423 protein-coding genes, 1 other RNA gene, 3 pseudogenes and 1 riboswitch (1 of these 428 running past the window's edge) are annotated in these 451,580 nt (G+C 64.2%); of the genes and pseudogenes, 180 read left to right on the top strand and 247 right to left on the bottom strand.

Annotation, left to right across the window (positions count from 1 at the left end):
- Positions 1–260: 260 nt before the first annotated feature.
- The 3 genes from AB7531_RS10090 to AB7531_RS10080 form a co-directional block, all read right to left on the bottom strand.
- Complete coding sequence (locus tag AB7531_RS10090; protein ID WP_063981590.1) at positions 261–2,846, bottom strand: EAL domain-containing protein; 2,586 nt, start codon at positions 2,844–2,846, stop codon at positions 261–263.
- Positions 2,847–3,002: 156 nt separating this feature from the next.
- Positions 3,003–4,304 (bottom strand): MFS transporter, encoded by a 1,302-nt coding sequence (locus AB7531_RS10085; RefSeq protein WP_063981589.1) that lies wholly within the window; start codon positions 4,302–4,304, stop codon positions 3,003–3,005.
- Between the two features lie 230 nt (positions 4,305–4,534).
- A complete protein-coding gene (locus AB7531_RS10080; RefSeq protein ID WP_063981588.1) occupies positions 4,535–6,964 on the bottom strand; it encodes a bifunctional diguanylate cyclase/phosphodiesterase in 2,430 nt (809 codons plus the stop codon).
- 287 nt (positions 6,965–7,251) lie between these two features.
- On the opposite strand from AB7531_RS10080, the pseudogene AB7531_RS10075 reads away from it, so the two are divergent.
- Positions 7,252–8,416 (top strand): annotated as a pseudogene (locus tag AB7531_RS10075) (ABC transporter substrate-binding protein).
- Between the two features lie 213 nt (positions 8,417–8,629).
- Here AB7531_RS10075 and AB7531_RS10070 read toward each other — a convergent pair.
- The 3 genes from AB7531_RS10070 to AB7531_RS10060 are packed head-to-tail and all read right to left on the bottom strand — an operon-like array spanning position 8,630 to position 12,527.
- Positions 8,630–9,607: an NAD(P)-dependent oxidoreductase gene (locus tag AB7531_RS10070; RefSeq protein ID WP_063981586.1), complete on the bottom strand. Its 978-nt coding sequence runs from the start codon at positions 9,605–9,607 to the stop codon at positions 8,630–8,632.
- A 12-nt stretch (positions 9,608–9,619) separates the two neighbouring features.
- Positions 9,620–11,494: a TRAP transporter large permease gene (locus tag AB7531_RS10065; protein ID WP_245328563.1), complete on the bottom strand. Its 1,875-nt coding sequence runs from the start codon at positions 11,492–11,494 to the stop codon at positions 9,620–9,622.
- Position 11,495: 1 nt separating this feature from the next.
- Complete coding sequence (locus AB7531_RS10060; protein ID WP_028147675.1) at positions 11,496–12,527, bottom strand: TRAP transporter substrate-binding protein; 1,032 nt, start codon at positions 12,525–12,527, stop codon at positions 11,496–11,498.
- Between the two features lie 428 nt (positions 12,528–12,955).
- Here AB7531_RS10060 and AB7531_RS10055 point away from each other — a divergent pair, with 428 nt between their 5' ends.
- Positions 12,956–14,446, top strand: coding sequence for a caspase family protein (locus AB7531_RS10055; protein WP_063981585.1), 1,491 nt, complete (start codon positions 12,956–12,958; stop codon positions 14,444–14,446).
- A 302-nt stretch (positions 14,447–14,748) separates the two neighbouring features.
- Positions 14,749–16,416: a SulP family inorganic anion transporter gene (locus AB7531_RS10050; RefSeq protein WP_063981583.1), complete on the top strand. Its 1,668-nt coding sequence runs from the start codon at positions 14,749–14,751 to the stop codon at positions 16,414–16,416.
- Positions 16,417–16,651: 235 nt separating this feature from the next.
- Here AB7531_RS10050 and AB7531_RS10045 read toward each other — a convergent pair whose 3' ends face one another.
- Positions 16,652–16,825: a hypothetical protein gene (locus AB7531_RS10045; protein WP_155257718.1), complete on the bottom strand. Its 174-nt coding sequence runs from the start codon at positions 16,823–16,825 to the stop codon at positions 16,652–16,654.
- 120 nt (positions 16,826–16,945) lie between these two features.
- Here AB7531_RS10045 and AB7531_RS10040 point away from each other — a divergent pair, with 120 nt between their 5' ends.
- From AB7531_RS10040 to AB7531_RS10025, 4 genes are all read left to right on the top strand, one after another.
- A complete protein-coding gene (locus AB7531_RS10040) occupies positions 16,946–18,259 on the top strand; it encodes an ABC transporter substrate-binding protein (protein ID WP_063981582.1) in 1,314 nt (437 codons plus the stop codon).
- Between the two features lie 149 nt (positions 18,260–18,408).
- Positions 18,409–19,338, top strand: a complete 930-nt coding sequence (locus AB7531_RS10035) for a carbohydrate ABC transporter permease (RefSeq protein WP_063981581.1) — start codon at positions 18,409–18,411, stop codon at positions 19,336–19,338.
- 3 nt (positions 19,339–19,341) lie between these two features.
- Positions 19,342–20,193 carry a carbohydrate ABC transporter permease gene (locus AB7531_RS10030; RefSeq protein ID WP_085399493.1) on the top strand — a complete coding sequence of 284 codons (852 nt, stop codon included), beginning with the start codon at positions 19,342–19,344 and terminating at the stop codon, positions 20,191–20,193.
- Positions 20,194–20,244: 51 nt separating this feature from the next.
- Positions 20,245–21,336, top strand: coding sequence for an ABC transporter ATP-binding protein (locus tag AB7531_RS10025; RefSeq protein ID WP_063981580.1), 1,092 nt, complete (start codon positions 20,245–20,247; stop codon positions 21,334–21,336).
- Between the two features lie 128 nt (positions 21,337–21,464).
- Here the strand turns inward: AB7531_RS10025 and AB7531_RS10020 are convergent, their stop codons facing one another.
- The 3 genes from AB7531_RS10020 to AB7531_RS10010 all read right to left on the bottom strand — a co-directional run bounded on the left by AB7531_RS10020 (position 21,465) and on the right by AB7531_RS10010 (position 24,821).
- Positions 21,465–21,824 carry a hypothetical protein gene (locus AB7531_RS10020; protein WP_441280288.1) on the bottom strand — a complete coding sequence of 120 codons (360 nt, stop codon included), beginning with the start codon at positions 21,822–21,824 and terminating at the stop codon, positions 21,465–21,467.
- A gap of 118 nt (positions 21,825–21,942) precedes the next feature.
- Complete coding sequence (locus tag AB7531_RS10015) at positions 21,943–23,292, bottom strand: Spy/CpxP family protein refolding chaperone (protein WP_063981579.1); 1,350 nt, start codon at positions 23,290–23,292, stop codon at positions 21,943–21,945.
- Between the two features lie 104 nt (positions 23,293–23,396).
- Entirely contained in the window at positions 23,397–24,821 is a 1,425-nt protein-coding gene (locus AB7531_RS10010) for an FAD-binding oxidoreductase (RefSeq protein WP_038935153.1), read from the bottom strand.
- Positions 24,822–24,905: 84 nt separating this feature from the next.
- On the opposite strand from AB7531_RS10010, the gene AB7531_RS10005 reads away from it, so the two are divergent.
- On the top strand, positions 24,906–25,400 hold the full coding sequence (locus AB7531_RS10005; protein WP_063981578.1) for a thioesterase family protein: 495 nt from the start codon (positions 24,906–24,908) through the stop codon (positions 25,398–25,400).
- A 129-nt stretch (positions 25,401–25,529) separates the two neighbouring features.
- Here AB7531_RS10005 and AB7531_RS10000 read toward each other — a convergent pair whose 3' ends face one another.
- Positions 25,530–25,700 carry a DUF1328 domain-containing protein gene (locus AB7531_RS10000; RefSeq protein ID WP_014493008.1) on the bottom strand — a complete coding sequence of 57 codons (171 nt, stop codon included), beginning with the start codon at positions 25,698–25,700 and terminating at the stop codon, positions 25,530–25,532.
- A 237-nt stretch (positions 25,701–25,937) separates the two neighbouring features.
- On the opposite strand from AB7531_RS10000, the gene AB7531_RS09995 reads away from it, so the two are divergent.
- The 7 genes from AB7531_RS09995 (at position 25,938) to AB7531_RS09965 (ending at position 32,417) form a co-directional block, all read left to right on the top strand.
- On the top strand, positions 25,938–28,550 hold the full coding sequence (locus AB7531_RS09995; protein WP_063981576.1) for an ATP-dependent helicase: 2,613 nt from the start codon (positions 25,938–25,940) through the stop codon (positions 28,548–28,550).
- 8 nt (positions 28,551–28,558) lie between these two features.
- Positions 28,559–28,846, top strand: a complete 288-nt coding sequence (locus AB7531_RS09990) for a type II toxin-antitoxin system HicB family antitoxin (protein ID WP_063981575.1) — start codon at positions 28,559–28,561, stop codon at positions 28,844–28,846.
- An 88-nt stretch (positions 28,847–28,934) separates the two neighbouring features.
- Complete coding sequence (locus AB7531_RS09985) at positions 28,935–29,351, top strand: hypothetical protein (protein ID WP_063921531.1); 417 nt, start codon at positions 28,935–28,937, stop codon at positions 29,349–29,351.
- Positions 29,351–30,013 carry an OmpA family protein gene (locus AB7531_RS09980; RefSeq protein WP_063981574.1) on the top strand — a complete coding sequence of 221 codons (663 nt, stop codon included), beginning with the start codon at positions 29,351–29,353 and terminating at the stop codon, positions 30,011–30,013. The genes AB7531_RS09985 and AB7531_RS09980 overlap by 1 nt, the downstream gene beginning before the upstream one ends.
- Before the next feature lie 151 nt (positions 30,014–30,164).
- The gene (locus AB7531_RS09975; protein ID WP_063981573.1) at positions 30,165–30,701 is read left to right on the top strand and encodes an Mpo1 family 2-hydroxy fatty acid dioxygenase; all 537 of its coding nucleotides are present in this window, start codon (positions 30,165–30,167) and stop codon (positions 30,699–30,701) included.
- Between the two features lie 29 nt (positions 30,702–30,730).
- Positions 30,731–31,762, top strand: coding sequence for an NAD-dependent epimerase/dehydratase family protein (locus tag AB7531_RS09970; RefSeq protein ID WP_063981572.1), 1,032 nt, complete (start codon positions 30,731–30,733; stop codon positions 31,760–31,762).
- Between the two features lie 28 nt (positions 31,763–31,790).
- Entirely contained in the window at positions 31,791–32,417 is a 627-nt protein-coding gene (locus AB7531_RS09965; RefSeq protein ID WP_063981571.1) for a methyltransferase family protein, read from the top strand.
- A 1,127-nt stretch (positions 32,418–33,544) separates the two neighbouring features.
- Here the strand turns inward: AB7531_RS09965 and AB7531_RS09960 are convergent.
- The 3 genes from AB7531_RS09960 to AB7531_RS09950 form a co-directional block, all read right to left on the bottom strand.
- On the bottom strand, positions 33,545–33,751 hold the full coding sequence (locus tag AB7531_RS09960) for a DUF2934 domain-containing protein (protein ID WP_071910441.1): 207 nt from the start codon (positions 33,749–33,751) through the stop codon (positions 33,545–33,547).
- Between the two features lie 294 nt (positions 33,752–34,045).
- Positions 34,046–34,252 (bottom strand): hypothetical protein, encoded by a 207-nt coding sequence (locus AB7531_RS09955; protein ID WP_063981569.1) that lies wholly within the window; start codon positions 34,250–34,252, stop codon positions 34,046–34,048.
- A gap of 323 nt (positions 34,253–34,575) precedes the next feature.
- Positions 34,576–35,139 (bottom strand): hypothetical protein, encoded by a 564-nt coding sequence (locus tag AB7531_RS09950; RefSeq protein ID WP_245328559.1) that lies wholly within the window; start codon positions 35,137–35,139, stop codon positions 34,576–34,578.
- Positions 35,140–35,488: 349 nt separating this feature from the next.
- On the opposite strand from AB7531_RS09950, the gene AB7531_RS09945 reads away from it, so the two are divergent.
- On the top strand, positions 35,489–36,793 hold the full coding sequence (locus AB7531_RS09945) for a PQQ-dependent sugar dehydrogenase (RefSeq protein WP_063981567.1): 1,305 nt from the start codon (positions 35,489–35,491) through the stop codon (positions 36,791–36,793).
- Between the two features lie 3 nt (positions 36,794–36,796).
- On the opposite strand, the gene AB7531_RS09940 is transcribed toward AB7531_RS09945, so the two are convergent.
- Both AB7531_RS09940 and AB7531_RS09935 read right to left on the bottom strand, forming a co-directional pair.
- Complete coding sequence (locus tag AB7531_RS09940) at positions 36,797–37,621, bottom strand: aspartate dehydrogenase (RefSeq protein WP_063981566.1); 825 nt, start codon at positions 37,619–37,621, stop codon at positions 36,797–36,799.
- Positions 37,622–37,659: 38 nt separating this feature from the next.
- Positions 37,660–38,577 (bottom strand): LysR family transcriptional regulator, encoded by a 918-nt coding sequence (locus AB7531_RS09935; RefSeq protein WP_063981565.1) that lies wholly within the window; start codon positions 38,575–38,577, stop codon positions 37,660–37,662.
- Positions 38,578–38,796: 219 nt separating this feature from the next.
- Here AB7531_RS09935 and AB7531_RS09930 point away from each other — a divergent pair, with 219 nt between their 5' ends.
- Positions 38,797–40,032: an MFS transporter gene (locus AB7531_RS09930; RefSeq protein ID WP_441280287.1), complete on the top strand. Its 1,236-nt coding sequence runs from the start codon at positions 38,797–38,799 to the stop codon at positions 40,030–40,032.
- 21 nt (positions 40,033–40,053) lie between these two features.
- The gene (locus AB7531_RS09925) at positions 40,054–41,127 is read left to right on the top strand and encodes a tartrate dehydrogenase (RefSeq protein ID WP_063981564.1); all 1,074 of its coding nucleotides are present in this window, start codon (positions 40,054–40,056) and stop codon (positions 41,125–41,127) included.
- A gap of 55 nt (positions 41,128–41,182) precedes the next feature.
- Here the strand turns inward: AB7531_RS09925 and AB7531_RS09920 are convergent, their stop codons facing one another.
- The 4 genes from AB7531_RS09920 to AB7531_RS09905 form a co-directional block, all read right to left on the bottom strand.
- Positions 41,183–42,130 (bottom strand): LysM peptidoglycan-binding domain-containing protein, encoded by a 948-nt coding sequence (locus AB7531_RS09920; protein WP_063981563.1) that lies wholly within the window; start codon positions 42,128–42,130, stop codon positions 41,183–41,185.
- 141 nt (positions 42,131–42,271) lie between these two features.
- Positions 42,272–42,559, bottom strand: coding sequence for a hypothetical protein (locus tag AB7531_RS09915; protein ID WP_063986147.1), 288 nt, complete (start codon positions 42,557–42,559; stop codon positions 42,272–42,274).
- 156 nt (positions 42,560–42,715) lie between these two features.
- Positions 42,716–42,931 carry a hypothetical protein gene (locus AB7531_RS09910; RefSeq protein ID WP_245328558.1) on the bottom strand — a complete coding sequence of 72 codons (216 nt, stop codon included), beginning with the start codon at positions 42,929–42,931 and terminating at the stop codon, positions 42,716–42,718.
- 101 nt (positions 42,932–43,032) lie between these two features.
- Positions 43,033–43,896, bottom strand: coding sequence for a DUF3313 domain-containing protein (locus AB7531_RS09905; protein ID WP_063981561.1), 864 nt, complete (start codon positions 43,894–43,896; stop codon positions 43,033–43,035).
- A gap of 172 nt (positions 43,897–44,068) precedes the next feature.
- On the opposite strand from AB7531_RS09905, the gene AB7531_RS09900 reads away from it, so the two are divergent.
- On the top strand, positions 44,069–44,746 hold the full coding sequence (locus AB7531_RS09900; protein ID WP_063981560.1) for a TetR/AcrR family transcriptional regulator: 678 nt from the start codon (positions 44,069–44,071) through the stop codon (positions 44,744–44,746).
- 9 nt (positions 44,747–44,755) lie between these two features.
- Here AB7531_RS09900 and AB7531_RS09895 read toward each other — a convergent pair whose 3' ends face one another.
- A complete protein-coding gene (locus AB7531_RS09895) occupies positions 44,756–45,235 on the bottom strand; it encodes a MarR family winged helix-turn-helix transcriptional regulator (protein ID WP_063986146.1) in 480 nt (159 codons plus the stop codon).
- Between the two features lie 103 nt (positions 45,236–45,338).
- Between AB7531_RS09895 and AB7531_RS09890 the strand changes: the two genes are divergently transcribed.
- Both AB7531_RS09890 and AB7531_RS09885 read left to right on the top strand, forming a co-directional pair.
- The gene (locus tag AB7531_RS09890; protein WP_063981559.1) at positions 45,339–46,547 is read left to right on the top strand and encodes an ABC transporter substrate-binding protein; all 1,209 of its coding nucleotides are present in this window, start codon (positions 45,339–45,341) and stop codon (positions 46,545–46,547) included.
- A 16-nt stretch (positions 46,548–46,563) separates the two neighbouring features.
- Positions 46,564–47,742, top strand: a complete 1,179-nt coding sequence (locus AB7531_RS09885) for a cytochrome P450 (RefSeq protein ID WP_063981558.1) — start codon at positions 46,564–46,566, stop codon at positions 47,740–47,742.
- A gap of 35 nt (positions 47,743–47,777) precedes the next feature.
- On the opposite strand, the gene AB7531_RS09880 is transcribed toward AB7531_RS09885, so the two are convergent.
- On the bottom strand, positions 47,778–48,506 hold the full coding sequence (locus AB7531_RS09880) for a hypothetical protein (RefSeq protein WP_166101856.1): 729 nt from the start codon (positions 48,504–48,506) through the stop codon (positions 47,778–47,780).
- Between the two features lie 290 nt (positions 48,507–48,796).
- Between AB7531_RS09880 and AB7531_RS09875 the strand changes: the two genes are divergently transcribed.
- Positions 48,797–49,720, top strand: a complete 924-nt coding sequence (locus tag AB7531_RS09875; protein WP_028147643.1) for an ABC transporter ATP-binding protein — start codon at positions 48,797–48,799, stop codon at positions 49,718–49,720.
- Positions 49,717–50,478, top strand: coding sequence for an ABC transporter permease (locus tag AB7531_RS09870; RefSeq protein ID WP_028147642.1), 762 nt, complete (start codon positions 49,717–49,719; stop codon positions 50,476–50,478). The genes AB7531_RS09875 and AB7531_RS09870 overlap by 4 nt, the downstream gene beginning before the upstream one ends.
- A gap of 116 nt (positions 50,479–50,594) precedes the next feature.
- Here the strand turns inward: AB7531_RS09870 and AB7531_RS09865 are convergent, their stop codons facing one another.
- Positions 50,595–50,918 carry a hypothetical protein gene (locus AB7531_RS09865; protein WP_063981556.1) on the bottom strand — a complete coding sequence of 108 codons (324 nt, stop codon included), beginning with the start codon at positions 50,916–50,918 and terminating at the stop codon, positions 50,595–50,597.
- Between the two features lie 327 nt (positions 50,919–51,245).
- Here AB7531_RS09865 and AB7531_RS09860 point away from each other — a divergent pair, with 327 nt between their 5' ends.
- Positions 51,246–52,028 carry a L,D-transpeptidase gene (locus tag AB7531_RS09860; RefSeq protein WP_441279940.1) on the top strand — a complete coding sequence of 261 codons (783 nt, stop codon included), beginning with the start codon at positions 51,246–51,248 and terminating at the stop codon, positions 52,026–52,028.
- A 2-nt stretch (positions 52,029–52,030) separates the two neighbouring features.
- Here AB7531_RS09860 and AB7531_RS09855 read toward each other — a convergent pair whose 3' ends face one another.
- Positions 52,031–53,293 (bottom strand): hypothetical protein, encoded by a 1,263-nt coding sequence (locus AB7531_RS09855; protein WP_063981554.1) that lies wholly within the window; start codon positions 53,291–53,293, stop codon positions 52,031–52,033.
- A 142-nt stretch (positions 53,294–53,435) separates the two neighbouring features.
- On the opposite strand from AB7531_RS09855, the gene AB7531_RS09850 reads away from it, so the two are divergent.
- A complete protein-coding gene (locus AB7531_RS09850) occupies positions 53,436–54,419 on the top strand; it encodes a glycerophosphodiester phosphodiesterase (protein ID WP_063986145.1) in 984 nt (327 codons plus the stop codon).
- 141 nt (positions 54,420–54,560) lie between these two features.
- Here the strand turns inward: AB7531_RS09850 and AB7531_RS09845 are convergent, their stop codons facing one another.
- Entirely contained in the window at positions 54,561–56,840 is a 2,280-nt protein-coding gene (locus AB7531_RS09845) for a fused MFS/spermidine synthase (RefSeq protein WP_063981553.1), read from the bottom strand.
- Positions 56,841–57,018: 178 nt separating this feature from the next.
- Between AB7531_RS09845 and AB7531_RS09840 the strand changes: the two genes are divergently transcribed.
- On the top strand, positions 57,019–58,629 hold the full coding sequence (locus tag AB7531_RS09840) for a phytoene desaturase family protein (RefSeq protein WP_063981552.1): 1,611 nt from the start codon (positions 57,019–57,021) through the stop codon (positions 58,627–58,629).
- A gap of 284 nt (positions 58,630–58,913) precedes the next feature.
- On the opposite strand, the gene AB7531_RS09835 is transcribed toward AB7531_RS09840, so the two are convergent.
- Positions 58,914–59,069, bottom strand: coding sequence for a Flp family type IVb pilin (locus AB7531_RS09835; protein WP_094183922.1), 156 nt, complete (start codon positions 59,067–59,069; stop codon positions 58,914–58,916).
- Positions 59,070–59,232: 163 nt separating this feature from the next.
- On the opposite strand from AB7531_RS09835, the gene AB7531_RS09830 reads away from it, so the two are divergent.
- Positions 59,233–60,120 (top strand): 50S ribosomal protein L11 methyltransferase, encoded by an 888-nt coding sequence (locus AB7531_RS09830; RefSeq protein WP_063981550.1) that lies wholly within the window; start codon positions 59,233–59,235, stop codon positions 60,118–60,120.
- 84 nt (positions 60,121–60,204) lie between these two features.
- Here the strand turns inward: AB7531_RS09830 and AB7531_RS09825 are convergent, their stop codons facing one another.
- The gene (locus tag AB7531_RS09825; protein ID WP_028147633.1) at positions 60,205–60,384 is read right to left on the bottom strand and encodes a hypothetical protein; all 180 of its coding nucleotides are present in this window, start codon (positions 60,382–60,384) and stop codon (positions 60,205–60,207) included.
- 185 nt (positions 60,385–60,569) lie between these two features.
- On the opposite strand from AB7531_RS09825, the gene AB7531_RS09820 reads away from it, so the two are divergent.
- Both AB7531_RS09820 and AB7531_RS09815 read left to right on the top strand, forming a co-directional pair.
- Entirely contained in the window at positions 60,570–62,399 is a 1,830-nt protein-coding gene (locus AB7531_RS09820; protein ID WP_441279939.1) for an aminopeptidase P family protein, read from the top strand.
- A 335-nt stretch (positions 62,400–62,734) separates the two neighbouring features.
- Positions 62,735–64,015, top strand: a complete 1,281-nt coding sequence (locus AB7531_RS09815; RefSeq protein WP_063981548.1) for a multidrug effflux MFS transporter — start codon at positions 62,735–62,737, stop codon at positions 64,013–64,015.
- A gap of 162 nt (positions 64,016–64,177) precedes the next feature.
- Here AB7531_RS09815 and ligA read toward each other — a convergent pair whose 3' ends face one another.
- The 19 genes from ligA to rsmH form a co-directional block, all read right to left on the bottom strand.
- A complete protein-coding gene (gene ligA / locus AB7531_RS09810) occupies positions 64,178–66,331 on the bottom strand; it encodes an NAD-dependent DNA ligase LigA (RefSeq protein WP_063981547.1) in 2,154 nt (717 codons plus the stop codon).
- Between the two features lie 154 nt (positions 66,332–66,485).
- Complete coding sequence (recN, locus tag AB7531_RS09805; protein WP_063981546.1) at positions 66,486–68,156, bottom strand: DNA repair protein RecN; 1,671 nt, start codon at positions 68,154–68,156, stop codon at positions 66,486–66,488.
- Between the two features lie 23 nt (positions 68,157–68,179).
- Complete coding sequence (locus tag AB7531_RS09800) at positions 68,180–69,067, bottom strand: outer membrane protein assembly factor BamD (protein WP_028147628.1); 888 nt, start codon at positions 69,065–69,067, stop codon at positions 68,180–68,182.
- 262 nt (positions 69,068–69,329) lie between these two features.
- Positions 69,330–70,292 (bottom strand): UDP-3-O-acyl-N-acetylglucosamine deacetylase, encoded by a 963-nt coding sequence (lpxC, locus tag AB7531_RS09795; protein ID WP_063981545.1) that lies wholly within the window; start codon positions 70,290–70,292, stop codon positions 69,330–69,332.
- Positions 70,293–70,656: 364 nt separating this feature from the next.
- Positions 70,657–72,453: a cell division protein FtsZ gene (gene ftsZ / locus AB7531_RS09790; protein WP_063981544.1), complete on the bottom strand. Its 1,797-nt coding sequence runs from the start codon at positions 72,451–72,453 to the stop codon at positions 70,657–70,659.
- Between the two features lie 87 nt (positions 72,454–72,540).
- A complete protein-coding gene (gene ftsA, locus AB7531_RS09785) occupies positions 72,541–73,863 on the bottom strand; it encodes a cell division protein FtsA (RefSeq protein ID WP_441279938.1) in 1,323 nt (440 codons plus the stop codon).
- Entirely contained in the window at positions 73,860–74,888 is a 1,029-nt protein-coding gene (locus tag AB7531_RS09780) for a cell division protein FtsQ/DivIB (protein ID WP_063981542.1), read from the bottom strand. Before AB7531_RS09780 ends, ftsA begins: the two co-directional genes overlap by 4 nt.
- Positions 74,889–75,238: 350 nt before the next feature.
- A complete protein-coding gene (locus AB7531_RS09775; protein ID WP_063981541.1) occupies positions 75,239–76,225 on the bottom strand; it encodes a D-alanine--D-alanine ligase family protein in 987 nt (328 codons plus the stop codon).
- A gap of 22 nt (positions 76,226–76,247) precedes the next feature.
- A complete protein-coding gene (gene murB / locus AB7531_RS09770) occupies positions 76,248–77,168 on the bottom strand; it encodes a UDP-N-acetylmuramate dehydrogenase (RefSeq protein WP_063981540.1) in 921 nt (306 codons plus the stop codon).
- A 154-nt stretch (positions 77,169–77,322) separates the two neighbouring features.
- Positions 77,323–78,726: a UDP-N-acetylmuramate--L-alanine ligase gene (gene murC / locus AB7531_RS09765; RefSeq protein WP_063986144.1), complete on the bottom strand. Its 1,404-nt coding sequence runs from the start codon at positions 78,724–78,726 to the stop codon at positions 77,323–77,325.
- A gap of 120 nt (positions 78,727–78,846) precedes the next feature.
- A complete protein-coding gene (gene murG / locus AB7531_RS09760; protein WP_063981539.1) occupies positions 78,847–79,947 on the bottom strand; it encodes an undecaprenyldiphospho-muramoylpentapeptide beta-N-acetylglucosaminyltransferase in 1,101 nt (366 codons plus the stop codon).
- Between the two features lie 166 nt (positions 79,948–80,113).
- Positions 80,114–81,265: a putative lipid II flippase FtsW gene (gene ftsW, locus AB7531_RS09755; RefSeq protein ID WP_063981538.1), complete on the bottom strand. Its 1,152-nt coding sequence runs from the start codon at positions 81,263–81,265 to the stop codon at positions 80,114–80,116.
- A gap of 234 nt (positions 81,266–81,499) precedes the next feature.
- Complete coding sequence (gene murD / locus AB7531_RS09750; RefSeq protein WP_063981537.1) at positions 81,500–82,900, bottom strand: UDP-N-acetylmuramoyl-L-alanine--D-glutamate ligase; 1,401 nt, start codon at positions 82,898–82,900, stop codon at positions 81,500–81,502.
- Positions 82,901–82,907: 7 nt separating this feature from the next.
- Positions 82,908–84,011 (bottom strand): phospho-N-acetylmuramoyl-pentapeptide-transferase, encoded by a 1,104-nt coding sequence (mraY, locus tag AB7531_RS09745; protein WP_014492955.1) that lies wholly within the window; start codon positions 84,009–84,011, stop codon positions 82,908–82,910.
- A gap of 161 nt (positions 84,012–84,172) precedes the next feature.
- Entirely contained in the window at positions 84,173–85,552 is a 1,380-nt protein-coding gene (locus AB7531_RS09740) for a UDP-N-acetylmuramoyl-tripeptide--D-alanyl-D-alanine ligase (RefSeq protein ID WP_063981536.1), read from the bottom strand.
- The gene (locus tag AB7531_RS09735) at positions 85,549–87,021 is read right to left on the bottom strand and encodes a UDP-N-acetylmuramoyl-L-alanyl-D-glutamate--2,6-diaminopimelate ligase (protein ID WP_063981535.1); all 1,473 of its coding nucleotides are present in this window, start codon (positions 87,019–87,021) and stop codon (positions 85,549–85,551) included. The genes AB7531_RS09740 and AB7531_RS09735 overlap by 4 nt, the downstream gene beginning before the upstream one ends.
- A gap of 84 nt (positions 87,022–87,105) precedes the next feature.
- A complete protein-coding gene (locus AB7531_RS09730) occupies positions 87,106–88,860 on the bottom strand; it encodes a peptidoglycan D,D-transpeptidase FtsI family protein (RefSeq protein WP_441279937.1) in 1,755 nt (584 codons plus the stop codon).
- Positions 88,857–89,249, bottom strand: a complete 393-nt coding sequence (ftsL, locus tag AB7531_RS09725) for a cell division protein FtsL (RefSeq protein ID WP_014492951.1) — start codon at positions 89,247–89,249, stop codon at positions 88,857–88,859. The genes AB7531_RS09730 and ftsL overlap by 4 nt, the downstream gene beginning before the upstream one ends.
- A gap of 3 nt (positions 89,250–89,252) precedes the next feature.
- Positions 89,253–90,242, bottom strand: a complete 990-nt coding sequence (gene rsmH, locus AB7531_RS09720; protein WP_063986143.1) for a 16S rRNA (cytosine(1402)-N(4))-methyltransferase RsmH — start codon at positions 90,240–90,242, stop codon at positions 89,253–89,255.
- Positions 90,243–90,672: 430 nt separating this feature from the next.
- Between rsmH and AB7531_RS09715 the strand changes: the two genes are divergently transcribed.
- Positions 90,673–91,536 (top strand): N-acetylmuramoyl-L-alanine amidase, encoded by an 864-nt coding sequence (locus AB7531_RS09715; RefSeq protein ID WP_175618141.1) that lies wholly within the window; start codon positions 90,673–90,675, stop codon positions 91,534–91,536.
- A gap of 106 nt (positions 91,537–91,642) precedes the next feature.
- On the opposite strand, the gene AB7531_RS09710 is transcribed toward AB7531_RS09715, so the two are convergent.
- From AB7531_RS09710 to AB7531_RS09700, 3 genes are all read right to left on the bottom strand, one after another.
- Complete coding sequence (locus tag AB7531_RS09710) at positions 91,643–92,878, bottom strand: RNA polymerase sigma factor (RefSeq protein ID WP_371497445.1); 1,236 nt, start codon at positions 92,876–92,878, stop codon at positions 91,643–91,645.
- Entirely contained in the window at positions 92,875–93,225 is a 351-nt protein-coding gene (locus tag AB7531_RS09705) for a YciI family protein (protein ID WP_063981533.1), read from the bottom strand. Before AB7531_RS09705 ends, AB7531_RS09710 begins: the two co-directional genes overlap by 4 nt.
- Positions 93,226–93,325: 100 nt before the next feature.
- On the bottom strand, positions 93,326–93,676 hold the full coding sequence (locus AB7531_RS09700) for a YciI family protein (RefSeq protein ID WP_063981532.1): 351 nt from the start codon (positions 93,674–93,676) through the stop codon (positions 93,326–93,328).
- A gap of 149 nt (positions 93,677–93,825) precedes the next feature.
- Here AB7531_RS09700 and rnpB point away from each other — a divergent pair.
- An RNA gene (gene rnpB, locus AB7531_RS09695) (RNase P RNA component class A) lies at positions 93,826–94,305 on the top strand.
- A 104-nt stretch (positions 94,306–94,409) separates the two neighbouring features.
- Here the strand turns inward: rnpB and AB7531_RS09690 are convergent.
- Both AB7531_RS09690 and AB7531_RS09685 read right to left on the bottom strand, forming a co-directional pair.
- A complete protein-coding gene (locus AB7531_RS09690; protein WP_063986140.1) occupies positions 94,410–95,123 on the bottom strand; it encodes an alpha/beta fold hydrolase in 714 nt (237 codons plus the stop codon).
- A 72-nt stretch (positions 95,124–95,195) separates the two neighbouring features.
- Positions 95,196–95,654, bottom strand: a complete 459-nt coding sequence (locus AB7531_RS09685) for a DUF983 domain-containing protein (RefSeq protein ID WP_080584009.1) — start codon at positions 95,652–95,654, stop codon at positions 95,196–95,198.
- A gap of 49 nt (positions 95,655–95,703) precedes the next feature.
- On the opposite strand from AB7531_RS09685, the gene AB7531_RS09680 reads away from it, so the two are divergent.
- Complete coding sequence (locus AB7531_RS09680; RefSeq protein ID WP_063981531.1) at positions 95,704–97,074, top strand: aminotransferase-like domain-containing protein; 1,371 nt, start codon at positions 95,704–95,706, stop codon at positions 97,072–97,074.
- A 7-nt stretch (positions 97,075–97,081) separates the two neighbouring features.
- Here AB7531_RS09680 and AB7531_RS09675 read toward each other — a convergent pair whose 3' ends face one another.
- Positions 97,082–97,342: a hypothetical protein gene (locus AB7531_RS09675; RefSeq protein WP_063981530.1), complete on the bottom strand. Its 261-nt coding sequence runs from the start codon at positions 97,340–97,342 to the stop codon at positions 97,082–97,084.
- A 231-nt stretch (positions 97,343–97,573) separates the two neighbouring features.
- On the opposite strand from AB7531_RS09675, the gene AB7531_RS09670 reads away from it, so the two are divergent.
- Positions 97,574–98,317 (top strand): sulfite exporter TauE/SafE family protein, encoded by a 744-nt coding sequence (locus AB7531_RS09670; protein WP_063981529.1) that lies wholly within the window; start codon positions 97,574–97,576, stop codon positions 98,315–98,317.
- Here AB7531_RS09670 and AB7531_RS09665 read toward each other — a convergent pair.
- From AB7531_RS09665 to AB7531_RS09645, 5 genes are all read right to left on the bottom strand, one after another.
- Entirely contained in the window at positions 98,314–99,594 is a 1,281-nt protein-coding gene (locus AB7531_RS09665) for an O-antigen ligase family protein (protein WP_063981528.1), read from the bottom strand. The genes AB7531_RS09670 and AB7531_RS09665 overlap by 4 nt on opposite strands.
- A gap of 90 nt (positions 99,595–99,684) precedes the next feature.
- Positions 99,685–101,091 (bottom strand): MATE family efflux transporter, encoded by a 1,407-nt coding sequence (locus tag AB7531_RS09660; RefSeq protein ID WP_063981527.1) that lies wholly within the window; start codon positions 101,089–101,091, stop codon positions 99,685–99,687.
- A 57-nt stretch (positions 101,092–101,148) separates the two neighbouring features.
- Complete coding sequence (locus AB7531_RS09655; RefSeq protein ID WP_063981526.1) at positions 101,149–102,948, bottom strand: ABC transporter ATP-binding protein; 1,800 nt, start codon at positions 102,946–102,948, stop codon at positions 101,149–101,151.
- A gap of 499 nt (positions 102,949–103,447) precedes the next feature.
- Entirely contained in the window at positions 103,448–105,031 is a 1,584-nt protein-coding gene (locus tag AB7531_RS09650; protein ID WP_063981525.1) for a DHA2 family efflux MFS transporter permease subunit, read from the bottom strand.
- A gap of 29 nt (positions 105,032–105,060) precedes the next feature.
- Positions 105,061–106,371 (bottom strand): HlyD family efflux transporter periplasmic adaptor subunit, encoded by a 1,311-nt coding sequence (locus tag AB7531_RS09645; RefSeq protein WP_441279936.1) that lies wholly within the window; start codon positions 106,369–106,371, stop codon positions 105,061–105,063.
- Positions 106,372–106,570: 199 nt separating this feature from the next.
- On the opposite strand from AB7531_RS09645, the gene AB7531_RS09640 reads away from it, so the two are divergent.
- Positions 106,571–107,206 (top strand): TetR/AcrR family transcriptional regulator, encoded by a 636-nt coding sequence (locus tag AB7531_RS09640; protein ID WP_063981523.1) that lies wholly within the window; start codon positions 106,571–106,573, stop codon positions 107,204–107,206.
- 54 nt (positions 107,207–107,260) lie between these two features.
- Positions 107,261–107,602, top strand: a complete 342-nt coding sequence (locus AB7531_RS09635; protein ID WP_063981522.1) for a DUF6665 family protein — start codon at positions 107,261–107,263, stop codon at positions 107,600–107,602.
- A gap of 18 nt (positions 107,603–107,620) precedes the next feature.
- On the opposite strand, the gene AB7531_RS09630 is transcribed toward AB7531_RS09635, so the two are convergent.
- The 4 genes from AB7531_RS09630 to AB7531_RS09615 form a co-directional block, all read right to left on the bottom strand.
- Positions 107,621–108,208 (bottom strand): histidine phosphatase family protein, encoded by a 588-nt coding sequence (locus tag AB7531_RS09630; protein ID WP_063981521.1) that lies wholly within the window; start codon positions 108,206–108,208, stop codon positions 107,621–107,623.
- 1 nt (position 108,209) lies between these two features.
- Positions 108,210–109,415 (bottom strand): extensin-like domain-containing protein, encoded by a 1,206-nt coding sequence (locus AB7531_RS09625; protein ID WP_063981520.1) that lies wholly within the window; start codon positions 109,413–109,415, stop codon positions 108,210–108,212.
- A 340-nt stretch (positions 109,416–109,755) separates the two neighbouring features.
- Positions 109,756–110,088 (bottom strand): hypothetical protein, encoded by a 333-nt coding sequence (locus AB7531_RS09620; RefSeq protein ID WP_063981519.1) that lies wholly within the window; start codon positions 110,086–110,088, stop codon positions 109,756–109,758.
- Positions 110,089–110,218: 130 nt separating this feature from the next.
- Positions 110,219–111,079 (bottom strand): DUF2147 domain-containing protein, encoded by an 861-nt coding sequence (locus AB7531_RS09615; RefSeq protein ID WP_063981518.1) that lies wholly within the window; start codon positions 111,077–111,079, stop codon positions 110,219–110,221.
- Between the two features lie 190 nt (positions 111,080–111,269).
- On the opposite strand from AB7531_RS09615, the gene AB7531_RS09610 reads away from it, so the two are divergent.
- Both AB7531_RS09610 and AB7531_RS09605 read left to right on the top strand, forming a co-directional pair.
- A complete protein-coding gene (locus AB7531_RS09610) occupies positions 111,270–112,055 on the top strand; it encodes a DUF2147 domain-containing protein (protein ID WP_283017507.1) in 786 nt (261 codons plus the stop codon).
- Positions 112,056–112,491: 436 nt separating this feature from the next.
- Positions 112,492–113,955 (top strand): FecR domain-containing protein, encoded by a 1,464-nt coding sequence (locus tag AB7531_RS09605; protein ID WP_354097265.1) that lies wholly within the window; start codon positions 112,492–112,494, stop codon positions 113,953–113,955.
- A gap of 303 nt (positions 113,956–114,258) precedes the next feature.
- Here the strand turns inward: AB7531_RS09605 and AB7531_RS09600 are convergent, their stop codons facing one another.
- Both AB7531_RS09600 and asd read right to left on the bottom strand, forming a co-directional pair.
- Positions 114,259–114,822, bottom strand: a complete 564-nt coding sequence (locus AB7531_RS09600; protein ID WP_063981515.1) for an NUDIX hydrolase — start codon at positions 114,820–114,822, stop codon at positions 114,259–114,261.
- 67 nt (positions 114,823–114,889) lie between these two features.
- A complete protein-coding gene (asd, locus tag AB7531_RS09595; protein ID WP_063981514.1) occupies positions 114,890–115,753 on the bottom strand; it encodes an archaetidylserine decarboxylase in 864 nt (287 codons plus the stop codon).
- Between the two features lie 35 nt (positions 115,754–115,788).
- Here asd and AB7531_RS09590 point away from each other — a divergent pair, with 35 nt between their 5' ends.
- A complete protein-coding gene (locus AB7531_RS09590) occupies positions 115,789–117,453 on the top strand; it encodes an aminotransferase class III-fold pyridoxal phosphate-dependent enzyme (protein ID WP_063981513.1) in 1,665 nt (554 codons plus the stop codon).
- A 376-nt stretch (positions 117,454–117,829) separates the two neighbouring features.
- Here AB7531_RS09590 and AB7531_RS09585 read toward each other — a convergent pair whose 3' ends face one another.
- The 3 genes from AB7531_RS09585 to AB7531_RS09575 all read right to left on the bottom strand — a co-directional run bounded on the left by AB7531_RS09585 (position 117,830) and on the right by AB7531_RS09575 (position 120,505).
- Positions 117,830–118,489, bottom strand: coding sequence for a hypothetical protein (locus tag AB7531_RS09585; RefSeq protein WP_014492925.1), 660 nt, complete (start codon positions 118,487–118,489; stop codon positions 117,830–117,832).
- Positions 118,490–118,727: 238 nt separating this feature from the next.
- Positions 118,728–119,417, bottom strand: coding sequence for a class I SAM-dependent methyltransferase (locus AB7531_RS09580; RefSeq protein ID WP_063981512.1), 690 nt, complete (start codon positions 119,415–119,417; stop codon positions 118,728–118,730).
- 35 nt (positions 119,418–119,452) lie between these two features.
- Positions 119,453–120,505, bottom strand: a complete 1,053-nt coding sequence (locus tag AB7531_RS09575) for a glycosyltransferase family 4 protein (protein WP_063981511.1) — start codon at positions 120,503–120,505, stop codon at positions 119,453–119,455.
- Positions 120,506–120,780: 275 nt separating this feature from the next.
- On the opposite strand from AB7531_RS09575, the gene AB7531_RS09570 reads away from it, so the two are divergent.
- From AB7531_RS09570 to AB7531_RS09560, 3 genes are all read left to right on the top strand, one after another.
- Complete coding sequence (locus AB7531_RS09570) at positions 120,781–121,488, top strand: L,D-transpeptidase (protein WP_063981510.1); 708 nt, start codon at positions 120,781–120,783, stop codon at positions 121,486–121,488.
- A 110-nt stretch (positions 121,489–121,598) separates the two neighbouring features.
- Positions 121,599–122,021, top strand: a complete 423-nt coding sequence (locus AB7531_RS09565) for a c-type cytochrome (protein WP_063986139.1) — start codon at positions 121,599–121,601, stop codon at positions 122,019–122,021.
- Positions 122,022–122,227: 206 nt separating this feature from the next.
- Positions 122,228–122,560 (top strand): GIY-YIG nuclease family protein, encoded by a 333-nt coding sequence (locus AB7531_RS09560; RefSeq protein WP_063981509.1) that lies wholly within the window; start codon positions 122,228–122,230, stop codon positions 122,558–122,560.
- Between the two features lie 140 nt (positions 122,561–122,700).
- Here AB7531_RS09560 and AB7531_RS09555 read toward each other — a convergent pair whose 3' ends face one another.
- Both AB7531_RS09555 and AB7531_RS09550 read right to left on the bottom strand, forming a co-directional pair.
- On the bottom strand, positions 122,701–122,970 hold the full coding sequence (locus tag AB7531_RS09555; protein ID WP_063981508.1) for a hypothetical protein: 270 nt from the start codon (positions 122,968–122,970) through the stop codon (positions 122,701–122,703).
- Positions 122,963–123,757 carry a DUF899 domain-containing protein gene (locus AB7531_RS09550; RefSeq protein WP_063981507.1) on the bottom strand — a complete coding sequence of 265 codons (795 nt, stop codon included), beginning with the start codon at positions 123,755–123,757 and terminating at the stop codon, positions 122,963–122,965. Before AB7531_RS09550 ends, AB7531_RS09555 begins: the two co-directional genes overlap by 8 nt.
- Before the next feature lie 150 nt (positions 123,758–123,907).
- Here AB7531_RS09550 and AB7531_RS09545 point away from each other — a divergent pair, with 150 nt between their 5' ends.
- From AB7531_RS09545 to AB7531_RS09510, 8 genes are all read left to right on the top strand, one after another.
- Complete coding sequence (locus AB7531_RS09545) at positions 123,908–125,128, top strand: hypothetical protein (protein WP_063981506.1); 1,221 nt, start codon at positions 123,908–123,910, stop codon at positions 125,126–125,128.
- A 28-nt stretch (positions 125,129–125,156) separates the two neighbouring features.
- Positions 125,157–125,795, top strand: coding sequence for a Vgb family protein (locus tag AB7531_RS09540; protein WP_063981505.1), 639 nt, complete (start codon positions 125,157–125,159; stop codon positions 125,793–125,795).
- 138 nt (positions 125,796–125,933) lie between these two features.
- Positions 125,934–127,502 carry a DUF4403 family protein gene (locus AB7531_RS09535; RefSeq protein WP_063981504.1) on the top strand — a complete coding sequence of 523 codons (1,569 nt, stop codon included), beginning with the start codon at positions 125,934–125,936 and terminating at the stop codon, positions 127,500–127,502.
- Between the two features lie 129 nt (positions 127,503–127,631).
- On the top strand, positions 127,632–128,756 hold the full coding sequence (locus AB7531_RS09530; protein ID WP_063981503.1) for an ABC transporter ATP-binding protein: 1,125 nt from the start codon (positions 127,632–127,634) through the stop codon (positions 128,754–128,756).
- Between the two features lie 56 nt (positions 128,757–128,812).
- Positions 128,813–129,871, top strand: a complete 1,059-nt coding sequence (locus AB7531_RS09525; protein ID WP_063981502.1) for an ABC transporter substrate-binding protein — start codon at positions 128,813–128,815, stop codon at positions 129,869–129,871.
- A gap of 22 nt (positions 129,872–129,893) precedes the next feature.
- On the top strand, positions 129,894–131,156 hold the full coding sequence (locus AB7531_RS09520) for an ABC transporter permease (protein ID WP_354095473.1): 1,263 nt from the start codon (positions 129,894–129,896) through the stop codon (positions 131,154–131,156).
- Positions 131,153–131,983, top strand: coding sequence for an ABC transporter permease (locus tag AB7531_RS09515; protein WP_063981501.1), 831 nt, complete (start codon positions 131,153–131,155; stop codon positions 131,981–131,983). The genes AB7531_RS09520 and AB7531_RS09515 overlap by 4 nt, the downstream gene beginning before the upstream one ends.
- A gap of 291 nt (positions 131,984–132,274) precedes the next feature.
- Complete coding sequence (locus tag AB7531_RS09510; protein ID WP_028156330.1) at positions 132,275–133,486, top strand: ABC transporter substrate-binding protein; 1,212 nt, start codon at positions 132,275–132,277, stop codon at positions 133,484–133,486.
- A 223-nt stretch (positions 133,487–133,709) separates the two neighbouring features.
- Here the strand turns inward: AB7531_RS09510 and AB7531_RS09505 are convergent, their stop codons facing one another.
- The gene (locus AB7531_RS09505; protein WP_063981500.1) at positions 133,710–134,243 is read right to left on the bottom strand and encodes a PRC-barrel domain-containing protein; all 534 of its coding nucleotides are present in this window, start codon (positions 134,241–134,243) and stop codon (positions 133,710–133,712) included.
- A 237-nt stretch (positions 134,244–134,480) separates the two neighbouring features.
- Positions 134,481–135,068, bottom strand: coding sequence for a hypothetical protein (locus AB7531_RS09500; RefSeq protein WP_063981499.1), 588 nt, complete (start codon positions 135,066–135,068; stop codon positions 134,481–134,483).
- Between the two features lie 180 nt (positions 135,069–135,248).
- On the opposite strand from AB7531_RS09500, the gene AB7531_RS09495 reads away from it, so the two are divergent.
- Both AB7531_RS09495 and AB7531_RS09490 read left to right on the top strand, forming a co-directional pair.
- Positions 135,249–136,013: a response regulator gene (locus tag AB7531_RS09495; protein WP_063981498.1), complete on the top strand. Its 765-nt coding sequence runs from the start codon at positions 135,249–135,251 to the stop codon at positions 136,011–136,013.
- A gap of 13 nt (positions 136,014–136,026) precedes the next feature.
- Positions 136,027–137,355: an ATP-binding protein gene (locus tag AB7531_RS09490; protein ID WP_063981497.1), complete on the top strand. Its 1,329-nt coding sequence runs from the start codon at positions 136,027–136,029 to the stop codon at positions 137,353–137,355.
- 8 nt (positions 137,356–137,363) lie between these two features.
- Here the strand turns inward: AB7531_RS09490 and AB7531_RS09485 are convergent, their stop codons facing one another.
- On the bottom strand, positions 137,364–137,564 hold the full coding sequence (locus tag AB7531_RS09485; RefSeq protein ID WP_063981496.1) for a hypothetical protein: 201 nt from the start codon (positions 137,562–137,564) through the stop codon (positions 137,364–137,366).
- Positions 137,565–137,788: 224 nt separating this feature from the next.
- On the opposite strand from AB7531_RS09485, the gene AB7531_RS09480 reads away from it, so the two are divergent.
- The 6 genes from AB7531_RS09480 to thiC all read left to right on the top strand — a co-directional run bounded on the left by AB7531_RS09480 (position 137,789) and on the right by thiC (position 143,409).
- Positions 137,789–138,325 (top strand): lytic transglycosylase domain-containing protein, encoded by a 537-nt coding sequence (locus AB7531_RS09480; RefSeq protein WP_063981495.1) that lies wholly within the window; start codon positions 137,789–137,791, stop codon positions 138,323–138,325.
- Positions 138,326–138,481: 156 nt separating this feature from the next.
- A riboswitch (TPP riboswitch) is annotated at positions 138,482–138,610 on the top strand.
- Positions 138,598–139,605 carry an FAD-dependent oxidoreductase gene (locus AB7531_RS09475; protein ID WP_063981494.1) on the top strand — a complete coding sequence of 336 codons (1,008 nt, stop codon included), beginning with the start codon at positions 138,598–138,600 and terminating at the stop codon, positions 139,603–139,605. (Overlaps the previous riboswitch by 13 nt.)
- Complete coding sequence (gene thiS / locus AB7531_RS09470) at positions 139,596–139,793, top strand: sulfur carrier protein ThiS (protein ID WP_063981493.1); 198 nt, start codon at positions 139,596–139,598, stop codon at positions 139,791–139,793. Before AB7531_RS09475 ends, thiS begins: the two co-directional genes overlap by 10 nt.
- 171 nt (positions 139,794–139,964) lie before the next feature.
- Positions 139,965–140,747 (top strand): thiazole synthase, encoded by a 783-nt coding sequence (locus tag AB7531_RS09465; protein WP_063986138.1) that lies wholly within the window; start codon positions 139,965–139,967, stop codon positions 140,745–140,747.
- Positions 140,734–141,342, top strand: a complete 609-nt coding sequence (locus tag AB7531_RS09460) for a thiamine phosphate synthase (RefSeq protein ID WP_063981492.1) — start codon at positions 140,734–140,736, stop codon at positions 141,340–141,342. Before AB7531_RS09465 ends, AB7531_RS09460 begins: the two co-directional genes overlap by 14 nt.
- A gap of 168 nt (positions 141,343–141,510) precedes the next feature.
- Positions 141,511–143,409: a phosphomethylpyrimidine synthase ThiC gene (gene thiC / locus AB7531_RS09455; protein WP_063981491.1), complete on the top strand. Its 1,899-nt coding sequence runs from the start codon at positions 141,511–141,513 to the stop codon at positions 143,407–143,409.
- An 84-nt stretch (positions 143,410–143,493) separates the two neighbouring features.
- On the opposite strand, the gene AB7531_RS09450 is transcribed toward thiC, so the two are convergent.
- Complete coding sequence (locus tag AB7531_RS09450) at positions 143,494–144,729, bottom strand: Swt1 family HEPN domain-containing protein (protein ID WP_354095471.1); 1,236 nt, start codon at positions 144,727–144,729, stop codon at positions 143,494–143,496.
- Between the two features lie 71 nt (positions 144,730–144,800).
- On the opposite strand from AB7531_RS09450, the gene AB7531_RS09445 reads away from it, so the two are divergent.
- Positions 144,801–145,313, top strand: coding sequence for a mismatch-specific DNA-glycosylase (locus tag AB7531_RS09445; RefSeq protein WP_063981489.1), 513 nt, complete (start codon positions 144,801–144,803; stop codon positions 145,311–145,313).
- A 191-nt stretch (positions 145,314–145,504) separates the two neighbouring features.
- Here AB7531_RS09445 and AB7531_RS09440 read toward each other — a convergent pair whose 3' ends face one another.
- Both AB7531_RS09440 and AB7531_RS09435 read right to left on the bottom strand, forming a co-directional pair.
- Complete coding sequence (locus tag AB7531_RS09440; protein WP_283017513.1) at positions 145,505–146,233, bottom strand: SDR family oxidoreductase; 729 nt, start codon at positions 146,231–146,233, stop codon at positions 145,505–145,507.
- Between the two features lie 190 nt (positions 146,234–146,423).
- The gene (locus AB7531_RS09435; RefSeq protein ID WP_063986137.1) at positions 146,424–146,861 is read right to left on the bottom strand and encodes a VOC family protein; all 438 of its coding nucleotides are present in this window, start codon (positions 146,859–146,861) and stop codon (positions 146,424–146,426) included.
- Between the two features lie 166 nt (positions 146,862–147,027).
- On the opposite strand from AB7531_RS09435, the gene AB7531_RS09430 reads away from it, so the two are divergent.
- The 3 genes from AB7531_RS09430 to AB7531_RS09420 all read left to right on the top strand — a co-directional run bounded on the left by AB7531_RS09430 (position 147,028) and on the right by AB7531_RS09420 (position 148,976).
- Positions 147,028–147,678: a glutathione S-transferase family protein gene (locus AB7531_RS09430; RefSeq protein ID WP_063981488.1), complete on the top strand. Its 651-nt coding sequence runs from the start codon at positions 147,028–147,030 to the stop codon at positions 147,676–147,678.
- Between the two features lie 192 nt (positions 147,679–147,870).
- Positions 147,871–148,263, top strand: a complete 393-nt coding sequence (locus tag AB7531_RS09425) for a hypothetical protein (protein WP_063981487.1) — start codon at positions 147,871–147,873, stop codon at positions 148,261–148,263.
- An 11-nt stretch (positions 148,264–148,274) separates the two neighbouring features.
- A complete protein-coding gene (locus AB7531_RS09420) occupies positions 148,275–148,976 on the top strand; it encodes a glutathione S-transferase family protein (protein WP_063981486.1) in 702 nt (233 codons plus the stop codon).
- A 117-nt stretch (positions 148,977–149,093) separates the two neighbouring features.
- Here AB7531_RS09420 and AB7531_RS09415 read toward each other — a convergent pair whose 3' ends face one another.
- Positions 149,094–149,528: a hypothetical protein gene (locus AB7531_RS09415; RefSeq protein ID WP_063981485.1), complete on the bottom strand. Its 435-nt coding sequence runs from the start codon at positions 149,526–149,528 to the stop codon at positions 149,094–149,096.
- Between the two features lie 528 nt (positions 149,529–150,056).
- On the opposite strand from AB7531_RS09415, the gene AB7531_RS09410 reads away from it, so the two are divergent.
- The 3 genes from AB7531_RS09410 (at position 150,057) to AB7531_RS09400 (ending at position 151,366) form a co-directional block, all read left to right on the top strand.
- Positions 150,057–150,440, top strand: coding sequence for a RidA family protein (locus AB7531_RS09410; RefSeq protein WP_038941868.1), 384 nt, complete (start codon positions 150,057–150,059; stop codon positions 150,438–150,440).
- A 169-nt stretch (positions 150,441–150,609) separates the two neighbouring features.
- Positions 150,610–150,873: a hypothetical protein gene (locus tag AB7531_RS09405; RefSeq protein WP_063981484.1), complete on the top strand. Its 264-nt coding sequence runs from the start codon at positions 150,610–150,612 to the stop codon at positions 150,871–150,873.
- A gap of 241 nt (positions 150,874–151,114) precedes the next feature.
- The gene (locus AB7531_RS09400) at positions 151,115–151,366 is read left to right on the top strand and encodes a hypothetical protein (protein ID WP_063981483.1); all 252 of its coding nucleotides are present in this window, start codon (positions 151,115–151,117) and stop codon (positions 151,364–151,366) included.
- A gap of 107 nt (positions 151,367–151,473) precedes the next feature.
- Here AB7531_RS09400 and AB7531_RS09395 read toward each other — a convergent pair whose 3' ends face one another.
- Positions 151,474–151,959: a hypothetical protein gene (locus AB7531_RS09395; RefSeq protein WP_063981482.1), complete on the bottom strand. Its 486-nt coding sequence runs from the start codon at positions 151,957–151,959 to the stop codon at positions 151,474–151,476.
- 111 nt (positions 151,960–152,070) lie between these two features.
- Here AB7531_RS09395 and AB7531_RS09390 point away from each other — a divergent pair, with 111 nt between their 5' ends.
- From AB7531_RS09390 to AB7531_RS09375, 4 genes are all read left to right on the top strand, one after another.
- Positions 152,071–152,838, top strand: a complete 768-nt coding sequence (locus tag AB7531_RS09390) for an SDR family NAD(P)-dependent oxidoreductase (RefSeq protein ID WP_063981481.1) — start codon at positions 152,071–152,073, stop codon at positions 152,836–152,838.
- A 204-nt stretch (positions 152,839–153,042) separates the two neighbouring features.
- Positions 153,043–153,291 (top strand): helix-turn-helix domain-containing protein, encoded by a 249-nt coding sequence (locus AB7531_RS09385; protein WP_063981480.1) that lies wholly within the window; start codon positions 153,043–153,045, stop codon positions 153,289–153,291.
- Between the two features lie 50 nt (positions 153,292–153,341).
- Positions 153,342–153,464 carry a hypothetical protein gene (locus AB7531_RS09380; protein ID WP_256376470.1) on the top strand — a complete coding sequence of 41 codons (123 nt, stop codon included), beginning with the start codon at positions 153,342–153,344 and terminating at the stop codon, positions 153,462–153,464.
- A 222-nt stretch (positions 153,465–153,686) separates the two neighbouring features.
- A complete protein-coding gene (locus AB7531_RS09375) occupies positions 153,687–154,169 on the top strand; it encodes a collagen-like protein (RefSeq protein WP_283017514.1) in 483 nt (160 codons plus the stop codon).
- Here the strand turns inward: AB7531_RS09375 and AB7531_RS09370 are convergent.
- The gene (locus tag AB7531_RS09370) at positions 154,166–154,405 is read right to left on the bottom strand and encodes a hypothetical protein (RefSeq protein WP_028152311.1); all 240 of its coding nucleotides are present in this window, start codon (positions 154,403–154,405) and stop codon (positions 154,166–154,168) included. The two genes, AB7531_RS09375 and AB7531_RS09370, sit on opposite strands and share 4 nt — an antisense overlap.
- Before the next feature lie 95 nt (positions 154,406–154,500).
- Complete coding sequence (locus AB7531_RS09365; protein ID WP_063981478.1) at positions 154,501–154,767, bottom strand: DUF2277 domain-containing protein; 267 nt, start codon at positions 154,765–154,767, stop codon at positions 154,501–154,503.
- A gap of 242 nt (positions 154,768–155,009) precedes the next feature.
- On the opposite strand from AB7531_RS09365, the gene AB7531_RS09360 reads away from it, so the two are divergent.
- The 3 genes from AB7531_RS09360 to AB7531_RS09350 all read left to right on the top strand — a co-directional run bounded on the left by AB7531_RS09360 (position 155,010) and on the right by AB7531_RS09350 (position 156,950).
- Positions 155,010–156,071, top strand: a complete 1,062-nt coding sequence (locus AB7531_RS09360; protein ID WP_063981477.1) for an alpha/beta fold hydrolase — start codon at positions 155,010–155,012, stop codon at positions 156,069–156,071.
- Between the two features lie 18 nt (positions 156,072–156,089).
- Positions 156,090–156,431 (top strand): MmcQ/YjbR family DNA-binding protein, encoded by a 342-nt coding sequence (locus AB7531_RS09355; RefSeq protein WP_063981476.1) that lies wholly within the window; start codon positions 156,090–156,092, stop codon positions 156,429–156,431.
- A gap of 165 nt (positions 156,432–156,596) precedes the next feature.
- Positions 156,597–156,950 carry a hypothetical protein gene (locus AB7531_RS09350; RefSeq protein WP_028152315.1) on the top strand — a complete coding sequence of 118 codons (354 nt, stop codon included), beginning with the start codon at positions 156,597–156,599 and terminating at the stop codon, positions 156,948–156,950.
- Between the two features lie 5 nt (positions 156,951–156,955).
- Here AB7531_RS09350 and AB7531_RS09345 read toward each other — a convergent pair whose 3' ends face one another.
- Together AB7531_RS09345 and AB7531_RS09340 are read right to left on the bottom strand one after the other, a co-directional pair.
- Positions 156,956–157,198 (bottom strand): hypothetical protein, encoded by a 243-nt coding sequence (locus AB7531_RS09345; RefSeq protein ID WP_028156300.1) that lies wholly within the window; start codon positions 157,196–157,198, stop codon positions 156,956–156,958.
- Between the two features lie 45 nt (positions 157,199–157,243).
- Positions 157,244–158,680 (bottom strand): S8 family peptidase, encoded by a 1,437-nt coding sequence (locus AB7531_RS09340; protein WP_084794991.1) that lies wholly within the window; start codon positions 158,678–158,680, stop codon positions 157,244–157,246.
- 170 nt (positions 158,681–158,850) lie between these two features.
- Here AB7531_RS09340 and AB7531_RS09335 point away from each other — a divergent pair, with 170 nt between their 5' ends.
- Positions 158,851–159,453 carry a pyridoxamine 5'-phosphate oxidase family protein gene (locus AB7531_RS09335; RefSeq protein ID WP_028156299.1) on the top strand — a complete coding sequence of 201 codons (603 nt, stop codon included), beginning with the start codon at positions 158,851–158,853 and terminating at the stop codon, positions 159,451–159,453.
- Between the two features lie 172 nt (positions 159,454–159,625).
- On the opposite strand, the gene bfr is transcribed toward AB7531_RS09335, so the two are convergent.
- The 3 genes from bfr to AB7531_RS09320 form a co-directional block, all read right to left on the bottom strand.
- Positions 159,626–160,114 (bottom strand): bacterioferritin, encoded by a 489-nt coding sequence (bfr, locus tag AB7531_RS09330; protein WP_014492874.1) that lies wholly within the window; start codon positions 160,112–160,114, stop codon positions 159,626–159,628.
- Between the two features lie 130 nt (positions 160,115–160,244).
- Positions 160,245–160,517: a (2Fe-2S)-binding protein gene (locus tag AB7531_RS09325; protein WP_063981474.1), complete on the bottom strand. Its 273-nt coding sequence runs from the start codon at positions 160,515–160,517 to the stop codon at positions 160,245–160,247.
- A gap of 161 nt (positions 160,518–160,678) precedes the next feature.
- A complete protein-coding gene (locus AB7531_RS09320) occupies positions 160,679–160,969 on the bottom strand; it encodes a hypothetical protein (protein WP_063986135.1) in 291 nt (96 codons plus the stop codon).
- A 135-nt stretch (positions 160,970–161,104) separates the two neighbouring features.
- Between AB7531_RS09320 and AB7531_RS09315 the strand changes: the two genes are divergently transcribed.
- On the top strand, positions 161,105–161,431 hold the full coding sequence (locus AB7531_RS09315; RefSeq protein ID WP_063981473.1) for a hypothetical protein: 327 nt from the start codon (positions 161,105–161,107) through the stop codon (positions 161,429–161,431).
- 211 nt (positions 161,432–161,642) lie between these two features.
- Positions 161,643–161,924: a hypothetical protein gene (locus tag AB7531_RS09310; RefSeq protein WP_063981472.1), complete on the top strand. Its 282-nt coding sequence runs from the start codon at positions 161,643–161,645 to the stop codon at positions 161,922–161,924.
- 101 nt (positions 161,925–162,025) lie between these two features.
- Here AB7531_RS09310 and AB7531_RS09305 read toward each other — a convergent pair whose 3' ends face one another.
- Positions 162,026–163,252, bottom strand: a complete 1,227-nt coding sequence (locus AB7531_RS09305) for a lytic murein transglycosylase (RefSeq protein ID WP_063981471.1) — start codon at positions 163,250–163,252, stop codon at positions 162,026–162,028.
- Between the two features lie 7 nt (positions 163,253–163,259).
- On the bottom strand, positions 163,260–164,909 hold the full coding sequence (ettA, locus tag AB7531_RS09300; RefSeq protein ID WP_166102215.1) for an energy-dependent translational throttle protein EttA: 1,650 nt from the start codon (positions 164,907–164,909) through the stop codon (positions 163,260–163,262).
- A 236-nt stretch (positions 164,910–165,145) separates the two neighbouring features.
- Here ettA and AB7531_RS09295 point away from each other — a divergent pair, with 236 nt between their 5' ends.
- Both AB7531_RS09295 and AB7531_RS09290 read left to right on the top strand, forming a co-directional pair.
- The gene (locus tag AB7531_RS09295) at positions 165,146–165,361 is read left to right on the top strand and encodes a hypothetical protein (RefSeq protein ID WP_028152324.1); all 216 of its coding nucleotides are present in this window, start codon (positions 165,146–165,148) and stop codon (positions 165,359–165,361) included.
- A gap of 133 nt (positions 165,362–165,494) precedes the next feature.
- Positions 165,495–166,457, top strand: coding sequence for a D-2-hydroxyacid dehydrogenase family protein (locus AB7531_RS09290; protein WP_063981469.1), 963 nt, complete (start codon positions 165,495–165,497; stop codon positions 166,455–166,457).
- A gap of 56 nt (positions 166,458–166,513) precedes the next feature.
- Here AB7531_RS09290 and AB7531_RS09285 read toward each other — a convergent pair whose 3' ends face one another.
- Positions 166,514–167,710 carry a L,D-transpeptidase family protein gene (locus tag AB7531_RS09285; RefSeq protein ID WP_063986134.1) on the bottom strand — a complete coding sequence of 399 codons (1,197 nt, stop codon included), beginning with the start codon at positions 167,708–167,710 and terminating at the stop codon, positions 166,514–166,516.
- Positions 167,711–168,076: 366 nt separating this feature from the next.
- Between AB7531_RS09285 and AB7531_RS09280 the strand changes: the two genes are divergently transcribed.
- Positions 168,077–168,865 carry a hypothetical protein gene (locus AB7531_RS09280; RefSeq protein ID WP_063981468.1) on the top strand — a complete coding sequence of 263 codons (789 nt, stop codon included), beginning with the start codon at positions 168,077–168,079 and terminating at the stop codon, positions 168,863–168,865.
- 2 nt (positions 168,866–168,867) lie between these two features.
- Here AB7531_RS09280 and sseA read toward each other — a convergent pair whose 3' ends face one another.
- From sseA to AB7531_RS09265, 3 genes are all read right to left on the bottom strand, one after another.
- Positions 168,868–169,722 carry a 3-mercaptopyruvate sulfurtransferase gene (gene sseA, locus AB7531_RS09275; RefSeq protein WP_063981467.1) on the bottom strand — a complete coding sequence of 285 codons (855 nt, stop codon included), beginning with the start codon at positions 169,720–169,722 and terminating at the stop codon, positions 168,868–168,870.
- Between the two features lie 185 nt (positions 169,723–169,907).
- Positions 169,908–170,321 carry a rhodanese-like domain-containing protein gene (locus AB7531_RS09270; RefSeq protein WP_028152329.1) on the bottom strand — a complete coding sequence of 138 codons (414 nt, stop codon included), beginning with the start codon at positions 170,319–170,321 and terminating at the stop codon, positions 169,908–169,910.
- Between the two features lie 56 nt (positions 170,322–170,377).
- The gene (locus AB7531_RS09265) at positions 170,378–171,553 is read right to left on the bottom strand and encodes a vWA domain-containing protein (RefSeq protein WP_028156289.1); all 1,176 of its coding nucleotides are present in this window, start codon (positions 171,551–171,553) and stop codon (positions 170,378–170,380) included.
- Positions 171,554–171,676: 123 nt separating this feature from the next.
- Here AB7531_RS09265 and AB7531_RS09260 point away from each other — a divergent pair, with 123 nt between their 5' ends.
- Both AB7531_RS09260 and AB7531_RS09255 read left to right on the top strand, forming a co-directional pair.
- Positions 171,677–171,922, top strand: coding sequence for a GlsB/YeaQ/YmgE family stress response membrane protein (locus tag AB7531_RS09260; protein ID WP_063981466.1), 246 nt, complete (start codon positions 171,677–171,679; stop codon positions 171,920–171,922).
- A 92-nt stretch (positions 171,923–172,014) separates the two neighbouring features.
- Entirely contained in the window at positions 172,015–172,857 is an 843-nt protein-coding gene (locus AB7531_RS09255) for an AAA family ATPase (protein WP_063981465.1), read from the top strand.
- Positions 172,858–172,923: 66 nt separating this feature from the next.
- Here the strand turns inward: AB7531_RS09255 and AB7531_RS09250 are convergent, their stop codons facing one another.
- The 9 genes from AB7531_RS09250 to AB7531_RS09210 all read right to left on the bottom strand — a co-directional run bounded on the left by AB7531_RS09250 (position 172,924) and on the right by AB7531_RS09210 (position 182,258).
- On the bottom strand, positions 172,924–175,095 hold the full coding sequence (locus AB7531_RS09250) for a hypothetical protein (protein ID WP_187387950.1): 2,172 nt from the start codon (positions 175,093–175,095) through the stop codon (positions 172,924–172,926).
- 757 nt (positions 175,096–175,852) lie between these two features.
- Positions 175,853–176,302, bottom strand: coding sequence for a DUF5958 family protein (locus tag AB7531_RS09245; RefSeq protein WP_283017515.1), 450 nt, complete (start codon positions 176,300–176,302; stop codon positions 175,853–175,855).
- A complete protein-coding gene (locus tag AB7531_RS09240) occupies positions 176,284–176,694 on the bottom strand; it encodes a hypothetical protein (RefSeq protein WP_063981463.1) in 411 nt (136 codons plus the stop codon). The genes AB7531_RS09245 and AB7531_RS09240 overlap by 19 nt, the downstream gene beginning before the upstream one ends.
- Before the next feature lie 28 nt (positions 176,695–176,722).
- Positions 176,723–177,100, bottom strand: coding sequence for a hypothetical protein (locus tag AB7531_RS09235; protein ID WP_084794989.1), 378 nt, complete (start codon positions 177,098–177,100; stop codon positions 176,723–176,725).
- Between the two features lie 325 nt (positions 177,101–177,425).
- Positions 177,426–177,707, bottom strand: coding sequence for a YrhB domain-containing protein (locus tag AB7531_RS09230; protein ID WP_084794987.1), 282 nt, complete (start codon positions 177,705–177,707; stop codon positions 177,426–177,428).
- A 126-nt stretch (positions 177,708–177,833) separates the two neighbouring features.
- A complete protein-coding gene (locus AB7531_RS09225; RefSeq protein ID WP_063981461.1) occupies positions 177,834–179,480 on the bottom strand; it encodes a GMC family oxidoreductase in 1,647 nt (548 codons plus the stop codon).
- Positions 179,481–179,494: 14 nt separating this feature from the next.
- Positions 179,495–180,088, bottom strand: a complete 594-nt coding sequence (locus AB7531_RS09220) for a GNAT family N-acetyltransferase (protein WP_028147003.1) — start codon at positions 180,086–180,088, stop codon at positions 179,495–179,497.
- Positions 180,089–180,245: 157 nt separating this feature from the next.
- A complete protein-coding gene (locus AB7531_RS09215; protein ID WP_063981460.1) occupies positions 180,246–181,172 on the bottom strand; it encodes an SMP-30/gluconolactonase/LRE family protein in 927 nt (308 codons plus the stop codon).
- A 240-nt stretch (positions 181,173–181,412) separates the two neighbouring features.
- A complete protein-coding gene (locus tag AB7531_RS09210) occupies positions 181,413–182,258 on the bottom strand; it encodes an AraC family transcriptional regulator (RefSeq protein WP_063981459.1) in 846 nt (281 codons plus the stop codon).
- Between the two features lie 170 nt (positions 182,259–182,428).
- Here AB7531_RS09210 and AB7531_RS09205 point away from each other — a divergent pair, with 170 nt between their 5' ends.
- On the top strand, positions 182,429–183,532 hold the full coding sequence (locus AB7531_RS09205; RefSeq protein ID WP_063981458.1) for a mandelate racemase/muconate lactonizing enzyme family protein: 1,104 nt from the start codon (positions 182,429–182,431) through the stop codon (positions 183,530–183,532).
- 9 nt (positions 183,533–183,541) lie between these two features.
- On the opposite strand, the gene AB7531_RS09200 is transcribed toward AB7531_RS09205, so the two are convergent.
- Positions 183,542–183,898, bottom strand: a complete 357-nt coding sequence (locus tag AB7531_RS09200) for a hypothetical protein (RefSeq protein ID WP_063981457.1) — start codon at positions 183,896–183,898, stop codon at positions 183,542–183,544.
- 185 nt (positions 183,899–184,083) lie between these two features.
- Here AB7531_RS09200 and AB7531_RS09195 point away from each other — a divergent pair, with 185 nt between their 5' ends.
- Positions 184,084–184,308 carry a hypothetical protein gene (locus tag AB7531_RS09195; protein ID WP_041953164.1) on the top strand — a complete coding sequence of 75 codons (225 nt, stop codon included), beginning with the start codon at positions 184,084–184,086 and terminating at the stop codon, positions 184,306–184,308.
- Positions 184,309–184,588: 280 nt separating this feature from the next.
- Here AB7531_RS09195 and AB7531_RS09190 read toward each other — a convergent pair whose 3' ends face one another.
- Positions 184,589–185,245 (bottom strand): glutathione S-transferase family protein, encoded by a 657-nt coding sequence (locus tag AB7531_RS09190; RefSeq protein WP_063981456.1) that lies wholly within the window; start codon positions 185,243–185,245, stop codon positions 184,589–184,591.
- Between the two features lie 169 nt (positions 185,246–185,414).
- Here AB7531_RS09190 and AB7531_RS09185 point away from each other — a divergent pair, with 169 nt between their 5' ends.
- On the top strand, positions 185,415–186,638 hold the full coding sequence (locus AB7531_RS09185; protein ID WP_187387949.1) for a polyhydroxyalkanoate depolymerase: 1,224 nt from the start codon (positions 185,415–185,417) through the stop codon (positions 186,636–186,638).
- A gap of 42 nt (positions 186,639–186,680) precedes the next feature.
- Here AB7531_RS09185 and AB7531_RS09180 read toward each other — a convergent pair whose 3' ends face one another.
- The 9 genes from AB7531_RS09180 to AB7531_RS09140 form a co-directional block, all read right to left on the bottom strand.
- The gene (locus tag AB7531_RS09180; protein ID WP_354095466.1) at positions 186,681–190,010 is read right to left on the bottom strand and encodes an adenylate/guanylate cyclase domain-containing protein; all 3,330 of its coding nucleotides are present in this window, start codon (positions 190,008–190,010) and stop codon (positions 186,681–186,683) included.
- A 314-nt stretch (positions 190,011–190,324) separates the two neighbouring features.
- Positions 190,325–190,840: a hypothetical protein gene (locus tag AB7531_RS09175; protein ID WP_063981455.1), complete on the bottom strand. Its 516-nt coding sequence runs from the start codon at positions 190,838–190,840 to the stop codon at positions 190,325–190,327.
- Positions 190,841–191,313: 473 nt separating this feature from the next.
- Positions 191,314–192,237 (bottom strand): helix-turn-helix domain-containing protein, encoded by a 924-nt coding sequence (locus tag AB7531_RS09170; protein WP_063981454.1) that lies wholly within the window; start codon positions 192,235–192,237, stop codon positions 191,314–191,316.
- 274 nt (positions 192,238–192,511) lie between these two features.
- Positions 192,512–194,380 (bottom strand): ABC transporter ATP-binding protein, encoded by a 1,869-nt coding sequence (locus tag AB7531_RS09165; protein WP_094184520.1) that lies wholly within the window; start codon positions 194,378–194,380, stop codon positions 192,512–192,514.
- Between the two features lie 9 nt (positions 194,381–194,389).
- Positions 194,390–195,316, bottom strand: coding sequence for a 2-hydroxyacid dehydrogenase (locus AB7531_RS09160; RefSeq protein WP_063981453.1), 927 nt, complete (start codon positions 195,314–195,316; stop codon positions 194,390–194,392).
- Between the two features lie 13 nt (positions 195,317–195,329).
- Entirely contained in the window at positions 195,330–196,658 is a 1,329-nt protein-coding gene (locus AB7531_RS09155; RefSeq protein ID WP_063981452.1) for an NAD(P)/FAD-dependent oxidoreductase, read from the bottom strand.
- A gap of 55 nt (positions 196,659–196,713) precedes the next feature.
- On the bottom strand, positions 196,714–197,589 hold the full coding sequence (locus AB7531_RS09150) for an ABC transporter permease (RefSeq protein ID WP_063981451.1): 876 nt from the start codon (positions 197,587–197,589) through the stop codon (positions 196,714–196,716).
- A 2-nt stretch (positions 197,590–197,591) separates the two neighbouring features.
- Positions 197,592–198,542: an ABC transporter permease gene (locus tag AB7531_RS09145; protein ID WP_063981450.1), complete on the bottom strand. Its 951-nt coding sequence runs from the start codon at positions 198,540–198,542 to the stop codon at positions 197,592–197,594.
- Positions 198,543–198,569: 27 nt separating this feature from the next.
- Complete coding sequence (locus tag AB7531_RS09140) at positions 198,570–200,261, bottom strand: peptide ABC transporter substrate-binding protein (protein WP_441279935.1); 1,692 nt, start codon at positions 200,259–200,261, stop codon at positions 198,570–198,572.
- Between the two features lie 203 nt (positions 200,262–200,464).
- Between AB7531_RS09140 and AB7531_RS09135 the strand changes: the two genes are divergently transcribed.
- From AB7531_RS09135 to AB7531_RS09125, 3 genes are all read left to right on the top strand, one after another.
- A complete protein-coding gene (locus AB7531_RS09135; protein ID WP_063981448.1) occupies positions 200,465–201,097 on the top strand; it encodes a cupin domain-containing protein in 633 nt (210 codons plus the stop codon).
- Positions 201,098–201,231: 134 nt separating this feature from the next.
- Positions 201,232–203,082, top strand: coding sequence for an ATP-binding protein (locus AB7531_RS09130; protein ID WP_063981447.1), 1,851 nt, complete (start codon positions 201,232–201,234; stop codon positions 203,080–203,082).
- 163 nt (positions 203,083–203,245) lie between these two features.
- Complete coding sequence (locus tag AB7531_RS09125; RefSeq protein WP_187387948.1) at positions 203,246–203,893, top strand: hypothetical protein; 648 nt, start codon at positions 203,246–203,248, stop codon at positions 203,891–203,893.
- Positions 203,894–203,956: 63 nt separating this feature from the next.
- Here AB7531_RS09125 and AB7531_RS09120 read toward each other — a convergent pair whose 3' ends face one another.
- On the bottom strand, positions 203,957–204,982 hold the full coding sequence (locus AB7531_RS09120) for an AraC family transcriptional regulator (RefSeq protein ID WP_084795337.1): 1,026 nt from the start codon (positions 204,980–204,982) through the stop codon (positions 203,957–203,959).
- 186 nt (positions 204,983–205,168) lie between these two features.
- Between AB7531_RS09120 and AB7531_RS09115 the strand changes: the two genes are divergently transcribed.
- The 4 genes from AB7531_RS09115 to AB7531_RS09100 all read left to right on the top strand — a co-directional run bounded on the left by AB7531_RS09115 (position 205,169) and on the right by AB7531_RS09100 (position 209,496).
- On the top strand, positions 205,169–205,618 hold the full coding sequence (locus AB7531_RS09115) for a cupin domain-containing protein (protein ID WP_063981444.1): 450 nt from the start codon (positions 205,169–205,171) through the stop codon (positions 205,616–205,618).
- Positions 205,619–205,706: 88 nt separating this feature from the next.
- Positions 205,707–207,218 carry a flavin-containing monooxygenase gene (locus AB7531_RS09110; RefSeq protein WP_441279934.1) on the top strand — a complete coding sequence of 504 codons (1,512 nt, stop codon included), beginning with the start codon at positions 205,707–205,709 and terminating at the stop codon, positions 207,216–207,218.
- Between the two features lie 102 nt (positions 207,219–207,320).
- Positions 207,321–208,394, top strand: a complete 1,074-nt coding sequence (locus AB7531_RS09105) for a hypothetical protein (RefSeq protein ID WP_063981442.1) — start codon at positions 207,321–207,323, stop codon at positions 208,392–208,394.
- A 319-nt stretch (positions 208,395–208,713) separates the two neighbouring features.
- Positions 208,714–209,496: a hypothetical protein gene (locus AB7531_RS09100; RefSeq protein WP_063981441.1), complete on the top strand. Its 783-nt coding sequence runs from the start codon at positions 208,714–208,716 to the stop codon at positions 209,494–209,496.
- Between the two features lie 113 nt (positions 209,497–209,609).
- Here the strand turns inward: AB7531_RS09100 and AB7531_RS09095 are convergent, their stop codons facing one another.
- The 3 genes from AB7531_RS09095 to AB7531_RS09085 are packed head-to-tail and all read right to left on the bottom strand — an operon-like array spanning position 209,610 to position 212,513.
- The gene (locus AB7531_RS09095; protein WP_063981440.1) at positions 209,610–210,953 is read right to left on the bottom strand and encodes a cytochrome-c peroxidase; all 1,344 of its coding nucleotides are present in this window, start codon (positions 210,951–210,953) and stop codon (positions 209,610–209,612) included.
- A gap of 16 nt (positions 210,954–210,969) precedes the next feature.
- Positions 210,970–212,427: a phospholipase C gene (locus AB7531_RS09090; protein WP_256376469.1), complete on the bottom strand. Its 1,458-nt coding sequence runs from the start codon at positions 212,425–212,427 to the stop codon at positions 210,970–210,972.
- Positions 212,370–212,513: a hypothetical protein gene (locus AB7531_RS09085; protein ID WP_256376497.1), complete on the bottom strand. Its 144-nt coding sequence runs from the start codon at positions 212,511–212,513 to the stop codon at positions 212,370–212,372. The genes AB7531_RS09090 and AB7531_RS09085 overlap by 58 nt, the downstream gene beginning before the upstream one ends.
- Before the next feature lie 3 nt (positions 212,514–212,516).
- Here AB7531_RS09085 and AB7531_RS09080 point away from each other — a divergent pair, with 3 nt between their 5' ends.
- Entirely contained in the window at positions 212,517–212,696 is a 180-nt protein-coding gene (locus AB7531_RS09080; protein ID WP_245328664.1) for a hypothetical protein, read from the top strand.
- 282 nt (positions 212,697–212,978) lie between these two features.
- Positions 212,979–214,154, top strand: coding sequence for a beta-propeller fold lactonase family protein (locus AB7531_RS09075; RefSeq protein ID WP_063981439.1), 1,176 nt, complete (start codon positions 212,979–212,981; stop codon positions 214,152–214,154).
- Between the two features lie 39 nt (positions 214,155–214,193).
- Here AB7531_RS09075 and AB7531_RS09070 read toward each other — a convergent pair whose 3' ends face one another.
- Together AB7531_RS09070 and AB7531_RS09065 are read right to left on the bottom strand one after the other, a co-directional pair.
- Positions 214,194–214,712, bottom strand: coding sequence for a GNAT family N-acetyltransferase (locus AB7531_RS09070; RefSeq protein ID WP_063981438.1), 519 nt, complete (start codon positions 214,710–214,712; stop codon positions 214,194–214,196).
- Between the two features lie 13 nt (positions 214,713–214,725).
- On the bottom strand, positions 214,726–215,517 hold the full coding sequence (locus tag AB7531_RS09065) for an ABC transporter substrate-binding protein (protein ID WP_283017518.1): 792 nt from the start codon (positions 215,515–215,517) through the stop codon (positions 214,726–214,728).
- A gap of 240 nt (positions 215,518–215,757) precedes the next feature.
- Between AB7531_RS09065 and AB7531_RS09060 the strand changes: the two genes are divergently transcribed.
- Both AB7531_RS09060 and AB7531_RS09055 read left to right on the top strand, forming a co-directional pair.
- Positions 215,758–216,951 carry an efflux RND transporter periplasmic adaptor subunit gene (locus tag AB7531_RS09060; RefSeq protein ID WP_063981436.1) on the top strand — a complete coding sequence of 398 codons (1,194 nt, stop codon included), beginning with the start codon at positions 215,758–215,760 and terminating at the stop codon, positions 216,949–216,951.
- 13 nt (positions 216,952–216,964) lie between these two features.
- Positions 216,965–220,123 (top strand): efflux RND transporter permease subunit, encoded by a 3,159-nt coding sequence (locus AB7531_RS09055; protein ID WP_283017519.1) that lies wholly within the window; start codon positions 216,965–216,967, stop codon positions 220,121–220,123.
- A 280-nt stretch (positions 220,124–220,403) separates the two neighbouring features.
- Here the strand turns inward: AB7531_RS09055 and AB7531_RS09050 are convergent, their stop codons facing one another.
- Entirely contained in the window at positions 220,404–221,576 is a 1,173-nt protein-coding gene (locus AB7531_RS09050) for an MFS transporter (protein WP_063981434.1), read from the bottom strand.
- A gap of 51 nt (positions 221,577–221,627) precedes the next feature.
- Here AB7531_RS09050 and AB7531_RS09045 point away from each other — a divergent pair, with 51 nt between their 5' ends.
- The 4 genes from AB7531_RS09045 to AB7531_RS09030 all read left to right on the top strand — a co-directional run bounded on the left by AB7531_RS09045 (position 221,628) and on the right by AB7531_RS09030 (position 227,047).
- Positions 221,628–222,434, top strand: a complete 807-nt coding sequence (locus tag AB7531_RS09045; RefSeq protein WP_371497412.1) for an AraC family transcriptional regulator — start codon at positions 221,628–221,630, stop codon at positions 222,432–222,434.
- Between the two features lie 268 nt (positions 222,435–222,702).
- Positions 222,703–224,055, top strand: a complete 1,353-nt coding sequence (locus AB7531_RS09040; protein ID WP_063981433.1) for a malonyl-CoA decarboxylase — start codon at positions 222,703–222,705, stop codon at positions 224,053–224,055.
- A gap of 208 nt (positions 224,056–224,263) precedes the next feature.
- Positions 224,264–225,712: an MmgE/PrpD family protein gene (locus AB7531_RS09035; RefSeq protein ID WP_063986129.1), complete on the top strand. Its 1,449-nt coding sequence runs from the start codon at positions 224,264–224,266 to the stop codon at positions 225,710–225,712.
- A gap of 189 nt (positions 225,713–225,901) precedes the next feature.
- Complete coding sequence (locus AB7531_RS09030) at positions 225,902–227,047, top strand: DUF418 domain-containing protein (protein WP_063981432.1); 1,146 nt, start codon at positions 225,902–225,904, stop codon at positions 227,045–227,047.
- Between the two features lie 147 nt (positions 227,048–227,194).
- Here AB7531_RS09030 and AB7531_RS09025 read toward each other — a convergent pair whose 3' ends face one another.
- From AB7531_RS09025 to AB7531_RS09000, 6 genes are all read right to left on the bottom strand, one after another.
- Complete coding sequence (locus AB7531_RS09025; protein WP_371498107.1) at positions 227,195–227,395, bottom strand: hypothetical protein; 201 nt, start codon at positions 227,393–227,395, stop codon at positions 227,195–227,197.
- Between the two features lie 35 nt (positions 227,396–227,430).
- A complete protein-coding gene (tarD, locus tag AB7531_RS09020) occupies positions 227,431–228,600 on the bottom strand; it encodes a D(-)-tartrate dehydratase (RefSeq protein ID WP_063981430.1) in 1,170 nt (389 codons plus the stop codon).
- A gap of 196 nt (positions 228,601–228,796) precedes the next feature.
- Complete coding sequence (locus AB7531_RS09015) at positions 228,797–229,054, bottom strand: DUF3297 family protein (RefSeq protein ID WP_015684132.1); 258 nt, start codon at positions 229,052–229,054, stop codon at positions 228,797–228,799.
- Positions 229,051–229,527: a glutathione peroxidase gene (locus AB7531_RS09010; RefSeq protein ID WP_063981429.1), complete on the bottom strand. Its 477-nt coding sequence runs from the start codon at positions 229,525–229,527 to the stop codon at positions 229,051–229,053. Before AB7531_RS09010 ends, AB7531_RS09015 begins: the two co-directional genes overlap by 4 nt.
- Before the next feature lie 2 nt (positions 229,528–229,529).
- Positions 229,530–230,930 (bottom strand): amidase family protein, encoded by a 1,401-nt coding sequence (locus AB7531_RS09005; protein WP_063981428.1) that lies wholly within the window; start codon positions 230,928–230,930, stop codon positions 229,530–229,532.
- 212 nt (positions 230,931–231,142) lie between these two features.
- Complete coding sequence (locus AB7531_RS09000; RefSeq protein WP_063981427.1) at positions 231,143–231,400, bottom strand: DUF6894 family protein; 258 nt, start codon at positions 231,398–231,400, stop codon at positions 231,143–231,145.
- Between the two features lie 248 nt (positions 231,401–231,648).
- Between AB7531_RS09000 and pqqA the strand changes: the two genes are divergently transcribed.
- The 10 genes from pqqA to AB7531_RS08950 all read left to right on the top strand — a co-directional run bounded on the left by pqqA (position 231,649) and on the right by AB7531_RS08950 (position 241,774).
- On the top strand, positions 231,649–231,729 hold the full coding sequence (gene pqqA / locus AB7531_RS08995) for a pyrroloquinoline quinone precursor peptide PqqA (RefSeq protein WP_007595659.1): 81 nt from the start codon (positions 231,649–231,651) through the stop codon (positions 231,727–231,729).
- 124 nt (positions 231,730–231,853) lie between these two features.
- Positions 231,854–232,783, top strand: coding sequence for a pyrroloquinoline quinone biosynthesis protein PqqB (pqqB, locus tag AB7531_RS08990; RefSeq protein WP_063981426.1), 930 nt, complete (start codon positions 231,854–231,856; stop codon positions 232,781–232,783).
- A 20-nt stretch (positions 232,784–232,803) separates the two neighbouring features.
- Positions 232,804–233,559 carry a pyrroloquinoline-quinone synthase PqqC gene (gene pqqC, locus AB7531_RS08985; protein ID WP_175618535.1) on the top strand — a complete coding sequence of 252 codons (756 nt, stop codon included), beginning with the start codon at positions 232,804–232,806 and terminating at the stop codon, positions 233,557–233,559.
- Positions 233,560–233,571: 12 nt separating this feature from the next.
- The gene (gene pqqD, locus AB7531_RS08980) at positions 233,572–233,883 is read left to right on the top strand and encodes a pyrroloquinoline quinone biosynthesis peptide chaperone PqqD (protein ID WP_028147039.1); all 312 of its coding nucleotides are present in this window, start codon (positions 233,572–233,574) and stop codon (positions 233,881–233,883) included.
- On the top strand, positions 233,880–235,073 hold the full coding sequence (pqqE, locus tag AB7531_RS08975) for a pyrroloquinoline quinone biosynthesis protein PqqE (protein ID WP_063981424.1): 1,194 nt from the start codon (positions 233,880–233,882) through the stop codon (positions 235,071–235,073). Before pqqD ends, pqqE begins: the two co-directional genes overlap by 4 nt.
- Complete coding sequence (pip, locus tag AB7531_RS08970; RefSeq protein WP_063981423.1) at positions 235,063–236,049, top strand: prolyl aminopeptidase; 987 nt, start codon at positions 235,063–235,065, stop codon at positions 236,047–236,049. The genes pqqE and pip overlap by 11 nt, the downstream gene beginning before the upstream one ends.
- Before the next feature lie 143 nt (positions 236,050–236,192).
- Entirely contained in the window at positions 236,193–236,870 is a 678-nt protein-coding gene (locus AB7531_RS08965) for a DUF4286 family protein (protein WP_063981422.1), read from the top strand.
- Between the two features lie 235 nt (positions 236,871–237,105).
- A complete protein-coding gene (locus AB7531_RS08960) occupies positions 237,106–238,905 on the top strand; it encodes an FAD-dependent oxidoreductase (RefSeq protein WP_063981421.1) in 1,800 nt (599 codons plus the stop codon).
- Entirely contained in the window at positions 238,875–240,722 is a 1,848-nt protein-coding gene (locus tag AB7531_RS08955; protein ID WP_063981420.1) for a 2-oxoacid:acceptor oxidoreductase subunit alpha, read from the top strand. Before AB7531_RS08960 ends, AB7531_RS08955 begins: the two co-directional genes overlap by 31 nt.
- A complete protein-coding gene (locus AB7531_RS08950; protein WP_063981419.1) occupies positions 240,719–241,774 on the top strand; it encodes a 2-oxoacid:ferredoxin oxidoreductase subunit beta in 1,056 nt (351 codons plus the stop codon). The genes AB7531_RS08955 and AB7531_RS08950 overlap by 4 nt, the downstream gene beginning before the upstream one ends.
- On the opposite strand, the gene AB7531_RS08945 is transcribed toward AB7531_RS08950, so the two are convergent.
- The 3 genes from AB7531_RS08945 to AB7531_RS08935 form a co-directional block, all read right to left on the bottom strand.
- Positions 241,775–242,221: a DUF4399 domain-containing protein gene (locus tag AB7531_RS08945; protein ID WP_063981418.1), complete on the bottom strand. Its 447-nt coding sequence runs from the start codon at positions 242,219–242,221 to the stop codon at positions 241,775–241,777.
- Positions 242,222–242,238: 17 nt separating this feature from the next.
- Entirely contained in the window at positions 242,239–243,855 is a 1,617-nt protein-coding gene (locus AB7531_RS08940; protein ID WP_063981417.1) for an SUMF1/EgtB/PvdO family nonheme iron enzyme, read from the bottom strand.
- A gap of 262 nt (positions 243,856–244,117) precedes the next feature.
- Positions 244,118–244,702, bottom strand: coding sequence for an STM3941 family protein (locus tag AB7531_RS08935; RefSeq protein WP_063981416.1), 585 nt, complete (start codon positions 244,700–244,702; stop codon positions 244,118–244,120).
- Positions 244,703–244,911: 209 nt separating this feature from the next.
- On the opposite strand from AB7531_RS08935, the gene AB7531_RS08930 reads away from it, so the two are divergent.
- From AB7531_RS08930 to AB7531_RS08905, 6 genes are all read left to right on the top strand, one after another.
- A complete protein-coding gene (locus AB7531_RS08930) occupies positions 244,912–245,532 on the top strand; it encodes a hypothetical protein (RefSeq protein WP_063986128.1) in 621 nt (206 codons plus the stop codon).
- A gap of 39 nt (positions 245,533–245,571) precedes the next feature.
- Positions 245,572–246,021, top strand: a complete 450-nt coding sequence (locus AB7531_RS08925) for a DsrE family protein (RefSeq protein WP_063981415.1) — start codon at positions 245,572–245,574, stop codon at positions 246,019–246,021.
- Between the two features lie 87 nt (positions 246,022–246,108).
- Entirely contained in the window at positions 246,109–246,432 is a 324-nt protein-coding gene (locus AB7531_RS08920) for an ArsR/SmtB family transcription factor (protein WP_028147048.1), read from the top strand.
- Positions 246,429–246,860 carry an SRPBCC family protein gene (locus AB7531_RS08915; RefSeq protein ID WP_063981414.1) on the top strand — a complete coding sequence of 144 codons (432 nt, stop codon included), beginning with the start codon at positions 246,429–246,431 and terminating at the stop codon, positions 246,858–246,860. The genes AB7531_RS08920 and AB7531_RS08915 overlap by 4 nt, the downstream gene beginning before the upstream one ends.
- 44 nt (positions 246,861–246,904) lie before the next feature.
- Positions 246,905–247,123, top strand: a complete 219-nt coding sequence (locus AB7531_RS08910) for a hypothetical protein (protein WP_063981413.1) — start codon at positions 246,905–246,907, stop codon at positions 247,121–247,123.
- A gap of 2 nt (positions 247,124–247,125) precedes the next feature.
- Positions 247,126–247,566: a DUF1801 domain-containing protein gene (locus tag AB7531_RS08905; RefSeq protein WP_063986127.1), complete on the top strand. Its 441-nt coding sequence runs from the start codon at positions 247,126–247,128 to the stop codon at positions 247,564–247,566.
- Between the two features lie 231 nt (positions 247,567–247,797).
- Here the strand turns inward: AB7531_RS08905 and AB7531_RS08900 are convergent, their stop codons facing one another.
- From AB7531_RS08900 to AB7531_RS08885, 4 genes are all read right to left on the bottom strand, one after another.
- Entirely contained in the window at positions 247,798–249,333 is a 1,536-nt protein-coding gene (locus AB7531_RS08900; RefSeq protein ID WP_028147051.1) for a SpoVR family protein, read from the bottom strand.
- Positions 249,330–250,613, bottom strand: a complete 1,284-nt coding sequence (locus AB7531_RS08895; protein WP_063981412.1) for a YeaH/YhbH family protein — start codon at positions 250,611–250,613, stop codon at positions 249,330–249,332. The genes AB7531_RS08900 and AB7531_RS08895 overlap by 4 nt, the downstream gene beginning before the upstream one ends.
- 22 nt (positions 250,614–250,635) lie before the next feature.
- Positions 250,636–252,579, bottom strand: coding sequence for a PrkA family serine protein kinase (locus AB7531_RS08890; protein ID WP_063981411.1), 1,944 nt, complete (start codon positions 252,577–252,579; stop codon positions 250,636–250,638).
- A 299-nt stretch (positions 252,580–252,878) separates the two neighbouring features.
- Entirely contained in the window at positions 252,879–253,553 is a 675-nt protein-coding gene (locus AB7531_RS08885) for an STM3941 family protein (RefSeq protein ID WP_283017522.1), read from the bottom strand.
- Positions 253,554–253,855: 302 nt separating this feature from the next.
- On the opposite strand from AB7531_RS08885, the gene AB7531_RS08880 reads away from it, so the two are divergent.
- From AB7531_RS08880 to AB7531_RS08855, 6 genes are read left to right on the top strand one after another with little or no spacing between them, the layout of a single operon-like run.
- Positions 253,856–256,705: a bifunctional transaldolase/phosoglucose isomerase gene (locus AB7531_RS08880; RefSeq protein ID WP_063981409.1), complete on the top strand. Its 2,850-nt coding sequence runs from the start codon at positions 253,856–253,858 to the stop codon at positions 256,703–256,705.
- A gap of 12 nt (positions 256,706–256,717) precedes the next feature.
- Complete coding sequence (gnd, locus tag AB7531_RS08875) at positions 256,718–257,716, top strand: phosphogluconate dehydrogenase (NAD(+)-dependent, decarboxylating) (RefSeq protein ID WP_028160653.1); 999 nt, start codon at positions 256,718–256,720, stop codon at positions 257,714–257,716.
- A 40-nt stretch (positions 257,717–257,756) separates the two neighbouring features.
- Positions 257,757–259,268: a glucose-6-phosphate dehydrogenase gene (gene zwf, locus AB7531_RS08870; RefSeq protein WP_063981408.1), complete on the top strand. Its 1,512-nt coding sequence runs from the start codon at positions 257,757–257,759 to the stop codon at positions 259,266–259,268.
- Positions 259,268–260,017 carry a 6-phosphogluconolactonase gene (gene pgl, locus AB7531_RS08865; protein WP_063981407.1) on the top strand — a complete coding sequence of 250 codons (750 nt, stop codon included), beginning with the start codon at positions 259,268–259,270 and terminating at the stop codon, positions 260,015–260,017. Before zwf ends, pgl begins: the two co-directional genes overlap by 1 nt.
- Positions 260,004–260,534 (top strand): gluconokinase, encoded by a 531-nt coding sequence (locus AB7531_RS08860; protein ID WP_014492792.1) that lies wholly within the window; start codon positions 260,004–260,006, stop codon positions 260,532–260,534. The genes pgl and AB7531_RS08860 overlap by 14 nt, the downstream gene beginning before the upstream one ends.
- A gap of 25 nt (positions 260,535–260,559) precedes the next feature.
- A complete protein-coding gene (locus tag AB7531_RS08855; RefSeq protein ID WP_063981406.1) occupies positions 260,560–261,372 on the top strand; it encodes a Cof-type HAD-IIB family hydrolase in 813 nt (270 codons plus the stop codon).
- A gap of 55 nt (positions 261,373–261,427) precedes the next feature.
- Here AB7531_RS08855 and AB7531_RS08850 read toward each other — a convergent pair whose 3' ends face one another.
- Together AB7531_RS08850 and malQ are read right to left on the bottom strand one after the other, a co-directional pair.
- Positions 261,428–263,230, bottom strand: coding sequence for a glycoside hydrolase family 15 protein (locus AB7531_RS08850; RefSeq protein ID WP_063981405.1), 1,803 nt, complete (start codon positions 263,228–263,230; stop codon positions 261,428–261,430).
- Between the two features lie 30 nt (positions 263,231–263,260).
- Positions 263,261–265,222, bottom strand: coding sequence for a 4-alpha-glucanotransferase (gene malQ, locus AB7531_RS08845; RefSeq protein WP_063981404.1), 1,962 nt, complete (start codon positions 265,220–265,222; stop codon positions 263,261–263,263).
- A gap of 204 nt (positions 265,223–265,426) precedes the next feature.
- On the opposite strand from malQ, the gene AB7531_RS08840 reads away from it, so the two are divergent.
- From AB7531_RS08840 to treY, 6 genes are read left to right on the top strand one after another with little or no spacing between them, the layout of a single operon-like run.
- Complete coding sequence (locus AB7531_RS08840) at positions 265,427–267,373, top strand: maltotransferase domain-containing protein (RefSeq protein WP_063981403.1); 1,947 nt, start codon at positions 265,427–265,429, stop codon at positions 267,371–267,373.
- Positions 267,374–267,383: 10 nt separating this feature from the next.
- Positions 267,384–270,674 carry a maltose alpha-D-glucosyltransferase gene (gene treS, locus AB7531_RS08835; protein ID WP_063981402.1) on the top strand — a complete coding sequence of 1,097 codons (3,291 nt, stop codon included), beginning with the start codon at positions 267,384–267,386 and terminating at the stop codon, positions 270,672–270,674.
- Entirely contained in the window at positions 270,667–272,814 is a 2,148-nt protein-coding gene (gene glgB, locus AB7531_RS08830) for a 1,4-alpha-glucan branching protein GlgB (RefSeq protein ID WP_063981401.1), read from the top strand. Before treS ends, glgB begins: the two co-directional genes overlap by 8 nt.
- A gap of 3 nt (positions 272,815–272,817) precedes the next feature.
- Positions 272,818–274,896, top strand: a complete 2,079-nt coding sequence (gene glgX, locus AB7531_RS08825) for a glycogen debranching protein GlgX (RefSeq protein ID WP_063981400.1) — start codon at positions 272,818–272,820, stop codon at positions 274,894–274,896.
- A complete protein-coding gene (gene treZ, locus AB7531_RS08820) occupies positions 274,893–276,647 on the top strand; it encodes a malto-oligosyltrehalose trehalohydrolase (protein WP_063981399.1) in 1,755 nt (584 codons plus the stop codon). The genes glgX and treZ overlap by 4 nt, the downstream gene beginning before the upstream one ends.
- 1 nt (position 276,648) lies before the next feature.
- Positions 276,649–279,435 carry a malto-oligosyltrehalose synthase gene (gene treY / locus AB7531_RS08815; RefSeq protein WP_063981398.1) on the top strand — a complete coding sequence of 929 codons (2,787 nt, stop codon included), beginning with the start codon at positions 276,649–276,651 and terminating at the stop codon, positions 279,433–279,435.
- Between the two features lie 3 nt (positions 279,436–279,438).
- On the opposite strand, the gene AB7531_RS08810 is transcribed toward treY, so the two are convergent.
- Positions 279,439–279,756 carry a polyhydroxyalkanoic acid system family protein gene (locus AB7531_RS08810; RefSeq protein WP_063981397.1) on the bottom strand — a complete coding sequence of 106 codons (318 nt, stop codon included), beginning with the start codon at positions 279,754–279,756 and terminating at the stop codon, positions 279,439–279,441.
- 182 nt (positions 279,757–279,938) lie between these two features.
- On the opposite strand from AB7531_RS08810, the gene AB7531_RS08805 reads away from it, so the two are divergent.
- A complete protein-coding gene (locus tag AB7531_RS08805) occupies positions 279,939–280,103 on the top strand; it encodes a DUF3309 family protein (RefSeq protein ID WP_007595743.1) in 165 nt (54 codons plus the stop codon).
- A 94-nt stretch (positions 280,104–280,197) separates the two neighbouring features.
- On the opposite strand, the gene ligD is transcribed toward AB7531_RS08805, so the two are convergent.
- On the bottom strand, positions 280,198–282,864 hold the full coding sequence (ligD, locus tag AB7531_RS08800; RefSeq protein WP_283017523.1) for a DNA ligase D: 2,667 nt from the start codon (positions 282,862–282,864) through the stop codon (positions 280,198–280,200).
- Positions 282,865–282,981: 117 nt separating this feature from the next.
- Between ligD and ku the strand changes: the two genes are divergently transcribed.
- Positions 282,982–283,866 (top strand): non-homologous end joining protein Ku, encoded by an 885-nt coding sequence (ku, locus tag AB7531_RS08795; RefSeq protein ID WP_063981395.1) that lies wholly within the window; start codon positions 282,982–282,984, stop codon positions 283,864–283,866.
- Between the two features lie 140 nt (positions 283,867–284,006).
- Here the strand turns inward: ku and AB7531_RS08790 are convergent, their stop codons facing one another.
- The 7 genes from AB7531_RS08790 to AB7531_RS08760 all read right to left on the bottom strand — a co-directional run bounded on the left by AB7531_RS08790 (position 284,007) and on the right by AB7531_RS08760 (position 292,394).
- Positions 284,007–284,696 carry a response regulator gene (locus AB7531_RS08790; protein WP_063981394.1) on the bottom strand — a complete coding sequence of 230 codons (690 nt, stop codon included), beginning with the start codon at positions 284,694–284,696 and terminating at the stop codon, positions 284,007–284,009.
- Positions 284,693–287,416 (bottom strand): sensor histidine kinase, encoded by a 2,724-nt coding sequence (locus AB7531_RS08785; protein WP_063981393.1) that lies wholly within the window; start codon positions 287,414–287,416, stop codon positions 284,693–284,695. The genes AB7531_RS08790 and AB7531_RS08785 overlap by 4 nt, the downstream gene beginning before the upstream one ends.
- Before the next feature lie 40 nt (positions 287,417–287,456).
- Positions 287,457–288,062, bottom strand: coding sequence for a K(+)-transporting ATPase subunit C (locus AB7531_RS08780; protein ID WP_063981392.1), 606 nt, complete (start codon positions 288,060–288,062; stop codon positions 287,457–287,459).
- A 57-nt stretch (positions 288,063–288,119) separates the two neighbouring features.
- On the bottom strand, positions 288,120–290,234 hold the full coding sequence (gene kdpB / locus AB7531_RS08775) for a potassium-transporting ATPase subunit KdpB (protein WP_063981391.1): 2,115 nt from the start codon (positions 290,232–290,234) through the stop codon (positions 288,120–288,122).
- An 18-nt stretch (positions 290,235–290,252) separates the two neighbouring features.
- The gene (kdpA, locus tag AB7531_RS08770) at positions 290,253–291,956 is read right to left on the bottom strand and encodes a potassium-transporting ATPase subunit KdpA (RefSeq protein ID WP_063981390.1); all 1,704 of its coding nucleotides are present in this window, start codon (positions 291,954–291,956) and stop codon (positions 290,253–290,255) included.
- Positions 291,957–292,068: 112 nt separating this feature from the next.
- Complete coding sequence (locus AB7531_RS08765) at positions 292,069–292,158, bottom strand: K(+)-transporting ATPase subunit F (protein WP_041953522.1); 90 nt, start codon at positions 292,156–292,158, stop codon at positions 292,069–292,071.
- Between the two features lie 11 nt (positions 292,159–292,169).
- The gene (locus AB7531_RS08760) at positions 292,170–292,394 is read right to left on the bottom strand and encodes a hypothetical protein (protein ID WP_187387946.1); all 225 of its coding nucleotides are present in this window, start codon (positions 292,392–292,394) and stop codon (positions 292,170–292,172) included.
- 380 nt (positions 292,395–292,774) lie between these two features.
- On the opposite strand from AB7531_RS08760, the gene AB7531_RS08755 reads away from it, so the two are divergent.
- From AB7531_RS08755 to dapA, 4 genes are all read left to right on the top strand, one after another.
- Positions 292,775–293,242, top strand: a complete 468-nt coding sequence (locus AB7531_RS08755) for a hypothetical protein (protein WP_063981389.1) — start codon at positions 292,775–292,777, stop codon at positions 293,240–293,242.
- A gap of 20 nt (positions 293,243–293,262) precedes the next feature.
- Complete coding sequence (locus tag AB7531_RS08750; protein WP_081369150.1) at positions 293,263–293,541, top strand: hypothetical protein; 279 nt, start codon at positions 293,263–293,265, stop codon at positions 293,539–293,541.
- A 133-nt stretch (positions 293,542–293,674) separates the two neighbouring features.
- Positions 293,675–293,929 carry a hypothetical protein gene (locus AB7531_RS08745; RefSeq protein ID WP_063981387.1) on the top strand — a complete coding sequence of 85 codons (255 nt, stop codon included), beginning with the start codon at positions 293,675–293,677 and terminating at the stop codon, positions 293,927–293,929.
- Between the two features lie 18 nt (positions 293,930–293,947).
- Positions 293,948–294,865, top strand: a complete 918-nt coding sequence (gene dapA, locus AB7531_RS08740) for a 4-hydroxy-tetrahydrodipicolinate synthase (RefSeq protein WP_063981386.1) — start codon at positions 293,948–293,950, stop codon at positions 294,863–294,865.
- A 50-nt stretch (positions 294,866–294,915) separates the two neighbouring features.
- Here the strand turns inward: dapA and AB7531_RS08735 are convergent, their stop codons facing one another.
- A complete protein-coding gene (locus AB7531_RS08735; RefSeq protein WP_441279933.1) occupies positions 294,916–295,194 on the bottom strand; it encodes a hypothetical protein in 279 nt (92 codons plus the stop codon).
- 201 nt (positions 295,195–295,395) lie between these two features.
- Here AB7531_RS08735 and AB7531_RS08730 point away from each other — a divergent pair, with 201 nt between their 5' ends.
- From AB7531_RS08730 to AB7531_RS08710, 5 genes are all read left to right on the top strand, one after another.
- Positions 295,396–295,587 carry a hypothetical protein gene (locus AB7531_RS08730; RefSeq protein WP_063981384.1) on the top strand — a complete coding sequence of 64 codons (192 nt, stop codon included), beginning with the start codon at positions 295,396–295,398 and terminating at the stop codon, positions 295,585–295,587.
- A gap of 17 nt (positions 295,588–295,604) precedes the next feature.
- On the top strand, positions 295,605–296,003 hold the full coding sequence (locus AB7531_RS08725; protein WP_063981383.1) for a hypothetical protein: 399 nt from the start codon (positions 295,605–295,607) through the stop codon (positions 296,001–296,003).
- Positions 296,004–296,093: 90 nt separating this feature from the next.
- Positions 296,094–296,222 carry a hypothetical protein gene (locus AB7531_RS08720; protein WP_256376468.1) on the top strand — a complete coding sequence of 43 codons (129 nt, stop codon included), beginning with the start codon at positions 296,094–296,096 and terminating at the stop codon, positions 296,220–296,222.
- Between the two features lie 158 nt (positions 296,223–296,380).
- Positions 296,381–297,016 carry a uracil phosphoribosyltransferase gene (gene upp, locus AB7531_RS08715; RefSeq protein ID WP_063981382.1) on the top strand — a complete coding sequence of 212 codons (636 nt, stop codon included), beginning with the start codon at positions 296,381–296,383 and terminating at the stop codon, positions 297,014–297,016.
- Between the two features lie 33 nt (positions 297,017–297,049).
- Positions 297,050–298,621, top strand: coding sequence for an AMP-binding protein (locus AB7531_RS08710; RefSeq protein WP_063981381.1), 1,572 nt, complete (start codon positions 297,050–297,052; stop codon positions 298,619–298,621).
- A 23-nt stretch (positions 298,622–298,644) separates the two neighbouring features.
- Here AB7531_RS08710 and AB7531_RS08705 read toward each other — a convergent pair whose 3' ends face one another.
- The 5 genes from AB7531_RS08705 to AB7531_RS08685 are packed head-to-tail and all read right to left on the bottom strand — an operon-like array spanning position 298,645 to position 304,040.
- Entirely contained in the window at positions 298,645–299,877 is a 1,233-nt protein-coding gene (locus tag AB7531_RS08705; protein ID WP_063981380.1) for an acetyl-CoA hydrolase/transferase family protein, read from the bottom strand.
- Positions 299,878–299,908: 31 nt separating this feature from the next.
- The gene (locus AB7531_RS08700; protein ID WP_063981379.1) at positions 299,909–301,075 is read right to left on the bottom strand and encodes an acyl-CoA dehydrogenase family protein; all 1,167 of its coding nucleotides are present in this window, start codon (positions 301,073–301,075) and stop codon (positions 299,909–299,911) included.
- Positions 301,076–301,111: 36 nt separating this feature from the next.
- Positions 301,112–302,401: a TRAP transporter large permease gene (locus tag AB7531_RS08695; RefSeq protein ID WP_063981378.1), complete on the bottom strand. Its 1,290-nt coding sequence runs from the start codon at positions 302,399–302,401 to the stop codon at positions 301,112–301,114.
- A gap of 12 nt (positions 302,402–302,413) precedes the next feature.
- Entirely contained in the window at positions 302,414–302,968 is a 555-nt protein-coding gene (locus AB7531_RS08690; RefSeq protein ID WP_187387944.1) for a TRAP transporter small permease, read from the bottom strand.
- 40 nt (positions 302,969–303,008) lie between these two features.
- Positions 303,009–304,040: a TRAP transporter substrate-binding protein gene (locus AB7531_RS08685; RefSeq protein WP_441279932.1), complete on the bottom strand. Its 1,032-nt coding sequence runs from the start codon at positions 304,038–304,040 to the stop codon at positions 303,009–303,011.
- A gap of 225 nt (positions 304,041–304,265) precedes the next feature.
- Between AB7531_RS08685 and AB7531_RS08680 the strand changes: the two genes are divergently transcribed.
- From AB7531_RS08680 to AB7531_RS08665, 4 genes and pseudogenes are all read left to right on the top strand, one after another.
- Positions 304,266–305,468, top strand: a complete 1,203-nt coding sequence (locus tag AB7531_RS08680) for a CaiB/BaiF CoA transferase family protein (protein WP_063981376.1) — start codon at positions 304,266–304,268, stop codon at positions 305,466–305,468.
- 30 nt (positions 305,469–305,498) lie between these two features.
- Positions 305,499–305,966 (top strand): annotated as a pseudogene (locus AB7531_RS08675) (MaoC family dehydratase); the annotation flags it as partial.
- A complete protein-coding gene (locus tag AB7531_RS08670; RefSeq protein WP_063986125.1) occupies positions 305,966–306,817 on the top strand; it encodes an HpcH/HpaI aldolase/citrate lyase family protein in 852 nt (283 codons plus the stop codon). The pseudogene AB7531_RS08675 and the gene AB7531_RS08670, both read left to right, overlap by 1 nt.
- A gap of 17 nt (positions 306,818–306,834) precedes the next feature.
- A complete protein-coding gene (locus AB7531_RS08665) occupies positions 306,835–307,578 on the top strand; it encodes an IclR family transcriptional regulator (protein ID WP_063981375.1) in 744 nt (247 codons plus the stop codon).
- Positions 307,579–307,588: 10 nt separating this feature from the next.
- Here AB7531_RS08665 and AB7531_RS08660 read toward each other — a convergent pair whose 3' ends face one another.
- The 10 genes from AB7531_RS08660 to AB7531_RS08615 all read right to left on the bottom strand — a co-directional run bounded on the left by AB7531_RS08660 (position 307,589) and on the right by AB7531_RS08615 (position 317,774).
- Complete coding sequence (locus AB7531_RS08660) at positions 307,589–308,005, bottom strand: hypothetical protein (protein ID WP_084794986.1); 417 nt, start codon at positions 308,003–308,005, stop codon at positions 307,589–307,591.
- Between the two features lie 152 nt (positions 308,006–308,157).
- Positions 308,158–308,940, bottom strand: coding sequence for a transporter substrate-binding domain-containing protein (locus AB7531_RS08655; RefSeq protein ID WP_441279931.1), 783 nt, complete (start codon positions 308,938–308,940; stop codon positions 308,158–308,160).
- Positions 308,941–308,978: 38 nt separating this feature from the next.
- A complete protein-coding gene (locus tag AB7531_RS08650) occupies positions 308,979–309,770 on the bottom strand; it encodes a fumarylacetoacetate hydrolase family protein (protein ID WP_063981373.1) in 792 nt (263 codons plus the stop codon).
- Between the two features lie 88 nt (positions 309,771–309,858).
- Positions 309,859–310,677, bottom strand: coding sequence for an alpha/beta fold hydrolase (locus tag AB7531_RS08645; protein WP_063981372.1), 819 nt, complete (start codon positions 310,675–310,677; stop codon positions 309,859–309,861).
- Complete coding sequence (locus AB7531_RS08640; RefSeq protein WP_063981371.1) at positions 310,677–311,465, bottom strand: SDR family NAD(P)-dependent oxidoreductase; 789 nt, start codon at positions 311,463–311,465, stop codon at positions 310,677–310,679. The genes AB7531_RS08645 and AB7531_RS08640 overlap by 1 nt, the downstream gene beginning before the upstream one ends.
- Before the next feature lie 17 nt (positions 311,466–311,482).
- Positions 311,483–312,454, bottom strand: coding sequence for a Bug family tripartite tricarboxylate transporter substrate binding protein (locus AB7531_RS08635; protein WP_063981370.1), 972 nt, complete (start codon positions 312,452–312,454; stop codon positions 311,483–311,485).
- A 40-nt stretch (positions 312,455–312,494) separates the two neighbouring features.
- On the bottom strand, positions 312,495–313,931 hold the full coding sequence (locus AB7531_RS08630; protein ID WP_063981369.1) for an MmgE/PrpD family protein: 1,437 nt from the start codon (positions 313,929–313,931) through the stop codon (positions 312,495–312,497).
- 17 nt (positions 313,932–313,948) lie between these two features.
- The gene (locus tag AB7531_RS08625; protein ID WP_441279930.1) at positions 313,949–315,403 is read right to left on the bottom strand and encodes an MmgE/PrpD family protein; all 1,455 of its coding nucleotides are present in this window, start codon (positions 315,401–315,403) and stop codon (positions 313,949–313,951) included.
- A complete protein-coding gene (locus AB7531_RS08620) occupies positions 315,393–316,427 on the bottom strand; it encodes a PdxA family dehydrogenase (RefSeq protein WP_063981367.1) in 1,035 nt (344 codons plus the stop codon). The genes AB7531_RS08625 and AB7531_RS08620 overlap by 11 nt, the downstream gene beginning before the upstream one ends.
- 18 nt (positions 316,428–316,445) lie before the next feature.
- Complete coding sequence (locus tag AB7531_RS08615; protein ID WP_063981366.1) at positions 316,446–317,774, bottom strand: cation:dicarboxylate symporter family transporter; 1,329 nt, start codon at positions 317,772–317,774, stop codon at positions 316,446–316,448.
- 136 nt (positions 317,775–317,910) lie between these two features.
- Here AB7531_RS08615 and AB7531_RS08610 point away from each other — a divergent pair, with 136 nt between their 5' ends.
- Together AB7531_RS08610 and AB7531_RS08605 are read left to right on the top strand one after the other, a co-directional pair.
- Positions 317,911–318,879, top strand: a complete 969-nt coding sequence (locus AB7531_RS08610) for a LysR family transcriptional regulator (protein ID WP_063981365.1) — start codon at positions 317,911–317,913, stop codon at positions 318,877–318,879.
- The gene (locus AB7531_RS08605) at positions 318,876–320,414 is read left to right on the top strand and encodes a hypothetical protein (RefSeq protein WP_063981364.1); all 1,539 of its coding nucleotides are present in this window, start codon (positions 318,876–318,878) and stop codon (positions 320,412–320,414) included. The genes AB7531_RS08610 and AB7531_RS08605 overlap by 4 nt, the downstream gene beginning before the upstream one ends.
- A gap of 6 nt (positions 320,415–320,420) precedes the next feature.
- Here the strand turns inward: AB7531_RS08605 and AB7531_RS08600 are convergent, their stop codons facing one another.
- Positions 320,421–321,722: an MFS transporter gene (locus tag AB7531_RS08600; protein WP_063981363.1), complete on the bottom strand. Its 1,302-nt coding sequence runs from the start codon at positions 321,720–321,722 to the stop codon at positions 320,421–320,423.
- A gap of 371 nt (positions 321,723–322,093) precedes the next feature.
- Here AB7531_RS08600 and AB7531_RS08595 point away from each other — a divergent pair, with 371 nt between their 5' ends.
- From AB7531_RS08595 to AB7531_RS08585, 3 genes are read left to right on the top strand one after another with little or no spacing between them, the layout of a single operon-like run.
- On the top strand, positions 322,094–323,308 hold the full coding sequence (locus AB7531_RS08595; protein ID WP_063981362.1) for an ABC transporter substrate-binding protein: 1,215 nt from the start codon (positions 322,094–322,096) through the stop codon (positions 323,306–323,308).
- A 7-nt stretch (positions 323,309–323,315) separates the two neighbouring features.
- The gene (locus AB7531_RS08590) at positions 323,316–325,049 is read left to right on the top strand and encodes an FAD-dependent oxidoreductase (protein ID WP_063981361.1); all 1,734 of its coding nucleotides are present in this window, start codon (positions 323,316–323,318) and stop codon (positions 325,047–325,049) included.
- Between the two features lie 19 nt (positions 325,050–325,068).
- A complete protein-coding gene (locus AB7531_RS08585; protein ID WP_063981360.1) occupies positions 325,069–325,863 on the top strand; it encodes an IclR family transcriptional regulator in 795 nt (264 codons plus the stop codon).
- A gap of 6 nt (positions 325,864–325,869) precedes the next feature.
- On the opposite strand, the gene AB7531_RS08580 is transcribed toward AB7531_RS08585, so the two are convergent.
- Together AB7531_RS08580 and AB7531_RS08575 are read right to left on the bottom strand one after the other, a co-directional pair.
- On the bottom strand, positions 325,870–328,020 hold the full coding sequence (locus AB7531_RS08580; RefSeq protein ID WP_063981359.1) for an ADP-ribosylglycohydrolase family protein: 2,151 nt from the start codon (positions 328,018–328,020) through the stop codon (positions 325,870–325,872).
- 36 nt (positions 328,021–328,056) lie between these two features.
- Positions 328,057–329,112 (bottom strand): LacI family DNA-binding transcriptional regulator, encoded by a 1,056-nt coding sequence (locus AB7531_RS08575; protein WP_063981358.1) that lies wholly within the window; start codon positions 329,110–329,112, stop codon positions 328,057–328,059.
- Between the two features lie 77 nt (positions 329,113–329,189).
- On the opposite strand from AB7531_RS08575, the gene AB7531_RS08570 reads away from it, so the two are divergent.
- The 3 genes from AB7531_RS08570 to AB7531_RS08560 are packed head-to-tail and all read left to right on the top strand — an operon-like array spanning position 329,190 to position 332,209.
- Positions 329,190–330,530: an ABC transporter substrate-binding protein gene (locus AB7531_RS08570; RefSeq protein ID WP_063981357.1), complete on the top strand. Its 1,341-nt coding sequence runs from the start codon at positions 329,190–329,192 to the stop codon at positions 330,528–330,530.
- Positions 330,531–330,536: 6 nt separating this feature from the next.
- Positions 330,537–331,385 (top strand): carbohydrate ABC transporter permease, encoded by an 849-nt coding sequence (locus tag AB7531_RS08565; RefSeq protein WP_063981356.1) that lies wholly within the window; start codon positions 330,537–330,539, stop codon positions 331,383–331,385.
- On the top strand, positions 331,382–332,209 hold the full coding sequence (locus tag AB7531_RS08560) for a carbohydrate ABC transporter permease (protein ID WP_081369148.1): 828 nt from the start codon (positions 331,382–331,384) through the stop codon (positions 332,207–332,209). Before AB7531_RS08565 ends, AB7531_RS08560 begins: the two co-directional genes overlap by 4 nt.
- A 4-nt stretch (positions 332,210–332,213) precedes the next feature.
- Here AB7531_RS08560 and AB7531_RS08555 read toward each other — a convergent pair whose 3' ends face one another.
- From AB7531_RS08555 to AB7531_RS08510, 10 genes are all read right to left on the bottom strand, one after another.
- Positions 332,214–332,993, bottom strand: a complete 780-nt coding sequence (locus tag AB7531_RS08555; RefSeq protein WP_063981355.1) for an SDR family NAD(P)-dependent oxidoreductase — start codon at positions 332,991–332,993, stop codon at positions 332,214–332,216.
- Positions 332,994–333,050: 57 nt separating this feature from the next.
- Positions 333,051–333,641, bottom strand: a complete 591-nt coding sequence (locus AB7531_RS08550; RefSeq protein ID WP_441279929.1) for a thiamine pyrophosphate-dependent enzyme — start codon at positions 333,639–333,641, stop codon at positions 333,051–333,053.
- Positions 333,641–334,183, bottom strand: a complete 543-nt coding sequence (locus AB7531_RS08545) for a thiamine pyrophosphate-binding protein (RefSeq protein ID WP_063981353.1) — start codon at positions 334,181–334,183, stop codon at positions 333,641–333,643. Before AB7531_RS08545 ends, AB7531_RS08550 begins: the two co-directional genes overlap by 1 nt.
- Positions 334,184–334,509: 326 nt before the next feature.
- A complete protein-coding gene (locus AB7531_RS08540; RefSeq protein WP_245328552.1) occupies positions 334,510–335,214 on the bottom strand; it encodes a GntR family transcriptional regulator in 705 nt (234 codons plus the stop codon).
- A gap of 108 nt (positions 335,215–335,322) precedes the next feature.
- The gene (locus AB7531_RS08535) at positions 335,323–336,066 is read right to left on the bottom strand and encodes an aspartate/glutamate racemase family protein (protein ID WP_014492734.1); all 744 of its coding nucleotides are present in this window, start codon (positions 336,064–336,066) and stop codon (positions 335,323–335,325) included.
- Positions 336,067–336,075: 9 nt separating this feature from the next.
- Positions 336,076–337,341, bottom strand: a complete 1,266-nt coding sequence (locus AB7531_RS08530) for an NAD(P)/FAD-dependent oxidoreductase (RefSeq protein ID WP_063981351.1) — start codon at positions 337,339–337,341, stop codon at positions 336,076–336,078.
- 3 nt (positions 337,342–337,344) lie between these two features.
- A complete protein-coding gene (locus tag AB7531_RS08525; RefSeq protein WP_063981350.1) occupies positions 337,345–339,006 on the bottom strand; it encodes a thiamine pyrophosphate-binding protein in 1,662 nt (553 codons plus the stop codon).
- Positions 339,003–340,229, bottom strand: coding sequence for a pyridoxal phosphate-dependent aminotransferase (locus AB7531_RS08520; protein WP_063981349.1), 1,227 nt, complete (start codon positions 340,227–340,229; stop codon positions 339,003–339,005). Before AB7531_RS08520 ends, AB7531_RS08525 begins: the two co-directional genes overlap by 4 nt.
- Before the next feature lie 9 nt (positions 340,230–340,238).
- Complete coding sequence (locus AB7531_RS08515) at positions 340,239–340,592, bottom strand: RidA family protein (RefSeq protein ID WP_063981348.1); 354 nt, start codon at positions 340,590–340,592, stop codon at positions 340,239–340,241.
- Positions 340,593–340,607: 15 nt separating this feature from the next.
- On the bottom strand, positions 340,608–341,525 hold the full coding sequence (locus AB7531_RS08510) for an NAD(P)-dependent oxidoreductase (RefSeq protein WP_063981347.1): 918 nt from the start codon (positions 341,523–341,525) through the stop codon (positions 340,608–340,610).
- 237 nt (positions 341,526–341,762) lie between these two features.
- Here AB7531_RS08510 and AB7531_RS08505 point away from each other — a divergent pair, with 237 nt between their 5' ends.
- The 4 genes from AB7531_RS08505 to AB7531_RS08490 are packed head-to-tail and all read left to right on the top strand — an operon-like array spanning position 341,763 to position 344,795.
- Positions 341,763–342,599, top strand: coding sequence for a transporter substrate-binding domain-containing protein (locus AB7531_RS08505; protein ID WP_063981346.1), 837 nt, complete (start codon positions 341,763–341,765; stop codon positions 342,597–342,599).
- Positions 342,600–342,609: 10 nt separating this feature from the next.
- Positions 342,610–343,272 (top strand): amino acid ABC transporter permease, encoded by a 663-nt coding sequence (locus tag AB7531_RS08500; protein WP_063981345.1) that lies wholly within the window; start codon positions 342,610–342,612, stop codon positions 343,270–343,272.
- Entirely contained in the window at positions 343,269–344,027 is a 759-nt protein-coding gene (locus tag AB7531_RS08495; protein WP_063981344.1) for an amino acid ABC transporter ATP-binding protein, read from the top strand. The genes AB7531_RS08500 and AB7531_RS08495 overlap by 4 nt, the downstream gene beginning before the upstream one ends.
- A gap of 39 nt (positions 344,028–344,066) precedes the next feature.
- On the top strand, positions 344,067–344,795 hold the full coding sequence (locus tag AB7531_RS08490; protein WP_063981343.1) for an aspartate/glutamate racemase family protein: 729 nt from the start codon (positions 344,067–344,069) through the stop codon (positions 344,793–344,795).
- Between the two features lie 16 nt (positions 344,796–344,811).
- Here the strand turns inward: AB7531_RS08490 and AB7531_RS08485 are convergent, their stop codons facing one another.
- Entirely contained in the window at positions 344,812–345,030 is a 219-nt protein-coding gene (locus tag AB7531_RS08485; protein ID WP_135216107.1) for a hypothetical protein, read from the bottom strand.
- Here AB7531_RS08485 and AB7531_RS08480 point away from each other — a divergent pair.
- Genes AB7531_RS08480 through AB7531_RS08470 form a run of 3 tightly spaced genes read left to right on the top strand, consistent with a single transcriptional unit; the run spans position 345,029 to position 348,382 of the window.
- Complete coding sequence (locus AB7531_RS08480) at positions 345,029–345,490, top strand: (2Fe-2S)-binding protein (RefSeq protein ID WP_167768222.1); 462 nt, start codon at positions 345,029–345,031, stop codon at positions 345,488–345,490. The genes AB7531_RS08485 and AB7531_RS08480 overlap by 2 nt on opposite strands.
- A 1-nt stretch (position 345,491) precedes the next feature.
- Positions 345,492–347,741, top strand: coding sequence for a xanthine dehydrogenase family protein molybdopterin-binding subunit (locus AB7531_RS08475; RefSeq protein WP_063981342.1), 2,250 nt, complete (start codon positions 345,492–345,494; stop codon positions 347,739–347,741).
- Positions 347,742–347,749: 8 nt separating this feature from the next.
- Entirely contained in the window at positions 347,750–348,382 is a 633-nt protein-coding gene (locus AB7531_RS08470) for a hypothetical protein (RefSeq protein ID WP_063981341.1), read from the top strand.
- Between the two features lie 15 nt (positions 348,383–348,397).
- On the opposite strand, the gene AB7531_RS08465 is transcribed toward AB7531_RS08470, so the two are convergent.
- Positions 348,398–349,150 carry a metallophosphoesterase family protein gene (locus tag AB7531_RS08465; RefSeq protein ID WP_063981340.1) on the bottom strand — a complete coding sequence of 251 codons (753 nt, stop codon included), beginning with the start codon at positions 349,148–349,150 and terminating at the stop codon, positions 348,398–348,400.
- A 262-nt stretch (positions 349,151–349,412) separates the two neighbouring features.
- Here AB7531_RS08465 and AB7531_RS08460 point away from each other — a divergent pair, with 262 nt between their 5' ends.
- Positions 349,413–351,110: a GMC family oxidoreductase gene (locus tag AB7531_RS08460; protein WP_063981339.1), complete on the top strand. Its 1,698-nt coding sequence runs from the start codon at positions 349,413–349,415 to the stop codon at positions 351,108–351,110.
- 33 nt (positions 351,111–351,143) lie between these two features.
- Entirely contained in the window at positions 351,144–351,605 is a 462-nt protein-coding gene (locus AB7531_RS08455) for a GNAT family N-acetyltransferase (protein ID WP_063986122.1), read from the top strand.
- Here AB7531_RS08455 and AB7531_RS08450 read toward each other — a convergent pair.
- The gene (locus tag AB7531_RS08450; RefSeq protein WP_063981338.1) at positions 351,598–352,206 is read right to left on the bottom strand and encodes a TetR/AcrR family transcriptional regulator; all 609 of its coding nucleotides are present in this window, start codon (positions 352,204–352,206) and stop codon (positions 351,598–351,600) included. The two genes, AB7531_RS08455 and AB7531_RS08450, sit on opposite strands and share 8 nt — an antisense overlap.
- A gap of 79 nt (positions 352,207–352,285) precedes the next feature.
- Between AB7531_RS08450 and AB7531_RS08445 the strand changes: the two genes are divergently transcribed.
- Complete coding sequence (locus AB7531_RS08445; RefSeq protein WP_063981337.1) at positions 352,286–353,185, top strand: NmrA family NAD(P)-binding protein; 900 nt, start codon at positions 352,286–352,288, stop codon at positions 353,183–353,185.
- A gap of 18 nt (positions 353,186–353,203) precedes the next feature.
- Here the strand turns inward: AB7531_RS08445 and AB7531_RS08440 are convergent, their stop codons facing one another.
- Complete coding sequence (locus AB7531_RS08440) at positions 353,204–354,697, bottom strand: carboxylesterase family protein (RefSeq protein ID WP_063986121.1); 1,494 nt, start codon at positions 354,695–354,697, stop codon at positions 353,204–353,206.
- 21 nt (positions 354,698–354,718) lie between these two features.
- Positions 354,719–356,059 carry an MFS transporter gene (locus AB7531_RS08435; RefSeq protein ID WP_084794985.1) on the bottom strand — a complete coding sequence of 447 codons (1,341 nt, stop codon included), beginning with the start codon at positions 356,057–356,059 and terminating at the stop codon, positions 354,719–354,721.
- Between the two features lie 208 nt (positions 356,060–356,267).
- On the opposite strand from AB7531_RS08435, the gene AB7531_RS08430 reads away from it, so the two are divergent.
- Positions 356,268–356,918: a TetR/AcrR family transcriptional regulator gene (locus AB7531_RS08430; RefSeq protein WP_063981336.1), complete on the top strand. Its 651-nt coding sequence runs from the start codon at positions 356,268–356,270 to the stop codon at positions 356,916–356,918.
- A gap of 198 nt (positions 356,919–357,116) precedes the next feature.
- Here AB7531_RS08430 and AB7531_RS08425 read toward each other — a convergent pair whose 3' ends face one another.
- From AB7531_RS08425 to AB7531_RS08400, 6 genes are read right to left on the bottom strand one after another with little or no spacing between them, the layout of a single operon-like run.
- Complete coding sequence (locus AB7531_RS08425) at positions 357,117–357,902, bottom strand: ABC transporter permease (RefSeq protein WP_063981335.1); 786 nt, start codon at positions 357,900–357,902, stop codon at positions 357,117–357,119.
- A complete protein-coding gene (locus AB7531_RS08420) occupies positions 357,899–358,756 on the bottom strand; it encodes an ABC transporter permease (protein ID WP_245328551.1) in 858 nt (285 codons plus the stop codon). Before AB7531_RS08420 ends, AB7531_RS08425 begins: the two co-directional genes overlap by 4 nt.
- A gap of 24 nt (positions 358,757–358,780) precedes the next feature.
- Positions 358,781–359,830: an ABC transporter substrate-binding protein gene (locus tag AB7531_RS08415; protein WP_063986119.1), complete on the bottom strand. Its 1,050-nt coding sequence runs from the start codon at positions 359,828–359,830 to the stop codon at positions 358,781–358,783.
- A 27-nt stretch (positions 359,831–359,857) separates the two neighbouring features.
- On the bottom strand, positions 359,858–361,165 hold the full coding sequence (locus AB7531_RS08410) for an NAD(P)/FAD-dependent oxidoreductase (protein WP_063986118.1): 1,308 nt from the start codon (positions 361,163–361,165) through the stop codon (positions 359,858–359,860).
- Positions 361,166–361,180: 15 nt separating this feature from the next.
- Positions 361,181–361,897, bottom strand: a complete 717-nt coding sequence (locus AB7531_RS08405; RefSeq protein ID WP_063981334.1) for an HAD family hydrolase — start codon at positions 361,895–361,897, stop codon at positions 361,181–361,183.
- Positions 361,898–361,933: 36 nt separating this feature from the next.
- Positions 361,934–363,016 (bottom strand): ABC transporter ATP-binding protein, encoded by a 1,083-nt coding sequence (locus AB7531_RS08400; RefSeq protein ID WP_063981333.1) that lies wholly within the window; start codon positions 363,014–363,016, stop codon positions 361,934–361,936.
- 212 nt (positions 363,017–363,228) lie between these two features.
- On the opposite strand from AB7531_RS08400, the gene AB7531_RS08395 reads away from it, so the two are divergent.
- Entirely contained in the window at positions 363,229–364,167 is a 939-nt protein-coding gene (locus tag AB7531_RS08395; protein WP_028147133.1) for a LysR family transcriptional regulator, read from the top strand.
- A gap of 20 nt (positions 364,168–364,187) precedes the next feature.
- Here the strand turns inward: AB7531_RS08395 and AB7531_RS08390 are convergent, their stop codons facing one another.
- The 7 genes from AB7531_RS08390 to AB7531_RS08360 all read right to left on the bottom strand — a co-directional run bounded on the left by AB7531_RS08390 (position 364,188) and on the right by AB7531_RS08360 (position 371,833).
- Positions 364,188–365,339 carry an alpha-hydroxy acid oxidase gene (locus AB7531_RS08390; RefSeq protein WP_063981332.1) on the bottom strand — a complete coding sequence of 384 codons (1,152 nt, stop codon included), beginning with the start codon at positions 365,337–365,339 and terminating at the stop codon, positions 364,188–364,190.
- 114 nt (positions 365,340–365,453) lie between these two features.
- Entirely contained in the window at positions 365,454–366,644 is a 1,191-nt protein-coding gene (uxuA, locus tag AB7531_RS08385) for a mannonate dehydratase (protein WP_084794984.1), read from the bottom strand.
- Positions 366,645–366,717: 73 nt separating this feature from the next.
- Positions 366,718–367,767: an L-idonate 5-dehydrogenase gene (locus AB7531_RS08380; protein WP_063981331.1), complete on the bottom strand. Its 1,050-nt coding sequence runs from the start codon at positions 367,765–367,767 to the stop codon at positions 366,718–366,720.
- Entirely contained in the window at positions 367,764–369,170 is a 1,407-nt protein-coding gene (locus AB7531_RS08375) for a TRAP transporter large permease (protein ID WP_063981330.1), read from the bottom strand. The genes AB7531_RS08380 and AB7531_RS08375 overlap by 4 nt, the downstream gene beginning before the upstream one ends.
- Positions 369,171–369,174: 4 nt before the next feature.
- Positions 369,175–369,753 (bottom strand): TRAP transporter small permease, encoded by a 579-nt coding sequence (locus AB7531_RS08370; protein WP_063981329.1) that lies wholly within the window; start codon positions 369,751–369,753, stop codon positions 369,175–369,177.
- Between the two features lie 233 nt (positions 369,754–369,986).
- Positions 369,987–370,934 (bottom strand): sialic acid TRAP transporter substrate-binding protein SiaP, encoded by a 948-nt coding sequence (locus AB7531_RS08365; RefSeq protein ID WP_063986116.1) that lies wholly within the window; start codon positions 370,932–370,934, stop codon positions 369,987–369,989.
- 89 nt (positions 370,935–371,023) lie between these two features.
- The gene (locus AB7531_RS08360) at positions 371,024–371,833 is read right to left on the bottom strand and encodes a FadR/GntR family transcriptional regulator (RefSeq protein WP_063981328.1); all 810 of its coding nucleotides are present in this window, start codon (positions 371,831–371,833) and stop codon (positions 371,024–371,026) included.
- Between the two features lie 146 nt (positions 371,834–371,979).
- Here AB7531_RS08360 and AB7531_RS08355 point away from each other — a divergent pair, with 146 nt between their 5' ends.
- Together AB7531_RS08355 and AB7531_RS08350 are read left to right on the top strand one after the other, a co-directional pair.
- Positions 371,980–373,488 carry a mannitol dehydrogenase family protein gene (locus AB7531_RS08355; protein WP_441279928.1) on the top strand — a complete coding sequence of 503 codons (1,509 nt, stop codon included), beginning with the start codon at positions 371,980–371,982 and terminating at the stop codon, positions 373,486–373,488.
- Between the two features lie 98 nt (positions 373,489–373,586).
- Entirely contained in the window at positions 373,587–373,994 is a 408-nt protein-coding gene (locus AB7531_RS08350; protein ID WP_014492699.1) for a nuclear transport factor 2 family protein, read from the top strand.
- Between the two features lie 24 nt (positions 373,995–374,018).
- On the opposite strand, the gene AB7531_RS08345 is transcribed toward AB7531_RS08350, so the two are convergent.
- Entirely contained in the window at positions 374,019–374,774 is a 756-nt protein-coding gene (locus AB7531_RS08345) for an HAD family hydrolase (RefSeq protein WP_063981326.1), read from the bottom strand.
- 143 nt (positions 374,775–374,917) lie between these two features.
- Here AB7531_RS08345 and AB7531_RS08340 point away from each other — a divergent pair, with 143 nt between their 5' ends.
- Entirely contained in the window at positions 374,918–375,766 is an 849-nt protein-coding gene (locus AB7531_RS08340) for an SDR family oxidoreductase (RefSeq protein ID WP_063981325.1), read from the top strand.
- A 121-nt stretch (positions 375,767–375,887) separates the two neighbouring features.
- A complete protein-coding gene (locus AB7531_RS08335) occupies positions 375,888–377,156 on the top strand; it encodes a serine hydrolase domain-containing protein (protein WP_063981324.1) in 1,269 nt (422 codons plus the stop codon).
- A 58-nt stretch (positions 377,157–377,214) separates the two neighbouring features.
- Here the strand turns inward: AB7531_RS08335 and AB7531_RS08330 are convergent, their stop codons facing one another.
- Entirely contained in the window at positions 377,215–378,102 is an 888-nt protein-coding gene (locus tag AB7531_RS08330; protein ID WP_063981323.1) for a dienelactone hydrolase family protein, read from the bottom strand.
- A 101-nt stretch (positions 378,103–378,203) separates the two neighbouring features.
- The gene (locus tag AB7531_RS08325; RefSeq protein WP_245328637.1) at positions 378,204–379,430 is read right to left on the bottom strand and encodes an MFS transporter; all 1,227 of its coding nucleotides are present in this window, start codon (positions 379,428–379,430) and stop codon (positions 378,204–378,206) included.
- Between the two features lie 547 nt (positions 379,431–379,977).
- On the opposite strand from AB7531_RS08325, the gene AB7531_RS08320 reads away from it, so the two are divergent.
- The gene (locus tag AB7531_RS08320; RefSeq protein ID WP_028147146.1) at positions 379,978–380,559 is read left to right on the top strand and encodes a MarR family winged helix-turn-helix transcriptional regulator; all 582 of its coding nucleotides are present in this window, start codon (positions 379,978–379,980) and stop codon (positions 380,557–380,559) included.
- A 14-nt stretch (positions 380,560–380,573) separates the two neighbouring features.
- Here AB7531_RS08320 and AB7531_RS08315 read toward each other — a convergent pair whose 3' ends face one another.
- Entirely contained in the window at positions 380,574–381,506 is a 933-nt protein-coding gene (locus tag AB7531_RS08315) for a hypothetical protein (RefSeq protein WP_063981321.1), read from the bottom strand.
- A gap of 817 nt (positions 381,507–382,323) precedes the next feature.
- On the opposite strand from AB7531_RS08315, the gene AB7531_RS08310 reads away from it, so the two are divergent.
- Positions 382,324–383,094, top strand: a complete 771-nt coding sequence (locus AB7531_RS08310; RefSeq protein WP_028147148.1) for a response regulator transcription factor — start codon at positions 382,324–382,326, stop codon at positions 383,092–383,094.
- Positions 383,095–383,216: 122 nt separating this feature from the next.
- Here the strand turns inward: AB7531_RS08310 and AB7531_RS08305 are convergent, their stop codons facing one another.
- From AB7531_RS08305 to motA, 38 genes are all read right to left on the bottom strand, one after another.
- Complete coding sequence (locus tag AB7531_RS08305) at positions 383,217–383,675, bottom strand: hypothetical protein (protein ID WP_014492689.1); 459 nt, start codon at positions 383,673–383,675, stop codon at positions 383,217–383,219.
- The gene (locus AB7531_RS08300; RefSeq protein WP_063981320.1) at positions 383,672–384,184 is read right to left on the bottom strand and encodes a hypothetical protein; all 513 of its coding nucleotides are present in this window, start codon (positions 384,182–384,184) and stop codon (positions 383,672–383,674) included. Before AB7531_RS08300 ends, AB7531_RS08305 begins: the two co-directional genes overlap by 4 nt.
- 39 nt (positions 384,185–384,223) lie before the next feature.
- A complete protein-coding gene (locus tag AB7531_RS08295; RefSeq protein WP_063981319.1) occupies positions 384,224–384,709 on the bottom strand; it encodes a rod-binding protein in 486 nt (161 codons plus the stop codon).
- Complete coding sequence (locus AB7531_RS08290) at positions 384,706–385,125, bottom strand: hypothetical protein (protein WP_063986115.1); 420 nt, start codon at positions 385,123–385,125, stop codon at positions 384,706–384,708. The genes AB7531_RS08295 and AB7531_RS08290 overlap by 4 nt, the downstream gene beginning before the upstream one ends.
- A 5-nt stretch (positions 385,126–385,130) precedes the next feature.
- Positions 385,131–385,883, bottom strand: a complete 753-nt coding sequence (gene fliR / locus AB7531_RS08285) for a flagellar biosynthesis protein FliR (protein WP_063981318.1) — start codon at positions 385,881–385,883, stop codon at positions 385,131–385,133.
- Positions 385,880–387,961: a flagellar biosynthesis protein FlhA gene (flhA, locus tag AB7531_RS08280; protein ID WP_063981317.1), complete on the bottom strand. Its 2,082-nt coding sequence runs from the start codon at positions 387,959–387,961 to the stop codon at positions 385,880–385,882. Before flhA ends, fliR begins: the two co-directional genes overlap by 4 nt.
- A 76-nt stretch (positions 387,962–388,037) precedes the next feature.
- Entirely contained in the window at positions 388,038–388,304 is a 267-nt protein-coding gene (gene fliQ, locus AB7531_RS08275; protein WP_014492683.1) for a flagellar biosynthesis protein FliQ, read from the bottom strand.
- Complete coding sequence (gene flgD / locus AB7531_RS08270) at positions 388,301–388,720, bottom strand: flagellar hook assembly protein FlgD (protein WP_063981316.1); 420 nt, start codon at positions 388,718–388,720, stop codon at positions 388,301–388,303. The genes fliQ and flgD overlap by 4 nt, the downstream gene beginning before the upstream one ends.
- Positions 388,721–388,735: 15 nt before the next feature.
- Positions 388,736–389,155, bottom strand: coding sequence for a flagellar biosynthesis repressor FlbT (gene flbT / locus AB7531_RS08265; RefSeq protein ID WP_063981315.1), 420 nt, complete (start codon positions 389,153–389,155; stop codon positions 388,736–388,738).
- A complete protein-coding gene (gene flaF, locus AB7531_RS08260; protein WP_063981314.1) occupies positions 389,155–389,499 on the bottom strand; it encodes a flagellar biosynthesis regulator FlaF in 345 nt (114 codons plus the stop codon). Before flaF ends, flbT begins: the two co-directional genes overlap by 1 nt.
- A 54-nt stretch (positions 389,500–389,553) precedes the next feature.
- Entirely contained in the window at positions 389,554–390,600 is a 1,047-nt protein-coding gene (locus AB7531_RS08255) for a flagellar hook-associated family protein (protein ID WP_063981313.1), read from the bottom strand.
- Positions 390,601–390,603: 3 nt separating this feature from the next.
- A complete protein-coding gene (gene flgK, locus AB7531_RS08250; RefSeq protein WP_063981312.1) occupies positions 390,604–392,079 on the bottom strand; it encodes a flagellar hook-associated protein FlgK in 1,476 nt (491 codons plus the stop codon).
- 34 nt (positions 392,080–392,113) lie between these two features.
- A complete protein-coding gene (locus tag AB7531_RS08245; protein WP_063981311.1) occupies positions 392,114–393,346 on the bottom strand; it encodes a flagellar hook protein FlgE in 1,233 nt (410 codons plus the stop codon).
- Positions 393,347–393,443: 97 nt separating this feature from the next.
- Complete coding sequence (locus tag AB7531_RS08240; RefSeq protein ID WP_063981310.1) at positions 393,444–394,025, bottom strand: transglycosylase SLT domain-containing protein; 582 nt, start codon at positions 394,023–394,025, stop codon at positions 393,444–393,446.
- Complete coding sequence (gene fliK, locus AB7531_RS08235) at positions 393,976–395,301, bottom strand: flagellar hook-length control protein FliK (protein WP_063981309.1); 1,326 nt, start codon at positions 395,299–395,301, stop codon at positions 393,976–393,978. The genes AB7531_RS08240 and fliK overlap by 50 nt, the downstream gene beginning before the upstream one ends.
- Positions 395,298–396,485, bottom strand: coding sequence for a chemotaxis protein (locus AB7531_RS08230; RefSeq protein ID WP_063981308.1), 1,188 nt, complete (start codon positions 396,483–396,485; stop codon positions 395,298–395,300). Before AB7531_RS08230 ends, fliK begins: the two co-directional genes overlap by 4 nt.
- Positions 396,482–397,822, bottom strand: a complete 1,341-nt coding sequence (locus AB7531_RS08225) for a MotB family protein (RefSeq protein WP_063981307.1) — start codon at positions 397,820–397,822, stop codon at positions 396,482–396,484. The genes AB7531_RS08230 and AB7531_RS08225 overlap by 4 nt, the downstream gene beginning before the upstream one ends.
- A 6-nt stretch (positions 397,823–397,828) precedes the next feature.
- Positions 397,829–398,530 carry a hypothetical protein gene (locus AB7531_RS08220; protein WP_063981306.1) on the bottom strand — a complete coding sequence of 234 codons (702 nt, stop codon included), beginning with the start codon at positions 398,528–398,530 and terminating at the stop codon, positions 397,829–397,831.
- Complete coding sequence (gene fliF, locus AB7531_RS08215) at positions 398,527–400,155, bottom strand: flagellar basal-body MS-ring/collar protein FliF (protein ID WP_063981305.1); 1,629 nt, start codon at positions 400,153–400,155, stop codon at positions 398,527–398,529. Before fliF ends, AB7531_RS08220 begins: the two co-directional genes overlap by 4 nt.
- Before the next feature lie 308 nt (positions 400,156–400,463).
- The gene (locus AB7531_RS08210; protein ID WP_063981304.1) at positions 400,464–401,372 is read right to left on the bottom strand and encodes a flagellin N-terminal helical domain-containing protein; all 909 of its coding nucleotides are present in this window, start codon (positions 401,370–401,372) and stop codon (positions 400,464–400,466) included.
- Between the two features lie 273 nt (positions 401,373–401,645).
- Positions 401,646–402,557, bottom strand: a complete 912-nt coding sequence (locus tag AB7531_RS08205) for a flagellin N-terminal helical domain-containing protein (RefSeq protein WP_063981303.1) — start codon at positions 402,555–402,557, stop codon at positions 401,646–401,648.
- A 268-nt stretch (positions 402,558–402,825) separates the two neighbouring features.
- Positions 402,826–403,731 (bottom strand): flagellin N-terminal helical domain-containing protein, encoded by a 906-nt coding sequence (locus tag AB7531_RS08200; RefSeq protein WP_135216098.1) that lies wholly within the window; start codon positions 403,729–403,731, stop codon positions 402,826–402,828.
- 261 nt (positions 403,732–403,992) lie between these two features.
- Positions 403,993–404,733, bottom strand: coding sequence for a flagellar type III secretion system pore protein FliP (fliP, locus tag AB7531_RS08195; protein ID WP_071909955.1), 741 nt, complete (start codon positions 404,731–404,733; stop codon positions 403,993–403,995).
- Positions 404,730–405,173 (bottom strand): flagellar basal body-associated FliL family protein, encoded by a 444-nt coding sequence (locus AB7531_RS08190; protein ID WP_063986114.1) that lies wholly within the window; start codon positions 405,171–405,173, stop codon positions 404,730–404,732. Before AB7531_RS08190 ends, fliP begins: the two co-directional genes overlap by 4 nt.
- Positions 405,174–405,215: 42 nt before the next feature.
- Positions 405,216–405,911 carry a flagellar basal body L-ring protein FlgH gene (gene flgH, locus AB7531_RS08185; RefSeq protein ID WP_028153467.1) on the bottom strand — a complete coding sequence of 232 codons (696 nt, stop codon included), beginning with the start codon at positions 405,909–405,911 and terminating at the stop codon, positions 405,216–405,218.
- A complete protein-coding gene (locus AB7531_RS08180; RefSeq protein WP_063981300.1) occupies positions 405,912–406,682 on the bottom strand; it encodes a MotE family protein in 771 nt (256 codons plus the stop codon).
- A gap of 62 nt (positions 406,683–406,744) precedes the next feature.
- Positions 406,745–407,875: a flagellar basal body P-ring protein FlgI gene (gene flgI / locus AB7531_RS08175; RefSeq protein ID WP_063981299.1), complete on the bottom strand. Its 1,131-nt coding sequence runs from the start codon at positions 407,873–407,875 to the stop codon at positions 406,745–406,747.
- Positions 407,872–408,327: a flagellar basal body P-ring formation chaperone FlgA gene (gene flgA, locus AB7531_RS08170; RefSeq protein ID WP_063986113.1), complete on the bottom strand. Its 456-nt coding sequence runs from the start codon at positions 408,325–408,327 to the stop codon at positions 407,872–407,874. Before flgA ends, flgI begins: the two co-directional genes overlap by 4 nt.
- A 35-nt stretch (positions 408,328–408,362) precedes the next feature.
- Positions 408,363–409,151: a flagellar basal-body rod protein FlgG gene (gene flgG, locus AB7531_RS08165; RefSeq protein ID WP_063981298.1), complete on the bottom strand. Its 789-nt coding sequence runs from the start codon at positions 409,149–409,151 to the stop codon at positions 408,363–408,365.
- A 17-nt stretch (positions 409,152–409,168) separates the two neighbouring features.
- Entirely contained in the window at positions 409,169–409,498 is a 330-nt protein-coding gene (locus tag AB7531_RS08160; RefSeq protein WP_014492660.1) for a flagellar hook-basal body complex protein FliE, read from the bottom strand.
- Positions 409,499–409,500: 2 nt separating this feature from the next.
- On the bottom strand, positions 409,501–409,917 hold the full coding sequence (gene flgC / locus AB7531_RS08155; RefSeq protein WP_014492659.1) for a flagellar basal body rod protein FlgC: 417 nt from the start codon (positions 409,915–409,917) through the stop codon (positions 409,501–409,503).
- A gap of 11 nt (positions 409,918–409,928) precedes the next feature.
- On the bottom strand, positions 409,929–410,309 hold the full coding sequence (gene flgB, locus AB7531_RS08150) for a flagellar basal body rod protein FlgB (RefSeq protein ID WP_014492658.1): 381 nt from the start codon (positions 410,307–410,309) through the stop codon (positions 409,929–409,931).
- 85 nt (positions 410,310–410,394) lie between these two features.
- The gene (gene flhB, locus AB7531_RS08145; RefSeq protein WP_039153365.1) at positions 410,395–411,480 is read right to left on the bottom strand and encodes a flagellar biosynthesis protein FlhB; all 1,086 of its coding nucleotides are present in this window, start codon (positions 411,478–411,480) and stop codon (positions 410,395–410,397) included.
- Positions 411,481–411,493: 13 nt separating this feature from the next.
- Positions 411,494–412,534, bottom strand: a complete 1,041-nt coding sequence (locus tag AB7531_RS08140) for a flagellar motor switch protein FliG (protein ID WP_014492656.1) — start codon at positions 412,532–412,534, stop codon at positions 411,494–411,496.
- Between the two features lie 2 nt (positions 412,535–412,536).
- Positions 412,537–412,911, bottom strand: a complete 375-nt coding sequence (gene fliN, locus AB7531_RS08135; protein ID WP_063981297.1) for a flagellar motor switch protein FliN — start codon at positions 412,909–412,911, stop codon at positions 412,537–412,539.
- Positions 412,912–412,987: 76 nt separating this feature from the next.
- Positions 412,988–413,302, bottom strand: coding sequence for a hypothetical protein (locus tag AB7531_RS08130; protein WP_063981296.1), 315 nt, complete (start codon positions 413,300–413,302; stop codon positions 412,988–412,990).
- A complete protein-coding gene (locus tag AB7531_RS08125) occupies positions 413,283–414,224 on the bottom strand; it encodes a flagellar motor switch protein FliM (RefSeq protein WP_028153460.1) in 942 nt (313 codons plus the stop codon). The genes AB7531_RS08130 and AB7531_RS08125 overlap by 20 nt, the downstream gene beginning before the upstream one ends.
- Positions 414,221–415,117 (bottom strand): flagellar motor stator protein MotA, encoded by an 897-nt coding sequence (gene motA / locus AB7531_RS08120; RefSeq protein ID WP_063981295.1) that lies wholly within the window; start codon positions 415,115–415,117, stop codon positions 414,221–414,223. Before motA ends, AB7531_RS08125 begins: the two co-directional genes overlap by 4 nt.
- 142 nt (positions 415,118–415,259) lie before the next feature.
- Here motA and AB7531_RS08115 point away from each other — a divergent pair, with 142 nt between their 5' ends.
- From AB7531_RS08115 to fliI, 3 genes are read left to right on the top strand one after another with little or no spacing between them, the layout of a single operon-like run.
- Positions 415,260–416,060 carry a DUF1217 domain-containing protein gene (locus tag AB7531_RS08115; RefSeq protein WP_063981294.1) on the top strand — a complete coding sequence of 267 codons (801 nt, stop codon included), beginning with the start codon at positions 415,260–415,262 and terminating at the stop codon, positions 416,058–416,060.
- Positions 416,061–416,063: 3 nt separating this feature from the next.
- Positions 416,064–416,792 (top strand): flagellar basal-body rod protein FlgF, encoded by a 729-nt coding sequence (gene flgF / locus AB7531_RS08110; protein WP_063981293.1) that lies wholly within the window; start codon positions 416,064–416,066, stop codon positions 416,790–416,792.
- Positions 416,793–416,828: 36 nt separating this feature from the next.
- Positions 416,829–418,154, top strand: a complete 1,326-nt coding sequence (gene fliI / locus AB7531_RS08105) for a flagellar protein export ATPase FliI (RefSeq protein ID WP_063981292.1) — start codon at positions 416,829–416,831, stop codon at positions 418,152–418,154.
- Positions 418,155–418,210: 56 nt separating this feature from the next.
- Here fliI and AB7531_RS08100 read toward each other — a convergent pair whose 3' ends face one another.
- A complete protein-coding gene (locus AB7531_RS08100) occupies positions 418,211–418,387 on the bottom strand; it encodes a hypothetical protein (protein ID WP_187387941.1) in 177 nt (58 codons plus the stop codon).
- Between the two features lie 616 nt (positions 418,388–419,003).
- On the opposite strand from AB7531_RS08100, the gene AB7531_RS08095 reads away from it, so the two are divergent.
- Together AB7531_RS08095 and AB7531_RS08090 are read left to right on the top strand one after the other, a co-directional pair.
- Complete coding sequence (locus tag AB7531_RS08095; protein WP_063981291.1) at positions 419,004–419,639, top strand: MarR family winged helix-turn-helix transcriptional regulator; 636 nt, start codon at positions 419,004–419,006, stop codon at positions 419,637–419,639.
- 956 nt (positions 419,640–420,595) lie between these two features.
- A complete protein-coding gene (locus tag AB7531_RS08090) occupies positions 420,596–421,999 on the top strand; it encodes a tyrosine-type recombinase/integrase (protein ID WP_354102273.1) in 1,404 nt (467 codons plus the stop codon).
- A 91-nt stretch (positions 422,000–422,090) separates the two neighbouring features.
- Here the strand turns inward: AB7531_RS08090 and AB7531_RS08085 are convergent, their stop codons facing one another.
- The 4 genes from AB7531_RS08085 to AB7531_RS08070 all read right to left on the bottom strand — a co-directional run bounded on the left by AB7531_RS08085 (position 422,091) and on the right by AB7531_RS08070 (position 424,808).
- A complete protein-coding gene (locus AB7531_RS08085; RefSeq protein ID WP_049832042.1) occupies positions 422,091–422,315 on the bottom strand; it encodes a hypothetical protein in 225 nt (74 codons plus the stop codon).
- A 771-nt stretch (positions 422,316–423,086) separates the two neighbouring features.
- Complete coding sequence (locus AB7531_RS08080; RefSeq protein ID WP_187387940.1) at positions 423,087–423,236, bottom strand: hypothetical protein; 150 nt, start codon at positions 423,234–423,236, stop codon at positions 423,087–423,089.
- Between the two features lie 187 nt (positions 423,237–423,423).
- A complete protein-coding gene (locus AB7531_RS08075) occupies positions 423,424–423,588 on the bottom strand; it encodes a hypothetical protein (RefSeq protein WP_187387939.1) in 165 nt (54 codons plus the stop codon).
- 410 nt (positions 423,589–423,998) lie between these two features.
- Positions 423,999–424,808, bottom strand: a complete 810-nt coding sequence (locus AB7531_RS08070; protein WP_063981288.1) for an SDR family NAD(P)-dependent oxidoreductase — start codon at positions 424,806–424,808, stop codon at positions 423,999–424,001.
- Between the two features lie 1,443 nt (positions 424,809–426,251).
- On the opposite strand from AB7531_RS08070, the gene AB7531_RS08065 reads away from it, so the two are divergent.
- Both AB7531_RS08065 and AB7531_RS08060 read left to right on the top strand, forming a co-directional pair.
- Complete coding sequence (locus tag AB7531_RS08065) at positions 426,252–426,572, top strand: YdhR family protein (RefSeq protein ID WP_063981287.1); 321 nt, start codon at positions 426,252–426,254, stop codon at positions 426,570–426,572.
- A 497-nt stretch (positions 426,573–427,069) separates the two neighbouring features.
- Positions 427,070–427,804 carry a response regulator gene (locus tag AB7531_RS08060; protein WP_063981286.1) on the top strand — a complete coding sequence of 245 codons (735 nt, stop codon included), beginning with the start codon at positions 427,070–427,072 and terminating at the stop codon, positions 427,802–427,804.
- 374 nt (positions 427,805–428,178) lie between these two features.
- Here the strand turns inward: AB7531_RS08060 and AB7531_RS08055 are convergent, their stop codons facing one another.
- The 7 genes from AB7531_RS08055 to AB7531_RS08025 form a co-directional block, all read right to left on the bottom strand.
- Positions 428,179–430,053, bottom strand: a complete 1,875-nt coding sequence (locus AB7531_RS08055; protein ID WP_187387938.1) for a winged helix-turn-helix domain-containing protein — start codon at positions 430,051–430,053, stop codon at positions 428,179–428,181.
- A 199-nt stretch (positions 430,054–430,252) separates the two neighbouring features.
- Complete coding sequence (locus AB7531_RS08050) at positions 430,253–431,158, bottom strand: helix-turn-helix domain-containing protein (RefSeq protein WP_084794980.1); 906 nt, start codon at positions 431,156–431,158, stop codon at positions 430,253–430,255.
- 200 nt (positions 431,159–431,358) lie between these two features.
- Positions 431,359–431,775, bottom strand: a complete 417-nt coding sequence (locus AB7531_RS08045) for a GFA family protein (RefSeq protein WP_187387937.1) — start codon at positions 431,773–431,775, stop codon at positions 431,359–431,361.
- A gap of 593 nt (positions 431,776–432,368) precedes the next feature.
- The gene (locus AB7531_RS08040) at positions 432,369–433,688 is read right to left on the bottom strand and encodes an MFS transporter (protein WP_354102275.1); all 1,320 of its coding nucleotides are present in this window, start codon (positions 433,686–433,688) and stop codon (positions 432,369–432,371) included.
- 66 nt (positions 433,689–433,754) lie between these two features.
- Positions 433,755–433,904, bottom strand: a complete 150-nt coding sequence (locus tag AB7531_RS08035; protein ID WP_187387936.1) for a hypothetical protein — start codon at positions 433,902–433,904, stop codon at positions 433,755–433,757.
- Between the two features lie 47 nt (positions 433,905–433,951).
- On the bottom strand, positions 433,952–434,476 hold the full coding sequence (locus AB7531_RS08030; protein ID WP_063986112.1) for an aromatic-ring-hydroxylating dioxygenase subunit beta: 525 nt from the start codon (positions 434,474–434,476) through the stop codon (positions 433,952–433,954).
- Positions 434,477–434,486: 10 nt separating this feature from the next.
- On the bottom strand, positions 434,487–435,797 hold the full coding sequence (locus AB7531_RS08025; RefSeq protein WP_063986111.1) for an aromatic ring-hydroxylating oxygenase subunit alpha: 1,311 nt from the start codon (positions 435,795–435,797) through the stop codon (positions 434,487–434,489).
- A 719-nt stretch (positions 435,798–436,516) separates the two neighbouring features.
- Here AB7531_RS08025 and AB7531_RS08020 point away from each other — a divergent pair.
- Complete coding sequence (locus AB7531_RS08020) at positions 436,517–437,719, top strand: serine hydrolase domain-containing protein (protein WP_063981282.1); 1,203 nt, start codon at positions 436,517–436,519, stop codon at positions 437,717–437,719.
- Positions 437,720–438,140: 421 nt separating this feature from the next.
- Here the strand turns inward: AB7531_RS08020 and AB7531_RS08015 are convergent, their stop codons facing one another.
- The gene (locus tag AB7531_RS08015; protein WP_256376496.1) at positions 438,141–439,007 is read right to left on the bottom strand and encodes a 5'-methylthioadenosine/S-adenosylhomocysteine nucleosidase; all 867 of its coding nucleotides are present in this window, start codon (positions 439,005–439,007) and stop codon (positions 438,141–438,143) included.
- Between the two features lie 879 nt (positions 439,008–439,886).
- Between AB7531_RS08015 and AB7531_RS08010 the strand changes: the two genes are divergently transcribed.
- Positions 439,887–441,197 (top strand): LLM class flavin-dependent oxidoreductase, encoded by a 1,311-nt coding sequence (locus AB7531_RS08010; protein WP_354102277.1) that lies wholly within the window; start codon positions 439,887–439,889, stop codon positions 441,195–441,197.
- Positions 441,198–441,453: 256 nt separating this feature from the next.
- Here the strand turns inward: AB7531_RS08010 and AB7531_RS08005 are convergent, their stop codons facing one another.
- From AB7531_RS08005 to AB7531_RS07990, 4 genes and pseudogenes are all read right to left on the bottom strand, one after another.
- A complete protein-coding gene (locus tag AB7531_RS08005; protein ID WP_063981279.1) occupies positions 441,454–444,015 on the bottom strand; it encodes an ATP-binding protein in 2,562 nt (853 codons plus the stop codon).
- Between the two features lie 682 nt (positions 444,016–444,697).
- Positions 444,698–445,411 carry an SDR family oxidoreductase gene (bdcA, locus tag AB7531_RS08000; protein WP_063981277.1) on the bottom strand — a complete coding sequence of 238 codons (714 nt, stop codon included), beginning with the start codon at positions 445,409–445,411 and terminating at the stop codon, positions 444,698–444,700.
- 115 nt (positions 445,412–445,526) lie between these two features.
- Positions 445,527–445,982 (bottom strand): cupin domain-containing protein, encoded by a 456-nt coding sequence (locus AB7531_RS07995; RefSeq protein WP_063981276.1) that lies wholly within the window; start codon positions 445,980–445,982, stop codon positions 445,527–445,529.
- A gap of 359 nt (positions 445,983–446,341) precedes the next feature.
- A pseudogene (locus tag AB7531_RS07990) lies at positions 446,342–446,549 on the bottom strand (NAD-dependent dehydratase); the annotation flags it as partial.
- Between the two features lie 153 nt (positions 446,550–446,702).
- On the opposite strand from AB7531_RS07990, the gene AB7531_RS07985 reads away from it, so the two are divergent.
- From AB7531_RS07985 to AB7531_RS07965, 5 genes are all read left to right on the top strand, one after another.
- On the top strand, positions 446,703–446,945 hold the full coding sequence (locus AB7531_RS07985) for a hypothetical protein (RefSeq protein ID WP_063981275.1): 243 nt from the start codon (positions 446,703–446,705) through the stop codon (positions 446,943–446,945).
- 122 nt (positions 446,946–447,067) lie between these two features.
- Complete coding sequence (locus tag AB7531_RS07980) at positions 447,068–447,202, top strand: hypothetical protein (protein ID WP_256376464.1); 135 nt, start codon at positions 447,068–447,070, stop codon at positions 447,200–447,202.
- A gap of 650 nt (positions 447,203–447,852) precedes the next feature.
- Entirely contained in the window at positions 447,853–448,512 is a 660-nt protein-coding gene (locus tag AB7531_RS07975; protein ID WP_245328548.1) for a MarR family winged helix-turn-helix transcriptional regulator, read from the top strand.
- A gap of 318 nt (positions 448,513–448,830) precedes the next feature.
- Complete coding sequence (locus AB7531_RS07970; RefSeq protein ID WP_063981274.1) at positions 448,831–449,253, top strand: hypothetical protein; 423 nt, start codon at positions 448,831–448,833, stop codon at positions 449,251–449,253.
- A 411-nt stretch (positions 449,254–449,664) separates the two neighbouring features.
- Positions 449,665–450,312: a recombinase family protein gene (locus AB7531_RS07965; RefSeq protein ID WP_084795335.1), complete on the top strand. Its 648-nt coding sequence runs from the start codon at positions 449,665–449,667 to the stop codon at positions 450,310–450,312.
- An 824-nt stretch (positions 450,313–451,136) separates the two neighbouring features.
- On the opposite strand, the gene AB7531_RS07960 is transcribed toward AB7531_RS07965, so the two are convergent.
- Positions 451,137–451,580, bottom strand: partial view of a DUF3631 domain-containing protein gene (locus AB7531_RS07960; protein WP_354102278.1) — the end only. 1,944 nt of this gene lie beyond the right edge of the window; 444 of the gene's 2,388 nt are visible here — the last part of the coding sequence; its start codon lies beyond the right edge, outside the window; the stop codon is at positions 451,137–451,139.

Here is a 451,580-nt window from a genome sequence, read left to right as displayed (position 1 = left end):
GCGGACCCGAGGTGACGTTGCCCCGAGTCCCATCCAGTCCTGAGTTCGCCCTGGCAGTTGGATTTGCCTGGTTGCGCGGTGGTAGGAACGGGAGCTGGCGCGGAGCATTTGGCAGGGCGCCGCGCCGGTTGCTCGATATTGCCAATCGGCAATTAGTAATATCCAGAAACAAAAATCCGACCAGCCGATCATCAGCCGGGGCTGGAGCTACCCGTTGAAAGGGATGACTGCCGGATTGTGCGCGAACGCCCTGGAGCCGACTATGCCGACCGCTTCACCACGTCGCGACCGGCCGGCGTAACATCGATCCGCCCCAGCATCGCCCTCGTCTGCTCGGCGCAGTGCTCGATCAGCCAGCGTTCGAATACGACCGGCGGCAGCGCGGGCGCGTAGAGGAAGCCCTGGACGACGTCGCAGCCGAGCTCGGCCAGCGTCTTGCGCTGGCCTTCGGTCTCGACGCCTTCGGCGACGACGGTCATGCCGAGGCCCTGTCCGACGCGCACCACGGCGGTGGCGACCGCGAGCGCGCCCGCGTCTCTCTCGATGTCGCGCATGAAACTGCGGTCGATCTTCAGCTCGCGGATCGGCAGATGCGCAAGCCGGCTGAGGCTGGAATAGCCGGTGCCGAAATCGTCCACGGAAAGCCCGACGCCGAGCTCGCGGATCGCGTTCATCGTCTCCAGCGCGGCAACGCTGTCCCGCATGAACGTGCCCTCGGTGATCTCGAGCATCAGTGCGTCCGGCGGCAGATCGTATTCGGCGAGGATGTCCTTGAGCCGCGCCGCCAGCGTAACGTTGCGGAAATTGATCGGCGACAGGTTCACCGACACGCTGGGAATGTCGAGCCCGGCGCGGCGCCAGTCCGCCATCTGCCGGCAGGCCTCACGCACCGACCACAGGCCGATCTGCTCGATCAGGCCGCACTCCTCAGCGAGCGGGATGAATTTCGCCGGCGAGACGTCGCCGAGCACGGCATCATGCCAGCGCGCCAATGCCTCGACGCCGTGGACGGCACCGTCGCAACTGCGGATCTGCGGCTGGTAGCTGAGGGTCAGCGCGCCCTCGGCGATGGCGCGGCGCAGCGCTGCGATCAGCGCCAGGCGCTGCTCGGTGAGCCCGTTCATTTCGGCGCTGAAGATGCGATGGGTGGAGCGGCCGGCCTGCTTGGCCATGTACATGGCCGCATCCGCCTGCTGCATCAAGGTGTCGATGTCGGTCGCATGGTCGGGATAGAGGCTGATGCCGATGCTCGCCGACATCTGCAGCTGCCTGGAGCCAAGCCGCAGCGGCGCGGCGAGCGCCTCCGCGACCCCGGCCGCGACGCGCTCGGCGCTCTCGGCATTGCGCTGCGGCAGCAGGATGACGAACTCGTCGCCGCCGAGCCGTCCCAGCATGTCCTCGGGGCCGATCTGCTCGCGCAGGCGCTGCGCGAGCTGGATCAACAGCTCATCGCCCGCGGCGTGGCCGAACGTGTCGTTGACGTCCTTGAAATGATCGACGTCGAGGAAGGCCAGCGCAACGTGGCTGCCGGTCGGGCAGGCATCGATGGCCGTGGTGATCAGGTGCCGCAGTTGCGCGCGATTTGGCAGCCCGGTGAGAATGTCGTGATAGGCGAGCCGCGCGATCTCGGCCCGCGCTTCCTTGCGCTCGATCGCGAAGGCGCCGAGGTCGACGCAGGCGTTGACGATACGGCGGTGCCAGTTGCTCGGCGCGCGCGGTTCACGGAAATAGAAGGCGAAGGTGGCGATGACCCGGCCGTCCTTGGCCTTGATCGGTGTCGACCAACAGGCGCGCAGGCCCACTTCGAGCGGACGCGTCTTGTAGGGCTGCCAGCGCGGATCGGTGTCGAGATCTTCGGCCAGCACCGGTTCACCGTAGAAGGCCGCGGTGCCGCAGGATCCGACATTCGGACCGATCGCGATGCCGTCCAGCGCACGCGAATAGTCCTCGGGCAGGCTGGGGCCGCCGAGCGGATGGACGAGGCCTGCGGCATCGACGTGGAGCAGCGAGCAAACCACGTCAGGCGCGATCTCCTCGACCCTTCGGCACAGCCTGTCGGCGATATCGGTGATCGGAACCTCGTCGGCCAGCGCACTCATGATGAGCTGCTGGAGCGAGCGCAGCTGCCTGGTCTCGGTGATGTCCTCGAGTAGCGCGAAGATGTGCCTGGCACGGCCCTTCTTGTCGCGGAAGACGTCGATACGGGCGCAGACCCAGATCTCCTCGCCGCCCTTGTTGTAGACCAGCGTCTCGATTTCGCCGCGGCGGCCGCCGGTCATCAGGCGCTTGACGAGCTTCGCGACGGCCTTCCGATCGGTGTGGCGGCCGGCGATCAGCGCGCCGGCGCGGCGGCCCTCGGCCTCCTCGCTGGTGTAGCCAAACAGCGTCGCGAAGGTGGAATTGACGTAGACGATGTTCTGGTCCGTGTCGGTGATGAGCACCGCGCGGTTGGTCTGGTCGGAGACGGCGTGGAGAAGCCCGATTCTGACGCGGCGCTCGGCCTCCGCGGTGACGTCACGCGCGAACACGACGTGATGGGTGACGCCGCCACGCGTGACGGATGACAGCGAGATGGCCGCCCGGATCCGGGTGCCGTCGCGCCGCACGAGGCTGATCTCGTCGCGGAACTCCGCGACCGGATCGGCCCGAAGGCATTTGAGCGTGAGAAGTTCGGCGTCGCGGCCGAGCACCTCGGCGCGCGCGAGTTTCCAGATCCGCTCCGCGCCGGCATTGAAATGCGTGATGCGACGCGCGCCATCGACGATGACGATGCCGCCGTCGGCGCATTCGAGCGCAGCCAGCAGCACGTCCGGAATTTCTGTCATGGGACAATCGGCGGCGGACATCGTTGGACCCGGATGCATCGGGAAGATGGCAAGGGGGGCCGAGGCTAGCGCCGCGATGGTGTCCAAGACGTTTTTGCAGCCAGGTCGCGTCCGGCCAAGACGCGACATGTTTAACGGCTCGCGAAAGCTGCGAAGGCAATCCGATGCATTCGGAACCTATTCGGCCGCGCTTGTGGGCTTGAGCTTGTGCAGCCGGCCGGCCACCGCCCGCACCTTGCGTGGAGCGGCCTGCCAGACCGCGAGCGCCGACAGTCCGCTCACGACCATGGCGATGGCGAAGGCGAGCGTGTAGTCGCCGGTGCGATCATAGAGGAAACCCGTGAGCCAGGGACCCGCCGCGCCGCCGGCCAGGGCCGCCAGCATGATCGTTCCAAAAATGCTGCCCTGGTGCCTGCCCTGGAAGATCTCGAACACCACCGCGCCCATGATCGAGGTGAGGCCGTAGCCGAGCGCGCCTTGCGCGAACACCATGACATAGACCAGCCACAGCGACGGCTGGAATTTCAGCGCCATCAGCGCCGCGAAGCAGATCGCAAAGCCGGCACAGCTGATCGCCCACACCCATTCCCGCCCGATCCGGTCGGAGACGTGGCCGAGCAGGATCTGGCCGGGAATGCCGAGCAGGCTGACGATGCCGAGCGCCCACACCGCGACACCCGGGCTGAAGCCGATGTCGAGCAGGAATTTGGTCTGGTGCACCTGCACCGCGTACCAGATGTACAGGCCGCTGAAATAGCCGAGCGCGATCCACCAGAAGCGTGCGGTCGCAACCGCCCGCTTGAGCGTCCAGTCGGTGCCGACCCAGACGGGATCGACGATGTTGGACACCGGTGTCGCCGCGCCCGCCGCCGGCGTGGCATCGCCGTCCGGCTGAAGGCCGATGTCTTCGGGCCGCTTGTGCAGGAACAGATTGATCGGCGCCAGCACGACGAGGATGAGCAGTCCCATCGCGGTACAGGCGGTGCGCCAGCCGGTCTCTTCGATCATGTGCTGCACCCAGGGCAGCAGCGTCACCGAGCCGATGCCGACGCCGGCAAAGGCGATCCCGATGGCGAAGCCACGCTTGCGGATGAACCAGTTCGGCAGGAACAGCGACTGGCCGGAATAGCCGAGACACACCGAGCCGGCGCCGACCATGACGCCGATGGTCACGTAGAGATGCCAGGGCGTGCTGGTGAGTGGCGCGAGCAGCAGCCCGCCGCCCATCAGCACAACACCGAGCTCCATCACCGCGCGCGGGCCGGCGCGATCCATCAGGCGGCCGATCAGCGGGCTGACGATGCCCGACACGACGAAGCCGAAGGAGAATGCGCCGGCAGTGACGCCGCGTTCCCAGCCGAATTCCGAGATGATGGGAGGAAAGAACAGCGAAAACGCGGTGCGCGCGTTGACGCCGATCGCCATGGTCACGAAGGTCACCGCGACCACGACCCAGCCGTAGAAGAACGGAAGCCGCATGTTGTGCTTATTTCATCCCTAGATGGTGCTACCGACCATCCAGGGCCGTCTGGGTCAAGCGATTTTCACGAATGTGTTTCTTGGCGGGTCGCAGAAGTTGCCACATCGTCATGGCCGGGCTTGTCCCGGCCATCCACGTCTTCGCTACGCGGAACAAAGAACGTGGATGCCCGGGACAAGCCCGGGCATGACGACCTCTCGTATATGTTCAAATGTTGCCAGGCCCGCGCTCAGGCCGCGTCGCGCTGCGAAGCCCGGACGGGCGCGTCGAACTCGATCTGGTCGACCGGCTGCGGGCGTCCGAACAGATAGCCTTGTGCAAAATTGACGCCGAGCGCGGTCAGCCGCTCGAACTCTTCGCGTGTCTCGACGCCTTCGGCGGTAACCGACATATCGAGGCCGCGTGCGAGCGTCACGATCGAGGCGATGATCGCGGAGCTGCGCGGCTGATGCGTGAGGTTGCGGATGAAGGACTTGTCGATCTTGATCTTGTCGAACGGGAACGTGGTCAGATAGCTGAGCGACGAATAGCCGGTGCCGAAATCGTCGAGCGCCAGCTCGATGCCGATGTGCTTCAGCCGCTCCATGAAGGCAAGGTTCTCGACGCCGCGTTCCAGCAGCACGGATTCGGTGATCTCGATCTCCAGCCGCTGCGGCGCAAGGCTGGAATCTGCCAACGCTGCGCAGATCGTCTCGAACAGCTCGGCTTCCTTGAACTGGATCGGTGACAGGTTCACCGCAACCATGAGATCGCATGGCCAGGCGGCGGCGTCCGCACAGGCGCGCCGCAGCACGAATTCGCCGAGCGGCACGATCAGCCCGGTTTCCTCGGCAAGCCCGATGAACTGGTCCGGCGGGATCAGGCCGCGGCTCGGATGCCGCCAGCGCACCAGCGCCTCGAAGCCGCGACGGCCACCGCTGGCGACGTCCATAAAGGGCTGATAGTGCACTTCGAGCTGGCACTGCGCGATGGCATCGCGCAAATCGCCTTCCAGCGTGTTGCGAGCCTCGAGCTCGGCCGACATCGCCTCGTCGTAGATGGTGAAGCAGTTGCGGCCGGCCGATTTCGAGCGGTAGAGCGCGAGGTCCGCCTTCTTCAGCAACTGCTCCTGGTCGCTGCCGTGGTCCGGTGCGATCGCGATGCCGATGCTGGTGCCGATCTCGACGCGATGGCCGGGCAGCAGGAACGGTTCGGCGACCAGCTTCGCGATCCGCGCGGCGAGTTCGGTCGCGCAAGTCCGCTGATCGTCGCAAGCCTCCTGGATGATGGCGAACTCGTCGCCGCCGAGCCGCGCCAGCACGTCGGTGGCGCGCAGCGCAGATCTCAGCCGCAGCGCCACCTGGCGCAGCAGCGCATCGCCCGCACCATGGCCGAGCGAGTCGTTGACGTTCTTGAAGCGGTCGAGATCGAGCATCAGGATCGCGAACGGCAGGCCCCGCACGCTCAACTGGCTGTTCATCATGTCGAGCCGGGTCAGGAAGAAGGCGCGGTTCGGCAGCCCGGTCAGGATATCGGTCTGGGCGAGCTCCAGCACCCGCCGGTTCGCCAGCGAGAGCCGCCGCGAGCTGCGGCTTGCGAGCATGAGATAGGTCGCGAGCGACAGCGTCAGCAGCATGCCGACGACGATGACGGCAACGGCGCGGTCGTAGGCCGTCTCCAGCGAACCTCCGGCCGTCGGCATGGCGCGCACCTGCCAGTCGGTATCGCCGATCTTGAGGCTGCCCGACCAGTGCAGCGCCCGGGCGACGTCCCGCATCGACTGCGGCGACGTGGCGGCCGACGCATAGTCCGGCAGGGTTTGTTCCAGGCTGACGATCTGCCCCGTGAAGGGTGGATAGACGTTCACGCTGACCGCGGGGCTTGCTCCCGTGGTCACGCGAATGGACTGGATCAGCAGCGGCAGGTCGAAGACGCCGACGACGAAGCCCGCCAGATTGCGGCGCCGGTCCGCCACCGCCTCGCGCGAGGTTCCCTTGGCGTAGACGGGAATGGCAACGAGCACGTCGGGCTGCCGGCCGCCCTCCTTCGGCTCGTAGAGGCGCGTGCGAATGGCGGCGACGCGATCGTTGTCGCGCGCGCGCTCGAGGGCTGCGCGGCGCTCCGGAACGGTCGCGTAATCCATGCCGTAGACCGACGACGTCTTCGGCTGGGTCGAGTAGAACACCGGGAAATATTCATCGGCTTGCGGCGCGGTCGCGAAGGTCTCGCCCTGGAGCGATTTGATGCGATAGCCGGACACGCCGTCCGTGGCCGCGGCGGCCTCGTATTCGGCGCGCTCTTTGCGGTTGACGCGCGGCAGCCAGGAGATGCGCAGCATGCCGGGATGACGTTCGAACAGCCGGGAGCTGAACGTCTCGAATTCGCTGCGGGTGATTTCCTCGTTGGTCGATTCGAACAGCGTACGCAGCGCGACGAGCCTGGAGATGTACTCGCTCATGCCGTTCTGCATGACGATGGCTTCGGTTTCGGCGGCGTTCTCGAACTCGATCTTGTTGACGCGGTTTTCCCATCGCGCCACGGCGGCGGCGCCCACGAGCGAGAACAGGAGACCGACGCCGACTGCGACGAGCGCAGGGCGATAGAGTCCGAGCAGCGGCGCGGCGCGCCACCATCCGGTCCTACGTTCCCGATCCTGATCGTTCTGACCCCGACCGCCCATCTTGATCCCGCAAGTCCCCCTCGGCGCGGCAACCCACTTCTGGTTGAGCTGCCGGAACTGCTATCGGACAAGGATCGGGGTTAAGAACCGCACAATTTCAGAACCGGGTCGTCGCAGATTGCGCGGCTTAGTTAACGATTGGCCTGCAAGCAGGGGCCATTGTGCGAGCATTTTGCCGCTTTTCCCCGGACTCTTACGGAGCACCGTTACATCGGGGGTTAGCGAGCTGTTCAGGGCGACGGGACTATCGTTTCCGACAGGTATTCCCTTATCCGGCAAACATCCTCATGACACGATCGCGATCAGCGGCCTGCGTCGCTCTGGCCGTCGCGCTACTCGCCGCGGCCAATCCTGCCGAAAGGCGACGAGGTCGGCGTCAGCGACGATGCGATTCTGTTCGGCCAGGCGGCCGCGCTCGAAGGCCCCTCCTCCGCGCTCGGACAGCGGATGCGGCAAGGCATCGTCGCGGCATTCACCGAGATCAACGAAAAGGGCGGCGTCCACGGCCGCAGGCTCCAGCTCATCAGCCGCGACGACGGCTACGATCCCGACCGCTCGGTGGCGCAGACGCTGCGGCTGATCGAGGACGACAAGGTGTTCGCGCTGATCGGCGCGGTGGGCACGCCGACCGCGATGGCGACGATACCGATCACCAGTACCAGGAACATTCCCTTCATCGGTCCGTTCAGCGGTGCCGAATTCCTGCGCGACCTCGAGCTTGCGAACGTCGTCAACATTCGCGCAAGCTATGGCGCTGAAGCGGAGGCCTGGGTCAAGCACCTCACCGAGGATCGCCACTTCACCCGCATCGGCATCTTCTACCAGGACGATTCCTTCGGCCGCGACGGTCTCGCCGGCGTAAAGCGCGCACTCGCCAGGCGCGGCCTCGAGCTCGCCGCCGAAGGCACCTTCGAGCGCAACACCCGCGCGGTCGGCGCGGCCTGGCGCATGATCAAGCGCGCCGAGCCCGAAGCCGTCGTCATGGTCGGGACCTACGGCCCTTGCGCGGAGTTCATTAAGCTCGCGCATCGCAGCGGCTTCCATCCGACCTTCGTCAACATCTCCTTCGTCGGCGCCAATGCGCTCGCCAGAGAGCTCGGCCCCGACGGCGAAGGCGTCATCGTCTCGCAGGTCGTGCCGTTTCCCTGGGATCGCTCGCAAAAGCTCGTCGCCGACTACCAGGCGGCGCAGAGGGCGTTCGACCCGACGCTGACACCGGACTTCGTGTCGCTCGAAGGCTATCTCTCCGGCCGCCTCGCGGCCGCGGCGCTGGAGAAGGCCGGGCCGCAGCCGACCCGCGCGAGCCTATTGCGCGCCATCAACGACGTCGGCCGCTTCGACATCAGCGGCAGCATCGTCACCGTCGGCGCGCGCATGACCGACGCGCCGCCGAAGGTGTTCTTGACCGTGATCCAGAAGGACGGGACGTTCAGGGCGGTGGATCGGCTTTAGGCTAACCCCGACTAGCGCCACGAAAAAGGTGCGCTCCCTCCCCCCTTGCGGGGGAGGGTTGGGGAGAGGGGTCGCCCAGGAAAAGGTGCTTGTTGCCGACGATGCACCGCTCGGTGCGCGACGGAAGGAATCCCCGTGCGGCACCCCTCTCCCTGCCCCTCCCCCGCAAGGGGGGAGGGAACGGAGAGAGCTGTGCTGTCGGCTAGAAAGTCATCAAGGCCGGCGCGTCCAGCACTCCGCGTTGACGGCGCCTTGCGGGACCTCGCCTTTGACGATCGCCTCGACCTGCCGCACCGTTTCAAGCGACTGGTATTCGATCGCCTGCGGCGTCAGCCCGCCGACGTGTGGCGTGGCGATAGCGTTGGGAAGCCTCGCCAGCTCCGGGCTCGGCATCTGGTCGGGCGCGCGGCCGACATCCATCGCCGCGCCGGCGATGCGGTTTTCGCGCAGCGCGCGTGCCAGCGCAGCCTCGTCGACGAGATTGCCGCGCGAGAGATTGATGAACACAGCATCCTTTTGCATGCGCGCCAGCGCCGCCTCGCCGATCAAATTCTCGGTCTGCTCGTTGGCGATGGCGAGGCAGACGACATAGTCGGAAGCCCCAAGAAGCTCGTCGAGACTGACCTGCCGGATCGAACCGTCGCTGACATCAGCGAAGGGATCGGAGACCAGCACCTCCATGCGCATCACCTTGGCGATTTCGGCGAGATAGCGCCCGATGCTGCCATAGCCGATGATGCCGATCCGGCTGCCGGCGAGCTGGCGGCCCATCCGCGCCTCGACCCTGCGGCCGGCCTGGTAATCCGCCGTCGCCCGGGACACGCCGCGGGAGAGATCGACCATGTAGCCGATCGCAAGCTCGGCCACCGCCTGCACGAAGCCCGGACCGGCGCGGGTCACGAGCACGCCGGCGTTCGAGGCTGCATCGACGTCGACATTACGGATGTCGACGGCACAGCGGACGAAGGCACGCAGGCGCGGCAGTTGCGCAAAGATCTCGCCGCGCCCTTCCGTCATGCGATCGGCGACGATGATGTCGGCATCACCAGCCGCGCGCACGAGGGTAACCGCGTCCAGCGTGTCGTCGCTCTCGTGCAGGATCACCTCGGCGGCCGCGCGCAGGCCATTCAGGCTGCGGTCGCCGTAGTAATTGCGGCGCATCTCCGGCGTGTGAGCCAGCAAGACTTTCACGACAAGACTCCTTCAGTAGCCGAATGCCCGCGGCAGTGCGGTCGAGAGCCATGGCACGAAAGCGATGACGAGCAGGCAGAGGAACAACAGGCCGAGATAGCCCATGATCGGCTTCACCGTCTGCTCGATCGGCACGTTGCCGATCAGGCATGCGCCGTAGAGTCCGAGCCCGAGCGGCGGCGCGAACAGGCCGATGCCCATCGCGATGACCAGCACGACGCCGAAATGCAGGGGATCGACGCCGAGCTGCACGGCCACCGGCAGCAGCAGCGGCCCGAAGATGATGAGCGCGGCAGCGCCTTCCAGCACCGAGCCCATCACGATCAGCACGCCGATCGCGAGCAGGATGAACAGCCACGTCCCTGATGTCTTGGACAATCCCAACATGAAGTCGCCGACCGCGTGCGGCACCTGCTGCAGGGTCAGCGTGAACGCCAGCGACTGCGCGGCGGCGACGATGAACAGCACGAGCCCCGCACGCGTCGCGCCCTGCACGAAGCTGTGTGCGGCCGACTTAAAGGTGAGCTCGCGGAACACGACGCTGCCGACGACGAGCGCATAGGCCACGGCAAACGCGGAGATCTCCGTCGCCGTCGCAAAGCCGCTCTTGAAGCCGAAGAAGATCATGAAGATCAGGCCGAACGAGGCGATCGCGCCGCTCCAAAGGCCAGACACTGGCATCTGCGGCGCAACGTCCTCGGTATCCGCCGGCCGCTTGCCGAAGATGATGGACACCGCGATCAGGACCAGCGCCATCAGCGCCGCCGGCAGGAGGCCAGCGACGAACAGGCCGCCGATCGACAGGTTCGCGACGAAACCCAGGATGATCAAATTGATGCAGGGCGGAATGGTTTCCGCCATCACCGCGGATGCGGCAAGCAACGCCACCGCGCCGCCCGGATTCTGCTTCGAGCGGCGTGCGGCCGGGATCAGCACCGAGCCGACCGCGGCGACGTCGGCCATCTTCGAACCGGATATGCCTGAGAACAGCACCATCGACGCCACCATCACGACGTTGAGTCCGCCGCGCATACGGCCGACACCGCGTTGCAACAGCTCGATCAGGCGCACCGACATGCCGTTGGCTTCCATGAGGTAGCCGACGAGGATGAAGAAGGGGATCGCGAGCAGCACGAAATTGTCGATGCCGCGCGCCATCTGCTGGGCGAAGATCACGCCGGGCAGCGCGCCCTCGACCCAGATGAAGATCAGCGCGGCCAGCGCCAGCGCGAACCCGATCGGCAATCCGCCGAACAGGGTTGCGAAGAAGCCGATAAACATCAGCGTACCCGCTGACGGCACCGTGGACGGCGACAGATAATCCCAGGCGAGATAGAGGCCGCTGACGATGACGACCGCAACGAGGCCTCTGACGATGTCAGGCAGCGGCCGCGCGCAGAGCTGGTCGATCGCGAACACCGTCATGAACAGCGCGCCGATGCCCATCGGGTAGAAGGTCAGCTCCAGCGGCAGGCCGGACCCGGTGGTTTGGCCTGAAGTCAATGATCCCAGCTTGATCGCGTTGTAGGCGACATAGCCGGAGATCAGCACGACCAGAAGCGCGCTCGCGGCATCCACCAGCGTGCGCAGCCGCACCGGCAGCAGATCGCGGAAGAAGGACACGCCGACATTCTCGCCGCGCGCCAGCGCGCTCGCCGCGCCGAAGAAGGCCGAGCCGACCATCAGGCCGCGCGCGACGTCGTCGGACCATTCGACCGGCGCATTGAAGCAGAAGCGCAGCAGCACCGACGCGCAGACGACCACGAGATCGGCGGCCAGGAGGATGGCCGCAATCGCGTCGCTGAGGCGAAGCAGCAGCGTAATGCTCCCGTGGCGGCCGCCCGAGAGGGGCACGGCGGCTGTCAACGCCATCTCAGACTTGGTCATCTCAAGCTTGCGTCGCGCGGATGATGTCGATGACCGGCTTGGACTCCGGCCGCGCCTTGATGAAGTTCTCGTGCTGCGGCGCGACGCGCTTCTTGAAGGCTTCGCGGTCGCATTCGGCCACCGTCACGCCCTTCTCGGTCAAAGCCGTCAGCGCCTCCTTCTCGACCGCAAGCCCATGGGCGCGCGTATCGGCCGCGGCCTTCTTGGCGGCATCGAGGAAACCCTCGCGCAGCTTCGGATCCATGCGGTTGTAGGTCACGTCGCTGAAGTAGATCGCGAGCGGCGAGAAATTGTGCTGCGTCAGTGAGTAGAATTTTGCCGTTTCGAAGAACTTGCTGGCCAGAATCGTCGGCGGATCGTGCTCCAGCCCGTCGAGCACGCCGGCCTGGAGCGCCGTGTAGATCTCGCCGAAGGCCAGGGGCGTCGCGGCGGCGCCCATCAGGCGCAGGCATTCCGTGATCACCGGATTCGGCAGCGTCCTGATCTTGAGGCCGGCGAGATCCTCCGGCGTCTTCACCGGCTTCCTCGCGAGCACGCTGCGTGAGCCGAAATTATAGGCCCAGGCGATGATGCGGATGTTGCCACTCTTGAGCAGCGCGTCCTCGATCGGCTTGGCGGCGCCGGAATCGAACGCCTTGGTCTGCTGCGGGAAGCTCGAGAACAGAAAGCCGAGGTCGAAGGTGCCGACCAGCGGCACCAGGTTGGCCGAGATCGACGAGCCCGACACCATGAGGTCGATGACGCCGAGCTTCACCGAATTGATGACGTCGATCTCCTGCCCGAGCTGGTTGTCCGGGAAGAAGGCGACCTCGACCTGCTCGCCGAGCCCGTTGCCCTTCAGGTTCTTGACGAGGTTGTCATAGTAGACGCGGCCGTTGGCGTATTTCGGATCGTTCGGCAGCGAGGAGGAGCATTTCAGCTTCAGCGTCGCCGCTTCGGCGCGACCGATGATGGCAGGAGAGAGAACGAGGCCGGCGGTGACCGCCGTCGACGACTTGATGAACGTGCGACGGCTCACAGGCACGATGGTCATGGCGCGGTCTCTCCCCGAATATTCTTGCTTACGGCCGAGATCGCTGCCACGGCCTGTTGCGCGGACTGTATGGCCAAAGCGACGGGGCAGGCAAGGGTTGCAGCCGGCCGTCGCAAAGCGGCGGGTTGCGAACATCGACGGCATCGGCGCCGTCAAAACAACCATGTTTGTCCGGGATTCTCGATCGGATCGGCCTCGGGGCCGATGTGCGACAGGACGCTTCGCGCAGCAGCACGGATCAATCCAATTGGTGCATGGATCAATGCGCAATTCACATGGATGCCGCCCGAGCGATGCCCCGGCGGCTCCGGCAGACGCCCTGCCCCATTTTGCCGCAGCTTGCAGCGTGATCCAGTGCACAGACAGACGCGTGGCGGCGACCTAGGAATGATGACATCATCGCGCGCATTGCCGATGGAGGTGACACCATGCGCCGTCCGGTCCTTCGCAATTTGTTTCTTGCCTCCAGCCTTGTCGCGCTCACGCAGTTGATAACGCCGACTGACGCCGACGCCGAGGCGCGGCTCGCACTCGTGATCGGCCAATCGGCCTACCGGACCGTGCCGGAGCTGCCCAACGCAGCCAACGACGCCAGGGGCATGACGGAGCTGCTCGGCAATGCCGGCTTCACCGTCACCACGGCGGCCAATTTGGCGCAGAACGAGATGCGCGCTGCAATCTCCGATTTCGCCGGCAAGGTCAGCGCCAGCGGCGCAGACACCGTCGCACTGGTGTTCTATGCCGGCCACGGCCTCCAGATCGACGGCGAGAACTATCTGGTGCCGGTCGATCTCGATCCCAAGCGCGAGGCCGACATTCCACTCCAGGGCGTGCGGCTGAACGATCTGCTCAACACGCTCGGCGCGCTGCCGACGCGGGCACGCATCTTCATGTTAGATGCATGCCGCAACAATCCGTTCCCTGCGCTCAGCGGCGCTGGCCACGGGCTTGCGATCGTCGACACCAAAGCCGGCGCGCCCGGCTCCTTCATCTCCTATTCGACCTCGCCCGGCGCCGAAGCCGAGGACGGCTCCGGCGTCGACAGCCCCTACACCACGGCGGCGCTGACCGTTGCCAAGCAGCCCAATTTGCCGATCGAGGAAGTGTTCAAGCGCATCCGCATCGCCGTGGCGCAATCGACCGACGGGCGGCAGATCCCGTGGGAAAGCTCGTCGCTGACGACCGACTTCAAGTTCTTCGGCGGCGAAAGCAGCGGCGGACAGCCTGCTCTCCCGGGCGCATCCGCCATGGCACTCGCCAGCGGCACGCGCAGCGTCGCGGACTGGCGCAAGGATTTGCAGGGCAAGGAGCCGAAGGCTGCCTATGAGCTGGTGATCGCCGACGACACCGTCGAGGCGTATCAGGCCTATGTCGAGCTCTACGCACAGGCCTCCTACACGCCGCGTCTGCGCACGATCCTGGAGCGCCGGCGTCAGATGCTGGCCTGGGAGCGCGCCACCGCCATCAACACGCGCGCTTCGTTCGAGGCCTATCTGGCGAATTGGGACAACAGCGATCTCGCCGCAACTGCGCGCCGGCTGCTGCTCCGCGTGCAGAACCGCAACTATGCCTTGCCGGTCGCGGCCGCAGCGGCCCCTGCTCCGGTCGCGGTCGCAATGGCCCCGACCTGCCCGTGCTCGGCGCCGTCGACACCGGCAACGCCGGTCAATCCGGCGGTGGCGCCCGTCATCAAGAAACGCGTCGACGATACCCCGCCGAAGCGAAAGGTGGTCGAGACGCCGCCGAAGCCGCGCCGGCCGCCGCCCGACGAAGTGATCTACGAGCGCGCGCCACCCCCTGGCCCGCCACCTGAAGCCGTGGGCGTCGGAATTGGCGTCGGGATTGGTCTCGGCATGGGCATGGGCGGCCGTGGCGGAGGCGGCTACGGACGCGGCGACTACAACCGCGGCAGGTACTGAGCCCCAGTTCACCAAGCGAATGGATGTCCGCAGGCCCTGCCTGCGGACATTTCTGTTGATGGTGAGCGGCCAGCAACTCGCGTGCCCCGGGCGCAGCGCAGCGCTCCCGGCGATGCGACGCATCGTCCGGTGCGGTGCGCTGCAGAGCCGGGGCCCACGCGGCAGCAATCGGCGTAGCACGATGGGTCCCGGCTCTGCGGCGCAGCACTACGTGCTGCGCCGCGTCCGAGACACGCAGATCGTGGACATTCGCGAAATGCTGTAGTCTGAGCGACGCCAGCCTTTTCGGGGATTCCATATCGATGCCGCACGACGCGCCCGCCAAGAACTCATGGCCGCTGTTCCGGTCACTCGCGTCCTATTCCCTGCCCGGCGACCTCATGGCGGGACTGACGCTGGCGGCGATTGCGATCCCAGAGCAGATGGCCACGGCGCGGCTCGGTGGTTTTGCGCCGCAGATCGGCTTCTTCGCGTTCATGGCGGGCTCGCTCGGTTTCGCGCTGCTCGGCGGCAACCGCTTCCTGTCCTGCGGCGCGGATTCCACGATCACGCCGATCTTCGCCGGCGGACTTGCCGCGCTCGCTGCCACCGGCTCGCCTGAGTATCAGGGGCTTGCGATCGCGCTGGCGCTGATGGTCGGCGCGATGATGCTGGCCAGCGGCGCTTTCCGCCTCGGCGGCATCGCCAATCTTCTGTCCGTGCCGGTGATGGTCGGCTTCCTCGCCGGCATCTCCGTCCACATCATCGTCTCGCAACTGCCGGGCGTGCTCGGGCTTCCATCACCAAGCGGGCCGACACTCGAACGCATCGGCGTGCTCGCGACCGAACTCGGCCGCACCAACCCGTTCACGCTCTGCATCGGGCTCGGTGTGCTCGCCGTGGTCTTCATCGCCGAGAGGGTCAGCGCGAAAATTCCGGGTGCGCTGATCGGGCTCGTCGCCGCGACGCTGGCCACAATCGCACTCGGCCTCGAAAGCAAGGGCGTCAGCGTCGTCGGCGCGGTGCCGGGCACGCTGCCGCGACCGACCTTGCCTGACCTTGCACCGGAGCTGTGGGTGCGCCTGGTGCCGCTCGCCTTCGTCATCACGGTCGTGGTGATGGTGCAGACGGCCGCGACGACGCGGTCGTTCCCGTCCGATCCCGACAAGCCTGCCGATGTCGATCGCGATTTCCTCGGTGCGGGCGCTGGCAGCGTGCTGTCCGGCCTGTTCGGCGCGTTTCCGGTCAATGCCAGCCCGCCGCGAACCGGGATCGTCGCCGAGACCGGCGGACAATCGCAGCTCGCGGGCCTTGCGGCCGGGGCAATCGTGCTGGCGCTGCTCGCGTTCGGGACGGGGCTGCTGCAGCACGTTCCGGACGCCGCGCTCGGCGGCATCCTGCTGTTCGTGGCGCTGCGGATCATCCGGGTGAAGCAGATCGCCATGATCTACCGGCAATCGTTCAGCGAGTTCCTGCTGATCGTCGCCACTGCCGCGCTGATCATCGTGCTGCCGATCCAGCAGGGCGCCTTCCTCGGCATCGTGCTGTCGCTGCTGCACGGCATCTGGAGCACGACGCGCGCGCGGCTCGTCGAGTTCGAGCGCGTGCCGGGCACCACGATCTGGTGGCCGGCGCATCCGCACATCACCGGCGAGCGCATCGCCGGCGTCGCCGTGATCGGGCTCCAGGCGCCGCTGTCCTTCCTCAACGCGCCGGGTTTTCGCAGCGACGTGGCCAAAGTGCTCGGCACCTCGACGCCGCAACTGCTGGTGCTGGAGGCGAGCGGCATGGTCGAGATCGACTTCACCGCCGCGCAGATCCTGCTCGACGTCTTCAAGGCGTGCAGCGAACAGGGCGTCACCGTCGCACTGGCGCGGCTGGAATCGGTGCGCGCGCAGAACGCGTTCGAACGTTTCAGACTGTTCGACGCCCTGCCCCGCGAACACGTCTTCCACAGCGTCGATGAAGCCGTGCGCAAGCTGGCGAAATAACCACCGCCTTCACTCGGTCCGCCGCCCCAAAAGGGAGCGATACTTTTGGTCGCCGGCCAGTTCGCGGAGTAAGACCATGGCCGCCGCGTCAAAGCTAGCACTTGATTTCCTGCTGCGACGGGCGACAATGATGTCGCGCCAGCTTCCGGTACCGAACTTCATATAAGACGGGGAAAACCCGCTTGGCCGCGGCTATACCGTCGCTGCGCGGGAGGGATCGTTATGACGGTAGGGTTCAAGCGCTGGCTGCAGCGCCGACATGATCCAGGCCGCCGATCGTATCGCCGTTACGATTGGGTGCGATGCAATCGCGCCGCTGCTCCGCGAAGAACGCCCCCTGGTTCGCGGCGAACTCGCCACCCCGGCGCTGCAAGTGGAACGCCACCAAATGATCATCGAGCCAATACATTGCGGACGTTGTCGCGGGCGCATGCGTTGGGCCACGGAGGCGCGATAGACTGAAAGAGACTCCAAGCCGGCGTTAGACTGGCCAAAGGATATTAGCTCAGACACACCGAGGGAGGAATGCATGACGACGGTAACCCGACGTAACATCCTCAAGGGCGGCACGGCGCTTGTGGGCGGCATGGCCGGCATCCTGGCCACTGGCAGGGCTCCCGTTTTTGCACAGGGCACCACGGTACACTGGCTGCGTTGGAATGACTTCGTGCCAGCTTCCGATCAGCTATTGCGCAAGGAGCTCCTGCCTGCTGCCGAGAAGGCGCTGGGAATCAAGATCAATCTTGAGACTGTGAATGGCAACGACCTGCAGCCGCGCATCACCTCGGCGATCCAGTCGGGCTCAGGTCCCGACATCATCATGCTCTTCAACAACCACCCGCAGATCTATTCGGAGAGCGTCATCGACCTGTCCGACATCGCAGGTCGTGTGAGCGAGGCCGAAGATGGCTATTATGATCTGTGCAAGTCCAACTCCGCCGACGGCCAAAAATGGATCTCTTTGCCGTGGACCATCGTCGGCGCCATGATCGCCTACCGAAAATCCTGGTTCGATGAGATCGGCTCATCGACCTTCCCGGACACTTGGGAGAAGTATCGCGAGGTTGGCAAGAAGCTCAAGGCCCAGGGCCGGCCGATCGGTCAGACGCTCGGCCACACGTTCGGTGACGCGCCGACGTTCAGTTACCCGTACATGTGGTCGTGGGGCGGCACCGAGGTCGAGAAGGACGGCAAGACTGTCAACATCAACAAGAAAGAGGTCATCGAGTCCGTCAAGTTCATGACGGCTTTCTGGAAGGAAGCCCACGACGAGGGCGGGCTTGCCTGGGATGACACCAACAACAACCGTGCGTTCCTGTCGCAAACCATCTGCGCCACCCTCAACGGCGCTTCGATCTACATCGAATCGCTGCGCAACCCCGACAAATATATTACTGAAAAAGGCGCACAGCTGAAGACCGACATCCAGCACTCGCCGTTGCCCAAAGGCCCGGCCGGCCAATTCGCCATGCACACCTATTTCTCTCACGTCATTCCGAACTATTCGAAGAATCAGGACGGTGCGAAGGCGTTGTTGAAGTGGGTCCATACCAAGGCGAACTACGAGCCTTGGTTCGTCTCCCAGAAAGGTTTCGCGACACCGCCGACCCACGAATGGGAGAAACACAAGTTGTGGGAAGAGGACAAGGTCATGGCGCCCTTCAAGATCGCCGGCCTCCTGGGTCAGACGCCCGGGTACCCTCTGCCCTCATCAGGCAAGAAGGCTGCCGAAGTGCTCACCAAATACATCATCACAGATATGTACGCCAAAGCGATCCAGGGCGCTCCGGCGGAGGATTCCGTGAAATGGGCGGAAGTCGAACTCAAGAAGGTCTATTCTTGAAAGTACGTGCGCAGCACGTCGCACGGCTGCGAAGTGGCTGCCGCGCGCCCCGCGTCTCGGACTTGTACGGTGCGCCGTCTCTCTGTGAGGCGGCGCGATCAAAGTTTCGCATGACGCGTCTGTTGGCGTGCGCTTAGAGGTGAAGCGAGATGGCGATCGCCGAGACCCAAGTCTACATGCCGCAGGCGCCGCGGCCCAGAATCCGGCTGCTTGAGGACGAGCGTTGGCTCGCATTCGTGCTGCTGGTGCCGACCCTGGCGCTGCTCGGTACGTTCATCGCCTATCCGTTCTTGCGCGGCATCTTGTTGTCGGTGACCAACTCGCGCGTCGGCGTTCCAGGCGAGTTCGTCGGCCTCGCCAACTTCTACAAGATCTTCAATGACGGGATCTTTCGCACCTCCGTCTACAACACGTTTCTTTATACGGGCGTAACCACCGTCTTCAAGCTGGCGCTCGGGCTGTGGCTGGCCATGCTGCTCAACCGGAATTTCCGCGGCAAGGCTTTCACCCGTGCTTTCATCCTGCTGCCCTTCATCATCCCGACCGTGCTCTCGACTTTCGCCTGGAAGTGGATGTTCGACCCGACATTTAGCGTCCTCAATTGGCTCCTCTACCATCTCGGTTTGATCAGCGGTCGGATCAATTGGCTTGGCGATCCAGACCTCGCCATGATCTCGATCATCATCGTCAACATCTGGCGCGGAGTGCCATTCTTCGCCATCAGCCTGCTCGCCGGCCTGCAGACCATCAGTCCCGAACTTAGCGAGGCCGCCGCCATAGACGGTGCCAGGCCGTGGCAGCGGTTCTGGCACATCACCTGGCCCCTGCTGCTGCCCGTGACCATGGTCGTGGTGCTGTTCTCGGTGATTCAGACGTTCGCCGACTTCCAGATCGTCTATGTGATGACAGGCGGCGGACCAGCCAATGCAACGCACCTGTTCGCCACCTACGCCTATCAGATCGGCATCGGCACCGGCCTCCTAAGCGAGGGCGCTGCCATCTCGCTCGCCATGTTTCCGGTCCTGTTTCTGGTCGTCATCATCCAACTTCTCTACATCCGCCGCGTGGAGGTCCGCTGAGCCATGATCGAGGGCGCAAGGTGGCGAAAGTGGGCGTTCTTCTACGTCCCCATGGCGATGTTCCTGCTTTTCCTGCTGTTCCCGTTCTACTGGATGGTGATCACTTCGGTGCGGCCGGACGGCGAGCTTTACCGACCCTGGAATTCGATCAACTACAATCCGTTCTGGACCTGGAACCCGACCTGGGACCATGTCAGGTACCTGTTCGAGGAGACGCTGTTTGCATCGTGGCTGTGGAACACGACGTTCATCGCGCTCGCGTCAACCGCCATCTCGCTCGTGTGCGGCGTGTTCGCCGGCTATGCTCTCTCGCGGCTGAACTTTCCATTTGCAGGCAGCCTGGGCACCGGCATCTTCATCACCTATCTGGTGCCTCAAACGCTGCTCTTCATTCCGCTGGCAGAGATCATCCGCAACTATCGGCTGGGTGACACGCCCTGGTCATTGATCCTGACCTATCCGACCTTTCTCATTCCGTTCTGCACCTGGCTCATGATGGGCTACTTCAAGGCGGTGCCCAAGGAGCTCGAGGAATGCGCGCGCATTGACGGCGCCTCGCGCTGGCAGGCCATGCTCTACATCGTCATCCCGGTGGCGATCCCGGGCATCCTCTCGGCCGGCATCTTCGCTTTCACCCTGTCGTGGAACGAGTTCATCTACGCACTTGTCTTCCTGTCCTCGCCTGGACAGAAGACCGTGCCGGTCGGCGTCACATCGGAGCTGATCCGCGGCGATGTATTCTTCTGGGGACCGCTGATGGCTGGCGCCCTGCTCGGATCGATTCCGGTTGCTATCGCCTATTCGTTTTTCGTCGAGCACTACGTCGCAGGACTGACTGGATCGGTGAAGGGCTGACAGCACCCCGGATCATCAGGAAAGTGGGCATGCGGAAGGCGGGTGGAGCGAATGGGCCAGGTCGTCCTCAAGGGGATCAACAAGTTCTACGACAGCGTGCACGCTGTCAAAGACGTCAATCTGCAGATCCGCGACAAGGAGTTCGTGGTGTTCGTCGGACCGTCCGGCTGCGGCAAGACCACGACGCTGAGAATGATCGCCGGGCTTGAAGCGATCAGTTCCGGCGACATTTCCATCGACGGAAACGTGGTCAATGAATTGGCGCCGATGGACCGCGACATCGCCATGGTGTTCCAGAACTACGCCCTGTACCCGCACATGAGCGTGCACGACAACATGGCGTTTGGCCTGAAGATGCGCAAATTCGAAAAGCCCGAGATTGACAAGCGCGTGCGGGAGGCGGCCGACATCCTCGGCATCGGTGAATTGCTAACGCGCAAGCCGCGCCAGCTGTCCGGCGGCCAGCGCCAGCGCGTGGCGTTGGGTCGTGCCATTGTGCGTCACCCCCGCGTGTTCCTGTTCGACGAGCCGCTGTCGAACCTCGATGCCAAGCTGCGGGTACAGATGCGCGTTGAGCTCAAGAAACTGCATCTCCGTCTCGGCACCACCGCCATTTACGTTACCCACGATCAGGTCGAGGCCATGACGCTGGGTGACCGGGTCGTCGTCATGAAAGACGGCGTGGTCCAGCAAGTGGGGGAGCCGCTCGAACTGTACAATCAGCCCGCCAACAAGTTCGTCGCCGGCTTCATCGGCTCCCCGGCCATGAATTTCGCCGCCGTTACGGTGACCGAGGCGAACGGATCGCTGATTGCCGAGAACTCCGGCCTGCGCATCAAGCTGCCGGACGAGACCGCGCAGCGGCTGCGCGGCCATATCGGACGCGAGGTCATGCTCGGCGTGCGGCCGGAGGACCTTACCGTGGCGGGTAGCGCTGATCTCGGCCACTCATGCTTCGATGCTGTGATTGAGGTGGTCGAGCAACTCGGCTCGGAAATCCTGCTCGATATGAAGGTCGGCGAGAGTATCATGGTGGCGAGCGTCGAGCCGACCGCGAGGGTGAGGGTGGGCGACAGGCTGCGCGTTGCCATGCGGCCTTCCAGGCTTCATGTTTTCGACGCGCAGACCGAGGCGGCCATCTAACCCCGGCAGAGGATCAATTCCACCGGTGAGCGGGAATTCGCCTTCTTGTCACCAGCTTCGATGACGCCCGGAGAGCTCGATGGCACTTGGCTCGTTGCCGGGCACACCGGATTTACGAGTACACGCCTCTAGGCCAGGGTCGGATGATCCCGCTGTATCGCCTCACGGATCCAGCTGGCATGGATCGCGCGAAACAGGATCTGCGCGGTCTTGAGGTCGTTCGCTGTCATGCAGAGATCGACGATGCGATGGACGGCGGCGTCGCGCATCAATCCATCCGAGATCTTCATCGCGATTTCCATCGCCACCTTGGCCGCGCGTTCATAGCGCTCACCTTCGCGCGTGTCGTTGCGCGCCGAACCGGCCGCCCTCGCGGCTGCGGCGTCACAAATCGCGCGGATGCGCTCGGCGGCCTCGATGTCGCCGAGCGGTCCTTCGATCGTCTCGTCCCAGATGTCCGCCGGCTTCTGCTTCGCGAACCACTTCATCGCCCCGTCACCAATGGTCTTCCAGCCGCCGTAGTTCCGCGCTCCCGCCTCGCCCAGCATAGAGAGGCCGATCGAGATCGGCGAGGCGATTTTTCCGCCACGCATTATCGATATGCAGTCAGGACGTCCGACGTGGTCCGATGGCCTCGAACTGCGCCTTCTGCTCGTCATTCAGCGTGGCGTAGAAATCCTCCAGCGCTGCGCGAACCGACTTGACGCCGTCGAGCATCGTGTCGAGCCGCTTGCGAACCGCGGCCATTCGCGCCGGCGGCGTCATCACGTCGCTGGGCTCGCAGGCCGCCTTGAGCGATGCGCTGACCTTGGCGCTGGTATCCTGGAGCACCTGTAGCGCGGCGCGCTGAGTGTCGTTGGGATGAAGCCTCGCGTCGATGTCAGTGCTGGGCCAATCGAGCGCAGCAGGCGTCGCGCAATTCTGGACCAGCGATCCCCCGGTGTTGCTGGAAGCCGTCGCACGACGCTGATCCTCGGCCAGCGCATTGAAGCGCGCCTTCTGCTCGTCGGTGAGCGAGCCGTAGAATCGATCGAGCGCGGGCTGAACGAGATCGACGGCTTTCTCCATCGCCTCGATGCGCTGCTGCATCGCCGTCAGCCGACCTGGCGCTGTCGCCGCGACCTGCGACGGGCAGGACGCGCGGATCATCTCGGACGCCTGGATCGAGGCATTGCCGAGTTCGTCGAGGCTTGCGCCTTGCGCCTCGGTCGGCTGCACCGCGGCGGCGATCTGGTCGATCGGCAGACCGACGATTTCGCGGCGGTCGCTGCCGCAGAGCCGATCCAGCGGGACGCCGCGCGCCTGGCGCCGTCCCACCGGCCGCTGCGGCAGATAGGCCGAGAGACCGTCATAGCCGTAGGGCCCGAAGATGCCGGCATAGATGTCCGGATAGCCGTAGCCCCAGAAGCCGAGACCGTCGCCCCAGATCGTGTAGTCGTAGAGATCGTTGTAGGCGAACGGCCAGAACAGCGGTCCGACCCAGCCATAACCGCCGCCCGCATGTTGCCACCACCCGCTGCTGGCGCCGTGCCAGCCGGCCAGTGCGGCCGCCGCTGCGATCTGGGCTCGCGCGGCCGGATTGCTGATCAGACGGCCGTTGCGGAAGGCGCTGGAATGCACGTTGAGGGCGTTGCGAAAATTCGCAGGACGGACGGCCGCATTGCGGATCTGGCCGAAGTTCGGGCCGCGATGTCGCGCGCCAGTTGCGAAGCGGGGCCCGCCATGATGCCCGCCGCCATGCGCGTGCCCGAAGCCATGACCACCAAAATGGCCGCCTCCATGATGACCACCACCATGATGACCGCCGCCGTGATGGCCGCCACCATGATGGCCGCCGCCATGCCCGCCTCCGTGCCCACCACCATGGCCGCCACCGTGCCCGCCCTTGCCCAGAGCCGTGCCCGCCAGCATGCAGGCAAGCGCCATCACGGCAATTCCAATGACAGGTCGCAACATCGCATCCTCCCGCAGAGCCGCGCCATCGAGGCATCGGAAATTGACGGAATTGGAACCGGCCTGACTGCCGAAAGTTCCGCGACCGCGACGCAGCGGACGGCGCGCTATGCCTCCGGCACGATCTTGCCGGGATTGAAGATATTCAGCGGATCGAGCGCCTGCTTCAGCGCCCGCATCGCGTCGAGCGCTTCGGGGCCGAGTTCCGCCTTGAGATATTTCTGCTTGCCCTGGCCGATGCCGTGCTCACCGGTGCAGGTGCCGTCCATCGCCTGCGCGCGCTCGACCAGGCGATGCATGAACTCCTCGCCGCGCGCCATCTCGTCGGCATCGTTGGTGTCGCAGACCAGCGAGCAGTGGAAATTGCCGTCACCGACATGGCCGACGATCGGCGACAGCAGGTTGAGGCGCTTGAGATCTTCCTCGGTCTCGCCGACGCAATCGGCAAGCCGCGAGATCGGCACGCAAACGTCGGTTGCAACCACGCCGATGCTGTCGCCGGGACGCAGCGCCTTCACCGACCAATAGGCGTCGTGCCGCGCCTGCCACAGCTTGGTGCGATCCTCCGGCTTGGTGGTCCAGGAGAAATCGCCGCCGCCGCAATCCTTTGCAATCTCGCCGAACGCCTTGGACTGCTCGCCGACCTCGACCTCGCTGCCGTGGAATTCCATCAGCAGCAACGGCGTTTCCGGCAGCGTCAGCTTCGAATAGGCGTTGCAGGCCTTCACCTGCGCGGCGTTGAGCAGCTCGATGCGCGCCACGGGAATGCCGGTCTGGATCGCCAGGATCACGGCCTGACATGCCCCGTGCACGGTCTCGAACGACACCGCACCGGCCGCGATTGTGTCAGGGATGCCGCGCAGGCGAATGGTCAGCTCGGAGATGATGCCGAGCGTGCCTTCGGCGCCGACGAACAGATGCGTCAGGTCGTAGCCGGCAGAAGATTTCTTGGCGCGCGTGCCTGTCGTGATGATCTCGCCGTCGCCGCGCACGACCTTCAAAGCGAGCACGCTGTCGCGCATGGTGCCGTAGCGCACCGCGTTGGTGCCGGAGGCGCGGGTCGAGGCCATGCCGCCGAGCGAAGCATCCGCGCCGGGGTCGATGGGGAAGAACAGGCCCTGGTCGCGCAGATGCTCGTTCAGCGCCTTGCGGGTGACGCCGGGCTGGATCACGCAGTCGAGGTCCTCGGCGTGCACCGCGAGCACCTTGTTCATGTCGCGCAGGTCGATCGAGATGCCGCCGGCGGGCGCGTTGACCTGGCCCTCGAGCGAGGTGCCGGTGCCGAAGGCGATGACGGGCACGCGGTTCTTGGCGCAGATCCGCACCACGTCCTGGATGTCGGCGGTCTCCTGCGCCATCACCACGCCGTCCGGCGGCTGGTTGACGATCCATGTGGTGGTATGGCCGTGCTGCTCGCGAACGGCCTGCGAGGTGATGAGGCGGTTGCCGAACCGTGCGGCAAGCTGCTCCAGCGCGCTTGCGAGGGCTTTCGGCTCAACCCGCGGCGGATTATTGGTGATGGTCGTACCCACGGACATTCCTCCCGACAGAAGAACCGTGGCAAAGGACATCTGACCGGTCAAGTCAAGCGACCGCGCGCATAGCAGGAAAGACACATGCCGGAGACCGCCGCTGCCGAGCCGTTCCGCTCGTCGATCATGCAGATCGAGCCGCAATGGATCGACTATAACGGCCATCTCAACATGGCCTATTACAACGTGATGTTCGACCGCGCGATCGACCAGATGTGGTTACAGCTCGGGATCGGGCCGGGCTACATGAAGGAGCGAGGCGGCTCGACCTTCACTGCCGAATGCCATGTGCGGTATCTGCGCGAAATCCACCTTGGCGATCCCGTGCAGGTGTCGGTCTGGCTGCTCGAAGCCGACGACAAGCGGCTGCATACGTTCCAGGAGTTGCGGCACGCGACCGAAGGCTGGCTGTCGGCGACCTCCGAAAACATGTCGCTCCACATCGACATGGGCTCGCGAAAGGTGGCGGCCTTTCCGCCCGATATCCGGCAGCGCATCGCAGCCGTCGTCGGCGCCCACGGCGCCCTGCCGCGGCCCGAGGGCATCGGCCGGAACGTGGCGATGCCCTCGAAGCGGTAGCTGAACAGCTCGCTCTAACCCCTCATCCTGAGGAGCCCGCGAAGCGGGCGTCTCGAAGGATGCAAGGCCACAGTCGGGCCTTCATGGTTCGAGACGCGCGTTCCGCGCTCCTCACCATGAGGATCACACCTATATCCTTCGTCCGCGCGCTAGTCCCACCACGGCCGAGACCAGGAACAGCACGACCGCGATGAAGAAGATGATCTTGGCGATCTCGATCGAGGCGCCGGCGATGCCGCCGAAGCCCAGGATGCCGGCGATCAGTGCGATAACCAGAAACGTCACAACCCAGCCTAGCATGGTCAAATCCTCGTCTTGATGTCTGTCTGCGTCGGCGCGGCTGGCCGCGCCACCTGTCCAGACAATCTCGACGCGGGAACGATGGTTCCGGCCCACGCAAGCTGGAAATTCGCCCTCGCGGAGGGAACAAATCGGCCCGCCGCGCACGTGGAAAACCTTGCCCCGACGCCCCATATAGGCAGCAATCCCTGTTAAGAAGGCTCCCTTCCACCACCCCGCGGTGCCATCGTGGGGCCAATGATTCGCATGACCGAGCCGAGCAAGATCACAAGCGTACCCGACCACCAGCCCGCAGCCGGCGGCATCGCCGCGCGTGCGCGCGCCTCCGTGGGCCCGAAATATCTGTCCGGGCTCAATCCTGAGCAGCGCGACGCCGTGGAGACGCTGGACGGCCCGGTCCTGGTGCTGGCCGGCGCCGGCACCGGCAAGACGCGCGTGCTGACCACGCGCATCGCCCACATCCTCAGCCAGGGCCGCGCCCGCCCCGCCGAGATCCTGTCGGTGACCTTCACCAACAAGGCCGCGCGCGAGATGAAGCATCGGCTCGGCCAGATGCTCGGCCATGCGGTCGAAGGCATGCCGTGGCTCGGCACCTTCCACTCCATCGGCGGCCGCATCCTGCGCACCCATGCCGAGCTGGCGCAGCTCAAGTCGAACTTCACGGTGCTCGACACCGATGACCAGGTGCGGCTGCTCAAGCAGCTTTTGCAGGCCGACAACATCGACGACAAGCGCTGGCCGGCACGCATGCTGGCCGGCCTGATCGACGGCTGGAAGAACCGCGGCCTGACGCCGTCGCAGGTGCCGTCAGGCGAAGCCGCCGTGTTCGCCAACGGCAAGGGCGGCAAGCTCTATGCGAGCTACCAGGAGCGGCTGAAGATCTTGAACGCCGCCGATTTCGGCGACCTGCTGCTGGAAGACATCCGGATCTTCCGCGAGCATCCGGACATCCTGCGGCAGTACCAGCAGCGCTTCAAATTCATCCTGGTCGACGAATATCAGGACACCAACGTCGCGCAATATCTGTGGCTGCGGCTGCTGTCGCAGGCGCCGACGGCTTCTTCCTTCGCGTCTCCCCGCGTGCGCGGAGAGGCCGCATCGCAAAGCGATGCGGGTGAGGGGGACTCTCCGCAGACTGAACTCGTGGAGACGGCCCCTCACCCCGACGCTCTCAGCGCGAGCGAAGCTCGTCGCGACCCCGCAAGCGGGGCGAGGGAGCAGATGCCCCACGTCAAAAACATCTGCTGCGTCGGCGACGACGACCAGTCGATCTATGGCTGGCGCGGCGCCGAGGTCGACAACATCCTGCGCTTCGACCACGATTTCCCCGGCGCCAAGGTCATTCGCCTCGAGCGCAATTACCGCTCGACCGGCCACATCCTCGCCGCCGCCTCGCATCTGATCGCGCACAACGAAGGCCGGCTCGGCAAGACACTGCGCACCGAGGACCATGACGGCGAGAAGGTCACCGTCACCGGCTCGTGGGATTCGGAAGAGGAAGCCCGCGGCATCGGCGAGGAGATCGAACAGATCCAGCGCCAGGGCGACAAGCTCAACGAGATCGCGATCCTGGTGCGCGCCTCCTACCAGATGCGCGAATTCGAAGACCGTTTCGTCACGCTCGGCCTGCCCTACCGCGTGATCGGCGGCCCGCGCTTCTATGAGCGGGCCGAAATCCGCGATGCGCTGGCCTATCTGCGCGTCATCAATTCACCTGCCGACGATCTCGCCTTCGAGCGCATCGTCAATGTGCCCAAGCGCGGCCTCGGCGACGCCACCGTGCAGATGCTGCACGACCACGCCCGCAAGCGCCGCATCCCGCTGTTCGAGGCGGCGCGCGCGGTGGTCGAGACCGACGAGCTGAAGCCGAAGGCGCGCGGAAGCTTGCGCGACGTCGTCGCCCAGTTCGACCGCTGGCGTGCCCAGCGCGAGGTCACCGCGCACACCGATCTCGCCCAGATCGTGCTCGACGAGAGCGGCTATACCGAGATGTGGCAGAAGGACCGATCGGCCGACGCCGCGGGCCGGCTGGAGAACCTGAAAGAGCTGGTGCGCTCGATGGAGGAGTTCGAGAACCTGCAGGGGTTTTTGGAGCACATCTCGCTGGTGATGGATCGCGACGGCGGCGCCGAGGAAGACGCGGTGTCGCTGATGACGCTGCATTCGGCCAAGGGTCTCGAATTCGACAACGTGTTCCTGCCCGGCTGGGAGGAAGGCCTGTTCCCGAGCCAGCGCACGCTGGACGAACAGGGCCGTGCCGGCCTCGAGGAAGAGCGCCGGCTCGGCCATGTCGGCCTGACCCGCGCGAGGCGCCGCGCAAAGATCTATTTTGCGACCAACCGCCGGATCCATGGCACCTGGTCGACCACGATCCCGTCGCGCTTCCTCGACGAATTGCCGTCCGCCAATGTCGAGATCACGGAATCCAAGGGCGGCTCGGCCTGGGGCGGCACCGGCGGCTACGGCGCCTCGCGTTTCGACGACATGGAGGCGTTCGGTTCCACCTATTCGACCCCGGGCTGGCAGCGCGCCCAGGCCAACCGGAACCGGGGCGGTGGACGCAGTGGCGGCGGCCAAGGCGGCTTCGAGGAACAAGCCTCGTCGTTCTCCTCCTCATCCGGCCCGGATTTCGGCAGCTTCTCCTCACGCCGCCGCGGGCCGATGACGATCGAGGGCGAGCTGGTCGCCAAATCCACCGGCACCACCTCGGAATTTTCCCTCTCCGACCGCGTCTTCCACCAGAAATTCGGCTACGGCCGCGTCACCAAGATCGACGGCAACAAGCTCACCATCGCCTTCGACAAGGCCGGCGAGAAGAAGGTCGTGGACAGTTTTGTGCAGCGGGCGTGACGCCTGATATGCCTCAGTACGTCGCCATCATCGAGGACGCCGACCCGGACGACGCCGTCAGCTTGTGGTTTCCGGACTTGCCGGGCTGCATTTCCGGCGGCGACGACGTCGACGAGGCCCTGGAGAGTGCGCCCGAGGCGCTCGCATTTTATGCGCAGGAGCTGAGCGCGGACGGCCGCCAGCTTCCCCCGCCGCGGACGTTGGACGAGCTCAAGGCCGACCCTGCTGTGGCCGACGACCTCAGGAAACACACGGTCGCCCTGATCGAATGGCCGCCCCTCCCTGAGGCCGAGTGAGGACTGTTCGCCGCACTGGCCGGACGTTCGACAGTTCTCGCCCGAACGCCCCTTGACCACCGCGAACTTCCCCGTATCAGATGCGCCCATGGTCCGGGGCTCCATCACACTGATCTTGCTGGCATTGGGGATGCCGTCGCTAGCGGCGGCGGAGACCATGAGCTTTGGCGATTCGATCGGGCTCCTGGCCAAGAGCTGCGGCGCGGAAATCGTCGCCAATTGCCGCGGCGTCAACCCGGACTCGACCCGGCTGAAAGAGTGCCTGTCCCGCAACCGCGACGTGCTCTCCCAGCAATGCCAGAGCGACTATCTCGGCGCCTTCGATGCCATCCAGAAGCGCGTCGCCGCGCGCGTCACGGTGGCGAACGCCTGCCAGCGCGAGATCGTCAAGGTCTGCGGCGGCTCGACCAAGGAGACCAGCAAGTCGATCCCCTGCCTGGTCTCGACGCCCAAGGGCATCAGCAACAACTGCCTGAAGGCCGTCGACGACGCGGGGTATCGGTGATGCGCGCGAACGGAATCGCCATCACGCTGGTCGTGGTCTTGGCCCTGCTCGCGGGCGCAGCAAGCGCGCAGACGGCGGCGCCGACCCGTGACGACATTGTCGGCAAGCTGAACCATTTCGAACAGGCCGCCGAGGTCGACCTTCCCGCGCTGAAGCAGCAGGTGATGGAGCGCGCCAAGGCCAGGATCAAGAACGATCCGGGTCCGGTGAACCGCCCGCTGATCGCGCCTGACCTCGCCAACCTGCCCGCCTTCAACGCGCAGATCCAGTTCGACGCCGACACGCCGATCATCCAGCCGGCGTCCTATCAGACCGTCGGCCGCATCGCGGACGCGCTGGTTAACTCCTCGCTGCTGCCGTACACGTTCCTGATCGTCGGCCATGTCGAATCCAATGCGAAAACGCGCGAGGCCAATGCGATCCTGAGCCAGCGACGCGCCGATGCGATCCGTGACGTCCTGGTGAACACGTTCAAGATCTCGACCAAGCGGCTGCATCCGATCGGCCTCGGCGAGGAGCAGTTTCTCGACCGTGCCAAGCCGACCTCGGCGGTCAACGGTCAGTTGCAAATCCTGACCTATGCCAAGGTGCCGGAGGAGGCGCCTGCGCATCCGGCTGCGGCGCCCGGGCCTGCGGCGAAAAAGCCCGCCAAGAAGCGCTGAGCAAGATCGCTTCCCCTGACGGAACTCTTTGAAGTTCCAACCGTTTTGCGGCCTGTCGAAAGCGCAACAGCCATGCTTTGCGCGACACGCGAGCCGGTTTGTGCACTGCCCTATCAGGTGCTATAGCCAGTTCTCGCCCTTCCCCGACCCCATGCTGCACGAGACCGAGATGGCTGGTTATTTTCAACGCCAACTGGCCGATTACGTCGAATATCATCGCGATCCCTGGAACTGCGCGATGCACGTGGTCGGAATCCTCCTGCTCTTCACCGGCGCCGTGCTGCCGCTCACCCTCGTGCGTTTTCCCATCTTCGGGATCGAGGTGAGCCTGGCCGTGGTTGCGGCCCTGCCGGTGCTGGTTTACTGGCTGATGCTGGACGCCGGGATTGGACTCGGCATCCTTGCCGCGATGACCGTGCTGCTTTCGGTCGCAACCGCAATCGGCAATCAGGCCTCGATCGTCATGATGTGGTCGATTTTTGCGGTGCTGATCGGATCTGGCGTCGCAGCGCAGATCGTGGGCCACAGGGTTTTCGAGGAACGGCAGCCGTCGATGGTCGACCACCCCGCGCATTTCCTGCTTGGACCGATGTTTGTCATGGCGAAATTATTCATTGCACTGGGCTTCCGTCGCGACCTTGCCGCGATTTTGGCGCCTGTTCCGACCAATTCCCTTTCAACCCGATAGCTCTAGAAGCGAAACAGCAAACCTTCTGCATGGCTCTCGTACTGGTTACCGGTGGCAGCGGCTTCATCGGACATCATCTCGTAGAAGCGCTCCGCGCCCGTGGGCAGCGGGTACGCGTTCTCGATGTCCGTGCGCCGGCCGCGGCGAACGCCGACGTTGAACACGTCCACGGCTCGGTGCTGGATGGCGCCGCGGTCGACGCCGCGATCGCCGGTGTCGATCAGGTCTATCACCTCGCCGGCCTGCCCGGTATGTGGGTCGCCAACAAGCAGGACTTCCACGACGTCAATTGCCGCGGCACCGAAATCGTGCTTGCCGCGGCGATGAGGCGCGGCGTGTCGCGCTTCCTGCACTGCTCGACGGAATCGATCCTGTTCCCCTATTCCGACCTCAACGGCGTTGCCGCAGAAGAGGCGCTGCAGCCGGCCGATGCGATGCCCGGCGCCTATACGCGGTCGAAGTCGCTCGCCGAGCACCACGCCGCGAAGGCGGCGGCCGCGGGCTTTCCGCTCGTGATCGGCACGCCGACCATGCCGATCGGTGCCGCCGACCACAACCTGACGCCGCCGACCGCGATGCTGTGGTACTTCCTCCAGAAGAAGGTGCAGCCGCATCTCAACTTCCTGGTCAATCTCGTCGATGTCCGCGACGTCGCGATGGGCCTTGTGCTGACCATGGAGCGCGGCCGCATCGGCCAGCGCTACATCCTCGGCGGCGACTGCGTCCCGCTCGGCAACATCCTGCGGATGATGTCGGCGATGAGCGGCCGCCGGCAGTTCCCGGTCGTCGTGCCCGGCAAGATCGCCGAGCTCTCCGCGATCATGCTCGAATCCATCTCCGATCGCATCACGCGCCGGCCGCCCAACGGCACCGCCGAGGGCGTGCGCATCGCGCTTGCCGCGAGCGACCTCTCGATCGGCAAGGCGCGCACCGAGCTCGGCTACGCGCCGCGCCCGATCGAACCGGTCTTGCGCGAAACCATCACCCATCTGCTCGCCCGCAACGGCCAGCGGCCCTCCGGCGCCATCGAGCATCACGCGCTTTCCTCGCGCGCGAGCTAAGGCCTCCGCCCAAACGCAAAGAACCTTCATGTCCTTCGATTTCAGCAAGCTTCTCTCCGTGGCCTGGGGTGGCTGGACCACGACCTGGCCGACCGAACTCCTGGCCTTGATCTGGCTCGCCTTTCTCGCCAGCTGGGTCGGCGCCTCGTTCTGGCAGGGCCGCACCCAGAAGCAGGTCATGACGCTGGAGTCGCAGCGCTATCGCCTGCCGATCCTGGTCGGCGGAATCCTGTACACGCCGTGGGTTGCACAGGTCCTGGGCTGGAAGCCGCTCTGGGTGCTCGGCAACACCGGCATCTACATCGCCGCGGTCCTCTCGGCCGCCGGCATCGCCTTCGCCTGGTGGGGCCGGCTGCATCTCGGAAAATTCTGGTCCAACACCATCACCCACAAGGAAGACCACCGCGTTATCGACACTGGCCCCTACGGCATCGTGCGTCACCCGATCTACACGGGACTGATTGCAGGCATGCTCGTCACCGGCATCGCGATCGGCCTCGTAACGACGATCCTCGGCGCCATCCTGATCTCGCTCGGCATGTGGCAGAAGGGCCGGATGGAAGAGGTGTTTCTGTCCAAGGAGCTCGGCGAAGACGCCTACGGCGCCTATTGCCGTCGCGTGCCGATGATCATTCCGTTCCTGTCGCCGCGGTGAAGCGTCCTGAAGGCGCGGTCGCTGCGTTCCGCTTTCTCTGCACGACGTTACTGCTAGTGTCGGACTTGCGCTCGATCCAAGCTTTACCATCAGTCGCTTGCTTGTCAGCCAAGCAAGCGACGATACGAAATATCTCGCAGGACGAGAGCGGGTCTGCGAGGGCATGCGGCCTAGCCCTAGCCGGGGTTCCAGAGGAGTGATGTCCGTAAACTGACAACGCTACGGAGAAGCCTATTATGCAGTTGTCAAAGGTCGCCGCGTTGGCGCTCATCGCTAGCTGTCCAAGCCTACTGTCTGTATCTCGGGCGGCGGCCGTTTCTGAATGCTCAATCTCTGGCACACTAGCGGATTGGGGCGAGAACTCGACGGCCGACATTGACCTCACGTCCGGAGGAAGTTGCCAATTTCCAATCCAGATGCGCGGCACGGTGAGTGGCTCGGACATCTCTCAAAAGCCGTCACACGGCAAGCTGAGAAGGCTCAACCTGTCTACGTTCGAAGGCTAAATATAAGGGTAGCGATACCTTTGCCATCAAAGCGACGGGGCAGGGACCGACAGCTTCTGGCATGTCGGTAATCACTGTGCACGCGACGATCAAATAGCGTTCCTCGCTCGATTGCATGGTGAACGCGGAAGCAACAGCCGCCCGATGTCTCGCGCCAATGGCACCACAATGAAAAGGGACCATCGGAGTAACCGATGGTCCCAAAAGCCTCAAAGGCTCTTCGCTGGCAAAGGCCTTGCCGTGTCTTGCCAAGTTGGGCTGCGAGCAGACTTGGCGGGCTGCTTGCAGGGTTGATGCTCGCTCTACGCTGGCCTTCTGGACCCTGGCCTCTTTGACGCTGGCCTTATGGACGCTGGTCCCGTCGGACACTGGTTGCCATGGGCTCTGGTCACGTCGGCGCTCGTCGCTCTCGGCGCTGGATGGTGCGAGAAACCGACTCGATCAACCAATGCCAATTGAACTGCCGACCCGACGAATAGTCTAGGTGTTGTTGTCTGTTCCTCTCGAAGAAATTTGGGTTAGCGAGGCTGCCAATTCCCGCATCGTTGGATGTCATTTCTAACGACGACCGGCAGCCCGCCGACCGAATTGCGAATGGCGCACGTCCTCGCGCTGGACCCGTCAGCGCGAGTTTTGCTTTTTCGGGGATCGCACCCTTCTGGCGGGCTTTGTCACTGCGATGTCAGCCACAGCAGGGTTTGCGACTGACGCCTCGAGAATTTCGTATTGAGCATGCATCCAATGGACTTCCGCCTTTCCGTCGGGTTGCCCATCGGCGACCCAGAGGTGGTAGGCGCGCTCGCGAATTGCCTCTTCCAGATTTGGCATGGGATTTTCCTTGCGAATGATCCGCCCGGCCCCAGCCAAAAGACTTGCTCTCGTAGGGTTAATGAAATCTTAACGGGGCAGCGGAAGCCAAGCGTCGCGCGGGTGCCGCTCAGGGGCGGTCGGCGCTCATTGCGAGAGATCTCGGCAGCGCTCGCGGACGCAGGTCGCAACGAACGGTAATCCGCATGCGGCGACCGGCATCAAACTCATGCTTACCGAGGGTCGACGAGGCCGTGCACGGGCCGCCTCTTTTGGGGGCTCGGGGCTCGATTGACACCAGCACAGCGAAACTAGTCAGTCGATTGGCGCGAGCCGTGCGTTCCACCGCGCCGCAAGGTTTTTGATCTGCTCGAAATGCAGGATCGCCGGTTCACCCTCGCGGACGATTGTCGTCCGCTTGCGTTCCTTGGGTGGCAACGTCATCGCGCGCGATACTGCCGCGCGCAGTTTCATCGAGCCGTGATCTGTCAGGGTGACGAGTTCTTCCGGGTCAAGGGCCATGGGTCCACGCCTACGCTACCGGCTGGCCCGCAAGCCAGCACACGCGCCCCGAATGCCCAATTCTCCAGATAGCCCAACATGGTTAATAGTTCGTTATCGTTTGGCTCTGTCATTTGGATTGGCGCGCGGGTCACGCGGCGTCTTGTCCCGCAAGTAAAATGAGCCTCTCAGGCTGCACCAGCCCCTGTTTGGATCGAACCCAATCCCAGCCGATTTCAAATGCTAAAGGAGGTGGCTACCGCCAGGCTTGCAGCAGGGGTAGTTCGCCCGCTCCGCGCCTGCCCGCGCGGTAGCCCCCAGTGAGTCATTGCAGTCGCAATCGATCAGGCTACCGCTGCCAACCTGCCATCGGCATGCGGGTTTGCGCAAAGCAGACGCTTGCGAATGGCCTCTTCAACGAGCGCGAGCGCTTCCTTGGCTTGTCGCGCTTCGGCTTCCGCAACTTCGGCGCGAAGCTCTACGGCCGTCAACTTATCCTTTTGAGCTTCAATGCAGCACTGGGCTTGCTCCAGCGCTCGGCAAGCATCTTGCAGCTTAGTTTGGGTGGCTACGGTGAGTTCACGCTGTGCCCGCTCGGCGGCCTCCGCTCGCCCTTCGGCCAGCCGCAATCTTTCTATGGCGCTCGTGCAAAGTGATTGGGCACGGGCTTCGGTCTCGCGGGCGTGCTTCTCCATATCGCGGAAGACATCGGCCGCTTGATATACCAGATCGAGAGCTGTTGCTCCCTTGTCTGGTGCCAGCGGTGAGGGAAAGCTCAGGATGCCCTCATCCCCTCCAACTGGCGCTCTGGAACCACGCTGCGCCATGCAGTTCAAGCTCGTCGCGAACACATATACACGGGCAGTATCATGAATAGCTATGGTTAACGGATGGTTAAACAGTTGCATGCCTGGAGATGTCGTCACGGCGCGCGGCGGGCAATGGCACCGAAAATTAGTCAGTTCTTTGGGCGTGCCTAGCGTAGCAGCAGAGGCTCGCGCCGGCGGCTGGACCGGCACATCGGCCGCTGACTTTCCTCTCCATGCAAATTTGGTCGGCTGCCATTCCTCGGGAATAGGCGCTGATCGAGTTCCGTAACGGTTGACCTTTTTGCCGCTACCCAGTTGGATGCGCGCGCAAAAAGGCACGACGACATCCCATCGTGGATCTGGAGAGGTCGACGATAAGGTCTGAGCCCGCGCGGGGCTTTGGGCGATCCGTCGTTGGACTGTGCCGTACGTTCAACAGGGGATTTCCATGACCTTTTCCAGCATCTTCGCGCAGTTCGTCGCGCTGATCGGCGGTGCCGCGCTGCAATGGCGGCGGCTGTCGGGCACCGCGCCCGCGCCGGCCTGGGGCCAGGCGCCGGCGATTCCCGAAGCGAAGCCGCAGGGGGCGCTGCCGACCTTGAAGATGCCGACGGCCAGGGGCTGGAGCGAGGGCCAGAAGCCGACGGTCGCCCCCGGGCTCAAGGTCAATGCGTTCGCAACCGGGCTCGACCATCCGCGCTGGATCGAGGTGCTGCCGAATGGCGACGTGCTGATCGCGGAGGCGACGCAGATTGCGGGCGCGCCGAGGTCGGTGTTTCACTATGCGATGCAGGCGACGATGCGGCGCGCCGCAGCGCTCGGAGTCAGCGCCAACCGCATCACGCTCCTGCGCGACAAGGACGGCGACGGCGTCGCCGAAGTGCGCGGCGCCTTCATGGAGAACCTCAGCCAGCCCTTCGGCATGGCGCTGGTCGGCAACACATTCTATGTCGGCAACACCGACGGCGTGATGGCCTTCCCCTATGTCGCCAATGCCGACCGCATCACCGCGCCGGGCAAGCGGCTCACGACGTTCAAGCCGAGCGGCCATTGGACGCGCAGCCTGCTCGCAAGCCCCGACGGCAAGAAGCTCTATGCCGGTGTCGGCTCGCTCAGCAACATCGCCGAGATGGGCATGGAGGTCGAGGAAGGCCGCGCCGCGGTCTATGAGCTCGATCTCGCCGCCGGCACGCATCGCATTTTTGGTGCGGGACTGCGCAACCCGGTTGGACTCGCGTGGGAGCCCAATACGAACGTGCTCTGGACCGTCGTCAACGAGCGCGACGGTCTCGGCGACGAGACGCCGCCGGACTATCTCACCTCGGTGCGCGACGGCGGCTTCTACGGCTGGCCCTATTGCTACTGGGGCAAGACGGTCGACGATCGCGTGCCGCAGGATCCCGCGATGGTCGCCAAAGCGCTTCAACCGGACTACGCACTCGGCGGCCACACCGCTTCGCTCGGCCTGTGCTGGATGCCCGCAGGGACCCTGCCCGGCTTCCCCGACGGCATGGTGATCGGCCAGCACGGCTCGTGGAATCGCAGCACTCTCTCGGGCTACAAACTGGTGTTCATCCCGTTCGAAAACGGCAAGCCCTCCGGCCCCAGTCGCGACATCCTGTCGGGCTTCCTGTCCCCGGACGAGAAGGAATCCTACGGCCGTCCGGTTGGCGTCGTGATCGGACCCGACAAGAAGTCGCTGCTGATGGCCGACGACGTCGGCAACGTGATCTGGCGCGTCACGGGCGCGTAGAGGTTACGTCCCGACACAAAGCGTGGCGCGCTGCTTGCGTAGCAGCGCGATCACGGAGAGCGCCGTGATCAGGCCCGTCTTGGGATTCTCCGACGGGATGTTCTCGATCGACATCGAGAAGCGCGCCGAATCCGCCTCGACTTCGATGCGGTGAACGTTGCGCGTCACGGTCGGATCGGCCCAGATCTGCACGGAGGTGCGGTCCGGCCCGACGCCCGCGAGCGACAGCGCGACCGCGACGTTGAGATTGGCTGGAAAGCCCTTTGCGGCCTCGCGCGCGGTGCCCTCGAACAGTTTGAGCGGCTCGCGTAGATTGTCGATATCGATGTTGTTTTCGACGATGAAGGGCGCGCCCTTCAGACCGTCGATCGGCTTGCGCGTCACCATCTTCACCGAGTTGATGGTGCCGATTGCGGCGGCGTTGACGGCGTCCAGCCCGATCAGCGCTCCGGTCGGCACGATGATGCGGCCGCCATTGGCGCGGGCGAGATCGACCAGATCAAAATTGTCGAGCAGTCCGCCGACGCTGACGACGACGGCGGCCTTGCCGCGCTTCACCGCGGGCTCGACGATCGCGCGCAACTGGCCGCTCGGCGCGCATTCGACCACGATATCCGCGGCGTCACCGAGCTGATCGATCGGCAGCACGGATGGCGCACGACGCAGGCCGCCCAGAAACGCCTGATGCTTGGCGGGATCACGCACGGCGACAGCGGACAGCGTCAGCCCCTCGATGCCCTGATCGAGTGCGGTCGCGATCTTGGTGCCGATCGAGCCCAGGCCTGCGATGGCAACCCGCAATTCGTTCGAAGCTTTCTGTGCAGTCATCGCGTCCCACCTTCTCGCCAGGCCAATGTCATAGCCGCTCACGCCTCCCGCGCATAGCTGCGCAGGCGCGCCTCCAGCACCGCCAGCATGGCATCGCGGGCCGGGTCGCGCGAACCGCGCAGCCATGCGGCGGCAAGCGGCAGCCGGCCGATGGGGCCGCTCTGCTTCGGCCGCAGCGGCACGAAGCGCACGCCTGATACCGCCATCCGCGTGGTCCAGCGCGGCACGATCGCAACGCCGAGCTTCGTTGCCACCAGATGGATGATGGTCTGCTTCTCGTCGGCGACCTGCACGATGCGCGGCGTCAGCCCGGCCTGCTCGAACAGCTTGATCGTGAGGTCATGGCTGTGTGGCCGCGAGCGGCGGTCCGGCACCAGCATCGCCTCGTCGGCGATCTGCGCCAGCGTGATCGACTTGCGCTCGGCGAGCGGGTGGCGTTGCGGAAACGCCACGATCGCGGTCTCCTGGAGCAGATCGCGGAATTCGAGCCGCTTGTCCGCACTGTCGGGCGGGCGGACGAAGGCGAGATCCAGCGCGCCGGTCAAAATCTTCGGCAGCAGCCGGACGGTCTTGTCTTCGAGCAGCTGCACCGCGATCTCAGGATGCTTGTCGCGGAAATCGCGCAAGAGCGGCGGCAGCAATCCCGCTGCCGCGCTGTCGATGGCGCCGACCCGCAGCCGCCGCGCGGCGCCGGCACGCGAGCGGTTGCGCAGATTGCTCTCAACCGCCTCGACCTTGGCGAGGATGGCGCGGGCATCGCGCAGCAGCGTCGAACCGTCTTCCGTCAGCGACACCGCGCGCGTGGTCCGTGCGAACAGCCGCGTTCCCAGATCTTCTTCCAACAGCCTGATCTGCCGGCCGAGCGCGGAGGGCAGCATCTGGAGCTGCTGCGCCGCATGGCCGAAATGCAGCCGCTCGGCCGCCGCCACGAAGCATCGCAACTGATGCAATTCCATCCAAGGTCCTCTCGTCTCGCCAGGCGAGGATTATATCATTTTTTTGTATAAACCAGCGCCAATTGAGTATGCCTCCTTCCCCCGCCTAGGCTCGTTGCCGGCGTGGACCTCCGGGTCCGCCGATACAACAACAAACCGGAACTCGAGGAGGCCAGGGTGGCGAGCTAGATTCAGACGCGCGTGCTGCGCAAGATCACCTGGCGCATCGTTCCCTTCATCATGCTGCTGTACTTCGTGGCCTTCATCGACCGCGTCAATATCGGCTTCGCCTCGCTGACGATGAACAAGGACATCGGCCTGTCGCCCACCGTCTACGGCTTCGGCGCCGGCATCTTCTTCTGGGGCTATTTCCTGTTCGAGGTGCCCTCCAACATCATCCTGCACAAGGTCGGCGCGCGGATATGGATCGCGCGGGTGATGATCACCTGGGGCCTCGTGTCGGCCGCGATGGCCTTCGTGCAGGGCCCGACCAGCTTCTATGTGCTGCGCTTCCTGCTCGGCGTCGCCGAAGCCGGCTTCTTCCCCGGCATCATCCTCTATCTCTCCTACTGGTTCCCGGCGCGCCAGCGCGCCGCGGTGACCGCGCTATTCATGGCGGCGGCGCCGCTGTCGACCGTACTGGGATCGCCCGTCTCCGGCGCGCTGCTGGAAATGGATGGCCTGTTCGGCTTCAAGGGCTGGCAATGGCTGTTCGTGCTGGAGGCGCTGCCGGCCGTGCTGCTTGGCTTCGTTGTGCTGGCATTCCTCACCGACCGCCCGGAAAAGGCAAAATGGCTCGCGGACGACGAGCGGCGATGGCTGGTCGATGTCATGAATGCGGAAACCACCAGCAAGGCCGCGACCGCGAGCCACAGCATCTGGCGCGGGCTCGCCGATCCGCGCGTGCTGGCGCTCGCGCTCATCTATTTCGGCACCTCGGCAGGCCTCTACACGCTCGGCGTCTGGGCGCCGCAGATCATCAAGCAGTTCGGCCTGTCCACGCTCCAGGTCGGCTTCCTCAATGCGCTGCCGGCAACCGCCGCCGTCGTCGCCATGGTGCTGTGGGCGCGGCATTCGGACCGCACCGGCGAGCGCACCTGGCACGTCGTGCTCGCCTGCCTGCTCGCGGCCGTGGGGCTCGCCTTTGCCGGGCTTGCAACCGGCGTGGTCACCGTGCTGGTGGCGCTGGCGCTGGTGAACATCGGCATCTCCTCGGCCAAGCCGCCGCTGTGGAGCATGCCGACGCTGTTCCTGTCCGGCCCCGCGGCCGCAGCAGGGATCGCCACCATCAACTCGATCGGCAATCTCGGCGGCTTCGTCGGACCCGCCATGATCGGCTGGATCAAGGAGCAGACCGGCAGTTTTGTCGGCGGACTCTATTTCGTCAGCGGCCTGCTCGTTCTCTCCGCGGTCCTGACCCTGCTATTGTCGCGCGCGCAGACCGCGCCCGTCGAACCCGTCCCGCAATCCCACTGACATCTCAAACGGAGCATCTTCATGCGCACCCATTCGATCGCAGCAATTCCCGCCGACGGCATCGGCCCCGAGGTCATCTCGGCCGGAATCCGCGTGCTGGAGGCTCTGGCAAAACGCAGCGGCGACCTCGCCTTCAACGTCAAGACGTTCGACTGGGGCTCGGACTATTACAAGAAGCACGGCGTGATGATGCCGGCCGAGGGCCTTGCCGAGCTGAAGAAATTCGACGCGATCTATTTCGGCGCGGTCGGCGCGCCTGATGTGCCCGACCACATCACGCTGTGGGGCCTGCGCCTGCCGATCTGCCAGGGCTTTGACCAATACGCCAATGTGCGCCCGACCAAGATCCTGCCGGGCGTCGCCTCGCCGCTGCGCAATGTCGGCGTCGGCGATCTCGACTGGGTGATCGTGCGCGAGAACTCGGAAGGCGAATATGCCGGCATGGGCGGCCGTGCGCACAGGGGCCTGCCGGAAGAAGTCGGCACCGAGGTCGCGGTGTTCACCCGCGTCGGCGTCACCCGCATCATGCGCTACGCCTTCCAGCTCGCGCAGTCACGCCCGCGCAAATTCCTGACCGTCGTGACCAAGTCGAACGCGCAGCGCCATGGCATGGTGATGTGGGACGAGATCGCAGCCGAAGTTGCGGCCGAATTCCCCGACGTCACCTGGGACAAGATGCTGGTCGACGCCATGACCGTGCGCATGACACTGCATCCAAAGAGCCTCGACACGATCGTCGCGACCAACCTCCACGCCGACATCCTCTCCGATCTTGCCGGCGCGCTCGCCGGCAGCCTCGGGGTGGCGCCGACCGGCAACATCGATCCGCAGCGCCGCTTCCCCTCGATGTTCGAGCCGATCCACGGCTCGGCGTTCGACATCACCGGCAAGGGCATCGCCAACCCGGTCGCGACCTTCTGGACCGGCGTCCAGATGCTCGAGCATCTCGGCGAGAAGGACGCGGCAATGCGGCTGATGTCGGCGGTCGAGCGCGTCTGCGCGGCCGGCGTGCTGACGCCCGATGTCGGCGGCAAGGCGACGACGAAGGAAGTCACGGACGCCGTGATCGACGCGATCCACGGGACGAACGTGTAATCGCTACTCGACGTCATGGCCGGGCTTGTCCCGGCCATGACGAGTTGTGGATCAACTACTTCCGCCCTTGCGGCGGCGGCGCCGGCGCCGCCATCGCGGCCACAGGCTCCGGCGGCGTCAGGTGGCGCGGGACGATGATGGACTGGCCGGGAGTGAGCGGCGCGTTCTCCGCCAGCGAGTTGCTCTGCGCCAGCGTCCACAGCGGCACGCGGCGGGCGGCGGCGATGCTCTCCAGGGTGTCGCCGGTGCGCACCGGCACCCGCACGCCGCTGTCCCACAATTCCACCGGCGTGTTCGGCGGCACGAGATAGCGCAGCGGCACGGCATCGGCCTGGCTCTGCGCGGGGATGCGTGGCAGCTGCGTCACCATCTCGATGATCTGGCGATGGATGTCGTCCGACTTCTCGATGTTGATGTGCGAGACGCGGCTGTTCTCCTTGAGGTCGTAGCTCGCGTAATGGCCCCGATAGCCGGGCACGGCCACGACGTCGCCGCCGCCGAGCACGCTGTCGGAGAGGAAGATGTTGATGAAGCGCTCGACATTGAGCGGCACGTCGCCGGTCGCATGCGCGGAATCGATGGCGATGACGAGGCTGATCCGGATGTTCTCCTTGGCCGCCATCTCGGAGATCACGACCGAGCACAGCCCGCCCATGGAGTGGCCGATCAGCACGATCGGCGCCGGGCTCTCCTTGTAGCTGGAGATGACACGATCGCCGATCCATCGGCAGATGGTGAATTCATAGACGTCGGCCGAGAAGCCGGCCTTCGTCAGCTTTTCGCTGAGCCGGTCCATGCCGGTCGAGAAGATCGGCCCCATGGCGCCGCGGAACAGGTAGATCTTTGGCGGCGGCAGCGGCTCGACCGGCGGAGCGGGAGGCGGCGGCGCAGCGGTCGCGACCGCGGGGCGCTTCGGCTTCGCAGGTGAGGCAACGGCCATGCCGGTGCCTAGGGCGAGCAGCGCAACCGCTGCCAGCACGACTAGCCGCCTCAAATCGATCATCCGTCCAGCAGTCCCGCCATGGGAGGCAAAGGCCTCCTCCGCGGGCTTAGTGACCACCGATTGGGTGGATTTTGGGGCACGGAACCGGGCCCGTGACGCCCGTCGGTCGAGGTTCTCATTCTGCCCCTTACATCCCCGGCATCAGTTGAAGGGAACCCATGGCTGGGCTTCGCAGGCGTCGAGGATCACCGAGCTCTGGATTCCCTTGTAGGCGTCATCGTCGAAAAAGACCGAATAGGCCGGGTGTCTATCGGACGGACCACCGCGCTGCCTCAGGCAGACGAAATACGACGCCGGCCCGTGGTCGGTAGGACGGACGGCGGATGTCTCGAGTCCCCCGGTCAGCTTGACTTCGGCGGCTGCCTTCCTGACGCCCTCCTGCACCGCCTTGGCACCAGGCGGACGCGGAGGATGATAGACAGGAGGCAAATTCCCGCTCGATGCGCATCCCGCCAGCAAAAGCGTCAAGACGGCGGACAAGGCCGCCAGAGATCTGCGGCGGCCGAAGACGGACCTTCGCTGGCAGCACGCCAACTCATATCGTGAATGCATCGCTTGTCCCCGGTGCCGCGCTCGCTGCGCGCCTCATCCCTGGGTCAGGACGAGATAGAGGCAGCCGGCGACCGTGGGCAGGACCGCGACCAGGGCCGTCATCCAGAAGCCGGGCTCGAGCATCGAGTCCTGGTCATCCCTCTCGTCGACTGCATGCCGATCTGCGTTGGTCCGGCTCCACGCCTCATCGGCCGTGAACAGGGGAACGCTGCTCGCGCGCGCATCGTCACGCGCTGCGCTTTGGCGCAAAGCGCGTTGGGAAGGGCGAGTTATTCCGGATGTCAGCATGTCATCAACTCTGATCGGCTACCAATATGTCGAGCTCGGATGTTGCGGGGCGCGCAGCCGCATCACTGTGTCAGCGCCTGCTCTGAATTCGCTCCGGGCACAGGCGGCGGGGCCGGATTGTTGGCCGGGCTCTCGTTGGCGCCGGAATCGGTCCAGGCCGGCGGCAGGCCGAGCCCCTGCCCCGCGATGCCGGTGATGCCGGGAAACCGTCCGAACGCTTCGCAGGCGACATATTTGGGCGCACCGCCGAGCCGCACGGGAATGCTGTCCATCGGCGGCAGCGCGGGGATGCCGCCGAACGGCGACTCTCCGGTCGTAACCAGTTTTGCGAAGTCCGTGCCGAAATCGGCGGCGAGATCGTAGGCATCGCCCTCATTGGCGACCCGCGGAGAGTTCGTAATCGAGTTGGCGCCGCGCGCCCAGACCATGGCCGCCTTCTGAAATCCTGCAAAATCGCGCGCTTCCGCCTCGACCGACAGGCTGCCGAGCCCGACCGGAAGCCTCGGCACCGGTACGGGCACGCCGGGAAGCGCAACGGTCTTGGCTATCGACAGGGCTTTCGATGCGCCGGAGGCGGTCGGGCTGGTCGGCGCGGCATGCGTCACCGTCGCCTGCACCGTGAGATCGGCGTCGTCATCGGATGAGACGATACGGAAGCGCTCGCTCAAGCGGAGACACAGCTCGCGGCTGATGGCGTTCGCAACCAGGCGACGTTCCTTTTCGTTCAACACGACATCGGTGCGCGCGGGAAAGACGGTCGATGCGATCCGGATCGTCTTCGCCGCCAGCACATCCTGCTTGTTCACGCGGATCTTCGATCGCGTCACCAGCCCGTTCGCTTCCGACATCCGGTCGTAGCTCCTGAGCGAGCCGGCCTGTTCGAGCGGCGCGGTCGCACACCCTCCGAGCGCAAGCGCGGCACCCATCAGGGCCGTCCGTGGAAAGCGCATAGTCCCATTCCCGCATCGGCAGCTTATTAGAGAGATCGCTCTAATAATCACTTCTCACGCCTCGCAACATCCGTCAACATAAATAGATGGAACTCTCTAATTTTGATTTTCTCGTGGCGGATCGTCGTGCTAAACGGGGCGAGTGTGAATGGAGATGTCCGGTTTGAGGAAAGTCGACCCCGTCAAGCATGAGCAGAAGCGCGGGGAAATCCTCGGCGCGGCGATCCGCTGCTTCATCAGGGACGGCTTCCGCGGCGCTAGCACGACAGATATCTGCACCGAAGCCGGCATCAGTCCGGGCCACCTCTATCACTACTTCGCGAGCAAGGAGGCGATCATCGAGGCGATGATCGACCTCGGTCTCGCGCGGTCGGCCGAAAAGTTCGAAAAAATTCTGGCCGCCCCGGACGTGATCGAGGCGCTGCTCGTCGACATCGAGGAATCCAGCCTGCGATTTCGTCCCGCCCAGATCCTCAATCTGGATGGCCTCGCGGAGGCCGCCCGCAATCCCGAATTCGCTGAGATCATCGAACGCCACACCGGGGCGGTCCGCCGCATGTGGAGCGATTTCCTGCGCCAGGCGCAAGACCGGGGACGGGTGGATCCGGGACTCGATCCGGACGCGACGGCAAACATCCTGATCGCCCTCGTCGACGGATCACGCGCCATGCCGATCCGCAATCCGAAGCTGGATATCAAGCAGAGCGTAGAGCATCTGAGAACGATGCTCGTCCGCTTCCTGAACCCGCCCGACGCGCAGAGCGTTGCGATCAAGCCCCGCATTCAGAAGACCGGTCGTCCCCTGAAGCTGGTCAGGAAGCGATAGAGCCCGCCCCTAGAGCGGCAGGAGCCGGTTCAGCAATTCCAGCAGCATGCGCTGCTCGGCCGCGCTGAGCGGGGCCAGCATCTTTTCGTTGTAGGGCTCCGTCAGCCTTGCCCCCTCGGCAATGAGCTTTGCGCCCTTCGGCGTCAGCATCAGCTCGACGGCACGGCGGTCCGCCTTCGAGCGGTTGCGCTTGATGAAGCCGGACGATTCAAGCTCATTCAGGATCTTGATCAGGTTCGGCAGGCGCAGCCGAAGCAGGCTGGCGAGGCTGCTCGGCGGCACGCCGGGATTGTCACGAATGACGGCGAAGATCGCATAGGTCGCCGGGGTCAGGCCCAACGCGGCGAACTCCTCGTAAAAGCCTTCGAAAAACTTCAATTGCGCGAGGCGCAGCATGAAGCCGGGCGTCCGCCGGAGCGCGCGCAGGTCCAGCGATTTCTCCGGCTGCTGATCGGACTTCAACCCGGGTCTTACGGTTCTCGAACTCATGATCCTCATCCGCGGCGGCCACAGCCGAATTGACACTCTCAAAAATAGCTATAAAATATAACTATTATTTAGCGGCACCAAGACCGCATATGGGAGGGACACAATGAACAGCAAATTCCTGCACAAATTGTGCATTTTGGCTTCGATGCTGGTTGCCGCGCCGGGCTTTGCCCAGGATGCCGTGAAGATCGGCATCCTGAACGACCAATCCGGTCCGTTCGCGAGCTATCAGGGTATCGGCTCGGTCGTCGCCGCAAAAATGGCGGTCGAGGATTATGGCAGCAAGGCCGCCGGCAAACCTGTCGAGGTCGTCGCGGCCGACCATCAGAACAAGACGGACATCGGGATCGGCATCGCCAGGCGCTGGTACGAGAATGACGGCGTCGACGCGATCTTCGATATCCCCAACTCGTCGATCGCGCTCGCCGTCGCCGGCATGAGTGCCGAGAAGAACAAGGTCTTCGTCGGATCGGGGGCCGGCACGGTGCTGCTCACCGGCGAGAAATGCACGCCGAATACCGTGCACTGGACCTACGACACCTATGCCTATGGGCGCGGCCTCGGCAAGGCGATCGTGCAGCAAGGCGGCGAGAAGTGGTTCTTCATCACCGCCGACTACGCGTTCGGTCACGATCTGGAGAGGCAGGCCGCGGAGGCCGTGAAAGCGTCCGGCGGCGAGGTGCTCGGCAGCGTGCGGCATCCGCTGGGAACGGCCGACTACGCCTCCTTCCTGCTCCAGGCCCAGGCTTCGGGCGCGAACGTCGTCGGCTTCGCCAATGCCGGCGACGATACCATCACCTCGATGAAGCAGGCCGCCGAGTTCGGGCTGACCAAGGACCACAAGCTGGTCGGATTGATCCTGGGGATGAACGGCCTTCCCTCACTCGGACTGAAGTTTGCGCAGGGCGCGCAGATCATGAACCCGTTCTACTGGGATCTGAACGACGGCACGCGGGCTTTCGCCAAACGCTTCGCCGAGCGCATCCCCTCGAAGGCTTATCCCAACGACATGCAGGCCGGCGTCTATGCCTCGGTCATTCACTACCTCAAGGCGGTCGACAAGGTCGGCGGCGCCAAGGACGGCAAGGCCGTCGTCGCGGCGATGAAGGAGATGCCGACCGATGATCCGCTGTTCGGCAAGGGCTACATCCGCAAGGACGGACGCAATATCCACCCGCTCTATTTGCTCCAGGTCAAGGCGCCCGAGGAGTCGAATTCGGCCTGGGACCTGCTGAAGGTCGTCGCCACGATCAAGGGCGAGGACGCATTCCGCTCGGAGAGCGAAGGCAAGTGTCCGCTGACCACGCAATAACGGCCGGGAGCTGACCATGAGCGGCATTGCATCCAGTCCGGTCGACCCGTTCGCGCCTGACTTCCTGATGGACCCCTATCCCGCCTATGAAGCGCTGCGCGCGCTCGGGCCTGCGTTCGCACTGGAGCGGTATGGCGTGTGGGCCATGGCAGGCTATGCCGAAGTCGAGCCGGCCCTGAAGGACTGGAAGACGTTCATCAGCGGCGAGGGTGTCGGGCTTCACGGGATGAATCCTGCCCTGCCGAAACCGCTGACACTCCAGATCGATCCTCCCGATCATGACAAGGGCCGCCGCGTCCTCGGCCGCACCCTGTCCCCGGGCGTCGCAAGGAAGCTGCGCGAGACGTTTCAGCAGGAGGCGGAGAGGAAGGTCTCGGAGCTGATCGACAAAGGCACCTTCGATGCCGTGGCCGATCTTGCGGAAGCCTATCCCATGAAAGTGTTTCCGGATGCGATCGGCATCCGGCCGGATGGCCGCGAGAAGCTGCTCGCCTGGAGCACCTTCGTGTTCGACAGCTTTGGCCCGGAGAACGAAATGCTGGCCACATCGCGCAAGGCGGGCCTCGCCGCACAGAGCTGGATCATGGAATGCTGCGCCCGGGACGCGTTGCAGCCCGACGGGCTCGGCATGATGATCTACCAGGCGGCCGACGACGGCGAGATCACCGAGCACGAAGCAACGCATCTGGTGCGGCCGTTCCTCACCGCCGGGATCGACACCACCGTCAACGGCATCGGCAACACCCTGCTGGCACTCGCCACGCACCCGGATGAATATCGCAAGCTGCACCACAAGCCGGAGCTGGCGCGCAACGCTTTCGAGGAGGGATTGCGCTACGACTCACCGGTGCAGACATTCTTTCGCACCACCTCGCGCGATGTCGAGATCGGCGGCGGCGTGATCCCCGCGCACCGCAAGGTGCTGCTGTTCATGGCCTCCGCCAACCGCGATCCGGCGCGGTGGGACAAACCCGACCGCTTCGATGTCGAACGAAGTGCGACCGGACATGTCGGCTTCGGCGCCGGCATTCACGCCTGCGTCGGCCAGATGATCGCGCGTCTGGAAGGCGAATTGATCTTCGGCGAGCTCGCAAGACGCGTGAAGACCATCGAGCTCACGGCAGAGCCGAAACGCACGCTCAACAATTCCCTGCGCGGGCTGGAGAGCATGCCGGTCCGCGTGACCGCCGCTTAGGCGGCATCACGCGGTGCTGCGGGCGCGACGCGCCCTCAGTTCCTGGCCGGCGCCGTCGCCGCCGCCGAGCGCGCCTGCCGCGGGGCCCTGGGTGCGCCGGGTTCGGCGACCGGACCTGCCGGGGCGCGCGAGCGCAAGATGGCGGCGTCGATCTCGCCGATGACGCGGCGCTGGATCGCCTCGTTCTTGTCGATCGAGATGTGGCCGACGCCGGTGCCGCGGACGTCGACATTGTCGAGCTTGCCGCGGAGGCCAGCCGCGGCGCGCACCGGCTCACCGGGACCATCGCCGATATAGATGTTGATGTAGCGCTCGGCGCCGGTCGACAGCCTGGTCTTGAATACGGAATCGAGGCCGATCGCGAGCTTCACGGGCACCCCGAGCTGGTTGAGCTTGGCGATCATGTCCGGCAGCGCGGTCGCGCCGGAGGAATGGCCGACCAGGACAATGGTCTTGACGCGACCGGCCCTGTAGTTGGCCGCGGCCTCATCAGCGAGCGAGGACCAGGACACGAAGTTCGCGACGGTCACCTGGACGCCCTGCGCCTGGAGGCGGGAGCCGATCGTATCGAGCCCGAGCGAGAAGATGTTGAGCACGCCGCGGAGCAGGTAGACATGGGTGGTCGCGGCCGCGGACTGGCTCGGCGCCGCCCTGGCGGTGGTCGGGCTAATGGCAACAGCTGACAGCAGGAGCAGGCAGATCGCCCACACACGGAGGGCGGGCAACTGGCTGGCGCCGGCGGTGTGACGGCCGTTCGGTCTCATCTCGATGTTTTCCCTGGGGACGATACGCTTTGCGATTGGCCGGAATCGTAGCCACGGCCTGCTCGCAGACGCAACAAAGAGGCGCGTGAGCGGCAATCTTAGCCACAAGTCGTGACCCTCGCGCAACACTTGCCCGGAACCTGCCACCGAAGGGGCTGTTTTGAGACCATTTTTCTCCGGCCAATTGCGGCCGGGCAAGTGCATTCCTATTTCAGGGCTCCGCTGACCTCCTCCCCGGACGGTTCCAGCCTCCCCCTCCCCAGTCTTTACCTTTCAGCCCTGCGGCCATCATGTCCTCCATCATTTCCGTCGCCAATTTGTCGAAGACCTACGGGTCCGGCTTCAAGGCGCTCAAGAACGTCAATCTCGACATCAAGCGCGGCGAGATTTTTGCGCTGCTCGGCCCCAACGGCGCCGGCAAGACCACGCTGATCTCGATCATCTGCGGCATCGCCAACCCAAGCGAAGGCACGGTCCTCGTCGGCGGCGAGAACATCCAGACGTCGTACCGCAAGGCCCGCTCGCTGATCGGCCTCGTGCCCCAGGAATTGCACACCGACGCCTTCGAGAGCGTGTGGGCGACGGTGAGCTTCTCCCGCGGCCTGTTCGGCAAGCCGAAGAACCCCGCCCATATCGAGAAGGTGCTGAAGGACCTCTCGCTCTGGGACAAGAAGGACAACAAGATCATCACGCTCTCCGGCGGCATGAAGCGCCGCGTGATGATCGCGAAGGCGCTGTCGCACGAGCCGCAGATCCTGTTCCTGGACGAGCCGACCGCCGGCGTCGACGTCGAGCTGCGCAAGGGCATGTGGGAGGTGGTGCGCACCCTGCAGCAATCCGGCGTCACCATCATCCTGACCACGCACTACATCGAGGAAGCCGAGGAGATGGCCGACCGCATCGGCGTCATCAACAAGGGCGAGATCGTGCTGGTCGAGGACAAGGCGACGTTGATGGAGAAGCTCGGCAAGAAGCGGTTGACGCTGCATCTGCAGGGCAAGGTCACGACGCTGCCGGACAGCCTCAGCCATTACGAGCTCGACGTCTGCGACGGCGGCGCGACGCTCGTCTACGACTACGACACCAAGGGCGAGCGCACCGGCATCACCAGCCTGCTCAGCGACCTCCGCAACGCCGGCATCCGCTTCAACGATCTCGACACGACGCAATCGTCGCTCGAGGACATCTTCGTCGACCTCGTGAGGACGTCATGAACCATCGCGCCATCCGCGCCATCTATCTGTTCGAAATGGCGCGCACCTGGCGTACGCTGCTGCAAAGCATCGTCTCGCCTGTCGTCTCGACCTCGCTCTATTTCGTGGTGTTCGGTGCCGCGATCGGCTCGCGCATCAGCCAGGTCGAGGGCGTCAGCTACGGCACCTTCATCGTGCCGGGCCTGATCATGCTCTCGGTGCTGACGCAGAGCATCGCCAACGCTTCCTTCGGCATCTACTTTCCGAAATTCACCGGCACGATCTACGAAATCCTGTCGGCGCCAATTTCCTATGGCGAGATCGTGCTCGGCTATGTCGGCGCCGCCGCGACGAAGTCGATCATTCTCGGCCTGATCATTCTCGCCACCGCCGGCCTGTTCGTGCCGCTGCACATCCATCATCCGGTCTGGATGCTGACCTTCCTGGTGCTGACGGCGGTGACGTTCAGCCTGTTCGGCTTCATCATCGGCATCTGGGCCGACGGCTTCGAAAAACTCCAGATGATCCCGATGCTGGTGGTGACGCCGCTGACCTTCCTCGGCGGCAGCTTCTATTCCATCGACATGCTGCCGGCAGGCTGGCGCACGGTGGCGCTGCTGAACCCGGTCGTCTATCTGATCTCGGGCTTCCGCTGGAGTTTCTACGAGATTGCGGATGTCAGCGTGTCCGTCAGCATCTGCATGACGACGGCGTTCCTGGTGATCTGCCTCGCCGTGATCTGGTGGATTTTCCGCACCGGGTACCGGCTGAAGAACTGAGCTGTCATTCCGGGGCGCGACGAAGTCGCGAGCCCGGAATCCATCGGGCGGCAGAGTTGGTGGATGAATGGATTCCGGGCTCGCCCTTCGGGCGCCCCGGAATGACGATGGTGGACTTACCTGTAGCAGTGGAAGCGATGGTAGCCGTCATAGTAGCCGCGGCAGCGGTAGTGGCGGTGATGCGGAATACCGAACACGCCCTCCACCGCACCGACGGCCCCTCCAACACCGGCGCCCACCGCGCCGCCAACCACGCCACCGACAGGCCCGGCGATCCGGTTGCCTTCATAGGAGCCTTCCTGGGCGCCGCGCACGATGCCCTGGGCGTGGCCGGGTTGCGGCAGCGACAACAGCGCGAGCAGGATGGCGGTGGCTGCGAACAGCAGGCGGATGGGCAAACCGGCCGGCAATTGCGCGGCGGCGATACGGGCTTTGTTCATCTTCGGTCCCAAGGGAATTAAAGGGGAAAGGGCAGCGGAAGCCGCCCGTCGAGGGCAGCCACGATCAACGCCTGAAGCGGCCGAATGGTTGCGCCTTTGTGACGAATTGTCGGCGTTGTGACTGCTCGGCACGCTCGCGAAAATGTCAGCGCCGCCGCCAGCCACGCGGCACAAAGCGGCCTTGCTTACGCCCGGCATCGCGTTAACGATGGAGGGGCAGCCCGCTGGAACGAAAGCCGGATTGCAGGCATATTGCACGCCGGGGGACGGAGAGCCGCGGCGCCTAGCGTGAACAGGCCGGAGGCCAGAACTCAAATGCGTTTCCAGATGCGTTCTTTTTTCATCGCTTTTTCCTCATTGATGTTTTTGAGCGCGGGCGCCGCCCAGGCCAAGGTCGAGATCACCGTCGACAAGGACAATCAGCAGATGACCGTCGCCGTTGACGGCGTCGCGCGCTATCGCTGGCCGGTGTCAACCGGCATCCCCTCGCGCGAAACGCCGGGCGGCGCCTTCCGCGCCTTTCGCATGGAAGAGGATCACTACTCCAAGGAATTCGACGACGCGCCGATGCCGCACGCGATCTTCTTCACCAAGGTCGGGCACGCCATCCACGGCACCGACTCGGTCAGCCGCCTCGGCTCGCCGGCGTCGCACGGCTGCGTGCGACTGTCGCGTCAGAATGCCTCGACGCTCTATGCGCTGGTGCAGCAGCAGGGCGTGCTCAACACCACGGTGACGCTGACCGGCTCGGCCCAGGTGGCTCTGGCCCGCAACCCGCGCGGCCGCAACCCCACAGCAGTGGCCCGCGCGCCGCAGCCGGCCGAAGAGCAGTACGCCACCTCAGGCGATCCCGTGAATCTCGCACCGCCGGCGCAGCCCGCCCGCCGCTACATGCCGCAGGACGACAATTACATCTACCCGGCCAACGGCAGCGACACCGGCACGCGCTATCCCGCGCCGCGCTCGGCTAGCCGCCCGCTGTATGACGCACAGGTCTATCAGCAGCAGCAGCAGCCGCAGCAGTACTACAATCAAGGCTACGGCCAGCAGGGCTACTATCAGCCACAGCCCCGGCAATACTATCAGCCGCGCGGTTACTATCAGAACTGACGCTACCGAAACGCGGCGTTGCCGCGTTCGACGATCTTTCGCACAGCATCGACGAAGGCACGCGCGACCGGCTCGAGGATCTCGGGCCCGGTCGCGGCGAGATCGTCCGACGGCGTATGAAACGTCCGATGGCGCCCAGCCATGCCGAGGAAATTGGCGTAGCCCGCCGCGTGCACATCGCGCAGCTCACCGACCGCCTGCTTCTCCGTCACCAGGCGCTTGGCCTCGACATTCGCAAAAGCCTCGTCGGTCAGTGCGACGGCGGATTTGCTCAGCACGAGATAACGCTCTTGCTCGGGCCGATCGGTGCGGGCGCCTTCCGCGAAGGCATAGCAGGCGTTCGACGAACCGAAATGAATCCACGCCAGCGTGTCCTTCGGTGCCGGCGCTCCGTGCTTCAAAAACAGTTCCATGCCGCCATGGCCGATCTCGTGGCCGGCGGTGGCGATGAAAACAAGATGCGCCGGCCATTTCTCGGCGGCGACGGTGCGCGCCAGCGCGAGAAAGTTGGCGATGCCGGGGCCGCGCTCGCAGACGCACGAGTACCAGCCGGTCATCGGCGTCGAGACGACGATGACCGGCCCACGGCCGGCCCCGATCTCGGCGATGACGTTGCGGCCAACAACATCGCGCTCGTAATGGCCCTTGACGTCGAAGGTGACGCGCGCGCCTGAGGCGAGCGCGCGCTCGAACACCGCTCGCGACGCCGCGCCGACCACGATCACCGGCACCGGCCAGGGCGCATCCTCCTGCGTGACGTTATAGGCGAAGCGGTCGTCGGCGGGGTTGCCGATCATCAGCAGGATGGCCGCCGGCTTCCTTGCCGCGGCTTCCGCGATCGCCGTACGATGGGTCGGCCCCAGATAGGCGCCGCGATCGAACGGCAGATCGAGCAGAAGGATCTTGCCGGTGACATCGCCATCGCGCGCGAGCGGCGCGGCGAGATGGAAGCTGGCCTTGTCCTCCGGCGGCCACCAGAATGGCGTCGCCTCGACAGAGATGCCGGCAGCTTCAGCGCTGGCCCGCTCGACGACATATTGCCGCCCGAGCACGACGGGCTGGAAGCTGATTTCGAAACCCGCCTGCTTCATCTCGCCGGCGATCCAGTCGGCCGTCGCGCGATCGCCCGCCGAGCCGAAGCGGTGCAGACCGAAGGACGCATAGCGCGCCACATCTTCGTAGAGGCTCGCACCCGAGAGCACATCCTTGGCTAGCGCCTGTCCGACCATGAGAATCGCCATCGTTGCGATGAAGATAAGCCGCATATGAATGGCTCCCTGAACCGTTGTTTTTTGAGAGCCAGTTTCCGCCTTCCCCGGCCGCCGTCAAGCACCTGTCGACCACGAAGCTGGACGAACCGGGCGAAGATTTCATAAGCTCCTCTTTTCACCTGGGCTGCGAACCTTGATGCCGTCACGTGCCGCGACAATCCTGATCGTGCTCTCGGTTCTCACTGCGGGACAAGCCATGGCCTTTGATCTCGAGGCGCATCGCGGCGGGCGCGCGCTGTTGCCGGAAAACACCCTGCCGGCCTTCGCCAACGCGCTGTCGATGGGCGTGGACACGCTGGAGCTCGACGCCGGCGTGACCGCGGATGGCGAGGTCGTCGTGTCGCATGAACGCGGGCTCAATCCCGACCTCGCGCGCGATGCAGGCGGCGCTTATGTCGCCGCGCCCGGTACACCGTTCGTGAAGCTGCGGTTGGCCGACGTCAGGACCTATGACGTCGGCCAGATCCGGCCCGACAGTTCCTACGCGAAGCAATTCCCCGACCAGCGGGCCGTGCCAGGGACACGCATTCCCACCCTGGGCGAGCTGTTCGCGCTGGTGCGCAAGGCCGGCAACACGCGCGTGCGTTTCAACATCGAGACCAAGATCGATCCAAACCATCCGGACGAGTCGCTCGATCCGCGAGGCTTTGTCGCAAAGCTGCTCCAGCTGATCGAGGCCGAAGGATTTTCCGATCGCGTCATGATCCAGTCGTTCGACTGGCGGACCCTGTTGCTCGTCCAGCAGCAGGCGCCCACGATTCCGACGGTCTACCTGACGCTCCAGCGCGGCTCGGGCCAGACGGTGGCGTTGGACAAGGCGACGAACTGGACGGCGGGTTTCAGCCCGGCCGATCACGGCGGCTCGCTGCCGCGGACGATCAAGGCTGCGGGCGGCACGGTCTGGTCGCCCTATTTCGGCGATGTAACCGAGGCGGTCGTCTCGGAGGCACACACGCTCGGACTGCGTATCGTGGTCTGGACCGTCAACAAGCGCGAGGACATGGCGCGCATGATCGAGCTCGGCGTCGACGGCATCATCTCGGACAGGCCGGACCTGCTGCGGCAAGTCGCGGGCGAGAAGGGAATTGCATTGCCGGCGGGAACGCCGGTCGTGCCGTAGCGCTCGATCTCGTGTCCCGGACGCGGCGCGGCATGAAATAACGCGACGCAGAGCCGGGACCCAGAAACGTAGGCCCCGGCTCTGCAGCGCACCGCTACGCGCTGCGCAGCGTCCGCGGCGCGCGATGGTGTCGTAGCAGCCCTACTCCCCATCCCGCAGACGCCGGTACAGCGCGCCCAAAATATTGGAATAGTCGTCGGTCCAGACCCGCACCCGGTCGTCGGCTTCGGTCTGCTCCCATGACTTGGAGGAGGCGAGCCGGCCGACGTCGGCCTCCTCGCGCGCGGAGATGACGACGTCGGTCGAGAAGATGTAGTCCCCGTCGCGTCCGGAATCCTCGTTGAAGACCCAGCTCTTCAGATCGTTGGCATCGGCGATGCCGACCACGACGGTCTCGAGATCGAGGTGCCGGTTGGAGACGTGCATCACCACGGCGCCGTGCGGCGCCAGCTTGTCCTTGTAGATACCCATCGCCTCTTCGGTGGCGAGATGAATCGGGATCGCATCCGACGAATAGGCGTCGACGATGATCAGGTCATAAGCGCCGTCGGGCTCTTTCGCGAAGGTGAGGCGAGCATCGCCGATCACCGGCTTCAGGCCCGGCATGCAGCTCGATATGTAGCGAAAGTTCTTCGGATCGCTCGCCGCGTCGACCATGGACTGGTCGATCTCGAAGAAGGTCCAGCTTTCGCCGGGCTCGGCGGCACAGGCGAGCGTGCCCGATCCGACGCCGATTGCCGCAACCTTCAGCGGCGCGCCCTTGCGCTCGCGGATCGCGGTGATGGCCTGACCGATACCGCCGTCCTTGTGGTAATAGGTGATCGGCTCGGGCCGGCCGACGACCGGCGTGCCGTCATTGTTGCGGAAGCGCTCGGCGCCGTGGATCGTGGTGCCGTGCATCAGCACATGGAAGTAGCCGCCGGGCGTCACCACGATCTTGTGCACGCCGAAGAAGCTGCGCACCGTCGTGACGCGGCCTTCGTCCGCCGGATAGACGCGGATCAACGCCAGCGCGAGCGCGGCGGTGGCGAAGATCTTCCAGCGGCTGGCGTTGAGCGCGAGCGCCAGAAGTGCCGCGAGCACGCCGACGGCCCCCGCGACCCAGACGCGATGATCCTCGAACCAGGTCGAGAGATCGCCGGTCATGTAAGACGGCGCGACCAGCGCCACCGCGAGCACGGCGAGTGCCAGCCAGTACCATCTAACGATGCCCGCCAGCCGCTCGTTCGCCGGCGGCCGGCACAGCGCGGCGAGCGCGACCAGGATCGGGTATTCGGCGATCCAGGAGAAGGTGAATGGAGCAACGAGGCCGGCAAAGAGGCCGCCGACCATGCCGCCGAACGACAGCGCGACATAGAAGCCCGTGAGATATTTGGCGGCCGGCCGTGTCCGCGCCAGCTCGCCATGGCAGGCCATGGCGATGACGAAGAAGCACAGTTGGTGGCCGCCGAGGGTCAGCAGCAGATTCTGTTCGCCGCCGAACGCCAGCAGGACGATGACGCCCGCGATCGCGACCGGCTGGAGCATCAGCATCCATTTGTGCGGCAGCAGCGGCCGCGACTGGAACACCACCACCCAGGTGAGCAGATACAGCGACAGCGGCAGCACCCAGAGCAACGGCGCCGCCGCGACGTCGGTCGAGATGTGTGCCGTGACGGCGATCAGCAGGCCGGACGGCACTGCGGCGAGGAAGATCCAGCGCAGCCGCGTCACGATGCCTGGCGCCGGCGCATTGACGTCCTCGGTCTTTGCGTCGACCACGGCCAGCTTCGGCGAACGCAGCAGCAGCACGCCGCAGGCGGCGATCAGGAGGATCAGGAGGCCATAGCCAAGGGTCCAGAACCGGTTCTGCGTGTGCAGCGTGAAAATCGGCTCCAGCAGGAACGGATAGGACAACAGCGCGAGGAAGCTGCCGATGTTGGAGGATGCATAGAGGAAATAGGGATCGTGTCCGGCAGGATGGCCGGTGCGGACGAACCAGGCCTGCAGCAGCGGATTGTTGGCTGCGAGCGCGAAGAACGGCAGGCCGATCGAGACCACGAACAGGCCGAGCAGCCAGAACGCATAGCCGGAGGCCGGTGGATCGCCGTAGGCCGTGGCGACGCCGAGCGGCAGCGTGGCGAAGGCTGCGATCAGCAAAACCAGATGCACCGCGACCGGAACGATGCGATTCCTGATCTGCATCAAGAGATGCGCATAGGCATAGCCCGCCAGCAGCAGCGACTGGAAGAACACCATCGCCACCGACCACACTGCCGGCGAGCCGCCGAGCCGCGGCAGCACCATCTTGGCGAACAGCGGCTGCACCGAGAACAGCAGCAGCGCGCTGACGAAGATCGCGGCGGTGTAGACCGTCAGCAGCAGCCGGTTGCGCGACGAGGACGGCTGCTCCGTGGCGGCGGGTTGCACGATCGAATCCATGGAAGCTCCGGCTCAAACCCCGGCGGGCGCCGGACGCGCGCAATGGAGCACAGGGCGCATGAACGGGCAATAAAGGGTCTCGTGATGTTGCAGCGACGATTGCTTGATATACAGATGTCATTCCGGGTCTGGTCCTTCGGACCATCCCGGAAAGACCGCGGAACATTTTGAATCCTTCATGAGCGAAACCGACGTCATCATCATCGGCGCTGGCCATAACGGCCTCACCTGCGCGGCCTATCTCGCGATGGCGGGCCTGCGCGTGCGCGTCGTCGAGCGCCGCAAGGTGGTCGGCGGGGCCGCGGTCACGGAGGAGTTTCACCCCGGATTCCGCAACTCGGTCGCGGCCTACACGGTGAGCCTGCTCAATCCGCAGGTGATCCGCGACTTGGGCCTCACTGAACAGGGCCTGCGGATCGTCGAGCGGCGCGCCCAGAATTTTCTGCCCGCGCCCGACGGCAGCTATCTGCTCACCGGCGAGGGGCGGACGAAGGAGTCCGTCGCGCGGCTGAGCACGCGCGACGCGAGCGCGCTCGACGGGTTCTCGCGCGAACTGGAAGACATCGCCGACGTGCTGCGGCAGTTCGTGCTGCGTGCGCCGCCGAACCTGCTCGACGGTTTTGGCACGAACGCGATCCGCGAAGTGGTGAACGCGATCCAGAGTGCCAACATCCTGCGTGGGTTGACGCTGGAGCAAAGCCGCAGCCTGCTCGATCTCTTCACCCGCTCGGCCGGCGAGATGCTGGACGAGCGCTTCGAGCACGATCTGGTCAAGGCGCTGTTCGGCTTCGATGCCATCGTCGGCAATTATGCCAGTCCGTACGCGGCGGGCTCGGCCTATGTGATGCTGCACCACGCCTTCGGCGAGGTGAACGGCAAGAAGGGCGTTTGGGGCCACGCCATCGGCGGCATGGGCGCGATCACGCAGGCGATGGCGCGCGCCGCGCAGGGCCGCGGCGTCACGATCGACACGGATGCGGGTGTGCGCGAGATCATCGTCGAGCGCGACCGCGCCGTCGGCGTGGTGCTGGACAACGGCGAGACGATCCGCGCGAAATATGTCGCGGCCAACGTCAATCCAAAGCTGCTCTATACGCGGCTGATCGCGGCCGACGCCCTGCCCCCGGACTTCCTCGCGCGCATCCGGCACTGGAAGAACGGCTCCGGCACCTTCCGCATGAACGTGGCGCTGGACCGCCTGCCCTCCTTCACCACGCTCCCGGGCGACGGCGATCACCTCACCTCCGGCATCATCCTGGCGCCAAGCCTCGGCTACATGGACCGCGCCTATCTCGACGCGCGCGCGCTAGGCTGGAGCCGGGAGCCTGTCGTCGAAATGCTGATCCCCTCCACGCTCGACGACACGCTCGCACCGACGGGCAAACACGTCGCGAGCCTGTTCTGCCAACACGTCGCGCCCGAACTGCCCGACGGAAAGTCCTGGGACGACCATCGCGAGGAGGTCGCCGATCTCATGATCGCGACGGTGGACAAATACGCACCCGGCTTTGCGGCAAGCGTGCTCGGCCGCCAGATCCTCTCCCCGCTCGACCTCGAACGGCAATTCGGCCTGCTGGGAGGCGACATCTTCCACGGCGCTCTGACGCTGAACCAGCTGTTCTCGGCGCGGCCGATGCTGGGCCATGCCGACTATCGCGGTCCCCTGAAGGGCCTCTATCATTGCGGCTCCGGCGCTCACCCCGGCGGCGGCGTCACCGGCGCCCCAGGCCACAACGCCGCACAGGCGATCTTGAGGGATCACCGCTCGCTGTTCGGAAGCCGTGGATAGGTCTGTGGAAAGGGCTGTGGACAGGCTGTTGGCAAGGCTGTGAGAAAGCAGTGGGTCGCCTGCGCGCGGCAGGCCCGGCGCGCCCCGTACAAGGCGGTGCAAAAGCTGCGGATGAGTGGCGGGATAAAGCCGTGGACAACTTTGGGGAAACGGGTGGAGGGCCTGTGGGCATTCCGGTGCCCCCAAAACGACCTCGCCCGCCGGGGGCAACTCCCCGTGCGGGCGATCGTCAGGTAACAGCCTCTAAAGAAAAACAGCCCCCGCCAGGAAATGGGAGGCGGAAATTACTTCAAGGAACTGCTAATCGAACCGAACTTGTCGTTCAAGCTGGTGCCCAGGCTGTTCACCACGGTGATGATCGCCAGCGCGATGCCCGCTGCGATCAGGCCGTATTCGATCGCGGTTGCACCGGATTCGTCCGACCAGAACTTCAAAACCATGCTCTTCAAGACTCGCCTCCGTTTCAATTCCAAGATGCGTTGGCTGAATCCAACACCCGGAAATGTACGGGGTACAACCTGCAGTCAGGTTAAATCGGAACCTGCAAGTTATGCGGAAAATTGGGAACAAAAGTCCCAAAAATTGAACTGACGGAACCCTAGAATGCAGCTTTCTCCCACTCATCGCGCCTGCTTTTCGATCGGCACCGAGGCCGCGGCCAAGCGCGTCGTCGACGTGCTCACGGAGGTCTTTTTTGACGGCGACGCGGCGGTCGCCGCCTTTGAGCGGCCGGACGGACAGTGGGACGTCACGCTCCATTTCGCCGAGACGCCCGATCAGGCATGGCTGCGGGAACTCATTGTAACTTCGGCAGGAAACGAGATCGCCGAAACGCTCATCTTCGACATTGTCGAAGCCAAGGATTGGGTCAAGGCGAGCCTCGAAGATCTCATCCCGGTGCCGGCCGGGCGCTTCGTCGTGCACGGCAGCCACGACCGCGACCACGTCGCGCCGAACAAGCTTGCCATCGAGATCGAGGCAGCGCTCGCCTTCGGCACCGGCCACCACGGCACCACCCGCGGCTGTTTACTGTTGCTTGACCACGTCCTGAAGAGTTCCCGGCCGAGGAATCTGCTCGACCTCGGCACCGGCACCGGCGTGCTGGGCATCGCCGCCGCGAAGGCGCTGCATCGCGCGGTGCTCGCCTCCGACATCGACCCGCCATCGGTGCGGGTGGCGGCCGAGAACGCGACGCTGAACCACGTCGGCAACCAGGTGCGGGTGATCCGCGCGACCGGATTTGCCGCACCGGACTTTGCCAGATGCGGCCCGTTCGACCTGGTCCTGGCCAACATCCTTGCCAATCCGTTAAGGCAATTGGCCGGCCCGATGGCGCGGCACCTCGTGCCCGGCGCGCGCGTCATCCTCTCGGGCCTCTTGACCCACCAGGCCCCCGCCGTGATCGCCGCCTACCGCGCACGCGGCCTCGTGCCGCTGCGGCACGTGCGGATCGAGGGGTGGAGCAGTTTGTTGCTGCGGAAGATGGGGTAAGGCAGCGTAGGCGCCGTAGGGTGGGCAAAGCGGCTTGTCCGCCATAGCTCGAAGAGCGACGGCGGTGCCCCCTACGACACCGCCCTACTCCGCCGGCTTCTCGTCCCGACGTGTCGCGCGCTTACCCTGCAAGGCACGCCTGGCGCGGCGCTCGGCGAAACGGTCGATCATCTGGCTGATGAGGCCGCGCGGCTTCTTCGGTGTCGTTGCAGCCGGGGCGCGGTGGGCCGGCGGCGAAATCTTCTCAAACATGAACGCTGGCATCGTGTGTCCCCTCGCCGTTGAGATGAACCACCCGCTCGAATTTCCCTGTTATCCGGACGAAGCGCAACTGCTGCATCCTCTACTCCACTCAATTCGAATGAACCATTTTCAAGCACGGTCCGTGCCAGATGCGACCCCAAATGCGTCTACATTGCGGACTGATCGGCATGATCCTAAACTGAGCCATGTTCGAAGCACACTTCCAGACATTCGAGGAGCCCGAGGCCGGCGTCGCATTGACGGCGCGCCTGGCCGCGCTCCGTGAAGAACTCGCCCGCCGCAAGCTGACCGGCTTCGTCGTTCCGCGCGCCGATCAGCAGCAGAACGAATATGTGCCCCCCTCGGAAGAGCGGCTGGCCTGGCTGACCGGCTTTACCGGTTCCGCAGGATTGGCGGTGGTGCTGACGCATGAGGCCGCGATCTTCGTCGACGGCCGCTACACGATCCAGGCGGCCAAGCAGGTCGACGCAAAGGCCTGGGCGGTGGAATCGCTGATCGATCCGCCGCCGGAGAGCTGGGTATCGACGCACCTGAAAGCCGGCGACCGCCTCGGATTTGATCCGTGGCTGCACACTTCTTCGGCAGCCGAGCGCCTCGCCGCCGCCTGCGCCAAGGCCGGCGCCGAGCTGGTCGCGGTCGACAGCAACCCGGTCGACGCGATCTGGCAGGACCGGCCGCAGCCGCCGCTGGCCCCGGTCGCCGTGCACAGCCTGCAAAATGCCGGGGTCGCCGAGGCCGAGAAGATCACGCAAATCAAAAGCGAGATCGCCAAGCTCGGCGTCGACGCGCTGGTGCTCTCCGACAGCCACGCCGTGGCTTGGACCTTCAACATCCGCGGCGCCGACGTCGCCCATACTCCTTTGCCGCTGTCCTACGCGCTGGTGCCGAAGGACGGCCGGCCGACCGTATTCATCGACCACCGAAAACTCTCCAATTTGACCCGCGACCATCTGGAGCAGTCCGCCGACGTGCGCGAGCCCGATGCGATGGCACCGACGCTGATGGCGCTCGCCAAGAGCGGCGCCGCGATCGCACTCGACAATGCCACCGCGGCCGACGCGCTCAGCCGGCTGATCGCAAGCGCCGGCGGCAAGCCGGTGCGCGGCAGCGATCCGATTGCGCTGCTCAAGGCCGTCAAGAACGCGACCGAGATCAAGGGCACACGGACGGCGCACCGCCGCGATGCCGTGGCGCTGGCGCGCTTCCTCGCCTTCGTCGATCGCGAGGCATCAAGCGGCAAGCTGACCGAGATCGACGCGGTCGAGGCGCTCGAGACGTTCCGCCGCGACACCGGCGCGCTGAAGGACGTCTCGTTCCCGACCATATCAGGCACCGGTCCGAACGGCGCCATCGTGCACTACCGCGTCACCCGCAAGAGCAACCGGCGCATCGCGCCGGGCGATCTGCTGCTGATCGATTCCGGTGCGCAATATGAAGACGGCACCACCGACGTCACCCGCACGATGGCCGTGGGCGAGCCGACCGGCGAGATGCGCGACCGCTTCACCCGCGTGCTCCGCGGCCACATCGCGATCGCGCGCGCGGTGTTTCCCGACGGCACCACCGGCGCGCAGCTCGACACGCTGGCGCGGCAATATCTCTGGGCCGCCGGCGTCGATTTCGAGCACGGCACCGGCCACGGCGTCGGCAGCTATCTCAGTGTGCACGAAGGACCCGCGCGGATCTCGAAGCTCGGCACGACGCCGCTGAAGCGCGGCATGATCCTCTCCAACGAGCCCGGCTATTACAAGACCGACGGCTTCGGCATCCGCATCGAGAACCTCGAGCTGGTGGCCGCCGCCGACATCGAGGGCGCGGAAAAACCGATGAACGCGTTCGAGACGCTGACCCTGGCACCGATCGACCGCCGGCTGATCGATGTCGCGATGCTGGGCAAGGACGAGCTCGACTGGCTCAATGCCTACCACGCGCGCGTCCGCGCCGAGGTGCGGCCGGCACTGGACGAAGCGACGAAGGCCTGGCTCGATCAGGCGACGGCCGAGCTGAAGGCGTAAGCTCGCGCCGGAGATGCATGGCGCTACGCGATTTGCGCAACGCTCTCACCTCACACTCGCTGTCATGCCCCGCGAAGGCGGGGCATCCAGTACGCCGCAGCCTCTCGATTCAATCACTACGGCCTCTGGAATACTGGATTCCCCGCCTTCGCGGGGAATGACACCGAAGATGTGGCACGACCGCACAACATCTCAGCACACGCACCCGTAGGATAACGGTCTCCACACGCTGTTATCACAACCGTCCCGAAATCCGAATAGCCGCATTCCGAAACGCCGATATCCGTCTTGCGTGAGCACGCTACAGTCGATTCGACTTCGAAAGACGGACGACTATGCACGGCATGATCAGCAGGCCGCCGGACGCGGCGACGAAAAACATCGCGACCTCGCGCGTGGTGTTGCTGCTGCTGGTCGTCATGACCGGGATCGCGCCGATCTCGCTCTATATCCTGGTTCCGGCGCTGCCCGTGCTGGCGACGACGTTCGGCCGCGACATCTCGATCGCGCAGATGACGGTGTCCCTGTACATGGTCGGCATCGCACTGTCGCAGCTCATCATGGGACCGCTGTCGGACAGGTTCGGCCGGCGTCCGGTGCTGCTTGGCGGCCTCGCGCTGATGGTCGCGGCGAGCATCGCCTGCATCTTCGCCGAAACCCTGCCGCAACTGATCGCAGCGCGCTTCTTCCAGGCGCTCGGCGGCGCCTCCGGCATGGTGGTGAGCCGCGCCATCATCCGCGATATCTACGAGCGCGACCGCGTCGCCTCCATGATCAGCCTCGTAATCGCAGCGCTCATGATCGGCCAGATGGTCTCACCGCTCACCGGCGGCCTGATCGAGACCGCATTCGGCTGGCGGGCCATTTTCTACGCCGTCACCTTCGCCGCGATCGCGGTCGCAATCGGCATCGCGATCGCGTTGCCCGAGACCCGCCGCGATCGCGCGGTCGGCAGCGGCGGCTTTCGCAGCGACGTCGGCACCCTGATCAAGAGCCGCGCCTTCATCGGCTACGTGATGTGCCAGGTGCTGGCGTCCCAGATTATCTTCACCTTCGCCGGCGGCGGCCCCTACATCGTGGTGACGCAGATGGGCCGGACCAGCGCCGAATATGGCGCCTGGTTCGCGACAACAGGTTTTGCATATCTCGTCGGCAATCTGCTCTGCGTGCGCTTCGCGCCGCGACACTCGCTGGAAAAGCTGATCTGGTTCGGGCTCGGCCTGCAACTCTGCGGCAGCCTGTTGAACCTGCTCTGGAGCTTCACCGGCTGGAACGAGGCTCCGAGCTGGCTATTCGGCACGCAGATGATCGTGATGGTCGGCAATGCCTTCGTGATGGCGAACTCCGCCGCCGGCGCCATCAGCATCCGCCCTGAAGCCGCCGGCACCGCATCAGGCGCGATGGGCTTCCTCCAGCAGGGCATCGGCGCGCTGATGTCGCAATTCGGCGCCTATCTCGGCGGCCACTCCGCCACCACGCTGCCGCTGACCTCCGCGGTGCTGGCGATCTCGCTGCTCTGCGCCTGCATGATGATCTTCGTCGTTCCTCGCCGCGAGGTGGTGGTGAGCGAGGAGTTGATCGAGCAGGCGGAAGAGGAAGAGACGGGGATGATGTGAGAGGGGCGATTGGCCTCGCACCAATCTCGGTGTCATTCCCCGCGATAGCGGGGAATCCAGTACACCGCGGCCCATCGGTTCTATCACAGCCGTCTCGGAGTACTGGATCGCCCGGTCAAGCCGGGCGACGACAGCGGAGTGAGTGGCACGAGCGCGCCCCTCTCACTCCCCGATCAGCGTCAGCCACTCGTCCTCGGTCAACACCTTGACGCCGTGCTTGTTGGCTTCCGCGAGCTTGGAGCCCGCACCGGGACCGGCGACGACGAGATCGGTCTTCTTCGACACCGAGCCTGACACCTTCGCCCCCAGACGCTCCGCGGTCGCCTTGGCTTCGTCGCGCGTCATCTTCTCCAGCGATCCCGTGAACACCACCGTCTTGCCGGCGACGGCGGAGTTGCTCTTCGGCTTCTCGGCGTCGATGATCTCGACTTCCTTGGTCAGCCGTTCGACGATGCCGCGATTGTGGCTCTCGCCGAAATAGTCGGCGATGCTCTTGATCACGGTGTCGCCGATCTGGTCCAGCGCGTCCATCTCGGCCATCGCCTCCTCGTCGCCCTTGGCGACCTTGAGGCAGGCGTCGTGGAAAGCGTCCCACGAGCCATAGCCGCGTGCGAGCGCCAGCGCCGTGGTCTCGCCGACATGACGCATCCCGAGCGCAAAGACGAAGCGCTCCAGCGCGATTCTGCGCCGGCTCTCGATGGCGCCGAACAGGTTGCGCACCGACGTTTCGCCGTAGCCCTCGATCTCCTCGAGCTTCAGCTTCGCGTTGCGCTTCTCCAGCGTGAAGATGTCGGCGGGCTCCTTCACCCATTCCTCGTCGAAGAAATACTGGAGCTGCTTCTCGCCAAGACCGTCGATGTCGAAGGCGCGCCGCGACACGAACAGTTTGAGGTGCTCGATCTTCTGATAGGGACAGGCGAACTCGCCGGTGCAGCGGGCGCGCGAGCCCTCTTCACCGGCCGCCGTTTCCTCGCGCGTGACGTCGGTGTGCAGCGGGCACGGGCACTTCGTCGGGAAATGGAATTCCTTGGCCGTCTTCGGCCGCTTGTCGAGGACGACGTCGACCACCTGCGGGATGACGTCGCCGGCACGCTGGATCACGACGGTGTCGCCGATCCTGATGTCGCGCCCCTCGCGCAGCACCTCACCCTTGTTGCCGATGCCCTTGATGTAGTCCTCGTTGTGCAGGGTGACGTTCTGCACGATCACGCCGCCGACGCCGACCGGTTCGAGCTTGCCGACCGGCGTGAACGAGCCGGTGCGGCCGACCTGGATCTCGATGTCGCGCAGCACCGTCACGGCGCGCTCGGCCGGGAATTTGTGCGCGATGCCCCAGCGCGGCGTGCGTGAGACGAAGCCGAGCCGTTCCTGCCAGTCGATGCGGTCGACCTTGTAGACGACGCCGTCGATGTCGTAATCGAGTTTTGCGCGCTGCTCCTCGATCGAATGATGGAACGCGAGCAGCTCCTCAACGGAATGACAGAGCCTGGTCAACGGATTGGTCTTGAAGCCGCAGCGCTCGAACCAGCCGATCATGCCGCTCTGCGTACCCTCCGGCATCGCGCTCATCTCGCCCCAGGCATAGGCGAAGAAGCCCAGGGGGCGCGAGGCGGTGATGGTCGGGTCCTTCTGCCGGAGCGAGCCTGCGGCCGAATTGCGCGGATTGGCGAACGGCGCCTCGCCGGCCTCGACCTGCTTCTTGTTGAGTGTCAGGAAGGCCCTCTTGGTCATGTAGACCTCGCCGCGCACCTCGCAGATGTCAGGGACGTTGCGGCCTTTCAGCTTCTGCGGCACGTCTTCGAGGGTGCGGATGTTGGCGGTGACGTCCTCGCCTTCGGCGCCATCACCGCGGGTCGCCGCGGTGACGAGCTCGCCGCCCTCGTAGCGCAGCGACATCGAGAGGCCGTCGATCTTCGGCTCGGCCGAGAAATCGACCTTGTCGTCGTCGAGCTTCAGGAAGCGCACGATGCGGCCGACGAAGTCGCGGACGTCCTCTTCGGCAAACGCGTTGTCGAGCGACAGCATCGGAACGGAATGCCGGACTTTCCTGAAGCGACCCGACGGTGCCGCGCCGACTTTCTGGGACGGCGACTCCGCGCTGACGAAATCCGGAAAGCGCTTTTCGATCGCGTTGAAGCGCTGGCGCAACTCGTCGTACTCGGCGTCGGTCACGGTGGGCGCGTCGTCTTGATAGTAGCGCCTGTCGTGCTCTTCGAGTTCGAGTGCGAGCCGCATGTGCTCGACCTTGGCCTGCGCCTTGGTGAGGTCGGCGACGTCGCGAAGCGGCCTTGCTTTGGATTTTGCTGCTCTTGCCATGGTGCTTGGATACGACGGAGCGGGCGGGAGGGTAAAGGCGGTTGGTCTCGTGCCCCGGACGCTGCGCAGCGCGGAGCCGTGCGCTGCAGAGCCGGGGCCTGTGTGGCGGCATTCCGTGTCCCGGCTCGCGCTACGCGCATCCGGGACACAAAGTCTAACTCGCCGCCTTGAGCAGCCGATCGGCGGCCGCCCTCGCCTCGGCCGTGATCTCGGCGCCGGCGAGCATGCGGGCGATCTCCTCGCGGCGGTGGTCGGCGGCCAGCGCATTGACGCGGGTGGCGACGCGCTTGCCCTTGTCGAGGGCGTCCTTGGAGATCAGCAGATGCTGGCCGGCACGGGCGGCGACCTGCGGGGCGTGGGTCACGGCCATCACCTGCACCTTGCCGGCAAGCCGCGCGAGCCGCCCACCGATGGCGTCCGCGACCGCACCGCCGACCCCGGTGTCGATTTCGTCGAACACCAGCGTCGGCGCCGAGCCACGGTCGGACAGCACGACCTTGAGCGCCAGCAGGAAGCGCGAGAGCTCGCCGCCGGAAGCGACCTTCATCATCGGACCCGGCTTGGTGCCGGGATTGGTCTGCACCCAGAACTCGACGCGGTCGAAACCCTGCGGGCCCGGCGCGGCCTCATCGGTCTCGACCTGCGTCATGAACTTGGCGCGTTCGAGCTTGAGCGGTGCGAGCTCGGCGTTGACCGCCTTGTTGAGCTTGTCCGCCGACTTCTGCCGCGCCATCGACAATTTCTTGGCGGCAGCGGCATAGCGCGCGTCGGCCTCGATCGCCGCCTGCTCCAGCTTCTTCAACCGCGAAGCACCGGCATCGATCAGGACGACATCGGCAGCGTATTTGGCGGCAAGCGCAGCGAGGCCATCGACCGGCGTCGAATATTTGCGCGAGGCGGCGCGTAGCGCGAACAGCCGCTCCTCGATGCGCTCGAGCTCACCCGGATCGAAGTCGGTCGCGGCGAGCGCGGCCAGGAGATGCTGGTCGGCTTCCTCCAGCGCGTTGATCGCGACGTCGATCGCCTTCACGGCGGGCTCGACCAGCGCCGGCGAGTTGACACCGCGCCGCTCCAGCCGGCGCACGGCGGCCGACAGGGAGGCGACCGGCGAATGATTGCCGCCGACGGCTTCCTGCGCCTCCCGCAAATCGGAGGCGATCTTCTCGCCCTGCATCATGGTGGTGCGGCGACCGGCGAGCGAGGTCTCCTCGCCTTCCTTGGGCGCGAGCTGCTTCAGCTCGTCAGAGGCGTGGCGCAGATAATCGGCCTCGCGCGCGGCGCGCTCCATGGCGGCGCGGTGCTCTTCCAGCGCGGCGCTGGCCGTACGGCGCGCGTCCCAGAGCGCTTCGACCGCGGTGACGTCCTTTTCGAGACCTGCGAAGGCGTCGAGCAGGCGACGGTGGGTGGCAGCATCGACCAGCGCACGCTCGTCATGCTGGCCGTGGATCTCGACCAGGGCGCCACCGACCGCCTTCAGCGTCTGCACGCTAATCGACTGGTCGTTGATGAAAGCGCGGGTGCGGCCGTCGGCGAGTTGCACCCGGCGGAGAATCATCTCGCCGGTATCATCCAGGCCGTTCTCGGCCAGAATCTTCGTCGCGGGGTGATTTTTGGGGATATCGAAGACGGCGGTGACCTGCCCCTGCTCCGCGCCATGGCGCACGAGCCCGGCGTCGCCGCGGCCGCCGAGCGCCAGTGCAAAGGCATCGAGCAGGATGGATTTGCCCGCACCGGTCTCACCGGTCAAAACCGCAAGTCCGGTGGCGAATTCGATATCGAGCCGCTCGATCAGGACGATGTCACGGATCGACAGACGCGCCAGCATGGAATCAAATTTCCTAGCCGAGACTATAGGCCTATCTTCTTGAAGGCCCTGCTCATCCAGGAACCCTGATTCTCGCTCGGCTCGAGACCCCCGGATTTTACAAGATTATAGGCGTCCTTGTACCAGCGGCTGTCAGGAAAATTGTGGCCAAGCACCGCGGCTGCGGTCTGCGCCTCGGCGACGATGCCGATCGTCATATAGGCCTCGGTGAGCCGGAACAGAGCCTCCTCGACATGGCGGGTGGTCTGGTACTGCGTGACGACGGCCTTGTAGCGGTTGATCGCCGCCGTGTAGTCGCGCTTCTGCATGTAATAGCGGCCGACATTCATTTCCTTGCCGGCGAGCTGGTCGCGCGCACCCTCGATCTTGGCCTTGGCCGAGGTCGCATATTCCGAGTTCGGATATTTGCGGTTCACCTCTTCCAGCGCGGCGATCGCCTTCTCGGTGCGGGCCTGGTCGCGGCTGATGTCCGGGATCTGGTCATAGTGGGAGGCGGCGATCAGGTACTGTGCATAGGCCGCGTCCGGGCTGCCGGGATGCAGCGTGACGTAGCGGGTCGCGGCGCCGATGCAGCCGTCATAGTCGCCGCCCTGGTAGGAGGCATAGGCCGACATCAGCAGCGATTTGCGGGCCCAGTCGGAATAAGGATGCTGGCGGTCGACCTCTTCGAACTTCTTGTTCGCCCCCTTCATGTCCTTCTTCTCGTTCATGAGGTACAGGCCCTCATTATAGATCTTGTCGGCGGGCTCCTCGGTGAAGGTGTCGTCCTTGGCGGTGAACTTGTCCCAGAGCGCGCCGGTGCCGCAGCCGGCCAGCGGCAGCGCGAGCACCACGAAGGTGGCGGCTTGAAGCAGCCCGCGAACTCCAGGCGAGACCGAGAGATATCCGCGCGTCATACGCTGTGCCGACATGAATTTAAGCCCTGACGCCCTGTGATGCGGTGTCCGCCAGCCCATGAACCCCGTCATGGGCGCGAAATGTAGCCGTGGCGCCTGCCATGCGACCACGCCGTGTAACCGAAAAACGATCTCGAACCAACCGGATAGGCAGGCATTTCGCCCGGATTAAGGCGAACGCGCCGCAATCCTAGCCGATCATCGTTACCAGGAGTTTCCCGGGGAAAGCTGCCGCCAAACGCAGGCGGCAACAGAACGCCAGTGGCGACAGGTCTCGTCAGGACACGTCCGGCCCGTAGGCCGCGGCGATCCGGCCGCCGACGATGCCGCGACCGACTTCGCCCACGGGACGCGTGGTGCGGCGGACGGCCTCGCCCTCGACCACCCGCCAGGCGGTACGGTCGGCGAGCAGCGCGGTCAGGACAGCGTGGTTGAGCTTGTGACCGCCACGCACCGAGCGGTAGGCGCCAAGCAGCGGCAGGCCGGCCAGCGCGAGGTCGCCGATCACGTCCAGCACCTTGTGGCGGGCGCATTCGTCGGCGTAGCGCAGGCCCTCGGTGTTGAGCAGCCGCTCGTCGTCGAACACGACGGTATTGTCGAAGGAGGCGCCGAGTGCGTAACCCGCGCTCCAGAGCCGGGCGACGTCGCACATCAGGCCGAAAGTCCGGGCGCGGCCGACTTCGCGGCGGAAGCGCTCCGGGCTCAGATCGAAGCCGTAGCTCTGCTGGCCGATGACGGGATTGGTGAAGTCGATCTCGATATCAACGCGGAACCCGTTGGCGTAGGGCCGGATCTCGCCGAAGGAGTCACCGACCTTGGCCGAGATCGGCTTCAAGACCTGAATGAAGCGGCGCTGTGCCGGCTGGCTGACGATGCCGGCCTGGTCGATCGCGGCAATGAAGGCCGCGGCGCTGCCGTCCATGATCGGCACTTCAGGGCCGTCGATCTCGATGGTGGCGTTGTCGACGCCCATGCCCCGCAGCGCGGCAAGCACATGCTCGGCGGTGGAAACCAACGGGCCGTCACGATCGCCGAGGACGGTGGCGAAGTCGGTCGCGATCACCTGGTCGGCGGTCGCCTGAATCTCACGGTCACTTCCCTCGAGGCCGGTGCGGACAAAAACAAACCCCGCATCGACGGGCGCAGGCCCCAGCGTGAGAGTGACGGGAAGCCCGGAATGAACGCCAACGCCGGCCACGGTGGCTTGCGCACGAAGCGTTGTTTGCCGGCTAAATTTCATCAGGAATCCGCCCCACTACGACCCACTGCGACTTATACTAGGCCCGCTTGGCCGGCCAGTGCCGACGGTTGCGAATCTCCGTATCCCCAAGTCACGGCAAACCATAGTCACAGCCTCAAACAGCGCCAACTCACGCTTTTTTACCGATTGTTACCCCAAACCTGCCGTATTCGCGCCAAGGCTTAACCAAATTGCGCCGGAGTTTGGGACCGTTATCGGCAGTTTTACTGAACCACCAAATGCGTAATTAATGATTTAAAATCAGTTGTTTGATCCCGCAATCCGGGCATGCACGGGACCAAAGGAAAGGTCCCGGCAAGCTTCCCGCCGGGACCTTTTTTCGTCGGCCTTATTGTAACAATCCTCAGGTCGCCTGACGCCTCAGGAAGGCCGGGATATCAAGATGGTCGTCACCCTGTGGCGCCGGCGCAACAGGCGCCGGGCGGCCATGCATGTCCAGGCCCTGAGGCGCAGGACGGCGGGCATACTCCGATACCGGCTCGCTCGCCGCGATCTGCTGCGCCACGCTCTTCTGGGGCCGGCGATCGGGCAGCGGCGGCATCGCGGGACCGGCGGTGCGGGCTGCGACCGGCGCCTCACTCTCCTCGTCGCGGCGGCCGAGGCCGACATTGGCGAGGCGCTGGAGCAACGACAGGCGGGTCTTCTGCGGGGTCTCTTCTTCAACCTCGCCGCGGGCCTGGCGAAGCTCGGCCTGGGCCGGCATCGGCAGTTCGTCGATACGCGGCATCCGCGGTGCACGGACCGGCCCACGCTCGGCCTGCGGCGGGATGAAGGTTTCCGGCGTCATCGGCTCCTGCATCGCGACCGGGGCCATGTCAGGCTCCGGAAACAGCGTCGGCTTCTGCGCGATCGGGCGTACCGTGACGTCGCCATAGGTCTGCATCGGCGCGGGCGCCTGCGGGACCTCGGCAACGGCAGCCGCGATGGCGGCAAGCGCGGCGCGCTCGACATTCTGACGCGGCGCGGTCGGGGCGGCGGCCGGGATCTGGGCTTCCAGCTTCTGGGCGCGCTCGGCCATGCGCTGATTGTCGGCGCGCAGACGCGCGGTCAGATCGGCGAGACGGCTCTCGGCAGCGGCGGCCGGAGCAGCGGGAGCCTGCTGCACCTGTTGAATCTGCTGCGGCGCCGCGTTCGCGACCGGGGCGCTGGTGGCCTGGGTGTTGCGGGCGATCGTTGCCTGCTCGATGCCGGTGGCGACGACCGAGACGCGGATCAGGCCGTCGAGCGCTTCGTCGAAGGTCGCGCCGACGATGATGTTGGCGTCCTGATCGACTTCCTCGCGGATGCGGGTCGCGGCTTCGTCAACCTCGAACAAGGTGAGGTCCTTGCCGCCGGTGATCGAGATGAGGAGGCCCTTGGCGCCCTTCATCGAGCTATCGTCGATCAGCGGGTTGGCGATCGCGGCTTCAGCGGCGGTCAGCGCGCGCTTGTCACCGGAAGCTTCGCCCGTACCCATCATCGCCTTGCCCATCTCGCGCATGACGGCGCGAACGTCGGCGAAGTCGAGGTTGATCAGACCTTCCTTGACCATCAGGTCGGTGATGCAGGCAACGCCGGAGTAAAGCACCTGGTCGGCCATCGCGAAGGCGTCGGCGAAGGTGGTCTTCTCGTTGGCGACCCGGAACAGGTTCTGGTTCGGGATGATCAGGAGCGTGTCGACGACCTTGTGCAGCTCGTTGATGCCGGCCTCGGCGGTGCGCATGCGGCGGCCGCCCTCGAAGTGGAACGGCTTGGTCACGACGCCGACGGTGAGGATGCCCATGTCGCGCGCGGTCTTGGCGATGACGGGTGCAGCGCCGGTGCCGGTGCCGCCGCCCATGCCGGCGGTGACGAACACCATGTTGGCGCCCGAGAGATGGTCGCGCAGTTCGTCGATCACCTCTTCCGCCGCCGCCGCGCCGACGTTCGGCTGCGAACCCGCGCCGAGGCCTTGCGTGACCGCGGTGCCCATCTGCACGATGCGCTGCGCCTTCGACATCGTCAGCGCCTGCGCGTCGGTGTTGGCGACCACGAAGTCGACGCCCTGGAGGCCCGCCGTGATCATGTTGTTGACGGCGTTGCCACCGGCGCCGCCGACGCCGAACACGGTGATCCGGGGCTTCAATTCGTGAATATCAGGAACATTGATGCTGATGGTCATGTTTGCCTCTCGATCACGCGCGCGTGGGTTCGCCCCGGCCGGCGGCCGCGGGAGTTGGTGAAATGCGAAGGTTGCGGAACCGGTTCATCAGAAGCCCTCGCGTAGCCATCGTCCGACCTTTCCAAAATAACCGCCCGTCCCTGTCTTGACCTGCTGCCGCGTATGCCGCGGTTCGACATGCTCGTGATGAACATATTGCGGGTAGACGAGGAGCCCGGCCGGCACCGCGAACGCGGCGTTCTTCGCCTCGTTGGGCAGCCGGCCGAAACCGAGCGGACGTCCGACCCGCACGGGCCGGCCGAGAATCTGTGTGCCGAGTTCGACGAGTCCGGTGAGCTGCGAGGCGCCGCCGGAGAGCACGACGCGGCCGTTGGGCTCTGAGGCGAAGGGCGAATCCTTCAGCTTGTCCCGAACCATTTCGAAGACTTCCTCGGCACGGTGCTTGACGATGTTGGCGATGGTCGCGCGGGAGACGATCTGCGGCAGATCCTGCTCGTCACCGGCTGTCGGTACAGACATCAGCTCACGCGAGTCCGATCCGCCGGTGATGACGGTCCCATATAACGTCTTGATTCGCTCGGCATCGGCAATGGTCGCGGAGAGTCCGCGCGCGAGATCCATCGTGATGTGTTGCCCGCCGACCGCAAAGCCCGCCGCATGCACGAAGTGGCCGCCGGAATAGACCGCGATGGTGGTGGTGCCCGCGCCCATCTCGACGACGGCGGCGCCGAGATCGGCTTCGTCGTCGGTCAGCACCGACAGGCCGGCCACATAGGGGCTCGCCGCCATGGCTTCGACATTGATGTGGCAGCGCTCCACCGCCAGCATCAGATTACGGGCAACGGTGGCCTCGCAGGTGACGACGTTCATGTCGACACCGAACTGATGGGCGACCATGCCGCGGGGATCGCGGATGCCCTTGACGCCGTCGAGCGTGTAGCCGACCGGCAGCGCGTGCAGCACGGTCCGGCCCTCGCCGGTGGCGTGGCGCATGCCGGTGGAGGTGACGCGGCTGACATCGGCCGGCGTCACGGCGCCACCGCGGATGTCGGCCGCGGCTTCGACCAGCTGGCCGGAGAGGCGCCCGCCCGAGACCGACAGCAGCACGGACTCGACCCGCACCTTGGCCATTTTCTCCGCCAGCCCGACGGCCTGGCGCACCGCCTGCTCACATTCGGCGAGATCGACCACTGCGCCGGCCTTCATGCCGCGCGACTGGATCTGGCTGTAACCGATCAGCTCCACCGCGTGGGTACGGTCGCGCAGGGCTTCGCTCGGCGCCGACGGCCTCAGCCGCGCAATCATGCAGGCGATCTTGCTGGTGCCGATATCGAGGCAGGCGACGATGCCGCCGCGCTTGTGCGGCATCGGGCGCGTCTTCGGGGTCTGGGTGCGATCAAGACCGGTCATGCGGCGTCCCCGGCCTTCTTTTTCTTCTTGTCCTTGAACAGGTCCTCGCGCGCCTTGGCGGCGTCGTCGGACAGCTGCACCACCAGGCGATCGGGCAGGCGCATGTCGACGGCGACGATGTCGCGGGAGAACAGCTTGTCCTCCTTGTCGAGCCTGGACAGCATCGCGAGGGCGTTGCCGACGTCCTGCTCGGGCAGACGGATGTCGAGGCCATCCTTGAGCCTCAGATTCCAGCGCCGCTCGCCGACATAGATCGCGGCCTTGGTCACCGAATTGATCTGCGGATAGCGCGCCAGCAGCGCCAGGAAATCGCGCGCCTGGGTGTCGGCGCCCTTGCCGACCACGAGCGGCAGCGACAGGAACCGGCGCGAGACGTAAGGCTCGAGCACCGCGCCGTCATCGGCGATGACGGAGAGCCGGCCGGCCTCCTGCCACAGCGCGAATGCCTGGCGCTCGGTGATGTCGATCATGAGCCGGCCCGGATAGAGCTTCAGCACGGTCGCATCCGCAATCCAGGGATTGGCCTTGAGCTTGTCGCGCACGACGTCGGCGTCGAGGAACAGCAGCGAGGAGCGGCCGCTGACCCCGCCGACCGCGAGGATCTCGTCCTGGCTGAGCTGCTTGCGGCCGTTGATCACGACGGAGGTGATGCGGAAGCCCGCGGAATTGGCCAGCGCGTTGCGGGTGTCGCTGACTGCGGCGATGAAATCCTGGAGGTGGCCGCCCCTGACAATGCCGAAGCCGCAGCTTCCGACCAGCAGCAGAACGGTCATGGTGATCCCGATCCGGCGCGGCGCATAGCGCTCGACCAGCGCGACCACGCGCGGCGGCGGCTCGCGCTCGACGACGGGCTTGGCCTTGGTCTTGGACCTGATCTTGTTCTGGGCGACAGCGCGCTTCTGGTCGCGCTTATCCTGTACCCACTCGCGCAGAAGCACGACCGCTCCGATAGCGGCCGCCTTCAGGTCAGCTTGGGGCCTCAGCGATCTCAGAAACGACCGAGTGAGGCTTCCTGCACCATCCATTGCACGAGCTCGTCAACAGTTAGCCCGCGACATCGCGCGGGTCCTGGCGAACATGACGTCTCGGACTTGCCGGGCCGGGTGCTGGTCTTCAGAAGAAGAAAACCTCTCCCCTTCAAAGCGTTCGCTGGAGGTGACATCACCCGCAACAGCCCACGCGCCGGCAGCCAAAGCGTCATATGCGCCGCCAGCGTTAACCTTCGGACGTCCTGGTAAACAAAAGGTAAACTTCGTTAACGCGGGATGCGTTTTGCCCAGGCATGTGAGGCATTTATGCCGCGATGTCCGGCATTTTACCGGTTTTGGGTTCCAAAACCGGCCATTTCGCCGGTTCGGCCGTTAACCAGTCCTAATTATTTTCTCACGCCCCGCCCGGCGAGCTCGACCAGGCCGCGCAGGAAGTCGACGAACTCGATGCCTTCGGCTTTCAGCGCCTTGGGGTAGAGCGAGGACTTGGTCAACCCGGGCAGCGTGTTGGTCTCGAGATAGATCAGGCCCCTGTCGGAGACGATGAAGTCCGAGCGGGAATAGCCGGTGCAGGACATCGCGCGATGCGCCAGCATCGCCTGCTCCTTCAGCGCGGCGGTGATCTCGGGCGCAAAACGGCCGGGGCAGATCTCCTGGGTCGACTTCAGGAGATATTTTGCGGCGTAGTCGAAATTGCCCTCGCCCGGAATGATCTCGATCGGCGGCAGCGACATGATCGAGCCGTCGGTGCGCTCCAGCACGCCGCAGGTTGCCTCGACGCCCGCGATGTAGGGCTCGATCACATAGTCTTCGTGCTTCGCCGCATTGCGGACGGCGACGAGATCCTGCCTGGCGTTGACGAAGATCAGGCCATAGCTCGAGCCGTCGCGCGCCGGCTTTGCGATCAGCCGGCCGTATTCGGTGAAGGCCTCGTCGATCTTGTCCAGCGCGACGTTGGCCGGCGGCGTCACGCCGCCGAGCGCGGCGAAATGCTTGGCCGCGATCTTGTCGAAGGCGAGATGCGAGGAGGCCGAGCCCGATCCGGTGAAAGGCACGCCGCGCGCCTCGCACATCACCTGCAATTCGCCGTTCTCCGCGCGTCCGCCATGCAGGCCGAGCACCAGCACGCGGCCGTCCGTCTTGGCCTGGTCGAGCGCCTGCCCCAGCGGAATGCCTGATGTGCCGGGCTTGAACTCGTCCTCGAACGGACGGGCGTGTTCGAGCAGTTGCTTCGACTGCACGACATGCACCTTGTCCTCGACGTCCCACCACCAGAGATCGGCCTCGGGCAGCGCCTGATGTAGCGCCTGGGCTGAGGCGACCGAAACCAGACGCTCCCGGTTGGAGCCGCCGAAGAGGATGGTGATGCGCATGTTCTCTCGTCGCCTGTCCAGGTTAGTCGGGAATTCCAATCCGCTTGATTTCCCAATGTAGCTCAATTCCGGAGTTTGCCTTCACGCGTTCGCGCACGGTCTCGCCCAGCGTCTCGATGTCGTGCGCGGTGGCATCGCCCGTGTTGATCAGGAAATTGCAGTGCATCTCCGAGACCTGCGCGCCGCCGACGCGCAGGCCGCGGCAGCCGGCGGCGTCGACCAGCTTCCAGGCGGAATGGCCGGGCGGGTTCTTGAAGGTCGAGCCGCCGGTCTTTTCGCGGATCGGCTGCGCGGTCTCGCGGTGGGTCTGCACCTCCGCCATGCGCGCGCGGATCGTATCAGTATCCCTGATCTCGCCGCGAAAGCGCGCGGAGGTGAAGATGATGGAGGGGTCGACGCCGCTGTTGCGGTAGACGAACTTCATGTCGGCGTTCGAGAACACGTGCTTGCTGCCGTCCCTCGCAACGCCGGTCGCCTCGATCAACACGTCCTTGGTCTCGCCGCCATTGGCGCCCGCATTCATGCGCAGCGCACCGCCGATGGTGCCGGGAATGCCGAAATAGAATTCGAGCCCGCCGATATTGGCGGAGGCCGCCACTTCCGCCACGCGCTTGTCGAGCGCGGCAGTTCCAGCGGTGACGACATCGCCGCTCGCGCTCGCCTCGCCAAAGGCGCGCGGCGCCAGCCGAATCACCACGCCCGCGATGCCACCGTCGCGCACGATCAGGTTGGAGCCGACGCCGACGACATAGACGGGAATGTCGGACGCAAGATGCGCGAGGAAGTAAGCGAGATCGTCCTCGTCCGCCGGCGTGAACAGCACCTGCGCGGGACCACCGACGCGAAACCAGGTGAGCTCGGCGAGCGACTGGTTGGCGAGCAGTCGTCCGCGAAGTTGCGGCATTGCGGCTTTGAGTTCGGGCGTGATGTCCGGGAAGCTCATGGTGCGCTGACCGACATGCGAGCTGGATTGAGATTGCGCCGTGTGACGTTGTCCGCCAGCGCCCGGGGCTTACCCCTCTCCCCAACCCTCCCCCGCAAGGGGGGAGGGAGCGCAGTGTGCCGTGTGGCGGTCTGTGAGACTCTCATGAGAGCGCCTACCCCAACGCCTTCAATTCGTTGGGCAGCGCATACGCCCATTGCGTAATGTTGCCGGCGCCAAGGCACACGACGAGATCGCCCGGCTTCGCCAGGCCCTTGACGATACCTGCGAGCTCCGGCGCTGCCGGCAGGCCGATCACCTCGCGGTGGCCATGGGCGCGCAGGCCGGCGACGAAATGGTCGCGGTCGATGCCGTCGATCGGCGTCTCGCCGGCGGCGTAGACGTCGGCGACGATCACCGCATCCGCATCGTTGAAGCAGGTGCAGAATTCCTCGAACAGCGATTGCAGGCGAGTGTAGCGATGCGGCTGCACCACGGCGACGATCTTGCCGTTGCTGGATTCCCGCGCCGCCTTCAGCACTGCCGCGATCTCGACGGGGTGATGACCGTAATCGTCGATCACCGTGACACCGTTCCACTCGCCGGTCTTGGTGAAGCGGCGCTTGACGCCGCCGAAGCCTGCGATCGCCTTGCGGATCGCCTCGTCCGACACGCCGAGCTCGCGCGCGACCGCAATCGCGGCCGTCGCGTTCGAGGCGTTGTGGCGTCCCGGCATCGGCAACATGAGATCGGCGATCTCGTGCACGGCGCCGGTCTTGCGATCGCGGAACGCGACCTTGAACTTCGAGCCACCCCCCATCGGAGTGAGGTCAAGCAACCGCACATCGGCCTGCGGATTCTCGCCGTAGGTGATGATGCGGCGATCCTCGATCTTGCCGACGAGGCTCTGCACGACGGGATGGTCGATGCACATCACGGCGAAGCCGTAGAACGGCAGGTTCTCGACGAAATGCCGGAACGCGTCCTGCACCGCCTCGAAGGTCTTGAAGTGATCGAGATGCTCGGGGTCGACATTGGTGACGATCGCAACATCGGTCGGCAACTTCAGGAACGTGCCATCGCTCTCGTCCGCTTCGACCACCATCCAGTCGCCGGCGCCGAGGCGCGCATTCGAGCCATAGGCATTGATGATGCCGCCATTGATCACGGTGGGATCGAGGCCGCCGGCATCGAGCAGCGTTGCGACCATCGTGGTCGTGGTGGTCTTGCCATGGGTGCCGGCAATCGCGACGCAGCTCTTCAGCCGCATCAGCTCGGCCAGCATCTCGGCGCGGCGCACCACGGGAATGCGCCGTTCGCGCGCCGCCATCAATTCCGGATTGTCGCGCTTGATCGCGGTGGACACGACGACGACCGCAGCGCCGTCGACATTCTCGGCCTTGTGGCCGACCGAGACCTTCGCGCCCGCCTTGCGCAGACGGTCGAGATTGTAATTGTCGGAGGCGTCCGAGCCCTGCACGACATAGCCGAGATTGACCAGCACCTCGGCGATGCCGCTCATGCCGATCCCGCCGATCCCGACGAAGTGGATGGGTCCGATCTCGCGCGGCAGTCTCATGCTCTGTTCCCTGACCTCGCCGCCGGAAAGGCGGCATCTGGCGAAGGTCACGGCCAAATCAGCCGCGCCGTTGTTACTGGATGCCCCGCTTTGGAAGGCCAAGACAAGGGCTTTTTCGCGTCAGATTCCCGCGACTTTGACCACCAGATCGGCCAACCGTTCGGCCGCATCGAGCCGCCCCGCCCTCTTCGCGGCTGCGGCCATGGAGGCAAGACGCGCGGGCTCGGCGGCGAAGGCGGAGATCTCGGCGGCGAGCCGGTCGGAGGTAAACTCGGTCTGCGGGATACGGATCGCGCCGTCGACCTTGGCCAGCACGCCGGCATTGGCGAACTGGTCCTGGTCGATCGAGCCGGGTAGCGGCACCAGGATCGAGGGCCGTCCGATCGCGGCGAGTTCGGCGACCGTGCCGGCGCCTGAACGCGACACCACCAGATAGTTGGAGGCGAGCCGCGCCGGCAGATCGGTGAAGAACGGCGCGAGCTCGGCATTGATCTTGAGCTTGTCGTAGACCGCGCGCACGCGCGCCATGTCTTCGTCGCGCACCTGCTGGGTCAGGACGAGCCGGCTCCATAGCGCAGGCTCAAGGCGCTCGATCGCACCGGGGACGACGTCGGCCATAATGCGCGCACCCTGGCTGCCGCCGACGACGAGCAGGCGCAGCGGTCCGTTCGCTTCAGGCGCGACATATGGCACGGCGGCTGCGGCGAGGATCGCCGGACGCATCGGCGTGCCCACGGTCGTGGTCTTGCCTGCCAGCGCCGGATCGCGGTCGAGCACGCCGGGCAACGACGTCGCGATGGCGCGGACGCGGCTCGCCAGGAACCGGTTGGCGCGGCCGAGCACCGCATTGGCGTCGTGGATGATGCTGGGCACGCCCGCAAACTTTGCAGCGACCAGCGGCGGCAGCGTCGGGTAGCCGCCGAAGCCGACGACGGCGACGGGCTTCAATCGCCTGATCAGGCCGTAGGCGGACAGCGTGCCGGCGGCGAGCGTGAGGCCGGCATAGGCGAGCTGCAATGGATTGCGGCCACGCGCGGTCTCGCTCGAGACGACGTCGATCATGTCCTTGCTGAACAGCCCGCTATAGCGCAGGGCACGCTCGTCCGTGACGAGGCGGACGCGAAAGCCGCGCCGGATCAGCTCGACGCCGAGCGCCTCGGCCGGAAACAAATGGCCGCCGGTGCCGCCCGCGGCGAGAAGAATCAGGGGGGAAGTGTCCATGGGTGCCCCTTTTACAAGCCCTCCGCCGTCATTGCGAGCGTAGCGACACCGTGCTCGCGCCCCCGGGCGCAGCGCAGCGCGCCGCCGAACCGGGGCCCATGGGCGCGGCATTCTGGGTCCCGGCTCTGCGCTCCGCTTCGCTACGCTTGTCCGGGACACGAGAGGGTCACGCGTAACTGCGCATCGCCTCGGCGTGGCCGCTTGCCTCGACTTCGGTGCGCGGGCGCAGCCGCGTCAGCGCCAGCATCATGCCGACACCATAGGCCAGCGACACGATCGAGGAGCCACCATAGGAGATGAAGGGCAGCGTCATGCCCTTGGCGGGGATGAGCTGGAGGTTGACCGACATGTTGATCGCGGCCTGCACGCCGAACAGGATCGCAAGGCCGGACGCCGCAAAGCGCGAGAACATGTCCTCATTGGCGTAGGCGCGCGACAGCGTGCGGATCACGACGAAAGCGAACAGCGCCAGCATCGCAAGGCACAGGATGATGCCGAACTCCTCGGCGGCAACCGCGAACACGAAGTCGGTGTGACTGTCCGGCAGGCTGCGCTTGGCGATGCCCTCGCCGGGCCCGAGCCCGAACCATCCGCCGTTGTAGAAGGCTTCCATGGCGGTATCGACCTGGAAGGTGTCGCCGGAAGCAGGATTCATGAAACGCTTGATGCGGCCGGCGACGTGCGGGACGAACAGATAAGCGCTGAACAGACCGGCCGCGGCGGCGCCCGCCAGGCCGAACACCCAGATCATGCGCATGCCCGCGATGAAGAACAGCGAGCCCCACACCATCAGGATCAGCATGGTCTGGCCGAAGTCGGGCTCCATCACCAGCAGCGAGACCAGCATCAAGAGCAGCACCAGCGCCATCGAGGTCGCCGGCATCTCCGGCCGCCTGGTCGATTCCGCGAACAGCCAGGCGGCGATGACGACGAACGACGGCTTTGCAACTTCGGAGGCCTGGATGTTGACGCCGAGCAGCGTGATCCAGCGCCGCGATCCCTTCACTTCGGGGCCGATCGCGAGCGTCAGCACGATCAGGATGATGCTGGCCGCGAAGATGATCAGGGCCGAGCGGCGGATCGCGCGCGGCGTCAGGAAGGACACCCCGAGCAGCACCAGGCAGGACGGCGCCAGGAACATCACGTGCCGGCTGAAGAAGTGGAAGGGATCGAGCCCGATGCGGGTCGCAACCGGCGGGCTCGCCGCCAGCGACAGGATCACGCCGGTGAGCATCAGCGCCAGGATGGCGCCCATCAGCGGCTTGTCGACGGTCCACCACCACTCGGAAAAGGGGGTGCGTTCTTCACGGGAGAGCATGGGCGGCCGCTTTCGGACAGAGGTCGGTCCATTGGTCGCCGAGGTTGGTTACCGGGGGGTTAAGGAGATCGATAACTTTGGAGATAGCGCACAACGCGACCACAAATGGTGGTCATGCCCCGGCTTGACCGGGGCATCCAGTACGCCGCGGCCCCTCGGCTCAAGCACGGCCTCTGGATACTGGGTCGCCCGGTCAAGCCGGGCGACGACAGCGGAGCAAGGAGTAGCCGCGCCCTACACCACCGGCTTCACACCCGGCAGCGCCTGTACCAGCTCGCGGAACTTGGTGCCGCGGATCTCGAAATTGCGGTACTGGTCGAAGGACGCGCAGGCGGGTGACAGCAGCACCACTGCATCCGCGAGGCCCGAGGCTTCGGCATCGCGCGCGGCGTGCTCGACGGCGATGTCCAGCGTCTGGCTGATCTCGTGCGCCACCTGCGTGCCCAGCGTTCCCGAAAACTCCTGCGCGGCCTCGCCGATCAGATAGGCCTTGCGGATGCGCGGGAAGAAGCCGGTCAGGCCAGTGATGCCGCCGGCCTTGGGCTTGCCGCCGGCGATCCAGAAGATTTCCGAAAAGGACGACAGCGCATGCGCGGTGGCATCCGCATTGGTGCCCTTGGAGTCGTTGACGAACAGCACGTTGCCGCGGCGGCCGACCTGCTCCATGCGATGCGCGAGGCCCGGAAAGCTGCGCAGGCCGTTCTGCAGCACGTCGAGGCTGATGCCCATCGCGAGCGCGGCGGCGGCGGCGCAGGCCGCGTTCTGCGCGTTGTGCTGGCCGCGCAGCGAGCCGATGCCGCCGAGCTTTGCGACCTCGCTCCTCGCGCCGCCCGCGGTGCGCACGATGGTGCCGTGCTCGACATGGATTCCGGAGGCCAGCGGGTTCTTGACGGAGATCCGCACCACGTTCTTGCCGGCGCGGTCGAGCCGGTCGGCGATGTCGCGGCAGAAGCCATCGTCGACGCCGACGATCGCGGTGCCGCCTGCCTGCACGCCGGCGACAAGGCGCTCCTTCACCGCAGCGTAATGCGCGAGGGTGCCGTGACGGTCGATGTGGTCCTCGCTTACATTGAGCAGGATACCGACGGAGGGATCGAGCGAGGGCGTGAGGTCGATCTGGTAGGACGACATCTCGATGACGTGGACGCGGCCCGTGCGCGGCGGTTCCAGCGACAGGATCGCGGTGCCGATATTGCCGCCCATCTGGGTGTCGTAGCCGGCGACCTTTGTGAGATGCGCAATCAGCGCGGTCGTGGTCGACTTGCCGTTGGTGCCGGTGATCGCGACGAACGGCGCGTTGGGCGCGTGACGGCGACGCTCGCGGCAGAACAGCTCGATATCGCCGATCACCTCGACGCCCGCCTCGCGCGCCTTCAGCACGCTCCAGTGCGGCACGGGATGGGTGAGCGGCACGCCGGGCGCGAGCACCAGCGCCGCGAAATTCGCCCAGGAGACATTGCGCAAATCGGCGGTGATGAAACCCGCTTGCGCGGCCTTGGCGACGTTCTCGGCATTGTCGTCGGCGGCAATCACCTCGGCGCCGCCCGCTTTCAACGCGTGACAGGACGCAAGCCCCGAGCCGCCGAGGCCGAACACCGCGACCGTCTTGCCGGCGAAGGATGTGACCGGGATCATCGATCGATCACCGCAGCTTCAGCGTCGACAGACCGGCGAGCGCCAGCATCACCGAGATGATCCAGAAGCGGATCACGATCTGCGGTTCGGTCCAGCCGAGCTGCTCGAAATGGTGATGGATCGGCGCCATCCGGAAGATGCGTTTGCCGGTGAGCTTGAACGACACCACCTGCACGATGACGGAAACCGCTTCCAGCACGAACAGGCCGCCGATCACCGCGAGCACGATCTCGTGCTTCACCGCGACCGCGATTGCGCCGAGCATGCCGCCGAGCGCGAGCGAGCCGGTGTCGCCCATGAAGATCGAGGCCGGCGGCGCGTTGAACCAGAGGAACCCAAGACCGGCGCCCAGCAGCGCGCCGCAGAGCACCGCGAGTTCGCCGGTTCCCGCGACATATTTGATCTGGAGATAGTCGGCGAACACCGCGTTGCCGGCGAGATAGGCGATCATCGCAAAGCTCGCGGTCGCGATCATCACGGGCACGATGGCGAGGCCGTCGAGACCGTCGGTGAGGTTCACCGCATTGCCGGCGCCGACGATGACGAAGGCGCCGAACACGACGAAGAACCAGCCGAAATGCAGCACGGTGTCCTTGAGGAAGGGAATCGTCAGCGCGGTCGACGCGGGATCGCGGTTCAATCGCACCAGCGCATAGCAGGCGACCAGCGCGATGGCGGCCTCGATCAGCAGGCGCAGCTTGCTGCCGAAGCCCGTCGTGGTCTGCTTGGTCACCTTGAGGTAATCGTCATAGAAGCCGACGAAGCCGAAGCCGAGCGTCACCGCCAGCACGATCCAGACATAGGGGTTGAGCGGATTGGCCCACAGCACGGTGCCGACCGTGAGACCGGACAGGATCATCAGCCCGCCCATGGTGGGCGTGCCTTTCTTGGCGAGATGCGATTGCGGGCCGTCGGTCCGGATCGGCTGGCCCTTGCCCTGACGGATGCGCAGATGGTCGATGATCCAGGGCCCGAACAGGAACACGAACAGCGCGCCGGTGACGACGGCGCCGCCGGTGCGGAAGGTGATGTAGCGGAAGACGTTCAGGAAGGTGCGAACGGCACCGAAGCCGGGAAATGTGTTGGAGAGCTCGATCAGCCAGTAAAACATTCAGACGGTCCTATGGCGCCTTTGCACGCGGCCCTGGTGTTGGCCTTGACTTGCCTCACGCGCATTCGCGGGTCTTCTTCATGGGGTCGGGCGACCTCTGGGAAAACGGACGGCTTCGCGCCGCAAAAGGTGGGATTCGGGAACAGCGCCTTCCAAGCAGTTTACGCCTTTGCCTGCAAGGCGGCCACTAGGCCCGGCACAAACTTGTTGACCCAGAACATCTTCTTGCTGCCCTTGACAACCACGACATCGCCTGCCCTCAGCAGATTTGCGACCTCACCCGGCTTCAGCGTGGCGGGGTCGTCGTGCCAGCCAAGGCCCTTGCCCGCCGGCAACACGTCGTACAGATGGCGCATCAAGGGACCCACGCAGTAGACGCCGTCGATGCCGTCGAGATGCTTGGCGAGGGCCGTGTGGTAGTTTGGTGCGTCATCGCCCAGTTCCAGCATGTCGCCGAGCACCGCAATGCGACGGCCGCCGGTCACGTTGCGCGCCTGGAGGCTTTGCAGTGCAGCAGCCACGCTGGCCGGATTGCCGTTGAAACTGTCGTCGATCACGGTGACGCCGCCGATCGCCTGCTCGACGCCGCGGCCGGTCATGATGCCGACCCGGTCGAGCTTGATCGCGAGCGTCGCCGCATCGAGGTTCGCGGCGCGGATCGAGGCGAGCGCAGCGAGCGCGTTCTGCACGCGGTGCGGTGCGCCCGGCGTCAGGCTGAAGGCGATCTCCTTCTTGCCGAGCGCGGCCACGACCTGCCAGCTCTCGCCATGCGGCGCGTGCGCGACCTCGTGCACCTCGGCTTTCTCGCCGAACCGTACCACCTTGCCCTTCCAGTCCGGCGCCTTGATCCCGGCAGGCAGCACCAGCACGCCATCCTCGGGCAGGCCGAGCGCGATCGAGACCTTCTCGCGCCTGATGGCTTCGAGCGAGCCGAGCTTTTCCAGATGCACCGGCTGAACGTTGACGACGAGCGCGACGGTCGGCCGCGTCAGCTCGCTGAGCCGCGCGATCTCGCCGGTCTGGTTCATGCCCATCTCGACGACCCAGAGGCTGGCATCGGGCCTGGCGTTGCACAGCGTCAGCGGCACGCCCCAGAAATTGTTGAAGCTCGATGGGCTGGCATAGGCGCCGGGGTAGGCCGCGAGGAATTCCTTGGTGCTGGTCTTGCCCGCGCTGCCGGTGAGCCCGATCACCGGTCCGTTGAAACGCGCGCGTGCCGCGCGCGCGAGGCCCCAGAGACCGTCGATCAGCGTGTCCTTGACGACGATCTGGGGAATGCGGATGCTGGCGATCTCGTGCGGCACGATCATCGCGACCGCGCCCGAAGCTTCCGCCTTGTCGGCGAACTCCCAGCCGTCGCGCGCGCTGGCGAAGGCCGAGATGAAGCCGCCGCTCGGCGTACCGCTGAGCGCGACGAACAGGCAGCCCGGCTTCACCAGGCGGCTGTCCTGGGTGACGAACTCGATCGGCGTGTCCGGAAATGATCCCGCAGCGCCCAGCGCACGCGCCACTTCGGCAACCGTCCATATTGGCGCGCTCATGCATCCCTCGACGCTAATGCGGCGGCGACCGCCTCGTGATCACTGAAGGGCAGCACCTCGCCGCCGACGATCTGCCCGGTCTCGTGGCCCTTGCCGGCGACGAGCAGCGCGTCGCCGTCTTCCAACTCCTCGATCGCGGTGCGGATCGCCGCGGCACGGTCGCCGATTTCGCGGGCACCTTTTGCAGTCGCGAGGATTTCTGCGCGAATGGCTTCCGGCTTCTCGCTGCGCGGATTGTCGTCGGTGATGATGACGCGGTCGGCGTTTTCGGCCGCGATCTCGCCCATGATCGGGCGCTTGCCGGCATCGCGGTCGCCGCCGGCGCCGAACACGACGACCAGCCGGCGTTTTGCGTAAGGCCGCAAAGCCTGCAACGCCTTCTCCAACGCGTCGGGCTTGTGGGCGTAGTCGACGAAGATCGGCGCACCGTTGCGCTCGCCGACGCGCTCGAGCCGACCCTTGGCGCCTTCGAGATGTTCGAGGCTCGCAAACACGTTGGCCGGATCGCTGCCGGTACCGATCGCCAGACCGGCCGACACCAGTGCGTTCTCGATCTGGAATTCGCCGGCCAGCGGCAGCCGGACCGCATAACGCTTGCCGCGATGTTCGACGGCAAGGACTTGCGAAAAACCTTCGACCTCGGCCCCGGCGAGACGAATGCCCTCGCCTGCCCCGTCGCCGTTGCGGCCGACCGCCATCACGCGCAGGCCGTGCGACCTGGCAGCATTGATTGCCTCCGCCGAGCAATCATGATCGGCGGAGATCACCGCCGCCCCATCCGCCGGGACCAGTTCGCGGAACAGGCGGAGTTTTGCTGCAAGATAATGCGCGACGGTTGGATGGTAATCCATGTGGTCGCGCGAGAGATTGGTGAAGCCGCCGGCGGAGACACGCACGCCGTCGAGGCGGTACTGGTCGAGCCCGTGCGAGGACGCCTCGAAGGCGAGATGCGTCACGCCTTCGCGCGCGATCTCATCGAGCTGCCGGTGCAGCGCGATCGGATCCGGCGTCGTCAGCGAACCGTAGACGGTGCGCTTGGGCGAGACGAGACCGATGGTGCCGATGCTGGCGGAGGCATGCCCCAGCCGCTCCCAGATCTGGCGCGTGAACGCGGCGACCGAGGTCTTGCCGCTGGTGCCGGTCACCGCCGCGATGGTCGCCGGCTGTGCGGGGAAGAATTTGGCCGCGGCCAGCGCCAGCGCGCGGCGCGGATTGGCCACCGTGACGAACGGCACCTTGCTGCCATCAGGTGCATGGTCGCCGACGATCGCCACCGCGCCTGCTGCAATCGCGGCATCGACGAAGCGCGCGCCGTCGGTCTTGCTGCCCGCGAGGGCGAAGAAGAGATCGCCGGGCTTGACCACACGGCTGTCGAGCGCAACGCCGGTCACATCGAGCGCCGCGACAGCGGGCTCGATTGCGGCATCATTGCCTGGAACGTCCTGACCTAGGAGGTCGCGCAGCTTCATGGTCTTCCAGTCGACATGCCGTCCGGAAAGCCGGATCTTCGGAAAAGCCCCGACTCAGCAGCGGCGACGGCCCACCCCCGTTGATTACTGGGTTGTCCTGGATGCTGCAAGAATAAGGCGGTCGGACGGCGGCAGGTCAAACCGTGGCTCGATGCCCAGAAGTGGCGCGATCCGCTCGATCACCTTGCCGCCGGTCGGCACTGCGTTCCAGCCCGAGGTGATGAAACCATGCGTTTCGGGCAGCGCCTGCGGCTCGTCCAGCATGATCAGGATCTGATATTTTGGATTGTCGGAGGGCATGATCGCCGTGAAGGAGTTGAGCACCCGCTTCTTGGCGTAGCGGCCATTGATGACTTTCTCGGACGTGCCGGTCTTGCCGCCGACATAATAGCCCTTGACGTCTGCCTGTCTCGCCGACCCGACCTCCGCATTGAGCCGCATCAGATACCGCATCTTGTCGCTGGTCTCTTGCTTGATCACGCGCTTGGCCATCGCCGCCGCTTCAGCTTCGCTTCGCTTCATGAAGGTCGGCGGAATCAGGTAGCCACCGTTCATCAGCGCGTTGATGCCCATCACCGCCTGGAGCGGCGCCACCGACAGACCCTGGCCGAACGCGATGGTGACCGTGTTCAGCTCGCTCCAGCGGCGCGGCACCAGCGGAGCTGCGCTCTCCGGCAGCTCGGTGCGCAGCCGCGTCAACTGGCCCATCTTGGCAAGGAACGCCTTGTGCGCCTCGACACCCTGGCCGAGCGCGATCCGCGCAGCGCCGATGTTGGAGGAGTAATAAAACACTTCCTTGGTGTTGATGAAACGTCCGAGCGAATGACTGTCGTGGATGGTGAACTTGCCGTAGTGCAGGTTTCCGCGTGCATCCCACGACGAGTTCAAATTGATCTTTCCAGAATCGAGCGCCATCGCCAGCGTGAACGCCTTGAAGGTCGAGCCCATCTCGTAGACGCCCGTGGTCAGGCGGTTGATGCGGTCGGGGTCGTGCGCTTCCTTCGGATTGTTGGGGTCGAAGTCCGGCAGCGAGACCATCGCCACGATCTCGCCGGTCTTGACATTCGAGACGATGCCGGAGGCGGCCTTGGTGTGGTACTTCTCCTTGGCCTTCAAGAGCTCGTCGCGCAGCGCGTGCTCGACGCGCAGATCGACCGACAGCTCGATCGGCTTTTGCAGCCGGTCGGTGGCAAAGCCTGCGCGGTGGAGATCGGCGAGCCCTTGATTGTCGAGCCACTTCTCCATGCCGGCGATGCCCTGGTTGTCGATGTTGACGAGACCGATGAGGTGGGCGACCTCGTTGCCGGTCGGATAGACGCGCTTGTTCTCGCGCAGGAAGCCGATGCCGGGAATGCCGAGCTTGTGGATGTCCTGCTGCTGCTTCGGCGTGATCTCGCGCTTGAGCCAGACAAAACCCTTTCGCGCCGACAGGCGCTCGCGCACCTCGGCCTCGTCGAGGTCAGGCACGGTCGCAGTCAGAAGCTCGATCGCCTCGTCCTTGTCGATGATGCGGCGCGGCTCGCCGAACAGGCTCGCCGCCTTGACGTCGGTCGCGAGGATCGCGCCGTTGCGGTCGACGATGTCGGGCCGCGAGGTCGCGACCACCTCTTGCGCGGCAGCACGGCGCGCGCTGTGGGCGTCGGCACCGATCGCGAACATCACGAGCCGGCCGCCGATCAGGACGTAGACCGAGGTAAAGGCGATCATCGCGAGGCCAACGCGCGCGCGCGCCTTCGCGGCGCGGTCAACGTTGCGCCCGTAGAGCAGGCTGCGGATCAGCCGCTGCCGCCAGGGCTCGGGCGGCTTTTGAGTTGGCTTGGCCGGGGTCACAGCGCTCATTGCTTGTCCTCGGGCTGAGGCACGGAGCCCGTCACCGTATCCGGATCGCTCGCGGCTTCGATGGTGTTGAGCATGGCCCCGATCGGATCCGGCTCGCCCGGCCTGAACATCCGCGGCGGACGCTCCGGCAGGTTCTTCAGCGAGTCATACTGCGTGCCGTTGACCGGCTTGAGCGGCAGATGCCGGTCGGACAGGCCCTGCAGGCGCAAGGGCGCATCGAGCTTGGCCCATTCGGAGCGCAGCGCCGCGATCGCATCGCGCTGCTCGCGGATCTCCGCATGCAGCCGCAGCACCTTTTCGGTGCGCGCCGTGGAGTCCATCTTGATCCGGTAGACATAGGCCGCCGCGAAGATCAGCGCGCCGATGACGAGGAGGTGGATGAAGCGCATGCGCTAGCCACCCCTCATCACGTCGGCGAGCTTTGGCCAGGACGAGGTCTCGCCGTCGTCGTGCGCGGGCGCGGACGTGCGCTCGGCGGCACGCAGTTTTGCGGAACGCGCGCGTGGGTTATGGGCGACTTCCTCTTCGCCAGCGATCACCGGCCGGCGCGTCAGCAGCTGGAAGCTCGGCGCGGTTTGCGCCACTTCCGGCAGATGCCGCGAACCGCCGCCTGTCTTGCTACGCTCGGAGAGGAAATTCTTGACGATGCGGTCTTCCAGCGAATGGAACGAGACCACCACGAGGCGGCCGTCCGGCCTGAGCACGCGCTCGGCCGCAGCGAGCGCGGTCTGGAGTTCCTCGAGCTCTTCGTTGACGAAGATGCGCAGGGCCTGGAACGTTCGCGTCGCCGGATGAATATCGCCGGGTTTCGAGCGCACGACCCGGCCGACGAGATCGGCGAGCGCGCGCGTTGTCGTGAACGGCGTCTCCTGCCGGTCGGCGACGATGGCGCGGGCGATACGGCGCGACTGCCGCTCCTCACCAAAGAGATAGATGATGTCGGCGAGATCGCTTTCCGAGGCGCGCGCGACGATGTCGGCCGCCGTCGGCCCCGCCTGCCCCATCCGCATGTCGAGCGGACCGTCGAGACGGAAGGAGAAGCCGCGGCCGGCCTGGTCGAGCTGCATCGAGGAGACCCCGACATCCATCACGACGCCGTCGACGGCATCGACGCCTTGCGCCGCACAGACCTCGGCGAGATTGGAGAAGCGGTCCTCGACCAGCGTCAGCCGGCCCGCGGAGCGTTCGACCAGCTCGGCCCCGCCGGCGATCGCCGTGCGGTCGCGATCGATCGCAATCAGCCGGGTTCCCGGCACGTCGAGAATGGCGCGGCTGTAGCCGCCGGCGCCGAAGGTGGCGTCGATATAGATCCCGCCCGCGCGCGGCGCGAGATGATCGACCGCCTCACGGCCAAGAACGGGGATGTGCGGAACCGAGCTCATGCGCCACACCCGCAGAGCGTCCATGCGAGATCTGGGACGAGCGAGTCCATTACGCCTCGAATAATTCCGCGTCGCGGCGGTTCCACGACCCAACCCTCGTCCACCATGGTTACCGAGCCCGGTCATCCCGGGCCGCAAACCCAGTGTTCCCAGTGGAATTTGTCGGGCAGCCATGGGATTTCGAGCCAAAATACGCTTTGGCCGCCTCCGGACGCGGGTCGGCTCTTCAATCCTCAGTAACGGCCCTTAGCGTTAAGAAAGCGTTGATCGGCTTGTTACAAGTCGAAAAGGTGACGCATCGGTGATGCTCCATCCACACACATGCGCCAAAATGCATCCATTAACCGCGCCGCGCGATTGCGCGCGGCGGAGGGTAAAGGAATAGTAAAGAGAAGGGCTTGGCCCACTCTCTGTCCGACTTGAGCTGTCTATGTCGTCCGGTCCTTCCACGCCGTCTGGATCTGATTCGAAACGTCAACGCGTTCTCCCGGTTCCCAAGGCCGCGGCGAACACGCGGACGTTCGAGCCGGATTCCTCGATCGTCTCCGACATCATCCCTTCGCCGAACCATGGCGACCGCAACAAGGGACGGCAGCCGGATATGATCCTGCTGCACTACACCGGCATGCCCGACGTCGAGGGCGCGTTGGCGCGGCTGTGCACGGCGGGCACCGAAGTGTCGGCGCATTACGTCGTGCTGGAGGACGGCCGCATCGTGCAATGCGTGCCCGAGGCCAAGCGCGCATGGCACGCGGGCGTCTCGTCCTGGGCCGGCGAGGACGACATCAACTCCTGCTCGATCGGCATCGAGATCATCAATCGCGGCCATGACTGGGGCTATCCGGAATATCCGTCGCGCCAGATCGCCGCCGTGATCACGTTGTGCCGCGGCATCATGCTTCGCCGCAACGTCGCCGCGCACCGGGTGCTCGGCCATTCCGACGTCGCGCCGGCGCGCAAGAAGGATCCCGGCGAGAAATTTCCGTGGCATTCGCTGGCCAATTCCGGCGTCGGACACTGGGTGACGCCCGCGCCGGTCGTGCGCGGCGAGAGCCTGATGCTCGGCACCATCAGCGACGAGGTGCTGAGCCTGCAGCAGGCGCTCGCCCGATACGGCTACGGCGTGCCGCTGACCGGCAAATACGACGCCGCGACGATGGAAGTCGTCACCGCCTTCCAGCGCCATTTCCGCCCCGCGCGGCTCGATGGTGTCGCGGATCACTCGACGCTGTCGACATTGCAGGCGTTGCTCGCGAGCCTGCCGGCGGATGCGACGGCAGTCGCGGCGAAGTAATGGCGTTCGTCATTGCGAGCGCAGCGAAGCAATCCAGACTGCCTCCGTGGAAACAGTCTGGATTGCTTCGTCGCTTCGCTCCTCGCAATGACGGAATGTGTGGCGACTACTCCATCTCCCGCATCCGTCGCGCATACAGCCGCCGTAGCGGCTCCAGCTGCGTCGCCGCCGTCGCGGCGACATACGCCTCGCGCGCTTCGTCCTTGCGCCCAAGCCGTCGCAACAGATCCGCGCGCACCGCGGGCAACAGCTCGTAGCCACGAAGCCCGCCGCGCGCGGCGGTCGCATCGACGAGATCGAGCGCGCGCGCCGGGCCGTCGACCATCGAGACTGCGGCGGCGTGGTTAAGCTCGATCACCGGCGACGGATTGATGCGCAAGAGCACTTCGTAGAGGCCAGCGATCTGCGGCCAGTCGGTCTGCTCGTAGCTCGGCGCACGGGCATGCAGCGCGGCGATCGCGGCCTGCACAGCATAGGGCTGCGGGCGGCCAGGCACGCGGAGCGCGTCGTCCACGAGACGCAGACCTTCCTCGATCTGCACACAATTCCAGAGCGAACGATCCTGCTCTTCCAGCAGAACGACGTCGCCGGCTGTGGTCTCGCGCCCGGCACGGCGCGCATCGTGCAGTAACATCAAGGCGAGCAGGCCTTTGATCCCGGCGCGATCCGGCATCAGCCGGTCGAGCAACCGGCCGAGCCTGATCGCTTCGACCGCGAGATCGGGCCGCATCAAATCCGCGCCCGAGGTCGCAACATAGCCTTCGGTGAAGACGAGATAGATCACGGCGAGCACGCCGTTGAGCCGCGGCGCAAGCGCGGCGTGCTCGGGCACTTCATAAGGAATGCCGGCGAGCCTGATCTTCTGCTTGGCGCGGACGAGGCGCTGCGCCATCGCATCCTCGCCGACGAGAAAGGCGCGCGCGACCTGCGCCATGGACAGCCCGCAGACGGTGCGCAGCGTCAGCGCGACCTGGACCTCGATGGCGAAGGCTGGATGGCAGCACGTGAAGATCAGCCGCAGCATATCGTCATCGAGCGTTGCTGTCGGCTCGTCGGGCGCCTGCGCGTTGAACTCGAGCTCATGCACAAGCGCCCGCTGCTTGCCGCGGAACACGGCCTGCCGCCGGATGCGATCGATCGCCTTGTTGCGACCGACATTGACCAGCCAGGCGCGCGGATTATCGGGCACCTCGCCCGCCGACCAGCGCTCCAGCGCGACCGCGAAGGCATCCTGGAGCGCGTCCTCGGCGAGATCGAAATCGCCGACGAGGCGGATCAGCGTGGCAAGCACCCGCCCCGCCTCGTCGCGAAAAATCCGAGCGATGTCGGCAGGACAGATCACTTGTAGATCATGACCGGCCTGACTTCGATGGATCCCTCTTTGGCCTCGGGAATCCGAGCAGCCAGTCCGACGGCGGTGTCCAGATCCTTGGCCTCGACCAGATAGTAGCCGGCGAGCTGCTCGCGAGTCTCCGCGAAGGGACCGTCGGTCGTCAGGGTCTTGCCCTCGCGCACGCGCACGGTGGTCGCCGTCGTGGTCGGCTGAAGCCCGTCGCCGGCCTTGAAATGGCCGCTCTGGACGATGGACTGCGTGTAAGTGCCGTACTCCGCCGACAGCGCCTGACGGTCCGCGGGGGACATGTTGATCATTTTCGCTTCGTTCCGGTAGATCAGCAGTAGGTACTGCATGGCTTACTCCTGTTGTTCGGCCTGATTGCCGACATCCAGTCGAACGGGGCCAACATCAAACGACATCCTCGGGATAATTATTCGATATCAGGGGACGAGATCATTTGTAGATCATCACGGGCCTGACTTCGATCGAGCCGTCCCTGGCTCCGGGAATCCGCGCGGCCATCGCGATCGCTGCGTCGAGGTCTCTCGCCTCGACGAGATAATAGCCGCCGAGTTGCTCGCGGGTCTCGGCGAACGGACCATCGGTCGCGAGTACCTTGCCGTCGCGAACGCGAACGGTGGTCGCAGTCGAGGTCGGCTGGAGCCCGTCGCCGGCCTTGAAGTTGCCGCTCTGGACGATGGACTGGGTGTAGGCGGAATACTCCGCCAACAGCTTCTGGTAATCTGCGGGGTCCATCTTGCTCTGTTGAGCTTCGTTCCGGTAGATCAGCAGCAAATACTGCATCGCTTAACTCCTGTTGCTCGGCTGGATTGCCGGCATCCAGTCGAACTGGGCCCACGCCCAACGACATGTTCAGGATAAATTATTCGCAGCCGGCTTGCGCGGCGATCTCTGCTTGACGGAACCGTCACAAATGCCCCATGCGTAGCCGGTCAGTCGGCCGGACGGCCGCTCCGGCAGGTGCCGAAAGGCCGCCGGGGAGGAAAGTCCGGGCTCCCTTGACATACGGTGCCGGATAACGTCCGGCGGGGGCAACCCCAGGGAAAGTGCCACAGAGAACGAACCGCCCGCCGACGCCCCTTCGGGGCTCTGGCGCGGCAAGCCCTCGGGCCTGCCGTGCCGTAGCAGCGCAAGCTGCGTAGGCAGGTAAGGGTGAAAAGGTGCGGTAAGAGCGCACCGCGGCTCCGGCAACGGAGCCGGCATGGTAAACCCCACCGGGAGCAAAACCGAATAGGGACGGCGTAGCGGGCTGTTCGCGCAAGCGATAACGCCGCGGGGCGATGTCAGGCCCGCCGTCCGGGTAGGTTGCTCGAGGCCATGTGCAAACATGGTCCCAGAGGAATGGCCGTCACGTATCGTTCGCGCAAGCGGACGGTGCCTTACAGAACCCGGCTTACAGGCCGGCTGATATCTTGCAACGAGGGGTTCGATGCTGACCGCATCGGACCCCTCACCATTTTTCACCGTTGTCATTCCGAGGCGCGACGAAGCGAGAGCCCGGAATGACGAGGGTGAACTAGGCCACAATCTTCTCCAACACCGCCATCAAAGCCTCGGGCGCTGTCACGTTCGGCGCATGACTGGCATCGAGTTCGAAATAGCGCCAGCCCTCCTCGTTCTTCGTGCGCTTCGCGAACTGCCCGAACACATCGCCCGGCGGAATGCGCTTGCAATAGATGTAGCTGCGCGGGATCGCCGGCTCGCCGTGTTCGAGCTTGAGCCTGGTCTCGAAACATTTGATCGGCATGTTGATGCGGCGCGCATTGAGCCAGTCGAGATCGGCCTGCGGCGTATCGGGCGGCGGCGGATTCGGCGGGATGCGGTAGCCGTCGCCTGCGGCAGCCGCCTTGCGCATCGGCTCGCGCCCGCCCTCGTTGAGATCGAACAGCGACTGGCCGTCACGCGGCACGAAGGCGTCGAGATAGATCAGCTGCGCCACGCGCTCGCGCGCGCGGTCGGCAACACCGGTCGCGACCATGCCGCCATAGCTGTGGCCGAGCAGCACGATGTCGTCGAGGTCCTCGAACTTGATGACGTTGAGGATGTCCTGGATATGCGTATCCAGATCGATCGCGGGACTCGCGAGATGCGCGCGTTCGCCGAGCCCGGTGTAGGTCGGCGCCACCAGGCGGTGGCCGGCCTGCGCCATCAGCGGATGCATCTTCTTCCAGGCCCATCCGCCGGACCATGCGCCATGACAGAGCAGAAAAGTCTTCGCGCGTGCGGCCATCGGCGTTTCCATCGTTCTTGTTTCTACGATGGAGTGTAGCGGCCGCGCGCGCGATGTAAACGCTGCGGCCTCTCAGGCCGCGCGGGTGTTCGCCTTCACGAGGACGGGCGCGACGGCCTCGCGCCGCAGCTTGCCCGCCTCAAAACCATGCATGCCGATCTGCCATTGCAGGCCGACGATGGCGCCCTTGGTCGGCTGCAGCAGCGCGAGCGAAGCGAACAGCGTCACCGGCAACCACACGGCCAGTTGCAGCCAGACCGCCGGCGCGTAGGCCGTCTCAACCGCGAGGATCGCCGGCACGACGAGGTGACCAACAACGACCATCACCAGATAAGCCGGGAAGTCATCGGCGCGCTGGTGAAACAGCTCCTCGCCACAATGGTCGCAGCTGTCCGCGACTTTCAGGAAACGGCCGAACATGTGTCCTTCGCCGCAGTTCGGGCACTTGCCCAAGAAGCCGCGCCACATCGCCTTCGTGAGAGAGACTGAACCGGTTGCCATGACAGCACCTCTTCCTTTTCGCTGATCCATACAATAATATCTTGTATCCATACATTCAAAGGATATGGGCCTAAATTGCATGGATTGGACCCCTACAATCTCGGAGCTGAGCGGGCCGCGCTACCAGCGCATCGTCGAGGCCATGGAGGCCGACATCGCCGCGGGCCGGCTGGTGCGCGGCCAGCAGCTGCCGACGCAGCGCGCGCTGGCCAAGGCCCTCGGCATCGACCTCACCACGGTGACGCGTGCCTACACCGAGGCGCGGCGCCGCGGCATCATGGAAGCCCGTGTCGGACAAGGCTCATTCGTATCCGAGACCAGCGCGCGCCGCGCGGTCGACCTGCCGCATCCGGTCGCGATCGACCTCTCGATGAACGTGCCGCCGCATCCGCTCGAAGCGCAACTCGACGAGCGGATCATTGCCGGGATGGAAGCCATCCGCGCACAATCAGGCCTGACGGCGCATCTCAACTATCAGCCGCCCGGCGGCAGCGCGCATGAGCGCGAGGTCGCGGCCCGCTGGATGCGTGCACGGGTTCCGCACGCGCACGCCGACAGGCTCGTGATCTTTCCCGGTACGCAGACGATCCTGTTCAACCTGCTCGCTCAGCTCGCGCGGCCCGGCGACGTCGTGCTGACGGAAGCGCTCACCTTCCCCGGCATCAAGGCCGCCGCGGCGCGGCTCGGCGTCAAGCTCGTCGGTATCGCCATGGATGATGGCGGCATCTTGCCCGATGCGCTGGCGAAGGCCTGTCGCGCGCACAGGCCGAAGGCCGTCTATCTCATTCCGACGCTGCACAATCCAACCACCGCGACGCTGTCCACCGAACGGCGCAACGCCATCGCAAAGATCATCAGCGATTCCGATATGACGCTGATCGAGGACGATGCCTACGGGCTGCTCGACCGTTCGGCATCGCCGATCGCAAACCTCATTCCGGAGCGGACCTATCTCGCGACCACGCTGTCGAAATGCATCGCGCCGGCGCTACGCGTCGCCTATCTCGTGACACCCGACAACGCCGCGCAGCGGGACATGCGTGCCGGCTTGCAGGCCACCGTGCAGATGCCGGCGCCGCTGATGGTCGCGCTGGTGACGCATTGGATCGAGACCGGCATCGCCGATCGCATCATCACCGCCATCCGCAACGAGGCGATCGGCCGCCAGCAGCTTGCGCAGCGCGCGCTGAAAGGCATTCAGTTCCTGGCCAAGCCCGCCGCCCACCATCTCTGGCTGCGGCTGCCGGAAGGCCGCCCCGACGTCGCCGCGCATCTGTTGCGGAACGGACTTGCAGTCGTCGCCGGCGATGCCTTCACTGTGGACGGAACACCGCCGCATGCCGCGCGCGTCTCGCTCGGCGCCGCGCGCAATCGATCGGAACTGACGGAAGCGCTGCGCATCCTGGTCGGCGCGCTGCACAGGCCGGCCGACACCAGGCAGATCGTCTAGACTCTTCTTATTGGTGGTGACGGCGGTGGCGCGGGCGAACGACCGGCGTCACGCCTGACGAATAAGCCGCATAGGCCTCGCTCGGTGCCACTGTCTCGCCACGAGCCGCGCGCGCCGCAGGCGTGAGCTGGCCGCCGTTCAGCACATCGCGGTCGGGATGGGCGGCCTGATAGGCCGCGGGTTCGGAGAACTGCGCCTGCGCCATCGTCGGCATCAGGGCCGCCGCAGACAGCAGCGCGGCTGCAACGGCAATCTTCGTGCGGGTCATGGTCGTTCTCCATCATCTCGTTCGGGGAAAGGCCAATGAGAGCGCATCATGGCGTCGGGCAGGCCCCCGGATTGAAGTATGGTCATCATGTAGGCCTGCCTTTGGCGAATGCCCGCGGTTGAGGATCACGCTTGCGTGCGGTTTTGGAATTGACCTGCACGGCCGCAGCCGTGCTATGCGGGCGTTGGCGATCAACAGTTCGGGATCGCCCATTGCGACAAGGACAATCTGTTGGAAACGCTCACTTATGCGCTGCTGCTGTTCGGCGCGCTGGCCGGCGGCTTCGTCTCGGGACTGGCCGGCTTCGGGACCGCGCTGATGGCGCTCGGCATCTGGCTCTACGTCCTGCCGCCCTCGCTCGCGGTGCCGCTGGTGCTGATCTGCTCGGTGATCGCGCAGACCTCGACGCTGCCGTCGATGTGGAAGAGTTTCGACCTGTCGCTGGTCTGGCCGTTCCTGATCGGGGGGCTGATCGGCGTGCCGCTCGGCACCATGCTGATCGCCTCCGCCGATCCAAAAGTGTTCAAGCTGAGCGTCGGCGTGCTGATCCTGATCTTTTCGACCGCTCTCTATCTCAACAAGAGGCCCCTCGCCGTGACGTTCGGTGGCCGCATCGCCGACGGCGCGATCGGCTTTGCCGGCGGCATTCTCGGCGGCCTCGCCGGATTGTCCGGGCCGCTTCCGATCCTCTGGGCCAATATCCGCGGCTGGAACAAGCATGAGCGGCGCGGCATCTTCCAGCTCTTCAATTTCACCGTGCTCGCGACCGCGCTGGTGTTGCAGACGGCGTCGGGCCTCGTCGCATTCAAGGTGGTCTGGCTCGCGCTGGTCGCCTTCCCGGGCACGCTGATCGGCGCCTGGGCCGGCGCCCGCGTCTATCACGCACTGAACGACAAGCATTTTGGCGATGTCGTGCTCGGCCTGTTGTTCCTGTCGGGCCTCACCCTCGTCCGGAACAGCCTTGCAGCGCTTTAGATCTGCATCCTCTTCGCGGCGAGCGCCATGCCGCCGGCGACGCCGACACCGAGCACGTAGATCCAGCCCGAGGTGAAATCGAACAGATGCGTGTTGAGCAGTGAGGACAGCATGTTCTGCACCACAACCAACATGCCGATCCAGCAGGCCAGTCCCTCGCCGCGAAACATCAGAAGGTGCGCGATCCACAGCGCGTAGAGGACCAGCACGCCGACGACGCCCCACTGCACGGCATTACTGAGGGTCTGATTGTGCGGGTTGCTGACGATCTCGCCGCGCAGCGGGTCGTCGTGCGGATTGGCGGCCACGCCGGCGAACAGACCGCGGATCGAGCCTGTGCCGTGGCCGATCAGCGGCGCGTCGGCGATAAACCTCAGGGACTTCCGCCAGTATTCGAGACGCGAGCCCATGCCGCTGATCGAATTGTTGTCGGCCTCCAGGCTCCTTTCGTAATCGCTCTGGAACTTGCCGACGGTCGCGCGCAGATGCGGCGAGACGGCCCAGAGCGCTACGGCGATCAACGCCGTCGCAGCGCCGGCGACGAGCGCCGCCCGCCAGCGCAGATGCAGCAGTGCAAACACCACGAGCAGGACCGGCAGCGTCACCAGCGCCGTGCGCGAGACCACGACGAACATCATGTTGGCGAGGAAGCCGAGCGCCAATACGGCGAACAACGCCGCGATCCGAACGCGGCCCTGCTGGACCAGCGTCACGATCGGGTACACCAGCGCAATCGCACAGAGCGCGAATTCCTGGCTCTGGTCGATATAGTTGCGCACGGCAATCCCGCTCTCGACCTGGTAGGGCCCGCGCGACAGATAGAGCTTGAGCGAGAGCCTGGGATCGATCGCAACAGTGAAGGAGTACAGCATGAGCAGCGTGCAGGAGACCAGGAACGCCGCAAAAACCCATTTGCCGTAGGGCCAGCGCTCGAATTGGTAGATCAGCAGCGGGATCACCAGCAGTTTTGCCGGCGGCCCGAGCGCGTGCAGCCGCTCGGCCCAGGGCGCAACCGACCAGAGCGTGCCGACGAGTGCCAGCACGAACAGCGCGATCGGCAGCAGGCAAATCGGGCGCAGCAGCGAGCGCGGGAGCTCGCGAAGGTCGATGAAAGCAAAGGCGATCAGCCACGGCACGAGCGCAAAAGTCACGCCGGTGGTGCTCCAGGGCAGCAGCAACGCGACCAGCGCAACGAAGCGGGCCGGTGTGCGGTAGCGCGCCGCCCAGATCGCGGAGAGCCAGGACGCTCGTCCTTGCTCGTTCAACACCTCGGTCATTGCAGTCCCTTGCAGATTCGCGGCCCACCCACGGCGCGGCAAACTAGCCGGAGCCGTGGGTGGGCGACAAGCGCGCGTCCGTTCGATCTGCTACGCGGGCTCGCGCATGGGAGGCACAACCGGCTCGGGATTTGCCGGCTTCGCGGTCTTCTCCTGTGCCGGCAGCGCAAGACGCTTTCTGAACTCCCGGAGCAACAGCCACACGCTCAGGGCGGCCTGTAGCGTGGTCGTCGCGATCGACAAATACCAGACATGCTCCATCCGGAAGCCCGGCCACGTCGAGAGCCAGATCGACGGCACGGAATAGGTGAGAACCCGCGTCGCCGAGGTCCACAACACCGGCTTGGTGTTGCCAAGCCCCTGAAACATGCTGGAGCAGGTAAAGATCAGCCCCTGCGCCACCATGTTGAGCGAGACGAGGCGCAGGAACAGCGACGCAACCCCCATCGTCTCCTGATCCCTCGAGAAGCCGGCAAGCAACAGACCGGGTGCGAACTGCGCGAGGATCATGAAGACAATCATCACGGCGGTCGCGATAAGCGACGCCTTGACAAAGGTCTCCCGCACACGTGCTCCATTGCCGGCGCCGAAATTCTGGCCGGCGATGGGCCCTGCTGCGAGGGCGATGGCGAGCGCCGGCATCTGGATCAGCCCGAGGAGACGCGTCCCGATGCCAAACCCCGCCTGCGCCGCCGGGCCAAAAATGCTCAGCACGTAATAGCCCACGGCCATGATGATGAAGATCATCGCAAATTCCCCGCCGGCGGGCAGGCCGACATTGAGGATTCTCTTCCACTGCCGCAGCTGCGGCCGCCATTGCTCGGGGTGAAACGCGACGTAGCGCTCCAGCTTGAGGAAATAGCCGAGCAGCATCAGCACGCCGACGAAGACGGCGATCGAGCTGGCAAGGCCGGCACCGGCCACACCGAGCGCATGTCCGGTGCCCCAGCCCGTGATCAGCACCGGCGCCAGCGCGATGTTGATGACCACGGCCAGCGCCTGCACCAGCATGCTCGGCCGCACGATGCCGGTCGCCCGCAATGCGGACGCCATCACTTGCGTGGCGAATTGCAGCGCCAGCGCCGGCATGAACCAGAGCAGATAGACGGTACCGGCTTCGACCGTAGCTTCGTCGGCTGCAACCGCGCGCATGTAGGGGCGCGACAGCGCGAAGCCCGCGACCAATGTCAGGATCCCGAACAGCACCGACAGGACGACCGACTGGTTGAAGACCAGATTGGCGTCGCCGCGGTCCTTCCGCCCCACGGCATGCGCCATCAGCGCAACCGTGCCGACGCCGAGCACCTGCATCAGCGCATTGACCAGAAAGCCCGCATTGCCGGCCGCCGCGACGCCGGCGATCGCCGCCTCGCCCAGACCCGAGACGAAATACAGATCGACGAGCTGACAGATCATGATCGTGATCATGCCGACCACGATCGGAGGCGCCATGCTCAGGATGTGGCTCACGATGGAGCCGCGCGTCAGGTCCTTCATCTCATTCCATCCTTAACGGCGTGACCGCGGGACTTGCGTCCCGCTGCCGCGCGCCTCTCATTCCGCCGCTGCGATGCGCCCGAGCTCCACCACCTGGCGCTCGAACAGACCGCGATAGATGCCCCCTGGTTTGCTCGCGAGCATGGCATGGGTGCCTTGCTCGACGATCTCGCCGCGGTCGAACACCAGGATCCGATCGAGGCTGCGCACCGTCGACAGCCGGTGCGCGATCACGATCGAGGTCCGGCCCTTCATCAGCCGCTCCATCGCCTGCTGGATCAGCGCCTCCGATTCCGAATCGAGGCTCGAGGTCGCCTCGTCCAGGATCAGCACCGGCGCGTCCGCCAGGAAGGCGCGCGCCAGCGCCACGCGCTGCCGCTCGCCGCCCGACAGCTTCACGCCGCGCTCGCCAACCAGCGTGCCGTAGCCCTTCGGCAGGCGCAGGATGAAGTCGTGCGCATTCGCCAGCCGCGCCGCATGCTCGATGGCCTCCAGGCTGGCACCGGGCCGGCCATAGGCGATGTTCTCCGCAAGCGTGCGGTGGAACAGGATCGGCTCCTGCTGCACGATCGCGATCTGGCTGCGCAGCGATTGCTGCGTAGCGAGCGCGATGTCCTGCCCGTCGATCAGCACGCGGCCACCGGAGACGTCGTAGAGCCGCTGCACCAGCTTGACGAAGGTCGTCTTGCCGGAGCCGGAGCGGCCGACCAGGCCGACGCGCTCGCCGGCGCGGATCGTGACCGACAGTCCGTCATACAGTGGCGCGCGGTGGCCGCCATAGTGGAACGTGACGTCGTCGAACACGATCTCGCCGGCCTCGATCGCGATCGGCCGCGCACTGGCCGCATCGGCAATCCCGATCGGCTCGCCATGGATCGCCACCAATTCGTCCATGTCGTTGACCGAGCGCTGGAGGTTGTTGATGTGCATGCCGACGTCGCGCAGATAGGCGTGGATGACGTAATAGCTCGTCAGCACATAGGTGACGTCGCCGGGCGAGGCGTGCCCGGACATCCACAGCAGCACCGAGCCGCCGATCACGGACGCACGCAGGCATAGCAGCAGCGAGAGCTGCGCCATGGCCGTGTAGTTGTAGCGAAACCAGGTCCGCCGCACGCGCACGCGCCAGCGGTTGATGACGCGGGCGAGCCGCGTATCCTCGCGCGCTTCGGCGCCGAAGGATTTCACCACGGCGTTGCAGGTCAGCGCGTCCGCCAGCGTACCGCCGACCTTGGTGTCCCACGCGTTGGAGACGCGCGCGGCCGGCGCGATGTAGCGCGTCGAGAACAGCACGGTAATGGCGACGTAGAAAAGCGCGCCCACCGCGATCACCGCGCCGAGCGACGTCCAGTGCAGGCCGATCAGGACCATGGAGCCGATTAACACCAGCAGAGACGGCGCCAACGCCATCAGGATGGTGTCGTTGAGCAGGTCGAGCGCCCACATGCCGCGGGTGATCTTGCGCACGGTGGAGCCGGCAAAGGAGTTGGCGTGCCAGTCGGTCGAGAAGCGCTGGACGCGCGTGAAGGCCTCCTGGGCGACATCCGACATGATCTTGAGCGTGAACGGAACGATCGCCTGGAGACCGATCAACCTCAGCACCACGGAGGCCGCACCGAGCGCCACGATGGCGCCGAACGCGACCAGCGCCGCGCGGCGCGCGTCGGGATCGGACGAGCCGCGCGTCAGCGCATCGACCAGATGTCCGGAGAATACCGGCATGAACAGGTCGGCGATGGTTGCGCCCAGCAGGCCGCCGGCCACGATCAGGCCGCGTCCGGGCTGCTTCAGCCAGTGCCGGAATACGAAGGGCAGCACCACGCGTATGGCTGCGGGCCTTTTTGACAGAGAGGTCATGACATTATCCGGCCGCTTTCGGCGCGGGCCGGCTCCATCGACGGACGCAAGCCCGCCACGGAGGGCTGACCGGCGTCACTCACAACTGATTTTGACTTGGGAAGTGGAGAGATCGGGACTCGTGACCCGATCGAATCTGGCGGAAGGGGCCTCTAACAGGCCGCGTACATACCGAACCAGGCGATCATCGAGCGCGGGCGTACGATCTGCGAATGCGACGAAATCATGCAAATCCCTCCCCGGTTGGCTTCAATGAGGTGCGCTTTATAGATGTATCGTTTCCGGTTTGCAACGGGGCTCCCGCAAGATCACGGACGAGTGTTGCAATTTGGTGCGTGGCGCCTTGGTCCGGCATCACCGCCGCCTCAATCTCCGCTGTCATGCCCCGGCTTGACCGGGGCATCCAGTACTCCGCGGCGATAGTTAGCTCACACAACTTCCGCCGCGGAGTACTGGATCGCCCGCCTCCGCGGGCGATGACACCTCGTAAGCCGCTTGCCTAATGCGCGTCGCCGCCACCGGTCATCGATGCCGGTTTGCTCAGCAGCGTGACCAGCAGGCTGAGGCCGAGATAAAACAGCGTCAGCGCGAAGAAGGCGTCGCCAAAGCTCATCACCACGGCCTGGCGGTGCACGATCTGGCTGAGCTGCTTCATCGCCATCAGCGTGGAATCGCCGAGCCCCTGGAATTTCTGCATGAACATGGTCAGGGTTTCGGTCGCGGTCGCATTGCCCCAGGTCACCCGCTCCTGAAGGCGGGTGATGTGCAGGTCGGTGCGATTGTTGAGCACGGTGTTGATGACGGCAAGGCCGACCGCGCCGCCGAGATTGCGCATCAGGTTGAACAGGCCGGAGGCGTTCTTCACCCTGTCGGGTGCCAGCGTTCCGAGCGCGATGTTGTTGGTCGGCACCATCGCGAACATCATGCCGATGCCGCGCAGGATCTGCGGCACCAGCAGCTCGTAGAAATCGTAGTCGCGCGTGATCCATGTCATCTGGTAGGAGCCGATCGCGAACACGACGAGGCCGAACGCGATCATGTAGCGCATGTCGACCTTCACCATGAGACGGCCGACCAGCGGCGCGACCAGGAACATGGTGATGCCGGAGACGAACATGGTCTCGCCGATCATCAGGGCGCTGTAGCCGCGCACCTCGGCGAGATAGCGCGGATAGATGTAGGTCAGGCCGTAGAGGCCGATGCCGATGCAGAACTGCAGGACGCAGCCGATCGCGAAATTGCGGTTGGAGAAGGTGCGCAAATTGACGATCGGTTCGGCCGCGGTGAAGACGCGCCAGAAGAAGGCGATGGCCGAGATCGCGCAGATCCAGGCGCAGATCGCAACGGACGTGTCCTGCATCCACTCATGTTGCGGACCTTCCTCCAGCACGTATTCCAGCGTGCCGAGGAAGCCGGCCATGAAGAGCAGGCCCCACCAGTCGAAGCGGTCGAGCAGCTCGAAATGCGGCTCGTCGAAATCGACCAGCGCCAGCACGCCCAGGGTGATGCCGATGCCGGGCACGACGTTGATGAAGAACAGCCAGTTCCACGACATCAGATCGGTGATGTAGCCGCCGACCGTCGGGCCGATCGTGGGAGCCAGGGTCGCAACAAGCCCGATGATGGGACCGACGATGTGGAATTTGGAGCGCGGGAATACGGTATAGGCCGAGGCGAACACGGTCGGGATCATGCCGGCGCCCAAAAAGCCCTGAAGGGCACGCCAGAGGATCATCTCCTCGATCGTGGTGGCGAAGCCGCAGAGCAGGCTCGAGGCCGTGAAGCCCGCGGCCGAGATCGCGAACAGCAGCCGCGTGCCGAAAGCGCGCGACAAAAAGCCCGACAGCGGGATCGCGATCACCTCGGCGATCAGATAGGCGGTCTGGACCCAGGCGACCTCGCTGGAGCTTGCCGACAGGCCGGCCTGGATTTCACTGAGGGACGCCGAGACGATCTGGATGTCCAGGATCGACATGAACATCCCGAACACCATGATGATGAAGGCGAACAGCCGCTTCGGCGCGATGCGCTCCGAGTCGGGGTTCGCCATCATGGCGGGTGAGGCGGTGGTGGCGTTGGCCATGGTCTGACCTCGCAGCGCTCGATTTGTGGCTACTGCGGGTGGATCGCGGTGGGATCGTCGAGATCGATCTCGCTGTCGGCGTCGGCCGCGCCCTTGTTGGTATCGACGGTCGCATACACCGACATGCCGGCGCGGAGCAGGTTCTGCTTCGCCACCGACTTCGGCACGCGGATGCGGACCGGCACGCGCTGCACGATCTTGGTGAAGTTGCCGGTGGCGTTGTCGGGTGGCAGCAGCGTGAACACCGAGCCCGCGCCCGCTGCGATGCTGTCGACGATTCCGGAGAACTTGCGCATGCCGTAGGCATCGACCTTGATTGTCACCGGCTGGCCGGGACGGATGCGCTTGAGCTGCGTTTCCTTGAAATTGGCATCGATATAGACGTCGTCGAGCGGCACGATGTTGCCGAGGCGCTGGCCGACCGCGACGAAGTCGCCGGCGCTGACGAGGCGGTTCGAGAACGTGCCGTCGACCGGCGCGCGCACCGCGGTGAAGGCGAGATCGCGCTCGGCCTTGGCGAGCGAGGTCTTGAGCTCGGCGAGCTGCGCCTGCGCTTCGGCCTGCTGCGCCTTGGTGACGTGGACATTGCTGACCGCGACGTCGTAGGCGGCCTGGGCGGCCTTGACCGCGGCGGCGCCCTGGTCGCGTCCGGCTTCCGAGCTTTCGAACGTGGCGCGCGAAGCAAAGCCCTTGCTGCTCAGCGCCTGCTGGCGCTCATAATCGAGATCGGCGCGCTTGAGGCCCGCCTCGGCCGAGACGAGCTGCGCCTTGGCCTGTGCAACCTGGCTGTCGAGCGCTGCAATCTGGCGGCCGATGCGATCGATGGTGGCCTGCTGGGTCGCGATCCTGGTCGCGGCGGCATCGACCGCGATCTTGTAGTCGCCGTCATCGATGCGGAAGACGACGTCGCCGGCGCGCACGGTCGTGTTGTCGCCGGCGAGGATCGAAGAGATGTGGCCGGCAACGCGCGCGCCCAGCATGGTGTTGTTGGCGCGGACATAGGCGTCGTCGGTGGCGACGTAGAAGCGGCCGACCAGCGTGTAGTAGCCGGCATAGCTCCCGGCCGCGAGCGCCAGCACGAGGCCAACACCCATCAGGACGAATTTGCGCTTGCCGGGCTTCGGCGCGTCGGCGGCAGCGGGTGCAGCCGGCTTGTCGGTCACGGGCGTCTCCGGCACCTCATTGGTGCGGCGCTTGGTTTCCTCGGCCACATGAGAGCGCAACTGCTCGGCAAGGGCGACGGATTTCTCGGTCGCAGCTTCACTGCCGGCCTGCCCCGGCGTCGTCTCCACCGCTTCCTGGCGAAGGACACGCGCAGCCTGGTCTCTCGATACGGCCATAAAGGCCTCCCCAACAAAAAAGCAGCGACCAGGGACGGCCGTCCTGCGGCCGGTTCCCTCTCGCCCATCCCAAATATCATTGACCGAACGGTTCGGTCAACATAGATAATATTCCCGGGCAGGACCCTACTGGCCCGAATCCTTTATTTGGGTTTCATGGGTCGAGCCCGATCCAGAAACCTTCCGAGACGCTGAACCAATGGTTGTAGCCGGCCGCGAACATCTCCACGTCGTCCAGGAGGAGGACAGCTCCAAGCGCCGCCAGATCCTGGACGGAGCCCGCAAGGTGTTCATGGATCTCGGTTTCGACGGCGCCAGCATGGGCGAGATCGCGCGCGCCGCGCAGGTCTCCAAGGGCACGCTCTACGTCTACTTCGCCGACAAATGCGCGCTGTTCGAAGCCATCCTCGAGCAGGAGGCGCTCCAGCACGGCCAGGTCGTTTTCAATTTCGATCCCGCGCGCGACGCCGAGACCACGTTGAAGGATTTTGGCCGGGCCTATATCCATCTGCTGTGCCGGCCCGGCGGCGGTTCGGCGATCCGCACCGTGATGGCGATCGCCGAGCGCATGCCTGACGTGGGCCGCCGCTATTATCTGCGCGTGCTGGACAAGACCATCAACCGGCTCTCCGAATATCTCAAAATCCATGTCGCTTCCGGCGATCTCAAGATCGACGATTGCGACCTTGCCGCGTCGCAGTTCATGGAGCTGTGCAAGGCCTCGCTCTTCCTGCCGTTCGTTTTCCAGGCCGCGCCCGCGCCTTCGGAAGAGCGCATGACCGAGGTCGTCGACAGCGCGACGCGGATGTTTCTGGCGGCGTACCGCGCGACGTAGCAGCAGCGGGCCACGCGTTGCGCAGGCCGCTGCCGCGGCACTATATTAAGCGCCATGTCCCGTGATCTTCGCCCGCCTGTCGATATCCTCCATTACGAGATCGTCCAGGAACAGGCCTCAGCGCTTGGACGGATGGGCAGTGCACTCGAACAGAGCCTTGCGCGCTTGCGCGAATTCGACGCCGCGCACGCGCACGCGGAGACGCCGACCTCGATGCAACCGGCGAGGCGCAAGCTGGTGATGGAAGCCGGCCAGGCGCTCTGGATGCTCGTGGTGCAACGTGAGGCGACCGGCTTGCGCGACAGCCGCCATATCATGCGGACCTACAACGTTCCGGGCGAGGTGCAGCGGTGCATGGGGCTGGTCCCCGCACCGTCGAAGCCGGCCTCGAAGTGACTGCCCGGCACCCCGGAGCTAGGCCCCGATCTCTTCCATCTTGCGCCACCCATGCAGGACGCGGCGCCCCTCCCGGGTGAATGCGAAGCAATTGCCGCCGCCGGCCGCCTGATCGTGAACGCGATCGATGGCATGACCGGCTTGGTGACAGAACAGCAGCGTGCCGACGGCACCGTGGCCGACGAAGAGAACATCGCCGGGACGGTTGCGGGCGAGCACCGCCTCGGTCTCGCGCACGATGCGCGCCTGCGCATCGACGGCGCGCTCCCAGCCGCGGACGCTGAGATGTGGCTGCGCGAAAAACTGGTCGGCGACCTCCTCGAACTCGGCCGGTTTCAGGAAGCCGGTCGCCGAACGGTCGTTCTCATGCATGGCCTCGCGGATCTCGATCATGAGTCCGAGGCGGCCTGCGATGATCTCCGCGGTCTCGATCGCCTTGCGCTCGGCGCTCGAGACGATCTGCGTGGTGCTCGCGAGCCAGCCCGCATTCGCCAGCGCTTCGGCGCGCGCGCGACCGACCGAACTCAGGCCCCATTGCGGCACCGGCACGGCGGGATCGATTTGCACCTGCGGATGGGTGAGATAGCGGACGATATCGGCGGTCATCTTACTCGTCGGCGTACTCGTCCTCTTCCTGCTTGCGCGTCGCGCTCTTGCGCGTTCCGAGCGAGCCCGTGACATAGGGATCACGCCGACCGGCGTAAGGGTTGCGCTGCTGGGCGCGGCCGGCGACCTCGTCGCCCGAGACGGCGGCGGGCTGGCAGATCAGGCGGCGGCTGGCGCGGCGCATCAGATCCACATGGATATGATCGTAGTGATAGACGTTCGAGCCCGGCGCGAGCACCGTGGTGAAATGCGCGCACGCGCCCGATTGCACGTCGCGCAGGAACCCCTGCTCTTCCGGCATGCCGCGCCAGCCGTCCTTCACGGTGACGCGGCGACCGTCGGCGAGCACGAAGGCGGCGATGTCGAGCGCGTTGCCGAAGGCGTGCTCGGAAATGTGGGCGTGCGAGTTGCCGTTCATGCCACGGCAGGAATAGGCGGAGATCTGCTTGATCTCGACGACGCGGGCGCCGAACCAGCGCATCGCCGATGGCTGCACGGTGTCGGCGAGCCAGCGATCGAGCTCGGACACGATCGGGCAGGCGAGCGTCGCGGTCGGCTTGATCGCGACGGGGCCGACGGCGATGACGGGATTGCCCTGCGCCGGACCAAGACGCGGCAAAGGTTGCTGCGCGGGCGCCTGCGAGTACGGCGCCGGCCGCGCCGGATAGCTCGGCGCATTCATGTAGCGTGCGGCGCCCGCGGCATCGGTGCCTTCGGGCGGCAGGTCGATCTCGTCCTCTTGCTGTGCCACGCCGGGCGCGTTCAGCGACATCGGGCCGGCCGCGTTGCCATAGCCGGAGGGCTGGCGCACCGCGCTCTCGGGATAGTTCGACCGCTGCGGGTAGGAGGCTGAGGGATAGTTCTGGCTCTGCGGAGGGTTCGATCGCGGCTGCGTCACCGGCCACCGCGGCTGGTTGCCGATGCTCCCCGGCGGGCGCAGTTCCTCGTCGGCAAAGCCATAGCTGCTCGAGGCTTCGCCGATGGCAGCGACCTTCAACGGGAACTCGGCACCGCACATGCCGGGGCCCGAGATCGGGTCGATGCGGACGAGATCCGGCCCCTCTTTCACCGCGCCCGATTTCAGGCATGCGGCCTCGGCCTCGGCCCGCCACGGTTCACGTTCGGCCTGGAAAAAGCCGCGTCCGCAACCCGCCAGCGAAACAAGGACGATGGAGCCGACGAGATACAAACGAACTCCGCGCGTCATGCACGTACGTTCGGTGAATTTACTTAAAGACTCTTCAACGTGTTGATTTTAGTGTTCTTTAACCATACCGGCGCGCACACGCATACGCCGCCCGGCAGCAGCGGAAGCAAGGCTGACTTTTTCGGAAAGAGACTCTCTGTTAACTATAATGCGCTCGCACGGGGGCAACAGCGGGAGCGATTTTATGACGTTCGCCGGGAGACTGAGCGTTGTTACCGCGTGCCTCGCCATGGCCTTTGTCGGCGCCATCGTGCTCGGCATGATCTAGAGACATCACCGACCGCATCACGGGATTGCCCGGCGGCGCCGGATCATCCGGCCGTCGAGCCTATTGCCGTGCTCAGAAATTCGAGCAGGACGATCCCGTGACGCCGCCGATCTTGAAGTCGTGGCAGACGAGACCGGGATTATCGGGATCGGGATAGCCGTCGTCCTTCTCGCGATCCGTATGACTGAAGCGCCAGCCCCGCATGCGCATGCAGCGCTTGTATTGCGCGGAGGTCACCGTGCCGTTCTGCGGCGCGCCGAGCTGCGCGTCGCAGAACGCGCTGTCGACATGCAGCGCATCGTCGCCGCGCTGCTGCTTCAGCATGTTGTTCCAGATGTCGGTGTCGGCGTGGGCTGGGATCGCGCAGCCGATCAGCAGCGCGGCGATGAGGCCTAAACGTTTCATGTTGGCTCTCCTTGCATGCGTCATCAGCCATCGGTCGCGTGCAAGCGAGAAGCAGGTTCGGTGCAGGACGATTACAAATTGGACAGGGGCAAGCTGCCACACTCCCCTGGAGGGGAGGGTAAAAGAAACGCTACGACCTTGCGCCCCACTGCCGTGATGTCGTGATCACCTTCTGCTGCCGCTCCTCGACGCGCGTCCAGTCGTTGCCGGAGCACCAGAAGTGGCCGAGCGCGCAGGCTTCGACGCGGAGCCTGCCGGAAGCCGTCAGCGTCATCGTCCCATAATAGGTGCTGCCGCTGGAACGGCTGTAGATGCTGCCGGTCCAGGCCTCGTGCGTTTTCGGCTTCATGTTGACGAGCACGCTTTCGCCCCGGCTCAAGGCTTCGGTCAGCGCATAGCCGCACAGCGCGGCGCCGCAGCGTTCGATGCGAACCGTGCCCTTGGCGCCGGCGCTCTCCCATTCGCCGAGCGGCGAATAAGCCGGCTCGTTATCGCTGACCTGGGCGATCGATGAAGTCTCGTCGGGCCTCGGAGCGACGGCCGTCGCCTCCATGCGCGGCGGATCGAGCAGGACGGTCTTCGGCGGATCCATGCGCGGCAGCTCAACTCTCGGCGGATCGGGGCTCGGCGCCTCGAGTCTTGGCGGCGGCAAGACAACGGGCTGCGATGTGGCAGCGGCCATGACGGGGGCGGGCGGCGCGGGCGGTGTCACGACGACGGCCGCTGGCGCCGGCCTGACCGGAGCTGCCGGACAAGCCGGTTGCGACGGCGCGACCGCGGGCGGCGGAGCAGATGTCGTGTCGACGTCGTTCGTCGGCCGGAACCTGCGATTGGATGAAACCGACACGCAGGAAGCAGACCGGCAATTCCGCGGCGCCTCGACATGAAACCGGTGGCCGCCGATCGAGAAGGTGTAGGAACCGGCTTGGGCTGACGACGCCATCGCCGCCAAAGCGATCAATGTGCCAAGCGATGTCGCAAGCCGCTTCATCGGTGCCTCCCTCTGTGTCGCGACGAGGTTACGCGGGCTGACTTGCCGCTGAATGTGCGCTGCCTCACCCAGCCGACGCGGTCCGTTGTGACGTCCATCACAGAAGGCGGGACAGGCCCGGCGTAGGATCGAACCACGCTTCATCCACCAGCGACACCAGTTCAGACCGGCACAATTTTCAGAGGTTGCCATGAACAAGCTCACCATCGCCGCCACCGCGCTCTTCCTCGCTTCGACCGCCGCCGCGCATGCCGGCAATTCGATTGCGTTCCAGATCGAAGGCCAGCACATCCGCATCGAGACGCCGCCCAACTGCGCCTCGCTCGATTGCGTGACGATCGTCGCACCGGGCCTGTCGGACAAGCCGATCAAGCTGAACAACATCAACCTCAAGGGCCTCGGCGGCTCCAAGGACGACGACGACACCACGCCAGCTCCGTCCACGACGACCGCGCAGCCCGCGCCGGCTCCGGTGCAGCAGCAGCCCGTGCAACAGGCGCCGCTGCAGGCGACCGCGCCGGCAGCGCCTGCTGTCGCCGCCCCCGCGGCGCCCGCCACGACGGTTGCCGCCGCTCCGGCCGCCGGCTACGACAACACCGCGCCGGTCACGGCTCCCGTTGCCGCGCCCGCACCGGTCGCGATTGCTCCCGCGCCCGCTCCGGCGCCGGTTGCTGCCGCGCCCGTGCAAGCCGCCAATACGCCGATCGGCGTCTGGGCGACCGAAGAGAACAAGGGCAATGTCCGCGTCGAACAGTGCGGCGCCAATCTCTGCGGTTACGCCGTGAAGTCCAACGAGCGCATCCTGATCAACATGAAGCCCGACGGCGCGAAGTGGAGCGGCCGCATCCACGATCCCGACTCCGGCCGCAACTACGACTCCATGATCGCGATGAAGGGCCCGAATGCGATGCGCGTGCAGGGCTGCGCCTTCGGCGGCATGTTCTGCGGCGGCCAGACCTGGAAGCGCGTGAGCTGACATCAACGATGTCATCCTCGACAGGTGCACAATGATCGTCATGCCCGGGCTTGTCCCGCCTGCGCGGCCGAAGCCGCTTCGGCGAGGAGAAGGCCCGGGCATCCACGTTCTCAGTACCGCGCGTCAAGGCGTGGATGGCCGGAACAAGTCCGGCCATGACGATCCGAGAGACACTGCGCCACAAGCAAGCAAACTCTATCCCCTCACCCTGAGGAGCCTGCGCAGCAGGCGTCTCGAAGGGCGAGGCCCGAATCAACAGCTGGGCCTCTATGGTTCGAGACGCGCGCAAGGGCGCGCTCCTCACCATGAGGGGAGAGAGCGCCGTTTGAACGTTCGCCCCGTCCATGCGACACATGTTCATCCGCCATTCAGCTAACCCCGGCTGATATCGGCCGATCTCGCCTCGCGCTCTCACCGGGACTTCCTCGTGACATCAATGGTGGCTTGGCGCCGCTTCGTCTTCGCGCTTCCGTTGCTGGCGTTGCCGCTGGCCGGCGCGAGCGTGGCGCTCGCATCCGATGCAATCGAGCTTGCGCAGGCCCAGCCCCAAGCGCAGCCAAATCCCACCCCGTCCCCGACGCCGTCGGCTTCACCTGCGCCCGCCACGGACGCGCAACCCGCTGCCGTCGAGCCGATCGGCAACGTCGCGACCGTGACGGGGATCGCAACCGTGGTCCGCGACAAGAACTCGTATCCGCTGCGCGTGCGCGACGACATCTATCTCAACGACGTCGTGCAGACCTCGTCGAACTCCTCGCTCGGCATCACCTTCAACGACGCCACCACGTTCAACCTCTCCGCCAGCGCCAAGATCACCATCGACAATTACGTCTATGAGGACGGCGGCAAGCAAATTTCGGCGATCTTCGACATCGGCAAGGGCACCGTTGCCTTCGTTGCGGCAGCCGTGGCGAAGACCGGCGACATGAAGATCGCAACGCCGACCGCAACGCTCGGCATCCGCGGCACCACCGGCGTCGTCGACGTTCCCGAAGGCGCGGCGGCCAGTGCTGCGAATAACGTCAACATCAAGCTCTATCCCGACGCCGACGGCCGGGTCGGCCACATCGAGGTCAACGATCGCACCAGCGGCACGCGACTCGGCGCGTTGACGCAGGCCGCAAGCGGTTTTGCGATCCGCCCGGGCGCCGGAGGCACAGGCGGCATGCGCTTTGCCGCCGTGCCGATCACGATCGCTCCGCAGCAGATCACGCGCGACCGCGGCTTCGTCAGCCAGGTGCATCTGGCGCAGACCACGGGCCGGCAGATCGTCACCGAGCAGCGCGACTTCCGCCGTGCCAATCCGACCGCAATCAGCCGCATTCCGCGGCCGACCCAGCCACCGCAGCAGCAGCAATTGCGGCCGACGACAGCACCCGGTCAGCAGCCGCAGCGGCCGAACGGCCAGCCCGGCCAGAACAACCGTCCGGGCCAGCAGCAGCCGGGCACGCCGGGCCGCCAGGGCGCGCAGCCGCCGCAGCGGCAAGGACAAGGCGGCGCCGTGCAACCGGGTACGCCGCGCGCGGGCCAGGGTCAGCAGCAGCGAGGCCAGCAGCAGCAGGGCCAGCAGCAACCAGGTCAGCAGCAAGGTGCGGGACAGCCGGCAGGTGCGCCGCGTACTGGACAAGGCACGCAGCCCGGCGGCGCGTTGCAGACGCAGCCACAGCGAAACGGACAGACCCCGGCGCAGCCCGGCGGAGTCGTGCCGTCACAGCCGGGCACGGCGCCGCAGCCGCAAACGCCGCGCACCGGATTGCAGCCGGGCCAGCCGCCCGCGGCTCAGCAGCCAGGCGGCATCCAGCGCCAGGGCGGATTCCAGCAGCGCCTCCCCGCCGCGCAACGTCCCGCAGCACCGCGCAGACCGGCGCCCGCTCCGAAGGAGAAGAAAGAGCGGCGGTGAACGGTGCCTCCCCTCACCCTGAGGAGCTTGCGAAGCAAGCATCTCGAAGGGCGAGGCCACAGTCGGGCCGCATGGTTCGAGACGCGCGCGGTGCGCGCTCCTCACCATGAGGGCCGACGTCGAGTGCGCGGCCCTCTCCTCCGTCATTGCGAGCGAAGCGAAGCAATCCAGAATCTTTCCGCTGAGGGACTCTGGATTGCTTCGCTGCACTCGCAATGACGACTTGGAGGGAACTAAGGCTCCCACAAACTTGCTAGCTCGCGGATGTTTCCAAACTCGCGAGCAGAGCAGCGTGAAGACAATTTACGCCTCTCCCCGCAGCCAGGCCTTCACCTTCTGCAACAGCCCATGAGGCAGCTCGCCAACTGACGCGGCTTCGGCGGGCGTCAGCGTCTGCAAAGCTACATCGATGTCGTCGGTTGCTGGCGCCGGCTCGGGCACCGGCGTAGGCTCAAGCCCGGCCGCCGCGAGCGCGATCGGACCGACCTGCACCAGGAACGCGCGCTCATATTCACGCGACAGGCGCGCGAGCGCATCCTCCAGCGTGAGCCAGTCGACCGCCTTGATGTCGTTCATCAGCTTGCGAACGGGACCGCCCTCGGCCTCCATGCGCCAGAAATGCACGACCTTGGAGCGCCCTCCCGACTGGTAGACGAGCGTGCCGAGGAATTCGTGGATGGCCACATCGTGGCCGGTCTCTTCCAGCACCTCGCGGTGCGCGGCTTCCTTCGGCGTCTCGCCGTCGTCGAGCTTGCCCTTGGGCAAAACCCATTCGTTGCGCTTGCGCTGGCGCACGACCGCAACCAGCGGCGGTGCGCCACGCCGCAGCACAATACCACCCGCCGCCATCACCGGCGCCCGCGCCATCACAACATTCCGTGTCGATCCAATCGGCCCGCCGACGATATAGGCTGCCGACGCGGCGGATTGAAGGCTAGTTCTTCTTCAACAGCGCTTGACCTGCGCGAATGCGGGTGCCCTCGCCGATGCCGTCGCAGAAGTTGAAATCACCCGGCGCCAGGATGATGATGGTGGAGCCGTGCTCGAACCAGCCGAGTTCCTCGCCCTTGGTCACGTTGACGTCGCAGGGGAAATTGACCGGGCCGCGAGTCTGCGCGTTCAGCACCATGTCGAGGAAGTGCAGGCGGATGCTCGCGACCAGGATCGCGGCGACCGGCACCAGCGTCACGGCTTCGCCGGTCGACAAATGCGTGCGGATCACCGCGCGCTCGTTCTTGCAGAACAGACGCTCGACCCGCTTCAGCGCGATCGGGTTGACGTTCCAGACGTCGCCATGGATCAGCGTGACGCGCTCGATATGTGCATCATAGGGCGCATGGAAGCGGTGATACATGCTCGAGGTCAACCGCAGCGTGACGAAGCTTCCGTTGCGGTGCTGATCCACGAGCGCGGAGTCACCGAGCAGGTCGAGCAGCGAATAGGGCGCGCCCTTGACCTGGAACAGCTCGGTGTCGGCGATCCGGCCATGGGCGCCGACGATGCCGTCCGAGGGGCTGGCGACAATGGAGGGGTCGGGATCAAAGGGCCGCAGCCCCGGCTTGAGTTCCCGGGTGAAACAATCGTGCAGACTCCTAAAGTGGGTCTTGCGCGCCTCCGATAGATCGAGGTCGGAAAACAGCTTCCACAGCGCGATCGAGAAGTCCCTGACGAGCGGGTTCTCGATCTTGGAGAATCGGCCCATGAAGCGGGTCAGGGCCGCGCGGGGGATGCGGTTGGTCAACAGGAAGTTGAGGTCTTCCTGCTGGGTGAAAGAGGCAATGAGGGCTTTGACTGTCATGAATCTGTCAGCTCGCAGTATTAGCGCTTGTTGTCATGGAAACGACACTCCCGATTCTCTCATTTTCCGTGGCCGCCGCAGCGTCCGCTGCCGCCGCCTTCCCGAAGATCAAAGCGCGGATCGAACTGTCCCGCGCCAAGCACCGGTCGCTCGCCGGACACTCCAAGATGTCGCGCCGGGTGGCCAAGCTGCTCCCGTTCTACGAGTTCGAGGGCGACAAGTACTTCGGCTGCGACGGCGCGCCTGATAACGTGGTGCAGCAGCGCAAGGACGCCTTCTTCCGCCTCGCCAGCCTTTACGCCGAGCGCTACCCCAAGGGCCGCGCGATGACGAAGGAAGCGGCGGAAAAGATCTCCGACCTGCACTTCACCGAAACCTACCGCGTGCCGTTCCAGTTCTCGCGCCTCGTCCGCGAGCATCTGGGCACCTCGACCTTCATGGAATCGTCCAGCGGCGTCACCGTCACGGATGTCGACGGCAACACCTCCTACGACCTCACCGGATCCTACGGCGTCAACATCTTCGGCAACGACTTCTACAAGGAGTGCATCGAGGGCTCGGAGAAGCGCGCGCATGCACTCGGACCCGTGCTCGGCCCCTACCACCCCGTCATCCTCGAGAACGTGCAGCGGCTCTGCCAGATCTCGGGCCTCGACGAGGTCTCGTTCCACATGTCCGGCACCGAGGCCGTGATGCAGGCGGTGCGGCTGGCGCGCTACCACACCAAGCGCACCCATCTCGTCCGTTTCGCCGGCGCTTATCACGGCTGGTGGGGCGACGTGCAGCCCGGCGTCGGCAACCCCATTCCCGCGCACGAGACCTACACCCTCGCCGAGATGTCCGAGAAGACGCTGCACGTGCTGCGCACGCGCAAGGACATCGCCTGCGTCCTGGTCAATCCGTTGCAGGGCCTGCATCCGAACGGCAACGCGCCCGGCGATTCCTCGCTGGTCGATTCCTCCCGCGGCGGCAACTTTGACCGCGCGGCGTATACCGAGTGGCTCAAGAAGCTGCGCGAAGTCTGCACCGAGCGCGGCATCGCGCTGATCTTCGACGAGGTCTTCGTCGGCTTCCGTCTCGCCGCCGGCGGCGCCCAGGAGTACTTTGGCGTCAAGGCCGACATGGTGACCTACGGCAAGAGCCTTGCCGGCGGCCTGCCGGTCGGCGTCGTCTGCGGCAAGAAGGAATTGATGCGCCGCTTCCGCGACGATCGTCCCGCCGATATCTGCTTCGCCCGCGGCACCTTCAACTCGCACCCCTACGTCATGACGGCGATGGACGAGTTCTTGAGCCGCCTCGCCAGCCCGAACTTCCGTGCCATCTATGATGGGCTGGACGCTACCTGGAACGGCCGCGCGCAAAAGCTCAACCAGATGATGACCGACGCCGACCTGCCGGTGCGGTTCGCCAACTTCTCGTCGATCTGGACGGTGAAATACACCACCCCGTCCCGCTACAACTGGATGCTGCAATACTATCTGCGCGCCGAAGGCCTGTCGCTGAGCTGGGTCGGCACTGGCCGACTGATCTTCAGCCTGAACTACACCGACGCCGATTTCACCGAGGTCGCCGAGCGGTTCGTTCGCGCCGCCGAGAAGATGAAAGCCGACGGCTTCTGGTGGCACGACGGCGTGCTCACCAACAAGAATATCAAGCGGCAGATTTTGAAAGAGATGCTGGCCAAGCGTTTCGGGCGCTGAGGCTTTCTCACTCTTAACCCCGATCACCGCCCGCCCTTCTCCCTCGCCCCGCCCTTGTCCGCCGAAGCCTTGGCGAAGGCGGATGCGGGGCCGCGACGAGCTACGCTCGCGCTGAGAGGGTCGGGGTGAGGGGGAGTCTCCGCGCATGCGGTGAGAGTTGATCAACGATCCACTAGCAGCCCCCCCGCGGAGAGCCCCCCTCACCCGGCTTTGCGCTACGCGCAAATCCGACCTCTCCCCGCAAGCGGGGCGAGGTGAAGAGAGCGCTGGGCTCCGCTGAGTCACTTTAAAGGTATCCCCAAGACGTGGATGCCCGGCACGAGGCCGGGCATGACGTAACCATCAGACATCGGAGTGTTGTGTGAGAACAGCGCGCTCAGGCGTGCTGCTCTTCGAGCGTGGGCTCGGAGATCAAACCCAGCGTGTGCTCGGGGTTGAGGTGCAGGCCGGGATCCATCAGCTCGCCGCGCATCAGGGCGAGCGGCGCGCTACGATAGAGCATCAGGTCGTGGAAGGGATCGGTCAGGATCTTGGTCATCCAGACTAGGCCGGTCTCGACATCGCGGATGAAGAACAGGTGCACGGTGCGGAACAACAGACCGCCGCCGCCGATCACCAGCCAGATCTTGGCGACCTGCCGCATGAAATCGGTCGCGCTCGCCCAGGGCGTGAACAGGCCGAACAGCGTCGGATCGACAACCAGCACCAGCGGCGACAGCGCCCAGATCGCCATCAGCACCACTTTGCGCTGAAGGTTGTAGCCGACCTTGATGTCTTCCTTGTACTCGTGCGTCGCCTGGTTGATGTGGTCGTAATCGTGCGGCTCGAAGAAGAAGTGACCGGCCTGGCGCGAGGTCATCGACACCAGCCAGCCGACCAGCGCCGAGATCATGGGATCGACGAACAGCCAGACATAGGCGAAGAGAAAGCTCAGCGCGCTGACGAAGTGCAGGCTCTGATTGATGCGGCTGTGGTGATAGTAGCGATGGTCGTCCCAGCGCTGGATCCGCAGCTGCTCGAGATAATTCTTGATCATGCTCTCCCCCAAAATGCTTTCGGGTTCAGGATTTACAGGGATTCGATGTAGGCCGTGTGACATCATCATTTTGTCATGTGACGATGTGCAGCGGCGCGATGACGCACGTGTTACTCTCTCCCCTCATCCTGAGGAGCGCGGAACGCGCGTCTCGAAGGATGAAGGCCGAGCTGCATCAGCACGGGCCTTCATGGTTCGAGACGGCGCTTACGCGCCTCCTCACCATAAGGAGTGACGGTCAGGCTGCCTTGGCGACGTCGACCTTGCGGAAGCGCACCAGCGAGAAATGGCCGAGCGGCGGAATCAGGCGGCGCTCGGCGAGCTCGATGCCCTTGGCACCGGAGAGCCACTTCGCATAACGCGACCAGGCGAACTCGGCGGTGCGGAAGCCGAGCGGACGCACCACCGGCTGGAGCTTCTGCTCGATGAAGCGGCGCATGCCGGTATCCGCGCTGACGCGGGTGAGGATGATCAGCTCGCCGCCCGGGCGCAGCACGCGGGCGAATTCGTCGAGCGCCACTTCCGGGTTCGGCACGGCGGTGACGACATATTGCGCCATCACGACGTCGAAGGAATTGTCGGGGAATTCGAGCTTCTCGGCGTCCATCACCGCGAGGCCCTCGACATTCTTCAGATTGCCCTCGGTGACGCGCTGGCGCGCCTTGTCGAGCATCGCTTCCGAAATGTCGGTGCCGAAGATGCGCAGATGCGGCGCGTAGAGCGGCAGCGAGATGCCGGTGCCGACGCCGACCTCGAGCACACGGCCCCCGATCTTGTTGGTGGCCGCGATCGCGGCCTGCCGGCCCTTGGCGAACACGCCGCCGAACACGAGATCGTAGACGGGCGCCCAGCGGTCATAGGCCTGCTCAACCGTGCCACGGGTGAGGTCGAGCTGCTGGGTGCCGTCAAGGTTCATGATCTTAGCCATCGATGAGGTTCTCGCTGTGGGTCAAACGTTGCAGATCAGCCGCGCACCGGCCGCCGCGCCATGACCGGCGAGGCGCGCAGGATGCGGCTGGGCTGAAGTGAGGTGAGGTTTCCGACGAACTGCCGCGCGCTGTTTTCCCAGGAACGCTCCAGCGCGAAGTTACGGCAGGTCTCGCGCGACATGGTGAGCGCGCGGAGGCACGCGGTACGCAGATCATGGTCGATCGCGCCGATCGGATGATCGGCGATGACGTCCTTGGGGCCCGTCACCGGAAACGCCGCCACCGGCGTGCCGCAGGCGAGCGCCTCGAGTTGCACCACACCGAACGTGTCGGTCAGGCTCGGGAAGACGAAGACATCGGCGGCGGCGAGATGCGCGGTCAGATCCGCGCCCTTCTTCTCGCCGAGGAAGACGGCATCCGGATATTTCTTTTCGAGCGCCGCCTTCTGCGGGCCGTCGCCGACGACGACCTTGGTGCCGGGCATGTCGAGCGAGAGGAACGCTTCGAGGTTCTTCTCCACCGCGACGCGGCCCATGGTCATGAAGATCGGGCCCGGCAAATCGAGCTTGGCCGGGCTGTCTGGATGAAACAGCTCGGTGTTGACGCCGCGCGTCCAGAAGCCGAGCCGCTTGAAGCCGCGCTCGGAGAGCTCCTGCCGCAGCGAAGGCGTCGCCACCATGGTCATCGCGGCGGCATCGTGGAAGTGGCGCAGCACGGCATAGCCGACGGCATCAGGGATACCGGTCCGCACCGAGATGTATTCGGGAAAGCGCGTCGTGTAGGAGGTGGTGAAGGCAAGGCGGTTGCGGCGGCAATAAGCGCGCGCGGCCCAGCCGATCGGCCCCTCGGTCGCGATGTGCAGCGCTTCCGGCGCGGCCTTCTCGATCCGCCGCGCGATCTCCTTGCCGCTCGGCAGCGCGATGCGCAGGCCCGGATAGGTCGGTAGCGGCCAGGACCGAAAGCCGTCCGGGGTGAGGAAGTCGATCTCGACGTCGAGCGCCTTGGCCGCATTCGCCAGCGAGGTCAGCGTCCGGACCACACCGTTAACCTGCGGATGCCAGGCGTCAGTCGCGATTAATACCCGCATGGGGAAATCCCGAGAGTTTGATGATTCTCGGCTTAGGACCATCAACCACGGATATTTCAGGCGTGTGACGTCACAGAAGTGTCGGCCCGCTGTTTTGTTGGTTAACGGGTCCGCGCCGCCACGAAACCGTCATGAAACAAATCCTTTCCGCCATGAAACCGTTTTCGGTTTTCCGCGCAAAGCTCCCGAAACGTTTTGTCGTTAGTGATTTGGGCAACGGAGCACCGAAACGGTGCCGCGGTGGTCAAGAAACACCGATCAAACAGGGGCGATCAATGATCAATCTGGACACGTTCAAGACGTATTCGTGCGCCGTTGCGCTCAGCGCCGTCGCGATCTCCGCAATCGCATTTGCCGGTCCGGTGAAGGCTGCGCCCGTGCAGCTCTTCCCCTTCTTCCAGCCGCTGCCGCCGATGGCCGCGCCGCAGCCTTACCAGCCCTATCAGGCGACGCCTTACCAGGCCGCGCCGTCCGAGGATCAGGATGCGGTCGAGATGCCGGCGCGCTTCCGCCGCCAGACCGTCTCCTATGCGACGCGTGAGGCGCCGGGCACCATCATCATCGATACGCCCAACACCTATCTCTATTACGTGCTCGGCAACGGCCAGGCCGTTCGCTACGGCATCGGCGTCGGCCGCGACGGCTTCACCTGGTCCGGCGTACAGTCGGTGACCAAGAAGGCCGAGTGGCCGGATTGGACCCCGCCGCCGGAAATGATCGCCCGCCAGCCCTATTTGCCGCGCCACATGGCCGGCGGCCCCGGCAACCCGCTCGGCGCGCGCGCCATGTATCTCGGCGGCACCATCTACCGCATCCACGGCACTAACGCCCCCGACACGATCGGCAAGCACGTCTCGTCCGGCTGCATCCGCCTGACCAACGACGACGTCACCGACCTCTACTCCCGCGTCAACGTCGGCACCAAGGTGATCGTGCTGCCGATGACGGAACGCCGCGCGGATCTCGGCGCCGCAACGCGCTAACGCGACAGGACATTGTGACGCAAACGGCCCCGGAACCCACCGGGGCCGTTTTCGTTTGCATCATGCTCTCCGGGCGGCCTCGCCTGGAGAAGCACTGTTCGGAGGCGCGGATGCGATCACGCCTGCAAAGGTCGCCAGGTCCATGGCTGCGCTCGATCGTTGGTGCCGGCGCATTGACGCTGCTCCTGTCAGCGCCCCCTTCGCTCGCCCAGCAGCCGGCGAACGACGAGGCGGCCCAGCAGGCTTTCAACAATTCCTGTCGCACCTGCCACTCGGTGAAGGATGGCGACAATCGCCTCGGTCCCAATCTCAGCAAGATCGTGGGACGCAAGGCCGGCTCGCTGCCGGACTACAACTACTCTCCGTCGATGAAGGACGCCGGCTTCGTCTGGGACCGGGACAAGCTGACCCGCTTCATGGTCAAGCCGGATGAGGTCGTGTCCGGCAACAAGATGCAGCCCTATGGCGGCGTCTCCGCGGAGGACGCGGCTAGGGTGGTTGCGTATCTGCAGGCGACATCGGGTTCACAGTAGCGGGCCACGGTGCACCGCTGCATTTTGGTTTGCGATGCGATTGCGGCGCATCCTTCGAGACGCCCGCCTCCGGCGGGCTCCTCAGGATGAGGGCGGAGTGCGTGGCCGCAAATCTGTCCACAGTGCTTGCACCACGTCATGGATGCCAGTTAGCCTCATCCTGAGGAGACCGCGAAGCGGTCGTCTCGAAGGATGGGGCGGGCACGATGACAGAAGGCGCGTACCTCTACATTCTCAGATGCGTCGACGGCAGCTATTACATCGGCACGACGCGCACCGAGCTTGAGCTCAGAATCGCGCAGCACAACGCTGGCACGTTCGGCGGCTATACGAAGTCACGCAGGCCCGTGACCCTGGTCTTCTCGCAATGGTTCGACCGGATTACCGACGCGATCGAATGCGAGCGCAAGCTCAAGAAATGGAGCCGCGCCAAGAAGGAAGCCTTCATGCGCGGAGATTTTGCCGAGCTGCATGAATTGGCAAAGCGCGGATCTCATCATCCTTCGAGACGCCCACCCGCGGCGGGCTCCTCAGGATGAGGGCGGAGTGCGCGGCTCGAGGTTTTCCTCGAAGGACCTGCACTAACCTACGAAGCGCTAGTTAGCCTCATCCTGAGGAGCGCGCTCTTGCGCGCGTCTCGAAGGACGAGGCGTTCACACCGGCGGAAGCCGCTTACCGCTTACCGCGCCCGCCGCCGCTCCGCGATCAGCCTCAGCCATGCCGCTGAATGAAACGCGCTCATCAGCAGATACATCGGCACCATCCCACTCAGCACGGAGCCGTACCCGGCGGCACACAGCATGTCCGCCGGGCCGCCGAGCACGGCCGTCAGCACGGCCATGATCGCGAAGGTCGGCGTCGCCGCCAGAGCCAGCCATCTGGCGAGGTGGCGTGCGGCCACCACGCCATCGCGGCTCGCGCCGGTGGCCACGTTGGCGGGACTAGTCACGGCCTTCCGCGGCCTCGTCGCGAAAGGCCTTCTCGCCGGCCGTCGAGATCTCGACCCATTTCTTGTCGGGCGCAGCGCCTTCCGCGTAGCTGTCGTGCCAGTTCCACCATTTGTAGGTCGGCGTCTGCGGATAGCCCTTTGGCGAGTCCTCCCAGACCTCCTGGCGGCCGAGCGGCGTGATGTCGAGATAGTTCCAGGTGCCGCCCATCTGCTCGTCGCCGCGGCTCTTGATGAAGTAGGTGCGGAAGATGCGGTCGCCGTCGCGGTAGAACACGTTGGTGCCGTGCCATTCGTCGACGCCGAAATCGGCGTCGAAACTGTCGGTGACGGTGACCCAGGGCATGGTCCAGCCCATCCGCTGCTTCAGCCTGATGATGTCGGCCTGGGGCGCGCGCGAGGCGAACACGAGCGTGGTGTCGCGGGCGTTCAGATGCGAGACATGGGCGACCTGGTCGGCCACCATGGAGCAGCCCCGGCAGGCTTGATCGGGCCAGCCGAGCACGCCCGGCTCGAAGAAGGCCCGGTAGACGATCAGCTGCCGCCGGCCCTGGAACAGATCCACCAGACTGATCTTGCCGCCGGGCCCCTCGAACGCATAGGTTTTGGTGACTTCCATCCACGGCATGCGCCGGCGCTCGGCGGCGAGGGCGTCGCGGGTACGGGTATGCGCCTTTTCCTTCACGAGCAGTTGCTGACGGGCGGCCTCCCAGTCCTGCGGCGACACCACCGGCGGTGTTTGCATGGCGGCCTGTCCGTTAGTTCCTGCGTTGTCTGCTGATGTCATCATGGCTCTCCATTCCTCTTGCCCGGGCGGTCATTCCGCGTCGCGCTACGACGGACGCGGAACCGCTCGACCCTCACCGCACATTGTCGGTCGTCAACGATTTCTGGCACCAAGCGGTTGCGCGGAGGGAGTAACAAGTGTGGCGGGATTTGAATGGACTCGCTGATCACGGCCGCCGCGCGCGCGCTTGAGGCCGGCGATCCGCTCGGCGCGCTGAACCGCGTTGCGCTGCGCAACGATGCACCGTCGCTGGCGCTACGCGGCATCGCGATGGCGCAGCTCGGCGATCTCGCGAAGGCGAAGACGCTGCTGCGGAGCGCTGCGCGCGCGTTCGGTCCGAGAGAGGCGGTGGCGCGCGCAAGATGCGTGGTGGCCGAAGCCGAGATCGCGCTCGTCTCGCGCGACCTGAGCTGGCCGGTGAAAACGCTCGCAGCGGCCCGCGCGACGCTCGAACAGCACGGCGATCTCGCCAATGCAGCTCATGCAGGCCACATCGAGGCGCGCCGCCTCCTCCTCGTCGGGCAGCTCGACGAAGCCGAGCGCACGCTGGCCGAGCTCAGCCCCTCCCCGCTCCCGCCTGCCTCTCAGGTCGTCCGCGAGCTCGTGGTCGCCGGCATCGCCATCAGACGACTGAGAGCGAAAGATGCGCGCGCGGCGCTCAACCGCGCGGCTCACGCAGCGCGGCAGGCGAAGATCCCGGCGCTCGTGGCCGAGGTCGACAACGCGAACCTGATCCTCGACACGCCGGCGGCGCGCCTGATCGCGCGCGGCAGCGAGCATCCGTTGTTGCTCGGGGAGGTCGAGAGACTGGCGACCTCGACGGCGCTCGTCGTGGACACCTTTCATCATGCCCTGCGCAGGCAAGGCCGCGTCGTATCGCTCGGAACGCGCCCGGTGCTGTTCGCGCTCGCCCGCCTCCTGGCGCAGGCATGGCCCGCCGATGTCTCGCGAGAGGCGCTGATATCAGGCGCGTTCCGGGCGAAGCACGCCGACGAATCGCATCGCGCGCGGTTGCGCGTGGAGATCGGGCGGCTCCGCACCCAGCTCAAGCCGCTGGCCGACATCAGCGCGACGAAGCAGGGTTTTGTGCTGGCGCCGCGCAAGACGCGCGACGTCCTCGTGCTGGCACGTCCCGTCGAGGAGAAGCACGCCGCGGTGCTCGCCGTCCTCTCCGACGGCGAGCCCTGGTCAAGCTCGGCGCTCGCGCTGGCGCTGGGGACGAGCGCCCGCACCGTGCAGCGGGCCCTCGAAGAGCTGGCGCGGTCGAACAAGGTGCAATCGTTCGGACACGGCCGGGCACGGCGCTGGATGACCCCGCCCGTCCCGGGTTTCCCGACAGGCTTGTTACTCCCCGGACCGCTCCTGAAGGCGTAAGTTGGATCACATCAGAGGGATCAAGCACATGAAGCGTTCCGCCGCCGAGATCGTCAGGGAGTACGGACCTTTTGCGGGTGTCGAGGCCGTGCATGGCGTCACCTACGACGGCACCCATGTCTGGTTCGCATCCGGCGACAAGCTGAATGCGGTCGATCCGGCCAACGGCAAGATCGCACGCTGCATCGATGTCGCCGCGCATGCGGGGACGGCGTTCGACGGCCGGCACCTGTTCCAGATCGCCGAGGATCGCATCCAGAAGATCGACGCCGCCACCGGCAAGGTGATCAGCACGATTCCGGCCCCGGGCGGCGGCGGCGATTCCGGATTGGCCTGGGCGGAGGGCTCGCTGTGGGTCGGTCAGTATCGCGAGCGCAAGATCCATCAGGTCGATCCGGAGACGGGAAAGATCCTCCGCACCATCGAAAGCAAGCGCTTCGTGACCGGCGTCACCTGGGTCGACGGCGAGCTCTGGCATGGCACCTGGGAGGGCGAGGAAAGCGATTTGCGGCGGATCGATCCCGAGACCGGCAAGGTGCTGGAGCAGCTCGACCTGCCCGCCGGGACGATGGTGTCAGGATTGGAGTCCGACGGCGGCGACCGCTTCTTCTGCGGCGGTGGCGATCGCGGCAATGTGAGGGCGGTTCGCCGCCCGCGGCGCAGCTAAGGTGCGCGATGACGGATGCGCGGCACCGATGCTGCCGCAACCGTTAATCTGTTCGCCCCAATTCCACCCCACCGGTGCGCTCTAGCGCCCCCCTCGCCTGCCCTGTAGACTTCCGACCCTGGGTGGCTTGGGGGATTGATGCGACTGACGCTGAACTTGAAGACTGTCCTGATCGCCGTGGCGGTGCTCGCGGCGTCGTTTTTCGTCAGCCTGAAGGCGATGGACTGGCTGTCGCCGCGCGCGGCGACGACTGCGCCGCCGGTCGCGCAATTGCCGCCGCTGCCGCCGGTCGCGAAGAGTTCGATCGTGGTGGCGCCGGTGGCGATCGCGATATCGGCGATCCGCGAACAGGCCGAGAAAGCCGCGCCGCGCAATTTCGCCGGCAAGGCCGATAATCCAATCTCGCAGATCCTGGAGAATGCCGACATCGGCTGGTCCGCCGTGCGCGGGCCGATGGCGGCTGCCGGCGACAAGGACGTGCTGACGATCTCGACGCCGCTCAATGGCAAGCTGAACGTGACGGGCTCGCTGTCGTCGAAAGCCACCGGCGCGCTCGGCGACGCGCTCGGCAGCGTGCTCGGCGGCGACGCAGCGAAACGGATCGGCGCGGTCAACATCAAGAATTTGAACGCCAGCGCCGAGATCAAGGGCAACGTGGTCGTCACCTCGCGCCCGAAGCTCGCGGCCAATTGGCATCTCGAGCCAAATCTCGGCGCCCAGGTCAATCTCGGCGACACCAACCTCAACGTCTCCGGCGCCAAGGTCAACGTGCCGGCGCAGGTGAAGCCGCTGATCGACAAGAATGTCGGCGAGCAGATCAACATCGTCTCCGAGCGCATCCGCAACGATCCCTCGCTGCGCGAGAATGCGAAGCTGCAATGGGCCAAGGCCTGCCGCTCGATCCCGCTGCAGGGCTCGGGCTCCTCGGCCTCGCTGCCGCCGCTCTGGCTCGAGATGAAACCGACCCGTGCCATCGCGGCGCAGCCGCGCGTCGACGCGCAGAACGTGACGCTGCTGCTCGGCCTTGAGCTCGAGACGCGCGTGACCTCGACGTCGACCAAGCCGGACTGTCCCTTCCCCGACAAGATCTCGATCGTGCCGCCGACCGGCACCGGCGTGAACATCGGCGTGCCGATCGACGTGCCCTTCACCGAGATCAACAAGCTGATCGCGGCGCAGATGGTCGGCCACACCTATCCCGAGGACGGCTCCGGCCCGGTCGACGTCACCGTGAAAGGCGTCAACGTGGTGCCGTCAGGCGATCGTCTCCTGATCTCGCTGCTGGTGCGTGCCAAGGAGAAGAAGAGCTGGCTCGGTCTCGGCGCCGAAGCGACCGTGCACATCTGGGGCCGGCCGATGCTCGACCAGGCGCAGCAGACGCTGCGGCTCGCCGACATCCAGCTCGCGGTGGAATCCGAGGCCGCCTTCGGCCTGCTCGGCGCGGCCGCACGCGCGGTGGTGCCGCAGATGCAGCAGGCCTTGGTGCAGAAGGCGACGCTCGATCTGAAGCCGATCGCCGCCAATGCGCGCGAGAAGATCGCGGCCGCGATCGCCGACTACCAGAAGAGCGAGGATGGCCTCAAGGTCGACGCCAAGATCGACAGCCTGACCCTCGCCGACATCGCCTTCGATTCCAAGACGCTGCGCATCGTCGCCGAAGCCGGCGGCTCGCTGAACGTCTACGTGACGAAGCTGTCGGGGATGTAGCGCGTCTTCACTCGCCGGACCCGCGCGCGTCGCTTGCGCCGCTGGCATTCTCGTCGGAGGATGCTAAGCTGTTTCTCGCAACCTCGAACGAGGTGCTGACAGCACTGCAGGGGACAACGCGAGGACAACATGGAAGCCGGCATGGTCACGCCTGCGCCGGCGCTGGTGCGCTTTTCCGGCATTCAGAAGACCTACGATGGCGAGCACCTCGTGGTGAAGAACCTCGATCTCGAAATCAGGAAGGGCGAGTTCGTCACCCTGCTCGGTCCGTCGGGCTCGGGCAAGACGACCACGCTGATGATGCTGGCCGGCTTCGAGGTTCCAACCCATGGCGAAATCTACCTCGCCGAACGGCCGATCAAGAACGTGCCGCCGCATAAGCGCGACATCGGCATGGTGTTCCAGAACTATGCCTTGTTCCCGCACCTGACGATCGCGGAGAATATCGCCTTCCCGCTATCCGTTCGCAACACGGCCAAGGCCGAGGCGCAGGAACGCGTCAACGCGGCGTTGCGCATGATCAAGATGGAAACCCTGGCGCACCGGCGGCCCGGGCAGCTGTCCGGCGGTCAGCAGCAGCGCGTGGCGCTGGCCCGCGCGCTGGTTTTCAATCCGCAGCTCGTGCTGATGGACGAGCCCCTGGGCGCCCTCGACAAGCGCCTGCGGGAGCAGATGCAACTGGAAATCAAGCAGCTGCACGAGACGATGGGCATCACCGTCGTCTACGTCACCCACGATCAGAGCGAAGCGCTCACCATGTCGGATCGCATCGCCGTGTTCAACGACGGCATCGTGCAGCAGATCGACCGGCCCGACGCGCTGTACGAGCATCCGGTGAACAGCTTCGTCGCTCACTTCATCGGTGAGAACAACGTGCTGTCCGGCACCGTCGAGACGATCGAGAAGGACTATTGCCGCGTCACGCTGGCTGGTGGCGGCGCCGTGACCGCACGGGCGGTCAATGTATCCGGCGCGGGCGCGTCGACCTCCCTGTCGGTGCGGCCGGAGCGGATCGCCATCATCCCGGACGGCACCTCCAGCGAGGGACCGAACCGGCTGCCGGCGAAGGTGCAGAACACCATCTATCTCGGCGACCACGCACTGGCCGTGCTCGATGTCGCCGGCAACGGGGAGTTCATGGTCAAGCTTCAGCCGGGGACGCATGACGGATTGAGACATGGCAGTCTAAGATCTGGTGAAAGCGTATTCATCACCTTCCGTCCCGAGGACTGCCTGGCCCTCGATCCCGTCTGATCCGGACCGGCATCGATCAACCTCAACGCAACGCAGATGAAGAAGGAACAAGGACCATGCTGAAGCGCAAGACTGGCAAGATTGCTCTGGGGTTCGCCGTGGCGTTCAGCGCCAGCGCCGCGCTGGCCACGGTCGCGCAGGCGCGTGACCTCACCGTCGTGTCGTGGGGCGGCGCCTATCAGGATGCCCAGAAGAGGGTCTATTTCGAGCCGTTCAAGAAAGCAGCCGGCGTCGCGATGAACGACGAGTCCTGGGACGGCGGCGTCGGCGTGCTGCGCGCCAAGGTGCAGGGTGGTGCCGCCACCTGGGACCTCGTCCAGGTCGAGAGCGACGAACTCGCGGTCGGCTGCGAGGAAGGCCTGTTCGAGAAGATGGATTATTCCAAAATCGGCGGCGAGGCCGCCTATATACCGCCGTCGGTCAATCCCTGCGGCGTCGGCGCCATCCTCTACGATTTCGTTCTCGGCTACGACAAGGACAAGCTGAAGGACGCCCCCAACGGCTGGGCCGACTTCTTCGACACCAAAAAGATTCCGGGCAAGCGCGCCTTGCGTCAGGGCCCGAAGACCACGCTGGAGATCGCCCTCATGGCCGACGGCGTCGCACCGAAGGACGTCTACAAGGTGCTGGCGACCGACGAGGGCGTCGAGCGCGCGTTCAAGAAGCTGGACACCATCAAGGGCGACATCGTCTGGTGGAAGGCCGGCGCCCAGCCGCCGCAATTGCTCGCCTCCGGCGAGGTGGCGATGACCTCGGTCTACAATGGCCGCATCGACACCGCGAACAAGAACGACAAGAAGAATTTTGGCATCGTATGGGACGGAGCGCTCTTCACCCTCGACAGCTGGGTCATCCTGAAGGGCAGCCCGAACAAGGACGCGGCCTACAAGTTCCTGGACTTCGCGGGCAAGGCGGAGAACCAGTCAAAGCTGTCGCAGAACATCGCCTATGGCACCTCGAACAAGGACGCAGCCGCCCTCCTCGCGCCCGCCGTTCTCAAGGACCTGCCGACAGCGCCTGACAACATCAAGAACGCGGTCGAGATCAACGTTGGCTTCTGGCTCGAGAACATCGACCGCCTGACCGAGCGCTTCAACAAATGGGCCGCGAAATAGCGCGCCCCACCAGGCTCGACCAATGACGGCCTCGCTCCTGACCGGCGCCAATGCGTCGACCGAGGTGCCGCTCAAGCGCCGATTGCGGCGTGCGGAGCGGACACGTCAGGTCAAGGCATTGGCGCTGGTGCTGCCGCTTCTCGTCTTCCTGCTCTTCACCTTCGCAGGCCCGATCGCCGGCATGCTGTGGCGCGCGGTCGATGACCGCGAGGTGCGTCAGGTTCTGCCGCAAACCATCGCTGCTCTCGCCAGCTGGGAAGGCAAGGACCTGCCGGATGAAAAGGCCTTTGCAGCGCTGGCAAGCGACATCCTGGCGGCGCGCGCTTCCGGCATCATCGCCATCGCGGCCAAGCGGCTCAATTACGCCCTGAACGGTTTTCGTACGATCCTGACCAGCACGGCACGTAATCTGAAGGCGCAGCCGGAGCCCGGCACCGCCAGGGAGACACTGGGCAAGATCAACCCGGCCTGGCGCGAACGGGCCACCTGGACGACGATCAAGGATGCCGGTGGCCCGGTGACCGGATTCTATCTGCTGGCGGCGCTCGACCTGACGCGGAACGTCGATGGTGCGATCGTCGCGGCCGCATCAGACCAGGCGATCTACCGCAACGTCTTCGCCCGCACCTTCCTCATCAGCTTCAGCGTCACGGTACTCTGCCTGATCCTCGGCTTCCCGGTCGCTTACCTACTGGCAACGCTGCCGCCGGGCCGGTCGAACCTGCTGATGATCTTCGTCCTGCTGCCGTTCTGGACGTCGCTTCTGGTCCGCACCTGCGCCTGGATCGTCTTGTTGCAGAGCAAGGGCGTCGTGAACGACAGCCTGCACTGGCTTGGCATCATCGACGAGCCGTTGCGGCTGATCTACAACCGCTTCGGTGTCTGCGTGGCCATGACCCACGTTCTCCTGCCGTTCATGATCCTGCCGCTGTATAGCAGCATGAAAGCGATCTCGCCTGCGTACATGCGTGCCGCCGCCTCGCTCGGCGCGCCACCGACCACTGCCTTCCTGCGGATCTACCTGCCTCAGACCCTGCCCGGCATCGGCGCGGGAAGCCTGCTCGTCTTCATCCTGGCGCTCGGCTACTACATCACACCGGCCCTCGTCGGCGGCGCCGCCGATCAGATGATCAGCTACTTCATCGCGCTCTACACGACCGAGACGGCCAATTGGGGCCTTGCTTCGGCGTTGGGAGCGGTGCTGCTGCTGGCCACTCTTTTGCTCGCTCTCGTCTACGGCAAGCTGGTGCAGGGGCAGCAGGTCACGGGAGGAATGAAGAATTGAGCGATCATTCTTCCCTCCGCACGCCCAGCCAGCGTATCGCGTGGACCGCGACCATCGTCATCTCCACGCTGGTGTTCATCTTCCTGATCGCGCCGATCCTTGCGATCATGCCGCTGTCCTTCAGCTCGGGCTCGTACCTCACCTATCCGCTGCCGGGCCTCTCCTTGCGCTGGTACGACGACTTCATCAATTCGCCGCGCTGGATGAATTCGCTGAAGAACAGCATGATCATCGGCGTCGCCTCGACCCTGCTGTCGATGGTGCTTGGCACGCTGGCTGCGCTGGGGCTGGCGCAGTGGAAGAGCCGGTTCAAACCGCTCGTGCTGGCTTTCGTGCTGTCGCCGGTCGTCGTGCCCGGCGTCATCACCGCGGTCGGCCTGTATTTCTTCTTCGCGCCGATCGGACTGACCGGCAGTTATCTCGGCTTGATCCTGGCCCACACCGCGCTGGCGACGCCCTTTGTGGTGATCACGGTCGGCGCGACGCTGCAAAGCTTCGACACCAATCTGGCACGCGCCGCCGCCTCACTCGGCGCCTCGCCGCTTTATGCGTTCCGCCGCGTGATCCTGCCGCTGATCCTGCCCGGCTTGGCGTCGGGTGCGCTGTTCGCCTTCGCGACCAGCTTCGATGAGGTGGTGATCGTGCTGTTCATGGCAGGCCCGGAGCAGCGCACGCTGCCGCGCGAGATGTTCAGCGGCATTCGCGAGAACATCAGTCCGACCATTACGGCGGCGGCGGTGATCTTGACGACAGTATCGGTCATCCTCCTCGCGACTTTGGAAGGCCTGCGCCGGCGCAACGAACGGCTCAAGGGCAGCAGCGCCTGAAAGGCGTCTTTCTTCCTTCTCCCCTTGTGGGAGAAGGTGGCGCGAAGCGCCGGATGAGGGGTTACCTCCGCAAGTACGAATGCAAGATGGGTACGTGCGGAGAGAGACCCCTCGCCCGTCTCGCCGCTACGCGGCGAGCCACTCTCTCCCACAAGGGGAGAGGGTAAGAACACCGCAGCCCCCTACTTATTTCTCACGCCACCTCACACATCCCCGGCTTTGCCCCCGCGACCGATTGTCGCTAGAACAGTCCCCGCAACAAAACCCAAACAACAACACAGGGAGAAACATATGCAAAAACTCATCGCCGCCGTCGCGGCCGGTCTTGCTCTCGCCGCCACATCAGGCACGGCCCACGCGCAGATCTCAGACGACGTCGTCAAGATCGGCGTGCTCACGGACATGTCGAGCCTCTATGCGGACGCGACCGGCAAGGGCTCGCTCGCCGCCGTCGAGATGGCGGTTGCCGATTACGGCGCCAAGGTCGCGGGCAAGCCGGTACAGGTGGTCGCCGCCGATCACCAGAACAAGCCCGACGTCGGCGTCAACATCGCCCGCAACTGGTACGACAACGACAAGGTCGACGCGATCTTCGACGTGCCGACATCCTCGGTGGCACTGCCGATCTCGGCGCTGACGCGCGAGAAGAACAAGATCAACATCAACTCCGGCGGCGGGTCATCGGATATCACCGGCGTCGCCTGCTCGCCCAACACCGTGCACTGGACCTACGACACCTATGCGCTGTCGAATGTCGCCGGCAAGGCGATGGTGAAGCGCGGCGAGGACACCTGGTTCTTCGTCACCGCCGACTACGCCTTCGGCATGGCGCTGCAGCGCGACGCCGCCAACGTGGTCAAGGAGAGCGGCGGCAAGGTGCTCGGCGAGGTCCGCCATCCGCTCAATTCCTCGGACTTCTCGTCCTTCCTGCTGCAGGCCCAGGCCTCCAAGGCCAAGGTGGTCGCGCTGGCGAATGCCGGCGGCGATACCACCAACGCGCTGAAGCAGGCGGCCGAATTCGGTCTCGTTCAGGGTGGCCAGAAGATGATCGCGCTGCTCCAGGAGATCACCGACACCCATTCGCTCGGCATCAAGGCGACGCAAGGCCTGATCGTCACCGACGCGTTCTACTGGGACATGAACGAGGAGACGCGCGCCTTCTCGAAGCGGTTCAACGAGAAGGTCGGTCATATGCCGACCATGATCCAGGCCGGTCTCTACTCGGCGACCATGCACTATCTGAAGGCGATCGAGGCCATCAAGACCGACGAGGCGCCGAAGGTGATGGAGCAGATGCGCAAAACCCCGGTCAACGACTTCTTCGCCAGGAACGGCAAGATCCGCATCGACGGCCGCATGGTGCACGACATGTATCTGTTCGAGGTGAAGAAGCCGGAGGAGTCCAAGGGTGAGTGGGACCTCTACAAGCTGATCGCCACCGTCCCCGGCGACGAAGCCTTCCGTCCCCTCGACAAGGGCGGCTGCCCGCTGGTGACGCACTGAACGTCTTCTCCCTCTCCCCGCTTGCGGGGAGAGGATTGGGGTGAGGGGGAGTCTCCGCGGGGACGGCGCCAGTTGGGCTCGTCGAGACTCCCCCTCACCCGGATTGCATCTTCGATGCAATCCGACCTCTCCCCGCAAGCGGGGCGAGGTGAAAGACGAAAGACACGACAGCGCGCCCGGTGAAAACCGGGCGCGCCTCGTTTCGGCCGTCACGTGAGCAGCATTACTCCGAGTACTTGAACTCGGGCATGTTCTTCAGCTCGTCCTTGCTGGCATTGAACACGGCGTGGTCCGGATACCATTTCGACGTGGACGAGGCGGTCGTAGCCGTCGTGGTCGTCGTGGTCTTCTCGGTGCCGGTCGCAGCGCCAGTGGTCGTGGTCGCCGCAGGCTTCGCGCCGGTGCCGGTGTAGGCGACGGCCTCGTTGACGAACTTCAGCTTCTCGTAGGGGACGGCGACCAGATGCTCGCCCATGCCGAGGAAGCCGCCGACGCCGATCACGGCAATCTTGATGTTGCCGCTCTTGTCCATCAGCAGGTCGTTGATCGAGCCAATGTTCTCGTTGGCGTCGTTGTAGATCTTCAGGCCCGACATCTTCGAGGCACGCCACTCGCCCGACGCGGTCGTCGTCGTCGTTGTGGTGGTGGTGGCCGCGGGCGCCGCCTTGTCGGTGGTGGCCGTCGGGTTTTGCGCGAACGCAACGGTCGCAAGCAGTGCGGTGCCGGCAAGGCCGGCGGCGATCGATTTCATCAACATTGTTGTCCTCTCCTTCAGCAGAAAGCTTATGCGGAGAGAACAGCGGCGATCATCCGCAGTTCCTTTTCTGCGGCAATTTCGTCACGCGATGATGGCGCTGCGCTGCGACGAAAGTTCCTGCGTCACTCAGGAACGTTCGATGAGGAACGTTCCTGATGCACAGTTCCCCGCCGACGATCATGCGCCCTGGGTGAAGCACGATCGCGGCGAGGAACGCGCCGACCTGCGTCGCTCAGGTCAGCTCTTGAAGTCGATCAGAAGTGCGGAGAAATCCGAACCGCCGAATGAGCTGCCGCTGGCGCCGTAGGACGCGCTCGACGATTGCGACTGCTGGAGCGCCTGGAGGAATTGCTGGAGAATGTCCGCCGTGGTCGTGTTGGTCGACGTGCTGCTGGTCGAGTCCGTCGAGGACGAATCCGACGAGCTGTCATCCGGCGGCGGACCGGGCGGCGGTCCGCCCGCACCACCGGGACCACCCGGACCACCGGGACCGCCGGCGCCGCCTGGCCCCTTGGCGAAAGCGGACTGAAACACGTTCTTCAGTTCGTCCGCCTGGTCCGAGGTCAGCGTCCCGTTCGACACTTCGTTGGCGATGAGATCGTCGATCTTCGACTTCATCTCGTCCTTGGAAGGACGCGTGCCACTCGACTGATCGCTGGATCGGCTCGACTGCAAGGCGGTGTCGATGTCGGTCAGCGCGGTCGAGAGCGCCGACTGGTCCGACGACGAGATCGTGCCGTCGGAAACGTCCGATTGCAATTGCTGCTGAAGCCGCTGCAGGGGCGACTGGTAGTTACCGGCGGAGGCCGCCGAAATCGAGGTCATAATGGCTCCGTGGCTTTTGCGGGGTTTCGTAAGCGACACCGCCACGGTATGGTTAGCGGCCTTAACGAGACCTTGCCGCTTCCCTGCCCGGGTATTGCCTGCTGTTGCGCCCGGACAGTCAGAAACAATCCGAAACAAAAATCTTCGCCTTTTGGCCCGAATCTTGGACAAACAAAGCGCATGGCCAATCCCAACATCCTGGTCGTCGAGGACGACCGCGAAACCCGGACGTTGATTGCAAAGTACCTGCGCAACAACGCCTGCAACGTCACCACCGTGAGCGATGGCCGGGAGATGTCGCGTGCCTTGGCCGATCACAGGGTCGACCTCATCATCCTCGACGTCATGCTGCCCGGCGAGGACGGCCTGAGCCTGTGCCGCAAGGTACGCTCGGAGGCGCAGACGCCGATCATCATGCTGACCGCGCGCGGCGAGGACGTCGATCGCATCGTCGGCCTCGAGATGGGCGCGGACGACTATCTGCCAAAGCCGTTCAACCCGCGCGAGCTGCTCGCGCGCATCAACGCGGTGCTACGCCGCCAGGTCGCAGCCCAGGCGGCAAGCTCGATCGAGGGCGCCTCCACGCTCGTCTTCGAGGGCTGGCGCATCGATCTGCGCCTGCGCGAATTGCGCAATCCGGAAGGCGCGCGCGTCGCGGTGACCAGCGCCGAGTTTGATCTGCTACGGACGTTCTGCGAACGGCCCGGCCGCGTGCTGTCGCGCGACAGCCTGCTCGACCTCACGCAAGGGCGCAACACCGGCTCGTTCGAACGCTCGATCGACGTGCTGGTCAGCCGCATCCGTCGCAAGATCGAGCCCAATCCGGCCGATCCCACCATCATCAAGACGGTGCGCTCCGGCGGCTATCTGTTCACGCCCAGAACCGAAGCGGCCGGGACTGAAGCAGCTGGCAACGAAGCGGTCGCGGCGACCCTGAGCAGTTAGTGGAGCGGTCGTCATGACGCCGTTCCGCTTCTTCCACCTCAAAAGCATCGGTGGACAGATCGCCGCGCTGGTGGTGGCGTCGATCGTCGCGCTGCATCTGATCCTCACCGCCAGCTTCCTGATCAGCCGGCCGGACCGGGCCGAGCCGCCGCCCGACGCCGCCCATCAGCTTGCGGACGCGGCCCTGCTGCTCAACGGCACGGATGCGAGCGAGCGGCCGCGCATCCTCGCCAATATCGTGCGTGCGTTTCCGAATGCCGGCATCGAGCTCCTCGCGCCGGGGACCTTCTCCGTCGCCGAAGACAGCGGTGGCCCGCATCTGCGCAACGTGCGCCGGCATCTCGGCCATCAGTACGAGGTGATCGCGCTGACCCCGAACTTCGGCGTGCACCGCGTCGCGGTCGAGCTTCCCGACGGCAGTGTGATCGCAGGTCGCGTCGAGCAGGGCCCGCATCCGCCGCGGTTCTGGGGCGGCCCCTGGATGATAACGCTGCTGTTCGCGCTGATCAGCGTCACGATGCTCGGCCTGTGGGCGGCCTACGCGCTGGCCGCGCCGCTGTCCTCGTTTGCCAGGGCCGCCGAGAATTTCAGCCTGGACGGGGCGGCCGATCCGCTGCCCGAGCGCGGCCCGGAGGAGATCCGCTCGGTCGCGCGCGCGCTCAACCGCATGCATGAGCGGATCGCGCGGCTGATGTCGGATCGCACCCGGATGCTGGCGGCGATCAGCCACGACCTGCGAACGCCGATCACCCGGCTGCGCCTGCGCGCCGAGTTCATCGAGGACGAGGGCAACCGCAGGCGCATGCTGATCGATCTCGACCAGATGCGCTCGATGCTGGAATCCGTGTTGTCGCTGCTGCGCAACGACCGCAAGATCGAGGCGGTGACGCTGGTCGACATCGCGAGCACGCTCCAGGTCATCGCCGACCAGTTCGGCGACATGGGCCATGTCGTGCACTATGACGGCCCCGCTTCGGCGACGGCCGCCGCGCGGCCCGACGAGCTGCATCGGGGCGTCACCAACCTCGTCGAGAACGCGGTTCGCTTCGGCGCCGAAGTGACGATCCGCCTCGACGTATCCGGCACCACGCTCGTCATCGACGTCGAGGACGACGGCCCCGGCATCTCGGATGCGCGCAAGCAGGAGATGCTGGAGCCGTTCGCGCGCGGCGATGACGCGCGCACCATGGACGAGCACACCGGCTTCGGGCTCGGCCTGTCGATCGCGCGCGCGATCGCGATCGCTCATGGCGGCGAATTGTCGTTGCACGACCGCGCGCCGCACGGGCTGATCGTACGGATGCAATTGCCGGTGTGGCAGCAGCCGCGGCGGGCGGCGTAAGGCACGCCTCAGGCGGCGAGCGGCGGATGCTCGATCGGGTGCTCCTCGAAGATCGCCACCGCCTCGAAGCGGTAGCCGCAGGCGTGGCATTTCCAGAGATAGGAAACGCGGCCTTCGCCCGGCTCGATCCAGTCCGGAGACGGGATCGGTGCCCCACATTGCGCACAGGGGTTCTGCTTGGGGATGTCGCCGATGTCTGCTCGGGTCATGGACGTTCTCCCGAATTTTGAATAGCGATTTTTGGGCGAATGCACGAATAGACAGACCTGCTGTCGCGTAACGCACATCGCCAAGTGCAATCCTAACCTGGGTTTGAGTCGTAAAAACGACGGCCCCGCGAAAATCGCCGCTGGCGGCGTTTCGCCACATCATCGCCGTGTTCCCACGGCCTAACGCGCACGGGTGCAGGTTCGTTCTGCCGAGGAATAATTCAATGAAAATTTTGCGTATTGCCGCGCTCGTTGCGGCCGGGCTGATGTTGCCGCAGGCCGCATTCGCGGGCGAAGCCGAGTATGCCGAGATGGTCGCGGCCCATGCCCGCGCCAACGGCGTGCCGGAAGCGCTGGTGCATCGCGTCATCATGCGCGAGAGCCGCTATCAGCCCGGCCTGATCGGTCGCGGCGGCACCATCGGCCTGATGCAGATCAAGCTCGCGACCGCCCGCGGGGTCGGCTACACCGGCGACGCCGCCGGCCTGCGCGATCCCAACACCAACCTCACCTACGCCGTCAAATACCTCGCCGGCGCCTATCGCGCCGCCAATGGCGACCACGCCCGAGCCGTGCGTTATTTCGCGGGCGGCTATTACTACGTTGCAAAGCGGCAGCGCCAGGAAATGGTGCAGCAGGCCAGCAACGACACCTGGCTCGAGCCGAACGGCAATCCGCAGCCGATGCTCGGGATGGCGCCGCATAAGAAGCTGGCCCAGCGCGTCAGCAATGCGCGGGCGCAGGAGGTTCCCAACCACTAGCCAGCGTCATTCCGGGGCGATGCGAAGCATCGAGCCCGGAATCTCGAGCTTCCCCGGTGCGCAATTGCGCACCCGGGGTTCGGTCCGGCGGACCGCGCCGGAATGTCAGCCCTGTGGCTAGCGCGTTGACCACCCCGTCCCGCTGGCATACATTAGAGCCGTTCCGAGGGGTGCTCCGAGGAGGAGCTGAGATACCGCTAAATGGGTCAGAAGGCCCAGGACCGCGGTGACCCTTTGAACCTGATCCGGGTCATGCCGGCGAAGGGACAGGGATGTTGCAGACCACCAAGCGATCGGATTCCCCGGTATCCATCATCGGCGCAGGCATTGCAGGTGCCTGGCAGGCGCTTTTGTTCGCGCAGGCCGGCCATGCCGTGACGCTACACGAGCGCGGTGACGCCGCGATGACCGATTCCACCAGCCATTGGGCCGGCGGGATGCTCGCGCCCTGGTGCGAGGCGGAGGTCGCGGAACCCATCATCTCCAGGCTCGGCCAGCGCTCCCTGGACATCTGGCGGCGCGAGCTGCCGGACACCCCCTTCAACGGCTCGCTCGTCGTCGCCCACCCGCGCGAGCGCAACGATTTCGAGCGTTTTGCCCGGATGACCGACGGCCACCGCCGGCTCGATGCGGCCAGCCTTGCCGAGCTCGAGCCGTCGCTGGAGGGCCGCTTCCGCGACGCGCTGTTCTTCCCGACCGAGGGCCATGTCGAGCCGCGCCGCGTGCTGCCGAAGCTGCATGAGCGCATCCGCGCCGCCGGCGGCACCATCAAGTTTGATAGCGACGTCAGCGAAGACCTCGACGGCATCGTGATCGACTGTCGCGGCCTCGGCGCGCGCGACGAGCAGCCGGAGCTGCGCGGCGTCAAGGGCGAGATGATTTTGATCGAGACCGGCGAGGTGCGGCTGGCGCGCCCGGTGCGGCTGATCCATCCGCGTTGGCCGCTCTACGTGATCCCGCGCGAGGACAATCTGTTCATGCTGGGCGCGACCTCGATCGAGGCCGAGGACACCGGCGTCAGCGTGCGCTCGGCGCTGGAGCTGCTGGGCGCGGCCTATGCCGTGCATCCGGCCTTCGGCGAGGCTCGGATCATCGAATTCGGCTCCGGCCTTCGGCCCGCTTTCCCCGACAATCTGCCGCGCATCGGCATTCGTGGCGAGAGGATCGCCGTCAACGGCCTCTACCGCCACGGCTTCCTGATCGCCCCGGCGCTCGCCGAGCTGACGCTGCAATACGTCCAGCGCGGCCAGATCGACAATGAGGTGATGCAATGCGGGTGATCGTCAACGGCGAGCAGCGCGAGGTGAACTCGGCCAGCGTGGACGCGCTGCTCAGCGAGCTCGACTATGAGGGCACCCATTTCGCGATCGCGCTGAACTACGACGTCGTGCCGAAGAGCCGCTGGGCCGAGACCCACCTCAAGGCCGGCGACGAGATCGAGATCATCACGCCGCGGCAGGGAGGGTGAGGTGATGATGGCACGCTCTCTCCACTTGTCGTCCCCGCGAAGGCGGGGACCCATAACCACAGGGAGCGGCTATGGCGGCCGGTCTCTCCCCACGTGCCCCAAGAGAAATCACGCGGTATGGGTCCCCGCCTTCGCGGGGACGACAGTTGAACTTGAGGAGACACCTTGGACATGGTGACCTTCTACGGCAAAACCTTCCCCTCCCGCCTGCTGATCGGCAGCGCGCTCTATCCTTCGCCTGCGATCATGCAGGCGGCGATCCGTGCCTCCGGCTCGAACATCGTCACGGTGTCGCTGCGCCGCGAAGCCGCCGGCGGCAAGACCGGGGACGCGTTCTGGAATCTGATCCGTGAGCTCGACGTCAGCGTGTTGCCGAACACCGCCGGCTGCCGCAGCGTGCGCGAGGCCGTGACCACCGCAAAACTCGCGCGCGAGCTGTTCGGCACGTCCTGGATCAAGCTGGAAGTGATCGCCGACAACGACACGCTGCAGCCCGACGTCGTCGGCCTGGTTGAGGCCGCCGCCATCCTGATCAAGGACGGCTTTGAGGTGTTCCCCTATTGCACCGAGGATCTCTCGGTCGCGAACCGCCTGGTCGATGCCGGCTGCAAGGTCGTCATGCCCTGGGCCGCGCCGATCGGCAGTGCCAAAGGCATCACCAACCGCGACGCGCTGAAACTGCTGCGTGAACGGCTGCCTGATATCACGCTGGTGGTCGATGCCGGCATCGGCGCGCCGTCACATGCGGCCGAGGCGCTCGAGCTCGGCTACGACGCCGTGCTGCTCAACACGGCCATCGCAAAAGCCGCCGATCCCGTCGCGATGGCCAACGCCTTCCGTCTCGGCTGTGATGCCGGCCGCACCGCCTACGAAGCCGGGCTGATGAACGCCCGCGACTTCGCCTCCCCCTCCACCCCTGTCGTTGGGACACCATTCTGGCATGCCGTATCCTGATCGCTTCTATCCCGTCGTCGACAGCCTCAAATGGGTCGAACGCCTGACCAAGCTCGGCGTCGGCACCATCCAGTTGCGCGCGAAAGACCTCAACGACGCCGACGCGCTCCAGATCGTCACCGACGCGCTGGCGATCACTGAGGACACGCAGGCCAAGCTGGTCGTGAACGACTATTGGCGCGCGGCCGTCGTCGCCGGCGCAAAATATCTGCATCTCGGCCAGGAGGACCTGGCGGACGCGGACCTCAAGGCCATCCGCGAGGCCGGCCTGTCGCTTGGCGTCTCCACCCATGACGACGCGGAGCTCGAGACCGCGCTTGCCGCAGAGCCCGACTATGTCGCGCTCGGTCCGATCTTCTTCACCACGCTGAAATCGATGCGCTTCGAACCGCAGGGCATTCCAAAGATCACGGAATGGAAGAAGCGGATCGGCAGCATCCCGCTGGTCGCGATCGGCGGCATCAAATTCGAGCACGCCGCGGAGATTTTTGCCGCCGGCGCCGATTCCATCGCCGTCGTCAGCGACGTCACGCAAAACGCCGACCCGGACGCGCGGGTGCGGCAGTGGCTCGGCCTATCGCTGGAGGCGGCATGATGCGCATCGCTCTCTCCACCCGTCATTGCGAGCGAAGCGAAGCAATCCAGAGTCTCTCCGCAGAGACAGTCTGGATTGCTTCGTCGCAAGGGCTCCTCGCAATGACGGAGCAAGAATTCACCGCAGTCGCTCAAACGCACGCACAACAGAATTAAACCGGAGGATCCCATGAACATCCGCTCCAACCCCGAAAAGACCGTCCCCGCCGTCACCACCGGCCCGCTGCCCTCGTCGCGAAAAATCTTCGCGTCTCCGGACGCTGCGCCCGACATCCGCGTGCCGCTGCGCGAGATCATCCTCTCCGAAGGTGCCGGCGAGCCGAACCTGCCGGTCTATGACACCTCGGGCCCCTACACCGACCCGACCGTCACCATCGACGTCAACGCCGGCCTGTCGCGCAACCGTCTCGCCTGGGTCAAGGAGCGAGGCGGCGTCGAGGAGTATCAGGGCCGCGATATCAAGCCGGAGGACAATGGCAACGTCGGCGCCTCGCATGCCGCAAAGGCCTTCACCGCGCACCACAAGCCGCTGCGCGGCCTCGACGGCCACAAGATCACCCAGCTCGAATTCGCCCGCGCCGGCATCATCACCAAGGAAATGATCTACGTCGCCGAGCGCGAAAACCTCGGCCGCAAAAAACAGCTCGATCGCGCGGAGGCCGCGCTGGCCGACGGCGAAAGCTTTGGCGCCGAAGTCCCTGCCTTCATCACCCCGGAATTCGTCCGCAGCGAGATCGCGCGCGGCCGCGCCATCATCCCCTGCAACATCAACCACGCTGAGTTGGAGCCGATGATCATCGGCCGCAACTTCCTCACCAAGATCAACGCCAATATCGGCAACTCCGCCGTGACGTCGTCGGTGGAAGAGGAAGTCGACAAGATGGTGTGGGCGATCCGCTGGGGCGCCGACACCGTGATGGACCTCTCCACCGGCCGCAACATCCACACCACCCGGGAATGGATTCTGCGCAACGCACCGATCCCGATCGGCACCGTGCCGATTTACCAGGCGCTGGAGAAGTGCGAAGGCGATCCGGTCAAGCTGACCTGGGAGCTCTACAAGGACACGCTGATCGAGCAGTGCGAGCAGGGCGTCGACTACTTCACCATCCACGCCGGCGTGCGCCTGTCCTACATCCACCTCACCGCCAACCGCGTCACCGGCATCGTCAGCCGCGGCGGCTCGATCATGGCGAAGTGGTGCCTGGCGCATCACAAGGAGAGCTTCCTCTATACGCATTTCGACGAGATCTGCGACCTCATGCGCAAGTATGACGTCTCGTTCTCGCTCGGCGACGGCCTGCGTCCCGGCTCGATCGCGGACGCCAACGACCGCGCACAGTTTGCCGAACTCGAAACGCTCGGCGAGCTGACTAAAATCGCGTGGGACAAGGGCTGCCAGGTCATGATCGAAGGCCCCGGCCACGTGCCGATGCACAAGATCAAGATCAACATGGACAAGCAGCTCAAGGAGTGCGGCGAAGCCCCGTTCTACACGCTCGGGCCCCTGACCACCGACATCGCGCCGGGCTACGACCACATCACCTCGGGCATCGGCGCCGCCATGATCGGCTGGTTCGGCTGCGCCATGCTGTGCTACGTCACGCCGAAAGAGCATCTCGGGCTGCCCGATCGTAACGACGTCAAGGTGGGCGTCATCACCTACAAGATCGCCGCCCACGCCAGCGATCTCGCCAAGGGCCACCCGGCCGCCCAGCTCCGCGACGACGCCCTCTCCCGCGCCCGTTTCGACTTCCGCTGGAGCGACCAGTTCAACCTCGGCCTCGATCCTGATACCGCCAAGAACTTCCACGACGAGACCCTGCCGAAGGAAGCCCACAAGGTCGCCCATTTCTGCTCGATGTGCGGGCCGAAATTCTGCTCGATGAAGATCACCCAGGATGTGCGGGATTATGCGGCGACGCTGAACGATCCGAATTCGATCGGCATGTCGATGCAGGGCACTGCCGAAGACGGCATGGCCAAGATGAGCGCGAAGTTCAAGGAGATGGGCAGCAGCGTGTATCTCGATGCGGAGAAGGTGAAGGAGAGCAATCGGGTGCTCTAGACTGCAAGAACCCGAGAATATGCTTTGTTGTCGTCAGAAGGCCGAGCGAAAGCCCGGCCTTCTTTTCGTCCCCTTCGAGCCACCTCAAAAGACGAAATCCTCCTCACTTGAGATGTCAGATGGCATCCACGGATATTTTGTCGCCCCAGCAATAAAGTCGCCACGATACGAACTCATGTCACCCCAGTACTCTGGAGGATCACTATTCCTGAACTCATTTTTCATGTTCGTCGTGCTGGTACTCCATACATCGTTCTGAACAAACGACCAGGCGCTAACGGAGTCGACAACATGCCCTCGCGCCAAGTTGTCCTGCTGAATCAGCTCAGTTTCGGTATCGATCTTTGTCAACAATTCCTTCAGGAGATTGCCCACCTCAGCGTGGGCGGCAACGAGAATCGCTTTACTGAAAATCAGCGAGACCTGCTTCCCAAATCTAGGCACTATATCCGCCGACATTCGAACATGCGGAACGTACTCAGTCATAAACGTCACGAAAGCGAACAGCTTTGGAAAGCTCTCGACAATCTGGGGAGAAGTTAGATTCGTCACCTGAAAACTGCGGAATTGAACGCCGTTAGAAGTTTGCAGGATAGCAGAAGCATAATCGACCTCGACCCGAATCCAGCGGTCCGATCTATCCTGAAACAGCCGCACCTTGCAGGTACTTGATCCAATCGAAGATAGATTTCTGTACCACTCGGCCTCAGTGTTCGTAGGAACCACTCTATCTGCCTGCGTCATCTCGACTAGATATTGTTCAATACCAACAAATACGTGATTTACATTCTGCTTGATCAATTCGATGTCGTCATGTTTGACCGGCCTAAAGTGCGCCAGTGAATTTCGTACAGTGCCAATCTCATCAAGTTTTGTCTTTATGATCTCCCGCTTTCCTCGGAAATGAGGCTTGAACAGATCCCAATAGGTGTCCGACGTGATGATTCGTGTTAACTCTCCACTATTGAGATACATCAAGGGAGAGCTCACTTCATAGCCGAGATAGCCGTACCCCTTAGCCTGCGCCACGCGCTTGCTCGCGACGGCGGCGATTGTTGATTGCTCTTCATCAACAGTTTGCAAGGCAGTTTCTGTCCACTTCTCTCCGTATCGATTCTTCAAAACGACGTAGACAAAAACGCGCAATGCGTTTTCCATCCTGAACAAGATATTCAAGGCCTCGTAGTAGTGCAGAAGAAGCCAGCGCTTCGGTATCTCGACGGATCCTCCTTCCTTTCCCTTTGCCGACTTCCAGTCCATGGCATCCCCCTTCTTGCAGCGCAAAGCGCTTGTACGATCGGTAAGGCGCTTAAAGTCCATTCGTGCTTCTTTCAACTCTTACATCTATCAGTTTTGCTACGGTTTGCCACAATCACAGATGGACCCGCGGTTTGCCTGAAGTCGCTCCCCACCGCCTCCCCGACCTTCTCCGTCCCAACCTCCTTCTCGTCTTCGTCGGCACCGCCGCCTCTACGCGCTCGGCCGAGGTCGGGCACTACTACGCTCATCCCGGCAACCGCTTCTGGCGCGCGATCCATGAGGCCGGCATCACGCCGCGACGCTATCAGCCGGGCGAGTTCGCTGCGCTGATCGAGCTTGGGATCGGCTTCACCGATCTCTCCAAGTCGGGCACCGGGATGGATTACCAAATCGCGACTGAAACGATCGACGTGCCGGGGTTCAGGGCCAAGATCGAAAAGTATCGGCCGCGCGCGATTGCGTTCACGAGCAAGAAGGCGGCGAGCCTGTTTTACGGCAGGCCGTCGAGCGGGATCGCGCTGGGGCGTCAGCCGCGCGATGCAGGTTTGCCGGAGGTTTTCGTGCTGCCCTCGCCGTCCGGTGCCGCGTCAGGGCATTGGACGCTGGAGCCGTGGCGCGAGCTCGCTGCCTGGATCGCAGCGTAGTGTGGATTGGCGCTGGCGCTCCAAACTCAGCCGTCCGTCCCGGCGAAGGCCGGGACTCATAACCACAGGCCACGGTTTGGCGAAGACTCGTGGTTCGGTACTTCTACCGGCCGTAACCGATAGATTCCGCGGTATGGGTCCCGGCCTTCGCCGGGACGACACCGTTGCCTGCGCTCTACCCATCCTACACACTAAAGATCGAAATTGGTGGGCAGCATGACCACGTCGCGAATGGTCATGCCGCGCGGCCGCGTCAGCATGAACATCACGACTTCGGCCACGTCACTGGCCTCCAGCAGGCTGCCCGAGTCCCTGGCTTCCTGCAGCTTCTCGGGCGGCCAGTCCGCGAGCAGTGAGGTGACGACCGGGCCGGGCGAGATCGAGCCGACGCGAATGCCGTGCTTGAAGACCTGGCGCCGCACCGTCTGGACGAAGCAGTTGATCGCCCATTTGGACGACGCATAGACCGGCTCCCAGGGCGTCGGAAAATGCGCCGCCAGCGAACTCGTGACGATGATGTCGCCGCTCCCGCGCGCGATCATGTGCGGCAGCACGTCGTGCACGTTCTTCATCACGACGTTGACATTCAGGTTCAGCATCCGGTCGATGGCCATATTGTCGGCATCGACCAGATCGCCACCGACATAGGTGCCTGCATTCGCATGCAGGATGTCGAGCTGGCCTGCCTTCTCCAGGACGCGCGGCAGCAACGATGCGCAGTCCTTGGGATCCAGGAGGTCGACGACCAGCGGGATCACGGCGTCGCCATGCTTGTTGCCGAGCGCCTTCAGCGCGGCCTCGTCGCGGTCGACCATCACCACGCGCGCGCCCGCGGCCAGCATTGCTTCAGTGCTCGCCAACCCGATGCCCGACGCGGCTCCGGTCACGGCAGCAACCTTGCCTTCCAATTCGTTTCCCATGGGGGCACCATCCTGCTGATGGTCGGCAGTATAGCGATACAAGACGAATTGGCGATGCGGATCGCTGGCTTCGTAGGGTGGGCAAAGGCGCTCTTGCGCCATGCCCACCATCTCTCCACAAATCCGGACGAACGGTGGGCACGGCGCGCGAAGAGCACGCCTTTGCCCACCCTACGACACCGTCAGCCCCTCACCCCGCATTCGCCCTATCGAGGTCCGCGATGACGATCTTCCGCATCTCCATCATCGCCTGCATGACGCGGTTCGCTCTGGTACGGTCGGGATCGCCGAGGTAGCGGCCGAGCGCCGACGGGATCACCTGCCAGGACAGTCCAAATTTGTCCTTGAGCCAGCCGCAGCGGGATTCCTCGCCGCCGTCGGCGGTGAGGCGGCTCCAGAAGTAGTCGACCTCGGCTTGCGTCTCCACGCTGATGAAGAACGAGACCGCCTCGGTGAAGCGGTATTGCGGGCCGCCGTTGAGCGCGTGGAAGCGCTGGCCTTCGAGTTCGAACACCGCCATGAAGTCGCTGACGGTCTCGACTTCAGCGTTGGGGAACACCGCTTTGTAGAAGGCGACGGCTTCCGGGACATTGTTGGCGAACCAGAGGAATGGCGTGATTGACGTCATGAAGTTGTATCCTTTCGTCTTGGACCGGACGCGCGACCATCGCTCCAAGGACGAGCGGCGGGACGGTGTTCCGACACGGGCGCTGGTCTTTTTAAGGCGCCCCTGTCGGAACCCGAGCCGACCATTCGTCCTTTGAATGCAACGCCGATCACCCCGGAGCCGCCAGATGCCCACCATCACAGCCTTTGAAAACTCGCCCGACCGCGGCAAGGGACAGGCGCGCGATATGCGGGTTCGCTGGGCGCTGGAGGAAGTGGGCCTGCCCTACGACGTCCGCCTCGTGTCGTTCGCGGCGATGAAGGACCCTGCCCATCTTGCGCTGCATCCGTTCGGGCAGATTCCGACCTATGAGGACGGTGATCTCGTCCTGTTCGAGTCGGGCGCGATCGTGCTCCATATCGCCGAGCGCCACGTTGGATTGTTGCCAAAAGATGCGAATGCGAGGAGCCGCGCGATCGCATGGATGTTTGCCGCGCTCAACACGCTGGAGCCGCCGATCGTCGAGTTCGGGATGACGATGCTGTTCGAGCGCGACAAGGGCTGGTACGAGGAGCGGCTGCCGGTCCTGAAGGATCGCGTCCGTGTCCGCCTGGGCGAATTGTCCCGTCGCCTCGGCGGGGCCGAGTGGCTCGACGGCGCGTTCAGCGCAGGCGATCTCATGATGGTGACGGTGCTGCGCCGGTTGAACGCATCTCGCCTGCTGGAGGAATATCCCGACCTCTCAGCCTACGTCGCCCGCGGCGAAGCGCGGCCTGCGTTCCGGCGGGCGTTCGATGGGCAGCTGGCGGTGTTCACCGCCGCATCGATCGGCATATAGAGGCCGCGCCTCTCACCGAGAACCGGTACATCTCCGATCCCATACGTCGAACGGGCGACGCCGGGCGTCCTCCGATCGAATGACGCTGCGCACAATGCGCAAGGACTGTTGCCAGCCCGTCGCTCCGGCGATACGACTTGAGATGGAAGAGCCTGATATCAACCGGCCCGCATCATCCCAGGAAGGCACCGCATGAGCAACGATCTCTCCGGCGTCTGGGATGGCAGCTACATTCAACCGAGCACCGGAATGGTCACCTTCACCGCAACTCTGGTCGAAACCGGCGGCGCGCTCACCGGAAGCGTGACCGAGCCCTGCTCGAACCCGCGATGCCCGCTCCGCACCCACAACGCCTCGATCGCGGGTCAGCGCTCCGGCAACGCGGTCTCGTTCGTCAAACACTACGAGCCGCCCGGCCACGGCTACGACACGGTCCATTACGAAGGCACGGTGAACGCCGAGGCGACCGAAATCGACGGGCGCTGGCAGCTGCCTGGCTCTTCCGGCGCGTTCCTGATGATCCGCGCCAGCAAGGCCGCGCAAGCGGCCACGACGGAGCAACACGCCAAGGTGCCATCGCGCTGAAGGGAACAACCATGCTGACGCTCTATTCCTACCCGGAACTGTTCGGCGTCGCCGACAACAACGGCTACGGCCTCAAGGTCTACGCGTTCCTGAAGCTCGCAGGCCAGCCGTTCGTGCACGAGCATCTCTTCGATGCCTCTGCCGCGCCGCGCGGGCAGCTGCCTTACGTCGTCGACGACGGCGAGACCATCGGCGACAGCGAGACAATCATTGCGCATGCGATCGCCAAATATCGTCTGAGCATCGATGCCGCGCTGTCGCCGGACGCACGGCGGACCAATCATCTCGTCACCCGCATGCTGGACGATCTCTACTGGGTGATGTCGTATTCGCGCTGGAAGGACGATCGCTTCTATCCGGCATTCCGCGACGCCTTCATCGCGCAGCATCCGCAACTCGATGCCGAGGGACTGGAGAAGGCGAAGGCGTATAATTCGCAGCGCTATTATTTCCAGGGCATCGGCCGCTACACGCCCGAGCAGGCTTACGCGCGGGGGCTTGCCGATCTGCAAGTGCTGGCCGAGATCGTGCCTACGGCAGGCTTCGTCCACGGCGCGGCGCCGACCAGCATCGACGCCGGCATCTACGGCTTCATCGCCAACATCTTTTATTTTCCGATCCCGACGCCGCTGAAGGCCTTCGTCGATGCGCACGCCAATCTCGTCGCGCATTGCGAGCGGATTCATGCGGCGGTGAGCGGGCGTAATTCGTAGGGTGGGTTAGCGCAGCGTAACCCACCACTTCTGTCACAGCGGAGACGAAAGAGGTGGGTTACGCCCAGCGGACGCGCTTCGCGCATCCGCAAGGCTAACCCACCCTACGTACCTGTTTTACCGCATCGTGATCGCGAGCCCGCTCAGATCCGCATTCGCCATCAGGCCGGTCTGGTAGCCCGACAGCTCCAGCACCGCGCCCTTCTGGTTGGTCAGCACGATGGCGCGGGCGCCGCGGCCGACGGCGAGGCCGGCACCGGCCGCGCCATAGACGCCGGAGACGTCGGAGGGGCGGTTGATGTTGGAGACCCGGCCACGCAGCACGGTCTTGGAGCCACCGAAGACGAGGCCGTAGTCGAGGCCGCCGGTCGAGAGCGAATAGGAGCGGCCGCGGAAGTTCAGCACGCCCGAGCCGCCCGAACCGCCGATGATCCAGCCCGCCTTGTAGATCGTCAGCACCACGGTGCCGCCGTCGGCCAGCGCCGAGGTCGAAAGGCCGGCCAGAGCGGCAATGGCGACCAGCGCGGCGCGGAAGGTGGTAGCGAGCTTCATGGGGCGTCTCCGGGGGCTATTTTTCAAGGGAGGATTCGAATCAGACGCAGCGAATGTATCCGATGGATCGCGGCGGCAACATGATGGAGCGATGTGGGACGCGAGATGCAGCAGCGCGTTCAACCGTCATCGCCCGGCTCGACCGGGCGATCCAGTACGCCGAGACGGCAATGAGATGCGGAGAAGCCGCAGCGTACTGGATGCCCCGCCTGCCGCCTACGCTAAAGCTTCGGCGCCCCTGAACCTCGACCCCGGCGAAGCCTTGGCGTAGCCGGGTCGCGAGGCATGACGGCGGAGTTTGGGACCGCCTACCGACACCACCGCCATGATGCCATCCTGCCCCTGTTTTGCCCGACGGAGCAAGCGAATTGTTCGGCTATACCGAATTTGAAACACTCACGATTTCTACTGTGCATGGGGTTGTTTTCGCGTTTTTGTTTTACCCGCCTTCCCCAATGCCGATTGCAACTCCCCCGCATGTCGCTACGCTCGTGCGGACGACGCGACCGTTCCATCCGAGGTGATCCCATGTCGATCCAGCATTTCGCACCCCCGCCGCACGTCAAGGCGCCGCCGCTGTCCTTTGCCACGCGTGTCGGCGATCTCCTGTTCGTCTCCGGCATTCCCGGCTTCGACGGCAATGGCGCGCTGCCGGACGGTTTCGAGGCGCAGTTCGCCAACGTCGCCGTCAACATCAAGCGCGTGCTGGACGAGGCCGGCGCGACGGTCCGCGATCTCGTCAAGGTCAACGTGCTGCTCACGCGCGCCTCGGACGTCGCCGCGATGAACGCACTCTATGCCGGCGCGTTCGGCCCGCCGCCCTATCCGGCGCGCACCACGTGCGTGGTGCAGGCCCTGCCCGACCCGAAAATGCTGATCGAGATCGAGGCGGTGGCGTCACTGGCGAAGTGAACCACGCTTAGCGTATGTGTCTTGGCGCATGTGTCTTGCCAGGCACTCGGCCGAACCAAGTGCACGGCTCCCTCTGACATATCCGTGAAACGGCGGCCCCTCGGCTTGCCAAGGACCTGCTTTTACCGCACGGATTTTCGGGTCACACATCCCCACAAGGAGATTTTTCATGCGTCGCGTTCTCGCCCTCTGTGCCGTTGCCGGCATCGCCTCTTCCGTGTTTGCCGTGCCGGCGTCGGCAGCAGCAGCCGGCTATTACGTGATCCGCTGGGACAACACCGGCATCTGCCAGGTCTGGAACGAGGACCTGAAGTACAAGCCGTTCCAGTGGGGCGCTTCGACCTACAAGGTCGTCAGCAAGCCGGTCCCGACCTTCACCGCGGCTTCGGATCTCCAGATCAAGCTGCGCTCGGAGCGCCGCTGCACGCTCTGAGCGTCACGCGACGAATTTGATCTTGAGGGCGGGCCGCGCGAGCGACCCGCCCTTTTCCTTTGCGGGCGCGCGCTGGTTTTTTCCGGCTCAAATGGCGCATTTCATGCGCGCACGCTTTGAACCTGATCAGCCGACGGAGCTACTCACAACTTGTCCGGGGCGCATCCCCAAAAACGTCCCACACCATCCCTCCCCGTCATTGTCGGGAGGTGCATCACATCTTTCATTTGAGGAGCTGATCATGCGTCGTATTTCCGTGCTGTGCGTTGCTGCGGGTCTTGCCGTCACTGCCTTCGTCGCCGCGAGCCCTGCCGAAGCCAGCTATCACCTGATCCGCTGGCAGGACACCGGCTTCTGCCAGATCTGGGACGAGAGCATCCCGACCGCGCCGTGGCCCTCCGACTACGCCCGCGTCAGCACGACGGTGCCGACCTTCGTCGACGCACTCGTGCTGAAGGATCACGCGTTGAAGAGCGGTCACTGCACCTGGTAAGATTTCGATCGGCGGATCGACGAGCGGGCAAGGGCGCGACGCGTTCTTGCCCGCTCTTTTTATGGCCTGCACAGAGCGGACCGGCGAGGTGCAGCGACAGCGCGCTCTCACGCGTCCTTGTGCGCGCCGGGATGGATGAGGATGTCGCGCGCGGCGGCGAGGTCGATGAAGGCTTGCGCGCTTCCGCCTTGGTCGGGATGCTTGCCCTTGGCGGCGCGGCGATAGGCCTGGTTGATGTCGTCGCAGGTGAGCTGCACGGCGAGCGGCAGGCCGAGCATCCTGCGGGCACGATCCTCGCTGGAGAGCTTCTTCGGCATGGCGTTGCGGCGGCCGAAGCGTGGCGCGGTGAGATCATGGACGACCTCGAGGATCACGCCGACGCGGCGCTGGGCCGCCAGCGTGACGCTGTGATCGTCATTGTCCACGGCCTGGCGCAACACCGGAAGCGCCTGCTCGGCAGCCTGGCGCAGCGTGGCATCCGTGCTCATGCGCACGATCTCGGCGACGAGCCGGCCTGCCTCGGCCCAGTCGGCCGGCTGCGCCGACCGCAGGCGTTCGAGAGCGAGTTTCCAGGATTCAAGCCGTCCCATCATGCGCGCAACGTTTAGCAATGAAGATCAGTATGCCAAGGCGGCCGTTTCCGACCCCTTAATTTCGAGTTAGCCTTTCATGAAACTTCGAAACGAATCCGGGAGGAAATTGTCATGGCATTGCTCGCAAACCACGTCGCCGTCGTCACGGGCGCCGGATCCGGCATCGGCCGGGCGATCGCGGCCGGCTACGCCCGCGAGGGCGCGCGAGTGGTGCTGCTCGACGTCAACGCCGACACGGTCGCGGAGGCCGCGCAGGAGATCCGCAAGGCCGGCGGCAACGCCGAGAGCTTTGCGCTCGATGTCACGAAGCGTGACGACTGCTTTGCGCTCGCCAGGCAGGTCGCCGACAAGGTCGGGCGGGTCTCGATCCTCGTCAACAATGCCGGCATCACCCGCCGCAACGCCTTCACCGCGGACACGGAGACGGTGGCGAAGGACTGGAACGACATCATCTCGCTCAACCTCAACGGCGTCTTCAACGTGACGCAGGCGTTCCTCGCGCCGCTGCGGGCCGCCAAGGGCCGCATCGTCAATATCGGCTCGATCCAGTCCTTCGTGCATCTGCGCACACCGAGCTCGGCGGCGTATACGACCTCGAAGCACGGCGTGCTCGGCTTCACCAAGGCGCTCGCGGCCGAGCTCGGCAAGGAAGGCGTGCGCGTCAACGCGATCGGGCCGGGCTTCATCGAGACCAACATCAACGCCAACGTGCGCGCGACCAATCCGGCGCTGGTGCAGGCCTTCGTCGATCACACCCCGCTGGCGCGCACCGGCAAGCCCGAGGACATCGTGGGCCCCGCGATCTTCCTGGCGTCGGATCTGTCGGCCTATGTCACGGGGACGATCGTGATGGTGGACGGTGGGTATCGGACGGTGTGAGCGGGCGCGCAAAATCGGCCCGCATCGCTATGCATCCCGTGCCAATCGCGGCACCTTCGCGGCAATCCCAAGGTCAATTGGTGCGATCGTCCGCGATTAACCACTCGTTAACCAAACCCGCCCACCGTAGATCTACGGCTAGGGGGCCGTTGGTTCTCGATCGCTTCCAAAGATGGAAGCGGGCGTTGATCGGGAGGTGTGTTGATGACCACTGTTCATGTCGCTGCGTCCGAACCGGGCGCGCAATTTCTTGCCCCTAACCAAATCGTTCCGCTGTTGATCGGCGCGACCGTCGACGAGGTCGAGCGCGAGCTCGTGCTCCAGACGCTCGCACGCTGCGACGGCAACCGCACGCGCGCATCGCGCGTGCTCGGCCTGTCGGTGCGCACGTTGCGCAACAAGATCAGGATCTATGCGGCGTCCGGCATCGACGTGCCCGCGTATCACGACTAGCACGCGACCACGCAAGTTGGATCGTTCCGCCGGCAAGAACCGCAAGCGAGATGGTCGCGACCGCGGCCGCGATCATCTCGATGGCGCGGAGCATGAAGGCGGTCAAGACCGCCCATGCCGCCTGCGGCTCCTCGGCGAACGCGCCCGGCACGATATCGGGCACCAGCAGATGAGCGAGGCCGAGCGCTGCCGCGAGGATGACTGTCGAAATGCAGAATAGTTTCCACGCTGCGCGCATGGGTCGCTCCTCGCAAGGTTGTGGCTCCGCGCCATCCAATGACACGGTGTCTCCTGCTGTCGATTGATGTTGATCAAGCCCGTCGCGATGCGCGGGCGGAATTGCTGCTGTCGTCAAACGCCGCTAAGTAGCTTGCTTCCTTAGAGGGAGTAGTGGCGTGGCAGACGATCAGGGACGGCAGGGGCCGCGTGGGCGGCAGGGCGAGCCGGGACGGCCGGGACCGCAGGGTCATCCGGGGAAGCGAGGGCCGGACGGCCAGCGCGGCAAGCCGGGACCACAAGGCAAACCCGGGGTGGCCGGAAAGGCCGGAGCGCAGGGCAAGGCCGGCCTGCCGGGCAAGCCCGGCGAAGCCGGTGCTCGGGGCGCGGCCGGGCCGGCGGGGCCGCAAGGCCCACGCGGCGAGCCCGGACCGCCCGGCCAGCTGCCGTCGATCGAACAGGTGCTGCCGTGGCTCGATCAACTCTTCGACGCCTGGGACGAGCGCCGCCGCCAGCGCGAGCGTGAAGCCGCCGAGCGCGAGGCGCTGGAAGCCGCCGTGCATGAGGTTGAAGAGGCGATCGTCGATGACGAGGCCGACGACGGCGAAGGCGATGATCACCGGAAGAAGAAGAAAAAGAAGAAGCACGGCCACAAGGACTAACCCGGCGGAAGTTGCTTCGACGCCCCGGAGGACTCATCCTTGCGCGGCAGCATGCCCATGCGCTCGAACTGCCAGCGCATGGCGCGGTACCAGAGATAGCCGACCAGCGTGCCGAGCAGCGTCAGGATGACGAGGTTGACGCTGCTGTAGGAGCCGCTCCACCACATCATCCATGCGGTCCACAGCACGGTGAAGGTGACGGCACCTGCTCTGAGAGGAATAAGGGGGCGGCTCATGGTCGTGCTCCGGGCTGTCAAAACCCCGGCAGACATCATCGCAAGTTGAGGCCGCTCTCACCGTGAGCCAGATCACGGAATGGACGCAGGACCGCCTAACCGAACCGCAGCCGCGAACGTTCCTTGGCCTTCTCCGCCTCGATCTCACGGTCCCGCGCCGGCGCATGGGTGTGCAGCGAAGTCAGGAGCTTTCGCGCAGCCTCCGACACTTCCGCGACCGCAAGCTCGAAGGCCTCTTCATTGGCCTGCGACGGCTTGTTGAAACCGGAAAGCTTGCGCACGAACTGGAGCGCGCTGGCGTGGATCTCGTCCTCCGTCGCGGGCGGCTCGAAGTTGAACAGCGTCTTGATGTTGCGGCACATGCAGGCTCTCCCGTAGCGGTGTTCCCCTGAGGACGATCGGCGAGGCCGAAATCCTACATCCCGGGCGCAGCCGTGTCATAGGCAGGACCAGCCATATCTGATCCGCAATTATTCCCCTTGCGCGCCGCACCATCGGGGAATGTTTTTCGGGGGGCGATGATGGGTCCGGTCTCGATCCTCCGTGACCAGCTGATAAGATCGCGTCCAACGCGGCCGACCATGAGCCGCATGGGGAGAGAAACATGAAAACGTCTTGCGCTGCGCTAGCGGCCATCCTGCTGTCCATCGCAACGCCGGTTATGGCCGCCGATTATCCGGCGCCGAAGCAAGGCGACTGGATCGCCAAGGACTTCAAGTTGCACACCGGCGAGACCATGCCGGAATTGAAGCTGCACTACACCACCGTCGGCGAGCCCTCTGGCCAGCCCGTGCTGGTGCTGCACGGCACCGGCGGCTCGGGCGCGAGCATGCTGTCGCCCGCCTTCGCCGGCGAACTGTTCGGCGCGGGACAGCCGCTCGACGCGTCCAAATATTACATCATCATTCCCGACGCGATCGGCCACGGCAAATCGTCAAAACCGTCCGACGGCATGAAGACGAGCTTCCCGAAATACAATTACGACGACATGGTCGAGGCGCAGCATCGCCTCGTGAAGGAAGGCCTCGGCGTCAAGCATCTGCGGCTCGTGATCGGCAATTCGATGGGCGGCATGCAGACCTGGCTGTGGGGCGAGAAATATCCGCAGGAGATGGACGCGCTGGTGCCGATGGCCTCGCAGCCGACCGAGATGGCCTCGCGCAACTGGATGATGCGACGGATCATGCTCGACACCATCCGCAACGATCCCGACTACAATGGCGGCAATTACACCAGCCAGCCGCGCATGATGAAATATGCCATCACCGCCTACGGCATCGCCAGCATCGGCGGCACGCTCGCCTATCAGCAGCAGGCGCCGACCGCGGCCAAGGCCGACAAGATCGTCGACGAACGGCTGGCGACACCGATCACGTCCGATGCCAACGACTTCCTCTACCAGTGGGGCTCCTCGCAAGACTACAATGCCGGCGACAAGCTCGAGCAGATCGAGGCGACGCTGCTGCTGATCAACTCCGCCGACGACGAGCGCAACCCGCCGGAGACCGGCATCACGGACGCCGCGATGAAGCGGGTCAAGAACGGCAAGCTGTATCTGATCCCCGCGAGCACCGAGACGCGCGGCCACGGCACCACCGGCAACGCGAAATTCTACGTCGAGCAGGTCAGGCAATTGCTGCAAACCGCGCCGCAGCGGACGATGTGAGACGAGCAGCAAGACCGCATGTCGAACGCTCGCTTTCGCAAGGCTGCGCTGACGCTTCCCGGCGTCATCGAGGGCGCACATCACGGCCATGCCGACTTTCGCGTCGGCAAGCGCGTGTTCGCGACGCTGGGCTATCCCGATGAAAAATGGGGCATGGTGAAGCTCACTCCCAACCAGCAGGCCGTGCTCATCGACGCGGAACCGGAGATGTTTCGTCCGGTCCCCGGCGCCTGGGGCAGGAGCGGCAGCACGAATGTGAAGCTGGCGAAGATCGATCAGGTCACGTTGCGGAGCGCACTCGCGATGGCATGGCGCAATGTCGCGCCGAAATCGCTGCTTGCATCGCTCGAGACGGGATAGGAAAGATCGTACGCGCAAGTTCGCGCTGTGCGTCTGGCTGGCCGATCATACCGCAATGCATCATATGCGGCGCCTCTCACGCCGCATATTATTTGAGCATGCATTGCGCTGACAGCTCGGGCTTAATCACATCAACGATACGAATCGAGCGCGACGGAGGATCGCATGCACAGGCTCGCGCTGTGCGTTTGGCTGGCCGCGACGATGGCGCAGACGAGCGCCGCGTTCGCGTTCGACAACGGCCAATACGACCATGTGCCGCCCGACATCCGCGCCTGGTTCAAGAGCGTGATCGCGCCGAACGGCGTACCCTGCTGCGACATCTCCGACGGCCATCGCACCGACTACGATGTGCGAGGCGGCACCTATTGGGTACCGATCGAGGGACAGTGGATGGAGGTGCCCGAGCGCGCCATCATCCGCGATCGCGGCAATCCGGTCGGCCAGGCCGTGGTGTGGTACGTCCACCACCGCGGCGCCATCATCATCAGTTGCTTCGTGCCGGCCGATGCGGTGTAGACCGCTCAGGCCTTGAGGTCTCGCTTGGGCGAGGCCTCGACATATTCGATGTCATCGCCGAAATCGTCGAGCGCGGCACGAACGGATTTGGCGTCGGCCTCGGCGACGGTGAAGATCGCGGCTAGGTTTTGCCGCTTCTGTCCCGGAAACAGGCTCTCGGCGGCGTAGCCGGCATCGCCGAGCGTCTTGATGATCATGCGCCGCCGGCGCTGATCGACATGGTCGTGGAATTTGAATTGCACGGACATGATGCAAAGCTAGCCGCTCGCGGCACCCGATCAAGGGCGCGGAATCTATTTTCGTCCCTTTCTCGCCGGCTTCGCCTTTGTAGTTTTCTTGGCAGTTTTCTTGGCAGCCTTCCTGCCCGATTTCCTCGCCGGTTTCACGCGGCCAAGCGCAGCGGCAACATCCAGCAGGCCGGCGCCGTATTCCGGCGTAAAATCCTTGCCTCGCATCGCCGGCAATTTGGTCGCAGTCGCGATCAGGCGCCCGGCGACCGCAAGCCCGGCCGCCCTGGATTTCGTCTTGTTGATGTAGACGAGTGCAGCGGCGCCCGTCACATGCGGTGTTGCCATCGACGTCCCGGGCCAGGAATCGTAGCTGGTATGGTCGGCGAAGCTTGCCTTCACCCGGGGCACCGTCGACAGGATGTTGACACCCGGCGCCACCAGCTTGATGTGCTTCCCCGTATTGGAGAACGAAGCGCGCCGATGGGACTCGTCGACGGCGCCAACTCCGATCGTGTCCACGTAGCCCGCCGGGTATTCCTTCGGATTGCCGTCCTCGAACTCGTTCCCCATCGCGGTGGAGATGACGACGCCGGCATCGATCAGTTCGGCGAAGGCCGTCGCTTCCGTCTTTGAATGGTCCTCGCCGCCAATGCTGAGGTTAATGACCTTGATGTTGGAATCGAGCGCGGCCACGAGCGCCTTGCTGTAGAAATCGAAGTTGAAATTCTCGTCGTCGCCTGCGCGCTTGGGATCGTCGAACACCTTCCAGCAGTGCAACCGGCAATTGGCCAGGCCTGCGATACCGACCGAGTTATTGACCACGGCCGCGATCGTGCCGCTGACATGGGTGCCATGACCGAGAAAATCACGCGGTCCGTTGCCGTCGTGCCGATATTCCTCGATCGCGTCCACGAGATCGGGATGTCCGGCGTCGACACCGCTATCGAGCACAGCGACATGAACCCGCCCCGCACCTGGCCGCGGTCGATCGAACCATCTGATGGCGCGAAGGCCCCACTGCCGGATCTTCATGGGATCGGCGGCGGCACTGAGCCACCGGTTGGGAACGGGCTCGACCAGATCCACCGCCCTGGAGGCGCGCAGGCGCTTCAGGGTGCCTGCATCTACCTTCCCGTCCTTCAACTGCACGATCTGAAATCCGGCCAGCGCCTCCCGCGGCGGCGCCGTTGCGGAGCGTGCTATCGAGCGATGAACCGCGGCCAAAGCCATCGCCTGGGGCTGCGCGGGTGCCTCATCGTCGCCGACCACGAACAGCGGCTTCATCGACTGAAGCCCGAAATTGTCGCGCAGGAAATCGATCGGACCTCTGACGTCGTCGGGCATTGCAGCCATCAGCGCGCGTGACGTTGTCGCCTGAAGCGAGGCTGCCGCGATCTGCCGGGCAGCGGCCGGCTTCAACCGAACGATCAATTGTCCCGGGACATGCTTGCGACGGCGTGGCCGATCGCCCGCCACCCGCATTGCCTGCGTTGGGGCCATGACGAATTCCTCGCTTGAAAAGCAACAAAGTACGACACCCGTTATAAGCGAAATTTCTGGTCTACGCCACCTGCGTCATGCCGTGGCTACACTGGGCCGCACCTGCTATTTCGGGGATAGCGATCGAGCCGGAGAATGCTATCTTGTCGCCCTCAATCAGGGAGACCTTCGTGACCGATCTTTGCGCCGAAGACCTCGCCACCATCTATGCCAAGCCGAGCCCACGCGTGATCGCAAAGGCGCGTCCCGCGATCGATGCGCATGCGAAGAAATTCATTGAGATGTCGCCGTTCTGCGTGCTTGCAACGTCAGGCGTCGACGGCAGCGTCGATGCATCGCCGCGCGGCGGAGGGGTTGGCTTCGTCCATGTCGCTGGCCCCAACCAGGTGCTGATGCCCGACCGTGCCGGCAACAACCGGATCGATAGTTTTCGCAACGTCGTCGAAGGCTCGGGCTTCGTGCATCTGCTGTTCTTCGTCCCCGGCATCGACGAGACGCTGCGCGTCGGCGGACGCGGCACGCTCTCGGCCGATCCGGATCTGCTCGCATCGATGGTGGAATTCGGCAAGCCGCCGCGCGCGGTCTTGAACGTCGCGGTCAGCGAAGTCTATTTCCACTGCGGCAAGGCGCTGATGCGCTCGAAGCTGTGGTCACCGGAGAAGGTGCAGCGCTCGGTGATGCCCAGCATCGGCCAGGTCATTCACGACCAGACGGGCCTGGGGGAGCCGGAGAGCCAGGAGATCGTGGAAGAGCGCTACAAGACGCAGTTGTAGGTGAGAGCGTTCGCCGCTCGAAAGAACCGTCATGCCCGGGCTAGTCCCGCCTGCGTAGCCGAAGCCGCTTCGGCGAGGCGAAGGCCCGGGCATCCACGTCTTCGTCGCGCGGCCAAACGTGGATGGCCGGGACAAGCCCGGCCATGACGAAGGAGAGAGCCGGTGCCGGAGCTTAGTGCCCCTCGCCCTCGAGCCCACCGACGTGCTTCTGCGTGTACAGCTCGAGACCGATGCGGCCGATCAGGTCGAGCTGGGTTTCGAGGAAATCGATGTGGTGTTCCTCGTCGCTCATCAGCTTCTCGAACAGGTCACGGGTGACGTAGTCCTTGGCGCCGTTGCAATAGCCGGCGGCCTCCTGGTAGAGCGCCCGCGCGCTCATCTCGGCGGCGAGATCGCACTCGATGATCTCCTTGACGTTCTGGCCGATACGCAGGGGGTCGAGCACCTGCATGTTCGGGAAGCCGTCGAAGAACAGGATCCGCTCGGTGAGCTTGTCGGCGTGCTCCATCTCTTCGATGGACTCCTTGCGCCAGACCTTGGCCATGTCCCGCAGGCCCCAATTATCGAGGAAGCGGTAGTGCAGCCAGTATTGGTTGATTGCAGTCAGCTCGTGGCGCAGCGCCTTGTTGAGATAGTCGATGACTTTTGCGTCGCCCTGCATGATGCACTCCAAATCTTGCGTCCAAATCGGCCCTAACCGACTTTAGAACGCTTCTAAATCAGTTTAAGGACGAGAGCAACCGGCCACGGGGACGCAGCCGGGGAAAGCTCAGTCGAAATTGCGGAAGTTTTCAGCAGGCCGCGAGGGCGAACCGGGGGAGCTCGGCCGTCTCGTCATTGGCGGCCACGGTGTGGCTGTGCGGGCAGCCCGAGCAGCAGGACTTGGCGCAGGGGCCAAGCGTTTCGTCGATGATGGTCTTGATGGTACGGGCGCAGCGGCCGCATTCGGCGCTACAGCCGAGGCATCCATAGACCTGCTTGGCATGACGTACGGCGTCGTCGGACTCGGCGACCGCGGCTCGGATGTCGTCATCGCTCAGCACGTTACAGGAACAAACGATCATGGAAGCGGCAGGCCCTTCGGTGATGCGTCATCATCGATATTTAAGGGGCCGTCCGGATGCAAAGGGAAAAACCGGTATTTGAAGCTATTCCAAACTAGCCCGGAAACAGCCTAGAACGGCTCTAAAATAGGGAGTTGTGCTGGATCAATATCTTGGCGGACCTAGTCACCGCCTCCACCACCATCGCCGCCACCTCCGCAATCCCCGCCACTGCTACCGCTATCGCTGCTGGAACAGCTGTCGCTCGAGCTCCCCGAGCTGTCGCTGGAAAACCAACTCCCCAGCGAGAAGCCGTCGCTGGCCGCTGAATAGCCGTCGCCGCTACTTCCTCCGTCACCGCCAGCACCCGCGCGCGAGCGCCGGCCGCGGTTCTGGAGATGGGCGAACCAGCCATAGCCAATCGCGAAAATGACCCCGGCAGCGATCAAAGTATTCATCATCGCGTTGCCCATCGTCGTCTCCCTCGCGGACCTGCGATCCATTAATTGGTCGCCCTCAGCGAAGGTGCCGTTCATTGATCATTCAAACGAAGTATGGAACTTTACCCCCCAAAGAGTTCCCACCTGTTCGTGCGAAAGGTCACGCCAATGAAGAAGTTCTTACTGACGGTCGCCGCCGTCGCCACCCTGGCCCTCACGGCCGGGACACCGGCCCACGCTCAGCGTGGTGTCGCCGCCGGCGTGGCCGCCGGGATCATCGGTGGCGCCATTGTCGGCGGCGCGCTGGCGTCTCCGTATTATTACGGACCCGGTCCGGGCTACTCCTATGGCCCCGGCTATTACCCCCCCCGCTACTACGCGCCGGGTCCCGGCTATGTCGCCGACGACTATTACGGCGACGGCTGCGTCTGGCAGCGGCAGCGCTTCTGGGATGGCTACGCCTGGCGCACCCGCCGCGTCAGAGTCTGTGGCTGAGGCGCGCTGAACAGGTTCGCTACGGATGCGCCGTTCATCTCCGGGCCTGAAAAAGACCGCTTTTTCTCGTCACAGCTCCGTGCGCGTTTACCGTGGATTGACCAATTGCGCGCTTCCTAGCTGCACGGTCGATTTCATCAGAGTGTGCGTGAACCTTTGAAACCCGGGCGCTCCTAACAAGGGACGTCCATCTCCCAGGAGAGCCAAGAGCATGAAGAAGACTTTTGTTGCCGCCCTCACGGTTGCGACGATCGCCGGTTCGCTGGTGACCGCCACTCCGTCCGCGAAGGCCCATGACGGCGTCGGCGCCGGCATCGCAGCCGGCCTGATCGGTGGCGCCATCGTCGGCGGCGCCATCGCGTCGAGCCGTCCCGCCTATGGCGGACCGGTCTACATTGCCGAGCCCCCGCCGCCCGCGCCCTGCTACTGGCAGCGCCAGCGCTATTGGGACGGTTACGGCTGGGTCATCCGCCCGGTTCGCGTTTGCTACTGATCTGATCGCAAGATCCGATCGCATGGCGCATCCGTGCCGCGATCGAAGCCCGGCCGAGCACCTCGGCCGGGCTTTTTTCTTTGGTGAAGAGTTAAGGCCGTTTACCGCGCCGCTTGGATCGAGCGCAGCACCTCTTCGCTCGGCCAGCAATCGACCTTGAGGCCTGCCGACTTCTGGTAGGCGCCGAGCGCCGCGCGCGTCTGCATCCCGGCCTTGCCGTCGATCTTGTCCTTGTAGAGCCCGACGCGCGTGAGCCCGCGCTGCATGGTCTCGACGTCCTTGGTGCGCAACTGCTTGGAGGCCGCCCATTGTGTCGCGAACGGCAGCGGGCTCGTCATGCGGTCGCCGAGATGGCCGACGAACAGCACGTAGAGGTCAGAGAAATTGTACTCCTTGATGACGAAGTAGTTCTTCGTCGTCAGGAACGACGGGCCGTAAATGCCTTCCGGCTGCAGCAGCGAGGCCGGCTGCGCCTGCTCAGCAGCGCTCAGCTTCTCGCCACGCACCGGCACAAAACCTTCGCGCAGCCACTGGCCGATCGGCTTCGTCACCTCGGGCACGCCGCTGGTGCAATCGACCTTGGCCGGCGCCTGCACCTCGTAAGCCCAGCGCACACCGCTCTGCCAGCCCTTGTTGACGAGCTGCTGCGCGGCCGAGGCCAGCGCATCCGGCACCGAATGCCAGATGTCGATGCGGCCGTCGCCGTCGAAGTCGACACCGTGCTTGTAATATTCGGACGGCAGGAATTGTGTGAGCCCGGTGGCACCCGCCCAGGACGAGCGCATGTCCTTGCGCGTCACCACGCCCTCGCCGAGGATCTTCAGCGACAGGATGAACTCATTCCGATAGGTGTCCTTGCGTCGCCCGACATAGGCCTGCGTCGCCAGCACGCGCACGAGATCGTAAGGCAGCGTGTAGCGGCCGTAATCGGTCTCGCGGCCCCAGATCGCGAGCATAATGGTGGCCGGCACGCCGGATTTCTTCTCGATCTCGCTCAGCGCCGGGCGATATTTTTGCAGCAGCCGCTGCCCCTCGCCCGCAAGCCGCGCGATCGAGGCTTCCTTGACGTAGTCGGCCGGCACCTGCACGAACTCGGCCTGCGACGGTGCGCCGGTCGCGGGCCGTCCGGGCAGGATCAGGTCGGGCAGCTTGTAATCAGGCTCGAGCCCGCGCGTCTGCTCATCGAATGTCGCGCGCGACACGCCGGCGGCCTGCGCCTCCGGCCAGAGCGAGGCGATGAACTGCGTGAAGGCGGCGTCGGCAGCGCGGGCGGGCGACAGGCCGCAGATGATAGCGATCACCGCAGCTATGAGCGCCCGCCGCATCATGCCCTCATCACCGCGTCAGCTTCTTGTACTTCACGCGGTGCGGAATGATGCTGTCCTGGCCGAGGCGGCGCATCTTGTCCTTCTCGTAGTCCTGGAAGTTGCCTTCGAACCATTCGACGTGGCTCTCGCCTTCGAAGGCCAGGATGTGGGTCGCGATGCGGTCGAGGAACCAGCGGTCATGGCTGATGATGACGGCGCAGCCGGCGAAATCTTCCAGCGCCTCTTCGAGCGCGCGCAACGTGTCGACGTCGAGATCGTTGGTCGGTTCGTCGAGCAGCAGCACGTTGGCGCCGGACTTCAGCATTTTTGCAAGATGCACGCGGTTGCGCTCACCGCCGGAGAGCGCACCGACCTTCTTCTGCTGGTCGGCGCCCTTGAAGTTGAACGACGAGCAATAGCCGCGCGAGTTCACTTCCTTCTTGCCGAGCAGGATCAGCTCGTTGCCGCCGGAAATCTCCTCCCACACGTTCTTGTTGCCGTCGAGCGCGTCGCGCGACTGGTCGACATAACCGAGATGCACGGTCTCGCCGACCGTGATGGTGCCCTTGTCCGGCGTTTCCTGCTTAGTGATCATCTTGAACAGCGTGGTCTTGCCGGCGCCGTTGGCGCCGATCACGCCGACGATGCCGCCAGGCGGCAGCTTGAAGGTAAGATCGTCGATCAGAAGGCGATCGCCATAGCCTTTGCTGAGCGTTTCGAAATCGACCACGTTGGCGCCGAGCCGCTCGGCGACGGGGATGATGATCTGCGCGGTCTGGGTCTGCTTCTCGCTCGCCTGCTTGAGCAGATCCTCGTAGCGCTGGTAGCGCGCCTTGGATTTGGCCTGACGCGCCTTCGGCGAGGACGCGACCCATTCCTGCTCGCGCGCGATCGTCTTCTGATGCGCAGCGTCTTCACGGCCTTCCTGCTCGAGCCGCTTCTGCTTCTGCACCAGCCAGGACGAGTAGTTGCCCTCGTAGGGAATGCCCTTGCCGCGGTCGAGCTCGAGAATCCAGCTCGTGACGTTGTCGAGGAAGTAGCGATCGTGGGTGACGATCAGGATCGCGCCGGGATAGTTGCGCAGATGGCCTTCCAGCCAAGACACGGACTCGGCGTCAAGATGGTTGGTCGGTTCGTCGAGCAGCAACAATTCGGGCTGGTCGAGCAGCAGTTTGCACAGCGCGACGCGCCGGCGCTCACCGCCCGACAGTTTCGTCACATCGGCATCGTCGGGCGGACAGCGCAGCGCGTCCATCGCCTGGTCGACCTTGCTGTCGAGATCCCAGAGGCCCTGGGCCTCGATCTCGTCCTGCAGCTTGGTCATCTCGTCGGCGGTTTCTTCCGAATAGTTCATCGCCAGCTCGTTGTAGCGATCGAGGATGGCCTTCTGCTTGGCGACACCCAGCATGACGTTCTCGCGCGCGGAGAGCGCCGGATCGAGATGCGGTTCCTGCTCGAGATAGCCGACGCGGGCGCCCTGGGCGACCCAGGCCTCGCCGTTATACTCCTTGTCGAGGCCGGCCATGATCTTGAGCAGCGTCGACTTGCCCGAGCCGTTGACGCCGAGCACGCCGATCTTGGCGTCCGGGTAGAACGACAGATGAATGTTATCGAGCACCTTCCGGGTCGGGTAGCTCTTGGTCAGGCCCTGCATGAAATAGATGAACTGGCGCGCCATCGGTCCCGTGAAACCTTCGATTTGAGGAAATTTGCTTGCCGCCGATGTAACGATCCCGCCCCCAAAGGGCAATGTTTTCCCTCCGTTCACCACGGATCAATACGGAATGGACACCATCCGGCCGCCGATCCGGACAATTGAAACCATTTTTTAATAAAGTGGGCCAAAGCTCGTCATGGCGCCGAAAAAGACGCCACCCGCGGCAGAAGCGACGGGGAGAACAGCGAGGCCGCATCATGGCTCTGATCGAGACCAATTCCATCGCCGTTCCGGCACGAGCCGGTAGCGCTTCCGGACTCGTCACGGAGATCAAGGGCTTCTGGAAGCGCTTCTTCGCCACCGCTTTCAACCCTTACCGCCCCGAGCTGCACTACATGCGTGGGCCCGGCCCCGCCTGGCGCGCCAAGCACGGCATGGATACGCCGTTCCGCCTCAAGCCCCGCGACCTCTGAGCCCTTCTCTCCTATCGGATTTTTGAACACGTCAGCTGCTTGCGCGCAGGCGTGATTGCGCGCAACCATGGCCAGGTTCCGACGATGGCGCTCCCCGCCTGGCGCCGTCACCTCTCGCCATGGATGAAAGCTGATGACGCGGCTGCGCTGTGCAATTCTCGACGACTATTTCAACCTCGCCCTCGACGTCGCCGACTGGCAAAAACTGTCCGACCGCGTCGACGTCACCGTGTTCAGCCATCCCTTTGCCTCGGAGCAGGCCGCGGCGAGCGCGCTGGCCGATTTCGAGATCATTTGCGCGATGCGCGAGCGTACGGCGTTCCCCAAGAACCAGTTCGCGTCGCTGCCGAAGCTGAAGCTGCTTTTGACCTCCGGCATGCGCAACGCCTCGATCGACATGGAGGCTGCGAAGGCGCAAGGCGTTGCCATCGGCGGCACGCAATACTCCCGCGATCCGACCGCGCCGCTGACCATGGGCCTGATCCTCGAACTGACCCGCGGCATCGGCCGCGAGAACGCGCGCATGCATGCCGGCGAGCCCTGGCAGAGCTTTGCCGGTGTCGAGATCGAGGGACTGACGCTCGGCGTCGTCGGGCTCGGCAAGCTCGGCAGCAAGATGGCGGGTATTGCGAAAGCGTTCGGCATGAACGTGATCGCCTGGAGCCCGAACCTCACGCCGGAGAAGTGCGCGGCGGCCGGCGTCGGCTACGCCACCAAGGAGGAGCTGTTCGCCAAGGCCGATATCGTCACCATCCATGTGGTGCTGAGCGATCGTTCGCGCGGACTGGTCGGAGCTGCCGATCTCGCGCGGATGAAGCCGACGGCCTTCCTCGTCAACACCGCGCGCGGCCCGATCGTGGACGAGCAGGCGCTGCTGGAAGCCTTGCAGCAGCGGAAGATCGCGGGCGCCGGCATCGACGTATTCTCGGTCGAGCCGCTGCCGGTCGACCATCCCTTCCGCAAGCTCGACAATCTCGTGCTGACGCCGCATCTCGGCTACGCCACCGAGGACGGCTTGCGCATCCATTACGGGCAGATGGTCGAGGCGATCGACGCCTTCACCGGGGGTCGCGAGCTGCCGCGCAAGCTGGCCTGAAACGAAAAGGGCGTGCCGACGGCACGCCCTTCGCGATTTGAGCTGTTTCGAAGCGCTTAGCGCACGGTGACCGGCGCGGGCAGCGGCGGCACCACCGTCGGCTGGGTGCCCGGGACGGGGCCAGCCTGGGCAGCCATCGGAGCCGGACCGGCAGCGCCCGACGTCGGCGCAGCGGAGGCGGTCGCCGTTCCCGGCGGCGGGCCACCCGGCATCACCACCACGCGGGTGCCGACCTTGACGCGGTCGAACAGGTCGGAGACGTCCTCGTTCAGCATGCCGATGCAGCCCGACGACACGAACTTGCCGATGGTCGAAGGCTGGTTGGTGCCGTGGATGCGGTAGACGGTCGAGCCGAGATACATCGCGCGTGCGCCGAGCGGATTGCCGGGGCCGCCGGCCATGAAGCGCGGCAGATAGGGCTGACGCTCGATCATCTCGGTCGGCGGATGCCAATCCGGCCACTCGGCCTTGCGGGTGATCTTCTGCACGCCGGTCCAGGTGAAGCCATCGCGGCCGACGCGGACGCCGTAGCGGATCGCACGGCCGCCTCCGAGCACGTAGTAGAGGTAGGTGTTCGGGGTATCGACGATGAGCGTTCCAGCCGGCTCCTTGGTCGCCAGCGAGACTTCCTGGCGGCGCAGGTTCGGCGACAACTGCGCGGGAGCAGCGTCGGGCTGCTCCTCGGGCGGCAGCGAAGCGATCGCCATCGGCCGGCCATCGTTGCCCACGGGCGGCTGGCCGGACTGAACCGTTCCGGTCGCGGCGGGGCCGCCAACGGCCTCCGGCGGACGCAGGCCGTCCCTGCCGGGTGCCTGACCCGGGCGATCGGCATAGATCACCGCGGGCGGGCCAGCGGGGCGGCCGTAGCGGGGATCGTCGGGCGACATCACGGGACCCTGCGGCGGCGCCGCCGAATAGACCGGCGGAGCGCCAGCCGGACGGCCATAGCGCGGATCATCGGGCGACATCACCGGCCCCTGCGGCGGGGCGGCGGAATAGACCGGCGGAGGACCAGCCGGGCGGCCGTAACGCGGATCGTCGGCCGGACCAAGCGGCGGCAGCGACGCCTGCGGCATCGCGTCGTCTTCATCGTCTAGCGAGTCGAAATTCGGCGTGCGGTCGCCGGGGCGATATTCGGCCGGAGCGCCATAGCTCGGCGCCTGCTGGACCGGATAGCTCTGAGCCTGTGCGAGCGAGGTTCCCGCCGCAGCGACTGTTGCGGCAGCGCATATCGTCAGAAAATGTTTGATCATCATCGCTCTTGTATAGTCCCCGAGCCCATCCGGACCGTTAACGGCCAGATGACCGAAGATAGCGGCACATTCAAGACATTACAGGCTGATTTGTGCCCGAGTTAGCGATTTGTGATGCAGGCACACACAGTTGCCCCGTTGCATCACGGGGCGGAAATCGCATCGAGCTGTAGATTGCCGGAGTCTCCGGCCCCGAATTTAAGGGAACGGCGCGGAGGCGTTGCGATATGTTCGAATCAGCCTGATTCGCCTCCGCTTTGAGCTTCTGTCCCGGCGTGGCGAACGGCAATCAGTACCGTCACCGCGTTCAGATGGCTCTTGGGTCCCGGCCGCCACCCGCCGGGGCGGAAATTCGTAACCCGTCCGATGCTTCCCGGCTTTCGCTTCCTGTTTGCCGCGATCCTGCTGTCAACCTCCATCCTGGTGTTCGGCCTAGGTGCCGCCGCGCTGCTGCGGGCCACCCACGAGCAGTATGTCAGCAACCCCTCCTGGCGGAACGGCCCGCAGGAAAAGGTGTTTGCGCAAAGCCCAGAGCCGGCCCAGCCGGTGCTAGCGGCGCTCCGCGCCGAGCCGGAGGCGGCCGCCGAGCCCGCGCCATCGCTGCGCGACCGGGTGCCGACCATCGGCTTGCCGGTGAACGAGCCCGAACAGGTGGCCGCCCTGACGACCGAGGCCAACGTGCCGCCGCAGGTCACCGAGGCCGCGCCTCCGGCCGCCGAGCCGGTGCAGGCCGAGGCCACGACGGAAGCCATCGCGCCGGCTCCTGCCGACACACTCACCCCGGCCGACACAACGGCATCGATCCCCGAGCCCACGCCTGCCGTGACCGCCAGCGAACCGGCGCCGGCCGATCCCGATCCCGGTGCGGCCCTCGCCTCCCCGGCGCCCGACATTGCCCCGGCCAAGGTGGCCGCGCTGAACGATCCGGCGGCGCCGGCCTTGAAGGATGCGCCGGCGAAGGCCAAGGGGGACACCAAGGGAGACGCGAAGGCGGACAGCAGCGCCCCGGACAGCAAGGCGGCCAAGCGCCAGGCGAAGGCGAAGAAGCGGCACCGCATGGTGCAGCGTCCTCCGCCCCAGCAGTTGCGGCAGAGCTATGATCCGTTCGGCCAGCAGCAGATGCTGGCGACAACGGCCACGCGCACGCGCCAGTAAGGCTACGCCGGCCCGGTCGCGACCGGCGGGCCGCCGGCCTGGCCCCACTCCGACCACGAGCCGTCATAGAGCGCGGTGTCGGTGATGCCGAGGCGATAGAGTGCGAGCGTCAACACGCCGGCGGACACGCCCGAACCGCAGCTCGTCACGATCGGCGCATCGAGCCTGACGCCGGCGTTCGCGAAGGCGGCGCGGAGATCGTCGAGCGGCTTCATCTCGCCGGTCGCGGCATCGAACAGCTGATTGTAGGGCACATTGCGCGCGCCGGGGATGTGGCCCGAGCGGATGCCCGCGCGCGGCTCAGGCGCGCGGCCCTCGAAGCGGTCGGCGGCGCGTGCGTCGATCACCTGCTCTGCGCTGCTTTCGACGTTGGCGATCAGCTGCTGCATGCTGCGCACGCGTTTTGAGTCGTAGCTCGCCCTAAACGTCGCGGGCTTCGGCTTTACCTCGCCGCTCTCGACCGGATGCCCCTCGGCGCGCCACTTCTTCAACCCGCCATTGAGAATGCGTACATTGCTGTGGCCGAAGGCCAGGAACATCCACCAGGCGCGGGGCGCAGCGACCCATCCGCCGGCATCGTAGAGGACGACGGTGTCGGCATTGGAGATGCCGAGTTGGCCTGCGTCACGGCCGAACTGCTCGGCGCTCGGATACATGTGCGGCAGCGGGTTGGAATGATCCGACACCGCGTCGACGTCGAAGAACACGGCGCCCGGCAGATGCGCGGCGAGATAGTCGTCCTTCGGCAGCGGCAGCACGCCCGGCAGCTTGAAGCTGGCGTCGAGGATCTTGACGTTGGCGTCGCCAATGTGGGCGGCGAGCCATTCGGTGGAGACGAGGGGGTCGGTGACGGTCATGCGAGGTCTTTCTTGTCATTCCGAAGTTGAAGCAATGCGCATCAAACTCCGCTGTCAACGCCCGGCTTGACCGGGCGATCCAGTATTCCAGAGGCGGTTGTGATTGAGTCGAGACGCTGCGGCGTACTGGATTCCCCACTTCGCGGGGAATGACAGCGGAGATTGACGCGACAGCGCAGCACTTCTCACCCCTTCTTCTTCGGCTCCCACTGCTCCACCGGACCGCCGGCATCGCGCCAGGCGGCGTAGCCGCCGGCGATGTGGGCGACGGGCTTCAGGCCCATGTCCTTGGCGGTCTTCGCCGCGAGCGCGGAGCGCATGCCGCCGGCGCAATGGAAGACGAATTTCTTGTCTTCCTGGAAGATCGGTTTTGCGTAGGGGCTCTGCGGATCGATCCAGAATTCGAGCATGCCGCGGGTGCAGGCGAACGCGCCGGGGATGCGGCCGTCGCGCTCGATCTCGCGGGGGTCGCGGATGTCGACGATGACGACATCGCCGTTCTTGGAGATCTCGATGGCCTCCTTGGCGTTGAGCGTCTCGATCTCGGCATTGGCCTCGTCGATCAGCGCCTTGATGCCGCGGGTGATGGTCTGGGGCATGTGGTTCTCCCTCTTGTCGGCCTCTGCGCGGCCGTCCGGACTGACGGCGCGTACAGCTAGTGCGTCAATTCCTTCATCGCACCCTCGAGCCCCTCGATCGTGATCGGGTACATGCGGTTGGCAAAGATGCGTTTGATGATGGTGGTCGATTCCGAATAGTCCCAGTGCTTCTGCTGCACCGGATTGAGCCACACCGTATGCGGATAGGTGCGGATGATGCGGTCGAGCCAGACCGAGCCGGGCTCCTCGTTGACATGCTCGACCGAGCCGCCGGGCACCATGATCTCGTAAGGCGACATCGATGCGTCGCCGACGAACACGACCTTGTAGTCGTGCGGGTATTTGTGCAGCACATCCCAGGTCGGCGTGCGGTCGGTAAAGCGGCGCTTGTTCTGCTTCCACACGCCTTCGTAGAGGCAGTTGTGGAAGTAGAAATACTCCATGTGCTTGAACTCGCTCTTCGCCGCCGAGAACAGCTCCTCGACCTGCTCAATATGCGAATCCATCGAGCCGCCGATGTCGAAGAACACCAGCAGCTTCACCGCATTGCGCCGCTCGGGCCGCATGTGCACGTCGAGATAGCCGTGATTGGCGGTCTCGCGGATCGTGGTGTCGAGATCGAGCTCATCAGGCGCGCCGGTGCGCGCGAATTTGCGCAGGCGCCGCAGCGCCACCTTGATGTTGCGGATGCCGAGCTCGACATTGCCGTCGAGATCCTTGAACTCGCGCTTGTCCCACACCTTCACGGCACGGTTGTTGCGGTTCTTCTCCTGGCCGATGCGGACGCCTTCGGGATTGTAGCCGTGGGCGCCGAACGGCGAGGTGCCCGCGGTGCCGATCCACTTCGAGCCGCCCTGGTGCCGGCCCTTCTGCTCCTCGAGCCGCTTCTTCAGCGTCTCCATGAGCTTGTCCCAGCCCATCGCCTCGATCTGCTTCTTCTCCTCCTCGCTGAGGTATTTTTCGGCGAGCTTCTTCAGCCACTCCTCGGGGATCTCCGCCTTCTCCATGGCGTCGAGCAGGCTTTCCAGCCCCTTGAACACCGTGCCGAAGACGCGGTCGAACTTGTCGAGGTTGCGCTCGTCCTTCACCAGCGAGGTGCGCGACAGATAGTAGAAATTCTCGACCGAGTAGTCCGACAGATCAGCGTCGAGCGCCTCCATCAGCGTGAGGTATTCGCGCAGCGTCACGGGGACCTGCGCATCGCGCAGAGAAGTGAAGAATTGCAGGAACATGGGTGACAGATTGCCCGTCGGGGGGCGAACGTCAAGGGGCCGAGCCCGCCGCGGGACGCTGGACCGGTCGGCTTTTTGCTCTAGAATTGACCGTCTCACGGGGTTGTTTTGGGGACGTTTGCAATGGGAATTCTCGCAGCGCTCATCATTGGCGCGATCGCCGGCTGGCTTGCCGGCAAGATTGTCCATGGGGCGGGATTTGGCCTGATCGGCAACATGGTCGTCGGCATCATCGGCGCGCTGGTTGCGAGCTGGGTGCTGCCGCAACTGCATATTGCGCTGGCCACCGGCACGGTCGGCGCCATCGTGGATGCCACCATCGGCGCGGTGATTGTGCTCGTCATCCTTTCGCTGATAAAACGGGTCTGAAAGCCTGACCGAACCAGGAACGGCCGCCATGAGCGGCCGTTCCGTTTGTTGGACCAGGGCGATGCCCGGCCGACGACCAACAAGGACGCGCGATGAAATTTACCGGCACCAAGGACTATGTTGCGACCGACGATCTCAAGGTCGCCGTCAATGCCTCGATCGTGCTGGAGCGCCCGCTGCTCATCAAGGGCGAGCCCGGCACCGGCAAGACCGTGCTGGCGGAGGAAGTGGCGAAGGCGCTGAACGCGCCGCTTTTGACCTGGCACATCAAGTCCACCACCAAGGCGCAGCAGGGCCTCTACGAATACGATGCAGTGTCGCGCCTGCGCGACAGCCAGCTCGGCGATGCCCGCGTCTCCGACATCAGGAACTACATCAAGCGCGGCAAGCTGTGGGACGCCTTCACCGCCGAGCAGCGCCCGGTGCTCTTGATCGACGAGATCGACAAGGCCGACATCGAATTCCCGAACGACCTCTTGCTCGAGCTCGACCGCATGGAATTCCATGTCTACGAGACCGGCGAGACGATCAAGGCGAAGCAGCGCCCGATCATGATGATCACCTCCAACAACGAGAAGGAGCTGCCGGACGCCTTCCTGCGCCGCTGCTTCTTCCACTACATCAAGTTTCCCGACGCCGACACGATGGGCCGCATCGTCGACGTCCACTTCCCCGGCATCAAGAAGCGCCTGGTCGAGGAAGCGCTGCGCATCTTCTTCGAAGTGCGCGAGGTGCCCGGTCTGAAGAAGAAGCCCTCAACCTCCGAGCTGCTCGACTGGCTCAAGCTGCTGCTCAACGAGGACATGAGCGTCGAGCAACTGCGCGAACGCGACCCGCGCAAGCTGATCCCGCCGCTGCACGGCGCGCTGCTCAAGAACGAGCAGGACGTGCACCTGTTCGAGCGGCTGGCGTTTTTGAGCCGGAGGGAGGTTTGATCTGCAAGCGCGCAGAGACAACCTGACCGCAATTCCTACCGCTACTCTGGGCCGCGCTTCCCCGCGTCATCTCGGATTCGGATGACCGTCAAGGCGGAGCTGATAAACGAAATAGGTTGGGGTACAGAACCCGATCTTTCGGCTTCTCAAGTTATTCAACGCCGGGGCCCTGACGTTGAACCTTGCACTCGTGACAAAATCCGGCATCTGCTGGCAAATATAGTCCTCGCGGCAAAACCGCGACGGCGAGCATGTGTTCAGGAGGCCGCGGCCGACGCCAGCGGCGAAAATGCCGCTGTCGAAATATCCCTTGGCCATCTGCTCAAAGCCCTTGCCTCCGACGATCGCGCAGATTTCCTCGGGCACGCTGCCCGGCCGGATCACCGCCAGCGACGCCTCCTCGGGCTTGCAGGGACGCGTGACGCGGCCCAGCGGCACGCCGATCTTCGTTGGACGGCAGTTGTAGCCGTAGCCGCTCAATTTTCCTTCCGACAGCTTGTAGACGAGTTCTTCCTTGCTGACGCGGTCGCTGAACGCGCGCAGGTTGAAGCCGAGCGGGTTGTTGGCGGCGGTCTTCGCTGTGGAGTCCTCGATGACGTTTGAGCGGCAGCTCAAACCCGCGGCGACATTCTGTGCCGCGGGCACGCATTGGCCGAGATTGGAGGAAGTCGCAGCGTTCGTCACCAACGCCTGACAAGTGAGGTTACGCGTGGCATTGCAGCTCCATTTCGCGGCCTGCGCCAGATCCGCATTCAAAGGGCACGGCATGTTGTCACCGGCGACAACATAGGCCGGATTTCCGCTTTCCCAGGCCGCCGGGGGCGCCGAAGGATGCGGGCGAAAACTGTTCGGCGCCTGACCGAGCGAAACCCGCTCGACATAGTCCTTGCGGCGAACAAGTTCCGCGTAGACATGGGGCGAGAACGGCAATTGCAACTGGTTACCGTCAAGCGCGCTCCTGATCGCGTCCGCGTCGCGGCCGAAATCGAACCGGTCCACGCCGAGAAGATGGAATCCGGCGGTCGAGGATGATTGATGGCAGCCCATGCAGGACGACGTGTTCAGGCGTTCGAGCAGACCCGCGCCGGATTGCACGAATTTTGGTGACCTCCCGGGGACACCCGCCGCCGCGACGATCCGTGCCGCCTGCTCGCTGCCGATTGCGAGATCGAAGGGACGATTGGCCATGCGCGCGCTGCCGGCAGTGGAAAAACTCAGTGCGATGTCGGCCTCCAGGCTCTCCGGTATCCTGAAGGTGCCGTTGTCGATCTCGGCGATGTGGCCGGCGAGATAGTCCTGCAACTGCTTCTGCTTGGCGGGATCCTTCAGGATTGCCTGCACATCAGGCGTATTTTCCAGCCGTGTCGGCTGAAACTTGCCATCCCTCAGCGCGAAGATCCGCATCCAGTAGATCGCCTGTCCGGCGAATTTGCGGTTCTCCATGTTTTCGAGGTCTGATGGGAAGCGCACCACCTGCGCATTGATCTCCATCTGCTTGAAGATGAGTCGCGAAAAATCCAGCGGCCCCTGCAGCAGGCGTTGGGCAACCACTGCCGGATCGTCAGCATCGATCCCGGCGACGCGCCAGAGCGAGGCGACGTCCTGGCAATTCCTGCCGTCATCCGCGTAACTGAACACCATGTTCACGGTGAACGGCATGCGCGACGCGTAAGTCTTGCCGTTCATCCTCACTTCGTAGCCGAGCCGGTAGATGAAGCGCAATTCGCCGCAATGCGCGGAATCGAAATCGCGGCGGTCCATCCGATTGACCACACCCGACAGGAAGAACAATCCGTCGCTGGAACCGAGCCATTTCTCGTTAAACACGCGCGCAACATTGCCATTCAGCCGCAGCGTCTTGCCAGCGTCCGTTTTGGCCGACTTCGGGTCGTAGGTTTTCAGGATCTCCTTTTCCCAATCGATGCCGAGTCCCGCTGTGATACGCGTGATGTCGGCGGACATCACGGCAGCGAACTGCGCGTAGGTCCCACTGAATTGAGACAAATCGCTCGCCCGCGTCGGGCCGTCGGCGACCGACGGCTGCAGCAGCTTTTGCGCGGCGTGAACTTTCCTGAACAGGGTCACCAGCGAAAGCGCGGATGAATTGTCATGATCGAGCACCGCGAGCAGAGGTTCCTGGCTGATCAGGGTCGTCACCTCTGCGGAAGCCCGGGGAGACTGGGCAAAGCAGGGAGAGATCGTGAGGATCAAGAAGCAGAGTATTGAGATGAAGCGCATCTGCTGTTTCTACTACGTCAAGGCGCATCCTGCAATTTAAGGGTGAATGTCCCGAGGAGCCCGCGCTCGAGGAAAGAGGGAAAGCGCACGCTCTCCACATCGTCATTGCGAGCGCAGACACACCGCAGCATCCTCGCGGCGCATTTCGCCCGAGCTTTGCTGTCTCCGTCACGCCCTCCAGGAAAGAGGGCGCAGGGAAGGCCGGGTGCCGGCTGGCACCCACGGTCCGCTGTGCGAAAGCACACGCAGAAGAACTGCACAGCGGCATACAGGTGAAGCCAAACACACGGCCTTCCCTGCGCAGTGGTCGGACGGCGTATGCCGTGCTCTCCCGGGAGCCGAGTTCGTTCTGGCCTCCCTCACCCCTGCGAGAAAGTCGCCGACACCGCGCCGGTTGACGCAAATGCCGCATCCGCAAGAGCTTGACCGTAGCAGCGACGGCCAGGACCACACGGTTTTGCCGTACGCACACAGCGCCGCTCGTCCGCACGAAGCCTCAGGGCTCACGGAGAGCAATCCGCCCTGCCCTTAGCCTCTCGCGCCCGACGCTGCCGCGTCCACCGCAACCCGGCCCGCGTTTCGAACGACTCGCGAACCGCCCCTCTTCCTCGGGCCGGGCTGTTTCGATGTATGCCGCAATTCCGAATTTCGGTAAAGTGGAATATTTTTGCGAGGAGGGATTGACGGGTGGCGGGGTGTTTTGCCCGACGGGCAAACTTGAGAAGATCGTAGCCCAACACGCGGCGAGTAACCGAGGCTACGCCCCCTTGGCTCGCTTGATCTCATTCACAACCTCCGGGTCGCTTAAGTCGCGGTGCCACCAATGGTTTACGAGATCCAGTGGCCGTTCCCTGCGACGCCTGTTGTCTGCGGCTGCGAGCAACTTGATGAGGAGCCGAAACACTCGAGGCAACTCAAACTCTGGTAGCGTCGAGAGCTTCGCCAATTGAATCTTGAGGTTAGGCATCGCGATCAAGACACACGGAGTAAGCGTCCGCTTCAGCCGCGACTCGGCAATTGCACCTGCCACATCGTCTGGCTTCGGCCCTGCCTGCAATATGAAGTTACTTAAGCCACGAAGCAGCCTGCGTTTGTCGTCCTTGCTCCGCGCGTTGAACCAAGCGTCCCCCTCCGAATCGCTTGCGACCCCCTGCGCCAGTTGGTTCAACAAGATTTCTTCGTCCACATTCAACATCGTGCCACCCATGGCAGCGCTGCACCCCAGCCCACGACAAAGTCATGGTGATTGCTGCAAAGGAGATAGCTCGCCTCCTCGTCACAGACATAAATCTCGAGCGCCGGACAGTCCTCCAGAACCCGAAGCAGGTCCGCACCACACGAAAATTTCCAAATCGATCGGGCGCCTTCCAGAAACATCAAACATTGGTTCGTCCCCACGTATTTCGGAATGAGCTCCCAACCATCGGGCCTTTGCCTCCCTTCGGATGTGGCTTGATCCCACGGCGCGCGGCTCGTCACGTCGACACCGAGTCGCTCCAGCACCCTGATCACGATGGCTCGGCTATCAATTTCGTTCAGCACCTCGGCCTGCACACCAGTGCTGCGAAGCGCAGCAATTACACGATCAAAGGTCATCATTCCGCGATACTCATTGCCGATTTCCCCTTCACGTGCGCAGCGGATTGCCAGGCTTGAAGGGAGACAGGTTTTCGGGTCGCGGTAACACAGACGGCGCATCGCCTGCCAAGCCATACACATCGATGCCCTTCAGCAAGCCACCACTCGAATAGATGAATATTCCACTTTGGTGATCACCATCGTTCAGCAGGAATTCACCGAGAATCTCAGCGCCGGGCGGCGCTTCAGCATGTCCCTTGATTTGGAAGTTGATGCTGGCACATCCACATCGACATCTCCAAGGCGTGACCTCAGCCAGCTTGAGCTGATCCAGATATTGCCTGGCTTCTTCCGTGCCATGCTCCAGCATCCAGCGCGCAAGATCGCGCTCGGCATCTGTGAGAGGACGATTGTGCTCTGTGCTCAAATGACGTCGTCCAAATGCGCAGGGATCGTAGCCCGGACGGAGCGCAGCGAAATCCGGGGAATGCAGGCAGATCGATACAGCTATCCCGGATTGCGCTTCGCTCCACCCGAGCTACGGGACCTTCGGATAGATGCACTGAGATCAGGGAAGACTTCGGAGAATGGCTGGACCTTGGCGATATCAGCTTTTTTCAGCCTCGGATTTTCGCTGACCTCGCGCAGATCTTTCCGGGTGTAGCCCGATCTCTTTCTGGCGTTCGACATAGCCGCTTCTCATAATTAGCGACCGCAGGGTGGGTAAAGCGAAGCGAACCACATCCTATGGGCTACGAGCTTTCATCAGGGGTTTTGATCGCTACCTGCCAAGAACTGGCGCTCGGGAGAATTCTGACTTCTCCATTTCGACGAACCAGTATGGGACCATTCCCGGCGAGAGTTGAACTAGGGTTGCCCGTTTCAACAAACTCCTTCGAATCATAGAAGAAGAGCCATCCCTCCTCTACTTCTTTGGTAAACTCATCAAGCACAACAAACTCATCGCAAACCTTTGCGGCAATGGCCGCCACGGTATTTCTTGCTAGCAACTTGGCTTCACCATAATCGATCATGTTTCAGTCCGTTCTCAGGGACCGTAGGGTGGGTTAGGGTTAGCGTCAGCGTAACCCACCTCTTTTATTTCCGCATCGAGAGAAGTGGTGGGTTACGCTTCGCTAACCCACCCTACGTAGCTGTGCCTACGCTACCGCCGCGTCCGGAATCCGCGCGGATTCCATCGGCTGCTTGCCGCGGATCAGGTCCGAGGCACGATCCGCGATCATCATGGTGGAGGCGTTGAGATTCGCCGAGATCATACGCGGCATCACGGAGGCGTCGATGACGCGGAGGCCCTCCAACCCGTGGACGCGGAGCTGGTCGTCGACCACCGCCCACGTGCTGTCCGCCGGGCCCATGCGGCAGGTGCAGCCGGGGTGGAAAGTGGTGGTGCCGCGTTCGGTGGCGGCGGCGAGGAATTCGTCGTCGGTGTTGATGTTCGGACCCGGGAAATCCTCGTAGGCGTAATAGGGCGACAGCGGCGCGCTCTTCAAAAGCCTGCGCGCGAGCTTCATGCCGCCGACGATGACGCGGCGGTCGAGCTCGGCGTCGAGATAGTTGGTCTGGATGATCGGCGGCGCGAACGGATCAGATGAGCGGATGCGGACATAGCCGCGGCTCTCCGGGCGTTGCTGCCAGGAGGCGACCGTCATACCGGGCTCGTCCTCGAGCTGGCCCTGCACGCCTTCCTTGTAGCTCGCCGGCGTGAAGGTGAGCTGGAGGTCGGAACTGTCGGCGCTCTCGCCGGAGTGCCAGAAGCAATACACCATGGTCGGCGAGAGCGAGAGCAGGCCGCGGCGCGCGGTCGCCCATTTCAGCGCTTCGATCCACAGCGAGAAGCCGCGGCGGAGCTCGTTGATGGTCTTGATGTCCTTCACGCGCGCTACGGTGCGCGGGGCGTAATGATCCTGCAGACCTTCGCCGACCGGCAGCGCGTGGCGCACCGCGATGCCGTGCGCGCCGAGCAGATCGGGTGAGCCGATTCCGGAGAGCTGGAGCAGCTGCGGCGAATTATAGGTGCCGCCGGAGAGGATCACTTCCTTGTTGGCACGCACTTCCACCGGCGTGCCGCCGCGGCCGCCCTTGGTGTAGCGCACGCCGACGGCGCGCTTGCCTTCAAAAATGATCTCGGTCGCGTGCGCGTGGGTGTGCACATGCACGTTCGGGCGCTTCATCGCGGGCTTGAGGAACGCGGTCGAGCCGGAGACGCGCAGGCCCTTGTCGATGGTGCGCTGGCAGTAGGAGACGCCTTCCTGCTTAGCGCCATTGTAATCGGGGTTGCGGGGAATGCCGAGCGAGACCGCGCCTTCCATGAAGGCTTCGCAGAGCGGATCGCGCCACTCCATGGTCGTGACGGTGAGGTTGCCGTCGCGGCCGCGATAGGTGTCCTCGCCCTCGCCGACCCGCTTTTCCAGCCGCTTGAAGTAAGGCAGCACGTCGGCATAACCCCAGCCGCGATTGCCCATCTGCGCCCAGGTATCGAAATCCATCCGCTGGCCGCGATTGTAGATGTGGCCGTTGATCGAGGACGAGCCGCCGAGCGTCTTGCCGCGCGGCGCATAGATGCTGCGCCCGCCGGTGTAGGGCCCCGGCTCCTGCTGGTAGGCCCAGTTGATGCTCTTCATGTGGAACGTCTTGATGAAGCCCGCCGGCAGATGGATGTAGGGATGCCAGTCGCTCGGGCCCGCCTCGAGCACGCAGACGCTCACGTTCGGATCTTCGCTGAGCCGGCTGGTCAGTACGCAGCCGGCGGAGCCCGCGCCGACGATCACATAATCGAATCTGTCCATGGTGCCTCGGCCGCTCAGCGCGGCTTGTCGTTGAGTTGATAGTTCAAATGCGTCCGCACCGTCGGCCATTCGGCGGCGGTGATGCTGTAAACCACGGTGTCCCGCAGCGTACCGTTCGGCGTGACCTGGTGGCTGCGCAGAATGCCGTCCTGCTTGGCGCCCAGGCGCTCGATGGCGCGGCGGCTCTGATGGTTGAAGAAATGCGTGCGGAATTCGACCGCGATGCAGTTCAGCGTCTCGAAGGCGTGGGTCAGCAGCAGAATCTTGCACTGCGTGTTGAGCGGCCCGCGCTGCGCGCTCTTCGCATACCAGGTCGAGCCGATCTCGACGCGGCGGTTGGCGGCATCGATGTTCATATAGGTGGTCTGGCCGACGATCTTGCCGCCGGCATCGAACACGGTGAACGGCAGCATCGAGCCTGCGGCCTGGAGGCCCAAGCGGCGGTCGATCTCCTTGGCCACGTTCTCCGGCGTCGGGATCGCGGTGTACCAGATCGTGTAGAGCTCGCCGTCCTTCACGGCCTCCACCAGCCCCTCGCGATGCTCTTTCGACAGCGGCTCGAGACGGGCGTGCTGCCCACGCAGGGTGACGGGATCAGGCCAGGGCATTTCTCTCTCCATAATGACTGCCGTCCTTCCGGGGCGCGACGACGTCGCGAGCCCGGAATCCATAATCACCGCTCGGGGTTATGGATTCCGGGCCTGCGTGCTGGCGCACGCATCCCGGAATGACGACCGACGCATCGGCACGGCTGCTCAGATACAATCACTTATTCAGAAAGTTCAACGGCAAACCGCCGCGCGGCCAGTCCATGGCGATCAGCTCGCCCTTGCCCGACAGCGTGATGTAGGCGGTCTTCAGCCCCTCGCCGCCGAAGGCGATGTTGGTGGTGACGCGGTCGCCGGTCGGGACCTGCTCCACCAGCGTACCATCAGGCGCGATCACCGAGATGCAGCCGGAGACCAGGGTGGCGACGCAGACATTGCCGTTCGCCTCTACCGCGAGCGAGTCGAACATCTGGTAGCCGCCGAGGCCGCAGATCGGCTTGCCGCGCTCGCCGCGATAGATCACCTCGCGCGGCTTGAGCGTGCCGGGCGCGGAGAGCTCGTAGGCCCAGAGCCGCCCCGTCGGCGTCTCCGCGATGTAGACGGTGTTCTCGTCCGGCGACAGGCCGATGCCGTTGGCCGGCAGAACGCCATGCACGACCTCGACGATCTCGGTCATGCCGGGCTTGAGATAATACATGCCGCCGACATCCATCTCGCGGGCGCGGCGCTTGCCGAGATCGGAGAACCAGAGGCCGCCGTGCTTGTCGAAGACGAGGTCGTTCGGCCCGCGCAGATCGTGCTCGCCGCATTTGGTCACGACGGTCTCGACCTTGCCCGATTGCAGATCGACGCGCTGGATCGAGCCGCCGAGATAGCCGTCCGGCTGCGGGCCGGGCATGATCATCTTGCCGGTCGGAATCCAGGAGAAGCCGCCATTGTTGCAGATGTAGATCTTGCCGTCGGGGCCGAGGGCTGCGCCGTTCGGGCCGCCCGGCACCTTGGCGACGACCTCCTTGCGGCCGTCGGGATGGATTCGGGTCAGGCGCTGGCCGCGAATCTCCACCAGCACGACCGAGCCGTCCGGCATCACCACGGGCCCTTCGGGAAATTCGAGGTCGGTGGCGAGAACGCGAACGTTGGTCATGGGGACCCTCCCGGCTGCTTGTTATGGCTTGCACGGGATGTCCGGCACGGGCCCCACACGCAAGATTTGCCTGCGGTTATGACAAAGTCGCCGGGGCTTGCCAAGCAAGCGGGATGGTATGCCAGCGTTGCAACGTAAAGCGCGATGACATATCGCGCCTTAGGTCTCGTTTGAGCATGATCTCTTCGGAAAACCGCTGCGCACTTTGCGCGAACGCGGCCCTTCGGGTCCGGATCGTGCTTACTCCCGCACTGGTATCCAAATCTCGAAGCCGCCATTGCCGGTCGCGGGATCGAATTTCTCGTCATAGCGCTCGAAGTTCGGCGCATCCGCGGCCTTCAGGCCGGACGCCGGCAGCCACTGATTCCAGATCGTGTTGACGGTGCGGCGGATCGAGGCGACGTGCTCGGTGTGGGTGAACACCGCGTAGCGCTGCTCGGGAATGCGGATGCGACCGAAGCGGCGCGGCAGGTCGGAGAAATCGGCGACCTCGACACCGGCGATGTAGTCGAAATTGCCGGAATCATCGCCGTTGCAGCAGACGCCATAGGCGACTTGAGATTTTCCCTGGCCGACGCGCGCGGGAATGTCGGCGACTTCCTGATGGAAGCGGTGCCACAGTCCCGGAATGGCGGCGCCGTTGTCGCAGGAGATGCGCTCGGCGGGGCCGGCGACGAGGAAGGCCTTCGCGGTTTCGAAACGCGGCGGGACCAGATGATCGAGCATGGTGGAGTCCATGAGGATCGGCTCCTGAAGCTTGAGTTTATCGAGGCACGTTGCCGCCCGCACCGCTTCGGGTGTGGTGCCAAACTGGTCGCGGAACGCGCGGGTGAACGCTTCGTGCGAGCCGTAATCGGCCTCCAGCGCCAGCGACAGGATGTCCGGCGCGCCGTTCGCAAGACTGCGCGCCGCTTCCGTCAACCGCCGCGCGCGCACGTAGCGCATCACCGGAAGCCCGGTGGCTGCGGCAAACGCCCGCACGATGTGGAACCGCGACACGCCAGATATCGCAGCAATCTCGTCGAGCGTCATCGGCTCGGCCAGATGGCTCTCGATATACCAGAGCGCGCGCTGGGCTGGGTTCATGCGTCAAGGGCCCTCGTTCGAAGCCTGGCGATGATGCGCTGACGGCCACCGCCTCGCTTGATCGGCATTGCTGTCCTCGCATGAGAATAGTTCCGGAATAGCCACTGGCAACGCCCCGGCATTCGCAGCTACACTCGTTGCAACCGCTCACCAGAAAGAGGAACCGCGTCATGGAAATCACCGATGTGCGGGCGCACCATATCCGCATCCCCTATGACGCCGGTGTCGCGAGCTTTCGCCAGGGCGCGTCCGCAATCTCCGCGCTCGACATGGTGCTGGTCGAGGTCACGACCGATGCCGGACTGACCGGCTGGGGCGATGCCTTTGCCTATGTCTCCCCGCGCACCACGCGAAGCGCCGTCGAGGAGATGATCGCGCCGCAGGCCCGCGGGCTGAAGGTTCCCGATGCCGCCGGCATTCCGGCGGTGATGGAACAGATCCAGCGCAACCTGCATCTGTTCGGCCGCTACGGCATCACGATGTTCGCGATATCAGGGCTCGACATCGCGCTGTGGGACTTGGCTGCGAAGATCGAGGGCGCGCCGCTGCATCGCCTGCTCGGAGCAAGCAAGCGCTCGAACATCCCCGCCTATGCGAGCCTGTTGCGAATCGGCTCGCCTGAGAACATCACGGGCGAATGCAAGAAGGCGCTCGCGCTCGGCTATGGCGCCATCAAGCTGCACGAGACCACGACGCCGGCGGTGTTTGCCGCGCGCGAGGCCATCGGGCCCGGCATCCCGCTGATGGTCGACATGAACTGCCCGCTCACAGGCGAGCAGGCGATCGCATTCGCGAAGGCGTGCGAGGACGCGCAGCCGATGTTTCTGGAAGAGCCGGTCTGGCCGCCGGAGGATTTTGCCACACTCGCCGAGGTCCGCCGCAAGGGCGGGCTCGGCGTCGCCGCCGGCGAGAACGCCTGCACGGAGTATCAATTCCGCCAGATGATGAATGCAGGCGCGGTGAGCCACGCCCAGCCGTCGGTGACCAAGGTCGGCGGCATCACGGAATTTCTGAAGGTCGCCGCACTCGCCGATCAGCTCGGCGTCAAAATCGTCCCGCACTCCCCGTATTTCGGTCCGGGCCTGCTGGCGACATTGCACCTGCTGGCGACGCGCGACGACGGGTTGGTCGAGATGTTCTATCTGAAACGCGAAGCGTGCCTCTGGGGCGGCCGCGCCGATGTCGATGCCACCGGCCAGGTCGCGGTGCCCTCGGGACCCGGGCTCGGCTATGAGCCCGATCGCGGCGTGATGGAGCGCTACCGCGTGGCGTGACGGCGACGCCTATTTCGCCGCATCCTTCGGTGGCGGCGCGTCCTGCTTCTTCTTCAGATCGTCCGCGATCTTCACCTGTGCAGCCTGGAGATCGGCCAGCGTCTTCTGCAGGCCGGCCACAAGCGTCTTCAGCGCGTCGATCTGGCGGTTGGCGGCATCGTGCTTCTGCTGATGATCGAGCGTCAGCTTGGTGATCGTCTTCTGCAGGAAGTCGACGTTGCTCTGCAGGCAGCTCGTGCGCCGCTCCATGGTCTTCTCGACGGTACAGATCTCGATGCCGGGCACGTCTTGCGCGCGGACCGGCGCAATCGCCAGCGGGGCGAGCAACAACATCGCGAAACAGACGTCGGCGCTTCGAAGCAGCATGCAGGTTCCTCGTCCAAATCAATCACGGCAATGTGCGCTTTTTGCTCGCCGACGCCGGAGGCTACCACACTCGTACCGCATTCTCGCGTTGAGCTTGGCTTGTTCCCTTGGACGGGGATCAGTGAACCGTGCGCGGAAGAAAGTGGGCGCTCTTTCCGCGACTTTGATTAGGGGAGATTTTTGGAATGGCAACGCGCGATAGACGTCTGGCGGAATTCGATGGCGCCGGCGAACCGCCACCTGGCCTGCCGGTGGAGGTGCTGTGCGAGGACCACAGCGGAACGTATCAACTGCCGTTCGCCTGCCGCTATGTCGAGGGCCGCTGGCAGAACGACGCGGCCGGCGTCCCGGTGGAGGCCACTGTCATCGGCTGGCGCGTGCCGCGCGCCAAGCACTCGGGCTTCGCCTGACGAGCGGCGTCTGTCTCAAAATGCAACGGGGCCGCGCTCTGCCTTAACGAACGGAACGCGGCCCGAACGAATCACGTCCGAATCAGCCGAAACGCCGTGTACGCGGCTGTTCACGGCTAGATGTCGCAACAAGCCCGCACGCGTATACAATATCTGCGCAGCATATGGGCCGGCCCGAGCCGGCCACGGGTGCTAAAAGTTAACGGCTTCAAAGACATGGCTGCCGGGTGCGGCAGCCCGGGCCTCGCTCCCAAAACAGGCAGGCGGGCGCCAAGCCTGCCTAATATTCGACCTCGAGCTCCTCGATCTCGGCCGGCTCGTCCTTGGCCGCCGCGATCCATTCCTTCATCTCGGGCATGGCCATGATGGTATCGGCATAGGCCTTCAGCGGCGGCTCGAGGTTGACGTCATAGGTCACGAAGCGCGTCACCACGGGGGCATACATCGCATCCGCCATGGTGCGCCTCGCGCCGAACAGGAAGGGACCGCCTGATTTCTCCAGGCAGTCGCGCCAGATGGACCAGACGCGGTCGATATCAGCCTGCGCGCGCGACCAGATCTTGAAGCCGGGGAAGTGCCCCTTCAGATTGACCGGCAGCGAAGCGCGCAATGTCGTGAAGCCGGAATGGATTTCGCCGCAGATCGAGCGGCAATGCGCCCGCTGGACGCGGTCATCAGGCAACAGACCGGCATCCGGCATCGCCTCGTTGAGATATTCGGCGATCGCCAGCGTATCCCAGACCACGGCGCCGTCGTGGCGCAGGCACGGCACCAGGATCGACGACGACAGCAGCAGGATTTCAGCGCGCGCCGACGCATCGTCCGGCGCGGTGACGATCTCCTCGAAATCGAGCCCGGAAAATTTCGTCAGCAGCCAGCCGCGCAGCGACCAGGACGAATAGTTCTTGCTGCTGATCGTCAGTGTCGCCTTCGCCATATGGCCCATTCCCTACGCCTGTGACTTGCACGCCGCCCGGCCCGCGGGAGTGCTCATGACCTGTGCTTCCCGCAAAAGGAGGAGCAAGCGATGTGCCAGTTTTGAGGGCGGTAGGGCTCCCGTTTGGCTTCGATATTGCATGACAGCACGGGAGGGTGGGCGTTTCAGTATGATGTCGATGTATTATCAGGCCTTTCAGAACCATATGGACCTCACCGCGCCGTGGCGGGCGGGAGCTTCGTCCGCGCTCAGATTCCTCAATCTGGTGCCGCAGGGCCTATCGGACCAGGTCGTCGGCCGGCTCTCCGCCGCGCTGGAGCTGATCTCCCGCTCCACCCTCACCTATCACCGTCCAGCCTACGGCATCGACAGCGTGATGGTGGGCAACCGTGAGGTCGGCGTCACCGAGGAGGTCGCCTACGCGACGCCGTTCGGCTCGCTGCTGCACTTCAGGAAGGACGGCGTGCCGGAGCAGCCGCGCATGCTGCTGGTGGCGCCGATGTCGGGCCATTTCGCCACGCTGCTGCGCGGCACCGTGAAAACGCTGCTGCAGGATCACGACGTCTACATCACCGACTGGCACAATCCGCGCGACATTCCGCGCCGCGAAGGCCGCTTCGGGCTCGACGATTACACCGATCATCTCATCGACTTCCTCGGCCAATTGGGCCCGCGTCCGCACATGGTCGCGATCTGCCAGCCCTCGGTCTCGGCACTGGCGGCCGCCGCGGTCATGTGCGAGGGCAACCACCCCTCGCGGCCTGCGACGCTGACGCTGATGGCAGGCCCGATCGACACGCGCATCCAGCCGACCAGGGTCAACGAGTTCGCCAAGAGCAGGCCGATCGACTGGTTCGAGCAGAACCTGATCAACTACGTGCCGGTGCAATGCCGCGGCGCGCTCCGCAAGGTCTATCCCGGCTTCGTGCAGCTCACGGCGTTCGTCTCGATGAATCTCGAGCGCCACATCAAGCAGCACATGGATCTCGCCAACCATATCGCCAAGGGCGAGAAGGAGAAGGCCGCGAGCATCAAGACCTTCTACGACGAATATTTCGCCGTGATGGACCTGCCGGCCGAGTTCTACATCGAGACCGTGCGTGACGTGTTCCAGGAGCACCTGTTGCCGCAGGGCAAGTTGATGCACCGTGGCCGTCCCGTGAACACCAAGGCCGTCAGCCGCATGGGACTGATGACGGTCGAAGGCGAGAAGGACGACATCTGCTCGATCGGCCAGACGCTCGCCGCGCAAGACCTCTGCACCGGTGTGCGCGCCTATCGCCGCGTCCACCACATGCAGGCCGGCGTCGGCCATTACGGCGTGTTCTCGGGCAAGCGGTGGAATAACGAGATCTATCCGCTGCTGCGGGATTTCGTGCACGTGAATTCCTGACTGTCATTCCCTGTCCCCAGACTGGGGGCAAACGGCACGTGCCTAATGCACTTGCTCGACCAGCTCTTTCGCTTCCACGACTTCAGAAAGATTTCGCTCCGCATCGAATTCGGCCAGCACGGGAGCGAGCATTTCGGATGCCCCGCCTGCTCGGCCATTTCTCTTGTGCAGGCGAGCAAGTCCAAGGGCGCTGCGCAGCTCGAAAGTCTTCGTCTGCTGGTGTCGTGCGATCTCAAGCGCTCGGTTGAGGGAAGCTTCGGCACTGGCTTCGTCCGAAGGATCAAGACGCGACAAAAGCTCGCCGCGGGCGCGATGCAGCTCGGCATCAAGCCAATGCTGGCCGGATTGCCCGGTCCACGCGATCAATTCGCTCAAGATTTCCAGCCCGGTTTCGAGTTGGCCCGACGCTGCGTTCGCCAAGGCGACATGCATCCCCCAAAACGGCTCACAGAGATAGCAGTCATTCTCGTGCAGCAAAGTCCAGCCGCGACGCATTTCCGTCAGTCCGGTCATTTGGTCGCCTGCACGCCACTTGGCGAGGCCATTCAGATAGGTGCCGGCGGCCACATACAACGGCATCGTGTGGTCGCGCGCGAGACCGAGCGCCAGGATCGTCTCCGTTTGCTGCAACATGCCTCCGCATAGTCCGTCGAACACAGCGCGATGAACCAGCGCGTTGGCCTGGGACAGCGCCCGCTTTTCTCCCGAAGCACTCACCGCTTCGGCGGCGAGGCGGCGTGCGCGCGCGATCTTGCCAAGCGGCCAAAGCACCAGGGCAAGAAACCTCATGATCACGAACGGGAGATCCAGTGCCGAAGCCCTGAACGTCGCGGGATCCGGCTCGGCACCATAGATCTCGAGTGCCTGCTCGAGATGCATCCTCGCGTTCAAGTAGTCACCGCCGAACCAGCAGGTGACCCCGCCCGTCCAATGTGCAACGACGGCGGCCACCGGTGAATCCGGTCGTCGGTCGGCGGCGCTCCTGATGGCATCCGCCAGCTCCAGCATCGGAGCGAGTTCGCCGTGTGTCAGGCAAGCATTGAAAAGACCCGAATGGACCGGCGCGAGTTCGACGGGATCATTGATGTCGGCAGCGAACTGTCGGGCACGCGTCCATGCGGCTACCGTTTCGGGAGCGCTATGGCCGAGGCTGCCTCGCAATGCACGGCCATACTCGATTTGAAGATGCAGCCTGCTCATCATCCGGCGGGGATCATCCGGCACCTCATCGGCGGACGCAATCGCCTTGCCGAGATGCGCGATCGCCTCGGAATAGGCCGAGCGCTTCAGCGCTTGCTGGCCCGCCTTGCGCCACCATTCGAGGGCGATCTCGCTCAGCCCCGCCTCGGTGAAGTGGTGTGCCAGAACTTCCGGCTCAGTCTCGGCAACGACGGGAAACTTCTCGCGCAGGACATCGCCGATCCGCTTGTGAAGCACCTGCCGTTTGCTCTTGAGCAGGCCTTCATAGGCCGCTTCCTGAACGAGAGCGTGCCTGAAGCTATAGTTTGCGTCGGGCGGTGTCCCGCGACGCACCAGCAGTTCCGCCTCTTCGAGTTGCCCCAGCGCAGCGCTCAGCGTCAGATCATCGCGTCCTGTCACATATCTTAGCAGCGCGTATGAAAAGTCGCGGCCGATGGCGGCGCCTATCTGCGCTACCTCCTTGACGGGAGCCAGCCGGTCGAGCCGCGCCATCAGCGAATCCTGCAGCGTCGCGGGAATAGCGAGCGGCGGGAGCGGACTATCGAGGCGATAGCGTCCGGAATCCTCGACGAGCAGTCCGGACTCCAGCACCATCTTGGTCAGTTCCTCGACGAATAGCGGGATGCCGTCCGTCTTGTCGATGATCTGCTCCATCATCTCGCGCGGCAGCTGGCGGCCAACGGTCACCTGCTCGACCAGCGCACGCGTGTCCTGCCGGTCGAGCCGGTCGAGCCGCAACAGGCTGACGTTGGCGAGGCCCGACCAGGAGGGCTCGAACTCTGGCCGGGTTGTCATGAGCATGAGTATCGGCAGTCCCCTGATCCGGTCGACCCCGAGATCGAACAGTTCAAGTGTCGTGGCATCGGCCCAATGCATATCCTCGCAGATAACCAGCAGGGGTTGCTCTCGCGCCAACCCCTCGAGCTGATCGAGAAGCGAGGCAAATGTCTGTCGCCGCTGCTGCGCCGGGCTCAAACCAAGCGGCGGATAATGGTCGCCGGTTGGAATCGAAAGGAGAGCCGCAATGAGCGGTGTCGCCCGGGCGACCTGTTGCGTTCCAAGCGCCAGCATTGCCTCAAGCTTGTCGAGCTTTTGCCCCGGCGTGTCGTGCGAGCGGATACCGGCTGCGCGCTCCAGCTGCGCGACAAAGGGATGAAGCGCGCTGTTGGTGTGGTAGGGCGAACACTGATATCGCACCCGGCGGTGCGCCCCCAACGCGGGATTTTCGCACAGCGTTGCGACGATGCGCGACTTGCCGATGCCTGCTTCGCCGGAGATCAACACCATCTGGCCCTGCCCCTGCCATGCCAACCGCTGGCGCGAGAGCGTGAATTCGATCTCCTCCCTGCGACCGACAAAGCCGATCGAACGCGCCGCGCGGACCGCCTCGAAGCGACTTTCCGATGCGGCCGCCCCCTCGACCGCCCAGACCGCGATGGGTTCGGCTATCCCCTTGACCTCGCGACGGCCGAGATTGCGAAAAGTGAAGAGATCGCCAAGCAGCCGCCGCGTCGACGAGGCGACGACGACCACTCCCGGTTCCGCCAGGCTCTGAAGCCTGGCTGCAAGGTTTGGTGTATCGCCGACCGTTGCGTGCTCCTCCGACGCATCGCCGCTGATGAGGTCGCCGACCACCACAAGCCCGGTCGCGATTGCGATCCGCAGTTCAACCCGTTCGGTGGCGCCCGTCCTCAGTCGCCCGACCGCAGCGATGGTGTCGAGGCCCGCTCGCACTGCGCGCTCCGCATCGTCCTCGTGGGCGCGGGGGTAGCCGAAATAGACCAGTATGCCGTCACCGACGAACCTGGCGATCCTGCCGTCATAAGCAGCGATGACGCTCGCGCAGGCGGCGCGGTAGGCCCGGATCACTTCCCACATATCCTCGGGATCGAGACGCGCGGAGAGCGCAGTCGAGCCGACCAGGTCGCAAAACATAACGGTCAGGTGACGCCGCTCGGCGTCGTGAGGAGGAGCCGGCGATGCGATCAACGCGGCTGGATCGAGGTCGGCAATGGCACGCAGCATTTTGCGGCGATGGCCAAGCAGGACTCCGAGCTTATCGAAGTCCTCGGCCATCAGTTCGGGAAGGACGCCCATGTCGATCCCATTTTGGACAAAACGCTCTGCGTATTGTCCAAGCCCCAGCTTCTCGAGCCACTCCGCAATCTGCATTGGCTCCACCGATCGTGCGGTTGGCGGTTAGCAGAATTTTGGACCACGGCGCGGGGACAATATCCCAACGCCACCATGATGGCACGTCTTGTTTGTTGCGCGATAACTTAGGTTGCTCAGTACCGATGCCGCTTCCAAGCAAGGACATTGCTCGATGCAAACGGTCGCGCTACTAAAAATCGTCTGCACGCAGCGTTGAACGACAGAAGTTGCGATGAGCCGTCAACCACTCGCCTTCAGACCTGACGTCAGCACTGGCACTGGTGCCCACATCACGACGCCAAGCAGACGTTTTTCCGTGAGCACAATTGTCTTCATTCTTCATCCTTGGGCACTACGTAGTTGCGCGCCATCGTTCCCGCCGCAACTTGAAGCGAAGACCCAACGACCCAACAGCCGGCGAGAAACGCTATCAGCGCATTGGGTAGGCTTTGATCAAGGACAAGGATGCTGACGGACAGAGTTGCTGCAATCGCCGCGCCGAACGTACCGGCCGCACTCATGATCTCAGCAACCTCAGAGCCGTTGTATTCTTCCGAGGTGCTCGAAATCGACCTCCGAGCGACAGACCGGGACAAATCAATTCCAACATAATAGCTGAGAGCTCCGTAGAGCATTGTTAGCAGCACGATCCAGCCGCTTTCAAAAAGCCCGCCTTTCTGACGCAACAGGGTCGCACCCACATAGAGGCCGCAAGAGGCCCCAACGGCTGCTAGCCCAATTCTTTCGAGGAGATGGGCCGACTTGATAAGACTGGAACGGGCGATCCCAAGATTACCGGCGTACCTCGTTAGGGAAAATGCGCTGAAAACTGCGTTGCCTATCTTCATTGGGGGCTCCTCAATAAGTAGCAGCCTACCGGCCGACCCCGATTAGAAGCTGCGTGGACGCGCTTCGCGATGCCCTTGATTCCAATTTCCAAAAGATGTGGCTGAGTGATGGGGCTGGCTTGCTCGTAACCAAGACGAGAGCCAGTCCAAAGCTGCGAGCTCGCGGCTTCGCAGGCATTGCATCTCACCCGTGTCTGTCAGTCAGCTCTGGGTGCAGCAATTTCTTGGGGGAGAGTTAGCTCGAAAAGAGAGTGATGGACTATGAGACTGTTCACATACTCCTGTTCCCTGTCGCTCCATCCAGTCACGATCTCAGGAGGACTAAGTTTGCATCGTTGCATACGCGGGAGCGCAGAGGCGCGAACTGACAGGCGCCGTGAGTTCGCAAGCTGTCCCGCGTTGCGCCACGTCAGATGGCGATCTCGCTGGCGAAGCGGCACTGATTTGGATTCTGATTTTGACGCGAAAACGCTCTACTCGTCCCGCCCGCCATGGGTTTCGCGGCGCCATGCGCCCGGACTGACGCCGACCATCTGGGTGAACACCCGCGTGAAATGGCTTTGATTGGCAAATCCGGCCGAGATCGCAATCTCGGACAACGGCAGGTTGCGGACGGTCATCAGCTGCGTGGCCGCCTTCACGCGCTGGCGCAGCAGCCATTGATGCGGCGGCAGGCCGGTGGAGATCCGGAATGCACGTGAAAAGTGGCTGACCGAAAGGCCGAGCTCGGTCGCGATCTGCTCCAACGCGACCTTGCCTGAGAGATCGGAGTCGAGCCGGTCGCAGGCGCGCTTCACCTGCCATGGCGCGAGGCCACCACGGTTAGGCTCTGCGACAGGCTTCAGCCCGCCATAGGTCTGGGCGACGTGGGCGGTGAGCGCGAGCATCATGTGATCGACGAAAAGCTGGTTGGTCTCGTCAGGCCGACGCAGTGCTTCCTGCAAGCTGGCGCCGATATGACGGATGACCCCGTCGTCATGGCCCACACCGGGCTCGTAACTGAGCTCGCCAATGCGCGGCGCGCCGGGTTGCCTTGCCATGTCGTGAAGGGCCGAGCGCGGCAGATAGAAGAAGAGCGAGTGAAACGGCTTGTCGATCACATAGCGCGGGTCGCGCTTGAGGTCGTACAGATAGGTCGCGCCCGCACGAATATCCTCCCTGGTGACGTAGCGGCCTTCCTCCCAACATTCGCAAGCGGGATAGTCGCGGAGTTTCAGGCTGACGAGGTAAGCATCTTCAGCCGGCAACGAGCCGGAAAGTTCGGACGTCGGCTTGTCATTGCGGACTTCGGTGACCGCAAGCTCCGCGCTGCGCAGCGAGCGCGTGATCAGAACCGGAGCTTCCTTCACGTGAAGGCCCCGCCCGAGCCTCTGCCCGTAGACGCCTGCTTGTGTCATTATCAATATTCCATCCGTGAAAGGCACGTCTGCGTCGGCCTTTCCGAGTCGATGCATTATCGGAGATCGACGACCGACGGTCCAGCTTCGCCGGATTAGCATATAGATTGTGGCAGCCGGTCGCACTCCGTCGCGACGAGGTGAATTCATTGTGATTTCAGCACGATTTCACAGGCTTGGCATCGCGAAGGACAACACCGTTAACGTGTGCGGCAGATCATGGCACGATTTTATCGTGCGTTCTGGAAAGCATCCGCTGCGCGCCTTTGCGCCGCTAGGCCGACCATTCCTCGCCCCAGACCTGGACGACGTGGCCGGGCGAGACTTCGCGATACTGCCGGACCGGCGGCTGATAATCCGGTGCGCGCACCGGGCTTCTGATCTCGTCGTTCGAGGTCTCGCGCTTCGTGCCGCGGCGCGATGGATCGGGCACGGGCACCGCGGCCATCAGCTTCTTTGTGTAGGGATGCTGCGGATTGCCGAACAAGGCTGCGCGCGGGCCGGTCTCGACGATCTCGCCGAGATACATCACCGCGACGCGATGGCTCATGCGTTCGACCACCGCGATATCGTGGGAAATGAAGAGATAGGCAAGGCCCATGCTGGCCTGGAGGTCGAGCATCAGGTTGACGACCTGCGCCTTGACCGAGACGTCGAGGGCGGAGACCGCTTCGTCCGCAACGATTAGCTTCGGCCCGAGCGCGAGCGCGCGCGCAATGCAGATGCGCTGGCGCTGGCCGCCTGAGAATTCGTGCGGAAAGCGCGCGGCCATATCCGCGGTCAGGCCGACGCGTACGAGCAGATCGGCCACCTTGTCTCGTGCCTGTGAGGCAGTCGCGAGACCGTTGGCGAGCAGCGGCGCTGCGATCGCCGTCCCCACCGACATGCGCGGATTGAGACTCGCGAACGGATCCTGGAATACGATCTGCATCTGCTTGCGGAAGTCGCGCAAGGTCCGGGCGTTCATGGCGAGGACGTCCTGGCCGTCGACCAGGACGGTGCCGCTGTCCGGCTCCGTCAGCTTGAGGATGGAACGGCCTGTCGTCGATTTGCCGCAACCGGATTCGCCAACCAGCGCCAGCGTCTCGCCGGCGCGCAGGGTGAAGGAGATGTTCTCGACCGCGTGGACGCGGCCCGAAACCTTGCCGAACAAGCCGGAGCGGATCGGAAAGCGTGTGGTGAGGTTGGAGACTTCGAGCAGCGGCCGCTCGGCGGTTGAGACCGTTTCAGGTGTCTCCGTCGGCTCGTCCGAGGTGCCCGTCACCTTGTCGACGATCGGAAACCGCATCGGCCGCGTCCGCCCGCCCATCGAGCCGAGGCGCGGTACGGCCGCGAGCAGCGCGCTCGTATAGGGATGCGAGGGCGCAGCAAAGATGCGCGCGGTCGCATCGGTCTCGACCGCCTGCCCGCCATACATCACCACGGTACGGTCCGCGATCTCCGCGACCACGCCCATATCGTGGGTGATGAAGAGGATCGACATCCCCTCCTCCTGCTGGAGCTCCTTCAGAAGCTCCAGGATCTGCGCCTGGATGGTGACGTCGAGTGCCGTGGTCGGCTCGTCGGCGATCAACAGCTTCGGCTTGCAGGCGAGCGCCATCGCGATCATCACGCGCTGGCGCATGCCACCGGAGAAACGATGCGGATGCTCGTGGAAGCGTGATGCCGCCGCGGGAATGCGGACGCGATCGAGCAGACGGATGGTCTCGGCCTCCGCCGCCGCGCGCGACAGGCCGCGATGCTGGATCAGCGCCTCGGCGATCTGGAAGCCGATGGTGAGCACCGGATTGAGGCTCGTCATCGGCTCCTGGAAGATCATGGCGACATCGTTACCACGAACATCCGTCATGCTCGCTTCGGACAGCGTCAGCAGATCGCGGCCCGCGAGCGTGACGCGCCCCTCGACCCGGCCGCTCTCCTTCGGAATGAGCCGCATGATGGAAAGCGCGGTGACGCTCTTGCCCGAACCGGACTCGCCGACGATCGCCACGGTTTCTTTGGCCGCGATATCGAACGACACGTCGCGGACGACGGGAATCCATTGCCGCTCGCGCAGAAAGGACGTGGTCAGGCCCGCGACCGACAACACGGGCGCCTGCGCTTCGGCAACGATCGGATCAGGCCTGCTTGCGCCGGTGCTCATGCGATTGCCCTAATAGCCGCGACTGCGATCGACGCGCCCCGGCAGATCTTCGCCGCGGCGGTGGCGCGCGATGACGTCGAGCACGAAATCGACGGCCGTATCAGGCGTCGTCATGCTGGCATTGTGCGGCGTCAGCAGGATGCGCGGATGGCTCCAGAACGGATGGCCGGCCGGCAGCGGCTCGGGATCGGCAACGTCGAGCACCGCACCGGACAGTGCGCCGCTGTCGAGCGCCGCGAGAAAATCGGATTGGACGAGATGCGGGCCACGCCCGACATTGACGAGCCCTGCTCCGCGCGGCAGGCGCGCGAACAGATCGGCATTGAGGATGCCGCGGGTCTCGTCGGTCAGCGGCAGCAGGCAGACGAGAATGTCGGCCTGCGCGAGAAACTCTGGCAAGGTGTCCGTACCGGCGTAACAGGTGACGGCTTCAATCGCGCGCGGCGAACGATTCCAGCCGAGAAGCGGAAAGTCGAACGCCTTGAGCCGGTCGAGCACGGCCTGGCCGAGCTGGCCGAGCCCCATCACGCCGACACGACGACGTTTGGCCGGCGTGATCCGGATCTCGCGCCAGACCTGCTCCTTCTGTTGGCTGATGAAGTGCAGGAGATTGCGATGCAGGGCGAGCACGGCCATGGTGACGTATTCCACCATGGTCTCGGCGATGCCGGGCTCCAGCATGCGGACGAGCGGTATGTGCGGTGGAAGTTTTGTGGCATCGAACTGATCCACGCCAGCACCGACCGAAAAGACCAGCTCGAGATTGGGAAAGGTCGTCGCGATGTCGTCCGGCGGTACCCACGCCACCAGGTAGCGCACCTCTGCGGGATCGCCGATGTCGGGCCAGAGCCGGAACGACACATCGGGCGCGCGCTCGGCGAAGAAGCGCGCCCATTCGGCGCCGCGAACCATGTTGGCCTTGTAGAGAACCGTCATGCCACCAGCACTCTCAGAACGGGCTGACCGGCGCGAGACGCCGGCCGTCGATCATGCGCTTGTGGCTGTAGGCCGCGGGATCGACCAGCGGCGTCGCGCCGGTCACGATGTCGGCGGCGAGCTTGCCGGCCGCAGGACCGATGCCAAAGCCATGGCCGGAGAAGCCCGTCGCGAGGAAGAAGCCGGGCAAGGCATCGACCGGCGAGATCACAGGAATGGTGTCCGGCGTGCAGTCGATCGTGCCGCCCCAGGCTTCCGCGATCTCGATGTCCTTCAATTCGGGATTCGACTTGATCAGCGAAGCCAGCGCCGCGTTGACCAGCGACATGTCAGGCGCCGGATCGCGCACACGCTCGGTCTCGAACGGCGACGGCTTGTCCAAACTCCAGCTCGTGCCGCGCACGATCTGGTCGAAGAACGACTTGCCGAACGACAGTTTCAGCCCGTTCTTGCGATGCAGGTAGGTCGGCCAGAAGGTGCGCGCGTAGCGGAACAGGTCTGGCGACAGTTCGACCGTGCCGCGGCCGCGCAGCGCCAGTGTAAAGCCGCCGTCGAGGCGGCGACGGATACAGTAGAAGTCGGTGCCGAGCGCGCCGGACGTGATCTCCGGTCCCGGCGTGGTTCGGCATGCGGTGGCGTTGACGAGACCGATCGGCAGCTCGATGCCGTGACGGCGGCAGAACAGCGACGACCACGCGCCGCCCGACAGCAGCACGGACTGGGTGCGAATGGTGCCCTTCTCGGTGACGACGGCGCTGACCCGTCCGCCCTGCGTTTCCAGCCCGCGTGCAGCGCAGCCCTGGTGGATGGTCACGCCGTGCTTGCGTGCAGCGGTGGCGAGCGCGGGCACGGCCATCGACGGCTCGGCGCGCCCGTCGCTCGGCGTGTGCAGACCGCCGACCCATTTCTCGGAATTGCCGGGCAGGCGCTCGGCGACTTCCGCCGGCGTCAGGACGGTCGAGTGGACCTGCATCTCGCGCGCCGTTGCGGCCCATCGCTCCCAACTGGCCAGCTCGTCCTTGCTTTTGGTCAGGAACAGCACGCCGGTGCGGCGGAAGCCGGCATCGACACCGGCGTCGTTCTGCATGTCCTCCCACAGCCGGAGCGCCTCGCGGGCCAGCGGGATCTCCTCACGGGCGCGGCCCTGCTGGCGGCACCAACCCCAATTGCGGCTCGACTGCTCGCCGCCGACATGGCCTTTCTCGACGAGGGCGACGGAGAGACCCTTCTTTGCCAGATGGTAGGCCGCGGACACGCCGATGACGCCGCCGCCGATGACGACGACGTCCACCTGCGCCGGCAGGCGTTCGTCGCTGTTTATACGGGTGAGCGGCGGGGACATGGGACACTCCAGCTATTCAGTTCGATCGAAGCAAGTCGGCTCGGGGGCAGGCTCGTCATGGGATATTCATTCGCGGATCGAGCGCGTCGCGCAGGCCGTCGCCGAGGAAATTGAAGCTCGTCACCGCGAGCGTGATGGCGACGCCCGGCACGATCGCAAGCCACGGCGCGCTGGTGAGATAGATCTGCGCGTTGTTGAGCATGTTGCCCAAACTCGCGGCCGGCGGCTGGACGCCGTAGCCGAGGTAGCTGAGATAGGATTCCAGCAGGATCGCCTTGGCGACGTTCAGCGTCGCCGCGACCACAATTGGCGCGATCGCATTGGGCACGAGCTCGCGAAACATGATCCGCAGGTTCGACGAGCCGAAGGCGAGCGCAGCAACCGCAAACTCACGTTCTCGCAGCGAGCGCACCTGGGCCTCGACGACGCGGGCCACCCACATCCAGGCGGTCGCCGCGATCAGGACGGTCGTGGTGATCAGGCCGGGCTCGGTAAGCGCCGCCAGCGCCAGCAGGAGAAAGATCGTCGGGAAACACAGCACGGCGTCGACCAGCCGCATCAGGACCGCGCCGACCACGCCGCCATAGAAGCCGGCAAAGGCGCCGACGGCGATTCCCACCGCCATCGCGATCACCATCGCGACGATGCCGATCGTGAGCGAGACGCGTCCGCCCATCATCAGTCGCGCCAGCACATCGCGGCCAAGTTCGTCGGTGCCGAGGATATGCGCACCCGACAAGGGCGGCGCGAACCGCTTCATGATGTCGATATGGGTGTCGTCGAACGGCAGCAGATAGGGACCGAACGCCGAGCCGAGGACGAGAACCAGAATGATGACAGCCCCCGCAAGCGCAAGCCGGTGCCGGCGAAAGCGCCGCCATGCGGCCTGGCCGGGCGCGAGCTGAGCGGTCGAGAGGGTCGCAGCCGTCATTCCTAGCCCACCCGGATGCGCGGATCGACGACGGCATAGAGGATGTCGGCAAGCAGCGAGCCGATCAGCACCATGGTCGCCGAGAACATCAGGATGCCCATCACCACGGGATAATCGCGGTAGCCGATGGAATCCAGGAACAGCCGGCCCATGCCGGGCCAGGTGAACACGGTCTCGGCGACCAGCGCACCGCCGAGCAGCGTCGGAAACTGGAGGCCGGCCACAGTGATCATCGGCAGCAGGGCGTTGCGCAGCGCGTGCACGGTGAGGATGCGCCATTCCGGCATGCCCTTGGCGCGCGCGGTTCGGATGTAGTCCTGGTTAATCACCTCGAGCATGGAGGAGCGCATGAAGCGACCCCACATCGCGGTCTCGACCAGCGCCAGCACCAGCGCCGGCGCAATCAGATGATGCAGCAGGTCGAGGAAGGAGCCATCGCCGACCGTTTGGCGATTGCCGGCCGGCAGCCAGCCGAGCTTCACCGAGAACACGTAGATGGTGACCAGGCCGAACCAGAAGGTCGGGATCGACAGCGCGATCATGGCGCCGACGGTCGCCAGCGTATCGAACAGCGAATAGCGGCGCAGCGCGCCTAGCACGCCGATCCAGCAGCCGAGCAAAACCGCGATGATCGTCGCCGTCGCCATCAGCTCCAGCGTGGCGCCGAGATGGGAGGAGATCACAGACAGCACCGCCTCGCCGTCGCGATAGGACTTGCCCCAATCGCCTCTCAGCATACGGCCGAACCAGTCGAGATACTGGATCGGCAACGGGCGATCGAGGCCGAGCTGCCTCGTGACGCGGTCGAGGTCCTCCTGCGTCATCTGCGCGGACGCCGCGTATTGCGACAGCGGACCGCCGGGGGCCAGATGCAGGATGGCAAACCCGATCGCGGAGACGATCACGAGCAGCATGATCGCCTGCGCCAGGCGGTTGACGACGTAACGGGCCATCTCAGGCGATCCAGCGAGCCTGAGGCATCAGGCCCAGTACCATTCGCGGATGTTCCAGCAATTGATGGACGTGTTGATGTTGGGACGGAAGCCCTGCAGCCCCTCCTTCACGCCCTCGGCGATAAAACCCTGGAACAGCGGCAGGATGGCGAGGTCGTTGCGGATCAGCTTTTGCAGATCGCCATAGGTCGTCTTGCGCTGGGCGAGATCGAACTGTCTGGCGCCCTCGGCAAGCAGACGATCGGCCTCGGCGCTGTTGTACTGATAGGTGTTGAAGCCACGGCCGCCCTTGGCAGGGATAGCGCCGGAGCCGAAGCGCGGCGTCACGTCGGGGTCGCTGCCGAGCATGAAGTTCACGGACACCAGCACCGAATTGAACTTCGACTGCTGCCAGAAATCGCCCCAGATCACGGCGGCCGGCATGTTGTTGACCCGCATCGCCGCGCCGATCGCGCGCCAGTCCCGGATCAGGAGCTGCTGGGTTTGCTCGCGCACCGCATTGCCCGACGTCGTCGAGTTGGTGAATTCGAGCTTGACCCCACCCTTCTCGCGGATGCCGCCGGAGCCCCGGGTCCATCCGGCCGCGTCGAGCAACGCGTTGGCCTTGGCCGGATCGTATTTGTGTTGCGGCAGGCCCTGCTGGAACGACCAGGCCTGTTGCGGCACGAAGCTCTCGGTCTGCGTCGGCAGGCCGTAGTTCAGCGCATCGATGATCGCCTGCTTGTTGATGGCAAGGTAGAGCGCCTCGCGCACCGCGCGATCGGCGAAGGGGCCGAATTCGAGATTGGGCGCGACGTGCTCCACCGACGACGTCGCGGAGACGAAGATCTTGCGGCCCTTCAGCGTCTTCGCCTCCTGCACGAAATTCGGCAAAATGCCTTGCAGGCCGGTGTAGTCGACCTGCCCCGTGCGGAACTGGGTGTAGAGGACGGTGAGGTCGGGGATGTATTTGAAGACCACGCGTTCGACGTAAGGTCCCTTGCCGTGGTAGCCGGCGTGGGCATTCAATTGAATGTGGTCGCCGGGCACGCGCTCGCCCCAGCGGAACGGCCCGGTGCCGACAGGCGCATTGTGGAACGGCGAGGCGTTCGGATCCGACAGCTTCTCCAGGATGTGCTTCGGCACGATGAAGGTGAGCGACAGGATCGACATGTAGGGCGAATAGGGAGCCTCCATCCGCCAGTGGATCTCGTCGGGCGCGACGACCTTGATGTCCTTGACGAGGTTGTGGCCGACGCGGTTGCGGACGCGGAAGTCGGGATTGTTGATCAGGTCCAGCGAGAACTTCACGTCCTCGGCCGTGAACGGCGTGCCGTCATGCCACTTCACGTCGCTGCGCAGCTTGATCTTCCAGGTCAGGCCATCGGCCGACAGGCCGCCATTCTCGATGGTCGGGACTTCGCGCGCGAGGTCGGGAACGAACTTGCCATCGGGCTCGATGAACCAGAGCGGCGAGAACACCTGCCACCAGATGCCCTGATCGACCTCGATGCCAGGCATCAGCGGATGGAAGACGGTCGGCTCCTGCGACAGCGCCGCGATCACCTGCCCGCGCGGCTTGTCCGGCGGATTGGTCGGGCGTTCGCTCTGCGCAAAGGCGTTGCCTGCAAGGGTCCATCCCGCCGCGGCACCCGCGCCGAGCTGGAAGAATTGTCGGCGATTCGGAATGCCGAGATGACGCAGTCCGCCAACGCCGAACTTGCCGGTGCTGTCTGCCATGACCAGTCTCCGTTCCCGCACACGGCACCGTCTCCCGCGCCCCCGAGACCCGGCAAAGGGACAGGAGTGGGCTTTAGTGCTTCTAAATTTTTCAGTCAAAAGTTCATCATGACTAAATACAGCTGTCAATCACATTGCTAGGATGCGCGACCTTTTCACACCGCCGGCCATTCCGGCGGCGAGGCAATGCATGGGAGAGCGACATGGATGGTCGCGGCGAGACCAACAGCCCGAAGGACGCCCCGGCGATCGAGGCTGACGATGCGGTCGACCAGCGGCTCGGCGAAACCGTGCGGCTGCTGCGGCAGCGCGCCGGCCTCTCGATCCAGGACGTCGCCACCAAGACCGGGCTCTCCAACGGCATGATCAGCCAGCTCGAACGCGCGCGGGCCATGCCGTCGATACGGACGCTGCGCCTGCTCAGCATCGCGCTCGACGTTCCCATCTCCTATTTCTTCGAGACCACCGATCCCGCCGACGTGCAGCGCTACATCGTGCGCAAGAACAGCCGGCGCCTGTTGCGGCTCACCGCCAGCGGCGTCGTCAAGGAAGCGCTGACGCCGGCAGACGAGGGCCAGCTCGAACTCTACGAGCTGACGCTCAACCCCGGCGCCTCGTCCGGCACCGACTTCTTGCAGCACACCGGCGAGAAGGCCGGGTATATCCTGTCCGGCAGCCTGCGGCTGTGGCTCGACAACCAGGCTCATCTGCTCGAGGCCGGCGACAGTTTCCGCTTTCCGAGCATCGTGCCGCACATGTTCGACAACCCGACCCAGCAGGCCGCGCGTGTGATCTGGGTCACGACGCTGCGCCAGACCGATTCGCCGGCAGGTTGAGCGCGAGGAACGCCGGCGCCCCGCCGGAAATTGCCCCTCGACGCAGGCTCGCGGAGCCTGTAGCTGACGTGAAGCCGGAGCAATCTACAGCGCGAACGCGAGGGTCCCGCGATTGACGTCGCTGGTGTGAGACCATGAAACTCAGACCGCTTCTGACACTCGCGATGGCCGCGCAGGTCGCCGTGACCGCCGCGGCCCTCCTCGCCTCCTATGCCGGGACCGGGTTCGGCTTGGCCCAGGTCGTCGCTTTGCTGGTAAGCGGCGCCGTCGCGGTCCTGCTCGCACGGCTGTGCACGCGCGCGATCGAAACGGCGCAGGACAAACGCGCCGCCGCGCAACTGGCCGAGCAGGCCCAGGCCAGCGCACAGATGACCCAGGCCGTCATCAAGACCGCGCTCGACGCTTTCGTTCAGACCGATGCGAACGGCATCGTCCTGGAATGGAGTGTCCAGGCCGAGGCCCTCACCGGATGGACGCGCAAGGAGGCGCTCGGCGCCGACGTCGTCAACCTCCTCATCGCCGAGTCGCTCCGCGACGGCTTCAGGCAACGCATGATGCGGCTTTTGCCGGAACTGTCGGATACGCCGATCGGCATCCGGTTCGAAGCGACGCTGCTGCATCGGAACGGCGACCAGATCCTGATCGAGGCGTCGAGCACGGCGCTCCAGCTCGGCGGGCGCACCATCATCAACAATTTCGTCAAGGACGTCACCCAGAAGCGCGCCGCCGAGGAGCAGCTGATCCAGGCCCAGAAGATGGAGGCGGTCGGCCAGCTCACCGGCGGCATCGCGCACGAATTCAACAACATGCTCACCGTGATCACGGGGACGATCGAGATCCTCGCCGACGCCGTGAAGGACGACCCGCCGCTTGCGACCATCACCAAGCTGATCAGCGAAGCGGCCGATCGCGGCGCCGCGCTGACGTCGAGCCTGTTGTCCTTTGCCCGCAAGCAGGCGCTCCAGCCGGCCGAGATCGACGTCAACGAGCTGCTCGAAGAGGTGGCAAAGCTGCTGCTGGCGACCTTCGACAAGAAGATCGAGATCGTGTCCAGGCTTGACCGCAACGTCTGGCTGGCTTTCGCCGACCGCGGCCAACTGAGCGCGGCGCTGCTCAACCTCGCGATCAACGCACGCGACGCGATGCTGGATGGCGGCAAGCTCACGCTGACGACGCGCAACGTGGTGTTCGGCGTGCGCGAGGCCGTCGCGGTGGGCGCCGGCTATGCCGGCGACTATGTCGAGATCGAGATCGCCGATACCGGCACGGGCATTCCGCAAGCCATTCTCGAACGCATCTTCGATCCGTTCTTCTCGACCAAGGATGTCGGCAAGGGCACCGGGCTCGGCCTCAGCATGGTGTTCGGTTTCGTCAAGCAGTCCGGCGGCGGCATCAAGGTCACGTCCGAAGAAGGCCGCGGCACGATTTTCACGATCTACCTGCCGAAGGCCGAGACCAGTACGCTCCGTCCGGCCGGCTATGACGAGCGCAAGGTCGTGGGCGGCACGGAAACCATCCTTTGCGTCGAGGACGATCGCGACGTCCGCCAATATGTCACCGTCCAGCTCGAAAGCCTCGGCTACAAGGTCATCTCCGCCGCCAACGCGACCGAAGCGCTCGCCATCGTGGCCGACGGCGCGCCGTTTGATCTGCTCTTCACCGACATCGTGATGGCCGGCGGCGTCAACGGACGCGAGCTCGCCGAACAGATGGTGGCCGCGCGGCCCTCGCTGCGGGTGCTGTTGACGTCGGGTTATGCCTACGATTCGCTGCACGCGCAGGGGCGTGCCACCATGGGCGCGCCGCTTCTGGCAAAGCCGTACCGAAAAGCCGAGCTCGCGCGCATGCTGCGCCGCTCCCTCGACACCGCCGTTGACGCCGCGGGCGATCCGATCCCGACGCCGTACTCGGTGCAGGCGGATGTTGAGGGCTTTTTACGCAGGCAGGCATTGGAAGACGGCGCGACTCGATCGCGGAAGACGTAGGTTTCCGCTGGCCGGCCGGACCGAGCCAACGATGGCTTATGCACAATTCTCTTGCAACCTGTGCGGGCGGCCGGAATATTGTCTGCCCCGGACAACCTACCATTTCAGACGCCAGACGTTTTGAAGACCTAAGCCCTACTTGACATCATTCGAGGACCAGCCCATGGCGGACGTCGCAAATCAACAATTCAAAGAGCAAACGCCGAACACCTATAAGTGGGCACTGGGAGCAAGCGGTGTGGTCGCGGTCGCGACGACAGCGGCATTGTCGATAGCCCCCGAAGTCGCAGGTTACGCTATGGCTGGCCTGATGTTCTTCATTTTGCTGATGTTCATCGTCGTCAACTTAGAGATTGGGACGACTGCCAACGCCAATCCTCTTGCGCAAAATGCGCGGCTCCAGGTGAAGGTCTTGTCCTGGTTTGCAACCGTCGCTCTCATCCTGGGAGCGACATCGATCATGTCGTCGATCCTGCTTGGATGGCCACTACAAATATCAATTGCCCAAGACACGGGATCGAAGAAATACCTCGATTCCATCAAGCGCTATGACCTCCCGAAAAGCACCATCGAGCGAATTGCAGCCGGCGTCTGGCAAGAAAGGCTTCTGAGGGATAACTCAGCTCTCTATACATATACGGAGACGAGCTTCACACCGCACTTCCTGACATTGTGGGACGACAAGCGAAACGTGACTGTGCGAATTCCAACGCGGGGCGGCATGCTGGAATGGTCCATCAATGACAAGTTCAAGGACTGCGACGGCGAGTATTGCTGGGGTGACGTCAACCAGGCGACGATGTTTAGATGATGATGCATTGTCCTTGTCGCTCGCTTTTCGACAAAGGTTGATCGGGAAGCGCGGCGCTTTTCGCTAGCTCATCCTTCGCCGCAGCGTTGCCGACGGCGTCTCACCGAATTTTTCGCGGTAGGCACCCGCCATGCGGCCGAGATGGGTGAAGCCGAGATCGAAGGCGATCTCGGTGATGGAGACATCTGGCGAAGCCTGCGCGAGCCGGGCGTGCAGAGCAGCGAGGCGCATGTCGAGCAGCATCTCCGAGATCGACACGCCGAAGTGGCGGCGGAAGCCGAGCTGGAGCGCGCGGACGCCGATCCCGGACGCGCAGGCGAGCTGCGCGAGGTCGAGCGGCTCACCGGCATTTTCCGCAAGATGGTCCCGCGCGGCGCGCAGTGCACGCGGCAAACGCTCGGCTTGCCCCGAGAACCTCCTGATGGCATCCGACAGGCCATGGCGCTGGCCATTGAGGAGATGATCGAGCAGCACCTCGCGCCAATCGGCCATCGCGACCGGTGAAAGCCTGCCGGACGGCCCGAGACGCTCGGCGAGCAGCATCAGCTCGGCAAGGCTGGTCTGCAGGGCCTGCCCCGCCGGTGCGTCGAGGTCGATCGCGGCATCAAACTCGACCGGGCCGGCCGCCCTGCCCGACAGCGACGCAGCGCGTTGCTCGACCATGCGACGGTCGAGCAGCAGGATCGCCTGCGCACAGTCGCTCCACATCATCCGGGTCGGGATGGTCGGCGACAGCAGCGACGCCGTCCGGCCCGGCGCAGCATCGATTTCGCTGACGCCGGCACGAATGCGGGCGGTGCCGGTGAGCGGGACCTGCACCAGGAAGAAGCGCTCGAGGCAGCCGGGATCGATGCTCACCGACCCGCCATAGGCGACATAGTTGATGGAGAAGCCGTCGAACGCCGCGCAATTGTGCCGGGCGGAGAAACCGGGTCCGCGCGGCCGTACCGGCTCGAGATTGTGCGGGCAGAAGATGCGTCCGATCTGCTCTGCCGCTTCGTCGACATCGTCCGTGGTGACGCGGGCGAAGTCCGCAAGCCGTTCGGCTGCAGACGTTCTTGCGGTCATTTCCAGCACGGCTGCGGACATCATCGACCACGCTTCGCGTCACGGAATTGCTTTAAGCCTATAATGGTTCCTCGAACGCGGAAAGGGCCGCGTCGCAAAATCATCATGCTGCACGGCAACAGTCGCGTCCGGATTCGTTTAGCGGATAGACACCGACCGTCGACGGGTCGAAGCTCCATCCTCGCCGGAATCCATGAGGAGCGAGCCATGACTGCACTCGAAAAGGGCATAACCGCTGTTGGCACGGGCTATGGTGGCAAGAGCTGGAACATCCTTGGTCAGGTCTATTTTCCCAAGGCCGTCACAGATTCCACCTTCGCGTTCGAGACCAACAGCGAGCCCGGCCAGTTCGTGCCGGTGCACATCCATCCGACCCAGGACGAGTTCATCCTGGTGCAGGAAGGCACGCTCGACCTCAAGCTCGACGGCCAATGGGTCAAGGCCCATGCCGGGGATCTGGTGCGCATGCCGCGCGGCATACCGCACGGCTATTTCAACAAGTCCGACAAGCCGTGCCGCGCGCTGTTCTGGGTCTCGCCGATGCAGAAGCTGGAGGCGCTGTTCAACCAGCTCCACAATCTGACCGACCCCGCCGAGGTCGTGCGCATCTCGGCGCTGCACGAGGTCGACTTCCTGCCGCCCGAGGCCAACGACTAGGCAGCGGCCTCCCCGTCCACTTTCATCTGCTTGCAGGTCCGCCGGCCGCGCATCGCGGCCGAACGTGGCCGCTTGCGCCCGAAACACATTGATCGCGAGGAATCCCATGGTCAGCCCCAAGCATGTCTGCGTGATCGGCGCCGGCGTCTCAGGCCTCGCCGCCGCAAAGGCGTTCTCCAGCCACGGCCACCGCGTCACCATCGTCGAGCGCAGTGCCGATCTCGGCGGCGTCTGGGAGCCGGCCCGCTCCTATCCTGACGTGCAGACCCAGAGCCCGAAGGAGCTCTACCGCTACACCGATCGCGCCATGCCGGACAGTTATCCGGAATGGCCCACCGGGCCGCAGGTCCATGCCTATCTCTGCGACTATGCGAAAAACTTTGGCCTCGATCACATGCTGCGCCTCAACACTGGGGTCGCCGGCATGGAGCGCCGCGCCGATGGCAAACCGGGCTGGACGCTCACGCTATCAGGCAAGGACGGCGCGACCACGAACGAGAATTTCGATTTCGTCGCGGTCTGCACCGGGCAGTTCAACGAGCCGCGCGAGCTGCATTGCCCGGGCGAGGACGGCTTTCTGGCGCAGGGCGGCCAGATCCTGCATTCGTCGACATACAGCGATCCGACGCTGGCGAAAGGGCGGCGCGTCGTCGTGCTCGGCGGCTCGAAGTCGGCGACCGACATCGCCGTGAACGCGGTGAAATCGGGCGCGCGCGAAGTCACCATCGTGATGCGCGAGCCGGTGTGGCGCATTCCCTATTTCATCGGCGGGCTCGTGAACTTCAAGCGCATCCTTTACATCCGCGCGCAGGAGGAGATGTTTCCGGGCTGGGGCGCGAGCTCCATGGCACGGCTCGCGCACCGCATCGCCGCGCCGCTGATCTGGGCGAACTGGCGCGGGCTGGAGAGCCTGCTGAAGGCGCAGCTCAAGCTGAACCGGTGCAAGATGGTGCCGAAGGAGCGGATCGAGGACGGCGTCAACTGCTCGGTGCCGATCGCAACGCCGGACTTCTACCCGATGGTCGCCGACGGCCGCATCAAGGCGGTGTTCGGCAGCTTCGACCACTATGAAGGCGACAGCATCGTGATGAGCGGCGGCGAGCGCGTCGCGACCGACGTCGCCGTGCTCGCGATCGGCTACAAGCTCGGCGTGCCGTTCCTGCCCGAGGCCTATCGGCAGAAACTTGTCGATGCGGACGGGCAGTACCGGCTCTACCGCCTGATCGCCAACCCTGATCTGCCGGAGATGGGCTTCGTCGGCTTCAACTCGTCGTTCTGCACCGTTCTCTGTGCTGATCTGGCGGCGAACTGGCTGGTGCGCTATGCCGACGGACAGCTCGCGAACCAGCCGACGGCGCAAGCGATGCGCGACAATGTCGAGATGATGCTGCACTTCAAGCGGGTCGAACGGCCGGCCGCCGGCGTCTATGGCGGCCTCTGCGTCGCGCCCTATCACTATCGCCATTTCGACGAGCTCATGGCCGATATCGGCGCCAAGAACCAGAAACGCGGCGGGCTCGCCGGACACTTCCAGCCGCCGGATGCGGATGCCTATGCGAAGTTCCTGGCGACGGCGCCGGAGTACCAGGCCACAGCGTAAGGTCGGAGAACCCGGACTGTGCGTGATTTGCAACTCGCCAGTCCGCGCGTTTGATGTTTACGATCCCGTGACCGACGAATCTCCGGCACATGGGAACCGGCCATGGGACGACGATGTCACGCCGCCATAGCCCTGGCGGTGCTTGGGCTGATCCTCACGACGTTCACAGTCAGCCACGCACAAACGCCTAACGCGAAGCAATCGGAGGCGCTCGCCACCTATGATCGCGCGCTCGGCGATTTCAAATCCATCCTTGCCGAGCGGCGCCGACACATCGAGGCGAAGGAACCGCTGCCGAACCTGCCGGGACAGGCGCTCTATCTGGCGCGCGTCGCTGTCATCAGTGCTTACAAGGATCTCACCGACGCCATGCCGTCGCGGATCGGCAAGCCCAACAAGTTCGAGATACCACCGGCCTATTTCGACGCCGACATCGAGCCGCTGATCGACGAATATTCAAAGCTGTTCGACGTCATGGAGGCGCCGCCCGCGGGCGCGCAGAACTCGGCGACGCCGTTCAAGGACGTCGTCGATCTCGCCACAGCGATCGCGCGCGCCAAGGGGCTTGCACCGGCTCACGCCGAAGCTGCGGGCCGGATCAGCCTCGGGCTGTTCTTCGCCGAGACCAACGGCAAGCAGAATGTCCGCAACGGGCGCTCGAACACCTATATGGGCAGCTTCCAGACCGGCCCGTCCGAGGACCGCAACGGCCGCAGAAAATGGGAGGCCATCAAGGGAGACATCGCGGCGGCCGACCCCGAATTGAGCGCCCGCGACGACAAGGAAGAGGCGCGCGCCCGCGGCACGGACTATCGCTTCAACCACTGGACCAACGTGCGCGACGGCCTGATGAACGCGCATGCGGAGGTCTTCCCGGAGATTCCGGGAATCGTGAAGACACTGCCCGACCCGATCGACCAGATGAAGCTGTTCGAGCTGATCCAGATCGTGCCGACCCCGACGCGGTCCGCGCTCAAGTCCGGCGATCTCCTGAATTACAGGGTGTCCAGTCCAACGATTATGAAGCACCTGCGCAACAACAGCATCTTCGCGTTTGGACAGGCCGACCGGGCGCGCAACTCGGCCAGCTTCCGGGAGATCCTCGCTGCGATGTGGCTGTTCAACCGCAAGTTCGAGCGCGCGATGGTGAAATATTCGGAGATCAAGGGGCGCTGAGGACATACAGAAGGGCGACGCCCCGCGAGACTCAGCACAATTATAGATAGAGTGTGAGCTAGTTCATATCAGCGACCCCATGCCGGGCGTAGTTTTGCAAGGAGATGTCTCGCGTCCCGGCGCCAAAGCGTTGCGGGTTTCCGGACGTCAAGCCGAGCGAACATCTGTCAATCCATAGGAGGACAGGCCATGAAGTTCGCAGCACTGCTTTTTGTTTTCACTCTCGCCGCACTCACGACGACTGTTCCTGCAGATTCGGCCAACGCGTGCGCGCGCCCCTGCGGACACTATTGTTGCGGATAATCGGCGGAGAATTCCAATGCGCCCATTGGTCAAGTGGGGGGCATTAGTCGCGATCGTGAGCATCGCACCACTGGCATCCGTGGCCGCGATACATCTACGCACGCCCCCAAATAAGCTCAACGAAGCAATCACCGCTATCGGCTTTCACCCGATAACGCCACCGGTCCTCCTGCGCGCTCCAGGCTCCATCTATCATGTCTCTCCGAACGGCCAGGATTACGACATGCTGTGCGAAGTCTCGCCGGATCGGCTGGTCGGCGTCACTCGTACTTCATCTTCAGCGACCCAGGTCACTTCGGAGCTACGAAAGACACAGTATTCGCTCGACTCAAAAGTCGTGCGTTCGATTCAGTCACATACCGATGCAAAATTGGCAGAAGCTGTAAAGCTCGAGCTTGATGACGTTCAGGTGTTGGAAATCTCACTTGAAGATCTATCAATCATCGCGGAGGAGCTGTTCCGCCGCGAGTCCTGCGATCGGGAAGTGAAACGTTATCTGGAAAACGGGGAATACGTTTGCCAGGGACAGCGGGTTCTCAAGGCGTCGACGAAATACGTCGCGGCCTATGACAATTCAGCGGCAGGCTCCGTGGAGCAAACGACGGACTTGATAAGGAATAATTTCGATCCGACTGTCAGCATACAGGGCGGTCAGAGCCTCTCTGGAGCGAACCTCTATTATGGAATGAGACTGGCACCGCGGTGCCTGTCCCTCCAGGATGCCAAAAGGCAGCCACGGCCGCCGTCCTCGCTCTGGGACAGACTGGTCAATCACTTTCCTTCGCTTGAGTTCTTTTGAATACGGCCACGCGATCCGACACGGCGGCAGGAGTGTTCATGCAGGCGATGACTGACTTTTTCGCCGCATCCGCATCCCGGAATCATGCGTCGACACTCTAATTCGTCGGCACTCTAATTCTCCGGCTTGTAGCCGTCCGTCAGTGTCTTCAGAAACGCGATGATGTCGGCTTCGTCCTGCTCCGTCATTGCCGGCTTGTCGCCGGGGTGGCGATCGAAGGGCGGATCGGTGACGTCGACATTGGCATGATATTTTTGCGGCAGGTCGTCGTATTTCCGCACCGCGCCGTCGGCGCCGCGCGGAAAAACCTTTTCCGGATTGGTGTCGCGAAAATTGTAGAAATCCAGGACCTGCTCGAGGGTACTGAAGACGCCGTTATGGAAGAAGGCGTGGCGCGTCGCCGTGTTGCGCAGCGTCGGCGTCAGGAACATGCCGCAATATTGCGTCTGCTCGGGAATGTCGGTGCGCTGCGGGCCGCAGACGCCGAGATCGAAATGGTTGGGATCGCGGTTGCCGGCGAGCGCGGCATTGCGCGGCGCGCCGAGCGCCTCGTATTGGTGGTCGGTGAACAGCGGCGGCAGGCCGTCGCGGGTCGGCGCCGAGGTGTGACAGCCGGCGCAATTGGCCTTGTCGGGGTCGTTGAACATCTGCAGGCCGCGCAGCTCGCTTTCGGACAGCCGCGCCTTGCCCTCGAGCCAGTAGTCGTACTTGCTGGTGTAGGGATGGAAGCTGACTTCCTCCACCTGATAGCGCGCAACCGCGAACATCGCCTCCGCGATCAGGAGTCGCTGATTTCCGAGCACGCCGGCGCCGAACAGCTCGACGAAGCGATTGGCGTAAGGCGCACGGCGCAGCTTGTCCGCGACGATCTCGGCACTGCCGCCGTCCATCTCGTTGGGGTCGAGCAGCGGGAACAGCGCCTGGTCCTGGAGCGTGTCGGCGCGGCCGTCCCAGAACAGGCCGCCTTGCGGCACGATGTTCGCCGATGCGCCGCTGCCGCCGGCCGTCTTCGTCGTCCGCGCAGCCTGCTGGCCGATTGCAGCCATCTGCGCGAGATCGATGACGTTGTCGTCGTCGCCCTTGTCGGGGCCGATGCTGAAATTGGGGTGGCGATCGAGATAGGTCAGCGACGGCACCGCGCGCGCGCCTTGCCGCGACAGGGCGGCGCCGCCGAGCATCACCGGCCCGTCGTTGGGCGGGCCGTAGGCGTGATCCGGGCTGTGGCAGGATGCGCAGGACAGCGCGCCGGACGACGACAGAGAGGCGTCGTAGAAGATCTCCTTGCCGAGCTGCGCCATCGCGGACAATGGCGCGACGGGCGGGCGCATGGGGCGAACCGGATTCGGGTTCGCGCCGAGCTGGCTCGTCTCCGCAAGTCCCTGCGTCCCGGCCGCAAAGACGGCGCCGGCCAGACAAAGCAGGCCGGCGCCGAGGAGCCACATGGTGCGGCTGTTCATCAAGCGTCCCGTTGGACTAGTGGTGGTGGTGCTCGTCCGGCGGGCTGGTGATCGCCGTGCCGGAGGTCGGATCGAGGAACAGCGCGTCGGTCCGGTAGTCATGGCTGTGATCCTGATCGAAGTCGAACAGGTCCATGATCGAGCCGGAGCTGGCGTCGAACGAGCCGCCACCGATACGCTGGCCGCGCAGCCAGTTGTCCTCGATGAACCGCACCACGGACGCCTGCGAGATGTAGGTGCTGCTCACGTGGTTGGTCCTGGCGTAGGGCGAGACCACGATGAACGGAATGCGCGTGCCGGGACCGCAGCGGCCGTTCACCGGCTTGCCGGAGAGACCCTTCGGTGCCGGCTGCTTCTGCGGGCCGAGGCCGCACAGGCCCGGACCGTTGACCTGATCGGCGGTCGGATCGTAAGAGGCGGTCTTCGGCGCAACGTACTGGTGGTCGTACCAGCCGTCGGAGTCGTCATAGGTGATGATGACCGCGGTTTCGCGCCACTCCGGCTGCTTCTGGAGGAAGTTGATCAGCTCGACATTGCCGACCTGCTCGTCGAGCGGATCGGAGTTGCCGGCGTGACCGTCCTGGTAGGCCGACATCTTGATGTAGGAGACGGCCGGGAAATTGCCGGCCTTCACGGCGGCGTAGAAGTCCTCGAGGTCGTAGGCGTGGTTGGCCGGATCGACGGTCTTGCCGCCCTTCTCGTAGGTGTGGCCGATCGCATCGACCGAACTCGGCCGCGCATGGGTCGGGTTGGCGGTCGACTTGTAGTACTGGAACCAGGCGTGGTGCGGGCTGTAGTCCACGATCGTGCCGTTCACGTTGCTGGAGAACGTGGTGCGCGCGCAGCCGGTGGTGCCGTTGGCATTCTTGAGCGTCAGGTCAAAGCCGCCCATGAAGCTGCCCCAGCTGATGCGCTCGTCGTTGAGCAGGTCGCCGATGTTCTTGCCTGTCATCAGCACGGTGCTGCTCGTGCTCGAGCAGGAATCGTAGGCCGGGTCGGTGTCGCCGATCAGCGTCAGGCCGCCCTGGCCGTCGGCGATCGACGCCGAGGTGCCGACGATGTTCTGCGCGCCATTGGTCTGGCCGGAAATCACCGCGAGCGCGCCCTGCGTCGACGGACCGAAAGTGTCGGTCCAGGCATTGTCGCTCATGGCGAAGTGCTGGGCGTAGTTCCAGAAGGCGGTGGTGGTGTTGCCGTCGAAATAGCCCATGACCTGACCGTTGGTGCCGAACGCACCGGCGCCGCCGGCGGTGCCGCGGCCGGTGAATTTCGGAAACAGGTCTTCCTTGCCGTTGTCCACGGCCTGTTGCTCGGGCGTGTAGGAGTGGTTCTGCGAGCGCGTGTTGGCCTGAGTGCGGTCGAGGCGGAACGGATCCGTCGCGCCGGTGCCGTTGGCCGCGCTGTTGTTCGGATTGTTCACCAGCAAATGCGCGTTGGCGAGATTGTTGACCTTCGGCGTATGCGGCTTCGGCACGAAGGGGATCGAGCCCGACGGATTGGCCGCCTCGGATAGGTCGCGAAGTAATGATCGAACGAGCGGTTCTCGTTGAAGATGATCACGAGATGCTTGATCGGCGTCTCGGTGTGGATGTCATGCGGATGACGGTGATGATCACGGTCGTGATCGTTGTCGCGACCTTGATCATGCCCGTGATCGCGGTCACGGCCGAAGTCGTCCGCAAGGACGGGAAGAGTGCACGCGAGCGCGCTCGCGGCCGCGACAATCGCAGCCGTCGTCAGTAGTCTCGATTTCATTTTTTTTGACGCCCCGGAAATGAGGATGTTTACGATCAGAAATGTTCTAAACATCGCGAGTGACAGAGCCGTGTCAGTTTGACGCACGAGACACTTTGCGCAGTGGTCGAGGCATAATTTTTTATGCAGCCACCCGCTTCGGCCGTACCGAAGCGCGTCTTGCCGTTTTATTCCAAGGGCGAAGGCAAAAATGATCGCGTTCAGATTGTTGCGCAATGCCCCCGGTTGCATTTAGCTTTGCCGGACAAGAACAAAGTCTCAGGGGGAAACATGAAAGCCGCTGTTCACAGGCGCACGCGCGATGTCGCGTCGGCTCTGGTCGCAACGTCCTTTGCCGGCTTTGCAAATTTCGCCGCTCATGCCGAGATCGTCGTCACCGCCAATGACGGCAAGATGATGCTGGAGAACGGCAATGCCGTGGTGCGCAAGCAGCCGCTGCCGGACACGGTCAGCGTCATCGATCTCGCCGATGGCGCGCTGAAGCTTTTGGGCGAGGTCCCGGCACCCGCCAGCGTAGTCGGGCCGCCGCCGAGCGTCGCGATTGCGCCGGACGGCTCGCTTGCGCTGGTCACGGGTGCGATGAAGCTCGATCCCGCGGACACGACCAAGACGGTCCCCGACGACAAGCTCTCGGTGATCGACCTCAAATCCACCCCGCCAAAGGTGCTCGCGACATTGCAGGCCGGCCCAGGCGCCGCCGGCGTCTCGATCAACCGTGCCGGCACGCTGGCGCTGGTTGCCAACCGCAGCGAAGGCACCGTCTCGGTCTTCGCGATCAGCGGCAATACGCTGACCGCAGGCGGGAAGATTCAACTCGGCGATGCCAAGTCCGGCCCCAGCCATGTAGTGTTCTCCCGCGACGGAGCCACCGCGCTGGTCACCCGCGACGGCGACAGCAAGATCTCGCTTCTGAGCGTGGACGGGACCAAGGTCGAATACACCAAGCGCGACCTCTCCGCCGGCATCCGCCCCTACGACATCGACCTCACCGGCAGCGCGGTGGCCGTCGTCGGCAATGTCGGTGCCAGCAGCGGCGACAGTGACACGATCAGTCTGATCGACATGACCGCCAAGCCGATCCGCGTCGTCACGACGGTTACCGTTGGACAGACACCTGAGGCCGTGAAGATGTCGCCGGACGGCAGCCATGTCGCCGTCACCGTCATGAACGGCTCGAACAAGCCATCGGCCTCGCCCTTCTTCAACGATTTCGGCCTGCTCAAAGTCTACAAGATCTCGGGCACCGACCTCACGCCGGTGGCGGAGGCCAAGATCGGCCATTGGTGTCAGGGCATGGTGTGGTCAAAGGACTCAAAACATGTCGTGGCGCAGTGCATGGTCGAGAACGAGCTGATCGCGTTCTCGTTCGACGGCAAGGCGCTGACCAGGACGTCCACACTCAAGCTGCAGGTGAGCCCCGCAGGCATTCGCACCGCGGAGCCGTGAGGCCAGTCGTAACAGCAGGCGAAGAGCCTGGAATGGCCGTCAGAGCCGCTTGGTGAAATGGTAGCGACGAATGCCGCCGCCCAATGTCTTGTTGCTGGCGGCATCGGCGATCTCCTCGCGCACCTTCTCGTATCCTGCGTTTCGATACAGCGCCAGCGCATCCTGCTGAAGCTCGGACGTGCTCAGCTGCAATTGCGGACGATTGCGGCGGCGGCACTCCTCTTCCGCAAACGCCAGCATCTTTCGCGCGATACCCCGGCGCCGCGCGCCGGGAGCAACGTACATGCGCCGTAACTCCATCGCGCGTTCGCCAGAGGCCTCCAGTCCAAACATGCCGACGATTTCATCGTCATCGACGGCGACCCAGAAACCGCCGCTCCGACCCGAATAATAATCGGCGAGACGATCTATCTCCTCCGCGAGGGAGCGGGTGATGTATCCTTCAAACGCCTCCGCCAAATGCACCGGCGCCAACAGGCGATTGACCTGGATGAACAGCTCGCGCACGGCGGCCGCATCGGCCAGCAAGAAAGCGCGGATCTGAATCTCGCTTGCCATGGAGCCGCTGCCGCTACTCCGTCCGGATCGGCGTGTCCTTCAGGCCATTGTTGTCATAGGCCTTGCGCAAGGCGCCGTTCGTCACCGCCTCGTTCATGAACTTGGTGACGAACGCCAGCGCTTGGCTGTGACCGAGCGGCACGGCCACCGCCGTCACCGTTTTCTTGAAGGTCTCGTCCAGCACCTTCGTGCCCGGGATCTTCTGCGCCATCTTGTTGAGCTGGTCGCGCGACAGCGCGAAGGCGTCGATCTCGCCGCTCTTCAGGAGGCCGAAGATCTCGTCATAGGTCTGATAGCCCGTGGCTTTCGCATTCTTCAGATGCGCGATCGCGCCGCGCATGGTCGTGGTGGCGTTGACGGCCGCGACCTTGATGCCGGGTTGATCGAGGCTGGCGAAGTTGGTGATGGCTGAGCCGGGCTTGACGATGTAGGTGGCATCCGCGACCTCGTAGATCGGGCCGAACATCATTTTGGTCTCGCGCTCGGGATCTTTTGGCAGCCAGGTGACGTCCCAGGTCCCCTTCGACGCCGCGTCGGTGATCTGCCCGGAATTCTGGTGCACGACATATTCGACGGGTACGCCGAGCTGGCCGGCCATCTCCTTGCCGAGGTCGACCGGCACGCCGGCATAGCCGGCTTCGGTCTTGGTCGACCAGAACGCGCCGCCCGCCGGGCTGATCGCGATCGCGACCCGCAGCTTGCCGGTCGGCGCGATCTCGTCCTTCAGGCCATCGGCTAGCGCGGGCATGGCGACTGCCGCTGCGAAAACGAGGCCGGCAAGGGCCGCCTGGAGCGACGTGGGCATGTCATGTTCTCCTCACCTTTTCTTCTCTGCTTCTCGACCGTTTCGTTTCCGTCACTCGGTCTTTGACACAATTCTGGTCGATCATGCACCCGATGAAGAGCGGTTTGCCATGACAAACCTGTCAAAGGCCACTGCGCCGTTTACAGTGTAAGGCTGGTGACCGCCATGGCTATGGTGTTCCACGGCCGGGCATTTGTTGGTAGCCTGCCACACCGACAGACAATAATCGGGGGCCACCGAATGACCTGCGCGAATCCCGCTGATCTCGCACAACGGAACGGAGCGTGGAGACATGTCGGGCGGGCACTCGTTGCCGCGGCGGCCGTGGTGGCGCTCGCCGGCTGCGAGGACAAGAACACGTTCGTGGCGCCGCCGCCGCCGAAGGTGGACGTCGCCACGCCGGTACAGCGGGCCGTGACGCGCTATGTCGAAGCCACCGGCAACACCGCGCCGGTCAAGAGCGTCGATCTGGTGGCGCGCGTGCAGGGCTTCCTGCAATCGATCGACTATCAGGACGGCAGCTTCGTCAAGCAGGGCACCCAGCTTTTCTTAATCGAGCCTGAGACCTACAAGCTCAAGCTCGAGCAGGCGCAGGCGGCCGAGGTCGGTGCGCAGGCCACGCTCAAGCAGGCCGAGGCCGATTTCAAGCGGCAGGTCGACCTCGTGCAGCGCCAGGCTGTCTCGCAGGCGACGCTCGACACCTCGACATCCACCCGCGACAACGCCCAGGCCAGTCTCCAGCAGGCCCAGGTCAATACGAGGCTCGCCGAGGTCAATTACGGCTACACCAAGGTGAGCGCGCCGTTCGACGGCATCGTCAGCGCGCACCTGGTCTCGATCGGCGAGCTCGTCGGCGTCTCCTCCCCGACCCAGCTCGCAACCATCGTCGCGCTGGATCCGATCTGGGTGAACTTCACGGTCAGTGAGCAGGACGTCCTTCGCATCCGCGCCGAAGCGGCCCGTCGCGGGCTGACCGTGGCCGACCTCAAACAGTTGCCGATCCAGGTGGGCCTCCAGACCGAGACCGGCTATCCGCATGAAGGCCACCTCGACTACGTCTCGCCGACCCTCAATACATCAACGGGCACGCTCGCGGTACGCGGCGTCTTGCCCAACGACAAGCGAGCGCTGCTGCCCGGCTATTTCGTCCGGGTCCGGGTGCCCTTCGACCAGGACAAGAACGCCCTCCTCGTCCCCGACACCGCGCTCGGCAGCGACCAGGGCGGCCGCTATCTCCTGGTGGTCAATAGCGACAACATTGTCGAGCAGCGCAAGGTGCAGATCGGTCAGGTCGACAACGGCCTGCGCGTGATCGAAAGCGGCTTGAAGCCGGACGACCGCGTGGTGATCGCGGGGCTGCTGCGCGTGATCCCGGGTCAGAAGATCGATCCGCAACTGACGAAGATCGAGCAGCCGCAGGCGTCTGCCAAGTGAGGGGGCGCCAGCCATGATCTCGAAATTCTTCATCGAGCGGCCGGTCCTCTCGAACGTCATCGCGCTTCTGATGATCCTGATCGGCGGCGTCGCGCTGTTCAACCTCGCGGTCGCGCAATATCCCGACGTGGTGCCGCCGACGGTGCAGGTCACCACGCGCTATCCGGGCGCCAGCGCCAAGACCGTGATCGACACCGTCGCGCTGCCGATCGAGCAGCAGGTCAACGGCGTCGAGGACATGCTCTACATGCAGTCCTACAGCGGCTCCGACGGCACCTATACGCTGACCGTGACCTTCAAGATCGGCACCGACCTCAACTTCGCACAGGTGCTGGTGCAGAACCGCGTCTCCAGCGCGCTGTCGCAACTGCCATCCTCCGTGCAGAACCAGGGCGTCACCGTCCAGAAGAAGTCGACCTCGATCCTGCTGTTCGTGACGCTGACCTCGCCGGACAAGACGTTCGACAGCCTTTATCTGAGCAACTACGCCACCATCAACATCCGCGACGAGCTTTCGCGCCTGCCCGGCGTCGGCAACGTCACGGTGTTCGGCGCCGGCCAGTATTCGATGCGGGTGTGGCTCGATCCGAACAAGCTCCAGGTCCGCGGACTGATGCCGTCGGACGTCGTCACGGCGATCCAGCAGCAGAGCCAGCAGGTCTCGGCCGGCCAGGTCGGCGCGCCGCCGACGCCGCCGGGACAGGCGTTCCAGTACACGCTCAACGTCAACGGCCGGCTCGACGACACCACCCAGTTCGAGAACATCATCGTCAAGACCGGCACCAGTGGCGACGTCACGCGCGTGCGCGACGTCGGCTGGGTCGAATTGGGCGCGCAGACCTACAGCCAGATCTTCTCGCTGAACAATCAGCCGGCCACCGGCATCGGCGTGTTCCAGTCGCCGGGCGCCAACGCGCTCCAGGTCGAGCAGGCCGTCGAGAAGAAGATGGCGGAGCTTGCAAAGCGATTCCCCGAAGGCATCAAATACGACACGCCGTTCGACACCACCAAATTCGTCGAAGCCTCGGTGCACGAGGTCTACATGACGCTGATCGAGGCCGGCCTGCTGGTGCTGGTCGTGATCCTGGTGTTCTTGCAGGACTGGCGCGCAATGCTGGTGCCGGCGACCACCGTGCCCGTCACCATCATCGGCGCGTTCGCGGCGATGGCGGCGCTCGGCTTCACCATCAACATGTCGACGCTGTTCGCGATCGTGCTCGCGATCGGCATCGTCGTCGACGATGCCATCGTCGTGGTCGAAGGCGCCGCGCACAACATCGAGCAGGGCATGAACGGCCACGACGCCGCGATCAGGGCAATGGACCAGCTGTTCGCGCCGATCGTCGGCATCACCCTGGTGCTGATCTCGGTGTTCCTGCCGGCCTCGTTCCTCGCCGGCCTCACCGGGCGCATCTATTCGCAATTCGCGCTGGTGATCGCGGCGACCGCGCTGCTATCCGCCATCAACGCGGCCACGCTGAAGCCGACGCAATGCGCGCTCTGGCTGCGGCCCACGGTGCCGCCGGAGCAGCGCAACTTCTTCTACCGCGGCTTCAACGCCGTCTATAACCGTGTCGAGCGGGGCTACACGCGCCTCATCGGCGTGCTGTGCAGGAACAGCACGATCTCGGTCGCATTCGCACTGGTGCTGATCGGGATCGGCGGCTACGGCCTGTCGCGGGTGCCGACCGGCTTCCTGCCGATCGAGGACCAGGGCTATTTGATCGCCGCCGTGCAACTGCCCGACGGCGCCGCGCTGGAGCGGACCCAGACGGTGCTCGACAGAGCGAGCGAGCTGATCAAGGACACGCCTGGTGTCCAGCAGGTCATCACCATCGCCGGCATCTCCGCGCTCGACAACAGCGCCAGCCTCGCCAATGCCGGCGTCGCCTACATCATCCTGAAGGACTGGTCGGCGCGCAAAGGGCCCGGCGAAGATCTGCGTTCGCTGGTCTACGGGCTGAACGACAAGCTCGCGACCATCATGGAGGCACGCACCCTGGTGTTGCCGCCGCCGCCGATCCAGGGCATCGGCAACGCGGCCGGCTTCTCGATGCAGGTCGAGCTGCGCGACGGCAACAGCGATTTTGCAAAGCTCCAGGCCATCACCGGCGCGATGGTTTCCAACGCCCAGAGCCAGAGCGCGCTGCAGCGCGTATCGTCTTCGTTCCGCTCGTCGGTGCCGCAGTTCAACGTCGAGATCGACCGCATCAAGACCCAGACGCTGCACGTCACCACCGATCAGGTGTTCGCGGCGCTGTCGACCTATCTCGGCTCGTCCTACGTCAATCAGTTCAACAAGTTCGGACGCGTGTTCCAGGTCTATACCCAGGCCGATCCGGCATTCCGCGTCACCGAGCGCGACATCGCCAACATGCAGGTACGCAACTCGAACGGCGACATGATCCCGATCGGCACCGTCGCCACGATCACGCCGGCCACCGGTCCGTCGCTGATCAGCCTCTACAACCTCTACCCTTCCTCGACCATCGTCGGCCTGCCGGCGCAGGGCTACTCGTCCGGCCAGTCGCTGAAGCTGATGGAGGAGATCGCGGACAAGACGCTGCCGCCGGGCACGGGCTATGAGTGGACCGCGATGTCCTATCAGGAGAAGGCCGTCTCGAACCAGATCTACTGGGTGTTTGGCCTTGCCATGCTGCTGGTCTATCTCGTGCTCGCCGGCCAGTACGAGAGCTGGTACGCGCCGATCTCGGTGATCCTCGCGGTGCCGCTATCGCTGATCGGGCCCATGCTCGTCCTCAACGCCTTGAAGATCGACAACAACCTCTATTGCCAGATCGGCCTGATCCTGCTGATCGCGCTGTCGGCCAAGAACGCGATCCTGATCGTCGAGGTCGGGCTCGAGCTGCATAACCGCGACGGCAAGCCGGTGCTGGAATCCGCGATCGAGGCGGCGCGCGCCCGCTTCCGGCCGATCCTGATGACGTCGTTCGCCTTCATCCTCGGCGTGGTGCCGCTGGTGATCGCGACCGGCGCCGGCGCCAGCGCGCGCAAGTCGATCGGCATCACCGTGTTCTCGGGCATGCTGGCCTCGACCTGCCTTGCGGTGCTGTTCGTGCCGGCCTTCTTCGTGGTGGTGCAGCGCTTCGAGAACTGGCGCACGTCGAAGAAGGCGCCGAAGGCAAAGACGGCGGCCGAGGTGAAACCGTAGTTTTTCCGCGGAGGCGGGCTGCCGACAAACAAAAAAGTCGAAAACAACCCCATGCACAGTAGAACGGCGTTGATGGCATTTGAGCGTTCCGGTGCTTTGACCCGTCGGGCAAAACACCGGCAGAATGGCATTGTGGGCGGGGTGCACGATGCGCCGGTCCATCCCCCGTCATTGCGAGCGCAGCGAAGCAATCCAGAGTCCCTCCGCGGAAAGATTCTGGATTGCTTCGCTACGCTCGCAATGACGATGGGGCGAGAGGCGCCCGTCTCTCGGCAATCCCTCACGCCGGCTGCGGCGTCCTGATCTCGCGCGGCAGGATGATCGCGGCGGCGATCGCGAGCAGGCACAGGGCAGCGAAGGCGTGCAGCATGGTGACGAAGCCGCCCTGCTCATAGAGCCAGGCGACCAGGCCGACGGAGGCGCCCGCGGCGGTGAAGCCGATGAAATAGCGCACGGCATAGGCGCGCGAGCGCCATTCCTCGCTGGTGTATTTGCCGACCATGGCATCGTTCACCGTGACCTGCCCGAACGCGCCCATGACGATGCCGATCGAGACCAGGATCAGCGGCAGATTGGACAGGTTCGCGGCGAGATACAGGAACGGCGCCAGCATGAAGGACAGCGGCAGCGCCACCGTCTTCAGCGAGTAGCGGTCGAGCAGCCGGCCGATCGTGTACTGGGTCATCGCGCCGAACACGTAGACGCAGGCCGCGATGACGCCGAGCAGCGCCGGGCTTTTTGTCAAATCCGCGAGCCGCTCGGCAAACAGCTTCGGCAGCGCGACGGTAACCGCGTTGAACGTCGTCGAGATCGCGATCACGACGATCAGCAGCGACAGGATCACGCGCCACATGTCTTTCTTCGCCACGCGCGCTTGAGCTGCCGCCTGCTTCGAGCCCTTGCGGTCCTCATGCACGACCATCATCGCAAAGGCGATGCCGATCAGGATGGTGACGACACCGGGCACGATGAAGGCAAAACGCCAGCCGAGATACTGGCCGATCACGCCGGTCACCAGCGCGGAGGAGGCAACGCCGAGATTGCCCCAGACGCCGTTGATCCCCATCTCGCGGCCGAGCCGGTCGGCATAGGACACGATCATCGCGGTGCCGACGGGGTGATAGATCGAGGCAAAAATGCCGATCGCGAACAGCGCCGCGCCGAGCTGTGCCGGGGTCTGCACGAAGCCGACCGAGATCATGGAAGCACCGATGCCGACGAAGAAGATCAGCATCATGTGGCGGCGGCTCCAGCGGTCCCCGAGCCAGCCGGTGAGCAGCGAGCCGGCGCCGAAGGCGACGAAGCCCGGCGTCGCATAGGGCAGAAGTTCCGAATAGGCCATGCCGAGCGCCGGCCCCATGATGATCACGGCGGCGGCGAAAATCAGCATCGCATAATGGTCGATGAAATGGCCTGCGTTGACGAAACTGATCACCCGGCTGGGACTATTCATTCCGAATCCTCTCCTGCTCCGAAATGGGTTATATGTCGGAGCCATGACGGGATGCTGCCAATGACTGTCTTGGAAACGCCAATCCTGCGGGAGGTCCGGAGCAACCATCGCTCGCCAGCGGGTGTGCACCTCGTCGCCCGCGACTATCCCAAGGGCATGCGGATCGATCTGCACATGCACCGCGAGGCGCAGCTGATCTATGCCGCCAAGGGCACGATGCAGGTGACGACGCCCGCGGGGCGCTGGCTGGTGCCGCCGGACCGCGCCGTCTGGGTGCCGGCCGGGCTCGAGCATGCCCTCGACCTGCTCGCCGACATCGAGATGCGCACGCTGTATTTCGACCTGCCCTGGCTCAAGCGCGAACAACGCTATGAGGGGCTGACCAAGGAATTCGTGGTGCGGGTATCGCCGCTGCTCAACCAGGCGATCCTCGCGCTGTTCGACGCGCGCAACACCGAGGAGCGCACCGAGCTGCTGGTCCGCCTGGTGATGCTGGAATTGCACCAGGCGGAGGATTCCGCGACCTTCGTGCCGCTGCCGCATGAGCCGCGCTGCCGGCGCGCCGCGATGATCGTGCTCGACGATCCCACCGGCCTGCACGACATCGACACGCTGGCGCGTGAGGTCGGAACCTCCGCGCGTACGTTGTCGCGGCTGTTTTCGACCGAGACGCAATTGAGCTTCAAGAGCTGGTGCCAGCGCGCAAGGGTTGCGGCAGCGATCCAGCGGCTGTCGACCGACCCCAATGTGTCGGTGAAGCAGCTCGCCACCCAGCTCGGCTATGCCAGCGTGCCGGCGTTTTCGGCAGCATTCCGTCAGGTGACTGGGCGGACGCCGACGGAGTTTGCGGGGAAATAGTCACGGTGTCGTCGCCCGGCTTGACCGGGCGACCCAGTATTCCAGAGACGGCCGTGATTGAGCCGAGAGGCCGCGGCGTACTGGATGCCCCGGTCAAGCCGGGGCATGACAGCTTTGGTGGCACTCTCGGCCTCGCGGGGCATGACAGCTTTCCTGGTGGCGCATGGCACCACGAAAGATACAAAATTCCCCTGCTTGATTGTGATCGGCTTCCGCCTAAATCCCGTGTAAGCTTCCGCAGCGCACAAACCGGAATCGAAACGACCAGATGGCCAACGCCTTCTTCTCAGACCTGCTCGCCACCATCTCCGATCGCGGCCGCACGCTGCTGCGCCGCGGGGATTCCGCCGACGCCAAGCACGATGCCGACGGGCTGATCGAGCTCTGCGGTGCGCTGCTGTCCGGTCGTGGCGAAGCTTCGGGCACCGCCATGGCGCGTGAGGTGCTCGACATCTACCAGGAGTTGGATGCGGCAGGACGCCGCGCCTTCTTCGAAGCCCTGGTGCGCGATTTCGGCCCCGATCGCGAACGCCTGTCCAAGGCGATCGAAAAATGGCGCGCCAGTCCCAGTGACGAAGACGCGAGCTCGCTGCATTTCGCCTCCGAGCCGCGCCGGCAGGAGCTGATCCGCCGCCTCAACCGCGCGCCGGGCGGCACCGGCGATCTCGTCAACATGCGCGCCGATCTGCTCGGCATGATGAACGGTCACACCGATCTCGCCGCGCTCGATCGCGACGTCTCGCACCTTCTCTCGTCGTGGTTCAACAGGGGGTTTCTCGTGCTGCGCCGGATTGACTGGTCGACCCCGGCCAACATCCTCGAAAAGATCATCCGTTACGAAGCCGTGCACGAGATCAGCGACTGGGACGACCTGCGCCGCCGCATCGATCCGGTCGACCGGCGCTGCTACGCCTTCTTCCATCCCGCCATGGTTGACGAGCCCCTGATCTTCGTCGAGGTGGCGCTGACCGAGACGATCCCCGGTGCGATCGCGCCGCTGCTGGCGGTCGACCGCCAGCATCTGCCGATCGAGCGTGCGCGCACCGCGGTGTTCTATTCGATCTCCAACACCCAGCGCGGGCTTGGCGGCATCTCCTTCGGCAGCTTCCTGATCAAACAGGTGGTCGAAGAGCTGCGCCGCGAGACGCCAAAACTCGACACCTTCGTGACGCTGTCGCCGGTGCCGGGCTTCATGCAATGGGTGAAGCAGGACAGGGACCTGCCGCTCTCGGACGAGGACCGCGAGGTGCTGAAGCGCCTCGACGATCCCAAATGGTTCGAGAACCCCGAGACGACGACGCTGCTCCGCACCGTGATCGAGCCGCTCGCGGCCTATTACTTCCTGAAAGCGCGCACGCCGAAGGGCAAGCTGATCGATTCCGTCGCCCGCTTCCATCTCGGCAACGGCGCACGGCTCGAGCGCATCAACTGGCTCGGCGACCTCTCGCCGAAAGGCGCGCGCGAGTCCGCCGGCGTGATGGTCAACTACCTCTACCGCCTCGACGACATCGAGAAGAACCACGAAGCCTACGCCAATGACGGCGAGGTCGTGGCGTCGAGCGCGGTGAAGAAGCTGCTGAAGGGCGAGGGGCGCAGGCTGCTGGACATGCGGCTGTCGTAGGGACAATTGCGGTGTCATCGTCCGCGAAGGCGGACGATCCAGTATTCCAGAGGCCGGCGTTGGAGAAACTCGCTCTGACCACATCCGCCGCGGCGTACTGGATGCCCCGCCTGCGCGGGGCATGACAGCGGAGCGCGGCGGCTACTGGACATACCGCTATCCCAGGCGCTATCCGTTTCATCAGTTCCTGCACCAAAGACGGGACACCATGAAACGACGCGACTTTCTCAGCCTGACCGCAGCGGCGGCAACCGGCCTCTCGCTTTCGCCCGCGCGCAGTTTCGCGGAGGGATCTGGCTCCGGGCCAGAAATGACGGCGCTGTGCGACTACATGAGCGCTGCGAAAACCCGCGCGCTGCCGCCCGAAGTCGTCGAACAAGCAAAGCACCACATCCTCGACACGCTGGCGTCGATGATATCAGGATCGGAGCTGCCGCCCGGTCAGGCGGCGCAGCGCTACATTCGCGCCAATGCTGCGCAGGGGACATCGACCATTGCCGGCACATCGCTCACCGCGTCGCCAGTCGAAGCTGCGCTTGCCAACGGCGTTATGGCGCATGCCGACGAGACCGACGATTCGCACAGCCCGTCGCGCTCGCATCCCGGCAGTTCGACTGTGCCCGCGGCACTTGCGCTCGGCGAACACCTCGGAATCGACGGCGCCCATTTTCTGCGTGCGGTGACGCTCGGCTATGACGTCGGCACGCGCGTGGTGATGGCGATGGGCGGGGCCGATTTCAGCTATGAAAGCGTGCTGAGCACGCACAGCATTTCCGGTACGTTCTGCGCTTCCGCTGCGGCGGCTAGCGTCGCCGGCTTCGACGCGCACCGGATGCGCTGGGTGCTCGACTATGCCGCGCAGCAATCCTCCGGCTTCATCGTGTGGCGGCGCGACGTCGACCATATCGAGAAGGGGTTTGTGTTCGCCGGCATGCCGGCCCGAAACGGCGTGACGTCGGCACTGCTGGTGCGTTCGGACTGGAACGGCGTCGACGACGTGTTCTCAGGGCCAGACAATTACTTCCTGGCCTATGCGCCGAAGGCAGCGACCGGAAAACTCGTGGAGAAGCTTGGCGAGCGTTACGAGATCGCAGGCACCGACATCAAGAAATGGACGGTGGGTTCACCGATCCAGGGACCGCTCGATGCGGTCTACGCCATCCGCAGCAAGCAGGCGTTCGAGGCCGGAGAGGTCAAGCGCGTCACCGTACGTCTTGCGCCGTCGGTCGCCGAGGTCGTGGACAACCGCGACATCCCCGACATCTGTCTCCAGCACATGGTCGCCGTGATGCTGCTCGACAAGACCGCCTCGTTCCACGCCGCGCACGACAAGCCGCGCTTGCAGGACGCGGCGGTTTTGAAGGAGCGCGCCAAGGTGAATTTGGTGCGCGACGAGGAGCTGGCCAAACTATTGCCGGTGCGCGTCGCCGTCGTCGAGATAGAGCTCACTGATGGAAGCCGCCTCTCCGAGCGCGTCACCGCCGTGCGCGGCACGCCGCGCAACCCGATGACGCGCGACGAGGTCATCGACAAGGCGCGCGATCTGATTGCCCCAGTGGTCGGCGGCGAGAAGGCCGAGCGGTTGATCAAGTCGGTGTATGAGATTGAGGCTGTGACCGACATCCGCAGCTTGCGGCCGCTGCTGCAACGCGTGTGAGGAGCGAAATTTCGTAAGGGATGGCAGACTTTCGCCACATCGTCATTGCGAGGAGCTCTTGCGAAGAAACAATCCAGACTGCCTCCACAGAGAGATTCTGGATTGCTTCGCTGCGCTCGCAATGACGGAGCGTGTGGCAGGCATCTCGCCCCGCGCCACGCATCGTCGAGCTACAATTGGAATTCTTCCATGACATCCGATGGTGCCGCATCTCCTCGGCCAATAAGCCCCTCGGACCGGATCGACGCCATCGACGTGCTGCGGGGCATTGCCCTGTTCGGCGTCATGGCCATCAACGTGGTCATGGAATTTCGCATTTCGATCTTCGAGCAGTTTCTTGGTGCCAGGACGCTTGCTTCGCCGGTTGATCGCGCCGTCGAAACGATCCTGACGCAGGCCGTGGAGCTCAAGGCGTTTGCGCTGTTCTCGCTGCTGTTCGGCGCAGGCCTTGCCATTCAATTCGACCGGCTCGCGAACAGCGAGCGCCGCACTTTCCTGCTCCTGCGGCGGCTCGCTGTGCTGCTGGTGTTCGGCGTCATTCATTTGTGCCTGATCTGGAACGGCGATATCCTCACCGAATATGCACTGGCGGGATTCATCGTGCTGCCGTTCCTGTTTGGCCCGCGCTGGTTGCTGACGCTCGCCGCGCTGGCGTCTCTCGCGCTGTATCTGGCCATGCAGGCCTTTCCGCCCGCGGGGTTGTTTCCCGGCAGGACCGCGATCTGGCGGGACGTCATGGATGCAAATCGCATCTATGCGACGGGCGGCTTCCTCGACGTGCTGGCGTTTCGTCTCCGCGAAATTCCTCTCATCGCGTCCCTGCACGCGTTCGTCTTCTTGCGCACGATCGGGCTGTTTCTCGTCGGAGCGCTGGCCTGGCGGAGCGGCATTCTGCAAAATGCCCGCGGCCTGCTCGTCATCGCGCTTCCGGCTATCTGTCTCGGCGCGGCCTTGCTTTACGTCGGCATCGAGCCGCTCGGCAACATCCTGCTGGCGCTGGGCTATGGTGCCGCCATCCTCTTCATCGCCAGTTTCGGACGCGGCAAGAGGCTGCTCGGCTGGGCCGCGCCGCTCGGCCGGATGGCATTCACCAACTACGTCGCACAATCGCTCATCTTCGGCTGGATCTTCTACGGCTACGGCCTTGGCCTGTTCGGACGGCTCGGCATCACCCAGGCCCTCGCTATCGGCATCGCCGTCTACGTCGGACAGGTGCTGTTCAGCGCATGGTGGCTGCGCCACTGCCGATACGGCCCGATCGAATGGCTGTGGCGCACGCTGATGTATGGTGCACTGCAGCCGATGTTGTTGTCACGGGTGGAGGGCGTGCAGTGACCAAGGTCCCTCCGCCGTCATTGCGAGGAGCACATGCGACGAAGCAATCCAGACTGCCTCCGCGGAAAGATTCTGGATTGCTTCGCTACGCTCGCAATGACGGGATGAGTGGCGCCCTCTCGCCTACTACCGCCACTCCCCCTGTCGTCAGATCAGCGTCTCGTAGAGATCCGTCCAGTCCGGATTGGCGCTCTCGATCAGCGCAAGCTTCTTCGCTCTGCTGCCACCCTTGATCTGCTTCTCACGTACAATCGCATCGGTCATTGTCGCGTGCAGTTCGTACCAGACGAGAAGCTTGCAGCCGTGCCTCTGCGAAAAGACTCTGGATTGCTTCGCTGCGCTCGCAATGACGGAGAGTGTCGGCGCGGCCGTCGAGCCCAATCCTACTCCGCCAGCGCCTTCATTTCCTTGTAGAGATCGAACTTGCCTTCGAAGCCGATGCCCGGCAGGTCGGGCATGGTGATGTGGCCGTTCTCGACGCGCACACCATCCGGGAAGCCGCCGTAGGGCTGGAACAGGTCGGGATAGCTCTCGTTGCCGCCGAGGCCGAGGCCGGCTGCGATGTTGAGGGACATCTGGTGGCCGCCGTGGGGGATGCAGCGGCTCGGCGACCAGCCGTAGGTTTTCAGGACCTCCAGCGTGCGCTGGTATTCGCAGAGGCCATAGGACAGCGCGCAGTCGAATTGCAGCCAGTCGCGATCCGGGCGCATGCCGCCGTAGCGGATGAGGTTGCGCGCGTCCTGGTGGCTGAACAGGTTTTCGCCCGTGGCCATCGGGCCCGGATAGAATTCGGCGAGCGCGGCCTGCAGCGCGTAGTCGAGGGGATCGCCGACTTCCTCGTACCAGAACAGCGGATAGTCCCGCAGCATTTTTGCGTAGGCGATGCCGGTCTCGAGATCGAAGCGGCCGTTGGCATCGACCGCGAGCTGCGCGTCCTTGCCGATCTCCTTCAGCACCGCCTCGATGCGGGTGCGGTCGTCCTCGATCGACGCGCCGCCGATCTTCATCTTCACGACGTTGTAGCCGCGATCGAGATAGCCGCGCATCTCGCCGCGCAGCATCGAGAGATCCTTGCCGGGATAGTAATAGCCGCCGGCGGCGTAGACGAACACGCGCGGATTTGCTTTCACGCCGTGCCGTTCGGCGAGCAGGCGGAACAGCGGCTTGCCTGCGATCTTCGCCACCGCGTCCCACACCGCCATGTCGATGGTGCCGACCGCGACCGAGCGCTCGCCATGGCCGCCCGGCTTCTCGTTGGTCATCATCGCGCCCCAGACCTTGTCGGGGTCGAGATTGTCACCAGCCGCATTCAGCAGCGACTTCGGATCGGCCTCCAGGATGCGCGAGGCAAAGCGCTCGCGGATCAGGCCGCCCTGCCCGTAGCGGCCGTTGGAATTGAAGCCGTAGCCGACGACGCGCTTGCCGTCGCGGACGACGTCAGTGACGACGGCGACGAGGCTCGTCGTCATCTTGGTGAAGTCGATATAGGCGTTGCGGATCGGCGAAGAGATCGGCTTCGTGATCTCGCGGACGTCAACGATGCGGACGGACATGGGGTTGGCCTTTTACTTTCGTCATTGCGAGGAGCGAAGCGACGAGGCAATCCAGACTGTCACGGCGGAAAGATTCTGGATTGCTTCGCTTCCGCCGTCGCTCTTCGAGCTATGGCGGACAAGTCGCTCGCAATGACGTGGAGAGAGTGTGCGCTCCTCGCAATGACGGGTGGAGAGAGCACGGCGCGCTTAGAAACTATTTCTTATCCCTGAAATACGGCTCGACCGGACCATGCACCTTGATCGTCAGCGGATTGCCGTGGCGGTCCTTGGCGTTGCCGGCGGTGACGCGGACCCAGCCTTCGCTGATGCAGTACTCCTCGACATTGGTCTTCTCGACACCCTTGAAGCGGATGCCGACGTCGCGCGAGAGAATATCCGCGTTGTAATAGGGGCTGTTCGGGTCGACCGACAGGCGGTCCGGAAATTCGTCGCTCATGATTGTCTCGCTCATAACAGGGTCTCGATTTGATTCCGCAGTCCTTCCGGCCGTGCGGTCGGCGCGTAGCGCGCGATCACCTTGCCGGCACGGTCCACGAGAAATTTGGTGAAATTCCATTTGATGGAGGCGCCCAGCAGGCCGGATTGCTGGCGTTTCAGGTACTCATACAGAGGGTGCGCATGGGCGCCGTTGACGTCGATCTTCTCGAACAGGGGAAAGGTGACGTCGTAGTTGGTCGAGCAGAAGGACTGGATCTCGCTCGCCGGCCCCGGCTCCTGCGCGCCGAACTGGTTGCAGGGAAAGCCGAGCACCGAGAAGCCGCGCGGCGAGAGGTCGCGATAGAGATCCTCGAGCCCGCGATATTGCGGTGTGAAGCCGCATTTGCTCGCGGTGTTGACGATCAAGAGCACCTGCCCTTCGAAACGGCGCATGGGCACCTCCTCGCCGAGAAGCGAGTTGGCCTTGAAGTCGTAGATCACAGACATCGCTAACCCACGGGATCGATCGGCGACGGCGGCACGCCGCCCGCCTCGATCGCTTCGCCTGCGAGCAGACACAGATCCTCGCGATAGCGGCCGGACACGATGTGCACGCCGACCGGCGCCTTGCCAACCAGACCGGTGGAGACCACCAGGCCCGGCAGTCCCATGAACGGGGTCGCGATTTGCGGCATCTGCGCCTCCCAGACGCGCTCGAAGGATTCGTTGTCCTTGCGGTCGAGATGATCCGGGAACGGCAACTCGCCGGACACCGGCGTGAGCACCACGGCATATTTTTCGAAGAACAGCATCCAGTCGCGGGTCAGCGTGGCGCGGCGCGTGAGCGCCTTGGCGTAGTCCGCCTGGTCCATCGGCGTGACCTTGGCGCGATTGCCGCGCAGGCAGGCCAGCGCACCGGGATCGCCTTCGCGCTCAGCCATCTCCAGCTGCGCCTCATAGCCGTCGCCAAGCCAGAGTTTTCTCTGCCACTCGACCGCCTCGCGCATCGGCGGCGTGTTCTCGATGACCTCGACAGTCCAGCCGGCGCGCTCCAGCCGCTTGCCGGCGTCGGTCACCGCGGCCTTCACCTCCGGTTTGGTCGCAAGCCCGTCCGGGTTGAGGCAGAGCGCGGCGCGCTTCGGCCGCGCGGGGCCCTCCAGCGGCGCCGGCACGAACCAGGGGTCGCGGATGTCGCGGGCCGACATGGCTTCGAGCGAGATCCTGAGATCGTTGACCGTGCGCGCCAGCGGGCCCGAGACGGCCATGATCTGCGGCCCGATCGGACGCTCCGGCAGCGCCGGGTTGAAGGCCGGGATGCGGCCGAGCGTCGGGCGCAGGCCGTGCACGCCGCAGGCATAGGCGGGATAGCGGATCGAGCCGGCGATGTCGGTGCCGTGGGCGATATGGCCGATGCCGGCCGCGACCGCCGAGCCGGCGCCGCCGGACGAGCCGCCCGGGGTCAGCGAGGCATCGCGGGGGTTCTTGGTGTCGCCATGGACCAGATTGGTGGTGAACCAGCGATAGGAGAAGGCCGGGCAATTGGTGCGGCCAAGCAGGATGGCGCCCGCTTTGCGGAAATTGGCGACCACCGGATTGTCCTCGCGCGCGATCAGGTCGCGCTGGAGTTTCAGGCCGTTGGTGGTGGCAAAGCCTTCCTGGTCGACATTGGCCTTGATGGTGACGGGCACGCCGGCGAGCACACCGGGATCGTCTCCCCTGGCGATGGCGGCATCGACGGCATCAGCCTGCTTGAGCACGTCCTCCGGCCGGTGGTCGATCACCGCGTTGAGCTGGGGATTGACGGCGTCCAGGCGGGCCAGACCGGCCTTGGCCGCCTCCCTGGCGGAGACCTTTTTGGATTTGACGAGGGTAGCGAGGTCGGCGGCCGACAGGCGCCAGAGATCTTGCATGGTTTGCTCCGTTTAACCGGCGTCTTTTAGCGCCGGGAACGCGGCAAAGCCATGCGGATTTCGCGGGGAGGAAGAGCGGGCTTGGCGCCGGGTGGTGCCTCATTCCCGGTCATTGCGAGCGCAGCGAAGCAATCCAGAATCCCTCCGCGGAGACAATCTGGATTGCTTCGTCGCAAGGGCTCCTCGCAATGACAGGGGAGCGCGCGGGGGCCTCAATGCCTGGTCGCGGACTGATCCGGGATGTCCAGCAGGGCCTCGGTGAAGGGGAATTCGAGCACGATCTCCCCGTCGTCGTCGGTCACCTCGATGACGGCCTCCATGAGCGCCGGCTGGGCGCCCTCCGACTTCACCACCTCCAGGATCATCTGGCGGGCGACCTCCCAGGCGCGATCGGGGTTACGCAGGTCCTCTCCGTCGGGATCCACGATCAATTCGTCGCCGATGCGGGTGTTGAAGAAGTATCTGGGCATCACGAGAGTCCAAATTGGGAGGCCTGTACCGGATTGAAAGCTGCACTGCACTCACAACTGCTTTATCAGGACAGGGTTCGCGACCGAATGCGCCACGCGCAAGGCAGCATCACGGGAAGTGATGTTCCACCATCATTTTCGCGGCGCAACATGGCTTTCTCGGGAAGATTTCACTAGCGAAGTTTTCCGCTCGCATTACTTTAACCGTTGGGCGGATACGTCCGAATTCGTGAAAATGGAGAGCCAAAATGGCTTGGAAAGCCCCGAAGATCGTCGAAGTGCCCTGTGGCATGGAAATCAACATGTATGTGAGCGCCACCCGCAAGTAAGCGGTTGGTGGTTTCTGCGCAGGTGGATCTTTCGGTCACGATCGGTTTCCGGAAGACACGAACTTTGTCGGCATCCGTGTCGGCCTGAGATCCACCTCGCGACGTTCCCTCCAGGAGACGTATTATGCTTCGCGTCGTCGTCCTGGGCGCCGGGGCCGGCGGCGGAGTCCCGCAATGGAACTGCGGGTGTGAGGGCTGCCGGGCGGCCCGTGAAAATGGCCAGGAGCTTCAGAGAACCCAAGCCTCGGTCGCTTTCAGTGGCGACGGCGAGCACTGGTTCCTGATCAACGCCTCCCCCGATCTTCGCCAGCAATTGAACGCCACGCCGCAGCTGCATCCCAAGGCCGGCGCGCTGCGCCATACACCTGTTGCAGGCGTGATCCTGACCAACAGCGAGGTGGATGCGGTCGCGGGCCTGCTGTCGATGCGCGAGGGCTCACCCTTCACGGTCTATGCGCATCAGAAGGTGCTGGCGATCCTGAAGAGCAACAGCATCTTCAACGTCCTGAACGAGAAGAACGTACAGCGCCAGCCGATTTCCATCCACGAGCCGTTCGAGCCGCGGCTGCCTGATGGCGCGCGCTCAGGACTTGAGGTGCTGCCCTTCGCGGTGCCCGGCAAGTCGGCCTGGTATCTGGAAGGTAAGGCGCATCCCGGCGGCGAGACCGGCGACGGCGATACGCTGGGACTCAAGATCACGGACAAATCAACCGGCAAGTGCTTCTACTTCATCGCCGCCTGCGCCGAGGTGACCGATGCGCTCAAGGCCGAGATCGATGGCGCAGCACTGGTGTTCTTTGACGGCACGGTCTGGCAGGATGACGAGATGATCAAGGCCGGGCTCGGCCACAAGACCGGCAAGAGCATGGGCCATGTCGCGATGTCCGGTCACGATGGCGCGATCGCGCGCCTCGCCGACCTCACTCTCGACAGGAAGATGTTTCTGCATATCAATAACTCGAATCCGGCGCTGCTGCCCGATACGCCGGAGCGTAAAGCGCTTGAGGCCGCGGGCTGGCGGATACCCGCCGACGGAACGGAGATCGTGCTGTGAATGCCGCGTCACTGACTGGAATGACCGCGCTCTCTGTTGGCAAGGACATCAGGCTCAACTCGGCCGAGGAGCTTGAGGCGACGCTGCGCCATATCGGGGCTACGCGCTATCACAGCCTGCATCCGTTCCATAAGCTGCTGCACGGCGGCAAGCTGAACAAGGGCCAGGTGCAGGCCTGGGCGCTGAACCGCTACTATTACCAGAGCACGATCCCGATCAAGGACGCCGTGGTGATCTCGCGCTTCCGCGACCGCGCTACGCGGCTGGAATGGCGCCACCGCATCGAGGACCATGACGGCGACGTCGGCAGCGAGGGCGGTATCGAGCGCTGGCTGAAGCTGACCGAAGGCCTCGGCCTCGACACGGCCTATGTGGAATCGACCGAAGGCATCTTGCCGGCGACGCGCTTCGCGGTCGAAGCCTATGTCCATTACTGCCGCGAGAAGAGCCCGCTGGAGGCGATCGCCTCCTCGCTCACCGAATTGTTCGCGCCGAACCTGCACGAGGAGCGCATCTCCGGCATGCTGGAGCACTACGACTTCGTCAATCCCGACATCATGAGCTACTTCAAGCGACGCTTAGCGCAGGCGCCGCGCGATGCCGGTTTCGCGCTCGACTACGTCAAGGCGCATGCCACGACGCCGGAGCAGCGCGCCTCCGTCTGCAACGCGCTGATCTTCAAGACCAACGTGCTGTGGGTGCAGCTCGATGCGCTCCAGCACGCCTATGTCGAGGGCCACATTCCGCCGGGCGCCTTCGTGCCCAAAGCGAGCTGAGGGATCAGAGCAATGGCCGGGCCGCGGAACATCAGCGTCAGCGAGGCAAGCCGCCCGGTGCTGCCGCGGCATGCCAAGCTGAAATATGACGAGACGCGCAAGGTCTGGGTGATCCTGGCGCCGGAACGGGTGCTGGCGCCCGACGAGATCGCGGTCGAGGTCTTGCAGCTCTGCGATGGCGAGCGCAATGTCGGCGACGTCGCCGACCAGCTGGCCGCGAAATACGCCGCGCCGCGCGAAGCGATCCTGGCGGACGTCATCGTCATGCTGCAGGATCTCGCCGACAAGGGCTTCCTCACCGAGGCCCGGGAGAAGACGTCATGAGCGACCTGCTCGGCAATCTTCCGCCCGACATCAGCGACAGCCTCGCGGTGCTGGAGAAGCAACGCTCGACAGCGGAGACGTTCGGCATTCCGCTCGCCGTATTGCTCGAGATCACGCATCGCTGCCCGCTGCAATGCCCCTATTGCTCCAATCCGGTCGAGCTCGACCGCTCCGGCAAGGAACTGACGACCGAGGAGTGGAAGAAGGTCTTGAGCGAGCTCGCCGAGATCGGCGTGCTCCAGGTGCATTTCTCCGGCGGCGAGCCGACGGCGCGGAAGGACCTCGTCGAGCTGGTCAAGCATGCCAGCGACGTCGGCCTCTATACCAATCTGATCACCTCGGCCGTGCTGCTGACGCGCGAGCGGCTGAGCGAGCTGGCGGATGCCGGGCTCTGCCATGTGCAGATCAGTTTCCAGGGCGTTGAAGAAGGTCTCGCCGACCGCGTCGCCGGCTACAAGAACGGGCATCGCAAGAAGCTCGAAGTGGCGAAATGGACGCGCGAGCTCGATCTGCCGCTCACCGTGAACGCGGTGATGCACCGGCAGAACCTGCACCAGCTCCCCGACATCATCCAGATGTCGATCGATCTCGATGCCGACCGGCTCGAGGTCGCCAATGTCCAATATTACGGCTGGGCGCTGAAGAACCGCGCCGCGCTGATGCCGACCGTGGCGCAGTTAGACGAATGCACCCGCATCGTCGAGGAGGCGCGCGAGCGGCTGAAGGGCACGCTCGCCATCGACTACGTCGTTCCCGATTATTACGCGCTGCGGCCGAAGAAATGCATGGGCGGCTGGGGCCGGCAGTTCTTCAACATCTCGCCGGCCGGCAAGGTGCTGCCCTGCCACGCCGCCGAGAGCATCACCGGGCTCGACTTCGAATCCGTGCGCTCCAATCATTCGATCGCCTGGATCTGGCAGAACTCGGACGCCTTCAACCGCTATCGCGGCACCGGTTGGATGAAGGAGCCGTGCAAGACCTGCGAATTCCGCGAGATCGATTTCGGCGGCTGCCGCTGCCAGGCCTTTGCGCTGACGGGCGACGCCGCCAACACCGATCCCGCCTGCGCGCTGTCGCCGCTGCACGAGACCATCTTCAAGCAGGCCGAGCGCGAGGCCGAGGGCGAGACCAACCGCTTCCTCTATCGCAATTTCGCCGGCGGCACTCTGGAATCCGGGAATGATGCCTGACGCCGACGCGGCCGCATCCGCCAAACGTGCCGATCCCTTTGCGCCGCTGACCTCCGACATGCTCGACGTCGGCGACGGCCACGAGCTCTATGTCGAGAGCGTCGGCCGCGCTGACGGCATCCCCGCCATCTATCTGCATGGCGGGCCCGGCAGCGGCTGCCAACCCGACCATCGCAAGCTGTTCGATCCCGAACGCTTCTGCGCGGTGCTGTTCGACCAGCGCGGCTGCGGCCGCAGCCGTCCCAAGGGATCGCGGGAAAATAACACGACGGCGCATCTGATCGCGGACATGGAGAAGATCCGCGAGAAATTCGGCTTCGACCGCTGGATGGTGGTCGGCGGCTCCTGGGGCGCGACGCTGGCGCTGGCCTATGCCGAGGCCCATCCCGACCGCATCTCCGGCATTGCGCTCCGCGCAACCTTCCTGGGCACCCGTGCCGAGGTCGAAACCGCTTTCACGTCGCGCCTGTCGCAATTCTATCCAGCGCTCCACGAGGATTTTCTCAGCGTGCTGCCGCCCGATGAGCGCGCACACCCGGTGGACGCCTATTGGCGCCGCATCCTCGATGCCGATCCGGCCCTGCATGGTCCCGCCGCGCGGGCCTGGCACGACACCGAACGCGTCCTGTCTGAGCACAAGGCGGCCAAGACGGGGCTGGACCTCGCATCGCTGAACGTGTGGCGCACGCTGCCTGCGACGCCATTCATGGAGGCACATTATTTCGTCCACGACAGCTTCATGACGGACGACCAGCTGTTGCGGAACGCCGGCAAGCTCGCTGGCATTCCCGGCATCATCGTGCAGGGCCGCTACGATCTGTTGTGCCCTCCTGAGACATCCGAGCGGCTTGCGAAAGTTTGGCCGGGTTCCGAGATTCGGATCGTGGAAGAAGCCGGACATTCGCTCTATGATGCCGGCGTGCGGGACGCGGTCATGAAGTCGATCGCCGATCTCGCGTCGAAAGCCGCGCGCTAGATCGATCTCCTCATCCTGAGGAGCGCTCCAAAAGGAACGCGTCTCGAAGGATAAGGCCCGGATCTAGCAGTGGGGCCTTCATGGTTCGCGACGCCACTTCGTGGCTCCTCGCCATGAGGGTCTGAATGGGAAGGACAAGAACAATGCCGCTCGCCGGGCAAGGCATGCTGCTGACGTCGATGAACATCGACGTTCCAGATGAGGCCGATTTCAATCGCTGGTACGATCGCGAGCATCTGGAAGAGCGCGTCGCGATCGAGGGTTTCCTGGAGGCGCGGCGCTATGTCGCGCATGCTGCCAATCCCAAATATCTCTCGCTGTACTCGACCGCGACGCTCGACGTGCTCGACAGTCCCGCCTACCGGGCCCGCCTCGCCAACCAGACCGAATGGTCGCGGCGGACCATGGCGCATTTCAAGAACATGCTGCGCGTGGTCGCGCGCATCACCATCAGCAAGGGCACCGGTCGCGGCGCAGCACTCGGGCTGGTGCGGCTGCGGCCGAGCGCCGACAATGCCGGGACATGGCGTGATGCACTGCACGAAAAGCTGACGCCCGGGGAGCGCGAGGGCATCATCTCGATGCATCTGCTCGAAAGCGAGCCGGAATTGTCGGGCGCGACCGCAGACATTCCAGCGGTGCGCAATGAGGGCGCGCGCGACTGGTTCGTGCTGATCGACGGCACGCATGTCGGCGCGGTCTCCGCGGTCATTGCCGAACGCTTCACCGGCCCCGCCGCATCGCCCTTCCCGCTTCCTGTCTCCGTCGGCACTTACAGCCTGATGTGGGATCTCGCGAAGAGCGATATCGCGTCCGGCTAGCGGCCATCCGCAACGCAACATATTGCACCGCACGCACCTTGCGTGCGGCCGTTAATGCTGAGCGCGCGCAGCACCTATGAAAGCAGGTGATCGCATAAATTTGCCGTTGTACTTCGGAATGATTCTAATAAGCTAACCCAATGACGTCATTCATAAACCAGATCGACGCGCATTAGCGTTCGCCAAGCTCAAGAAAAGGCCGCCGGGTCTTTGGGCCTGTGCGGACAGGGTAGGAATGAAACCGACCGACATCGCGGCCCCCGACTACTTTCACAAAGTGGTCGATTGCCAGTGGGCCTGTCCTGCACACACCCCGGTTCCCGAATACATCCGACTGATCGCACAAGGCCGCTACAGCGACGCCTACATGATCAATTGGAAATCGAACGTGTTTCCCGGAATTCTGGGACGCACCTGCGATCGTCCATGCGAGCCGGCGTGCCGTCGCGGACGCGTCGAGGAAACGCCGGTGGCGATCTGCCGCCTCAAGCGCGTCGCCGCCGACTTCAAGGACGACATCAGGCAGCGCCTGCCGCGTCCGTCGCCGAAGAACGGCAAGCGCGTTGCGTTCGTCGGCGGTGGCCCCGCCTCGCTGACGGTGGCGCGCGATCTTGCCCCGCTCGGCTATCACTGCACCGTGTTCGACGGCGATCCCGAGGCCGGCGGCATGATGCGCACGCAAATCCCGAAATTCCGCCTGCCCAATTCGGTCATTGACGAGGAGACCGGCTACATCCTCGATCTCGGCGTCGAATTCAAAGGCGGCCACCGCATCGAGAGCATGAAGGCGCTGCTCGCGGAGAAATACGACGCGATCTTCGTCGGCTCCGGCGCACCGCGCGGACGCGAGCTCGATGTTCCGGGCCGGAAAGAGGCTGCCGCCAACATCCATATCGGCATCGATTGGCTGTCTTCGGTGTCATTCGGCCATATCGACAAGATCGGCAAGCGCGTGATCGTGCTCGGCGGCGGCAACACCGCGATGGATTGCTGCCGCACCGCGCGCCGCCTCGGCGGCGCAGACGTGAAAGTCATTGTGCGCTCCGGCTTCGAGGAGATGAAGGCCTCGCCCTGGGAGAAGGAAGACGCGATCCACGAGGACATTCCGATCCTCAACTACATGGTGCCGGTGGCATTCAAGCATGTCGCCGGCAAGCTCATCGGCGTCACCTTCCAGCACGTCAAAGCCGAATACGACGCCAAAGGCCGCCGCAATCTGGTGCCTTCGGGCGACCCCGATCAAACCATTCCCTGCGACGACGTGCTGGTCGCGGTCGGCCAGGAGAACGCCTTCCCCTGGATCGAGCAGGATTGCGGCATCGAGTTCGACAAATGGCACATGCCCAAGGTCGATCCGAAGACCTTCGTCTCGACCAATCCGAAAGTGTTCTTCGGCGGCGACGCCGCGTTCGGCCCGAAGAACATCATCTGGGCCGTGGCGCAGGGCCACGACGCCGCGCTGTCGATCCACAAGATGCTCTCGGGCGATGACATCACCGAACGGCCGCTGCCGGAGGTGCAAATCTCCTCGCAGAAGATGGGCATCCACGAATGGAGCTATGACAACGACATCTCCAACGACAAGCGCTTCAAGGTTCCGCATCGCGACAAGGTGATTGCGCTGAAGGACATCCGAACCGAGGTCGAGCTCGGCTACGACGTCAAGCTGGCGCTGGGCGAAGCCGAGCGCTGCCTGAACTGCGACGTCCAGACCGTGTTCTCGACCTCGCTCTGCATCGAGTGCGACGCTTGCGTCGATATCTGCCCGATGGACTGCATCACCTTCACTGATAATGGCGAGGAAAGCGACCTACGCCAGCGCCTGAAGGCGCCCTCGCCACATCCCGACCAGGACCTTTACGTCTCCAGCGACCTCAAGACCGGGCGCGTGATGGTCAAGGACGAGGACGTCTGCCTGCATTGCGGGCTGTGCGCCGAGCGCTGTCCCACCGGAGCCTGGGACATGCAGAAATATTTCATCGAGATGACTTACGCAGGTTCGACATGTCCGACAAAAAGCCGCTCAGCAGCGTAAACGACTTCGTCGTCCGCTTCGCCAACGTCAACGGCTCGGGCTCGGCCAGCGCCAACGAGATGTTCGCGCGCGCGATCCTGCGTCACGGCGTTCCGGTCTCCCCCCGCAACATCTTCCCCTCCAACATCCAGGGCCTGCCGACCTGGTACGAGGTGCGGGTGACGGAAGACGGCCATCTCGGCGCCCGTGGCGGCGTCGACATGATGGTGGCGATGAACCCGCAGACCTGGGACAAGGACATCGCCGGCATCGAGCCCGGCGGCTATCTGTTCTACGATTCCACCAAGCCGATGCCGTCGACCAAATTCCGCGACGACATCACTGTGATCGGCGTGCCGCTCACCGCGATCACCAACTCGACCTACACCGATCCGCGCCAGCGCCAGCTGTTCAAGAACATCATCTATCTGGGCAGCCTCTCGGCGCTGCTCGACATGGACCCGAAGCTGATCGAACAGCTGATCGGCGAGCAGTACAAGGGCAAGGAGAAGCTGCTCTCCTCCAACGTCCATGCGCTGCATCTCGGCCGCGACTGGGCGCTGCAGAATTTGAAATGCCCGATCGGGCTGCGGGTGAAGAAAACCGACAAGGTCGGCGACCGCATCTTCATCGAGGGCAACAGCGCCGCCGCGCTCGGCGCGGTCTATGGCGGCGCCACCGTGTGCGCCTGGTATCCGATCACGCCGTCCTCGTCGGTGGCGGAGGCTTTCACCGCCCACTGCAAGAAGTATCGGCACGATCCTGAAACGGGCAAGGCGAAATACGCCATCGTGCAGGGCGAGGACGAGCTGGCTTCGATCGGTATCGTCATCGGCGCCTCCTGGAACGGCGCCCGCGCCTTCACCGCGACCTCCGGCCCCGGCATCTCCTTGATGACCGAGTTCATCGGCCTCTCCTATTTCGCCGAGATTCCGGCCGTGATCATGAACATCCAGCGCGCCGGTCCCTCGACCGGCATGCCGACCCGCACCCAGCAATGCGACATCATCGCCTGCGCCTATGCCTCGCATGGCGACACCAAGCACGTGCTGCTGTTCCCGGAAGATCCGGCCGAGGCCTTCGAGTTCGCGGCGGCCGCGTTCGATCTTGCCGAGCGGCTCCAGACCACGATCTTCCTGATGCTCGACCTCGACATCGGGATGAACCACCGTCTCTGCCGCCCGCTGAAGTGGGACGACGCGAAACAGTATGACCGCGGCAAGGTGATGACCACGGAGATGCTGGAGGAAGGCCGCGACTTCGGCCGCTATCTCGACGTCGACGGCGACGGCATTCCCTACCGCACCTATCCCGGCACGCATCCGACCAAGGGCTCCTATTTCACCCGCGGCACCTCGCGCGACCGCTATGCGCGCTACTCCGAGGAAGGCTCGGTCTATGCCGACAACATGCAGCGTCTGGTGCGCAAGTTCGAGACCGCGCAGGACCTGGTCCCGCGCCCGCTCCAGGCCAACGCGGAACGGCCGACCAAATATGGCGTGATCTATTTCGGCTCGACCTCGCCCGCGATGGACGAGGCGATCGGCCTGCTGGAGGCGCGCGGACATCAGCTCGACCGCCTGCGCATCCGCGCCTTCCCGTTCCACTCGAGCGTGGCGAGCTTCCTTGCCGAGCACGACTTCGTCTACGTGGTCGAGCAGAACCGCGACGCCCAGCTCCGCCAGCTCATCGTCAACGAGAACGGCATCGACCCGGTGCGCCTGGTGCCGATCGTGCATTACGACGGCACACCGATCACCGCCCGTTTCATCGCAAAAGCCATTGGCGACCACCAGGATCACCTCAAGGTGACCCCGCTCCGCAAGGCCGTGTCATGACCTATATTGCCAAGCCGAAGTTCCATCATCCGGGCCTCAAGAAGAACGAGCTCGGGTACACGCACCGCGACTACGAGGGCAAGATCTCGACCCTGTGCGCCGGCTGCGGCCATGACTCGATCACGGCCTCGATCATCGAGGCCTGCTACGAGCTCTCGATCGAGCCGCATCGGGTTGCGAAAATCTCCGGCATCGGCTGCTCCTCGAAGACGCCGGACTATTTTCTGGGCAATTCGCACGGCTTCAACTCCGTGCACGGCCGCATGCCGTCGGTCTTGACCGGCGCCAACCTCGCCAACCGCGATCTGATCTATCTCGGCGTCTCCGGCGACGGCGATTCCGCCTCGATCGGCTTCGGCCAGTTCGCTCATTCGATCCGGCGCGGCGTCAACATGACCTATATCGTCGAGAACAACGGCGTTTACGGCCTGACCAAGGGCCAGTTCTCGGCCACCGCCGACCGCGGCTCGAAGTCCAAGAAGGGCGTCACCAACACCGACAACGCGATCGACCTCGTCGCGATCGCGCTGCAGCTAGGGGCCACCTTCGTCGCGCGCTCGTTCTCCGGCGACAAGAGCCAGCTGGTGCCGCTGATCGCGGCCGCGATCGGCCACAAGGGCGCATCCTTCATCGACGTCATCAGCCCCTGCATCGCCTTCAACAACCACGCCGGCTCGACCAAGAGCTTCGACTATGTGCGGGAGCACAATGACGCCGTGAACCGGCTCGACGTGCTGGTCGGCCGCGATCCCATCGCCGTCGAGTATGCGCCGGGAACGGTGCAGGTGGTCGAGCAGCACGACGGCAGCAAGATCGCGCTGCGCAAGATCGACGCGGATTACGACCCGCACGACCGCCTCGGCGCCCAGACCTTCCTCCAGAAGCACGCCGCCAAGGGCCAGATCGTCACCGGTCTGCTCTACGTCGATCCCGATGCGGAAGACCTGCACACGCATCTCAACACGGTCGAGACGCCGCTCAATACGCTGGAGGCGGACACGCTGTGCCCGGGCTCGGCTGCGCTGGACAAGTTCAACGCCAGCCTGCGGTGATCATCGACCGCGCTCGACCGGCTGCCTGACACGTATGGTGATCTTCTCCGATACGACAGGCGGCTCGAACGGATAGTGCTTCGCGTCGCCCAGCACCAGTTGCAGCGTGTGCATCCCGGGTGGAAGTTCGAGCAGGGTTTCGGTCTGCCCCGCCCCGAAGTGCAGATGCGACTTGTCCTGCGGGATCGGCTCCTTGGGATCGATGGGATCGTTGACGTCGACCAGCAAATGATGATGGCCGGCGTTCTGGTACTCGTCGCCGGCGTGCGTCACGCCCATATTGCGCAAGCCGAACCGGACCCAGAACCCGCCCCGAACCTTCTGCCCGTCACGCGGGGTGATGAAATAGAGCTTGGCATCCTTGGGAGCGGTCTTGCCCTGCGGATAGGCGACGCCTGGGAGTAATGCGAGCGCCGCCGCCAGGGCGGCGCAACGAATGATCTGCATCGAAATGACTCCACCACTTAAGGACTTAGCGCAACGCGGAATCCATGCGTCGGATAACGAACATTGGTATCGTAGCCATCGCGGTTGGACGGCCTCACATATCTCGAATCGTTCTTCCATGAACCCGAGCGCAGGACATGCGACGAGCAGTCCCCGCCGGTCCATGCCGAGCCGTCACCGGGTGCGCCCTGATAGGTCCTGCGCCAGCAGTCCTCGACCCACTGATCGACACCGCCACCCATGTCGTGGAGGCCGAACGGATTCGGCTTGAAGCTGCCGACCTTCGCCGGCTGCTCGGCCGCGAGGTCACCGCAATCCTTGCATCCCGCCATGCCCGGCTGGAGCTTGTCGCCCCACCAATATTTCGTCTGCGTCCCGCCGCGCGCGGCGTATTCCCATTCGGCTTCGCTCGGAAGCCGATACGACTTCTTCGTGGTCCGCGCGAGCCAGGCCGCATATTGCTGCGCGTCGGTCCAACTCACATTGGTGATCGGCGCATCGTCCTTGCCGATGGCGGTGAAGCCGCACGCCTTTGCAGCCGCGCATTCGTTCCATTCCCGCACGGTCACCGGATACTTTCCGATCGAGAACGGCTTGACCGTGACCTGGTGGACGGGACGTTCGGTCGGATCGTCATTGCTTCCCATCGCGAAACTGCCGCCGCGAATGGCGATCATCTCGGGTTCGCGGAGCGACGTGGCCGATGGGCTTGGTGCTGGACTCGACGTCGAAGCACTTGACGTCGAAGCACTTGGCGCGGAAGCACTTGGCGCCGGAGCACTTGACGCTGAAGCACTTGGCGCCGGAGCGGGCGATGGAGACGATGCCGCCAATGAAGGAGACGGCTGCGGCGTTTGTGTCGCGGCTTCTCGCGGTGCAGGTTGCGGGCTCGGCGATGCGACCGGAGCAGCAGTCGGCGCGGCGGCCTGCTCCCTCACCCTGCCCGACGGCTGCGCCAGCAGATACCACAACACACCGGAAGCGATCACGAGGAGCGTGACGCCCAGAAGGAAGATCAGGGTATTCTCGCGCCGGCCTCGCGTCCTCCCAACCGCATCTGCGTCCGGCAGCACGCGATAGACGCGCACCGGATCGGTGATGTTCTTGACCTTGCGGTCGCCGAGCGACTCATAGCCGCATACCACCTTGTGCTTGATCTGCTCGTAGATCGCGCCCGAGATATAGACCTGACCGGGCTCGGCGATACCCTCGATGCGCGTGGCGATGTTGACGCCGTCGCCGTAGACATCGTCCGGCTCTACGATCACATCACCGAGATTGACGCCAATCCGATATTCGATCCGGGAGTCCTTCGGAAGCGAAGCGTTGCGCCCGACGAGATTCTGCTGGATGACGATGCTGCAGCGAACGGCCTCGACGGGACTGTCGAAGATCGCGATGAAGCCGTCTCCCGTCGTCTTCACCAACGTTCCATGGTGTTCGACGATGCTGGGCTCGATGAGATCCCGCTCGATCCGCTTAACGCGAACATGCGTGCCTTCCTCGTCGGCCTGCATCAAGCGGCTGTAGGAAGCGATGTCACCGACGATGATTGCGGCGAGACGACGCGGCATCGAGCCGTGTGGAGGCGGCTCGTCATGATTTCCGGATCTGAAGTTACGAATCTCGCCCATTGCGGGGAACTCCACAAACGCGGGTGAGCTTACGACATCGAATTTCAGCTGTCTGTGAAGACTATCACATTGATGATCCGCGACAATCTCGCAGAAATCAGCGGCGCCGAGTTCCCGGGCAGAAGCGCCGCAAGGATTGAACCTTCTCGGACCGACGGCGGACTAAGGCTCGCGCGACCACTCGGCAACGCAGCCTATGCCTGCTTCGACCGCCGCTGCGATGCGCGGCATCTTACCCGATGCAGGCGAATCCTCGCCCGCTTCAGCTGACAGCCTCGGGCTCCGGTTCAGGCTCCGGCACGGAGTGGTCCGAAGGGGCCGGTCGTCCGGCACCCCAATATTGCTTGCAGGTCTCGAGCAATGTCTTGACGTCCATGGTCAGGCCGCCCGCATTGACGATCACGCTGTCAGCGCCAAGCGTCTTGTTCATCAGCGACAAGGCACGCCTCAGGAAGCCCCCGGAGAATCGCCCGGCGACAAGGGGATCGAGCTTGAGCACCACGAACTTCTGCAGGCGCTGCTCCCAGATCTGTATCTTCCGCACGGAGCTCCAAGCGATGGTCTCGTCGGCGAGCCTGAGGTCGCGAATGCCGACACGGCTGATGAAGACGACCGGCGACCTGGCCGAGATCAACCTCCAGAGCATCCTGAAGGTGGCGAGGCCGAAAAACACCGCACCGACATAGCAGGCGGCGACCTCGAACGTGGTGATGTTCTTGCCTTGCTGCCACATGAATGCGAGCGCAGCGCAGAGCAGCGACAGCAGCAGACCGGCGCCGAAAAACACCAGCAGCCGTCCCCGGGAATAGCCGATCGTAATGTTGGGCAAGTTCTGACCTACGGACATGTTCGACCGCCACCAGCCTTTTGCAGCAACCCTGGGTTTACGAACGCCCCTTCTCCCGAGTTATTAGGACTGGAACCTTGCGCGAGGCTGCCCACGGGAATGCAAGGCATCGGCACTTGAACGCGCGGCGTCCGGCTTGCGACTAACCGCCAGTCGGCTCTCACCCCCCTCCGATGCGGCCGTCAATGGTTCGCGCGCCCGGTGCGATCATGAGGCTTGCCCTGCTCCTTCCGCTTGTCCTTGCCGCCTTCGTCGGCGCCGCACGCGCCGAGGAGGCCGACGATATCCGCGAGGCGACCAAGGCCGAGGCCGAAACCTTCAACACGCGCATGTATGCCGGGACACCCGGCAGCAAGGCCTATGCCTGCTTCGTCCGCCGCTACGATGCCGCACATCTGGCGCGGCATCCGAAGCAGAAGGTCGCCTCGATGAAGCTGCTGGTCTCGGCGGAATTGGACAAGGAGGACAAGGAGCTCCACAACTCCTTCCGGCTCGGCTTCAGATACCGCCATCGCTCCGGCGATTTCGACTCCAGTGGCTCCTGTAACCACGCTGTTTTCACCAAGGACGGCACCGAGATCCGGCTCGGCTGCGGTGTCGACTGCGAAGGCGGCGGTATCGGCGTTGCGCTCTCCAGGGACGACAAGTCGGCGATCGTACGGCTGGCGCGGGTCAGGGTCTGGCAGAACAACAAGCCGGACGACGAAGCCGAGCAATCGCTGGTCGCTGGTGCCGACGACGGCATTTTCCGCCTCGACCGCACCGACAACCGCGAATGCGCCTCGCTGGTGACGGACCGCAAGGAACTCGCCGCGCTGCGTCACAAGTGATAGGCCTCGGCGAAATCAGGCCAGTCGAGGGAGATCGCCATGAACCGCCGGAGCATCTTGTGGAGCGCCGTCTCGGCCCTGGGCGCGGCGCTTGGCGGCTCCAGCGCGAAGGCCGCGACGGAAGTCGGCGCGGGCAACAAGCTCAAGGTCGTCTATCACCTGAGCGACGCCGAGAAGGTCAATTTCGTGCTCGGCAACATCCAGAACCACGTTGACGGCGTCGGCGGTCCCCAACACGTCACCATCGCGCTGGTGATTCACGGGCCGGCGCTGAAGGCGTTTCACCGGGCACAGGCCAACCCCGACGTCGGCAAGCGCGTCGGCGATTTCTCCAAGGACGGTGTCGAGCTCGCGGCGTGCGCCAACACTATGAAGGCGCAGAACGTCACGCTGACGGGTTTGCTGCCGGGCTTCGTCAGCGCGGAGAAGGGCGGCGTGGTCCGTTTGGCCGAGCTCCAGTCGCAGGGTTATCTCTACCTGCGGCCTTAGGCGTCGAAGTCTTCCATTCTCCGGCTTGACTTATCCATAACTCTACGGTTATGAGTTAATCCATAACTTATGGGTTATGGATTTCACATGTCCGCCGCGCACGATCTTCTGTTCAGGACGCTCGCCGATCCGACCCGGAGGGCGATCTTCGAGCGGCTATGCCGGGAGGGCGAGCAGACGGTCGGGGCACTGACGGCGACGTCAGGCGTTTCCCAGCCGGCGGTCTCAAAACATCTCGGCGCGCTGAAGCAGGCCGGGCTGGTGCGCGACCGCCATGCAGGACGCCAGACCCATTACAGCGCGCAGCCCGGCGCGCTCAATCCGCTGATCGACTGGACCGGCCAGATGGCCGGCTTCTGGCAGAACCGGCTCGATGCTCTCGACGATCTCCTGAAGAGGATGGACCAATGACCGAAGCTGCCGCCGAGATGCGCTCCGTGGTGATCGAGCGCGAATTTTCCTTCCCGGCCGAGCGGATCTGGCGCGCGCTGACGCAGCCGCATCTGATCGAGGAATGGCTGATGAAGAACGACTTCAAGCCGGTCGTGGGACATCGCTTCAATCTTCGCGGCGAATGGGGCGGCGTGCTGGACTGCGAGGTCCTCACCATCGAGCCGCAGCGCGCGCTCGCCTATACCTGGAATTTCTCGCATGAGAACGCGGCGTTCGATCTGAAAAGCGTGGTGACCTTCACGCTGACGCCGACGAACGCGGGCACGCATTTGCGCGTCGAGCAGGCGGGCTTCAGCCCGACCCAGAAGCAGGCCTATGGCGGCGCGCATGCCGGCTGGAAGCAGTTTTTCGCCAAGCTGGACGAGGTGCTGGCGCGAGCTGACTAGGTCCGTCGCCGGCCTTTATTCGATCATCTCAAGAGGAGGTTTCATTGACCGGGAATATGTGGGTTCGGCAGATCCATCGCTGGCTGTCCATCGCTTTCACGCTCGCCGTGATCGCGAACATTGTTGCCCTGACGCTGCAAATCCAGGCCACGTGGATCGGGCTGCTGGCATTCGTCCCACTGATTCCATTGCTCGCGACCGGGCTCTACATGTTCGCGCTGCCCTATGTCGGCCGCCGCGGCGGCGCGCGGCAAGAGGCGTGATCATGAAGAGGGCTGTGACCGCGAAGACAAGCAGCGCGACCAAGACGGACGGCGCTTCGCCCTCCAGGATGATCGACGGCAGGATCAAGGAGCTCGGCGACTGGCGCGGCGAGATGCTGGGGCGAATCCGCAGCCTGATCAAGCAGGCCGATCCTGACGTCGTCGAGGAATGGAAATGGCGCGGCGTTCCCGTGTGGGAGCACGACGGCATCATCTGCACCGGCGAGACCTACAAGGCCGTCGTGAAGCTGACTTTTGCCAAGGGCGCGGCGCTGGACGACCCGGCCGGCCTGTTCAATTCCAGCCTCGACGGAAACGTGCGCCGCGCGATCGACATTCGCGAAGGCGAAAAGATCAACGAGAAGGCGTTGAAAGCGCTGATCCGCGCGGCGGTGGAGCTGAATGGGTCCAAGAAGAAGCCGGCGAAGAAGCGATCGGCTTAGACCACGTCAAGTCGATGCAAATTCCTGGTGACGGCCAGAGCAAGCGCCTCGTCCTTCGAGACGACCGCTCCGCGGTCTCCTCAGGATGAGGCTAAGCAGAAGCGCTGTCTGTCGACATAGCTCCCGCACACTCCGTCCTCATCCTGAGGGCCCGCCAGAGGCGGGCGTCTCGAAGGATTGGCCGCGGGCGAGCTACCGCCACGTCGATGTTCCAGCAGCTTGCCAGCCGCGTCAGGCCGCCGCCGGGATCGGGCGCGGGCTTACGACATATTCGCGCAGGACCTTGTCGTTGGCATCGACCTCGATCAGTGAGACGTCGTAAGTCCAGAGATCGGCGAGGTGCTGGAGCACGCGCTTGGCGTCGGTCTCGTTGAGCTGCGAGCCCTTGATGACGTGGTGATGCAGGATCAGCCGGCGGTCGCCGGAGAGATCGACGTCGACCACTTCGATATTGGCGTCGATGAAGCCGACATCATGCTGCCGTGCCAGCTCGCGCCGCACCCGGCGGAAGCCGCGATCGTCGTGGATGGCATCGACCCGGATGCCGGCACGCTCCTCGGGATCGTCGTGCAGGTGGAACATGCGGAAGTGCCGCATCAGCTTCGGGCTCAGGAACTGCGCGATGAAGCTTTCATCGCGGTAGTTGGCCCAGACGTCGCGCAGCACGCCCATCACGTCGTTCTTGCCGGCAATGTCGGGGAACCACTCGCGATCCTCGTCTTCCGGCCTGGTGACGATGCGCTCGATGTCCTGCATCACGGCAAAGCCGAGCGCATAGGGATTGAAGCCGGAGAAGCGCGGATCGTCGAATTCGGGCTGGAACACCACGTTGGTGTGCGACTGCAGGAATTCGAGGAAGTTGCCGTCGGAGATGCGGCCTTGCTGATGCAGCTTGGTCATGATGCGATAGTGGACGTAGGTCGCGGTCCCCTCGTTCATCACCTTGGTCTGGCTCTGCGGATAGAAATATTGCGCGATGTGGCGGACGATGCGCAAAAGCTCGCGCTGCCAGGGCGCCAGCCGCGGCGCGCTCTTCTCCAGGAAGTAGAGCAGGTTTTCCTGCGGCAGGCCGAGCAGCTTGCGGCGGCGTTCGATGCTGAGCGCCGAGCGGGTCTTCGACGCCCCCTTCGGCACGGTGCGCCAGAGGTCGTTGAAGACTTCCTCCTCGTGCTGACGGCGGCGCCCTGCCCGCTTCTCCTCGGCGCGCAGATCCAGCTTCTTCTTGCCGGGATAGCGGTCGATGCCGTGCGACATCAGCGCATGCGCGGCATCCAGGGTGCGCTCGACCTCGACGCGGCCGTAGCGCTCCTCGCAGGTCATCACGTAGTTCTTGGCAAAGTCGAGATAGTCCAGAATGCCGTCGGCGTCGGTCCACTGCTTGAACAGATAGTTGTTCTTGAAGAAGTGGTTGTGGCCGAAGGCGGCGTGGGCGATCACCAGCGTCTGCATCGTCGCCGTGTTCTCCTCCATCAGATAGGAGATGCAGGGCGAGGAGTTGATCACGATCTCATAGGCAAGCCCCATCAGGCCCTTGCGGTACGAGGCCTCGTGGAACGCGAAGTGCTTGCCGAACGACCAGTGCTTGTAGAACAGCGGCATGCCGACGGACGAGTAGGCATCCAGCATCTGCTCGGCGGTGATGACCTCGATCTGGTTCGGATAGACGTCGAGCCCGAGATCCTTCGTCGCCACCTCCTCGCAGGCATCGGTGATGCGCTGCAAGGTGTGGAAATCCCAATCGGCGCCTTCGAACAAGCGTTCCGTCATGGAGCGGCTTTCTCCTGGGAAGTTTCGCGGCGCTGGAACAGATCGTGGAACACCGGGAAGATCTCGCTGCGCTCGCTGACCTTGCGCATCGAGAGCGGTGCGCCGCTGTTGCGCAGGCGGTCGTAGAGGGTCCAGAGCGAGGAGTCGGAGAGATCGAAGGCGCTGCCGCCGGACTCCCCGACCTCGAGATAGGCAAAGAACTGGCAGACCGGCAGGATCTTGTCGGTCAGCAGCATGCCCGTGAGCTCGCCGTCGGAATAGGAATTGTCGCCGTCGGAGGCTTGCGCGGCGTAGATGTTCCAGTCCGCCGGATTGAAACGCTCGCGCACGATCTCGTGCATGGCGTGGAGCGCGCTCGAGACCAGCGTGCCGCCCGAGGCCGGACCGTAGAAGAAGGTCTGCTCGTCCACCTCCTCGGCGCGGTCGGTGTGGCGGATGAAGACGATCTCGACATGCTTGTAGCGCCGCTTCAGGAACACGTAGAGCAGCATGTAGAAGCGCTTGGCGAGATCCTTCATGTGCTCGGACATCGAGCCGGAGACGTCCATCAGGCAGAACATCACCGCCTGCGCCACCGGCCGCGGCACCTTCTCGTAGCGGCGGTAGCGGATATCGAGCGGATCGACGAAGGGAATGCGCTTGGTTCTCGCCTTCAGCCTTTCGAGCTCGGCGAGCAGCAGCACACGCTCGTCCTCGTTGGTGCATGCCGCGATCGCGGCTTCCAGCTCCTCGATCTCCTCCTTGCGGGGACGCTTGAGCGCGATGCGCCGCGCCAGCGCGAGCTTCACCGTCCGGCTGACCGAGATGTTGGCGGGCGAGCCGGACGTGGTGTAGCCGGCGCGCTGGATGCCCTCGCTCTCGGTCTGCGCGATCTTGCGCTTGGCAAGATCCGGCAGCTCGAGGTCGTCGAGGAACAGATCCACGAACTCGTCGCGGGAGAGGACGAAGCGGAACGCGTCCTCGCTGTCGCCTTCGCCGGGACCGGAATCCTTGGCGCTGCCCTGGCCGGATCGCTGGAGGTAATCGCCCTCGATGAACTTCTTGTTCCCGGGCAAAACCATGTCGCGCGTTCCGCCTTCACGGCGGAAACGCGGCTCGTGCATGCCGTCGAGCGGTATCGTGACCTCACCACCCTCCAGGACGTCCTTGATGTCGCGTTCCTGCGAGGTCTTCTTGACGGCGCCCTGCACCAGGGATTTGGCCCGACGCAAGAACCGCTGCCGGTTCTCAAGACTCTTGCCGCCTGGATTCAGGCGCCTGTCAATAATGTGAATGGGCACTTTTCCATCCGCTCCATCCGCCTCAACCGGCCTGCTTCACACGCATGTACCATTCGACGAGCCGGCGAACCTGACGCTCGGTGTAGCCGCGCTCCACCATGCGTGCGACGAACTCGCCGTGCTTCTTCTCCGTCTCGCCGTCCTTCTTCGACCCGAAGGAGATGACCGGAAGCAGGTCCTCGACCTGCGAGAATATCCGCTTTTCGATCACGTCGCGAATCTTCTCGTAGGAAATCCAGGTCGGATTCTTGCCTCCGTTCTGGGCCCGCGACCGTAACGAGAATTTGACCACCTCGTTGCGGAAGTCCTTCGGGTTGGCGATACCCGCCGGCTTCTCGATTTTGGTCAGTTCCTGGTTCAAAAGCTCGCGATCGAGCAGCTGGCCGGTGTCGGCATCCTTGAAGTCCTGATCCTCGATCCAGGCGTCGGCGTAGTCGACGTAGCGATCGAACAGGTTCTGGCCATAATCCGAGTAGGATTCGAGATAGGCTTTCTGGATCTCGTTGCCGATGAACTCGGCGTAGCGCGGCGCCAGGTCCGCCTTGATGAATTCGAGGTAGCGCTTCTCGACTTCCTCAGGGAGCTGCTCGCGGCGGATCGACTGCTCCAGCGCGTACATCAGATGCACGGCGTCGGCGGCGACTTCCTGCGGATCGTGGTTGAAGGTCGCAGCCAGGATCTTGAAGGCGAAGCGGGTGGAGACGCCGTCCATGCCCTCGTCGACGCCGGCGGCATCGCGATATTCCTGGACGCTCCGTGCCTTCGGATCGGATTCCTTCAGGCTCTCGCCGTCATAGACCCGCATCTTGCCGAACAACGTGGAATTCTCGTGCTTGCGCAGGCGCGACATCACCGAGAACCGCGCCAACGTCTCCAGGGTCGACGGTGCGCACGGCGCGGCCGCCAGCTCCGAGCCCTGGATCAGCTTTTCGTAGATCTTCTGCTCTTCGGTGGCCCGGAGGCAGTACGGCACCTTGATCACGCAGATGCGGTCGATGAAGGCCTCGTTGTTCTTGTTGGCCTTGAAGCTCGACCACTCGGCTTCGTTCGAGTGCGCGAGGATCACGCCGGTGAACGGGATCGCGCCGATATTCTCGGTGCCGATGTAGTTGCCCTCCTGCGTTGCGGTGAGCAGCGGGTGCAGCATCTTGATCGGCGCCTTGAACATCTCGACGAATTCAAGGATGCCCTGGTTGGCGCGGTTGAGGCCGCCCGAATAGCTGTAGGCGTCGGGATCGTTCTGCGCGTAGGTCTCGAGCTTGCGGATATCGACCTTGCCGACCAGCGAGGAGATGTCCTGGTTGTTCTCGTCACCAGGCTCGGTCTTGGAGACCGCGATCTGGCGCAGCCGCGACGGCTGGATTTTTGCGACTCTGAACTGAGAAATGTCACCGCCGAAGGCTTCCAGCCGCTTGTAGCACCACGGGCTCATCAGGCCGGTGAGGCGACGGCGCGGAATGCCGTACTTCTCTTCCAGCATCGGTCCGAGATGATCGGGATCGAACAGGCTGAGCGGGCTTTCAAACACCGGGCTCAATTCATCGCCGGCTTTGAGCACGTAGATCGGCTGCACTTCCATCAGCGACTTGAGCCGCTCGGCGAGCGAGGATTTGCCGCCGCCGACCGGGCCGAGCAGATAGAGGATCTGCTTGCGCTCTTCGAGCCCCTGCGCCGCGTGGCGGAAGAAACCGACGATGCGCTCGATGGTTTCTTCCATGCCGTAGAAGCCGGCGAAGGCCGGATAGGTCCGGATGGTGCGGTTCAAAAAAATACGGCCAAGGCGTGGGTCCTTGGCCGTGTCAATCGTCTGGGGCTCACCGATGGCTGCTAGCAGTCGCTCGGCCGCGTTCGCGTATTTCATGGGATCGCTTCGACACGATTCCAGATATTCCGCCATCGACATGTCGTGTTGGCTTCTCGCCTCGAACGACTTAGCGAAAGCGTTGAATAGAGAATCGTTATACATGATCCCTCTCCGCGTGAGTTCCGCCACAAGCTGAAACGAAAGCAGTTACCGGACCGTTCCTCAGGCCATTTCGAATCAGCGTGAGCACATGACGATCATTGGACACCCGGGTGCCGACACGACGCAACGCACAACGTAGGCACTCGTTGAGTTACGAACAGGCACATGCCTGTAATTTGTGCGAATCTGTATCTATCTTCGCTCATTTCCAGAAAATGTCACTTGGTCGCAACATCCGGGCATTACCGGGGATGAGCCCATCCGGCACTGCAACATGGAGCGATCTGCGAGCGGCAATCTTATGACGCTTGTACGGCGAAGCCTTGCGTGCCGCGTTCATCTTCCTGCTGCAATGCGGTGCGCGCAACGCTCGCAGCATGACAATCGCGGCAAGCGCGCAGCAGTGTATCAAAATCGGTCGCCAACCCCTCGGAGGGGATGACAATCCGTTCATTCTGCCGTTCATTCTGCCGTTCATTCTGCGCGCGGGGCGCCAAGGTGCTGATGGTGCAGAGCTGCCGCTGCAAGGCCGGCGTCAGCGTCAGCACGATCGCCTTGTGGCCGCGGCCTTCCTCAGTCGAAACCTCCGCAATCGAGTCCCACAGCAGAAATTCATTGCCGATGCGGAGGTCGCGGATGCCATAGGGGGTGACGATCACCACCGGTCCCCGCTCGGCGGGCAGCAGCCAGATCAGCCGGCCGGTCACCAGGCCGAACAGCACGACGCCGGCATAGCCGACCGTCGTATCGTAGTCGCCCAGACCGTCCCACCAGTCGAAGGCAAGGGTCGCGCTGAACAGGGTCAATGCGAAGCCCGCCGCGACCAGCAGCCGCAGTTGGGTCGTACATGGGCTGATTTCGAGATCGTGGGTCGCATCGATGCATGCGGCCGGCGCGACCGATTGCGGGCTGTCGGCAACAGCGAGCGTCAGGCGGTCATGATGTGCGTGCATGCTCTTCCCCAGCATGGCCATTCGCGGCCGAGCGACGATCTATCAGGCGGACCGTAATCCGCTGATGACACTCCACGCAGACTGGGCTGACGAGACGAAGCGGCTACGTTGGTAACGAGCCCTTGGCCATTGTTCCGGCCGACGACTTTTTACGCAACACAGCTACTTCCGCCTGGATCGCCATGATCGCGACGGAGTTACACTGGAGGGTAGACGCCTATCCCCTTGATTGGTTCCCTCCCGGGAGCATGTAGGCTAGAGGATAGCGCGTCAGGACCGGCGCGGAAACCCCTCGCCCGCAGGCTTGGAGATAAATAAACATCATGAATCCCGTCAAAGAACTGGAAAAGCACGGACAAGCCGTCTGGCTGGACTTCCTGGCCCGTGGCTTCATCGCCAAGGGCGACCTGAAGCGGCTGATCGACACCGACGGTGTCAAGGGCGTCACCTCCAACCCGTCGATCTTCGAGAAGGCGATCGGCAGTTCGGACGAGTATGACGCCCCGATCGGCAAGGCGCTGAAGCGCGGCGACCGGACCGTGGCCGACCTGTTCGAGGCCGTCGCGATCGAGGACATCCAGAACGCCGCGGACGTGCTCCGCCCGGTCTATGACCGCCTGAGGGCCGGCGACGGCTATGTCAGCCTGGAAGTTTCGCCCTATCTGGCGATGGACACCGCCGGCACGGTCGCCGAGGCGCGGCGGCTCTGGAAGGATGTCGACCGCAAGAACCTGATGGTGAAGGTGCCGGCGACGCCGGAGGGCCTGCCGGCGATCGAGACGCTGATCGGCGACGGCATCAGCATCAACATCACGCTGTTGTTCGCCAGGGACGTCTACCTCCAGGTTGCCGAGGCCTATCTCGCCGGTCTGGAAAAATACGTCGCCGGCGGCGGCGACCCGTCGCACGTGGCGAGCGTCGCGAGCTTCTTCGTCAGCCGCATCGACTCGGTCGTCGACAAGCAGCTCGACGAGAAGATCGCCCGCGCCAACGATCCATCCGAGAAGGAGCGGCTCGCCGCGCTGAAGGGCAAGGTCGCGATCGCCAACGCCAAGGTCGCCTACCAGGATTACAAGCGCCTGTTTTCCGGCCCGCGCTGGGACAAGCTCGCCGCCAAGGGCGCCAAGCCGCAGCGGATGCTGTGGGCCTCCACCGGCACCAAGAACAAGGACTACAGCGACGTCCTCTATGTCGAGGAGCTGATCGGCCCCGACACCATCAATACCGTGCCGCCGGCGACGCTCGACGCGTTCCGCGACCACGGCAAGCCGCGCGACAGCCTGGAAGAGAACGTCGACGACGCCCGCCGCGTGCTGGAAGAACTGGAACGCTCCGGCGTCTCGCTCGAGGCGATCACCGAGGAGCTCGTCAAGGACGGCGTCAAGCAGTTCGCCGATGCCGCCGACAAGCTCTATGGCGCCGTCGCCCACAAGCGGGCAACCGTGCTCGGGCCTGCGATCGACCACCAGCTTCTCTCGCTCGGCGACGGCCTCGGCAAGGCGGTGGCCAAGACCACCGAGGAATGGCGCGCCTCGGCAAAGATCCGCAGGTTGTGGCAGCGCGACAAATCGGTCTGGACCGGCACCGACGAGGACAAATGGCTCGGCTGGCTCGACAGCGCGGCGAAGGCCGACGTCGCCGACTACGAGGACTATGCGAGCCGCGTGAAGGGCCAAAAGTTCTCCGATGCCGTCGTGCTCGGCATGGGTGGATCGAGCCTTGGCCCCGAGGTGTTGGCCGAGACTTTTGCGCGGAAGTCCGGCTTCCCGAAATTGCACGTGCTGGATTCCACCGATCCGGCACAGGTCCGGGCAATGGAGGCCAGGATCGACATCGCCAACACCGTGTTCATCGTGTCCAGCAAATCCGGCGGGACCACCGAGCCGAACGCGATGAAGGATTATTTCCACGAACGCGTCGCACAGGCGGTCGGGCCGAAAGTGAAGACCGGCCATCGCTTCATCGCGGTGACCGATCCCGGCTCGTCGCTGGAGAAGGCGGCGAAGAGCCTCAACTACGCCCGCATCTTCCATGGGGAACCCTCGATCGGCGGCCGCTATTCGGTGCTCTCGCCGTTCGGCCTGGTGCCGGCGGCGACCGCGGGCATCGACGTCAATACGCTGATCAAGCACGCGCTTTCCATGGCCCGCTCCTGCGGACCCGACGTGCCGCCAGGTGAGAACCCGGGCGTCCAGCTCGGCCTTGCCATGGGCCTCGCCGGCCTCGAAGGGCGCGACAAGGTGACGATCCTGTCGTCGAAGAAGATCGCCGATTTCGGCGCCTGGGCCGAACAGCTGATCGCGGAATCGACCGGCAAGGAAGGCAAGGGCCTGATCCCGATCGCCGGCGAACCACTCGGCGAGCCCGCGCTCTACGGCAACGACCGCTTCTTCATCGACATTCGCACCGAAGGCGAAGCGGACGCCGCGCATGACTCCAAGCTCGCCGCGGTCGAAGCCGCCGGCCATCCCGTCGTGCGCATCGTGATGAAGTCGATCGACCATCTCGGTCAGGAGTTCTTCCGCTTCGAGATGGCGACGGCGGTCGCTGGCAGCATCCTCGGCATCAACCCGTTCGACCAGCCGGACGTGGAAGCGGCCAAGATCAAGACCCGCGAGCTCACCGCGTCGTTCGAGAAGACCGGTGCATTGCCGGCCGAACAGCCGGTGGTCAGCACCGACGAGGCCGATCTCTACACCGACGAGGCCAACGCCACGGCGCTGCGCGCCGCTGGCGCCAACGGCGACCTCACCTCGTGGCTGAAGGCGCATCTCTCCCGCTCGGGCCGTGGCGACTATGTCGCCCTGCTCGGCTACATCGCGCGCGACAAGGCGACGATCGACGCACTCCAGACGATGCGTCTCGAAGTGCGCGAGAAGCGTCACGTCGCGACCTGCGCCGAGTTCGGGCCGCGCTTCCTGCATTCGACCGGGCAGGCCTACAAGGGCGGGCCCGACAGCGGCGTGTTTCTCCAGATCACGGCCGACGATGCCAAGGACTTGTCGGTGCCGGGCCAGAAGGCGAGCTTCGGCGTGATCAAGGCCGCGCAGGCGCGCGGCGACTTCGACGTGCTCACCGAGCGCGGCCGGCGCGCGCTCCGGGTCCACCTCAAGGGCGGGCTCAAGAAAGGTCTCGCGGCGCTCAACGCGGCGCTTAACGATGCGCTGAACTAAGGGAATCTCTCGATGCAACTCGGCATGATCGGCCTCGGCCGGATGGGCGGCAACATCGTTCGCCGCCTGATGCGCCACGGTCATACGACCGTGGTCTACGACAAGGACGCCAAGGCCGTCGCGGGTCTCGCCGCAGACGGCGCACAGGGCTCGGCGACGCTGGAGGAGTTCGTCGCCAAACTGGAGCGGCCGCGCGCGGCCTGGGTGATGCTGCCGGCCGGCCACATCACCGAGACGACGATCGACACGATCGCGGCCGTGATGCAGGCCGGCGACGTCATCATCGACGGCGGCAACACGTTCTGGCAGGACGACGTCCGCCGCGGCAAGGCGCTGAAGGAGCGCGGCATCCATTATGTCGACGTCGGCACCTCAGGCGGCGTCTGGGGGCTCGACCGCGGCTATTGCATGATGATCGGCGGCGAGAAGCAGGTGGTCGACCGGCTCGATCCGATCTTCGCCGCGCTTGCGCCCGGCGCCGGCGACATTCCGCGCACGGAGGGACGTGAGGGGCGCGATCCCCGCATCGAGCAGGGCTACATCCATGCAGGCCCCGTGGGCGCCGGCCATTTCGTCAAGATGATCCACAACGGCATCGAATACGGCCTGATGCAGGCCTATGCCGAAGGTTTCGACATCCTCAAGAATGCCAACATCGAGGCGTTGCCGGCGGATCATCGCTACGATTTCGACCTTGCCGACATCGCCGAGGTGTGGCGGCGCGGCAGCGTGATCCCATCCTGGCTGCTCGACCTTACCTCGACGGCGCTCGCCGACAGCCCTGCACTTGCGGAATATTCCGGCTTCGTCGAGGATTCCGGCGAAGGGCGCTGGACCGTGAATGCGGCGATCGACGAGGCCGTACCGGCCGAAGTTTTGACCGCGGCCCTCTACACACGTTTCCGTTCCCGCAAGGAACACACCTTCGCCGAAAAAATTCTCTCCGCGATGCGCGCGGGTTTCGGCGGCCACAAGGAGCCGAAGCAGCCGGGCGCTTCGAAACCCAAATAAGAGCCGAAGTAACAAGTAACAGAGCGAAGGCCGATCATTCGTGACAAAAGACCCGCAGGCCAAGCCCAAGCCCGAAAATTGCGCCTTCGTCATCTTTGGCGCGACCGGTGACCTTACCCATCGGCTGGTGATGCCGTCGCTCTACAATCTGGCCGCCGAGCACCTGTTGCCGGAGAAGTTCTGCGTCGTCGGCGTGGCCCGCAACCGCCAGTCGGATGACGAGCTGCGCGACAGCCTGTTGAAGGGCCTGCGCCAGTTCGCAACCCGTCCCGTGGACGACGACATTGCCCGGAAACTGCTGGAATGCGTGACCTTCGTCGAGGCCGATCCGAAGGATCCCCCCTCCTTCGACCGCTTGCGCGCGCATCTGGATTCGCTGGAATGCGCGCAGGACACCGGCGGCAACCGACTGTTCTATCTGGCAACGCCGCCTGCCGCGTTCGCGCCGACTGCGCGCGAGCTCGGCCGCACCGGCATGATGAAGGAGAACGGCGCCTGGCGTCGGCTCGTAATCGAAAAGCCGTTCGGCACCGATCTCGCGTCAGCCAAGGCGCTGAATGCCGATCTCTTGAAGATCATGGACGAGCACCAGATCTACCGGATCGATCATTATCTCGGCAAGGAGACGGTGCAGAACATCCTGGTGCTGCGCTTTGCCAACGGCATGTTCGAGCCGATCTGGAATCGCAACCATATCGACCACATCCAGATCACCGTGGAGGAGAAGCTCGGCGTCGGCCATCGCGGCGGCTTCTACGATGCCACCGGCGCACTGCGCGACATGGTGCCGAACCATCTGTTCCAGCTGATGTCGCTGGTCGCGATGGAGCCGCCGGCGCGGTTCGATGCGCATTCCGTGCGCTCCGAAAAGGCCGACGTGCTGACGTCGATCCAGGAGCCGACCCGGGAAGAGGCGCTGAAGAATTCGGTGCGCGCGCAATATCTCGCCGGCCGCATCGGCGACGACGAGATCACGGACTATCGCAAGACCGAGGACGTCAAGCCCGGCAGCACCACCGAGACCTTCGTCGCGCTGAAGCTGATGATCGACAATTGGCGCTGGGCCGGCGTGCCGTTCTATCTGCGCACCGGCAAGGCGCTCGGCCACAAACGCACGGAAGTGGCGATCAAGTTCAAGCAGGCGCCGCTGTCGATGTTCTCAGGCACGGATGTCGACCGCCTGTCGCAGAACTTCCTCACCATCGGCATCGCGCCGACCGAAACCATCGAGCTGCAGTTCAACGCCAAGATCCCGGGGCCGAGCATCACCATCGACGGCGTCGAGATGAAGTTCAAGTACGGCGACTATTTCCGCGCCGATCCCTCGACCGGCTACGAGACTCTGATCTACGACTGCATGATCGGCGACAACATCCTGTTCCAGCGCGCAGACGGCATCGAGGCCGGATGGCAGGCGGTGCAGCCGTTCCTGGACGCCTGGAAAAGTGAAGGCACCAACGGCATCGAGACCTATCCCGCCGGCAGCGACGGCCCCGCCTGCGCCGATGAGCTGCTCCGGCGCGACGGGCGAAGCTGGCGGAAGTTTACGTGATGGCAGCGGCCGACCAGCCGAAGCTGATCGTCGAGGCCGATGCCGAGGCGCTGGCGCAGGCCGCAGCCGAACGGGTGATGGCGCGGATATCAGCCAATCCCGGGCGGATTGCGATCTGCCTCACCGGCGGCTCCAGCCCGAAGAAGCTCTATCAATTGCTCGGCAGCGAGGCGTATCGCGGCAAGATCCCGTGGGACCGCGTGCACTGGTTCATCGGTGACGAGCGTTTCGTGCCTTCGAGCGATCCCCTCAACAACATGGCAGTCGCGCGCGCGACCTTTCTCGACCGCAATGCGCCGTCCGGGCATATTCACCCGATCCCCACCACGGCTGAAAGCCCCGAAGCGGGTGCCGAGGCCTATGCGCGCGAGCTTCAGTCCTTCTACGGCGCCGAAAACCTCGATCCGGCACGGCCGCTGTTCGACATGGTCCTGATGGGCGCGGGCCCGGACGGCCACACCGCCTCGCTCTTCCCCGGCTACCCCGCGATCGAGGAGACCACACGCTGGGTGGTCGGCGTCCCCAAGGCCAATGTCGCGCCGTTCGTGCCGCGGGTGTCGCTGACCCTGCCCGCCTTGGCCTCCTGCCGCGAAATGCTGTTCGAGATTGCCGGGCACGACAAGCAGCCGATCTTGACGCGCCTGCTCAATGGCGAGACTCTGCCGGCTGTACGCGCGCGCTCGAATGGTGAGACCGTCTGGCTGGTCGACCAGGCCGCGCTTCCGGAGGGAATTCGTGGCGGGCGTTGAAGCACCTTGTGCGTTGATCGTGATGGGCGTGTCGGGTTCAGGCAAGAGTACGGTTGCGGAGGCGCTCGGGCAGCGGCTCGGCTGGCGTTTCGAGGACGGCGACAGCTTTCACCCAGCCAGCAATGTCGAGAAGATGCGAGCCGGCCACCCCCTCACCGACGAGGACCGCTGGCCCTGGCTCAACGCCATCGCCGACGAGATTGCGCGGGTTTGCGATAAAGGCGAGCACGTGATCATCGCCTGCTCGGCGCTGAAGCACACCTATCGCGACGTGCTTCTGCGCGGACGCGACGACGTCCGCTTCGTCTTCCTGAGGGGCACTAGGGAGCTGATCGCCGCCCGCCTCGCGCAACGCAAGGGCCATTTCATGCCGCCCGAACTGCTGACGAGCCAATTCACGACGCTGGAGCCGCCCGAGGCTGGCGAGCACGTCGTCACCGTCTCGATCGATGAATCCGTCGAGGCGATCGTTGACGGCGTGGTCCGGCAATTAAAGCTGAGCGGGGCGAAACGCTGAGGCCGACAAACCCTGAGGTCCTGCCATGACGAAAATCTCACTGGTCGTCTCCGACGTCGACGGCACGCTGCTGACCAAGGACAAGACGCTGACGGAGCGCGCGCAGTCCGCGGTCCAGCGACTGCACAAGGCCGGCATCGGCTTCACCATCACCTCCAGCCGCCCAGCGATCGGCATGCGGTTCCTGGTCGAGCCGCTGGCGCTCTGGCTGCCGATCGGTCCGTTCAACGGCTCCTCGATCGTCGATCCCGAGATGCATCCGGTCGAGCAGCACCTGATCCCGGCGAACGCCGCCGAACGATCGTTGCAGATCCTCCGGGAGTTCGGCGCCGACATCTGGCTCTTCACCACCGACAAATGGCTGATCGACAACCCTGATGGTAAATACGTCGCGCACGAGCAGCACACGATCCGCTCCGATCCCACCATCGTGACGGATTTCTCGCCGTACCTTGCGAACGCCTGCAAGATCGTCGGCGCCAGCGCCGATGCCGCCGGCCTCGAGCGTTGCGAGAAGGCGATGCAGGAGGCGCTGGGCAGCGCGGCCACCGCGGTGCGCTCGCAGACCTATTATCTCGACATCACCCCGCCCGGCTTCGACAAGGGCACCTTCGTGCAGGCCATGGCCAAGCGCCTTGGTATTTCCACCGACGCGGTCGCCACCATCGGCGACATGCAGAACGACCTTGCGATGTTCCGCGTCAGCGGCACCTCGATCGCCATGGGCAATGCCACCGACAGCGTCAAGGACCAGGCCACCCACGTCACCGCAACCAACGAACAGGACGGCTTTGCGGAGGCGATGGAGGTGATCTTGAAGCGGAACGGGGTGGGCTGAGATCTGATGAGATGAGACTCGACTGGCGCCGCGACGGAGGTGCGCTCCCTCCCCCTTACTTCGACCGCTGAACCGCCGGCTTCTCGCTCTCCTGCCTCGCGGCCGAGAGATTGTGCGCGGTGTTGATCAGCGCGATGTGGGTCAAGGCCTGCGGGAAATTGCCGGTCTGGCGTTGGGCGCCTGAATCATATTCTTCGGCCAAGAGGCCGACGTCGTTCGCGATGCCGACCACGCGATCGAGCAACACTTGAGCCTTGTCGAGATCGCCGGCCAGCACATGCGCATCGGCCAGCCACAGGCTGCACGCCAGGAACGCGCCCTCGATCGGCTGCGTCTCCTCGGACACTTCGCGGGGATCGTGGCGCAGCACAAAACCGTCGCGCATCATGTGTTTCTCGACGGCGGCGATGGTGCCCCCAATGCGCGGGTCCGATGGCGGCAGAAAGCCGACGGCCGGCAGCAGTAGCACGCTGGCATCGAGCAGTTTTGAACCATAGAAGTCGACGAAGGCATTCTCCTCCGCGTCAAATCCCTTGTTGCAGACATCGCGATGAATGGCTTCGCGCAGGGCACGCCAATGCAGCAGCGGCGCCTTGAAGCCAAAGGTCTCGGCGCTCTTGATGCCGCGGTCGAAGGCGACCCAGGTCATGACCTTGGAGAACACGTAGTGCCTGGGCTGTCCACGCAGCTCCCAGATGCCGTTATCGGGACGGTCCCAGACCTCGGCGAGATGGTTGAGCACGGCGCATTCCAGCGCCCAGGTCGTCTCGTCGTCGAGCTTCAGCTTCGCCATGCGCGACTGGTGGAAGGCGTCGATCAGTTCGCCGTAGACGTCGAGCTGGAGCTGCGCATGCGCGGCGTTGCCGACGCGCACCGGTTGGGCGCCCTCATAACCGTCGAGCCAGCCCGCTTCCCATTCCAGCAGACGCCGCTGGCCCCAGATGCCGTACATGATCTGCATGTCCGCCGGCGAGCCTGCCGCCGCGCGCAGCAGCCAATTGTGCCAGGCCAACGCTTCCTCGGTGTAACCCGAGTTCATCAGCGCCAGCAGCGTGAAGGTCGCATCGCGCAGCCAGCAGAAGCGGTAATCCCAGTTCCTGGCGCCGCCGAGCTTTTCCGGCAACGAGGTGGTGGGCGCCGCGACGATGCCGCCGGTGGGGGCGAAGGTCAGCGCCTTCAGCGTGATCAGCGAGCGTACGATCAGATCGTGATATTCGCCGTCGCGGGTGCAGCGGCTGCACCATTCGTTCCAGAATTTCTCGGTCTCCTGGAAGGCGATCTCCGGATCGATCGGCGCGGGCGGATCGAGATGCGAGGGGCCGTAGGTCAGCACGAACGGCACGGTCTCACCCGCCTTCACGTCGAAGTCGGAGACCGTGGTGAGATCCTCGCCGCGGGTCTCCACCGGGGTGCGCAGCACCGTCATGTCCTGGCCGGCGATCGCCAGCAGCGAATGGTCGATGCGTCGCACCCAGGGAATGTCGACGCCGAAGCCGAAGCGGATGACAAGCTCCATCCGCATCTTCACCGTGCCCGTGAGGCCGCGGACCAGCCGCACGATGTCGGAGGCCTTGCCGCGCGGCGGCATGAAGTCGATCAGCGCAACGGTGCCGCTCCTGGTCTCGAAGCGCGTTTCGAGGATGAGGGTGTTGCCGAGATAGCGGCGCGAGATGGAGGTCGTGTCCTCGCTTGGCGCGATCAGCCAGCGGCCGTTCTTGTGCGTACCGAGGATCGCGGCAAAGCAGGCATCTGAATCGAAGGCCGGCCAGCACAGCCAGTCGATCGAGCCGTCGCGCCCGACCAGCGCTGCGGTCTCGCAATCGCCGATCAGCGCATAGTCCTCGATCCTCTGAGCCAATGTGTCACGAGCCCCGGAAAATCCGCCGTTTCAACTCCCGCCGGTCAACGAGCGTTCCCGCGTCGCCGCCTTCAAGGCCGTAACATCGACCTTGGCGGCGATCTTGTCGAGCGCCACCGGCAGGCGCTGGCGCCAGTTCGGATGCTCATCGATCGTACCGGGAATGTTGGGCTGGTCAATTACGCCGAGCAGATCCTCCAGCGACACCGCCAGCAGACGCGACGGCGTCCGCGACAGGAAGGCGAGCACCGAATAGAGATCGTTGGCGTTGATGCCGTTCTGGCGCAGGATCTCGTCGAGCCTGCCGAGCGCATCCCAGCGCGCCTGGTCGTTCTCGCCAGGGTCGAGCCCGAGCGAGCGCTTCATCTTGAGATCGCTGAAGGAGCGCCAGCCGGCATAGGTGCACAGATCATGCGTGTTCAGCGTGACCAGCGCGTTGGGCCGGTAATGGTCGGCATTGCGGAAGCGGCCGGCATCGTCGCGCTCGAACATCATGACCAGGTAGGACCAGATGCCGAAATCCTGCATGGTCTCGCGGAAACCTTCCGGCACGGTGCCGAGGTCCTCGCCGATCACGATGCATTTGTGCGCCGCGCTCTCGCGCACCACGGCGCCGAGCAGCGCCTCGAACGGCATCTGCACGTAGGCGCCGTTGTCCGGCTTGAAGCCGCGCGGCACCAGATACAGCCGTTTCAAGCCCAGCACGTGATCGAGCCGGATCGCGCCGGCATGGCGCATCGAGGCGGCCAGCATGTCGGCGAACGGCACGAAGGATTGCGCCTCCAGACCACCGGCATTGAAGCCGGCAAGGCCCCAATCCTGTCCGACGGTGTTGAGCACGTCGGGCGGCGCGCCGACGGCGAGATGGCGCGAAATCGCCATCTGCTCGTTCCAGGCGTCGAAGCCGTTGGACTGCACGCCGACGGCGACGTCGAGATAGAGCCCGACGCGCATGCCGAGCTGGCCGGCCAATTCCTTGGCGGACTGCAATTGGCTATCGGCCGTCCATTGCACGAATTCGACGAACTCGACCTCGCGCTTGTCGGGACCGTTGCGGAGCTCGGCGCATTTGGCTTCATCCGGCTGCTGCCACTCTTGCGGCCACTCCCACCAAGGCCCGGAGAAGCGATGCCGCAGCACCTCGAAGCAGGCAAAGCGGGACAACAGCGGCGCGCGGTCCGCGCGGAAGGCGTCGAATTCATTGCGGCGCGCCTCGCTCGCGCTCGTCACGAAACTGTTGTAGGCGGCGCGCAGGCCGAGCCATTTCAGCGCCGCCATGTCCGCATAGGGCACACGGTCGCCTTCGCGCAGCCGCGCGGCGGTCGCCGCCGCGTCGGGGACGAGGTCGGCGGCAAACTCCGGGATCGCCTCGACGTCGATATAGAGCGGGTTGAGAAACAGCCGGCTGTTCGGCGAATAGGGGCTGCAATCGGCGGGGTGGTTGTCGAACAGAACATGCAGCGGATTGAGCCCGACGCCATCGGCGCCGAGCTGCCTGGCGAGCCGGACGAGATCGGCGAGGTCGGTGAAATCGCCAATGCCCCAATTGCGGTCCGAGCGGACGCTGTAGAGCTGAACGGCAAGCAGCCAGCCACGGGCGAAATCGCCGCCGAAGGCGCGTTCGGGCGCCACGATCATCGGCACCTCTTCCGCAACACCCTTGGCATCGGTCAGCGTCAACCGATGATAACCGAGCGGCAGGCCGGCGGGCCAGGCGATCACGGGCTCGTGGGTCTCGCCTTGCGCGATCACATTGCCGTTTGCGCGCAATGTCCATTGCAGCGGCGGCGCGCCGATTGTCGTCAATTCGGTGCGCGGATGTCCCAGGGCGCGCACCACCACGGGCCCGCCGACGAAGCGGTAAACCCGCTTCTCCGGCAGGGCCTCGAGGATGGATTTGAGGGCCACGGGATCGGTGACCCGCAGCTTTCCGAGGGCATCGACGAATTCGGACTGAACGCCCTTGATCCGGGCTTGAGCTAAAAGATCCATTCGGCACGCAGCTTGCAGGCCGTCATCCGGCCGGGGGCAGGGAATTTAACGAGGTCGTGGAAGAGGTTAGTCAGGGCTAACTCGCAGACCGTGCCTGCCGTTCCCAAGGGAACCAATGACACACAAGCGGCTTTCTATATTGGTATCAAGCGTAGGTTCCCGACAAGGGAAACGGGCTCCTGCTTTCTTGTCAATGGCATCACCGTGAACAAGACAATTCAAACTGTCGAGAGTGCCGCAGCCGGCAGCGCTTTCCTCATCGAAGATATCTATCCCTCGATCGACAGCGGCCGTTTCGCGGTGAAGCGGATTGCGGGCGAACGGGTCGACGTCTGGGCGGACATTTATCGCGGCGGCCACGCGGTGATCGGTGCCGCGCTGATCTGGCGAGGAGAACAGGACCGGGAATGGCGGAGCGAGCCGATGATCCATCACGGCAATGACCGCTGGTCCGGCGCCTTCACCCCCGGCGAGCCCGGCCAATATGTCTATGCGATCGAAGCGTGGACCGACGAGTTCGCCACCTGGTCGCACGGGGTTGAGCGCAAGCGGCGCGCCGGTGCGGACGTCAGCCTCGACGCGATCGAGGGCGCCGGCCTCCTGACCAAGGCACATGGCGCCCGGCAGGACGCCGCGGCGGTCATCGTGAAGCAATGCGAGGATTATCTTCAGACCGGCGACGTCGGCTCGCTGCTGGCAGCCGATCTCGGCGCGGCCATGGCTGAGAGCCAGTCGCGGCCCGACCTGACCCGCTCGCAGAACTTCCCGCTGATCGTCGACCGCGACAGAGCGCGCTTCGGCGGCTGGTATCAGATGATGCCGCGCAGCCAGGGCCAGAGCCCCGGCCAGCATGGCACGCTCCGTGACTGCATCGCGCGCGTGCCCGACATCGCCGCGATGGGATTTGACGTGCTCTACTTCACGCCCATCCACCCCATTGGCCGCACCCGCCGCAAGGGCCGCAACAATGCGCCGGTGGCGACCGAAGGCGATCCCGGCTCGCCCTATGCGATCGGCACGACCGAGGGCGGGCACGATGCACTGCATCCTGAGCTCGGCACGATCGAGGATTTCCGCGCGCTGGTCGCGACCTGTCTCGAATACGGCCTCGAGCTCGCGCTCGACTTCGCCGTGCAATGCTCGCCGGACCATCCCTGGCTGAGGCAGCATCCGGAATGGTTCAAATGGCGGCCGGACCGCTCGGTGCGGACGGCGGATGATCCCTATTCGGACATCGTCATCCCCGATTTCGCCTCCGTCGACAGGGCCGGGCTGTGGAACGCGTTTCGCGATGCCATGCTGTTCTGGATCGACCACGGCGTCACCATCTTCGCCATCGACAATCACGACACCGCGCCGCTTCCGTTCTGGGAGTGGCTGATCAGCGACATCCGCCGCCGCCATCCCGAGGTGATCCTGTTCTCCAAGACCTTTGCACGGCCGAAGCTGATGCAGGGCCTCGCCAAGCTCGGCTTTGCACAGTCCTTCAGCTATTTCCCCTGGCGCACCGCGAAATGGGAGCTGGAGCAATATCTGGGCGAGCTGACCCGCTATCCCGAGCGGGATTTCTACCGGGCGAACCTGTTCGTGAGCACGCCCGACCTGCTGCCCTATCATCTCCAGGGTGGCGAGCCCTGGGCGTTCAAGTCGCGAGCCGCGCTGGCCGCGACGCTGTCCGGCAGTTACGGCATCTACAGCGGGTTCGAGCTGCTGGAGCATGACGCGATTCCCGGCCGCGAAGAATATCTCGATTCCGAGAAATACCAGATCAAGCAGCGCGACTGGGACCGGCCCGGCAACATCAAGCCCTACATCGCCGCGCTCAATCGCATCCGCAACGATAACGCCGCACTTCAACAAATGGAGAATTTGCGCTTCCTCGGCGTCGAGGACGGCGAGACGATCGCCTTTGCCAAGGAGGCGGCCGATCCAGCCAACACTGTCGTCGCGGTCATCGCCCTCTCGCGCCATGTCCGCGAAGTCTGGTTGCCGCTCGGCGACCTCACCATCGACGCCGGCGGCGCACGCCGCCACGTCACCGCACTCGAAAATCTCATCACAGGCGAACTGTCCCGCATCGAATGGGGCGGGATCAGATTATATATCGATCCCGACCGCGACCCGGCGCTGCTGTTCCGCTGCCTGGCGTAAGGATCACGCCATGAATGTTTTGTCTTCCGTCGACACCCAAAAAGCCGAGGCAGCCGAGATCGTGGATGAACTCTGGTACAAGGACGCCATCATCTACCAGCTCCACGTCAAGGCGTTTGCCGACAGCAACCATGACGGCATCGGCGATTTCGCCGGACTGACCGAGAAGCTGCCCTATCTCCAGGAGCTCGGCGTCACCGCGCTGTGGCTGCTGCCGTTCTATCCATCGCCAGGACGCGACGACGGCTACGACATCGCCGACTACGGCTCGGTCAATCCTGATTTCGGGACGATGAAGGACTTCAAGCGCTTCATCCAGGAAGCGCAGAAGCGCGGCCTGCGCGTCATCACCGAGCTCGTCGTCAATCACACCTCCGACCAGCACAAATGGTTCAAGCGCGCGCGCCGCAGCCATCCGGGCTCGAGCGCCCGCAACTGGTATGTCTGGAGCGACACCGACCAGAAATACCAGGGCACGCGGATCATCTTCACCGACACCGAGAAGTCGAACTGGACCTGGGACCACGAAGCCGGGGCGTTCTACTGGCACCGCTTCTTCTCGCACCAGCCGGACCTCAATTTCGACAATCCGCGCGTGGTCAGCGCCCTGATCCAGGTGATGAAGCGCTGGCTGGATGCCGGCGTCGACGGATTCCGCCTCGACGCCATCCCCTATCTCTGCGAACGCGACGGCACCAACAACGAGAACCTCCCCGAGACGCATGCGATCATCAAGCGCCTGCGCCAGGAACTGGACTCCTACTCCAAGGGCAAGCTGCTGCTGGCCGAGGCCAATCAATGGCCGGAGGACGTGCAGGAATATTTCGGCCGCGGCGACGAGTGCCACATGGCCTACCACTTCCCGCTGATGCCGCGCATCTACATGGCGATCGCGCAGGAAGACCGCTTTCCGATCACCGACATCTTGCGCCAGACGCCGGACATTCCCGCAAGCTGCCAATGGGCGCTGTTCCTGCGCAACCATGACGAGCTGACGCTGGAGATGGTCACCGACGTCGAGCGCGACTATCTCTGGACCACCTACGCCAACGATCCCCGCGCCCGCATCAATGTCGGCATCCGCCGGCGGCTGGCGCCGCTGATGGACAATGACCGCCGCAAGATCGAGCTCATGAACTCGCTGCTGCTGTCCTTTCCCGGCACGCCGATCATCTATTACGGCGACGAGATCGGCATGGGCGACAACATCTATCTCGGCGACCGCAACGGCGTGCGCACGCCGATGCAGTGGAGCCCGGACCGCAATGGCGGCTTTTCCCGCTGCGATCCCGCCCGTCTCTACGCGCCGCTGATCATGGACCCCGTCTACGGCTACGAGTCGGTGAACGTGGAGGCGCAGTCGCGCAGCCTGTCCTCGCTGCTCAGCGCCACCAAGCGCCTGATCTCGGTACGCAAATCGACCCTCGCCTTCGGCCGCGGCACCATGACCTTCATCCGCCCGGCCAACCGCGCCGTGCTGGCCTATGTCCGGCAGTACAACGACGAGGTGATCCTGTGCGTCGCCAACCTCTCGCGCGCAGCCCAGGCGACCGAGCTCGATCTGTCGCCGTGGAAGGACCGCATTCCGCAGGAGATGCTCGGACGCACGCGTTTTCCGCCGATCGGCGAGGTGCCCTACATGATCACGCTGGGGCCTTACGGCTTCTACTGGTTCCAGCTCACCGAGCGCAACAAGTCCGAGCCGGTGACGCCGCGCGCGGTGCCTGAGTTCGAGACGCTGGTGGTGCCGGTCAATTCGACCTGGGTGTCGCTGGCGCGCGAGCGCGGCGTGTTCGAGCACGAGGTGCTGCCAGGCTTCCTGTCGCGCACGCGCTGGTATCCCGAGCAAGATCCCAAGCAGATCAAGCCGACGCTGACCTCGGCGGTGCCGTTCTGCGACATCGGCGACAACAGGCCCTGGATCGCGATCTTCGAAACCCCGCAACAGGATGCCACGGCGCGCTACGTGCTGGCGATGCAGATCGAATGGGTGCGCTTCGACCGCGAACGCTTCAACCCGAAGGCGCTCGCCGCCGTGCGTCAGGGCGCGCGCGAGGGTACGTTGCTCGACGTCGCGACCGAGCAGATCTTCATCGGCCTGTTCCTGCGCAATCTGTCGCAGAACCTGGTGGTGGAAGAGAACAATCTGCGCCTGGAGTTCAAGGCGACCAGCCGGTTCGCCGATTACATCATCAAGGAGCCCGAACGCATCCGCGCCATCGAGCAGTCGAACAGCACGGCGCTGGTCGACAACCAGTACGTCGCCAAGATTTATCGCCAGCTCGAAGGCGGCATCAATCCCGAGATCGAGATCGGCTCCTACCTCACTGACGTCGCGCACTTTGCCAATACGCCGGCGTTGCTCGGCAGTGTCGAGCTGGTCGAAGGCGATCGAAGCAGCGCGGTCGGCGTGCTGCACGCCTATGTCGAGAACCAGGGCGACGGCTGGACCGTCACCACGGGTTATCTCGACCGCTATATCGACGAGCAGCGGTTGGCGCCGATGAGCGAAGCGCCCCGAGAGACCCAGGAGCAGGCGCCTTATCTGCACTTCATGGCGCAGATCGGCCGGCGGCTCGCCGAGCTGCATGTCGCTCTCGCCGCCGCAAGGCCCGATGATCTCGCGCCGGAGCCGATCGGCCCCGCGCATGTCGAGCGCTGGGCATCCGAGCTCAAGGCACGGGCCGAGCGGATCTTCGAACGGCTGGCCGACAGCCGCGACGGCCTGCGCGAGGCCGACCGGCCTCTGATCGACCAGCTCGTCGCGGTGCGCACGACCCTGCCCGACCACCTCTATGCACTCTTGCCATCCGACATCGGCGGGTTGAACATCCGTCATCATGGCGACTTCCGCCTCGGGCAAATCCTGATCGTGAAGGACGATATCTTCATCATCGACTTCGACGGCAATCCGCATCTCGCGCTGGCCGACAAGCGGCGCAAGGCACCGGCCGCACGCGACGTCGCCGGCCTGATCCGCTCGATTGAGCTTTCGGTTAACACAGCGCTCGGCCGCGCGCTGACGGGCGCATCCGACGAGCAGGACCGGCTCACGACCGCACTCGGCGAATGGCGCGAACGCGCCGCCGCGACATTCCTTAACGCTTACCGCGAAGCCATGACCGATCGCCGGCTGTGGCCGGAAGATCGGCAATCCGCGGAAGGCCTGTTAAGGTTTTTCCTGCTTGATCAAGCCTTCGACGAAGTAGAGTACGAGCTGTCCCACCGGCCTGAGGGGCTCCGCGCGCCGCTGACCGGACTGCTTCGCATTCTGTCCAATGAGAGCGAAGCCCATGCCTAAACTGCCAGCCGAGGCCTACGCGATCATCGAGGGCCGCCACTCCGACCCCTTCCATTATCTCGGGTTGCATCCCGAGGGCGGCAAGAGCGTGGTGCGCGCGTTCCTCCCCGAGGCCACCAATGTCGAGGCGGTGGGCGAACATGGCGAGGTGGCGAAGCTCGATCGCGTCCACGCTTCGGGCCTGTTCATCGGCGCCTTGCCGAACGGCTCGAAGCGCTATCAGCTCCGCGCCAGGTTCGGCGACAACATCGTCGAGTTCGAGGACGCCTATCGCTTCCCGCCGATCCTGACCGATTTCGATCTCTATCTGCTCGGCGAAGGCACCCATCAGCGCCTCTACGACAAGCTCGGCGCGCATCCGATGCGGCTCGAAGGCATCGACGGCATCGGCTTCGTCGTGCTGGCGCCGAATGCGCGGCGCGTATCCGTGGTCGGCGATTTCAATTTCTGGGACGCGCGGCGCCATCCGATGCGGGTCCGCGGTGCCGGTTATTGGGAGCTGTTCATCCCGCACGCCAAGGCCGGCGACCACTACAAGTTCGATATCATCGGGCCGCACGGCCATCAGGTGCCGCTGAAGTCCGATCCCATGGCCTTTGCGAGCGAGGTGCGGCCGAAGACGGCTTCCATCGTGTTCGACGAGGCACATCTCGCACGCCCGCGCCCGGCGCCGGATGGCATCAACGCGCTCTCGGCGCCGATGTCGATCTACGAGGTCCATCTCGGCTCCTGGCGGCGCAAGAACGGCGGCGAATGGCTCACCTATCGCGAGCTGGCCGAGCAGCTGCCGGCCTATGCCCGCGACATGGGCTTTACCCATCTCGAATTCCTGCCCGTCAGCGAGCATCCATTCGACGGCTCCTGGGGCTATCAGCCGACCGGCCTCTATGCGCCGACCAGCCGCTTCGGCGGGCCTGAGGATTTTGCCGCGCTGGTCGACGCCTGCCATCGCGAGGGCGTCGGCGTGCTGCTCGACTGGGTGCCCGGCCATTTCCCCGACGATCCGCACGGGCTCGGCAGCTTTGACGGCACCTCGCTCTACGAGCATGCCAATCCGCTCCAGGGCCGCCACCTCGACTGGGGCACGCTGATCTACAATTACGGCCGCACCGAAGTGACGAACTTCCTGGTGTCGAATGCGCTGTTCTGGCTCGAGCGTTACGCGATCGACGGCCTGCGCGTCGATGCGGTCGCCTCCATGCTCTATCTCGACTACAGCCGCCCGCCGGGCGCCTGGATTCCGAACCAGTATGGCGGCCGCGAGAACATCGAAGCGATCGCGTTCCTGCGCCGCTTCAACACCGAATTGTACGCGCGCTTCCCGCAGGTGACCACGGCGGCCGAGGAATCCACCGCGTGGCCGCAGGTCTCGCGCCCGGTCGAATTCGGCGGGCTCGGCTTCGGCTACAAGTGGAACATGGGCTGGATGCACGACACGCTGAACTACATCAGCAAGGATCCGATCCACCGCAAGCATCATCACGGCGATATCCTGTTCGGCCTGCACTACGCCTTCTCGGAGAACTTCATCCTGCCGCTGTCGCATGACGAGGTCGTGCACGGCAAACGTTCGATCCTTGGCCGCATGCCCGGCGACGAATGGCAGCGCTTTGCGAATTTGCGCGCCTATTACAGCTTCATGTTCGGCCACCCCGGCAAGAAGCTACTGTTCATGGGCGCGGAGATCGCGCAAAGCCGCGAATGGAATCACGACCAGTCGCTCGACTGGCACCTGCTCGAATACAAGTACCATTCCGGCATCCAGGCGCTGATCCGCGACCTCAACCGGCTCTATCGCGCGGTGCCGGCGCTGCACCAGATGGATTGCGAACAGGGCGGATTCGAATGGCTGATCACGGATGACGCCAACCGCAACGTGTTCGCCTGGCTGCGCAAGGGATTCGACGAGCACGCACGGTGTCTCGTGATCATCAACTTCTCGCCCAACGTCTATCGCAACTATCGCGTCCCCGTGCCCTTCGCCGGCAAGTGGAAAGAGGTGTTCAATTCGGACTCCGCCCATTACGGCGGCACCAATGTCGGAAACATCGGCGAGGTTCATGCCGCTGGCGGCAAGGTGCCCGAGCTTCGCCTCACCATTCCGCCGCTCGCCGCGATCTTTCTCGTTCCGGAAAGCTGACCGATGCGCCTGACTGCTGGATCGCCCGCACGCCTTGGCGCAAGCTGGGACGGACGCGGCACCAATTTCGCGTTGTTCTCCGCCAATGCGCAGAAGGTCGAGCTGTGCCTGTTCGACACGCAAGGAAGGCGCGAACTCGAGCGTGTCGAGCTGCCCGAGCGGACCGAGGACGTCTGGCACGGCTATCTCAATGACATCTCGCCGGGCCAGCTCTACGGCTATCGCGTGCACGGCCCCTACGAGCCCGAGCACGGCCACCGCTTCAACGCCAACAAGCTGCTGCTCGACCCCTACGCCAAACGGCTCGCCGGGCGGCTGGTCTGGAGCGATGCCCATTTCGCCTATCGCACCGGTTCGCCGCGCGAGGACCTCTCCTTCGACCGGCGCGACAACGCGCGCGGCATGCCCAAGGCGGTCGTCGTCGACGAGACCTTCAACTGGGGCCGTCGCGAGATCCGGCCCAACATCCCCTGGGAAGACACCATCATCTACGAGGCCCACGTCAAGGGTCTGACGCAGAAGCGCGACGACGTGCCGCCGAATTTGCGCGGCACCTATGGCGGCCTGTCGTCGCCGGCGATGATCGAGCATTTGAAAACGCTCGGCGTCACCACCGTCGAGCTGCTTCCGATCCACAGCTTCATCGACGACCGCATTCTGGTCGAGAAGAAGCTCGTCAACTACTGGGGCTACAACACGCTGTCCTTCTTTGCGCCCGAACCGCGCTACGCCCAGGACAATGCGCTCGATTCCTTCCGCACCACGGTCGCGCGCCTGCACGATGCCGGCATCGAGGTGATGCTCGACGTCGTCTACAACCACACGGCCGAAGGCAATCACCTCGGTCCGACCCTGTGCTACCGCGGCATCGACAATGCCTCCTATTACTGGCTGAACCGCGAGAACCCGCGCTATTACGACGACTTCACCGGCTGCGGCTCGTCGGTGAACCTCACCCATCCGCGCGTGCTCCAGATGGTGATGGATTCGCTGCGCTACTGGGTCGAGGTCTGCCATGTCGACGGCTTCCGCTTCGACCTCGCCACCACGCTCGCGCGCGGACCGAACGGCTATGATCGCGGCAGCTCGTTCCTGACGGCGATCCGGCAGGACCCGGTGCTGGCGGCGGTGAAGCTCGTCGCCGAACCCTGGGATCTCGGGCTCGGCGGCTACCAGGTCGGCGCATTCCCTTCCCAATGGTCGGAGTGGAACGATCGGTATCGCAGCGCCATGCGCCGCTACTGGAGCGGCGAAGGCAGCCTGATTGGCGACATCTCCAGCCGCATGACAGCCTCATCCGACCTGTTCAACCATGACGGACGGCGACCGCGCGCCGGCATCAACCACATCACGGTGCATGACGGCTTCACGCTCGCCGACCTCTTCAGCTACAACGAGAAGCACAACGAGGCCAATGGCGAGGACAATCGCGACGGCTCCAGCGACAACCACAGCAACAATTGCGGTGTCGAGGGTCCGACCGACGATCCCGAGATTCTCGGGCTGCGGCGGCAGCTTCGCAAGAACGTGCTGGCCTGCCTGATGCTGGCGCAGGGCGTTCCGCTGATCCTGGCCGGCGACGAGGTCGGCAATTCGCAGTCCGGCAACAACAACGCCTATTGCCAGGACAACGAGGTCGGCTGGGTCGGCTGGGACAATCTCGGCAAGGACGGCGACGACATGGTCGATTTCGTCGCCGGGCTCGCCGAGATCCGCCGCCGCTTCTCGCAACTTCGCAGCCATCGCTGGCTCGACGGCCGGCCCAAGGACGGCGTCTCCTACGGCGCGCTGTGGCTGACGCCCGCCGGCGACGAGATGACGGAGAACGACTGGAAATTCCCGGAAGGGCGGTTCCTCTCCTATGTGATGGGGCCGATGGAACCGGGGAGCGCCGCGATCTTTATCGTACTGAACGCCGCCCCCGAAGAGATCGCATTCAAATTGCCCAAAATGGCCGAGTACAAAAGCTGGCAGCAGATCCTGAATACCACCGATGCCAGACCGAACAGTGTTGATCTGCAGCCCGGAAGCGACAGCAAGGCGCCGCCGCGCTCCGTGCTCGCCTTCGCGGGGGCGCTATGAGACCATCGTTCGGGGCGAGGCCGACCAAGGACGGCGTGTCGTTCCGGCTGTGGGCGCCCGGCGCTCGCCGAGTCGATCTCCTGCTCGACAGAAGACACGCGATGCAGCGCCGGCAGGATGGCTGGTATGTCGCCGAGATTGCCGGCCTGCCCGTCGGAAGTCCCTACCAGTTCAGGATCGACGACGAGATCGACGTGCCCGATCCCGCATCCGCCTTCCAGCCGGACGACGTTTTTGGCCCGAGCGAAGTCGTCGATCATGATGCCTTCGCGTGGCGCGCGCGCGATTGGCGCGGACGTCCCTGGGAAGAGACAGTGCTGATCGAGACCCATGTCGGTACCTTCACGCCTGAGGGCACCTACCGCGCCATGATCGACAAGCTCGATCATCTCGTTGCGACCGGGATCACTGCGCTGGAATTGATGCCGCTGGCCGATTTCGCCGGCCGCCGCGGCTGGGGCTATGACGGTGTGCTCTGGTACGCGCCCGACAGCGCCTATGGCCGGCCCGAGGACCTGAAGACACTGATCGACGAGGCGCATCTGCGCGGGCTGATGGTGTTTCTCGACGTCGTCTACAATCATTTCGGCCCCGAGGGGAATTATCTCGGCCGCTATGCGCCGGCCTTCTTCACCGATGCGCATACGCCCTGGGGCAGCGCGATCGATTATCGCGTGCCGCAGGTCCGGGCCTTCGCGGTCGAGAACGCGCTGTCCTGGCTCACCGACTACCGCTTCGACGGCCTGAGACTGGATGCCGCCAATCACATCATGGCGATCCCGGGCGAGCAGTCGATGTTGCAGGATCTCAGCGTCGCCGCCGGCGAGCTTGCCAAGGCCACCGGACGGCACATCCATCTCGTGCTGGAGAACGGCGACAACCGCGCCAGCCTGCTCGATGCCGCGCAGGATCCGCCCAACGGCAAATATCGCGCGCAGTGGAACGACGATTATCACCACGTCTGGCACGTGATGCTGACCGGCGAGCTCGCGGGCTATTACGCCGACTACCAGACGCCGCGCATGGATCTCTCGCGCGCGCTCGCGTCGGGCTTCGTCTACCAGGGCGAGATCTCGGAGTTCTGGGGCAAGAAGCCGCGCGGCGAGGCGAGCGGCGAGTTGCCGCCGGCGACCTTCGTCAACTTCCTGCAAAACCACGACCAGATCGGCAATCGCCCGCTGGGTGAGCGGCTCGAGAGCCTGGCATCGCCACGGCAGATCGAAGCCGCGCTCGCGGTGACCCTACTCGCACCGATGGTGCCGATGCTGTTCCAGGGCGAGGAATGGGGCTCCACGGTGCCCTTCCCGTTCTTCTGCGATTTCCAGGGTGGCCTTGCCGATGCCGTGCGCAAGGGCCGTAAGCAGGAATATGCCTGGGCCTACGAGAAATACGGCGACGAGGTCCCCGACCCACTCGATCCCAAAACGCCGCAATCAGCCGTGCTGGATTGGACCGGCCACACGCCGGAGCAGGATGCGCGGCTCGCGCTGGTGCGGGAGCTGCTCGCGCTGCGTCACAAGGAGATCGCACCGCGGCTGAAGGGTGCGAGGTTCGGCGATTCCGAGACGGCCGATAGCGGCCTGCTCACCGCGCATTGGCGCATGGGCGATGGCACGACGTTGCGCCTGACCGCCAATCTCTCGGACAAGGACATCGCACGTCCCAGCGACGCGACAGGCACGCCGATCTGGGGCTCTGTCAGCGGCGATCGGCTCCCACCCTGGTCGGTGATCTGGCATCTCGGAGGTTAGCATGCCTCCTGCCATACCTCTTGCGACCTATCGGCTTCAGCTCACCGCGGATTTCGACTTCGACAAGGCCGCCGCGGTCGTGCCTTACCTCAAGGCACTCGGGATCACGCATCTCTACGCCTCGCCGGTGATGAAAGCGCGCAAGGGCTCGACCCACGGCTACGACACCGTCGATCACAGCCAGTTCAATCCCGAGCTCGGCGGCGAGGCCGGCTTTGCTCGATTGAGCGATGCCCTCACGCAGCACGACCTCGGCCTCATCATCGACTTCGTGCCGAACCATGTCGGCGTGCACTTTGCCGACAATCCCTGGTGGCTCGACGTGCTGGAATGGGGCCAGGCCTCGCCGCATGCAGTTTCCTTCGACATCGACTGGGATCAACTGGCCTATCGCGCCCGCGGCGGCGTGCTGCTGCCGATCCTCGGCTCGCCCTATGGCGAGGCGCTGGAGCGCGGCGACATCGAGCTGCGCTACGATGCCGATGAAGGCAGTTTTTCCGCCTGGTATTTCGAGCATCGCCTGCCGATCGCGCCGGAACGCTATGGCGAAATGCTGCGCGTGATCGTGAAGGAAGCCGACGCCGCCGAGACCGAGGCCGGCAAGCGCCTGCTCGCGCTCGCGGCCCGCTACACCGGGTTGCGTCGCCCCAACCGCAGGGAAGCACCCGGCTTCAAGGCGGAGCTCAAGGAGATCGCAGGCAGCGCCGACATCATCGTACGCGGCCTCGCTACCTATCGTTCCGCCAAGGATCGGCCGGCACAGACGCTGGCGCTGCATCATCTGCTGGAGCGCCAGCACTACAAGCTCGGGCACTGGCGGCTCGCCTCCAGCGACATCAACTATCGCCGCTTCTTCGACGTCAACGGGCTCGCGGGCCTGCGCGTCGAGGACGCGAGCACGTTCGCCGCCACGCACCGGCTGGTGAAGCAGCTCATTGCCGACGGCAAGCTGCAAGGCATCCGTCTCGATCACATCGACGGCCTGCGCGATCCCGCACAATATTGTCAGCGGCTGCGCCGACTGGTGCGCGACGCGCAAGGCAACACCAAGCCGTTCTATACCGTGATCGAAAAGATCCTGTGCGAGCACGAGCGCCTGCCGCGTTTTGCCGGCGTTCAGGGCACCACGGGCTATGAGTGGATGAATGTCATCACTCAGGTTCTGGTCGACGCGAAAGGGCTGGAGGCGCTGAACGAGACCTGGCGGCAGATCAGCAACCGCCCGCCGCGGCTGGCTCCTTACGTCAAGGATGCCAAGCGGCGCGTGCTGGAGACGCTGCTGACCAGCGAATTCACCGTGCTGACCCGACTGCTCGCGCGCATCGCCAACGGCCACTACTCGACCCGCGACTTCTCCGCCGACAGTCTGCGGCAGGCGCTCGAATTATACGTGCTGCATTTCCCGGTCTATCGCACCTATTTGACGCATAGCGGCCCGACCGCGCTCGACCGCAAGCTGATCGACGACACCATCGAACGGGCCCGCGCGGAATGGTTCGCCGCGGATGAAGGCATCTTCGACTTCCTGCACGATGCGCTGACCATGGACCTGCTCAAACCCGGCCGTCCCCCGCACAGCGCCCCGCGGGTGCGCCGCTTCGCGCTGAAGGTGCAGCAGTTCACGGGACCGATGATGGCGAAGTCGCTGGAGGACACCGCGTTCTATCAATTCCACCGGCTGCTCGCCCTGAACGAGGTCGGTGGCGATCCCGCGAGCAACGGCCTCACGGTGCCCGCCTTCCACGAGGCCATGCGCGCGCGTGCCAACGAATGGCCGCAAGGGATGACGGCGACCGCGACCCACGACACCAAGCGCGGCGAGGATGCCCGCGCGCGCATCGCGGCGCTCAGCGAGATTCCCGGCGAATGGACCAGCGCGGTGGCACGCTGGAAGGTGCTGAACGCGCCGCACCTCGCGCTCGACGGCAATCTGCGCGCGCCGTCGGCGACGTTCGAATACATGCTCTACCAGACCCTGCTCGGCGCCTGGTCGCTTGGGGAGACAGCCGATGCCGGCTTCGTCGAGCGCATCCAGGCCTATGCGCTCAAGGCCGCGCGCGAGGGCAAGGAGGAGACCAGCTGGCTCAACCCGCACGAGGCCTATGAGAACGGCGTCGCGAGCTTCATCGCGAAGATCCTCGATCCAGCGCAATCCAGCGAGTTCCTGGAGGCGCTGCAAACCCTGGCACGCCGCGTCGCGCTGCTCGGCTCCTTGAACTCGCTGAGCCAGCTCACACTCAAGGCGACTCTGCCCGGCGTGCCCGACTTCTACCAAGGCACCGAATACTGGGACCTGTCGCTGGTCGATCCCGACAACCGCCGCCCGGTGGACTTTGCCGCGCGGCAGACGGCGCTGATGTCACTGGAAGCGCCGGACTGGCGCGGGCTGATCAAGACCTGGCCGAACGGCCAGCTCAAGCTGGCCTGGACGCGGCACCTGCTCAAACTGCGCAACGAAGTCGCCGATGTGTTCGCGCAGGGCGAGTATCAGCCGCTACAGGTCCGGGGCGCGCACGCAGACCACGTCATCGCCTTTGTCCGCCGACACGGCCGCACGGCTGCGATCGTCGTGGTCGGGCGCCAGTTTGCGCCGTTCACGCAAGAGGGCCGACAATGGCCCGCGTTCGAGGGTGTTGACGCGACGATCGACATCACCGGCTACACCGGGCCGGGCTTTTCCGGCAATCAATTGCCGCTGGCGCAAGCCTTCCGGGATATTCCCGCTGCGGTCATCGAAGCACGCGCCGCAAGCAGTGCGAGACCCAGGCAACAGCGCGCTCGTAGCTGACGGCTACTTGCCCCCGTCCTTGGTCAGCAGCAGCTGCCCGCGCTTGTGGATGGTCGCCTGCGCCATCTCGGCGAAGCGCTGCAACAGCCACGGCAGCACTACCTCAACCTTGACGTGGTCGTCTGCGACATCGACCTGACCGCTCGCGATCTGCCCGAGCGCGCGGATGCGAAAATTCATGCTGTCGCCGTTCCAGCGCTCTTCCTCGACCTGCATCACGGGAATGCTGGCTGCGGCGCGGCCGAGCCCGGTCTTGAGCCGGCGCACGGCTTCCTCGCGGCCGAGACGATGCGGAATGGAGACGACAAGCGGTGCTGACATGGCGCTGCCCTGTGGTGACTGATCCTTACATAGTCATGCCGCCTGGACTGGCAAAGGTTCCATGCAAGTTCGCCCCGTTCGCCGTGTTTCATCGTCGGAACTATAGAACCTGCGGCAAGTTGCCCTCGCACCACGGGACAGGTGCAAACGACCCTTTCAACAAAGGGCTGGAGGAGACTAGCATGTCTATCGGTACGATCATTCTGATCATTTTGGTCATCGCGCTGCTCGGCGGCTTTAGCGGCATCGGCGGCGGCCCGTTCTACGGCACCGGCTATTATGGCGGCGGCGGCCTCGGGCTCGTCATCGTCATCCTGCTGATCCTGCTGTTGCTCGGACGGATCTAGCGGCGGCCTCGTAGGGTGGGCCAAGGCGCAACGCGCCGTGCCCACCTCTTCGCCGCAATAAGAAAGATGGTGGGCACGCTTCGCTTTGCCCACCCTACTTCTTCTTCTCCGCGAGCTTCTTCATCGCGGTCTTTATTGACGAAGCCGACTCGTCATAGCCATCCCAGGCTTTCGAGCGCGCCAGCAGACCCGGCACCGTCCGCACCGTGTACCGCTTCGGATCGAGATCGCCCTTCACCTGCGCCCACGTCACAGGCATCGACACGGTCGCGCCATCGCGCGCACGGGGTGACAGCGGAGCTACCGCCGTCGACAGGCGATCGTTGCGCAAATAATCCAGGAAGATCTTTCCGTTGCGCAGCTTCTTGGACATGTTGAGCAGATAGCGCTCGGGATCGTCGTCGGCCATCCACTGGCAAACGCCTTGCGCGAACGCCTTGGCCTCCTTCCAGCTCACCTTGTCGCGCGCGCCATGGAGCAGCGGCACCACCACGTGCAGGCCCTTGCCGCCGGTGGTCTTGCAAAAGCTCTCCATGCCGACGTCGGTGAGGCGCTGCCGCATCTCCTTGGCGGCGTCCACGACATCGGCAAATTTGACGTCCGACGCGGGATCGAGATCGAACACCAGCCGGCCCGGCGTATCGTAGGCGTCCGGGGCACAATTCCAGGGATGCAGCTCGACGCCGCCGATCTGCGCGACCGCGGCGAGCCCCTCGACGCGATCGATCTGCAGGTACGGCTTGCGATCGCCCGAGACCTTCGCGAGCTCCAGCAGGTTCGACGTGCCCTGCATGGCATGGCGCTGGAAGAATTTTTCGCCGCCGATGCCATCAGGCGCGCGCAGGATCGAACAGGGCCGGCCCTTGATGTGCTCGATCATCCAGGCGCCGACGGCCTCGAAATAGAGCGCGAGATCGAGTTTTGTGACGCCCTCGCCGTCGCCGCCATCCGGCCACAGCTCCTTGTCCGGCTTTGAGATGACGACACCCATCACCTCGGCCGTGCCGGCATCCTTGCGCTTGCCTGCCTTCGGCACGGCACGCTTCCTGGCCGAGGGCTTTGCGAGTTCGGTATCGGCGGGTGTTTCCACCTCGACCTCCTCAGCCGGCTTGTCCTGCCGCAGGCCCTTGAAGGCGGCCTGGCGGATATTGCCGTCGGCGGTGAACCCGGCGAACTCGATCTCGGCGACGAGCTCCGGCTTCAGCCAGTGCACGTCGCGCGTCTTTTTCGGTGCGTTCTTGCCGCCGAAGGGGCTTTGCCTGGCCTCCATGGCCTTCAAGGACGGCATGATGCGCTTGACCGTGTCCGCGCCGAAGCCGGTGCCGACCATGCCGACGAAGGCAAGATGATCGCCGCGGTGCACGCCGGCCATCAGCGAGCGGAATTTACCGTTGGTGGTCTTCCAGCCGCCGATCACGACCTCATGGCCGGCGCGGCATTTGGCCTTGGTCCAGCTTTCCGTTCGCCCCGAACGGTAAGGCGCATCGAGCTTCTTCGACACCACGCCTTCGAGCTCGAGTTTGCAGGCCGATTGCAGCACGGCATCGCCGCTGCTCTCGAAATGCTCGACATAGCGGATTTGGCTCGATTTCTTCTTGCCTGCGTCCAGGACTTGCCTGAGGCGGTCCTTGCGCTCGCCGAGTGGCAGGCGCCGGCAATCGAGCCCTTCGGCGAACAGGAGATCGAAGGCAAAGAAGATCAGGTCCTCGGTCTTGCCGTCCGACAGCGCGGCCTGGAGCGCGGAGAAATTCGGCGCGCCGTTGTGATCCAGCGCGACGATCTCGCCGTCAATCATGGCGTCGGGAAGCTCGCCCGCCTCCTTCGCGATGGCTGCGAACTTGTCGGTCCAGTCGAGGCCCTTGCGCGTCTTCAGCGTCGCCTCGCCGTCCTCGACGCGGAGCTGGACGCGATAGCCGTCGAACTTGATCTCGTGGCACCAGCCATCGGCCGCCGGCGGCCGCTCGACCGGGGTACAGAGCTGCGGCGCGACGAAGTCCGGCATCTCCGCGACTTTCTTCGCGTTTGTCGCGGTCGTCGCTTTTTTCTTTGCGCCCGTCCCGCGCTTCAACGCCGCACCGGGCGCCGGCCTCACGGTGCGCCCTTTCGGCTCCTCGGCACGATTGGACTGCCAGACCGCATCGGCCTTGGCCTTGGCGCCCTTCGCCAGCATGAACGGTTTTGGTGCGCGACCCTTGCCATCGGCGATCTCTGCCATCGCGCGGCCGGACGCCACCGACTTGTCCTCGCCGAGAATGTCGTCGCTCTCGCTGGCATATTCGTCGCGATGCTTGATCAGGAGCCAGTTGGTGCGCTTGCCGCCGGTGCGGTCATGCCTCATCCGCACCAGCACCCAGCTGCCATGCAACTTGTCGCCGTGGAGCGTGAACTTGAGGTCGCCCTTCTGGAAGCCGCGCTCGGGATCCTCGGACTCCCAGGTGCCGCGGTCCCAGAGCATGACCGTGCCGCCGCCATACTGCCCTTCCGGAATCGTGCCTTCGAAATCGCCATAGTCGAGCGGATGGTCCTCGACCTCGACCGCCAGCCGCTTGTCATGCGGATCGAGCGAGGGTCCCTTGGTGACCGCCCACGACTTGAACACGCCGTCGAACTCGAGCCGCAGATCATAGTGCAGTCGCGTCGCATCGTGCTTCTGGATCACGAAGCGCCGCTGCGCCGATGGCGCCACCGCGGTCTTGCCCGACGGCTCCGGTGTCTTCTCGAAATCGCGTTTCTGTCGGTAGGTGGAGAGTTTTCGCAGCACGACCGGTCCCGCATTCTCTTTCGGCGTTGAAGCCTATCACGGCGGAAGTCCCACCCGGAACCAAAACCCGATGGGGCTGTTGGGGTTCCAAAATGCCTTGAAACGCTGGAGAACGGAATGGCCCCGCGCGCCTATTGGAAGGGAACGTTAAAGCTCTCGCTGGTCAGTTGCCCGGTCGCGCTTTATCCGGCGACCACCGCGGCCGAGAAGACGCGGTTTCACATGATCAACCGCGAGACCGGACACCGGCTCAAGCAGCAGATGGTGGACTCCGGGACCGGTGACGTGGTCGAGAGCGGCCAGAAGGGACGCGGCTACGAGCTGCGCAAGGGCAAATATGTCGAGATCGAGCCGGAGGAGCTCGAGGCGGTCCAGATCGAAAGCAACCATACCATCGACATCGAGAGTTTCGTGCCGAGCGACGAGATCGACCAGCGCTATCTCAATCATCCCTATTATATCGCGCCCGACGGCAAGGCTGCGGTCGATGCCTTCGCCGTGATCCGCGACGCCATGAAGGACCAGGACCGCGTGGCGCTCGCCAAGATCGTGCTCACCAACCGCGAGCACATCATAGCGATCGAACCGCTCGGCAAGGGCCTGCTCGGCACCACGTTGCGCTTCCCCTATGAGCTGCGCGACGAGGACCAGTTCTTCGACGGCATCAAGAGCCCCAAGATCACCAAGGACATGGTCGAGCTCGCCGGCCACATCCTGCGTACCAAGGCCGCACATTTCGACCCGAGCAAGTTCAAGGATGAGTACGAGACCGCGCTGAAGGCACTGGTGAAGCGCAAGGCCAGCGGCAAGACAATCGAGCTGCCGGAGCGCGAGGAGCGGCCGAGCAACGTCGTCAGCCTGATGGACGCGCTGAAGCAGAGCCTGAAGGGACGCGGCAGGAAGAAGACGGCGGCGAAGTCCCATGCGCGTCGTGCGACGGGGCGGCAGCGCAGCGCGAAGAAGACGCAGCGCTCGACGGCGCGGCAGAGGAAGGCGGGGTGATTTCGCCGCGCGACCCACTCTCTGCCCTCATGGCGAGGAGGCGCGAAGCGCCGTCTCGAACCATGCAGGCCTCGCTGCTGCAGCCGGGCCTTCATCCTTCGAGACGCGCGTTCCGCGCTCCTCAGGATGAGGATCGAAAGCTAATCCCCCGCCTTCAGCCGGTACCCGATCCCCGTCTCCGTCAGCACATATTGCGGGCGTTCGGGGTCGGCTTCGATCTTCTGGCGGAGCTGGCGGACATAGACGCGCAGATACTGTGCGTCGGTGAGCTCGTCCCAAAGCTCCTTCAGCAAGAAACGATGGGTCAGCACCTTGCCGGCGTGCTGCACCAGCACGCGCAAAAGATCGTACTCCTTCGGTGACAGCTTTATCTCGCGCTCGCCGACCTTGACCATGCGACGCACGAGATCGACGGAGAGATCGCCGGTGCGGAACACCGGACGCTCGCCCTTGACCTGGAGCTGGTGCCGCAGCGCCGCGCGCAGGCGCGCCAACAGCTCGTCCATGCCGAACGGCTTTGTCAGATAATCGTCGGCGCCGAGATCGAGCGCCTGCACCTTGCCGGCCTCGTCGCCGCGGCTCGACAGCACCACGATCGGCACGCCCTCGTTGCGGCCGCGGATGGTGCGCAGCAATTCGTGGCCCTGGATGTCGGGCAGGCCGAGATCGAGAATGATCAGCGCGGGTTCTTCCGCGAGCTTCTCGAGCGCGGTCTTTCCGTTCGACGCTTCCAGGATTTCGTAGCCTTGCGTCGAGAGTCCCATCCGCAGCAATTTTCGGATTGGCGGCTCGTCGTCGATGACCAGAACCTTGATCGGGGCGGCGCTCATGCGGCGGTATCCAATGCGTGGGTCCGTGCCGGAACGGGCAGACGGATGGTGAGGATCGCGCCGCTGCGGTCGCCGCGGTTGGCGGCCGAAATCGTGCCCTGCATCGCCTCGACGAAGCCGCGGGAGATGGCGAGCCCCAGCCCGGTGCCGGGACGGACATGGTCACCCTTCTGCACGCGATAGAACTTGTCGAACACGCTCTCGAGCTCGTCAGGCGGAATGCCGCCACCCTGGTCGGCGATCTCTAGCACAACATGATTCCCCTCGCGCCGGCTGCGGATCGAGATCGTTGTATCGGGCAGCGAATATTTCGCGGCATTGTCGAGCAGATTGAACAGCACTTGCTCGAACAGCACGGCATCGAGCTGAAGCATCGGCAGATCGGCGGCCAGCACCAGTTCCACCTTGTGGGCCGTCAATATCTTGCTCGCACGCCGCAGCGCGCTGCCAACGATCTCGCCGAGATCGTGCAGTGCCGCGTTGGGCACGATGGCGCCGGATTCGAGCTTTGTCATGTCGAGCAGATTGGCGATGAAGCGGTTGAGCCGCTCGGACTCGTCGATCACGGTGGCGAGCAGATCGCGCTTCTCGGTGTCGGACAAGGCACCGGCGAGATCGCGCATGGTCGAGGCCGCACCGAGCACGGAGGCGAGCGGCGTCTTGAGATCGTGCGAGATCGAGGTCAGCAGCGCAGAGCGCAACCGCTCGGATTCGACGGTGCGCTTGACGCGATCCACGTCCTCGACCAGCAGCACGCGCTCGATTGCCAGTGCGCCCTGGTCGACGAGCGCATCGAACAGCCGGCGCTGGTCCGGGGTCAGCAGCGGACCGGTCCGATCATTGTCGATGCCGATGACGCCGATCGGACCACGCCCGGTGCGCATCGGCAGGAACAGCCGCTTGGCGCCGGGAAGCGTGTCCGAGCCGCGGCCGGCGGGACGATCGTTGCTCCAGGCCCAATTGGCGGCGGCGAGATCGGCCTGGTCGATCTGGTCCTCGGGCGGATAGCCGGACTTCACCGTGAGCAGCCCTTCCTCCGGCAGCAGCAGGACCACGCGAACCTTCAGCATCAGCGCAGTTTGATAGGCCGTTGCCCAGAGCACATCGTCGAGCGTGCCGGTGCCCGTGAGCTTGCGGCTGAACGCATAGAGCTGCTCGGTCGTGCGGATGCGGCCGAGCGCGGTGTCCGCCTGCGTGCGCACCCGCCCGGCAACGTTCGACACCACGAACGCGATCAACATGAAAAAGAAGAACGCTGCGACATTGGTCGGGTCGGTAATCGTGAAAGTGTAGACCGGCGGCAGGAAGAAGAAGTTGTACGCCAGCGACGCCGCGACGCTCGCAAGGAGCGACGGCCACAACCCGTAGCGAACAGCCACGGCAACAACCGCGGTCAGGAACATCAGGTCGACGTTTTCGATGCCGAAATACGGCTTGATGGCCACCGCTGCGGCAAGGCCGAGCGCGGTGATCCCGAGCGCCTTCAAATAGGGACGTGCATCAAACGCCTCTGCCCGTGCCGCCGTCTGGACCGCCGTCTTCGGCGCCGGCTCGGCCGCGAGCTCATCGCCGGGAATGACGTGGACGCTGATATTGCCGGCACTGCGCACGAGATCATGCACGACGGAGCCGCGCGTCAGTTCGAACCAACGCGAGCGCGTCGATTTCCCGATCACGATCTGGGTGACGTTGTTGCCTTGCGCGAAGTTGATGACGTCGTCGGCGATGCGGCGGCCGACAGCGGGAATGGTCAGCGCTTCACCGCCGAGCGATTCGGCAAGCCGCAGCGTATCGGCGAGACGGTCGCGCTCCTCGTCCGAAAGCTGGAGCGACCGCCGGGTCTCGATCGAGATCGCGGTGAATTGCGCATGCAGCCGGTCGGCCAGCCGCTTGGTGTAGCGCACGAGCCCGGCCGCGCGCGGATCCTCGCTGATGCAGACGAGGATACGCTCGCCCGCGGCCCAGGGGCCGGCGATGGCATTCGCCTGCATGTGAGTGAGAAGCTGCTCGTCGACCCGCTCGGCCGTACGCCGCAGCGCCAGTTCGCGCAGCGCGGTCAGATTGCCCGGCGAGAAATAGTGCTCCAGCGCCCGCTCGGCCTGCTTGGGCACATAGACTTTGCCCTCCCGCAGCCGCTGGATCAAATCGTCGGGCGTGAGGTCGATCAGCTCGATCGCATCGGCGCGGTCGAAGACCGAGTCCGGCACGGTCTCGCGCACCCGCACATGGGTGATCTGGGCGACGACGTCGTTCAGGCTCTCGATATGCTGGATGTTGACGGCGGTGTAGACGTCGATGCCGTGGGACAGCAGCTCCTCGACGTCGAGATAGCGCTTGGGATGGCGGCTGCCGGCGGCATTGGTATGAGCGAGCTCGTCAACCAGCGCGATCCGAGGACGGCGCTCGATCACGGCATCGAGGTCCATCTCCTCGACGCTCTGGCCGCGGTAATCGAACCTCTTGCGCGGCACCACCTCGAGCCCGCGCACCAGCGCCTCGGTCTCGGCGCGGCCATGGGTCTCGACAAAGCCGACCACCACGTCGATGCCCGCGTTGCGCCTGGCATGGGCGCTTTGCAGCATCTCGTAGGTCTTGCCGACGCCGGGGGCGGCGCCGACGAAGATCTTCAGCTTGCCGCTCGCGCTCTCCTCCCGGCGCGCGGCTTCAAGCAGCGCCTCAGGGGACGGACGTTGTTCGGGATCGCGGCGCTCTCGGACCATCAGGCCAATATAATCATCCGCCCACCCGCAGCCTAGACCGCTACTTCGCGGTGGCGCGATCGAGCGCGAGGTTCAGTGCCAGAACGTTAACCCGCGGTTCGCCAATCAGGCCGAGCAAACGGCCCTGGGTGTTGGAGGCCACGAGCTGCTTGACCTGATCGTCCGGCAGATTCCGCGCCTTCGCCACCCGCGGCACCTGAAATTCAGCCGCTTCCGGCGAGATGTCCGGGTCGAGGCCGCTGGCCGAGGTGGTGACCAGGTCGACCGGCACGGCGGCGTTCGGATTTTCAGCCTTCAACTTGTCCACATCCTCCTTGAGCCGGTCGGCCAGCGCCTTGCTGGTCGGGCCAAGGTTGGAGCCGCCCGAGTTGGCCGCGTTGTAGGGCGCCGACACCGTCTTGGTCGAATCATTCGGGTCCGGCGCCAAAGTCGCCGAGAGGCGGCCGTGGAAATATTTGTCCTCCTTGAACTCCTGCCCGATCAGGGCGGAGCCGATCACCTTGCCGTCCCGCTCGATCAGGCTGCCCTGCGCCTGCGAGGGGAAGATCGCACCGGCAATAGCGGTCATTGCGAGCGGATAGGCCAGGCCGGTGATGGCGGTGAGCACCAGCAGCAGGACGATGGCGGGGCGAATTTCTCTGAGCATGTTAGGTCTCCAAATCTTTCGTCATTGCGCGGGGCGCGGTGCGCCCCGCGACGACGATCAAGCCAGATGCAAGGCGGTGACGACGAGGTCGATCGCCTTGATGCCGATGAAGGGAATCACGATGCCGCCGAGGCCGTAGATCAGGAGGTTGCGCCTCAGCAATGCGCCGGCACCGACCGCGCGATAGGCGACGCCCTTCAGCGCCAGCGGGATCAGCGCGATGATGACCAGCGCGTTGAAGATGATCGCCGACAGGATGGCGCTCTGCGGGCTCGACAGGTTCATGACGTTGAGCACGTTGAGCTGCGGGTAGAACGCCAGGAACATCGCCGGGATGATCGCAAAATACTTTGCGACGTCGTTGGCGATCGAGAACGTCGTCAGCGCGCCGCGCGTCATCAGCAGCTGCTTGCCGATCTCGACCACCTCGATCAGCTTGGTCGGGTTGGAATCGAGGTCGACCATGTTGCCGGCCTCGCGGGCGGCCTGGGTGCCGGTGTTCATGGCGACGCCGACGTCGGCTTGGGCGAGCGCGGGCGCGTCGTTGGTGCCGTCGCCGCACATGGCGACCAGCTTGCCCTTGGCCTGCTCGTCGCGGATCAGCTTCAGCTTGTCCTCGGGCGTTGCTTGCGCGAGGAAGTCATCGACGCCCGCCTCCGCCGCGATCGCAGCGGCCGTCATCGGGTTGTCGCCGGTGATCATGATGGTGCGGATGCCCATGCGGCGCAGTTCTGCGAAGCGCTCGCGGATGCCGCCCTTGACGATGTCCTTGAGCTGGATGACGCCGAGCAGCTTGCCGTCCTTGGCGACCGCAAGCGGTGTTCCGCCCGCTTTCGAGATCTCATCGGCGATGGTCTGGACTTCACGGCCGACGTCGGAAAGCACCGCAGGCTGAATGGCGCGCGCGGTGTTGCCGGAGGCAACGGCCAGCGGCGCACCGCCGCCGACATAGTTGAGCATGGCATCGACCGCGCCCTTGCGCACCGACGAGCCGCCGGCATCGACACCGCTCATGCGGGTTTGTGCCGTGAACGGAATGAAGGTGGCGCCAAGCTCGGCCATGTCCCGGCTGCGAATGGAATACTTCTCCTTCGCCAGCACGACGATGGAGCGGCCTTCCGGCGTCTCGTCGGCGAGCGAGGCGAGCTGCGCCGCATCGGCGAGCTCCTGCTCGGTGACGCCGCGAACCGGGCGGAACGCGGTGGCCTGACGGTTGCCGAGCGTGATCGTACCGGTCTTGTCGAGCAGCAGCGTATCGACGTCACCGGCAGCCTCGACCGCGCGGCCGGACATCGCCAGCACGTTGAAGCGGACCAGGCGGTCCATGCCAGCGATACCGATCGCCGATAGCAGCGCGCCGATCGTGGTCGGGATCAGCGTCACGAACAGTGCGACCAGCACGACCACCGAGATCGAGCCGCCGGCATAAGCCGCATAGCTCGGAATGGTGACGGTGGCGAACACGAAGATGATGGTGAGGCCGGCGAGCAGGATGTTGAGCGCGATCTCGTTCGGCGTCTTCTGCCGCTCGGCGCCCTCGACCAGCTTGATCATGCGGTCGATGAAGGTCGAGCCTTGCGCGGCCGTAATGCGGACGCGGATCCAGTCGGACTGCACCTGCGTGCCGCCGGTCACCGCCGACCGGTCGCCGCCGGACTCGCGGATCACGGGCGCGGACTCGCCAGTGATGGCGGCTTCGTTGACGGAAGCGACGCCTTCGATCACCTCGCCGTCGGAGGGGATGGTGTCCCCGGCCTCGACCAGCACGATATCGCCGACCTTCAGGCTGGTGCCCGGCACCAGCGTGAAGGCCTGGCCCGCGCCGCTCAGGAGCTTGGCCTGGCTCTCGGTGCGGGTCTTGCGCAACGATTCGGCCTGTGCCTTGCCGCGGCCTTCGGCCACCGCTTCGGCGAAATTGGCGAACAGCACCGTGAACCAGAGCCAGAGGATGATCTGGAAGGTGAAGCCGAGATTCTCGCCGCCGGTGACGAGGTCGCGCAGAAAGATCACCGTGGTGAGCGCGGCCACGATCTCGACCACGAACATCACGGGGTTCTTGATCATCAGCCGCGGGTCGAGCTTGGTGAAGGACGCGCTGATCGCGGGCAGAACGATCTTGGGATCGAGCATTGCCGACATCGGGGCACGTTTTTGCAGTTTCATCGTATCCATGGAGGTCACTCCAAACAATCAGAAGACGTTGCCGGCGTTCATCGCGAGTTGCTCGACGATCGGGCCGAGCGCGAGTGCCGGGAAGAAGGTCAGGCCGCCGATGATCAGGATCACGCCCACGACGAGGCCGACGAACAGCCCGCCTGTAGTCGGGAACGTGCCCGCCGACGGCGGGATCGACTTCTTGGCGGCCAGCGAGCCCGCAATCGCCATCGCCGGAACGATCATGAAGAACCGGCCGACGAACATCGCGGATGCGAGCGTGAGGTTGTAGAACAACGTGTTGCCGGTGAGGCCCGCGAAGGCCGAGCCGTTGTTGCCGGTCGCCGAGGTGAAGGCGTAGAGCACCTCGGTGAAGCCATGCGGGCCGGCATTCGCCATGGAGGCGACCGCCGCCGGATAGACCACGCCGACCGCGGTCCAGCCGAGATACATCAGCGGCAGCACCAGGATCGCGAGCATCGCCATCTTGACTTCGCGCGCCTCGATCTTCTTGCCGACATATTCCGGTGTGCGGCCGACCATCAGGCCGGCGACGAAGATCGCGAGCACGACGAACAGCAGCATGCCATAGAGGCCGGCGCCGACGCCGCCGATGATGACTTCGCCGAGCTGCATGTTGATCAGCGGGATCATGCCGCCGAGCGCGGTGAAGCTGTCATGCATGGCGTTGACCGCGCCGCACGAGGCGGCCGTGGTCACCACGGCGAACAGCGAGGATGCGACGATGCCGAAGCGGACTTCCTTGCCCTCCATGTTGCCGCCGGTCAGGCCGAGTGCATGCATCATCGAGGTGCCGTTGGCTTCCGCCCAGTAGGTGATGGAGACACCGGCGATGAACAGCACGCCCATCACCGCGAAGATCGCCCAGCCCTGGCGCTGGTTGCCGACCATGCGGCCGAACACATTGGTCATGGCCGCGCCGATCAGGAAGATCGAGAGCATCTGCACGAAGTTCGACAGCGCCGTCGGGTTCTCGAAGGGATGGGCGGCGTTGGCATTGAAGAAGCCGCCGCCATTGGTCCCGAGCATCTTGATCGCGACCTGCGAGGCCACCGGGCCGACCGCGATGGTCTGCTTGGCGCCTTCGAGCGTCGTGGCCTCGACGTAAGCACCGAGCGTCTGCGGCATGCCCTGCCAGACCAGGAACAGCGTGTAGACGACGCAGATCGGCAGCAGCACGTAAAGTGTCGTGCGGGTGACGTCGACCCAGAAATTACCGACCGTGCGCATCGAGGCGCGCGAGAATCCGCGGATCATGGCCACCGCGAGCGCGATGCCGGTCGCCGCCGACAGGAAATTCTGGTGCGTCAGGCCGAGCATCTGCACGAGATAGGATACCGTGCTCTCGCCGCCGTAATTCTGCCAGTTGGTATTGGTGATGAAGGAAATCGCGGTGTTGAAGGAGAGATCCTGGGCGACAGCGCCCTGCCCGGCCGGGTTGAACGGCAACACCGCCTGAAGCCGCATCACGCCGTAGATGATCAGGAAGCCGCCGACATGAAACAGCAGCATCGAGACCGTGTAGGTCAGCCAATGCTGCTCGCGCCTCTCTTCGACGCCAGAAAACCAATAAATGCCGGCCTCGATCGGCCGCAGCACCGGCGACAGGAACGTCCGCTCGCCGTTGAACACAGCCGTCATGTACCCGCCGAGCGGTTTTGTCAGCGCGACGATAATCGCGCAAAAGAGAATGATCTGGAGCCAACCGATCATAGTCATGGCATCAACCCTTTAGGACGTTTGTCCTGCGCAGGAGCGGCAGGATCAGGGCAAGCAGGCACGCGACGAGCGCGGCGTCCGCGAGCAGCAATTCGAGAAGCAGCAGCACGGGTCAGAACCGCTCGGGCCGCAGCAGTGCGTAAGTGAGGTAGAACAGGAGACCGAGCGAGACGACGGCGGCGAGCGAATAATCGAAGGTCATGGTCCGCTCCCTCACAGCCGTTCGCAGGCGTAGGTGTAGCCGATCGCAAGCGCGAAGAAGCCAAAGCCCAGCGCCAGCACCAGAATGTCCATCATGGGAATGCTCCTCGTTGCGGCTTTATGTCGGACGCAACCGTTTCTCAGGCGTCCGGCGAGCGCGTGGAACGAAGGAAATGCAAAGCATTTCCACGGCACCAGCCGGGACTTTTGACCGTGTTGAAGTGCCACCACCGGCATAGGTTTTCGAGATGAGGCCTATGGCGAAGTTATATGAATTCTATAAGTGCCGACGCGTCGTGGCTGTTCGCCATGTGGCACCGACACTGTATTCCGGACGGTCGTTCCGAGCAGGCAGCGCAGCGACACAAGCCACCGTTGCTTTCACTACCGTTGTTAAGGCAGGCCATGGCCAGGGTCTTTTCAAAAAGCCCTGCTTCTATAAGCCTCGACCTTCGGCGGCGACGGCGGCCGGGGATCTGTCGCTCTTATCCGGAAGATTCCGTGCACTTATGAAATCCTTATATCGCCCGTCCCGCCCCCATCTCGTTTTCAAATGCGCTTCCAGCCATCTTGGAGAGGCCGGCCGACTGACCGACGCCAATTCCAGGAGGCCTGACATGACCGCCGTTCTCCGACGCCTTGCCCCACCTTCCCTCAACCAGCAGCTTCGCGCGGCACCGGCAATGACGCGTCCGCTGATGCTCGACATCATCGATCAGGCCTGCCGGCGCTTCCCGTCGCGCGGGCGGAGCGAGCGCAGCGCGCATATCACGCGCCTGGTCGACGCCGAGGCCTGGACCGACGCCGCGCTGGCGCTGATCGAGCTCGAGCTGCCGATGTGGCAGGTCCGCCGCATCGCCTATGACGAGGGCGAGTGGCATTGCGCGCTGTCGCGCGAGCGCGAATTGCCGGACTGGCTCGACGCCGCTGTCGAAGCCCGGCATGCCGATCTCGCGCTGGCGTTGCTGTCGGCCTTCATCGAGGTACAGGCATTGGCCGTGGAGGTATCGCGGCCGAGCGTTCCCACCGTGCGCGCCGCCCCGGACCCGCTCTATCAGCCGGTCGCTTGCGAGAATTTCAGCTAGGCCAAGCGGAGGTTCGCGCCTTGCCGCAATCTTCAGACATGTCGCGGGGCCTCAGCCCGACGCGGTTGATCGCGCGCTTTGCCGTCCGCATCGCACTGCTCGTCGCCTTTGCAGCCTTCGGCAGCGTCGGCTTTGCACGCAGCCTCTCCGCCCTGCTCTGGATGTCGATCATCCTGTGCGCCCTCGCCGGCCTCGTCAGGCGCGAGCCGCTGTTCGGTGCCGTCCTCAATCATTGGGACGAGGGCGTTGCCTTCGGCGCCCTGTTCGCGCTGGTTCAGGTCGTCAACGAGCTGGCCTGAACATCGGGCTTTATGACCTTCCTATGAGATCGTCGCGCAGCCTCACTCGAAATCATATTCGCTTGAAAAGATATTGATCGGGTGGTCGCGGGACACGCACCCGCCGCCCGCGTCAATCGGAAGGAATACGAAAGTGAAACTCGTCGAACCTCCCTCGTGCAGCTCTCCCTCGACCATCGTCTTCATCGGCCGCAACCACAGGGGACAGTGGGTCGCCCAGCAGCAGAACGGCCTCTACGGTGGCCTGTTCGTCAACCGCGCCCAGGCCATCAAATATGCGCTGTTCGAAAACGGACAGCACCCCGAGACCATCATCGAGCTGCCACGCGAGATCGAGCTCGACATGGGCAGCAGGCCCGATGCCGCCGCTCCCAAGCGCGCCGCCTGAGCTTCTCGGCAAAAAACCATGTTCATCCCACCCTCCGCCTGGTTCACCGGGTTCATACCGGACCTGCCGACGCCGTTCGATTCGGCCGACGCGATCGACCTGAAGGCGTTCGTCGCGCTCTGCGAGCGTCAGATCGCGGCCGGCGTACCCGCACTGGTGGTGTGTGAGACCGCCGGCGAGGCACCGACGCTCTCGCCGGCCGAGCAGGCGCTGATCATTCGCACCGCGGTCGATGTCGCGCGTGGCCGCGTGCGGATCATTGCCGGCGCCGTGTCGAATTCAACGAGCCACGCCATCGAACTCGCGCGGCGCGCGGAGGCGGCCGGCGCCGATGCCGTGATGTCGGTGGTGCCCGCCTACAACAAGCCGATGCAGGAAGGAATGCTCGCGCACTTCCGCGCCATTGCCGGCTCGATCGGCCTGCCCGTGATCCTGCACGACGCACCCTCCCGCACGCTGCGGCCGCTCGCCGACGAGACGCTTCTGCGTCTCGTCGAATCGCGCCAGTTCGTGGGCTTGCGCGATGCGAGTGGCGACATTACCCGTCCGATGCGCCTGTCCCACCGCCTGCCCGCCGGCTTTCGCTGTCTATCCGGCGACGACACCACCGCCTTCGGCTTCATCGCGGACGGCGGCGATGGCGCGATCTCGGAGATTGCCAACGTCGCGCCGGATCTCTGCCGCACGATTTTTTCACATGTCAGGCAGGGCCGGCTGCAATCCGCCCGGTACCTGCACAGGCGCCTGATCCCCTTGATCGCCTGCCTCGGGAAGGAGAGCCCGGCCGCACTTAAATGTGCACTCGGCGTGCTTGGCCTGATGTCGCCCGCCACAAGGCTTCCGATCGTTCCGCTGGACGCAGCCGCGCAGAGGGAAGTGGTACGCGCATTCGCCGCGATCGCCGACGAGGAGCTGATCGACCGCGTCGGCGCCTGAGGCGTCGCACGGCATCCGGGTATCCCCATGCGGCAATCAATCGAAGGGCCTCACAGGCTGCTCCGCGCCTGGCAGCTCACGCTGCTGCGATTGCCGTGACGCTCGATGAGTCCGACAGGCTTAATGTCGCCGCGCTCGCGGCGGAGCTCGATCATCTGGGCGGCGGCGCCACGGACTCCCTCCACTTCTTTCGGCGGACCAGCTCGCAACTCTGTGCGGCCATCAGCGGGCAGCGGCAGAGTGTGGAAGCGACGCTGGAATGCTTCTGCAAGCAGATCGAGGAACCGCGGCTGCGGAACGCCTTTGCCGCAGCGATCGGGATGACGCATTCGGATCCTGCGCCGTCTCAGGCCCGGCCGAAGCGGAACCCCGGTCTCTTCAGAGGGCTGCCGGCGCGACGGTCGGCATCCTTATAGCATTCCTATACTGGTGCCTCGGCGCTCATCTCGCAATCCTACGCAACGATGGACATCATAGGAGGCAGATTGCGGCGGCCTCGGCCGCCGCCATGCTGACGAAGGAATGCGGACATGTCGATGCTGACACATGGCGTTGAGCGCTCCCTTGGCTGGGCCGAACGCCCCGCACGGATCTCGCCGGAGCGCAAGGCGCAGCTCAAGCGCATCGCGCTCAGCGCGCTGACCCTGCTCTCGATGGGCAGCGTGCTCGCAGCGCTGATCGCGCTGAAGACCGCGATCTATGTCTGGCACCTCCACGCCTGACGGCATGGGAGACCATCATGACCTTGCAGATGTGTGAGGAAGCCGCGATGACCGCGATCGCCCTTCAAGCCACGCGCCGCCAGCCCGAGCGACCGACAATGGCCGCGTCCGCGGCGTGCCTTGGACCGATCGACCCGGATGTCATAAGCACCGCCATCCCCGCCTTCTTCATCGGGCGCAACAGCGCCGGCCTCTGGGTCGCGCGGGAGGCGCATGGACGCATCGGCGGTCTCTTCCTGTTCAAGAGCTCAGCGGTCGATTTCGCCAACCGGCAGAGTGGCCTCGCAAGATGCGCGCTGGTGTTTCCCGCCGAGACCTTCGAGCTCGATATCGAGAACCGCGGCAATCCGCTGATTGCGCTGGCGGAGGGCGCGAGGCGGCTCCTGGCCCGCGCGGCGGCAAGGCTGCGGACATGATTGAGCTCAAGATCGCCATCCTGGTTGCGGTGATGGGGGCATTGCTGCTCGGCATGCGCATCGGCGCCGCGCCTGCCACGGACAAGTAGCATGCAGCTCCTCAAGGGAAATCTGGAGCAGGCGGTCACGACGACGATCCTGACCATGACGCTGAGCCTGATCTGGGGCGCGATCCTGACAATCGTGATCACGCTCGTGGCACGCGGGCTGGGAGTTTAGAATCCGGCACATCGATGGACCGTGAATTGACCATGGCTGCCTACGAGGCCAGCAGCCGGGTGCGCAGCGCCGTCGCGATGCCCGCCTGAGGCCGCGTATCCCCGCGAAAAGATCTGGCCGATCTGGCGCAATTTCACGGAACCGTGTAGATCGGTTTCATGAGCACAAGCAGCGTCAATGTCGTCGCCCACCCCCTGGTCCAGCACAAGCTCTCCCTCATGCGGGAGAAGGACCGCTCGACCAAGAGTTTTCGCGAGATCCTGAACGAGATCGGGATGCTGCTCGGCTACGAGGTGACGCGCGATCTGCCACTGGAGCTCGTCGAGATCGAGACGCCGATCTCCCCGATGCGGGCACCGAAGATCGCCGGCAAGAAGCTCACGCTGGCGCCGATCCTGCGCGCCGGCGTCGGCTTCCTCGACGGCATGCTGGCGCTGATGCCGTCGGCGCGCATCGCCCATATCGGGCTCTACCGCGACCCCGAGACATTGCAGGCCGTGGAATATTACTTCAAGGCGCCGCAGGACCTGTCCGACCGCACCGTGATCCTGATGGACCCGATGCTGGCGACCGGCAACTCGGCCTGCGCCGGCGCCTCCCTGCTCAAGGCGCGCGACGCCCGCGACATCCGCTTCGTCTGCCTTCTGGCCGCGCCCGAAGGCATCGCGCAGTTCCAGAGCGAGCATCCCGACGTGCCGATCTGGACCGCCGCGATCGACGAGCGGCTCAACGACCACGGCTACATCGTGCCGGGCCTGGGCGATGCCGGCGACCGGATGTTCGGCACCAAGTAGACAGGTCTGCGCGATCGGGTTAGTCCGGTTGCCATGAGCGTCAACCAATTCTCGCTTCAATCGCTGATCGGCACCGAAGGCGCCGAGCCCGCCTTCGTGTTTGACCGCAGGCCGGTCTCGCGCGCGGAATTCTCCGGGAAGGTCGAGCAGACCGCCGCATGGCTTGCCGCGCAAGGCATCGGCCAGGGCGACGTGGTCGCGGTCTGGCTGGTCAACCGGGTCGAATGGATCGCACTGCTGTTCGCCGCCGCCCGCTGCGGTGCGATCGTGGCCGCGGTCAATACCCGCTACCGCAGCGCGGAAGTCGGCCATCTGCTCAAGGTGTCCGGCGCCAGGCTGATGGTGGTCGAGGCCGCCTTCCGCTCGATCGATTTTTCCGCCATCCTCGCCGAGGTCAGCAGGGACGAAGTGCCTGCGCTGCAAAGGCTCGTGGTGGTCGGCGGGGATGCGATCCCCGCACACTGGCCCTGTGCGCACTTCGATGCGTTCGAGAAGTCCTATCCGCCAGCGCCGCCGGCGCAGGACGATGTCGATCTGCCGGTGCTGCTCTACACGACATCGGGCACGACCAAGGGGCCGAAGCTCGTCGCGCATTCGCAGCGGACGCTCGCCACGCACGCCGCCTCCGTCGCCAAGGCGCTAAAACTCGCGCCACAGCGCCATTCGCTGCTGGCCATGCTGCCGTTCTGCGGCACCTTCGGCATGACCAGCCTGCTCGGCTTCATCGCAGCCGGCGCGACCATCCATGTGCTCGATGCTTTCGAGGCGGCATCAGCGTCGAAGGTCCTTGGCGAACACAAGATCACGCACGCCTTCGGCTCCGACGAGATGTTCCGCCGCATCCTCGCGCTCGCCGATGCGCCACGGCCATTCCCGCATCTCGAAGTCTGCGGCTTCGCCGCGTTCCAGCCCGGCTGGCGTGAGCTCGCCGCGGAGGCCGAGGCGCGCGGCATGCCGCTGTTCGGCCTCTACGGCTCGAGCGAGGTGCAGGCGCTGTTCTCGATCGCCCGCCCCGGTGATGCCTTCGCCGATCGCATCGAAGGCGGCGGCTGGCCGATGTCTCCCGGCGCGAAGGTGCGCGTGCGCGATACCGAGACCGGGGAGCTGGCGGCGCAAGGCATCTCCGGCGAGATCGAGATCAGCGCGCCCTCGTGCTTCCTCGGCTATTTCAACAACCCGGATGCGACGCGCGATGCGATCACTGCCGACGGCTTCTTCCGCACCGGCGACATCGGCCGCCTGCGCGGCGACGGCGCCTTCGTCTACGAGACCCGCGCGGGCGATGCGATGCGGCTCGGCGGCTTCCTGGTTGCGCCGGGCGAGATCGAGGACGAGCTCAAAGCCTGCACGGGGGTTGCCGACGCCCAGGCTGTCGCGATCGATCTTAGGGGTCAGGCGCGCTGCGTCGCCTTTGTGATCCCGGCCAAGGAGCCGCCGCAGCAGGAGATGCTGGTGGCGCGCCTGCGCGAGCGGCTCGCCGGCTACAAGGTGCCGGCCCGAATCTATATCGTCGACGCTTTCCCCGTCACCGACAGCGCCAACGGTGTGAAAATCCAGCGCGCCCGGCTTCGCGCCATGGCAATGGAACGGATCGCCGCCGAATAGGCCGGCCTGTTTCAGATAGCTCGCTAGTGCGCGGCGCGAAGTTGTGCCGACAGCGCATCGCGGTGCCCGGGCGCCGCGATCGCGATCATGCGGCGCGCGCGCTCGGCAAGTCCGCAACCGCGCAGCTCCGCAACGCCCCATTCGGTCACGATGGCATCGACGTCGGCGCGCGGCGTCGTCACGGTCTCCACATTGACGACAATGCGGCTGGTCCCGTCGGACGCCGTCGCCGGCAGCGCGATGATCGCCCTGCCCCCGGGCGATGCATTGGCACCGCGCACGAAATCGAGCTGCCCGCCGATGGCGCCGATCGCGACGCCGTTCAGCGTCTCGGAATTGACGCTGCCGTCGAGCCCGACCTGGAGCGCCGAGTTGATCGCGACCAGCCGGCTGATCCGCGCCAGCACGTTCTGGCCGTGCGTGTACAACGTCGGTCGCACCGAAACAGCCTTGTTCTCGTGCACGAAGCGATAGAGCCGCTTCGTGCCGATCACCTGGTTCGTCACCGTGATCCCGGCATCGATTCCCTTCTCCGCATTCGTCACCGCGCCGCGCTCGATCAGGTCGACGACGGCGTCGTTGATCAGGCCGGAATGGATGCCGAGATTGCGCGCATGCGACAGCGAAGACAGGATCGCATCCGGAATCCGGCCGACGCCGAACTGAAGCGTGCTGCCGTCGGCGATCAGGCTCGCCGCATGTGACGCGATTTTCCGTGAGACGTCATCAAGTGGCGCCGGCGGCAGTTCGACGGGCGGACGGCGAGCGGCGACCCGCAGATGGATCGGCGCGTCCGCAGGCCATTCCGCGCCAAACGTCCAGGGCGCATCCGGATTGATCTCGGCGATGACGATGCGCGCGCCCCGTGCGGCATCGATGACATAATCGTTGGAGAGGCTTGCGCTCAATCGACCATCGCCGGACTCGGCGAGTTGCACCAGCACCACATCCGCACGGTGGCGCCGTGAGGCGAAATCGGCGCAGAAGGCGCTGTAGTTGCTCGGGATCACGTCGAGCCGTCCCGCTTTCGCGAGCCGCCGCGCATTCCCGATCACACCATAGCTCTGGAACGAGATGTTGGGCGCGCACGCCGCGGAAAAGGTGTCGGAGAATATTGGACCGACCATCATGCGGAACGCCGGCAGATGCCCGGCTTGCGCGACCAGCGCTTCGGTCAGGGTGACCGGCTCAGCCGTTGCCTGCCCGCACACGACACGGTCGCCCTCCCGGATCAGGCCGGAGAAGTCGACTTCCATTGGCGTCCCCGCTAAGCGATCCGCGCGAAGACTAGTAAGACTTCGCCAGACCGAGCACCTTTTCCGCAATGAAGCTGAGCGCGAGCTGCGGGCTGACCGGTGCGATGCGCGGGATCAGGACTTCACGCAAATAGCGCTCGACGTGGAATTCCTTGGCATAGCCGAAGCCGCCATGGGTCATCACGGCCTGCTCGCAGGCATGGTATCCGGCTTCGCCTGCGAAATATTTCGCGGCGTTCGCACCAGCGCCGCTGGGCAAGCCCTTGTCGTACTGCCAGGCTGCCTGCATCACCATCAGCCAGGCCGCCTCGAGCTCGACCCAGTTCACCGCGAGCGGATGCTGGATGCCCTGGTTCTTGCCGATCGGCCGATTGAACACCACGCGCGTCTTGGCGTATTCGGTCGCGCGCGACAGCGCGAGCTTGCCGAGGCCGACGGCTTCGGCGGCGATCAGGATACGCTCGGGGTTCATGCCTTCGAGGATATACTGAAAGCCCTTGCCCTCTTCGCCGATGCGGTCCTCCATCGGGATCTCGAAATCCTCGAAGAACAGCTCGTTGGAATCGACGATCTTGCGACCCATCTTCTCGATCTCGTGGACCTTGATCTTCTTGCGATCGAAATCGGTGTAGAACAGGCTCAGCCCATGGGTTGGCGAGCGCACGTCCTCCAGCGGCGTGGTGCGCGCCAGCAGCAAGATCTTGTGCGCGACCTGCGCGGTGGAGATCCACACTTTCTGGCCGTTGACGATGTAGCGGTCGTTCTTGGCCACAGCACGCGTCTTGAGCTGCGTGGTGTTGAGGCCTGTGTTGGGCTCGGTGACGGCGAAGCACGCCTTCTCGCGGCCCTCGACCATCGGCGGCAGCATGCGCTTGCGCTGCTCTTCGGTGCCGAACACCACGACGGGGTTGAGCCCGAAGACGTTGATGTGCACCGCGGAGGCGCCGGACATGCCGGCGCCGGATTCCGCGATGGCGCGCATCATGATCGCGGCTTCGGTGATGCCGAGCCCGGAGCCGCCATATTCCTCCGGCACGCAGATGCCGAGCCAGCCGGCATCGGCCATTGCCTTGTGAAAGTCATGCGGGAAGCCGCCGTCGTGGTCCTTCTTCAGCCAATAGGCGTCGGGAAAGTCCTCGCAAACTTTTGCAACGGCGGCACGAATGGCTTCCTGCTGATCGGTGAGCGCGAAATCCATGTTCTTGATCTCCTTATTGGGAGCCGAGCTCCGATCCTAGCGCCCCATCTGCGAGGGCAGCCAGAGAATGATCGAGGGAAACGCCACCAGGATCGCGATTGCGATCAGGTGCGCGATGAAATGCGGGAAGGTACCGTGGAAGACTTCCGCCACCGGTCGCTTGGCATAGCGGGCGACGATAAAACAGTTCAGCCCGACCGGCGGCGTGATCATGCCGACCTCGGCGGTGACGATCTTGATGACGCCGAACCAGATCGGATCGAAGCCGAGCGTCTTGATCAGCGGCAGCACGATCGGCACGGTCAGCACCAGGATTGCGATCTGGTCCATGAACGAGCCGAGCACGATGTAGCCGCACAGGATCAGCGTGATGATCACCCAGCGCGAAGCGGGCAGGCTGCCGATCCAGGCGACGAGGTCCTGCGTGACATGGGTGAGCGTGAAGAAATAGCCGAAGATCGAGGCACCGACCAGGATCATGATGATCATGCAGGTGCCGTGGCAGGCGCGCAGCAGCGTCGCATAGAGCGATGACGGCGTGATCTTGCCCTTGACGATGGCGAGCAGGAAGGCGCCGAACGCACCGAAGGCGGAGGCTTCCGTCGGCGTCGCGACGCCGAGATAGATCGTGCCTGTCACGATCGAGAACAGCACCACCATCGGCGAGACCTGCCACAACAGCGCGAATTTCTCGCGCCACGGTACAGACTTCGCGGCCGGTGCGCGCGAAGGGTCCTGCCAGACCAGGAAATAGATCGTGGCCATGATGGTGAACGTCACCAGGATCGCCGGGATGATGCCGCTGATCAGGAGCTTGCCGATGTTCACCTCCGCCAGCAGGCCGAAGATGACGAGCGCAACGCTGGTCGGCAGCAGCATCGACAACGTGCCTGAGATCGCAACGACGCCGGCCGCCATCTTCGGCTCGTAGCCCTGGCGGATCATCGCCGGCAGGCTGGTCGAGGACAGCGTCGCGGCCGATGCCGTCGAGGTGCCGCAGATCGCACCGAAGCCGGCGCCTGCGAGCGCAGTTGCCATGCCGAGGCCACCGGGAATGCGGCCGACCCAGGCCGATGCCGTCTTGAACAGATCGTCCGCGACGCCCGACAGCAGCACGAGGTCTGCCATCAAGAGAAACATCGGAATGGTGATCAGCTCGTAGGCCGAGACGGTCGAGAGCGGCGCGGTCTGCAGGATGCCGAGCAGCGTGGGCCATCCGCCGACCATCACGAGGCCGACCGAGCCGGAAAAGGCCATGGCGAAACCGACGGGCGTGCCGAGCGCGAGCAGGCCGAATAGCAGGGCGAGAACGATGAAAGGGGTCATGAAGGCCTGCCGTTACTCGAAGCTGCGTGCTTCGCCGACGCCGGTCACCGGCGGCAGCGGATACAGATCGCGGCCGCTGACGAGGCTCAGCACGTTGCCGACGAGCTGCAGCGCGAGCCGCAGCACCAGCACGCCGCAGCCGAACGGCACCAGCGCCGCCGAAATCCAGGTCGGCCAGGGGATCGCGCCGGAGAGCACGTCGTGCTGCTCGTAATTCTCCAGCGCGCGCTCGAAGCCGACCTTGCAGATTAGGATGAACACGAACAAGCCGGCGAGCGCGGTGACGATCTCGGACAACCGCCGCCCCGTCAGCGAGAAGCGCGACAAGAGGATGTCCACGCCGACATGGACATGCTCACGCAAGGCGTCCGACAGCGTGAAGAAGAACACACCGGCGAGGAGGTAGAGTCCGATCAGATCATAGGTGAAGGAGAACGGACTGTTCAGCGCGTAACGCATGAACACGTCGGTCACCACCAGCAGCATGATCACGAACATGAACACCACCGCGATCACCGTCAGCGCGCGTTCCAGCGCGCCGAGCACATCTCCTGCCCGTTTGATCACCTCTAGCGTCTCCCTGTTGGATATCGGACTACCTGGCGCTTTACTTGGCGCCGCCCGCGGTGAGCAGATCGTCGAACTCCTTCAGCGCGGCAGACGCCTGCTTGCCGCGGCTGTCGAGCCCGCTCGCCCACTCCTTGCCGACGCCCTTGAGCTTGTCCTTGATGATCTCGGTGCGCGTCGCCTCTGGCAGCGGATCGAAGCTGATGCCTTCGTCCTGCATTTGCTTCTTGGTGACTTCGCCTTCCTTTTCGACGCCGGCGCAGGCTTGCGGCGTAATCGCCTCCGAAGCCTCGTTCATCGCCTTCTTCACGTCGTCGGGCAGCTTGTCCCAGACCGACTGGTTGATGGAATAGGCGACGATGAAGCTGCCGAAGCTGACGCCTTCGGTGGCGTGCTTGACCAGCTTGTCGAGGCCGTAGGAGACGACGCTGTCGAGCGGGAACAGCAGGCCGTCCATGGTGCCGCGCGACAGCGACTCATAGGCATCGGGCGCAGCCATGCGCACCGGCACGGCGCTGAGCGCACGCAGCGTCAGGTCCTGCGCGCCGCCCGTGGTGCGCAACTTCAGGCCCTGCATGTCCTTGGTGGTTTCCACCTTCGACTTGACGGTCCACACCTGGTAGGGCGGCAGCACTACGGCGAGCAGCAGCTTGATCTTGTTCGGCGCGTATTCCTGCTTGGCGAGAATGCCTTCACGCGCGATCTTCCAATAGGCGAGTGTGCCCTGGCAGCTGGTTGCGAACGCACCCGGCAATTGCGCGACTTCCGAGAGCGGCATCTTGTCGGAGACATAGGACGGTCCGATGTAGCCGATGTCGACCACGCCGGACTGCGTCAGACGCAACATGTCGGCGGCTTTGCCGATCTGCTGGTTCGGATAATAGGTGAAGGTCACCGTGCCATTGGTGCGCCTGGTGACGTCGTCCATCCAGGGCTTCAGCATCAGGCGGACGAGATAGTGACCGGCGGGGAAGCTATCGGCGACCTTCAGCTCCAGGGCCTGCGCCTGCAGCGTCGAGACCGGCAGCGAGAGAGCGAGCACTGCTGCGGCCCTGACCAGATTCTTCTTCATGTCGTTCTCCTTGACGCGTCCCCACGCCGAACGCGGCAGCGAATTGCTGCGGCGCCGTCCGGCCCTCGCTCTATTTCTTGCTTGAAAATGTACATATAGGTGAATTTATCTGTCAAGTATATGAACTATGCATGGAGCTATGCGTCGTAGACCGGAGCCGTCGAATTGACACGGCTACTTTATGAACTTTAACTCCACCTATATGAATTTATCCAACGAGGCCTCATGGGACCGCTCGCCGGCTTCACCATTCTCGACCTGACCTCGGTGCTGATGGGCCCCTACGGCACCCAGGTGCTGGCGGACATGGGCGCCGACGTGATCAAGGTCGAAAGCCCCGAGGGCGACATCGTTCGCCAGATCGGTCCCGGCCGCACGCCCGGCATGGGCGGGATGTTCCTCAATGCCAATCGCGGCAAGCGCAGCATCGTGCTCGACCTGAAGAAGACGGAAGGCCGCGACACCTTGCTGCGGCTGGCGAAGCAGGCCAACGCGCTCGTCTACAATGTGCGCCCGCAGGCGATGGCCCGGCTCGGCCTCGACTACGAGACGCTAGCCGCGATCAATCCCGCTCTCGTCTATGTCGGCGCGTTCGGCTACGGCCAGTCCGGCCCCTATGCCGCAAAGCCCGCCTATGACGATCTCATCCAGGGCGCCGCCACGATTCCGACGCTGCTTGCGGCGGCCGGCGACGGCACGCCGCGCTACGTTCCCGTCACCATCGCCGACCGCATCGTCGGCCTGATGCTGGTCAATGCGATCATGGGCGGGCTGATGCATCAGAGCCGCACCGGCGAAGGCCAGCGCATCGACGTTCCGATGTTCGAATCGATGACGGAGTTCGTGCTGGTCGATCATCTGGGCGGCCTCACCTACGATCCGCCGCTCGATCATGGCGGCTATGCCCGCCTGCTCTCGCGCTATCGCCGCCCCTACAAGACCAGCGACGGTTATCTCTGTGTCCTCATCTACAACGACAAGCACTGGCGCAGCTTCTTCGAGGCGATCGGACAGCCGCATTTCCTCGATCAGCCGCGCTTCGCCAACCATGCGTCGCGGACGAAGCACATCGACGAGATCTACGAGGAGATCGGCCACATCTTCCTCACACGCACCACCGCAGAATGGCGCGATCTGCTCGAGCGCGCCGACATTCCGGTGATGCCGATGCACACCCTGGAAACGATCCTCGACGATCCGCATCTCCAAGCCGTCGACTTCTTCAGGACCGTCGATCATCCCGTCGAAGGCCGGATTCGCCAGATGCGCGTGCCCTCCACCTGGAGCGTGACCCAGCCGGAAGCCGCCGGCCCCGCACCGACGCTCGGCCAGCATGGCCGCGACATTTTGCGCGAGGCCGGCTTCTCGACCGAGGAGATCGAGCAGCTCGCAGAGCAAAAAGCAGTTCACCTGGCCGCGCCGCCCTAACGGCAGCGCTGGCCAGAATCGCAGCGATACAGGGAGGAAACCGCGATGGCCGGACTTTATTTCGAGGACTTTTCCGTGGGCCAGGAGTTCAGGCATCCGCTGACCCGGACCGTCACGGAGATGGACAACACCATGTTCAGCCTGCTGACGCTCAACCCGCAGCCGCTGCATATCGACGCGCATTTCGCTGAAAAGACCGAGTTCGGCCAGCGCATTTTCAACAGCCTTTACACCCTCGGCATCATGATCGGCATGACGGTCTATGATACGACCATGGGGACCACCGTTGCCAATCTCGGCATGACCGACGTCACGTTCCCAAAACCGGTCTTCCATGGCGACACCTTGCGGGCGACGACGAAGGTGCTTTCGTTGAGGGAATCCAAATCGCGCCCGAGAGCGGGTATCGTCGAGTTCGAGCACCACGCCTTGAACCAGAACGACGAGATCGTCGGCAAATGCCGCCGCATGGCGATGATGCACAAGAGGCCGGTCTGATGCGTTCGATGCTATTCGTGCCGGGGGATTCCCCGCGCAAATTCGAGAAGGCGAGCGAAGGCAAGGCCGACGCGCTGATCATCGATCTCGAGGATTCCGTCGTCACGGAGAAGAAGCCGGAAGCGCGCGGGCTGACGCTTGCGATGCTGAAGGGCCGCCCCGGCCCGCATCAGCTCTATGTCCGCGTCAACGCGCTCGACACCGACCTGACGCTCGCCGATCTCGCCGCGGTCATGCCCGGCAAGCCCGACGGCATCGTGCTGCCGAAATCGCAAGGCGGCGATGACGTGCGCCAGGTTGCAACCTGGCTCGAAGCCTTGGAAGCCGCGGCCGGCATCACGGTCGGCGCGACCCGCATCGTCTGTGTCGCGACGGAGACGGCCAGCTCGATCTTCGGGCTTGGCAGCTACAAGGGCTGCTCCCCTCGCCTCGCCGGATTGATGTGGGGTGCGGAGGATCTCTCGGCCTCGCTCGGCGCCACCGAGAAAGCCTCGGGCGGCGTGTTCCACAGCCCCTATCGGCTCGCGCGCGATCTCTGCCTGATGGCGGCGGCCGCGGCCGAAGTCGCGCCGATCGACACCGTCTATACCGACATCGACAACCTCGCCGGCCTCGAGCAGGAAACGCGGGCGGCGCGGCGCGACGGCTTTTCGGCGAAGGCGCTGATCCATCCGAAACATGTCGACGTCGTCAACGCGGCATTCGAGCCGACCGAGGCTGAGCGCACCTGGGCGGAAAAAGTGATCGCGGCATTCGCGAGCAATCCGAACTCCGGCACGCTGCGGCTCGACGGCCAGATGATCGACAAGCCGCATCTTCGCGCCGCGAAGAAGATCCTCGGCCAGACCTAGATCGGAACGCCGCCACCATGATCGTTCGCCAAGCCGCAAACGTCCTGGAGATCATGGAATTCTTCGCGCAAACGAGGAAGCCGGCGACGCTTGCCGAGATCGCCGATCATTTCGGCTGGCCGCGCTCGTCGACCTTCAACCTGCTCGCGACGCTGTCCGAGAAGGGCTACCTCTATGAACCGCGGCCGCGCGCCGGATTCTATCCGACGCCGCGCTGGCTGGCGATGGCACGGATGATCTCCGAGGTCGAGCCGCTGCCGCCGTGGACGCATCAGCTGATCGCAGATCTCTCCGCCGAGACGGGCGAGACCGCATCGATCGTGGCGCCGGCCGGCGTGATGGCGGTGTTCATCGACGTCGTCGAATCCCAGGCCGCGATCCGCTATTTCGCGACCATCGGCCACCGCGTGCCGATCCACGCCACCGCCAGCGGCCGCGCCCTGCTGCTGCAATATTCGCAGGAAGAGCGCGACTCCGTCTATCGCAAGATCGAGTTCAAGCAATACGGGCCCTCGACGCCGATCAGCATCGAGGCGGTCGAGATCGAGCTGCGCAATTCGATCGCGCGCGGCTATTGCCAGAGCTTCGCCGATTACAGCCGCGACCTCGCCGGCGCGGCGATCCCGCTGCCGATCGGTGACCGCCGGCTCTCGGTCGTCGTCGCAGGGCCGGAATTTCGCATTGGTCCAAAAGTGCCGGAGGTGGCCGCGCTGATCGCACGGACCGTCGACCGGCTGCGGCCGAAGACGACCGCGGCCTAAAGCCGGAGCCTCATTCGAGTCCCTGAACGGGCGGGGTCGAAGTCTCCGCCGGCGGAGCCGGGGCAGCTTGAACTGGCTGCACCGGGGGCGTGGCTTGAGCCGGCGGATTGCTGGCAGCTCTGATCTGGCCGTTGGCATTCATCGCCTCACGCGCGCGCGGCGGAGCGCCGGTCGCGGCTGCGCGGTACGCCTCGCGGCGTGGCGGCTGCTGGTGTCTTGCCGACCGCGAACCTCTCACGCCCCATGACCTCGCGATTGAAGGACCGGCGGTATAGCCAATCACTGCACCCGCGACCGCACCGACCGGACCGAGCACGACGGCCCCGGACACGGCGCCTATCGCCGCAGCACCAGCGCGCTCCTGCGCAACGGCGCTCGCAGGCACGCCAGCCAGCAGCACGACCGCAGTGATCAAAACTTTCTTCATCGGAGCGCCTCCCTCTCGGGAGATCACTCTTACTCAAATATGGCCGCACGAGGTTTGTTCGTTGCCCAACACGGGGCAATGGCCGATGGAACTCCGGCAATTCAAAGACCCCCGCCGCCAGTCGCGGTTCCAGCGGACGCAGTTCGGCGCAACTACGGCGCGATCTTGTCGCTGGTAAATCCATTACCATCGAGCGCACGACGCAGGGTCCCGTCTACCTTGGCTTCATCCAGGAAGCGCGCCGCCCAGGCCTTCGCCACGGCCTTGCCCTTGGGAACGACCACGACCACGCCGGTCGATTGAATAACTTCGTCCAGCACCTTGGTTCCGGGCAGCTTTCGCGAAAGGTCTTCCAGAGCTCCCATGCCCATCGCCAGAGCATCGAGCTGCCCCTTGCCGATCAATTCGGCCGCCTCTTCCGGCTTCACGAACTTTGTCAGCTTCGCCTGCATCAGCGATTTCTCGACCGTACGTGACGTCGATGTCCCTTCGATGCAGCCGACCCGCATGCCGGCGCGATCGACATCCGCAACGATCAGGATGTCCGAACCGGCCCGCACGAGATAGCCGCTCATATAGGCGACGTAAGCAGGCCCCTGGTCCACGAACGCCTCGCGCTTGACGTCCGCCGGCATGAAGGAGAGATCCCAGACGTCCTTGCTGCCGGCCGCGGCGATCTCGTCGGAGCTCTGATATTCGACGAGCTGGAGCGGAACGTGCAGCTTGTCAGCGGCGGCCCTGGCGAGCTCGACCGTGACGCCGCGCGGCTTTCCGGTCGAAGGATCGCGCGTGGTCCAGAAGGCCGACGCGGCCGGGCCGACGGCCACCGCTACGCGGAGCGCTCCCGTCGGCGCGATGTCCACGGGGCCTTCGGCCTTTGCAACGGTGATCGCAAAGGCCAGACTCAACGTGGCGATCACAGCATGCCGCAACATGAGCACCTCCCGACGCGATACTTGGCTGCAGGGATCGGTTAAACGATCTTGATCGACATATCAGGCAGGCCCTCGAGCTTGCACAGCAGCACGTCGCCCTTCACCACCGGGCCGACATTCTCTGGCGTGCCGGAATAGATGATGTCGCCAGCTTTCAGCTCGAACGCTTCGGAGAGCTTTGCGATCTGCTCGGCAACGCTCCAGATCATCTTGCTGAGATCCGAGTTCTGTTTCACCGTGCCATTGATCGCCAGCGAAATGGCGCCCTTCTCGAAATGGCCGGTCTTGCTGGCCGGATGGATCGGCCCGATCACCGCGGCGTGGTCAAAGCTCTTGCCGATCTCCCAGGGCTTCTTTTCCGCGGCCATGCCGTTCTGGAGATCGCGCCGGGTCATGTCGAGGCCGAGCGCGTAGCCATAGACGTGATCGAGCGCCTTGTCGGCCGGAATGTTGGTGCCTCCCGATTTCAGCGCGGCGACCAGTTCGACCTCGTGATGATAGTTCTTGGTCAGCGACGGATAGGGATGGTCGGCGACCTCGCCCACCGCAACGTTCTGGATAGCATCCGTCGGCTTCTGGAAGAAGAACGGCGGCTCGCGGTTCGGATCCGAGCCCCGCTCGATCGCGTGCGCGGCATAGTTGCGGCCGATGCAGTAGATGCGGCGGACCTGGAACACCTGGGTCTCGCCGACGATCGGGATCGCGACCATCGGCACCGGGAAGATCGGCTTGGGTGCGGCCTGCGCCGCAGCCGGCGCCGCCTCAGTAAGGCCTGCCGCTGTCATCGCGGCCGCGGCAGTGAGCACGCTGCGTCGCGTGGTTTTTGTCATGGCTTCACTCCCTGATATTTGCCGTTTCTTGTCGAACGGTAGTCTTAGAGCCAAATGCAGGGCGGGCCAATGGCCCGCCCTGTGCATCTTAAGTCGCGACGCGATCGAAGAACGCGCGAACTTTTTGCGCGCAGACGTCCGGGTCAGTCGCGGCGACGTGATAGGAATCGCCCGGCAGCACTTCCAGCTTCGAGCCCAGAATCGTTTCCTGCCATGCCTTCACGGAGGCGACGTCGCCAAGACCGGAGCCGGTCGTGGTGATCACCAGCGTCGGACGCTTGATGGACGGAAGTTCGCCGGTGACGTCGACCGTCGGCACCATCTGTAGGAATGCCTCCAGCGTCGAAGCCTTGGTCTTCGACATCAGCTTGATCCACCAGTCCAGCGCCGGCGGCGGCAGCGAGGAGCCGAGGCGGCCGGCCGTGGTCTCGCGCACCCAGGGCTCGACGCCCTGCTCGCGGATCTGCTTGCGCCAGGTCGGCGCCCGCTCGTTGAACGAGGTGAGCGAGGCCGGCGCACCGACCGCGGCGACTGCGATCACGCGATCCGGGTGTTTTGCGGTCAGGTGCATCGCCAGCGTGCCGCCGATCTTGCCGCCAACCAGGAAAACGCGATCGAGCTTCAGCACGTCCAGCATCCGGATGATGTCGTCGCCAAGGCCTGCGAAGCGGTAAACGTAGTCGCCCTGCATCGGTGTCGAATCGCCATAGCCGCGCAGGTCAGGCCGCACCACCAGATGATGCGTGGCGAAATACGGCACCCAGCGCCGGAACGCCTCGCCGCTCTCGGCGAGCCCGTGCAGCATCACGACCGGCGGTTTGACGTCCCATGGCAGCAGATAATCGTCGATGCGAACCGCAAGCTCGCAATCCTCGCTGACACCGATCTTCCGCAGTTCGCTAGCCATTAGATACACCTCGTTCCACCGCCATCGACATTGATGCAGGTACCAGTAATGAAGGACGCGCGGTCTGAACAGAGGAACGCGACGATGCCGGACACCTCGTGCGGCTGCCCGACGCGGCCGAGCGGAACCGAGGCGATCGCCGCAGCATTGGTCGCGCCCTGATCCTGGCCCGAGATCGCCGCACCTTGAGAGATGAGGCTGTCCCAGCGGTCGGTCTGCACCGGTCCGGGATTGACGCCGGTGACCAGCACATTGTCCGGCGCGCATTCCTCGGCGAGCGCCAGCGTGAAGTTCAGCAGCGCGGCATTGACCGCGCCGCCCGCCATATAGGCCGCGCGCGGCTGGTGGCCGCTGCGGCCGATGATGTTGATGACGCGGCCCCAGCGGCGGTCGCGCATTTCCGGCAGGACATTGCGCGCACAGCGCATGTAGCCAAGCAGCTTCAGCTCGATCGACTTGGCCCAGGTCGCATCCGGCGTCTCCGCGATCCGGCCCATCGGCGAGGCGCCGGCGTTGTTGACGAGGATATCGATGCGGCCGAAGGCCTCGCGCGCGGTGGTCATTGCACGGGCGATGTCGTCAGGCTTGGTCATGTCGCCGGCACAGGCAATCACGCGCCGGCCGGTGTCCCGCGACATCTCTTGCGCCGCCGCCGCAAGCCGCTCGGCGTCGCGCGCGACGATGACGACATGCGCCTGCTCGCGCGCGAGTTCGGCGGCAATGGCACGACCGATGCCGACGCTGCCGCCGGTCACGACGGCAACCTTGCCGCCCAGGTTCAGATCCATGACGCTACCCTAACTCGCTAATCGACCGTGGCGCCGGAGGCCTTGACGAGCTTGCCCCATTTTGCGGTTTCTTCCGTCATGAACTGACCGAATGTGTCGCCGAAAACGGTGCCGGGCTCGGCCCCGAGTTCAGCGAGCCGCTTCTTGACATCCGGCATCTTCAGAATGGTCTCGAGCTCGCCGCTCAGCTTGGCGAGCGCGGGCGCAGGCGTCTTGGCCGGCGCCACCAGTCCGAACCAGGACGAAGCCTCGAAGCCGGGAATGGTGTCGGCCACGGTCGGCACGTCGGGCAGTGCTTCCGCACGCTTGGTACCGGCAACCGCGATCGCATTGATGGCCTTGCCCTGCACCTGCGGCAGCACCGCGGGCATGTTGTCGAACATGAAGGGGATCTGGCCCGCGAGCAGGTCGTTCATCGCCGGCGCCGCGCCACGATAGGGCACGTGGACGATGTCGACGCCGGCCATGCTCTTGAGCAATTCGCCCGCCAAATGATTCGTCGAGCCGATGCCGGACGAGCCGAAATTCAGCGAGCCCGGCTTGGCCTTGGCCAGCGCGATCAGTTCGCCGACGTTCTTCGCCTGCACCGACGGATTGACAACCAGCACGATCGGCACCGAGGCGATCAGCGCCACCGGCGCAAAGGCTTTTGCAGGATCGAACGGCAGCTTCTTGTAGAGCGAGCCGTTGATCGTCAGCGGAGGCGGCGCGGTCAGCAGCAAGGTGTAGCCGTCGGGCTCTGCGCTCGCGACCGTCTCGGCACCGATATTGCCACCGGCGCCGCCGCGGTTCTCAACGAGGAAGGTCTGGCCGTTCCGCTCAGTCAGCTTCTGCGCGACGATGCGGGCGATGATGTCGTTGGACCCGCCGGCCGGGAACGGCACGATGATCTTGACGGGTCGGGAGGGATAATCCTGCGCTACCGCGAAGCCGGAGAACAGAACGGCCGCACAGGCGGCCACAAAGGTGCGTCGCATAACCCCGCGCATGGGCACTTCCTTGATGTTTGTCTTGTTGTTGATTGATTCATCACGCCGTCAGCAATGGCCTCAACTTGCCGACGTCGTCAAGCCGTTCGAGATGACCAATCTGGTCGATCAGCTTCTCGGCCCTGTCACTGCCCAATACCGGTGCAATCAGATCCCGCGTCTTGGCCGCCACGGCTTCCGTACTCAGCGGATTCTCCTTGGTGCCCGGCGGATATTTCGTGAAGTGCTCGACCTTCTTGCCATCGGTCAATGTCACTTCGACGACAGCGCCGCGCGGCGCTACCGGGTCCATCAGTGCCTTGTCGTCGGCCAGCGTCACCTTGGCGCGCTGTTCGAGGATCTTGGGGTCGTGCATCAGCGCGACGTCGTGACTGTCGTTGAACGACACGGCGCCCTTGACCAGCGCGACAGCCACGAGATGCTGGCAGTTGACGTCTGGCATCGCGCTCTCGCCCACAATTCCCATCGCATCGGTCGGCAGCTTGACCAGGATGCTACGCACGTTGTCTGGCGCGAGGCTGTGCTGCTTGCGCAGCGTCAACATCGCATCCAGCGGCGACTGGATGGGATAGCCGACCGAAAATGTCTTGATTGCGGTCTCCGTGACGTAGAAGCGACTGCCAAGCTCTTTCACCATCTCTTCCGGCTTCGGATCGCTCGACAGTGCAATGAAGAGATTATGCGTGCCGTCGAGCACGTCGTCGACGCCTGTTAAGCCATTCTTCACCATGTCGACGGCCATCACGCCGTTGCGTGCGCCCATGCCGGCGAAGTCGAAGGCCTTCTCGATATGGTCCTTGTCCTTGACCCAGCTCCAGAGGCCGGACACCTGCTGCGACGAATAGGAGATCGCGTAGCGCGTCCCCTTCTCGTCGAGCTGAGCCAGCGATGCGGCGGCGCCGAGCGCGCCAAATGTCGACGACGTTCCCTCCGCGCTCCGATGCGAGCCGCGCACGAGATCCGGGCCCAGCGCCATCAGCAGCCGGCAGGTCAGGTCGTAGCCGAGCGTAACGGCGCGAATGAAATCCTGTCCGCTGCGATGCTCGCGCTCGCCAATCGCGAGTGCAGCCGGCACGACCGAACACCCAGGATGCGCCTTGGTGACGGGCTCGAAATCGTCGGTCTCGTCGGCATGCGCACACATCGCGTTGGCCAATGCCGCGTTGACCGCCGTGGTGCGGAAATCGGAACCGATCACGGATGCCTGCTCATCACCGCCGAGCGTGCGAATATATTTCAATGCCATCTCGCCCGGCCGCATGCGTGAGCCCGACACCATCGCACCGAGCGTATCGAGAATGCGATGCTTGCATTCGAGCAGCACCTGCTCCGGCAGCTCCTGGTCGCGCGCGGCGACCATGTAGCGGGCGAGACGCTCGGTGACACCTGGGCTCGCCGCGAGAGCCGCACGACCGCCGGTCGCGGCCAAGGCGGCAACCGAACCGGCGGACTGCAGGAAACGGCGGCGTGACGGCATGCTGTTCTCCTCCGCGGTCAGGTTGCGACCGACATCCTTGCGATCTCCGCCGCGTTCGGCAAGTTCTCGACATTCCAGCAGGCGTCCATCACGCGCCGGATCGTCGCACCAGGGATGATACCCTCGGCAAGGTCCGAGAACTTGGTTTCGAGCTGCTTGTCGGTCATCGGCACCTCGACGCTGCCGATCGCATGCTCGATGTAGCGGTTGAGCTTGCGGCCGTCCTTCAGCATGATGGTGAGATCGACCTGCTCCGGCTTGATGCCTGATGTTATGACCGGGTTCACCTTGCCGCGCAGCGCGACGACGGTCGGATCGGTCACGGCCCGGTCGCTGAACTGCTTCTCGCCGCCGGCGCCCTCGACGATGGCGACCGCGACCGCGTGATAGATGCTGAACTTGCCTTCGAGGCCCGCCTTCGGCGTCTTCTTGCCGGTGAGCTCCAGCACCAGCGGATGGACCTTGAGGTCGACGCGCTCGATCTGGTCCGCAGTCACCTTGCTCTCGTTGCGGAGCTGGATCGCGGCGTCGATCGCCGGGTGCATGACGATGCCGCAGGCGAATGGCTTGTAGGTATTGAGCGCGGCCTCATAGCGTTTGCCGAGGTCGCCCAGGATCTCGTTGTAGTCCTGCTTGGTGCTGATCGTGTTGGCCCACCCGCGCTTGGCCTCGATCATGGCGTCGGACGAGGTAAAATTCTTCGAGGCCAGGATCGCCGCAAAAATGCCGCTTGATGCGGCACGGCCTGGATTGAAGCTCTTGTTCATCGAGCCGAAGGACTCGCGCAGGCCCACCGGCTGCGAGGCGGCAAGGCCGAGCGCCCATGTCATCTGCTGCTCGTTCAGCTTCAACAGCTTGCCGACGGCCGCGGCCGAGCCGAACACACCGGCGGTGCCGGTGAAGTGCCAGCCGACATCGTAGTGGTTCGGATAGACCGAGTTGCCGATCCGGCACTCGGTCTCGACGCCGAGCACCAGCGCGTTCAGGAATTCCTTGCCCGATACCGGCTGCATTTCCGACAGCGCGAGAATGGCCGAGGCCACGGGACCGGCAGGATGGATGATCGTCTTCAGGTGGGTGTCGTCATAGTCGAAGATATGGCTCGACACACCGTTGATGAAGGCCGCGTTCATGATGTCGAACCGCTCGCGCCGCCCGAACAGCGAGGCCTGCTGCGGCCCGGAGAACGGACCGAGCGCGGAGACCGCGATATCGACCGTCTCGTGATGCGATCCGCCAATGGCGACGCCGACCCAGTTCAGCAGCGTGCGCACGCCTTCCTTGCGTACATTGGCCGGCAGGTCGTCATAACTCGCGGTCACGAGATAATGCGCCAGCGCACGCGTCACCTCCTTGGGTGGCGCTGCTGCGGGAGCTGCGGTGGGTGCCTGCGCGAATGCCGCGTTGGCGCCGACGGTTGCAAGCGGCAGCGCGGCCGCCGCCTGGAGCAGGGTCCTGCGATCAGTTTGCATGGGCAGCCTCCTTGACCTTGATCGATACCAGTTGCGCTGCAAGGCGGACCGCGCTTTCGAGCGCGCCGGTCTTGGCGACGCCCGTGCCGACGATGTCGAACGCGGTGCCATGCGATGGCGTGGTGAAGACGGTCTCGAGACCCGCGGTGACGGTGACGCCGCGGTTGAAGCCGCGCAGCTTGGTCGCGATCTGGCCCTGGTCGTGATACATCGCGACTACGCTGTCGAATTCGCCGGCGAAGGCGCGGATATAGACGGTGTCGGCGGGATAAGGCCCGGTGCAGGCGATGCCGGTCTTCGCGGCGGCCTCGACCGTCGGGCGGATCATCTCGATCTCGTCGCGGCCGAACAGGCCATTCTCGCCGGCATGCGGATTGAGGGCGGCGACCGCGATGCGCGGCTTGGCGACGCCGGCCTTGCGCATCATGCGGTCGACCAGTTCGATCGAGTCGGTGATGCTCGCCGGATTGATGCCGTCGAGCGCCTCGCGCAGCGACTGATGCCCGGTCACGCGCGACATCCATTGCCCGTCGAGCACGTTCATCTCGGAGAAATAGGTCTTATGCCCGAGCAGGCTTGCGAACATCTTGTGCTCGTCGGGGAACTTCCATCCGCCGTCGAACATCGCGCGCTTGTTGAGCGGCGCAAACGTGATCGCGTCGACCTCGCCCGCCTTGGCGAAATCGATCGCACGCGACAGCGTCTCGCCGGTCAGCCGGCCCGATTCCGCGCTGGCCTTGCCGATCGGGAATTTGCCGGGATCGGTGTTGCCGAGGTCGACGAGCTGCACGGCGCCGCGGCCCCAGTTGGCCGCCTTGGGCGAGGCAATCCGCTCGACCTTCAGCTTCACGCCGGCATGCGCCATGCCCATCTCGAGCACGCGGGCATCGCCGACGACGACGAGACGGGCCGCATCCGCGAGCCGGTCATCGGACAGAATGCGCGCGACCTGTTCGGGGCCGATGCCAGTGCAATCGCCGGGGGTGAGCGCGATGACGGGCAGTTCTTTGGTGCTGGTAGCCATGATAGAAACCTTGAGTCCTTACTTCACTTCTTGGATTTGAGCGGCGGACTGAGCCCAGTCCTCGCGGTTGAATTCCCCATCCCATTTCGCGACCACGACGGCGGCGACGGCATTGCCGATGGTGTTGGTGATGGCGCGCGCCAGCGACATGAAGCGGTCGATGCCGAGCAGCAGCGCCAGTCCCTCCGCCGGCAACCCCGCGGCGATCACCGTCGCGGCGAGTGCGGCGAAAGCGCCGCCGGTAACGCCCGCGGCGCCTTTGCTGGTGAACAGCATCACCACGAACAGGCTCAATTGCTGGCCGGCCGACAATTCGATGCCGTAGACCTGGGCGACGAACATCGTGGAGAGCGGCAGCGTCAGCGCGACACCATCGAGATTGAAGGAATAGCCGGAGGGAATGACGAGGCCAGCGACTGCCCGCCCCACACCCGCCCTCGGCAGCTTCTCCATCATGCCGGGGATGGCAGTCTCCGACGAGGAGGTGCCGAGCACGACGAGCAGCTCGTTGCGCAAGAGGCGCAACAGGTCCATCAGGCGGATACCGGCGAGACGGCAGATCACGTTGAGAATGACGAAGATGAAGAACGCCATCATCGCCCAGGCGGTGCCGACCAATAGCGCCAGCGCATAGAGCGTGGCGGCGCCGAACTTCGCCACGGTGAAAGCCATGGCACCAAAGGCGCCGATCGGCGCCAAGGCCACCACGACATGCACGACGCTGAAGACGAGTTCGGTGATCCGCTCAAGGCCCGTCCGCAGCGGCGCTGCCTTTTCGCCGAGCAGCAGCAAGCCGATACCGCACAGAAGCGCGAGCACGAGAACCTGGAGCACGTCGCCGGCCGCGAACGCGCCGACAAAACTCTCCGGGATCATGTGCTGGATGTAGGCTGACAACGACCCGACATGGGCCTGCGAATAGCGCGCGACGGTCTCCGCCTGCTGCGCCGTGGCATGCGCCACGCCCGCGCCGGGCTGCACCCAGCGCACCACCACAAAACTGATCAACAGGCAGACGGTCGTCACCGCCTCGAAATAGGCAAAGGCCTTGAGGCCGATGCGGCCCACCGCCTTCATGTCGCCGACCTGCGCGATGCCGGTGACCACCACCAGGAAGATCAGCGGCGCGATCGTCATCTTGATCAGCGAGATGAAGGCATCGCCGAGCGGCTTGAATTCGACGGCGACGGTCGGAAGCAGGAATCCGAACAGTGCGCCGAGCGCGGCGCCGGCGACGACGAGGACATATTGCTCGCGCCAGAGCGGCTTGCGGCGGCGTTCGGAAACCGGGCGCGACATCGGCTCAGTCGATATGGGCTCAGACAGCGGCGTTGCGGCGATCTGCAATTTGCTTCCTCCAACGGCATCGTCGCGCCATGCGAAGGTGGCGCTTTGTTCTTGTCTTGCGATGCCGTTTACATTGGACCAGCGGCGTGTCAGGCGCTAATGCCGTATCGGTATGATTTGAGGACAAAACCGCATCATGGACCTGGTCTGGCTGGAGGATTTCCTTGCCATCGCTGAGGAAGGCGGGTTCTCGCGCGCCGCCCAGCGACGGCATGTGACCCAGCCGGCGCTGAGCCGCCGCATCAGGTCGCTCGAGGAGTGGCTGGGCACGCCGCTGTTCGAACGTTCGACCCACACGATCACGCTGACGCCGGCCGGCGAGAGTTTTCGCCCCGTCGCGGAGGACGTGCTGCGCCGGGTCCTGGTCGGACGCGAGGAAGCGCTCGAAGTGGCGCGGCTGAAGGCCGAGACCATCACCTTTGCCGCCACGCATTCACTGTCGCAGACCTTCTTTCCGGAATGGATTCGCAACTCCGACAGCGCGCGGGCCGACTCGGCCGTGCAGCTCGTCGCTTCGAATTTCGCCGGCTGCGAGAAGCTACTTCTGGACGCGCAGGCGCATTTCATGCTGGCGCACTACCATCCGACGCTGGTGAGCCGGCTCGACATGGACCGCTTCCAGCGCGTCGATCTCGCGACCGACGTGCTGATCCCGATCAGCGCGCCGGCTGCAAAACCGGGCCGCGGTGGACGCAGCAGCAAAAAGGCACAGCCTCGTTACGCGCTGCCCGGCGCATCGGGCGCGCCGCTGCCCTATCTCGCCTATCACCCCGGCTCGGGCGTGGGGCGGCTCGTCACCTCGTTCCTGGCCGCGAAGGATTCGACGGCGTGGTTAGCGCCCGGCTTCGCCGCGCCGGTCATGCTGCTGGTCGACATGGCGCGCGAAGGGCGCGGCGTGACGTGGGCTCCGATGAGCCTCGTCCGCGCCGATCTCGACAGCGGCCGCCTGTTGCGCGCCGGCGGTGCGGATTGGGACATTCCGATCAGCGTCTCGCTGTTCCGCACGCGGGCCCGCATGACCCGGGCGGCCGAGAATTTCTGGAATTCGGTGCGCAAGGGCCGGCCGGGAGGGAAATCCATCGCCGCTGCGCCGCGGACCAGATGACCGTGTCGCGGATCAAGTCGGCCTTCGGGCTGCTTCGGCCGCAGATGCTGCTGATGAGCCTGCTCGCTGCCACAACGTTAGACGCGGCGCACGCCGGCGGCGCCTCCATCGCACCCGCCGAGCTGAAGGCGATCGGGACGATCGATGCGCGCTTTCAATCCTACAATATCGAAATGGTGGAGGTGACCGGCGGCCGGTTCTGGAAACCTTATCCGCAAACAATGCGCACGCTCGATGAGCGGGATCGTTACGGCGAGAGGCCGCCGATCAATCTTGCCAATGCGCGGCTGCGCAAGCTCGCCGCCGCTTTGGCGCCGGCCTATCTGCGCGTGAGCGGCACCTGGGCCAATGCGACGTTCTTTGCCGACACGAACCATGCGCCGGCCAAGCCCCCGCCGGGATTCAATGACGTGCTCAGCCGCAACCGATGGCGCGACGTCATCGACTTTGCGCGCGCAGTCGACGCGGAGATCGTCACGTCCTTCGCGATCAGTCCGGGCAGCCGCGATGCGGATGGCGCGTGGAAGACCGATCAGGCGCAGCGCCTGATCGACACGACGCGTTCGCTGGGTGGCCACATCGCCGCGGTGGAATTCATGAACGAGCCGACGCTTGCGGCGACGAACGGCGCGCCGCCGGGATATGATGCGGCCGCCTATGGCCGGGACTTCAGGATCTTTCGCGAATGGATGCAACGCGCGGCGCCCGAGACGCTGATCGTCGGTCCGGGTTCAACCGGCGACGCGCCGTCGCCATCCGGGTCGGGCATCACCACGCGCGATCTGCTCGCCGCATCCGCCCCCGGCATCGATCGCTTCTCCTATCATCACTACAACACGCTCTCGCCGCGCTGCGGCGGCCGCGACGATCCGGCGCAGACGCTCTCCTCGGACTGGCTGGCACGCACCGACGCGACGTTCGCGACCTACCGCGCCCTGCGCGACGCATTCGAGCCGGGCAAGCCGATCTGGCTGACGGAGACGGCAAACGCCGCCTGCGGCGGCAATCCATCGGACAAGACGTTTCTCGACACCTTTCGCTATCTCGACCAGCACGGACGCCTCGCAAGGGCCGGCGTCCAGGTGGTGATGCACAACACGCTGGCTGCCAGCGACTACGGCCTGCTCGACGAGGGAACGTTTCGTCCGCGGCCGAACTACTGGGCTGCGCTGCTCTGGCATCGGCTGATGGGAACGATCGTGCTCGACGCGAACCCGGTCGCCGCGCCAGATCTCCATCTCTACGCGCATTGCCATCCGGGCATGCGGGGCGCCGTGTCCGTGCTCGCAATCAACGCATCGCGGCATGCATCATCGACCCTGACGCTGTCACACCCCGCCGAGCGTTACACGATACATGCGAGGCGGCTGCAAGACGCGACAGTTCAGCTGAACGGCAAGACGCTCGCGCTGAGTGCCGACGACGAACTGCCCCGACTTGAGCCGCGCGCAACACCTGCGGGAGCGATCCGGCTGGTGCCGGCGACCGTCACCTTCCTGGCGTTTCCGGACGCAGCAAACCCCGCCTGCCGGTGACCGCGCCTACGACTTCAGCGCGTCGCGCGCCGTCTCCGGCGCCATCAGCGTCGCGATGATCGTGATGACCGACAGCGCGATGATGTAGACCGACACCGGCCAGTAGGCGCCGGCCCATGCGAGGAGCGCGGTCGCAATCAGCGGCGAGAAGCCGCCGCTGAGCGCGGCCGCGACGTTGGCGCCGAGCGATGCGCCGCTGTAGCGCACCTGGGTGCGGAACAGTTCCGGCATGAACGCCGCCTTCGGCCCGAACAGCAGCGCGTGCGTCAGCGTCATCGTGACGACGAGCGCGAACGTGATCAGCGCCGGCTCCCTGGTGTCGAGGAACCAGAACAGCGGAAACGCCAGCGCCACCGAGAACACCCCGCCGGCGAGATACAGCGCCCTGCGGCCGAAGATATCGGAGAGCCAGCCGGCGAGCGGCAGCGTCGCGAACTCGACGAGCGCGGCATAGACCACCGCGTTCAGGATCACCTGGCGAGGCAGGCCGAGTTTCGTCGTCGCGTAGACCACGGTGAAGACGGTGAGGAGATAGGCGAGCCCGACCTCCGACACCGTGATGCCGATCGCGAGCAGAAAACTGCGCCAGTCGCGGCGCAGCACCTCCAGCACCGGCTGCGCCAGCACTTCCTTGCGCTCGACGACTTCCTTGAAATGCGGCGTTTCCGCGAGCTTGAGCCGCACGATGAAGCCGACGCCGACGAGCAGGATGCTGATCAGGAACGGCACGCGCCAGCCCCAACTCAAAAAGTCGGCCTCGGGCAGTTGCGTCATCAGGGCGAAGATACCGGTCGAAGCGGCGACGCCGACCGGAAAGCCGATCTGCACCAGACTGCCGTAGAAGCCGCGCCGATCACCGGCGTGCTCGATCACCATCACGACCGCGCCGCTCCATTCGCCCCCGAGCCCAATGCCCTGGACGAAGCGCAGGATGATGAGCAGGATCGGCGCCCAGACGCCGATCTGGCTGTAAGTCGGCAGGCAGCCGATCAGGAAGGTGCCGAGCCCCATCGCGATCATGGTCGCGACCAGCATGGTCTTGCGGCCGAGCCGGTCGCCGTAATGCCCGATGATCGCGCCGCCGATCGGACGCGCCACGAAGCCGACCGCATAGGTCGAGAACGCCACCAGCGTTCCGACGAAGGGATCGAAGCTCGGAAAGAACAGCTTGTTGAAGACCAGCGCAGCTGCCGTGCCGTAGATCAGGAAATCGTACCACTCGATCGCGGTGCCGAGCGCGCTTGCCCACACCACATGCGCCGTCGTCGATCTCTCCGCGGCCGCGGAGACCCCCGTTGCTGCCGTCATGCCCTGCCCCAAAGATTCCTGACGGCATCATGGCCAATCGCGATGGCGGTTGCAACCTGCGGAGGTGTGATCTCTGTGCGAGATTACGATGCGAGATTTTTGCGCGTCGCTGCTCCCGCACTCCGTCATTGCGAGGAGCTCTTGCGACGAAGCAATCCAGGCTGCCTCCGCGGAGAAAGTCTGGATTGCTTCGCTGCGCTCGCAATGACGGGTGTGGCGGCAGTTGCGCGCACGCCTCCGGCAATGTCTCCCGGGCGACCATGGAACTCATCGCCCCCATTATTCGCCATTGACAAACTCATTCGCCAATATCTAATTTACCCCCCACAATAACCAGCCGCGCCAAGCGGCCAATAAGAGAGGGATCGACGATGAGAGGGCTTTTGGCCTGCACCTTGCTCGCGGCCATGACTTCGGCTGCCGTGACCACGGCGGCGCGCGCGCAAGTCTCCGACGACGCGGTGCGGATCGGCGTGCTGACGGATCTGTCGAGCTGGGGCCGTGACAACAGCGGGCCGGGGTCGGTCGAGGCGGCCAAGATGGCGGTCGAGGAGTTCGGGCCGACCGTGCTCGGCAAGCCGATCGAGATCATCAGCGCCGACCACCAGATGAAGACCGATGTCGGTGTGCAGATCGTGCGCGGCTGGTTCGACAACGGCAAGGTCGACGCCGTCGTCGACATCCCCAACTCCGGCATCGCGATCGCCGTGCACAACATGGTGCGCGAACGCAACAAGATCGCGCTGCTCTCCGGCCCCGGGGCGAGCTCACTGACCGACGAGCTGTGCAGCCCGAACACCGTGCACTTCACCTACGATACCTACGCGCTGTCCAAGGTGACGGCCTCCGCCGTGATCAAGGAAGGCGGCAAGTCCTGGTACTTCATCACCGCGGACTATGCCTTCGGCCAGCAGCTCGAAAAGGACGCCACGCGGTTCATCAACGAGATGGGCGGCAAGGTGCTGGGCGGCGTGAAGCATCCGACCAACACAGCCGACTTCTCCTCCTTTGCGCTCCAGGCGCAGAGTTCGAAGGCCGACGTGGTGGCGTTCGCCAATGCCGGCCAGGACACCGACAACGCCATCAAGCAGTCCGGCGAGTTCGGCCTGGTGCAGGGCGGCCAGAAGCTGGTCGGTCTCCTGATGTTCGACACCGACGTGCATGCGGTCGGCCTGAAGGCCGCGCAGGGCACCTACATGACAACGGCGTCCTACTGGAACATGGACGAGGCGACCCGCGCCTGGTCGAAGAAATTCTACGAGCGCACCAAGGTGATGCCGACCATGATCCAGACCGGCGTCTACGGTTCGGTGCTGCATTATCTGAAGGGCATCAAGGCCGCCGGCACCGACGATCCCGCCAAGGTGATGGCCAAGATGCGCGAGCTGCCGATCGAGGATACCTTCGTCCATGGCGGCAAATTGCGCGAGGACGGCCGCGTGATCCGCGACATGTATCTCGCCAAGGTGAAATCGCCCGAGCAGTCCAAGGAGCCGTGGGACTATCTGGAGATCGTCAAGACCGTGAAGGGCGAGGACGCCTTCCGCCCGGTCTCCGAATCCAAATGTCCGCTGCTGAAGAAATGAGGCCCGCATGACCGGCAACGAGCGCAACGCAATTGAGACTTACGAGTGCGATGTGCTCGTGGCCGGATCGGGGGCCTCCGGCATGTCGGCCGCGATCACCGCGGGTTATCGCGGCCTCGACGTGCTGATCGTCGAGAAGGAGCCGCGCTTCGGCGGCACCACCGCCCGCTCCGGCGGCTGGCTCTGGATCCCCGGTACGTCGCTGGCGAAGGCCTACGGCATCGAGGAGGCGCCGGAGCAGGCCCGCACGTACTTGCGCCATGAGGCCGGCAACAACTTCGATGCCGCGCGGGTCGATGCATTCCTGAGTGCGGGTCCGGAGGCGGTCGATTTCTTCACCACCAAGACCGCGCTGCGCTTCGACATGCCGCTGGTGTTTCCCGACTATCACGCCGAAGCGCCGGGCGGCGCGCAGGGCGGCCGCTCCATGGTGACGCGCCCGTTCGACGGCCGCGAGCTCGGTAACCAGATCAAGACGCTGGGTATGCCGCTTCCCGAGCTGACCGTGTTCGGCATGATGCTCGGCTCCGGCAAGGAGATCATCCATTTCATGCGGGTGACGAAGTCGCTGACCTCGGCGGTATACGTCGCCAAGCGCCTGTCACGGCACCTGATGGACGTGCTGCGCTATGGCCGCGGCATGACCTTGACCAACGGCAACGCGCTGGCCGGTCGCCTCGCGAAATCCGCACAGGATCTGAAGATTCCGATGTGGCTGTCCTCGCCGGTGCGCGAGCTGACGGTCGAGAACGGCGCGGTCACGGGTGCCATTGTGACTCGCGAAGGACGCGAGATCCGCATTCGCGCGCGCCAAGGCGTCGTTCTCGCTTGCGGCGGCTTCCCCCATGACGTCGCCCGGCGCAAAAAAATGTTTCCGCATGCGCCGACCGGCAACGAGCACTATTCGCCGGGCCCCACCGGCAACACCGGCGACGGCCTGCGCCTTGCAGAAAGCGCCGGCGGTCACGTCGAGGATCGTCTGCCGAACGCGGCGGCCTGGGTGCCGGTGTCGGTGACCAAACGCAAGGATGGTTCGAGCGGCGTGATGCCGCATTTCATCGACCGCGCCAAACCCGGCGTGATCGCGGTGATGCGGGACGGCAAGCGCTTTGCCAATGAGGGCAATTCCTATCACGACTTCGTCCAGGCCATGATCAAGGCCGCCAAGCCCGGCGAGGAGATCGCCGCATATCTCGTCTGCGATCACCCGACGCTGCGCAAATACGGCCTCGGCTGCGTGCCGCCGTTCCCGATGCCGCTCGGTCATCACCTCGATACCGGCTATCTCATGCGCGGCGACACGCTGGAGGCGCTCGCGGCAAAGGCCGGCATCGATGCGACGGCGTTCACCGAGACGGTCAGGCAGTTCAACGCGACTGCGCCGCAAGGGCACGACGCCGCCTTCGGCAAAGGTTCAAAAGCCTATAACCGCTACCAGGGCGACGCCATGCACGGCCCCAATCCCTGCATCGCGCCGATCGAGAATGGCCCGTTCTACGCCATCAAGATGGTGGTCGGCGATCTCGGCACCTATGCCGGCATCGTCACCGACGAGAACGCGCGGGCGCTCGATGCCGAGGGACGGGTGATTCCCGGACTCTATGCCGCCGGCAACGACATGGCGAGCATCATGGGCGGCAACTATCCGGGCGCCGGCATCACGCTTGGGCCGGCGCTGACCTTCGGCTACATTGCCGGCCGTCATCTCGCCGACAGCGCCGCCAAGCGCAACGCGGCGTAAGCCACGCGCCAGGAGACGCATGAAGAGAGAAAGCCGCGGCATCCAGTCGATCGAGGTCGGCGGAGAATTGCTTCGTGCGCTCGCGAGATGCGGCGAACCGATGATGCTGCGCGATCTCGCGCGCGAGGCCGGCATGACGCCGGCCAAGGCGCATCCCTATCTCGCCAGCTTCTCCCGCATCGGGCTGATCGAGCAGGACGAGACCACCGGCCGCTACGAGATCGGCGCGCTGGCGCTGGAGCTCGGCCTGATCAGCCTGCGCCGGCTCTCCGGCGTGCGGATCGCGCGTCCGAAGATCGCAGCGCTCGCAAGTCAGATCGGACATGCGGTCTCGCTGGCGGTCTGGGGCACGCACGGTCCGACCGTGGTGCAGCTGGAGGAGCCCGGTCAGCCCGTTCACATCGTGATGCGCGCCGGCTCGGTGATGGCGCTATTGGAAACGGCTACAGGCCGGGCGTTCGCTGCCTTCCTGCCGGAGAAGACGATCAACGCTGCGCTCGAAAGCGGCCTCGACCGCCACGGCGTCGGGTACAATCCGAAGCGCGCCGTGAAGGGCGCGAAGGTCGCCGAGATGCTCACGGAGGTCCGAAAACACGGACTCGCCCGCGCGCTCGGCGATCCCCTTCCCGGCGTCAACGCATTCTCGGCGCCGGTGTTCGACCATTCCGGCCATGTCGCGCTGGTGATCACCGCGATGGGGCCGGAAGGCACGTTTGATGCGCGCTGGGACAGCCCGATCGCCCATGCCCTGCGCGACTGCGCCGGCGGGATCTCGAAGCGGCTCGGCTACGGGATGACCATCGCGGCGGAGTGAGGCCTGTTAGGCCGGCGACACGCGCACCTCCTCCGCGGAGATCGATCCGCTGTCGACGACGAGCGCGACGGCGCCGCTGGTCAATGGGAGATCGCCCGTGTCCTGAACGCTGAAGAGTTTTTTACCATCGACATGGGCTTCGATGTCGGTTCCGGCCACGCGCAGCTCAATCCGATATCTCCGGTCGAGCTGCCAGTCGAAGCGTTCGCTGGCGAGCACAAGTTCGTCATGCACGCGCTTGACCAAACGGACGCGGCCGCCCTCGGCACGGTCGAACATCAGCGCGTAATAGCGCTCGCGTCCCTGCACCCGCGCCGCGAGGCCCCAGGCGTTCGCCAGCAGCGGCATGATCTCGGACGTTACGCGATAATCCTTCCAGTCGCGCGTACCTTGCGCGATGAAGCCGAGCCCGTCGCCATTGGTAACGCGCAGGCCCTCCCAGCGGGTCTGGAACTGGCTGACATTGTTGACCCAGGCGTGCTTCCACATCGTGCTCAGATTGTTGTCCGGCCGCTTCAGCACGGTGTCAGGCGCGCCACCCCAGGTCAGATAGTCGAGATAGAGCGTGCCATCGACGCCGAGCGGATCGCGCGTTTCGATCTCCACCCCGATCTCGAAGATCGGATAGGCATGGGTCTCCGGCACCTCCCAGCTCAGCACGGCGTGACAGCCGCCGGTCAGCTCATGCGCATCGCCGTAGATCTGGATCAGCTCATCGTGCTCGTCATAGATGCTGGAAAACAGTCGCACCGCCACGGTGCCGCTATCCGCTTCCGATTCAATCCGGCACTCCACCCGTTGCCCCGAATACAGCGTCGGACAGGCCACAAGCTGGTAGGTCGGCATCGTAAACACCTCCTTGTCGAAGAAGGTGGGGCTCGCAACGCGTGCCACGCGTCCGGGCGCCAGACGGCGGAAGTCGATCGCCAGACTCCGCTCCCCAGTGCGGCTGTGGCCGGCGACATTGCTGAGCTCGACCTCGTGGAGCCGTGCGGGCGAGCCGCCCTTCACGTGGAAGCCCTGCAGGCTGCCCGGAAAGTTGAAGTTGAAGCGCGCGCCGTCCTTGGCGACCGCCAGCGCCGGCGCACCGGCGAGCGCAAGCCCGGCCGCGACCAGCGACTGCGTCTCGATCACGGCGTCGGAGATCGCAGCGCCACCATCGGCCGTCGAGATGTACATGCGGTCGGCGATGGGGGTGCGGAAGTCCGGCCCGGCGTCGAGGCCGGCAAGTCCGGTGCGGATGCCGAACAGGCAGCCGACATTGCCGGCATTGCAATCGGTATCCCAGCCGGCCGTGTTGGCGATGCGCATCGCCTCCTGAAAGCTGTTCCCGCCGTAGAGCGTCGCCAGAATGATCAGCGCGTGGTTGGGCACGACATGGCAATTGCCGAGGAATTTGTCGTAGCCGTAACGTTCGGCGATCAGCGCACGGGTCCGTTCCCAGTCGTCGCCGTTGTCGCCGGCGTGCCATTCCCGGACGTCGTTGACGACGCGCCGGATCAGCGCGTCCTTCGGCACGAAGCCGAGCCCGACATCGATCAGCTTCTGCACGTCGTGCTCGACGAAGGCCAGCGCCTCCATCGCCGCGAGCAGTTTTGCGGCATGCACGGATTCACCATCATGGCTCACGCGCCCGGCCTGCTCGGCCAGATAAGCGGCCTGCTCGGGATTACCCGGGCTCACCATCGCCCAGCCGTCGATGAAGATTTGCGCACCGATCTGCTCGGCTACGGTCGTGCCGTTCAGCGCGATCGAGCCGCTCTGCGGCGCCGGGATACCGGACTTCAGCCGCAGATAGGCGGTGTGCTCGGTGGAATTGCCGATGCCACCCCACCATAGGATGGCGCGCTCCTCGACGATGTAGTTCAGCCAGGCTTGCCCGATCTGCTTCGAGGTGAGACGCTTCGGATAGCCATTGTCGGCAAGCGCGCGGGGAAACGCAAAAGTGCCGGAGACGTCGTCGTCGGTAACGACGAGATGATGGGATCGCAACGCGACGTCACGACGCTCGTTGACATAGTAGTTGATCGGCCCGAGCTCCTTCATGATGCGCTCATAGGTCCAGCCCTCGAAGGGCCGGCCGAGGTAGACACCGATGAGCTTGCCAAGCACGCCGGCATAGACCCGCTCCACGTAGTCATGAGGAATAGCTGTCACGAGTTCACTCCCATATCCAATTTCTTGGCTCGCGGGTCAGACCGACGAGCGCTTCATGATCTCGAATTTCAATTCATGGCTCCGGCCCGGCGCCGCGAGCCCGCCCGGTTGCAACCGCTTGACCAGCGTCTCCGCCGCAAGCGCGCCGAGGTCGAACTCCGGTTGCCGCACCGTGGTGAGCCCGAGCAGCTTTGCGACCGGGATATCGTCGAAGCCAGCGATTGCAATGTCGCTGGGGATCGAGAGCCCGGAAGCACGCGCCGCCTCCATCGCACCGAGCGCCAGCACGTCGCTCGCGCCGAACACGGCGGTCGGGCGATCGCCCTTTCTTTCGAGCAGCCGCTTCATCGCACGCGCGCCGGATTCCTCGGAATAGGCGCTGTCGGTAATGAAATCAGGCGCAAGTCCCGCTTCCCGCATCACCGCGCCGTAACCCTGCGCGCGCCGCTGGCTCGGGCCGAACTCGGCCTGGATCATCGCGATGCGCCGGTGCCCGCGCGCGATCAGAAGCCGCGTCATTTCCGCGGCCGCTTCGGCATTGTCGATATAGACGCTGTCGATCGCGAGCGGTCCGTCCGGCTTGTGCTGGCTCTCCAGCCGCACCAGCGGGATGCCCTTACGCGCGAGCACGGCGAGCTGGGGCGCCCGCAGATGAAAGAACGTTGCGACGACGCCATCGGCCCGTCCCTGGAGGAGCCAGTCGATGGCGCGGGCCTCGCCTTCCGGCCGCCCGTCGGTGTCGAAGATCAGGACGTCATAGCCAGCCGGCGCCGCGACCGTCTGCAATCCCCGGACGAGGCCTGGATAGAACGGATTGGTGATATCTGGAATGACACAGGCAAACGTCATGGTCCGCGCGCTGCGCAGCATCCGCGCCGGATGGTTCGGCTGGTAACCCAGCTCCTGTGCGACCTGAAGAATGCGCGTGCGCGTCGCAGGCGGAACGGACGGCGTCTCCGTCTTATTCAGGACAAGCGACACCGCGGCCTGCGAAACACCGGCCGCGAGCGCGATATCCTTCTGCGTGGGGCGGGCTGGCGCCTGCTTGTCGCGCCCCTTCCCCCGCTTCGTCCTCGTTGTTGACGTCGCCATTTGGCTTAGTTATACGTATTACTAAGGGAAAATCAACAATCACCGCCAATGACCTGAGGAAACCGAGGTTCATCGCCATGACCATGACCCGACGCCAGCTTGTTGCCGCCATCCCCGCTGCCGCGCTTGCCGTTAGCTTGCCGCGCGACGTTCGCGCCGAGGACGGGCGCAAGGTCGTGACGTTCTGGTTCGGCCAGGCGAATTCGGACGGCCAGGCCGCGCTGCGCAACGATTTGGTCGAGGCGTTCAACGCCTCGCAGGACAAATATCTGCTCCAGCTCGAGGTGAAGGGCGCCGCCGTAAACAACCTCCTGAAGGTCGCACTCGTCGCCGGTAACGGCCCGGACATCGTGCAGACAGCGGGTCCCGCCTATCTCACCGCGATCGCGAATGCCGGCCAGGTGCTGCCGCTCGACGATTTCGCCGAGAAGTACAAGTGGAAGGATCGCTTCCTGGCGCCGCTGCTCAACACCAGCGTCTACGGCGGCAAGCTCTACGCGCTGCCGCGCGACTACGAGTCGATGCACCTGTTCTATAACAAAGAGCTGTTCAAGCAGAACGGCTGGAAGCAGCCGACCAACCGGCAGGAGATGGAAGCGATCGCAGACGCAGCGCTCGCCAAAGGCATCATCCCCTTCGGCGCCGGCAATGCCGACTGGAAGGGCGTGAACGAGTGGCTGATGACGGTGTTCTTCAACAACGTCGCTGGCCCCGACAACGTGCGCAAGGCACTTGCCGGCGAACTGCCCTGGACCGCGCCGCCGTTCGTCGAGGCGGTCGAACTGTCAAAGGCGTGGTACAACAAGGGCTATTTCGGCAAGAACTATTTCTCGCTGACCATCGAGCAGAGCTTCCTCCAGGTCGTCAACGCCAAGGCGGCGATGGCGTTCAGCGGCACCTGGTCGTTCGGCACCAAATCCTACGGCATGTCGAAGCCCGATACCGTGATGGACGTCATGCCGACGCCGACCCTCGGCTCGGCCTTCACGGGATCACTGGTCCATCTCGCCTGCGGCGCGACGCTGTCGATCGCCAAGAACTCGCAGAATGCGGAAGGCGCAGCCGCGGTGTTCGAGTTCATGCTGACGCGCAAGTTCTACGAGACCATGAACCGCGACTGGCCCGGCAAATGGGCACTCCCGGTCAAGGACCTGCCGCCGGACATGCTCCAGGGCATCGGCTATCCCCTATTCGAGAAGACGATCGCGAATCTGCACGAAGCGTTCAGCAAGGGGCAGTACGGCTTCACCACCTGGACGTTCTGGCCCGGCGCCACCAACTCCTATCTGATCGAAGGCATCGAGCAGGTCTGGCTCAACAAGATCACGCCGGACGCTTACCTCACGCGGATGCAGACGCTCTTCAGCCAGGAAGCAAAGGAAGGCAAGGTGCCGCCGCTGCCGCCGCGGACGGCCTGACGCACGATGTGGCTCTTCGCGCTTCCAGCGCTCCTGATTAACGTCTGCATCATCCTGGTTCCCGCCGTGCTGACATTCACGGCGGCGTTCTTCATGTGGGACGGTGTCGGAAAGCCGGCGTGGGCGGGACTGACCAACTTCCAGAACATGTTCGCCGATCCCGTGTTCTGGTCGGCGCTGACAAATAACTTCATCTGGACGGCGATCTTCCTCACCGTGCCGGTCTGCCTCGCGCTCGTGATGGCAGCGGCGCTGCTGATGGCGCCGAAGGCGCGCATCGTGGTCCAGTCCATCATCTTCCTGCCGCGCATCATCGCTGTCGCAGTCACGGGCCGCATCTTTCAGGGCATGATCTTCAGCCCCGCGACCGGCGTCGTCGCCTGGTTGAACGAGCACGGCTTTTCGATCTCCGATCCCCTCGCCGATCCCGACCGCTCGCTCTATGCTGTCGCCGCGGTCGACATCTGGCACTGGTGGGGATTTCTCGCGGTCGTGTTCCTGTCGGCGATGCGGCAGATCAGCATCGACCAGATCGAAGCCGCGCGGCTCGACGGAGCCGGCTTCTTTGCTTTGTTCCGCTACGTTCTGATCCCGGGCATCCGCCCGACCCTGACCTTGATGCTGATTCTGACCGTGATCTGGTCGTTCCAGGTCTTCGAATTCATCTTCATTGTCACCCGCGGCGGCCCCGCCTATGGCAGCGAGGTGCTGGCAACATTTGCCTACCGCCACGCCTTCTTCGAAGGCGACGTCGGCCAGGCTGCAGCCGCCGCCTGCGTCATGAGCCTGTTCGGCCTGTGTGCCACCGCCGTCTATCTCTGGCTCCAGATCACCGACGACGCGCAATCGACATGATCGGGGATCGCTGGAGCAGGACATTCAGCCTCGGGCTGATCGGTATCGCATCGTTCAGCTCGCTGCTGCCGATCGTGCTCGCCGTGATGAACGCACTGAAGACGACGGTCGAGATCGGCAGCAATCCGCTCGCGCTGCCGACCCAGTTGCACTGGGAGAATTTTTCCTCCGCCTGGCGCAACGCCCAACTCGGCCCGAGCCTGCTGCACAGTGCCGAAGTCGCGATCCTGACCATTCTGATGGTGTGCGTCACCGCGACGCCCTGCGCCTATGTGCTGGCGCGGCAGAAGGGGAAATTCTGGCGCTTCATCACCTTTTACTTCATGGCCACGATCACCGTGCCCGTGCAGCTCTATCTCTACCCGCTCTACTTCATCTTCGCGAAGCTCGGGCTGGTCAATTCGATCCCCGCGGTGGCACTGATCTACACGGCGATGTTCTCGCCGTTTGCGATTTTCCTCTTGCGGACATACGCGCTCGCGATTCCCGTCGCGCTCGAGGAAGCAGCTCAAGTTGACGGCGCAAAGCCGTGGCAGACCTTCTGGTACGTGATCCTGCCGATGATGCGGCCCGGGCTGCTCACGGTCGCCATCATCGTCGGGCTGAACGCCTGGAACGAGTTCGTCATCGCCGTGACGTTCCTGCAGAACGACAGCAACGTCACCGCGATCGTGCGCTTCTACAATCTGACCGGCCAGTATTCGACCGACTGGGGCGAGATGCTGGCCGCAGCCGTCACCATCGTGCTGCCGATCGTTGCGATCTTCGTGCTGCTGCAGCGTCAGTTCATCGACGGCATGACGTCGGGCGCGGTGAAGTCTTGAAGCCCTACTTATCCTTCACCGGCACCGTGTAGTTCAGGATCAACCGCCCGCCATCCGGATAGATCGTCTGCCCGGTGATGTAAGACGCGTCATCACTCGCAAGGAACGCCACGACGGAAGCCACCTCGCTCGGCTCGCCGCCACGTCCGGCCGGCGTGCGTGACATCACCGTCTTGCGGGCATCCTCCGAGGTGTAGATGGAAGACGCCACCATGTCGGTCAAAATCGTGCCCGGCCCGACCGCGACGACGCGGATGTTGTGCGGGGCGAGCGCGACGGCGGCGACCGAGGTCAGCTGCTTCATACCGCCCTTGGAGATGGCGTAGGTCGCAAGCGTCGGGATCGCAAGCAGTGCGTTCACCGAGGACATGTTGATGATGACCCCGCCGCCGCCCTGCGCGATCATCTGCTTGGCCGCGGCCTGCACGCCGAAGAACGCGCCCTTCAGGTTGATGCCGATGATTTCGTCGAATTCCTCTTCCGAAATCTCCAGGATGTCGCGGTTGCGGGCGACGCCGGCATTGTTGACCATGATGTCGAGCCGGCCGAATTCCCTGACCGCGGTCGCGACCGCGCGATCGACGTCCGCACGCCGCGCGACGTGACATGGCACGGCATACAATTCCTTGGGCTTGCCCAGCTCGTTGACCGTCTTCTCGAGCTCATCCGTATCGACGTCCGAGATGACGACCTTGACGCCGTCGTCGAGGAACCGCTTTGCGCACGCCTTGCCGATGCCGCGCGCCGCGCCGGTGATGACGGCGACCTTGCCGGATAGTTTCATGGGTCTCACTCCAGGATAGCTGCTTGGGCAGCGAGCTATCCCGGAGAAGGCCCCGGTTCAAGCCGCCGCGAAGCCGACATGAGCACGGAACCGGTTCTTGATAAAGACGGCATCGCGCGAGGGCAGCGAGCGCGGCGGATTTTCCGCCAGAACCTTGACGACAAAAAGCCGCGGGCCATCGGCCGGCTCGGCGATCTGCGCGGTGAGGCGTTGTACCTCCTCGAGCGTCCGCACGGTTCCGGTTGCGGCAAAGCCGCAGGCGGCGGCAATTGCCGTGAGATCGACGCCGCGGCCGGTGTGGCTCGCCTGCATGCCGGTCTCGCCAAAATGCTGATTGTCGATCACGACGATGTCGAGATTGCGCGGACGCGCGACGCCGATGGTGGCGATGCCGCCGAGACCCATCAACTGCTCGCCATCGCCCGTCAACGCAAGGACGCGCTTGCCCGGCTGCGCCTGCGCGAGCCCAAGCCCGATCAACGCGGCACCACCCATTGCGCCCCAGAGATAAAAATTGCCGTCGTGATCCCCCACGGAATGCAGGTCGTAGGTGGGCGAGCCGAGACCGGAGACGACCAGCGCGTCCTTGCGGTCTTTCAGGAGCGCGGCGACAGCGGCGCGACGATCGAGTTGAGCTTGCATCGGCATCACCACTTCTTCTTGCCGATCAGGCGCTGCCCGATCAGAACCGCGATCTGCTGATCGGACTCGTAGGCGAGCGATGCCGCCGATTCGACGGTCTCGACCAGATCTTCCGCCGTCTCCGCGCGCATCACCTTCAGGCCGATCGCCTCCAGCGAGGGCTGCGTCGCTCGGCTCATCGGCACCTGCCAGGGATTGAACTCGGCCCATTCACCGCGCATCGTCACCAGCATCAGCAGGGGAAAGCGGCCGATCGCCGACAGCGACAGCATGTTGATGCAATTGCCGACGCCGCTCGACTGCATCAGCAGCACGCTGCGCTGCCCGCCGAGCCAGGCGCCGGCGGCGATCGCAATACCCTCCTCCTCGGTCGTCAGCACGTTGGTGGTGACGTCGCGGTCGGCCGAGAACATGCGGATGAGCTGGCTATGGCCGGCATCGGGAACGTAGGACATTTGCCTGACGTCGGCGGCTTTGAGGATACGATAGAGCTCGGACGGCCAGTCGTCGCTGCTGCGCGTTTCAGGATTCGGTTGAGGGCTGTGCACCGCGAGGTCTCCGTGAAATTCGAGCGGACCCTAGCGAATAGTCCGCGCGAAAGCTCTGACCGTCTGGCACGATCAGGTATTGAAGGATTGTATAGCTGCCTTTTCCGTTGTCGCCTGGACCAGAGCACGATGCGCATGACTGCGCCCTCTCCCCTTGCGGGAGAGGGCATCACCGCAGGAAGATACAAACTCATTGGGGTGAGGGGTATCTCTCGGCGCATTCATATGCATCGATATGCGCGGAGAGATACCCCTCATCCGGCGCTTCGCGCCACCTTCTCCCACAAGGGGAGAAGGGAAGAGACACTGTCGCTTGGACTAGCGACTCAATTCGCCGCGGACCTTGCCGCAGCCGGCATGTAGATCTGCGCGTAGCCTTCCTTGATCGCCGAGGTGATGCGATCTAATCGGCGGTCGATGTGCTTCTCCAGCACCGAGACGCAGGCCTCTTCGTCGCGCGCCTTCAGTCCTTCGACGACCGCGCGGTGCTCGGCCTGGGTGTTGGAACGGTTGATGCTGTCCATGTCGATCCAGCGGACGAAGCGGATGCGGGCGTTGACGTTGCGGAGCACGCGCAGCATCTCGGCATTGTTCGACATCGCCATCAGCCGCTCGTGAAAGGTCTCGTCGAGCTCGACCAGCTCCACCGAGGAGCGCTCGCCGGGATCGGGACCGGTGGCTTCGAGGAATTTCAGCAGCGCGTCGATGTCCTCGTCCTTGGCGCGCTTGATGGCGAGGCGGACCGAGGCGACCTCGATCGACTTGCGCAGCTCGTAGAGATCGAAGATCTCGTGCGCGTCGAGCTCGCGGCAGAAAAAACCCTTGCCCGGCGTGAAGCGCAGGAAGCCTTCGGTGTTGAGACGGTTGAGCGCTTCGCGCAGCGGCGTGCGGCTGACGCCGAGGCGTTTTGCCAGCTCGCCCTCGTTGAGCCGTTCGCCCGGCTTGAACTCATAGCTCACGGCCATCGCCTTGAGCTGTTCATAGACGCGATCGACGATACTATCGGAAGCCAGTTCCACGTTGCTCTTCATAAGCTGCATTCATGCCCGAACACAGCCCAATATACCGGGGCTGTATGGACGATTGCAATCCAAACAGCTGCCTAGCACATCTTGTGCAGAGCTTTGCGACAGCCGGACTCAGGCAAACGCGCGCGGGCGCAGTCCAGCATGAAACCAGGTGATCATGGAATAGATGTCGTAGACCGGCAGTCCAACTTCGGCCTGCAGAGCTGCCGCATAAGGCGGCATGTTGGTGCATTCGAGCACGATGGCGCCGACATCCGGATTTTTCGCGACCAGCTCCTTGCCCGCCTCGACCACGTCACGCTCGGCCTGGGCCACATCCATGTCGTCCTTCTCGGCCTTGATCAGGACGCGAAAAAATTCCTTGCCGTGCTCGGTGCCGACCAGTGGCGTATCGAGCGGCACGCCGGCGCCTTCGAGATGGGCCGGCGTCAAGGTCGAGCCCGAGACCGTGACGAGGCCGACACGCTTGCCTGGGGGCAAGGTCGCCTGCACCCACGGCACCTGCATCAGCGACGAGGTCGCAACGGGAACGCCGACGGCGGCCGCGATCTCCTTCTGAAACAGCGAGAGGAAGCCGCAATTGGTGGTGATGGCTTCCGCGCCCAGCCGGACGAGGTCCTTCGCCGCATCGATGAAGTCAGGCAGCAGGCCGGCGGCGCCCTTCAGCACCACCTTCTCCGGCGACGCGCCGCTCACCACCCGATAGAGCACGGGGAACGGCCAGGTCGTGCCGTTGCCCATGTCGCCGGGAATGCGGGGAAAGCGCGCTTCCAGCATCAAGATGCCGAGCGGCGCGCCATAGATGGCCTTGCCGCCGCGGGCGATGCGAGAGGACGAGTTGGCTGGATAGGTCATGTTGCGTTCTCAGAGGAAGCGAGTGGGCGCGAACGGCGCGAGCGGAATCTCCGGCTGCTTGCCGCTCAGAAGCTGCGCGACCAGACGGCCGGTGCGGGCCGATCCGACCAGGCCGACATGGCCATGGCCGAAGGCGTAGACGATATCGCGCGAGGCACGCGCATGGCCGATACAGGGAAGGCCGTCCGGCATGCTCGGCCGATGGCCGAACCAGGTTTTGATGCGCGAGGGGGGAATGTCCTTCGGCAGTTTCGGGAACATGCTGAAGAGGTTGTTGCGCAGGATTTCGGCGCGCTTCCAGTTCGGCGCGGCCTCGAGGCCCGCGATCTCGACCGTGCCGGCGGCGCGCAGGCCCTTGTCGGTCCAGTTCACCACCATGCTGACGTCGGACGCCATCATCGAGCTGCGCGGACCCGATTCCGGGTTCTCGATCATGACGTGATAGCCGCGCTCGGTTTCGAGCGGCAAGGGATCGCCGACGGATGCGGTGAGCTGTTTTGACCGCGCGCCGGCGGCGACCACCGCGGCATCGCAAGCAATCTCACCGGTCTCGGTGAGAACGGCAACGAGCTTGTTGCCTGAAAGCTTCAGACCGGTCGCCCTGGCATGAACGAGCTTGGCACCGCTCGCGAGCGCATGCTGGGCCAGCGCCGCAACGTAAGCGCCGGGATCGCGGCAGCGGCCGGCTTCCTCCACCACCACGCCAAAGGTGTAGCGCGGATGCAGATCCGGCTCGCGCTGACGCATCTCGTCGGCGCTCAGCTCCATCCATTCGACGCCGACCTTCTTGCGCAGGCGCCAGCCGAGATTGCTGTCGAAATTGCCGCGCGACGGGAATACGTGCATCACGCCGTTGCGCTCGACCAACTCGGGCACGCCCGCTTCTTCCGCGAGCTTCTTGTGCAGCAGCGGCGCGTCCTTCAGCAGATCGCGCAGCGCAAACGCCGTCTTCTCGACCCGTGCCTCGGTCCAGCCCGAGAGCAAATACTTGATCAGCCAGGGCAGCGCCTTCGGCAAGTAAGACCAGCGGATCGCGAGCGGGCCGAGCGGGTCCATCAGATAACCCGGCACCTTCTTCCAGAGGCCCGGCTCGGCCGGCGGAATCACCGAATGGGAGGAGAGCCAGCCGGCATTGCCGTAGCTCGCCGCCTGTTCGCCACCGGGCTCGCCTGCGTCGATCAGCGTGACGCGATGCCCCTCGCGCAGCGCCTCGATGGCGCTGATCACGCCGACCGCGCCGGCTCCGATGATAGCGACGTGGCGGCCTTCCGACATCGGCTACGCCTTCACCGCCGGCGCGAAATCCTTGCCGACCGAGATCGCGCGCGGATCGATGATGCAGTGGAGGATCGACGGCTTGCCCGAAGCGAGCGCGCGCTCGAACGCCGGCGCAAACTCTTCGGTGCGCTCGACGCGCTCGCCATGGCCACCGAATGCCTTCGCATACATCGCAAAGTCAGGGTTCTTAAGCTGAGTTCCGACCACGCGGCCGGGATAATCACGCTCCTGGTGCATACGGATGGTGCCGTATTGCGAATTGTCGACGACGATGACCACCAGCGGCGCATCGTACTGCACGGCGGTCGCGAACTCCTGGCCGTTCATCAGGAAGCAGCCATCACCGGCAAAGGCGACGACGACGCGATCCGGATATTGCCGCTTTGCAAGCACCGCAGCCGGCACGCCATATCCCATCGAGCCCGAAGTCGGCGCGAGCTGGGCGGCAAAGCTGTGGAAACGGTGATGGCGATGGATCCAGCCGGCATAGTTGCCGGCGCCGTTGCAGACGATCGCGTCCTTCGGCAGGCGGTCGCGGAGCCAGGTCATGACCTGACCGTACTGGAATGTGCCCGGCAGCTCACGCGCCTTGTCGGTCCAGGCGAGGTAATCGGCGTGCGCCTTGGCGGCCTCGCCCTTCCAGGCAACGGCGCCAGCGGGCTTCAGCGCCTCGACGGCGGCGGCGAACGCGGCGGGCGTCGCCTGGATCGCGAGCGCCGGCTGATAGATGCGGCCGAGCTCTTCGGAGCCCGGGTGCACGTGGATCAGCTTCTGCTGCGGGGTCGGAATGTCGAGCAGCGTGTAGGACGAAGACGGCATCTCCGACATGCGGCCGCCGATCAGGAGAATGACGTCGGCGCCATCGATACGCGCCTTCAGGCCCGGGCTCGGCCCGATGCCGAGATCGCCGGCATAATGCGAATGATCGGCGTCGATCAGCGAGGCCCGGCGGAACGAGGTCGCGACCGGCAGGTCGAACCGTTCGGCGAAGCGCGCGATGCTCTTGGTCGCCTCATCCGTCCAGCGCGAGCCGCCGAGGATGACGAGCGGCGCCTTGGCACTCGCCAGCATCGCACTGACCTGCTCGATGTCAGCGGGCGCGGGCCAACTCACCGCCGGCTCGACGCGCATGGCATCGGCAACGGCGGCTGTTTCGGTCAGCATGTTCTCCGGCAGCGCGATCACCACGGGACCCGGACGGCCCTGCATGGCGACGCGGAAGGCACGCGCGACCAGCTCCGGAATGCGATCGGGGCGATCGATCTCGACCGCCCATTTCGCCATGGTGCCGAACACCGCCTTGTAGTCGAGCTCCTGGAACGCCTCGCGCTCGCGCATGCCGGTGTCGACCTGTCCGACGAACAGGATCATTGGCGTCGAATCCTGCATCGCGATGTGGACGCCGTGGCTGGCATTGGTGGCGCCGGGGCCGCGGGTGACGAAGCAGATTCCGGGACGGCCGGTGAGCTTGCCATAGGCTTCCGCCATCATCGCAGCACCACCCTCGGCGCGGCAGATCACGACGTCGATCGGGCTGTCATGCAGCGCGTCGAGTGCCGCGAGGTAGCTCTCGCCCGGCACGCAGGTGACGCGCTCGACGCCTTGGGCGACGAGCTGATCGATCAGGATCTGGCCCCCGGTGCGGGTGTTGCGAATGGTCATGACAGCTCCCTGCAGGCTTTGGCGATGCGCATCACGGCCTCGCGCAAGTTTTGTTCCGAGGTGGCGTAGGACAGGCGGAAATAAGGTGCAAGGCCGAAACAGCTGCCCGGCACCACGGCCACGTCATGCCTCTCCAGCAGGAAGCGGCAGAACGCGGCATCGCTATCGATAACGGTCCCATCCGGCGTGCGGCGACCGATCAGGCCGGCGCAGCTCGCATAGGTATAGAACGCACCTTCCGGCCGGCGGCAGGTGACGCCGTCGATGGCGTTGAGCGCATCGACCACGATGTCTCGGCGGCGCTGGAACGCGGCACGGCGTTCGATCAGGACATCCTGCGGGCCGGTCAGCGCGGCGATCGCAGCGGCCTGGCTCACCGAGGAGGGATTGGTCGTGCTCTGGCTCTGCACCACCGCCATCGCTGCGATCAATTCGCGCGGACCGCCGCCATAGCCGACGCGCCAGCCGGTCATGGCGTAGGCCTTGGAAACACCATTCACGGTCAGCGTGCGTGATTTCAGGCTCGGCTCGAGCGCCGCTGCGGTCACGAACGGCATGCCGTCATAGATCAGGTGCTCGTAGATATCGTCCGCCATCAACCAGACATGCGGATGGCGCTTGAGCACATCCAGGATCGGGCGAAGCTGCGCGGCCGAATAGGCGGCTCCGGTCGGATTGGACGGCGAGTTCAGCAGCAGCCAGCGCGTCTTCGGCGTGATCGCGCGTTCGAGATCGGCGGCATCGAGGCGAAAGCCGTTCTCCTCGCGACAAAGCACGTCCACCGGCGTGCCGTCGGCGATCCGCACCATGTCGGCATAGCTGGTCCAGTAAGGCGCGGCCAGGATGACCTCGTCGCCGGGACTGAGCGTCGCCATGAAGGCGTTGTGGATCACCTGCTTGGCGCCGGCGCCTGCGGTGATCTCGTCGGCGGCATAGACGAGATCGTTCTCGCGGCGGAATTTCTCGGCGATGGCCGCCTTCAATTCCACCGTGCCGTCGAGGATGGTGTATTTGGTCTGGCCGGCGCGGATGGCGCGCTCGGCCGCGTCCTTGGCATGGTCGGGCGTATCGAAGTCAGGCTCGCCGGCGCCCAGCACGATCACCGGCCGCCCCTCGCGCTTGAGCCGCTGCGCGACCGCACCGATCTTCAAGATCTCGGAGACACCGATCGCGCTGATGCGCTGCGCGGGGCGGAAGGTCGATGCGGGCGCCTGGACAGTCACGGCCGAGCCTCAACTACGTGCGGCGATTGCGATCACCTCGATACGGAAGGCGGGATCGGCGAGCTCGACCTTGCCGCAGGCGCGGGTCGGCGTGTTGCCCGGCACGACCCAGGCATCATAGACCGCGTTCATGGCGTCGAAATCGTCCATGTTCCTAAGCCAGACCTGCACGCTGAGCAGGCGCGATTTGTCGGTGCCGGCGCGCGCCAGCATGTCGTCGACCTTCGCCAGCGCCTCTTTCGTTTGCTGGGTGATATCAGCGGTCTTGGTGTCCGCCACCTGACCTGCGAGGAAAACGAGATCGCCGAACACGGAAGCGCGGCTGCGGCGGGCGTTCTGGTCGATGCGGGTGATATCAGACATGGGATGTCCTTAACTTTACTTGCCGGTGGCGATGATGCGGCGGCAGTGGTCGAGCGCCGCGCCGATGAGGTTGTCGCTCGCCTCGGGCGTGCGGAACGCCGAATGCGCCGACAGCGTCACGTTCGGCAGCTTGGTTACGGGATGCCCCGCCGGCAGCGGCTCGACGGTGAAGACGTCGAGGCCGGCATGGGCGATGTGGCCGGAGCGCAGCGCATCCAGCATTGCGTCTTCATCGACCACAGCGCCGCGCGCCGTGTTGATCAGAATGCTGCCGGGGCGCATCTGTGCGATGCGCTCGCGCGACAGGAAACCCTTGGTTTCGTCGTTGAGCAGGAGGTGCAGCGAGACGACGTGGCTGTCGGCGAGCAGCTTCTCCAGCGAGACGAACTCGACGCCCGGATGCGTCTTCGGCGTCCGGTTCCAGGCGATCACCTTCATGCCGCAGCCCGCCGCCATGCGCGCGGCTTCCGCGGCGATGCCGCCGAAACCGATCAGCCCGAGCGTCTTGCCGGTGAGCTGAACCGCGTCACGGCGCAGCCAGTTGCCCTCGCGCATGCCGCGATCCATCTCGCCAAAGCTCTTCGCAGACGCCCACATCAGCGCGATCGCGCATTCGGCAACGGCCGTATCGCCATAACCCTTGATGGTGTGGACGGAGATGCCGCGCTCGGCGAGCTCTTCCGGATTCATGTAGCTGCGCGCGCCGGTGCCGAGGAAGACGACGTGCTTCAGCTTCGCGCACTTCTCGGCAATCGCTGATGGCACCGCCGTGTGGTCGACGATCATGATCTCGGCATCGCCGAGCAGGCCGGGCAGATCGTCGGGCTTGATCGAGGGATTGCGGTTGATGCTGACCGGCAGCTTCTGCGAGGCCAGCAGCTTGTCGGTCACCGCTGCCAGGGTCTCGTTCGCATCGACGAATAGGGCGCGCACAGGCCTCTCCTTCAGCTCACTTCCACATTGCGTTCAGTCTTGTATTCAGACTTAAATGCAATTTACAACCCCACCCTATCAGGAATTTTGCGCAATCCTGCCAAGATATTGGGCTCATTTCTGCCTTGCCGCCCAAATGGCCAGCAACTCGAAATACCGTATTGCATTTTATCCTGAATACAGAAATAGTCCAGAGGCCGGACACGATCCGACCCAGATTCCAGGGAGACAAAGACCATGAATCGCAGGGATGCTCTCACCACAGTCGCGCTGGCAGGCGCAGCGATCGCCGCCGCGAGCGGCTCGGCCAGGGCCGATGCGCCGGCCTCCACGCTCGACCGCATCAAGAAGAATGGCGTGCTGCGCGTCGCCGTCATCGTCGGCCAGGAGCCCTATTTCCATAAGGACCTCGCCACCAACGAATGGTCGGGCGCCTGCATCGACATGGCCAAGGACATCGCCGGCAAGCTGGGCGCCAAGGTCGAGACGCTGGAATCGACCTGGGGCAACCAGATCCTCGATCTCCAGGCCGACAAGGTCGACCTCGCCTTCGCCGTGAACCCGACGCCGGAGCGCGCGCTCGTCATCGACTTCTCGACGCCGATCCTGGTGCACTCCTTCACCGTCATCACCAAGAAGGGCTTTGCCAAGCCGCAGACCTGGGCCGAGCTCAACAAGCCCGAGGTCAAGATCGCCGTCGACATCGGCTCGACCCATGAGACGATCGCGCGCCGCTACTGTCCGAAGGCGACCATCCTCGGCTTCAAGAACCGCGACGAGGCGATCCTGGCGGTTGCGACCGGCCGCGCCGACTGCAACGTCTCGCTGGCCGTGCTCTCGGTCTCGACCCTGAAGAAGAATCCGAACCTCGGCGATCTCGCCATTCCGCGGCCGCTGCTGACGCTGCCGACCAACATGGGTATCCGCGCCGAGAGCGACCGCCGCTACAAGGATTTCCTCAGCGCCTGGGCCGACTACAACCGCGCGATGGGCCAGACCCGCGAATGGATGCTCAAGGGTTTTGAGGCGGTCGGCCTCACCGTCGACGATCTCCCGCCCGAAGTGCAGTTCTGACGGTCGATCGATGTACGTCTGGGACTTCGCGGCGCTCAAGCCGTATTGGGGCCTGATCTGCCAAGGGCTCCTGGTCACCGTGTATTACACGGTGACCACGGTGGTCGCGGGTCTCGCCATCGGACTGTTCGTCGGCATCCTGCGCACGACGGCACCGCGCTGGGTCACGGTGCCGTTGCGTCTCTATATCGAGGTGTTCCGCTGCACGCCGCTGCTGGTGCAGCTGATCTGGGTCTACTACGCCCTGCCCGTGCTGATCGGCGTCGACATGTCGCCGGCGATGGCCTGCTTCATCGCGCTGTCGCTCTATGCCGGCTCGTTCTATGCGGAAATCTTCCGCGGCGGCATCGAAGCCGTCGACACCGGCCAGTGGGAGGCCGGCCGCGCCATCGGCATGCGCCGCGGCAAGATCTTTCGCCGCATCGTGCTGCCGCAGGCGACGCAGGTGATGATCCCCTCCTTCATCAACCAGACCATCATGCAGCTGAAGAACACCTCGCTGGTGTCGGTGGTCGCGGTCGGCGACCTCCTCTATCAGGGCACAGTCATCACGGCGTCGAGCTACAAGCCGCTCGAGGTCTACACCACGATCGCCATACTTTATTTCGTCGTGCTGTTCCCGCTGACGCTGGTCGCCGACCGGGTCGAGCTGAAAATGGGAGCGCATCGATGAGTGCTCTGATCGCTGACAACATCCACAAGGCGTTCGGCGACCATGAGGTGCTCAAGGGCGTCTCGCTCTCGGTCGCCCGCGGCGAGGTCGTCACCTTGATCGGCGCCTCCGGCTCGGGCAAATCCACCTTCCTGCGCTGCCTGAACCTCCTGGAAATGCCGCAGCAGGGTGAGCTTGCCATCGGCACGCATAAATTCGCCTTCGGCAAGGGCATGCGCGCCGCCGGCGATGCGCAGCTCGCGCTGCTTCGGCGCAGCGTCGGCATGGTGTTCCAGCATTTCAACCTGTTCCCGCACATGTCGGTGCTCGCCAACGTCACAGAGGGGCCGGTGCAGGTGAAGGGCATGGCGCGAAACGACGCCGATGCGCTTGGCCGCGATTTGCTCGCCAAGGTCGGCCTCGCCGACAAGGCCGACGCCTTTCCGAGCCGCCTCTCCGGCGGCCAGAAGCAGCGCGTCGCGATCGCGCGTGCGCTCGCGATGAAGCCAGACGTGATGCTGTTCGACGAGCCGACCTCGGCGCTCGATCCCGAACTCGTCGGCGAAGTCCTGTCCGTCATCCGCAGCCTTGCGAGCGAAGGCATGACCATGGTGCTGGTGACGCACGAGATGGCCTTCGCCGCCGACGTCTCCACCCGCGTCGGCTTCATGAACGACGGCATCATGGCCGAGATCGGCACGCCCGAAGAGACCATCCGCCAGCCCCGCAGCGAACGGCTGAAGTCCTTTCTCAGCCGGTTTCACGAGACGCATTAGACTGCCTGGCAAGACCATTCCGAATCGGTGGGGACACCCATGAAACTCCGCGGCGGCTTCACGAATTACGGCGAGACGATCGGCATCCTGATGCTCGATACCCGCTTCCCGCGCCCGCGCGGCGACATCGGCAATGCGCTCTCCTATGATTTCCCGGTGCGCTACAAGATCGTGCGCGGCGCACACGCCACAAGGATCATGGGTGACCACCCCGATCCCGCCCTGCTCGAGCCGTTCATCGCGGCGGCCCGCGAGCTGGAAGCCGACGGCGTCAAGGCGATCACGACGAGCTGCGGCTTCCTCGCGCCATTCCAGAAACAGCTCGCGGCCGCCGTGAACATCCCGGTCTTCACCTCGAGCCTGATCCAGGCACCGTTGATCCATGCCATGCTGCCGCCGGGCAAGGTCATCGGCATCTTCACCGAACGCGGCCACCACATGAACGAGGGGCATTTCCGCGGTGTCGGCTGGTCGCCGGACGAGATCCCCGTCCAGATCCAGGGCATGAAGCCCGATGCGCAGTTTCCCGCAACCTACATTCTCGGCCGCGAGGAACTGGACACCGACGTGCTGCGCGCCGAGATGATCGAGATGACGGAAGCCTTCATGGCGTCCTGCAAAAACCCGGGTGCGATCCTGTTCGAATGCACCAACATGTGCCCGTTCTCGAAGGACGTTGCCGAAGTCTCGGGCCTTCCGGTGTTCGACATCAACACGTTGATCAATCTGGTCTACCGCGCGGCCAATCCGGTGCCGTTCCTGCCCTGATCGCCCTTCCAGACGATCAGCGGCAATTGAATCGATTGTCAATCGCGCCAAAGGCGCGGCAAAAATTCACACCATACTCTTCGTGCGAATTCGCAAATGCTGCGGGGTCGTCGTTTGACAGCATCGGCGCTTGCGCGGCACGCTGACCACGCCGGTCCAACCTTCGACGACGCTCGCTGGAGCGTGCCTGTTCGACCTCACGTCCCGCGAGGACGCGCGAAAGGAACATCGACATGATCGAGCTCACGGTCAACGGGACCAAGCGCCAGGTCGACGTCGTTCCCGAGATGCCCCTGCTCTGGGTGCTCCGCGACGAGCTCGGCATCACCAGTCCGAAATATGGCTGCGGCGTCGCGCAATGCGGTGCCTGCACCGTCCAGATCGACGGAGCCGCCGTGCGATCCTGCCAGGCCCGCATTGGCGATCTCGCCGGCAAGTCGGTCGTCACGCTCGAAGGATTGGACAACAGGGAGCAGCATCCCGTTCTGCAGGCCTGGATCGAACATCAGGTTCCGCAGTGTGGCTACTGCCAGACCGGCCAGATCATGCAGGCCATCTCGCTGCTTGGATTGATCGACAAGCCGACGGACGAGGACATCAACGAAGTGATGTCCGGCAACCTCTGCCGTTGCGGCACCTACCCGCGCATTCGCACCGCGATCCACGCGGCTGCCGCAAAGATGGTGGGGAAGTGAAATGGGACTTCAGACGCTTTCCCGCCGCACTTTCGTTTTCGGTTCCGCCGCCGTGGCTGGCGGCATCGCGTTCGGTTCCTATAGCGACGCAGCACAAGCCGCGACTGCCAGTGACAATCCCCTGAGCACCAGTCTCGGGCCGAACTCCGTGACCTTCAATCCCTGGGTCGAGATCAGCCCCGAAAAAATCACGCTGATCGCCCAGCACGCCGATATCGGCCAGGGCGTCGGCTCGGTGCAGCCGATCATGATCGCCGAAGAGATGGACCTCGATCCCGGCCAGTTCGAAGTTCGCTTCGCCGGCCCCAGCCCCGCCTATTTCAACACCGGTTTTGCCGACGAGTTCGCACCGTTCGTGGCTGCGGACCAAAGTCCCGCCGCCGAGGAAGCGCGCGCCAAGACGCTCGAATGGCTGAGAGAGTCCGGCCTGCAGATGACCGGCGGGTCGAGCACGCTGCCGGACACCTATGAAAAGCTGCGCGTTGCCGGCGCGGTCGCGCGCGAGACGCTGAAGGCCGCCGCTGCCAAGCGTTCGGGTGTCGCCGTGGCCGACCTGCGCACCCAATCAGGCCATGTGATCCTGCCCAACGGCACCAAGATCGCCTACGTCGATCTCTCCGTGGACGCCGCAAAGATTCCGCCGGTGCTCGATGCCAAGCCGCGCGATCCGTCGAAATGGCGCATGCTGGGCAAGCCGATGATGCGCCTCGACGTTCGCGCGAAGGTCATGGGCGAGCTGAAGTTCGGCATCGACCAGAAGATGGACGGCATGCTCTATGCCGCCGTCAAGCTGAACCCTGGCAAGGGCCAACCCCTGAAGTCATACGACGCCAGCAAGGCGCGATCGATGCCGGGGGTCAAGAAGATCCTGGAAATCAAGAATGGCGTCGCGGTGATCGCCACGAACAGCTGGTACGCGATGAAGGCGGTTGACGCCGTCACTTGCGAGTGGGCGCCCTCGGCCTATCCCGCCGAGCAGGCGGATCATTGGAAGGTTCTTGAATCCTCGTTCAAGCCTGAATTCCTGGGCAAGGAGTGGCGGAAGACCGGCGATATCGAAGCCGGGCTGAAGACGGGCAAGCTTGTCGAGGCCGAATATCGCGCGCCCTATGTGGGGCATCAGCCGCTCGAGCCGTTGAACGGGATCGGCCTCGTCACCGACAAGGGGATGGAGATCTGGGTCGGCCATCAGAGCCCCCGTTTCGTGCAATATGTCGCGGCGACGGCGATCGGCCTCAAGCCGGAACAGGTCACCTTCCACAATCAGTGGACGGGTGGAAGCTTCGGCCACCGTCTCGAATACGAGAACGTCCGCGTTGTCGCCGAGATCGCCAATCAGATGAAGGGAACGCCGATCAAGCTGGTGTTCTCGCGCGAGGAGGATTTCCTCCAGGACATTCCGCGGCAGATCGCGATCGCCCGGCACCGAGGCAGCATCGACAAGAGCAAGATCGTCGCAGCCGATCTGCAACTGGCCTCGACTGCTCCGCTCAAGGGGCTGCTCGAGCGTTCGGGCACACCCTCGAAGGATCCCGACGGGCAATTGGCTGCCGGCCTGTGGAATGTCTATTACGACATCCCCAATTTCCGGGCCACAAGCTACGAGGCGCAGGGGCTTTCGCCGAGCACCACGTGGCGGTCGGTCGGCGCCTCGACATCGGGCTTCTTTACCGAGAGCTTCATCGACGAGCTGATCCACGCGGCGGGTCTCGATCCCATGAAGGCGCGCATCGTGATGTGCACCGTGCCGCATTATCGCAAGGTGCTGGAAACGGTCGCGGAAATGTCGGACTGGAAGGGACCACTCGGAAACGGTAGGGGCCGCGGCGTCGCGTTCGTTGAATCCTTCGGCACGCCGACAGCCGAAGTCGTCGAAGTCACGAAGACGGAGCGAGGCATAAGGATCGACAAGGTCTGGGTCGCTGTCGACGTCGGCAAGGTGGTCGATCCCGTCAACTTCGAGAACCAGGTGCAGGGCGGCGTCATTTGGGGCCTCGGCCACGCCATCAATTGCGAGCTCACCTACGCCAAGGGCGCGGTGCAGCAGACCAATTACAATCACCACGAAGCGATGCGGATCTACCAATGCCCCGTCATCGAAGTTCGCGGGCTCGAGAACGATCCCAAGGTGAGAGGCGTCGGAGAGCCGCCTGTTCCGCCAGCCGCCCCCGCACTCGCCAACGCGATCTTCGCCGCGACCGGGCAGCGCATCCGCGAAATGCCTTTCAACAAGTTCATCGATTTCGTGTGAGGCGAGCCATGAAGAGTTCTCTCATTGTGCTCGCTTTCGCCGCTTCGACAATTGCGGCTCTCACCGGGATTGTCGCGGCCAAGGACGAAGCGAACAAGGACGCTTTGCCGCCGGGCAGCGTCAGCCGCGCCGAAGGTCTGGAGGCCTGGAAGCGGATTGAAGCCGTGGTGACCCATCCGCGCTGTGCCAACTGCCACGTCGACGCCAAGGCCATACCGATCTGGACGCCGGCAGGCGAAACCAGGCCGCGCGTCCACGGCATGAACATCCACGGCGGCGACAGCCGCATCGGGGCCGAGAAGGTTGCCTGCTCGACCTGTCACATGACCTCTACCCAGGCGAACGACCCGGCGCCGTCACCGCCGCGTGCCGGTATCGACTGGCAGCTGGCGCCAGTCGAGTTCATCTGGTTCGGCAAGAGCGGCGCCGAGATCTGTACGCAGCTGAAGGACCCCAAGCGCAATGGCGGCCGCGACGCTGTGGGCCTGCTGGCGCATCTACGGCACGACGCATCGCTGAACGGCTTCATCCCGCGCGGATGGGCGCCCGGAGCTGGCCGCACGACCCCACCGGGCACCTTCGAGGACCACGTCAAGGACATGGCCCTGTGGGGCGCTGCGGGACAACCGTGTCCGAACTGACGGTCTTGCTGTTGCCTAGCGGCAGGCCTGCTCGCGCTGAACCCAACCCGTCGCAATCGCGCTTGCCCAGCTGAGCATGCCTTTGCTGCGCGCCAGTGCGGCCATAGCCGAGGTGTCGTAGGGCACGTAGCGGATCGTCGCGGACCAGTCTGCGCCGGCATGCTCCAGAATCGCGTAGCACGCATGCGGCGTACCGACCTCGACCACGTAAGGAACGGGCGCCTTCCCGTCATAACCGGGCAACCCGACGCTGCCGGGATTCACGACCAGACGTCCATCCCTCAAACGCACCACGCGCGGAATGTGGGTGTGGGCGCACAGGATGATCTCGGCGTCGATCCCCTCAGCTTCAGCCTCGATCGCGTCGATGCCGCTCGGACGCGGGCAGCCGTCGTCGGCGATGTGGTCGAGCCAGAAAGCTGCGTCATCCCTTGGCGATCCATGGCACAGGAACACCCGTCCCTTGTACATGAGCGTGGACGGCATGCTTGCCATCCAGTCGAAGTGCTTGCGCGCGAGCTGACGGAAATCGCTGCGAGCGGAGCCGCCGGCCTGCCAGAGCTCGACGAGGATTCGATCTTGGTCGCCCCGTATCGACGGAAAGCCCCTCGCCATCAACAGGTCCGCGGTCCTGGCTGCCTCGAGCGGGCCACTGACGTGGTCGCCGAGGTTCACGACCTCAGCGATGCCGAGCATGGCAATGTCCGCAAGGACGGCTTCAAGTGCCGGACGATTCCCATGCACATCCGCGATGGCAGCAAATCTCATTTGGCCCCTCCCATTCGGAATGGCCGATCGTTCTCGCTATGCGGGGGATGCAGGACTGGCTAGTCAATTTAGCTACGTCTCTTTAGCTGCATTTGTAGAAGCGCCCGCAAGCTGAGGATCAAATCGGCGCTGCCAGAAGAATTACACGATCGTGGTTGCCAGGCAAGCAATGCGAGTTACGAACTGTCGCGGCAATGCCGACGTGACCTCGGGAAAATAACACGCTACGTTTCCCGGACAAGACCAAGAGGAAACGCCAATCGTGTACGACTTCATTATCGTCGGCGGCGGCTCGGCGGGGTCCGTGCTGGCCCACCGGCTCTCCGCAAAGAGCGCGAACAAGGTCCTGCTGTGCGAGGCCGGACAGGACACACCGCCCGGCAACGAGCCCGCCGAGATCAGGGACAGCTATCCGGGCACGGCCTATTTCGATCCCCGCTTCCACTGGACCGAACTCAAGGTCACGACCCAGATCGTCAGCCACAACAATCCGAACGAAGCGCGTCCTCCTTTACGCAAATACGAGCAGGCGCGCGTGCTCGGCGGCGGCTCGTCGATCAACGGCCAGATGGCCAACCGCGGCGCACCGACCGACTACGATGAATGGGACGCGCGGGGCGCCGACGGCTGGAGCTGGAACGACGTGCTGCCCTTCTTCAAGAAGGTCGAGCGCGACCTCGATTTCGACGGCCCGTACCACGGCAAGAACGGCCGAATTCCGGTACGCAGAATTCCGCGTGAGCACTGGACGCGGCATTCGCAGGCGTTCGCCGACGCCTTCCAGCAGGCCGGCCATCAGTTCGTGCCGGACCAGAACGGCGAGTTCGTCGACGGCTATTTTCCGGTGACGCATTCCAATCAGGCCGAGCAACGCGTCTCGGCCGCGATGGGTTATCTCGATCGTGACACGCGCAAGCGCGCCAATCTCACCATCTCCACCAACACGCAGGTCAGGGAGCTGCTGTTCGAAGGCACGCAATGCGTCGGCGTGAAGGCGATGGTCGACGGACGGGAACAGGAATTCCGAGGCCGCGAGATCATCCTGTCCAGCGGCGCCATCCATTCGCCGGCGCATCTCCTGCGCGCCGGCATCGGCCCGGTCGGTCACCTCAAGGATATGGGCATTCCGGTCCTGATGGGGCTGACAGGCGTCGGTCAGCGCCTGATGGATCATCCCTCGATTTCGCTGTCGTCCTTTGTCCGCCGCGGCGCGCGCATGAACGAGCACACCAGGCGCCACATGCAGCTTGGCCTGCGTTATTCATCCGGGCTGTCGGGCGTACCGAAGGGCGACATGTTCGTCGTCCTGCTCAGCAAATCGGCCTGGCACGCGGTCGGCGAGCAGATCGGCTCGCTGCTGACCTTCGTCAACAAGACCTATTCCGAGACCGGACAGGTCAAGCTCGCCTCGCGCGATCCCGCCGCCGAGCCGATCGTCGAGTTCAATCTGCTGTCCGACCGCCGCGACCTCGATCGCCTGATGAGCGGCTTCCGCAAGATGGCGGCCGTGCAGATGAGCGACGTGGTGAAAGCGGTGACGGACAAGCCGTTTCCGGCCGCCTATACGGACAAGGTGCGCAAGATCGGCGTGGTCAATACCAAGAACAGGATCCTGACCAAGATCGCCGCGACCTTGATGGACGGGCCGGCGGCGCTGCGCCACTACCTGATCGACAATTTCGTCGTCGAAGGTTTCACCTTCGACCAGGTGATGAACGACGACGATGCGCTGGAAGCCTTCGTCCGCAAGGCGACCATCGGGGTGTGGCACGCCTCGTGCTCATGCCGCATGGGCCGGGCCGACGATCCGATGGCGGTGGTCGATAATCAAGGCCGCGTCAAAGGCGTTCAGGGCCTGCGCGTCGTCGACGCCTCGATCTTCCCCGTGGTGCCATGCGCCAATACCAATTTCCCGGTGCTGATGTCGGCGGAGAAGATCGCTGCGGCGATGGTGCAGTGAACGCTAGCGACTGCCGGGCAGGTGGAGGGATTCATGGATTGCAGCATCCGCCCGGCGCGCGAAGAGGATAGCGGCGAAATCAGCGCCGTCATTCTGCGCGCACTGCGCGTGACAAATGCGAGGGATTACACAGACGAGATCATCGAACGGGTCGAGCATAGCTTCAGCCCGACCGCCGTTCTGGAGCTGATCCGCAAACGCACGGTCCTTGTTGCCGCCCTTGGCGGCCGCGTCGTTGGAACGGCGAGCCTTGACGGAAGCGTCGTCCGCACGGTCTTCGTGGCTCCCGACGTTCAGGCGCAGGGGATCGGCAAGTTCCTGATGGCCGAGATCGAGCGCATCGCGCGCGAGCGAGAGATCGCTTTGTTGACCGTCCCGTCTTCGGTCACCGCGGAATCGTTCTACGCGCGGCTCGGGTTCAAGGCCGTGCGCGACAGCTACTTTGGCGATGAGCGCACGATCATCATGGAGCGATCGCTCGATGCCCCTATGTAGGCCTGGATTGGCTCGCAGGCGGGAGGAACGGCCATGCCAACATTGCAAGTTCTACGACACGGCGAAGCTCGCCAACAGTCGCGCCGGCTTGCGGCAAATTCATTATCGCCTGCAACACACCGAGGTAGTGCCACGCCAATCCGTCGATGTCAGCTGTCACCGCCAATTCTCCACTTGCGACCGCCTCGCGTAAAATGCCGCCGAGGATCGCGCGCTGCCGCGTAAGTCCCTGCCGCGCGACCGACTGGCCTGCCGGAGGCAGGTCCACCATCTCAGCGCACGATCGGGCCAGCATGCATCCAGCGGGCCGCGCCGTCTTGCCCGCTCTGGGCAAGAATTCGTGCAACAGCGCTTCAAGCTGTTGGCGCTTCGTCTCGCCTCGAACGGCGCTCATGCGCCGCTCGACGCGCTCGATGTAAGCCGAAAGGACCTCTTCGAATAGCCCGTCCTTGTCTTGAAATCGCTTGTACATACTCGACCGCGACAAGCCCATCGCTGTCGTCAGTTGATCGATCGACGAAGCCGAATAGCCGTGACGCCAGAACACATCCATCGCGGAATTGATCACGGCATCGTCATCGAATTGGGGTTTTCCACTCATGCCATTCCCACTTGACATCATGGAACGATCGTTCCACGTATCTTGAACTGATCGTTCCAAGATACGGAAGGTTATCCGGATGTTCAACCCCTCCCAGCGTGGCGCCGGCCGCACGCGCATTGCCGTTGCTGGAGCCACAGGTCGCGTGGGCTCCGCCTTGATTTCGAAACTGTTCACGGAACCGGTTGAGATTGTGGCATTGACCCGCACGTCGGATGCTGGACGTCTGCCGTCCGGAGTTTCGCTTGCGACCGTGGACTTCGATGCGCGATCGACTTTGGACAACGCGCTGCGCGGAGTTGACCGTCTGTTCCTCGCCCACGGCACGTCCCCCCGGCAAGTCGCCAATGAAATTGCGCTGATCGACGCAGCCGTGGCCGGCGGCGTAGGCCACATCGTCAAATTGTCCGTGTTGGGACCACCGTCTCGGCTACATCCGTTCGACTGGCATGCGCAAATTGAGGCGCATCTTGCGGCCTGCGACGTAGGCTTCACGGTTTTGCGGCCATCGAGTTTCGTCGATATCCTGGCACGGGCTGGCGCTCCAGTCGCCAATGACGCATGGGGCGGGGCAGCCGGCGATGGATTGGTCAACTTGATCGACACGCGCGATGTGGCGGACTCGGCTTTCGCTGTGCTTCTCGACGACGCGCACTTAACGTCCCAGCGCGCCTATCATCTGACCGGGCCAATCGCGGTCAGCATGCCTGAGATAGCAAATGAAATGTCCAGACTGCTTGGACGTCTCGTCACATATCAGCACCGAAGCCCTGCGGAGCAGCGTGAGAAGCTGATGGCGTCTGGACTCAACGAATTTGTCGCCGACCTGCTGCTCGGTCTGGATCGCCTTTTCTACGAATCGGTCCTCGCAGAAACCACGTCAACTGTTCGCGAGTTGACTGGCCACGCTCCGCGCCCGGTAACCGATTGGCTAAGCGACAACATCTCGGTGTTTCAGGCGACGCATCATGGAGTCTAATCTCATGGTGCTGCCTTGCTACATCGCAGTCACAGCTTGCGCTGCTCCGGATTGCGCCAATAGCTCCGCCCACACGCGGAAGCGTGCGCCGTCGTTGAGCGGCACGATGTGAAACGGCTGGCCGAAGATCGCGAGCGGCTCATGGCCCGGCTCGAACCGCGGCCAGGCTTGAGCGATATCCGGCCTGCCGGTCGTGACGAAGCGCAAGACGCTCACCTGAAACCGCGCGGCGACATCAATGTCGGCCGGCGTCATCGGCCCGCCCTTGCGCTTGAGGATCGGCCGATCGATGAAATCAGGCAGATGCGCCCACAGGCAGGCGTTGTCCGCACCGTGTGTCGGCCCCTGCGACAGGAACGGCTCCAGCGCTGGGCGATGATCGAACCGGCTCAACCACACCGCGCCGCCTGCCGCAGCATGACGCCGCGCGAGATCGGCCATGGGGCGATGCCAGAACGCATCCGACAACAGCGCCTCGTACGGATCCTCGTCGAGGCGCGCGTTGGCGCGATAATAGGATAGCAGCCGGCACCAGCCGGCATCGCCGAACGCCGCGCGCACTTGTCGCTCGGTGGTGCGGATCATCGCGGCCGGCGGCACGCTCTTCAGGAACATCACCATCTCGTCGCGGCAGGAGCCGAGCCAGAGCGGAATGTCACGCAAAGTTCCGTCGGCGAAGACGTCGCGCGGCTCGCGCGCGATGACGGTGCCGTCGAGCACCGGACCGAACACGGTGCCTGCGTCGGTCTCGTCCGCGAGCCTGCGTCCGACGCGCTTTACCGCCGCAAACAGCTTTGGCAGCGGCACGGACGCAATCGCGCTGGGATCGCGCGCAAGCTCGAGCTCCTCGAGCACGTGGCGCGCGACATCGTCGGCATGATCGGCGCTCATGATGTTTCGGCCGGGCGCGCTCAGCGCGAGCGCACGGATAAACTTGCCTCTTGTCTGCGGCAGGGTTGCGAGCGCGATCACCATGGAGGCGCCGGCGGATTGTCCCGACAGCGTAATCGCATCCGGATCGCCGCCGAAATTCGCAATGTTGGCCCGGACCCAATCGAGCGCTGCGAGCGTATCCTGGAGCGCGAGGTTGTTGGCTTCGGTGAGGCCGTGACGATGCAGTTGCAGGAAGCCGAGCGGCCCGAGCCGGTAGTTGATGGTGACGATGACGGCCGGGCCGTGGGCGGCGAGGAAGGAGCCGTGATAGTCGGCGCCGCCGCCGGTGACGAAGGCGCCGCCATGGATGAAGAACTTGACCGGCAGCGGGTGATCCGCCGCCGGCGCCCAGATGTTCAGGCTGAGACAGGATTCCTCGTCAGCATGATCGAGATGGCCGGGCTGCGGCGCGTAAGCGCCGTAGTCCGTGCATTGGCGCGGCTCCGTCCACGCGAGCGGCGGTGTCGCCCTGGCAAAGCGCCGCGCGGTCGCGAACGGCACGCCCTTGAAGGCGCGTATGCCGTTCTGCTCGGCGCCGATGATCGGCCCGCTGGCGGTCGAAACTGCGTTGGTCAACATGCGACTTTCACTCATCCCGACTCAAGCGCGCTGCTTGCCGAGATCGGCGATGTCGACATTGTGGGTTTCGCGCGCGGTGGCCGCTGATGCCGCCGAGATCACGCAGCAGCAGGCAACGAAGATTGCCACGGGAATCCAGCCGTTCGGCCCTTCGCCGACCAGGCTCGCACTCACCAGCGGCGTGAAGCCGGCGGCGAGGAAGCCGAGCTGCGTGCCGATCGCCGTGCCGGAGTAACGCACGCGCGCGTCGAACATCTCCGCATAGAACGACGGCCAGATCGCGTTCGGCGCGGCGTAGATGACACCCGAGAGGATCATCGCCGCGGCGAAGATCGCCAGCGTATTCCCTGATGTCACCAGCATGAAGTACGGGAACACCAGCACCGCACAGCCGAGCACGCCACCGATGAACACCGGCTTGCGGCCGATCCTGTCGGCCAGCAGCGCCCACAGCGGCTGGGTGATCAGCGCGGTGACATTGCCGAGCACGCCGGCCCACAGCATGGTCGGGCGCGCGACGCCGAACTTGCTGGTGGCATAGCCGAGCGCGAACACCGCGGTCATCGTGCTCACGGTGGCGATCAGCGCACAGACGATCACGCGCAGCACGTCCGGCCAGTAGTCGCGCAAGAGCCTAACGACGGGAAAGCGCGCCACCTGCGCCTTGTCCTTGATGTCTTCGAAGACGGGCGTTTCCGGCATGGTCCTCCGCACCAGATAGGCGACCAGCAGCACGAGCGCGGAGAGCAGGAACGGAATGCGCCAGCCCCAGCTCAACAGCTGGTCTTCCGGCAGGCTCGACACCGGGATGAACACCAGTGTTGCAAGGATGGCGCCAGCCTGGGTGCCGCTCAGGGTCCAGCTCGTGAAGAAGGCGCGGTTGGAATTGGCGGAATGCTCCAGCGTCAGGGAGTTGGCTCCGCTCTGCTCGCCGGCGGCCGACAGGCCCTGCAACAGGCGGAGCAGCGTCAGGATGACAGGCGCGGCGTTGCCGATCGTCTTGGCATCCGGCAGCAGGCCGATCGCCAGCGTCGAGCCGCCCATCAGCACCAGCGTGAACAAGAGCACCGTCTTGCGGCCGATACGGTCGCCGAAATGGCCGAGGATGACGGCGCCCACGGGCCGGGCGATATAGCCGATGCCGAAGGAGAGCAACGCGAGCAGCGACGCGGTCGAGGGATCGACATTGGCGAAGAACACTTTTGGAAAGATCAGCGCCGCCGCGGTGCCGTAGATGAAGAAGTCGTAGTATTCGAGCATGCTGCCGACGAAGCTGACCAGCGCGGCGCGCTTCGGCAGCCTGTTCGGCGTGGCTTCCGCGCTGGATGATGCGCGCAGCGGTGCGGTTGACGTCAACGTCATTGAAAGCTCCTCCCCATGTGGCCGGTGCGGTTCGCGTCAGGCAGATCGCCTCGCGCGCGTTTTCTGGTTCTGGTTGCCGCAACTTTGGTTTGGAGCGATAATGTACGAACTAGTACGTTTATGCAATACGCATTGGATCAGTGCCCCGACGGGTGAAATTTGCCTTCACCTTCAAGGTGATCCGTGGAAACTGGCGGGAGAAACAGTGATGCTCGAGCGTATGCCGCCCCCATCGAAGCGCACCAACGACCCCGAGCGCACCAAGCGCGACATCCTCGAAGTGGCGATGGCCGAATTCGCCTCGGAGGGCTATTCCGGCGCCCGCGTCGATGCGATCGCGGCGCGCACGCGCACATCCAAGCGGATGATCTATTACTACTTCGGCGGCAAGGAGCAGCTCTATCTCGCGGTGCTGGAGGAGGCCTATCGCAGCATCCGCGCGCTGGAGGACCAGCTCGACATCGAAAGCTGCGACGCCCGCGAGGGATTGCGCCGGCTGATCGAGGCCACCTTCGACCATGACGAGCGCAATCCGAACTTCATCCGCCTCGTCAGCATCGAGAACATCCACCACGGCAAGCACCTGAAGCAGAATCTGCAACTGCGCCAGCTCAACGCCAGCGTGATCGCGACACTCGACGGCATCCTCGAGCGCGGCCGCGGCGAAGGCGTCTTCCGCGACGACGTCGACGCCATCGACCTGCACCTCGCCATCTCTTCCTACTGCTTCTTTCGCGTCGCCAACCGCCACACCTTCGGCGCCCTGTTCGACCGCGACCTCAGCGAGCCCAGGGTGCTGGCGACGAGCCGGACGCAGATCGTGGAGATGATCCTGGCGTGGCTTGGGGCGAAGGCTTAACAGCACACTCGCTGTCATTCCCCGCGACCCGGCTACGCCAAGGCTTCGCCGGGGCTGCGGTCCAGGGGCGCCGAAGCTTTAGCGTAGGCGGCAGGCGGGGAATCCAGTACGCCGCGGCCTATCGAGGAACCACTACCGGCTCTGGAATACTGGATCACCCGCTTTCGCGGGTGATGACGGCGGAGACCGGAGCCCCCCTCACCCGCCCCTCTTCCCCCGCGTGCTCGCCAGCAGCACCAGCATGAACGACGCCACCGTCATCAGCGTCGAGATCGCGGCGATGGTCGGGTCGATCTCGTCACGCAGCGCGGTGAACATGCGCTTGGTCAGAGGCTGATACTGGCCGCCGGAGATGAACAGCGCGACGATGGTCTCGTCCATCGCCGAGATGAAGGCGAAGATGCCGCCCGCGACCACGCTGGACTTGATCTGCGGCAGCGTCACCGCGAAGAAGCTGCGCAGGCGGTTCATGCCGAGGCTGCGCGCCACCATCTCCTGCGCCGGATCGAAGCTCTGCAAGCCCGCGAGCACCGAGATGACGACGTAGGGCAGGCCCAGCATCACATTCGCCAGCACGAGGCCGGGCATGGTCGCGACCAGGCCGACCTTTGCATAGACGAAGAAAATGCCGACCGCCGTGATGATGATCGGCACCACCAGCGGCAGCAGCAGTGCCATGTGGATGATGCGCATGATGCGCAGCTTCGACTGGCTGATCGCGTAGGCCGCAGCAACCCCGCACGGCGTTGCGATCAGGACCGTGAAGAAGGCGACCGTCAGCGTTACCCGCGTCGCCTGCATCCAGGCGGGATTGGCGAAATATTGCTGGTACCAGCGCAGCGAGAACGACGGCGGCGGGAACGTCAGGAAGCGCGCACTGGAAAACGAGATCGGCGCGATGATCAGGACGGGCAGGATCAGATAGACCAGCACCAGCGCGCTGATCACGTAGAGGACAATCCGTGCGGGCGAAGTGCGCGTCATTTTTGCCCCAACACGCGATCGAGCGAGATGAAGCGGCTGACGGCGAAGAAGATCAGGAGCACGCTCAGGAGCAGCACCACGGCGACCGCGCTCGCGGCGCCGAACTGGTTGTAGAGTTCGACATTGCGGCTCACCAGCATCGACACCATCACGGTGCGGCCGCCGCCGAGCAATTCCGGCGTGATGTAGAAGCCGAGGCAGAGCACGAACACCATGGTGCAGCCGGCGAGCACGCCCGGCAACGACAGCGGCAGGAACACGCGGAAGAAGGTAAGCGACGGGCTCGCCCCCAGGCTCGCGCCGGCCTGCATCAAATCACCGGGGATCTTCTGCATGGTGGCATAGAGCGGCAGCACCATGAACGGCAGCAGGATGTGCACGGTCGCAACCACCGTGCCGAACGTGTTGTGCACGAGCGCGAGCGGCTCGGAGATGACATCGAGATAGCGCAGGAACTGGTTGATCACGCCGGTGCGCTGGAGCAGCGCCAGCCAAGCATAGGCGCGGACCAGCACGGACGTCCAGAACGGCAGCACCACCAGCGACAGGATGAGGATGCTCCAGCCCTTCGGCACGGCGTTGGCGAGATAGGCGACGGGATAGCCGAGCAGCAGCGCGATGACTGTCACCGCGAGGCTGATCTCGAAGGTCAGCGCAAAGCTGCGCCAGTAGATGTCTTCCGTGAAGACCCGGCGATAGTTCTCCAGCGTGAAACCGTCATGGTAGATCGACTGCCAGGCGAGCCACCCGACCGGCAGCACGATCAGGAGAAGAATCACGAGCAGCGCCGGCGACACCAATGCCAGCATCAGCGCATGCTCGCGGCGCTGATGCTTTTGGGAGGAATCTGGCATGGATGTCGCCAAGGCTGACCTCGCTTACTTCTGCATGAACGACGCCCAGCGCTTCTCGGCGGCCTCGCCCGCGGGCGAGGACCACCAGGCGTAGGACATCAGCGCCTGCTTAGCCGCGTTCGCCGGCTCGCTCGGCAGCTGCGCGGCACGCTCGGGCTTGATCACGCCGGTCTCGAACGCCTTCGGATTGCCCGGGCCGTAGTCGATGTTGAGCGGCAGATTGGCCTGGTGCACGGGATCGACGGCCTCGTTGACGAATTTGACTGCCGTCTCCAGATTCGGCGCGCCCTTGAGGATGCAGAGCGAGGTGCTCTGAAGGACGCCCTGGTTGTAGGTGAAGGAGACCTTTGCACCCTCCTTGGCCACGGCGCTGACGCGGCCGTTCCACGCCATCTCCATGTCGACCTCGCCGTCGTTGAGCAGCTGCGCCGATTGCGCGCCTGAGGTCCACCACACCGTGATGTGCGGCTTGATCTCCTCCAGCTTCTTGAAGGCGCGGTCGACGTCGAGCGGGTAGAGCTTGTCGGGCGCGACGCCGTCGGCCATCAGCGCGGCCTCGAGCGTGGCGATCGGGTGATTGCGTAGCGCGCGGCGGCCGGGGAATTTCTTGACGTCCCAGAAATCCACCCAGCTGTTCGGCGCGTCCTTCGGAAACGTCTTCTGGCTGTAGGACAGCACGCTGGAATAGAACTCGTATGACACCGAATAGGGACTGCGATAGGCCTCCGGCATCGCCGCGCCGTTTGGAATCTTCGAGAAGTCGAGCTTCTCGATCAGCCCCTGCTCGCCGCCGCGCAGGCAGTTTCCGGTGGGGGTATCGACGACGTCCCAGATCGGCTTGCCGCTGCCGACCTGCGTCTTGATCGCGGGCCAGGCGTCGGGAATGGAGTCCTGGTTGATGGTGATGCCAAGCTTCTTGGCGGAGGGATCGAGGATCGCCACCGTCTGCGCCGCCTGATAGGCGCCGCCCTGCGAGACGAAGGTGATCTGCTCGGCGGCGCTCGCCGCGGTGCCGCTAAACGCGATGGCGCCCAACAGGGCGTAGCCAAATCCAGAATGCCGTTTCGTCATCATCCTCGCCTCCTCCATCACCAAATAATCTCACTGACCGATCGCATCGAGAAACTGGTACCAGCCGGCGACCATGCGCACGGCGGGCTCGCGCAGCGGATAGAACGGGATCGCCTTCATGCGCCTGATATCGAGCAGCCCTACCTCGGGCGTCTCGCCGCGCACGAAGGCGGCGAGATAGCGGCCCATCAGGCTCGACATCGCAACACCCGCGCCGTTGTAGCCCATCGAGACCAGCGTGCGGTCGTCGAGCCGGCCGATATGCGGCACCGAGTCCAGGGTCATGCCGACGAGGCCCGACCATTTGTACGCGAGCGGCACATCGGCGAGATCCGGGAAGATGCCGACCATCGCCTTGCGCAACGCGTCGAAGGCAGCTTGCGAGTCCTGCTTGCCGAAGGCGCCGCGGCCGCCGAAGATGACGCGGTTGTCGACCATGCGGAACCAGCGCATCATGCGCTTGGTCTCGGTGTAGGTGCGCCCCGTCGGCATCAGCTTGCCCGCGAGATTGCGCGGCAGCTGCTCGGTCGCGACCATGGCGCTGCGGAAAGGGATCAGCGTGCGCTGCATGTGCGCGGTCGCGCTGGTGAGATCGGAGTAGCTGTTGGTGGCGATGATCGCCTGCTTCGCGCGCACCGCGCCTTGCGGCGTCTCAGCGACGATGCCGCCATTCTCGCGCCGGAGTTTGACCACCGGCGACTCGTGGAAGATCGGAACGCCACGGCGCGCGACGCCATCGGCGAGCCCGCGCAGATAGTTCAGCGGATGAATGCCGCCGGAGCCGGGATTGAGCACGCCGCCGACAAAGATGTCGGAGCCGGTTTCGTCGCGCACCCCGCGCTTGTCGAGGATGCGGACTTCGGCGGAGCCCATCTCGCGCGTCATCCAGTTGGCTTCGTCGATCGCGGCCTTCAGCGTCGTCTCGTTATGCGCGGCCTTGACCTGGCCCGTGCGTGTCAGCGCCGCGCTGGCGATGCCGAATTCGGACACCAACTCCTCGACCATGTCAGTCGATTCATGCGCGATCTCGTACATGCGCTGCGCCATGGCGCGGCCATGGGTGGCGTCGATCTCGCGGAACGACAGGCGAAATTTTGCGGTGATCACCCCGCCATTGCGACCGCTTGCGCCCCAGCCGGGACGGTTCGCCTCCAGCACGACCGGCGACAGGCCGCTCTTGGCGATGTGGTGCGCCGCGGAGAGGCCCGTGTAGCCTGCACCGATGATCACCACATCCGCCTGTCGCTCGCCCGACAGCACGGGAAACGCGCGCGCCGGCTCCGCCGTGGCTTCCCACAGCGAGTTGGCCGATGGCAATGCGCTCCAGTCCCGTGTCATGCCGCCGCTCATGCCTTACGCCGCCGGTCCGATCGCCGCGTCGGCCAGCGCCTTCAGCGTCGGGAAGTGGAAGTCCGGCTTGGTCAGCGTCTCAACCGCCGGCGTGCCGCCGAAACCGGCGATGCCCTGGCGGCGCTCGATCCAGCACACCTTGTAGCCGAGCTTCCGCGCGATCCCGATGTCGTGGTACTGGCTCTGCGCGACGTGCAGGATGTCGGACTTCTTGTAGCCGAAGGCGGACTGGCGTCCCTTATTGTAGGCGAAGAACTCCGGGTTCGGCTTGGTAACGCCGGTATCGTCGGCGCAGACGGTATCGTCAAAGGGATTTCCGAGCGCGTGCGCATAGCACGACAGCGCGACCCGGTCAGCATTGGTCATCGCCACCAGCCGGAATTTCGTGCGCAGACGCTTCAGCGCCTCGACCGAATCCGCGAACGGCCCCCAGCGCAGCACCGAAAGCTGGAACACATCGCAGGACGCATCGTCGGAGGGAAGCCCGAGCTCCTTGGCGAGATGGCGATAGACGTGGAACATCGCCTCGCTCGAGCGCTCATAATGCTTGTCGCGGCCGCGCTTATAGGGCTCGAAGATCTGCTCGTCGCTGAGCTCGGCCGGCGACTTGCCGGAGATCTTGCGCACCGCGGAGAGCACGCCGGTCTCGAAATCGATCAAGGTGCCGACGACGTCGAAGGTGAGAACCTTGAAATTGCTGAACGAGGCTGCTGACGACATCTTTGGTTTCTTCTCTCGGTTGAACAGGGCTTGAGTTCAGTCCCCCGCCCTGGGGACAACGATGGTGTCCTCGGGGTGAAGGGTCACGGTGAGGCTGCCGCCGAGCGGCGGGATGCGGCTGTAGGCCTGGTGATAGCTCGGCTGGCGCAGGCTGAGCGCGATGCCATCGGTGAGCGCCAGGAAGATGCGGAGGCTCTCGCCCTGGTAGACGATGTCGGTGACAGTTCCGGTCAGCCGGTTGCAGGCGGCATCCTGCGCGCCGTCGTCGATCAAGAGCTTTTCGCTGTGCACGGCGAGCATCAAGGCATCGCCTGAGGGAATGGCGCGGGCGCTGCGCAAGAGCGCGTTGCCGAGCGCGACGCTGGAGGCATCGACGCGGCGAACCGGCAGCATCGTCGCTTCTCCGATGAAGCTCGCGACGAAGGAATCCGCGGGATGATCGTGCAGCCGCTCGGGTGCGTCGATCTGGATCAGCCGGCCGTCCTTCATCACGGCGACGCGGTCGCTCATGGTCAGCGCCTCGCGCTGGTCGTGGGTGACGTAGATGATGGTGGCGCCGATGCGCCGGTGCAGCGCGCGCAGCTCGATCTGCATGGATTCGCGGAGCTGCTTGTCGAGCGCGGAGAGCGGCTCGTCCATCAGGATCAGGCGCGGCTCGAAGATCATCGCGCGCGCCAGCGCCACGCGCTGGCGCTGGCCGCCGGAGAGCTGCGCGATGCCGCGCTCTTCATAGCCGGCGAGACCGACCATCGCGAGCGCTGCGCGCACCTTGTCGGGCCAGCTCGCTTTCGGCAGGCGCCGTGCGCGCAGGGGAAAGGCGACGTTCTCGCCGACGCTCATATGCGGGAACAGCGCGTAGTTCTGGAACACCACGCCGATGTCGCGCTTGTGCGGCGGCATCCAGGTGACGTCACGGCCGCCGAACAGGATGGTTCCGCTCGACGGCAGGATGAAGCCGCCGAGAATTCCAAGCAGCGTGGTCTTGCCGGAGCCGGAGGGCCCGAGCAGCGAGACGAATTCGCCGGCGCCGACATTGAGCGAAACGTCGTCGAGAGCGCGAACGGGGCCATACGCCTTGCTCGCGGACCTGATCTCGACGCTTTCCGCTCGTTTGTCCAACGATCGACCTCGCCTCGTTCCCTGCAATGGCGTGCCTCACTGCGCGCCATAAGCCTGCTTTATAGACAGGAATTTTGAGCACTCACGGCCGAAGCGTGCACCGCACCAAATCTTCGTTCGCAAGCCCTTTCTTTAGGCTGTGATGCCGATGACACCAGACTTGGCAAAACTCGGCAATTGCCAAATTCTCACCGTGTCCATAACATGGCGTTATGCCCGAGCTACGCCGGATGCTGCCCTCCAGTAACGCCCTGTTCGTCTTCGACGCAGCGGCGCGCAATGGCAGTTTCACGGCGGCAGCAGCCGAGCTCAACGTCACGCAGCCGGCGGTGAGCCGGATGCTCGGACAGTTCGAGGAGCATCTCGGCGTCCGCCTGTTCGACCGCACTGCCGGGCGCGCGGTGCTCACCGAGGAAGGCGAGCTGCTTTATCGCCGCGTGCTCGAAGGCTTTCGCAGCATCGAGACCGGGCTCGTCGAGATCGAACGGCGCCGCAAGGGCACCGAGACGGTGACGCTGTCGGTCTCCTCCGCCTTCACCACGCATTGGCTGATGCCGCGCATCGACAAGCTCCAGAAGCAGTTTCCCGAGGTCGATCTGCGCTTCCAGCTGATCTCCGGCGCGCTGCGCGGACCGGTCGAGAATGTCGACCTCGGCATGCGCTTCCGTGACCGCGACGAGCCGTCGTCCGGCGGCACGCTGGTGATGAAGGAAGTCATGCTGCCGATGTGCAGCCCTGGCTATCTCGGCGAGACCGATCCCGCTGAAGGCAACACCATCATTCGCCTCGCCGAGACGCCGGGCGACTGGGCGGCGGATTACGCCTCGCTTCTCACCGGCCGCCGCGGCGCGGCCAAGGCGCTGAGCTTCACCGACTATGCCGTCGTGATGCAGGCTGCCCTGCTCGGCCAGGGCATCGCGCTCGGCTGGCTGACGGTGGCCTCGCACTGGCTCCTGACCGGCGCGCTGGTGCCGGCCTCCGAGACGCTCACCACCACGCGGCGCATCTGCGAATTCCTGCCGCCGCGCAACCGGCCGATGCGCCCCATCGCCGCCGAGATCCGCGACTGGATCATCGCGCAGATGAAAAGCGAGATCGCCGCGATCGACCGGCTCTATCCGAAGCTCGGCGCGATGGCCGCCTGCTATTGATGCCGAACGATCACGGCGCGCTACCCCGGCCGAAAGCGCAGATTGGCGCGCGATAGCTGGCTGATCGACGTGCATCCCATCAGCTTCATATCGCGCACGAGCTCGGCCCGCAGCAGGCCGAGGGCCCGTTCGACGCCGGGCCGGCCGGCGGCGGCGAGCGGATAGAGATAGTATCGTCCAAGCCCGACCGCCTTGGCCCCGAGCGACAGCGCTTTCAGGATATGGGTTCCGCGCTGGATGCCGCCGTCCATCATCACGTCGATGCGGTCGCCCACGGCATCGACGATTTCGGCGAGTTGATCGAAAGCCGAGCGGGAGCCGTCGAGCTGGCGGCCGCCATGATTGGAAAGGACGATCCCGGCACAGCCGATATCGACGGCGCGGCGCGCGTCTTCCACCGACATGATCCCCTTCAGGCAGAACGGGCCGTTCCAGGTCCGCACCATCTCCGCGACATCGTCCCAGTTCATCGCGGGATCCAGCATTTCCGTGAAGTAGCGACCGATCGACATGGCGCCGCCGCTCATGTCGACATGCTCTTCCAGCTGCGGGAGCCTGAATTTCTCGTGGCTGACATACTGGATGCCCCACATCGGCTTGATCGCGAACTGCAACATGCCCGCAGGTGTCAGGCGGAAGGGAATGCTGAAGCCGGTGCGCAGATCACGCTCGCGATTTCCCCCGGTGATGCTGTCGACCGTCAGCATCATCACCTCGACGCCCGCGTCCCTGGCGCGCTGCATCATGGCGCGGTTGAGACCGCGATCCCTGTGGAAATAGAATTGATAGACCTGTGGCGTGTCGTGGGCCTTGCGCAATTCCTCGAGCGACACCGTGCCCAGCGAGGAGACGCCGAACATGGTGCCGTAGCTCGCCGCAGCAGCGGCGACGGCACGCTCGCCTTCATGATGGAACAGGCGCTGCAAGGCGGTCGGCGAGCAGTAGAACGGCAGCGCGAGCTTCTGGCCCATGATGGTGACCGACAGATCGACGTCCTGCACGCCGCGCAACACGTTGGGCAGAAGGTCGCAATGCTCGAAGCTCGCGCTGTTGCGGCGATGGGTGGTCTCATCGTCGGCCGCGCCATCGATATAGTCGAAGATCGGACCGGGCAGTCGGCGGCGCGCCAGCCGCCGGAAATCGTGGAAGTTATGACACTGTGTCAGGCGCATTTCTCAACTCCGCTCACGGCATGCTCTGCGCGTCGATCATCTTGCCATCGCGCCGCCGATGCTGTCAGCGGTCGCCATCGCGGCGATCTCTCGCCTGATGGCGCCGCCGGTCTCCTATCGATGCTCGATCGCCCTGATCGCGCCGCGGAGCTCGGCGAGGCCGCGCAGGCGTCCGATCGCGGTGTAGCCGGGATTGGTGCGCTTGGTTGCGGCGAGATCGTCGAGCATACGATGGCCGTGGTCGGGACGGAACACGATTCTCTTGTCGGGCGAACGCCGTGCGTTCTCCTTCAACAGCGCCTTCAGCACCGCGACCATGTCGACGTCGCCATCGAGATGATCGGACTCGTAGAATGACAGGCCGTCGGCCTCGCGCTTGGTCGCGCGCAGATGGGCAAACGCAATGCGCGGGCCGAAGCGCTCGGCCATCGCGGGCAGATCGTTCCCGGCGCGCACGCCGAGCGAGCCGGTGCACAGGCAGATGCCGTTCGCCTTGGACGGCACGGCGTCGAACAGCGCCTGATAGTCGTCGGCGGTGGAGGCAATGCGCGGCAGGCCGAACAGCGGACGCGGCGGATCGTCGGGATGCAGCGTCAGGGACACCCCGAGTTGCTCGGCGACCGGCGTGACGCGGCCCAGGAACTCGGCGAGATGCTGCCGCAGGATCTTTGGCGTGATGTCGCGATAGGTCTCCAGCCGGTCGCGGAATTGCGGGATCGTCATCGGCTCGGTGGTCGAGCCCGGCAGCGCGCTGGCGATGACCATGACGAGATAGTCGATATCGGCCTGGCTCATCTGGTCGAACAGCTTTTTGGCGCGCGCCTGCTGTTCGGGCGAATACTCCTGCACGGCGGCGGGACGCTTCAGGATATGCAGCTCGAACGCGGCAAAGCGGTCCTGGTCGAAGCGCATGGCGCGGGCGCCGTTCGGCAGCTCCCACTCCAGATCGGTGCGGCACCAGTCCACCACCGGCATGAAATTGTAGCAGATGATCTTGATGCCGGCCGCCGCCACCGCTTCGAGACTCGCGATCCACGCGTCGATCGAGGCCGTCGCCTTGGCCCCGAGCCGCTTGACGTCGTCGGGGATCGGAATGGACTCCACCACCGACCAAGTCAGTTGCGAGCGGCCGGGCTGGCCGTGCTCGATGAAGTTCTTGCGCTCCTCGACCGCCTTGCGTGTCCAGGCTTCGCCGATCGGCACCTGATGCAGCGCCGAGACGATATCCGTCGCCCCGGCCTGCCTGACATCGTCCAAAGACACCGGATCATCCGGACCGTACCAGCGCCATCCCTCGAGCATCATCGAAATTCTCCTAAAGCGTTTTCGGGCGAAGTGGATACCGGTTCGCGTGAAGAAAACGCGTCAAAACAAAGAATCAGTTCGCGGTCAGCACGACCTTGACGCTCTGCGAGCGGTCCAGTGCCAGCCGCAGCGCGTCCGGCGCGGTCGACAGCGGCCGCTCGGCGGTGACCAGCGACAGCACGTCGACGCTGCCTGCGCCGATCAGTTCCACCGCGGTCATGAACTCGAAGCCGAAGCGGAACGAGCCGCGCAGGTCGATCTCCTTGGCCATCACCGCATTCGACGGCGTCGGAATCTGGCCGCCCGGCAGATTGCCGATCTGCACCACAATGCCGCCGCGCCTGACTATGCCGATCGCGCTGGCAAGGCCCGCGGCGGTGCCCGAGACCTCGAACGCCACATCATAGGGACGCGATGCGGCCTGTGCCTTCAGTCCTTCCTCGCCGGCCGAGACGTTCTCGACATGCGAAGCGCCGAGCCGGGTCGCAAAGGCGAGCGGCGCCGGCGCGATGTCGGCCACCGTGATGTCGGCCATGCCGGCGCGATGTGCGGCGAGCATGGTCAAAAGCCCGATCGGGCCGGCACCGAAGATGATGCCGCGCTTGCCCTCGATGTTGCCGGCGCGCGCGACCGCGTGCAGGCAGACCGCGAGCGGCTCGGCCAGCGCCGCGGCCTGATAAGATACGTGGTCGGGGATCTTGACGCACTGCGCCGGGATCGCGTCGAAATAGTTGGCGAAGCCGCCCTGCATGTGCGGCGTCTTCGACGCCGAGCCCATGAAGTAGATGTTCTCGCAGAGGTTCGGCCGGCCCTCGCGGCAGGCGACGCAATGGCCGCACCAGCGCGACGGATTGACGGCGACACGGTCGCCGACCTTCAGGTTCGCTGCGGAACCTGCGATCTCCACGACTTCGCCCGAGATCTCGTGACCGAGCACGAGCGGCGACTTCACGACGAAATCGCCGGTCCGGGCATGACGGAAATAATGCATGTCGGAGCCGCAGATGCCGCCGGCGCCGAAGCGGATGCGCACCATGCCATCAGCGAGCTTGTCGAGCGGATGCTCGATCATGCGCAGATCTTCGGGGCCGAACAGGGTTGCGGCGAGAGCGGTGGAGGTCATTTGGAGAGTCCCATGTATTTAGGCAGCCAGAGGGTCAGTTCGGGAATGTAGGTGATCGCGATCAGCGCGACCATCAGCGGCACCAGCCAGGGCAGGATCGCGACCGTCGTGCGCTCGACCGAGAGCTTGGCCACGCGGGCGAGCACGAACAGCACCATGCCGAGCGGTGGATGCAACAGGCCGATCATCAGGTTCAGCGTCATGATCAGCCCGAAATGGATCGGATCGATGCCGAGCTTGAGCACGATCGGCAGCAGGATCGGCACCAGGATGGTGATCGCCGCCGTGGTGTCGATGAAGCAGCCGACGAACAGGATCAGGACGTTGGCGAGCGCCAAAAACACCCATTTGTTGTGGGTGATGCTGAGCATCCAGTCCGAAAGCATTTGGGCTGCCTGCGACACCGTCAGCAACCAGGCGAAGATCGAGGCTGCCGTGACGATGAACAGCACCGAGGCCGTGGTCTCGATGGTGTCGAAGGTCGCCTTCGCCACCGTCTTCAAGGTCATGGTACGGTAGCGGACGAGACCGAGGAACAGCGACCAGATCACGGCGGCGACCGCGGCCTCCGTCGGCGTGAACCAGCCGAGCGTCATGCCGCCGATCAGGATGACCGGCGCCATCAGCGCCATTACCGCCGAGAAGTCGAAGTACCAGTCGATCGCGAGCAGCGTGCCGAGGCCGATGACAACGGCCATGTTGGTGGACATGCCGGCCAGCACCATCAGCCAGATCGCGAGCGGGAAAGCCAGCACGATGGCGATCTCGATGCCGGCCGAGCCGAGCTGCGGCCAGGAGAACGGCGTATCGCTGCCCCATTTGTTCTTGTGCGCGAAATAGGTGACGGTGGCCATCATCAGCAGCGTCATGACGATGCCGGGAATGACGCCGCCAAGGAACAGCGCACCGATCGAGACGTTCGCCATCATGCCGTAGATCACGAAGGGCAGCGACGGCGGGATGATCGGCCCGAGCGTGGCTGAGGCCGCGGTGACGCCGACGGAGAACTCGGTGGAATAGCCGTGGTCCTTCATCGCCTTGATCTCGATGGTGCCGAGACCGGCGGCGTCCGCGATCGCCGTGCCCGACATGCCGGAGAAGATCACCGAGCCGATGATGTTGACGTGACCGAGGCCGCCGCGCATCCAGCCGACCAGCGCGACCGCAAATTTGTAGATGCGGCCGGTCACACCGGCGATGTTCATGAGATTGCCGGCCAGGATGAAGAACGGCACCGCGAGCAGCGGAAAGCTCTCGACGCCGGCGATCATGCGCTGCGCCAGCGTGACATCGGGCGTCACGCCGCTGACCAGGATGTAGAGCAGCGACGACGCGGCCATGGCGATCGCCACGGGAACGCCGAGCAGCATCAGGATGAGAAAGCCTCCAAGCAACAGCAACATGGGATTACCCTTCAAAACCGTCGTAGGCGCCGGGACGTTCGAGGATCGAATAACCCTGTCGCAAATGTTGGATGGCCACCTGCACCGAGCGCACGAACATCAGCACGAAGCCGGCCAGCACGGCGTAATAGACGTAGTCCTTGGGCAGGTTGATCGTGGTCATCGATTCATCGCCGATGATCTGGATATAGACCCAGACCAGCTTGATGGCGTAGCCGAAGAACGCGATCCGGATCAGGTCGATCGCCGTCGACAGCGCGCGCGCTACGATGTGCGGCAGATAGCGGTAGATCAGGTCGACCTGGATGTGGCGTGAAAGCCGTACGCACATCGAGGAGCCGATGAAGACCACGCCGATCAGGCAGTAGGTCGCGATCTCCTCGGTCCAGGCATAGCTGTCGTTGAGGACGTAGCGGGTGAAGAACTGGAGGAAGACGGCAAGCGCCATCACCCAGAAGATCACCAGCGCCACCCAGTCCTCGAAAGCGTAGACGCCGAGATCGACCTTCGGCACCGCCTCTTCCTCGAAGGTGTGGGCGATCTCGTCCCCGGTGATCTGCCGGTGCACTTCGACGGTGGACATGGGGTTACTCCTCAACCTCTTAATCGTCATTCCGGGGTGACTCGAAGAGCCGAACCCGGAACGACGACTTAGTTCTACGAACTCCACTCCTCATCCTGAGGAGCTTGCGAAGCAAGCGTCTCGAAGGATGGCCTCGGGCGACGCCTGAGCAACATCCGGGCCTTCATGGTTCGCCCGGCGATGCGAAGCATCGTCCGGAGCGCGCTTCGCGCTCCTCACCATGAGGGTCTCAGTTATTTCACCGCCTGAATGCGTTCCCAGTCGGCCTTGCGATAACCGAAGGTCTCGAACGCAACGTTCTTCAGCACGATGTCGCGGAACTCGTTCTTGTCGACCTCGGTCACGGTCAGTCCCTTCTCCTTGAAGAAGGAAACCAGCTTGGCCTCGTTCTGCTTGATCTCCGCGGTCGCCTTCGCAGCGGCCTCCTGCGCGACGTCGGTGAAGATCTTCTTGTCCTCGTCGCTGAGCTTCTTCCAGAGCGCGCCCGCCACCACCGTGTTGAGGTGGTCGACGATGTGGCCGGTCAGCACGATGTGCTTCTGCACTTCGTAGAACTTCTTGGCCTCGATCGTGGTCAGCGGGTTCTCCTGCGCCTCGACGGTGCCGTTCTGAAGCGCGAGATAGACTTCGGCGAACGCGATCGGCGCGGTGTTGGCGCCGCAGGCGCGCGGCATCGCCAGATAGGCCGGAACGTCGGGCACGCGCATCTTGAGGCCCTTGAGGTCGGCGCAAGTCTTGATCGGTTTGTTCGACGAGGTCTGGCGCACGCCGTAATAGGTCACCGCGACGATGTGGTGGCCGCTCTTGTCCTCATAGCCCTTGGCGAGCTCCTTGAAGATGTCGCTCTTGGTGTAGGCAAGGAGATGGTCGGCGTCGCGGAAGGTGTAGGGATAGTAGGTCACGCCGATCGGCGGGAAGCTCTTGGCCGCGAAGCTCGAGCCGGAGATGATGATGTCGACCGAGCCGAGCGAGAGGCCCTGGTTGATGTCGGCTTCCTTGCCGAGCTGCGACGCCGGATAAACGTCCACGGTATAGCGCCCGTTGGTGCGCTTGCCGATCTCCTGCGCGGCCCAGACCGAGGCGGTGTGGAACGGCTCCGAGGTCTCGTAGACATGGGCCCATTTGAGCTTGGTCTGCGCCATGCCGGGATTGGTCGCCGCGAACGAAGTCGCCAGCACCATCGTCATCTTCTTCAACACTGACTTATCCTCCACTGACTAAAGTCTGCTTCTTGTTCACCCGCCCCAAAACCGGGACGAGCCGCCCAATCTCATCGTCGCCGCGCGTTGCCGCTTTTGGCCTGCGTCTTCGCGCGTTTTGGTTTTGCCGGTTTCGCCGGCGTGCGCGCGACCCGGCCTCGCTCCGCGGGCGATCCCGCGGCGGTCTCGGCACCAAAGTTCTGCGCAAAGCGCTCCTGCGAGCGCGCCAGATGCTTGCGCATGGCCTCGCGCGCGGCGTCCGGATCATGCGCCGCAATCGCGTCACGCACGGCGCAATGCTCGTCGAGCGCGGTGCGCCAGGTGCCTGGGCTCTCGAAGTAATGCGCAAGCTGCGCGAAATAGGGATTGAGGCGCTGGTCGAACAGCTCGCCGACCACGCGCACCAGCACGGCATTGCCGAGACTGCCGGCGATCGCGACGTGGAAGGCACGGTCGTGCACCATCGAGGCCTCGCCGGGATGCTCGACATTCTCCATGGCGACAAGCGACGCATTGATGCGGGCGATATCGTCCTTGGTCGCCACGCGCGCGGCCTGCTCGGCGAGCGCGCTTTCGAGGAATTCGCGGGCGCGCAAGAGCTCGAACGGGCCTTCGATGCCGGCGGCCGGAAGCGCAGGCGCGGCGTCCGCTGGCTCGGTCACATAGATGCCGGAGCCGACGCGAATGCGGACGCGGCCCTCGACCTCGAGCGCGATCAGGGCTTCGCGCACCGTCGGCCGCGAGATCTTGAGCTGCTCGGCGAGTTCCCGTTCGGTCGGCAAGCGGCTGCCGACCGCGTACTCGCCGCTGTCGATCAGGCTTCGCAATTGATCGGCGACCTGGCGGTAAAGCCGTCTCGCCTCCACAGCTTCCAGCGGCACGCTGGCCTCCCCGAAAGGGTCTCGCTGGGAAGCATCGCGTCCCGGCGGCCCGCCAATTTTGGAAAATTGGTCTTACCAATTGACCGAAGCATTGACCGAGGACAGGCGCCATGTCAAGCAGCGGCCAAACACAGGGAGAGACGACCATGCGCCATAGTTCAACGCGTCTTGGCCGCGCCAATCTCGACCGGCTGGCGCCCGCCATCCGCCGGCCGGCCTATGACCGCTCGCGCGTTACGCCCGGCATCGTGCATCTGGGCCTGGGCGCATTTCATCGCGCGCACCAGGCCGTCGTCATCGACGACTGCCTGGCCGTCGTCATCGACGACTGCCTGGCCGCAGGCAACTCCTCCTGGGGTATCGTCGGCGCGAGCCTGCGCAGCCCGGATACGCGCGACGCCCTCGCCCCGCAGGATCATCTCTACACTGTCGCCGTACGTGCCGCCGAAGGCACCGAGCACCGCGTCATCGGCGCGCTGCTCGACAGCGTCGTCGCGCGCGAGAAGCCGGCAGCACTGGTCGATCGGATGGCCGATCCCGCCATTCGCATCGTCTCGCTGACGGTCACCGAAAAGGGCTATTGCCACACGCCGCAGACCGGCGATCTCGACGAGCGGCATCCGGATGTCGTGCACGATCTCAACAATTTTGACGCGCCGCGCTCGGCGCCCGGCTTCATCGTGGCCGCACTGGCGCGCCGGCGTGCACAGGGGCTGGCGCCCTTCACCGTACTCTGCTGCGACAATCTCGCCGCCAACGGCCACACCGTGCAGCGGATCGTGACGCAGTTCGCCGCGCTCCGCTCGAAGGACCTCGGCAAATGGATCGCCGATAGTACTGCCTTCCCGTCGACCATGGTCGACCGCATCGTGCCGGAGACGACGGACGCCGACCGGGATGCGATCTCGAACGCGCTCGGCATGCGCGACGCCTGGCCTGTGATGACCGAGCCGTTCACGCAATGGGTGGTCGAGGACCGCTTCACGGCGGGGCGGCCCGATTTGGCCGCCGCCGGTGTCGAGCTCGTCACCGACGTCAAGCCGTTCGAGCTGATGAAGCTGCGACTGCTCAACGCCAGCCATTCGGCGCTGGCCTATCTCGGCTATCTCGCGGGCTACGAGACCATCGCCGACACCATGCTGGATCCGCATTTCGCCCGTCTCGCCGCGCAGGTGATGGAAGAGGCCGCGGTGACGCTGACGATGCCTGTTGGCACCGATCTCGCCGCCTATCGCGCCTCGCTGCTCAAGCGCTTCGCCAACCCGGCGCTGCATCACCGTACCTGGCAGATCGCGATGGACGGCTCGCAGAAGCTTCCGCAGCGCCTGCTCGGCGCGATGCAGGATCGCCTGCGCAAAGACCTGCCGATCGCGACGCATGCGCTCGCTGTGGCCGGCTGGATGCGTTACGTCACCGCACGCGACGAGCAGGGCCGCGCCATCGACGTTCGCGATCCGCTCGCCGCCGAGTTCGCCGCGCTGGCGCGCGAGGCGGGTCCCGTCGCCGAACGGCTCGCGCCCGCATTGCTCGGGGTCGAGAAAGTGTTCGGACCGCTGGGCACCGAGCCGCGCCTGCGCGAGGCCGTGACCACGGCGCTCGGCCGTCTTTATAAGGATGGTGCGCGGCGAGCGGTGGAGACATCTGTCTCGGCGTGACCACAAAGCAGGCAATGCTGCACTGCGGTCCAAATCGAACGCAAAGTCGGACGGAAGTCGCGCTTGATTTTTGCCTGCCATTGCCCCACCCGAGAGGCATGGCAAAGGACAATAAGGTCATCGCCGCGAACGCGGCCTTCTACGCCGCCTTTTCAACGGGCGACTTCGACGAAATGGAGCGGATGTGGGCGGATGACGACGCCATTTCCTGCATCCATCCCGGCTGGCCGGCCATCATCGGCCGGGCGACGGTGATCGGCAGCTGGCGCGACATCCTGCAAAATCCGGAGCGGCCGCAGATCGTCTGCGCCGAACCGCAGGCGATCGTCGACGGCGACAGCGCGCGCGTGCTCTGCATCGAGATCGTCGACGGCACCGCTTTGGCCGCGGCCAACCATTTTCGGCGTGTCGGCGACGGCTGGCGGCTGGTGCACCACCAGTCGAGCCCGATCGCGCAGATTGTCGAGCAGGCTGAAGACGATAGAACGAGCCACCGCGTCCACTGACCGCGGCGGGCCGGCCGGCGCTTTCTACTGTGCATGGGGTTGTTTTTCAGTTTTTTGTCTTGAGCCCCCAAGTTCCGACAAATCGTCCAGCACGACCTGCGCCGCACTGAAATCATCGTCCCGAAAGAACATGCTCCTGGTGATGAGCACCGGAATGTTCGCCCGCGAGGCCGCGATCAGGCCGTTGCGGGAATCCTCGATCGCGACGCAGTCGGCTGCGCCCAGCTTCAGCCGCGCCAGGGTTTCCAGATAGACATCGGGGGCCGGCTTCTTGTGGCGGACATCGTCGCCTGCGACGACCGCATCAAAATCTGCCGCCCAGCGCGTTCCCAACGCTTGCGACAGCAGCGCATCGATATTGCCGTGCGAGGTGGTGGTCGCGATCGCGAGCCGTTGGCCACGGGCCCTCGCGGCGGTGAGCAGGTCCGCCACACCGGGCCTCAAGGGGCAGCAGCCGGTTTCGATCAGCTCGGCGTAATGCGCGGTCTTGATGCGGTGAAGGGCTGCGATATCGGCATCCGGCAATGGCGGCGCGACCTGCAGCCTCGCGTGAAAGGCGCGCATGCGCTCCTTGCCGCCGGTGACACGCAGCAGCTCCTTGTAGACGGCCCGGTCCCACTGCCAGTCGAGGCCGTGACGGACGAAGGCATGGTTGAAGGCCCGCCGATGCAGCTCCTCGGTTTCGGCCAGCGTGCCGTCGACATCGAAGATCAGCGCGGCGGCGCGCCCGATCAACTCCGCGGCACCGCATGGCACTGCGGCCGGCGCTTCTGCCTGCATGACCGACACCTCCCTCCTGACAAGCGAGCATCGCGTGCCCTGGCGGCCGAGTAAAATTGCAATATCTTTTGCCGGACCCAAAAATCCCTTATGAGCGAACGGCGCGCAGTTCGCGCGAGCGGGAACTCCAGCACGGCAGGCGCATGCGGCTCTTCATCCTCGGCCTCGGCTACAGTGCCCGGCATTTCGTCGGCCAATTCGGCGGCGCCTTCTCGCATATCGCCGGCACCGTGCGCGATCCCGGCAAGCGAAACGACCTTGCCGATATCGAGGTGCACACCTTTTCCGGCAGCAGTCCGGCCCGCGAGGTGGTCGAGCGAGTCCGCGACGCCGATGTCCTTCTCATATCGATCCCGCCCGGCAGCGCGGGCGACCCCGCAGTTACGGCCCTTGGCGACGCGCTCGCGAGCCGGCGGCGGAAGATCGTCTATCTCTCCACCATCGGCGTCTATGGCGATCACGCAGGCCGCTGGGTTGACGAGAGCACGCCGCCGCAGGCCACCCTCGACCGCACGCGCACGCGCGTTGCGGCGGAGCAAGCCTGGACCGCCACGGCGCGCGGCGACGTCGCGATCCTGCGGCTTGCGGGCATCTACGGTCCCGGCCGCAACGCGCTGGTGACGCTGCGGGCGGGGACGGCCCGGCGCATCATCAAGCCGGGACAGGTCTTCAACCGCATCCACGCCGACGACATCGCGACCGCGATCATGGCCGCGGTGAAGCACAGTGACGGCGGCACATGGAACGTCTGCGACGACGAGCCGGCGCCGCCGCAGGAGGTGATCGCTTATGCGGCGAAGCTGATGGGCCTTGCGCCGCCGCCCGAAGAGCCGTTTGAAACCGCCGAGATGTCGGCGATGGCCCGCAGCTTCTATGCCAGCAGTGCCCGGGTCTCCAACGCGAAACTGAAGCACGAGCTCGGTGTCACGCTTGCTCATCCGACCTATCGGCATGGCCTGGATGCATTGTGGCGCACCGGGCAAGGGCGATAGGTTCCGGTTATCTCCGACGCGTCCCAGACATGCCCCGCCCGCGCTTGACTTCGCTCAGGCGCAGCCGTGATCTAGCCGCTCGGCGAGCCACCACAGAACGAGCTCGCCTTGGGAGGATGCAATGAACAAGACGATCGCCATGATCGCGACGGCGGTTGCCGTCATCACGTTCGGTGCGGCGCGCGCCGCACCACTGCCCGAAGCCAGCCCTGATGACGCCGGTTTCTCGAAGCAGGGTCTCGCGCGGCTCGACAGCTTTTTCGCGCGCGAGATCGCCGCCAAGCGCGTCCCCGGCGCCGTCGTCGCGGTGGCGCGGGACGGCAAGCTCGTGCACTACAAGGCTTACGGCATGCTCGATCCGGACAAGGGCACGCCGATGCCGGTCGACGCGATCTTCGCGCTGGCCTCGATGACCAAGCCGATGGCGGCGGTCGCCGGCCTGACGCTGATGGAGAAAGGCCAGTTGCCGCTCCAGGCGAAGCTGTCCGACTACTATCCAGGCTTTGCCGACATGAAGGTCGGCGCGACCGAGGCCAATGGCTCGCTCAAGCTCGAACCGCAGGCCTCCCCGATCTTCATCCACGATCTCTACCGGCATACGTCCGGATTGATGTATGGCGGCCGCCCCGACTCATCAAGCCCGGTGGCGCGGCAATACCCCGATGGCGTCGCCCCGGCGGTGGAAGGCGACACTGAGGCCTTCATCGACCGCATCACAAAACTGCCGCTGGCGCATCAGCCCTCGACCGAGTTCGAATACGGTTTTTCGATCGACGTGCTCGGCGCCGTCGTCGAGAAGGTCAGCGAGCAGAGGCTCGGCGACTATCTCGCCGCCAATGTGTGGCAGCCGCTCGGCATGAAGGACGCGACCTTCCACCCGACCGACGCACAGCGCCCTCGCCTCGCCCGCCCGTTTGCCAATGATCCGCTGACCGGCAAGCCGCAGGCCATCAAGCTGCTGGACACTCCGACCAAGTTCGACTGCGGCGGCGCCTGCTCGTTCGCGACGATGGGCGATTACATCCGCTTCGGCCAGATGCTCCTGAACGGCGGCGAGCTCGACGGCCAGCGCATTCTTTCCCCGAAGACCGTGCATCACATGACGAACAACCACCTCGGTCCCGAGATCAAGAACAATGTGGCGAACATCGAGCCGCATCGCGCCGGCTTCGGCTTTGGTCTCGCGGTCGCGGTCCGGACCAGCGAAGGGCTGTCGTCGGTTCCCGGCAATCCCGGCGAGTTCACCTGGAACGGCGCCTACGGGACGCAGTTCTTCTGCGATCCCAAGGAGCGTCTCGTCGTGGTGGTGGGAACGGCGGCGCCGGGCGAGCTCAGGAAATACTATCGCGAGCAGGTGCAGGACATCGTCTATGGCGCGATGGTGAAGTAAGACCGGCGCGCTGGAATAGAAAGGGCGGCCGCTCAGGCCGCCCTTTGCGAATCTGGCGTCAGCTCAACACGCCGTACCTCTTGAACCAGGCCTGGGCCTGCTTCCAGGCGTCTTCCGCCGCATCCTTGCGATAGCTGCCGCGATAGTCGGCATGGAAGCCGTGCGGCGCCTGCGGATAGATCTTGAATTCGGCGATCTTCTTGTCCTGCTCAAGCGTCGCCTTGAACTGCTCGACCTGGGCCACGGGAATGCCGGTATCGGCGCCGCCATAGAGGCCGAGCACCGGCGCCTTCATCTCGGGGGCGAGCTGAATCGGACTCTTCGGCCACACCGGATTGGCGGGATCGACCGGCGCACCGTAGAACGCGACACCGGCCTTGAGGGTGCCACTGTGGGCAGCGTATTCCCAGACATTGCGGCCACCCCGGCAGAAGCCGATGATGCCTAGCTTCGTGGTGTCGCCGCCTTGCGATCCCGCCCACGCCACCGTCGCATCGAGATCGGACAGCAGCTCGGCGTCCGGCTTGGCATTGACGACCGGCAGCAGATCCTTGATGTCGGTGACCTTGGTGAGATCGACACCCTTGCGGAAATAATAGTCGGGCGCGACCGCGAAGGCGCCGAGCTTGGCGAGGCGCCGTGTCACATCCTTGATGTATTCGTGCAGGCCGAAAATCTCCATCGCCACGATGATCACCGGCGCCTTGGTGTTGCCGGCCGGGCGCGCGAAATAGGCAGGCATCTCTTCGGAGCCGACCTTGATCCTGGTGTCGCCAGCCTGGAGGCCGCCGGTATCTGTCGTGATGATTTCGGCACGGACCGGACCGGCCGCAAGCGTGTAGCCGGCAGCGACGGCCGCGGTGGCGCTCATGAATCCGCGGCGCGAGACCGGCGCGACTTTCGTCAGCCCGACGACGTCGGATGTCATGGTGGTTTCGAAGCTCATCGGTCGATCCTTCCTGATGCTGGGCCCTGATTCCTCAGGCGGCGCATTCGCCGATAATTGCCGGCGAAACGCAAATCACCAGCCTGCGAGCATGTTCGCGTTCAGGCCAAGCCCTGACGTCTTTTCACCGGCGCCGTTTCGGGCATCAGGCTCATTGCGACAAGTCCGACGATCGCCGCAAGCAGGAGGTACCAGGCCGGTGCCAGCGGATTGCCGGTGACGTGGAGGAGCCAGGTGACCACGAGCTGCGCCGTACCTCCGAAGCTCGCGATCGCCACCGCGTAGACGGTCGCGAACACGCCTCCGCGGATGTTCTGGGGCAGCGCTTCGGTGAAGGTCGCATAGAACGCGGTGAACGGCAGCGAGCCGATGATCGATAGCACACCGAAGCCGATCAGGAGCGACAGCGCGCCCGGTGCATGGACGATCCACAGGAAGGTCGGATAGGTGAGCAGGAGGGTTGCGAGCTGCGGCCAGATCATGATCGGCTTACGGCCGAGACGATCGGCGAGCCATCCGCCGACCAGTGCGCCGACGAACTGAATGCCGTTGCTGACGAGCGACACGGCGAAAGCCAGCGTCGACGACACGTGCAGGGTATTCTGCGCATAAGTCGTCATGTATTGCGTGACATAGGTCGAGATCGTTCCGCTGGCCAGGATCATCAACGCCAGCGCGATGATGCCGAGGTGACGCCGGGCCTGCGAGAGGTGACCTGTGCGCTCTTTCGCTGCGACACCGGCATCGGCATGCGGAATCGTCTCGGGCAGTGTCCGCCGCATCCAGAGCCCGAACGGCAGGCAGACGGCCCCGATCAGGAACGCCACCCGCCAGCCGTAGGAGTCCAGCATCTCCGGCGCCATGGTCGTGCTCAGGATGACGCCGACCAGCGCGCCGGCGGTCGCCGCGATCTCCTGGCTCGCCGGCTGCCATGCCACGACCAGCGCCCGATGCTCGAGCGGGGCAATCTCGAGAAGATAGGCGGTGGTCGGTCCGACCTCGCCGCCGAGGGCGAAGCCCTGCACCATGCGCGCCGCAATCACGATGATGGGCGCGGCGACGCCGATCATGCGATAGGACGGCGTGAGCGCGATGGTCAGGATAGCAGCTCCCATCAACGCAAAGCTCAGCAGCATGGCGGGCCGCCGGCCGATCCGGTCGGAATAGATGCCGAGCACGATCCCGCCGATCGGCCGCGTCACGAAGCCGGCCCCGAACGTCGCCAGCGACAGCATCAGGCTGCCGTACTCGCTTCCGGTCGGGAAGAAGGTATGGCCGATCTGGATGGCGAAGAAGCTGTAGGTAATGAAGTCGTAGAATTCGAGCATGTTGCCGATGGTGGCTGCGAATGCTGCTCGTTTGACGTTGAACGGCGCCGCTTGCTCAATTCCCAACGACACTTTGACTTCCCTGGATTCGCTCGTTTGCCAGACTTAACCGTCCGGCTGCATTGCGTCGCAACATCCATTAACCGAAAGAGAGGGTTCTCTCCCGGCCAGCCACATCGCCAGGCGTTGCCGGTGATGCGCCCTTTTGCGTATTCGAAACTCCAGGCCGCAACAAATGGGCCTCGCAGTGGCGACAATGACACATCATGTTGCTCAGGCGTCGCACATCACCGTCAATTCACGTGCAAGCTCTCGTGATTTGATTGAAATTTTCAGAAGAGTTGAGCCGTGCGATTTACTCGAACTTTCTGTGTGACGCTCTAGTTCCACGGCCGGAAGTTCCATCTGCACAACGGATGCAACTTCCCGAGCGCGGTCCCTCCATCCGGCAACGGACGAAGAATCGCCCGAGAACTTTCATTCTCGTCCACCCAGATTGCGCTACCAAAGGCTCAATTGAATAAAGCTTGTCCGACCTGGAACTGAAATGATTTTAGCTCGCGAAGCGATTGAATTGTTGGGACAGATGGCCCGCATCCTGTGGTTCGAAGGCACCAAGCATGGCTTGCGCGACCGCGAATGGATGGCCCTGCGCTTTCTCTCCCGCGCCAACCGTTTCTCGCGGACGCCCTCGGCGCTCGCGAGCTACGTCGGCACCACGCGCGGCACCGCCTCTTTCATCATCGGCGAACTCGAGCGGCTCGGATATCTGGAGCGAAAGCGCTCCGCGACGGACAAGCGATCGGTGACGCTGAGCGTGACGCAGCAGGGCAAGAAGTTCCTGGTGCGCGACCCCATCAGCGTTCTCCTCGAGCCGATCGCCGTCCTCGACGACGAGGCCAAGATCCGCTTTCGCGACACGCTCCGGCACGTGCTCGATCAGGCGGACGCGGCCGAGCAGCGGCACCATACCGACGTCTGCAAGCGATGCATCTTCCTGCGCGAAGATCGCACCGCCACGGACGGCAAGCCCGGCGCCGCCGAGTTCAGCTGCCGCCTGTTTCGCGCGCCGATCGCCGAGGCGGAGATCGATCTGCTATGCACCAGCTTCGAGCATCATCGCCAATAGGAGGCGGCCCTCGATCACGGCGTCGCCTTGCGTGACGAGTAGATGACGCCGCCGCTGGACTCCACGACCAGACGGCCGTTCTCGTTCTTGATCTCTTCGATGCGGCCAAGCCCGGGTACCTGCTGTCCAAGCACGGCCTCGATGACGCCGTTCGGACCTTGCAGGATCGCAATTCCCTCATAGGCCTGGCGGACCGACCAGCCCTTGACCACCTTGCGCGGCGCCGACGGAGGAACCGAACCCGTGATCTCGGGCGCGGCAACCGAGGCCATCATCGGCATCGTCTGCGAGGGCGGCTGCGAGGCGACGGCCGCCGGCGCCGGCGCTTGCGCCTGAGCCTGGGCGAGCTTGTCCAGCTTCACCGTCGAGGACGAACTCACCCGCTCGATACGGTCCAGATTCTCGGCGAACCTGCCGAAGCGATCGTTGGTCGCCTTGCTCGACTGATCGACCGCGGTGCGCAGGCCGTCGAGATTTTCGGACACGCCCGACACCTGCTTGCGCAGCAGCGCGACAGTCTCGCGCAGATTCCTGATCTCCGTATTGGCGGCCACGTTGCTTTGGGCCGGCTGCGTGGTGAGATAGGCGATCACGCCGGTGCAGGCGCAGACCACCAGGATCGCAGCGACCGCCAGTGTTGCGAGCGGCGCGACCCATGTCGGACGCGGCGGCGGCGGCTTGGCCACGATCACGGCCGGCTTCATCACGGTCGGCGCAGGCTTCGGTATCGCCATCTTGTCGAGGCGCGCCTTGGCGCGAATACGCTTCAGCCCCTCGAGCGCCTCTTTCGCCAGGGTCTCGTCGTTCGCCGCAGCCGACACACGCTTCGCGCTTGCAGCGGGCTTGGCCGTCTGTGTCGTGTTTGTATCGCGCGCATCCGGAGCCGGCTTCGCCGCCGCGGAAACATCAGCGGTCGCGTTGGGACGAGCTTGTCCATCGGACAACATGTGAAAATGCTCCGTTCGGTTCGATCTATCGAACGGTGAAGTTATTTGCCGAAGCTTGCCTGAAACGTGCGCAGCGAAAACTTTCCATCGCGCCCGATGCGACGTCGCATGAGTCAAAAGCGTCATGGACGTGGCGAGAGTGCGACTCGAAAGACACACACTCGCCAAGATTTCGCCAAGCTGGAGTCGCCGCGCCATACATGAGTCGAATTGTCGCATGGGGAAACACCAGCAGGAGAGTCAATCCCGGGTTGAAAACCCCATTGTGCGCATGACCTGCAGCACCGCGCAAAATAGCTGTGATTACGCGGGGATGCGGAACTTTAGAAACGCTACGGTGCAAAACTAGTTCGATTACCAAATCAACTGATGCGATCGAACATACAAAGAAACAACCAGAAACGAATCAACAGCATCAAACACGCATAGCAACCGCTTTGCTGCGCGCGCTTGATCGGAAATCGGCAATTGTTACGGTCCTACTCAAGTGATTCTCGCCAGTTGGCGAGGAGATCGACACAGTTCAGGTGCGTTCGGACGCAATCGGCAAGTTGGCGCAACTGTTCTAGGTCTGTCTCAATCCGCTCCGCGAGGTGATCCGTAAGACACCCGCCGAGCCTCACGCAGTAAGCGTTCAGTATCGAGTCGAAGTAGCAGGCCTGCACACGCAGGCACTGAATGCGTAGGGCTGCCCGCGAATATCGAAACCATAACAACGGTTCGCGGGATGGAAATATCGTCAAACAGCATGGTTGCCGAGCCGGGCATCACAACAACCATCCGGCAGCAACAAGTGCGAAACAGGGGCGAAAGACTAATGTATATTATCGTTGATGATCGCGAGAGCGTCACGAACAGCTACGTTGGAGGGCTCGTTCGCGAAGGTGTATCGTCGATCGGCTTCTCCTCCGGAGAATTCTGGGACTGGCTGCAATCTGCGAGCGAACCGGATCTGGCGGCGGTCGACGCCTTTCTCCTCGGGGACTGCGATGCCCGCGGAAGCCTGCCGCGGGCGATGCGCAAGCGCTCCTCGGCGCCCATCATCGCCATGAGCGGCCAGAAGATGCTCAAGAACACGCTTGAGCTGTTCGAATCGGGCGTCGACGACGTCGTCCACGTGCCGATTCACCTGCGCGAGATCCTCGCCCGAACGGCCGCAATCGCGCGCCGCCGGGTGGGCGAGCTGCCGAGGCCCTGCGAGACCAGGATCCAGGTCTTCTTCAACGGACGTGACCCCGAGATCGCGGGCCACGCTCTCACCCTGCCCCGCCGCGAGCTGCGCATTCTCGAGTATATGGTCAGCAACCACGGCAAGTGGATCACCAAGACGCAGATCTTCAACGCGGTCTACGGCATCTTCGAGTCGACCTTCGACGAGAGCGTGATCGAGAGCCACGTCAGCAAGCTGCGCAAGAAACTCCGCGACCGCCTCGGCTTCGACGCGATCGTGGCCCGGCGCTACGTCGGATACCGCCTCAACATCCCTGCCGGCGAGACCATCGACGTGCCGATGCAGGAACTCGACGAGGTCGGGATCCTCCTGAACAGGGCACATGCCGCCCCGGCGGCGTACCCGGCCGGAAACTAACGCGGCAGGGCACCGCCACGAAAACGACAACGGCCTCTGCGGAGTACCCTTCGCAGAGGCCGTTGCACTTTCAGCGGCAGGGATGGCGGAACAGCGGCCTCGCGATGCCGGCGCCGCGACAGCTACGGCTTCTGCTGGAATTCTTCCTTCGAAACATAGTTGAAGTCCTCGACCAGGACGTCCTGGACGACGTCGGCCTGCATCCGCTCGTTGACACGCTGCTTGATGGCCGTCGTGAGGATGGAAAGGTCGTAACGGGCGAGCTTCCTGAAATCGAGGCGGTCGTCGGCATAGATCCTGCGGAAGGCCTCGTCGACGACGAACGGCTCCGGCGGGACGTTGAGCTGGTGCATGATCCGCGCTTCAACGGTGTAGACGAAGCGCGCCACGATGTAGCCCTGCACGCTGCCGCCCTCGACCATTGGCACGCTCAGCGCCCGCGTCTTCTGGTATTGAAGGCCGTCGAGATATTCGTCCTTCGCCGGCAGCAGGCTGCCGTTTTCCTTCCAATAGGCCACGGCATAGCTCGTGCCCGCGGTGAGGATGCATACCCAGAGCCCGGCCAGCACGAGTCTGATCATTTTCCGTCCTGTGCTGTGCGGCCGGTATAGGTGCCGTCCGACTCGGCTTCCTTGATCGCCTTGACGATGATGGCCGCGACCTCACGCACCGCATCGTAATGCATTTCGAGGATGGAACGGTTTCGCTCGAGCTTCTCGCGCAACCGCTGGATCTCCTCGGTGATCTCGACCTCGTTGCCGAGATGCATCCGAGCCCGCATCAAGCGGACGAATTCGAGCATGCTCCGGCTCTTCCGGGCACTGAAGTCGTCGAAATCGATCTTCTTGCCCGTCGAGAGCGCGACCGTCTCCTCCTCGACGATGTTCTCGAGCCGGCGGATCGCAGACAGCAGGCCACGCACCTCGTCCGATCTCGCCGCGTCGGTGCCGTCGTTCACCACGTCACCGCCGAGATTCGGCAGCAGCGCAGGCAAGAACGCATCGCCTTCTGCCGCTTCCAGCGTCATCGCCTCGGCGTCCACGACCGGCTGCTCCACCACCAGGACCGCCGCACCTTCTTGTGCTTGCATAGGAAATTCACCCCTCAACTTCTGTCACCCATTCCCGGATCATGATCCGGTCTTTTCCGTAACGCCGGGCCCCGCCGGTTGCGCAGCGGCCAGTTGCTTGGCAATGCCAATGCCCTTGCCCTTTGCCAGCTGAGCACCAAGCTGCTCCGCCAGCATCGACTTCCAGACGCCGCCGGCCGTGCCCTTGCCGAAGACTTCCTCCGACTCCTTCGGCAGCATCGTCTCGACGAAGGTCTGGAGAATGAACGCCTCGAACTTCCGGTACACCTCGCCGGATGCGGGCGCCTTGATCACCCGCACCGGCGGCCCGTTCACCGCACCCGGCTGCTGCGCTTCGGCAGCCTGCGCCGCGGATTGATCGGCATTCGCCGCCTTGGCCTTGCCGACCTCCGCGTCCATGGTGGCGGCGAAATCGGCGTCCGACGATTTCAGTGCATCGAGCTTCGCGGTCGCCGCCCGCTGCGTCACGGGGTCGGCGGCATCGAGGACATCGAGAACGAGGTCGGGCGTCGCTGTCACGATCATGTCTTGTTCCGGCTGGCTGGCCGTGGCGTCCAGTCACGCACGGCGGGGCTTATTCCCGTCATCTCTTCGAGCGAGCGCGCCTCCGCGTCGCGAAGCTTGTCTGCGAGCGCGGCCTTCGCGACCTGCTCGAACTGTTTCACACGGCGGGTGTCCGCGCGGACCTGGTCGAGCTGCTGCGACGCCTGCGCCTGGACCGCGCGCGCACCGGCGCTCGTCCTGTTCAGGCGCCGCGCGATTGAGTCGCTCGACGAGCCCGCCGGCGGCTTGCCCTCGTTGAGGGTTCCTACCAGCCATTCCTGCTCGTCCTGCAAGCTGCGCTCCTGCTGCCGCAGATGCGCGAGCTGCCATTCGGACAGCCGGAGCTGAAGCTTCACGAGCGAGACCATCCGGCCGAGCTTGTCCGCGCGCGACGTCATGACCATCACTCCGCCAGCCACGACGAGACGCCAAGCATGAATTGCGTCAAGAGCTCGTCGCTCGTGAGGTAGAGCAGCAGGAAGCCGCCGAACAGCACGAAGGGCACCGAGATGAAATAGACCGGAATTGCCGGCGTCAGCTTGTTGATCAGGCCGACCGCGAGGTTGACGATGACCGAATAGACGATGAAGGGGCTCGTGATCCGCAGCGTCAGCACGAACGCCTCGGACAGGCGGCTGACGAGCTGTTCGAGCGCCATGCTGCCGCCGATCCTGTTGCCGGGCTGCCAGACGTCGTAGGAGTTCATCAGCCCGCGCAGGACCTGCCAGTGCTGATCGGTCATGAAGAACAGCGTGGTGACGGCTGCCATGATCAGCGGGACCAGGGCCGGCGCCGGATCGGTGTCGCCGACCGGCGTTCCCGGGATGTTGCTCAGCCCGATCGCGCCCGCCATCACGGTCGCCATGGTCTGCAGCGCGAGGAAGAACACGCGCCCGCCGAGCCCGATGACGCTGCCGACCACGAGCTCGGAGCAGATCAGGAGCGCAAGCGTCAGCGGCGCGGCGTTGTCGGTGAGAGGTTTCAGGACCGAGATCAGGATCGGCGTCAGCGCAAACGTCGTGACGAGCGCGACGAACAGGCGAACCTGGGCCGGAACGTTGACGCTGGAATAGCCGGGTACGAGCATCAGGCAGGCGCCGATTCGGCAGAACACGATGAACGTGACCAGCACGCTATCGGCAAGCCCGCTGATCACGATATGGCTCCCAGCGCCCTGATCTCGGCACTGCGCGCGACCTCGACATGCGACAGGACCGGCAAGGTCGGGAACACCCGCTCCAGGATCATCCGGACATAGGGGCGCGCTTCGGGGGTGACCGCCAGAACCACGCTGGTGCCGTTCTCGGTGAATTTTCGGATCGCGGCGCTGGCTTCGGTTGCGAACTGCTCGATCAGCCGAGGATCGGCGTCGAATTCGAAGACTTCGCCCTTGGCGTCGCGCTTCAGGCTCTGGTGGAACGCCAGGTCCCAGCGGTTGCCGAGGCGGACGACGTTCAGCACACCGTTGTCGGAAAGGTCGCCGCAGATCTGCTGGGCAAGTCGCGTCCGCACATGCTCCGCGACCTGCTCGGAGCGCCGCACATGAGGCGCGATCTCGGCAATGGCCTCCAGGATCAAATGGAGGTTGCGGATCGACACGCGCTCGGCGAGCAGGATCTTCAGGATCGCCAGCAGGCCCGAATAGGAGATCTGCGACGGGCAGAGATCCTCGACCAGGCGCTTGTATTCGGGATCGAGACGGTCGAGCAGCCCGCGCATGTCCTTGTACGACAGCAGCTGCGCGAGATTTGCCCTGAGCACTTCGCTCAAGTGCGTGAGCAGCACCGACAGGTTGTCGACCGGCTTGCAGCCCTGACGCTTGACCTCGTCGGTGAACGCCTCCGTCACCCACAGCGCCTTCATGCCGAAAGCGGGTTCGATCACCTCTTCGCCGGGAACGTCGGGCTTGCCGTCCTTGTCGACGAGCACCAGCACCTCGCCGAGCCGCAGCTCGCCGTGGGCGATACGCGTGTCGTGGATCCGGATCTGGTATCCCTTGGGATCGATCGACAGATTGTCGCTGAGCTTGATCTCCGGAATGACGAAGCCGTATTGCTTGGCAAACTTCTTGCGGAGCTTGCTGACGCGGTGCCCAAGCTCGGTGCGCGCGCCCAGCAAATGGACCGACAGATGGCCGCCGAGCGACACCTCGATCTCTGCGGTCTTGAGCGATTCCTTGACGGATTCCTTGGCATCGGCCTGGGCGCGCTCGTCGGCCTTGCGCGCATGCTCTTTCTTCTCCCGCGCCGCCTGCCGCCGCGGCAGCGAGTAGCCGACAAAGGCCATTGCGCCGCCGAGCAGCACGAAGGGTGCCATCGGCAGCCCAGGCATCAAGGCGAGCACGAACATCATCAACGACGCCGCCGACACCGCGCGCGGGTAGCCACCGAGCTGCCTCAGCACGGCCTGCTCCGCCGACCCCCTGGTGCCGCCCTTGGAGACCAGGAGGCCCGCCGACAGCGACACGATCAGTGCCGGCATCTGCGTTACCAGACCGTCGCCGACGGAGAGTTTGGTGTAGACGTCGGCGGCGCGCGACAACGTCAGCCCGTGATGCGTCACGCCGATGATGATGCCGCCGAAGATGTTGATCGCCGTGATGATCAGGCCGGCGATTGCGTCGCCGCGGACGAATTTCGAAGCACCGTCCATTGCGCCGAAGAACGCGCTCTCCTCTTCGAGCTCGCGGCGCCGGCGCTGGGCCTCCTTGTCGTCGATGAGACCCGCGGAGAGGTCGGCGTCGATCGCCATCTGCTTGCCTGGGATGGCGTCCAGGGTGAAGCGGGCACCGACTTCCGCGATACGCGTTGCACCCTTGGTGATCACGACGAAATTCACCGTCACCAGGATCGTGAAGATGATCAGACCGATGACGAAGTCGCCGCCCATGACGAACTTCGAGAAGCCGGCAACGACGTGACCCGCGGCTTGTTCGCCCTCCCCGCCCCGCGACAGGATCAGACGGGTGGTCGCAACGTTGAGCGCCAGCCGCAGGATCGTCGCGATCAGCAGCACGGTCGGGAAGGCGGAGAAATCGAGCGGCCGCTGGATCCACAGCGCGACCATCAGGATCAGCGCGGACAGCGCGATCGAGAAGGCGAGGCCGAGGTCGATCAGGATCGGCGGTATTGGCAGGAACAGGATCGTGAGCATGGCCACGATACCGCCCGCGAAAAAGGCGTCGGCCCCCAATCGTCGCGGGGTCGGCAGGCTAGCAGCTAATGTATCGGCCATGGGTCACCGGCAGAGGGTCCGCCCCGCAATCTGCCGTGCAAAGCTTACGCGAGGGTGGTGGCCGGGCTCTCGCGGATCAGAAGCCGTGCTCGATCCGCGAATAGACCATCTCGGTGAAGGTGGAGAGATGGGCGCCGATGAAGGAGCCGGAAACAGCAACGACCAGGAGGATGACGATGATCTTCGGCACGAAGGTCAGCGTCACCTCCTGGACCTGGGTCAGCGCCTGGATCAGCGCAATGGCGGTGCCGACGAGCATCGCGGCGCCGACGGCGGGGCCGGAGGCGACGATGATGGTCCAGATCGCCGCCTGGACGATGTCGAGGGCGTCCCGCTCGTTCATGACTGGCTGATCGTAAGGCCGGGCCCGACCGCGACCTTCGTGCCGTTCTCGAGGGTTGCGATGGAGCCGTCGTTGTTGATGGAGATCGAAACGACCTTGCCGCTGAAGGTCGCGCCGGTCGCGTCGGTGAAGCTGACGGTCTTTCCGATCAGCCCGTTGGCCTGCGACAGCGACTGCGACGACAGCAGCGCATCCAGCTTCGAATTGGTCTGCATGGCCTGCTCGACCGTCGAGAGCTGGGCGAACTGGCTCATGTACTGCGAGGTATCCATCGGATTGGTGGGATCCTGGTTCTTCATCTCGGCGACGAGGAGCTGAAGAAAGGTATTGTAGTCGACGGTGTTGCTCGCCGTGTTCTTCGTGGAATCGGTCGCATTGGACTTGCTGGTGCTGTCGGTCGCGCTGTTGACGTTCATGTAGCCTCTCCGCTGTCAGGCAGCCTCGAATGGGATCTCGGTGGCGACGCCGGCCAGGCCGGCCAGGATTGCGTCCTCTACCGGGAACAGTCCCCGGATCCGCTTGAGCGCCTCGAAATAGCGGGTCGTGCGGACCAGCTCGTGGATCGTGGCGAGCCCGTCGAGCATCTCACGGCTCTCGCAAACCGCGAGCAGGGCCGCGTGATGCTCCCCGTAGAGCGCGACTGCGGCGCCGATATCCGTCGGGTTCATCAGCATGAGCTGGACGATGAAATAGAGCTGCCGCATCGCCGTCGTGGCGTCGGAAGCCTGCATGACCTGCCCTTCGAGCAGGAACATCACGTCGTTGACGAGCTCGACGGAGACCTTGCGGTCCACGCGCAGCACCGCGCCGTTGACGTAGATCCGCTCGCCCGCCCGCAAGGATATTTTCATCAGAGCGCGTCTCGGATCAGGCGGTTTATTTCGATGAGCTGCATCACGTCGTTCGACTTCTCCTCGCGAAGCCGATCCGCTTCCTTGACGACCCACAGACCGATCGAGATGATGTCGGCGCGCAGCTTTTCCGGGAGTGCGTTTTCCGGATGGGCGAGATCCTCGATGAAGATCGTCCACAGCCGCCGCACGTAGAGCAGGCTCTCGACCAGATCTTCGAAGCTGAAGCGCCCGCCCTGGACCCGCTCGAGCCGGTCGATGCCGAGGCTGAGCGCCTGCCGCTCGCGGCCCCGCGCCTCAGAGGCGCTATCATCGACGACCACTTCATAGGCTTCAAACGTCATCAGAACCACTCTGCGCAGGAGACCGAACAACAAGACAAAGTTACAGACCCCGGCTCAGAGATAGTTGATCAGGCTGATCTGCTGGAGCTGCGACGTCAGCGACAGCGCCGTCTTGATCTGGGTCTGCAGGGTGTTGACCCGGACCGAGGCCTCCGTCGGGTCGACGGCCTCCATCTTGACGATCTGATTGTTCAGAATGTCCTGCTGCGTCTTGAGCTTTTCGGTGGCGCCGGTGACCCGCTGCTGGACTGTGCCGACGCCGCCGCCGAGCGTAGCGAGGTCAGTGATGGCGTTACCGACGAGGCCGATGGCCTTGTCCACGACGACTTGGAACGTGTCCTGGCTCAGGTTCGCGTTCCCAAGATCCGCCATCATGGTGTAGGCCTCGGCGAGCCTACGGAAGCCGATCTGGTTGGCGCTAACGGACGTATCGGCGATCTCGGTCGTGGAGATACGGCTTTGCATGGTCTGGTCGGTGGCCGTTGACCAATTGGTGTTCCAGGCCGGGCTCGCGAACTCGGCATCGAAGGTGGTGTTGAGGAAGGTCTGCATTTGGGCCGGGGTAATGGTGCTCACGCTGGCCGAGGATTGCGAGAAGCCGAAGGTCGCAAGGAAATCGGCATCGACCTGGTTCTTGCTGGCCGAACCCGCGGTGTAAGCCGTGATCGGCGTGTTCTGCGTGTTGACCCCCGAGAAGAGATACGAGCCATTATAGGAGACGTTCAGCGCGCCGATCAGATCCTGGAGGTTGGCGGACGCAGGCGGCAGGATGATCCGCCCGCCGCCGTCGGTGCTGCGGGCCGCGATCAGGTCCTTGAGGAAAGAGGTTGCGGTCGTGCCGAGCTGGGTGATCCGGTTCTGCGTCGTGTCCAGCCGCCCCGAGACGAGCCCGTTGGTATCGACGAGTTGATCGGCGAAGCTCAGGTCCGCCCGCAGGGTGACGTCGCTTCCCGTCGTGGCACCAAGCTCGAGGCCGACATCGGCGAAGCGGCCGGTGGTGGCTTCCTTCGAGGCCTTGGTCAGCGCGGCCTGATTGTTCGTGATCGAGGACCTCAACGACGAAGACAGCATCAGGGTCGAGATGTAGTTGGCGCTCATCATGACTTAATTCCCCACGGCGGCCAGCAGGCTCTGCAACATTTGGTCGACGGTCGAGATGATCTTCGACGACGCCGAATAGGTACGTTCGACCTGAAGCATCAAGGACATCTCGTCGTCCATGTTGACGCCGCTGACGTTCGACAGCGCCGCGGAGCTGCGGTCGAGCAGCGTGTTCTGGTAGGTGGCGTTGTCGTCCGCGGCCTTGCGCTGGTTTTCGATCCAGCTCGTCGACGACGCAGCGAAGTCGATCAAGCTGCCGCTCGGCTTGCCTTGCGTGGTTGCATCGAACGGCTGCGACGCATCCATGTTGCCGATGAGCTGCTGCAGCCTGGTCGAGTAACCGGCATTGCCGGTGGTGTTGTATCTGTAGGCAACGTTGCCGCTGATCGCGCCATCACGCAGCAGGTTGGGATTGCCGCCCTGGGCCGGGTCGACCGACGCGGCAACGCTGATCGAGCCGGCCAAGCCGACCGAGACGGTCGCGCTTGCGGGCATCGCGGGTGAGCCGGGATAGGTGAAGAGGCCGGGCCGGTCGGGCAGCGCGGCGCCGGACTGGTCGACCTCCTTGAAGGATTCGACAAGGCCGCGTGCGACCTCGTCGAGCTGGCTCTGATACGTGACCGTGGCGTTGTCGCGCAATTGGGCGAGGCCAGCGAGCTTGCCGGTCTTGATCGGCATCACGGAATTGGCGCCGGTGACCGGGACACCGTCGATATAGACAGCATTTCCGGTGGTCCCGGGCGTATAGATGTTGGTCGCCGCGAAGCTGACCGAGCGCGCCGTCTTGTCGAACAGCACGACGCCGCTGTCGGCGTAGAGCGCCGCGTCGCCGTTGGCGCGCAGCGTCATCGAGACGCCGACCTCCTGCGACATCTTCGAGATAATGTTGTCGCGCTGGTCGAGATAATCGGTGACGTCGTCACCGGCGATCGTCCCCTTCACGATCGCGGTGTTGACCTTATCGAACTGGGTCAGGAGCTGATTGATATTCCCGACCGAAGTCGCCATGTCGGCGTCCGCTCCCTGGCGCACCGTCTGCACGGTCTTGGTGGCCTGGTTGAGCGCGGTCGCCATGTCCTTGGCGGACGTGACCGCCGCCTGCGCCAGCGTGGTGTTGTCCGGGGCGTTGGCATATTGCTGGAGCGCCTGCTTCAGCTTGTTGAGCTGGGCGGCCGGCGACTGCCCAAGCTCGGGATCGTCTACAGTCGAGGCCGATATCTTCTGAAGACCGTCCAGGATCGCATTCTGCTTGGCGGACCCAGACGTCGCGATCAGGACGTTATTATAGAGACCCGAGCTCGCGGCGCGCTGGATCGCCGCCACATAGACGCCGGCCCCAGGGAGATTGTCCAGCACGGCGATCTTGCGCGAATAGCCGGCGGCGCTGGCACCGGCTATGTTGCGCGAGATCGTCGACGACTGGATACCCGACGCCATGAGCGACGCACGAGCGGAGTCGAGAGCGGCGGTAAGGGACATGATTTGCTCTTGCCCGGAATGAGCGCTTGAGGATTCAGCGCTTCAGGTTGACGACGACGTCGAGAAGATCGGCGCCGGTCTGGAACGATTTCGAATTCGCAGTGAAGCCGCGCTGCGCCTCGATCATCCCGGTGAGTTCGTCCGCGAGGTCGACGTTGGAGTCCTCCAGCGCGCCCGACTGGACAGTGCCGAGACCGCCGGTACCGGCATTCCCGGCCTGCGCGTTGCCGGAATTCATGTTGGTCGAATAGACGTTGCCGGGCTCCGGCGTCAGGTTGTCGGGGCTCGCGACGTCGGCGAGCATGATGGTGTAGAGCGTCAGCTGCTGACCGTTCTTGAGGATCGCCGTCACGAAGCCCGAATCGTCGACATCGACTTTGTCGATGGCCGATGGAACGCTGCCATTGACTGTCGCCTTGAAGCTGAAGTCGGTTCCGACCTGCGTCATGTTCGACAGGTCCAGGCTCATCGCCGCACCGCCGGGAACGGTGAGGGCGAGAGTCGTCGGGCTCGCCGCGGCCAGCGTGCCTTTGCCGGCTGCGGTCGTATCGAAGGTGAAAGTGGTGGCGGCACCAACCGACGCACCTGTCGCGGAGTTGTAAGCCTGAAGCTGCCAGGTGTCAGAGCCGGCGGCCGTCGCCGTGTGGGACATGTAGACGTCGAGCGTAACGGCCTGGCCGATATTGTTGTAGGCCACGATCGAGCTCTTCGACGAATATGACGCCGGCCCGGGCGGACCGGCGATCACAGCCGCTTTCGGATCCAGATTGCCGGTCGTGAGCGTTCCCGCCGTCGACGGCACAGGCACTTGCGAAACCTGGGCAATGTTGACGATCTGCATGCCGGACAGGCTGTTCTGCGAGAAATTGGTCACCTTACCGGGCTGGCCCAGGAGGTAGTAGCCGGCCGCGTTGACCAGATTGCCCTGGGCGTCCGGCACGAACGAGCCGGCGCGCGTCAGATATTGCTGCGTGTTGGCGGCGTTCGACACCACGAAGAAGCCGTTGCCCTGCACGGCGAGGTCCGTGGTCGACGTGGTGAACTGCGTGTGTCCCGCGTCGCTGATGGCGTAGCGAACCGTCGTCTCGACGGCGCCGGAGTCGTAATTGCCGGAGCCGCTCTTCAGGATCAGTGACGAGAATTCCGTCGAAGCCCGCTTGTAACCGGTCGTGTTGACGTTCGCGATGTTGTCCGAAACCGTCGACAGCTTGTTGGACTGCGCGCTCATTCCGGAAACGCCGGTGCGCATAACACCATACAGGCTCATGAAGTAGGCTCCTTTGTCAGGTTGTATCTACAATGCGGGTTCTTGCTTGCGCGGAGCTGATGATTGGGATCCGTGCACAACTTTCAGGTGGTAGCGGTCACGTCGTCTTCGGCTGACAGAACGAGCGCGCCTTGTCGGTCCACGCGCCGAAGCCGCTGGAGACGAGATGAGCGACGATGTGACAGACGTAGCGCTTCTGCGCGGGCTGATTGTTGGGGCCTGCGTTGTAGCGCGCGACCGCCATGGTCCAGCTGCCCTCGCGCTGCTTCAGCTCTTTCAGGAAGCGTGCGGCGTATTCGACGTTCTTCGCGGGATCGAACATCGCGCGCACCGACGTGAACTTGTCGCCGTGATAATAATGGTTGATCTGCATGCAGCCGAGGTCGATCAGCTTGATGCCCTTGCCGCGCATCGTCTCGAAATTCGCGATCGCGTCGTTCATGTCCTTGGCGAACACGGTCTGGCCGTCGGCGCCGAGCGCGTAAGGGTGGAGCGAACCGCGCCGTCCGGTCTCGGTGAGGCCGACCGCATAGAGAATGCCGAGCGGGATCCCATGCTGCTGGGACGCGCGCGCCATCTCGCGCTCGCAAGGGCGCGCGTTGTCGGTCGCCGCTGCCGCGGCGCCCGCGCTACAGATAAACAGGGCCGCGGCGAGTATGCGGCCCCACGTCCTGGTCATGACGCGTCTCCTCGTTGGACTGGCGCTCCTGCCGGGCCTGCTTCGCACCGCCGTCCGATTGCCCGGACGACGTGCCGGCGCCGCCGAACGTGCCTTGCGACTGCGACGATGGCTGTTGCTGGCCGGAGAGCTGCGGCTGCGGCTGGCCGGAGCCGCTCTGGAATCCGTCCAGCGAGCCGTGCTGCACGGGCGCGACGTCGGCGACATAGCCCGCCGACTGCATGAGATCGCGGATCGACTCGCGCTGCTGATCCAGCATCAGGCTGGTGTCCTTGCGCGCGGCCGCGAGGTGAACTGAAACCTCCGAGCCGACGAGGCGAAGGCGTACCGTGACGTTGCCGAGCGCCGGCGGTTCGAGATTGATCGTCAGGATCTTGAGCGGCTCAGGCGCTTTGGTCTGCGACGTCGCGAGATCGGCGGCGGTGGACGCCGTCGGAGCCGGCGATTCCTTCAGCTCGGCGACGACTGCGTTGGCGACCTGCTGCGTGGCGCTGAACTGCGCCGGCGGCAGATGGGTCTCCTGCTGGACCACGGTGACCTTGGTCGCTTCGGGCAATGCGTCCCGCGCCGAGGCCTTGACGGCGCGTTCGACATTGGCCGTGACGGCCTCGAAGCCTTGCGTCGCGGGCATTGCCTTCGAGGACGCATCGCTGGCTTGCTGCGCGGCTGCCGCCGCCTGCGAAGGCGCGGCCTGCGAGCGCGTGCCCGTTGAAGCGGCAGCCGGCGGCGCGGGCTCGGCAGACGTGACCTTCGCGGTGCCCTGGACCTCACGCTTCGTCGTGGCAGAGCGCTCGTCGCGCGCAGGCGCGTCCTTCTTGTCGCCCGCCGGCGATTGCAGCTGCGGCTTCACGGCCGGCACGGCGGCGAACTGCTGTTCGACGACCGCCGGAATGCTCGATCGGGCCGAAACTTCGGTCTTCGCGCCGTGGTCGACCGGAGTTTGCGTCTCCGGCGATTTTTCAGTTTTCTCGTCGGACGATTTGCGAATGGGTTCGGGTTCATCATCCGCCTCGGTGCGTTCCCGCACCGTCTTGTCCTTGTCGGCCGGGCGCGCGAGGTGCGTGCGCAACGATCCGGCTTTCGCGCTCGTGTTGCCGCCCTCGTCGTTGAGCGCCCGCTTCGCGAGATTCGAGACGGTGTGCAGCAGATCGTTGAACGACGAATCTGCCGGCGATTTCGTTCCGGCGGATTTTCCCGAGAGCGATGCGCCGCGCACGTTGAGGCTTTCGGCGAGACCCGAAAAGACCTGTCCGGAGGTTCCACTGAGCTTCGTCATGGGCGATCCCTGGTAAGGCGTTCGAGTTCGCCGAGCTGCTTCCGCGCGCGCGCAAGCGTCTCGGTCGACGCGGCGAGATCGAGACGCGCCGGCGTGACCGGAGGCTTGTCGGCGGCGGCGGTGGATCCACCCGCGAACGGCTTGCGGACATCGAGTGCGAGCTGCAACGTCGCATTCAGCAACGGAACGTCGCGCTCGGGCAACTTCGAGCGGTCGAGGGCCTTCAACTCGGCGACACCGCCGTCATACTCGTCAGTGAGCGCCCGCGAGACGCCGCGGAAGAAATGCGCGCGCTCGCGATCCTCCGACGCGTCGGCGCTGAGCGTCAGCGCACGCTCGCCTGCAAGCCGGGTCACCGCCAGCCGTCCATGCACCATCGCGGTGCGCGCGATCACGAGATAAAGCTTGAGGCGGCTCGCCCGGTCGATCTGCTCCAGCAGAGTGACGATCCGCGCAAAGCGGCGCTCGTCGAGAGCAATGCTCGATTGCGTCAGGCCGGAGGCGAAGCGCTGCCAGAAGTCCCCGGCATAGACCGAGTTGCGGTAATGGCGGATATAGGCGAGCGTCAGGAACTCGAACTTGTCGAAATCCTCGGCCTGCCCGACCAGCAGGATCTCGCGCCGCAGTGCCGCCTCCTCCACCAGCGTGCCCGGCAACAGCAGCCGCGCGTCGTCCAGACGCTCGATCGCGAGCGATGCCTCGGCGCGCGCGAACAGTGCGCCCTGGACCAGCGCGACCTGTCCGCCCAGGCCCGTTGGCAACGTGCGCGGCTTAACGTCCTTGAGCAGTTCGCGCGCTTCGTCCTGGCGGCCTTCGACATAGGCCAGCGCACCGTTGAACAGCCGCTCGTCGACGTTCAGCTTGTCGCGCGGCAGCTTTCGGACGACCTGCGGCCCGCCGCCGCTGAGCAAATAGATGATGACGGCCTGGCCGTTCTGCGCATTGCTCCACACGCTCGGATCGGCGGCGAGGAACTTTTCGCCGACCTGCCGGGTCAGCGCGATGTGGCTGCCATGCGCCGCGGTGTCGCCGCGGGCAATGCCATCCTGCACCGCCTGCAAGGTGCGCACGAGCTCATAGGGCTCGCCCGAGGTCGATGCCGGGGACGGTGCCGGATCGGCAAGCGCGCATACCGTCGTGAACGGCAGCAGCAGCAGCGCGGCGCGCAGGAGCGGCCTGATCAAGGGCGCTTCTCCCGGACCAGGATCTCGATCCGGCGGTTCTGGGCGGCAGCTGGATCGTTCGTCAGTTTCGGCCGCCGATCGGCGTAGCCTTCGACATGCTCGATCCGCTGCGCATCGACGCCGGAGCGAACCAGCATGTAGTAAGCCATCTGCGCGCGCGCGGTCGACAGCCGCCAATTGTCGTAATTCTCGGACTTGTAAGGCCGATTGTCGGTGTGGCCGCGGACGATGATCATGCCCTGGCGCTTCGTCAGTAGCGGCCCGATCTTGTCGATCACGCGGATCAGCTCAGGCCGCGGCTCGGCCGAGCCGACCGCGAACATTCCGAAGCTCGCATCGTCGGTCAGGCTGATCAGAAGGCCTTCCTCGACCTGGCGCACCTCGGCCACCGGGCCCGCACCGGCCTTGATGTCCGACAGCGCATCCACGATCGCGGACTGTAGCTGCTTGACGGTCGGCTGCTGGGTCTGTGCCGCATCGCGCGATTCGGAATTCTTTGCTTGATCGCCGGGGCGTGGCTGCGCGGCGGCATTGGCTTGAGCGCCAGCCTGGGCGCCCGGTTGCGGCGCATTCGCCTGAGCACTGCCATCGCGTTGAGCCTGCGAAAGCGCAGGCCCGGGCGGCAGCAGCGGCGACAGGCTTGCAGACGACGCGTCCGCGTTTGGAGCCACGCTACCGCCGGCATCGTCCTGCTTGGCACGTTGCGCCTGCGGCTCGCCCTGACCTGTCCCGGACGCATTGTCGCGCGCGGACGCGTTCGGCTTTGGCTCGCTGTCGACGAAGTGATCCGCATCCTTGGACGTCTGCGGCGCCAACTTCCAATAGCCGGGATCGAAGGGATCGCGGTAGGCATCGCCGCCCTTGAGGCCGTCCTCTTCGGCGGAGGTCAGCGCGCCGGCGCGGCGCTGGCCCGAGGACTGGTTCGCGCTGTTGGCGATCTCGGCAAGCGTCGCGTAGGGATCGCGAAACAGAACCTTCTCTTCGAAGGAGGCAGGCTTCTCCGCCGTCGGCGAGTCTCCGCGACGTTCTTCGTTCGGCCCGGCCGGCTGACGCTTGCCGTCCTGGCCTTCGAACTGCGTCGGCTCCTTCTTGCTGAGATCCTTGAGGCCCTTCGGAGCGGGTGCGTTCTCCGCGAGCTTGATCGGGTTGAAATAGCTCGCGACCACCTGCTTCTGGTCCTGGTTGAGCGCATTGAGCAGCCACATGACCAGAAAGAACGCCATCATCGCGGTCATGAAGTCCGCATACGCGATCTTCCAGACGCCACCGTGATGCGCCTCCTCGGCGAAGGCGCTGCGCCTGCGGATGATCACCAGCTCGTGCTTGACTTCTTCCATGGCGGACTACCGGCGCGCCTCGTTCAGACGTTCGCTCCACGCCGCAATCTGCGTCTCGATCACGGTCTGGTCTGCGACGACGCGGACCTCGAAAGTCTCGGCGGCTTCGTATTCAATCCCGGTTCGCCGGGCCGTCTGGAGCTGCGAGCGCACCAGATCGAGCAATTCGCCCGGGCCGGTGATCTTGAACACCGGCACCGGCGAATTGCCGGTCAGCGTTGCGATCTGCTCGACCAGCGATCCGATCGCCTTGTCACGGACGGCGTCGGCGAGGAAAGGCAGCAATATCCGCGCAACCGAGCTTGCGATGTTGGTTTCGATCTCGCGGCAGGCCGTCTCGAAGCCGCCCACGATCGTGGCCGCCTGCTGGTCGGACCATTTGGCCCGCTCCTCGCCGAGCCGGATCGCGCTGCGAACGCGCTCCTCGGCGACCCTAGCATCGCCTTCCGCGACACCGGCGGCGTGACCGCGACGATAGGCATCTTCGAGAAGATTGGCCGACGGAGCTTCCGCCTCGGGCGCCGGAAGCGGCGATTGAAGCTGCGGCTGCGATTGGACCTGACGCGGCGGCTGAGGCTGAGGCTCGCGCCGCACCTCCATCGGCCTTGTCAGCACATCCTGGATCTTGGGGGGCGGAGGCGGCGGCGGAGACTTGGCCCGCCCATTCGCGTCGAACTGCGTCAGGAGTTTTCCGATAGCCGCGTTCATGCTGCCTCCTCGCGTCGCATCCAGTCTTTAAGGATTGCTGCCGCCTGCATCTGATCGAGCCGGACGATCTGCTCCAGCCGCTTCTGCGGCGTCCGCTGCATCTTGCCTTCGAGATCCTCGACGAGGTTGAGCTCGGGGTCCTGACTGTCGGCCAGTGCAAGGGCTGTTGCAGCTTCAAGCTCGGCGGCCTCGGCCGCCTCGGTCTGCTCCTGCGCTGCGCGATGCGTCAGAATGCCGTTGACCGCGGGGCGAAGGCCGAACCAGACCAGCATCGAGGCAACGGCCAGGATGGTGACCGCGTTGATGACGCTGCCGAGCTGCTTGTTGATCATCTCGACGAAGCTGATCGGCGGCACCGGCGCCAGTTCGCGCGAGCCTTCGATGAAGTCGACGGCCGTCACCTGGATCTGGTCGCCGCGCTGCTTGTCCAGTCCGCCTGCCGTCGCCGCGAGCTGGCTGATCTCGGCGAGCTTGCTGTCGACGATCGCCTGATTGCTCTTGTCGCCGAGATCGGCGACAAGCCGCGCGCGGTTGACCAGCACGGCGATGAAGAGCTTCTTGACCAAATAGCCGTCGCTCACCGTCGTCGTTGTCTTGGACGACACCTCGAAATTGGTGACGTCCTCGCGGCGGGTCTTGTCCTCGCTGGAATTCTTCGTGCCGCCGCTATTCACCTGCTGGTCCGGCAGGTTCTGCTGCACCGTGGTCGGCGTCGAACGGTCCGCATTCTGCGACGATTCCTTCTCGCGCACGTTCCGGACCGAACGCTCGGCGCGGCTCTCCGGGTCGTAGACCGTCTCGTTGGTCTGCCGCTTGTCGGTGGAGAGCTGCGGCGCGACGCTCACCTCGAAATTGTCCAGACCGAGATATGGCGTCAACGCCTTGCGGATGTTCTCCTGCACCATCCCGCCGACCGTCTTCTGGAGGCTCGCCATCTTGGTCGGGGCCGCGCTGGCTTCGTCCTCTTCGGCGAGCAGCATCGAACCATCGGCATCCAGCACCGTCACCTTGTCGCGGCTCATGCCGGGAATGGCCGCCGCGACGAGGTGGCGGATCGACTGCGCCGTGCGCGCCTCGATCGCGCCGTCGGTGCGCAGTACGACCGACGCCGAAGGCGGCTGCTGCGTCGCCCGGAACGAGCCGCGCACCGGCATCACGATATGCACCCGCGCCGCCTTGACGCCCTTCATCAACTGCACGGTGCGCGCGATCTCGCCTTCGAGCGCCCGGAGCTTGGTGACCTCCTGCATGAACGAGGTAAGGCCGAGCGAGCCGATCTTGTCGAACAGCTCGTAGCCGGAATTGGCGCTGGTCGGCAGCCCCTTCTCGGCAAGCAGCATCCGCGCCTGCATGGTCTGGCTCGGGCGCACCGAGATGGCGTCGCCGGCCGTATTGACGTCGAATGTGATATTCTGCTCGCGCAGCGCGGCGCCGATGCGCGTCACGTCTTCGCGATTCAGGCCTGTATAGAGCGTTTCGAACTCAGGCCGGCTCAGATAATAGGCGCCGCCGACGACGGTGACGAGAACGGCAAAGCCGATCAGTCCCAAGGCCATCAGGCGCCGCGGCCCAAGCTCCAGCAGATTGTTGAGCAGTTGCTGTACCTGCGCACGACTGAGCAGCATGTGACCTCGTACCAATGCGAACGTATGGGACACTCCGCTGCCAACCTTGTCTGAAGGTTGCGCAAGGAGACGAATGTGTCGGTTCGCGGGCGAGGCGTTGCAATTTTACAAGAATCCTGGACGACGCGATCAACTCAGCAGCAACAAGCAGGCGCACGAGCGCATGGCAGCGCAATCGGCTGCGGCGTGTTGCATGACGTCTGGCGTCGGAAGAACTTCCATTACGGGCACATCTTGTGCCGCCACACCCGCCGGTCATGGCAGGGACCGTGCTCCCGGGGGAGCACGGTTGTTTCCAAAGCCGAAGCTTACTTGAACAGCGACAGGATGCTCTGGCTGTTCTGGTTGGCGATCGAGAGCGCCTGAACGCCGAGCTGCTGCTGGGTCTGAAGGGCCTGGAGGCGGGTCGATTCCGCATTCATGTCGGCGTCGACGAGCTGACCGACACCGCGATCCACCGAGTCCATCAGGGTCTTGACGAACTCCGTGTTGGTCGAGATGCGGTTCTTGACGGCGCCGAGGTCGGCGGCGGCCGAGGACACCGAGTTGATCGCAGTGGTGAGCTGCGTGATGTAGCCATCGAGCGTGGTCTGGTCAGCCGTCGAGTCGGTCAGCGCGGAGATGTTGATCGTGTTGACCGACGCCGGGCCGCTCACCTTGTCCAGGATACCGGTCTGGGTCGCGGTATAGAGCGAGTAGTTGGCAATCGTCAGGGTGATGGACCCGATCGTCGGCGTGCCGCCGACGCGCGAGAACGACGACACCAGGTTGAAGGTCGCCGGAGTGGCGGCGGTCGTGCTCAGCCAGTTCACGCCGTTGAAGGTTGCCGCATCGGCGGTACCCTTCATCTGCTGCTGGATCTGGGTGATGTCGGCCTGGATCTTGGTGCGGTCGATACCAGCGGTCTTGGCTTCGACCAGCAGCGCCTGCAGCTTGGTCAGGCCGCCGGTCTTGTCGCCGACAACCGCGGTCAGAGCGGTGTATTCGGTGTCGACGGTCGCAGCCGACAGACCGAGCGAGTCGGAGACGGCGGAGAGCGCGGCGTTGTCGGCGCGCATCGACGTCGCGATCGACCAGTAGGCGGCGTTGTCGGAAGCGGTGGCCACGCGCTGGCCGGTCGAGATCCGGTTCTGCGTGGTCGCGAGCTGCGAGCTGACGCTCCGGAGTGTCTGGAGCGCGGTCATTGCAGCGGAGTTGGTAAGCAGGCTCGAGGCCATTCTTGACGTCCCTTTGAAACGGATTGAATTGATTTTGGGGACATACCGGGCTTGCACCGGTACGGCGGGGCGGCATCATGCCTTTGGGCGGCCGAAGAGCGGGCCCAACCTGTCGTAGCGGCGACGATAGCGCGCGAAGTTTGTGCGAGGCTTGTGGCGACGTGGCTGGACCGCAACACGGTGAGCCAGGAGGTCACGACGCGTGACGAGCGTACGCCAAATAAAAAGGCCGCGCTTCGCGAGAAGCGCGGCCTTCCCGGATGGTTTTGAGGCTTAGCCGCGGAACAGCGACAGGATGCTCTGGCTGTTCTGGTTGGCGATCGAGAGCGCCTGAACGCCGAGCTGCTGCTGGGTCTGCAGGGCCTGAAGGCGGGTCGATTCCGCATTCATGTCGGCGTCGACGAGCTGACCAACACCGCGGTCCACCGAGTCCATCAGGGTCTTGACGAATTCCGTGTTGGTCGAGATGCGGTTCTTGACGGCGCCGAGGTCGGCGGCGGCCGAGGCCACCGAGTTGATCCCGGCCGTGACCTGCGCGATGTAGCCATCGAGCGTGGTCATGTCAGCCGTCGAGTCGGTCAGCGCCGCGATGCTGATCGTGTCGATCGATGCAGCGCCGCTCACCTTGTCCAGGATGCCGCCCTGGGTCGCGGTGTAGAGCGAGTAGTTGGCGATCGTCAGGGTGATGGACCCGATCGTCGGCGTGCCGCCGACGCGCGAGAACGACGACACCAGGTTGAAGGTCGCCGGCGTGGTCGCGGTCGTGCTCAGCCAGTTCACGCCGTTGAAGGTCGCCGCATTGGCGGTACCCTTCATCTGCTGCTGGATCTGGGTGATGTCGGCCTGGATCTTGGTGCGGTCGATACCAGCGGTCTTGGCTTCGACCAGCAGCGCCTGGAGCTTGGTCAGGCCGCCGGTCTTGTCGCCGACAACCGCGGTCAGAGCGGTGTATTCGGTGTCGACCGTCGCAGCCGACAGACCGAGCGAGTCGGAGACGGCGGAGAGCGCGGCGTTGTCGGCGCGCATCGACGTTGCGATCGACCAGTAGGCGGCGTTGTCGGAAGCAGTGGCCACGCGCTGGCCGGTCGAGATCCGGTTCTGCGTGGTCGCGAGCTGCGAGCTGACATTGCGGAGGGTCTGCAGCGCAGTCATTGCAGACGAGTTGGTGAGCAGACTTGAACCCATTTTTGATGTCCCTTTGAAGATTGAACTGTTTTTGGGGACATACCGGGCTTGCACCGGTACGACAGGGCGGCGTCATGCCTTTGGGCGGCGAAAAAGCAGGCCCAACCTGTCGTAGCGGCGACGATAGCGCGCGAAGCTTGTGCGAGGCTTGTGGCTCTGTGCCCGGACTGCAACAGGGCAGCCGAATTTGCGGCGTGCGCGCGGCAACACACCAAACGAAAGGGCCGCGCTTCGCGAGAAGCGCGGCCCTCCCCAGATGGTCTAAGGCTTAGCGGAACAGCGACAGGATGCTCTGGCTGCTGTTGTTGGCGATCGAGAGCGCCTGCACGCCGAGCTGCTGCTGGACCTGGAGGGCCGCCAGGCGGGTGGACTCCTGGTTCATGTCGGCGTCGACGAGCTGGCCGATACCGCGATCAACCGAGTCCATCAGCGACTTCACGAAGTCCGTGTTGGTCGAGATACGGGTCTTGACGGCGCCGAGGTCGGCGGCGGCCGAAGCCACCGAGTTGATCGCAGCGGTGACCTGCGTGATATAGCCGTCGAGCGTGGTCTGGTCAGCCGCGGAGTCGGTCAGCGCGGAGATGCTGAGCGTGTCGATCGACGCCGCGCCGCTCACCTTGTCCAGGAAGCCGCCCTGGGTCGCGGTGTAGAGCGAGTAGTTGGCGGTGGTCAGGGTGATCGAGCCCGTGGTCGGCGTGCTGCCGACTCGGGAGAACGACGACACCAGGTTCACGGTCGCCGGGGTGGTGGCGGTCGTGCTCAGCCAGTTCACGCCGTTGAAGGTCGCCGCATTGGCTGTCGCCTTCATCTGCTGCTGGATCTGGGTGACGTCCGCCTGGATCTTGGTGCGGTCGATACCAGCGGTCTTGGCTTCGACCAGCAGCGCCTGCAGCTTGGTCAGGCCGGAGTCCTTGTTGCCGATAACCGTGGTCAGAGCGGTATATTCGGTGTCGACCGTCGCAGCCGACAGACCGAGCGAGTCGGAGACGGCGGAGAGCGCGGCGTTGTCGGCGCGCATCGACGTTGCGATCGACCAGTAGGCGGCGTTGTCGGAAGCGGTGGCCACGCGCTGGCCGGTCGAGATCCGGTTCTGCGTGGTGGAGAGTTGCGAGCTGACAGACCGCAGGGTCTGGAGCGCGGTCATGGCGGTCGAGTTCGTAAGCAGGCTTGACATTGCGAATGTCCCTTTGATGTACGCGTTACATTTTCACGAGGGGACATACCGGGCTTTCACCGGTACGGAGGGGCGGCATCATGCCTTTGGACTGATGTGGGTGGGGTCCAACCCGCCGTGCCGCATTGCTAGCACGTCGAATCTTGCGCCGAGATTAAGATCGGCTTGAATTTCGCTGTAATATCATATAGTTAACATTACCCTCTGCTAACCATAGACCGGCACTTTTCGCTAACCATAACCGGCCGGCGATCGCGGTCGCTACGAGAACGACCGCACCAATCCGGAGGCCAGCAGGTTCCAGCCGTCGATCAACACGAAGAACAGCATCTTGAACGGCAGCGCGATGATCGTCGGCGGCATCATCATCATGCCCATCGACATTGTCAGCGTCGCCACGATCATGTCGATGACCAGGAACGGCAGGATGATGAGGAATCCGATCTCGAACGAACGCCTGAGCTCGGAGATCATGAAGGCCGGAATGATGACGCGCATGTCGATGCGCTTGTCGTCGAACTTCTTGCGGAAGCTCTCCGCGGCGAGTGCCTCGAAGGTCTGGAGATCCTTGTCGCGGACATGGGCCAGCATGAACTCGCGGAACGGATCGGTGATCTTCAGATAGGCCTCTTCCTCCGAGATCTCGTTCTTCATCAGCGGCTGGACGCCGGTTTCCCAGGCGCGGTCGAAGGTCGGCGCCATCACGTAGAAGGTCATGAACAGCGCGAGGCTGATCAGCACCAGATTGGCCGGCGTGGTCTGAAGGCCGAGACCGGAGCGCAGGAACGACAGCGCCACCGCAAATCGCGTGAAGCTCGTCACCATGATCAGCAGCCCCGGCGCCACCGACATCACCGTGATCACCGCCATCAGCTGGATGATGCGGCCGCTGGTCGAGCCGTTGCCCGGCGGCAGCAGCGAGTTGAGGTCCGGAATCTGGGCCAGCGCCACCTCGGGCAGCACGACCAGAACCAACGCGAGCAGCAGGACTCTCACTCTCACTGAATCACCAAGGTCTCAATGATCAATTCGCGGATCTTGCCCGACGAGCGGATATTGGCCCGCTCCGTCAGGTCGTCGCGGAGATGCTGAAGCCCGCGCGATCCCTCGAACTGGCCAACCGATGCCGACCGCAGATAGGTCACGATGTCCTCGCTGATATGGGCGGCCAGGATGCCGGCATCCTCGTCGCTCATGCTATCGGTCACCATGGAGGCTTCGACACGGGCCCAGTTGTTGGCCGGCGCGGCGAGATTGGTCACGATCGGGGACAGCTTTCTCAGCCGTGCGCTGCCGGCGTAGCTCGTGGCAAGGGGCGGCGGCGTGGCGCTCTTCTTCGCGTCGGCGGCGCGCTCCGCGGCCGCGAACAGCTGCAGGCCGGCAACCGCGCCCGCACCGATCGCGATCAGGGTCAGCACCACAATGGCCGCAATCAGGCGCATCACGTCCCCTGCCCTCGCGGCGCGGCGCGGTCGGCGCGATTCTCAGAATGGTGCCACGGCGTCATAGATCCGATGTCCCCATCCAGGCTGCTGCACGTCAGACAGATTTCCGCGACCGCCATACGCCACGCGTGCCTCAGCGATCTTCTCGTAGGAGATCGTGTTGGTGCGCGAGATATCGCGCGGACGCACGATGCCGCCGACGTTGAGCACGCGCATCTCGGTATTGACCTTGAACTCCTGCGAGCCGCTGATCATCATATTGCCGTTGGGCAACACGTCGGTGACGATGGCGGCAATCGACAGCTTGATGTCTTCGGTACGATCGATCTGACCGTTCCCCTTGATCTGGGTGTTGGTGTTCAGATTGGCGCTGGTCGAGCCCTTGTCCTGCCATCCGGCGACGTCCATCAGCCAATCCAGCCCGAACTTGATTTGCGAATCGCGCGAACGATCGGTCTTGTTGTCGAGCTTGGCCTTGTCCTGCATCGAGATGATGACGGTCACGACGTCGCCGGTGCGCCGGGCACGGGGATCGCGATAGAGATCCGTGCCGTCGTCCCAGGTCGAGCGATAGCTGACGGGCGTACGCATGCGGGGCGTCACCGGAATCGGATCGGCCTGTGTCCTCAGGCCGGTGCCGACCGGCGACAGTCGCGGACCGGTCAGCACTTCCGCGGGATCGCCGATGCACCCGGTCAGCATCAGGAGCGGCAGGATGAGGATCAGATTCTTCATCTATTTGGTCTTTCCGTCATCCACGCGACGCATTCCGCCGAGCAGATCGGCAAGGTGCGCCGCGCGTGCCGTCTCCATCTCGTTGAAGATCGCGCTCGAGCTCCTCGGACTGAGTTTTGCAAGCACGGCGGCGGCGGTCTCGTCCGCCATCCCGGCGATCTGGGTCGCCGCGGCATCCGGCTTCATGCGCGAATAGATCTCGACGACGCTGGCTTCGGCCTTCTTCAGGAAGTCGTCACGCAGCGCCATCCACTTCTCGTATTCGGCGCGCTTGGCCTCGACCTCGGCGATCCGCTCCCGGAGCTGGGTCTCGGCCTTCTCCAGCTCCCTGAGCTGCCAGGCCAGCCGCGCATCGACGGCGGGGTCGGCGACATTGCTGCAGAACAGGGCGACCTCATTGTCCGCAGGTACGGCAGCCTGTGCCGGTGCGGGCTTCGGCGGCGCCGTGACGCTGCCCGGCTTGGCCGGGCGCGCGGGCGCGACTGCGGGCGCTGGCGCGGGCTTCTCGGGAGCCGGCACGGCCCCCGTGATCGCAGGTCCGGAATCTTCGGCGGCCCACGCCGTCGCCCGGAACGACGCATTGTCGCCCGGTATCGACGAGGCCGCCGGATACGGCTTCTGCGGTCCGGGCGCGCGGGCACGCGCGAACGACAGCAGGTTGAGCGGCTTCGACGGCTTGGCCTCATCCAGCGCCAGAACGGGCGAAGCGCATCCGAGCGCGCAGGCCGCGACCAGGAGGAGGAGTTTGGCTTTGTGATCCAGCTTCAGCATCGGGTGCGATTCTCGGTCGAGACCTGAGCATTGAGCGACCAAGCTTGCACGACGCTTGTGCATCATTGCACGATCACGTCGGCCTGGAGTGCGCCGGCCGTTTTGATCGCCTGGAGGATCGCGATGATGCCCGACGGCTTCAAGCCGATCTGGTTCAGCCCGCGCACCAGGCGCTGGAGGTCGACGCCGCTCAGGATCGCCACCTGCGATCCGGCCTCGTTGGCCTCGACCACCGTCTGGGGAACGACCACCGTCTGCCCTCGCGAGAACGGCGCCGGCTGCGACACCACGGGAAGCTCGGTGACACGAACCGTCAGGTTGCCATGCGTCACGGCGACGGTCGATATGCGCACGTCGCGCCCGATCACCACCGTACCGGTCCGCTCGTTGATCACCACTCGCGCCGGCGTGTCCGGCTCGACCGTCAACTCGCCGATTTCGGCGAGGAAGCGGACGGGGCCGATATGGCGCGGCTTCGACAGCACGATGGTGCGGTAGTCGCGCTCGAAGGCGATCTGCGCGCGGTAGCGGCCACCGGCGTAACCGTTGATGGCGTCGAGAATGCGTGTCGCGGTGACGAAATCAGGGTTCTTGAGCTCCAGCACCAGGAACTCCATCTCGTGGAGGCTTCCCTGCACCTCGCGCTCGACCAGCGCACCGTTCGGGATGCGGCCCGCCGTCGGCGTGCCCTGGCTGACGTTCTGTGCCTGCCCTCCCACACTGTAACCGGCGACCGTGACCGCGCCTTGCGCCACCGCATAGACCGCGCCGTCCGCCGCCCGCAGCGACGTCATCACCAGCGTGCCGCCGAGCAGCGAGGTCGCATCGCCGAGCGACGATACGGTCACGTCCATGCGCTCGCCCGCCCCGATCGAGGGCGCCAAATCCGCGGTCACCATGACGGCAGCGACGTTGCGTGTGCGCAGCGTCGTCGGACGCGGGGGATTGTTGGTGCTCGTGGTTTCGTTCCTGACGTTGATGCCCATGTTCTCGAGCATCGATTGCAGGGACTGCTCCGTGAACGGAGCGTTGCGGAGCGTGTCGCCGGTGCCGTTCAGGCCGATGACGAGGCCGTAACCGACGATCTGGTTTTCGCGCAATCCCTTGATGTCCGCGATGTCCTTGATGCGGACGGCCGCCTGGGCGCTGGCGGCGGAAACGAGCAGGATGAGCGCAAGCAGGAATCTGGTCATGATCCATCCACGACCTTGACGGTGCCGTCCGGCTGGACGACGCCTCTGATGATCACGCCGGTGTCGGTGTTTCGCACCGGGATGAGCGCGCCGGTCGCGCCCGACTGCATCGCCGCGCCGTAGGTGACGATCGACAGGCCGCTGTCTTCCACCACGACCTTGACCATGGCGCCGCGGGCAATCGTCCAGGGATCCTCCACCGAATTGGTCGGAATCGGCTGGCCCGGCAGCAGCGCGCGCCGTGCCATGCGTCCGACCAGGATCTGGCGTCCTTCGATGAACATGGCAACGCCGAGCACATTCGGCGCGAAGGCACGTTCCGTGATCATGTCGTCCCGGATCAGCTCGCCGGCGCGGATCGACACGGCCGGCACGGGAAGCCGCTTCTCCTCGGCCGCAGCGAGGCGCGCCGAGACGAGAACCAGCAGCACGGCGGCCAACCCGCGCACCATCAAGCCCACCCTGTTCGACATCGAGAACACCGGAACTAGCGCATGCCCTTCGAGACCGTCTGGGCCATTTCATCCGAGGCCTGGATGACCTTGGCGTTCATTTCGTAGGCGCGCTGCGCCGAGATCAACTCGGTGATTTCCTTGACCGGGTCGACGTTCGAGGCTTCGAGATATTGCTGATTGATCTTGCCGTACCCGGAATCGCCCGGCAGCCCGACGACCGGCGTGCCGGACGCCGTGGTCTCGCGATAGAGGTTGCTGCCGAGCGGCTCGAGGCCCGCTTCGTTGGCGAAATTGGCGAGGTTGAGCTGGCCGATCTGCCGCGGGTTCACTTCCGTATCCAGCTTGGCAAACACCTGTCCGGTCTGGTTGACGACGACCTGAACCGTTCCCTGCGGTATCGTGATTGCGGGATCCAGCAGATAGCCGTCGGTGGTGACGAGCTGGCCGTTGGCGTTGGGGCTGAACGAGCCGGCGCGCGTGTATTGCACCTCGTTGTTCGGGCCGAGCACCTGAAACCAGCCGCGACCGTTGATCGCGAGGTCGTAGGGGTTGCCGGTCTGCGTGAGCGCGCCCTGGATGTGCAGCTTGCGGATGGCCGTCGACTTGACGCCGAGACCGAGATTGGAGCCTTCCGGGATCGGCGAGGAGCCATTGACGTTCGCGACGCCCTGCATGCGGTCCATCTGGTAGAACAGATCGGTGAATTCCGCGCGCGCACGCTTGTACGACGTCGAATTGATGTTGGCGATGTTGTTCGCGATGACTTCGATGTTGGTCTGCTGGGCGTTCATGCCCGTGGCCGCAATGGCGAGCGATTTCACAGCTTCATTCCCTCAGATCAAATCGACATCCGGACGACTTCTTGGTAGGCCTGCACGACCTTGTCGCGAACCGCGACCGCGGTCTGCAAGGCCTGCTCGGCCGACATCAGCGCCTCCACGACCTTCCGGGTCGATTCCTTACCCTGCATCGCCGAGATCGACGCCGCTTCGCCCGCCTTCAGCGTCCCGATCGCGTCCGTCGTCACCTGCTTCATCACCGATTCGAATCCGACATCGTCGGTGGACTGAATGGCGGTCGGCGCCGCCGGCGCGATGGCCTGCGTCTCGGTCGCGCGGCTCGCCGCTTGCCCGGCGGAAATCGCGGTGGATGAAATTGCCTCAAGCATTGTCAGCTCCTCAGCAGGTCGATGGTCATGCCCAGCATCGACCGCACCTGTTTCACGACCTGGAGATTGGCTTCATAGGACCGGTTGACTTCCCGCATGTCGGCCATCTCGATCATCATGTTGACGTTCGGCAGCTTGACGTAACCGGCCTTGTCGGCGGCGGGATGTCCCGGCTCGTACTCCACGCGATACGGCGTGGTGTCGACCCCGATCTCCTTGACCTTCGCAAGCTGCGCGCCCGAGGCGCGGTCCATGGCGGCATCGAAAGTGATGGTCTTGCGCTGATACGGATCGGCGCCGGCCGTGCGCCCCGTCGAGGTCGCATTGGCAAGGTTTTCCGAAACGATGCGCATGCGCGTCGACTGCGCTTCGAGCCCGGAGCTCGCGACCGTCAATGACGCTTGCAGTGAGTCCAGCATGTCAATTCACCTCAGCTCTTCGCGCTCGACAGCAGCATGCGGTGGAACGACCGCACGACCGCCGAGTTCATCGAGTAGTCGCGACTGACGTCGCTGCCCTTGATCATTTCCTGCTCGAGGCTGACGGAGTTGCCGGAGTGAACCACTTCCCAGCTGTCCTTCTTCGCGGTCTTCCGCGTATCGGTCTCGGCCGCGGACAATTGCATGTGCGAGGGTGACGTCGTCGCGAGCCTGACCGGCGTGGCGTCGAGCACCTTGTTGAAGGGCTCGACGTCGCGCGCCTTGAAGCCCGGCGTATTGGCGTTGGCGACGTTGGTCGCGATGGTCGACTGGCGGAGCTCGAGGTACCGCGCCTGCGACGATGCGAGTTCGAAGAGATAAAGCGGTCCCACGACGGCCCCATGCTGATTTCTTAAGATTAAGTTTAGGGCCGCAAGCTTTCGTCAGGCTGATGCAGCCGACGCTATGCTCGGAAATCTACTGAACCTTCTCGGTCCGCGGCGCCTGCTTGGACTGCAGGAAGTAGATGATCTCGGCGACCGGCCGGAAGAATTCCGCCGGAATCACCTGGTCGACCTGAACCGCCTCATAGAGCGCGCGCGCCAGCGCCTTGTTCTCGATCACCGGGATCCGGTTCTGCTCCGCGACTTCGCGGATCTTCAGCGCGATCACGTCCATGCCCTTGGCGACGACCATGGGCGCTGCGTTTTCCTCGCGCTTGTAGCGCAGCGCGATCGCGAAGTGTGTCGGGTTGGCGATCACCAGCGTCGCGCGCGAGGCGGATGCGATCATGCGTTGGCGCGAACGGTCGCGCGCCAGCGAGCGCAGGCGCGCCTTGATCAGGGGATCGCCTTCCGCCTGCTTGTGCTCGTCCTTGATCTCCTGCTTGGTCATGCGCAGCTCGCGCCGCCAGTGGAAGCGCGCCCAGGCGAGATCGATCGCGACCAGGACGATGGTGGCGATGCAGATCGCCGAGACGATCCGCATCGCGATGTTGAGAATCATCTCCGGCAGCGCGACCGGATCCGTGTACATCGCCTCGAACGCCCTGGCTTCGGACGAGCGCAGCACGAACACGACGACGACCGTCACCGAGACGAGCTTGAACAGCGACTTGGCGAATTCGACGAGGCCCTGCGTTCCGAACAGCCGGCTCCAGCCGCTGATCGGCGAGATTCGCGACAGCTGCGGCTTGATGCGCTCCAGCACCAGGCGCGGCGCATTCTGCAGCAACGATGCGGCGAGGCCGAACACCGCCAGGGTGACGACCAGCGGCACCAGGAATCGCAACGCCTCGAGGCCCACCACCGTGAGCAGGTTGCGCGCGTCCGCGCCGTTGCTGAGAGGGAAGCCTTCGGGATCGTCGAGCAGGCTCTTCAGCGTCGGCGTCAATTGCTGTACGCCCTGGCCGATCAGGAACGCCTGGATCACCATCAGCGCGGCCATCGAGGCGAAGATAGAAGCCTCCCGAGAGACCGGGATTTTGCCCTGTTCGAGCGAATCGCGGACTTTCTTCTCGGTCGGCTCTTCTGTCTTGCTCTCCTGATCGGATGTTTCTGCCATGCCCGTTCAGCGGTCAGCGGAAGACCAGCTCGTCCTCCTGCTCGGGGTTGAGCTCGATTTCGCCCTTTTCCGCCAGGTCGAGTGCAAGGTCGGTGATGACGCGGCGCGCCTCCAGCACGTCGCGCTGGTTCGACGGCTCGCCGATGGCGAGTTCGTGCTCGACGACGCGGCGGACGCGCGAGGCAACGGAGGACAGGATGAGTTCGCGGAAATGCTTGTCCGTGCCTTTCAGCGCGATAACGATGCGATCGGTCGGCACCTGGTCGAAGATCATGGTGCGCGCCTTCGGGGTCAAATTGACCACGTCGTCGAAGGTGAACAGCAGTTCCTTCAGAACTTCGGCCGACTTCGGACGCTTCTCCGACAAGCTCTTCAGCATGTCCTCGATATGGCCGCGCTCCATCTTGTTGATGATGTCCGCGACGCGCGCGTAGGTGTCGGCGCCGAGGTTGCGGGCGAAATTGAGCGTCAGGTCCTCGTGCAGCGTCTTCTCGAGGACTTTCATGGCGTCGTCGACGATCGGCTTGAGGCTGAGGACGCGCCGCATCAGCTCATTGCGCAGGCTCGACGGCAGCTGGCTCATCACCTTGGCGGCGCAGGACGGCTTGACCTTGGACAGGATCAGCGCCGCGGTTTGCGGATGCTCCTTGGAGAGGTACGTCGCCAGCGAGTTTTCCGACACCGACGAGACGCGGTCCCACACCGACCGGCTCGAATTGCCGAGCAGGTCCGACATGATTGCCGAGACCTGGTCGGCAGGCAGCACGTCGCCGAGTACAGCTTCAAGACCGCCGATGGTGCCGAGAATGTTGGCGCCCATCGAGAACTGCTGAGCGAACTCCTCGACGATCGACTCGAGCTCCTGCGCGGTGATCGGCCGCAGCTCGGCCGCGGCCTTGGTGACGATGCGGATATCCTGCGGCTCGAACTGCGAGAGCACGCTCGCGGCCGCCTGCCGGCCCATGGCCAGCAGGAGTGCCGCGACCTTTTCCGTTCCGCCCAGCGTGGCAACGCCTCGCTGCTTGATAGGAGCGACGCCGACCTGTGCCGCCATGATCAGGTATCACCCTGCCCCAGCGGTCCGACGATCTCTGTGAGCGAGACGCCGAAGCGGGAATTGTCCTCTTCGACGACGACCACTTCGCCGCGGGCAACGACGCGGCCATTGACCACGACGTCGACGGGCTCGCCGACGCGGTGATCGAGTGGAACCACCGCGCCGCGGCCGAGCTTCATCAGGTTCGCGACCGGAATGGTCGCCGAACCGAGCACGACCTGCATCGTGACGGGAATGCGCAGGATGGCATCGACATTGGCGAATTTGCCGGTTTCCTCCGCCGTGCGCGCGGCGATCTCCGCCAGCCGCTCCAGCGGAGACGCATCGGTCTCTCCCGATGCCGATGCAGACTCATAGTCGAAAGATTGCGCCATTTGGTATCGCCTCTTGGTATTTCCGCTCCCGGAGCGTCGCGACGGTCCGATCGCACGTGTCCTTCAAGTCCCGAATTCAATGCTTGTTCGCCTCGGCGCCGCTCACGGTTGAGGCCGGTTGGAGCCCGCTCCGCGCGTCGAGCGCCGCGATCGCCTCGTGGGCCTGATCTATCTTCGTGCTCAGCACGTTGGCGAGCCGGCCGAGATTTGCGGTGGAATCATGCGCGGCGGTGATGACGGTGTCGAAGGCGCCCGCCGTCTCGTGGACGATGGTCGAGAACTCGCCCTGGTAACTGCGCAGCCGCGCCAATTCGCGGTGCATCCGGGTCACCCTCATGCTGGTGAACGCCAGCGCGATCAGCAGCACGGCATCAACGAGATAGGATATCATCGACGAACTCCCGCTTCTGATCGACGGGATCGGCCACCTGCATGGCGTAATAGCCATCGAGCTGGCCGATCTGACACCAGAACAGCACCTGGTTGTTGCTCTCGAGCCGGGCCAGCGTGCGCGGCGTGGCCTCGAGCTCCAGAACCTGCCCCACCTTGAATTGCACGACGTCCTCGAGGGAAATCATCTTCTCGTCGAGCACCGCGCTCAGCGTCACTTCGGTACGGTGAACCTCGCTCTCCATCTGCTCGCGCCAGCGCGGATCGGCCGCGCGGCCGTCGCTGACGACGACGTGGGCGAGCTTCTGCCTGAGCGGATTGAGCGCGGAGTGCGGAATGATCAGGAACATCTGGCCGCCGCGATAGAGCGCCTGCACCATCATGTTCGCGCAGATCGACATATTGCTGGCGCGGCCAATCGCGAGCGACGCCATCGCCGTCTCGACTCGCTCGACACGGAAGGTGACATTGGAGGTGCCGGCGAAGGCGCCCTGCAGCGCCTTGGCGAACCGCTCAAACAGTGCCTGGACCAGCCGGATCTCGATGTTCGAGAAGGTGCGTTCGACGTCGAGCGGCGGTTCGGCGCCGTCGGAGCCGAACATCGCCTCGACCATGGTGAAGACGAAGTCGCGATCCAGCATAATGATGACGCGCGAGTCCCACTGCTCGGCATAGAGCACGGCGGCAACCGCGTTGCCCTCGTAATCCTTGATGATGTCGCCGAGCGGGTCGTTGGTGATGCCGTTGACGGAGAAGTAGCACGGCGTTCCGGCCATCGGCTGCAGGCTGTCGGTGCACGATGCCGCCATGCGATCGAAGATCACATTGAGCATCGGCATGCGTTCGATCGATATGCCGGCGGCGTCCAGCAGGTAGTTCGGCAGCTGCTTCCGCTGATCGACGTCGAGGTCTTCCGTCATCATGCGCGGGCAGCCTTCGGTTCAGCCTCGGTCGCGACGGCCTTCGGACCCGCAATCGTCTCGTTCTCGACCACGTCGATCGACGGCCGTTCGCCGCTCGCGATCATCTTGCGACCGTGCTCGACGGCGATCTGCGGCATGGCGCCGTTCATGAACGCCAGCAGCGTCTGCTTGACGATGATGTAGGGCCGGCAGCGCTTCTCTCGCGTCATCTTGATCTTGATCGCGAAGGGCGAGAGGACACCGTAGGACAGGAAGATGCCGGCGAAGGTGCCGACGAGCGCCGCGCCGATGAAGCCGCCAAGGAGCTTCGGCGACTGGTCGAGCGCGCCCATGGCCTTGATGACGCCGAGCACGGCGGCGACGATGCCGAGCGCCGGCAGCGCCTCGGACACGACCACCATCGAATTGTAGGGCGCCAGCTTGGCCTTCACGATGGTGTGGATCTCTTCGTCCATCAGCGCTTCGATCTCGTGCGTGCGCGCATTGCCCATGATGATGAGGCGGACATAGTCGCAGATGAACTGCAGCAACGGCGGGTCCCCGAGGACGCTCGGGAACGCCTTGAAGATCTCCGAGGACGCGGGATCGTCGATATGCGCCTCGACCTCGTTGCGGCCTTTGCCCCGGAGCTCCCGCATCAGGGCATGGAGCGCTCCGAGCAGATCGAGGTAATAGCGCTCACTCGGCACTGCGCCGGTGATGGCCTGCATGCAGGCCACGCCGGTATCAACGACCGTTTTCCACGGATTGGCGACGATGAAGGTGCCGATCGCGGTGCCCAGGATGATCACGAATTCCCACGGCTGCATGAGCACGGCCAGATGCCCGCCCATGGCGGCAAATCCGCCGAGCAGTGCCGCTACCGTGATGAAAATCCCCACGAAACTGAGCAACGCGCCACTCCATCGCCGATCCCATCGGGAATATCTAGTCGGCGACGCTTGCGCGAGGCTGGCTTCGTGGTCGCCAGCCCCGCGCAAGCAATTGGCGGCAGCTTGAGACGAAGTCGCAACGGCGGCCAGAGGGGCGCGTGCCATGCTATCCACGATCGCGGACTACACCAGACTGACCAAGGACATGGGCAAATCGCTGACGCAGGTCGCGGCCCAGCCGGACGTCAGCCGCGACACCGATTATTTTCTCAGCCATATCGGCAATGTGAAGACGATCGACGACTTCCTGAAGGACTATCGCCTCTACTCCTACGCGATGAAGGCCTTTGGTCTCAGCGACATGACCTATGCCAAGGCGTTCATGCGCAAGGTGCTGACCGAGGGTGTCTCCGACTCCAAGAGCTTCGCCAACAAGCTGACCGACACCCGCTACCGGCAATTCGCCGCCGCCTTCAATTTCGCCGCCCTCGGCGACAAAGCGACCCAGGCCGCCGCGGCCACCACCGGTACGGCGACCCAATACGTCACGCAGACGATGGAGGAGAAGGCCGGCGACCAGAACGAGGGTCTGCGGCTGGCGCTCTATTTCACCCGCAAGGCCTCCACCATCAGCACCTCCTACCAGATCCTCGCCGACAAGGCGATGACGCAGGTGGTCCAGACCGCGCTCGGCCTGCCGTCGACCATAAGCGCGGCAGACATCGACGCCCAGGCCAAGTTGATCACGAGCAAGATCGACCTCACCGATTTCCAGGACCCGGCCAAGGTCACCAAGTTCGTGCAGCGCTTCGCCGCGATGTGGGATGCGACCCAGGCCCAGAACGACATCAACAATGGCAACTCGACCAACTCCGCGCTGGTCCTGATCGGCGGCGCGTCGTCGATGGCCGGCCTGGATACCGACATGCTTACGAAGCTTCAGTCCATCCGGTTCGGAAAGTAAGTCATGCAATCGGCTCTCTATGTGGGATTGTCGGCGCAGGTCGCCCTCGAAAAGCGCCTCCAGACGATCGCCAACAACGTCGCCAACGTCAACACGGCGGCATTCCGCACCGACGTCGTGAAGTTCGAGACCGTGCTGTCGAAGGCCGGCGCGAACCCGGTCGCCTTCTCCTCGCCCGGCGACAACATCATCTCGCGCGAGATGGGCAGCATCACCGAGAGCGGCAACCCGCTCGACGTCGCCGTGGTTGGACAGGGCTGGATCGCCTTCGCCGGCCCGAACGGCACGGTCTATACGCGCGACGGCCGCCTCCAGATCGCCCCCAACGGCGACCTTCAGACCGTGTCCGGCTTCCCCGTGATCGATGCCGGCGGCGCGCAGATCACGCTCGACCCGAACGGCGGACCGATCGCGATCGCCCGCAGCGGCGCGATCACCCAGGACAACAACGAGATCGGCTCCATCGGCCTGTTCAACATTCCCGCCGATGCCAATCTCGAGCGCTACGGCAATTCCGGCGTCACGCCGGACCGGCCCGCGACCGCCATCGCCGATTTCTCCCGCGACGGCTTCAAGCAGGGCTATGTCGAGGGCTCCAGCGCCAATCCGATGATGGAATTGACGAAGCTGATCGCGGCTTCGCGCGCCTTCGACGGCACCAATTCGATGATCGAGGGCACCGAGAGCTCGCTCCAGAACGCAATCCGGACGCTGGGCGAGCCGGGCAAATAGACTGCGCTGCATGCGCATTGAGGGTGGACGGTTTCCTTGAACGCTCTTCGGCAACTCGAGTGGGCGCTGCTGGAGCTTCAGCAGAGCACTCCCCTGGCCAGCGTCAGCGGCGCGATCTCCGAGATCGCTCCGACGCATTTCCGCGTCTCCGGCCTGTCGCGCTTCGTCAGGCTTGGTGAACTGATCGGCGTCAACTCCGGCGGCAAGCCCCAGATCGGCGAGGTGGTGCGGATCGACAGCGAGGGCATCATCGCCAAGCCGTTCGACCGGCAGTTCGCCGGCGGCCTCGGCTCGGTTGCCTACCGGATGCCGCCACTGTCCTTCGCGCCCGATCCGAGCTGGAAGGGCCGCGTCATCAACGCGCTCGGCGCGCCGCTCGACGGACAAGGTCCCCTCACCCCGGGATCGCGCACCGTCTCGGCGGAAGCCGAGGCGCCGGCGGCCATGAAGCGGGCGCGCGTCCACAAGCCGCTGCACACCGGCGTGCGCGTCATCGACCTGTTCGCCCCGATCTGCGCCGGCCAGCGCGTCGGCATCTTTGCCGGCTCCGGTGTCGGCAAATCGACGCTGCTGGCGATGCTGGCCCGCAGCCAAGGCTTTGACACCGTCGTGCTGGCGCTCGTCGGCGAACGCGGCCGCGAGGTGCGCGAATTCATCGAGGACGTGCTCGGCGCCAACCGCAGCCGCGCCATCACCATCGTATCGACGGGAGATGAAAGCCCGATGATGCGGCGGCTGGCACCGAAGACCGCCATGGCGGTCGCCGAATATTTCCGCGACCGGGGCGAATCGGTCCTGCTGGTGGTCGATTCGATCACCCGTTTCGCCCATGCCGCCCGCGAGGTCGCCCTCGCCGCCGGCGAGCCTGCGGTCGCCCGCGGTTACGCACCGACGGTCTTCACCGACCTGCCCCGCCTGCTGGAGCGCGCCGGCCCCGGCGAGGAGGGATCCGGGACGATTACCGGCATTTTCTCCGTGCTGGTCGACGGTGACGATCACAACGAGCCGATCGCCGACACCATCCGCAGCACCCTCGACGGCCACATCGTGCTCTCCAGGCACATCGCCGACCAGGCGCGCTATCCCGCCGTCGATGTTCTGGCCTCGGTCTCCCGCCTCGCCCACAACGTCTGGGACCCCGAGGAGCGCGAATTGGTGAGCAAGCTGCGCACCATGATCGCCAAATACGAGGACACGCGCGATCTTCGCCTGATGGGCGGATATCAGACGGGGCGTGATTCGGGTCTCGACCAGGCCGTCGACATGGTCCCGAAGATCTACAGCGCCATGCGGCAGGACGCCTCGGCAGGGCCGAGCGCCGATCCATTCCGCGAGCTGCGAGACATGCTCAAGGGCGACTAGCCGGGCGCGGCCGGCGCGCCCGTCGTCGTCGACCTGCTCATTATCGCGACAGTCGATCACGCATACCGCTGCGCCTCCGGCGCATGCGCACCCGTCGCCAACTGCTGCTTTCCGTCGCGCGCTAGCATCGGCCGTTCAGTGGAGATCGCGCCGCCGAGGCGAAAGCGATCCGGCGAACCCGTCTCGCTGTCATTATCACAACAACCGCTGCGTGCAATCTCTACGAGTTCCATTGCCGATTCTGTGACGGATCGCGCAAGTTGTGGATGACGCGCCGCTGCGCGTCACCGTCATGCACAAGCTTCCATCAATTTGCATCAACGGCGGACAGCAACAGGCGTGCAATCAAACCGTCGCACATTTGCGTGCAAGTAGCTTGTTACACTGCGTATTACGATCACCATCATGTGTCCTGACGAACGAGATTGTCTTGAACGTTACAATCGCTTCGAGCGACAGCCAGTCTTCGGGAGCGTCTCTACTTGATTTTGTTGAGAAGCTCATTCATCGTTTCGATGGAATACAAGAAACGTCTGCGTGTGACTTGAACTTCAGGGGCTACGGTTGAACAATACCGATCCATCGTCCGGCTGTGACGGCAACTCGGGCTTTCGTTCGACGACGCCACGATTGGCACACCATCATCGACACAGCTTCTCGCGCCGTATCTCGCAGGGTCCATCTGTCGAGTTCGGCGGCAGAACAGTCCGTGCTTTCGCGCGAGAGCCTGGCTCTGCGCATGTGTCGGATGTTGTGGTTGGTACGGCTTCTCGCGAAGGACTGGTGCGCAACGACGGAAGGCGGCTCCGGGGCGCCGCAGACGTGATATCCGGGGCAAGGTAGGAATTTATGCCGTTGGCACGCGAGGCCGTCGAGCTGCTGGTTCAGGCGGCCAGAGCCTGGTATTTCGAAGGCAATCAGCACGGGTTGCGCGACCGGGAATGGATGGCGCTGCGCTTTCTTCACCGCGCCAACAGGTTCTCGCGCACGCCGTCCGCGCTGGCCGGCTTCATCGGCGCGACCCGGGCCACGGCATCGCAGATCGTGAAGACGCTGGAAGCCAAGTCCTTCCTGGTGCGAAAGCCGTCGCACGAGGACAAGCGGTCCGTCGTGCTGCACGTCACCGCGCAAGGCGAGAAATGCCTGAGCCAGCACGACCCGATCAATCACGTGGTGAACGCGGTCACGTCTCTCGGCACCGACGAATGCGTCAGGCTGCGCGACTCGCTGCGCGAGATCCTCAATCATCTCGACGCGGCCCATCAGCGGCTCGATGCCAGCATCTGCCGCGACTGCATGTTTCTCGCCGAACGCAGTCCCGGCGCGGGCAAGGGACGCGCGAGCGCCGAATTCATGTGCCGGCTGTACCGCGCCCCGGTTTCTCTCGAGGAGACCGAGCTCCTCTGCACCAGCTTCGAGCGCACCCGCGACCGCCCGAAGATCGAGGGGCATCTCGACCGCGCGCGCATGGCGAGCCAGGGATGAGGCGGGAGTTCGCGACGTGATGGAACGCGCAAGTTTCGGGCGAATGCGATCGCCGGCGCTTGCGTAAAGTTTCTCAGCGGTATCGTTCTTTGAAACACTCGTTTCCTCCGGTCTCCCGGACGCGCTGACCAAGCACGGGAGCATAGTGGCGCACGCTCCCTCCACGTCGTTGCGAGCGCAGCAAAGCAATGACGGAGTATGAGACATCGGCGTCGTCCTCCAAGTACCCCTGTCGTTCCCCGCGACCCGGCTACGCCAAGGCTTCGCCGGGGCTGAGGTCCAGGGCCGCCGAAGCTTTAGCGTAGGCGGCAAGCGGGGGAATCCTGTACGCCGCGGCCTCTCGGCTCAATCACAGCCGTCTCTGGAATACTGGATCGCCCGGTCAAGCCGGGCGACGACAGCGAGTGCCTGGTCGCAGACACGCCTTCGCATCCTCGCGGCATGTTTCGCCCGAGTTTTGCCTGGTCACTCCACCCTCGAAGCCAAGAGGGCGCAGGGAAGGCCGGGTGCTGACCTCGCACCCGCGGTCCGCTGCGCGAAAGGTAACGCAAGGAAACCGCACAGCAGCATACAGGTGGTGCCAATCACTCGGCCTTCCCTGCGCAGTGGTTGGACGGCTTATGCCGTGCTCTCCCGGGAGCCGAGTTCCTTCTGGCCTCCCTCACGCTTGCAAAAGTCACCAGCACCGCGCCGGTTGACGCGACTGCCGCATTCGCAAAGCACTTGACCGTAGCAACGACGGCCAGGACCACACGTCTATATTTTGGTATTCGGTGAAACACGCCGAAACTAAGAAAAGCCTATAAAACAAGCGCTTTTCGACTACCCTGATGCGGGCCGTTTCAGCGGGCTTCACCAAAATAAGGGCCCGGCCCTAAGCCTTTCAGCGTCCGCACGACAAACTGAAAGCCCCAAGGCCGAGCCCTTTGGTCCCAAGCCTTAGGAGCCGAAACCACATGGATAGTAACATCACCCCCTCCCCCGCCGGCAAGCGGGGCCGCAATAGCAGCGCCATTCTGACCGACCGCATGTGCGAGAAACGCGTTGCCAAACGGACTAAGCTCTACGACCGTAAGTGCCCTGGCCTGTACGTCAGCATCACCACGGCCGGGGTGGCGACCTTCTCGTTCAAGTTCACCGACCGGGAGACCGGCAAGCAACGCACCGGGTGGCTTGGCGTCTACAATGCCGAGACCTTCACGGTCGAGGATGCCCGCAGCAAGGTCTACGGCCTCAAGGCCATGGGCGGCGAGGCGCTCGCCGAGACCTTCCGCGACCAGAAGACCGCGACGGCCAAGCGCGGCAAGACCGTCGCCGAGATCATCGACGAGCGAATCACCTGGATGAAGACGCCGGTCAAGAAGCCGGACGGCGAGATGCGGCCCCGGCTGGAGGCGTGGGAGAACACGGCAAGCCACCTCAACCGCCTCATCCGCCCCCGCCTCGGCAAGAAGCTCGCTATGGAGGTCACCAAGCACGACATCGCGACGCTGTCGAACGATATCGTCGCGGGCAAGTTCGGCAAGCCCTCGGTGAGCAACGCACGGCACATGCGTAAGGCGGCCTCGGGCCTGTTCAACTGGGCAGCGGAGGCGGGCCGCGACTATGTGACGGCTAGCCCCTGCGTCAACCTGCCCAAGCTGGACCCCGAGCATCCACGCACAAGGGTCCTGTCCGAGGATGAAATCAGGACGTTCTGGCACGGCTTGGACCGCAACGACCTCCCCTATGACCGTCGGACGCGGCTCGCTCTCAAGTTCGAGCTGGTCACCATGCTGCGGTCACGCGAATTGCTTGGCGCGCGCCGGGACGAGCTTTTCGACCTCGCGGGCGACTACCCTCGCTTCGACGTGCCCCTCAAGCGGGTCAAGAAGCGCCGGGTGATCCAGCAGCCCCTCTCCGGTCTCGCGGTCGAGATCATCAAGGAAGCCTTGCGGGGATCGAACAAGCAATACGTCTTCGCCTCCCCTCTCGGCGATAAGCCGCTGCATCGGAAGGCGATGGCGGACGCGCTGCGCGGCGACAAGCGCAAGGGCAAGATGAGGACGCCCGGCATCTGCGCACTGCTCGGCCTCAAGCCGTTCACGCCGCACGACCTGCGTCGGACGGCGGCGACCTTGGCCGGCGACCTCGGCTTCGATGATGCGTGGATCGCGAAATGTCTCGACCACGCCGCGAGCAAGAAGGCCGAGGTCGTCGTGCCGACCGTCACCGGCAAGGTCTACAACCATTCCAAGCGGATGAAGGAGAAGCGCGCGGTGCTGGAGGGCGTCGCGGCGGAACTGCGGCGGATCATCGGCACCCAGCAGCTTGCGACGCAAGCGGAGACCGGATTACGGCTTCCTCGCCTGATCGCCTAGCAGGCCATGTGGGAGCCCGATCCAACGCTTTAATCGGGCTTCGCCCCCGACTACTCTCGTCGGCGGCCGCTCATACTCGAGAAAGATTTCTTCAGTGGAGCGAGCCGCGGCGGCCAGTAACAAATTCCTTTGGCGGATGATCCTCTGACTGATCATCTAATTGAGCGCTTAACCGCTCCAATCGTTGCTCTAGCTGCTCATTGACAAGCATCAATGCCATAAGCGCGCCACGCACGTCACCGTCACAATCGGCGACGATCTCGTCGATCACTAATTCGTACTGATCAAGAAGAGAGCGGGTGTGTGAGCGTGACATGCGAACAACATACAAGCAGAAATTGCTGCTGGAGGATTAATTGCGCAGCATCATCCCCGCTGTTCACAGGGGGGCGGGCTTGCGTCGGATCGCGTCTAGATTTGAAGTTCGGCGGCAGATTTACCGCGCTGCACATCAATTGCCGTGCAGACGTCCGAGACATTAAGCTAGTCGGTCGGGGGTAAAGATGTTTGAAATCTATTTCAATCATAAACGTGATTTTCTGGTCTTAAGCAAAGGCTCTCCGATCCCGGCATTTGGTTCATCGAGCAAATGGCGGAAGAGCAAAAGAAGAGTTTCTAGGGTCAGCGACGAGATTAGGTTGGCCGTTCAGAGACAAGGCTATTACGTTCGGAGGTTGCGGGATACCAAGGCGCGGATGAGCTAAGTCTGAACACAAACGGCGCCATCAATACTTTCTCACCGCGCTGTCGAGGCTTGCGATATCTGGATGCGCGCGCCTTGGGACGAGGCGAAGGCGCTGCAGCGGCCGTTGCCGGATCACGGTTTAATTGTGATGTGGGAGGCCGCACGTGAGCCAGTCACGTTGAGGTTGGCAGGCTCACCCGCCTGTCCGATTGTTGCCTCAGCCCTCCATCAATCCCCAAAGTACGATCAAGTAATAGACCACAACCGCGACGACAACGTTGATCGCAACTATTAGCAAAACATCGTTAGGTAAGATCGGTTTTCGTCCAGCCATCGCGGCGATCCTAGCCGGGCTGAGACACCCTGACCGCTCACAAATGATGGCCGATGCACGTTCCTCCGCTACTGTTGCGTTAACGCCGCAGATGGTTCCATCCTATGAATATAAGCCTGATCGCGGCGATCATCTGCTGTAGCTTGCCAAGCGGCTACGGCAAAGTAGGCAGTGAGCGCCAGAGCAATCGCGACAAAGACAGAATTGAACTGGGTCATCGATCAGCCTCTCCTTCTCCACAGAGAAGCACCTTCGATTTGAGTGCGCACTATTGAAAGCTGCAAATATAGAAGTTTGCGCGCGCAATCCACAAAGAAGAGATTAACGATCGTATGGTCGTCGGCCCGCCTAGAGGAACACCTCAATACTGAGGTCGCAAAAGCAACTCCGGCCGTGTAACGCGGCTCACTGCGGCCAATCCTTGTAAAGAGTGATGCCGATCATGACCAGCGAGCCGATTGCGACCACCACCGGGCAGATAAACGGCAACCCTTCCAGCACGCCAACAACGACCGCCCGGACGCGAAGAGTTCTCTTCATATGCGCAAAGCGCCGGCCTGCCGCACCCATCGGATATCTCCGGTTCGCCCCCAGCAGCAGCGGCCTCACTCTCCAGCGCGAAGCGATGTTCGGCTATTGCCTATTCGGATGTATCCCTAGATCAAGGTGAAGGAACCCTTGCAAGTCTCGCGTCCGCATTGCTCTCAGAGGGCGACGTTGAAGCCGACATTGCTGCACGCCGGCTTTGGGCCACTTGCGGACTCACGCACTGCAACGAAAATCATCCTTCGTCGATCACCTCATTGGTCCCAGCGAGTGCTTACTTTCTCGCGCGGCATAGCGATGAGTGCTCAACAGCGCGTCGTTAATCACGTCCGTCCCGTAACTTAAGGTCCTCCGTAAATTCACAGTGGGCGGCCCGGTACGGGCTGGCGGCCGTCACAGGCTGATGAGCAACCAACCGTGATCAAAGGGCTGCTCTATAGAGTTGGTACGACCCCGCCATCAATTCGTAAGTCCGCTCCGGTGATGTAACTGGCAATCGAACTGCACAAGAAGACGACGGCGTGCGCGACCTCCTCAACGCGACCAATTCTGCCAAGGGGAACCTGTGAAACTTTCAAAAAAACCCGCTCAATCTCTTCCCATGAAGCGCCGCTGGCAACCCAGCCGTTCGTAGTTGCCATCTGACGAAGTACTTTTTCCAGCTTCGGCGTGAGAATCATGCCGGGGGAAACCGTATTGACCGTCACTCCCGATGCCCCGAGCGCTTTGGTCAAGGACTGGCTGAGATTGTTGATCGCGGCCTTGCTTGCTGCGTAGTCCGGGCCCGTAGGCTGAGGCATCACACCAGCCACGCTCGAGACATTGACAATTCTGCCCCAGCCAGACTGCCGCATCGGCGGCAGAAGATGATTGATCATTCTAACAGCAACCAGAACGTTCCGATCGTAAGACTCGGCCCAAGCGCGTATTTGCGTCTCCTCCCAGAACAGCCTATCGCCTGGTCCACCTGCGTTGTTAACGAGGATATCGATACCGCCTAGCTGCTTGATCGCGCTGTTAGCGACGTTACGCGCTTCGTCTTCGACCGTGAGGTCTCCGAGAACAACGGCAGTTCTGCCGCCATGAGCCTCGATTTCCGCCGCAACGGCGAATGTACGTTCCGGTTGGCGTCCGTGGATCGCAACAGCAACACCCTCTGCAGCAAGGGCTCGCGCGATCGCCTCTCCCAAGCCGATGCTGCTACCCGTGACTAACGCACGCTTTCCTCGCAATCGCAAATCCATAGCGGAAGATCATCTCCATGTTGTCCGTTGTCCAAGGATGGCGGCGATCACGCCCTCGTCCGGCTTCGCACATGCTTTCCCTCTCCAATAGATGGACTGCTTATCTGCCGGATTCCCGCTGCCGATAGGTACCGCCTAAATTGGGCCGGCTGCGCTACCGCACGATTTCAGTCTCGGAAAACGTGGCTGCGTTTGTAGCCGGCCGAACAAGCTCTTGGTGAAAATGAAACGAAGCGCGGCTTTCCGCTGAGGTACGAAATGGGGCATTCGCGTCTATTTTGGCATTTCCGCAGCATACCCGTCTGGGTAATCTCGGAACTGCGGATTGTCCCCCGGCTTGGCCAGTAGCAGCGCCTCGTTGCCGAGTGCGACCTGCCCGCACGGTGATTCCGCTGGACTCCATCGCCGCAAGTCGCGTCGAGATTGAGCCGATGCGGCTCGCCGCGCAGCGCTGGTTCAGCCGGTGATCTGCGCGCCGTTCAATCCGGACCCTCTGGCCCCGGTAGCGGTTGCTTCTTCTGATCTTTCTTGGTGTCAGCAATCGACTTAAGCTGTTCAAGGACGTCTGGTTCGCGCTTCCCGAGCGACGGACCATTCCTCAAATAACAATTCTGTCAGTTCAATGAGAAGCTGCGCCTCATTTCAACGGCGCCCAGCAGCGTTGCTCTAAAGGCATACTTCCGAAAGAGCCCATAATTGAGCGGTGTTTTCGTCCTCATATTGGGCCGTTGGTGCTCACAAGGGTCATAATAGTTTCCACACGGTTTTGCCGCACGCACGGCTCGCCTGTTCGCCGCCTAATGTTCCGGCCTTGTCGACGTTGCAGGAATATTGCCGGCGGGACGACCTGATCGTGCCGCTCATCTGGCAGCAAGCCTCGGGCTAACAGAGAATACATGCCCTGCCTGCACTCTCCCCCCCAACACTGCCCGCGTTCACCGCAAGCCCCGCTCGCGAGATGACGACACGAGATCGACGCTCAAGGATAAGCCGGGGTGGGTGACTGGTGCGACGAGCCATGCATAACAGATAGTCGCCGTGTTCATTTCCGCCAGAGTGAAATGCAGACGGCATATGTGAGCGCCTATCTCTCCACGCAACTCGCGCCCGGCCCGGGCGACGCGGCAAACAGAACTCGCGTTAGCGCCTTCTCAATTATCGTCATTCGATATTAGGCAGCCCAGTTTTCCTGAGAAGGGCAAGTAGGCCTCTCCTCTTTGAATGACCGCTTCCAGTAACTTTGAGGGCTACAACGTGCACACTTCAATGTGACCTCGGACTAACTCGGTGCAGGCGGGCTTACCGTCTCGTTTCATTTTTCTCTCATGACCGCGTCATGACTTTCGGCATCACGTCATATACCGAGAGCCCGGGCCCAGCCGTGTCACCGCGCTACGTTACCACGGCCGACGCCTGCAGATCAGTTGAAGAAAGGGACCTCCGATGCACATTCAGATCGTTACCTTCAATCTCGAGAATGCAACCCAACAGGACTATCTCGCCCTGAGTCACGAATTGGCGCTAACATTCGCTGAAATTCCGGGTCTGCAGACCAAGTACTGGCTCGCCGATCCGGCCGCTAATACCTATGGCGGCGTCTATATCTGGACCAATCGTGCCGCGATGGACGCTTACAGGGCCGGAGAAGTGGCAGCCTTCGTGGCCGCGCATCCAAACTTGACAAACATCACGAGCAAGGACTTCGGCATCCTCGAAGCGCCCACGCGACTGACCCGCGGGCTTCCGGCGATCCAGGCGTCATAAGCATTTCCAGAAAGGGCACGCCGCCCTTTCCGCAGAAGCGTGGCAAACCCAGCAAATCGAGCCGTTCAGGTTCAGTGAAGCTGAACGGCTCCCATATCCTCCGAGGGCAGGTTGACGCTCGAATATCATCAGCAAAGCAACTTGAGTCTCTCGACGACTCTCAGATCGAAGCAAGATGTCCGAGTTTATACGTCACTTGAAAAACCTGGTCCGGTGTGACGACGAAGCCGCCTCGATAGATCGCCCGGCAGCACGACCGACTGCCGGAGGGCCTGATGTTCAACCTATCTGTTCTCAGAGCCTTTCGTTTCCTGTTGCAGCGCCTCCGGCAAATTTCGGCTTCGTGATCCTTCAAGATCTGAAACCTTGATCGGATCGGAGCAACATTCTTCAAGATCGAATGCTTTGATGAGATCAGATCAATCACTAGCGAGAGTAAATGACAGATGAGAGATGGTGCTTCTTATGTCTCTGGCACCATTGGAGGCGCTCGTAGCATGACCGGAACTTTGCGCAAGACGGGTCACATTATTGTGGTCGATGATGACGAGGAGCTTCGACACATGATGACCAGTTACTTCGAGGAACGAGATATCCCGGTGAGCGCCGCTTCCAACCGAGCTGAACTTAATCGTCACTTCGCAAGAGCGCACCCCAGTTTGGTCATTCTTGACCTGCGGCTTGGCGACGACGACGGCCTCGATCTCCTGCGGGAACTTCGCTCCCATTCGGATGTGCCAGTCATCATCATGACCGGTCATCGCCTCGATGAGAGCGATTGCGTCGTCGGTCTTGAACTCGGTGCGGACGATTACGTTGTCAAACCCTTCAGCCTGAGAGAATTACTTGCGCGGGTCCGAGCCATTTTGCGGCGACAAGAAATAGGCCGCGTCGCAAGAGTCCGCCATCCGGAACGCGGTGGATACAGATTCGACGGCTGGCGACTTGAACGTCGCGACCGACGGCTCTTAGATCCCGAGGGATTACCGGTCGCGTTGAGCAAGGGTGAATATGCCTTGCTTTTGGCCTTTCTCGAGGCACCACAACGTTCTCTCACGCGCGATCATCTGCTTCAAGCAACGCGACTCCACGAAGACATCTTTGATCGTAGCATCGACGTCCAGGTCTTGCGGCTGCGGCGCAAACTGGAGCGCGATCCGCGAACGTCGCGCGCGATCAAGACCGTGCGTGGCGTCGGCTACGAATTCACCCTCCCGGCAGAACCATATTGAAGGTCTGAGCGACCGCGGTGCCGGACTTTCTCGGTGAATACCGTTCTCGCGCGGCCACAGATCGCTGGCATCGGCGGATTGTCCGCAGCGGGTGCATTGCGCCATGCTTTAATCGGGGCGCCGTGGACCATGTCCGTTACCCGGGATTTGACCTCCTGCAGCCCCCGGGCACGGCACATCGTGCAGCGGATCGAAGAAGCTAACGCGACCGCCTACCGGCTCGCCAAGACCGCTAATCGTTCGAGCCGGGGGCAGCGCAAGTGCGCTGCCATCTCCTGATGCATGTCGGTAGGAGAGAAATGCCACGTGACGCGCATTGAGATCTTTTGATGAACCGATGCTTTTTCGAAACTGGGGAAGTCATCCCTATGCAGCTAATCTTGCCGTCGTCTGAATCGATAGCCAAAGCCGCTGACAGACTCGATGTAGGATGAGCGCGCCCCCAGCTTTTTGCGCAACAGCCGAACGACCGCATCCACAACATTGCTGCTGCCGTCGTAGTCTGCTCCCCAGATTTTATCGAGCAGCGTGTCGCGGGTAATCGCTGTTCCGGGACGCTCGATCAGCAATTGCATCACCGCGAACTCCCGCCGCGTCAGCGGTACGCGCTCCCCACCAAACACCAGCTCGCGTGCATCGACATCAAGGAGCTGATCGTCTTCAATGCCGAGCTCGGTCGCCACCAGACCTGCGAGCCAGCCGTCCACCGATTGCTGCCCAAAATCGAGCATCGCGGTGTGATACACCTTACCGTCAAGGGTGGCGCCGGCGTCCTCAAGCACACGAAATCCAAGCCCGGCAGCAATCGGCCCATATGTCACGATGTCGACCACCGGGATATAGATGCGACGCAGATGCGGCCGCATCTCCATGTACGAACGTTTCATGTCGAGCCACACGGCACCCTGCTCCGATGACGGCGCCTCACCATTGGCGGCACCCAGCCAACGAAGGCAGAACAGGACGCGCTCGCCTGGCGCAACGGGAATGCGCCGAAGGTGCGCGAGCCATGATCCGACGACCGGATCAGCCTCCGCGCTCGCAACGTCGCAAACGAAGCTCGACGGCTCGAATAGCACATAGAAGCCGGTGAGCGTGCCCTGCTGATCGCGCACGACACGAAAGGCCCGTGGCGCACGTCGCCACCATCCGAGCAGCCAGGCCGCGGCCTCATCGCCTTCATGACGAGCCACGATCGTTTCGATGGCAGGTCCGTCAGCCGGACTGGCCGTCTCCACCGCGAGAAGGTGCGTATTGGGCGGGAAGAACGCGTCACGCGTCACCGGGTTTTCGATGATGTAGAGCATGTCGGCGGTGTACCGCCACACCTCCGATGCCCCGGCGTTGCGAAATTCCGCGCGCAACCGCCGCCAGGCGGCACGACGGTGCTCTCGGTACGTGGTGGGATCCGCCGCTTTCAGGGCGGCGGCAATCGTCTGCTGCATGGTGTCGTGTATGTGCAGCCCCTCGCGGGTCATCGCCACAAAAGGAAGAGCACGCAGCCGCTCATACGCATCCTGTGGCGGAGCGTCTGGCAGCATTGCGCTCAGCAAGGACAGCGTCGTGCGCCGCACGACCGATGCTGCATTGAGCACCCGCCGGGTGAACGAGTCGCCGATCTCCGCAACATAGAGCTGCGTCAACTCCTCCACGACGCGCGGTAACACCGCCGATTCAAGGTCGACCATACGGCGTTTGCCGCAGACTGCGGCGGCGGCCAGCTTCAGAGCCAGCGGATGGCCTCGCGTTAACCGCAAGATATGCCGCGCATCGGCGGAGGACACCTGAGACCGCTCGAGCAGATCGAGGGCGTCGCCATCATTTAACGTGTCGAGTTCAAGCATGACGGTAAGGTCGTGCCAGCCCGGCGCCGTCGACCAGCCGGCCACTATTGGATCGCGCCCGCAGAGTACGATCCGCACATTGTCGCTTAAAGACGGGACGAACACCTGTCGTAGCCAGGAGTCCATCAAACGAAAACGCTCGTAGGTGTCGAGCATGAGAATGACACGCCGACCGAGCAGCTCGAGGGCATGCGCGGCGTTGTCAGGGTTCCGTAAATCAGTTCCGACCGCAGCGCCCAGTTCGCTCAGGAACCCTCGCTCAGTCGGCTCAAGCACTCGGCAATCGAGGTGGACAACCACTGCGCCGAGCTGTTGCGCGCGTGCCGCGAAGGCCGTGAGCAATGTTGATTTGCCGATGCCTCCAATCCCGTACACGCCCGCGATCACGGGACCGTCGTCGACCAAGAGACGCTCCAGGAGCTTCAGTTCGTACTCTCGGCCGAGACAATCGGCCGGGACGCGTGTCGCAACGATGTCGCCGATTCGGCTTGCCATTCCGGTTACAACTTAACTCTCATGCCAGAGCGCCCATCCAAGTTATCTTTGCCGATGAACTACCGGATAGAACTGCGGCGTGATCTTATCTCGAGCGACGCACTCACTTTCACCGTGAACTCGCTGACTGTTTTTCTCGGCGAGTTCCGTTATCAGTCCCTAGTTGAGTAAGGGAGACGCCATGAACCCGCCGCATCCAGCGTGTTAGGTGACTCTGATCGGCGAAACCAGTACAGAGTGCGACTTGAGCCAATGCATATTGACCACTGCGTATAAGCTCAATCGCACGGCGAAGTCGCAGATGGACAATGTAGCGGTGCGGCGCGATGCCCACGGTTCGGGTGAACATGCGAGTGAAGTAGAACGGACTGCGTCCCGCTATCTGTGCGAGGGTGGCGACCTCGATAGCCTCGTCGAGATGAGACATCACGTACTCGCGGATGCGCCCAAGCACGTCTTTGCCCAGCACGCCGCGGATCGCGTTTTTCAATGGCGAACTGTGACGGGCTACCAAACTGTCGAGGAAGCCGCTCGCAACCTCATCCCAGAACAGCGGTCCACTCGAGTACTCCCCCGCGCTCTCGAGTGCTAAGGTGCGCGCAAGATCGAATAGCGCATGGTCATATCCCAACAAGAAATCGCTCAGTTGCGCTCCGGGGGCTGATGCCTCGGCTGCTACCAGCGCGAGCTGGCCGGGGTCGATCGCGACGAGAATGAGGTCGGCATTTCCCACCGCGTCACCGCTGCTGTCGCTTCCTGCAGGGGTGATGGCCAGCGTTCCGGTTCGTGGTACGTGGTCCACAGCTTGACCAGCCATCCGGCATTCATAACGCACCTGCGGCGATGTCGGGAACCAAATCAGGTGCTTTGTGGGGGTCGCGCTGAAGGACAAACCGCCTTGGCACCCTACCCTGAAAACGGCGACGCCGCTCTCGCCCGGAGGCGTGCCGGCGGCAACTGTTCTTGGCAAGCCGCCATCTTGCCGGGTCATCTGCAGACCTTCGGGACCTGTCATATTTCCAATCCGTTGTGAGTTTGCGGACCGCGATTTAACTCATGCGAGCGACGAATCTTGAAGATTCCTGCTGTGGCCGGTGTGGTCGGCTTTTCCAATGAGTTCGCACGCCGGGTCTATCTCAGGGGCTGCTTTCTTGCACTAAGATCACCCGCGCTTCACGCAAAGTTTAGGATCCGCGGCGATCTCGCAAGCGTTCCCTATACTTCCTGAGGTTGCCCATCGAGATGCACATCGGCTGGTATAGACAACCAGTCGGGCTTTGTTTTTTCCCATACCGACATCGAAGGACTTGGGAAATTTGCGTCGCCAAACATCCCTGCGGCAATTGCCACCCACTCAGGTTTGAGGTCAGGAAGCAACCAGTAAACAGTGGAGCCGCACGCGGGGCAGAAGTAGAGCTCGACATCTCTGCCACCGTGTCCTTTGCGCAGGTAGCGCTTTGCCGAACCGGACGTCACTACATTGTTGCGCTTCCAATAGCCGCTGACGGAGACAATCGATCCGGTGCGACGCTGGCATTCTCCGCAGCAACAGGCAGCAACCAGTTCTGGCGCTCCAGTTGTCTGCACATTCAGCGCCCCACAGCAGCAGTGAGCAGTTCTATTGGAAGACATTCTTGAAGCTCTCATCCATTCGCATTAGAAGCTGGATAGTGGGCTGACATTTCAAACAGGCTACAATTTGCGGGAATACGGTGTCATATGTCGTAACAACGCCAACACTTGCCGGCGGGGTCAAAGCCGATCACTGAGCGATCGACCATGCCCCGGCACCGAAGAAGAAGCGCCTGCGACATCCGAAATAAAAGAGGCGCCCACTGAGGCGGCCTTACTTCTTTCCGATTGGCCTTCATAGCGGTCAATTTGACCGCCGAAAAAGGGATGCCAGAATCCCATAACCGATCCTGCCAGTGTGGCGCAGTCTTCAGCCGAACCGAGTCGATCGCGCCCTGTCGTCACATCGCCAGCTTCGAGTGCTCGATTTGCAGCCACGACGATCGCCTGGAACACAACTCGGGTACCGACAAATCGTTCGATCGCGGGCCGTTCGGGATGCCGGAGCAAGGCGGGAACATGATCTTGTCGGCTACCTCCCAGACACGCGGGCGACCCTCATCTTACGGGCTTTCTCGAAAACGTCATACATGTGCACATGGCTCCACCTTCCGACCGCCACCGGCGGCCGTCGTTCTCGTTTCCGAGTTCGATTAATCTGTCTGCGGCTCTCCTTTAGTCACCGTTACCGGCTTGGTCCTTTGTGTCCGCTTGTGTGTCGGGTATCGGTAAGGTCCCAGGCACAACACGAGAATGCTTGCCACGATGAGGCAGACGCCAAACCCGATCATCGCCGGCGCGTATGAATGAAGCCTCACGAAGGTGAAGCCGAGAATGGACGGTCCCAGTGCCGCGCCGGCTGCGAAAATCGCAAATAGGCAGCCGTAGATCAGACCGAAGCGGTTCAGCCCGAAATAGCGCGAAGTCATATAGCCCATCATGTCGACTTCGGTTCCGGACGCCAGCCCAAGTGAGATGATGCCGATCACGGGAACGATCGCATTTCCGAGCAGGTACATGCCGACACACGGCAGCACGAAGAGGAACGCGGCAGCATAGGGTGCAAAGATGTAGTCCACGAGGAACCCGGCCAAGATTCGACCCACCATCGTCGACAAGCCGACGGCGGCCAGTAATGCTGCAGCGGCCGCCGGTGAATAACCATGATCGGTCAGTAGTGGAACGGTATGCACAACCATGCCGTTCACGACCGTCGATACCAGCAGGATAGCCGCGCCCAACATCCAGAACTTGGCGCTTGTCAACGCCTCGTTGATGTCCAAGCCCGGAAGGATTTCGACCGGTGCGAGGCTGTCCAAATCGACAAGATGCGCACTTCCGGTGACGCCTTCGGTCGGTTCGCGGATAAGAAAGACAACGCTTGGCAGCGCGATCAACAGCAGCAGGGCAGCCAATCCGACGTAAGCGTAGCGCCAGCCGAATTCACTAATCAGATACTGTGTGTATTCGGGAACTAGCGCGCCGCCAAGGCCTATGCCCGCCACCGCAATACCGAGCGCAAGGCCGCGCTTGTCGTCAAACCAGCCCGAAATGCACTTGACGTAACCCAGAGGCCCCTGTCCCGCGCCGAACAGTCCGGTTGCAGCCATCAGAACGGTAAACACCGCAATTGAGGACTGAGTTAGCGCGAGTGCGCCGACGCTTGCAGCGAAAAGCAAGATAACGGGAATAAGGACGCGCTTCACGCCCCACCGGTCCATCATGATCCCTGTGACGGGTGTGGCGAGCCCAGAGAACACGGCGCCCACGCCGCTTGCGGCAGATAGCTGCGCCCGATCCCATCCAAACTCGACCCCCAGCGGCTTTATGAAGAGGCCAAACGTGAAAAGCGTTATGGGCGCCTGTGCAACCAGCATCGCCATCGTGGCGCCGAATACGATCCACCAAGGATTGGAAAACAGCCTCCGATCAGCCGCGGGCACAGGCAAGCTCCACCATTTTTGAGAACTCATGTTTTTGCTTTTTTTTGTGAGCGACGAACGCCGGACTAACGCCTCCGAGCCACCGTCAGTCTGGCATCACGCCCGGGCAGGTATTTTCGCTACCTCGATTTCGCCAGTTTGCGCCATGTGCAGATCGCGAACCGAAGACATCGTGGTGGAACCTTCGCGAACTTTCGAGGTCGCTACGTTCAGTTCGACATATCCCTGTTTCTTGTAACGGATCATTATCGTTCTGCGTATGGACTCTCTGCCGGAGACACCGGCACTCAGAACTAAAGAATAAAGCTAAGCTTCCCGTGTGGCCGTAGTGTTTCCATGTCCAGAATCGCACGCCGCTCCTTGAGCAGTAGACCCGACGGTCCCCGCACCAGAATGTGGACATAGCGGCCGACATATGTGACGGTCTCGTCGAGCTGAAAGCGCCAGACTGCGAAATTGGCTGTGACCGTCGTTTCAAAACCATTCGTCTCAAGAATGCGCGTGTTAGTCACAAGACGCCTTGTGCGGGACCGCGGGTTTTCCGCCCACACGGAACGCCCTTGCAACTGGTTGACCCGGGACTTCAGGCTCCTAATATCGTCCGCAATCAGGAAAAGCGCCTCACGATGGTCCGACGCCGGCTGGTCCGGCGATGGTATCAGATAGCGTGCATCCGGGGTCATTAGATCGAGCCAGTCGTTGAGCTTCCACTCGTCAAGAAGTGCGGCTTCCTTGACGAGAAATCGTTCGACTTCCTCGACCGCAACCGGCCTTGTTGCCAATACCGGCGAGAGGTCAGGTTTTGCTTCTCCTTGCATGGTGATGTTCCTATACTGCGGCCTGAAGGCCTTCCGCACGATCGGAACAATCGGTCAGTCCGCGTTTCCCTCGCATCAGCGCATGCCACCTTCGCCAAAACGCCCGCATCTGCAGTTCGTCGGTCGACGATGGCACTTCACGTCCCATGCCTCGAGAAATATCGGACCACTGCAATTCTTGGTTGGTCGCAAAGCCGCTCTGACAACCCTCCAAGGCTGCAACGTCGTCAGGTGTGGCAAAGCCGGCCGGCCCGAGAAACGACAGGAAATTTTCGTACCGTTTCTGGCGTAGTTCTTGCGACTCGCCCTTTGGCAGGAGCCCCCACGCGTCGACTTCCATATAGCCTGGCGAGATCGGATAGAACGTGCGAACCGTGCGCCATAACGAGACCAGAATAAGATTTGGGAAGATGAAGAGGTTGCGGTTGTAGTCCGCGATCTGGTGGGCGCGTTCCTTACCAAATTTCACGTCCAGTTCCCACCGGATTTCGGCGAGTTCTTCCTTGGCAAACACGGACAAAGGCGTCGGCCTCACTGGACCTTCGACCATCGAATGCCCGCCGCCACCCAGAGCCGCGCCGCGGGTCTGATTTGTCATCGCCGTCGGCGCAACCCAGCCCTCATTGCCCACTCCGATATCTGGCAGGTATTGACGAAAATAGCGATTGTGCGTCGACATCGCGTGGTAGACGTCGATGCTGTTTTCGACAAGCAGCTTCCAATTGGCCTTCATGCTGTAGGCTTGCGCACCCGGCACGATCTCGACCTCGTCACCGCCAAAATCGATCATGTAGTCAAGCTTTTCGCGTGTCTCCTCACCGAGATAAGTTTTGAGATCGGCAACCTGCGCGTCGAAGCAAACAAACATCATCCCGCGATAGCTTTCAAATCGAGGGACCTCTTTCAACCCCAGTTCCTTCTTATCGAAGGCCGGCGTATAGGACTCCTGACCGGGAACCCCGATCAACTCGCCCTGCGCGTTGAACGTCCAGGCGTGATAGAAGCAAGAAAATACCCGCGCCGAGCCTGATTTCTCTCGACACACCACGTTGCCGCGGTGCGTGCAGCTATTGAGAAATGCCTTCGGTTCGCCGATTTCAGATCGAACAATCAGAAGCCGCCGGCCTGCGACTTTGCGCGTGACGTAATCGCCGGGACTGCTGATTTCCGATTCATGACCGGCGTAAAGCCAACACCTATCGAAGATTTCCCGACGCTCGTAGTCCAGCACCGCGACGTCGGTGAAGGCGCGACGGTTGACGCGAAAAACTCCCCGCACTCGATCATCGATGATCAAATTGTCCAGTTCTTGATGTTCCATCGCTTGCTCCTTGTTGTGATGGCCGACCAGTAGGACTTCGATCGATGCGTGGAACGTCACCTTGTTGACGTGCCTGTTCTTGGCGACTCCAGCGGAGCAACCCGACGGAGAAGCTCGGCTGCAGATCAACCAAATTAGATTGAGGCTGGTTACACTTGGGTGGCAGTCTTGATACACGTGGTTACATCTGTAGCCGCGCATGGCAGGCGTCGACTTCCAGCGGTGAACGGCGATGATTGGTTCAGGTCGTCTCCAGACGCGGCACAACGCGATGCTCAAGTGTAAGCCCTCGACGCTTACACTCTCCACATGCTGAGAAATTGCGGGGTACGTGCCAAGTCAGAAGCCGATACAGACCGGCCTCAAGTAAAGCCCGCGCGTCGGTCAATGCGTTCCCGATGTATTCCGAGCACAACTTCGCGTCTTTAACACGAGCACAGCAAGAATGTTCAATCATCACCCTCCTCTAGTGCCTAACTAGCAGAGACCTGCAGAGACTCATCGACTAATAGGGAAGCGGGGAAGAAGAAAACGATGATGTTCGGAAGATCTTTATCGGCTGCGAAACGCGCGCACATGAACGTTATTCGGCAACTCAACAGCTTTGCCAACACCTTGTGCCGCGGCTGACACGTCCGTCGGCCGGTGCTAACCCACCAGACCGGGCGGCTCGGGCCGAGGTCCGCAGCCTCCAGGACGACTAAAGGAGATAGAGAGTTATGCGCAATTCAGCGGAAATTGATCAGGCCCTACGTCGCACCAGCGATGCTGGCGAGATTCCCGGGGTGGTAGCCACGGTCGGCACAAGCCGCGAGGTAATCTATCACGCTGCGTTCGGCAGGCGGGACTTGTCTAAGGACCAGCCGATGACGACCGACAGCGTGTTCTGGATCGCATCGATGACCAAGGCGATCACCGCGGCGGCGGCGATGCAACTTGTCGAACAGGAGAAGCTGTCACTCCATGAGCCGATCGGAAAGTTGTTGCCCGATCTTGCCAATCCACAGGTACTGGAGGGTTTTGGCGCCGACGGCGAACCAAAGCTGCGACCGGCCAGGACAGCGATCACACTACTGCAGCTGATGACCCACACCGCCGGCTTCTGTTATGACATGTGGAACGATAGCATGGCTACCTATCTCGAGAAGACCGGAACGCCGAGTATCACGACCTGCAAGCGCGCCGCCCTCAGGGTGCCGATCGTTGGCGATCCGGGCACTCGCTGGGAATACGGCACCAACATCGATTTTCTCGGCAAGGCGGTCGAGACCGCGAGCGGGCAAAGGTTGGACGCCTACCTACGTGACAACATGTTCGCGCCGCTCGAAATGAACGACACGGCGTTCAAGATTCGCGATTCGATGCGGACCCGCCTCGTGGGTATGCACGTCCGCGGCCCGGATGAATCATTGCGGCCGTTCCCCTTCGAGCTGGAGCAGGAGCCGGAATTCCACATGGGCGGCGGTGGACTATATGGGACCGCATCCGATTACCTCGCATTCGCCCGGATGATTTTGAACAAAGGGCGCAGCAACGGCCATCAGGTGCTCAAACCCGAAACGGTGGCGCTGATGAGCCAGAACCACATCGGCGACCTCAACATGACCAAGATGAAGACAGCTGCTCCGCCCTATAGCAACGACGTCGATTTCTATCCGGACATGCCGAAGAAATGGGGCCTCAGCTATATGATCAATACGGCGAAGACGCCGGAGGGGCGCAGCGCCGGAAGCCTGGCCTGGGCCGGGCTCGCCAACTCCTATTACTGGATCGATCCAGTGCGCGATATCGCCGGTGTGATCATGATGCAGGTCTTGCCGTTCGCCGACCGCAAGTGCCTCGATGTCTTCGCCGCCTTCGAGCGCGGCGTGTACTGCCATTGCAAGCCATCAGTGGATGAAAACGACGTCATAAACTTATGACGATCGGGAACGAACTTAAAACAGATAGAACGATGTTCGTTTGGATAGACGACCGCAATTCGCAAATTGCGTGCCTTGAGCAGTTTCCGCAAACGTATCGAAAACTAGGTGCGTTAGACAGTGGAAACGGTGGTAGCCGATCTCAGCAATAAGTCGGAGCTTGGCCTCGTTGGGGCCAAGTTGTGCACTGACGACGCCGGAGTTTACGCCTTCGGCGCACTCTTGCAGACGGATCCCGACAAGCCGGTAGGCGTACTGTTTCCCTGCTCGACGGGGCATGTTTGAGCCATAGAATTGTGGGCCGAAGCAGCGTATCAATAATGCGAGATCAACGGGGATGGCCACTCCTAGGTCGATTGGCGATGCTCCCAACTCCAAATGGAATTTGATCTTGGAGCGCGACTGTATCAGTCAGGATCGCTCAGTTTGGGAGCGCGTGCAGAAATACTTCGACCACCGCAGCGGAATTGTCAGAAGCCAAAGATTCGAGGGCATCCTCCGTATTTTCGCCGATATCGCCGCCCGCTAGATCAGACAAACCGCGGAAGGCTATAAAGGGGATGTGATTGGAATAGGCGACATGAGCGACAGCGGCGCTTTCATTGTCAACCGAGTTGGCCTTGAAGGTATCGTATATCCAGGTACGGAAATCGGCATTGTCAACGAAGGCCGGACCGGAGACGCCGGCGCCGCCGATGACGACACGAGGAGTGTGGCCGAGGCAGACATCTTTCTTGATGCAGGCTCTCAGTTCGATCTTCGCTGCCACCGAACGTGCCGCCTCCAGCATGGAGGGGTCGACATCAAACCAGAAACGCTTCTCCGGCTTGCTCTGACCTGGATGAGCAATCCCGACCGCATAGGGAAAGATCATGCCGTAGTTCGGCTTTGTCTTCCCGAGCCAGTCCGGCACCGACCAACCGGTCCCCGTTTTTCGCGCAAAGACAGATTCAAGATATTCGAACCAACGATCGGCAACGACGACATCCCCCGCTGAAAGGCTGGGATTGATGCCGCCGGCAATGCCCGAGAAGACAATGCGCGTGATCTTGAAATGATCGATGGCGCCCTGCGTCGTCATAGCAGCGTTGACCATCGAAACACCGCTGAGGAAGAGAACGACTTCTCTATTCTCGAGCTTGCCGATAATGTAAGTGGTATCCGCTATGATCTCCGTGCGAACCTCACTCATTGCGCTTTTAAGCGCGAGCCATTCTGGGCTGTATGCGCAAATGACGGCAATCCGCGGCGTGCGGTCAGTCTGTTTGGCGGAGGCTGCATAATCCATTAGCTGGCTGAGGAAAACAGCAACGATTGCCGCAAAACGCATGGCGCGTCTCCTATTCGGAGCGGTCAATCGATCTGATTTCAGCAATGGGGTGTTGTAATCTGTCGCGCGCCTGCTCTTCAAATTGACCTGCTGGTGGCAAGATGTCGACGCGCGCACGTTGTGCTCGAGCGGCGAGGCTTCGGCGTGAACCATAAGAGAGCGTTCCGGCTCTATCGAGAGGTAAGGCTTGTCGTGCGCCGTCGGGAGGGGCGAGCGAGTGGCCAAAGACCGTTGGAATGCCTTGTTGTTCGATCTCAGGCAGATCTTTTTCATGGAGCGCTCCGGGCAGACCCGAGACAGCTTGGAGCCCATCCATTACATCGGCGTCACTCCTCTCGGATAATGCGTTACGGTCGCAATAATCTTACAACCGACCGTTTGGGCCGTATCAATGCACTCTTCGACTGCACCAGTTCCGGGCGACGCTTGCCTCTAGCGCGCTCCGCGCAATTGCGGGAATTTTACATTTTAGATGCCGCTCTACGCGCTCATGATAAATTCTGATTGCTATGCGCTACCGATTACACCAGTGGGCTCACTACCGTTGCAATTGTTGTGTGATGGGCCTTTTCGGGCGAACGCAGGTACTGGTGGCTGGGCGCAAACCAAACTCGATGAACGCGTCGTGGTGAGAATCTTCCGGAGCGCGATCAATGCCGCGCACGGGTTTGGAGAGGTCACTTGCACGCCCCGCCGCACACATGGGCCAGCGGCATGTAATAGCTCCCCACTTCGACTTGGCTACACCCGTAGCGCGCATTCCCAAGCCGGTAGTCAAAGCGTAGCGCACTCCATCCAATTTATTCGCCCAAACCGCACGTACCGAATGACGGCAGTATGGACAATCCGAAAAAAAAGAAACCATGGAGAGCCCCGGTGATCGGCACACTAGCGGACGATCCTTCCAAAGAATTTGTCGTGCCTAGTCTCGCTGGCGAATCGAGGACAAAGCTGAAGTTCGGCGCTTTCCATCCACCGCACCATCCCGTCGGCGAGCATCCAACTCTACAGTTGCGCCGCGATTTAGATTTCGTCGTTCACCTGGATCGGCTTGGCTTTGACGAATTCTGGTGCGGAGAGCACCACTCCTCAGGATGGGGGACGATCGGCTCACCTGAGCTGTTTCTTGCGTCAGCGGGGGAGCGAACACAGCGCATTCGGCTGGGCACTGGTGTGGTATCGCTGCCTTATCATCATCCGTTCAACGTTGCTGAGCGTATTGTGCAACTCGATCACTTAACGAACGGCCGAGTCATCTTTGGAACGGGCCCCGGCGCGTCGCCGGCGGATGCGCGGACGTTTGGCATCGACCCGATCCTCCTTCGCAACCGACAGGATGATGCGCTCGGCGTAATCATTCGTCTGCTGCGTGGGGAACGGTTCAGTTATCGCAACGACTGGTTTATCCTGAATGATGCCCAACTGCAGCTTCTACCGCTACAGGAGTCGTTACCGATGGCGGCAGCCTCATCGATCAGCCCTTCAGGCATGCGGCTTGCCGGAAAATATGGAATGGGCGTGCTGTCGATCGCTTCGACCACGACCGAAGGCCTGCAGGCTCTGCCGCTCCAATGGTCGTTTGCCGAAAAGGCCGCGGCGAAGCATGGCCACACGGTCGACCGACGAAATTGGCGCGTACTTGTGGCCTTCCATCTGGCCGAGACGAAGGAACAGGCTGAACGGGAGGCGATCGACGGCCTTTGGTGGTGGCACAACGAGCTTAGAGTCCGTGTACTGGGATTGCCCGGCGCGACACGCATAGAAGATCCGAGACAACTTCTTGCCCAGGTCACCGGCGAGCGCGGTTCTGGTCTGGGTTCGACGGTGATAGGTACCCCAGATGCGATGATAAAGATGGTGCGCAGCCTCCAGAAGATAACCGGCGGTTTCGGCGTACTGCTTGGCTTCGTTCACGATTGGGCCAATCGCGAGGCTACGATGCGTTCGTGGGAATTGTTCGCACGCTATGTGGTGCCCGAATTGAACGGTCACACCCGAAATCTCAAGGCGTCGGCGGAGTATATGGCGCAGCATCGTTCGGAGCTTGTGAATGGCCTCGTTCAATCGGTGACGGCTGCCGTGGGAGAGGACGGCGTCGCGAAGGCGGCTCTCGCCATCACTCTGGGAAAATTGGGTGGTTCACAATGAAACCTAGTCGTCGTGGAGCGTCCAATATCGATGAAACGATCGGACAAGGCATCAAAAGCTGATGCCGGACGGCACGATTCAGATCAGGACGAGAATGTCGTTCTTCTTGCAATTATACCGGGGCGATGACCGGACCGAACTACGGCATGAGTTCTGGTTTGTGAAGCGCGACGTTTGTAATGCGGAAGGCTGCGGGCCGTGCAGGTGTCATCGATTGCGACGGCGACGTAAGTGCGAGGGAGCAAAGGCGGGGATCTTACGTTTCCTGCAGGATTGACCGCAGGCGCCGCGCCAAGTCAGCGAGGTGGAAAGGTTTCTCGATGATCGGAAACTCGGCTACCGCTTGATGTCGTTCCAAAACATCCCCCGCGTAGCCCGAGGTGAGCAGGATCTTGATGCCCTTGTTCAGCCGTCTCGCTTCGCCGGCAAGCTCAACGCCATTCATTCCGTTTGGCATTACGACATCGCTGAACAAGAGTTCAAATTCTTGACCACTCTCGAGCATCAGGATGGCCTCCGCACCATTCCGGGCGCAAACAATCCGATAGCCTAATTCGGTTAGTCTTGCCGATGTGACCTCCAGGATATCCTCATTGTCCTCGACCACAAGGATTCGCTCCGAACCTCCCGGGATGGCCTGCGTTTGGACGGTTTCCACCTCGGCATCAGGCATTTGTGTGGCCCTAGGTAGGTACAGTGCGACCGTGGTCCCCGCGCCAGGCGCGCTTTCGATAGCAATATGCCCGCCGGATTGTCGGACAAAGCCATAGACCATGCTGAGGCCGAGTCCGGTGCCCTTGCCGACCTCCTTGGTCGTGAAGAAGGGCTCAAAAACCCGATCGCGCACTTCGGATGGCATCCCGCAGCCCGAGTCCGTGACGGACACCCGTACATACGATCCGGGCAAACACCCGGCCACGGCTCCCTCGTCCAGATTGACGTTCCGGGTCTCGATTTTGAGTATGCCACCGTTTGGCATGGCATCGCGCCCATTCAGGGCGAGGTTAAGGAGAGCGGTCTCCAGCAGTGGCGGATCGATTTGGCACAGCCACAGTGGCTCATCGCTCCGCAGGATGACCTCGCATGCGCCTCCGACCGCTTGGCTGAGCAGCCCTTGGAATTCGGAAATCAGCTCGTTTGCGTTCACCAGTTTTGGGTTCAGCCTCTGTCGCCGGGAAAAGGCGAGAAGCTGCCCCGTCAACTTTGCTCCCCGAGCGACTGCACGCCGTGCAGCCGCGGCGAAATGCCGGGCCTTACCAATGTCTGCTGCATCCTCGATGAGTTCGAGGTTTCCGGAGACCACCATCAGCAGGTTGTTGAAGTCGTGCGCGACACCGCCAGTGAGCTGGCCGACCGACTCCATCTTCTGGCTCTGGTGGAGCTCCTCCTGCATCAGGCGGCGCGCCTCCAAGGCATGCTTGTGATCAGTGATGTCTCGAAGGAAGATTGCGAGACCTTGGCTTGAGGGGAACGCGTTGATCGCATACCAGATCTGGGTGCGTGGACAGAGCATTTCGACGAAGGCCGCGCGGTGCTCTGACGCCGCCTCCCGAATTTGTTTTACGACTTCCATGTCGGCAGCGACTGGGAAGGCTTCCGAAAGGGTCATGCCGATCAGGTCTCGGCCTTTGGCGACCTGTACCCAGGCCGGCCCGTTGAGATAGCTGATCCGCCAATCGCAATCGATGATGAGTACGCTGTCGGTCGTGCTCTCAAAGATTGTCGTGATCCGAGCCGCGGCTTCCTCGGCCTTTTCCTTCGCCTTGGACAATTCATGCTCGCGGTGCTCCAGTGCATCGGCCATGGAGTTGAACGCGTCGGCGACCCTGCCGATTTCGGATTTATCCAGGATGTTTACACGACGGGTATATTCGCCGAGCCGCCATTGGTTCGCGGCGTCGACCAGCTGGCCAAGCGGGCGATATATGAACCGTCGGGCACCTAACGATGTCAAAACCAACACCAGCGACGTGTTCAGGGCGATCAGGAGGATGTCGCGTTCCGTGTGATTTTTGATATCGGTGAAGGCCTGCGCCTTGTCGAGGCCAAAGCTGACAACAAGCCCCCCGGAATCAGCCTGCAGGGCCGAGTAACCTTCGATCCGCTCCACACCATCGACAGCGAGTATTTCGACCGCACCCCGCTCGTCCAGTTTCAAGTACTTCTCACCGGGCATCTTTGTGCCGACCAACTCGTCGTTATCGGGGTAGCGCGCGAGATAAGTACCGTTGCGGTCCGTGACGGCGAGCGCAGCTCCTTCCGGAACACCCTTTCGAGCGATGTGGTCAGCGAGCCAATCCAGGCCGAGGCCCGCTACGATGACGCCGCCCATCCGGTTATCGCTTCCATAAAACGGCAACACAAATTGAATGACCTTCCGGCCAGTTGACAGACCTGCTGAGAATTCTCCGACCGTGAAAACGCCGGTCCTCAAGACGTCCGCAAAATAGGCCCGGGCAGCGATCGTGAGCGGCCTATGGTCGCTGTTTGTATCGCAGAAGGACCGTCCATTCATGTCGGTGACAAGAAAAGTAACGAACGCCGGGAAACGCTGCCGCATTGCAGCTAGGTAAGCATTGCATGCTTGGCTGTCCCTCATCTTGATCGACGGGAGTTCTGACATTGCGATCAGGACTTGACGAATTCCCTGGACGATCTGCTGCTGTTCTGCCGCGGCGAGCTTAGCCAGGTTGAGCGCCTGATTCTGCACTTCGACTTGGCGCGCGCGGCGCAGGCCGAATTCATTGTACATTTGGATCGCGATCGTGGGCAGTAGCGCCACAGCCACCAGCACGAATAGGCGTGATAAGAGAGTCATTTTCCCAAGGCCCCAATCCCGTAACGTTCGCCCGTCGGGGGACGCCGAACTCGTCTCGATCGACGGAGAAGCGCTGTCGGCGATACGCCCGACAATCATCCTGACGGCGCGATAGGAACGTCGCGTAGGTGCTGATCTATCCCGTGCCAAACTTTACGCCATCAGACTCGGAATAAGTAGGCGCGGTGTGGCGACTCGGAGCCATCGGCGGAAAAGTTCGTTACGATCGTAATACGTCCAGCACCTAGGATGGCGGCCGATGCCACCGACGCGGCCGTGTCGATGGTCGGATCTAAGGCGACGGAGACCAGCGACGCAATCAGAAGCCCGAAGGCAAGCGCAGCCGTAGGCGCAGCGTTTCTTTTTCGCCACATCAGTTTCCCAACGCCCGGGTTTTCGCCGGATAAGCTGGAAGTCAACATGCCTGCGGTGCGGCTCACTACTTCGGGCGACACCGGGAGCCGAAATTTGTTGCCCACTCGCCTATTGACCCGCTCCGGGATTGCCAGAGGCTCCAACTCTTGAGAAGGGGGAGCCGTGCCAAGCAAGACGATGAACAGATTCCAACCCGGGTCCCGGCCCGTGCGGTTCGGATCGTTACTACTCCGAATTCGTTTGAACGCTTTCCTCGCGATTGAGGTAGGCGTGCACACGCACACCTATCTCACGCTCCTGCGCGCGCTCAGGCGCCCATGCCGCCGTCGATGGTGTGCATCGCGCCGGTCATCATTGCACCGTGCGGGCCCGCGATATAGGCGGCGAGCTCGGCAACCTCATCCGTGCGAATATGGCGCTTGATTGCCATGAAGCTGCGCACGAACTCGGCCATCGGTCCGTCAGCCGGATTCATATCGCTGTCAGTCGGTCCAGGCTGGATGCTGTTGACGGTAATTCCGCGATCGCCGAAATCGCGCGCGAGCCCACGGACCATGCCCTGCACCGCCGATTTGGTGAGCGCATACGCGGCTCCGCCCGGAAAGGGCATAAAGTCGCCGAAGACCGAGCCGATCACGATGATGCGGCCATTGTCGGGCATCTTGCGCGCAGCCTCGATCGCGGCGTGATAGGGGGCGCGGGCATTTACATCGATCATGTGGTCGATGGCGTCGGCCTCAAGCGTCAACGGATCGCCCATAACGCTCGTGCCTGCATTCGCGATGAGTACGTCGAGAGCGCCGCGGGACGCGACGGTTGCAATCAGCGCGTCACGGTCGGCGCTGTCGGTGCGGATCGCTACGGCGCGTGTCTCACCCGCAAGCGCCTCCGCGGCTTCCTTCGATCCGGCATAGGTGAAGGCAATTTTGCCGCCCCCCCTCGCGAAACGTCGGACAATCGCTGCACCAATACCCCGGCTGCCGCCGAGAACGAGAATGTTCTTGTCAGTGAAGTCACCCATAACTAGCTCCTTGAATTTGTGTACCAAGCACTACAGGCGGGCCTCGATGTCCGCTTCCGAAGACTCAGAGCGACCTTTGGGTGTCCGCCGGAGCGTCAGACGCGTCGCGACCAACTCAAAAAGGCGTGGGGCCGAGCACCTTGATAGCGAATTTCTTGGCCAGCGCGGGAAGGTCCGTCACGCCGCCTTTGGCAATGACGCGCATGGCTTCCTCAACACCGCCGGGGTAAGCAATCCCCGCGATCCGCAGCTTTGAGGTCGAGCGGTTACCCCAGGCGTGTGGAATGCCTTTGGGGAGCGTGACCATCGTCCCGGCTTCCGCATCGAATATCTTGTCGCCGAGCGCGAAGCGCGCTGTACCTTCCAGCACAAAGAGGTATTCGTCCTCATTTTGATGGACGTGCAGCGGCGTGCCGTCGCCGGGGTCCGAGACAATCTCAACCAATGAATATACGCCGTTTGTGTCGGCTGCCGACACGCGTATCAGGAAAAGCTCGCCAGGCCTCGTTTGCAACCAGTCGGCCCGCGCGTTGCGATCCGGGTGAGAAGCTGAAGTTGTCGTCTGACTCATTTTCTGTGTCCACTTTGGTTTCGAACATTGCCCTCAAGCACCGTGGCCTCGATCTAGGGAGTGCGGAAGAACCAATCTTGAAGATTCTTGCGTTTCGCGCGGTTCGGCGCCCGGTTACGAACTTGTTACCTGCAAGAAGCCAGAACGATCTTGAGCTTCTCGTCATCCGTCCAGCGTCGACGCCGGCCGGCTTCGACAACTCCCAGCCGTTCAACCCGAGTACCGTACTTATTGTTGTCCATAAGGACTGTCACGCGGCGCTCACCCTAATCGACAGGGCGGCTCTCACCGAACGAAAGCATTATTATTGGCATCCGCTATCAAGGGATGATCATCGCCTTGCGAAGACGGACAAAAAGGTCGAACCCGAACCAGCCGGCCAACCGCGCCCACATCCAGCTCCAGCGAAAGACGTCGCCGTTGACGACGTTGAAGGCATTATTGCGCGCAACCCCGGTTGTTGCGGCCCATTCCAGACGGCGGGCCAAATAACCTTGCGTCGGTCATATCGGTGAGTCCGCTCCATTGTGCAGCGGAGCCCAGGAACAGGAACGGCCGCCCGCTCTCCGATAATTTGCCTGCGATAATTTGGCAGGAAACGGCCCATTAACCCCCAATGTCCATCATTATCGCTGTCTAGTGCATAGTCGTTATCAACGAACTCACACAGGAGCCGTCGCTGATCGCAACCGGGCGACGGCCTCCTTGTTGGTTGGACCGATGGACTATCGAGCTTTCACGAACGACAGCCTCACCATGATGTATGAGAGTGTTCGCGGCGCTCTTGCGTCGGACGATGCTCAGAAGGTTGCCGGAGAGAAACCACGCTTCCAAGTTCGCGAAACGTCTGGTTGGAAGGAGCATGCCGCCAATCTAGAGACCGAAATGCTCCGGCGGGGCATGTTCTTCGAGATTATTGATTGGTCCGAAGATCAGGGGCGCTTGCCCTCTGGTTCTGCTTAATGGAATGTTAATGGATCGTCGCCAACGTTAAGGCTATCGCAATCGTCGCGGCGGCGACACCCGTTTCGCTAACTATTGTCCAGACCTGCTCGGTTGGCAGTCTCTTCACAGGAGAGACCGTTATGCTCAAAGGTTGCATGATTGCTGCTTTCGCGCTGCTTTTTCTGATGCTGTGCGATCATCAGGTATCAAATGGCAAATATACTGACTCGGTTATCGTCATGGCGAAGCAGATCACGCGTTCGTTCGGCGTCTGACGTTCGTGGCGTCATGAGCGAGACAGATACTCTTGAAGCACTAAACGTCGGAAAGTGTCCGGATTGCGGATCGAACAAATTACGATCCAGGCTGCGCGTTGATATCGCCGAGCACCTGACCTGCGTGGCATGCGAGGCGCGTTTCTACGTCGCGCCGCGAGCACCGCTTGCCATGGTGTTCATTCGGCAATGACGGGCGTCGGGTGACTTCGTCAGGGGCCTTGCCAAAAATAAGCATGCTTGCAGGGGGGTTTTTCCCTCCCCCCTTTGGGATTGCTGATCCTTGCCCAAGGTCGTGCGGATGAAGGCATGCTCATGGCAACGGAATTCGATAACTTCGCGGCGCATGTGATTTCGCGCCGAGTAAGCTGCGCCCGGTGTTCACACAAACAATTCATCCGCTCACCCGCTGCTAGCAGACATTCTCAGAGGTAGTCGGCAGGTCTCGAAAGGGCCACAAGCGGACCTCAGCTGCTGGACGTCACGCGGCGGCACCAGCCGTATTCGTACGGTGTTCCATCTATCGAGCGGCGAGGATATCAGAATCCGGCAAATCGGGCGGAAGTCGCAGCGCAGCCACTTTCGAGTTCACGGTACGGTATACCGGAGCCAGCTTAGTCCCGACTGGAATTCAGCTTTCACCGAACACGATGGATCTTGATCCAGTTGATCACGGCTATCAAGCAGCCAACGCCGCCGCACGGGGACTATTAATGGGAGTGGCAAATGAAGTCGTACAACTCCTGCTGCAATCCGCCGGCAGTTGGCTTTTTGAAGGTCTTCGATCCGGTCTAAGTGACAGCGAGTGGTCGGCCTTGCGCTTTCTCGCTCGCGCAAACGAATTTTCGAGAACTCCGTCTGCTCTCACTGCTTTTCTAGACACCCACCGAAGCGCCGCAGCCCAGATTGCCGCCATCTTGCAGAGCAAGGGATTGGTAGTCCGTAAGCCTTCTTCCTACGACAAGCGCTCGATTACGCTAAGCGTTACACGTGAAGGCGAGAAGTTCCTGGAGCGCGATCCAATAAATGCTCTTCGAGAGCAGATCGTGGCGCTTGAGGACGAAAATCGATCTCAGCTACGCGACTCGCTTCGCGAAATTCTGATTCGGCTCGACGTCGCCCAGCGCCGACAAAACGCCGACGTTTGCAGTCAGTGCCTATTTTTGGTCGAAAACGACGAGGGGAAACATCGCCATTTCAATTGCCGTTTCTTTCGGCGATCCGTTGCACCAAGAGATACGAGCTTGCTTTGTACGTATTTCGAGCCGCGTCCACAGAAGAGCTTGGCAGCCAAAACGTCAACAGCTTGAAACTTCGGATCATTGCCAATACACAAACATGCCGAAGTCTGCCTTGGGATAACCGGTACCGGTACCTGGTCGCCTTCAATCCCGGCTATCGCCCCCTGGGTCGCTCCCACCCTCAGCGACAGCTGTCCACCGCGAGGGCCACAAGAGCCGTTGGGCGCGGCGCATGGTGGTCCCGCCATCCACGAGCGACGGCGTTGCACCGACGAACGACAGGTTGATCGGCGGCGTCGGGTTTTTCCGGGTCACGGCACTTTGAGCCGTTGCCGACTTCATTGGCTTCGGTAGAATCGGAATAGGGCGAGAGGGGCACGTCACGTTATGTCGGACAAGCGCGCAGAACTGGAACGCCTTAGCGAAGACGACCCGGTCTTGGCTCGCTTGCTCCGTCAGGAGTACCCCACCTCCGACGGCTACATCGACGCGCAATGGGGGCGGCACGGAGGCCCGACGACTGATCTCGATGAGCAGGCGCGGGAGCAGCGCATCATCGACCTGCTCGACGCTCTTGAGCGTCAGGACGCGGAAGCTCGGCGCGAGGGGGACGAGCTCGAAGAGCTCATCCGCGACGTGCTCTATCGGCTCAACGATGTGCGCGAGGGCAGTGCCGAGTACCGCATGATCGTGCGCCAACTCAAAGGTCTGCGCGAATGCAGTGAGCTGGGCCGCCTTATCTTTGAAGGCTTCGCCATGGGATGTCGGCCGTGGGTACCCGCTGAGGTGTATGGCTGGGAGCCGGATTAACCGGCTGGGACGCCGACGCCAGACGATGCACTGTTAACCGGTACCGGTACCTTGGTCGTTGAAATCCCGACTATGTGCCCCGGGGCCGCCCCACCCCTCATTCATTGCTGTCCAGGACCATCCGCGGCGCTTGAGCGCCTGCACATGCCTGCACGTTGCAGCACGCCAATAGCGGCCGCCATGTCCATTGGCGCCGGCAGAAGCAGCAGTGACGCGCATGTGCGAGGGCAAGAAACTGACGACGGTCGTCAGCGAACAGGCGCCGCACTCGCCACGCGCGCTGATACGGCAAAAGTGAATCGCTGCGATTCAGAAAACGCACATCGTACAGAATCTAATCGGTGGTATAGCCAAATACAGCGGTTTTTATAGAGGTATCCCGTGACTCCCGAGCGGCCCCTAGTGACTTACATGCGTGTTTCCACATCACAGCAAGGTCGTTCAGGTCTCGGTCTCGAAGCGCAACGTGCCGCGTTGCTCCACTTTGCCGAGACCGAGCGCTTCCACATCGTTGACGAATTTGTCGAAGTGGACTCGGGCAAGGGCCACGATGCCTTGGACCGCCGTCCGCAGCTCAGAGCCGCGCTGGCGCACGCGAAGAAGCACAAGTGCCATCTCGGCGTCGCCAAGTTGGATCGCCTCAGCCGCGACGTGCACTTCATTAGCGGGCTCATGGTGCATCGGGTGCCGTTTTTGGTCGCCGAACTCGGGGCCGATGTCGATCCCTTCGTCCTGCACCTCTTCGCCGCACTCGCGGAGAAGGAACGCACGCTGATTGGAACACGAACGCGGGCTGCGCTGGCGGCGGCAAAGGTGCGCGGCGTCAGGCTCGGTAATCCGGGCCTTGAGGACGCCCGGCAGCGCGCCATTCGGCAGATTCGGCAAGCCGCCGATGCCCGCGCCGTTGAGGTGATGCCCCTGATCCAGCAGATTCAGCAAACAGGAGCGACGTCGTTACGCGACATCGCTGATCGGTTGAATGCTCAAGGAGTAGCAGGCCCACGTGGGGGCGCCTGGTACGCCACCAGCGTCAAGAACGTCTTGGCTCGGAGTCTCTAGGATTCCTCGCACGCAGGCCTAGCCGACGGGCTACGATCCTGAGTCTCGCTGACCAATTCCTCGTCGTCGCAAAACTCGAAAATCACGACATCCGCGCCTCGATCTTCTGGGTGGATAGTGTAGTGACGATCTAGCGCGGCATCCGGGTCCTCGTGATAACAGCGAGGCACCGTCACAACCTTCCACGGACGCGGCTGGCCCCAGCTCTCGATCCGGTCAACTGCTTGAGACAGTCGGTTGATGTAGGATGCGGTGACCATTGTGGACCCCCATATCTCGCGACAGCACGGCCAATCGCTGTTGAACGTCGGTCAAGACTTCCGCCTCGAGGCAGGCGCGGATCTCTTTCAGAGCATAAATGAACCGGGTCATTTCGTCGGAGGGGATCCTACCGTTCAGTCCCATGCGGTATAGCCTGGCCATCTCCCCCCGAACCCCCGCCAGCGTGTCCAACGCCATCTTGTTGCGGGGGGTTAGGACCTCGGCTTTTTGTTTCTGGCTCAATGTCATCCGGCCGGTTCATTGGGGGCCTGAAACCAATATAGCGCCATTCGTCCCGACCGGCGAATGTCTGGGTTGCGGGTAACGATGGCAAGGCCACCGCGGCTGCACCGGTGTACCACGTCCATCAGACTTGCCGCCGTGCGCCAAGCGGCGCTGGGGTTCACCGCACTGCTGCATCACATCACCGTCCTTCTGGAGCAGAGTTACTGCGCATCTGAGCAAGACTCGGCGCCAGGCGTCGGGGTTAAGCGCGGTCTGGTGCCGCTGCGGCTCCGCGTCAAGCTCCTCGATGCGCGGCCGTCCATGCTTTTCCTATCTCTTTATGACCTCTTTCGCGTAGACGATCTCGACTTGTTTGCCGCCCCCACGACGCGGCCCACCTCGGTATCGAGGGCGTTCTCCGGCACTTCGTTGCCGAGCGTCTCGCGCAGCTGCTTTTCCAGATGAGCCTTCAGGATGGACGGGCTCATCTCGGCCTTCAGAGCCTTGGCCTGGCGGCAATACCAGCCAGCCAGCTGATTGACGCGCGGCGGGTCCAACTCGGACGGCGGCGACGTTCCTCCCTCCCTCTGGCTAGATGGCGTAACCACCGTAACCGGCGTAACCACCACCTCGAAGAAGCGCTCGTATACGTCCTTGGTTGCGGTGGTGACGTTGGGTACGGCGTCTGGCGGAAGGGAGAGAGGCGGGAGGTAGCGGCGCCACGCATCGGCGAGAGGGGCGATGGGGTAGCCCTTCGCCTGCGTCCTCACGTTCGGATGGGG

The organism is Bradyrhizobium sp. 63_E2_N1_3 (assembly GCF_052076005.1).
In the GTDB taxonomy this organism is placed as follows: Bacteria; Pseudomonadota; Alphaproteobacteria; order Rhizobiales; family Xanthobacteraceae; genus Bradyrhizobium; species Bradyrhizobium barranii.
Note: the sequence above shows the minus strand (reverse complement) of the source record. Positions and strands in the feature narration are given on the sequence as shown.

What these genes read in the sequence shown, in the direction of transcription:
- AB7531_RS10090 (WP_063981590.1), bottom strand. Translation starts at nt 2,846, where the DNA reads ATGTCCGCCGCCGATTGTCCCATGACAGAAATTCCGGACGTGCTGCTG.
- AB7531_RS10085 (WP_063981589.1), bottom strand. Translation starts at nt 4,304, where the DNA reads ATGCGGCTTCCGTTCTTCTACGGCTGGGTCGTGGTCGCGGTGACCTTC.
- AB7531_RS10080 (WP_063981588.1), bottom strand. Translation starts at nt 6,964, where the DNA reads ATGGGCGGTCGGGGTCAGAACGATCAGGATCGGGAACGTAGGACCGGA.
- AB7531_RS10065 (WP_245328563.1), bottom strand. Translation starts at nt 11,494, where the DNA reads ATGACCAAGTCTGAGATGGCGTTGACAGCCGCCGTGCCCCTCTCGGGC.
- AB7531_RS10060 (WP_028147675.1), bottom strand. Translation starts at nt 12,527, where the DNA reads ATGACCATCGTGCCTGTGAGCCGTCGCACGTTCATCAAGTCGTCGACG.
- AB7531_RS10055 (WP_063981585.1), top strand. Translation starts at nt 12,956, where the DNA reads ATGCGCCGTCCGGTCCTTCGCAATTTGTTTCTTGCCTCCAGCCTTGTC.
- AB7531_RS10050 (WP_063981583.1), top strand. Translation starts at nt 14,749, where the DNA reads ATGCCGCACGACGCGCCCGCCAAGAACTCATGGCCGCTGTTCCGGTCA.
- AB7531_RS10045 (WP_155257718.1), bottom strand. Translation starts at nt 16,825, where the DNA reads ATGTATTGGCTCGATGATCATTTGGTGGCGTTCCACTTGCAGCGCCGG.
- AB7531_RS10040 (WP_063981582.1), top strand. Translation starts at nt 16,946, where the DNA reads ATGACGACGGTAACCCGACGTAACATCCTCAAGGGCGGCACGGCGCTT.
- AB7531_RS10035 (WP_063981581.1), top strand. Translation starts at nt 18,409, where the DNA reads ATGGCGATCGCCGAGACCCAAGTCTACATGCCGCAGGCGCCGCGGCCC.
- AB7531_RS10030 (WP_085399493.1), top strand. Translation starts at nt 19,342, where the DNA reads ATGATCGAGGGCGCAAGGTGGCGAAAGTGGGCGTTCTTCTACGTCCCC.
- AB7531_RS10025 (WP_063981580.1), top strand. Translation starts at nt 20,245, where the DNA reads ATGGGCCAGGTCGTCCTCAAGGGGATCAACAAGTTCTACGACAGCGTG.
- AB7531_RS10020 (WP_441280288.1), bottom strand. Translation starts at nt 21,824, where the DNA reads ATGAAGTGGTTCGCGAAGCAGAAGCCGGCGGACATCTGGGACGAGACG.
- AB7531_RS10015 (WP_063981579.1), bottom strand. Translation starts at nt 23,292, where the DNA reads ATGTTGCGACCTGTCATTGGAATTGCCGTGATGGCGCTTGCCTGCATG.
- AB7531_RS10005 (WP_063981578.1), top strand. Translation starts at nt 24,906, where the DNA reads ATGCCGGAGACCGCCGCTGCCGAGCCGTTCCGCTCGTCGATCATGCAG.
- AB7531_RS10000 (WP_014493008.1), bottom strand. Translation starts at nt 25,700, where the DNA reads ATGCTAGGCTGGGTTGTGACGTTTCTGGTTATCGCACTGATCGCCGGC.
- AB7531_RS09995 (WP_063981576.1), top strand. Translation starts at nt 25,938, where the DNA reads ATGATTCGCATGACCGAGCCGAGCAAGATCACAAGCGTACCCGACCAC.
- AB7531_RS09990 (WP_063981575.1), top strand. Translation starts at nt 28,559, where the DNA reads ATGCCTCAGTACGTCGCCATCATCGAGGACGCCGACCCGGACGACGCC.
- AB7531_RS09985 (WP_063921531.1), top strand. Translation starts at nt 28,935, where the DNA reads ATGGTCCGGGGCTCCATCACACTGATCTTGCTGGCATTGGGGATGCCG.
- AB7531_RS09980 (WP_063981574.1), top strand. Translation starts at nt 29,351, where the DNA reads ATGCGCGCGAACGGAATCGCCATCACGCTGGTCGTGGTCTTGGCCCTG.
- AB7531_RS09975 (WP_063981573.1), top strand. Translation starts at nt 30,165, where the DNA reads ATGCTGCACGAGACCGAGATGGCTGGTTATTTTCAACGCCAACTGGCC.
- AB7531_RS09970 (WP_063981572.1), top strand. Translation starts at nt 30,731, where the DNA reads ATGGCTCTCGTACTGGTTACCGGTGGCAGCGGCTTCATCGGACATCAT.
- AB7531_RS09965 (WP_063981571.1), top strand. Translation starts at nt 31,791, where the DNA reads ATGTCCTTCGATTTCAGCAAGCTTCTCTCCGTGGCCTGGGGTGGCTGG.
- AB7531_RS09960 (WP_071910441.1), bottom strand. Translation starts at nt 33,751, where the DNA reads ATGCCAAATCTGGAAGAGGCAATTCGCGAGCGCGCCTACCACCTCTGG.
- AB7531_RS09955 (WP_063981569.1), bottom strand. Translation starts at nt 34,252, where the DNA reads ATGGCCCTTGACCCGGAAGAACTCGTCACCCTGACAGATCACGGCTCG.
- AB7531_RS09950 (WP_245328559.1), bottom strand. Translation starts at nt 35,139, where the DNA reads ATGCAACTGTTTAACCATCCGTTAACCATAGCTATTCATGATACTGCC.
- AB7531_RS09945 (WP_063981567.1), top strand. Translation starts at nt 35,489, where the DNA reads ATGACCTTTTCCAGCATCTTCGCGCAGTTCGTCGCGCTGATCGGCGGT.
- AB7531_RS09940 (WP_063981566.1), bottom strand. Translation starts at nt 37,621, where the DNA reads ATGACTGCACAGAAAGCTTCGAACGAATTGCGGGTTGCCATCGCAGGC.
- AB7531_RS09935 (WP_063981565.1), bottom strand. Translation starts at nt 38,577, where the DNA reads ATGGAATTGCATCAGTTGCGATGCTTCGTGGCGGCGGCCGAGCGGCTG.
- AB7531_RS09930 (WP_441280287.1), top strand. Translation starts at nt 38,797, where the DNA reads ATGCTGCTGTACTTCGTGGCCTTCATCGACCGCGTCAATATCGGCTTC.
- AB7531_RS09925 (WP_063981564.1), top strand. Translation starts at nt 40,054, where the DNA reads ATGCGCACCCATTCGATCGCAGCAATTCCCGCCGACGGCATCGGCCCC.
- AB7531_RS09920 (WP_063981563.1), bottom strand. Translation starts at nt 42,130, where the DNA reads ATGATCGATTTGAGGCGGCTAGTCGTGCTGGCAGCGGTTGCGCTGCTC.
- AB7531_RS09905 (WP_063981561.1), bottom strand. Translation starts at nt 43,896, where the DNA reads ATGGGTGCCGCGCTTGCGCTCGGAGGGTGTGCGACCGCGCCGCTCGAA.
- AB7531_RS09900 (WP_063981560.1), top strand. Translation starts at nt 44,069, where the DNA reads ATGGAGATGTCCGGTTTGAGGAAAGTCGACCCCGTCAAGCATGAGCAG.
- AB7531_RS09895 (WP_063986146.1), bottom strand. Translation starts at nt 45,235, where the DNA reads ATGAGTTCGAGAACCGTAAGACCCGGGTTGAAGTCCGATCAGCAGCCG.
- AB7531_RS09890 (WP_063981559.1), top strand. Translation starts at nt 45,339, where the DNA reads ATGAACAGCAAATTCCTGCACAAATTGTGCATTTTGGCTTCGATGCTG.
- AB7531_RS09885 (WP_063981558.1), top strand. Translation starts at nt 46,564, where the DNA reads ATGAGCGGCATTGCATCCAGTCCGGTCGACCCGTTCGCGCCTGACTTC.
- AB7531_RS09880 (WP_166101856.1), bottom strand. Translation starts at nt 48,506, where the DNA reads ATGAGACCGAACGGCCGTCACACCGCCGGCGCCAGCCAGTTGCCCGCC.
- AB7531_RS09875 (WP_028147643.1), top strand. Translation starts at nt 48,797, where the DNA reads ATGTCCTCCATCATTTCCGTCGCCAATTTGTCGAAGACCTACGGGTCC.
- AB7531_RS09870 (WP_028147642.1), top strand. Translation starts at nt 49,717, where the DNA reads ATGAACCATCGCGCCATCCGCGCCATCTATCTGTTCGAAATGGCGCGC.
- AB7531_RS09865 (WP_063981556.1), bottom strand. Translation starts at nt 50,918, where the DNA reads ATGAACAAAGCCCGTATCGCCGCCGCGCAATTGCCGGCCGGTTTGCCC.
- AB7531_RS09860 (WP_441279940.1), top strand. Translation starts at nt 51,246, where the DNA reads ATGCGTTCTTTTTTCATCGCTTTTTCCTCATTGATGTTTTTGAGCGCG.
- AB7531_RS09855 (WP_063981554.1), bottom strand. Translation starts at nt 53,293, where the DNA reads ATGCGGCTTATCTTCATCGCAACGATGGCGATTCTCATGGTCGGACAG.
- AB7531_RS09850 (WP_063986145.1), top strand. Translation starts at nt 53,436, where the DNA reads ATGCCGTCACGTGCCGCGACAATCCTGATCGTGCTCTCGGTTCTCACT.
- AB7531_RS09845 (WP_063981553.1), bottom strand. Translation starts at nt 56,840, where the DNA reads ATGGATTCGATCGTGCAACCCGCCGCCACGGAGCAGCCGTCCTCGTCG.
- AB7531_RS09840 (WP_063981552.1), top strand. Translation starts at nt 57,019, where the DNA reads ATGAGCGAAACCGACGTCATCATCATCGGCGCTGGCCATAACGGCCTC.
- AB7531_RS09835 (WP_094183922.1), bottom strand. Translation starts at nt 59,069, where the DNA reads ATGGTTTTGAAGTTCTGGTCGGACGAATCCGGTGCAACCGCGATCGAA.
- AB7531_RS09830 (WP_063981550.1), top strand. Translation starts at nt 59,233, where the DNA reads ATGCAGCTTTCTCCCACTCATCGCGCCTGCTTTTCGATCGGCACCGAG.
- AB7531_RS09825 (WP_028147633.1), bottom strand. Translation starts at nt 60,384, where the DNA reads ATGCCAGCGTTCATGTTTGAGAAGATTTCGCCGCCGGCCCACCGCGCC.
- AB7531_RS09820 (WP_441279939.1), top strand. Translation starts at nt 60,570, where the DNA reads ATGTTCGAAGCACACTTCCAGACATTCGAGGAGCCCGAGGCCGGCGTC.
- AB7531_RS09815 (WP_063981548.1), top strand. Translation starts at nt 62,735, where the DNA reads ATGCACGGCATGATCAGCAGGCCGCCGGACGCGGCGACGAAAAACATC.
- ligA (WP_063981547.1), bottom strand. Translation starts at nt 66,331, where the DNA reads ATGGCAAGAGCAGCAAAATCCAAAGCAAGGCCGCTTCGCGACGTCGCC.
- recN (WP_063981546.1), bottom strand. Translation starts at nt 68,156, where the DNA reads ATGCTGGCGCGTCTGTCGATCCGTGACATCGTCCTGATCGAGCGGCTC.
- AB7531_RS09800 (WP_028147628.1), bottom strand. Translation starts at nt 69,067, where the DNA reads ATGTCGGCACAGCGTATGACGCGCGGATATCTCTCGGTCTCGCCTGGA.
- lpxC (WP_063981545.1), bottom strand. Translation starts at nt 70,292, where the DNA reads ATGAAATTTAGCCGGCAAACAACGCTTCGTGCGCAAGCCACCGTGGCC.
- ftsZ (WP_063981544.1), bottom strand. Translation starts at nt 72,453, where the DNA reads ATGACCATCAGCATCAATGTTCCTGATATTCACGAATTGAAGCCCCGG.
- ftsA (WP_441279938.1), bottom strand. Translation starts at nt 73,863, where the DNA reads ATGACCGGTCTTGATCGCACCCAGACCCCGAAGACGCGCCCGATGCCG.
- AB7531_RS09780 (WP_063981542.1), bottom strand. Translation starts at nt 74,888, where the DNA reads ATGGATGGTGCAGGAAGCCTCACTCGGTCGTTTCTGAGATCGCTGAGG.
- AB7531_RS09775 (WP_063981541.1), bottom strand. Translation starts at nt 76,225, where the DNA reads ATGCGCATCACCATCCTCTTCGGCGGCTCCAACCGGGAGCGTCTGGTT.
- murB (WP_063981540.1), bottom strand. Translation starts at nt 77,168, where the DNA reads ATGAGCTTCCCGGACATCACGCCCGAACTCAAAGCCGCAATGCCGCAA.
- murC (WP_063986144.1), bottom strand. Translation starts at nt 78,726, where the DNA reads ATGAGACTGCCGCGCGAGATCGGACCCATCCACTTCGTCGGGATCGGC.
- murG (WP_063981539.1), bottom strand. Translation starts at nt 79,947, where the DNA reads ATGGACACTTCCCCCCTGATTCTTCTCGCCGCGGGCGGCACCGGCGGC.
- ftsW (WP_063981538.1), bottom strand. Translation starts at nt 81,265, where the DNA reads ATGCTCTCCCGTGAAGAACGCACCCCCTTTTCCGAGTGGTGGTGGACC.
- murD (WP_063981537.1), bottom strand. Translation starts at nt 82,900, where the DNA reads ATGATCCCGGTCACATCCTTCGCCGGCAAGACGGTCGCGGTGTTCGGC.
- mraY (WP_014492955.1), bottom strand. Translation starts at nt 84,011, where the DNA reads ATGTTTTACTGGCTGATCGAGCTCTCCAACACATTTCCCGGCTTCGGT.
- AB7531_RS09740 (WP_063981536.1), bottom strand. Translation starts at nt 85,552, where the DNA reads ATGAGCGCGCCAATATGGACGGTTGCCGAAGTGGCGCGTGCGCTGGGC.
- AB7531_RS09735 (WP_063981535.1), bottom strand. Translation starts at nt 87,021, where the DNA reads ATGAAGCTGCGCGACCTCCTAGGTCAGGACGTTCCAGGCAATGATGCC.
- AB7531_RS09730 (WP_441279937.1), bottom strand. Translation starts at nt 88,860, where the DNA reads ATGAGCGCTGTGACCCCGGCCAAGCCAACTCAAAAGCCGCCCGAGCCC.
- ftsL (WP_014492951.1), bottom strand. Translation starts at nt 89,249, where the DNA reads ATGCGCTTCATCCACCTCCTCGTCATCGGCGCGCTGATCTTCGCGGCG.
- rsmH (WP_063986143.1), bottom strand. Translation starts at nt 90,242, where the DNA reads ATGAGCTCGGTTCCGCACATCCCCGTTCTTGGCCGTGAGGCGGTCGAT.
- AB7531_RS09715 (WP_175618141.1), top strand. Translation starts at nt 90,673, where the DNA reads ATGTCGTCCGGTCCTTCCACGCCGTCTGGATCTGATTCGAAACGTCAA.
- AB7531_RS09705 (WP_063981533.1), bottom strand. Translation starts at nt 93,225, where the DNA reads ATGCAGTACCTACTGCTGATCTACCGGAACGAAGCGAAAATGATCAAC.
- AB7531_RS09700 (WP_063981532.1), bottom strand. Translation starts at nt 93,676, where the DNA reads ATGCAGTATTTGCTGCTGATCTACCGGAACGAAGCTCAACAGAGCAAG.
- AB7531_RS09690 (WP_063986140.1), bottom strand. Translation starts at nt 95,123, where the DNA reads ATGGCCGCACGCGCGAAGACTTTTCTGCTCTGTCATGGCGCATGGTCC.
- AB7531_RS09685 (WP_080584009.1), bottom strand. Translation starts at nt 95,654, where the DNA reads ATGGATCAGCGAAAAGGAAGAGGTGCTGTCATGGCAACCGGTTCAGTC.
- AB7531_RS09680 (WP_063981531.1), top strand. Translation starts at nt 95,704, where the DNA reads ATGGATTGGACCCCTACAATCTCGGAGCTGAGCGGGCCGCGCTACCAG.
- AB7531_RS09675 (WP_063981530.1), bottom strand. Translation starts at nt 97,342, where the DNA reads ATGACCCGCACGAAGATTGCCGTTGCAGCCGCGCTGCTGTCTGCGGCG.
- AB7531_RS09665 (WP_063981528.1), bottom strand. Translation starts at nt 99,594, where the DNA reads ATGACCGAGGTGTTGAACGAGCAAGGACGAGCGTCCTGGCTCTCCGCG.
- AB7531_RS09660 (WP_063981527.1), bottom strand. Translation starts at nt 101,091, where the DNA reads ATGAAGGACCTGACGCGCGGCTCCATCGTGAGCCACATCCTGAGCATG.
- AB7531_RS09655 (WP_063981526.1), bottom strand. Translation starts at nt 102,948, where the DNA reads ATGACCTCTCTGTCAAAAAGGCCCGCAGCCATACGCGTGGTGCTGCCC.
- AB7531_RS09650 (WP_063981525.1), bottom strand. Translation starts at nt 105,031, where the DNA reads ATGGCCAACGCCACCACCGCCTCACCCGCCATGATGGCGAACCCCGAC.
- AB7531_RS09645 (WP_441279936.1), bottom strand. Translation starts at nt 106,371, where the DNA reads ATGGCCGTATCGAGAGACCAGGCTGCGCGTGTCCTTCGCCAGGAAGCG.
- AB7531_RS09640 (WP_063981523.1), top strand. Translation starts at nt 106,571, where the DNA reads ATGGTTGTAGCCGGCCGCGAACATCTCCACGTCGTCCAGGAGGAGGAC.
- AB7531_RS09635 (WP_063981522.1), top strand. Translation starts at nt 107,261, where the DNA reads ATGTCCCGTGATCTTCGCCCGCCTGTCGATATCCTCCATTACGAGATC.
- AB7531_RS09630 (WP_063981521.1), bottom strand. Translation starts at nt 108,208, where the DNA reads ATGACCGCCGATATCGTCCGCTATCTCACCCATCCGCAGGTGCAAATC.
- AB7531_RS09625 (WP_063981520.1), bottom strand. Translation starts at nt 109,415, where the DNA reads ATGACGCGCGGAGTTCGTTTGTATCTCGTCGGCTCCATCGTCCTTGTT.
- AB7531_RS09620 (WP_063981519.1), bottom strand. Translation starts at nt 110,088, where the DNA reads ATGAAACGTTTAGGCCTCATCGCCGCGCTGCTGATCGGCTGCGCGATC.
- AB7531_RS09615 (WP_063981518.1), bottom strand. Translation starts at nt 111,079, where the DNA reads ATGAAGCGGCTTGCGACATCGCTTGGCACATTGATCGCTTTGGCGGCG.
- AB7531_RS09610 (WP_283017507.1), top strand. Translation starts at nt 111,270, where the DNA reads ATGAACAAGCTCACCATCGCCGCCACCGCGCTCTTCCTCGCTTCGACC.
- AB7531_RS09605 (WP_354097265.1), top strand. Translation starts at nt 112,492, where the DNA reads ATGGTGGCTTGGCGCCGCTTCGTCTTCGCGCTTCCGTTGCTGGCGTTG.
- AB7531_RS09600 (WP_063981515.1), bottom strand. Translation starts at nt 114,822, where the DNA reads ATGGCGCGGGCGCCGGTGATGGCGGCGGGTGGTATTGTGCTGCGGCGT.
- asd (WP_063981514.1), bottom strand. Translation starts at nt 115,753, where the DNA reads ATGACAGTCAAAGCCCTCATTGCCTCTTTCACCCAGCAGGAAGACCTC.
- AB7531_RS09590 (WP_063981513.1), top strand. Translation starts at nt 115,789, where the DNA reads ATGGAAACGACACTCCCGATTCTCTCATTTTCCGTGGCCGCCGCAGCG.
- AB7531_RS09585 (WP_014492925.1), bottom strand. Translation starts at nt 118,489, where the DNA reads ATGATCAAGAATTATCTCGAGCAGCTGCGGATCCAGCGCTGGGACGAC.
- AB7531_RS09580 (WP_063981512.1), bottom strand. Translation starts at nt 119,417, where the DNA reads ATGGCTAAGATCATGAACCTTGACGGCACCCAGCAGCTCGACCTCACC.
- AB7531_RS09575 (WP_063981511.1), bottom strand. Translation starts at nt 120,505, where the DNA reads ATGCGGGTATTAATCGCGACTGACGCCTGGCATCCGCAGGTTAACGGT.
- AB7531_RS09570 (WP_063981510.1), top strand. Translation starts at nt 120,781, where the DNA reads ATGATCAATCTGGACACGTTCAAGACGTATTCGTGCGCCGTTGCGCTC.
- AB7531_RS09565 (WP_063986139.1), top strand. Translation starts at nt 121,599, where the DNA reads ATGCGATCACGCCTGCAAAGGTCGCCAGGTCCATGGCTGCGCTCGATC.
- AB7531_RS09560 (WP_063981509.1), top strand. Translation starts at nt 122,228, where the DNA reads ATGACAGAAGGCGCGTACCTCTACATTCTCAGATGCGTCGACGGCAGC.
- AB7531_RS09550 (WP_063981507.1), bottom strand. Translation starts at nt 123,757, where the DNA reads ATGATGACATCAGCAGACAACGCAGGAACTAACGGACAGGCCGCCATG.
- AB7531_RS09545 (WP_063981506.1), top strand. Translation starts at nt 123,908, where the DNA reads ATGGACTCGCTGATCACGGCCGCCGCGCGCGCGCTTGAGGCCGGCGAT.
- AB7531_RS09540 (WP_063981505.1), top strand. Translation starts at nt 125,157, where the DNA reads ATGAAGCGTTCCGCCGCCGAGATCGTCAGGGAGTACGGACCTTTTGCG.
- AB7531_RS09535 (WP_063981504.1), top strand. Translation starts at nt 125,934, where the DNA reads ATGCGACTGACGCTGAACTTGAAGACTGTCCTGATCGCCGTGGCGGTG.
- AB7531_RS09530 (WP_063981503.1), top strand. Translation starts at nt 127,632, where the DNA reads ATGGAAGCCGGCATGGTCACGCCTGCGCCGGCGCTGGTGCGCTTTTCC.
- AB7531_RS09525 (WP_063981502.1), top strand. Translation starts at nt 128,813, where the DNA reads ATGCTGAAGCGCAAGACTGGCAAGATTGCTCTGGGGTTCGCCGTGGCG.
- AB7531_RS09520 (WP_354095473.1), top strand. Translation starts at nt 129,894, where the DNA reads ATGACGGCCTCGCTCCTGACCGGCGCCAATGCGTCGACCGAGGTGCCG.
- AB7531_RS09510 (WP_028156330.1), top strand. Translation starts at nt 132,275, where the DNA reads ATGCAAAAACTCATCGCCGCCGTCGCGGCCGGTCTTGCTCTCGCCGCC.
- AB7531_RS09505 (WP_063981500.1), bottom strand. Translation starts at nt 134,243, where the DNA reads ATGTTGATGAAATCGATCGCCGCCGGCCTTGCCGGCACCGCACTGCTT.
- AB7531_RS09500 (WP_063981499.1), bottom strand. Translation starts at nt 135,068, where the DNA reads ATGACCTCGATTTCGGCGGCCTCCGCCGGTAACTACCAGTCGCCCCTG.
- AB7531_RS09495 (WP_063981498.1), top strand. Translation starts at nt 135,249, where the DNA reads ATGGCCAATCCCAACATCCTGGTCGTCGAGGACGACCGCGAAACCCGG.
- AB7531_RS09490 (WP_063981497.1), top strand. Translation starts at nt 136,027, where the DNA reads ATGACGCCGTTCCGCTTCTTCCACCTCAAAAGCATCGGTGGACAGATC.
- AB7531_RS09485 (WP_063981496.1), bottom strand. Translation starts at nt 137,564, where the DNA reads ATGACCCGAGCAGACATCGGCGACATCCCCAAGCAGAACCCCTGTGCG.
- AB7531_RS09480 (WP_063981495.1), top strand. Translation starts at nt 137,789, where the DNA reads ATGAAAATTTTGCGTATTGCCGCGCTCGTTGCGGCCGGGCTGATGTTG.
- AB7531_RS09475 (WP_063981494.1), top strand. Translation starts at nt 138,598, where the DNA reads ATGTTGCAGACCACCAAGCGATCGGATTCCCCGGTATCCATCATCGGC.
- thiS (WP_063981493.1), top strand. Translation starts at nt 139,596, where the DNA reads ATGCGGGTGATCGTCAACGGCGAGCAGCGCGAGGTGAACTCGGCCAGC.
- AB7531_RS09465 (WP_063986138.1), top strand. Translation starts at nt 139,965, where the DNA reads ATGGTGACCTTCTACGGCAAAACCTTCCCCTCCCGCCTGCTGATCGGC.
- AB7531_RS09460 (WP_063981492.1), top strand. Translation starts at nt 140,734, where the DNA reads ATGCCGTATCCTGATCGCTTCTATCCCGTCGTCGACAGCCTCAAATGG.
- thiC (WP_063981491.1), top strand. Translation starts at nt 141,511, where the DNA reads ATGAACATCCGCTCCAACCCCGAAAAGACCGTCCCCGCCGTCACCACC.
- AB7531_RS09450 (WP_354095471.1), bottom strand. Translation starts at nt 144,729, where the DNA reads ATGGACTTTAAGCGCCTTACCGATCGTACAAGCGCTTTGCGCTGCAAG.
- AB7531_RS09440 (WP_283017513.1), bottom strand. Translation starts at nt 146,233, where the DNA reads ATGGGAAACGAATTGGAAGGCAAGGTTGCTGCCGTGACCGGAGCCGCG.
- AB7531_RS09435 (WP_063986137.1), bottom strand. Translation starts at nt 146,861, where the DNA reads ATGACGTCAATCACGCCATTCCTCTGGTTCGCCAACAATGTCCCGGAA.
- AB7531_RS09430 (WP_063981488.1), top strand. Translation starts at nt 147,028, where the DNA reads ATGCCCACCATCACAGCCTTTGAAAACTCGCCCGACCGCGGCAAGGGA.
- AB7531_RS09425 (WP_063981487.1), top strand. Translation starts at nt 147,871, where the DNA reads ATGAGCAACGATCTCTCCGGCGTCTGGGATGGCAGCTACATTCAACCG.
- AB7531_RS09420 (WP_063981486.1), top strand. Translation starts at nt 148,275, where the DNA reads ATGCTGACGCTCTATTCCTACCCGGAACTGTTCGGCGTCGCCGACAAC.
- AB7531_RS09415 (WP_063981485.1), bottom strand. Translation starts at nt 149,528, where the DNA reads ATGAAGCTCGCTACCACCTTCCGCGCCGCGCTGGTCGCCATTGCCGCT.
- AB7531_RS09410 (WP_038941868.1), top strand. Translation starts at nt 150,057, where the DNA reads ATGTCGATCCAGCATTTCGCACCCCCGCCGCACGTCAAGGCGCCGCCG.
- AB7531_RS09405 (WP_063981484.1), top strand. Translation starts at nt 150,610, where the DNA reads ATGCGTCGCGTTCTCGCCCTCTGTGCCGTTGCCGGCATCGCCTCTTCC.
- AB7531_RS09400 (WP_063981483.1), top strand. Translation starts at nt 151,115, where the DNA reads ATGCGTCGTATTTCCGTGCTGTGCGTTGCTGCGGGTCTTGCCGTCACT.
- AB7531_RS09395 (WP_063981482.1), bottom strand. Translation starts at nt 151,959, where the DNA reads ATGATGGGACGGCTTGAATCCTGGAAACTCGCTCTCGAACGCCTGCGG.
- AB7531_RS09390 (WP_063981481.1), top strand. Translation starts at nt 152,071, where the DNA reads ATGGCATTGCTCGCAAACCACGTCGCCGTCGTCACGGGCGCCGGATCC.
- AB7531_RS09385 (WP_063981480.1), top strand. Translation starts at nt 153,043, where the DNA reads ATGACCACTGTTCATGTCGCTGCGTCCGAACCGGGCGCGCAATTTCTT.
- AB7531_RS09380 (WP_256376470.1), top strand. Translation starts at nt 153,342, where the DNA reads ATGGTCGCGACCGCGGCCGCGATCATCTCGATGGCGCGGAGCATGAAG.
- AB7531_RS09370 (WP_028152311.1), bottom strand. Translation starts at nt 154,405, where the DNA reads ATGAGCCGCCCCCTTATTCCTCTCAGAGCAGGTGCCGTCACCTTCACC.
- AB7531_RS09365 (WP_063981478.1), bottom strand. Translation starts at nt 154,767, where the DNA reads ATGTGCCGCAACATCAAGACGCTGTTCAACTTCGAGCCGCCCGCGACG.
- AB7531_RS09360 (WP_063981477.1), top strand. Translation starts at nt 155,010, where the DNA reads ATGAAAACGTCTTGCGCTGCGCTAGCGGCCATCCTGCTGTCCATCGCA.
- AB7531_RS09355 (WP_063981476.1), top strand. Translation starts at nt 156,090, where the DNA reads ATGTCGAACGCTCGCTTTCGCAAGGCTGCGCTGACGCTTCCCGGCGTC.
- AB7531_RS09350 (WP_028152315.1), top strand. Translation starts at nt 156,597, where the DNA reads ATGCACAGGCTCGCGCTGTGCGTTTGGCTGGCCGCGACGATGGCGCAG.
- AB7531_RS09345 (WP_028156300.1), bottom strand. Translation starts at nt 157,198, where the DNA reads ATGTCCGTGCAATTCAAATTCCACGACCATGTCGATCAGCGCCGGCGG.
- AB7531_RS09340 (WP_084794991.1), bottom strand. Translation starts at nt 158,680, where the DNA reads ATGGCCCCAACGCAGGCAATGCGGGTGGCGGGCGATCGGCCACGCCGT.
- bfr (WP_014492874.1), bottom strand. Translation starts at nt 160,114, where the DNA reads ATGCAGGGCGACGCAAAAGTCATCGACTATCTCAACAAGGCGCTGCGC.
- AB7531_RS09325 (WP_063981474.1), bottom strand. Translation starts at nt 160,517, where the DNA reads ATGATCGTTTGTTCCTGTAACGTGCTGAGCGATGACGACATCCGAGCC.
- AB7531_RS09320 (WP_063986135.1), bottom strand. Translation starts at nt 160,969, where the DNA reads ATGGGCAACGCGATGATGAATACTTTGATCGCTGCCGGGGTCATTTTC.
- AB7531_RS09315 (WP_063981473.1), top strand. Translation starts at nt 161,105, where the DNA reads ATGAAGAAGTTCTTACTGACGGTCGCCGCCGTCGCCACCCTGGCCCTC.
- AB7531_RS09310 (WP_063981472.1), top strand. Translation starts at nt 161,643, where the DNA reads ATGAAGAAGACTTTTGTTGCCGCCCTCACGGTTGCGACGATCGCCGGT.
- AB7531_RS09305 (WP_063981471.1), bottom strand. Translation starts at nt 163,252, where the DNA reads ATGATGCGGCGGGCGCTCATAGCTGCGGTGATCGCTATCATCTGCGGC.
- ettA (WP_166102215.1), bottom strand. Translation starts at nt 164,909, where the DNA reads ATGGCGCGCCAGTTCATCTATTTCATGCAGGGCCTGACCAAGAGCTAC.
- AB7531_RS09295 (WP_028152324.1), top strand. Translation starts at nt 165,146, where the DNA reads ATGGCTCTGATCGAGACCAATTCCATCGCCGTTCCGGCACGAGCCGGT.
- AB7531_RS09290 (WP_063981469.1), top strand. Translation starts at nt 165,495, where the DNA reads ATGACGCGGCTGCGCTGTGCAATTCTCGACGACTATTTCAACCTCGCC.
- AB7531_RS09285 (WP_063986134.1), bottom strand. Translation starts at nt 167,710, where the DNA reads ATGATCAAACATTTTCTGACGATATGCGCTGCCGCAACAGTCGCTGCG.
- AB7531_RS09280 (WP_063981468.1), top strand. Translation starts at nt 168,077, where the DNA reads ATGCTTCCCGGCTTTCGCTTCCTGTTTGCCGCGATCCTGCTGTCAACC.
- sseA (WP_063981467.1), bottom strand. Translation starts at nt 169,722, where the DNA reads ATGACCGTCACCGACCCCCTCGTCTCCACCGAATGGCTCGCCGCCCAC.
- AB7531_RS09270 (WP_028152329.1), bottom strand. Translation starts at nt 170,321, where the DNA reads ATGCCCCAGACCATCACCCGCGGCATCAAGGCGCTGATCGACGAGGCC.
- AB7531_RS09265 (WP_028156289.1), bottom strand. Translation starts at nt 171,553, where the DNA reads ATGTTCCTGCAATTCTTCACTTCTCTGCGCGATGCGCAGGTCCCCGTG.
- AB7531_RS09260 (WP_063981466.1), top strand. Translation starts at nt 171,677, where the DNA reads ATGGGAATTCTCGCAGCGCTCATCATTGGCGCGATCGCCGGCTGGCTT.
- AB7531_RS09255 (WP_063981465.1), top strand. Translation starts at nt 172,015, where the DNA reads ATGAAATTTACCGGCACCAAGGACTATGTTGCGACCGACGATCTCAAG.
- AB7531_RS09250 (WP_187387950.1), bottom strand. Translation starts at nt 175,095, where the DNA reads ATGCGCTTCATCTCAATACTCTGCTTCTTGATCCTCACGATCTCTCCC.
- AB7531_RS09245 (WP_283017515.1), bottom strand. Translation starts at nt 176,302, where the DNA reads ATGGGTGGCACGATGTTGAATGTGGACGAAGAAATCTTGTTGAACCAA.
- AB7531_RS09240 (WP_063981463.1), bottom strand. Translation starts at nt 176,694, where the DNA reads ATGATGACCTTTGATCGTGTAATTGCTGCGCTTCGCAGCACTGGTGTG.
- AB7531_RS09230 (WP_084794987.1), bottom strand. Translation starts at nt 177,707, where the DNA reads ATGATCGATTATGGTGAAGCCAAGTTGCTAGCAAGAAATACCGTGGCG.
- AB7531_RS09225 (WP_063981461.1), bottom strand. Translation starts at nt 179,480, where the DNA reads ATGGACAGATTCGATTATGTGATCGTCGGCGCGGGCTCCGCCGGCTGC.
- AB7531_RS09220 (WP_028147003.1), bottom strand. Translation starts at nt 180,088, where the DNA reads ATGCCCTGGCCTGATCCCGTCACCCTGCGTGGGCAGCACGCCCGTCTC.
- AB7531_RS09215 (WP_063981460.1), bottom strand. Translation starts at nt 181,172, where the DNA reads ATGACCAACGTTCGCGTTCTCGCCACCGACCTCGAATTTCCCGAAGGG.
- AB7531_RS09210 (WP_063981459.1), bottom strand. Translation starts at nt 182,258, where the DNA reads ATGAACCCAGCCCAGCGCGCGCTCTGGTATATCGAGAGCCATCTGGCC.
- AB7531_RS09205 (WP_063981458.1), top strand. Translation starts at nt 182,429, where the DNA reads ATGGAAATCACCGATGTGCGGGCGCACCATATCCGCATCCCCTATGAC.
- AB7531_RS09200 (WP_063981457.1), bottom strand. Translation starts at nt 183,898, where the DNA reads ATGCTGCTTCGAAGCGCCGACGTCTGTTTCGCGATGTTGTTGCTCGCC.
- AB7531_RS09195 (WP_041953164.1), top strand. Translation starts at nt 184,084, where the DNA reads ATGGCAACGCGCGATAGACGTCTGGCGGAATTCGATGGCGCCGGCGAA.
- AB7531_RS09190 (WP_063981456.1), bottom strand. Translation starts at nt 185,245, where the DNA reads ATGGCGAAGGCGACACTGACGATCAGCAGCAAGAACTATTCGTCCTGG.
- AB7531_RS09185 (WP_187387949.1), top strand. Translation starts at nt 185,415, where the DNA reads ATGATGTCGATGTATTATCAGGCCTTTCAGAACCATATGGACCTCACC.
- AB7531_RS09180 (WP_354095466.1), bottom strand. Translation starts at nt 190,010, where the DNA reads ATGCAGATTGCGGAGTGGCTCGAGAAGCTGGGGCTTGGACAATACGCA.
- AB7531_RS09175 (WP_063981455.1), bottom strand. Translation starts at nt 190,840, where the DNA reads ATGAAGATAGGCAACGCAGTTTTCAGCGCATTTTCCCTAACGAGGTAC.
- AB7531_RS09170 (WP_063981454.1), bottom strand. Translation starts at nt 192,237, where the DNA reads ATGACACAAGCAGGCGTCTACGGGCAGAGGCTCGGGCGGGGCCTTCAC.
- AB7531_RS09165 (WP_094184520.1), bottom strand. Translation starts at nt 194,380, where the DNA reads ATGAGCACCGGCGCAAGCAGGCCTGATCCGATCGTTGCCGAAGCGCAG.
- AB7531_RS09160 (WP_063981453.1), bottom strand. Translation starts at nt 195,316, where the DNA reads ATGACGGTTCTCTACAAGGCCAACATGGTTCGCGGCGCCGAATGGGCG.
- AB7531_RS09155 (WP_063981452.1), bottom strand. Translation starts at nt 196,658, where the DNA reads ATGTCCCCGCCGCTCACCCGTATAAACAGCGACGAACGCCTGCCGGCG.
- AB7531_RS09150 (WP_063981451.1), bottom strand. Translation starts at nt 197,589, where the DNA reads ATGACGGCTGCGACCCTCTCGACCGCTCAGCTCGCGCCCGGCCAGGCC.
- AB7531_RS09145 (WP_063981450.1), bottom strand. Translation starts at nt 198,542, where the DNA reads ATGGCCCGTTACGTCGTCAACCGCCTGGCGCAGGCGATCATGCTGCTC.
- AB7531_RS09140 (WP_441279935.1), bottom strand. Translation starts at nt 200,261, where the DNA reads ATGGCAGACAGCACCGGCAAGTTCGGCGTTGGCGGACTGCGTCATCTC.
- AB7531_RS09135 (WP_063981448.1), top strand. Translation starts at nt 200,465, where the DNA reads ATGGATGGTCGCGGCGAGACCAACAGCCCGAAGGACGCCCCGGCGATC.
- AB7531_RS09130 (WP_063981447.1), top strand. Translation starts at nt 201,232, where the DNA reads ATGAAACTCAGACCGCTTCTGACACTCGCGATGGCCGCGCAGGTCGCC.
- AB7531_RS09125 (WP_187387948.1), top strand. Translation starts at nt 203,246, where the DNA reads ATGGCGGACGTCGCAAATCAACAATTCAAAGAGCAAACGCCGAACACC.
- AB7531_RS09120 (WP_084795337.1), bottom strand. Translation starts at nt 204,982, where the DNA reads ATGTCCGCAGCCGTGCTGGAAATGACCGCAAGAACGTCTGCAGCCGAA.
- AB7531_RS09115 (WP_063981444.1), top strand. Translation starts at nt 205,169, where the DNA reads ATGACTGCACTCGAAAAGGGCATAACCGCTGTTGGCACGGGCTATGGT.
- AB7531_RS09105 (WP_063981442.1), top strand. Translation starts at nt 207,321, where the DNA reads ATGGGACGACGATGTCACGCCGCCATAGCCCTGGCGGTGCTTGGGCTG.
- AB7531_RS09100 (WP_063981441.1), top strand. Translation starts at nt 208,714, where the DNA reads ATGCGCCCATTGGTCAAGTGGGGGGCATTAGTCGCGATCGTGAGCATC.
- AB7531_RS09095 (WP_063981440.1), bottom strand. Translation starts at nt 210,953, where the DNA reads ATGAACAGCCGCACCATGTGGCTCCTCGGCGCCGGCCTGCTTTGTCTG.
- AB7531_RS09080 (WP_245328664.1), top strand. Translation starts at nt 212,517, where the DNA reads ATGCTTGATCGGCGTCTCGGTGTGGATGTCATGCGGATGACGGTGATG.
- AB7531_RS09075 (WP_063981439.1), top strand. Translation starts at nt 212,979, where the DNA reads ATGAAAGCCGCTGTTCACAGGCGCACGCGCGATGTCGCGTCGGCTCTG.
- AB7531_RS09070 (WP_063981438.1), bottom strand. Translation starts at nt 214,712, where the DNA reads ATGGCAAGCGAGATTCAGATCCGCGCTTTCTTGCTGGCCGATGCGGCC.
- AB7531_RS09065 (WP_283017518.1), bottom strand. Translation starts at nt 215,517, where the DNA reads ATGCCCACGTCGCTCCAGGCGGCCCTTGCCGGCCTCGTTTTCGCAGCG.
- AB7531_RS09060 (WP_063981436.1), top strand. Translation starts at nt 215,758, where the DNA reads ATGACCTGCGCGAATCCCGCTGATCTCGCACAACGGAACGGAGCGTGG.
- AB7531_RS09055 (WP_283017519.1), top strand. Translation starts at nt 216,965, where the DNA reads ATGATCTCGAAATTCTTCATCGAGCGGCCGGTCCTCTCGAACGTCATC.
- AB7531_RS09050 (WP_063981434.1), bottom strand. Translation starts at nt 221,576, where the DNA reads ATGAATAGTCCCAGCCGGGTGATCAGTTTCGTCAACGCAGGCCATTTC.
- AB7531_RS09045 (WP_371497412.1), top strand. Translation starts at nt 221,628, where the DNA reads ATGCTGCCAATGACTGTCTTGGAAACGCCAATCCTGCGGGAGGTCCGG.
- AB7531_RS09040 (WP_063981433.1), top strand. Translation starts at nt 222,703, where the DNA reads ATGGCCAACGCCTTCTTCTCAGACCTGCTCGCCACCATCTCCGATCGC.
- AB7531_RS09035 (WP_063986129.1), top strand. Translation starts at nt 224,264, where the DNA reads ATGAAACGACGCGACTTTCTCAGCCTGACCGCAGCGGCGGCAACCGGC.
- AB7531_RS09030 (WP_063981432.1), top strand. Translation starts at nt 225,902, where the DNA reads ATGACATCCGATGGTGCCGCATCTCCTCGGCCAATAAGCCCCTCGGAC.
- tarD (WP_063981430.1), bottom strand. Translation starts at nt 228,600, where the DNA reads ATGTCCGTCCGCATCGTTGACGTCCGCGAGATCACGAAGCCGATCTCT.
- AB7531_RS09015 (WP_015684132.1), bottom strand. Translation starts at nt 229,054, where the DNA reads ATGAGCGAGACAATCATGAGCGACGAATTTCCGGACCGCCTGTCGGTC.
- AB7531_RS09010 (WP_063981429.1), bottom strand. Translation starts at nt 229,527, where the DNA reads ATGTCTGTGATCTACGACTTCAAGGCCAACTCGCTTCTCGGCGAGGAG.
- AB7531_RS09005 (WP_063981428.1), bottom strand. Translation starts at nt 230,930, where the DNA reads ATGCAAGATCTCTGGCGCCTGTCGGCCGCCGACCTCGCTACCCTCGTC.
- AB7531_RS09000 (WP_063981427.1), bottom strand. Translation starts at nt 231,400, where the DNA reads ATGCCCAGATACTTCTTCAACACCCGCATCGGCGACGAATTGATCGTG.
- pqqA (WP_007595659.1), top strand. Translation starts at nt 231,649, where the DNA reads ATGGCTTGGAAAGCCCCGAAGATCGTCGAAGTGCCCTGTGGCATGGAA.
- pqqB (WP_063981426.1), top strand. Translation starts at nt 231,854, where the DNA reads ATGCTTCGCGTCGTCGTCCTGGGCGCCGGGGCCGGCGGCGGAGTCCCG.
- pqqC (WP_175618535.1), top strand. Translation starts at nt 232,804, where the DNA reads ATGACCGCGCTCTCTGTTGGCAAGGACATCAGGCTCAACTCGGCCGAG.
- pqqD (WP_028147039.1), top strand. Translation starts at nt 233,572, where the DNA reads ATGGCCGGGCCGCGGAACATCAGCGTCAGCGAGGCAAGCCGCCCGGTG.
- pqqE (WP_063981424.1), top strand. Translation starts at nt 233,880, where the DNA reads ATGAGCGACCTGCTCGGCAATCTTCCGCCCGACATCAGCGACAGCCTC.
- pip (WP_063981423.1), top strand. Translation starts at nt 235,063, where the DNA reads ATGATGCCTGACGCCGACGCGGCCGCATCCGCCAAACGTGCCGATCCC.
- AB7531_RS08965 (WP_063981422.1), top strand. Translation starts at nt 236,193, where the DNA reads ATGCCGCTCGCCGGGCAAGGCATGCTGCTGACGTCGATGAACATCGAC.
- AB7531_RS08960 (WP_063981421.1), top strand. Translation starts at nt 237,106, where the DNA reads ATGAAACCGACCGACATCGCGGCCCCCGACTACTTTCACAAAGTGGTC.
- AB7531_RS08955 (WP_063981420.1), top strand. Translation starts at nt 238,875, where the DNA reads ATGTCCGACAAAAAGCCGCTCAGCAGCGTAAACGACTTCGTCGTCCGC.
- AB7531_RS08950 (WP_063981419.1), top strand. Translation starts at nt 240,719, where the DNA reads ATGACCTATATTGCCAAGCCGAAGTTCCATCATCCGGGCCTCAAGAAG.
- AB7531_RS08945 (WP_063981418.1), bottom strand. Translation starts at nt 242,221, where the DNA reads ATGCAGATCATTCGTTGCGCCGCCCTGGCGGCGGCGCTCGCATTACTC.
- AB7531_RS08940 (WP_063981417.1), bottom strand. Translation starts at nt 243,855, where the DNA reads ATGGGCGAGATTCGTAACTTCAGATCCGGAAATCATGACGAGCCGCCT.
- AB7531_RS08935 (WP_063981416.1), bottom strand. Translation starts at nt 244,702, where the DNA reads ATGTCCGTAGGTCAGAACTTGCCCAACATTACGATCGGCTATTCCCGG.
- AB7531_RS08930 (WP_063986128.1), top strand. Translation starts at nt 244,912, where the DNA reads ATGAGGCTTGCCCTGCTCCTTCCGCTTGTCCTTGCCGCCTTCGTCGGC.
- AB7531_RS08925 (WP_063981415.1), top strand. Translation starts at nt 245,572, where the DNA reads ATGAACCGCCGGAGCATCTTGTGGAGCGCCGTCTCGGCCCTGGGCGCG.
- AB7531_RS08920 (WP_028147048.1), top strand. Translation starts at nt 246,109, where the DNA reads ATGTCCGCCGCGCACGATCTTCTGTTCAGGACGCTCGCCGATCCGACC.
- AB7531_RS08915 (WP_063981414.1), top strand. Translation starts at nt 246,429, where the DNA reads ATGACCGAAGCTGCCGCCGAGATGCGCTCCGTGGTGATCGAGCGCGAA.
- AB7531_RS08905 (WP_063986127.1), top strand. Translation starts at nt 247,126, where the DNA reads ATGAAGAGGGCTGTGACCGCGAAGACAAGCAGCGCGACCAAGACGGAC.
- AB7531_RS08900 (WP_028147051.1), bottom strand. Translation starts at nt 249,333, where the DNA reads ATGACGGAACGCTTGTTCGAAGGCGCCGATTGGGATTTCCACACCTTG.
- AB7531_RS08890 (WP_063981411.1), bottom strand. Translation starts at nt 252,579, where the DNA reads ATGTATAACGATTCTCTATTCAACGCTTTCGCTAAGTCGTTCGAGGCG.
- AB7531_RS08885 (WP_283017522.1), bottom strand. Translation starts at nt 253,553, where the DNA reads ATGGCCATGCTGGGGAAGAGCATGCACGCACATCATGACCGCCTGACG.
- AB7531_RS08880 (WP_063981409.1), top strand. Translation starts at nt 253,856, where the DNA reads ATGAATCCCGTCAAAGAACTGGAAAAGCACGGACAAGCCGTCTGGCTG.
- gnd (WP_028160653.1), top strand. Translation starts at nt 256,718, where the DNA reads ATGCAACTCGGCATGATCGGCCTCGGCCGGATGGGCGGCAACATCGTT.
- pgl (WP_063981407.1), top strand. Translation starts at nt 259,268, where the DNA reads ATGGCAGCGGCCGACCAGCCGAAGCTGATCGTCGAGGCCGATGCCGAG.
- AB7531_RS08855 (WP_063981406.1), top strand. Translation starts at nt 260,560, where the DNA reads ATGACGAAAATCTCACTGGTCGTCTCCGACGTCGACGGCACGCTGCTG.
- malQ (WP_063981404.1), bottom strand. Translation starts at nt 265,222, where the DNA reads ATGGATCTTTTAGCTCAAGCCCGGATCAAGGGCGTTCAGTCCGAATTC.
- treS (WP_063981402.1), top strand. Translation starts at nt 267,384, where the DNA reads ATGAATGTTTTGTCTTCCGTCGACACCCAAAAAGCCGAGGCAGCCGAG.
- glgB (WP_063981401.1), top strand. Translation starts at nt 270,667, where the DNA reads ATGCCTAAACTGCCAGCCGAGGCCTACGCGATCATCGAGGGCCGCCAC.
- glgX (WP_063981400.1), top strand. Translation starts at nt 272,818, where the DNA reads ATGCGCCTGACTGCTGGATCGCCCGCACGCCTTGGCGCAAGCTGGGAC.
- treZ (WP_063981399.1), top strand. Translation starts at nt 274,893, where the DNA reads ATGAGACCATCGTTCGGGGCGAGGCCGACCAAGGACGGCGTGTCGTTC.
- treY (WP_063981398.1), top strand. Translation starts at nt 276,649, where the DNA reads ATGCCTCCTGCCATACCTCTTGCGACCTATCGGCTTCAGCTCACCGCG.
- AB7531_RS08810 (WP_063981397.1), bottom strand. Translation starts at nt 279,756, where the DNA reads ATGTCAGCACCGCTTGTCGTCTCCATTCCGCATCGTCTCGGCCGCGAG.
- AB7531_RS08805 (WP_007595743.1), top strand. Translation starts at nt 279,939, where the DNA reads ATGTCTATCGGTACGATCATTCTGATCATTTTGGTCATCGCGCTGCTC.
- ku (WP_063981395.1), top strand. Translation starts at nt 282,982, where the DNA reads ATGGCCCCGCGCGCCTATTGGAAGGGAACGTTAAAGCTCTCGCTGGTC.
- AB7531_RS08790 (WP_063981394.1), bottom strand. Translation starts at nt 284,696, where the DNA reads ATGAGCGCCGCCCCGATCAAGGTTCTGGTCATCGACGACGAGCCGCCA.
- AB7531_RS08785 (WP_063981393.1), bottom strand. Translation starts at nt 287,416, where the DNA reads ATGGTCCGAGAGCGCCGCGATCCCGAACAACGTCCGTCCCCTGAGGCG.
- AB7531_RS08780 (WP_063981392.1), bottom strand. Translation starts at nt 288,062, where the DNA reads ATGCTCAGAGAAATTCGCCCCGCCATCGTCCTGCTGCTGGTGCTCACC.
- kdpB (WP_063981391.1), bottom strand. Translation starts at nt 290,234, where the DNA reads ATGGATACGATGAAACTGCAAAAACGTGCCCCGATGTCGGCAATGCTC.
- kdpA (WP_063981390.1), bottom strand. Translation starts at nt 291,956, where the DNA reads ATGACTATGATCGGTTGGCTCCAGATCATTCTCTTTTGCGCGATTATC.
- AB7531_RS08765 (WP_041953522.1), bottom strand. Translation starts at nt 292,158, where the DNA reads ATGACCTTCGATTATTCGCTCGCCGCCGTCGTCTCGCTCGGTCTCCTG.
- AB7531_RS08760 (WP_187387946.1), bottom strand. Translation starts at nt 292,394, where the DNA reads ATGCCGGTGGTGGCACTTCAACACGGTCAAAAGTCCCGGCTGGTGCCG.
- AB7531_RS08755 (WP_063981389.1), top strand. Translation starts at nt 292,775, where the DNA reads ATGACCGCCGTTCTCCGACGCCTTGCCCCACCTTCCCTCAACCAGCAG.
- dapA (WP_063981386.1), top strand. Translation starts at nt 293,948, where the DNA reads ATGTTCATCCCACCCTCCGCCTGGTTCACCGGGTTCATACCGGACCTG.
- AB7531_RS08735 (WP_441279933.1), bottom strand. Translation starts at nt 295,194, where the DNA reads ATGCGTCATCCCGATCGCTGCGGCAAAGGCGTTCCGCAGCCGCGGTTC.
- AB7531_RS08730 (WP_063981384.1), top strand. Translation starts at nt 295,396, where the DNA reads ATGTCGATGCTGACACATGGCGTTGAGCGCTCCCTTGGCTGGGCCGAA.
- AB7531_RS08725 (WP_063981383.1), top strand. Translation starts at nt 295,605, where the DNA reads ATGACCTTGCAGATGTGTGAGGAAGCCGCGATGACCGCGATCGCCCTT.
- AB7531_RS08720 (WP_256376468.1), top strand. Translation starts at nt 296,094, where the DNA reads ATGCAGCTCCTCAAGGGAAATCTGGAGCAGGCGGTCACGACGACGATC.
- upp (WP_063981382.1), top strand. Translation starts at nt 296,381, where the DNA reads ATGAGCACAAGCAGCGTCAATGTCGTCGCCCACCCCCTGGTCCAGCAC.
- AB7531_RS08710 (WP_063981381.1), top strand. Translation starts at nt 297,050, where the DNA reads ATGAGCGTCAACCAATTCTCGCTTCAATCGCTGATCGGCACCGAAGGC.
- AB7531_RS08705 (WP_063981380.1), bottom strand. Translation starts at nt 299,877, where the DNA reads ATGGAAGTCGACTTCTCCGGCCTGATCCGGGAGGGCGACCGTGTCGTG.
- AB7531_RS08700 (WP_063981379.1), bottom strand. Translation starts at nt 301,075, where the DNA reads ATGGATTTCGCGCTCACCGATCAGCAGGAAGCCATTCGTGCCGCCGTT.
- AB7531_RS08695 (WP_063981378.1), bottom strand. Translation starts at nt 302,401, where the DNA reads ATGACCCCTTTCATCGTTCTCGCCCTGCTATTCGGCCTGCTCGCGCTC.
- AB7531_RS08685 (WP_441279932.1), bottom strand. Translation starts at nt 304,040, where the DNA reads ATGAAGAAGAATCTGGTCAGGGCCGCAGCAGTGCTCGCTCTCTCGCTG.
- AB7531_RS08680 (WP_063981376.1), top strand. Translation starts at nt 304,266, where the DNA reads ATGGGACCGCTCGCCGGCTTCACCATTCTCGACCTGACCTCGGTGCTG.
- AB7531_RS08670 (WP_063986125.1), top strand. Translation starts at nt 305,966, where the DNA reads ATGCGTTCGATGCTATTCGTGCCGGGGGATTCCCCGCGCAAATTCGAG.
- AB7531_RS08665 (WP_063981375.1), top strand. Translation starts at nt 306,835, where the DNA reads ATGATCGTTCGCCAAGCCGCAAACGTCCTGGAGATCATGGAATTCTTC.
- AB7531_RS08660 (WP_084794986.1), bottom strand. Translation starts at nt 308,005, where the DNA reads ATGAAGAAAGTTTTGATCACTGCGGTCGTGCTGCTGGCTGGCGTGCCT.
- AB7531_RS08655 (WP_441279931.1), bottom strand. Translation starts at nt 308,940, where the DNA reads ATGTTGCGGCATGCTGTGATCGCCACGTTGAGTCTGGCCTTTGCGATC.
- AB7531_RS08650 (WP_063981373.1), bottom strand. Translation starts at nt 309,770, where the DNA reads ATGACAAAAACCACGCGACGCAGCGTGCTCACTGCCGCGGCCGCGATG.
- AB7531_RS08645 (WP_063981372.1), bottom strand. Translation starts at nt 310,677, where the DNA reads ATGGCTAGCGAACTGCGGAAGATCGGTGTCAGCGAGGATTGCGAGCTT.
- AB7531_RS08640 (WP_063981371.1), bottom strand. Translation starts at nt 311,465, where the DNA reads ATGGATCTGAACCTGGGCGGCAAGGTTGCCGTCGTGACCGGCGGCAGC.
- AB7531_RS08635 (WP_063981370.1), bottom strand. Translation starts at nt 312,454, where the DNA reads ATGCGCGGGGTTATGCGACGCACCTTTGTGGCCGCCTGTGCGGCCGTT.
- AB7531_RS08630 (WP_063981369.1), bottom strand. Translation starts at nt 313,931, where the DNA reads ATGCCGTCACGCCGCCGTTTCCTGCAGTCCGCCGGTTCGGTTGCCGCC.
- AB7531_RS08625 (WP_441279930.1), bottom strand. Translation starts at nt 315,403, where the DNA reads ATGCAAACTGATCGCAGGACCCTGCTCCAGGCGGCGGCCGCGCTGCCG.
- AB7531_RS08620 (WP_063981367.1), bottom strand. Translation starts at nt 316,427, where the DNA reads ATGGCTACCAGCACCAAAGAACTGCCCGTCATCGCGCTCACCCCCGGC.
- AB7531_RS08610 (WP_063981365.1), top strand. Translation starts at nt 317,911, where the DNA reads ATGGACCTGGTCTGGCTGGAGGATTTCCTTGCCATCGCTGAGGAAGGC.
- AB7531_RS08605 (WP_063981364.1), top strand. Translation starts at nt 318,876, where the DNA reads ATGACCGTGTCGCGGATCAAGTCGGCCTTCGGGCTGCTTCGGCCGCAG.
- AB7531_RS08600 (WP_063981363.1), bottom strand. Translation starts at nt 321,722, where the DNA reads ATGACGGCAGCAACGGGGGTCTCCGCGGCCGCGGAGAGATCGACGACG.
- AB7531_RS08595 (WP_063981362.1), top strand. Translation starts at nt 322,094, where the DNA reads ATGAGAGGGCTTTTGGCCTGCACCTTGCTCGCGGCCATGACTTCGGCT.
- AB7531_RS08590 (WP_063981361.1), top strand. Translation starts at nt 323,316, where the DNA reads ATGACCGGCAACGAGCGCAACGCAATTGAGACTTACGAGTGCGATGTG.
- AB7531_RS08585 (WP_063981360.1), top strand. Translation starts at nt 325,069, where the DNA reads ATGAAGAGAGAAAGCCGCGGCATCCAGTCGATCGAGGTCGGCGGAGAA.
- AB7531_RS08575 (WP_063981358.1), bottom strand. Translation starts at nt 329,112, where the DNA reads ATGGCGACGTCAACAACGAGGACGAAGCGGGGGAAGGGGCGCGACAAG.
- AB7531_RS08570 (WP_063981357.1), top strand. Translation starts at nt 329,190, where the DNA reads ATGACCATGACCCGACGCCAGCTTGTTGCCGCCATCCCCGCTGCCGCG.
- AB7531_RS08565 (WP_063981356.1), top strand. Translation starts at nt 330,537, where the DNA reads ATGTGGCTCTTCGCGCTTCCAGCGCTCCTGATTAACGTCTGCATCATC.
- AB7531_RS08560 (WP_081369148.1), top strand. Translation starts at nt 331,382, where the DNA reads ATGATCGGGGATCGCTGGAGCAGGACATTCAGCCTCGGGCTGATCGGT.
- AB7531_RS08555 (WP_063981355.1), bottom strand. Translation starts at nt 332,993, where the DNA reads ATGAAACTATCCGGCAAGGTCGCCGTCATCACCGGCGCGGCGCGCGGC.
- AB7531_RS08550 (WP_441279929.1), bottom strand. Translation starts at nt 333,641, where the DNA reads ATGCCGATGCAAGCTCAACTCGATCGTCGCGCCGCTGTCGCCGCGCTC.
- AB7531_RS08540 (WP_245328552.1), bottom strand. Translation starts at nt 335,214, where the DNA reads ATGAAGAGCAACGTGGAACTGGCTTCCGATAGTATCGTCGATCGCGTC.
- AB7531_RS08535 (WP_014492734.1), bottom strand. Translation starts at nt 336,066, where the DNA reads ATGACCTATCCAGCCAACTCGTCCTCTCGCATCGCCCGCGGCGGCAAG.
- AB7531_RS08530 (WP_063981351.1), bottom strand. Translation starts at nt 337,341, where the DNA reads ATGTCGGAAGGCCGCCACGTCGCTATCATCGGAGCCGGCGCGGTCGGC.
- AB7531_RS08525 (WP_063981350.1), bottom strand. Translation starts at nt 339,006, where the DNA reads ATGACCATTCGCAACACCCGCACCGGGGGCCAGATCCTGATCGATCAG.
- AB7531_RS08515 (WP_063981348.1), bottom strand. Translation starts at nt 340,592, where the DNA reads ATGTCTGATATCACCCGCATCGACCAGAACGCCCGCCGCAGCCGCGCT.
- AB7531_RS08505 (WP_063981346.1), top strand. Translation starts at nt 341,763, where the DNA reads ATGAATCGCAGGGATGCTCTCACCACAGTCGCGCTGGCAGGCGCAGCG.
- AB7531_RS08500 (WP_063981345.1), top strand. Translation starts at nt 342,610, where the DNA reads ATGTACGTCTGGGACTTCGCGGCGCTCAAGCCGTATTGGGGCCTGATC.
- AB7531_RS08495 (WP_063981344.1), top strand. Translation starts at nt 343,269, where the DNA reads ATGAGTGCTCTGATCGCTGACAACATCCACAAGGCGTTCGGCGACCAT.
- AB7531_RS08490 (WP_063981343.1), top strand. Translation starts at nt 344,067, where the DNA reads ATGAAACTCCGCGGCGGCTTCACGAATTACGGCGAGACGATCGGCATC.
- AB7531_RS08480 (WP_167768222.1), top strand. Translation starts at nt 345,029, where the DNA reads ATGATCGAGCTCACGGTCAACGGGACCAAGCGCCAGGTCGACGTCGTT.
- AB7531_RS08485 (WP_135216107.1), bottom strand. Translation starts at nt 345,030, where the DNA reads ATGTCGATGTTCCTTTCGCGCGTCCTCGCGGGACGTGAGGTCGAACAG.
- AB7531_RS08475 (WP_063981342.1), top strand. Translation starts at nt 345,492, where the DNA reads ATGGGACTTCAGACGCTTTCCCGCCGCACTTTCGTTTTCGGTTCCGCC.
- AB7531_RS08470 (WP_063981341.1), top strand. Translation starts at nt 347,750, where the DNA reads ATGAAGAGTTCTCTCATTGTGCTCGCTTTCGCCGCTTCGACAATTGCG.
- AB7531_RS08465 (WP_063981340.1), bottom strand. Translation starts at nt 349,150, where the DNA reads ATGAGATTTGCTGCCATCGCGGATGTGCATGGGAATCGTCCGGCACTT.
- AB7531_RS08455 (WP_063986122.1), top strand. Translation starts at nt 351,144, where the DNA reads ATGGATTGCAGCATCCGCCCGGCGCGCGAAGAGGATAGCGGCGAAATC.
- AB7531_RS08450 (WP_063981338.1), bottom strand. Translation starts at nt 352,206, where the DNA reads ATGAGTGGAAAACCCCAATTCGATGACGATGCCGTGATCAATTCCGCG.
- AB7531_RS08445 (WP_063981337.1), top strand. Translation starts at nt 352,286, where the DNA reads ATGTTCAACCCCTCCCAGCGTGGCGCCGGCCGCACGCGCATTGCCGTT.
- AB7531_RS08440 (WP_063986121.1), bottom strand. Translation starts at nt 354,697, where the DNA reads ATGTTGACCAACGCAGTTTCGACCGCCAGCGGGCCGATCATCGGCGCC.
- AB7531_RS08435 (WP_084794985.1), bottom strand. Translation starts at nt 356,059, where the DNA reads ATGACGTTGACGTCAACCGCACCGCTGCGCGCATCATCCAGCGCGGAA.
- AB7531_RS08430 (WP_063981336.1), top strand. Translation starts at nt 356,268, where the DNA reads ATGCTCGAGCGTATGCCGCCCCCATCGAAGCGCACCAACGACCCCGAG.
- AB7531_RS08425 (WP_063981335.1), bottom strand. Translation starts at nt 357,902, where the DNA reads ATGACGCGCACTTCGCCCGCACGGATTGTCCTCTACGTGATCAGCGCG.
- AB7531_RS08420 (WP_245328551.1), bottom strand. Translation starts at nt 358,756, where the DNA reads ATGCCAGATTCCTCCCAAAAGCATCAGCGCCGCGAGCATGCGCTGATG.
- AB7531_RS08415 (WP_063986119.1), bottom strand. Translation starts at nt 359,830, where the DNA reads ATGATGACGAAACGGCATTCTGGATTTGGCTACGCCCTGTTGGGCGCC.
- AB7531_RS08410 (WP_063986118.1), bottom strand. Translation starts at nt 361,165, where the DNA reads ATGACACGGGACTGGAGCGCATTGCCATCGGCCAACTCGCTGTGGGAA.
- AB7531_RS08405 (WP_063981334.1), bottom strand. Translation starts at nt 361,897, where the DNA reads ATGTCGTCAGCAGCCTCGTTCAGCAATTTCAAGGTTCTCACCTTCGAC.
- AB7531_RS08395 (WP_028147133.1), top strand. Translation starts at nt 363,229, where the DNA reads ATGCCCGAGCTACGCCGGATGCTGCCCTCCAGTAACGCCCTGTTCGTC.
- AB7531_RS08390 (WP_063981332.1), bottom strand. Translation starts at nt 365,339, where the DNA reads ATGCGCCTGACACAGTGTCATAACTTCCACGATTTCCGGCGGCTGGCG.
- uxuA (WP_084794984.1), bottom strand. Translation starts at nt 366,644, where the DNA reads ATGATGCTCGAGGGATGGCGCTGGTACGGTCCGGATGATCCGGTGTCT.
- AB7531_RS08380 (WP_063981331.1), bottom strand. Translation starts at nt 367,767, where the DNA reads ATGACCTCCACCGCTCTCGCCGCAACCCTGTTCGGCCCCGAAGATCTG.
- AB7531_RS08375 (WP_063981330.1), bottom strand. Translation starts at nt 369,170, where the DNA reads ATGTTGCTGTTGCTTGGAGGCTTTCTCATCCTGATGCTGCTCGGCGTT.
- AB7531_RS08370 (WP_063981329.1), bottom strand. Translation starts at nt 369,753, where the DNA reads ATGTCCACCGTCGAAGTGCACCGGCAGATCACCGGGGACGAGATCGCC.
- AB7531_RS08365 (WP_063986116.1), bottom strand. Translation starts at nt 370,934, where the DNA reads ATGGTGCTGGCGACTTCGTTCGCGGCGACCAATCCCGGCATGGCGCAG.
- AB7531_RS08355 (WP_441279928.1), top strand. Translation starts at nt 371,980, where the DNA reads ATGCGCCATAGTTCAACGCGTCTTGGCCGCGCCAATCTCGACCGGCTG.
- AB7531_RS08350 (WP_014492699.1), top strand. Translation starts at nt 373,587, where the DNA reads ATGGCAAAGGACAATAAGGTCATCGCCGCGAACGCGGCCTTCTACGCC.
- AB7531_RS08345 (WP_063981326.1), bottom strand. Translation starts at nt 374,774, where the DNA reads ATGCAGGCAGAAGCGCCGGCCGCAGTGCCATGCGGTGCCGCGGAGTTG.
- AB7531_RS08340 (WP_063981325.1), top strand. Translation starts at nt 374,918, where the DNA reads ATGCGGCTCTTCATCCTCGGCCTCGGCTACAGTGCCCGGCATTTCGTC.
- AB7531_RS08335 (WP_063981324.1), top strand. Translation starts at nt 375,888, where the DNA reads ATGAACAAGACGATCGCCATGATCGCGACGGCGGTTGCCGTCATCACG.
- AB7531_RS08330 (WP_063981323.1), bottom strand. Translation starts at nt 378,102, where the DNA reads ATGAGCTTCGAAACCACCATGACATCCGACGTCGTCGGGCTGACGAAA.
- AB7531_RS08325 (WP_245328637.1), bottom strand. Translation starts at nt 379,430, where the DNA reads ATGCTCGAATTCTACGACTTCATTACCTACAGCTTCTTCGCCATCCAG.
- AB7531_RS08320 (WP_028147146.1), top strand. Translation starts at nt 379,978, where the DNA reads ATGATTTTAGCTCGCGAAGCGATTGAATTGTTGGGACAGATGGCCCGC.
- AB7531_RS08315 (WP_063981321.1), bottom strand. Translation starts at nt 381,506, where the DNA reads ATGTTGTCCGATGGACAAGCTCGTCCCAACGCGACCGCTGATGTTTCC.
- AB7531_RS08310 (WP_028147148.1), top strand. Translation starts at nt 382,324, where the DNA reads ATGTATATTATCGTTGATGATCGCGAGAGCGTCACGAACAGCTACGTT.
- AB7531_RS08305 (WP_014492689.1), bottom strand. Translation starts at nt 383,675, where the DNA reads ATGATCAGACTCGTGCTGGCCGGGCTCTGGGTATGCATCCTCACCGCG.
- AB7531_RS08300 (WP_063981320.1), bottom strand. Translation starts at nt 384,184, where the DNA reads ATGCAAGCACAAGAAGGTGCGGCGGTCCTGGTGGTGGAGCAGCCGGTC.
- AB7531_RS08295 (WP_063981319.1), bottom strand. Translation starts at nt 384,709, where the DNA reads ATGATCGTGACAGCGACGCCCGACCTCGTTCTCGATGTCCTCGATGCC.
- AB7531_RS08290 (WP_063986115.1), bottom strand. Translation starts at nt 385,125, where the DNA reads ATGACGTCGCGCGCGGACAAGCTCGGCCGGATGGTCTCGCTCGTGAAG.
- flhA (WP_063981317.1), bottom strand. Translation starts at nt 387,961, where the DNA reads ATGGCCGATACATTAGCTGCTAGCCTGCCGACCCCGCGACGATTGGGG.
- fliQ (WP_014492683.1), bottom strand. Translation starts at nt 388,304, where the DNA reads ATGAACGAGCGGGACGCCCTCGACATCGTCCAGGCGGCGATCTGGACC.
- flgD (WP_063981316.1), bottom strand. Translation starts at nt 388,720, where the DNA reads ATGAACGTCAACAGCGCGACCGACAGCACCAGCAAGTCCAATGCGACC.
- flbT (WP_063981315.1), bottom strand. Translation starts at nt 389,155, where the DNA reads ATGAAAATATCCTTGCGGGCGGGCGAGCGGATCTACGTCAACGGCGCG.
- flaF (WP_063981314.1), bottom strand. Translation starts at nt 389,499, where the DNA reads ATGACGTTTGAAGCCTATGAAGTGGTCGTCGATGATAGCGCCTCTGAG.
- AB7531_RS08255 (WP_063981313.1), bottom strand. Translation starts at nt 390,600, where the DNA reads ATGATGAGCGCCAACTACATCTCGACCCTGATGCTGTCTTCGTCGTTG.
- flgK (WP_063981312.1), bottom strand. Translation starts at nt 392,079, where the DNA reads ATGTCCCTTACCGCCGCTCTCGACTCCGCTCGTGCGTCGCTCATGGCG.
- AB7531_RS08245 (WP_063981311.1), bottom strand. Translation starts at nt 393,346, where the DNA reads ATGAGCCTGTATGGTGTTATGCGCACCGGCGTTTCCGGAATGAGCGCG.
- AB7531_RS08240 (WP_063981310.1), bottom strand. Translation starts at nt 394,025, where the DNA reads ATGACCAGGACGTGGGGCCGCATACTCGCCGCGGCCCTGTTTATCTGT.
- fliK (WP_063981309.1), bottom strand. Translation starts at nt 395,301, where the DNA reads ATGACGAAGCTCAGTGGAACCTCCGGACAGGTCTTTTCGGGTCTCGCC.
- AB7531_RS08225 (WP_063981307.1), bottom strand. Translation starts at nt 397,822, where the DNA reads ATGGAAGAAGTCAAGCACGAGCTGGTGATCATCCGCAGGCGCAGCGCC.
- AB7531_RS08220 (WP_063981306.1), bottom strand. Translation starts at nt 398,530, where the DNA reads ATGAACGCGGCTATCGGAAAACTCCTGACGCAGTTCGACGCGAATGGG.
- fliF (WP_063981305.1), bottom strand. Translation starts at nt 400,155, where the DNA reads ATGCTGCTCAGTCGTGCGCAGGTACAGCAACTGCTCAACAATCTGCTG.
- AB7531_RS08210 (WP_063981304.1), bottom strand. Translation starts at nt 401,372, where the DNA reads ATGGCCTCGAGCCTGCTTACCAACTCCGCTGCAATGACCGCGCTCCAG.
- AB7531_RS08205 (WP_063981303.1), bottom strand. Translation starts at nt 402,557, where the DNA reads ATGGGTTCAAGTCTGCTCACCAACTCGTCTGCAATGACTGCGCTGCAG.
- AB7531_RS08200 (WP_135216098.1), bottom strand. Translation starts at nt 403,731, where the DNA reads ATGTCAAGCCTGCTTACGAACTCGACCGCCATGACCGCGCTCCAGACC.
- AB7531_RS08190 (WP_063986114.1), bottom strand. Translation starts at nt 405,173, where the DNA reads ATGCGCCTGATTGCGGCCATTGTGGTGCTGACCCTGATCGCGATCGGT.
- flgH (WP_028153467.1), bottom strand. Translation starts at nt 405,911, where the DNA reads ATGAAGAATCTGATCCTCATCCTGCCGCTCCTGATGCTGACCGGGTGC.
- AB7531_RS08180 (WP_063981300.1), bottom strand. Translation starts at nt 406,682, where the DNA reads ATGCTGAAGCTGGATCACAAAGCCAAACTCCTCCTCCTGGTCGCGGCC.
- flgI (WP_063981299.1), bottom strand. Translation starts at nt 407,875, where the DNA reads ATGACCAGATTCCTGCTTGCGCTCATCCTGCTCGTTTCCGCCGCCAGC.
- flgA (WP_063986113.1), bottom strand. Translation starts at nt 408,327, where the DNA reads ATGGTGCGCGGGTTGGCCGCCGTGCTGCTGGTTCTCGTCTCGGCGCGC.
- AB7531_RS08160 (WP_014492660.1), bottom strand. Translation starts at nt 409,498, where the DNA reads ATGCTTGAGGCAATTTCATCCACCGCGATTTCCGCCGGGCAAGCGGCG.
- flgC (WP_014492659.1), bottom strand. Translation starts at nt 409,917, where the DNA reads ATGCTGGACTCACTGCAAGCGTCATTGACGGTCGCGAGCTCCGGGCTC.
- flhB (WP_039153365.1), bottom strand. Translation starts at nt 411,480, where the DNA reads ATGGCAGAAACATCCGATCAGGAGAGCAAGACAGAAGAGCCGACCGAG.
- AB7531_RS08140 (WP_014492656.1), bottom strand. Translation starts at nt 412,534, where the DNA reads ATGGCGGCACAGGTCGGCGTCGCTCCTATCAAGCAGCGAGGCGTTGCC.
- fliN (WP_063981297.1), bottom strand. Translation starts at nt 412,911, where the DNA reads ATGGCGCAATCTTTCGACTATGAGTCTGCATCGGCATCGGGAGAGACC.
- AB7531_RS08130 (WP_063981296.1), bottom strand. Translation starts at nt 413,302, where the DNA reads ATGATATCCTATCTCGTTGATGCCGTGCTGCTGATCGCGCTGGCGTTC.
- AB7531_RS08125 (WP_028153460.1), bottom strand. Translation starts at nt 414,224, where the DNA reads ATGATGACGGAAGACCTCGACGTCGATCAGCGGAAGCAGCTGCCGAAC.
- AB7531_RS08115 (WP_063981294.1), top strand. Translation starts at nt 415,260, where the DNA reads ATGCTATCCACGATCGCGGACTACACCAGACTGACCAAGGACATGGGC.
- flgF (WP_063981293.1), top strand. Translation starts at nt 416,064, where the DNA reads ATGCAATCGGCTCTCTATGTGGGATTGTCGGCGCAGGTCGCCCTCGAA.
- AB7531_RS08100 (WP_187387941.1), bottom strand. Translation starts at nt 418,387, where the DNA reads ATGGAACTCGTAGAGATTGCACGCAGCGGTTGTTGTGATAATGACAGC.
- AB7531_RS08095 (WP_063981291.1), top strand. Translation starts at nt 419,004, where the DNA reads ATGCCGTTGGCACGCGAGGCCGTCGAGCTGCTGGTTCAGGCGGCCAGA.
- AB7531_RS08090 (WP_354102273.1), top strand. Translation starts at nt 420,596, where the DNA reads ATGGATAGTAACATCACCCCCTCCCCCGCCGGCAAGCGGGGCCGCAAT.
- AB7531_RS08085 (WP_049832042.1), bottom strand. Translation starts at nt 422,315, where the DNA reads ATGTCACGCTCACACACCCGCTCTCTTCTTGATCAGTACGAATTAGTG.
- AB7531_RS08080 (WP_187387940.1), bottom strand. Translation starts at nt 423,236, where the DNA reads ATGACCCAGTTCAATTCTGTCTTTGTCGCGATTGCTCTGGCGCTCACT.
- AB7531_RS08075 (WP_187387939.1), bottom strand. Translation starts at nt 423,588, where the DNA reads ATGGGTGCGGCAGGCCGGCGCTTTGCGCATATGAAGAGAACTCTTCGC.
- AB7531_RS08070 (WP_063981288.1), bottom strand. Translation starts at nt 424,808, where the DNA reads ATGGATTTGCGATTGCGAGGAAAGCGTGCGTTAGTCACGGGTAGCAGC.
- AB7531_RS08065 (WP_063981287.1), top strand. Translation starts at nt 426,252, where the DNA reads ATGCACATTCAGATCGTTACCTTCAATCTCGAGAATGCAACCCAACAG.
- AB7531_RS08060 (WP_063981286.1), top strand. Translation starts at nt 427,070, where the DNA reads ATGACCGGAACTTTGCGCAAGACGGGTCACATTATTGTGGTCGATGAT.
- AB7531_RS08050 (WP_084794980.1), bottom strand. Translation starts at nt 431,158, where the DNA reads ATGACAGGTCCCGAAGGTCTGCAGATGACCCGGCAAGATGGCGGCTTG.
- AB7531_RS08045 (WP_187387937.1), bottom strand. Translation starts at nt 431,775, where the DNA reads ATGTCTTCCAATAGAACTGCTCACTGCTGCTGTGGGGCGCTGAATGTG.
- AB7531_RS08040 (WP_354102275.1), bottom strand. Translation starts at nt 433,688, where the DNA reads ATGAGTTCTCAAAAATGGTGGAGCTTGCCTGTGCCCGCGGCTGATCGG.
- AB7531_RS08035 (WP_187387936.1), bottom strand. Translation starts at nt 433,904, where the DNA reads ATGATCCGTTACAAGAAACAGGGATATGTCGAACTGAACGTAGCGACC.
- AB7531_RS08030 (WP_063986112.1), bottom strand. Translation starts at nt 434,476, where the DNA reads ATGCAAGGAGAAGCAAAACCTGACCTCTCGCCGGTATTGGCAACAAGG.
- AB7531_RS08025 (WP_063986111.1), bottom strand. Translation starts at nt 435,797, where the DNA reads ATGGAACATCAAGAACTGGACAATTTGATCATCGATGATCGAGTGCGG.
- AB7531_RS08020 (WP_063981282.1), top strand. Translation starts at nt 436,517, where the DNA reads ATGCGCAATTCAGCGGAAATTGATCAGGCCCTACGTCGCACCAGCGAT.
- AB7531_RS08015 (WP_256376496.1), bottom strand. Translation starts at nt 439,007, where the DNA reads ATGGATTATGCAGCCTCCGCCAAACAGACTGACCGCACGCCGCGGATT.
- AB7531_RS08010 (WP_354102277.1), top strand. Translation starts at nt 439,887, where the DNA reads ATGGACAATCCGAAAAAAAAGAAACCATGGAGAGCCCCGGTGATCGGC.
- AB7531_RS08005 (WP_063981279.1), bottom strand. Translation starts at nt 444,015, where the DNA reads ATGACTCTCTTATCACGCCTATTCGTGCTGGTGGCTGTGGCGCTACTG.
- bdcA (WP_063981277.1), bottom strand. Translation starts at nt 445,411, where the DNA reads ATGGGTGACTTCACTGACAAGAACATTCTCGTTCTCGGCGGCAGCCGG.
- AB7531_RS07995 (WP_063981276.1), bottom strand. Translation starts at nt 445,982, where the DNA reads ATGAGTCAGACGACAACTTCAGCTTCTCACCCGGATCGCAACGCGCGG.
- AB7531_RS07985 (WP_063981275.1), top strand. Translation starts at nt 446,703, where the DNA reads ATGGACTATCGAGCTTTCACGAACGACAGCCTCACCATGATGTATGAG.
- AB7531_RS07980 (WP_256376464.1), top strand. Translation starts at nt 447,068, where the DNA reads ATGCTCAAAGGTTGCATGATTGCTGCTTTCGCGCTGCTTTTTCTGATG.
- AB7531_RS07975 (WP_245328548.1), top strand. Translation starts at nt 447,853, where the DNA reads ATGGATCTTGATCCAGTTGATCACGGCTATCAAGCAGCCAACGCCGCC.
- AB7531_RS07970 (WP_063981274.1), top strand. Translation starts at nt 448,831, where the DNA reads ATGTCGGACAAGCGCGCAGAACTGGAACGCCTTAGCGAAGACGACCCG.
- AB7531_RS07965 (WP_084795335.1), top strand. Translation starts at nt 449,665, where the DNA reads ATGCGTGTTTCCACATCACAGCAAGGTCGTTCAGGTCTCGGTCTCGAA.